The organism is Xenorhabdus sp. XBWT (genome assembly GCF_059072735.1).
On record NZ_CM180990.1, the window covers coordinates 2,825,904 to 3,287,276 of the forward strand.

The window sequence follows — 461,373 nt, forward strand, 5'->3', positions numbered from 1 at the left end:
TGAAGCTGCCATGAATCATAAGGGGCAGGAATCCAATCCCCGCAAAGCCGCACTTCAGGGATTGATGAAAATGAAAGCGTTGTCTGATATGGGGCTGGTACAGGGGGTTTTACCCCCGCAACAACGCCCCAATCTTCCTGTATTGCGGCAATTAGGGTTTACGGGTAATGACGAACAAGTGCTCAATAAGGCGGTACAATATTCACCATCGTTATTGTCCGGTCTCAGCTCCGCGTCTTCTATGTGGACAGCCAATGCAGCAACTGTATCACCTTCGGCTGATAGTGCTGACCAGCGTGTCCACTTTACTGTGGCCAACTTGAATAACAAGCTGCACCGTTCACTGGAAAGCACGACCACTGCGCGGGTGCTGAAAGCCGTTTTTCCGGATCAGGATTGTTTTGTCCACCATGACCCTTTGCCGCAACATGCAGATTGGGGAGATGAGGGAGCAGCGAATCATAACCGTTTTTGCTCTGAATATGGTGAAGCGGGTGTGCAGTTATTTGTTTATGGTCGCAAAGCCTTGCAGGACGGCATTGGGCCTAAACATTATCCCGCCAGGCAGACGTTGGAAGCCAGTCAGGCTGTTGCTCGTTTACATCAACTTGAAGAAGCGGGAACCGTATTTGCCCAGCAAAATCCTGTTGCCATCGATGGTGGTGTCTTTCATAACGATGTGATCTCAGTCAGCAATCGCAATGTGTTTTTCTATCACCAGCAGGCTTTTCTGAACCAACAATCGGTATTGATCGAACTCAGGGAAAAAATGGCCCGGCTTGGACACACATTAATGACGGTTGAAGTCCCGACAGAGCAAGTCTCTATTCAGGATGCTGTTGAATCCTATCTTTTTAACAGCCAGTTACTGAGTCAACCCGACGGCAACATGATGCTGGTTCTACCGGAAGAGTGCCGCCAAAATCATCATGTTTCAGCCTATTTGCAAAAGTTGATTGCAGGGGGAAACTCGCCTATCAATAAACTTCATTTCTTTGACTTGCGGGAAAGCATGCACAACGGGGGAGGGCCTGCTTGTCTGCGGCTTCGAGTCGTCTTGAACGAAAAAGAGCTGGCAGCAGTGAATCAGGCGGTTCTGATGAACCCAATACTGTATCAGCGTCTGACATCATGGATTGAACGCCATTATCGTGATTCTCTGTATGCGGCTGATCTGGCTGATCCACAGCTATTGAATGAAGTTTACAGCGCACTTGATGAACTGACGCAAATCCTCAGACTCGGTTCAATCTATGATTTTCAGCACTAATCAGGAGATGAGATGGATTTACTGAATTTATTGCTTGAAAACAAAATTGAAAATACCTTGTATTTTCCGCCAAGTATCAAGTCATCCTGGTTAGCGGAAGGCGTATTACAGTTATTTCCGGAAGAACAGCCGGTTCCAGAAAAACAATCACAAACGCTTTCACAGGAGAAAAATACCGATACGCTGATCATTTCAGCCGGAATACATGGCAATGAAACTGCGCCTGTGGAAATACTGCTTCAACTATTGTCACAACTGGCTCAGGGAAGCCTGCCGTTACGACATAATCTCCTGTTGATCTTCGGTAATTTACCTGCCATGCGTGAGGGTCTGCGGTATCTCGATAATGATCTTAACCGCATGTTTGGCGGTCGCCATAAAAATTTTCCGGCAGGGAATGAGACACGCCGTGCGATAGAGCTGGAAGCAGTTGTCCACCAATTCCTTAGCCAACCCGCAATCATGGCGTCAGAGAGACTCAGGCACCTTGATCTCCATACAGCGATTCGAGGTTCCTGTCATGAGCAATTTGCTCTGTTGCCGTACCAAACAGGTGAATATGCCGCTGATTTTTTACAAGGGCTAGAAGCTAGTGATATTGATGCGGTGGTATTTCATAACGCAGTGGGGGGAACGTTCAGCCACTTTACCAGCGAACATTTCAATGCGGACAGTTGCACACTGGAGATAGGCAAGGCATTGCCTTTTGGGCAAAACGATCTGGCAAGATTCAGTAACATAACTGAAGCATTACGGAATTTGGTCGCGGGTTCATTTGTCGTTAAACGGAATAAACCTGCGCTCAAATGTTATCGTGTGGTTGATGCGATTATCAAACAACATGATAGCTTCCGGCTGAATATCCCAGAGGATACGAAAAACTTTACCGTTTTGGCGGAAGGTTTCGAAATTGCCAGTCAGCATAATCAGTCCTGGAAAATAGCCTCTCCTGCAAATTTTATTCTGTTCCCTAATGCCCATGTCGCTATTGGGTTACGGGCGGGTCTATTGCTGGCGCAATTAACGTAATCAATCCAGATATACCTAATCGATTTCGGGCTGTAGTTCACAAGGCTGCGGTTTGAAAGACAAAAAATATAAAAATAAAACCATAGAGGTCCTTGATGACGAGATCACTAAAAACATCTGCGGAGCAATCCGCAGGTGCGCAAAAACTCCACCGTGGATTAGGTAGACGTCATATTCAATTGATCGCAATTGGTGGAGCCATTGGTACTGGTTTATTTATGGGGACGGGGAAAACCATAGCAGTATCAGGAACTTCAATTATTCTGACTTATCTGCTGATTGGTTTTTTTGCTTTCATGGTCATGCGGGCAATGGGAGAACTGTTGCTCACTAAATTGGATTACCGGACATTCGCTGATTTCGTAGCAGATTATCTGGGGGACAAAGCCAGCTATTTTCTGGGCTGGACCTATTGGATGAGTTGGATTGTCAGTTGCATAGCAGATGTTGTGGTTTGTGGCGGTTATATCCAGTATTGGTTCCCGGACAGTTATCTTTGGTTAACGGCACTGTTTGTTTTGGGGCTGATGTGCTTTTGTAATTTTTTCTCTGTACGGTTATTTGGTGAAACTGAATTCTGGTTTGCCATGATCAAAGTGGTGGCGATAGTTGCCTTGATTATCGTTGGCGTGGGCATGGTGTTTGTGGGATGGACTTCACCCAATGGTGTGACAGCTTCTGTACGTCATTTGACGGAACCTGAAGTATTTCTGCCAAATGGTTTATTTGGTTTTTTTGCTGGTTTTCAGATCGCCATTTTTTCTTTTACAGGGATTGAACTGGTCGGTACTGTGACGGCTGAAACCAAAGAGCCGGAGAAAATTTTACCGAAAGCCATCAACAGCATTCCCATCAGAGTCATTATTTTTTACGTACTTTCTATGATGTGTATTATTGCTGTCACTTCATGGCCTCATATTTCACCGGAAGTGAGTCCGTTTGTGACATTGTTTGCATTGGCTGGATTACCTGCTGCGGCTGCGGTGATTAACTTTGTGGCACTGACTTCGGCGATGTCTTCAGCAAACAGCGGTCTATACGCCTGCACCCGAATGCTTTATGGCCTGTCTACAGAGAAACTGGCTCATTATAAATTCGGGCAACTTTCGATAAGCAGTGCCGTTCCTGTATTCAGCCTGATATTTTCCGTTATCTGCATGGCAAGCGGTGTATTTCTGCTGTTTATCATTCCCGATGTGATGAAATTATTCACTATTGTTACAACTGTCGCCGCTATCATGGTCATTTACAGTTGGTGCATGATATTGCTTGCTTATCTGGCTTACCGTAAGAAGCGCCCTGATTTACATAAAAAATCCATTTATAAAATGCCAATGGGTATTCCCATGACATGGTGTACGTTGATATTTTTTGCTTTCACGGTAGTGATTATGATATTTGATTATGAGACCCGCATTGCATTATATGGCACACCTGTGTGGTTTGTGATATTAGAAGTCTTGTGGCGAGTCAGAAAACGTCAAGAACAGCAAGCGGAATGAAAAGAAACAGAAAAATAAATTTAATCATTTCTTTAAACCTGATTAATTTTATAAACCTGATTATTGTTATATCCAATGACTTTTAAGTTGCAGCTAATAAATTTGCAACTTAAAAGACGACGGGTATATTGATAATTCCATTCCCCTTTTTTGTTCTGTTACTGCTATTTGAATAGCATGCTTATAAGGCTGCCGAAGATCAGGATATGGAGATGCCCTTCACCATCAGTGCCATTTCACTCAGGATCGGATGCGTGAATAATGCGGCCAACGGAACTTCCATACCTTGTTCACGCATACGTGACAGCAGTTGTATCGCTGTCAGAGAATGCCCACCTAGCCTGAAGAAATTGTCTTGGCGGCCAACCCGTTCGAGTTTCAGTAAATCCTGCCAAATTTGGGCCAATGTCATTTCCATTTCATCTACAGGGGCTTCGTATTCCCATTCAACAACCGCAGGTCGATCCAATGAGAGTATGGCCTGATGTTTGGGCTTACTATTGTAATCAGTCAGCAATTGTTGGTGTTCAATGGCGGACATAATGGGAATGTTTACAATGGGTTGCTGGGGGGCAATTTCCAATGCCCTAACCAGACCCGACAGAGCCGTGGTCATACAGAAATTCAGGCGGGATGAATCGATTCCCAATACCGCCTGAATTTCTAAAAGAAAGCCTTTACCCAAATCATCCACAGCAAAATAGAGGGGATAGTTCATCCTCTCCTGTGCTGTTATCAGACGTATACCTTCCCATGTGGTGTTGATTGTGTCCGATTGGCTATGACGATAGTTGAGTAGCGTATTAAAGAGAGGCAAGGGTGATGGTATTGCACTACAACGTTGAGCCAATGCCAATGAAGCCTGCTCGTGTTCCAGTAGCCGGGTCAGATTGCGATAGGTTGCTTGCACAGTCTCTTTTACGCTGTTTCCTGTCAGTTTAACCCGCACGGGCAATGTATTGATCGACAAGCCTAGAATCTGGTCGATATCAGTACCTCCTTGCATACGTCCCGACAAAACTGTTCCGAAGACAACATCTTCCCGATTGCTTATTTTTGCCAGCACCAGCGCCAGCGCGACATGAAATAGGATACCGGGGCTTACGCCATGACGACGGGCCTGTTTGCGGATAGCTCCCGACAGGGATGCACTGATAGGTTGAATAACACGCGTGATTTGTCTATTTCCACTGTAGATATCGAGTATCCCGAAAGGTATGGTTGGTGTATCTACATCGGCCAGGATTTCACGGAAATAAGTTTCATGTAATGAAAGCGATACTCTCTGTAACTGGGCAATAAAGTGGCGGTAAGGCAATATTGGCGTTAAATGTTTGGGATGATGGAACAGTAATTCATTAATTTCAGACATGATAATGTCTAACGAGATATGGTCATTAAGTATATGGTGACAGCACAGTGCCAGCAACCACTCATCATGATGCGGGTCATAGGCGATATTGACGGAAATGAGCGGAGCCTGACTGACATCAAGGCGATGCTGGTACGGGTCGGTATGTGCCAGTAACTGAGACCGGATGTCTTTATCGTTTTCAGGTGTGAAGGTGTCAATGTGTAGAGATGCTTGGCGACAGACTACTTGTATTGGTTGTGCCAGACCTTGCCAGCAGATGGCAGTACGCAGAATATCGTGGCGGTCAATGACCTGCTGGAAGGCGGTGAGGAAAGCATCAATACGTTCACGGTTATCGAAAGCAAGCAAAATGTGTAACAGATAACTATCTCCCTGTGTTTGTAACAGGTGATGGAACAACATACCTTCCTGTAATGGTGCCAGCGGATAGATATCCTGGATATTGGCAGCTCCACCGGGAATGATGGTTGCGATAGTATCAATTTCATGTTGCGTCAGGGAGATGAGGGGCAGCATAGCAGGAGTGATTTTTGTACAGCCATCGGGGATAAGATTAGGCGGTACAATCAATGTAATCACATTTTCATCGACGGACTGCATCATTTTCGCCATTTCAGTCAACACTGGTGTGGCAAATACAGAGCGGATATCAAGATTCCAGCCTTGTTCCCGCAATCGTTCGATTAGGCTGACAACCATCAGTGAATGGCCTCCTAGCTCAAAGAAGTGGTCGTAACGTCCCGCTCTTTTCACCCCTAATAATGTCTGCCAGATTTTGGCCAATGTGATTTCCATATTGCTGACTGGTGCTTCATATGCGCGGCTCACCATTGCCGCTTGATCTGGTAACGGCAATGCCTGACGGTCGAGTTTGCCATTAGGTGCCAGCGGAAAATAATCGAGAATCACAAAAGCGCAGGGCAACATATAATCAGCAAGATGCTGTGAGAGTTGCCGGTGCAGCTCCGTAGGCATCAGTTTCGCATGTGGTTCCCGGAGCAGATAGGCAATCAGCCGCTTTTCGTTCGGCATTTCGGTATGACTGGGGATTTCTCGGGCAAGCACGATGGCTTCACGTACACCGTGGCATTGCATCAATCTGGTTTCAATCTCACCTAATTCGATACGGAAGCCGCGTATTTTAATCTGAAAATCATTGCGGCCGAGGTATTCGATATTGCCGTCAGACCGCCAACGACCTAAATCGCCCGTTTTATACATGCGGGCATTGGGGTGTTCGCTAAATGGATCGACGACAAATCTTTCTGCCGTGAGTTTTGGTTGGTTGGAATAACCACGGGCAACACCCATACCACCGATATAAATTTCACCACTTACACCAGTAGGAACCGGCTGGCGGAACGCGTCTAAAATATAAATGCGGGTATTGGACAATGGGCGGCCAATGGGGATGTTATCGGTGACAGGTGAAGTTTGTTTGCCATCTATCATCAACGCCGTGGCCGTAACAGTTATTTCAGTGGGACCATAGGCGTTAAACCAACGGCAGGAATGTGTTTCAGGGCACGATAGCCAGTCGATTAAATAGCGGTGCTCTACTTTATCACCACCAACAATGACGGTATGGAGGCAGGGGCTGAAACCGATGCGTCCTGCTACTATTTCCTGTACCCAATGATGCCAGAAAGCAGTCGGTATATTGATGATAGTGATTTTCTGCTCACGCAGGAAATTAACAAAATTGATATCCGGTATCTTGATATAGGACGGACGCAGAACCAGCGTGGCACCCGAGGCAAGAGTGGGGAAAATATCGGATACGGAAATATCAAACGCAACGGTAACAAATTGCAGGATACGATCGCCGGGATGAGGCTGACTGACTAAACGTTGTGCATGGATAAGGCTCACGACATTGCGGTGTTCCAGCATGACACCCTTGGGATGTCCGGTTGAACCGGAAGTATAGATGATATAGGCCAAATGGTGGGGCTGAAGCCCTATTTGTCTGCTGTCTGGATTATGTTCAGGTTGTGCCGCTGTACTCTTTTGATAAGTCTCATCATCGAGTTGCCAGACAGGCAAATTTTGCATCAATAAGCCTGTTTGCAGATGTTTTTGTGTCAGCAGTAGTACAGGTTTACTGTCCGATAATTGATAGATCAGCCGTTCGGTGGGATAGTCCGGATCAAGTGGCACATAGCTGACACCGGCTTTTAGAATCCCGAACAGGCCAATGATCATATCCAAACCCCGTTCAACACAAATCGCCACCCGATCATCAGGGTGTACACCAAAGTCAATCAGGCTGTGCGCCAGTTGGTTTGCTCGGCAATTCAGTTCGGCATAACTCAAAGATTGATCTTCAAAGATTACGGCTGTGGCATTTGGTGTGCGTTGCACCTGTTCTTCGAATAGTTTATGAATCAAAGCATCTTGTGAAAATTGGCCTTGTGAAAATAGCGGGAAGTCGGCCTGAGGGGTGTTGAATTCGAAGAGTAACTGTTGCCGCTCAGCTACAGATAGCATTGGCAGATGTGCAATGGCCTGCATTTCACTGTCTGCCATAGCCGTCAGTATCTGAGTGAGGTAACCCACCATTCGTTCAACTGCCATTTTATCGAACAGGTTTGAGGCATATTCCAGATGACCAGTGAGACCATTTCTGGTTTCACTGAGTGACAAAGTGAGATCAAAGTGTGCGCTATGGCGTGTTTGATTAAGCGTTGAGACAGATAAACCCGGCAACTCAAAGGATTGCACGGGGGTATTGTCCAGAGCCAGCATAACCTGAAAAATCGGGTTGTAGCTCAGGCTGCGATTGGGTTGTAGAATTTCCACCAACTGTTCAAAAGGCAGATCTTGATGCGCGTAGGCCGCCAGAGATCTTTCTCGGATGTGAGCAAGCAGTTCTGCCACGGTATTGCAATTCTCCAGTTCAATACGCAGAGGCAGGGTATTGACGAAAAAACCGATGACGCCTTCTAATTCACTTCGTGGACGGTTGGCGACCGGCGTGCCAATGATGATATCGTTTTGACCACTCAAGCGGGAAAGGACAATACTCCAACCGGCAAGTAGAGTCATAAATAATGTTGTTCCTTGACGCTGACCAAGTTCTTTGAGAGAGGTCAGTAAATTCGCATTCAGATGAACGGGAATGTGGCTGCCGGCATAGCTTTGCTCTGGTGGACGTGTTCGAGCGGTGGGAAGAGCCAGCAGCTCTGGTGCTCCCTGAAGTTGTTCTTGCCAGAAATCCCGTTGAGCCGAAATAATCTCATCTCGTAACCACTCCTGTTGCCAGGCTGCATAGTCGGCATATTGGATGGGCAGAGGTGCCAAAGGAACATTTTGCTCCCCAAGTGAGGCGCGGTAGAGTATACCTAATTCACGGATCAATATCCCCACTGACCAGCCATCAGTGATGATGTGGTGCTGGGTGAGAATAAATATGTGCTCTTCGTCCGATAGTTGTAGTAATTGACCCCGAACCGACGGTTCATTGACAAAATCAAACAGAGTTTGTGCTTCGAGTGTTATCAGCTCATCAATGCGGTTCATGCATGAGGTTTTATTTAACCCGCGTAGATCCTGATAGTTCAGGGTAAAGCCGATATCTGCGTCATCAATGTGTTGATAAAGTTGTTCATCAACAAGGACAAAACGGGTTCTCAGGCTTTCCTGTCGTGTAACGAGAGAATCCAATGCGCGTTTGAATGCCGCTTGATTAAATTGTCCACAGAGGTACAGCACTGTCGGAATATGGTAGGCCAGACTGGCAGCGGGGTTCAGCCGGGCGAGAAACCACAGGCGCTGTTGGGCGAATGACAGCGGCAGAGGCTGACGGCGATCGACGGCAGGAATAGTGGTTGTTTGAGTGACCACCGAAGCATCAGTGAGCACGGTAGCCAAATCAGCGAGCACCGGGTGGGCAAAGAGTTGTGGCAAGCAGAGTTCCAGTGCCAGATTTTGGCGTATCCGTGTGACAAGCTGGATAGCAAGCAGGGAATGACCGCCGAGTTCAAAGAAATGGTCATGGCGACTGACGCGCTCAAGTCCCAGTAGTGTTTGCCAAATTTGCGCCAGGGCAGTTTCCACTGCACCCATTGGTGCATTATAGACGCGTGTCACAATGGCAGAGGGATCAGGGGCAGGAAGTGCCTGTCTGTCGAGTTTACCATTGGGTGTCAGCGGGAAAGCGTCAAGTGTTACAAAGGCGCTGGGGATCATATAGTCAGTAAGTTGTTTCGTGAGTTGTTGACGCAATCCCGCAGGAGTCGGTTTCACATTTGGGTCGGTAAGCAGATAGGCGACCAGCCGTTTTTGTTCCCCGATATCTTCACGCGCCATAACTACGGCCTCACGTACACCACAACATTGCTCAAGTTTTGCTTCAATCTCACCAAGCTCAACCCTAAAACCACGTATCTTGACCTGAAAATCGTTGCGGCCGAGGTATTCGATATTGCCATCGGGCCGCCAGCGACCAAGGTCGCCAGTTTTGTACATCCGTGAATCCGGAACGGGGGAAAACGGGTCGATCAGGAAGCGTTCAGCCGTGAGTTCAGGTCGATTAAGATAACCACGGGCAACACCGGCACCCGCGATATGGATTTCCCCGCTGACACCGAGCGGGACGGGGTAACCATGGGTATCGAGAATGTAGATTTGGGTATTGGCAATTGGGCGGCCAATATGGGGGACAAAGCCCGTTGTCCGGCTCATGCGTGTCCAGGTTGAATAAGTTGTTGTTTCCGAAGGACCGTAAAGATTGCACACATTTTGTATAGAGGAACAAGCAAACAACTGTTCAACAACATTTGGTTTCAATGCTTCACCAGCCAAATTGACGATTTTGGTTGTATCAGGAATAACATTGGTGTTGATCAAATGCACAATAGCCGATGGAACGGTATTTATCAGGCTGACAACTGGTTTTGTGGTGGCTGATTTTGCGGTGATCCGTATTTCACTAGTCAGTGAAAGTGCGTTAGGGACAAGATGTACCGTTCCTCCTGAGATAAGCGGCGCAAAACATTCGTATACAGCTAAATCAAAATTCAGTGAGGTCGAGAAAAGGGTATGTCCTAACTCTTCAGAGGAGAAAGTTTGTTGCGCCCACGTCAGGAAATTCACAGTATTGCGGTGTTCAATCGCGACCCCTTTGGGCTGCCCTGTGGAACCAGACGTGTAGATCACGTACGCCAGATGATGTGACGTCAGCCCTTGTGCCTGAATATCTGGATTACCGATTAGAACAGTATTATCGGCTAATATAATATCAAGGTATTGTTCAGCGCTGTCGAGTACCACTGTGGGGACTGAGCAGGTGAGCAGATTGAGTAACTTCGTTTGGGTAATGACAGTTTTCGGTGTTGAATCTTCGAGTATATACGCCAGTCGTTCACTGGGATAATTCGGGTCGAGTGGTACATAAGCCCCGCCAGCCTTCAGAATACCCAGTAACCCCACAATCATAGCCGGGCTGCGTTCAACGCAGATTGCTACCCGATCATCAGGTTGTATACCCTGTGCTATCAAACGATGAGCCAGACGGTTGGCGCAGTGGTTAAGCTCATCATAGCTCAGGGACTGTTCCTCAAAGACCACGGCAGTGGTGTTTGGGGTGCGTTGTACCTGAGCTTCGAACAGTTGATGAATTAAGGCATCTTGCTGGAAATCGATCTGGGTGGCGTTGAAATCAACCAGTAGCTGCTGGCGTTCATTGGCAGGCAGAATAGAGATATTCAAGATTGGTTTTTGGGGTTCTGTATCTAAAGCTGTTACCAGACCTGACAGGGCCGTGATCATATAGGCGCTCAGACACAATGGATCGATACCTGAAACAGACTGGACAACTAAACTGAAATCCTCGCCTAAATCGTCTACGGATAGAGTGATGGGATAGTTAGTTCTTTCTTGTACTTTCAACAAACGTATATCTTTCCATTTTGTATGGAGCGCATTTGGTTGGCTATGACGATAGTTAAGTAGTGCGCTGAATAGCGGTAAGCATGGTGCTACACCGCTACAATTCTGTGCCAACGTCAGTGAGGCTTGTTCGTGTTCCAGCAGATTCATCAGACTGTGGTAAGTTGTTTGTATGACCGACTGTGTGCTATTTCCGACAAGTTGAATCCGTATGGGCAGTGTATTGATAAATAGACCCATAATCCGATCAATGCCAATATTCCCTTGTGTTCTCCCCAGCAAAACTGTGCCAAAAACGACATCATCCCGCTCGCTGGTATGTGCCAGCACCAGTGCCCACGCGACATGAAACAGTATGCTGGGGCTGACTCCCTGACGGCGGGCTTGTCTTCGAATTGCCCTGGCCAGTGTCGTATCAAGTGACTGTGTGGTCTCTTTTATCTCTCTATCCCCACTGTGGACATCCAATATCCCGAAAGGTGTGGTTGGCGCATCAATATCGGAGAGGACTTCATGGAAATAGGCTTCGTGTGTTGAGGCAGGCACACTCAGAAATTGAGCAACGAAGTTGCGGTAAGGTACTGCTACAGGTAGATTTTCAGCCTGTTCGTTTTTGACATAATGTTCGTTTTTGACATAACAGTGCAGCAGCTCATTGATTTCAGAGATGATAAGTTCCAGCGTCATGTGATCGCTCACTAAGTGGTGAAAAGTGAGAGACAGCAGCCACTCATTTTGGTGATGATCATGGGCAATGTCGGCAGAGAAAAGTGGAGCCTGAGTGATATCAAGGCGGCGATGGTGCGGATCGGTATGTGACAGTAATTGAGACGCGACATCCTGTCTGATGTCCGGTACAAATGTATTAATGGGCAGGGATGCCTGACGCCAGACGACTTGCACCGGCTGGGACAATCCGTTCCAGCAGATGGCAGTACGCAGAATATCGTGACGATTAATGACCTGTTGTAAAGCTGCCAGAAAAGCATCAAGCCATTCGCGGGTATTAAAAGCAAACAACGTACGTAAAAGATAAGTATCACCTTGTGCTTGCAAAAGATGATGGAACAGAATTCCTTCCTGTAATGGTGCGAGTGGGTAGATATCCTGGATATTAGCGTCAGTTCCGGGAACAGTAGTCGTTATAGTATCAATCTCACTTTGCGTCAGGGAAACCAGAGGCAACATGTCAGGACTAATAGCTATGCAGCCGTCGGGGATAAGATTGGGGGGCACGGCGAGTCGGGCGGTATTATCCTGAATTGTCAGCATCGCTTTTGCTATTTCTGCCAGTACGGGAGTGGCGAACACAGTGTGGATACCAAGAACCCACCCCAAACTGTACAATCGTTCGATCAGACTGACTGCCATCAGAGAGTGTCCGCCTAGCTCGAAGAAATGATCATAGCGGCCAATCTTGTCTACCCCCAGTAACGTTTGCCAAATCTGAGCCAGTATGGTTTCTGCTTCATTTACCGGTGCTTCATAGCCATATGTTACGATGGCTGTCTGATCTGGTTCTGGTAAGGCCTGACGGTCAAGCTTACCATTAGGTGTTTGCGGGAAGCGACTGAGTGTTACAAAAGCGCTGGGGAGCATATATTCGGCAAGTTGTTGCGAGAGTTGTTGACGTAGTTCTGCCGGCACTAATTTCGCATTTGGTTCAGCAAGCAAGTAAGCAACCAGCCGTTTCTGTTTTGAAATGTCTTCTCGGACAACCACAATTGCTTCGCGTACACCGTAGCATTGAGTCAGGTTTGCTTCGATTTCCCCCAGTTCAATTCGAAAGCCACGTAGTTTAACCTGAAAATCATTACGGCTAATGTATTCAATATTGCCATCAGGTATCCAACGGGCTAAATCGCCGGTTTTGTACATGCGTGCTCCGGCTGTCGTCGAGAAAGGATCAGGCAGGAAGCGCTCCACTGTCAGTTCCGGACGGTTGAGGTAACCACGGGCAACACCGACACCGGCTATATAGATTTCCCCTGTAACACCGATTGGAACGGGTTTTCCATCGGTATCAAGGATATAAATCTGGGTATTGGAGATAGGGCGACCAATGGGAGGAGCATTTTTTTCTTGACTGTCACATAGGTAGAGAGTGGCACAGATAGTGGTTTCTGTCGGCCCATAGCCATTGAACATTTTTCGTCCCTGAGCCCAACGATTGACTAAAGTTGACGGGCATGTCTCACTTCCTGTGATTAAAACTTGTAGTGTGCCGGGGATAGAATCCATGGCAGCCAAAGCGGTAGGTGACAAAAATACGTGAGTAATGGCACGGTTTTCTAAGTAATTGGACAGGGTAGCGCCAGGCAGAATATCGGCACGTTTTGCAAGATAGAGACGTGCTCCTACCAGAAGTGCCATAAAGCATTCCCAGATACAGACATCGAAGCTATTTGAGACAAACTGCAAGAGCCGGCTATCAGGGGTAAGGGATAACGTGTCTTGTTGAGTAGCAATCAGGTTGCATAACCCGTGATGTTCAATCATCACCCCTTTGGGTTGCCCAGTAGAGCCAGAGGTATAAATGACATAAGCCAGATTGTGTGTGGTCATTTCCAGAGCTTGCGTATCTGGGTTTTCTGTCGGTTGGTTATTCAAAACAGAACATTCTTTTGCATCAAGCACTATGGCCGGCATTTTACCGGCTGTAAGATTATTGCCCAATATTTCTGTCATGACCGCCTGAATAACCAGTGCCACCGGTTCTGAATCATTAAGCATATAAACCAGTCGTTCAGCCGGATAAGCCGGATCGAGTGGTACATAAGCGCCTCCGGCCTTAAGTATCCCCAATAGGCCGATGACCATATCCAGACTGCGCTCAACACAAATCGCTACCCGATCATCCGGGCGTACACCCAGTTCAATCAAATGATGCGCCAAGCGATTGGCTTGGCGGTTCAGTTCGTCATAACTCAGGGATTGTTTTTCAAAGACGATGGCTGTGGCGTTTGGTGTGCGTTGTACCTGTGCTTCGAACAGTTGATGAATTAAGGCATCCTGTGGGAAATTGGTTTGGTTGGCATTGAAATCAAATAATATTTTCTGACGCTCTACTTCCGGCAAGATGGATAAACGGGTTATTGGCACATCCAATGCTGTAATGGCGGAATCAATTAATACGGCAAGGCGGGATTGGAGAGCCATGACTTCTTCAGTGCCCAGATAATCAGCAGAGAAATTGAATTCAATTGTGACGGGCTGGTAATCATCTTCAGGACAGGTTGTATCTGTGTACTGCTTAATAATGACTGATAAGGGATAGGGTACGCCATGATGCAAGTCAAACGATTTGATGCGGACATTGTTTCCTTTCATGTGCAGATTGGCTTTAAAAGGTTCTAATGACAGCGTAATGTCAAATAATTGAGTTCGTCCTGTTTTCTGTTGGATATGTGTTTTTCGATTAATCTCAGCAACGGGTACACGTTGGTGCTTATAGCAACGACGCAATTCTAGCGCGGCTTTGTGCATGATATCGCAGATAGTGTCTTTGGGCGAAATAGGCACCCCGATTGGGATAATGGATGCACACATCCCCATTGTGCGTTTCTGTAGGGCATTTTTGCGGTTGTGTACTGGAATACCAATGACAATTTCATCTGCGTCCGTTGTCCGTGCAAAATAGCAAGCCAAGATGGCATACATGAAATGTAAAACGGATACTCCTTGCTGAGTCGTAATCTCTTCAATACGTTGAAAAAGCGCTTTATCTATTTGCCAGAAAATAGGTTTAGCCTGCTCGTTGTTTTCTGCATTTTTGGAATGGGGAAGTGAGAGCAATGAGGGTGGCGGATTTTCATAGCGTTTCACCCAAAATTGTAAATCGTGTGAATAGCGTTGAGAAGCCAGATAAACCTGATCATCAATGATGAAGTCCAGATAGGAAGGAACGATCTCATTTAAGGGGGCGTTTTGCATCAGATTGTTGTAAGTATTAATAACCTCGTTGAGGAGTATAAACAAACTAATGCCGTCCATGATCAAATGATGACAGCAAAACTGCCAGTGCCAGCGTGTATTACTCACGCATAACAATTCAGAACGCCATAGCGCCTCATCCAAATGGAATGGCTGCATGAATCTGGCATCAATATGTTTCTTGGCTTGAATTTCTGCGTCTGAATGCGATGAAAAATCGTGCATTACTACCGATGCCGGAAAGGTATCATCAATTTTCTGCATGGGCAGTGCATGAGTTTTTATAAGCTGTAAGCGCAAGGTGTCATAATGAGAAACAATGGATTTAAACGCCTTCTCGAATAATGTTCGATTTAATTCTCCTTCAATGCAGATCAAAAGGCCGATGTTATAGTTGGAAGAAGAGGGATGAATCATTTGATCCAGCCAGATCACTTGTTGTGGAGAACTAAGGGGATGTGCATTAAAGGGGGGGGAATTATCAATTGATGATGCTGTTTTTGAGGAGTGATTATAGTTATGTGACATACACATTTCTCCTTTTTAATCGTTCAGATTTAATCCGCACATCTGTTTAAAAGTAAGAAAATTTCTGTTTAATTTAAGCTGGTTTAGGTGATAAGAATTTTTTGCTTAAAAGTGATCAAAAAACAAATCAATATAGACAAATTAACTAAATAGTAACTTGATGTCGATATTTTTTGTTGCCGGGATGGGTTTTGAGAGAATACGTTTCATCATTAATAAGTTATAGCTATGTGATAAATAAAAGAAATCAGAATATTTATTGATTTTACTATTTCTTTCTTATCAGCGTTATTTATCCGAAACTTTATACAGATAAAAACAGACAAAAAAATACCCCCATGCTTTTAGCATGGGGGTATTTCGTGTGATTGATTTATTCTGCTAGAAAATCAAGCGTTTTCTTGCTGAGTTGCCTGAATTGCAGTCAGGGCAACGGTATAAACAATGTCATCAACCAATGCACCACGGGACAGGTCATTAACAGGCTTGCGCATACCTTGCAGCATTGGCCCGATAGAAACCAGATCCGCAGAGCGCTGTACTGCTTTGTAAGTGGTGTTACCTGTGTTCAGGTCTGGGAAGATGAACACGGTCGCCTGACCAGCAACTGGTGAGTTTGGCGCTTTGGATTTTGCCACGTCTGCCATGATAGCGGCATCGTACTGCAATGGTCCGTCGATGATCAGATCCGGGCGTTTTTCTTGTGCCAGACGGGTTGCTTCACGAACTTTTTCAACATCGCTGCCCGCACCAGAGTTACCGGTGGAGTAGGAGATCATGGCAACGCGTGGCTCGATACCGAATGCTTTTGCAGAGTCCGCTGACTGAATAGCGATTTCAGACAGTTGTTCTGCGGTTGGATCTGGGTTGATCGCACAGTCACCGTAAACCAGTACTTGTTCCGGCAGCAGCATGAAGAAGACTGAAGAAACCAGTGAACTGTTTGGCGCGGTTTTGATCAGCTGCAATGGCGGACGAATGGTGTTAGCGGTAGTATGAACTGCGCCGGACACCAGACCGTCAACTTCGTTTTGTTCCAGCATCAGGGTACCCAGAACAACGTTGTCTTCCAGTTGTTCACGAGCAACAACTTCGGTCATGCCTTTGTTCTTGCGTAACTCAACCAGACGCGGAACATAACGCTCACGTACTGCTGCCGGGTTAACGATTTCAATACCAGCACCCAGTTCAACGCCCTGAGCGGCCGCCACACGGCGAATTTCTTCCGGATCACCCAACAGTATACATTCAGCAATGCCGCGCTCAGCACAGATAGCCGCTGCTTTGACGGTACGTGGTTCGTCGCCTTCTGGCAGAACGATACGTTTTCCGGCCTGACGAGCCAGTTCGGTCAGCTCATAACGGAATGCTGGAGGGGACAGGCGGTTTGGACGCTCTGAAGCCGCAGCCAGAGAATCTATCCACTCGCTGCTGATGTGTTGTGCAACGTAGTTTTGTACTTTTTCGATACGCTCGTGGTCATCTGCCGGAACTTCCAGGCTGAAACTTTGCAGGTTCAGAGAAGTCTGCCATGTATTGGTGCTCACGGTGAAAACTGGCAGGCCGGTGCTGAATGCACGTTCACACAGTTCACGGATAGAATCATCAATTGAGTAACCACCAGTCAGTAATACTGCGCCAACTTCGACACCATTCATGGCAGCCAGACATGCAGTGATCAGGACATCAGGGCGGTCAGCGGAAGTTACCAGCAAAGAACCCGGGCGGAAGTACTCCAGCATATTAGGAATACTGCGGGCACAGAAAGTCACGGACTTAATGCGGCGGCTTTCAATAGCACCTTCATTGATGATGTCTGCTTTCAGGTGCTTAGCCATATCAATCGCACGGGTGGCGATCAGGTCGAAACTCCATGGAATGCAGCCGAGAATGGGCAGTGGGCTATTTTTGAAAATGGTTTTTGGATCGACATAAGCAACTGTAGCTTTAGTCGATTCGTCAAAAATTTCGGACAAATCCGGACGAGTGCGGCCTTGGTCATCAACAGGTGCATTCAGTTTGTTAACAATAACACCGATGATATTTTGATTCTTGATACCACCATATTCTGCACGGCTCAGCTCAATGCGCTCTTTCAGCTGTTCCGGGGAATTAGTGCCCAACGCAGTAACAAATACGATTTCAGCGTTCAGCGTTTTGGCTATTTCATAGTTCAGGGATTGAGCAAACGGATGTTTGCGGGTCGGAACCAGACCTTCAATCAGAACAACTTCTGCATCTTTGGAGTTTTCGTGGTAACGCGCCACGATTTCTTCCATCAATACATCTTTTTTGTTGGTGGTCAGCAGAGATTCCACGTGTGCCATATCCATAGGTTCCGCAGCATAAATGCTGGAGTGTGAACGGATGATGGAAGTAGTCTGATCCTGAGAACCAATATGACGTGGTTGTGCGATAGGTTTGAAAACGCTCAGGCGAACGCCTTTTTGCTCCATGGAGCGAATAACGCCCAGGCTGACACTGGTTAAACCAACGCTAGTGCCAGTAGGGATTAGCATAATTGTACGGGACACGGAAACCTCTTTAACGGTTGCTCGTCAGTCAATAAAGATGACTCAATGCGATATGGTATATAAATAGACGAACCATGAACTATGAGCCAACGCAATATTTATTAAGGAAATATTAATCAAGGCATTCATGAATAGAGAACCGCCAGCAATGCTGGCGGTTCTTGAAAATCATGCTGCTTATGCAGTCAGGCGTGCTGAATCCTGAGCGATTACCAATTCTTCATTGGTTGGGATAACCAAAGCAGGGCGGCTGTTATCAGTGGTGATAACGCCTGATTTACCGAAACGCGCAGCGAGGTTACGTTCGTGATCATATTCGAAGCCCAGCAGAGCAATTTTCTTAATGGTCAGTTCACGTACCAGTGCGGAGTTTTCACCGATACCGCCGGTGAAGATGATTGCATCCAGACGGCCTTCCATCAGTGCACTGTAAGCACCGATGTACTTAGCGAGACGGTGGCAGTAAACGTCCATGGCACGTTTAGCGTCAGCTTTGGTTTCGTAGTTATCTTCTACGTAACGGCAGTCGCTGGTCACTTCGGTCAGGCCCTGGAAGCCAGACTCTTTGGTCAGCAGGGTATTGATCTGAGCCACAGTCATGCCCATCGCATCGTGCAGGTGGAATACGATAGCTGGATCGATGTCACCACTACGGGTACCCATAACCAGACCTTCCAGTGGCGTCAGGCCCATGGAAGTATCAACACACTGACCGTTAACAATCGCAGAAACAGAACCACCATTGCCCAGATGGCAGGTGATGATGTTCAGTTCTTCAACTGGTTTGTTCAAAGCCTTGGCTGCTTCACGTGAAACGTAAAAGTGGCTGGTACCGTGTGCGCCGTAACGACGGATTCCATGCTCTGTGTACAGGTTATAAGGCAGTGCATACAGGTATGCTTCTTCAGGCATAGTCTGATGGAATGCGGTGTCAAATACAGCAATGTTTCTCTCAACCAGATGAGGGAATGCTTTTTTCGCTTCTGAAATACCGATCAGGTGAGCAGGGTTGTGCAGTGGTGCGAATGGGATCGCTGCTTCAATGCCTTCGATAACTTCATCGGTGATAATCACGGATGAAGTGAATTTCTCGCCACCATGCACGATACGGTGACCGATGGCTGAAATTTGTGCGGAAAGTTCTGGCTTTTCAGCCAAAATAGTATTAACAATGAAGTTCAGCGCTTCGCTGTGTGCTGCGCCGGCACCTAAAGCAGCTTCATTTTTCGCGCCATCCATTTTCCATTTAATACGGGCTTCAGGCAGGCTAAAGCACTCTGCTAAACCAGAAAGATATTCTTCACCATTGGAAGGGTCGATGATAGCGAATTTCAGGGAGGAGCTACCGCAATTAAGAACCAGTACCAGCTTACTTGACATGGAAATACCTATTATCTTGTTGTGATCTAATCTTAAATAAGAACAATGTTAAAAAAATAATTTGTTAACAAACGAACCTGATTGTTGCTAAAAAGGCCAAAATTTCTGTTTTGCTGCTGCAACAACATAAAAGTCTGTGTAGGATACCGTTTGCTAGCAATAAAGACAAAATATACTTAATAGTATTAATACTACAAAAAAGATTTTATCTTTTGTAGAGATTTTTTAAAAACTATACCTTTAATTGATTGAGGTCATGATGAATACGACTCCCCCTGTCAACCAAGGTTGGTTTAAGCGAATGCAGTTAGGGCAGCAATATCTGAAAACATGGCCACTGGAAAAGCAGCTTGCACCTGTGTTTCCAGAAAACCGTGTGATTAAGGCAACTCGCTTTGGTATTCGTTTTATGCCGCCATTAGCAATTTTTACGCTGACATGGCAAATTGCACTGGGTGGTCAGTTAGGCCCATCGGTTGCAACGGCATTGTTTGCTTGTAGTTTACCGCTGCAAGGATTGTGGTGGCTGGGAAAACGAGCAGCAACACCTTTGCCGGAAGGATTGCTGAAATGGTTTTATGAAATCAGGGAAAAGTTTGCAGAAGCAGGAATAGCAATGGCACCTGTGGAAAATATCCCAACCTATTTCTCGTTGGCTGAATTGCTTAAACGTGCATTCAAGCAGTTGGACAACTCTTTTCTTGATGATATTTAAACCGCCGGAAGCTCATTATGGCGGTGGCTGAATCAATTAATCCATAAACTCCCCGTTCAGATCAATAAAGTGTTGTTTTGCGCTACTCATAAAAAATGGGTAGTGCGATGATGCGGTCAAGATAGTTCCCTTTCCTCAAGGAGTTCCACAATGGAAATGACCCATGCACAACGTTTAATCCTCTCCAACCAATACAAACTGATGTCTATACTGGAACCTGAACATGCTGAGCGTTATCGCCGTTACCAGACCATTATCGAAAGGGGTTTTGGTCTACAATTGCGTGAGTTGGATCGCGATTTTGGTGAGTTACCGGAAGAGACTTGTCGCACCATTATTAATATTATGGAAATGTATCATGCGTTGCACGTTTCATTGAGTAATCTTAAAGACAAACAAGAGCTGGATGAACGTCGCATTGCATTTTTAGGCTTTGATGCGGCGACAGAACCGCATTATCTTGCTTATGTTCGTTTTATGGTAAATACAGAAGGACGCTATACTCATTTTGATTCCGGCAGTCACGGTTTCAATGCCCAGACACCGATGTGGGATAAGTATCAGCGGATGTTGGCGCTTTGGCTCTCTTGCCCTCGTCAATACCATCTGAGTGCCGTGGAGATTGGTCAAATTATTAACGCATAGCCGCGTTTGAAGGAGTCGGGCTTGGTACTGAAATGCAGAGGTTTTTTATTTGATTTGGATGGTACGCTGATTGATTCACTGCCCGCAGTTGAGCGGGCATGGATACAGTTTGCCGATAAAATGGGTATCGATCGGAATGAAGTATTGCACTATGTTCATGGTACTCCGGCAATATTATCATTGCGTCATTTTATGCCTGATGCCAGTGAAGAAGAGATAGCAAGCACTTTCAAATGGATAGAAAAACTCGAAACAGAAGATACGGAAGGCATTACTGCTTTACCTGGAGCTGTTGCCCTGATTGATAAGCTGAATGCGTTGGATATTCCGTGGGCAATAGTGACATCGGGAACGGTTCCCCTTGCTTCTGCGCGCCATAAGGTTGCGGAGTTACCGGAACCTGCCCATTGGGTGACGGCTGAATCTGTCAAGAATGGAAAACCAAACCCTGAACCTTATCTATTGGGTGCCCAGAAGCTGGGATTGCTGCCAGAAGAATGTGTTGTCTTTGAAGATGCTGTTGCGGGGATTCATGCGGGTCTGGATGCTGGTTGCCAAGTGGTGGTAGTCCACGATTCACCGGATATTCCCCGCCGTGATGAAATCCATTTGACGATCACGAATCTGGAAGATATTGAAATCGTTAAATCCGGCGGTTATGTCTCAATTTATACCGAGTAAATTTTGAATTGCAGCCGGCAAAGCATCAATGTGAAAGATAACGCACGGGCATATGCCAAAAATCAGGGAGTTTATTGATCGTAACGTGGTATTTTCCCTGATAAAAATGGTCTACTTACTCTATTAGCGTTTGTATCGTTCAAAGGTATCGTTGATAGGGGCCAGATTGAATAGCGAACTGTTGTGGGTATTAACCCTGTTATTAATAGCTATTGTGCTTTTCACCACCAATAAAGTCAGAATGGATGTTGTGGCTTTATTGGTGATCATCGCATTTGTCTTGAGTGGCACTCTGACATTAAGTGAAGCCACTGTCGGTTTCAGTGATCCCAATGTGTTGTTGATTGCCGCTCTGTTCATTATTGGCGAAGGGCTGGTGAGGACAGGTGTTGCCTATCAGATGGGGGACTGGCTGGTTCGTGTTGCTGGCAACAGTGAAACCAAGATGCTGGTTTGGTTAATGCTCTCGGTTGCTGGACTGGGAGCTTTCATGAGTTCAACCGGGGTTGTGGCAATCTTCATTCCAGTTGTTTTAAGCGTGGCAGCCAGAATGAAAACTTCTCCGGGACGGCTGATGATGCCATTGGGGTTTGCAGGTTTAATCAGTGGCATGATGACATTGGTTGCTACGCCGCCCAATATGGTTGTCAACAGTGAACTGGTGCGTGAAGGCCTGCGGGGCTTTGATTTTTTTTCCATTACACCGATAGGTATTTTAGTGTTGCTGGCAGGTGTGGTTTATATGTTGATCGCCCGTCGCTGGCTGGGAGGAGAAACTCAGCAGACAGTCGACGAACGCTATCATCGCACATTTCGTGATTTGATCCGTGACTATAAATTATCGGGTCGTGCCCGTCGTCTTGCAATTCGTCAAAATTCACCCTTGATTGGCCATTCACTGGATGAACTGAAATTACGTGCCCGTTATGGTGCCAACGTTATTGGCATTGAACGCTGGCGTAAGTTCCGCAGAGTGATGATTGCAGCCACTGGGAATATTGAGTTTCAGCGGCAAGATGTTCTGTTGGTGGATATGTCTGAAAGTGATATCGATTTACGGGAATTTTGTAGTGAGCAGAAGCTAGAACCGATGGTATTACGCGGGGAATATTTTTCATCGCAGTCCCGCGATGTTGGTATGGCTGAAATTTCCGTGATACCTGAATCGGATTTATTGGGGCAATCCTTGCGTAGCATGAAATTCCGTACACGCTATAGCCTTAATGTGGTAGGTATCCGCCGTGGTGGCAAGGCGCTGGAAGGGAAATTAGTCGATGAACCTCTGTTACTTGGTGATATGTTGCTGGTCATTGGCGACTGGAGGCTGGTTCGTGCATTGAAAACGAAAACACCGGATTTTATTGTCCTGAATCTACCTGCTGAGGTAGAAAGCGCCGCTCCTGCTGCATCACAGGCACCTCATGCGCTGTTTTGCCTCGCCTTGATGGTTGGCATGATGCTGACCAATGAAATTCCGAACTTTATTGCTGCGCTGATTGCTTGTCTGCTGATGGGAAAATTTCGCTGTATTGATATGGAGAGTGCTTATAGAGCAATCCACTGGCCGAGTATTATTTTGATTGTCGGCATGATGCCTTTTGCACTGGCATTGCAGAAAACGGGAGGCATTGAGCTAATCGTCCGTGGATTAATGGATATCGCAGGCGATTTGGGACCGAAGGTGATGCTGATGTGTCTGTTTGTGCTTTGTGCTGTCATCGGGTTGTTTATTTCCAATACCGCGACGGCGGTATTAATGGCACCGATTGCCATTGCAGCAGCAAACCAGATGTCTGTTTCCCCACTGCCTTTTGCGATGATTGTTGGTGTAGCAGCATCGGCGGCATTTATGACACCTGTTTCATCTCCCGTTAATACATTGATACTGGGACCCGGGGGATATCGATTTGCAGATTTTCTGAAGATTGGTATACCTTTCACATTTATTGTCATGGGAATTAGCATCGCGATTATTCCGGTACTTTTTCCATTTTAATGCTTCGGTATCTGATAATTTTTAGCACAACCGAGCAAATTGTTAGCTGAACGAAACTAGGTTCATAGGCTGATTTCATCAAGAGAGAGGCTGAAACTGGGTACAAATATATCCATAAAATAATCCATTTCTTCGCTGTGGCGTTTTGTTAGTGTTTTTTCCAGACGGGTTTTGGCTTGATTGAACTCGCTATTGCCTGCCGAAAGTTCTTCAAGGCATTTTAAGTAAGCACATAACGCATCTGCCTGCTTGATAATGCTGTTTTCTTCTTCGGTATGATGGTGCTCATCCAGAATAGGGCGAAAATCATCCTGCAATTCAACTGGTAACATATCCAGTAATTTTTTTTGGGCGATTTTTTCTATTTGCTTATATTCATGAGCAATTTGCGGATTGTAATACTTAATTGGAGTGGGTAAATCCCCTGTAATTACTTCACTGGCATCGTGATACATTGCGAGCAGAGCTATTCGTTCTGCATTGACATTGCCGTTGAATTTACGATTTTTGATTACCGCCAGTGCGTGTGCGACAAAAGCAACCTGCAAACTGTGCTCCGAAACATTTTCTGGACGTACATTTCGCATAAGCGGCCAACGGTTGATTAATTTTAGGCGGGATATCTGGGCGAAAAAATGGCTCATGATTTTCTCTTACAGCGGGATCATGTGATTAATTGTGGGCGGACGGAGAAGGGAAGTAAACCTATTTTAGTATTAAATTTCTCCGAAATATCCCTTTTATCTTCCAATCTGTAATTTGAAAAATAGCGAAGATATTCATTTCTGAAAAATTAGTTTACGGAAAAATAGAGATCAGTAAGAAATAAGAGCCTATTTCATTATAGTATTAATATTTATTGAAATAGGCATCTGAATGATTAATGTTCTGGTTATTGGCGATAGTTACCAATAAAACGAGCAAACTTCTCAATGGCCATTTGCAAGTCAGTTACATGCGGCAATGTAACGATGCGGAAATGATCGGGTTCCGGCCAGTTAAATGCAGTACCCTGAACCAGTAAAACCTTTTCCTGTAGTAAGAGGTCTAATACCATTTTCTGGTCATCATGAATATTAAAACGTTTGGTGTCTATTTTCGGGAACATATAGAGTGCGCCCATTGGTTTTACGCAGGAAACACCGGGGATCTGGTTAATCAATTCCCATGCGCGGTTGCGTTGCTCATAGAGTCGACCACCTGGAAAAATAAATTCACTGATACTTTGATAGCCACCCAATGCTGTTTGAATAGCGTGTTGCATCGGTACGTTGGCACACAGGCGCATTGATGCCAGCATTTCCAACCCTTCAATATAATCTTTGGCCTGTTTTTTCGGGCCATTCAAGACCATCCAGCCCTGACGAAAACCGGCAACACGATAAGTCTTTGACAGGCCATTAAAGGTCACAGTAAAGAGGTCAGGCGCTAATGTTGCAATAGAGTGATGCTGGGCATCATCGTAAAGAATTTTGTCGTAAATCTCATCGGCAAAAATAATCAGATTATGCTGGCGGGCTATTTCCACTATTTCAAGCAGTAATTCCTTGCTATATACCGCACCGGTCGGATTGTTCGGGTTAATAATAACAATGCCACGGGTACGCGGAGTAATTTTACGGCGGATATCATCTAAATCAGGGAACCAGCCTTGCTGTTCATCACACAGGTAATGGACGGCATTGCCGCTGGAAAGTGACACCGCTGCAGTCCAAAGAGGATAATCAGGAGCAGGAACCAGCATTTCGTCACCTGTATTCAACAGGGCTTGCATGGATTGAACAATAAGTTCAGAAACACCATTGCCAATAAATATATCTTCAACGGTAACATCCAGCATATTTCTGGCTTGATAATGCTGCATGATTGCCTTACGCGCAGAATATAGCCCTTTTGAATCTGAGTAACCTTGGGCTGTCGGCAGGTTGCGGATAACATCGACTAAAATTTCATCTGGTGCTTCGAAGCCAAATGGAGCCGGATTACCAATGTTTAATTTCAGAACCTTATTGCCTTCTTCTTCAAGTCGCTTGGCTTCTTTGAGGGTATTCCCCCGGATGTCGTAACAGACATTATCTAATTTGCTGGATTTATTAATTGAAAACATAGGGTGCCTTAACCTCTCGGCAAAATGGATGATACCCGGCATAAAAACTGTAATGATCAATGTACTCTTCTCGCTCTGTCTTTTGAAGAGACTTTGATATCTTTGGTTAAAACGGTTGTTTTAAGAATAAATGCATTAGTTTGCTCTCTGAAATAATGTCATATATTAGTATATTGATCTTTATGTTGAAGTTATGTAGGGATTTTATTCTTGATAATGGCGGGTTTTTAGTTTGCACAAAGTAAGCAGGATGACATTTTGACGGTGGTGTTTTCGTGAATTTGTTCAATAAATCTCGAATTGTCAATAAAAGTAAGAAGGTTTGTATAATGTATTCTTATAATTTATCTTTGTTGACGTAAAGTTAATTTAGGTTTTATAACATGATACTTCGATAATCTTTTTGAGTTTTTATCCATAACATTTTGAGGCTTATTCAATGGGAATGCTAAATCATTAACAATGCTAATATTATTTTATTGTTTTAAGCTTTCCTAATTCAGGTTAAGTTGTTCTTTGAAGCAAGTCAGAAAAAGAATGTTTGTAATGGAATTTGGTGATTATGTGATGTAAATAGGGTTTTATATCTAATTTATTTTTGGGTTGCATAAATTTTGTTAAGTAAAGGAGAAAATAAAACCCCATGATGATCTAAATAGTAAAAAAAGTTCAGTAAACCTTTGCCCTATTTAATAGAGTAGAGTAATGTCACAATCGGTATTATTTTATTTGATACTGCTGAAGTAAAAACACCAGGTTAGTTAGTAATTAAAATCAAAAAAGTGATGAATAAACAATGATAAATGCAAATCGTCAGATAATAAACCTCGATCTCGATCTGCTAAGAACTTTTGTTGCCGTTGCTGACTTAAATACTTTTGCAGCAGCAGCAGCAGCTGTTTCTAGAACGCAATCGGCTGTGAGTCAGCAAATGCAGCGGTTAGAGCATCTTGTGGGGAGAGAATTATTTGCTCGCCACGGGCGTAATAAGCTTTTGACTGAGCATGGGCTTCAACTTCTTGGTTATGCACGTCAGATCCTCCGTGCCAATGACGATGCAACAGCATCATTAACTTACAATGATGCAGACGGTGAATTAAGAATAGGTGTATCAGATGACGCGGTTGATACGCTTCTTCCTTTCTTATTGAACCGTATTGCCTCTGTCTATCCACGTGTCGCTGTTGATGTGCGGATTAAACGCGCTCAATTTATTGAAAGCATGCTGGATAACCATGAGATTGATTTGGCATTAACCACAGCGAAAATTAACCAACATCCTAAAACAATTCTACGTTCTTCCCCTGTTTTATGGCACTGTGCGCCAGATTTCCAATTGCAAACTAACGAACCCGTGCCATTGGTTGTAATGGATGAAACTAATCCATTCCGTCAAATAGCTCTGGAGACGCTGGATATGGCAGGTATTTCATGGCGCATTGCATATGAAGCAGCCTCCCTGTCTGCTGTTCGTGCGGCTGTGAATGCAGAAGTAGGCATTACTGCCCGCCCTCTGGAAATGCATAATGCAGATCTAAGAATTCTGGGTGAAAGTGAAGGATTACCGCGCTTGCCGGAAATTCAATTTTTCTTATATCGTAACAGTAACGAACAAAATGAATCGGTTCTGACTGTTTTTGATGCAATAGAAAACAAGAAAACACCTTATACCGTAACGCCTGTTGAAGCTGATGAATCCGACCAAATGGATGAATCTATTGATTCCATTGATCTTGTAAAATCAGCTGAATCAGTTGATGAAACCTCCGTCGAAAATATAGACGAATAAGCATCATGTGTTTTATAGGCTAATATTTCCATTTTATGTGGAAATATTAGCCTGTTGTTCATTTTGTTCATTATTTATTAAATAGTCTTTCTCCTCCTAAGTTTCCATTTCCATTTTTTATATTTCCAATCAGAAATAAGCCCTATTAATTTTCCTATCACTTTCGAATTTTAGTTAAAAGAATGTTGTTGTGTTAACAAATTTTATTTTCCTAACTTGATAAAATAAATTTATTTTCAGAAATAGCAGCTTTATCGCAGTTAAATAGTTCTTTTTAGAAGCAATTCATTAATAGTTGAATGATATTCATTCAACTATTGAATGTTTTTCAGTGAAACTGTGCGTTTGATCATAAAAATACTCTCAGTCTCACAGTGGAAAGACAGGTTTTTCCTGCGATAATGGTGTAGTAAACTCGAGTTATCGGTTAGACTAGTTATGTCAGGTTGTTGTTTTATTACGTTACTGACACGTTTTAGCGGTATGCCAGCACAATCTGTTAATTAATGGTTTTTCGTTTGTAAATAAATGTGTAAGCACTTTTGCCGCTGCGGCAAAATATTGTTGAGAGGAATAAAAACCAAGACGATTCAAGCGATGGAAGAGATTGATTAGCGCTGTTTCAGATTTGGTTGTTATCCCTTCCCATGAATCGATGTGGTGCAATACTGCCGGAAAAAAGAGCAGATACCTTGACGCCACTTTTGATGAGTAAGCAACGAGTATGTCTACATCCACTGGAATTTTAGCCCATAACTGGGCATTTGCGGTTTTCCTGATAGGTGCCCTTGGTTTGTGCGCGCTCATGTTACTGGGCGGATACTTCATGGGAGGCCGAGCGAAAGCCAGAGCAAAACACGTACCTTATGAATCAGGTATCGATTCTGTCGGTAGTGCTCGTCTCCGCCTGTCGGCGAAGTTTTATCTGGTCGCCATGTTCTTTGTCATCTTCGACGTTGAAGCCCTTTACTTGTATGCATGGGCCGTCTCTATCAAAGAGAGTGGCTGGCTGGGCTTTGCTGAGGCAAGCATTTTCATTCTGGTGTTATTGGCAGGCTTGGTTTATCTGGCGCGCATTGGTGCGTTGGACTGGACGCCAGCACGTTCAAAACGTCAAGTCAGTAAACCTAGTGCTGACACTTATACCAACAACAGTCACATGCAGTAATAGCGAGGCATAAAGATGGATTATACGCTCACCCGCATAGATCCGAACGGTGAGAATGACCGTTATCCCCTGCAAAAACAGGAGATTGTCAGTGATCCCCTGGAGCAGCACGTTCACCGCAGTGTCTATATGGGTAAATTAGAAAATGCGCTACATGACATGGTGAACTGGGGAAGAAAAAACTCTCTGTGGCCTTATAACTTCGGCCTTTCTTGCTGTTATGTGGAAATGGTGACGTCGTTTACAGCCGTTCACGATGTTGCTCGTTTTGGGGCAGAAGTGCTGCGGGCATCTCCCCGTCAGGCTGATTTCATGGTGGTTTCCGGAACTTGTTTCGTCAAAATGGCACCAGTCATCCAGCGTCTGTACGACCAAATGCTGGAACCTAAGTGGGTGATCTCAATGGGAGCCTGTGCAAATTCCGGTGGTATGTACGATATTTACTCCGTAGTTCAAGGGGTCGATAAATTTATCCCTGTCGATGTTTATATTCCTGGCTGTCCTCCCCGCCCAGAAGCCTATATGCAGGCTCTGTTGCTGTTACAGGAGTCTATAGGCAAAGAACGCCGTCCACTGTCATGGGTTGTTGGCGATCAGGGGGTTTACCGCGCAAATATGCAATCAGAAAGAGAACGGAAGCGTGGTGAACGTATTGCAGTGAAAAATCTGCGTACTCCAGACGAAATTTAAGGCTTTTAGCCATATAGCGTAACCAGAGCAATGTGTTGCGATCACAAAAACCCTGATCAAGCGTTGTGGTGAAAAATGATGACAGATCAGATAGCGCAAGAAAGCGCCCGACCAGCTTGGGAGACACGGGATCACCTTGATGATCCTGTTGTGAGCGAGCTTAATCGTCAATTTGGCCCGGATGCCTTTACTGTCCAGCCTACCCGTACCGGTATACCTGTTGTTTGGGTTAAGCGAGGGCAATTACTGGAAGTAATAACGTTTCTGAAAAAGCTGCCCAAACCTTATGTCATGTTGTTTGACTTACATGGTGTTGATGAGCGTCAGCGTTCTCATCGGCAAGGGCTGCCGGCTGCCGACTTTTCAGTATTTTATCACTTGATTTCTATTGAGCGTAACCGTGACATTATGTTGAAAGTCGCGCTCGCTGAACAAGACTTGAATATCCCGACCATCACGTCACTTTTCCCGAATGCTAATTGGTATGAGCGTGAAACATGGGAAATGTTCGGCATTACATTCAATGGTCATCCTAATTTACGTCGCATCCTGATGCCACCGACATGGGAAGGTCACCCGCTGCGCAAAGAGTATTCCGCGCGTGCGACAGAATTTGATCCTTTCATTCTGACTAAGCAGAAAGAAGATCTGGAAATGGAAGCCCTGACTTTCAAACCAGAAGAGTGGGGAATGAAGCGTGGCACTGACAATGAGGATTTCATGTTCCTCAACCTCGGCCCGAACCATCCTTCTGCTCACGGTGCATTCCGTATTGTTCTGCAACTTGATGGCGAAGAAATCGTTGATTGTGTACCTGACATTGGCTACCACCACCGTGGCGCTGAAAAAATGGGTGAACGTCAGTCATGGCATAGTTATATACCTTATACCGACCGTATCGAATATCTGGGCGGTTGTGTCAACGAAATGCCTTATGTACTGGCCGTTGAGAAACTGGCTGGCATTGAGGTGCCGGATCGCGTGAAAACGATCCGTGTCATGCTGTCTGAGCTGTTCCGCATCAATAGCCACTTGCTTTATATCAGTACATTCATCCAAGACGTTGGTGCAATGTCCCCCGTCTTCTTTGCCTTTACTGACCGACAGAAAGTTTACGATGTGGTTGAGGCAATTACTGGGTTCCGTATGCATCCGGCGTGGTTCCGTATCGGTGGTGTCGCCCATGACTTACCTCGGGGCTGGGAAAAACTTCTGCGTGAATTGTTGGACTGGCTGCCGAAACGTCTGAATTCCTATGTCAAAGCAGCGCTGAAAAACAGCGTCCTGAAAGGACGTTCTGTTGGCGTGGCTGCTTATAATTCTAAACAGGCTCTGGATTGGGGGGTTACCGGAGCGGGGCTGCGTGCAACCGGTATTGGTTTTGACGTGCGTAAATGGCGTCCGTATTCCGGTTATGAAAATTTCGATTTTGAAGTCCCGACAGGCTACAACGGCGATTGCTATGACCGTGTGATGCTGAAAGTGGAAGAAATCCGCCAGAGTATGCGCATCCTTGAACAGTGCCTCAAAAATATGCCGGCAGGGCCATTCAAGGCTGATCACCCGCTGACTACACCGCCGCCGAGAGAGCGTACATTGCAGCATATCGAAACCATGATTAACCACTTCCTGCAAGTGTCATGGGGGCCGGTTATGCCTGCCAATGAATCATTCCAGATGATCGAAGCAACTAAAGGTATCAACAGTTATTACCTGACCAGTGATGGTAGCACCATGAGTTACCGCACCCGCATCCGTACACCAAGTTTTGCGCACTTGCAGCAAATTCCATCGGTGATCCGCGGCAGTCTGGTTTCTGACCTTATCGTCTATCTGGGCAGTATCGATTTTGTTATGTCTGATGTGGATCGCTAACGATGCAAAGTGAATTTAACGCAAACAAGCAAGCACGCCTTGATGTGGTTAACGTAACGGACGCTCAGACACCGGATGAGTTTGTATTGAGTGCTGAAGAACGTGATGCCATTGAGCAGGAAAAACACCACTACGAAGATCCGCGTGCTGCGTCAATTGAGGCGCTGAAAATTGTGCAGAAACAGCGTGGTTGGGTGCCTGATGGCGCCATTTATGCTATTGCTGGGGTGTTGGGTATTCCGGCCAGTGATGTGGAAGGTGTGGCAACATTTTACAGCCAGATTTACCGCCAGCCAGTAGGGCGTCACATTATCCGTTACTGCGACAGCGTTGTGTGTCACATCACGGGTTATGAGGGCATTCAGGCGGCGATAGAATCGCATTTGAACATTCGTCCGGGGCAAACTACGGCAGATGGGCGTTTCACATTGTTGCCAACCTGCTGCCTGGGTAATTGTGACAAAGGACCGACCATGATGGTTGATGAGGACACTCACAGTTACTTAAAACCCGAAGAAATTGAAAAATTACTGGAGCAGTATCCATGACAACGCATTCAGGAGTGAAAGAAATTATCCGCGCAGCGGAAACTCATCCCCTGACATGGCGGTTGCGTGATGACCAGCAACCTGTTTGGTTGGATGAATACCGAAGCAAAAATGGCTACAAGGGCGCTGAAAAAGCACTGAAGGGCATGGCTCCTGATGAAATTACCTCACTGGTGAAAGATGCGGGCTTAAAAGGCCGCGGCGGTGCGGGTTTCTCTACAGGCTTGAAATGGAGCCTGATGCCAAAAGACGAAAGTATGAATATCCGCTATTTGCTGTGTAATGCAGATGAAATGGAACCGGGTACTTACAAAGATCGTCTGTTGATGGAACAACTGCCTCACCTGCTGGTGGAAGGGATGTTAATCAGTGCGTTTGCGCTGAAAGCCTATCGTGGCTACATCTTCCTGCGCGGTGAATATGTCGAATCAGCCGTTCATTTGCGCAGAGCCATTGAAGAAGCCAAGGCTGCGGGATTTCTCGGCAAGAATATTTTAGGGAGTGGTTTTGATTTTGAACTGTTTGTTCATACCGGCGCGGGACGTTATATCTGTGGTGAAGAGACCGCATTGATTAACTCCCTTGAAGGGCGTCGCGCGAATCCCCGTTCAAAACCGCCATTCCCTGCGACATCGGGCGTCTGGGGTAAGCCAACTTGTGTAAACAACGTTGAAACCCTGTGCAATGTGCCCGCGATTCTCGAACACGGTAAAGATTGGTATATCGGTTTGAGCGAAGGCAAAAGTAAAGATGCCGGAACTAAATTGATGGGCTTTTCTGGTCGGGTCAGGAATCCGGGTCTTTGGGAACTCCCTTTCGGTACAACAGCCCGTGAAATTCTGGAAGATTACGCAGGTGGTATGCGTGACGGCCTGAAATTCAAAGCATGGCAGCCGGGTGGTGCGGGAACAGATTTTCTGACAGAAGATCATCTTGATCTGCCAATGGATTTCGAAAGTATCGCCAAAGCGGGCAGTCGTCTGGGAACGGCACTGGCGATGGCGGTGGATCACGAGATCAACATGGTTTCCTTGACTCGCAACCTTGAAGAGTTTTTTGCTCGTGAATCCTGTGGTTGGTGTACGCCATGCCGCGATGGTTTGCCGTGGAGTGTCAAAATTCTCCGGGCCATTGAAAATGGCAAAGGTCAGCAGGGTGATATCGAAACATTGGAGCAACTCTGCCGTTTCCTCGGCCCGGGAAAAACATTCTGCGCCCATGCGCCAGGTGCCGTAGAGCCTTTGCAGAGTGCCATCAAATATTTCCGTGAAGAATTCGAAGCCGGCATTGTCACTAAAGATTATGGCAATACCAGCCTGATTGCGGGTATTCAACCGAATCTGCTTAAGCAGCGTTGGTAGGGTTGATTTTATTTTTTGACTAACGCCTGCTGCGGTGGGCTACTGGGAAGCATGCTGACTATGGCTACGATACATGTAGACGGCAAAGATTATGATGTAAACGGGGCTGATAACCTGTTACAAGCCTGCCTCTCATTGGGGCTTGATATACCTTATTTTTGCTGGCATCCGGCGCTGGGAAGCGTTGGAGCTTGCCGCCAGTGTGCGGTAAAGCAATATCAGAACGCAGAAGATACGCGCGGTCGTCTGGTGATGTCTTGTATGACACCTGCGACAGATGGCACGTATATTTCCATTGATGATGAAGAAGCAAAGCAGTTCCGCGCAAGTGTTGTGGAATGGCTGATGACTAATCATCCTCACGACTGTCCTGTTTGTGAGGAAGGAGGAAACTGCCATTTGCAGGATATGACGGTAATGACCGGGCACTCGTTCCGTAAATACCGTTTTACCAAGCGTACTCACAAAAATCAGGAATTGGGTCCATTTATTGCCCATGAAATGAACCGTTGCATCGCCTGTTACCGTTGTGTTCGTTACTACAAAGATTATGCGGACGGAACGGATTTAGGCGTTTACGGTGCTCATGACAACGTTTATTTTGGCCGCACTGAAAGTGGCACGCTGGAAAGTGAATTTTCCGGTAACCTTGTCGAAATTTGCCCGACAGGGGTGTTTACCGATAAAACCCATTCAGAACGCTACAACCGTAAATGGGACATGCAGTTTGCGCCAAGCATCTGCCAGCAGTGCAGCATCGGCTGTAACACGAGTCCCGGAGAACGCTATGGTGAATTGCGCCGCATAGAGAACCGCTACAACGGTACGGTTAACCATTACTTTATGTGTGACCGTGGGCGCTTTGGTTATGGCTATGTCAATCGTGACGACCGTCCTCGCCAGCCACAACAATTACGTGGTGATCAGTGGATTTCGCTGAATGCGGATCAAGTTATGCAAGGAGGCGCAGATATATTGCGTCAGGCGAAAAAAACCATTGGCATCGGCTCGCCACGTGCCAGCATTGAAAGTAATTTTGCTTTGCGTGAATTAGTTGGCGCAGAAAACTTCTACAGCGGTATTTCAGCAGAAGAACAACACCGTCTTGACATGATGCTGGAGATCCTCCAACAAGGTGGCGTGTATACACCCTCCCTGCGTGAAATTGAAGATTATGATGCGGTGCTGGTGTTAGGTGAAGACCTAACTCAAACTGCGGCTCGCATGGCGTTATCAGTGCGTCAGGCAGTGAAGGGCAAGGCCCGTGAGATGGCAGCGGCCCAAAAAGTGGCAGACTGGCAAATCGCGGCGGTCATGAATATCGGCCAGCATGCCAAATATCCTCTGTTCCTGACCAGTGTTGATGATACTCGGTTGGATGATGTTGCCGCGTGGGGTTATCACGCACCCGTTGATGATCAGGCTCGTTTTGGTTTTGCAGTGGCACATGCCCTGAACAATATTGCGCCAGCTGTCAATGACTTGCCGGATGAGCTGCAATCGAAAGTGGAAATCATCGCTCAGGCATTGAGTGACGCGAAAAAACCATTAATTATCAGTGGCAGCAACACAGGTAGCGATGCCCTGATTCAGGCAGCAGCCAATATTGCATGGGCACTGAAAGATAAAGGTGCAAATGTTGGTCTTTCTTATGTAGCCGCGTATGCCAATAGTCTTGGTCTGGCGATGATGGAAGCACAGCCATTGGATGCTGCTTTACAACGTATAGCCAAAGGGGATTCAGATACTGCGATTGTGGTGGAAAACGATCTCTATCGTCATGCGCCAGCGGATAAAATTGATAATGCACTGAATAGCCTTAAAAATCTGATTGTTGTTGACCATCAGCGCACAGCCATTATGGACAAGGCTCATCTAATCCTGTCAGCATCCAGTTTTGCAGAAAGTGATGGTACGCTGGTGAATCAGGAAGGTCGCGCCCAGCGCTATTTCCAAGTTTATGAACCTGCATTCTATGACAAATCCATCGTTATGCTGGAAAGCTGGCGCTGGATGCACTCCCTGTATACTACTTACACACAATGTCAGACTGACTGGACGCAACTTGACCATGTTATTGAAGCCTGTGTCAAAGCGATGCCACAATTCAAAGGCATCGTTAATGCGGCACCAGATGCCACATTCCGTGTCCGTGGGCAAAAATTAGCACGTTCACCTCATCGTTATAGTGGTCGTACCGCCATGTTGGCTGATGTCAGCGTTCATGAGCAACGCCAGCCACAGGATATCGACACCGCATTTGCTTTCTCAATGGAAGGAAACAACAGCCCATTTGCGCCACGTCAACAAATTCCGTTTGCATGGGCACCCGGCTGGAATTCACCACAGGCGTGGAATAAATTTCAGGCTGAAGTGGGTGGCAAATTGCGCTTTGGTGATCCGGGTGTTCGTTTGATTGAAGCCGTTGATGGCGGGCTGAATTATTTCGACAGTATTCCAACCGCATTCAGCGCACAAAAAAATCAATGGCATGTTGCGCCTTATTTCCATTTGTTCGGCAGTGATGAACTGTCACAGCGTTCTGATGTGATACAGGATCGTATGCCTGATCCATATGTGATGATTAATCATAAAGATGCAGAACATTTGAATGTAACAGAAGGAGCCGTGATGGAATTTGATTGTGAAGGGCAACAACTGCGTTTAGCAGTGCGCTTGAGCGCCAATCTGGCTCAGGGGCAAGTTGGTCTGCCGCTGGGAATGCCGGGAATTCCACCGGTTCTGGCAGGAAAATCAGTCAATAACTTGCGGGAGGTTGCATAATGCGTTGGCTTACTCCCGATGTGGTTGAAATCCTGATTGCTGTTCTGAAAGCGGCTGTGATTCTTCTGGTCGTGGTTGTCTGCGGAGCATTCATGAGCTTCTTTGAACGCCGCATTCTTGGTCTGTTCCAAAACCGTTACGGGCCAAACCGTGTAGGTTGGGGCGGTTCATTACAGCTTGTCGCAGACATGCTCAAAATGTTCTTTAAAGAAGACTGGGCACCCCGCTTCGCTGATCGGGCCATTTTCACTTTAGCCCCTGTTATTGCATTCTGCTCATTACTTCTGGCTTTTGCCATCGTGCCAGTAAGCCCAACATGGATGGTGGCAGATCTGAACATCGGTATCCTGTTTTTCATGATGATGGCAGGTCTGGCCGTTTATGCTGTGCTGTTTGCTGGCTGGGCGAGTAACAACAAATACTCCCTGCTGGGCGCGATGCGTGCATCAGCACAGACATTGAGCTATGAAGTGTTTCTCGGTCTGTCCATGATGGGGGTTGTGGCACAAGCAGGCTCCTTTAACATGGTGGATATCGTAAATTCACAGCAACATGTCTGGAATATCATTCCTCAGTTCTTTGGCTTCCTGACTTTTGCCATTGCCGGGGTGGCGGTGACACACCGCCACCCCTTTGACCAGCCGGAAGCAGAGCAGGAACTGGCCGACGGTTATCATGTTGAGTACTCAGGCATGAAATTCGGTCTGTTCTTTGTGGGAGAATATATCGCTATTGTGACGGTATCAGCCTTAATCGTCACACTGTTCTTCGGTGGCTGGAATGGGCCTCTCTTGCCTCCATTCATCTGGTTTGCGCTGAAAACAGCTTTTTTCATGATGATGTTCATCCTGATCCGTGCTGCATTGCCGCGCCCTCGTTATGACCAGGTGATGTCGTTTGGCTGGAAAGTCTGCCTGCCGTTAACGTTACTCAACATGCTGGCAACTGCCGCAGTTATTCTATACAACGCTTAATAAAGGGGTGATTGAACCATGACATTGAAAGAGTTAGTGGTCGGTTTCGCCACCCAGGTACGCAGTATTTGGATGATAGGGCTTCATGCCTTCCATAAACGCGAAACAAAAATGTATCCGGAAGAGCCGGTTTATCTGCCACCCCGTTACCGTGGGCGTATCGTTCTGACGCGTGATCCTGACGGTGAAGAGCGTTGTGTCGCCTGTAACTTGTGTGCGGCAGTATGTCCGGTGGGATGTATCTCACTGCAAAAAGCCGAGCATAAAGATGGTCGTTGGTATCCAGAATTTTTCCGAGTCAACTTTTCGCGTTGTATTTTCTGCGGCCTGTGTGAAGAAGCTTGTCCGACTACCGCTATTCAGTTGACGCCGGATTTTGAACTGGGTGAATTCAAGCGTCAGGATTTAGTCTACGAAAAAGAAGATCTGCTGATTTCAGGGCCGGGCAAGTATCCTGACTATAACTTTTACCGCAAGACAGGCATGGCAATTGACGGCAAGGATAAAGGTGAAGCTGATAATGAGGCCAAACCTATCGACGTTAAAAGCCTGTTGCCGTAAGGAGCGATATTTATGGAATTTACATTTTATGTCGCAGGGCTGGTTGCCATCCTCGCAACACTCAGGGTGATAACCCACACTAATCCGGTACATGCGCTGTTGTACCTGATTATCTCCTTGCTGGCATTGTCTGTCGTGTTTTTCTCTCTGGGTGCTTATTTCGCCGGTGCTTTGGAGATTATTGTTTACGCAGGGGCGATCATGGTGTTATTCGTCTTTGTTGTGATGATGCTGAACTTAGGAAAATCGGTCGTTGAACAAGAACGATCATGGTTGCAGCCCCGTACTTGGATAGGGCCGTCCATCTTGTCTATTGCTCTGCTGATCGTGCTGGTTTATGCCATCAGCACTCTGCCATCTGTGGCAATCACAGGTGAAGTGGTCAGTGCCAAAGAGGTGGGAATCAGTTTGTTCGGCCCTTATGTACTGGCTGTCGAACTGGCATCCTTGTTGCTGTTGGCCGGAATGGTGGTGGCTTACCATATTGGTCGTGAAAACCGGCAAGGTGAAGTAATCAGCAATCGTACGGAGGAACAATAATGATAGCCTTAGACCATGGTCTTATTCTGGCGGCCATTCTGTTTACATTGGGCTTCACCTGTCTGATTATCCGCCGCAATCTGCTATTCATGCTGATTGGTCTGGAAATTATGATCAATGCTTCAGCGCTGGCATTTGTCGTTGCCGGCAGCTATTGGCTCCAGCCTGATGGTCAGGTGATGTACATTCTGGCCATCACTCTGGCAGCCGCCGAGGCGAGCATCGGTTTGGCACTGTTACTACAGTTGCACCGACGTCGCCAAAACCTGAATATTGATAATGTCAGTGAGATGCGCGGATGAACTTACTCTATTTAACAATTCTGCTGCCACTGCTGGGATTTTTGCTACTGGCATTTTCCCGTGGCCGCTGGTCTGAAAATCTGTCAGCCACCATTGGGATTGGTTCTGTTGGGTTGGCAGCGTTGGTCACACTTTGGGCCGGCATAGATTTCCTTTCCCAAGATGGGGCAGGGGGGCTGGTTTACAGCCAGACATTATGGAACTGGATGGCGGTGGATAATTTCAGTATCCCCGTTAATTTAGTACTGGACGGTTTGTCACTGACCATGCTGAGTGTAGTGACTGGCATCGGTTTCCTGATCCATATTTATGCCTCATGGTATATGCGTGGTGAAGAGGGTTACTCCCGCTTCTTTGCTTATACCAATTTGTTTATCGCCAGCATGGTGGTATTGGTGCTGGCTGATAACATGCTGCTGATGTACCTCGGTTGGGAAGGTGTGGGGCTGTGCAGTTATCTGTTGATTGGTTTCTACTACAAAACCCCGGCCAATGGCGCAGCAGCAATGAAAGCCTTCATCGTGACCCGTGTGGGTGACGTGTTCCTCGCCATCGGTATGTTTATTCTTTATGACCAGCTCGGTACGCTGAGTTTCCGTGAATTGGCAGTACTGGCTCCACAACATATCGAAGCAGGTTCGACCGCGATCACTTGGGCAACCCTGATGATTCTGGGTGGTGCAGTGGGTAAATCGGCGCAGTTACCATTACAAACGTGGTTGGCGGATGCGATGGCAGGCCCAACTCCGGTTTCTGCCCTGATCCACGCCGCAACAATGGTTACCGCCGGTGTTTACCTGATTGCACGCAGCCATGCTTTGTTCCTGATGGCACCGGATATTTTGCATCTGGTGGGCATCATTGGTGCGGTGACCTTACTGTTGGCGGGTTTTGCTGCGCTGGTACAAACTGATATCAAACGCGTTCTGGCCTATTCCACCATGAGCCAGATAGGTTACATGTTTCTGGCATTGGGTGTGCAAGCGTGGGATGCAGCCATTTTCCACCTGATGACTCATGCGTTCTTCAAAGCATTACTGTTCCTTGCCTCTGGGTCAGTGATTCTGGCCTGCCATCATGAACAGAACATCTTCAAAATGGGGGGTCTGAGCAAGCGTATTCCGTTTGTCTATCTCTGCTTCCTCGTGGGTGGTTCTGCGCTTTCGGCTCTGCCTTTATTGACCGCAGGTTTCTACAGTAAAGACGAAATCCTGTGGGGCGCACTGGCAAATGGTCATATGAACCTGATGCTGGCGGGGCTGATTGGGGCCTTGATGACATCCCTGTACACCTTCCGCATGATCTTCATTGTGTTCCACGGTGAAGAAAATACCCATTCTCATCCGGTCAAGGGCATTACCCATACCTTGCCACTGTCAGTACTGCTGGTGTTGTCCACCTTTATTGGTGGTACGCTGATTAAGCTTCCATTGGCGGGTGTTCTGCCAGAAAGCAATGCAGGGCATGACGGAAAAATGATGCTGGAAGTTGTTTCTGGTGTGGTTGCCGTTATCGGTATCTTACTGGCGGCAGCGCTGTATCTTGGCAAACGCAGTGTGGTTAATGCCACAGCAAACAGTGCACCGGGTCGTTTCTTCTCTGTATGGTGGTTTCATGCATGGGGATTTGATGCGCTGTATGACTGGGTATTCGTGAAACCATTCAAAGGCCTTACCAACTTATTGCAAAGTGACCCTTTGAACTCACTGATGAACATTCCTGCTGTATTGTCACGTTGGGGCAATAAAGGTCTTCGCTGGAGTGAGAACGGACAAGTCCGTTGGTACGCTACCTCTATGGGGTTGGGTGCAGTGCTGGTTTTAGCTCTGCTGCTTTTGGTTTAATTAAGGGACACATTGCGCCATGCTACTACCTTGGCTAATTCTTCTGCCCTTCATCGGAGGCCTGCTGTGCTGGCAGGCAGAGCGCTTCGGCACCCGTATGCCGCGTTGGATAGCGCTTCTGGCGATGGGACTGACGCTGTTACTCTCCCTGCACTTGTGGTTGCAGGGCGGTTATACACTCACCAATCCGCAGGGTATTCCACAGTGGCAATCAGAATTCCTGCTGCCGTGGATACCCCGCTTTGGCATTAGTATCCATCTGGCACTGGATGGGCTTTCCTTGCTGATGGTCGTGCTGACCGCATTGCTGGGTCTGATGGCAATCCTCTGTTCGTGGAATGAAAACCAGCCATATCAAGGCTTCTTCCATCTGAACCTGCTATGGATACTCGGTGGTGTAATGGGGGTTTTCCTTGCCATCGACCTGTTCTTGTTCTTCTTCTTCTGGGAAGTGATGCTGGTTCCGATGTATTTCCTGATCGCACTTTGGGGTCACAGGGGATCGGAAGGTAAAACCCGTATCACAGCGGCAACGAAATTCTTCATTTATACCCAAGCCAGTGGTCTTGTGATGTTGATTTCGATTTTGGCGCTGGCCTTCATTTACCATGATGCAACGGGTGAATGGTCATTCAACTATGAAAAACTGTTGAATACGCCAATGTCATATACCATCCAATACTTGCTGATGTTGGGTTTCTTTATTGCGTTTGCCGTGAAAATGCCGGTAGTCCCTCTGCACGGTTGGTTGCCGGATGCGCATAGTCAGGCACCCACGGCGGGTTCAGTTGACCTTGCAGGGATCTTATTGAAAACAGCGGCGTATGGTTTGCTGCGTTTCAGCTTGCCACTGTTCCCACAAGCTTCTGCGGACTTTGCCCCGATTGCGATGTGGTTCGGGGTTATCGGAATTTTCTACGGTGCATGGATGGCCTTTAGCCAGACTGACATTAAACGTCTGATTGCCTATACCAGTGTTTCCCACATGGGCTTTGTTCTTATCGCCATCTATACGGGTAGTCAATTGGCTTATCAGGGCGCGGTTATCCAAATGATCGCCCATGGCTTGTCAGCCGCTGGCCTGTTCATTCTGTGTGGTCAATTATATGAACGCCTGCATACCCGTGATATGCGTCAAATGGGCGGTTTGTGGTCAAGAATTCAATTGCTGCCAGCGATATCCCTGTTTTTCGCGGTAGCCACATTAGGTATGCCGGGAACCGGTAACTTTGTCGGTGAATTCATGATCCTGTTCGGTAGCTTCAGTAAATTCACCCTGATTACTACGGTATCCGTATTCGGTTTAGTTTTTGCGTCTGTTTATGCACTGTATTTGATGCAGAAGGCTTATTACGGCACGCCAAAAACAGATAAACCGCTACCGCAAATGGATGCCCGCGAAATCTCCATTCTGCTGTTACTGGTCGTCTTGCTGGTGATCTTGGGAGTTTATCCACAACCAATCCTTGATACTTCAGCCGCAGCGATGAGCAACATCCAGAATTGGTATTCAGCTTCACTTTTAACTACAAGGCCGTAATTCGCCATGACAATAACTTCTGAACAATTGATCGCACTATTGCCGCTATTGATCGTCGGATTGACGGTGGTGGTTGTGATGCTGTCCATTGCGTGGCGACGCGATCATTTCACCAATGTCACTCTGACGGTGATTGGCCTTAATCTGGCTCTGTTTTCTCTCTATTTTGTGGGACAACAAGAGCCGATGGATGTCACGCCACTGATTCATGTGGATCGTTTTGCAATGTTCTATACAGCCCTTGTGCTGATTGCGAGCCTTGCAACGACGACATTTGCCTATTCATGGTTGGAGAATTATCCCGATAACAAAGAAGAATTTTATCTTTTGGTGCTGATTGCGGCTGTTGGGGGAATTCTGCTCTCTTCTGCCAACCATATGGCATCGCTGTTTATCGGGATTGAACTGATCACTCTGCCACTATTTGGATTGATTGGTTATGCATATCGCCAGAAACGTTCACTGGAAGCCAGTATCAAATATATGTTGCTGTCCGCAACGGCATCTTCATTCCTGCTGTTTGGTATTGCGCTGCTGTATGCTGAATCCGGTGACTTGTCCTTCGCATCACTGGGTAAAAGCTTAAGTGACAGTAAACTGCATGAACCTCTGGTCTTAGCAGGATTGGGTATGATGATTGTGGGACTGGGCTTCAAACTCTCCCTCGTGCCTTTCCAACTGTGGACACCGGATGTTTATCAAGGTGCACCAGCACCAGTATCGACCTTTCTGGCGACAGCAAGTAAAGTGGCTATCTTTGCTGTGGTTATGCGCTTGTTCCTTGAAGCGCCTGTCACCGAAAGCGAAACCCTGCGCATTGTGCTGACTGTCATTGCCATTGCATCTATCCTGTTTGGTAACTTACTGGCGTTGACACAAAGCAATATCAAACGTCTATTGGGTTACTCATCCATTTCTCATCTGGGATATTTGCTGGTGGTGTTGGTTGCCATCAAAGATCACACACTGGCAGAAGAGACGGCGGGTATCTATCTGGTGGGTTATCTGCTTGCCAGTATCGGGGCATTTGGCGTAGTCAGTTTGATGTCCAGCCCGTACAGAGGGCCGGATGCGGATTCACTGTTCTCATATCGCGGCTTGTTCTGGCATAAACCGATCCTGTCAGCCGTTATGACCATTATGATGCTGTCATTGGCGGGGATTCCGTTAACCTTCGGCTTCATTGGTAAATTCTACGTTATCGCAACCGGTGTTGAAGCGAGATTGTGGTGGTTGACTGGCGCGGTAGTTCTGGGTAGTGCCATTGGCCTTTACTACTATCTGCGTGTGATGGTGAGTTTATACTTGCCAGCACCGAAGGCACTGAACCGTGATACACCACACAATTGGGCATTCACTGCTGGCGGGATTGTTGTATTGCTTACAGGGTTGTTGGTGTTAATCCTCGGTGTTTGGCCACAACCGTTGATTGATATTGTTCAACAGGCGAAAAGCGCTTTATAAGACAATAACCTGAATAACCTAATAAAAAACCCAGTCATTGTTGGCTGGTTTTTTTATTCTGGGCTGGAATTTGGCAAGGTTGACTTACAAAACACTTTCTTTTTCAAAATCCATTGAAATGCATTATAAAATTATTGGGCATTATTTCCTCCACCACTGTTCGACATACCCCTCTGTAAGTACAGTTACTTCCGTTTTTATGTTAAGGTGACTTTTAGCGTAGGCTGAGTGAATAATAATCACAATAGAGCCGCTAGGTATGTAACCATTTGTTAATGGTTGTATTTATTTATTGGCATCTCTGCAAAATTGCTTATTGGAGTAAATAGGAGATAGTGTCGAACATTAATTTTGAAGGATAATTATGAGTCAAGATAATACTGGTCAGGTAAAGACTAAAACTTCCATTAACCCACCAGTTTTTTTCTTCTCGGCGTTTTTAGTCATTGCTCTGGTGACATTCGCTGGTTTGAAACCCGAACTTGCCGATCGATGGTTTAAGGCTTTACAGCAGGACATTTTTGTTAATGCCAGTTGGTTTTATATTCTTGCAGTTGCCTTGATTTTGCTTTCGGTTACCTATCTGGGATTGTCCAGATACGGCAATATAAAACTGGGTCCCGACCATGCTGAACCAGATTTCAGTTATTTTTCCTGGTTTGCTATGCTCTTTTCTGCGGGGATGGGGATCGGGCTTATGTTTTTTGGTGTGGCTGAACCGGTCATGCATTACCTCTCTCCCCCAGTAGGGACACCTGAAAGTATCGAAGCTGCAAAACAAGCGATGAAACTGACTTTCTTCCATTGGGGGCTTCATGCTTGGGCAATTTATGCCATTGTAGCGTTAATTCTGGCATTTTTTAGTTACCGACACGGTTTGCCTCTGACATTGCGCTCTGCGCTGTATCCGATTATTGGCGATAAAATTTATGGGCCAATGGGTCATGCCGTCGATGTTTTTGCTGTTATTGGTACAGTATTTGGTGTCGCGACCTCTTTGGGCTATGGCGTCCTTCAGGTTAATGCCGGTCTTAACCATCTTTTTGGTTTGCCTATCAATGAAACAGTACAGGTTATACTGATTATTGCTATTACCGCTTTGGCAACCCTGTCTGTTGTTTCCGGTTTGGATAAAGGCATTCGTATTTTATCTGAATTGAATCTGGGTCTGGCGGTTTTATTGTTGCTTTTGGTGGTGGCTCTGGGACCTACCGTACTGCTACTGAAATCCTTTGTGGAAAACACAGGAGGCTACCTTTCAGAAATTGTCAGTAAAACATTTAACCTGTATGCCTATGAACCTAAATCCAGTAACTGGCTGGGGGGATGGACATTACTGTATTGGGGATGGTGGTTATCGTGGTCTCCATTTGTTGGCATGTTTATCGCGAGAGTCTCGCGGGGACGCACAATCAGAGAATTTGTAACAGGCGTCTTGTTTGTACCCAGCGGTTTTACCCTGATGTGGATGACGGCATTTGGTAACAGCTCCATTGATTTGATTGCCAATAAAGGAGCAACAGAATTAGCCGATGTAGTACAGTCAGATGTTTCTCTGGCACTGTTTAACTTTCTGGAGCATTTCCCGTTTCCTTCCGTACTTTCGTTTATCGCTATAGTCATGGTTGTGATGTTTTTCGTGACTTCAGCAGATTCTGGCGCAATGGTGGTTGATACACTGGCTTCTGGTGGTGCTAACCATACACCTGTCTGGCAACGGATCTTTTGGGCAGGTTTGATGGGCGTCGTGGCTATTTCATTATTGATTGCAGGTGGTTTATCCGCTTTGCAAACGGTAACAATTGCCAGTGCGCTTCCTTTCTCTGTCATTCTGCTGATATCAATCTATGGCTTGCTTAAGGCATTACGGATTGATGCATACAAAAAAGACAGCCAACAAATGACTACGATTGCACCTCCGGCCAGTCGAAATCCTATTCCGTGGCAGCGAAGATTAAGAAATATCGTTTATTACCCTAAGAGTTCACAAGTGAAGCGTTTCATGATCGAGGTTATCCAAAGTTCAATGGAGCTGGTGGCCGGGGAATTGGGGAAACAGAACAAAGTTGCTGTTATTAATAATGAAATGGATGGCCGAATTCACCTGGAGGTGGATTTTGGCGAAAATCTTAACTTTGTCTATGAAGTTCGTCTGAGAAGTTATATTCAACCTACATTTGCTATTGCAGGTTTGGAAGATGATGAAAAAAGTGAGGAACAAAAATATTATCGCGCTGAAGTTTACCTTAAAGAAGGTGGGCAGGATTATGATCTGATGGGGTGGACGCAAGAGCAGATTATCCATGATATTTTGGATCAATACGAAAAGCACATTCACTTTTTGCATTTGGTTCGTTAGTAAAAAGCCAATCCCCAGATTGTTAATCCGGGGATTCTTTTGTTTGTCGGCTGATGGCATTATTGAGCAGGATTATGTTGATGCAATGTCAGTTATTTTTACGACCCACCAACCACATTCCGACGATCATCGCCAGTACAAAGGCGAACCCTTTTGCATAGCCTGCTCCCAGTAGTACTAAGCCGGGTCCCGGACAAATCCCGGCAATGCCCCATCCCAGCCCAAAAAGCGCGGCTCCCCCTACCAAACGCCAGTCTATTTGACGTTGGTCAGGTAATATCATTGGTGTACCACAAAGTGCATACTGACGACGTTTAGCCAGTGAGAAACCGAACAGGCCGACAATAATAGCTCCCATCATCACAAGTGCCAGAGACGGATCCCACGGATGTGCTAGATCCAGAAAGCCCAAAACTTTTTCCGGGTTTGCCATCCCACCGATAATCAACCCCAAACCAAAAATGACACCAGACAGAAGAGAAAGTATCACTATCATTTTTTCATCCTCCTAAAGACCAAGCACCCAGCACAGTTGCCGTAAAAAATCCCACGGCCATAAAGATCAGTGTGGCGACCAATGAACGCAAAGAGAGGCGAGAAAGCCCACATACGCCATGTCCGCTGGTACAGCCGGAGCCAATACGTGTTCCCATTCCCACCAAAAGACCCGCGATAATAATGGTAGACCAAGATGCTGTAACTGTGATTTCCGGTAATGGATACAGCAGGCCATAGAGTACAGGTGCAATAATTATGCCTGCGAGAAATGCCACCCGCCATGAGCGATCTTTCGTTTCACGTTGCAGCAATCCGCCGAGAATACCGCTGATACCGGCAATTCGACCACAAAACAATATCAGCACAATTGCAGCCAGACCAATCAATATTCCCCCACCAAAGCTCAGCGCCGGTGTAAACTGGGCAAAATTAATGCTCATCCTAGTCTCCTGTTATTTCCGGTTTCGGGCAATACAAGGTATAAAGAGTATGAAGTAATGTCAGAATGCGTTCATCTTCAATACGATAGAAGATCTGTTTTCCTTCCCGACGTGTCTTCACCAGATTCAACCGCCGCATTACACCAAGTTGCTGTGACAGAGTAGGCTGATGGATACCCACAGCTTTTTCAAGTTGTCCAACAGAGGCTTCTCCCTGACTAAGCTGGCACATCAATAGCAAGCGGTCATCATTGGAAAGGGCGCGTAACACATCTGCCACTCCTTCGGCAGCCTCACGCATTGCTTGTTGCAAAGAACGATCCATCTTCATCATCACATTCTCACCTTAACACTTTATTTTTTTATATAATATAATTTTATAAATTAAATACAAGCTTTAATTAACTATATGAAGCCTATAAAAAATGAAAAATCATATATTATTGATTGATATGATTATAAAAGATATGAAACCTGTCCTATTTGTCAACTATGAATAATTTGGCAATAATTCATAAATTAAAAAAGTTGAAAATATCTATGTGTCTCTTAATAAATTGGTAAAAGAATCTTTAAAAAAAGAGCAAGATGATGATGAGATAATAATAACTCTAGATTTGCTTATTGATTTTTCAAAAAACAATAAACACGAGTATTCTTCTTATATTAATATTTATTAGCAAAGATTTTGTTTTTAAGATTTAAATGGATTTTTCAAATCAATATAAAAGGCTACGAGCCGATATAATCAACATATTATTCTGTATTCTTGCTATTAAAAGAGATTACTTGGGTTGATATTTTCACTAAACAAGATGTACAATAAATACACTGCAAAAAGAAATAATTGGCTAAAACATTGAGATGTTGAATTCAGACAAGAGTAATTGTTTCACTATAAATTGAATCTAAAACGAGAGGAAATAAAATGGCAAAAGGAAATTTTCTGACAGTCGGGGATAAAACAACGTGCGGTGGTGCGATTCTAACAGGAACCAACAACATTAAATTTTATGGTAAGCAAGCAGCAATTGAAGGTTCTACTGTGACTTGTGGCAGATATTCGGGTAAATATGCCATTGTTGGTGGGGTTGGTTCTTTCGTTGATAACGGCACAAAATTAGCAGGGACTTTGGATAGCAGAACAACCTGCCCTTGTAGTGCGGGGCTTATTCACTCTATCCCTGATACTTATCAAAAATAAGTTTAAGTTAAAGGTGATTTTATTAATTTCTCCAATTTAGAGAAATTTAAGCTGATTTATTTTATAGTGAATATATTAATGTAATATGATGGGTTCTTAATGCATTTGCCCATACTGCAATAATACACCTTTTGAACTTTTAGCAGAATACAATATTTGTCCTATTTGTAAATGGGAAGATTATCCCATTCACCCCCAATATCCTGATTATTCTGGAGGTGCTAATTCAATAAGCTTAAATGAGGCCAAAAATGCCTTTAAACAAAGTGGAAAGATTAAGTTATTTTATGTATTGTTAAATCAGTTTATTAAAAAATCAAAGGTACATAGTATGGAAAGCTATAAAGAGTACACTATGGATAAAGCTGATTTGATATTGCATCCTATTATTGGCGGAGAGTTGGTATTACTTCATTACGTTGGTTTTGCACAAGAAAATAGGTTTGAATTTTTAAGTAAGATAGAAGCTTGTGGTCGGATGGGTGATTCTGCAATATTAAATCTCATTAATTTTAAAAGATACCTTTCCCGCGATATTTTTATCATTAATGAAGATTCTTATACAAAAGATAAAGTTTATATGATGGATATAAATAACATTGATGATTTTGTTGAAGATTATTTCAAGTCTAATTCTAGTTGTTTTTTTGATGGTGATACATTTTTCATATCTCCTTCAAAAAAAGTTCTGATTGAATTTCAACACCATGGTTATGTGTTTTTGCATAAATTACCGATAGTATTGAATGAGCATGGTAAGTCTAAAATATCAAACAAAACATTTTGCAATATTTAACTTCCAACTGATTCATATCCTTTGTATGTCAAGTTGCTGCTTTGTTAGCAACGCTCGTTTATCCCAGTCGCATAGCTATCTTATGTTCTTGGGGATTGATGAGAGGCTCCTGCCTCTCACCAAGGGTCAGACTTTGGCTGGGAAAATATCTATTACAACCACTTTTTAACAAATTCGTCTAATGATATGGGATGATTAAAGTAATAGCCTTGCAAATAGTTAACAGAATAGTTCTTTAATTGGTTGAGCTGTTTTTGGTTTTCAATTCCTTCTGCCACAATTTCTAAATGAAGCCGTAAAGCAAGATCAATAATATTTTCAACAATATGCTTTGAAATTCTATCTGTATTCATTTTGCTAACAAAGTTATGTCCAATTTTCACTAAGTTAACGTTAAATTTTTGTAAATAATTGTGATTGGAATAGCCTGTGCCAAAATCGTCCAACGCAATTAATACGCCTAATTCATCCAGCTTATTGAATAAACTAATTGTATGCTCGTCTGGTTCCAGTAATTCCCGCTCAGTAATTTCCAAAATCAGCCTGATGGAATCTTTCGGAAATGCTTTAATAAAGTTTTGGCAATCAACTACCAAATTGTCATCTTTATAATGTCTTGCACTGATGTTGAAATTGAAATGGAAGTTTTGAGGCAGTTGATGAGTAATTGGCGCGAAGTATTCTTGTACTTGCCTGATAAGATCCTGAGTTAACGGGATAATTAGATCCGATTTTTCAATTTGTGCGATAAATTTATTTGGTGTTAATAACCCATGAACCGGGTGCTGCCAGCGCACAAGGATTTCACATCCAATTATCTTGTTATTTTTGCTACAAATAATTGGCTGAATGTAAGGGATGAATTGTTTATTTTTAACTGCTTTTTTCAACCGGTATTCTGGAATTGTAATGGTTCTGGTATGTTTGTAGAAAAATACTGTAAACAAGAAGGTTAGTAGAGATAGTAAAATAAATACACTTTCCAATTCCATATTGGGATGGATATTATTCTGATAATTGGAAAATATTCTCCAGAATATAAAAGCTGTGCTGGCAGTGATGGTAATGAATAACATCACAAATATCCGATACAGAGATCGGGATGATTTCAGATTCAGCCCCATCATTTTTCCTTTTTAATAAAGTGTATTACTCAACAGTAAAAAAACAATGTCGGCTATATTACAGGAAGAAATTGGAGACAGGAAATAGATATAGTGTTATATGACAAAATCTGAGCAAAAAATTCTTAATTTACTGAGATACTCCAGATAAATAGAACATTTTTGCCATCCGTGGCAATAGAGACAAATTATTATGGTACCGTTATGATAATAGCAACCCGTCGATTTTCTGCCCTGCCTTTAGAATTCTTATTATCAGCAATAGGCTGATTTGACCCTAATCCTCGGGTTGTGAGATTAGTGCGTTGCATCCCGTCTTGTGTCAGGGCATATGCAACTGTGTTGGCGCGTTTAAGGGATAATTGATCGTTGTAACTCACTTCTCCATAGTTGTCAGTATGGCCATCAAGGTGTGCGTGATGAATGCCGACTCTGGTCAAAACGTTTGACAGTTCTTTGAGTTTATCTTCACCTTCTGGGCGCAAGCGAAATTGGTTATTACCAAACAGTACTTTTTCTGACATGCCAAATAGCCAACCTTCATCTGTTTGTTGAAACCCTTGTTGTTTCAGTGCTGCGATTTGTGCTGCTGTCAGGATTCCTTTGTTCTGGCAGGCATTGAGAAAAAGGGTTCCAATAAATGCGCAGATAAATATAAAAGAACGTTTTTTATTCATAATGAGTTCCTATGGTAGGTAGTTTAGTTTTGTTGTATTAGCGGCATGCCAACCGCCACCTCGTTGTTTGATGTGGTACATGGCTGCATCGGCTTCAGACAGTAGTTGCTCTGCTGTTAACTCTCTGTTGGATAAGGCGATGCCAATACTCAGTGTGATGCGCAGGTGCTGGCCGTTGGGAAGGGAAATGGGAGTGTCCATAGCGTGAATGATATTTTTTGCGACGCATTCGGCATCTTCCGGATTGGCCGAAGGTAATAAGATGGCAAATTCATCCCCGCCAAGCCGGGCAACGGTGTCTGTTTTCCTGACCCTTCTTTTTAAAGTGTCGGCGATAGTGACAAGAACGAGATCGCCGGCAGCATGTCCATAGATATCGTTGACGTATTTCAGCCGGTTGCCATCAATAAATAATATGGCTGCACTTTCACGCATGAACTTATCATTCATTACCGTTGAAAGAACACGTTCAAATGTTGCCCGATTCGGTAAACCGGTCAGTGAGTCATGTTGTGCCTGCCAGGTTAAAACGGCCTTTTCTGTCTGTAAGTGATGCTGCCATTCTTCCAGTTCTTCGAGAAGATGATTAAAAACCTGACTTAATTCATGTAATTCAGCAATATGGGCTGAGGGTACACGCCGTGAAAATGCGCGTCGTTGTCGGACGTCATGGGCAACAACGGTAATATTTTGCAATGCCCGGACAATGCCATCATGCATACGCAGGGAGAGATAAAGTGAGATCACGGCGCTGAATAGCAGGCAAGCAAATAACACCAGCAAAGCCTGATAAATAAACTGGATGATGTGATCGCTGTTGCCAATTAGCCAGACTGAGCCGACTTTTTGGTGATGATAGTAAATGGGAAGGGTAAATGGTTCAGGAAAAAGCCAGCCTTCGACCAACTTTTTGAAGTTGCCCATGCGGGCTTCTTGATTGGATTGCCAGCTTGCTAACACTTGTTGTCTGGCATCAAAGATCTTGGCTTTTGTAAAACCATCATGAACCGCGATCATTTCCAGTATTTCGGTCGCGGCGGTTTTATCCTGAAAAACTACGGCAGCTTGTGCTGTATGGGCGATGGTTGTGGCGATCAGTTTTAGGTTATTTTTGGCATAATCTTGCATAGCGAGTAATGACAATAAAGATAGAAATAACCCCACGACGGATAACGAGATAAATGTGATAACTAAATGGATCCGGTGAAAAACCTGACGCAAAGTAGGGCGCGATGACATCAGTGAATAACGTTTTTTCATACAGATTATTCCACCTTACGCGCTAATTGTAGGACATTCGGATGCACGCGTACGCCACTGCGCGCCAGAATATCGAGGTTTAGGCTAAATGTTACTTGCGTGTTATTCATGTTGAGGCAAAATGCACTGCCTATTTCGCAGTGTGGGTTGTTTTCAGCAATGGTGAGCAGTGGTTTATTATTTTTCTGGCTAATGACTTGGTGCTGGAGCAAGGGGTTGATTTGACCGTAGTAAATCACATCACATTTTTCTATCAATTGTTTTACGTTGAAATTCAGGGTTTCTATATGCAATTCTGTTTGATCAGAAATCATATTAATGTGGGTTAAGGGGCTAATGTAATTGGATGGGGGAACCAGACACAAGCGCAGAGCAGCACGTGTAGTAGGCCAGTGTGTATAACTGATGATCCCAGAAACTACCCGAGCAACATTTTCATTGAGTTTTAGCTTTTCATTAGTATCAGGCATAGCCATTACTACTGAATTACCCATCACGATGATTAAGAATAAAGTTGTCAATAACCGTAAAAATAATCTGGAAATAAACTGATTAAAAACAATACGCCTACAAAGATGATGAGTCCGTTCAATCACTTGCATAACGAATTCCAAGTTTTGCCTTTCATATCATGTAAATAATAGTATTGAAATTATTGATAAAGTATGTTGTCAGCTAAAACCTATCTCATTGTGGTATTACTGATACCGACTGAGATAGGTTATAAAACACATTAATAACTTGATGGAATTATTTATAATCCTGAATATAATTTACACTGAAATATATTAATTGCTATCTATATGTCGATGAGTTTTTATTGATTCCTATTATATGTCCATGATTGTCATAAGTGATACTGGAAACTTTGCTTTGTCTTAAGACACCTAACAATTTTTGTTCCAAAATTAAACTGCTGGCTACTTCTGCATGAGTCAACGAAGCGCGGTGGCGACGGCGTTCTACCTTGAAACGATACTGATTGTATTTTGCCCACCCAATCAGCAAAAGTGCATTAAATATCGCTATGATGATATAAAGCGCTATCAAACCCAGTTCTGAAGTGAATTCCGACGTAAAAAGTTTGGATCCGTTATGGGAGGAATAAAATAATCCCATTGCGAATAAATAAACAAAACCAACCCAAGCCAGAATAGTTAATAGAATATCAATCAGGAGAGGTGATAATCTTTGTTCGGTAAAAATCAACGGATCTTTCATTATTCGATTCTCTCTATTCCCCGATCAGGACTTTCCCAGCGAGCTCGTTTTCTGTGTACTTTGAGCATGACTTTTGGGAAAGATACCAATGTCGTAAACAGATTTAGTATCCAATAAATCATCGGATACCAAATCACCCAAAACAGTGATGAGGCAACGTATTTTTCATAACGTCGTTCAATGATTAAACTGACGGTAAATTGGATCAGGCAGGTAGCTGCCAGTACTAATCCCGTATATCCGGGTGGAAATAATGTATAGATGCGGATGTTTTCCGGTAATGTGATAACCATTCCGAGGAGAAATAAAATGATGGAAAGGGCAAAGGTAAATGACCAGATAACGGAGCAGCAGAATTCTGCGAATAATACCCACATACGGCGATATTCCCATGACCACAGTTGACGCAGATTTTTCAGAAACACTTCAGCTCCGCCCTGTGCCCAACGTAACCGCTGCTTCCATAAGCCCCGCAGGGTTTCAGGCATTAAGATCCAGCATATAGCGCGGGGTTCGAAGAAAATAGACCAATGATGTAATTGAAGCTTCCAGCTAATATCAATATCTTCTGTGATCATATCGTTGCTCCAGTAACCGACGTGAGCAAGCGCTCTGCGGTTAAAGGCGGCAACGACACCAGAAACGGTAAATACTTGGCCATAGACCCGCTGGGTACGTTTTATAAGGCCGATGATGGAGGAAAATTCTCCGACCTGAACGCGTCCAATTAAAGTCGATCGTGTTCGGACGCGGGGATTACCTGTGACTGCGCCTACACGGGGATGGTCGATCATGGGCTTGACCAACCAGACTGCGGCATCCCGATCCAGCAAGGCATCGCCATCAATGCAGACCAGATAATCACTGTTGGCAGCGGCAGCACCAGCCTGAAGTGCGGTGGCTTTTCCCTGATTCTGCTTCAAGTGAATGACTCTCAATGCCTTGTGCTGCTGAGCCATGGCATTGAGTTCATCAGCGGTACTATCGGTTGAGCCATCATTGATGGCGATGACTTCAATATTGGTATAACGCTGGTTTAATGCTGCCTGCAATGTCTCGCGAACATTTAATCCTTCGTTATAGCAAGGAATTAAAATTGAAATCAGAGGGTCACCTTGAAGGCGGGGAACTTCTGAATCAATGAGCTTCCAGTGCCTTTCCCGATAGAACCAAAAATAGATCCCGCCTGAAATCCAAATAGCAGACATGAACAGCGGCCAGAAAAAGACAAAATTCATCATGACCTTGCCGGTAAAAGCGATGGCGATGCCAAGGGGAATACCCAATACAAGGCAGAGCACGATAAAAGCAAGAATACGATCAATCATTAAGTGGATACCATTCTGGAGAAAGAACGGGACGGATCTCATTCATTTCTGGTTGATTATTGAGAAAATCATCAGGGTAATAACCAAAACTCTGAGCGCCGTTTAGCTGCAATTGACGCATCCATTCTGCTAATTGGCGTCCGGGAATTGCCCTTTTATCCTCTGGCTTGTGCCAATCTACGGCCTGGAGTTCAAAAACAGTTTTTTCCAATGCCTGTGGTCGTTGCGCAATGATTTTGACTAAACGGGATAGCCACTGATTGCTTTTTGATAACGGCACATTTTCCATCAATGGCATTGCCATCGGGGCAACCCAATCGTAATTGGCAAGAAAATCATCCAGATTTTGGGCAAACCATTCTTCGCTGCCTGGTTCTAAAATCGGCATGGCAAAAATATTGCGTGCGGTTTTGATTTGATAGCCCCGTATAGATTTAACCTCTTGAGTTAATTCATTAATAAAATCAATTAAATATTTGCTTTTGAAACGAGTCCAACGGGAAAATAGCTCGGGATTTTGACGGATATCGGCAATAGAGGCAGGCAGGCCTGCGGCCTGATAGACTTTAATGGCATCGGGGCCTGCATCTTCAAAGTCCGACATAACGGCATCATCGTGGTACAGGATGCCCTTAAAAATAGAGTGAGCCGCCAGATCCTGATAAATCTCTTTGATACGTTGGCGATTTTCCGGGTTATAGGGAGATAAGCGTCGATATTGTGTTGGATTCACAAACAGCTTATTGCTATTTTCGTCATAACTCATTACCCGTGGAAATGCTGGATTCAGTTCAAATGCCAAAACTGGCATCCAAGCGTAAACATCAATATTCAACCGACTTTGCAGTTGCCAAGAGACCCGGTTAAATAAATCAGCCCGCATCGGTAACCAGCGATTAGGGAAGTAGAGTTCCCGTACATTGCCATCACCTTTGGGGTCAGAGAAGGTTTGCAGAAAAACAGTATTGACGCGGAGATCGGCAATGCGCTGTACGAGTTCGTCGAGGTTACTGGCTTGCTGAACGGGATCAGGATCGTAAACATAGTCCATATCAATATGGGCAATCCGTAAGATGTGTTTATTCTGAACTTGAATTACCTGTCCAGCGAATTCTTTCAGTGAGGGATTATTGGTAAGCAATATGCGTGGAACATTATCAAGATTGTTAACATTTGCTAATCCATTGTCCAGTGTCAGTGCCATCTTGTAGCCATAACGTTTGGCTATATCCAGAGTAATACCGCTATCCATGCCATAAGGCCAGACCCAGACCCGGGGCTGCCTACCCGTGGCGGAGATGATCCGTTGAGTGATAGTGGCAATATCTTTTTCCATTCGTTGGCGAAACGCCTTATCATTTTCATACTGACCTGTTTTCGGATCGTAAATGCGAATGGCGGCGGCAGGCTCTGTATTTCCTTGTGGATTACCGATGGCACCATAATGATGCTGATAAGTATGGGAACCTATTTCCACTAAACCAGAGCGGGACATCTCAGTAACCTGTTCCCATGTGGTGAAACGCTCCCGTGGCACCATCAAACCACCAAAATTGACGGGTTTTCCGGCTGGAGCATCAACCCAAACTCCGACAGGAGCCAAAATAGCCGGCCAACTATAGGCTTTCAGTAAAGGAAAGACCCGATGGTAAAAACTGCTGTAACCATCATCGAATGTCAGCAATACTGCCTTGGGAGGCAAGGGAGTTCCGCCTTGATGAGCAATAAGGATTTGATCAACGCTAACCGGTTGATAGCCATTTTCACGCAACCAGGCAAATTGATCGTTCAAAGCGCTAGTACGGACTGACATAAAACGCTGATCAGCGCCGTCATCTTCTACATCATGATACGCCAGAACCACATAACCATTTTGTGGCCAGGGACGTTCATTCATGGCAAGGGGGCGTTGCGCTGGTGGAACGAACTCCGGTTTTTCTGCGTATGCCATGATGTGCAGTTGGGGAATAAGCAGGCTAATCAGCAGTGCTGATATCATTAACCAATGGCGAAAGATATTGTTTATCATAAAGGATCCTTTAGAACCGATAGATTAAATCAAAAGCAGCTTGCAGATTACTTTCTCGTTTACCGTCATAAGGACGTTTATTCAGAGTAAATCTCACTCCTGCGTCAATGACGTCATTCCACTTAATGCGCTGACCATATTCCACCAATGTGATCAAGCCACTACCATAGCCTTGCTGCCGGTATTGCCCAACTCCCGCCACAAATTGCTGGCTCCAGACGGTTTGATAATGCCGATACATGATGTGATCGGCTGCCAGTGCGGACAGAAGCGTAAAATCACTTTTAGGATTGAAATAAGGTGTATTTTGATGACGGCTATTCTGAGAGGTGCTCAGTTCCAACGCCGTATCAAGCTTAAAGTAAGGCGCGGTATATAAGCGTTGCTGGCCATTGATGCCATATTCAAACCGATGATTGCCATCTGAGAAGAATGAAGAGGCAAAACGAGCTGTCCACTGGCTGCGTTCACTGTGTCTCCAGCGAGTGTAAATTTGACCACCATCAGCGTGGATATTATTACTCAATGCGCGCAGGGGAGTATTACGGGCAAGGCGCTCAGCTGAGCCGCCCAAACGCCATTGGTCATTAAAGTCATGCCATCCTGCAATGCGTAAGCCTATTTTATTACCATTACCATAGTTACGGGCGGATACTTCTCCTTCTAACCAAAAATCCCGTGAACGCCACTCCATGCCACTACGCATATCGCGGTTTATTCCCCTGCCTTCTGAGAATTGACCACGGTTATAAGCACCCCCAGCAAAGAGACGCCAATTATCATCAATAGGCGGACTATAAAGCACAGTCTCAATATCTGAGCTGTGTTTACCGCTGTTCGGGCTATCGGAATCAATACCCTGACTGACTCTGATGCGCAGTTCTGACATATGATGAACATTGCGCAGGCGGTTAAATCGTTTAGCAGGCATATTTTCCGGTACGCGGGTAATAACATCATCGGCCAGTAAATCCATTTGATGCCATTCTTGCAGAGCAAAGGCGGTATAACCTTGTTGAATTTCCAGTGACAAATTGCGCGGATCGAGTCCTTCAATTTGTTTTAGCTCATTTTCCGCACGATGTGGCCAGCCGCGATTTAACCAGATTGAGGCCAGATCAATGCGTAATTTTTGATTGCCGGGAGCTGTACGGGCTAAGTGAGTAAACCGCTTTTCGGCATCAGGAAGATCTTCATGCAATTGTGCAGACTCAGCTAAAAATTGTTGCCCTTGTAGCCAGTCATCATTAGGGACGGGAATAGGGGAACCAAACACATTAACTACATAAGTATTTCGTTGCTTGATATCGGCGGCAAGTTGTCTGGCTTCATTCAAGTGCTCGCTTTCCACATCAGCATAGAAAAGGGCGCTATCATCTTCTGGCGTAATATGAGGTAAAGGTGTTTTAGCGGGCGATGGGTTATGCCCATAGGGATAGTTCAAAGAGCGCAAAATATCCCTTGCCTTATTGGGTTGCCGTAGGTTCAGATAGGCTGAAGCTACCCATTTCTGGGCATATTCCGGTATATTTACTCCTTCTGTTTGCAAGGATTGATATTCATTGATTACGTCCTGCATTCGATGGCGGGCAAGAAGGGCACCAAGGCGATCTACACTCCCTCGCTGATAATCTTGTCGGGCATCAGGCAAAGATCGCCATTGGGTGAGCATATTTTCGTAACGTGCAAGTGCTCTGTCTGCGATATCAAACCGCTCTTTTTCGCTGCGATTGGGGATTATTGATAATCGGACCAATTCTGCTGCGGCATCGGTCTCTAACCTGCGTAATTGTTCTTTTGTCAGCAGTAGGTTGTCGGTTAATTGTGCAGCGTATTGTTGCCCCAAGTTCCATGCCGGCTCACTGACCCGATTACTTTTCAGGCTGAACAGATAAGCTTGAATTACTTCTGTATTGTTGGGAAACCGTTCATAGGCAGCAGAAAGTATTTGCATGGCATCCCATGTGCGCCCGGCAGCTTGATCAACATAAGCCATCAAACGGTAATTGGTGGCGTTGGGATGATGTGTCAGTAAATTTTTTGCCAGGCAGCGGGCTTCTTTGTCTTGTTTGGCATCAGCCAGCGTCATGATAAGGCCGGCTTTTATGTCGCTGTTTTGTTTTTCGAAAGATAGGGCTGTCCGCCACAGTTGAATTGCTTGTGGCCATTGGCGCTTATTGCGATAAGCTCGTGCAACCGCAGTGATCCCTCTGGCTGGGATAGCCATTGTACGATAACGTTGCCAAAGGGAAATGATTTCATCGTTATGTCCAGCCCAGCCCGCCACTTGCAACCAATCGGCAATTTGTGAAGAAGAAAGATAGTACTGTTTTTCTTCCTGACGAATATATTCAAGCATGGGATCAGTATTACCACTTCTGGCTTGTTGAATTAATGCATCATAATCTGCTTGTGCGACTTCTGTTGTTATTAAACAACCTAGTGATATAAATAACGATAACAGTTTATACCGATATCTATGATAGTCTATCGGCCTGAAATAAAGATATGGCACGGTACCCCCTTTTTTATACTGCTTATTGGTTTTAAAAGCAGTAAAGCCAGACGGAGCGATATTTAATTTAGATTAAGAAAAATTTTAATTTATTAATTTTAGAAGAGGCAGAATAATACGTACTGTGTGAATTTATATCAATGGGGAATTTTCGGAAAATAACGAGACATATTTGGTTAATGTATATCACTATATTTATTAGTGATAATTACAATGAATTACATTGATATAATTAACTGAAAATAATTGATTTAAATCATGCTGTTATATTCTATTAATTGTAAATTATGAAATATCGAAAAAATAAATAACAACAATTTACCTGATTTCAATAAAAACACCCAGGCTAAGTGTGAATGTTTTTTATTGCCATTATATAGCAATCTTAATTAAGCGTTTTTATTAATCTGTTTATCCATGCCCTTATCTGGTTTTTATTATCTCCCAGTGAATATTACTTTTTGATGAAGTTTCCATTTAAAACAAATAAATAATATTAAATTTATTTGTTTTGCTTTGATTTTTAAATCTGGTTCATTCGTCATGTGATTACTGCATTATGAAATTACATTCTGTATTTATAGACGCTGTTTAATGAGTGATCCCGCCGTCTTTCAAGTTGCAGCTTTGTTGGTTGTACTTACTCGCCCCAGATTGTCGGTATTCGTTTTTTTGCTGTCGCAGTGCAACTTGGAACTGATTAGGTCTATAGTTTTTATTTGCGGCTTGCGGGAGTATTGAGGGCTAACAAAAACCTTATAAATGATAAGTACTTTCATAATTTTTTGGCATTCGTATAATTCAGTTTTTTATCACATTGTTAATGGGGAAAGATGTGAATCAAATTGCCAATATCATCGCTGATGTATGCGAATTTCTTAGTACCGAAAATGTTAGCGAACTTGGCATCCAATCGTTCTCTTTCCTATTGCCAACTGGCAATGGTATCCATTGGCTGGAATGGTTATCTGTCCAGCCTCATTACCCACAATTTTACTGGCTGCATAGAGATGGTCATGAAGAGGTTGTCGCTTGTGGGCAAATCCGTCAATTTAGCAATATTGCCGAAGCTGAGACGTTTCTACAGAGGCATAGTCAATTTCCACAAATACGCCTGTGGGGGTTGAATGCGTGGGATAAAGTAGATTTTCACTATTTTTATGATAAAAACTCAGGGCAGGATAAGCAGGAAGACACCGCTGACAAAGAAAGTTATCTATTTCTGCCGAGATTAGAATTGCGCCATCATCAGAGTGAAAATCGTTTATATATCAATATCGACGGAAAATCGGATATTGAAAATGCCTGTCAGTTTCTTCGTCAGCTTCTCCCTCATCAGCCTTTTTATCCGTTACAGACAGCCGTGTTAGAGGCAAAGCATATGCCTGAATATGGGCAATGGAATATTTTGCTTAGACAGGCGTTGGATGCGATTACTCAAAATAAAATGGAAAAGGTTGTCATCGCGCGAAAAACGGAACTAACGCTCAACTCTCCTTTGCGGGCAGCGCAGTTCATGGCAGTCAGCCGTGGAGTAAACCACCGCTGTTATCACTTCATGCTTGTGTTTAATCCCAACCATGCGTTTCTTGCTTCGACACCAGAGCGGCTTTATTACCGAAATCAATTGCAATTTTATACTGAAGCATTGGCTGGCACAGTTGCAAATTCTGAAGATGATCAGAAAGCGACTGAATTGGCGCAATGGCTGTTGGGAGATAAAAAAAATCAGCATGAAAACCTGATTGTTGTCGATGATATTTGTCAGCGTTTGCAAGGTGGGGTGACTTCGGTGGATATTGCTTTACCTGATGTGATTCGTTTGAGAAAAGTTCAGCATTTGCGCAGGCATATTAGCGGGGTATTGAATCAGGTATGTGATAGTGATTGTTTGCGTCGTTTACAACCAACGGCTGCGGTTGCGGGTTTGCCTCGTGAGGCGGCACGACAATTTTTGGCAGAAAATGAACCTTTCAATCGTGATTGGTATGCTGGATCCGCGGGTTACTTATGTTTGGAGCAAAGTGAGTTTGCAGTTTCGTTGCGTTGCGCACATATTCATGACAATTTGCTGTCGTTGTATGCAGGAGCAGGAATTGTTGCGGGTTCAGATCCAGAACAAGAATGGATTGAAATAGAAAATAAGGCTGCGGGATTGCGTACATTACTGGTTAGTAGAGTTGGTGAGTGAATCATCTCTCTTCGTTTTAAAGTTGCTGCTTTGTTGGCTACGCTCACTTACCCCAGTCACATAGTTTGCTATGTTTCCGGGGATTAGCTCCTTTGTCGCTGTACTGCATCTTGAAATTCATCAGGTATAAAATCAGGATAAATTATTTATCTATGGTTATTATCACTATAAGTTTAATTTATAATGGATAATATAAACTTGTATATTTTATTCTCATCAAAAAACTAATTGATAGATTTTTAATCTAGGGAGCCGTTAAATTATTCTTACAGAATTACTTCATTTAACTCTATCTAATTGAATTAAAATGACAAATGAATATAAAATAGATTTGCATCACATTGATAATATACAAATAATAAATTATCACTCATGTTAAAGAAAATCATAGTCAATATTTATGGAATGATAATAATCATTAGTTTGCTAATTATATATTATTTTTATAATTTCTTAATTTTTAGCACGATATCTATTGATTTCACCTATACATAATGTCATTTAGTAAACATACAGGAAGATTGAAGAATAAAATTCTAAATATGACAATTAATTGGATCATTATATTGATCTATGTGAGTTATTCGCTATTATTATTTTGCCTTATCTGAAATTTGCGACCGACCCCACTATAGGCCACATAGCGGGGACGTAAGCTTGCTTTATTTAGATGAAAAGACAACCACTGTAGATGCGCGAGGTGTAGTGCTGAAACGGTCTATCAAACAAGTGAACTTATTTCCTTATCGTCTGTAATTCAGCCGAAGGAATGTTTTTGTATATTGACTAATGGGGTTTAATTTAATGAAATCTAAGCTGTTTATTCCTTCTTTATTTATATCTTCTTTATTTGCTGCAACAGCAAATGCTGGGGATGGGGTAGTTAAATTTACGGGAGAAGTAATACAGAATGCTTGTAAGGTTCATAGCGACTCTGTTGATCAAATTGTTAATATGGGAGTTGTTAGTGCAGATGCATTTAAGCATGTAAATGATACGGCTGCACCAACAAAATTTCATATCAAATTGATTGATTGTCCGACAGAGATGAAAGAAAAAAGTATTTCTATCAAATTTGACGGACCTGGTGATAGCTATAATAGAGATCTCTTGTCGCTGTCTAAAGATAATAATTCCGCTGCTGGCGTTGCTATTGGTATTTATGAAGCAGATACTAATACCCGTATTCCGGTAGCAGGGGATTCTGAATATAGCTCATTTAATGGAAGTGCTGATCAAGAATTAAGATTTGTTGCTAAGTATGTTGCCACAAAAGATAAGGTGAGTCCCGGCGCTGCTAATGCAGTCACTAATTTTACCGTAGTTTATAATTAACATTTCGACATTTTTTATACCACACTAATATATTTCAAGTTGCAGTATAGTAAAAACTGTATACCCATTGGATTTCAAGATACAGCGCGACGGCAAGGAACGAATCCCCTGGAGCATAGATAACTATGTGACCGGGGTGAGTGAGCGCAGCCAACAAAGCTGCAACTTGAAAGACGACAGGTATAGATTGAAAGATGAAGAGTATAAAACCTGGCAAGGACGCTTAGGTTATTTAATTGAATATAAATAATCATGATTGGCGGAGAAATGACAGTGTCGTATTATCGTGTGTTTTTTGTTGTTTTTTTATATTTCTTTAGTGGCAGCCTCGCTGTAGCTGGTGTCATTGTTGGTGGAACCAGAGTTGTTTATTTAAGTGATAAAAAAGAAGTTTCTATCTCCATTAACAATCCAGAAAAAGAGGCTGTTTATCTGATCCAAAGCTGGATCCAAGATGAAAATGATAAAACAAAATCGCCGTTTATCGTAACACCGCCTTTATTTAAATTGCCGAATAGTAATGAAAATATTTTACGTATTGTCAAAGTTGGCAATGAATTGCCGATGGATAGAGAATCAGTATTTTGGGTTAATATTAAATCGATCCCTGATACATCAACGTCAGATACAACCATGAACCAGTTGCAAATTGTAGTTAATTCACGCATAAAGCTGTTTTATCGGCCTGTACAACTGAAAGAAAAGGCAACCGTTGCTTATAAACACATGAAGTTCAAGCAAGAAAATGGACAGTTAATAGCCGAAAATCCAACCCCTTATTTTATTTCTTTTTCATCCCTTAATGCCGATAAGTATGATATTAAACATGCAGGCATGATTAAACCTTTTGGACAACTGAGTTGGCCTCTACCATTAAAAAATGCCAGAAAAGTGAGCTGGAAAGTTATCAATGATTATGGTGGCGTAACAAAGTCAGAGTTTGCAGATATTTAGTTGATATTCAATGGAATTTACATTATCGCCGATAAAGCCACTTCACCATATTGTTAGAAAATCAAATATGTCAAAACAAATCAAGCCTGATCTTACTAAACAATCATACTGTGGCAATAATTATAGATTTTTACTTTCTGTATTAATCATGTCAGGGAATTTTTTTTATTATTCAACCGTGAATGCAGAGAATAAATTTAATATTCATGCTCTGAAAATTGACGGTGAGTTTACTGATGATATCGATCTTTCTATTTTTCAGGATGGCTTTCAACCACCCGGTACTTACTGGGTAGATATTTATTTAAATAAAAAGAAAATAAATGAAGAGAATATTGAATTTATTTTAGATGAAAATAAATTAAAGCCAAAAATGACGGTTAAAAAATGGCAGGATATGGGTGTAAAAATGGGTTCATTTCCTGAATTGGCAAGTTTAGCGCCAGAAACGGTGATCACCGATATTGGTAAATATATTCCGTTTGCCAGTATAGGTTTTGATTTTAATCGGCAACGATTAAATATCAGTATTCCTCAAGCAGCTTTGGATTATCATGCCAAAGACTATGTTTCTCCTGAATCGTGGGATCAGGGGTTAACTTCATTGCTGATTAATTATAATTACAATGGTGCCACAACTTGGCAGTCACATCATCATTCTACACAGAGTAATTACCTGAATTTTAGATCCGGGATTAATTGGCATGCATGGCGTTTGCGTAATAATTTCAGTTATTCAAATAAAAATCAGCATTGGAAAAGTATCAGTACATATTTGCAGCGAGATATTCATTCCCTTAAAGGGCAATTGATTATTGGTGATAGTTTCACTTCCAGCAATTTGTTCGACGGAATTGAATTTCGTGGAATTCAGCTCATGTCTGATGAAAATATGTTGCCGGATAGCCAAAAGGGTTTTGCGCCCGTTGTGCGTGGTATTGCTCAGAGTAATGCACAAGTGACAATCAGACAGAATGGTTATGTTATTTACCAAACTTATGTTGCGCCTGGTGCATTTGAAATTAATGATCTTCATCCAACGGCATCCAGTGGCGATCTGGATATTATCATCAAAGAAGCGGATGGCCGGGAACGTCGTTTTACTCAGGCAATTGCTGCCATGCCGACGATGTTGCGGGAAGGCAATATCAGATATTCATTGGTGATGGGGCGTTATCGTTCTATCAGCAGCAATAAGCGTAAACCTTATTTTTCTCAGGGAACACTGACTTATGGTCTGCACAATAGGCTCACTATCTATGGTGGTACAATTCTATCCTCTGATTATCAATCTGTTTTGTTAGGTTCTGGTGTGGATTTGGGAAATTTTGGTTCCATTTCTGTCGATGCTGCTCATGCTAATACTGAATTACCATCAAATAAAAAATCTACTGGGCAGGCTTATCGTTTACGGTATGCAAAAGATTTTTCATTGACAGGAACACATTTGACGCTGGCGAGTTATCGTTATTCAACTGAAGGGTTTTATGATTTCAGCAACTCCAATCGTATTGAGAATGTTGCTCACTCTTTTGGGCATCTAAATAATAGGAAAAGCAAATTACAGCTGCAAGTTAACCAATCATTGGGGGATTTGGGCCGGATATATGTGATGGGATTGCAGGAAGATTATTGGAGTAGAGATGACCATGAGCGTTCACTTAATGTGGGTTACAACATGAGCCGCCAAGGGATCAGTTATGGGCTGAATTATTCCTACAATCTTCGCCCTGATTCTGCTGCAAATGAACAAATATGGACATTCAATATCCACCTTCCCCTTGATCACTGGCTCAAGCATAGTTGGGTGAATTATAACGTCAATTTCAACAAGAATAATAAGGCATCCCAACTGATCGGTCTGAGTGGAACTGCCTTTGAGGATAATAATCTGTTCTACAGTTTACATCAGAGCTATGCCAATAAAGGAGAGGGTAGGAGTGGAAGTATCCAGGGAGAATATAAGGGAGCTTCTGGTCGAATTAATGCTGGCTATAACTATCAATATCATAGTCAGCAGAATCATAGCAGGCAGTTAAATTACGGTATTAATGGAGGAATTGTTATCCATCCATATGGCCTGACTTTATCCCAAGAATTGGGTGAAACGGCTGTATTGGTGCGGGCAAAGGAGGCAAAAGGCATCAAGATCGCCAATAACACGGCGGTTGCTACGGATTGGAAAGGTTATGCGGTTGTACCGTATGTTGCCAGTTATCGTAAAAGTCGGGTGGCGCTGGAACCAGAATCTTTTTCGGATGATGTTGATATTGATGTGAATACGCAATCAGTCGTGCCAACAAAAGGTGCTCTTGTTCTGGCCAATTTTCAGACCCGAATGGGAAATAGGATATTGATGTATTTGTCTTATCGGGGCAAGCCAGTTCCTTTTGGCGCTAAAGTTACGCCGGAGAAATCAAATGAGCTTGATAAAACCCACGATTCGATTGTGAGTCGTGAAGGGCAGGTCTACCTCACTGCGATGCCGGATAGTGGCAGGTTACGGGTCAAATGGGGAACTCCAGAGATTAAAACCTGCATGGTCAATTATTTCCTGTCGGAAAAAAGACCGCCATCTGGTGTATATACCTTAGATATGAATTGCGAATAGGATCATGCTCATATGCTTATTTCCCATAAGAAATTCAGTTTATTATTGGCTATCAGCTTTGTGTTGACTGGGTTGTTTACCAACTCATATAGCCGTACAGATCCCTGTCATTTTGAGTCTAAATATGTTGCCCAGAATTTTTCCATCAATCTGGGGCAAGTTGTTCTAAATCAAGGGATGGGTATTGGTACTGTCATTGATAGTTATCCCGTAAAACATATTGATTTAAATAGGTTTCATTGCGATAGGTCGGAAAAGATCGAGTGGGGGTTTACGGGATATCCCCTTATGATGAATGGCAATAAAAGTATTCATGATTCAGGGATAGCGGGTATAGGGATTCGGGTTAATGATCAGGGGAATGAAACTAAGATTGAGTTTGTGAAAACAGAAGCTAGCACCGGCTCTGGTGCTATAAATTCTGGTGTATTGACCGCGCGTTTGGCTGGAACGGTCATATATTCTTTTTCCCTCAATGAAATACACTTTATTACACCCAGTTGTGTGTTAAAAGAAAAGAGCATTCTTGTTCCTATGGGCAGGATAGGAAGCGCACAGTTTTCAGGTATCAATAGTACTGCGGGAGAACAACATTTCGATGTTGATTTGGCATGCAATACCGATACACCGATTAAACTAGTGTTGGGTTCGTTGGGGACAGGCAGTGCCGAGAATATATTGGAGATTACCCGGGACAACGATTCGGCTAAAGGAATTGCTCTTCAAGTGTTGTACAAAGGCAAACCGATTATATTTAACTCGCCAATAATACCCGAAACTGAAGCGGATGGAATGTATTCTGTCCCTTTCATAGCGCGTTATATTCAGACCGAAAACCGTGTTACCGCTGGCGCAGCTAATGCCACTGCAACGCTGGATATTGTCTATCCTTAAATATCTTCAACCCTCTGACCAGCCATAACCCATTTTTGGCTGGTTATATCTTTTCTGTCATGCAAGTTCACTTTTTGATGTCTAAAATTACCCGCTTTATTGCTGATTGGATTTATAATCCCCATTTATAGTGGAAGTATTGCCAATTAAACGGTAATTCCTTGAAGTAAGATAAGGAAATCGCTTTTACAAGTACTATGGCAAGTAATGCCTTATATAATACTTCTTAATTCTTTGAGCACCATTTTTTTATAAGTTTCTTTGAGCATCATATGTCAAACTGCGCACTGAACCGCCGTTGGGCGGAACTCTTATTGGAAGCACTGACCCGCCACGGATTGCGTCATGTTTGTATTGCCCCTGGTTCCCGTTCAACCCCCTTGATATTGGCTGCCGCAGAAAACCAAAAACTTATTTGTCATACTCATTTTGATGAACGGGGTTTGGGGCATTTGGCTTTAGGGCTGGCAAAAGTGAGCAGAAAGCCTGTGGCAGTTATTGTGACATCAGGAACGGCAGTCGCCAATTTGTACCCTTCTTTGATTGAAGCAGGATTGACAGGGGAAAAGCTGGTCTTTCTCACCGCTGACAGACCACCAGAACTAATTGATTGTGGCGCAAATCAGGCTATTCGCCAGATAGGTATTTTTGCTTCCCATCCTTCCCAGACTTTGGCATTGCCACGCCCAACCACAGATATTCCTGCCAGTTGGCTGGTTTCTTCTCTTGATAATGGGATGTCAAACCTGAAACAAGGATCGCTGCATATTAATTGTCCGTTTGCTGAGCCTTTATATGGCAATGATATGACGGCGCATCAGGATTGGCAGCAAACATTGGGGGAATGGTGGCAGGGAAGTGAGCCGTGGTTGAGTCAGCCTGAAATCCGTACTATGACCAAGGTTGAGGATTGGGAATTCTGGCGGCAAAAACGAGGCATTGTTCTGGCAGGGAGAATGGACGCTGAAGAGGGAGAACTCGTTGCCCAATGGGCAAAAGAAATGGGCTGGCCGTTGATCGGTGACGTGTTATCTCAAACCGGACAGCCTTTGCCACATGCTGATTTATGGCTGAATCATTCCCGTACTCAGGATATTTTGTCGCAAGGACAATTGGTGATCCAGTTTGGGACCAGCCTGACAGGAAAACGGCTGTTGCAATGGCAGGAAAAATGTCAGCCAGAACAATATTGGATTGTTGATCCGATCTCTGGCAGGCTTGATCCCGCAAATCATCAAGGACGCAAATTTACTTGCCGTGTGGCGGATTGGTTACGTGAGCATCCTGCCCATCTTACACGCCATCCTACCCATGTTTCATATTCCCGATTCTCTTGGGCAGATGAACTGGAAATATGGTCAAAAAAAGCTTTCGAGTGCACTCAAACAAAATTAGCCGGAAAATTCAGTGAAGCAGCAGTAGCACATCAATTGCACCAGTTATTGCCAGAACAAGGGCAGTTGTTTATCGGTAACAGCTTGATTGTGCGCTTGGTTGATGCCTTAGGGCAGCTTCCCGCCGGTTATCCGGTTTACAGTAACCGTGGTGCCAGTGGCATTGACGGATTGATCGCAACCGCAGCGGGTGTGCAGCGAGCAGCCAATAAGCCGACATTGGCGATTATCGGTGACATTTCAGCTCTCTATGATCTGAACAGCCTGGCTTTGTTACGTAATCTTTCCACACCGTTACTGTTAATTGTTGTCAATAATAATGGCGGCCAGATTTTTTCATTGTTACCGACACCGCAAGAAGAGCGTCAACGTTTCTACTGTATGCCACAAGATGTCAATTTTGATCACGCTGCCGCTATGTTTGGTCTGAATTATGCTGCTCCCGCAAATTGGACAGAATTAAAACAATACGTCAGACAAGTGTGGGAACATAAAGTGACAACATTAATTGAATTAAAGGTTGCTGACAGCGAAGGGGCGACATGTCTGCAAGAGTTACTGAAACAGGTGGCTAAGTTGTGATACTGAATTGCCAGACATTTCATTCTCATAATCGGGGTACGTGGTTGGTTTGGTTGCATGGTTTCTTAGGGAAAGGTGACGATTGGCTTCCTGTAGTCAATGCCTGCGATCAATATGCCTCATTGATTATTGATCTGCCCGGTCATGGAAATTCTGTTGATATTACGGTGCAAGGTGGTTTCGCTGAGGTGAGTGAGTTACTGAATGCAACGCTATCTGAGCGACAGATCGATGATTATTGGCTGATCGGGTACTCATTAGGAGGACGAATTGCCATGTATCATGCAATTCACGGCAAACATGATGGATTACGGGGATTGCTGGTGGAAGGAGGAAATCCGGGGCTGTTTTCCCGGCATGAACGAGCTGTGAGATTGCAACATGATTTGCACTGGGCACAGCGTTTTCGACAAGAGTCAATGAATGTGGTTTTAGCTGATTGGTATCAGCAGCCAATATTTGCCGATCTGACGTCGGTACAGTGTGGGAAACTTATTCATCTCCGCAGCCAGAACAGAGGAGATCGTGTTGCTGATATGCTGGAAAGTACCTCTTTAGGTCATCAACCGTGGTTAGTTCCTGAGTTACAAAAAATAACCACACCTTTCTCCTGCCTATGTGGTGAAAATGATAGTAAATTCCAGAAGATAGCAGAGCAATATTCTCTGCCCTTAGAAACTATCCCTCAGGTTGGACACAATGCTCATTATGGTAATCCTGTGGCTTTTTCTGCGGCAGTGAACCATTTCTTATCACTTTTTGGTTAAGGAAACTCAGTAATGCGTTATCCAAGCGAAGAAAAATTGTACTCCCCCATTGAATGGCAAAATTGTTCTCAAGGGTTTGAAGATATTCTCTACCATAAGTCCGCAGATGGTATTGCTAAAATTACGATTAATCGTCCTCAGGTACGCAATGCGTTTCGTCCTCTGACTGTCAAAGAGATGATTCAGGCATTGGCAGATGCACGTTATGATGAGGAAATTGGCACAATTATTCTGACAGGTATGGGAGAAAAGGCATTTTGTGCCGGGGGAGATCAAAAAATCCGTGGTGACTACGGTGGCTATAAAGATGATGGTGGAATGCATCACCTGAATGTCCTGGATTTTCAACGCCAGATCCGCACTTGTCCGAAACCTGTTGTTGCTATGGTTGCAGGGTATGCCATTGGTGGTGGGCATGTGTTGCATCTCATGTGTGATCTGACCATTGCAGCGGATAATGCTATTTTCGGTCAGACAGGCCCTAAAGTTGGTTCCTTTGACGGTGGCTGGGGCGCATCTTATATGGCGCGGATAGTAGGACAGAAAAAAGCCCGTGAAATTTGGTTCCTTTGTCGCCAGTATAACGCCGAAGAAGCTCTGAATATGGGGTTGATCAACCATGTTGTGCCTTACGCCGAACTGGAAAAAGAGACTGTGCGCTGGTGCCGCGAAATGCTGGAAAACAGCCCAATGGCGTTGCGTTGCCTGAAAGCCGCATTGAATGCAGATTGTGATGGTCAGGCGGGTTTGCAGGAGTTGGCGGGGAATGCCACCATGTTGTTTTATATGACGGAAGAAGGGCAAGAAGGGCGCAATGCGTTCAATGAAAAACGTCACCCTGATTTCAGTAAATTCAAGCGTAATCCGTAATGCGTAAAGCGACCTTATATCAATTCAGCCTGCCAATGGAGGCAGGCGTTATTCTCCGTTACCAACGCCTGAAAACCCGTGATGGTTTTCTGGTTCATTTGCAGGAAAATGGGCAGGATGGCTGGGGCGAAATTTCCCCATTGCCGGAATTTAGCCATGAAACGCTTGAACAGGCGAAAACAGCGACAGTGGAATGGGTGCAACAATGGTGCCAGAACAAAGTCGGACTGAATAATCAATCAAAAGATAGTAAATTGCCTTCCGTTGCTTTTGGACTCAGTTGTGCATTGGCTGAATTGCAGGAAGAACTGCCTGAAGAAGCCAATTATCGTAAAGCACCGCTATGCACCGGTGATCCTGATGATGTGATTCTGTGTTTGGGAAATATGGCAGGTCAGAAAATCGCAAAAGTCAAAGTTGGATTATACGAAGCTGTTCGGGATGGCATGGTGGTAAATGTTATGTTGGAAGCTGTTCCCGATCTTCGGCTAAGATTAGATGCTAACCGCAGCTGGACACGCATAAAAGCAGATGGTTTCGCTAAATACGTCAACCCAGATTATCGTCAGAGAATTGCTTTTGTCGAAGAACCTTGTAAAACCCGTGAAGAATCGCTGGCATTTGCCCGTGAGACGGGTATTTCCATTGCATGGGATGAAAGTGTGCGTGAAGCGGGTTTTACTGTGGAAGCACAAGAGGGAGTTTCTGCCATTATCATTAAGCCGACATTGGTAGGCAGTATTGCCCGTTGCCGTCAATTAATCACAGAGGCGCATCAGTTAGGGCTGGAAGCAATTATTAGCTCTAGCATTGAATCCAGCTTTGGATTGACGCAATTGGCTCGCCTGGCTCATTGGTTGACACCCGGCTCTCTGCCAGGTTTGGATACACTGGATCTTATCCAGTCCCAGCTTATCCGTCGCTGGCCAGACAGTGACATTCCGTGTATTACGTTAGATCAGCTGGTAACGGTATGGAGCCATGAATGCCAGTAACTGAGTGGATACAATGGCCGTGGCAGCATTGGGCGATGGTTTATCCTCACAAGCAGGCCGTTCAGTTATATGATGAGCCACTAAGCTGGCAGCAATTAACGCAAAAAGTCAGCGCCATTGCTGCCAGCTTTCATCAACAGGGGCTTTCTGAAGGTAGTGGTATCGTTCTCAGAGGCAAGAATAGCGCTGAATTTCTGCTGTGTTATCTGGCAGCGCTGCAATGTGGTGCAAGAGTCTTACCCCTGAATCCCCAATTACCTGAACCATTATTGGCGAAACTATTACCCCATCTTAATCTGGATTATGGTGTGGATTTTACTGATTCACCTTCACCAGCCATTCAGGTCAGGGAACTAAACTGGCAACAAATATTGCCAGAAACTTCTGAACAACACATGGCACTGTGGAAATGTCAACGCCCTGCCAGCATGATCTTGACCTCTGGTTCATCTGGATTACCTAAGGCTGCGGTGCATTCTATCGGGGCACATCTTGCCAGTGCGCAAGGTATTTTGTCTTGCATGGATTTTCAGCCAAATGATAGTTGGCTTCTTTCATTACCGTTGTTTCATGTTTCCGGTCAGGGCATTCTCTGGCGCTGGTTGCAAACAGGTGCAAAATTGGTATTGCGGAATTTACATCCATTGAATCAAGCACTATCTGGTTGCACCCATGCATCGCTTGTTCCTACTCAGCTTTGGCGTTTGCTGAGTCAGCCGCAGGAACCTCAATTGATGTTAAAAGAGGTGTTACTGGGTGGTGCTATGATCCCAACGGAATTGACTCAACAGGCAGAACAGTCGGGAATTGGTTGTTGGTGTGGCTATGGGCTGACAGAAATAGCATCAACTGTTTGCGCAAAAAGGGCTGATGGATTACCGGGTGTGGGTCATTCACTTCCCGGAAAATCCATTCGTTTAGTGAATGAAGAAATTCAGATCCGAGCTGACAGTATCGCCAGTGGCTATTGGTTTGACGGAGAATTAAAACCGCTTACGGATGATGAAGGATGGTTTTCGACACGTGATCGGGGTGTGTTCGAATACGGGGAATTACGGATTTTAGGCCGCCTTGATAATCAGTTTTTCAGTGGCGGTGAAGGTATTCAGCCGGAAGATATTGAACGAATCATTAACCAACATCCGCAAATAGAACAAAGTGTTGTCGTTCCCATACCTGATATTGAATTTGGTCATCGGCCAGTGGCCGTAATCGATACACAATATCCTCTACTGACAGAGATACTTATTGATTGGCTCTCGGATAAACTCGCCACTTTCCAGCGTCCTGTGGCTTGCTATCTATTACCTGCATCATTGAAAGATGGTGGAATAAAAATCTCACGACAACAGGTTAAACAGTGGGTGATGGAGAGGGTAGCCCAATCATAAATAGTATGCTAATGAATAGTACAGCCTATTAATAGTTATGTTATTTACATATCTTGATAAATCTAGATGTTACATTGCTTCTGCTATCTATGTCGTGACGTGGATTCTAGTAAAATGTCTCAGGTTATATTGGCATTCACCAATTAAGAAGGGACAAAAATATGAAAGGTTTTATTGCTGTCAGTGCAGCCGCCAGTTTACTTTTTGTAACTGGTTCAGCAAATGCAATTTCCGCAGATATACAGGTAGGTAAGCACAATACGAGCACATCTGTGGGAATTGGTGATAAAAATGCGGGGTTATCTCTAAATGGTAATTGGACTCGCAGTGATCATAATGGTCAATTGGGTAGTTTAGGTTTGGCTTTTGGTTTACCTGTTGGACCATTAACGGCAAGCGTTGGTGGTAAGGCACTTTACTTATCTCCCAAAGATGGAAAAGATGGAGCGGCGTTGGCAGGAGGTATTGGTCTCAGTTGGGCTGTAACACCTTCGCTTTCTCTGTATGGTGAAGCTTATGGTTCGCCATCAGGATTAACGTCAGGAATGGATTCTTATACTGAAGCTACCGGGGGAGTTCGGTACACTCTTTTCAAACCTCTCAGTATAGATGGCGGTTACCGTGTTATTGATATAAAAGGAAAGAATGGTAACCGCAGTAATAAAGTTTCTGATGGTTTTTATATCGGTGCTGGCGTCAGTTTCTAATGAATTTATAAAAATATCCGCATCAATATTGATGCGGATATTTTTAAATGCAGAAATTAACCCACTTTCGGCAGCATACCTGTCACGATGCCAATTTGAATTGCGATAACACCAATCCCGCACAGAAAGATAAATACTAAGGCAGGTTTACCTCCTTTGACACGATACCCTCCCTCGTTTTCCTCTCGGCTACGCCAAACCAGCAGACAAGGTAATAACAATGCCAGAATGGAAAGAGCGACAGCGGCAAATGTCAGTGCCATAACAAAGTTAGGGTAATAGAGAGCACAAAGTAATGGAGGGGCAAATGTTGTCAAACCAGTTTGTAAACGTCCTTTGACATGATTACGACGTTTTAGCAGGTCAGCAAGATAATCAAACAATCCAAGAGAAACGCCAAGGAATGAAGTCGCTAATGCGAGATCAGCAAACAGATGGACAGCAAGTTCTACTCTCGGTGAGGCAATAATTTCTCTGACTGCTTGTAAGAAACCATTCAGACCGGATTGTTGTGCGAGAATACCGACAAAAGTATTTGAAGAAATAGCCCCAAGCGTTACCAATTGCCACAAGATGTAAGCGACAAGTGGGATAGCACTGCCGATAATAAAAATCTTCCGTAGCTTGTTGGTGTCTCCTCCCATATAGGAAACGATGCTTGGCACACTGCCGTGAAATCCGAATGAAGTAAAAATTACCGGAATAGCAGATAGCACTAATCCTTGCTCAATGGGCATGGATACTAAATTGATTTTATCAACATGTGGCATCATTACAGCGAGTACGATCACCAAAAAAATGATTTTGGCAGTAAACAGCAAGCGGTTAATCAAATCAACAGAGTGGGTGCCGATACAGACAACACCGCCAGCAATAATAGTAAAAGTAATAATCCCGACGGAGACAGAAATGGGTTTATCTAACCAGGAAGATAAGCTTGCTGACAGTAATTCTCCTGCACCACTGATATAAGCCGTTGTCAGAGCATACATCAGGAAAAGCATACTGAAACCGGTCAAAACTTGACCACCAAATCCAAGATAGCGTTTTGCAATCGTTCCCAGCCCGGTGTCAAATTTACTATGTTGATAAACTTCCACAAGCAGGAGTGCTGTATAACTCATCAATGCCCAAAGGGCGACTAACATAGCAAATGTAGTTCCAAAACCTACACCCGCCGCTGCCAATGGCATTGCTAGCATTCCCGCACCAATCGTCGTTCCAGCGACAATAAAAATACTGCCAATAGTGCGATTCTTCACGCGATCCTCGTCTTATGATTATGTTGAAAAATAGTTATAAAACTGGCAGGTTAAATGATTGATTTGTGACTGTCAAATTTATGATACATAAGGTGTAAATAAATAATTACGAAATTAATAGCATTGGTATAGAGGAAGGTAAAAATGACTTAATGCTACAGTTTTATTTTATCTAACTACAGCTTTGTTGGTTGAGCAAGGTCATATATCCCCCGACCTTATAGTTGTCACTGAGGGTAGAGCTTTTTTTCGTTGAAGTGTTGTCACTTGAAAAATGACAAGTATAGATAATTTGCAATCATAGACTATATGATTAGAGAATGAGCAGCAAATAATAAAGGATTAATTTAAAGGATATGAGATATCGAAGTGTTCAGATCCGAGGAGACATGAAATACTGATAAAGTAAAAACCCGCTATCTCACCGGATGATTACGGGAAATAGCGGGTTCTTGTTTGGTGCCGGCTACCGGAGTCGAACTGGTGACCTACTGATTACAAGTCAGTTGCTCTACCAACTGAGCTAAGCCGGCGAAATTTGGCGGAAGGATAGAGATTCGAACTCTAGGATGGTTTCCCATCGGCGGTTTTCAAGACCGCTGCCTTCGACCGCTCGGCCATCCTTCCATGGCGCGAGATTATGCCTATATCGTTTGGATGTGTCTAGTCCCTAAAGAAAAAAAACACGTTTTTTTTGCTGTTTGCTTAATCTTCGATCTGTAATGGCCTTTTCATTCATTAACCTGCTAGTATTAAGTTCAGTTTATTGGCTTATTTATATACAATTCATGTCCCGTTGATCAAAATATATTCATGTTAAAGGTAATTATCCAAAGAATGTATAAACAATCACCTATCAAGCCATCTGCTATTCCTCGTTTTTACGCGTTATTTGTTACTTTGCTTTTCACGTCTCTATTTTTATTCGGGTATAACTATTTTGATATTTGGCTGATGGAGAAAAAATATGCTATCAGTAGTGTAGCCGCGAAGATGAGGTTACAGATCGGAGATTATCGTTATCATGCAAATCATATCTTCGAGCAATCACAATCTAATATTCAGCCAATCTCCTCTCAGGAGACAACATCATTGTTAAAAATTCGTCCCAATGTCTATTGGTTAGAAAATCACAATCAAGCTGTTGATACAATTATTTTTGGTCCTTACAACGATTTGAGTATTCAATTCGCTCAGCGTTTTTCTACTTATCTGGAAATTCTCTGGGGTTCCCGTAGTGAATACTTGTCTATGTATTATCTCAATGGGCAGGACAATAATTTACTTTTGGTAACAACTCATTCGATTTTAAAACCAGAAATAAGATTAAAGGAGAGTTATCTGACTCTGACTCCTGAGACCAAACGGACAGAGATGTTGGAGCAATCTATTACATTGGAGGAAAAAGAAAGCATTTCTAACATCAATGTACTGCGTGGTGATAATATTTATTTCTATACCTATAAAGCCGCATTTAATGCAGCTGGGCAATTAACTACTATTATTGCTTTTGATTTGCCAATTAATAACCTCTTACCGGTTGATATGTCACCAGCAAATTTTCTCCTAAGCCCAATCGATCCAGATGAATCTGATAGCTCCAATAAAATGGGAGTTTCATTGAATGGTTTTTGGTTAGAGTTTTCTGAACCTCTTAATATCATGCCGTATAGATTGATCTATCAGGTTCCGCTAAAAACACTGATTGTGGATTTATTGTTCAGAAACGTCTGGCTTTTACTTTCAATATTGATTTTCTTTTTGTTCTCACTGAGTGGGTTGTTTTATATCCGTCGGCGTTATATTGCTCCGAATGCTTATATGGATCATGAATTGAAAATTAAGGATGCTCTGAATAGTGATATTATCTCCAATATACCTATTGGATTACTGGTCTATGATTCTGAAGAAACCCAGATAGTAATGAGCAATAAAATCGCAGAGCGATTGATACCCCATCTAGATTTGAACAAAGTTATAATGATGGCACAACAACATCATGGAGTAATTCAAACATCTATTGATGAGATGATTTATGAAGTGAGAATGTATAGCAACAGATTATTGCCAGAGACCTATCTATTTTTGCTACAGGACAAGGATAAGGAAGTTATGGTTAATAAACGATTACAACTTGCTCACAGGGAATATGATAAAAGTATTCAAGCCAGGCGTTCAATACTTTCAAATATTAATAATGAAATAAAATATCCGATTAAAGGAATGAATGATATTGCTATCCAATTGAAGCAGCTATCACAAGATGAGAATGAACAGAAGCTGTTGGATAAGTTATTAAACAAATCTCAATATATTACTGAATGGATTGAAAATGTTTCTTTACTCAACGGGTTGGAGTTAGGTGATTGGCAGCCGGAACATGAAATATTTCCTCTGTCTTCACTGTTGGAAAATATTTTTAAAGCCTCTTTTCCGACCTTAAATGCTAAAGGTTTGAAATTTTATTATCATTTTAATATTCCCCATGAATCTTTATTCATTGGAGACACTTTTGCACTACGTAAAATCATTACATTGTTATTTTATTATTCAATGGCAACGACCAGTTATGGTAAAATATCATTGACTGTTAATAGTTCTGGTAAATATGATAATCATATTCAGATTGAGCTGATAGATAGTGGCTCTGGTTTGAATGAAAGAGATTTGACCAGTTTGAATTATCCTTTCCTGAATGAGTTAGTAGAAGATAAGTATTCTACTAACTCAGGCATGACTTTTTATTTATGTAATCAACTATGCAAAAGAATGGATGGAAGTCTTGAGATTAAAAGTAAGTTGGGATTGGGTACACATTATGTTATCAGTCTGCCATTGTTGCAGCATGATGATGAAAATGGTGAGACACCTCAGCTTTTAGAAGGGATTACAGTCTTAATTGATATCAATAACCCTGAGGTCAACAAGATAATCCATTCTTACCTCAATAATTATGGTGCAGCATATTTCGATAAAAGCAAAGAGAATATTACTGAAGAATACGATATTATACTTACTGATAAGCAGTACAACGAAGAAAAACCAGCTATATTATTAGTAGGTAGCTCAGCAGGGTTTAAGCAAGTGAGACCAGGTCTGGTTCAGTGCAATTACAATCTTGTTGATGCTGTTATCAATGCAATATCGTTTTTGATTGAAGAAAATTTTAGTTTAGATGAATCCAGAGAAATTACTGAAATCTCTCAGCCTGTATATGATTCTGCTGATAATGCCAATCTCTTAGAGGGTATTGATTTATCTGATAATATTTATAGTAATATCGATAATGCTCTCAAGAGTTATCAGATTCAGTTAGCAAACAGTGACTATGGTAAATTATTTATAGAGACAGTACCTATGGATATTACTAAGCTGTATACTGATGTAGAACTACATGATTTGATATCACTTTCGCAAACGGTACACCGCCTTAAGGGTGCGTTTGCTATGTTAGATTTTAAGTTTCTTAGGTCATCATGTGAGGCGTTGGAAAAATACATAGCAGACAATAATGAAGTAGAAATCAAAAATAGCATCAGCCTCATTGATTCCTTTGTCACAAAGCTGTTGCAACAAGGTAACCAATAATATGAATAACCTTAATGTCATTATTGCTGATGACCATCCCATCGTTTTGTTTGGCATCCGCAAGTCACTTGAACAAATTGAGTGGATTAATGTCGTTGGTGAATTTGAAAACTCAACAACGCTCATTAATAGTTTGCCACATATAGAAGCAGATGTTCTCATTACGGATTTGTCAATGCCTGGGGATAAATATGGTGATGGCATTACCTTGATAAAATATATTAAACGCCATTATCCAGCATTGTCTGTTATTGTGCTTACAATGAACAACAATCCAGCTATTTTAAGCGCTATACTTGAACTTGATATTGAGGGAATTGTGTTAAAGCAGGGGGCTCCGACTGATTTGCCTAAAGCACTTTCTGCTTTGCAGAAAGGAAAGCAATTTACACCGGAAAGTGTTTCTAAATTGCTGGAAAAAGTAAATGCTAATGGTTATGGGGATAAACGTTTATCTCCAAAAGAGAGTGAAGTTTTGCGTTTATTTGCTGAGGGACTTCTTGTCACTGATATCGCCAAGAAACTCAATCGCAGTATTAAAACGATTAGTAGTCAAAAGAAATCAGCTATGCTAAAACTAGGAGTTGATAACGATATTGCACTGCTTAACTATTTGTCCTCTGTTACTATTAACAAAGATATTGGTAAATAGTTAATGGGTTATCCTCCTCAATAGAAAATCGGTAGCAGGGGTTACCGATTTTCTGCTATTTCCATGATCAATACATCTTATTTTTAATATTGATATATTCTATTAGTACATTTTTCAATATTGTGAGTGAAACAGGTTTTGATAAACAATTATCCATTCCTACGTTGGTACAACGTTGTTTTTCCTCTGCAAGAGCATTGGCAGTAATACCGATAATTGGTTTAGTGTAACCTTTATTTCTCAAGTATTGTGTGAGTTCATATCCATCCATATTTGGCATGTTCACATCTGTTAAAATAATATCGGTTGAATTGTGTTTGAGATACTCAATGGCGTCAATGCCATCATTCGCCATTGATGTATTGAATCCTATGGAATTCAATTGGTCGGTCAGCAAGTGCCGATTAATGGGGTGATCATCAATAACCAGTACTTTTACTGTATTTAAACGAGTATCTGTTTGAATAGTTTCAGATACAGCAGGAGAGGTTGATATAGCACTTATGGGAATGAGGTTATGCGTTGTCAGCAGGTTATCCAACATACTATCTAATTCACTCAGCTCATACGTATTATACAACCAATAATTTTCTTGAATCTGTTTTGGTGGGCCAATATGTTTTTCTGATATCTCTATATAGCAATAGACAGAAATGTTGTTCTTGTTATATTGATCGCTGATGAGTATCTCTGTGCCATCTATTTTACTCCCATCGTATATAACGACTTGGAAATGATGTTGTAAGAGAAAATCTTGTAAATATTTTTCCATAAAATCATTGCAAACAGCCAGCAAAATCTTTTTCTGAGCACGTTGCCCGGACATTTTTTTAGCATGATATTTAACCCCATATAGAGGGATACGGATGGAAAAAATGCTGCCAACATATTTTTGTGAAACGAATTCAATATCACCATCCATCAAATTGATAAGTTTTTCACAAATAGCTAACCCTAATCCTGTACCTTGTGAAGCATTTTCTTTATTGGCACTGATTTGGAAGAATGGTTCAAATAGTTGGAATTGTAATTTATCATCGATGCCAAGCCCAGTATCTTTGATACTGACATACAGATAGCCATGCTTTGAAGTAATTTCAATAACAACACAACCTGATGCGGTAAATTTAATTGCGTTGTTCAGTAAGTTAGAGATGATTTGTTGTAATCTTACTGGATCATTGCGGATAACATCAGGAACATTTGGCTCAATATAGCAGTATAATCCTAGTCCTTTTTTTGTGATCAGGGGAAGATAGTTTGAAATTACATGTGATATGACTTCTCTGCAATTGAAATTCCTAGGGTCAATTTTTAACTGCTTTGATTCTATTTTAGAGAAGTCGAGAATATCGCTAATGATTTTCAGTAATAGTGATGATGAATTATTCATTGTTGTCAGCAATCGTGTAGATTCTGATGGCAATGAATGAGATTGTATTAATTCCAGATTACCAATAATTCCATATAGAGGTGTTCTTAATTCATGGCTGACGGTTGCAAGGAACATTGATTTTGCCTGATTGGCTTGTTCTGCCGCAGAAGCCATTTCTTGTAATGATTTTTCCATTTTTACACGAGTACTAACATCTATTAGTACACAGATTGCAACTTCTTCATTACGATAGCGTGAATGAACAAAACTAATTTGCAAATGATTATTATTACTAGTGACAATATCAATATAACTACTTGTTTTATCACAAATAATATCGACAATGCGTTTTTGATCTTTATATGTCAGCATTCGGATATAATTATGCGCAAGTTCATTACTTAAAATATTAACACCATCACTGACTCTTAAAATACTTATTCCCACAGGAGCAGATGCGACTATTTTATGGTTAAATTGTTCGTGTTCTTCAAGACGGATAGCATTATCTTCTGCTGGAGCAAACATTTTTCTCTCAAATAACCAGACAAAAAAGATAATTGAGATTGCAGAAATAATATTCAATATAATGCTATTAATTGCTTTGGCTCTAAGTTCATTGTAGACATATTTTAGTGATAACGTATAGGCTACATGTAATGCAGACGGTGATAAACGCCGTATTAATATTAAAGAAGTAAGATTTTCATTATATCCGAAATAATTAGACAACATGTTGAATTTCATAGCAGGTTGGCTATTATCAGTAGATTGGACTGGGTATTGTAATTCGACATCTCCAGTATTATTTAGTATATGTATAGTTACAGGTCTTTCCCTTTTTTGCAGAAATAGTTTTAGCTTGATTGATTTTTCGAAACCAATTACACCTGCGATTTGCCCATTGGCATATACTGGTGTAATGACATAAAGAGTGCCAGTATCTATTCTTGAATACGGCATGATCCAAAAGATAGTCTGCTCTTTTGCTTGATCTTTCTGTATGGTGAGTTTGCGAGTATTCTCGTAGAGTTCTTTTTTTAGTGGGTCGGATATTATTATGCTGCTATGGGCACTCAAATTCACCATGCACATACTCTGTGTTTCAATGAAAAAAATCTCATTCACCCCACGCATAGCAGAAATATTTTGGGTCCAAAATGAAATTAAGTCATTTAATGAACTTAACTGTTCATGTGATTTTTTCTGTAAAAGATCACAGTTAGAATTTGCATTCAGGGAAGTGTATGAGACAGTATTGTTATTATGTGGAGGGGTAATAATTGCTATATCTTTCTCGTTTGATTGTGATAAATGTTTCTCAGTCGTATATTGTATATCACGTAAAATATTGGTAATGCCTCGCATAAAAGTAAATGCTATATCGTAGCTTGAATTGTAGTCTTGACGAATATCTGATTTGACCTCATTAAAAAAATTTGCCAAATAAAAAGTGGTTAGTAAGGCGCCGAGTGCCCATAGCATAAATCCGAGCACCCGAAAAAGATAACGGGATATCTTTAATGACGTCCGAAAAGAAGATAAATATCTCAAGAGATCGCCTGACGAAGATTATGATTAACAATAACTATTCACAGCATATACTAGTGTAGCAGGGAATACAAAGTAGCATTTAACTCTTGCTAATTCATCGTCAAAAATTGTGCAAAAAAAGCAGGCATTAAGTGCCTGCTTTATTGTTAGGGATTAACAGAATTAGATTAAGGTAAATTAATTATTCTTGATCTTCTGATCTGTTATGCTCTTCATCAGAGGGACTTGCTGTATTGTCATCCTCATCTTCGTCATCAGGTTCAGCAACACGCTGCAAGCCAACAACTTTTTCGTCTTCAGAAGTACGGATGAGAGTAACTCCTTGCGTATTACGACCAACAACACTAACCTCAGAAACTCGGGTTCTCACCAATGTACCCGCATCAGTAATCATCATGATCTGATTGGTCGGTTCTACCTGAATTGCTCCGATCACGTTACCGTTGCGTTCGCTGACTTTGATGGAAATAACCCCTTGAGTTGCACGGGATTTGGTTGGATATTCACTTTCAGCAGTACGTTTTCCGTAACCATTTTCGGTGACAGTCAGGATTTCACCTTCCCCACGAGGAATGATCAGAGAAACGACTTTATCGCCTTGGCTGAGTTTGATACCGCGAACCCCGGTTGCGGTACGTCCCATTGCACGGACACCTTTCACACGAATAGTGCCGTCTTCCAGTGTTTCTTCTTCTTCTTCAAGGAAACGAACAACTTTACCTTGCGCAGAGAAGAGCATGACTTCATTGTTGCCATCAGTCAGATCAACACCGATCAGTTCATCTCCTTCATTCAGATTCACTGCGATGATACCAGCACTGCGTGGACGACTGAATTCACTGAGTTTGGTTTTCTTAACGATACCGCTTGCCGTTGCCATGAAAATATTTAACCCATCTTCATACTCACGCACTGGCAAAATAGCTGTAATGCGTTCGTTCTGATCCAATGGCAACAGATTGACAATTGGACGACCACGAGCACCACGACTTGCTTCTGGCAATTGATATACTTTCATCCAGTACATCTTGCCCTTATTTGAAAAACAGAGAATCGTATCGTGGGTGTTAGCTACCAGCAGGCGCTCAATAAAGTCTTCTTCCTTGGTGCGCGCAGCTGATTTACCCTTACCACCACGACGTTGGGCTTCGTAGTCGGATAATGGCTGATATTTTACATACCCCTGGTGGGATAGTGTTACTACAACATCTTCCTGATTAATCAGGTCTTCGATATTGATATCTGCGGAATTCTCCGTCAGTTCAGTTCGGCGGGCATCGTTATACTGCTCTTTGATAGCCAGTAACTCTTCACGAATAACTTCCATCAAGCGTTCTGGGTTTTCCAAAATGAACAGCAATTCAGCAATCACTTTCAGCAGTTCACGATATTCATCAAGTAGCTTTTCATGTTCCAGGCCGGTCAATTTTTGCAGACGCAGATCCAAAATTGCCTGTGCCTGTTGTTCGGTCAGGTAATATTTACCGTCACGAATACCATATTCTGGCTCCAACCACTCCGGGCGGGCAGCATCATCACCTGCTTGTGCCAGCATAGCGGCAACATTACCCAATTCCCACGGTTGATAAATCAAACTTGCTTTAGCTTCAGCAGGTGTGGAAGCACGACGGATCAATTCTATAACCGGATCAATATTCGCCAGTGCAATGGCAAGAGCTTCAAGGATATGGGCACGTTCGCGAGCCTTGCGCAGTTCGAAAATTGTCCGGCGTGTAACAACTTCGCGACGGTGGCAAACAAACGCAGAAAGAATATTTTTCAGATTAAGTAATTTGGGCTGTCCTTGGTGCAGGGCAACCATGTTAATACCAAATGAAACCTGCAATTGGGTCAGTGAATAGAGATTATTCAGAACAACTTCACCAACGGCATCACGTTTTACTTCAATAACAATGCGCATCCCATCTTTATCGGATTCGTCACGCAGTGCACTGATCCCTTCAATGCGTTTCTCTTTTACCAGTTCAGCGATTTTTTCGATCAATCGGGCTTTGTTGACCTGATAGGGAATCTCATTGACGATAATGGTTTCGCGGCCAGTTTTTTCGTCAGCTTCAACTTCTGCGCGGGCGCGGATATAAATTTTACCGCGACCAGTACGATAAGCTTCCTGAATGCCACGACGACCATTGATAATGGCAGCTGTAGGGAAGTCAGGGCCAGGAATATATTCCATCAGGCCTTCGATACTGATGTTTTCATCATCAATATAAGCCAGACAACCGTCAATCACCTCAGATAAGTTATGAGGCGGGATGTTGGTTGCCATACCTACCGCAATCCCTGATGATCCATTCACCAACAGATTGGGGATACGGGTTGGCATCACCTCTGGGATTTGTTCTGTGCCATCATAGTTAGGCACAAAGTCGACAGTTTCTTTTTCTAAATCCGCCAGCAATTCATGGGCAATTTTTGCCATGCGTACTTCGGTATAACGCATCGCTGCCGCAGAATCGCCATCTACTGACCCAAAGTTTCCCTGACCGTCAACCAGCATGTAACGCATAGAGAATGGTTGTGCCAGACGAACAATCGTGTCATAAACAGCGCTGTCACCGTGTGGATGATATTTACCGATAACATCCCCAACAACGCGGGCAGATTTCTTATAAGGTTTATTCCAATCATTTCCTAATACATTCATCGCGAAAAGTACGCGGCGGTGTACTGGCTTCAGTCCATCCCGAACATCTGGAAGTGCGCGTCCAACAATAACGGACATCGCATAATCCAGATATGAGCTTTTCAGCTCTTCTTCGATGTTGACCGGTGTGATTTCTCTGGCAATGTCGCTCATGGAGCCACTGTCCCTCATACTCCGAATTCAAAGGCTTAGAATTATACCACAAATTGACAGTTTTATAAAAACCCGATGCGGGTATTTCAAGATTAAGGCATGTATAATAGTTTTCTGTCACACATCCCCATAATACTGTTACATTTTCTGTGAATCAGTTTTCTGTGAACCAGTTTTCTGTGAAGCAGTTCCTAGGAGCGATATCGCTGATGAATATCAAAACTACCGATTCACATATTCGAACCCATGCCAATGTGGATCAACAGGAAATCGAGAAATTTGAAGCCGTAGCTTCCCGTTGGTGGGATCTTGAAGGTGAATTCAAGCCACTGCACCGAATAAATCCACTGCGTTTAAACTATATCCTGCAACATGCTGATGGCCTTTTTGGCAAGAAAGTGCTGGATGTTGGTTGCGGTGGTGGCATTCTGTCAGAAAGCATGGCTCGTGAAGGTGCGGAAGTGACAGGGTTGGATATGGGGTTTGAGCCTCTGCAAGTTGCTCGTCTACATGCTTTGGAATCAGGTATTTCCATCTCTTATGTGCAGGAAACGGTAGAAAATCACGCCGAGCAGCACCCGTATGCTTATGATGTCGTGACATGCATGGAAATGCTTGAGCATGTACCAGACCCTGAATCAGTGGTTCATGCTTGCGCCAAATTAGTCAAACCGGGCGGTCATGTGTTCTTTTCAACGATTAACCGTAACCAGAAAGCATGGCTTATGGCCGTTATCGGTGCTGAGTATATTTTGAATATGGTGCCTAAAGGCACACATGATGCGAAAAAATTTATTCGTCCTTCTGAATTAATTCATTGGGTTGATAAAACCACGTTGAAAGATCAACATATCATTGGATTACATTACAACCCATTGACGGATAAATTTCGTCTTGGACACAATGTAGACGTGAACTACATCCTGCATACTCAATCAGTTAAAAGTCACAATTAAGGGATTAATAAAACGACAACTAGATATTTTTTTTAAGATTTTATTTTTCCTGTTTTGCCGATAGCCTTATGAAAGTAACATCAAGTAACTACGCAGGTTATCGGCTCTTTGGCAAAATTAATCCTCAAGTTATCCACAAAACTTTCCGATTTTGTACACTTGATAAAACGCGAATTTAACATTATCTTGTTATTACCGTTTTAATTACCCCCTATATATTGTGTTTCTTGTCATCCTATAGTAACGAACAGTAACGAAACGAGTAGTAGCGAAATAGTAACTTACAGTTGCCAAGTTCCCAATTGGCCCTCAGCCATTCTGGGTGTATCGTGCTGTCAATAGGTCAAGAAAGACGGTATAGGTGAGATACGAAAAGAGAGAAGGTGTATTTCCCTATGAACCAGAGTCTGCTAGTTACCAAACGTGATGGACATAAAGAACAAATTGATCTTGATAAAATTCACCGGGTTGTTGCCTGGGCTGCCGAAGGTCTGAAAAATGTCTCAGTATCACAAGTAGAACTGCGTTCCCAGATTCAATTTTACGATGGCATCAAAACATCTGATATCCATGAAACCATGATCAAAGCTGCGGCTGATTTGATCTCCGGTGATGCACCTGATTATCAGTATTTAGCCGCACGTCTGGCTATCTTTAACCTGCGTAAAAAAGCTTATGGTCAGTTTGAACCACCTGCGCTATATGACCATGTGGTACATATGGTAGATTTGGGTAAGTACGACAAACATTTGCTGGGAGACTATTCCAAAGAAGAATTCGAGCAAATGGACAGTTTTATTGACCATCTGCGCGATATGAATTTCTCCTATGCAGCTGTAAAACAGCTGGAAGGGAAATATCTGGTACAAAACCGTGTGACTGGTGAGATTTATGAAAGTGCTCAGTTCCTCTACATTTTGGTAGCTGCGTGCCTATTTTCTTCTTATCCGAAAGAAACGCGTCTGGGCTATATCCGTCGTTTCTATGATGCGGTTTCCACCTTTAAAATTTCGTTGCCAACGCCGATTATGGCGGGGGTTCGTACACCGACTCGTCAGTTTAGTTCCTGTGTCCTGATTGAATGTGGTGATAGTCTGGATTCTATCAATGCAACATCCAGCGCAATTGTAAAATATGTATCCCAGCGTGCTGGCATTGGTGTGAACGCGGGTCGTATCCGTGCATTGGGCAGCCCAATTCGTGGCGGTGAAGCCTTCCACACCGGTTGTATTCCATTCTACAAACATTTCCAGACAGCGGTAAAATCCTGTTCTCAGGGTGGGGTTCGTGGCGGTGCAGCAACGTTGTTCTACCCTATATGGCATTTAGAAGTTGAGAGCCTGCTGGTACTGAAAAACAACCGTGGTGTTGAAGGCAACCGCGTCCGCCACATGGATTACGGTGTACAAATTAATAAACTGATGTATGAGCGCCTGATAAAAGGGGAAGATATTTCTCTGTTCAGTCCGTCTGATGTTCCGGGACTATATGATGCTTTCTTTGCGGATCAGGATGAGTTTGAGCGTTTGTATACCCAGTATGAGAACGACAGCAATATCCGTAAAGAGCGCATTAAAGCGGTTGAGCTGTTCTCATTGATGATGCAAGAACGTGCTTCAACGGGGCGTATTTACATCCAGAACGTTGACCACTGTAATACTCATAGCCCATTTGATCCGGCCATTGCGCCTGTTCGTCAATCTAACCTGTGTTTAGAAATTGCACTGCCGACCAAGCCATTGAACAATATTAACGATGAAAATGGCGAAATTGCGTTATGTACATTGTCTGCTTTCAATTTAGGCGTTATCGAAAATTTGACTGAATTGGAAGAACTGGCAGAGTTAGCAGTCCGTGCGTTGGATTCTCTGTTGGATTATCAAGATTATCCAATTGTTGCTGCGAAACAAGGCTCAATGGGGCGTCGTACTCTGGGTATCGGTGTGATTAACTTCGCTTATTATCTGGCGAAAAATGGCGTGCGTTATTCCGATAGCAGCGCCAATAATCTGACTCACAAAACATTTGAAGCTATTCAGTATTATCTGTTGAAAGCTTCAAATGAGTTAGCGAAAGAGAGGGGATCTTGTCCGTGGTTTAGTGAAACTACATATTCACAAGGCATCCTGCCGATCGATACTTACAAAAATACATTAGATACGCTGACCAGTGAACCTCTGCACATGGATTGGGAAGCTCTGCGCAGTGATATTAAACAGTATGGTCTGCGTAACTCAACATTATCTGCATTGATGCCATCAGAGACATCTTCACAGATCTCTAACGCAACGAATGGCATTGAGCCACCGCGTGGCTATATCAGTGTGAAGGCATCAAAAGACGGTATTCTGCGCCAAGTTGTACCGGATTATGATCTTCTGAAGGGGGCTTATGAATTGTTGTGGCAGATGCCGAGCAATGATGGCTACCTGCAACTGGTAGGAATAATGCAGAAATTTATCGATCAATCAATTTCTGCCAATACTAACTATGATCCGGCTCGTTTCCCTAATGGCAAGGTTCCGATGAACCAATTGCTGAAAGATTTACTGCTCGCTTACAAATATGGTGTAAAAACACTGTATTACCACAATACCCGTGATGGGGCAGAAGATGTGCAAGGTGATCTGGAAGAAGTAGTTGAATCTGCTGATTCCGATTGTGAAGGCGGCGCGTGTAAGATTTAATTTGAGGAAGCTATGTCCTATACTACTTTTTCGCAAGTAAAAAATGATCAGTTACAGGAACCGATGTTTTTCGGTCAGTCTGTAAACGTGGCACGTTTCGATCAACAAAAATATCCTATTTTTGAAAAGCTGATCGAAAAACAACTTTCTTTCTTCTGGCGTCCAGAGGAAGTAGATGTTTCCCGTGATCGTATTGACTATAACTCGCTGCCAGATCACGAGAAACACATTTTCATCAGCAACCTGAAATATCAGACGCTGCTGGACTCCATTCAGGGCCGTAGCCCGAATGTGGCTTTCCTGCCGCTGATTTCCATTCCAGAACTGGAAACATGGATTGAAACGTGGTCGTTCTCAGAAACGATTCACTCGCGTTCTTATACGCACATTATCCGTAATATCGTCAACGATCCTTCTATCGTGTTTGACGATATCGTGGAAAACGAACAGATTTTAAAACGCGCTAAGGATATTTCTGCGTTTTATGACGATCTGATCAAAATGACTAACTACTATCATCAGTTGGGTGAAGGAACACACAGTGTTGCGGGTAAAACAGTCATTGTTGACCTCCGTGCATTGAAAAAGCAGCTTTATTTATGCTTGATGAGCGTTAATGCCTTGGAAGCTATCCGCTTCTACGTCAGCTTTGCATGTTCATTTGCTTTTGCCGAACGTGAATTGATGGAAGGTAACGCTAAGATTATCAAACTGATTGCTCGTGATGAAGCTCTACATTTAACCGGAACTCAGCATATGCTGAACCTGCTGCGCTCTGGTCAGGATGATCCTGAAATGGCGGAGATTGCCAAAGAGTGTGAACAAGAGTGTTACGATCTGTTTGTAGAAGCGGCGGAGCAGGAAAAAGAGTGGGCTGATTATCTGTTCAAAGATGGTTCCATGATTGGTCTGAACAAAGATATCCTGTGCCAGTATGTCGAATATATCACCAATATTCGTATGCAGGCAGTTGGCCTGAAATTGCCGTTTGAAACACGCTCTAATCCAATCCCTTGGATCAATGCGTGGCTGGTTTCCGATAACGTCCAAGTGGCTCCACAGGAAGTCGAAGTCAGTTCTTACTTGGTTGGTCAGATTGATTCGGAAGTCAATACTGAAGATCTCAGTGGTTTCGAACTCTGAGATGGCTGATTACAAAATTACCCTGCCGTCATGGCAGGGTTTATCCATCTGTTATTCTTCAGATCTCCACAGTAATTTACTGGAAGCATTAGAACAGGGAAGAATGCAGATTGAATACCAGTGCCGTCAGGGGTATTGTGGTTCTTGCCGTGTTCGTTTGGTAAAAGGGAAAGTGGGATATCCTTGCAAACCATTGGCGTTTGTCAATGAAGGGGAAATTTTACCTTGTAGCTGTCACCCACTGACAGACATTGAAATTGAGTTGTAAATTATTTTATAACTATAAAAATCTGACGAGATAGACAGGTGTATTTCGTTACAGTACGCTTCATGTATATATATCCGTCGTCTTTCAAATTGCTGCTTTGTTGTCTGCGTTCATTACTGTGTTGAGCTTAATATGTGAATCCAAGTTTATTTATTTCTTCCATGCTAGCTCCAATATTTACTCGAACTTGGTTTTTGAACAAATTATTTATTACTGTGTATATCTGTTATATCTTCCACTTATTGATTTGATTTATTCTATTATGATGGTTGGTTTATTATAATGACAATATGGAAAATTTTTTAATAACGATTTGCGATAACCATACTACATCACAGGCTAATAAAGGAAAACAATGATGTATAAGATTGATTATAATTTGTATCGTTCGCTCAAAAGCTTTAACAGGCGTTCCCGCTTCTTAGTTATGCACTACACCGCTCTGAATTTTGAAAAATCCATTAAAGCGTTGACGGGAAATTTTGTTAGTGCCCATTATTTAGTTCCAAATCCAGATGATCTAACCTATCAGTCTGCCGGATTTAGTGAAGTTCATATATTCAGTTTAGTGGATGAACTCGAAAGGGCCTGGCATGCCGGAGCTAGCAGTTGGGCAGGGCGGGCAGGATTAAATGATACATCTATTGGTATTGAAATTGTGAATGAAGCTAGTGATGATGGTGGTATTCTCACGTTTCCCCCTTATAATCCTGATCAAATTGACGCTGTTAAAGAATTAACCATTAATATTTTGCAACGTTACCCAGATATTACTCCTACTCATATCGTAGGGCATTCAGATATTGCCTGGCAAAGGAAATCCGATCCAGGTCCTTCATTCCCGTGGAAAGAGCTATATGATGCAGGAATAGGAGCATGGTATGACGAAGAGATTAAGCAAAAATATATTGAACAATTTGATCACTGTCTACCTGAACGTATTGAAATTTTAGAAAAATTGAAACGTTATGGATATGACGTTTCAGGAGCGAAAGAAGACAAAAACTTTCAATTATTAATCAGAGCATTCCAAATACACTTCCGTCCATCATTCTATGACGGTATAGCTGATATAGAAACCATTGCTATTCTCTATGCATTAATTGAAAAATACTTTGATCATAACTCATAATTTATTATTCAATCTATCTTAGTTGAATAAAATTTAAGTTGTGACATTTTTAATAATGCCGCAACTTAAAAAATTAAGTGAAAGTTTTGAAAAAATACCAATGCACATATTTTAAACATAATAATATTTTTATTTTTCCTATTAAAGAGATGTGATATTTCTGGTGATTTTTTTGGGATAAAAAACCTCACCCAATGTTCGAGCATTAGCGTGGTACATGGGTAAGCTGTAACTTGAAAAATAAAGGATATATCAGGAATATTATACAAATATCTTTCTAATAACACAAGGTAAACACTCAATTTATTTATTTTTAGAATGCTTTTTTTTATTTATTTGTATTTATTATAATGTGCTTAAATGTAATCTAACTATGTATAATACTATTTTTGTTTTAAGATATATCCTAAAATAAAGAAATTGAATCCATCTTATTTAAGCTTTTGATAAATAATTGTTTTAGTGTTTTGATTTATTGTGGATGCGTGAATGTTCTATCAAATTTTGAAAGAATGACTTTACGTAATCATTTGAATTTAATGTTTTTTTGTATTTTTTGATGAGAGTTTAAAATTTTAACTACGGTTGAACTCTTAATGACATGACTGTATATTGCACAAGCTTCTCGTGGTAGATTGAATACATTAAGTGTTAAATGATAGAGATATTAATTTATGAATAAAACATTATTGGCAGCATCTATTGTTACAGGATTATCTATATTTACTTTCAGTGCTAGTGCTAGTAATAGCGGTAAAAGTACTATATCTCTGGGGTATGCTCAGAGTAATTCATCACAGAATAATTTAGGTGAAAATAGTATTAATAATGCTAAACTCAAAAAACAACAACATGGATTAAACTTGAAGTATCGTTATGAGATTGATGAGCGTTTTGGTGTTATCAGTTCATTAACATATACTCTACAGAGCCAAGAAGATATTTATCCTCATTCTTCTTCAAAATTTAAGTGGCAAAATATGTCTCTAATGGCAGGCCCAACATATCGTTTTAATAATTATATTAGTGTATATGGTTTGATCGGGGCGACTAATAGTAAAATTAGTTTTTCTGAATCAGAAGATAAATCTAAATTTAGTGATACTGCGCTATCTTACGGTGCCGGCTTACAGTTTAATGTAACTTCAAATATCACTATTGATGCTTCATATGAGTATACAAAATTAAAGTATAATATTTCAAAAATTAATCATGTCATCAATTCTAATCTTAGAACGTGGGTTCTAGGTGTAGGTTATAGTTTCTAATCTTCATTTATTTTTAATCGTTATTTTTTATTTAACGCCTCACTTTTTTAATTTTTAGTGTTTTTTTGTTAGATGATCATCTTGCCTGAATCCTTAATTTTATTTGATGGGGTTCAGGTTTTTTATATAAATTTAATAATATCAAATTTCAAATGATTGTAATGATGAATGTTATATAAAAAATTTTAGTTCTCAGTAGAAAACATCAGTTTATTTTAAAGGTGAAAAAGAATTTTTGATAAAATAGTGAAATTCTATTTAGTGGAAACTCAAGGATGAGGTTGTGCCTGTGTTTATGTAATTAGTTTTAATTTATTCATAGATTATATTGGTATGATTAATACAATTAGGAAATTTTTTCTAAAAATATTTTCCTGGAAAATCATATTGTTTAATTTTTATATCAATAATTGTCGCAATAGGTTTTACTCATATCTTTTTGGTATTTATTTTCCAACAATCATCCAATTATAAATGAAGACTAAAATGAAGACTAAAATGAAGAGTTATAGCTTAATAATCCGTATATGTGCCATTTATAAGGTAGGTTTTTCAAAACGATATTTCAGTGAAAAGAATGTGGGAACACGATTTGTGAAAAAGTATTTACAACGGATTTGCAATAATAGAAGACTAAAAAAGCCAATTCGGTCTTTGAACTGACTTATATTTGTGTTAGTACAATGCTTACATGAAGCGAGTTGTTGACAACCGGATAACAACGCAGTGTACGTTTGAGAGGAAAGATTTAACAGATTTCATGATGATGCCCTTTGAAGGTTATAAATTGTGATTTACTTCACGAAAATATAAATTCTAAGGGAGATTTTATGCTCAAAATAAAAAGAGTCAAGATTTTTATTAAAATTTATTTTAAAATTTAAATATTTTTTGTATTTTAATTTATCTATATGAAATATAAGTAAAATATTTTTTGATACTGGAATCTGCTAAGTCAATACCGCAGTAACTTCATTGGTTTTTTATTTGACTATATTTCATCTTTAGATTGTTTTTTCGACAAACTTTAACCTGACACGTAAATTTACTCATTCAACGTTATTGAAAAAATTGAATGCAGGTGATTATCAAGGAGCCTCGGAAGAGTTTTTGAAATGGGATCGTGCTGATGGGAGAGTGTTGTCAGATTTGAATATGCGGAGAGAGTCAGAGCATCAAATTTTTTTATAATAGATAATCTGATGATTTTATTCGCTACCCAATGAGTAATATGAATATATTTAGTTTTAGGCTATTAGAGATGCATGATAAAAATTTAGTCTAATGAAAATTACTAATAGCCTAATTAAATAAGGGTTTAATAAGAAAATAAATGACTATACTTCTGATGAACTATTTTGTAAAACAATACGATAGCCATCTATATCTTCAAAAGTTTTTCCATGTTTATCCCAATAAGGATTGTAAGAAGGAACTAGAATAAAACCAGCTTCTTGCATTGATTTTATTTGTTCCAGCCATTCTTGTTTATCTTCGATATAAAAAGCTAATAAATTATCTTTTGTTGGAGACTTTCCAACATGAGTATTCTTATGATGAGTAAATTCTAGATGCCAGGAGTGATTAGGATGTCCTAACATGATTCCATCAAAATTATCGTGATCTTTAAATTCGATTAGTATAGTGAAATCTAAGCCTTTACAGTACATATCTGAAATTTCAACAAGATTGTCTGTTGGTCTGGCAATTCTAAGTATAGTTGATTTTTTCATTTTTTATTAAGTAAGGTAAATTGGTAAACGTATCCTATATAAAATTATTTTTGTTTTATTAGGAAAAAGTGCTGGTACTCTATCAGCACTTTTCATGTTTATTACTTTTAATGTGACTAATTAATTATGAATAAAAATATGAATGCAACTAAAAAACATTATTTAATATCAGCATCAATAACTTGATAGAAAGCATTATTGGTGTCTGCAATTGTCCATGTACCGAGAATGACATGGTATCCTGAACGTTCTGGTACATCACAAGTTAAAGAGACATTCTGAGATGGTTTTTTTCCATCATCAAAACGTTCACAGAAAGGATTTAAATCAAATTGTGCACGGGTGAGAGGCTTATTTGGGTCCCAATCAGGTTTGGTAATAAAAAATTGCCATGAAGTAGTGCTATGCAGGGCTGTTAATGTCCATGAAAAAGTGTTAGTGCCTTTATTAATTGCGACATGATGCCAGCGATCTGCACTCTGTTCGTTGAGTTGATTGAATTGACTAACTCCACCACTGGCAATGTTCCCATCAGGTGGCCCACTTTGTGGAAAACCTTTAGAGCCTTCAACAGATTGTGGCTCATACATAACAGGCCCACAATTTTTGTTAGTAAGTTTAGCACATAAAAGTGCTCTGCTTGGTGGGGAATCGATATATCCGTGGAGAGTAGTTGCTTCAGCAATACCAGATAGTGGGATTGAACCAAAAGTAGTCAATCCCACTAAAAGTAATGACTTTTTAATGTTCATGATGAATTTCCTATTTTCCATGCTTGACTGTAAAATAAGTAAAGTTACTTATTTTTATTATATTAGTTGGTATATATGAAATTTAATTCATTTTTTATGGAAGTGCATAGAGATATTTATAACAAAATTAGCCAATTATAAATGCTTAATTTATGATAGGGGTATGCTAGGAAGATTTGCTTAAATTAAATGATTCTTGTTTAAGATAATTAATAAAATTTGATATTATTCGGAGTTGATATTGTTTCTACATAAGAAAAATCCCTCCCTGAGTATAGGGAGGGGAAGAGCGAAATAAGAAGCAAATGAGGGTGTACTAAAAGTAGAGTATTCGAGTACACATAGATAGAATAGACCAAAATGGCAGATTTTACAATAAACTAATCTTAAACAAAAATTTTATAATGGAAAAATGTAAATTATTTATTAAAAATCAATACACTATGCTTTTGTTGGACTTTTTAATAAAAAAATTGAAAAGATCAGATGGATTCGAGCTAGTAAACAATAGTTTTTTCGTCGATTTATAATTTATTATCCTTTCTAAGGAGGTATTCAAAAGATTACAGATGGTGTATATAATTACAGATGGTGTATATATAATAGAGCTAGTAGTTTTAACCCTTTTTACCCACTTGAATAGTTTATTGCATACCCTTAATCGTATCAAGATACAGATTTGTTTTACTTGAGTCACATAGTTTTATGCTCTTGGCTTAGAGAACTATTTTCTTGCTACCATGCTGTATCTTGAAATCAATTGGATATATACAATAAAGATAAAAATTTATTTATTAAAAGTTATGACAAGAATAAATGTTATTCCTCCGAATGAACTATGTGATCAGCATTTGCTTGCAGAACATAGAGAGCTGACTAGAATCCCCAATGATATAATCAAAAGAAACGGTAAAGTTACACTGACAACACTGGAGGCATATACATTAGGCAACGGTCATGTGATCTTTTTTAGAGAGAAGCTCTTATTTTTAAAGAAAAGATACGAGGTTATTTATCAGGAATGTTTGAATAGGGGGTTTTCTGTAGTAAATAGATGGTCTGATGAAGTTAGTATTTATCATCATCTATGGAAAGATTATCAGGTGACTGAGGCAGACATTGCCACTAACAAAGCGAGAATCAAAGAGAGAATACCGATAAAACCTAGATTTTCAGCATATTTGAGCAAAAAAACTTAAAATAAATTTTATTTTTGGTGCAGTTATAAAAATAGTAAATTGAAATTCACTGAGTATTGTGATTGGTCAGAGTTACATGTGTGTTCACGCCGACTAACTGACCAAAAGGTTTAAACTTATCATGCTAAAACATGAAGATATGACAACAACAACCGCCTGTGTTCTGGAAACTGTGCCTCTGTATGACTGAGCATCTATTTCCGATATATCTACCCTGACGGGGCTATCCGCGCTACGTTGCCAATTACTGTTAACTCAATTTTGTCTGGCTGGATTGATGAAAAGTCGGGACAGCGACACGTTTTTTAAACGTTACCCTTAACACATACGTCAGCTTACTGAACATTAGAGGGTGGGCTGATCCAACGGGGGTACGTTCATGCAGCCGCTGGTTTGTTACACCTGATGGTAACGCTGGTATTAGCTACGCCTTACATCATGGTGAGGATGAATATTATTATAACAATGTTGATTTATGGGGCACGAGAAATACCACCGTGGTTGATGGTTATCTCAAATCTGCATCCCCCATTATCAAAATTTGGAGTAATGGAACATTCGAAACCAACGAGGAATCAGCGGGCGCAACGGTTGAGCGTCTGTCTGAGGACGTATACTTCATTAAAAACGTTTTAGGATTTAACGCCGATGCTGCATAGGGCGGAGTCGATGGTGGGGTTGAAATTCCTATGTGCAAAAATAAATTACCGCTGATTTGGGTCAACTATGAAGTATTGCCTGATGGCGCGATAAAAATCATGACCTATCACAGAGAACACCCAAACGCACCGGAGTTCGCTAAAAATATACGTCAGGTTATTCTGACGGGGATTTGATTGATATTCCGGCTGGCAGGCCTATTTCGGTCCGTGTCCAGATGCCGGAAGATTCGGTGTGGAATGTGAGGCAGGCAACTCAGGATTTAGGTTAGTTTGAACCCGCAGAAAGTTGCGGGTTACTAATGGGCTATCAATTTCACTGAGAAGCAGCAAAAGGCTAATGTATACTAAAGTGATGCATGAAAATTAACTCTCCTAAATTTGTTATCAGGGAGTAGTACGTGCCTAATATAAGGTTCCAATGAGTATCTTTGCTCAGGTGGAGGGAGGTAATGCCCGCTAGCATTTGTCCAACTCATTAGTTCACCTTTACAAAACGTTAACACTCCCGCAAAAATCACTGGCTCCCTGTAACTTATTGAGGTATGCCCTTGAACTACATCATTCCCATGATAACTGGAATCACGAACAGTTTTAGCGCAGCGTACATTACAAGGATCTCCCCGAGTAATAACAAAAAGATAGATTCCATTCGCTTCATTCGTTTTATACGCATCATTCGTTTTATCCGCGTAGTGTTTTTCAATTGCATTATTGAGTAAGTAATATTTACCATCTAATTTTATCAAAAAATAAACAGAACCATTTCCAGCAGGCGCTTGTGGTTTTTTATTTTCCCGGACTGAAAGTGAGTTTTCTATCATTCTTAATCTATTAAATAGAAGAGTATTAAGTTTCTTATGAGGATCGTTTTCTTCCTCGCGTTCTTTAAATCCTTTTAGTTTGTCAGCCACCCATTGATCACCATATAGCCTCCCTTCACTCTCCCTTTTTCTAGTCCGCTCCATCCTTTTAGCTAGCCATTCATCAAGCTTCATAATAAGTCACCCCTTATGGTTAGGCTGTGTAGTGGTCTCACATTCATAACAGAAAATAAAATAACACTGGTAATATTTTCATTTTGTGATTAGGTTCAACTAGTGGTAATTCCAAAGTGATGGAGATGGCTCAAATTTGAGTTATCATAAAATTCAAATAGATAAAGCGGAGTGTCACATAACACTTTGATTTTATTAATCTCTAGCACAGTGATGTAATTACGTAAAATCAACAGGTTACATAAATGGGATTTGAAAGCCCTTTTAACTCCTTGATACCCTTTATTTCCTGCATGGTACAGGTTTCCGTTTGCACCCATCTGACCTGCGTGCAAATCAACTGTGGTGGAAATCCCCATGGTTGCATTGGTCACGGATAGAGTGACCTATGGGAAGTGGTACAGATGGTACAGTTATTTTGCGATTTTTTCGTTAAGGCGTGATTTTTTGGATAAATACATCAAGTCTCTATTGTGGAAATTACAACACAGGACGGCTTGAAATTACGCGCTCATCCAAAGTGTGATATCCCACTTTGGGCGTGATTATTTCTACCTTAATAAAGATGATGTTTTTGGATAGGGTTTTACACCCGTTTTACCCCCATTTTACACCAAGCAAATTGCAGACATAAAAAAACCAACCTTAACAGGTTGGTCTTTCTGGGGAAATTTGGTCGGCATGATAGGATTTGAACCTACGACCCCCGACACCCCATGACGGTGCGCTACCAGGCTGCGCTACATGCCGATGACTTTTCCTATACTACCGTTTTTTATTTTCAAAGCAAGCCCCTAACTTAATGAGTGCTTGATTTTTAAACGATTAATTCGCTAAAAAACGTTTTACTTCAGTTAATATCTGTAATAGTCGAGCTAGGTTTGGTTTGGTAGACTGAATTTCATTGCCATCCAAATCATATAGATGATATTCCCCATCCTTAGAAAGATAGATTGTGTTTGTAGCGGTTGTAACTATTAATGAGCCGTCATTACCAGTAATCAGCCATGGATTTTTTCTCTGAGCGTTGAAGAGATCTTCGCCTTGTGAATAATCTTCTGGAGAATTACTTACGTGCAGTAAGCGCTGCATTAGCGTTGTCATGATGTCCTGATGATTGGTTAGTTTATTTACTACTTGTGCTGGTGTGTTTGGCCAGTGAATTATCAGGGGAACATGGATTTTTTCGCGGTTGAATTTATCACCGGTAAACCATGATGCTGAGCGGTTTGTTGTTTCTTTGCTCTGCTTGGCTGTAATCACGATGATAGTTTTATCCAGGATGCCTTTATTGGCCAAAGTTTCTAAAACAGTATTGATTTCAGCATCCAGCGCTTTTTTATCAAAGTTACTTGATGGATATGTGAGGCCATTAATATCCAGGAATGAGAACCACGGTGTTGAATTATTACGTAGATCCAACCAATTACGCCATTGGGTCACAGTTAAGTTATCGTTCTGTTTATTGGTATTTGGCAATGAGTAATCGGTTAAAATAGCTTGACGGTAAAGTGGGGTTTCAAATCCATCTGAAGAAAAAAGACCAAATTGATACCTCTGATGCGTCAGTGCATCAATAAGTGCGGATGATTTTCTTGCATTGAGTATACCGTCCAGATAACCCGATGATATGCCATAGAATAAACCAAATAATGCAGTATCGTTCTTAACACCAGTACTGAAGTGTTGAGTAAACTGGATATTTTTCTTCGCAAAGTGTTTCAAGGTTGGCATATCCGTGAGGATATCTTGATTATCCAGCCCATCTACGACGAGCAAGAGCAAGTTATAGCCGCGTCCGGTATCATGGTAGGAGAGGTTATTCAGTGGATAATTGACGCTTAGTGCCGCCGGATTTCCTTGTTGGTTAATACGGCGTTGATATTCTTGTTGATCCAGTAGGCCATGCTTTTCAAGGAACTTACGGGCAGTCATTGGATAAGAAAGCGGTAAGTTTGAGCGCTGCATGGTAATTGGACGATAGAAATTAGCATCTGCCCAAATATACATAAGATGGGAAGCTACAAAAGTGGTAATAAATACGGCTGCCAATGGCTTGCCAAATCGTTGTCGGCTCAGGCTGCGTAGTTTTTGCCAGCTCCATGTACCAAAGAGCATCTGTATCAGAAAAATAATAGGTATACAGATGAACATTAGTTGCCATTCCCTTGCTAATTCGCCTTGTTCTGGATTAATCACTAAATCCCAAACCAGTGGGGTTAAGTGTAAATGAAAGCGAACATAGATGGAGGAATCGAATATTAACAGCGTTAATCCTGCTGTTGCTAATGCAGCTGAAAGAAACCTTAATAACCGCTGAGACATAACGATAAATGTTAGCGGGAATAAGAGAAGTAAGTAAATGGCAAAGACGATAAAGCTGAAGTGACCGAGCCAACTGACCAGCGCATAGACGCGCCCAAACAGTGAACCCGGCCAGTCAGATGCAAATAAATAGCGACTGCCCAGCACAAGACTGAACACGATGTTGAACAGTGCGAACCAGTGCCCCCAACTGATCATCTGAGAAACTTTTTCGCGGTAATGCTGACGGCTAGTCACCATATTTTCTTTACGTCAAGGTTTTAAGTAAATTAATGCGCTTTGTCTTCGTTAACTGAAGACTGTAACGCGCGTGCAAATGAGTCTGCGATGTGCTTGCGCTGCGCAGGAGCAATGCTCGTATTAATTAAATTCGTTACCATATTGCCCAAAACCATCAAGGTGAGGTCAGTCGGCGTATGATTTTTCTCGAAAACATTTACTAATTCAGTTAATAAATGTTCAACTTTTTCATCGCTATAGCGAGATGACTGTGGCATAAATCAAATATCCTGAATGTACAAAGCCCCATATCTTACCGTATAGAAGGGTGATTTTCTGCTTTTTTATAACAAATTAATTTCCTATTGTGGAAGTTGTTGCCATTCTTGAATCTGTTGCATCATTTTAGTCTTTGATATGTTGAATGTTGATAATTAATTTGTGAACGTTTTTCCATCATTTGGGTTTTTGGTTGCAGCAGAAAGATAACGATGTTTGAATACGTCGCTAACCGCAAGAGCCTATACGGTCAAAGCTGCAAAAGGAGTATAAATAATGAGTCTGGAAATTACCCAGATCGCGTTACACCGGTTGATTAAACGTGACGAACAAACGTTAGAAGTAATTTTGCGCGATTCTCTTCTGGATGCCAATCAAGTTGTCGAAGAGATGATGGCGGAATTACATCGTGTATATAGCGCGAAAAGCAAAGCTTACGGTTTGTTCAATGAAGAGAGTGAACTGGCAGAATCCCTTCGTCATTTGCGTAAAGGAGATGAGGATTTTCTTGGTTTTAGCCGAGCAGCAACCGTGCGTCTGAAAGATGAGTTGGCAAAGTATCCGTTTGCAGAAGGTGGAACGGTGTTGTTTTGTCAATATAGATACCTGACGGTGGAATATTTGCTCATAGCAACCCTTAATAGCTGTAATAGTATGTCCGTCAATGATGAACTTGATGTGAACACGACGCAGTACCTTGATATTCCTCATGCTGACATTGTTGCGAGAATCGATTTGACTGAGTGGGAAACTAATCCTGAATCCAGCCGTTATTTGACTTTCCTCAAAGGTAGGGTAGGGCGAAAAGTTTCTGATTTTTTTATGGACTTTCTGGCTGCCAGTGAAGGAATGAATGCGAAAGTACAGAATAAGGGACTGTTGCAGGCTGTGGATGATTATTGTGAATCGGTACAGTTGGATAAAAATGAACGTCAGGCTTATCGCCAGCAAGTTTATGGTTACTGTAATGAGCAATTGCAGGCAGGCGAAGAGATTAAGTTACAAGAACTATCCCAAGAATTACCAGCTCTGGGTGAGCAAAGTTTCCAGCAGTTTTCACAGGAACAGGGATATGAATTGGAAGAAAGTTTCCCTGCTGATCGTGGGACATTGCGCCAATTGACGAAATTCGCAGGGAGCGGCGGAGGGCTGACCATAAATTTTGATGCAATGTTAATGGGAGAACGGATTTTTTGGGACCCGGTCACGGATACGTTGACAATTAAAGGTACTCCACCGAATCTACGTGACCAATTACAACGTCGTGGCAGTGGTAATCGCTAATTTTGATAGTCAATGCGAATAATGAAATATATTAAGCTGTAGAAATAAATAACGCCGCAAATGCGGCGTTATTTACTCGGCGTCCCGATAAAAGCTCGACTGTGGCTAATTAAGCACGCAGGAAATCGATGTGCGTCAGTTTAGGTTTAAACGGATGACGCTGTACTGCCTGCACTTTAACTTTAGTTTCTTTACCATCAACAACCAGAGTCATAACTTCGTAGAATTCTGGTTTGCTTTCGTGGTTGATAACTGCATCGTGATCCAGTTCGATAGAAACTGGCTCTTGGTTACCGCCATAGATGATCGCTGGAAACTTGTTAGCTCTACGCAGGCGGCGGCTCGCACCCTTACCCTGCTCTTGACGTACTTTCGCATTAATAGTTAACATCATTTTTTCTCTATAAAAGAAGAAAATAAATCCTGCTACAGGCGACCCAGCAGCAGGCTCGATACTTGGCTTAACATTATGTATTACGCTAAGCGGACGGCATTCTAACGAAAATCCGATATGACAGCAAATAGAAATGTATTTTACGGCGGGTATTGGATACCCTTAATACAGATCATCAGCTCGTCTAAATCGTCCTTTATAGTCAAAAATTTTTTCCCGAATTTGCCAAAACTGGCCTTTTTTGCGTGCGACAATAAAATCAGGATGACGTAATAAAGAGAGTTGATGAATGATCTCTGTCGCTGTTTTCCACAGAAACGTTGTACCGGGTGCGCGTTGATGCTGGCGGAGGAACTGGAGTTCAAATACCTTCTTTTGAGCTGGAGTGGATAAACGGAACAGTTCTGATACATTTGCACCATCTTCGTCGTAATACGTAATTTTCAGCCATTCTCCTTTATTATCATGGCCCGGTGTCAATTGCATTCCACCACAGCGCAGAACCAGAGCATCTTTGAGTTTCAGGGCGGCTTTGAGCATATCATCAGGATCGACCAGTACTTCTTCGCAGCGGTGGCAACGTCGGGCCGCTATATCGTTTTCTTCGCCACAATGTGGACATGATTTGAAACGAAAACGGAAGTCACATTGCAGTCGTTTCCCATTTTCATCTTCTTCCCATCCTTGGCAGCGCCGTCCAAAGTGTTCAATGATCTTTCCCTCTACGGTACAAGTTCCCCAAAAAGTATTGGCGAACTGACAGATGGGGCAAAAAACCTGTACCGGTTGACTTTGTGAGTTAGGCTTACTGCTGCCAACTTCTGGCGTATAAAGATCATGGGGATTACCTGCGTAGTCCAGAATTAAACACTCTTTTTTATCAGGAGACAGACGTAATCCACGCCCGATGATCTGTTGGTAGAGGCTGACAGATTCTGTTGGCCGTAATATGGCAATTAAATCTACATGGGGAGCATCAAACCCGGTTGTGAGTACGGCAACATTGACCATATAGCGCAGTCGTTGTTCCTTGAACGCAGTAATTAAGAGATCTCGTTCTGATGCAGGAGTATCTGCGCTCACCAAAGCGGCTTGATCGGCAGGTAATAATTGGGAAATTTCTTTGGCGTGTTCGACCGTAGCAGCAAAAATCATCACTCCTTTCCGGTCTTGGGCATATTCAATGATCTGTTTGATGATATGCGGTGTAATACGTTTTTGGCGTTTTAACTCACGGTTTAGCTCAGCTTCGTTGAAAATACCTTCTTGACGGGTACGAACCTGACTGAAGTCATATTGTATTACCGGCATATCTAGTCTTTCTGGAGGAACCAGAAAGTGGTGTTTAATCATATAGCGCAGGGGAAGTTCATAAATACAATCACGGAAAAAACATCGTTCATCACCGCGCATCATGCCATGATAATGGTATTGGTATATCCAGCCAGAACCCAGACGGTAAGGTGTTGCAGTTAAACCTAAGATACGTATTTGAGGATTGTTTTTTTGTAGCTGCTGAATAATTTGTTGATATTGGCTATTTTCATCACCACTAATGCGATGGCATTCATCAATGATTAGTAATGAAAAGTGGTGGTCAAAGCGACCTAGATTGCGGACAATGGACTGAATACTGCCAAAAACCACTTTTCCCGCGCTTTGTTTTTGATTGAGTCCGGCTGAAAAAATATCTGCATTTAATCCATAAGTACAATATTTACTGTGATTCTGGGCCACAAGTTCTTTGACATGTGCCAGTACTAAAACACGGCCGTGAGCTAGTTTTGCCAATTCAGCGATGACAAGGCTTTTACCTGCTCCTGTTGGCAAAACAATAACAGCAGGATCTTCATGTTGGCGAAAATAACGGATGGTAGCATCTACCGCTTCTTGTTGATAAGGGCGTAAAGTAAAAGCCATTTTGTGTTACTGTCATGGTATCAGGTGAAAGATTATTGATGCAGATAATAACATTTTTCATTTAGCCTTGCTGACGAGAAAGCATTTGTTACTTCGTTTTCGTAGGGATTAGACGAGTGATGGCAATTGATTTATTATTGTTATAGTTTTATGGGTTATGATTATTTTAAAAATTATCTATGTAATCTAATATCCTAATAGTAGCCTTGAAGTTATTTGTAGTATCAAAGGCGTGTTCATGTTTTTATCAGGTAGATCTATTTCATGCGATTGGATAAATTTTTATCACAACAGTTAGGTATTAGTCGTAATGATGTGGGACGTGATTTACGGGCAGAATTAGTTACAGTCGATAATGAAGTTATCAAGACAGGTGCCTATAAATTGAAGCCCGATCAGCAAGTTGCTTATGATGGAACGATATTGCAACAATTAAATGGCCCCCGTTATTTTATGTTGAATAAACCTCAGGGATATGTGTGTTCAACAGATGATCCCTCAAACCCGACTATTTTATATTTTATTGATGAACCCGTTGCACATAAATTACATTCCGCAGGACGATTGGATATTGATACTACAGGGTTAGTTCTGCTGACTGATGATGGCCAATGGTCACACCGTATTACATCTCCCAAACATCATTGTGAAAAAACGTACCTTGTTACATTGGAACACCCGATATCGGGAGATATTGAGGATAAATTCCTTGCCGGAATCCAGTTGAATGGTGAAAAAACACTAACAAAACCAGCAAAATTAGAAATTATTGAACCTCAGATTGTACGTTTAACTATCAGTGAAGGGCGCTATCACCAAGTAAAACGCATGTTTGCAGCAGTAGGTAATTATGTTGTTGAACTCCATAGGGAACGAATTGGGGAAATTAATCTCGATCCAGCATTGGGAACGGGGGAATACCGAGCGCTGACTGATAGTGAAATAAATAGCATACAGATGCCAAGATTATAATTTTTTAACCTTCAATTTTTAGGAGTACCTACGTGCAACAACAGAGATTATCCTATTTGGGATTAGTCTTGATCCTTGGCTTGCTCTCTATGTTAATGCCATTGGCGATTGATATGTATCTACCGAGTATGCCAACGATCGCTGAAGATTTTGGTGTTAGTGATGGCTTGGTGCAAATGACGCAGAATAGCTATATTCTGGGGTTCGCCATTGGGCAAATAATATATGGGCCAATGTCAGATAGCTTAGGACGCAAACCTGTTATTTTAGGCGGTGTCATTGTTTTTGCCATATCTTCTGCGGCATGTGCTTTGGCACAAGATATTCATACTTTTATCTCTATGCGTTTCTTGCATGGTTTTTCTGCTGCTGCGGCTGGTGTTGTAATTAACGCATTGATGCGTGATATGTTCACGAAAGAGGAATTTTCCCGCAGTATGTCTTTTGTGACATTGGTGATGGTCATCGCACCACTATTGGCTCCCATGTTGGGTGGAATAGTGATGATATGGTTTAATTGGCATGCTATTTTCTGGTCAATCGCTATTGTTGCGGTAATTGCTGTCGCTTTGGTCGCTTTTTTCATCAGGGAAACGCTACCAAAAGAGAAAAGGCAGAGATTCCACTTAAGAACCACATTGAAACAGTTTGTTATGCTGTTTAGGCAGCGTCAGGTATTGTGCTATATATTAGCAAGCGGTTTTTCCTTTGCAGGAATGTTTTCTTTCCTTACAGTCGGCGCATTTGTTTACATCAAATTAAATGGCGTGTCTGCGCAGGATTTTGGTTACTATTTTGGATTGAACATTATTTTCCTATCCATCATGGCGACTATTAATAGCCAGTGTGTTCGCAAATATGGCCCATTGAAAATGCTGCATGTGGGGCTATTTGTGCAATTCATTATGGGATTATGGTTATTTTTTAGCACAATGTTCGATTTAGGGTTTATTTCGCTGGTAATTGGTGTTGCCATTTATATCAGCGGGATCTCCATGATCACATCGAATACCATGGCTGTTGTATTGGATGATTTTCCCCATATGGCGGGAACTGTTTCTTCATTAGCTGGGACTATCCGCTTTAGTATTGCTGCGTTAGTGGGAGCTATTTTGTCTTTATTGCCAGAGGAAAATGCTTGGCCAATGGTAGGATCAATGGTGTTATGTGTGATATTAGCAGTATCACTTATTATCTATGCACGTAAGGTGCAAAAATAAAATTCTCTGAAGGCTATCCTTTAATATTGGATAGCCTTGTTGTTTGCTCTATATCCTCCGTTGTTTTTGGGATTCGTTCCCTTTGCCACCCCACTGAATCTTGAAATCCATTGAGTATAGTTTTTAAAAATCCTCTTCTCAGACCGATAGTGGTTAAGTGAGTATTGTTTCCTAAAGTATCTTGAATACGCAAAGAAGCGATTAATTGTCTTAATAGACAGGAAATAGCGAATGATCATTGGACAAATGTGGAAATTTGTTAACTTATTTGTACTGGAAAGTACCGTGCTATTTGTTTTTTTGTTAACTTCTTGTTGCTCTTTAAGTGGGTGTAGATAATAATGGAACCATTATTGACTAATTGGTTGTAACTAAAGAAGATTATTCTTTTATTTGTATATGATAAAGCTTGAAAAAAACAAATATGTAAATAAGTATTGAATGAAAGGTTATTGCCTTGCATAAAAATAAGTTGAATTTTCTACCTAAACAGTATAAACATATATAAAATGCGAGGTTGATCGCATTTTTTTAAGGTGGAAAATGGTGGAAAATGAAAGAAGGGCGATAGTTTTATTTTTATTTTAACTTTTTATTTACTTTTTTGTTGGGTAGTTATTCGGTTTTGACGAATCGATAACTTACAGCTGGTGGTTAGATATATTAATGTTATTTCTAATAGGAATGATACGTGGATAATATCCAACTTTCGGTAGTATACAGACTGCCGCAAAGTTATCGGTGGTCATCTGGTTTTGTTGGTACGAAAGTTGAAATTTTGCCAACAGAAGATACAGATATGAAAAATAGCCTGACAGGGCTGAAATTGTTAAGCCATGAAGGCGAAAAAGCACGGGATATAATGCAAGTTATAAATCAGTCTATTGCTGATATGCAGATATTAAGTGCTGTGATTGAGTGGGAAGAAGAACCATGTTTATTTTTTGCGAAAGAAGATGAGAGCGCTGTGATGTGTCGTCTCAAGACATTAGGTGCTGCAATAGCCGAAAATATAACTGCTTTGTACCCGCTATAATTTTTACTCATCAATAAAAAACGCTTCCATTCAATAAGCGTTTTTTATTGTCTGCAAGGGAGTGTTCTGAGTCATGAGTGACTGCATTAGTTGGTATTGGTTATATTGAAACTTTCGTATTCTTTGCTAGTACTCGCCTTGCTCCATAGTAACGCTTACTCCAATAAGCATCTGTCAGCTTGGATACAATCACGCCACTACTGGTTGAAGCGTGCACGAACTGATTATTACCAAGGTAAATGCCGACATGACGCATCCGAATCCCTGTTTTGAACAGCACCAAGTCACCTACGCGTAATTTAGAACGGCTAACGGTTTGACCAATATTTTGTTGTTCTAACGTGGAACGAGGCAATGCCATGCCAAACTGATCATGAAATGTACGTTGGACAAAAGCTGAACAGTCAATACCACGCTTTGTGTTTCCACCAAGACGATAGGCAACACCTTTCCAGTCTGCATATTGGTTAAGTAGCTTAGATTTGGTATCTAAATTATTAACCAAAGTTTCAAATTCATCCTGAGATGATTGCAGTAAGAAATGCTTTTGAGAGTTTACTGCATGCATCTCAGTTTGTTTATTGCGGAGCTTGGAATCTGGTGAACTACATGCAGTTAGTACTACTGCCGCTAGAATTGCGGGAATCAGCCGCAATATGCATCTCAGTATTGATTGAGACTTGACCATCGTATTGATTTTCCCCTGCAGTCCTTAACGTGACTTATCGTCATCATAAAAAGCCAAACATTCTAAAGCCTAGTCATAATATGGCGAATTAACAAATTTTCTGTTCCTAAAGTGTGCGAAACAACACATTTTATTATTATCTTTACAAAACGTATTATTTTAATAAAAAGGACGTAGAAAAGAGTACTTAAATCATTAATAAAAAGCGAGAGATGAATGGAGTTATTTACAAAAAATTAGATTATTAACTAAGAGGTTAGAGAGGATTATTGTGGTTTTATACTGATTTGATAAATACTTTATAATATCGGGCAGATTTCTGCTATCTGCCCGATATTGCAGTATCAACTAGGTCGTCTAATGTTCGGTAATTTCTTATCTAGCCATTTTGCTATAATGTCACTTAATGGAGTCAATAATACCCAGCTCATGCCAATCAGTGTCAGAGATAAGGAGCCGACAGCAATGTCTGTAAACCAGTGAGCACCGGCCATAATGCGGGGAAGGGCGAAGGCAACCATAATCAACAGAGCAACAAAGAATGCGCTGCGAGAGACATAACGAAGGATAAAGCTACTGAAAATTAAAAGCATTAATCCGTGATCGCCAGGGAAGCTATCTTTGGAGGCATCTTTAGTATGCCAACTTGTCATTTCTCCTATGCGATTAACATTTTCAAATGTCAATGTTGGACTAGGGCGGCTGACAGGAATTTGGTGACCAATTTGGTTAATGATTACAGCTGAGATCAGCATCACTAGGCCAAGCATGAAAAGCCCACGTTTACCCGCATAATCCTGTTTGCGAAACGCGCTGTAATAAAGCAGTCCCATACATAAAAGTGAGATAACATCAAATGCTCTTACATTAGCGATAGCTACAAATAAGGAAAATTTAGAATTTGGCAGCAGTTTCTCATTAAAAAAATAAAAAATGCTGGAATCAATATGAAACCAAAAACCGTGGTTCTCTGGTAGGTACCATGAGAGAAACAAGGCGATACCAAGGATATTAAGCACAAGTATGGCTAGTGGGTGACTGCGAGTCATGGAATACCTATTTTAACGCGAAAATGGACTTTGGTAGTCAAATTAACAGGGATGGCACTATAACAAAATTTATAGGAAAGCGTAATAACTAAGGGAAGAGTATCGTTAAGGTGTGATTATATCAGTATATTTGGACATTTCATCGATGAATTATTTTATTGTTAATATAAAAATGATTTCCTGATATCAGAAAAATAGCTCAATCCACATGTCAGTACCGATAATATATATTTAGCGTAACATTGATGTCTGACTATTATTAAATAACTATATATGAATAACCTTATATCCAGATTTATTAGAATATTATGTTGAGTTGTGGTCGGGAAAAATAAAAAGTATAAAGAAATTGTTTCATTTTCCGTTATATAGATAGAAGAACGTTATACCATTATCTGATTTTCAGATTAGTGCGGTGCCAAAATAGATAATAGTGCTTGTTTTGGAGATTGAATACTTATGTTACGAAAAATGGCGATTTTTTTGTTTATGTCTTTCTCTTACCTGCAATGGCGTATTCTTCGCCCAATCTTAAGTTCTGTTATGTTCACTTTTATGATGCTATTGTTGACCTTCTATGATTACTTAATTGGGATGCCGGATATGCTGATGAGGGTGGGGGAAAGTAAAAATTTAGGCGTAATTACTATAAATTATCACTAGGTTTTATGGAGGGATTTGCTTAATTATTCTGTTTTTTTTATTTAATATACATAAATTATAATTATAACTTTTATTTGTGATTTGGTTCAAATAGTGAGTGTTAATGGCAATTGTTAAAATTATTTAATAAAAGTATTGTCATTATTTTTAGAAAAAAATCTACATTTGATATTTATCAATAAAAAGTGTTGATGTCGTATTTTTTCTACATGAAATAGTTATTATGGAAATGAAGGATAAAAGGTAACTGAGTTTTAGTTAATGGAAAAACGAAAGTGAGGTGACCATGCAAAATTATCTTAAATTATTCATTGGCGGTTTATTGATTTCATGGCTTTCTTATGGATATGCCGAATCAACAGGAGGAATAATTCGGTTTTCAGGTGCTATTGTTGACCCAGGATGTCAGGTTATCATATCAAACACTCAGGCCAATATTTCTTGCTATCGGTTGGGGAAAAATCTCACAGTTAGGCAAATCATTTCAACTCACAAAACAACAGGTAGAGTCATACTTCCTGGTAACATAGGTGTTTCCAGTGTGAAGTGGACAGATAACCAGAAACGTGTGGCAATTGTTAATGTGGATTATTTTTGACTTAATAGATAATGGGTTGCTCTTTTGATTGGATCTTATTTTCGTCAAAAGAGCAACTCATATTCAAGAATACGGAATTAATCACAACGTCCCATATAGCGACGCTCTGTAATATGAATGCGGATTTTTTCGCCGGAACTGAGATATTCGGGAACTTGGATAGTTAATCCTGTACTCATTTTAGCTGGTTTAGTGCGCGCGCTGGCAGAGGCTCCTTTAATGCCCGGTGATGTTTCGTCAATGACCATATCAACAGTCTGTGGCAATTCAAGAGCCAGTAATTGACCATCCATTGTCAGAACCTGCATTCCTGGTAAACCCTCTTCTGGAATAAACAGCAGTTCTTCTTCAATTTGATCTTTTTTGAAATGATAAGGGGTGAAGTCTTCATCATCCATGAAAATATATTCATCACCATCAATATAAGAAAAAATTACACTTCGGCGAGTCAATGTGATGGTTTCGATAATATCATCACCTTTGAAGCGCTCTTCCACCTTTTGGCCGGTACGAATATCAGTAAAACGCATTTTGTACAGAGTGCTGGCACCACGAGCGCTGGGTGACTGAATATCAATGTCTTTCACTAACAGTAACTTTCCATTATGGTTGATTGCAGCACCGCGTTTAATTTCATTGGCTTTAGCCATAGATACCTTCCGTAAGAACAAGAAAATAGTGGAATGAAGATTCAAGTGGCGACAAAATTACTCGCAGTCAACTTATTAGGCAAGAAATGAATGAATACCCCAGTTAAAAGACTGGGGCGAAGGGAAAACATTAACGATAAGTTGGTAACAAATTAAACAAGGAGAGGATATGCGCTATTGCATTTACCAACCCGAACAGGATAACAAAGGCTATCAAGAAATTCCCTCCCGGAGCACGGTAGTTAGATTCCGGATAACGCTGACGGCTGGCACGAACCATTAGTGCAGGAATAATAACTGCCCACATTGTTGCGGCAAGACCCGCAAAACCAATTGCATACAGGAAGCCGTTTGGAAAGAGCAATGCCAGTACAGTAGGTGGAGCAAATGTTATCAATGCGGTTTTAAAACGTCCTTTTCCGCTGTCATCGAATTTAAAAAAGTCTGCCAGATAATCAAATAATCCCAGTGATACCCCTAAAAATGAACTTGATAATGCCATATATGAAAAGGCATTTAAAAAGCGGGCCACGGCTGGATTGTCGGATGTATTATCCATCTGTTGCAGTAAGTTACCAATATTACCCCCATCGGCAATAATTTGTTTGAAAGCTTCACGGGGAATATTTCCCTGAATCGCGTACTGCCACAAAATATAGATGACCAAAGTTATTAATGCACCGTATAGCAAACTGCGAGTAACAGCTTTACTGTCTTTGTGATAATACTTAACCAGCCCAGGGACATTGCCGTGATAGCCAAATGATGTCAGCAGGTAAGGTAAAGCACCCAAAGCGTAAGGTAAATAACTTGTATCGGTGTTGTTCAAATCGAACAAAATGGTTGTTTTGACATCCGTAAACATACCCCCGACAGACATGATAAAGGTGATTACCATCCCGCCGATTAATATTGTGCTTAAACGATCGACTGCTTTAGTGGATATCCAAACAATAAAGGCAACTATAAAGGCGAATATCAAGCCAGCTACTGACTGTTTTATCGGAAGAATATGCTCAATATTGTGGAGGATGATTGAGCTTCCCGCTGAGATATAAGCATAGGTCAGGATATACAAAACGAAGGTGATGGATAAACCGGTCAGAATGCTCCAACCTTTACCTAGTAAGTCTTTGGTAACAGTATGGAAGCTGGAACCAATAGGATAATTCAAATTAGATTCAAGAATCATCAGACTGGAAAAATAAAGGCATACGCAGGTATACACCAGTAAAATAATTGATCCTGTAAACCATACGCCTGAGGTGACAATCGGAATGGAAAACATACCAGCGCCGATAGCAGTACCGGCAATGATCATAGCGCCACCGAATATGGAGGGGCGTTTCAAATTCTGCGTTACCTCAATGGTCATATAGACTCCCTGATGAATGGTGTTACCTTGTACTAGCGCAACGATACAGTAATGAGTAATATGTGTAAATAAATATTTATGGAAGTTAATTAAGTAGTTTTTGTCGTATTTTTCATACAAGGGCAGGGGGAGGAAAATTCTTTCGTGGAATATTTTTTACTTTCAGATAGTGATAATACAATGATCAATCTAGTAGTAATTTTAACTGAAACGATTCAATTTTGATGTTATAAATAACGGAGAAATCTTATATTTTACTTATGACTGTTTATTCAGGAGAAACTGGGCAAGATGAGCCGTCGAGTTGCCACAATTACTTTAAATCCAGCTTATGATTTAGTTGGCTTATGTCCAGATATTGTCAAGGGAACCGTTAACCGTGTACAGACAGCAGGGCTTCATGCTGCTGGCAAAGGGAATAATGTTGCGAAGGTTTTGTGTGACTTGGGTATCGATGTCACCGTCAGTGGTTTTCTGGGGCAGGATAATCAGGAAGGGTTTCAGCAATTTTTCAGCGAAAATAACATGGTGAATCGTTTCCATTTGGTCTCAGGACGAACGCGTATTAATGTGAAACTGACGGAAAAGTACGGTGAAGTGACGGATTTTAATTTTTCCGGTTTTTACGTGACAGAGGATGAGTGGAACAAATTTGTCAGTGATTCTCTTATGTGGATGAATCAATTTGATATGGTTGTGGTCAGTGGCAGTTTGCCAGAGGGGATCTCGCCAGAATTATTTGCGGATTGGATGATTCAATTACGCCACCATTGTCCTTGTATTATTTTTGATAGCAGCCGAGAAGCACTTGTTGCTGGCCTCAGGGCATCACCGTGGCTGGTAAAACCTAACCGTCATGAATTGGAAATTTGGGCGGGTAAACCACTACCGGATTTAGACAGCATTATTGATGTAGCTCATGAATTGCGCAATAGGGGGATTGCCCATGTTGTTATTTCATTAGCGGAACAGGGTGCATTGTGGGTTAATGCCTCTGGTACATGGTTGGCAAAACCGCCACATTGTGAGGTTATCAGTACAGTTGGTGCAGGGGATTCCATGGTCGGTGGATTGGTTTATGGTTTGCTGATGCGTGAATCCAGCGAACATACATTACGTCTGGCAACCGCAGTTTCCGCACTTACGGTTAGCCAGCCGAATGTTGGGATTAGAAGCCGTACTGAACTTGCTTCAATGATGTCAAGGATCGAACTGACTGCGGTTAGATGATTAATTTTGCTGAGATTTCAGCCAAGCAATTTCTTGATCCCAAATATCTGGATTGATCGTTTCAAGAACCAAAGGAATACCATTGAAGCGATCATCTTTCATAATATAACTGAAAGGTGTTTTACCGATATTACCTTCACCAAGGCTATGGTGTCGGTCAACTCGACTTGAGAATTCGCTTTTGGCATCGTTTAGGTGCATAGCTTTCAAGTAATTGAATCCAACAATTTCATCGAAAACTTTGAAGGTTTCGTCGCAGTCTTTTTCAGTCCGTAAGTCGTAACCTGCTGCGAAAGCGTGACAGGTATCAATACAGACACCAACGCGAGTTTTGTCTTCAACACCGTCAATAATCGCAGCCAGCTGTTCAAATTTAAAACCTAGGTTAGTTCCTTGTCCAGCCGTATTTTCGATGACTGCGATGACATTCTGTGTCTTGTCCAAAGTCATATTAATGGATTCTGCGATACGGGCTAGGCACTTATCAATATCGATTTTATTGAGATGACTTCCGGGATGAAAATTCAGTAAATCAATGCATAACTGCTCACAACGCTGCATTTCATCAATGAATGCGTTTGTATAATCATATGTATTCATAAATAATCATTTACAGTCATGAGTATTTATTTAATTAATTGATTTTTAAATTAATTACGTTTGATTTTTGTTTTGTGTAATCATCATTTGCCATAACTAAGCGCTCATTATAAAAACAAACTTCCACATTATTGGCCTTTACCCCCACTAATGAATGGCTTGTTTTATCAATATCTGTACACATCATACCATTTCTTTTTGGTTTGTTTTTAAGGGATTCGGTATAAATATCTTTATATGGTAGATCAAAATCTATGCCACCAATGGTATTGATAAACTCAACTTTATTTGGATATCCAGTAAACCTTAATAGCTTAATTTTGCCCGGTCGTCGATGATGCCTTCTCAGAGTAAGTTGAATACGTTTTCAAATACATCATCATAATAAGGCTGTTTGCCGTTCTCGTGCCGGATAATGAACTTGGCCAGCGCAATCAGCGTTGATTTGTTCACCGCGATAACTGGTTGAGGATCGACCACCAGAGACTGAGGAACACCCTTGATAACCGTTTCTCCCAAACGCATATCCCGTTATCTAATAAAAAGGTATAGCAATATCAACATACACAGATCAGAAAGCTTTTGGCGGAGAATGGATTAACACAAAGCATATCCAGAAAAGGAAATTGTCTGGATAATACGATGCCAGAAAATTTTTTCGCATTACTAAAAATGAAAATGTATCATCAACATGAGTTTGAAGATGTGGATAATTTAATCGCTTTTCTTGATGAATACATCAAATACTACAATACTAAACGGTTCAAGGTAAAACTGAAGGGCCTGAGTCCAGTGGAATATCGAAATCAGGCCAAGTTAGGGATTTAATAAAAGTATCCAACTTTATGGGGTCACTTCACGGAGCGCAGCCTTGAATATTATAATTGAATTTAGATTATCTTAAGCCAATAAACTCCGATCGCCATTATTAAGACGAATGCCGGGATCCATCATTACATAGCCCAATAAATTCCCTTCTCTATATATTCCGAAAACAAGGGAATAAAATAGTGTAACACTCGTTCCAGGTAAAGGCATTTTTTGAACTGTAGATTCCCAGTAATAACTTCTTACTTGTTGAGGTTTTACTTCTAATGGTTTTGCTGTCTCTACATCCATAATATAATCATGAAAATGATCCACAGTCATGACTGATAAATGCTCGTGCATTAAACCCTCATTATATATATTATGAGGAGGGAATGCCTCAAATTTTACTAATGCTGTTGAATATATAGAGTTCTTAGTTAAAGTAATATCTCTCCAACGAAGAACATCGCCTTTATTTGCACTAACAATTAAATCACCTGACCCTTGATGTAAATAAACATTATCTTCCTCAGTAAATAGATGGAAATAGTTATTATAATCATTAATTGGGGTAGGAGAATTCACATTAGAGCTAAATCTACCTTTATATCTGTTAATAAGATCTTCGGCTTGAATAGTAACCAATATATCTATTATTTTTTGGCTAAATCCTGTCATAATAGCAACCTTAATTAGTTAATTAAATTGATAATTATCATGCGATAAATTTAACAATAACCAACATGAACTCATAAGCCACTTACAGGATTTAATGTAATAAAAAAATATCAAATACTAAATATCAAAAAAAAACAGTCATGCAAGGATAAGTAAGTTACAAAAAAACCATTCATTACATTAATAACATTCTATATCAAATATTCTTTCTTTAATCTATTTAATAAAGTTCCAGATAACCATTTTTAATTTACCCAATATAAATATTCTGATAAATAAATTGTCTCTATGGTTTTTTGTTTATCTCCATTAGAAAACAAAAGGTATAAAGTGAATTTTTTGGTTATTATTTCATGATTTCACTTAGTTGCTTAACGAAATATATTTGTGAAAATATATCTGCACTCATTAGGCGAATCCAAGCAACATAATCTCTTTTTAAAATGGCCATTTAGGCTCGAAACAGAAGATCTAATTAATATTCTATTCAATGGAAATTCGTTAGTTCCATCACAGACACTTTACCTTTACACACCTATATTTAACAATTGTAAAAATTATTACAGCAGAATAAGTTATCGATGTGCAGTTTATGAACGTTTATTCATGAAATTATCAGGATGAAAAATAATGTCTGCTCATATCCCTACAGGGTATATCCCACAAACCAGTGAATCTTTACCACTCTATCTTGCTAAAAATTTACCAACAACAATTTCATTAGGTGGTGAACCTGAAACTTGGAAAATACAGGAGGTTGGCGATGGGAATCTCAACTTAGTATTTATTGTTTCTGGAAAGGAAAAGACAATTGTTGTGAAGCAAGCCTTGCCCTATGTTCGGGTAGCGGGTGAATCATGGCAGCTTTCTCTTGTTCGTTCGTATTTTGAATACCATGCTTTGATTGAAGAACGTAAAGTTGCCGGAAAGTATGTCCCCGAGGTTTATTTTTATGACGAAAAAATGTCTCTCTTCGCAATGGAGTATTTATCTCAGCATATCATCCTACGTAATCAACTAATTGCCAGGAAAAAACTCTCTCATCTTGCGGAAGATATTGGGATTTTTCTCGCCAATACACTCTTCCATACCTCAGATATTGGAATGCCCAGCAAGGAGAAGAAAGAGCTGATTGCCCGCTTCGCCAATAATCATGAACTTTGCAAAATCACCGAAGATTTGATTTTCACAGAGCCTTATTTCAACGCGGAACGAAATAACTGGACGTCCCCTCAACTTGATGACGAAGTTTATTCCATTTGGCAAGATCGCGCGTTAATTCAATCAGCCATGCAGTATAAGTATCAATTTATGACACAAGCACAAGCCTTGCTACATGGCGACCTCCATTCCGGTTCCATCATGGTGACACCAAATTCTACAAAAATGATTGACCCAGAATTTAGTTTCATGGGTCCAATGGCGTTTGATATCGGTAACTATATCGGTAATTTATTGATGGCCTATTTTGTCCAGCCCGCCCTGCGGGAAACTAATGCACAATGTGTCGATTACCAGATCTGGTTGCTGGAGCAAATAGAGACAACCTGGATAGTATTCGACCGTCACTTCCGTCAGTTATGGAATGAGAAAGAGATAGGGGATGCCTATCCCACCACGCTTTATCAACAAGGCACATTTGATGTCTCATTTTTGAAAACAGCACAAGACGATTTTTTATCCACCCTATTTAAAGATACCCTTGCTTATACTGGTTTCGAAATCAATCGCCGTATTATTGGCTTTGCCGGTGTTGCCGATTTCAAATTGATAGAAGATCAAAACCAGCGTGCTATTTATGAGAAAAGCGCGCTGAAATTAGCGCGAGAGTTGATTGTGAATAGAGAAAGATACCCTAATTTCTCTCTCATTCGACGCTATATAGCACAGTGTTAAAAGGAAAATATGAAATGGATAAATAACTTCAAGCAAGTGGCATTTTCATCTGTCTTGTTACCAAGCTCATTCTGAACTCAATGCTGTTATTCATAATTTCCAATGGAATAGAAAAGACAACTGATTGGTTAGATACTTTACTGAAAAAGTTATGCAAAACAGGATGTAGTAACGGAAATAGAATTTCAGGCTGGAAGTGTTTAGATGAAGTGGTGGGCAATACCAGATTCGAACTGATGACCCCCTCCTTGTAAGGGAGATGCTCTACCAACTGAGCTAATCGCCCACTTCATATTTCTGTACCTAAATGGTGGGTCGTGCAGGATTCGAACCTGCGACCAATTGATTAAAAGTCAACTGCTCTACCGACTGAGCTAACGACCCAATTAGGCAATTCTGATTTTGATATCTAAATGGTGGGTCGTGCAGGATTCGAACCTGCGACCAATTGATTAAAAGTCAACTGCTCTACCGACTGAGCTAACGACCCAATTAGATAATTTTGATTTTGATATTTGAATGGTGGGTCGTGCAGGATTCGAACCTGCGACCAATTGATTAAAAGTCAACTGCTCTACCGACTGAGCTAACGACCCATTCTAAATATCAGGTGTGATACTGCGAAACAATCTAATGAAGTGGTGGGCGATACCAGATTCGAACTGATGACCCCCTCCTTGTAAGGGAGATGCTCTACCAACTGAGCTAATCGCCCACTTCAGATGACTATAACGACATCAATACCACTGATTTATGATTGGTGGGCGATACCAGATTCGAACTGATGACCCCCTCCTTGTAAGGGAGATGCTCTACCAACTGAGCTAATCGCCCAATCATAAAATCATTTTTATCACAACGTTACCACTAACGTTGTTTATCACTACGAGAGTATGGTGGGCGATACCAGATTCGAACTGATGACCCCCTCCTTGTAAGGGAGATGCTCTACCAACTGAGCTAATCGCCCCGTCGTGATGGAGTCGCATTATAGGGATAGTTCGAGGTGAGTCAACGGTTTTTATTATTAAAATAATCGTTCGTCGTAAAATTAAACAGAATGAAACAATTATAATCACGCTGTGGTATCATCTAGTCAATGCATTTTGTCTTTTCTCAACAACCTACTGTTAACAGCATTGAGGAATTGAAGTGCGGTGATAAAATGATTCCCACTATTGTTACACCAATCATCCAAAACGTTCTCTAAACAAGAGAAACGTAATTAAGGCAATTCCTGATGAGTAAAATTAAAACCCGTTTTGCGCCAAGTCCAACTGGCTACCTTCACGTTGGTGGTGCGCGTACTGCCCTTTATTCCTGGTTATACAGCCACCACAATAAAGGTGAATTTGTTCTTCGTATTGAAGACACCGATCTGGAACGTTCCACTCAAGAAGCCATTGATGCAATTATGGACGGGATGAACTGGTTAAACCTAAATTGGGATGAAGGCCCTTATTATCAGACCAAACGTTTCGACCGTTATAACCAAGTTATTGATGAAATGCTGGAACAGAGTACAGCTTACCGCTGTTATTGTTCCAAAGAACGTTTGGAGCAACTGCGTGAAACACAAATGGCAAATGGTGAAAAGCCACGCTATGACGGGCTGTGCCGTGACAACGAGTGCCAACACAGCCATGATGAACCCCATGTTGTACGTTTCCGCAACCCGCAGGAAGGATCGGTCATTTTTAATGATAGCATCCGTGGCCCGATTGAATTCAGCAATCAGGAACTGGATGATTTGATTATTCGCCGTACCGACGGCTCGCCAACTTATAACTTCTGTGTTGTCATTGATGACTGGGATATGGAAATCACCCATGTTATTCGTGGAGAAGACCATATCAACAATACTCCGCGCCAAATCAATATCCTCAAAGCCCTCGGTGCTCCGGTTCCAGAATATGCCCACGTTTCCATGATCCTTGGAGATGATGGTAAAAAACTATCCAAACGTCATGGTGCAGTCAGTGTAATGCAGTACCGCGATGACGGTTATCTGCCAGAAGCTCTGTTGAACTATCTGGTTCGTCTGGGTTGGTCACATGGCGATCAGGAGATTTTCAGTGTTGACGAAATGACTGAATTATTCAGCCTGGATGCTATCAGCAAATCCGCCAGCGCGTTTAACACTGAAAAACTGCAATGGTTGAATCATCATTACATTAATACCCTGCCAGCAGAAAAAGTTGCTGTACATTTAGCGTGGCATATTGAACAGCAAGCTATCGATACACACACTGGCCCAGAATTAGTTGATTTGGTCAAGCTGTTGGGCGAACGCTGCAAGACTTTAAAAGAAATGGCAGGTTCTTGCCGCTATTTCTATGAAGAATTTACTGAATTCGATGCAGATGCTGCGAAGAAACATTTACGCCCTGTTGCTCGCCAGCCATTAGAAGTTGTCCGTGCAAAATTGGCAGCTATCACTGAATGGACAGCAGAAAATATCCATCATGCAATTCAGGCAACGGCTGATGAACTGGAAGTTGGCATGGGTAAAGTGGGTATGCCACTGCGTGTTGCTGTGACGGGTGCAGGCCAGTCTCCGAGTGTTGATGTCACGATTCATGCCATCAACCAACCCCGCTCTTTGTCTCGTATTGATAAGGCTTTATCTTATATTGCTCAGCGTGAAGCACAATAAATCACCATTTAATAATTTGATGTAAAAGTAAAAGATGAAGTAGATAAAGGCACTCAATCTATTGCAGTGTCTTTATTTTTACTGCCTGCATTACCTATTGATGGCTTTTTCAGCGCTTACACAGAGAATATTAATGAATCCATTGACAGAATTCTCTGGGTTTCATATGATTCGCCCCGTTCCACAGGATTTTGACTTGGGGCTATAGCTCAGCTGGGAGAGCGCTTGCATGGCATGCAAGAGGTCAGCGGTTCGATCCCGCTTAGCTCCACCAAATACTTGTAATCTCCAGTCAGTATTTGGCACTCAAAACCTGAACAACATTCGTGGGGCTATAGCTCAGCTGGGAGAGCGCTTGCATGGCATGCAAGAGGTCAGCGGTTCGATCCCGCTTAGCTCCACCAAAATTCTATAATCCCCTGAAAACGAAAGTTCTCAGGGGATTTTCTTTTAGACAAATATAATGAAATTAGTCTGTCACTTTCCTACGATCAAAAAATAGCATCACTGTACACATGGCCTAATTCATAGTTATTTATACCTGTCGTCTTTCAAGTTGCAGCTTTGCTGGCTGCGCTCACTCACCCCGGTCACATAGTTATCTATGCTCCAGGGGATTAATGAAAGGCTCCTGCCTTTCACCGGAGGCCAGCCTTTGGCTGGGCAAATTCGTTCCCGACGAATTTGTCATTCCCTTGCCGTCGCTCTGCATCTTGAAATTCAATGGGTATAAACATAGATGATATAAAATAAATGTGAGCATAATCTAAGTTAGAGATGATAAACAACTTGGATTCACATTAAAATTAGATTCCGATAACGTTTTATTAGAAATAACAGTCAATAACTAATTGTATCATTTGTTTTTTTATGATAGAAAAGTTATTGGGTTCAATAGTACCATATTTTGTTATACCCATTTTATTAAAAACAAAGCATTTACTCATTTTTAATAAAACTCAGCCTCGTTTTAGTGCCAATGTCTATCTTTTACTAATCTTAATAAGAAATAAATCAGAGATTGAACTCAACATCATGCAAAGGCGTTTTTATTTTTTAATCTAGATAAAATAATGTAATAAAAAATCCAATAAGGAAAAACATGCAAAAGGTAAGATTGTTGGGCGAAGTAAAATATCTTTTTTTATTATCAAGCCCGATTATAATAACGCAACTTGCCAGAACAGCTATGGGTGCAGTCGATGCTATCATGTCAGGCCATTATTCAACAAACGATTTAGCGGCGGTTTCTCTTGGAGGTAGCATTTGGTTTCCTATCTTTATATTGGGATACGGCGTTATTATTATGTTGGCTGCCGATGTAGCAAAATACAGATCTCATAATGATATTGATGAAATAAAAGAGTGCACAAACAATTACATAACTGCTTCACTCATTTTATCAATACCCATTATTATTTTCCTGTTCGTTGCTGTACAGATACTGTCTCTTATTGGTATTGATGAAAATGTAGTGAATATTACGGATGGTTATATTACAGCTATGGCATTTAGTGTACCCGGAGTGATGATATTCAACGTATTTCGCTCTCTACTGCAAGGACTCGAAGATACAAAAGTCGCTATGTATATTTCCTGTATTGCTCTTCTTATTAATATACCTCTCAATTATGCTTTCATATTTGGTAAATTTGGTATACCAGAGATGGGAGGAGTAGGTGCAGGCATAGCAACAGCAATTATCAATACTCTTAGTGCCATTGTTCTCGTTATTTATTTCTTATACAAAAAAGAGTATAAAAAATACCAGTTTAAATTCTCTTTAAAATTCAATAAAAATTTAAAGAGATTATTTTCAATCGGTATTCCAAGTGGAATGGCTCTTTTTATTGAATTGCTCTTTCTTGATATTATTTCATTTGGCATTGCTACTCTAGGCCCTGTTTACATCGCCGCCAATAATATATTGTTAATTATATCTTCCCTGATGTTTACCGTGAGTGGTGGATTTTCCACTGCCACAACAGTAAGAGTCAGTTATTTAAAAGCCAAAAGAGACATCCAATCAATATTACGCTTTAGTACTATAGCAACCGCTACCGGCTCATTAATATCCTTTGTATTATGTGCTATTTTCTATCTATATGCTGAATCCATTATTACTTTATATACAAAAGATATTCTTGTGATAAATACGGCTGTTAGCATTGTGATGTTCTTGTGCTTTTTCTATTTCTTTGATGCTTTTCAGTTCATATTATCGGGTGTTTTTCGAGGGTTACATGAAACAAAAGTTGTGTTCTATGCTCCTATTTTTGGTTATTGGGTTGTGGGAGTCCCTTTGGGTTTTACGTTAGGGCTAACAGATATCATTACAGAAAAAATGGGGTTGGTTGGTTTTTGGTATGGTCTGGTTTCAGGTTTAATTGTCAATGCGATAGTGCTTTCCGTTATATTGAACTCTAAGTTTAAAAAACTAGTAAAATAAACAACATTAAGAACGTATTTCTAATGGATTTCAAGTGCAGCGCAACGGTAAGAGAGCAACCGTTTCGCCACTTATTCTTTCGTTGTCATACGCTTCATTAGGGGCGTATTTACCATCCATTCTCTGACTTCAATAGGTAAAGTCTGCATATGCCCTTTATATTTGCCAAATGGCATAACTGTGTTAGCGATTTCCAGAAAATTTTCTTTTTTCATTGTATTCACCTCTTTAACCTGAATATATCCTGACGTTAAAACCACCTTCAAAGAAGGCGGTTTTAAATTGGGCATCCAATAATGGCTTCATTCATTCCTACCATATCAGCAAAATATCCTCTTGCCCAAAAGTGATTACCCCACAGTCTTTTTTATATATGAGGAAATAGCTTATAAAGCCTGATGTCCCTCCAACCTTTGAGGAGTCCCATCAATATTGATACCAATAATTTAGGGAGGAATGATGACGACTAGAAATATATGGTCTAGCTAGATATTTAACTCTAATACTTCACAATTTTTCATAATTGGGCTACCAGATACAAAAAATTTTGGTTTTAGTAAATTGGGAAACTCCTTGTGAAGTCATATTAAATCCAGTTGCTGTCCAATTTGGATTAAAATGTGAATGCTATAGTCCAACTCTTCTTTGCTCAGATTCGCGCTCAAATTCATCCGTATTCGTGTACGTGTTTTACTTACAGCAGGAAATGCCACAGGATTAACGTATATACCTTTCTCATGAAGCATACGAGCCATTGTATAGCAACGATGTTCATCACCTGTAATCAATGGCACAATGGCAGTTTCGCTGTTGAGTATATTAAATCCCGCATCACGTAATTTTTGGCGGAAATACTCTGCCTTAGCTTGCAACTCTAAGGTCAATTGTGATGAGGCATCAAGAATATCGATAGCACTCATGACTGCAGCTAACACGGCCGGAGGGAGTGAAGCAGAGTAAATATAAGGCGTTGCGGCAACGCGGAGGATTTTTCCTGTTTTCTTATTTGTGCCAATAAACCCGCCAATGCCTGGTAAGCCTTTGCTCAAGCTACCAGTGATAATATCAACTTGATCAGTTATTCCAAAGTGGGCACAGCTTCCTCGGCCGTTCGGGCCAACATGTGCAGTGCCATGCGCGTCATCAACAATGACAAAGGCATTGTATTTTCGTGCTAGCTCGACAATACCAGGCAATGGTGCTAAATCACCATCCATACTAAAAACACCATCGGTGATAATAAATTTGCGTGCTTGAAATGAAGTTTGACGCAATTTGTTCTCAAGACTTTTTAGAGAAGCATGTTGATAAATTCGAACTGTTGCACTGCTCAGTTTCAGGCCATCAACAATAGATTGATGGTTGAGCATGTCACTGAAAACTACGTCACCTTCACGGCATAGAGTCGAGAGGACAGCGAGATTAGCGCTGAATCCTGAGCTGAAAGTAATGACTTCCTCTACACCAAGGAATTTAGCCAGCCGTTGCTCCATTTCAAGATGTAAGTCACTAGTACCATTAAGAAGACGTACGCCACTGGATGTGGTTCCATAATGATGAATTGCATTGATGCTGGATTCAATGATGCTTTGATGGCCATTGAGTCCAGAGTAGTTATAGGAGCCTAAATGCAAAACATCACGTATAAGTGCGCTATCGGCACTGGTAGGACTGTAGCTAACGGAAGCATTCTTGCAAGGAATGCTATGAAATACTCTACCAATCATATCCATTTTGCCCTCAGAGACAAAATGGTCGTAACGCTCAGCTATACTCTGTAGATAATCGTTAGATCGCGCAATGTCACGATGATCGTCATCTATTCTTGAGTCAGTATGACTAAATTTATTCATAGTCCTGGTTCCTTGTATAAAAATAAGAATTAAAAATGATGATAAATATTCTCACTAAGATCTTAGTGAGTTGATTAGAATAAATAGGGAGTTTAGATTAAGACCTCTCGGTTATATATTTCAGCAGTAATACATGATAAGAATTGATATTTATCACTCCTTATAATTTTATATATATATTTTAAATAACCACGTTAATTTATAATTATTCTAAATTTATCTACATCAATAAAATAAATACATATTTTAATTTACGCAAATTAGCACTTAACCTTACTTTTTGTAAATAGATATTTTTTGAACTGTAACTAATATTATTTATATTATTCCGTATAACATGGAAGGCTATTCTTGGGAAATAGCAGATGATATTTCATCGTAACAATAGAACAAGGGTATAATACAAAGGAGTTTCATTCCTGATTCAAACTGTAACTATCACAAGCAATACATGATAAAATTCACATAATTAGAAAAACCACCATCCAATATATTTTCATTTATAGATAAATAACATTTTGCAATAGTGACATATTCATTTTTGCATTCTGAATTATTGCTGTAATGAAAACAATTTTATGAACGGTTCCATTCAGTTAAGTAACTACCATAAATACTGGTAACAATGATTTCATGTTGCCATTTCATATAACGATTGCCACAAACGTTAAATTTTTTAAAAGAAAAAGTGGCATCTGCCAAGATGCCACTTTTATTCATTTCATTATAAAGTTTAATTTATAGAAGGAGCTTAAATACTCATGATCAGCCCTGTAATTGCCGCAGACAGGAAGCTCACCAGAGTAGAGCCGAACAGCAGCTTCAGGCCAAAACGTGCAACCGTGTTACCCTGTTTTTCATTAAGTCCTTTAATGGCACCAGCAACAATCCCAATAGATGAGAAATTAGCGAAGGAAACTAAGAATACCGACAGAATGCCTTTTGAACGTTCGCTCAGTTCAGCCGAAATTTCTTGCAGGCCCTGCATTGCCACAAACTCATTGGAAACGAGTTTCGTCGCCATGATACTGCCTACTTTCAGCGCTTCATCGCCCGGAATACCAATGATCCACGCCAAAGGATAGAACACATACCCCAGACACTCTTGGAAAGTAATACCAAACACTAAGTCAAAAATGGCATTGATACCCGCAATCAGGGCGATAAAACCAATCAACATTGCAGAAACAATCAATGCGACTTTGAAACCAGCCAAAATATATTCGCCCAGCATTTCAAAAAAACTTTGTCCTTCGTGCAGGTTGCTCATATGGATTTCTTCTTCACTCTCAACAGAGTAAGGGTTAATGAGCGACAAGACGATAAAGGTGCTGAACATATTAAGTACCAGCGCTGCTACCACGTATCTTGCATCCAGCATCGTCATATAGGCACCCACAATAGACATGGATACTGTAGACATTGCCGTCGCCGCCATCGTATACATCCGGCGCTCAGACATCTTACCCAGTACATCTTTGTAAGCAATAAAGTTCTCTGATTGCCCCAGAATCAGTGAGCTAACCGCATTAAACGACTCCAGCTTGCCCATGCCGTTAATTTTAGACAACACTGTACCTATCGCGCGGATAATAATCGGCAATACTTTAATATGTTGTAAAATACCAATCAAAGCAGAAATGAAGATGATTGGGCACAATACATTCAGGAAGAAAAATGCCAGATTCGCTTCCATCATTCCGCCGAAAATAAAGCTGGTTCCTTTCGCCGCATAAGACAACAAATGGACGAACAGGTTGTCAAATGCCTTAACAATCCCCAAACCAGCATTAGAATTCAGGAAAAACCATGCCAAAAAAATCTCAATAATCAATAACTGAATAATATAACGAATCCGAATATCCTTTCGGTTATTACTCGCTAAAATCGACAGACCGCCAATCACGACCAATGCAAGGAAAAAATGAAAAACATGAGACATAAAAAAGAACTCCAAACATGATGCTGTGCAAATTTGTAACTATATTATATGTAACGGATAACAGTATATTTTTATAATCATCACATAAATCTATTAATTAAACGCTACAAATTTCTGTTTAGCCAATCCGGTCACACTTTCCTACATTTCACTTTTAAGTAAAAAATTATTAACCCAATAAGCGGATCATTTCTTCTTCACCAATAACAGGAATGCCTAATTCATTGGCTTTAATCAACTTGGAACCCGCTGCTTCCCCGGCAATAACCAGATCCGTTTTTTTGGAAACACTCCCCGTCACTTTTGCACCTAAAGCTGCCAGTTTATCTTTGGCCTCGTCTCTGGATAAAAGGCTTAATGAACCCGTCAATACGACAATTTTACCGGCAAATGGGCTATCAATTTCATCCAAACTCGGGCTTTCAACAGATTCCCAAAGGATTCCAACATTATTGACCAAATCATCAATTACAGCCTGATTATGTGGTTCGCTAAAGAAATTCACGACATGGCTGGCAACAATGCCTCCCACATCCTGCACTGCAACTAATGCATCCGTATCCGCTACACGCAATTTTTCCAATGTACCAAAGTGTGCAACCAGATTGGCGGCAGTCGCTTCCCCAACCTCACGAATTCCCAAGGAATAAATAAAACGAGCAAAAGTGGTTTTCTTGGATTTATCCAAAGCATTAATGACATTTTGTGCCGATTTAGGCCCCATTCGATCAAGACCCGTCAATTTTCCAGCGGTCAGACGGAAAAGATCAGCCGGTGTTTTGACATATTCTTTATCAACAAGCTGCTCAATAATTTTTTCGCCCATGCCATCAACATCCATCGCACGGCGGGAAACAAAATGTTTCAGCGCCTCTTTGCGTTGTGCCCCACAGAACAAGCCCCCCGTACAGCGGGCTACTGCTTCTCCTTCAACGCGTTCGATATCTGAACCACAAACAGGACAATGTTCTGGGAAAACTATTTCCTGACTTTCTGTTGGTCTATTCTCATGAATAACACCAACGACTTGCGGGATAACATCTCCAGCACGACGAATAACTACAGTATCACCAATACGCAGACCCAAACGTTCAATTTCATCGGCATTGTGCAATGTGGCATTACTGACAGTCACACCCGCGACCAATACAGGCTCCAAACGCGCCACTGGCGTAATCGCTCCGGTACGTCCGACTTGAAATTCAACATCACGCACAGTCGTCATCTGTTCTTGGGCAGGAAATTTGAAAGCCGTTGCCCAACGTGGTGCTCTGGCAACAAAACCCAGCGTTTCCTGTAATTCAAGGAAATCGACTTTAACAACAACACCATCAATATCAAAACCTAATGTCGGGCGCTGTTGCTCAATGTTATGGTAAAATTCCATCACTTGTTGAGTACCCTGACACAGTTTCACTTTGTCACTGACTGGCAATCCCCACTTTTTGAATTGCATCAAACGTTGATAGTGACTTGCAGGCAGTTCTCCGCCCTCCAGAACGCCAACACCATAGCAATAAAAGGTCAATGGACGTTTAGCGGTAATACGTGGATCAAGCTGACGTAATGATCCGGCCGCTGCATTACGGGGATTGGCGAAGACTTTATTACCTGTGCGGCGGGCTTCTTCGTTGAGTTTTTCAAACCCCGCCTGTTTCATAAACACTTCACCACGGATTTCAACACGGGCCGGAATATTCCCCCCTTTCAAACGCAAGGGAATAGCGTGGATAGTACGAACATTAGTGGTAATGTTTTCCCCTGTTGTTCCATCTCCGCGCGTTGCTGCCTGCACCAATTCTCCATTTTCATATAACAGGCTGACAGCCAAACCATCGAGTTTCAGTTCACAACAAAATACCAAATCCCGGCTATCTTTCAGACGGTCACGAACACGCTTATCAAATGCCAGATAACTTTCTTCATCAAATACGTTATCTAAAGACAGCATAGGGATCTCATGGCGCACCTGTTCGAAAACCGTCAATGGGGCTGCGCCTACACGTTGTGTGGGAGAGTCAGCCGTGATCAACGTTGGGTGTTGCTCTTCCAGCGCTTTTAATTCCCGCATTAAACGATCATATTCTGCATCAGGGATCTCTGGCGCATCCATAACATGATACAAATATTCATGATGACGCAATATTGTTCTTAATCCGTTGATTTTTTCGATAATAGTTTTCATGACTTCTCACCAGAGATGAAAAAACCCCCGACTTAGCGGGGGTTTAATACTAAAAAAGAGTTATTCACTGACGTTGAGCGTATTGCGGATACGCGCTTTATAGACTTCGATCATCTGCGGAGTAAGCATCTTACGCTCACCATCCAGAACTACGCCACCTACATCTGCTGCAATGCGCTGTGCCGCTTGTAGCATCAGCTTGAAATTCTGATTGGAATCACCGAATGAAGGCACCAGCATAAACATGGATATCCCGGGAGTCGTGAAATCTACCATTAGGTCTGGATCAAATGAACCCGGCTTTACCATATTAGCTAAACTGAACAACACAGCACCACTGCCCGATGGATTCAAGTGGCGATGGAAAATATTCATATCACCAAACCGGAAACCAGCCTGCAAAATGCTTTGAAGTAAGACGTCACCATTCAGTTCCTGACCATGATGAGCGGCAACATGTAACACCAGTACAGTTTCTTTTTGAATTTGCTCAGGCTCGGCCTGTGCTTCATTTTCCACCGCTTTTAGTTGCCCTTCAGCAATATCAGTGCTTTCTGCCCTTTTCAGTTCAGCTTGTTCTACGGAATCAAATAACCCGAGCTGAGGCTCTTCCTGCGATTCAGTGACAACTTTCGCTTCTGTAGCTGGTACGTCAGTCTGATCTCTTTCAAGTAAAGGGTCCGAACCATTATCATGCCCGGCCACTGATGATTCAGATGTTTGACGTTCAATAACTGGCTCTGCACGATGTTCAGTACGCCGTTTTACCGACTTCTGTACAGGTGCTTTTGGTGAATTATCAAACAATTCATCATTATTATCCTCTAACTCTTCCTGACGCCCCTGTTTATGACGTTTAACTGGGCGATCACGAAAGAGTGATGAACGCTCTTTACGGCTGGTCCACAACCCATGTAATAGCAAAGCTATTATGGCTATCGCACCAACAACGATTAATATCAGACGCAAATCCTGCATCATTGCTATCTCTGTTGTTTAAATTAATTGCCACCACGGCGGAAACTTCTTTAGATAAGAGTATTTGTCAAATAAGACAAGTGCAAGTCTCTACATACTTTTCTTACCATAAAGAGAGATATCCTCTGTTTTTTCGGATGTTTTTTAAACACAAAACTACTGGTCAGTAGAAAATCCTGCCTATATCATACCGTCTCAATCATCTAGGAGAGAATAAGAAAATATGACGAATTCGACAAAGTTGCCAAAACATTTAGGCGGATTTCATTATGTTGTGCAAGGTTGGCAGCTGATCACTCGCCCTGGCATTAAAAGATTCGTTTTATTGCCTTTACTGACTAATATTTTGTTGCTAGGTGGTTCATTTTGGTGGTTATACCAGAAATTGGATGGCTGGATACAATGGACACTCAATAAAATACCGGACTGGATGCAATGGTTAAGCTACCTGATATGGCCAATTGCGGTCATTTCCATCTTACTAATTTTCACCTATTTCTTCAGCGTATTAGCCAATTTCATTGCTTCACCGTTCAATGGGTTGTTGGCAGAAAAACTGGAGGCTGACCTGACGGGTATTCCTGCACCAGATACAGGTATTATCGACTTACTCAAAGATACGCCGCGCATTTTAAAACGTGAAATAGTGAAAATTCTTTACTACATCCCCCGTGCTATCGCCCTTTTATTGCTTTATTTTATTCCCGGAATTGGCCAAACCGTTGCCCCTGTCCTTTGGTTTATTTTCAGTGCCTGGATGCTGGCTATCCAATATTGTGATTATCCATTTGATAACCACAAAGTCAGTTTTGCCACCATGCGCAATACATTGAGACAAAACAAAATCGACAACCTTCAATTTGGTGCAACGGTAAGCGTATTAACCATGATCCCCGTAATAAACCTATTCATTATGCCGGTTGCGGTTTGCGGTGCTACCGCAATGTGGGTTGATCGCTATCGTGCAAAACATGCGCTGAATCACACAGTATAAAACTGCTTTAATTCTTTAAAACTACACATAGCCCCCCGACAAGCTATAAATGTATCAGGGGGTTTGTTTAATGATTTGCTGATATGTATCACATCAATCAGAAAATCGACACGATGGCCAAAAATAATACAAATAGTTATACCAATCATAAATAGCCTGAACAATATAAAATAACCATCCAATATTCTTTTATATAATAACAATAGATTGAAACCTTATTTCCATAAATAAGATGTTAGCGTATGTTTAACCAATATTTAACGGTATCTCAGGGGCAATCGAACAATGAGCAAAATTTATGAAGACAATTCGTTGACTGTTGGTCACACTCCGTTAGTACGCTTAAAAAACTTCGCCAATGGTCGTATCTTAGCGAAGGTTGAGTCACGCAATCCCAGCTTCAGTGTAAAATGCCGCATTGGCGCTAATATGATTTGGGATGCAGAAAAACGAGGCATCCTCACTAAAGATAAAGAACTTATTGAACCAACCAGTGGTAATACAGGCATTGCTCTTGCTTATGTTGCTGCTGCCCGTGGTTATAAACTGACATTGACTATGCCTGAAACCATGAGCCTTGAGCGCCGCAAGCTCCTGAAAGCACTGGGAGCTGATTTGGTATTGACTGAAGGCGCAAAAGGCATGAAAGGCGCTATTGAAAAAGCCAACGAAATTCATGATAGCAACCCTGACCGTTATGTACTTCTACAACAATTCAGCAACCCAGCCAACCCAGAAATTCACGAAAAAACGACTGGCCCTGAGATCTGGGAAGATACTGACGGTAATGTCGATGTTTTCGTGGCGGGTGTAGGCACTGGAGGAACGATCACTGGTGTTGCCCGTTACCTGAAAAATACCTGCGGTAAACAAGTAACTATCGTTGCGGTAGAGCCAGAAGATTCACCTGTTATCAGTCAAAAATTAGCAGGCGAAGAGCTTAAACCAGGCCCACATAAAATTCAGGGAATTGGAGCGGGTTTTATCCCTGATAACTTAGATTTAACATTAGTTGACCGTGTATTTAAAATCAGCAACGATGAAGCCATTCGAACAGCACGTGAAGTCACTGTAAAAGAAGGAATTCTTTCCGGTATTTCTTCAGGTGCAGCAATTGCGGCAGCAGTTAAATTATCGCAGGAAGATGGATATAAAGATAAGAATATCGTGGTGATTTTGCCTTCTTCTGCTGAGCGCTATCTGAGTACCGCCCTGTTTGCTGATTTGCAGAGTGATTAAAAATCATCCTGCACTATTTTTTACTACATTAACAAAAAAGCGCCTTAAGGGTGCTTTTTTGTGCATTAGATCAAACTTTAAAACTTTCCTGGATGATTTATTCAAGTAGCTTTAGTATTTAACCAGTAATTATTTTGATGCACGAAATTAATCTTCAAGCAGGCGTCTTTGAGGGTTAATTCATTCAGCCATTACTCGGATAGCGTGTATTAACACTAAATCAACAATTGAATGCATCAAGTATGTTAATTTTTTGATAATGACTATTATACCAAATGGATTTTGAGTTGCAGTTGCAGCAGTAACACAGCCTGAAATATGAAGTGTCTACACTTTACTTTCATTATCAATTTAACGGTTGTACAAGTCCGAGTGAATTCAACTACACTAGCTTTAGAATTCTCTTGACTTATTCAACGAATATTTAAGTTATTGAGGAAATACTATGTTCCAGCAAGAAGTTACCATTACTGCACCAAACGGCCTCCATACTCGCCCTGCGGCACAATTCGTCAAAGAAGCAAAAGGCTTCTCTTCTGACATTACCCTGACTTCTGGAGGCAAGTCTGCCAGTGCGAAAAGCCTGTTTAAGCTGCAAACGCTGGGATTGACTCAAGGTACAGTCGTAACAATTGCTGCTGAAGGCGAAGATGAGCAACAAGCTGTTGAGCACCTAGTTAAGCTGATGGGTGAGTTGGAATAACCTCCCACCCCGCTAATTAAGCCAATCTATTTCATTCAATTATCCCCGGAACCATAAAATTCGGGGATATTTAAAGCCTCCCCTCCTGAAGGCGCAATGAAAGGTAATCACCCGCAGTAAGGTCATATAGTATGATTTCAGGCATCTTAGTATCACCAGGTATTGCTTTCGGTAAAGCCCTATTGCTGAAAGAAGACCCCATAATTATTAATCAGAAAAAAATTACCCCTGAACAAGTCGAACAAGAAATCTCCCGCTTTAAGCAAGGCCGCGATAAATCCTCTGCACAATTAGAAATAATCAGAAAAACAGCCGAAAAAAATCTGGGTGCAGAAAAGGCCGAAATCTTTGAAGGCCATATCATGTTGCTGGAAGATGAAGAGCTAGAGCAGGAGATTATCAGCCTGATTAAGAAAAATCTGGTAACAGCAGATTCTGCCGTTTATTCCGTCATTGAAGATCAGGCCAAGGCTCTAGAAGAACTGGATGATGAATATTTGAAAGAACGTGCTGCCGATGTACGCGATATCGGTAAACGTTTACTGAGAAATATTCTGGATATGCCAATTATTGATTTAGGCTCAATTGACGAAGAAGTTATTCTGGTTGCCAGCGATCTGACCCCATCAGAAACCGCACAACTCAATCTGGATAAGGTACTGGGATTTATTACTGACTTGGGCGGTCGTACTTCCCACACTTCCATTATGGCCCGCTCTCTGGAACTACCTGCGATTGTTGGTACAACCAACGCAACCAGGCAAATCAAGAACGACAACTACCTGATTCTGGATGCGGTTAACAATCAGATTTACGTGAATCCTTCAGATGCTGAAATCGAGCAATTGAAAGCCACAAAAAGCGAGTATCTGACAGAAAAAACTGAACTGGCGAAATTGAAAGATTTACCCGCTATTACTCTGGATGGGCACCAAGTTGAAGTTTGTGCCAATATCGGTACGGTTCGTGATGTCATAGGGGCTGAGCGCAATGGCGCGGAAGGAGTCGGTTTATACCGTACGGAGTTCCTGTTTATGGATCGCGATGTCCTGCCAACTGAAGATGAACAGTTCGAAGCCTATAAAGCGGTTGCAGAAGCAGTTGGAAATCAAGCGGTTATTATTCGTACGATGGACATCGGCGGTGATAAAGATCTGCCTTATATGAATCTGCCGAAAGAAGAGAACCCATTCCTTGGCTGGCGTGCGATTCGTATTTGCCTTGATCGTAAAGAGATCTTACATTCTCAATTGCGTGCTATCCTGAGGGCTTCCGCATTTGGTAAACTTCGCATCATGTTCCCGATGATCATTTCAGTTGAAGAAATACGGGAATTAAAAACCGAAGTAGCATTGCTCAAAGCGCAGTTACGCAATGAAAACAAGGCATTTGATGAATTAATAGAAGTCGGCATTATGGTGGAAACACCTGCTGCTGCAACCATTGCTCATCATCTTGCAAAAGAAGTTGACTTTTTTAGTATTGGGACGAACGATCTAACCCAGTATACTCTTGCGGTAGACCGTGGTAATGAGCTGATTTCTCATCTTTACAACCCAATGTCACCCGCCGTGTTGAGTCTAATCAAGCAAGTGATTGACGCCTCACACACGGAAGGTAAATGGACAGGTATGTGTGGAGAACTTGCTGGTGATGAACGTGCTACACTGCTGCTTTTAGGCATGGGATTGGATGAATTCAGCATGAGTGCGATATCAATTCCACGTATTAAGAAAATCATTCGTAATACTAATTACAATGATGCAAAAGCCCTGGCAGAACAAGCTTTAACTCAGCCAACAGCACAGGAATTGATGGATTTGGTTGACACTTTTACCAGAGAAAAAACACTCTGCTAAACACATTAGCCAGAACACGGTCCCATTAAACAATTAGGAGAAGATTCATGGGTCTGCTTGATAAATTAAAATCTCTGGTTTCAGACGATAAAAAAAATAGCGGCAGTATTGAAATTATCGCCCCATTATCAGGTGAGATAGTCAGCATCGAAGATGTACCCGATGTTGTTTTTGCTGAAAAGATTGTGGGGGATGGTATTGCGATTAAACCAACAGGAAACAAAATTGTTGCTCCTGTTAATGGCACCATTGGTAAAATCTTCGAAACTAACCATGCTTTCTCTATCGAGTCCGATAGTGGCATAGAGCTATTCGTTCATTTTGGTATTGATACTGTTGAACTTAAAGGTGAAGGCTTCAAGCGCATCGCCGAAGAAGGTCAACGGGTACAGAGGGGCGATTTGGTTTTAGAGTTTGATTTGGCATTTCTGGAAGAAAGAGCTAAATCAACCCTGACTCCTGTTGTTATTTCTAACATGGATGAAATCAAAGAGTTATCTAAAGTAACCGGGTCTGTCGTCGTAGGTGAATCAGTCATCATGCGCATCAAAAAATAACAGAACTGTGAATTTGATGGTCTTATCTCCACATAAGAGGGAGATAAGACCATCGATTTATTAGCGGGACGAATACTTAATACGTATAGAATCCCTTACCGGTTTTACGTCCCAAGTGCCCTGCATCGACCATCGTCCGCATCATCGGACAGACCCGATATTTTGAATCCTGAAACATCAGGTAAAGCACATCAAGGGAATTAACGACCGTATCAATGCCGATCAAATCCGCCGTTTCCAATGGTCCCATTTTATGACCGAAACAGCCTTTAAATATCGCATCCACATCCGCAGGCAGGGCTACACCATCTTGCACGGTAAAAGCCGCCTCATTCATAAATAAATGGGAAATTCGGTTGGAGACAAAACCGGGGCCATCTTTCACCACAACAGCATTTTTGCCCAATATAGACAGAAATTCCAAACAGCGTTCCTGAGTTTGTCCGGAAGTGTTCAGGCCGATGATCACCTCAACAGTCGGTTTCAAATAAACCGGATTCATAAAATGCACCCCAATGACCTGAGCGGGAGTACTATGGAATGAACCCAGTTTAGTGATAGGAATACAAGATGTATTTGCTGCCAATACCGCATGGGGGGCGATAAATTCTGACATTTGCGCATATACTGCTTGTTTTAGCTCAATATTTTCAGTGATATTTTCCACTACCAATTCACAATCGGAAACGGCCTGTAAATCCTGCGCCCAAACGATGTTTTGCAGGATCATCTCAGAAGTTTTTCCCTTGGCGAGCGGACTGAACAACGGGGCATAATTAGCGATCTCCATGATACGCTCTTTGCTCTGTTCGCAGGAAAGCGCATCTTTTTCAATAACAACCACATCATGCCCCCGCAAAGCACAGTCGAAGGCAAGGCTGGAGCCAATATTGCCCCCACCAACTACAGCTATTTTAAGTTTTGACATAGTGACTATTTTCTTATCGATTTTTAACGATTGTTAATACCCGGCATCTTCCACGTCATTGCGTTATTGGCAGCAACGTGAATCTATCGGGTATATATCGGATGAATTGCCAGTTGTCACAGTTAACGCAACAACTGGCAAGATGAAAGGAATATTTCAGACTAATTGGTTCAAACTAATTGACTCAAACTAACTTAATTCAGTTCTTCGAGTCCGGTGAAACCAGTTCCCACTTACCAAACAGCGTTAACCCCGTGGCTTTCGCCAATGCTGAAGATGCTGCGTTATCGAGCTGGCATCGGTACTGAGGTTCATATCCCTGAGAATGAGCGAATTTACTGATCGTGCGCACTACTTTTCTGGCGTGACCTTTGCACCTAAAAGATGCTAATGTCAGTACACCGAGATCGGCAATTTTCGCATTATCCCAAGGATACATACTGGCAGCACAAACCAAGCGATCCCTATCAAAAGAGCCGAATACAGCCCAATGATCTAATTCCACATAAGCGTCATCCAGATCTTGTTCTGAAACAGAAGCCTGAAAATCAGAGAAAATGTCCTCATCCTCTTCTTCTTCCAGCTTACGCAGATCACCGCCCAGATTTTCTTCTAGCAATGCACTCTTTTCTACTTCTGAAAAGTAAAAAATATAATCAGCGCCATGCAGGGTAATATCTGCCTCATTCAATTTCTGGCGGAAGATCGACTCAGACATTATTGCTTGGTTATAAAGCCCCGCTTTTTCAGCCATTTCAGGAGTCATAACCGCCATCACCCGGCCATCAGTCGTTTCCAGAACCATCAGCCGATCTTCTTCTTCCAGATTGGCATTAGTGGCAATAGTAAAAACGTCATCACTATAGAGAACATCTCCATTCAACAATGGAGTTTGCCAAAAATCGGTTATCGTTTTTGAAAATAAAGACATACTTCTTACTCGCTTTAGGTGGAATCAGTAAGCGCATTTTGGCGCTCATTCAAAAAACTCCGGGAAAGTACTGCGGAAGTGGATTTATCCACTCTCAAACAGGTTTTTTCGTCCCATAAGATCAAGATCACTTCATCGCGTATAAACAGGTAAAAATGTCCTCCAGGAAAAAGATTGTGCCCCCAATACAGTCCGTATTATTTTCACGCATACTGCTTAAGAAATCGCAATATGTCATTATCCATCAATGCTTCATATTCAAATCGATGCATAAGGTATACAACAGGCTGATCCGTTCCTGTTCAGAAATCAGATAGCAGTTAAAAATTAAAGCGTAAAAGTTAAAAATCAGAGAATAGTAGAAATGGCATTGCGCTGATAAATACGTGCGAACTCAGGAACAGCGGCAATCGGAGCGTCCGCTATCCAACCGTGCCCCCGCTGGCTTTTGAAATTAAAATAATCCCGGTACTCCGCATTGGTGAGAAAATTGTAAGTTAAAGAGATACTGGGCGATAAAGTATGTACTTCATGGGACAATCCCTTAGGGATCAACATAATCTCACCCGGCAGTAGATCGAATTGCCAGATACGATCCTTATTCTGGTACTGATCAACCTGATTTGCCTCACCACTGGTTTGGTCTGTAGATTGATACACAGATCGCGATAAATCAGCGCGTCCTTCTGCGGTATTTCTGACCACATCTTCCAGTGACTCAGAAAAAATCCATCCCGCTTTTCTACCCACCACCTGGCACAACACCGCATTCGTTCTCATTCCGTCAACATGTAAACGGGTACACGCGCCCGGAGCAGAGAAATAAAGCCCCCAGTCCTGACACATTCGCTTATTAGGTTGAAGGGAGCCAGCCTGAACCCAAGGGATCTTATAGCCGCTTTCAGGCAGGAAATAAGGCCGCTGCCAATGCGCCTGAATGTGTTGAAACGCCCGGAAACTAAATGAATCCGTTTTTACCCGATGTCCCAATCCCCACGTGAATAACAGATGCTTAAAAAATGAATCATAGGTGTAACGGAGATAATCCAGATCACTTCCCATTTCACCCAATTCAACAGCAGGTAACGACGCAATTTCCTGTAAATAAGTACGCAGCTCAACATTACTTTTCGGTTGGAATCCGGCATCCTGTAACTGCACAGACATATCTCCGAATTCCTGAATAAAGTAATCTAAACTCCAAATTTGCTTCGCTTGCCAATCCCTCAGACCATCCGCCACAATCACAGGCACTTTTTTCATCAAATAGCGTTCACTGAACTCAGCAACCGAGATATCAGTGACTTTATCCACGTTATGGTATTCTGCTGATTCAAGGCGCATCAATGCATCATGGCTTTCTATTTCACGCTGTATTTTCTTACTGTGCCGATAAATGCTCATTTCTTCATGTGCCCACATCACAATATCACCCAGTGCATTCCGGGTGGTGCCGAAAAAACTCATGTTTTCCCCCTAAAAATTAAACTCTGCATCTACATCCCGATCATTTATCTGAACGGATGCCGTTGATGCATAGCCATAATTGAGACCAGTGAGTAGTTCCTGTATTTCCGCATCAGGATTGGCAATGACTTCATCTATCAGAGTAAAGAAGTAATCAAACACAACCATCACGGTATCTTTTCTGAACATGTGCTGACGGAACTGTATTGTGCAGTCAAAAGATTCACGGGTTTCAGACACATCCATCGCCAAATCGAACTTGACTGCCTCCAGTGTCATTTCAAGCCGGGAAAACTCATTTTCCCCATCAAACTTATCTGCCCCATTCAGGCTCAATGGCAGGTAACCGAACACCACATCAAACAGCGGATGTTTACCCTTACGATCCTGAAAATTACATTCAGCGCTGAGATCTTCCAACAACGCGCTCATCGGATAAGTTTGATAAGGCACACTTTCAGTCCACCGGGCATTAAGCTCCAACAAATAATCCGCCACTGTTACGTCTGCCTCCGGCTCAACTTTCAAGGCCAGCATATTGACCAGATAACCGACCAATGCCAGTTCTTCCGGTTGCATACGCCCAGTTACCGGAACACCAAGCAGGAAAGATTCAGTACGGGCAATTTTTGCCATCAAGACGCCAAACACCCCAAGAAAAAAGGTGAACGGAGAGAGACCAAGCTCATCACAAAGCTGTTTTATTTCCGCTCCGGTTTGCAATGGAAGGCTTTTATCCAGTGTGATCCCCCGATGATTTCCGGCATCGTTACGCCAATCCCAGCAATAATCATCCACCACCGGTAACGATAGCGGTGCAGGTAAAGGCAATAAATTGGCGAGCCAATAGGCTTTATTTTTCCGAACTTTATCTTCATTTTCGGACTCCAGTCTGTAGCGTTGGTAAGCGGCAAAGCTATACTCCGGTACAGGAAGGGATTGCCCTTGCAACAGGCATTGAAAATCATGAGTCAAAATGCCCAGAGAAATGGCATCACAGACAATATGATGAACAACAATCAACACGTGGTGGTATAGTGCCGAATCTGAGCCAGTGATCATCATTGCGCGAATGGGCAATTCGGTATGCAAATCGAAAGGCATATTGGCGAATTGTTCAAGACGGGCAAAATTCTCTTCCTCTGTTTCCCCCGCTTCAAGCACCGATAACCCGACTTTGGCGTCAAGCTGGGGCAACATCACTAAATTCGCATCCTCTCTTTTAAACAAGCATTTCAATACCGGATGTCTATCCGCCAGCTGCTCTATCGCCTCAGCGATAGATGTTGCACTGAACGAGCGTGGACATTGAAAGGCTACCGGCATGTTGTAGCTACCGTTAGCAAATGTGATCTGGTGTATGTACAGTAAGTCCTGATCCGCGCTGGCAATAATCGGCTCGGACGGATCAATGGACGGCAAGGCAGGATGAGAGATGTCCTGTTCACTGGAAAACTGCCTTTCAATCTCACGTATGGTCGGTTGGGAAAAAAAGTCCTGAATGGACACTCGCTTACCGAGTTTTTTATACACCTTTTCCGCCATAACGATAGTTTTCAGACTATCACCACCCAGTTCCATAAATTTGTCATCAATACCGATATTGTCAACGCCGAGGATGCTACTCCAAATGGCGATGATTTCCTTCTGCATCTCATTAACGGCTGGCTGATAAACGGAAGTCAACGTTTCTGGTCTGGGCTTTAATCTGATGCGGTTGACAGTTTGTAGTTGGTCATCACTATTGGTCGCCCGCCTTCCTCCCCACGTATACAATCTGTCCATAAACTGCCCTGCTGAGAAGATTTTCTGATTTTCACGATCGTATTCACGCAAGCTACGCTCGAACAGGGCAGGAAATTCAACGCCGGAAAGCGCGACTTCATTTGCTCCCCAAGTAATTTCATCACCCCGATGTTCCTCACCAAAATGAATCGTTTCCCAGTTCACCACAATCCAGCGAGGACTTTGTGGCCGCCGGTTCTGTCTTCGCGTCCAGCCATCCAGAAACAGATTCGCAGTAGCGTATGGCGCATGGGCAATCCCACCCAAAAATACCGACATAGAAGAGGTCACAAAGCAATATTCAACCGGAATATGTTCGAATACCTTAGCAAGCACTTCCGCCACTTGTGCTTTCGGCATGAGTTGCGCATGGTAATGATCGGCATTGAGTTGTGACAATGGAGAAAAAGAGTCGCCATCTGTAACTCCTGCGGCATGAATGACGGTGTTGATATCCCCCAAACGCTGACGGATAGACGCAAACAATGCCAACGCACCCGTTTCAGTTTCCAGCGCATACGGGAAAATTTCCACCGCGCCAGCGCCAGCTTCTTTCAATTCAGTCTGTAAACGCTGCATCGCCGGAGTCTCTGCGGCCTGACGACTGATCAGTGCCAACCGTCCCTGAAAACGCCGCGCAATCACATTCGCCATCGCCTTAGCCATTCTGCCGCCCGCACCGGTGATGACATAGGTTTTCCCCATGAAGTGGGATTCCTCTACCACCTCATTTTCTTCTGTATCGGGACAGCGGAAATCTTCTACAAATAACCCTTCGGCATTCAGTTTCAGGGGACCATGCAATGATGTTTGCAACAATCTGGTCAGTGAATCCGATAGCCCATTTTCACCGGGATTCAATAAGTTTAAATTCTGTAAATATAGAAACGCACAAGCGATACCGGGGATCTCTTGCGGCATTACCAGAGCCAAAGCCTTGAGTGCCGCTTCCGTCAGCGATGATTCCGCCAAATATCCGTTATCCATCGCCATCTCAGGCACAATCAAATAAATATGCACAGAAGAAAATGCAGAAAAATCAGTCTCCGCGAGCGCCTTGCCCAATTCAGATAATATTTGCAGTGAATCTGTCGCAAAAGAAAAACTATCCGGCGGAAACGTCAGTGATAACACCAGAGGCGGGTTCTTTGGCTGATGACCAGACAGCGTTGTCAGTGCATTTCGGATTTGCACCGGACACCGAATATCCAGACTGACCACCTCAAACTGATTTTTATCTACCCAATCATTTGATTGTGATGCCAGAGATTGATCAAGCAACAAAACAGCATGAGGCTTATTCTCCCCCTGTGACACTTTCGGTAAACGGACAGGCTTCCAGAATGGCAGTAATAACCCCGCTGAATTTTTAGACAAGTTCTTACTTTCAGGCGCAGCAATAATATTGGCGACTTGCGTCCAAATTTTGTCTGTAATATGCCCGGTGCCATGCTCTTCAGGCATAAAAGCATAACCGGGAACATCTGTAAGTGGCTGCCCTCGGTAGGAAGCCCAAAATATCTTTGGGGGTTCTCTGGTCTGACCGGATATCCAATTGGTGATGGCTTCCTGTTTTTCGGGGAGATGCTCCCGCGACACCGTGCTCTTTTGCAAAAAATTAAGGGTCAGTGTTAATACATCCCCTTCTTCCTCAAGTTCCAGATAGGCTTTAATTTGCTGCATCAGGGTAAATTTTGAATCTGCCACGAACATCACCCGACATGGAAAATTATGCCGTTTACTCAAGGTATGAGATAACGCGCTCAAATCCAGATCAGTTTGCAATACCAGCCATTGGGATACTGACTCCAGTTGCAGCACCAGTGAGACTTTATTTTTCGCGGAGAATGGAAAAAAACAGGTTTCAGGTACGTTATCACCACTATCTGAACCGGCGGAGATATATTCAGGAGGTATAAACTCTTGCAGTACCATATGTGCATTGGTTCCGCCAATACCAAAACTACTCACACCACCCGTTCTCAATTTTCCGGCTTTCGACAACCACGGTTCGGCTTGCGTATTGATATAGAATGGGGATTGCTCGAATTCCAACTGCGGATTAGGGCGCTGGAAATGCAGGGTCGGAGGGATAACACCATATCTGAGAGCCAGCACCATTTTGATAAAACCAGCAATACCGGCAGCCGAATCCAAATGGCCGATATTGGTTTTTACCGCCCCCAATGCACACTGGTTTAACGCCCCAGTCATTTTGCCGGCAGATTTTCCTTCATTGAAAACCTCACGCAACGCCATAAACTCAATGCTGTCCCCTAATGAGGTCGCTGTTCCATGACATTCAATAAAATCTAAATCTTCGGCACCCATTTCAGCCATTTGCAAAGCGGAGCGAATCACTTCCGCCTGTCCCTTAACACTCGGTGCCGTATAACCTACCTTGCGGGCACCATCATTGTTAATGGCGGAACCTTTCAAAATTGCCCAGATAGGATCATTATCGGCAATCGCATCCCCCGCCCGCCGCAATACCACCGCTCCCAAACCACTCCCGAACACACTGCCGGTGGCTTCCGCATCAAATGCCCTGGTTTTCCCATCTTTTGAAAACAGCATTCCATCCTGATAGAGATGTCCATTTAGTTGCGGCAGCAATAAACTGACACCACCCGCAACAGCAAAATCACATTCACCACTCAGCAAACTCTGCACAGCCTGATGCACACTCACCAAGCTGGTAGAACAGGCTGTCTGAAGAGTAAAACTGGGGCCTTCCAATCCCAGTTTCCAAGAGATCAGCGTACTCATGGCATCTTTATTGGCTAATTGTGAAGCCATAAAACCGCCGACATTTTCAACCTGTTCAGACAACATCGCCTGCATCGTCCATTGCACCGTACTGCGGGCTCCCAGAAACAGCCCGATATTGCGCCCGCGCTTGTCAGGATCAATACCGGCATTCTCCAACGCATGCCAGACGCACTGCATCATCAAACGGGTTTGTGGATCTAAAAGCGCCGCCTCTGCCTGACTGTAGCCAAAAAACTCTGCATCAAAATAATTCGCTCCTGCCAATACACCGTTGACCGGTACAAAGTCTTTATTGCGTATCTTGCTGATATCGTGTCCTGCCTGAATTAACTCCTCTTCCGTAAAGCGTGAGATTCCCTCCACGCCCATCAACAGATTTCGCCAGAATTCATTGCTGTTTTCTGCCCCCGGAAACCGACCTGACAACCCCACAACAGCGATATCCAAATCTTCTCTTATTTCTGCACTCATGATCCCTTACCTTGTCCTAAATCGATAAAATCATCAGGGGATAATTGCTTAATGAACTCAACGTGGCTGCCGCTGTAACGACGGACAGTACAAAGAGCAGAACGACGTTCTTCCAGTTGCTGCATCAGCCCGGCAATGCCTTTGCTGTCTGCTTCATCAGAGAAGAACATCTCAACGGGAATAGAATTCAATGACAGAGCCAGTATTCGCTCATGGAATGTCCTGCTTTCAAGGATTTGATGCTGTAACCAATAATGACGCCACTCTTGATAGAGAGCCGGGAATACCTGCCGTAATTTCCCGATATTAATATCAGCACTAATTTCGGTATTTTCTCCGGCCTGATGATTGATATCGCGGAATAGCTGAATAAAACCGGCATACAACCCGTCGCCATCAAATACATCGGTTTTCAGATTCGGATCGAAAAATACCAGTTTATCTACACGTTTCAATAAATCGCCTTGTGCTAAAAGCATTTGTTGCAGCAATGCCGCCAGCATCTCTGCACCGAGGGAATAACCACCCAACCAAAGTGGCCGTGAAAGAGGGTTTTCGCATGTTTTAACATATGACTTCAAGGTATTCAGCAACACCTCTTTAAATGCCGATTCAGACAGGTTTTCAGCCGTACTGGGCTGTATTGTCAGAACAGAGACAGTGATCCGGCCGGCCAAATTATTCGCCAGTGCCTGTAACTCCATCAATCCCCCTAACGCGGGCGGCAGTAATAACAGCCTGGGAAGCGCCGGATCATCCGTATTCAGGCAGCGTTCCCTTAAGACCGCCTCAGGATTTCCAACAGAATTTTGCCGTGATTGAATCAATGACCACTGTTCACCAATGGTGGCATTGCGAAATACATCGACAGGGCTGAATATCACATCAAACAGGGTTTCCAGCTGGCTGGCCAGACGAACAGCACTCAAGGATGAACCGGATATCAGGAAGAAATCAGAATTCAGTGTTAGTGCTCCTTTGTAACCCAGACATGTTTTCCAGCAATCCATCAGTTTTTGCAGGACTTCATCAGTTGCCGGATTTTGTTCCTCCTGTATTTTTTGCTCATTTTCGAACCAAATCTGGAACAACGTCACAATCTGCTGCCTGTCCATCTTACCGACATCCGTTCTGGGCAAACTCTCTACCGGAAATATCGCTGATGGCAGGTGAGAGCGAGGATAATGCCGGGCCAAATATTGTTGCAGCCCGGATTGGATATTTTCCTGCCCCGGGTTTTCTGCGCCTTCAACCGCCAGCACCAAACAAGCCTCAGGTGTTCCGGCAAATGCCACCGCAGCCCCCGCCGCAATAACACCCGGATACTGTCTGGCCCGATTTTCCAGTTCACCCAGACCAATAAAATTGCCGCGCACTTTACAGCTATCATCCATACGTCCTTTGAGATAAAACAGACCGTCTTTATCCGCCATCGCCAAATCACCCGTACGGAAGAAAGTGCCCCGTTGATCCTGACCGAATTTACTTACAGTCAGGATCGGATCTTCCAAATAGCCATGATGTTCAAAATCACCATAGATAACTAACTCTCCCCATTGACCGGCACGGAGCCGGGTGCCATTTGTATCAACAATGGCAAACGCGACATGCTCAAAGGGAATACCAATGGAAAGTGCCGTGTCAGATGTCAACTGTGCGCAATCTACCATCGAAACAGCAATACAGGTTTCTGTCGGGCCATAGCTGTTCCAGATCTGCGTTTTTCCGAGTAGTTGGTCGATATCTCCGGCTACCAGAAAATCACCACCGCTGATACAGACTCCGGGTAACGGAATCAGATCCGGCATACGGTTCCAGGCAGAGAAAAGCGCCGGAGCGGCAGAGATAACATCAGGACGGTAACGGCTCAAAAATGCTTTCGCTTTACGCTCATCCAATAAACTATAGCGATTGGCGACAACGCTTGTTCCCTGCAACGCCCAAGACAACAGAATTTCTTCAATATGGCCATCAAAGCTGGGTGAAAACTGCTGGACTATGCGCAATCCCTGCTCTGTTTCTGTCTGCAATGCGCTGTTCAGTCCTAACCTATTGACAAGGGAATCTACATACTGCGCCGCTGCATTTGCAGTGACACAAATGCCTTTCGGCCGACCGGTTGTGCCGGAACTGTACAATATCCACGCAATAGGATTGTCATCACGGGATTTCACACTGTGAAAATCACGCCAATCCACCGTAACAGTACCGATTCCGGTACCGATATCCATATTCACCACCAAATCCGGCTCCGCATGGCGAAGGACTTCTTTGATACGCTCTTCTGGAGTATCGATTTCCAATGCCAGATAAGTTGTGCGTGTCAGAAAACAAGCAGCCAAAAAAGCCTGCATATGACTTCCTGAGTGCCCGAGAATGAGTGCTTTCCGTATCGAGACCGTATTCAACACTTGTACATAAGACGCTGTTAGTTCCGCAAACCTTTCCCAAGTGACTATGTTTTCATCATCGTTTTCATCGTCAATAACAGCCGGACGGGTGCCCAAAGTCTGGAATGCTGTCAACAGCATGGTATCAACAGGAGTATACGATGCACGCCATTGTATCGGACGAAACGCTTTCTGATCTTGCCCGTCGGACGCAATCAATTCATTAACCGGCAAAGCAGCAGGATCTTGATGCAAAATCTGCTGCAAGATCGCCTGATAACTGTTTGCGATAGCCGCTAATTGTAAGTCAGTGAAGACGCCAAACTGGGATTCCAGAACCAACCGGCAACTTTGCCCGGAATGAATGACAGAAAGATTGAGCGGGCCATGTGCTTCTTTCGACAAATCTTCCTCATCCTGCGTCCCATATATTCCTTTTCCGATCTCATCCGCAACATCAATATAGACATAGGAGACATTCAGCAACGGGTTTCTGCCGAACACTCTTGGATCACTGCTGAGCAACGCAAAGGCTTCTTCAACGGGGAAAAAAAGGTAAGCAGCGGATTGCCACTGTTCATCCGCCAATTTCTTGACAAATTGCTCAAAAGAACCCACAGGATGATCAAAACGAAACGCACAAGGAGAGAGTGATACAAACATTCCCACCGTATCCAGTGCGTGTTTCGGACGCAATGCGTTGGCTACGGAGACAGAGAACTGATCGCTGTGTCCCTCACGGGCGACAGTAAGCCCCCATACCGACAGGAAGAACATGGCGGGGGTGATATTTAATGCTCGGCACAACCGTTGCACTTCTGCTTTATTCTCTGACGCCAACTCCCAAGACATCAACTCTAACTTCCCGCCCACTTCTATAGCTCCATGCCCGAATGGGTCAAATTCCAGACCAGACATATAGTCTTTCCAGAATGCCTCAGCCTGTCCCCAGATAGGACGTTGACGGGCTTCCATCAGCGTCGCGGCATAGTGCCTGTAACTCAGCGCGACAGAAGGGAGTGGAATCTGATTCAACACACATTCAAATTCTTTCTGGAGGATCTCCAGTGAAGGCTTATCCACTAAAATATGGTGGATTTGCAACTGCAAGCAGGCTTGTTGCGTGTTTATACCCTGCAAATACCCTCTCAGCAGCGGGCCGTCCTCCAAATCAAAAACCTGTCTCTGGACTTGCAGCCACTGGCTTTGATCATCAAACAGCACCTGCTCCACTTTCAGTGACGGTAATATTTCTGCATAGGGGATACCTTCATCATTGATGCGATACCGGCTGCGCAAAATATCGTGGCGATCCAATAACGTCTGCAATGCCTGTTTTGCCGCACCAGCAGAAATTCCGTCTGGCAAGGGAATTTCCAGCGGTAAAATACAAACCAGTGATTCAGTATCCAGACGATATTGTGCATACAGACGGGCTTCTTGTGCTGATAACACCCCAAGTCCGTCGGCCGAAATCACAGGGGGTGTTTCCAGCAAACGCCAGAAATCATCAGCAATTACTTTTTCATTACCGGAACTACGCAGATCGATAAATTCCGCCAGCATTTCGATCGTGTCGTTTTTGAAAAACTCCTGCAACGTCATCACCGGACCAAACTGTTGTTGGATATCCGCCAGTACCCGCACCGCCCGCAACGAATGCCCTCCCAGAGAAAAGAAACTTTTCTCCACCGACAGAGCTTCAATTTCCAGTTCCAGATGCTGCCCCCAACAGGCTGCCAGCCATTCTTGCGTGGCACCGATGGGGCGGGCATTCTCATTGGGCATCATTTTACCAAGCATCTGTTTCAGCGTTTGCCGATCCAACTTACCTGTATGCGTCAACGGTAATTCCGGCACCAGAACAATCTGGTTTGGCACCATATAAGTCGGCATCCGGTTTAATAATGCCTCCCTGATATCCTGCTCTGTCACCGACGGCTCCATCGCAACAATCAAGGCACCTAAAAGCGCGTGTCCCCGTTTGTCTTCCAGACTTATTACCGCCGCTTCGGACACCATCGGCAAATCCAGCACACTTTTTTCTACAGCATCCAGTTCGATGCGAAAACCGTTCACTTTCAGCTGGCGATCACGTCGTCCAAGAATTTCAATTTCACCCTGAGTATCCCAGCAGCAAAGATCTCCGCTGCGATAATATTTTCCTTTCAGCCATTGCGTATTCAGGCTGATAAAAGCCTGTTCAGTAAGATCGGGACGATTAAGGTAACCAATACCGACCCCGACACCGCCTATCAACAATTCACCCGGCACACCAATAGGACAAAGCTCCAGAGTATCGGGGAATACCACCGCACACTGGCAACCACCACATGGCCTGCCGATAGTTATTTTTTGATCATTGTGTTCAATGGGTAAATAAGTGGTAACAACGCCCGTTTCGCTGGGACCATAGAGGTTAAATAATTGGTAATTATTTTTTTGCAGCGTCCTTAGGCTCTCACCCCCAAAATAGAGCTGCTGCAATGTGGGAATATCGCCCTGTTCCATGATGTCTTCGGCAAAAACCGTAGTGGTAAATAACAGATCAATCTGTTTTTCCCGCAGGAATTCGACACATTTTTTAGCATCTATGCGCGCGTCTTCTGGGGCTATCACCAAGACAATGTTTTGCGTCAGAATCTGTACACACTCCAGAATGAAATAATCAAACGAGTGGTTGGATACGGACGCAACACGCGAACCTGCCGAACGATTCAGCGTGTGTTTTTCAGCACTGAGATTGAGCAATGCCTGGTGCGTATTGAGGCTGCCTTTCGGTTTACCTTCACTGCCGGAAGTCATCACGACACACAAAGCTTCATCGGGGCTGACGGATTCACCTTTGCTCAGCAACTCAGCCAATAAAGCCGAATCTGAAATCTGTGCCATTTGTGCCAAAGAAGCAGGATGATATTCAGGCAATATAACCACCCGACAATCCTGCTGGCGGAAAAGCGCTTCCATCGGGCTGCAATGTTCCTGCAACAGAACCGTTCTGGTCTGGTGCAACCCGATGATATCCAGCAACTGCCTTTCCGGGATGGTATCTGACTGTATGCAGAACGGCTTGCCGATACGAATACACGCCATTGCAGCAAGCATGGTTTCGATACCTTTAGAGCCAACAATCAACACACAATCCCCCAATGCTTCCCACTGGGGTAACTGAGGATCAGCCAGTAATCTCTCTGTATATTGTGCTAACTGCATAAAGTTAACGGTTTGATCGCCGACTTCCAGAAATGGCGTATCCGCTCTGTCACGGATAGATGCTGTGACCGCCTGCGCGACATTTTGATATTGCAGTGGTTGCATCGGTTGCAGTGCGGATAAAGTGAGCACACGTTCCCGCTCTTGCGATGTTATCCACGACATGGATGCAAGCGGGGCAACCGGCTCAGATATCATGCTGCCCAACAACAGAATCAAGCGTTCCATCAACAACGCAATTAACTCAGAATCCACCCTTTTCGGATCAAAACGCACATACAAATCGGTTTTTTCCGGGCGAACATGGCACCAGATACTCAATGAGCAGCCGGTGAATAAATCGTCCGTAAATGAATCGTGTGCTGCATCCATCTCCTCATTGATATTCTCATCAGAATCCCCCGCCGCAAAAGGTGGCAGGGTCTCCGAATACCCCACCATAATCTGCGGTAATTGAGGTATGACGGACGATACCATTTTGGGCGGCAAATCAGACAGTAGAGCAGCAACCTGCTTCCATTGAATAAGCTCCTCACCAAACAAGCGTTTTACCGGTTGCTCTGACCCTTTTTCTGTCAGGCTCCATTTGTTCGGAACGAGATAAGCCCCTGTAAACGTTGATAGGTTACCTGCCAACTCTTTCCCCCCAAGCGCCCAAATCAAACTGCCTTCAGGTTCATGGCAATGCAAAAATGCGAGATATTTAATGCAGGCGGAAAACAGCGACAGACGGTGCAACGGAGAAGCTGCTGCCATAGAGAAAATTCTGTTGTTAAGTTTTTCTGGCAGTGGGAATGAGGCCGTGACATCCTCCGTTCCCGATACGGATTGCGTTACCACAAAAAAGGGGCATCCCTGATATTCCGTATCCAATTGTTGCTGAACATACTCTTTTAATGCTTGTTTTTTTGCGTTCATCGCAATGGGATCATTAGTAAACATTTCTCGATTTCCTACTTGATTTGTTATTTCGCTCAACCGGATTTTTCATCTCACCCGACATTCAGTTCGCTTTGCAAAATCGAGTTAAACAGTGTTTCCCAATTCTCCGCATCGCTGACCCCCCTGAATGAGAGTGCTTCCAGATGTACATCAAAACCCGCAGCATGTTCGGCAATCTCACATGTCAGATTCCAATGCGACTGACCAGCTGAAATATTGGTCGTTTCCAACTGCCGACAGGGTATGCCGGCAATATCGCCGTCAAATCCCTCTTTTTGGAAGTAGCCGAAAAAGGCCGTGGGTAACAACGCTTGTCTGGATAGCCGGGGATACAGCGCTGACAACTCTTCTGCATCAAACAGATAGTGCCTGCAAGCCTCACGTACCGCCTCACTCACAATTTCAAAGTCATTTGTTTCAGAACGTTCCCTGTCACCCTGCAATTTCACCCGCACAGGAAGCACCGTCATCAGTGGTGCAATAACGGTTTGCTGCTCCGGCCTGTCCCGGCCATGAAATATCATTGAGGTAAGTTGATCCGGAGGATTGAGAGAAGATTCCAAACGAGCCTTAAACCGTAAAAATAGTGTCATAAAGAATTCAGGTACACTGATCTTCAAGCGCGATGTGAATGCTTCAATCTGTGCTTTATGTTCTGAGTTCAGCGTTATCAGCCGGGAACCTGTCACAGACCGAACGTCCCCAATGCCGGCGGGAGGCTGCCAATCCTGTAATTTCTCCCGCCAGAAATTCCCGTGCTGTTGCCTTAGCGTCACAAACTCGCTGCTGTAGAACAGCTCAGAATAAGCGGCCAAGCTAATACCCGGATAAATTGCGTGACTCCTGCTGTTTTCAGCCGCCAACTCACTGAGTATCTGCATTAATCCTGAGCCATCAATGCAGGCATGGGAAAAGTCCAGCAACAATACAGGATTTGGTTCAGCGACCACCCAGCGACTGCGCACATTCATTCCGTCCTCCAACGAGAACGGACGAATAAAATCACGCAAATCTTCTTCTGGCGAACCGAGGCTTTGACGCTTCTCCAAGCGGAATACAAAACGCTTGGCAGGTTGCAAATAAAGTTCACCATCGACCAGAGCAAATTGCGCACTGAGGCTTGCATGACGGGAAAATACTGACTGTAGCAAATTGCGCAATTGCTTAAGATCAGGTTCATTCCCGAAAGATAAAGCGACAAAGCTATTGTTGCTCAAATCCTGAGGATTGAGTTTCAGCGCCTTGTAAATCGCTTTCTGTGCCGGCAATGCCCGAATCAATCCCGAAGAAACAGAAACCGATTTGGCTGGCATTATGGGTTCCGCAGATGAAAGTGCATCAGCATTATTCAATTCCGCATCGATAAGCGCAGCCTGAGAAGCCAGACCCAAATGGCTGACAAGAGAATTCAGAAGTACTGAGACACCAAACTCCTGCTGTATCCGCATCATGAGTGTCACAGCCAGCAATGAATGCCCACCAGCTTCGAAAAAGTGAGACTGACGCCCGAATGAATTGACGTTCAACAGTTCAGTCCACAATTGAGCCAGTCTCGCTTCCGTTCCTGCCCGGGGCGGTTCAGCGGTCTCACTCTGCATTATGGATACATCAACAGGGGACGGTAATGCTTTACGATCCAGTTTGCCGTTGGCTGTCAGCGGAAACGCCTCTAACCAAATAATATGGGATGGGATCATAAACACGGGTAAGCATGTCTGTAGATGCGCTTTCAACACTTGATTCAGTGCTTCAAGGTGTTTCCCTGCTGAGATTGGGTCAGAGACCTGAGCAGGTGTGACATAAGCCACCAGACGGGCATCTCCCGGAGTATCTTCCCGTGCCAGCACGACACACTCTTTCACACTATCGTGTGATAACAATGCCGTTTCCACCTCTCCCAATTCGATGCGAAAACCCCGCAATTTAACCTGAAAATCGTTGCGTCCCAGATATTCAATATCACCATCAGGAAGATACCGGGCCAGATCTCCGGTGCAGTACATAACGCGATCCGGTTCCGGCCTAAAGGGGTCTTTAATGAACTTTTCCGCCGTCAGTTCAGGTTGATTGAGATAACCGCGGGCAACCCCCGCACCGGCAATATACAACTCTCCCGCGACACCTACCGGCGTTGGCTGCCCATGTACATCAAGAATATAGAGCTGAATATTGTCAATCGGTTTACCTATCGGAATAATACTTTTCTCGGTGATTGCCTCACCTAAACCGCTCATTTCTTTCAAACTGCAATTCCATGCACTGACATCAATCGCAGCTTCTGTCGGCCCATACAGGTTATGTAACTCAACATTGGCAAACTGTTGATGAAAACGCAGTACACTGCGTGCTGGCAACGCTTCTCCACTGCAAAACAGCCGCTTCATGCAATGATCTGAATCAGGGAAAGTATGATCCAAAAAGACCGACAACATGGATGGAACAAAATGGAGGGTTGTGATTTTCTGTTCCCTGATCAGGGTATTTAAGTAGAGGGGATCTTTATGCCCTTCCGGTTTCGCCACTACCAAACGAGCACCGTACATCAACGGCCAGAAAAACTCCCAAACGGAAACATCAAAACTGAACGGTGTTTTTTGCAGAACAGCATCATCCGCTCCGAGAGAATACGCCTTTTGCATCCACACCAGACGATTGACAACACCACGGTGCTCATTCATCACACCCTTAGGTCGTCCGGTCGATCCTGAGGTATAAATCACATAGGCCAGATGAGAAGAAGTCAGCCCAATCTCTTCGGCCGATAAATCATCAGCTTTTTGAGCAGACCACTTTGGATTATCTTCATTCAGGTCGATCACACTGGCACCTGTATTTGCAGCATAGTCAGCCAGCAACGTACGCACCGTATCGGATACCCCACGATGTGACAGCAATGCACGGGGAGCAGCATCATGCAGCATGTAATCGAGCCTTTCTGCCGGATAGTTCGGGTCAAGAGGAACATAAGCCCCGCCTGCTTTGAGCACCGCCAGCAATGCCACGACCATTTCGATACTGCGTTCCACACAAACACCCACCGGCACATCCGGGCCAACGCCCAGCTCAGCCCGAAGATAATGGGCCAATTGATTCGCTTGTTGATTCAATTGCCGATAATTCAGCATATTGCACACAGCGTTGCCATCAAGCGTCGTACCTTCAAATACCACGGCAACAGCGCCCGGTGCCCGTTTCACCTGTTCTTCAATCAAAGTATGGAGACAAGTCTGTTGCGGAAAATCTGATTCCGTCTGGTTCCACCGATGCAGCAGTTTGTTTCTTTCCCCTGCGGGCAATATATTAATGCGCCCGATCCTCCGCTCCGGCGCACTTGTCAGCGCAGTGACAATTTCCAGCAATGTTGTCTGCAAATAATCGCAAATCAGTTCAGGATCAAGCCCTTCCTCAACCTGAGCATTGATGACAAAATCTTTGCCAAAATCATCCACATTGATAGAAACAGGATAATTTGTCCGTTCCATGATGCCGGAATAGCGGATACCTGCCACGGCAGACGGATTAACTGCCTGAAAGGGATCTGCCGAAGGAACATTGCGCACTTTGCTATGGCGATAATTCAGCAATGAAGTGAACAGAGGTGTGGTTCCCGCGGTTTGTACCGATTTTTGTGCCAGCGCCAACGATGCCTGTTCATACCTGACCAGCTGCATCAGGATATCTTGCGTCTCCCAAAGACATTCAAGAACGGGCAGATTACTCAAACGCATACGGATCGGCAGTGTATTGATAAACTGCCCCATCACGTTGGTAGAAATCTCACCGGCAAACAATCGTCCCAATAGAACAGTGCCGAAAACAACATCATCCTGCCCCGTCAGGCAGGAAAGCACCTTGGCCCAGGCCAGATGAAAAACGGCAGCAACACTGACACCGTGTGTTTTAGCCTGTTGGCGGATTTGTTCATTCAACGGTTCCGGCAGTGATCGCCACGCTTCCGCGACTGCCGCATTACTTTCCAGATACTTATCAGCCCCCAAAGGTGCCGGAGCCGGCTCATAATCCCGCAGCAGATCAGCAAAGAACGTATATTGCCCTTCCAGATGAGCCATGTTGAAAAGATCGACCATGGTCTGCCGAAACGATAAGGGCGAAACCTCTGCCAGTGGCTGAGAAAGTAGTTGAGCTTCAATCTCAAGCTGCATCATTTCAACTGTCGCGTGATCTACCGTGATATGGTGCAGCAAATGCAGCAATACCCATTCACCCTGTCTGGCGTCATAGCAGTAAAGACAACGCTGCAAAGGCGCTTTGGTCATATCGAAACGCTGCATGGCAGGATCACAATATTGTTTCAGGGCGGTTAAAGGATCATCATGATTGGCTGCCAGTTGCAGTTCTTCCACCGCTAAAACGGCTTCCCGCCAGACCACCTGCACCGGTTGGGAAAGCCCTTCATAATGGATGCTGACGCGTAACGCATCATGGCGGGCAATTGTGTGGCGCAATGCATCAAGATAAGCGTGCAGCAGTTCCGCATTGCGAAAGCGGGTTACTTGCCAGAGTACGTAGGGATCGCCCTCTGAATCTGTCAGGGTGTGATAGATCATGCCTTGTTGCAACGGCCCAAGAGGATAAATATCTTTGATATTGGCCGCGCCACCGGGGATCACTGTAGATAACGTCTCCATTTCCACTTCGCTCAGCGATGTCCACGGCAAGACGTTTTCCGGTTGGGAATAATGCTGTAATTGTTCAGCCAGTTCAGACAACACCGGATATTGATACAAAGTCTGTGCATCCACCATAAATCCACGGCGACGCAATGCCAGCATCACATTGACAGTAAGAAGCGAGTGACCGCCCAAATTCAAGAAATGTGAATTACGACCAATCTTTTTGACACCGAGTAATTCGCTCCACACCTCAACGACAGTTTGTTCCAACGCAGTTTTCGGCGGTTCAACTTCTTGCTGTGCCAATTCATCAGTATCAATCAGTGGAAATGCCTTGCGGTCAATCTTACCGCTGGCGGATAACGGAAAGTGGTCAACGATAACCATTGCGGCGGGACACATGTAATCCGGTACAACACCCCTGATAAAACGCCGGATACTCTCTTTCACACCGTCCTGCGATTGGCGTTGTAAAGCCCGTTCAGAAACAATGACAAAGCCAACCAACCGTTTTTCCTCTGTGTTCTCCCCTTGTGCCACGACAACCGCATCCCGTACAACGGGATGCGTCATCAACAGAGCTTCAATTTCCCCCGGCTCTACCCGATGCCCGCGTATTTTGACCTGAAAGTCGATCCGTCCGAGCACATTCAGCAGGCCATCCGACCCCCATTGTGCTAAATCCCCTGTCCGGTACATACGTTTGGGGGTTTCTCCATCCACCGCAATACTGACAAACTTAGCTGCGGTTTCTTCTGGACGCTTGTGATAGCCGTATGCCAATGGCATTCCGGCAACACACAACTCTCCGGCAGAACCATCAACAATGATCTGATTCTGATCATCCAGCAAATAAATTTCCGCATTATCAATGGGTACCCCGACAGCAGGCAGTACTGGCCAATTATCCGCATTTTCCTCCAGAGTATAAGCCGTCACAACGTGGGTTTCTGACGGGCCATAATGGTTATGCAGGCGGCAATCGGGCAAGGTTCTGAAAAATTGCCTGATGGCGGCAGTAATAACCAGCTGTTCCCCTGCGGTGACGACATCGACAAGACTCTGTGGATAGCGATCTTCCGCCACGGCTGCCGATGCCAGACTGTTTAATGCAACATAGGGCAGAAATATCCGTTCAATCCGCTGCTCAGACAAGAACGACAACAATGCAAGCGGATCGAGCCGCAATGCATTGGGAATCAATACCAACTCCCCTCCGCCGGACAGCGTGGAAAATATCTCCTGAAATGACACATCGAAACTCAGCGGTGAGAACTGCAATGTTTTTTTATTAGTATAACTACCGCAAGAATCACCTCCCAAAGCATCACTTTGATTTTTATTCTGCCAAATCAGCAGATTTACCAGCGCCTTGTGCGGCATACAGACGCCTTTGGGCTTCCCTGTTGAACCCGAGGTATAGATAAAGTAAGCGAGGCTGTCGGGCGTACAGGTGGCCGTTAAATTTTCTTCACCAGAAGCCCCTTCATCGTTATGGGCAGAATGATGGGTAAAATTGTGCTGATCCAGATCGATATAGTGAATTGAACCGGGAAGCGAGGGAATGATATCGCCGCGGGTGATAACCACTGACACGTTAGAATCATGCAAAATATAGGCCTGACGCTCAGCGGGATAATTGAGGTCAACCGGTACATAAGCAGCACCCGCTTTTAAAACACCAATGACAGCAACAATCGTATCAATGCCCCGATCCAGACAAATGCCCACCGCAGAAATTTCACCATCAATGCTTTCATCATCAATGCGCCCAAGATAACGACGACGCAGATAGTACGCCAGCCTGTTCGCCCTGCGGTTTAATTGGTCATAAGATAACGCCTGATCGCCAAACCGAACTGCGGTAGCATCCGGTGTTTTTATGACTTGCTGTTCAAATAGTTTATGAACAGAATATTTATAGTGCTCTGATAACAACGACTTATTACTCATAACTCGTTTCCTTTAACGCTCAATAACCTGCTGTTGGATTTCACTAAGAGGAAAAAATACAGGATGAGGGTATTAACAAAGAAAATCAGTCCCACTGCCGCAACAGGCACGCTTAAAGGGCCCCAAACCAACAGATTTGACCAGCCCAGTCCCAATAAAAATCGGGGAACAATTGCAAGCAGAACGATTAGCGGCACATTCAGTACGATGAAATAGGTGAAAAGGTATTTGATCAAGAAGTCATTACCGAGATGCTTTCTCCCGATCTTGTAGATAACGGCCAGTAAAAATGGCACGCCACTTAACCAAAAAATAGCTGCCATCACTGAGAACACCCAGTCATTCATATCGATGGAAAAATTTTCTGGCAGGATCTGTGGAGAAACACCACGCAGATGTTTGAATATCGACTGCCCCAGTTCAATGACCTGAGGGCTGTTACTATTTCCCAGCAGGGCAATACCGACACCCGATTCAGGATCAAACGCGACATAGGCGGCTGAGTTGGGATTCTGTCCCGGATGGCTCCAGTGAGTACGCTTGTAGTCAAGTACGTTGTCAGTTTCCACATCCCAACCATAAGCGTATCCTTCACTGCCATTTTCCGCGTAAGGACATTTTGCTTGTTCCAGCGCCCCATATAACACAGACAATGATTTATCTTCCTGATTCACTGGCAGGCGGTGCAACAAAAACTGCAACCAAACTGCCATATCCTGCGGAGTACTGAGTACATAACCGGCGGGGGTATTTTGCCAATAACGGGGAGCATCATAGGATAGTGCAGCAGTGAAACTGATTTTATACCCCGGAATACGAGCCAATGAAGGCATTCTCATCAGAGCGTTTTCTATTGAGGAACTTCCTTCAACCATTGTGTGTTTCATACCCAAAGGCAGAAAAATTTTTTCCCGCAACAACGTTGCAAAAGACCTGCCCGTTGCCCGTTCAGCCGCCAAACCAAGCAAACTGTAATTCAGCGTGGCATATTCCTCATAAGTACCAACCGGATAGGCCAGAGGAACGTCTTTGAGTAATTCCGGCAGTTGTGATAACGCATTCGGGTTATTGTTTGGTTGTAGCAGATCAAGCGTATCTCTTGAAATACCGCTGTTATGGAACAACAGATTCTGTATTCGAATGGCGGAATAGCCCATTTCAGGATCTTCCGCCAGTTCCGGTATCCAATGAGTAATAGAGTCCAGCCGGTTGAGTACCCCTTCCTGTTCGAGTAACGCAATCAACAATCCCGTAAAAGCCTTAGAAGTGGAAGCCAGCTCAAACACACCCTCTTCCTGCTTACCCAAATGCAGGGTAGACACTTTATCGCCGACAACGATGCTTAACCCACCACTGGGAACCTGATCGGTATCCCAGCGCTGCTTTAACTCATCAACGATCTGCGTCAAATAAATCTGTGGTTTTGAATTAATCAGGTCTGAAATGCCGGAATTCAAATGAGTCGGGTTCGGGCTAACTTGTTCCGGGTTAAGTTGTTCCGGGCTAACTTGTATTGAATGCCCCTGTTCTGCTTTGCGTGGTTCTGAGTAACTTTCTATTGCATCGATAATCTCAGTAGAAGCATGTCCCGGCAATCCAAACCATATTGCAGCTATAAGAACACCGATTCGAATACGCCCGGAATTAGTCATTGGATTCATTCTCCTCCTGTTCAGATGCAGTACCCCGTAATTTGCGGCGAGCCTGTAACGAACGTCGTTTATCACCCAATCCTGACTGTGGCACCGGAGGATCATTATCTGCGGCTTGTGACGGAGCCAGTTCTTTGCTCAATTCACGCAAAGAAGCCGCTTTAAATAACAAGGCCACAGGTATATCGCGTTCCAGCCGTTGTTCGAGTCGTTTGGCGAATTGAATGAGATCCAGCGAAGTGGCTCCCAGAGTGAAGAAGCTGGCATCTACATCCAGGCCCTCAACGCCCAGAAAACCTTCCAACATAGAACGCATCGCCTGAAGCAATTCTTCTGCATTCGCTCCTTTCAGGGATTTTCCTGAATCCTCATTGGCGATATCCTGCGCATTCAGTGTTGAACCGTTGCTGAACAGCATTTGCTGGGTGTGGTGTTGCTTTTCCAGAACCGAACCGATGGGGAGTTTGGAAACCGCAACATAGGACAATGAACTTTGGCGAACCAGCGCTGCCATCGCCATTGCTATCTGAGTTCCTTCAGAGTTGGACAACCCTTCTGCCTGCAATTTTTCAACAAAACTGAGTTCCTTGTTGCGTTCCTCCATTGCAATGACAATCTTGCCGATATGTTTCCCCTGAGCCATATACTGAAATGCTTCAGAAATCTCTTTGGCGGGGTAAACTTTAGTCGGTAAAGGTTTAAGCGCTTCTTGTACCAATAATGCCGTCACTTCTGACCAAGCTTCCTGATAAGCAGGATGTTCCGCTCCGGCCTGTACCGCGTGGAAACTGCCCCCATCAGCAAAAATCGACAACCCTAATTGCCAGTTTTGCAAAATATCCCGCAATCCCAGCTCCAAGAACCGACCTTGTGGTGCCAGAAGCGAAACACTTTCTTCCAGCAGCTCTCCCGCCAATGCATTAAGGATCACATCAAACGGTCGTTCTCCCAGTTCACGACGGAAAACGTCCCCGAATTCCCGTGTTCTGGAATTTGCCACCCCTTTGGCGCCCATGCCCATCAGCAAACGGCGTTTTTCTTCACTGCCCGCGGTAACCCATACTTCCGCGCCCAAATAGAGGGCAATCTGCATTGCTGCCATGCCTACACCACCTGCCGCAGAATGAATCAGGACGCGCTGCCCTGCTTTCAGATTGGCAGCATGTTTCAGGGCAATCCAGGCGGTAGTGAAAACAACAGGAATACCCGCAGCCTGTTGGAAACCCAATATGGGCGGGATAGGTGCAACAACGTGTTGTGGCATTACAACGTGCTCAGCCAGACAGCTATGTCCTGCACACATCACGCGATCACCGACATGAATACCGGTGACGTCCCGCCCGATACGAGTAATAATCCCCGCCGCTTCCTGACCAAAAGTGATTGTTGGATCAACGGGTGCCGGCAAGACTCCAAGTGCAATCAGCACATCCTTAAAGTTAAGCCCCGCGGCCTTAACCTGAATTTCCACATCCTGAGGGCCGGGGTCTGTACGCGTCTCAAGTTGTGAGATAAAGGAAAAGTTAGCGCTGCCTGCTTCACTGTTATGCAAGCGCATAACGCGGTGCGTTGGTGCTGTTCTCTCTGTCGGGGACTGATCCTGTAAAACCACGGAAGCATCAACCAGCAGCAGATCACTTATTGCTACCAGCAACGTATCTGCCTGCGAGTAAATATTTACCTGCAACAATTTATTAGTACCGATATCCTGTATCTGCACATGGCTTTTCACATGGTCACACATGGGTGCAAATTGCGTAAATCCACCGATTGAAACAGGAGCGAACTGCACATCTTCATCTTCTGGAGAGGCAATCAAGGTCGCAGTATCCAATAGCGCAATATGAAGACCGTTGGTTCCGGCTTCCCCCTGATAGGCGAGCGGGAGTTGTAACTGGTTCAGGACTTCATTGGTGCCGGCTTGTTCAACTGCAATGACATTGTGCCAGCGGGGGCCGAAAGTCAGGGCAGCTTTCGGGCTGACACCGATGTTATCCGTGGCTCTGAACAGATTCAGGAGCGATGATTCAGGAAGCGGTTTAACAGAAGGTATAACCTGACTATCACGCGAGATAATTTTACCGCTGGCATGTTTGATCCATGCCTCACGGGAAAATTCACCAATACCCGAAAAAACTTCAAACATGTTCAAATCAGCCGCAAATACGATGGCTGCGTCAAGATCGGCATCCTCAGTCACCACCAGCGGCCTTTCAATGGTGATCCCCTGCAATGAAAAAGCTGACGTCACTTCGCCACGCAATTCGCTTGCTGCCCGATGTGCCAGAACTACCATTCCCATCGCCGGCATCACCGTGGTTGATTCATCAACCCGATGTTCATCAAGCCACCAGTCATTTTTAGCACTCAATTGATAACGCCAGACTGCAACATCAGCTACGTCACTCTTCACCGGATGTTTGAGTGACTGATCCAATTGCTGTGCGGAGCGGGTTGCCATGCCGGATTCTGCCCAATCATCCCACGCGATGGCCTGCGCTTTACCGCCTTTGCTGCGTACTTGTTCTGCGTAAGCCTCCAGACAGGCGTTTCCGGCAACATAGGCAATCTGCCCGATCTTTTCTTTTGGCAGTAAATTCCCCAGACTGGAAAACAGCAGCAGCACCGGATTACCTAATCGATTTAAATTATTGCAGAAGAAACGGGTTCCGCTGACTTTGGGAGCCAGTGTTGCAATGGATTCTGCCTCTGAGCGCATCTGCAACATAGCGCCTTCTCCCCGTCCGGCGGTATGGAATAGGTAGTCGATCCCCACCCCGCGTTTTGCCAGTCGGAATACCGGCTCAAAAGCCTTCTCCAGAGAATCACTCTGTCCCAAATCAGCGTACAAAAACTCAATCCGGCTCCCTTTGGCTTCAAGATCCAGCGCCCACTGCAACAGCGCAGCATGGGAAGTGTCATTTTCAATTTCAGTCAGCCAATCTCTTCTTTTCGGCAGTGGCTGACGTATCAGCAGTAACAAATTGCAGTGATAGACCCGTGCCAGATATTCGGCAATCGCTGAACCCATGCCGCCATTGGCACCAGTAATCAACACCCAGCTATTGCGGCTGATATTTGGCAAAGTGTGAGCCACTGGCTGTTTTTGTACACGGGAAGTGACCCGACGCCGCCAAAAACTCTTTTCTTCAGGATGACTTTTGCCGTCACCATTCCGGCGAAAACAGTAAAATTGACCTCCCTGCCAATCCCGTTCTCTCCATGGCTGCAATCCACGGGCGATATTCGTTGCATCAGGACTGTCCAAATCTACACAGAGTGTCGTGATATTGGGATACTCTTCCGGCAGGATCAGCAATGCACCCTGAATCTGATTTTTTTCAGCATTCAGTGTCTCTGTGCCATTCCACGCCACCATTTGTGTTGCGGGGAAAAACAGCCGCATGTCAGGAACAAGGCTTTGTTCTGCGCTCCATCTTGCTAAAACAGTAGGCAGCCAGAATGTCCAGAATTGTGACTGTTGTGCATTTAAGTCATCCAACAATCCTGTGATAATCACGTCCATTGCTACCGATGTTTGTAATCCTTGCGACATCAGCCACTCGGGCAATTCTGTGTAAATATTCGAAAAATCACCGCCGGAACCATTCATCTCAGCAAATAAATCAATTTCGATAAACCGCAGTCCGCTGCCATTCAGCCCCAATACTTCAGCCAGAGTGCGTTCTCGCTCAGTAACATGCCGGCAAATTATCCACGTTGTCGGTATTGGTTCCCGCTTGGCTGTGCTCTCTGAGGCGGCAACACTGACTTTTTCCCATTCAAATCCATAATAATGTGAACCGAAAAATAGCGATGAAAGAGTTGGTGTAGCGGTTACATTCGTTTGCGAACCCCGCTCTTGTGGTGAACAAATTACCCGTTCAAACACATGGCCGGGCAAGTGTGTCTTATGGTGAGACTGCGGGTAGAGTTGCCGATGGTTGTGCAGCCGTGACCATGCAATATTGCCGCCATGTGTCCAGACTTTGGCGATAAACTGCAATACCGAATTCACCTCCTGAGCCGCACTTCCTGCTCCCAGCGTCGGCATCATTCTTTCCGCATTCAGATGCAGCCATTTACGTGCATGTTGCAATAAATCCATGCCCGTGCCGATGTGTGTAAAAAGCAAAGCCGGATGATCTTGTGCCATCTGTTTTAATGCCGCGCCAAATTGCACAGGCATTAACATTTGGTTGATCCAGTATTGCGGATCACACATTTCGTCCGCTGAAATTTTCCGGCCCAATGTCGTTGAATAGACAGCGCACTGAGCGGGTTTCAGATGATAGTTTTTCAACAAATCACCAAACGCTTTCGCGGCAGGTTCAATCATTGGTGTGTGGAAAGCATGGGATACCAGTACTCGCTTGAAGGTAAATCCGTTCTGGGTTAACCAATTTTCTGCTTCAGCAGCTGATTCTCTTTCGGTTGCCAATGCCCAAGTTTTCGGACTGAGTTCTGATATGCACCAAAGGGTTTCAGGGAAATTTCCATCAAACTCTTTTTTAGCGGATCTCAGGCTGGCTGCAAAGACCGCACCTTTTGGCATGGCTTCCATCAGTTGTGCACGGGCGGTCATCAGTTCCATTCCCTCTTCAGGAGTGAATACGCCCGCAATAGTCGCCGCCGACAACTCTCCCATGCTGAATCCGCACAAAGCGGCAGGCTGACAGCCAATCCGCTGTAACCAAACCCCTAATGCCACCTGAGAGGCATATAAAATAGGCTGGAGATGATAAGTTGACAGTTGTTCAGGCGGCTGTTTAATCCATCCAATGACAGTTGCCTTATCCACCGATAAAAGCCCGGCCGCTTTATCCAGTAATCCCAGATAAATATCGCCAAACTCTGGATATTCAGCCGCAAGGTGCAGCCCCATTTCTGGCGATTGCGACCCTTGTCCCGGAAAGAGCCAAGCTTGCCCATCCAGCATTTCATAAGCTCCGTCCATCAGCTCCCAACGGTCAAGCTGTTGTTTCCACTCATCCCTGTTCTGAGCGACAAAAGCGGCCCGGCTTGCATACGCGACACGGTTTTCCTGCAATTGACGGGCGATAGAGACCAGATTTGACGTTTCCACTCCTGCCGGACTCATTTTGGTAACATCAAGATGGTTGGAATACCCTTTCACCAATGTTGCCAATGCCAGTGGCGATTTAGCTGAAAGAGGCAATATTTGCATTGTCACATTGTTTTCTATTGCGTTTTCTACTGCGTTTGACTCTTCACTGGCTGCTTCCGGTGGCTGTTCAAGCAATACATGAACATTGGTTCCGCCGATGCCGAATGAGCTGACACCGGCGCGACGGATTGGTTGTTGTGCCGGCCAATCAGTGGCCTGAGTGGGCACCCAAAAAGGCGTTTTATCCAGTTTCAGATGCGGGTTCGGTTGATTGAAATGCAGCGAAGGCGGAATTTTACCGAAACGAACACTCAAAGCGGCTTTGATAAGCCCGGCGATCCCCGCCGCAGCATCCAAATGCCCCATATTAGATTTGACGCTTCCTATCGCACAATGGAATTGATTGAGTTCATCCGGAAACAATAATTCCTGTGCCACTTTGTTCAGGGCCTGAATTTCAATCGGATCGCCCAGCACGGTTGCGGTGCCGTGTGCCTCGATCATTCCCAGACTTGAAAACGGAATATCTGCCAGCTGATAGACCTGCGAGATCACTTCTGCTTGCCCCTGAACGCTGGGGGCTTCAAAACTCACTTTTCTATCGCCGTCATTGTTCATGCCGGATTCAACAATCACGGCATGGATGGGATCGCCGTCCGCCAGCGCCTCCTCCAGAAGTTTGAGCAACACAACCGCGACACCGTTGCCATTCACGGTTCCTTGCCCATCATCGGAAAACGTTTTGCAGTGCCCGTCAGGTGACAGGATCATGCCATCCTGATGCAGATAGCCTCCCGCGACCGGATCAGTGATACAGGCTCCCCCCGCCAGCGCCATTTCACACTCTCCGGCCAGTAATGCCTTGCAAGCCAGATGTATAGCGGATAATGAGGTTGAACAAGCCGTTTGTACATGTACGGCCGGCCCGTTCAATTTCATGCGATAAGCAATTTGCGCCGCAAATGACGCGGGATCGTTATAATTGCTGACATCGAACATTTCCGCGATATCCTGACCGGCTCCCGTGAATTGCCCCAGCCTGCTCAGGTTCAACGTGGAACCGATAAACACACCGGCATTCAGCAATGATTCGCCGGGAGAGATTCCGGCATCCAGAAAAGCGTTGAAACTGACCTCGTGCAATACACGAAGTTGCGGGTCCATTTTGTTGGCTTCCCGTTGCGAATAACCGAAAAAGCCATAATCAAAACATTCGGTATCTTCAAGGGCAGCTTTGGCAGGAACGTAATTGGGTTGATCAATAATTTCCGGAATCGCTCCCGCGGCTAAAAGTTCTTCCCGGGAGAAGAAAGACACCAACTCCTGCCCTGCCAGCAGGTTGCGCCAAAAACTTTGCCAGTCGGGGCTTTGGGGAAATTTGCAGGAAATACCAATAATCGCAACTTCATTACCGGTATATTCACGTTTCATCATGCTGAACTTCCTTTTGCTTTACGCCGTCTGTCCGCCAGTCTGTTTTTACCGGAGCGGGCTGACGACAAAGTGGATTCTTGGGATGACTGGTTACCGGAATCTGCATATTCAGACGATAAACAGCTTTGCTTGAGCCAGCCCGCAAAGGCGGTAATGGTCGGATGTTCAAATAAGACGGCGACACCAATATCCAGATTGAATGTCTGTTGTATCTGGGATTGTAGTGCGATGATCTTGATAGAATCACCACCGGCATCAAAGAAATTCACGTTTGTGGCAATGGCCTGAGTTTCCAGAATTCCGCACCAAATCTTATGTATCTGAGCTTCAATAGGATCGGCCAGCGGTACTGGCTCTACGGCTGCCTGAGTTTGTCGCCATTCAACCGCGAGTGCTTGCAGCCATTTACGATCAACTTTGCCCGTTATCGTACGTTTAAAACCGTCCACAACCACAATAAGGGCAGGATTCCACGACTCAGGAAAATGTCGGCGGATATGTTCCCGCACACGGGGTTCCAGCATTCCGGCCGGTTCACCGCTATCGATAAAAAGGTGCCACTGGCGCTGTCCTGCCTGCGCTGCCGGCAGCAGATAACAGGACTTAACCGACTCTAACATTTCGACAGTGCGTTCCAGTTCACGTGGTTCAATGCGGACACCGTTCACTTTGACCTGATCGTCAATCCGCCCCAGATAGTTAAAGCCGGACTCATGAGAAAACGTGACTGCATCCCCTGTGCGATAGAAGTGCGGGGTCAGACTCTGGTATTCAGGAAACACGTAGGAATGGATGAAATATTTCGCGGATTCAACCGGATTAGTGGTGTAACCGTGGGCGACCGCCCGTCCACCCACCCAAAGCTCACCGCGAATACCGACAGGCAATGGCTTGCCGAATATATCCGCGCAGTAAGCAATAACATTTTGAATCGGCCGGCCAATGGAGACTGCCGATGCCAATGTCTGTCTGGCGGTAAGGCAATCTACCGTCGTTTCACTCGGGCCATAGTGATTGCTGACAGCGTATCCCTGCTGCAACAAATCATCTCTGAGACGTTTCGGCAGCTCTTCACCCCCGAATATCCACAACCGCATTGCGGGGAAGAAGGGAGCACCCTGAATGAGTTGTGCGATGGCACCCGGAATAAAGTTAATCAGTGTGATTGATTCATCCCGCAACCGATCGATAAATGTCTGTCTTTCCAGCAAGACGTTGGGCGATGGGTATACCAGCGTGGCACCGACAACAAGGCTGGCAAACAGATCTTCTACACTGGGGTCAAAATTCAGGTCAGTTAACCCAAGTACCCGATCGGCGGAGGTCAGGCTGGTCTCTTTGATAAACCAGTCCAGCAGATTCGCCACCGATTCGTTGCGAATGGCGATACCTTTAGGTGTGCCGGTGGTTCCGGACGTGAAGATGAAATAGAACTCATCTTCTGGCTGGCGATTTTGCCACAGTATTTTTCCGGCTTCGTAATTTAACGGTTCAATATCGAGTGATTTACTATCTGATAATTCAATATTTAACAATAAGCAACGCCCGATATCGGAACCCAGTTCCCTGTTCAAATCAGAGTTACCTAAAACCAGACGGCAATCAGCCAAATCCAGCAGGCGTTTTCTGCGTTGCAACGGATCTTTCGGGTTGAGATAAAAGTAACTCCCGCCACTGAACAAAACCGCCAATATTGCCTGTGTGGATAACAGCCCTTTCTCAAGATGAACAGCCACGCGGTCGCCCGGAATAAACCCCACTTCCCGTAACCGCGCTTGCAAAATACCGATGCCCGATAACAGTGTGTGATTGCTTATCCTGTGCTGGTTGTCGATCAGGCTGATTTCTTGAGGACAATCGCTGAGGCGCTGGTAAATACGCAGTAAAAACTGATTGATATCAGGATAGTCTTCCCTGATCTCTCCCGCGACCAGCGAACTTTCCATAGGCATCGCTGAATTAAATATTAAGGCCCGATCTTGAATTAATTGCTCTGCGGGTTGATTGAGCAACCCGGTTGCCAACGATTCAAATGCGTTAAATATCATGCTGACCGCGGCAGGATCACCTTCGTAAGTTTCCCCTGCGCTTAATTCAACATACCATCGCTCCACACCGGAAACCGTCAGGGTCAAACCAAAGTGAGTCGTCTCTTCACTGTGCAAATCCGTCAGAAATGCTCCGCAATGGGTGTCCTGTAATGTGGCATCAATGGGGTAATTATCGAAAACGACAATCGAGTCATAAAGTTCGTCACGGGTTCCGGCTTCTTTCCGAATAGTCAGGGGCGGCGTTTTTTCATGTTGTTGAGTCTGTTGCAATGTGTGGAAAACCGCACGCAATGCAGCTTCCAGATCCCATTGTCCATTGAGTTCCAGGATCAGCGGCACGGTATTGGTGAACAGACCCAATGGCTGGTACTCAGCATTTTGGCTTAATGCTGCCCCCCTTCCTGAAAAGGTACAGCCAAACGCTACGGTTTTTTGGAAGGTAAATTTAGATAGCGTTAATGCCCAGCACAAATAAATAAAACTGGCCGGTGTTACTCCCGCACGACGGCACCGTGTTTCTATCTCTGCTTTGCGTTCCCCGCTCCACAGGTTGTTCACCGCTATCTTTTTACCTGTTCTGTCTGTGTCAGTGATCTCTTGCCTAATCGCAGCATACCCTGACGATCGGAACAGAGGCTCATCCAGTAATTTTGTCGTGGCGGAATCTTCCCCGTCAGGCAGTTGCTGAAACAGGCTTTGCCAATATTCACGGCTGGCAATCAATTCTTCCTGACTTAACCCTTTCCAAAGTTGCTGTGCATATAACCGTGAAGACAGTGGAACGATTTTTTGCTTACGCAAGCCCTGCAACCATAAGGAAATCAGCAATGAACTGCTCCAGCCATCCATCAAAATATGGTGGAAGGAGAAAGCGATACTTAATGTTCCCGCATGAATATCGTGGAAACCCACGATACGGAATACTTCAGTGTTCAATGCAAATGGGACCGCTTTCGATTGTGCCAGCCAGTCAAGGCTGTGTTGCTTTACTGACAGTGCTGAGCCGGAGGAATTGACACGGACATATTCCAGTGAGATGCGCGGCAAAGCGTATACAAGCTGGTGCGGAGTCCGAATGCCGTTCCAGACAAACACCGATCTTAAAGCAGGTTGTGACTGCTGGATCTGGTGCCATACTTCACGGATCTCTTCTTCTTCAATATCCGCCGTTAGGCTGAATGCCACACCAATGTGATAGGTACTGTTTCCATCTTTTAAGGCGTGAAACAGTAAACCGTTCGCCTGTGGTGTTACCTGTAGCAATTCTTCAATGTAGTTATGATTATTAATATAGTTATGATCAATGTAGCTATGATTAATATGGCTGTGATTCACATCCGTCATCATTAACTCCCCACTGCATCAAAGAGACTCTGCAATTTCGCTTTTTCCATCAGCAGAGAGTGGTTCCCGTTCATCTCAATGATGTCCAGCCATTGCTGTGTTATTTGATGAAGAAAATGACACTCCTCAGCATTCAGACGTGGGTCTTTGATCTTCTGTTTGGCTTCTTCCCTGATGCGATGCAGGCGCACAATTGACGCCTGATCTGCCATATCCGGCACTCTTGCGCTATAAAGATGGAAATAGCAATATCGGAAGAACTGTTCCGCCCTGCTCTCTTTGCTGTCTAATGTCTGCGTGAAAGTGAATAATTCATCCGGTTCACACAGGGAGCGCATCGGCAATCCCGCGCGTTGGGTGAGGTAACTCAACACGTTCTTCGGTGAAATTTCTAAATAACGAGTAACGCCGTTTTGCGCCACATACTGCAAACCTGGCAACCATTGCACCGGAGAGATCAGGTGCTGCAAAATCGACGATTTCAAGTTTTCAACAGGTAATTCTGCCCCACTGACATTACAAACCAAGCGGGAAACCGGAGTATTTTGCGGGGTTCTATCCGGTAAGAAATCAATCAATGCGGCTAATTTCGCTTTTGCCTCTGCCATCAGGGACGAATGGAACGGACCACCGATTTTCAGTGGATAAACCAATCCTCCCAGCGCCTCCATGCGAGGAGCAAAACGCCGGATGTCAGCCATTTCACCGGAAATGGTGACCTGATCAAACGCATCAACGGCAGATATATAGATCTCTATGCCCTCATTGATACGGACTTTTTCCACTTCCTGCACCACAACGTCAGCAGGAATATGCAATACCCAACACATATCTCCCTGCTGGAAACGGCGCGCACAGGTTTCTACCACTTCAGAGCGAATATTGACGATTTTGGTCAAGGTCGCCAAATCAAGATATCCGGCGGAACAGAGTGCGGGATACTGTCCCAGACTGTGCCCCATCATAAATTCAGGAACCAGTCCCCCGTACTTTCGCAGAATACTGGCGACGGCGACAGTGGTCGCGGTCAGTGCCAGTTGAGCTATACGGACTTGCTTCAACGTGTCACGACGTTCACCGTGAATGGCGTCATACAAATTGACCTGAGATAGCTCTGACACTTCGTCCAAACAAGCCCGATACTCAGGATATATTTTAAATTCAGCAAACATATCCGGTTGCTGCACACCTACACCGGGAAATAAAAATACGGTCTTGGCTGAGTCGATAGCGATGCTCATGCTGAGGCTCCATGAATAATGAAATCGAGTTCCGATTGTGAGAGCTGACAAAGAGGGAAATCCGCAGGGATCAGTGAACGAGACAAACAGCACTCTGCCGGTCTGCCATGTTGTTGTTCAAGATGGGTATCGCTCCAGATCAAGAGCCTGTCATTCAATTGGGCTAAATAACATCGGGCTTCCTCTGCATGGTCACCAGCAATCCCCAGCCTCAGTTCAATAGCAACAGCGCCCGATTCGCGGCAATCCCGAATGAGGATGTCGAAATCAGCAATGCTTTTTTCGTCGGGGTGACGAAAACCGCCGGAAAGAGATTGTACTAACCTGACATTGCGCCATGTCCCGAGATCGTCCAAACCGAAACCAATATCATTGATACAAATAAGTGGTCGTCCGACGACCGCATTCAGCCCCAGTTGTTTTTCCCAATCTGAACTATCCGCATGTAAGTGAGATTTTAATATTTGCAACAGGCTGAATGCCTGATCTGAGGAAACATCAAGATTCAGATGGTGAAAACCGGTAAACCATCCCACCGCATTCGCCATCTCTGCGTTCCAGGCGGCAGGCATATTTGCTCTGGAAAAGAAACGCCCGTGATTTTCAAACAACACGTTGGGCTGCTCCGGCAACCGGCCGTTATCCTGTATCACAGCCAACAATGCAGCAGCAATTAACTGTGAACGATCAGCTTTGCTGCGTTGCCCCATGACGTTGAAATCGTTACCGGAAACGGACAGCACCAGTGTCACCGGAGGCGAAGCAGGCGGGCAGTCAGCACTATCTTCCCTCATCTCCGGCAGTGGCTCGACATAAGAAACGTGCTCTTTTCGCCATTTATTCCTGAGCCATTTCCCCCAGAGGAAAGCACCCTGCTCTGCATCCATTCTGGCAATACTGTCGCTTTGAATAACAGGTTCGCTTAATGCATGATCCAATTCATCCAACAAGAAAATCCATGAGTGCACATCGCAAATCAGGTGATGACAGACCCAGATCAGATAGTTTTTGTTTGCTATCGGATCAAATACGACTTCATGCACACTGGGCTGAAATTCAAGACTCACGCGGTTTTGTAATTGACTGAGCCGATCTTCAAGGTGTTCACCTTGCGCCAATATTTTTCCTTGCTGATTTTCTTCGCTATCGTGTAATACGTGCTTTGGAGGTAAAAAATAAAATTCGCTCAAATCCCGACTGGCTCTTAAGGCGAAAATCTGATGTCTTGTTTCGACGACAGTGAGTGCCGCACTGATATGTTCAGCAGAAAGAGAGGGGGCTAGCTCAAGCACAACCCCTTGCTGAAACCGATCCCTGTATTTAAAGCGATGGTGCCGGAACCAGCGCACGCTGGGTAAATATTTCAGCCAGTCAGCCGTTAATTCACCCAATGCAAGTGCATCGCCTACAACATCGTTTTGTTGCTCCGCACAGGCTTTTTCTAACACAACCCCTAACGCGGTTGAGCTAAGCAGCGTATGAGTCCCGATTCGGATGCCTTCTTTTGCTAACAACGCAACAAGACGGATCGCCTTGATCGAATCTCCGCCCTGTGCCAGAAATGAAGCACTCAGATCTACAGATTGCGGCCAAACCGGTCTGAGAAACTCAGTATTCAACCATGAAGGAAGCTTGTAAGATCCCGGCTCTCTCTGGTTTTTTTCGTCTCCCGTACCGGATTGAGTCTCTTCATTCTGTTGCCTGTTTGCTTTGGCAGCAGCGATAAGTACCGCCATATCAACCTTACCGTTGGAATTTATTGGCCAGGGTTGTACAGTGCAGTACAAACGCGGCAACCAAGCCTCAGGAATTCTGCTTTTTAAGCCGTTTTGAAACTTATGGTTGTCATATGGCACGGGATGACTGCTACACAGAGCAACAGTTTCATCACCCGCCATGCCATCCATCCCATCAATGACCAGTTTCAGTGCTTTCAATTGCCAACCGTGATCATTGCGGTATCCAAACTGAGCCAATACGTCTTCTATCGCTTTTTCAATTTCCGCAGGATGAATCCGGTAACCGCGCACTTTAAATTCATCGTCGATACGTCCGAGACAATGGAAAATGCCCCGTTCATCCTGCAATCCCAAATCCCCTGTACGGTACCAACGGCGTTGATCACTGCCACTGCACACAAATTTTGCGTCCGTCTGGGCGCTATTGTTGAGGTATCCATCCGCCAGCACAGGGCCGCCGATCCAAATTTCTCCCCGGAATCCTCTGGGTATACGTTGTCCCCAGCTATCCCTTATCGATATTTCGGCTTTGCCCAATGCTGTACCGATGGGCGTGATGGATGGTATGTCAGTGTGATCTGTGTCATTGGTGAACGGCTGATCCAATGGATAGATACAACACCCGACTGTTGCTTCCGTCGGCCCATACTCATTGATGATTTTGCTGCCCGATGGAAAGAACCCCAGAGTTTTATTCACCAAACTGGTGGATAAATTTTCTCCTCCGACAATAAAAGTCAGTGGATTTTGTCTTCCAGAGGTGTATTCAATGAATAAAGCAAGATGCGATGGCGTACATTTAACGCCTGTCAGCGATTCATCAGAGAAAATAGAGTGCAACAACTCAGGATTATCACGAATATCCTGTTCGTGAATTTGAATAAATCCCCCTGACAGAACAGGCATCAGAATAGCGGTCTGTGTTAAGTCAAAGCCAAAAGAGGTGAATAGGGGAGTATTGAACGGAGTTTCATCAGCATATGCTGCTCTGGCAGCCAGTGCATAGTTTGCCAATGCCGTTGGGGATATAGCAACGCCTTTAGGTTCTCCGGTTGAGCCGGAAGTATACAGAATGTAAGCAGGATTGCGGGAGATGGGTTTTGATTGCATCTCAGAAGATGATGCGACCTCAGGCCCGCACTGATCCATGCCTTCTTTTTCCAACGAAACCGATTGCATTGAGACACGAAACAGAGGTAAATCCAATGCCTGCGCCAAATCATGATCAGCTTCTGTATAAATGCACAAAGAAGCTCCCGAGTTACGGATGATCGTTAATAACCTTGTCATCGGCGTTGTGGCTGGACAAACAGGGATAACCGTCACATTGTCAATCAGGCAGGACAGGTAAGCCAATGTCGTTTCAGGCGTGCGCCTTCCCAGGATCAAAACAGGGGAAAACTCAGGAAACGGCTCTTTCATGTTCCGCAACCGGGCGCTGAATTGGCTGATCCACAGTAAGCCCTGACGATAAGTTAAACCGTCAGATCCCGAATTTGATTTAAATAATCTGTTGCCGGCATAACGTTCAAATGCCGCTGATAAATGCTCACCTATCGGCGCTGTAGGACTGTATTCGAAAGTATTGGCGCCATTGGTTTGACCTATAACGGGCGGATTTTCGTTTATGTTGTCTTGATTAAGTAATTCGCCAACCGCCGCGATTGCATGATCGAGTACAGATTGCAGAAATGCGTGGCACTGCTCAAGTGACCATATTTTGCGAAAATCTGCTTCAATCTCAAAACGATTATTATCAAAGCGGTCATGGATATGGATGGTGGCAAATAGCGCTTCAACGGCCTGAATGTGATCAATATGTATTTCCGCATCAGCAACAATGTTCTGAAACTCACCGGTTTGATAGGAAACACCAAAAGCCGGAATGATTTGTTTCCATTCTGGTGATGCCAATTCTCCCCAACGGGTAGCAGGTGCATAACGCGAATGCACAATCGCTTTTTGCAGTTGTTTTTTCAGTATCCGGTAACAATCCGCAAGCGTTTCACCCTCTTCACGGAACACAGGCAGCAAGACAGGCGCCACTGCCATTGATACTGTCCGTTTTGCATTCCCGCTCCAGCGATTCACAATAGGTGCCTGTAATAAAACACCATTGCTGTCTTCAATCACCATTTGCGTATAGGCAACCGCAGTGAAAAATAATCTGAAAACTGAGCCACCGCTGTTTTTAAACCGGGATAACATCATGTTCTGCGCGTCAGTCACTATCGCTTTTACACGTCTTGAGCGCGGTTCTGATCCGCGGTAATCACCTATCGGATGACGGCTGGAGATTTTACGGGCATTTGCTGACGCACTGTCGCCAAAAAGACTTTTCCAATACGCAGCATCTCTTCCGATACGTCGGGAGTGTTCGTACTGCTGTTCTTCTTCAATATTCAAAGAGAATAAAAAAGACTCCGGTTGTTCTGCTTCGGTTCCCGTTTGTTCCAGTGCTTTGATCAGGTAATCCAGCAAGATAGCCAACCCGACACCATCCACCAAAGCATGATGTGCTTTAATAAACCAGCCTAATTGCGCCTGCCGGAAACGAACCGCAAAAATTCGTATCGGTGTGAGTGATAAATCTTCCTCCATCAATAACTGGCGATCTGCCCAGTGTTCAAATGCCTGATCAGGATCGGGATATCTGCTGAAATCAATTTTTATCACTTCTGATTGCGGGGCATCATGCCGGGAGCCATACCAATGGATTCCTGAGGGTTCTGTTTCCAATGTCTCCGCTTTTATTTCTTGATTTACAAATCCTATGCGCAGGACATCTTGCGTATTGCGAACAATTTCAGTGGCACGGACAAGCTGTTCCAGTGAAATGTCACCATCCAGGCGGGCCACTCCTCCCAAGTAAAACCGATAACCAGACAGATAAAACGCGTCTATTTTGAAAACGGCCTGTTGCGACCGAGTTAATCCAAAAATCGGTTTATTCATGACTTGAACCACCATTTTGACAGAAAAACAGCTCCCGCAGGTTTCGGGCAATCACTTTTCTATCAAGTTTCCCGGAACTGGATCTCGGCAACTGCTGAGCCTGCCAATAGCGCATGGGCAACATGTAGGCTGGCATTTGTGTAGAAAGAAATTGTCTGATCTCCTGCTGTTCAAGTTCTTCTTTCCCTGCCACGATGGCAGCAACCAGCCATTGCTCTTGCTCATCATCTTCAACAACACAAACAACCGCTTCCGTAATGTCAGGATAATTGAGCAGGTGATGCTCTATCTCACCCAATTCGATCCGTAACCCTCGCAGCTTGATTTGTGTATCTTTGCGGCCCTGACAGAAAAAACCTTTTCCTGCTTCATACCATCCAAGGTCGCCTGTCAGATAAATGCGTTCCTGAAGTTCCCGATGGAAAACAAATACCCTATCGGTCAGATCCTGTCGGTTGTAATAGCCCTCAGCCAGACATATCCCGCCAATTGCAATTTCGCCTTTTTCTGAATCCGATTTTAAGGTCAGATTATCCGGATCTACGATGTATAGCTGACAGCCGGTAAGCGGCTGACCGATAGGTACCAGCGTTGATGACGTTTCCATGCAGTCATAAAAACTGACATCAATGGCCGCTTCTGTCGGGCCGTATAAATTGGTTAACAAGCAACGAGAAGCAAACATGTTCTGAAATTGCTCTGCCAGACTGGCAAGCAATGGCTCCCCACTGACATAGACCTGACGCAATGCTGGCAGTGGAGATGGCGAATCTGCATGACCGTTCTGAATGGCTTGATCCTGAAGTTCCTGAAGCACTGGCTTCAACAAGCTGGGGACAAAATGAACAACCGTAATGTTTTCGTTTGTCAGTGCCGCCACAATGCCTCTGGGAAAGGATTCCAGCCCCGGTTGCAGCAAATAGTTGCTCGCGCCGTTCAATGCGGGCAAAAAAAGCTCCCACAAAGAGACGTCAAAAGTCAGCGCCGTTCTTTGCAGGATGATGTCCGTGTCTGTCATCTCACTGTGTGTCTGATGCCATTCCAGCCGATTGACAAACGCACCATGATTAACCAGAACCCCTTTGGGAGTACCGGTCGTGCCAGATGTGAAGATTAAATATGCGGGGTCTGTCGCCCGCAATTGAGGCGTGTTTGTCCCAGATGTGTCTTGTAAGGTATGTTCTGAAAATGGCAACGTGGATATTTTGTCCAGATGTTCACCATTGATCAGTTCCAGTGCAACATGCGTCTGAATAAACAAATTTTCCTGTGCCATGTGACAAAAAGCGATACGGCATTGAGCCGTCGCAAGCATGGATGCCAAGCGGGCAGCCGGAGTTTTGGTGTCCACAGGGAAATATACGCCACCAGCCAGCAATACCGCATAGGCCGCCACCAGAAACTCAGGACTGCGTTCAAGCCCGATGGCAATACACTCACCCTGATGTACTCCGTGCTCGTTAATCAGGTAATGAGCCAGCCGTTGCGCCCGTTGGTATAATTCCTCCCAAGATAAAATACTTCCTTTTCCCCAGCGTATCGCTGGATTTTGGTTATCTCTCGCCGTACTTTCGAAATAATCAGTAATCAATCGTCCCGTTTTCATGACGCTGAAGTCCTCTGATTGCTGGCTTTTAGTTTTTATGGTTCTGAAATGGGTTTACAGCCCGATGTCATAGACGAACAACGGACAATAGAAATCCGTCAGCCAAACAATGTGTTTGACTTTTCAGGCAGTAAGTATGGGAATTAATTTATGGATGAATTGATGCAGCGCTGTTTGTCTTTTAGAAATCTATCGGATATAGCGATACCGATTACAGACTTCTTTACCGATCAGCATTTTTTGCAATTCATTACTTCCCTCAACGACTTGAAGGATTTTTGCGTCCCGATAAAGCCGGCTAATGCCATTAATCTCATCACAACCGTGACCACCGTGGATCTGAACCGCTTTCGCGGCGGCAATACCGGCTTCATGTGATGCGAAAAGCTTGGCCTGAAGGATTTGCACAAGGGCATCTTCATCCTTGGTTTCTTTGGCTTTTGTCGCTGATAAGCAAATGAGTTGAGAGGCAAGCAGACTACCGGACATTTCAGCTAAATAACCCCGGATAATGCCCTGATCTGCAAGCAATGTTCCGAAAGTGACGCGAGAGTTGGCTCTATAGGCTGATGCTGCCAGTGCCGCCTGCTGTATTCCCAGCGCCGCCCAGGCCACGCTGATACGACCATAGTCCAATGCGCTGTTAGAGATGAGGTTTTGCCCAAATCCGGGTTTCCCGACAATATTGGCCTTAGGAACCCGACAATCGTTAAAATCCAATATCGCCAGATAAGCACTCCTGAATCCCAACATATTTTTCTTGGCAGTGATTTTTAATCCTGGTGTGTCCTTGGGAACCAACACAGCAGTATCCAGCCCTTGGTATTTGCCGAAGACTAGAAACAGATCGGCGATCTGGGCGAATGTAATCCAGCTTTTTTGCCCGTTCACATTCAGTTCATCCCCGTATTCTTCAAACTGTGTCGATAAATTTTTAGAGTCGCCACCCGCGGAAATTTCCGTTTGCGCGAATGCACCGATGATTTCCCCTTTCACCAACAATGCCAAAAAGCGTTGTTTTTGCTCCTGAGTCCCCCAATCCTCAATGGTTTTCAACATCATCGAATGTACATTCAGCAACCCTGTCAGGGAACCGCTGCCTGCTCCGATAGCCATGTTCAGCAACCCGAATGTGGTTGCATCAAAGCCTGAACCCCCGTTTTCAGTTCTCGCCAACCCACCCAGCCAACCTTTCCGCGCAAGTTTTTGTACAACATGGGCAGGTGTTGCTTCGGCTAAATCCCATTTGTCAGCATAAGGCGCAACTTCTGTTGCTGAAAACTGCTCAAATTCTTGTAACCATTCCTGCTGTACTGCGGATAAAAAACGATTAAACATTTGCTGCCACCTTTCTGTCCAAAAAACTACAGACGGCCTGAATACTAGAAAAATTGGCATTATCAAGGTCATCAATCTCAACTTTAATTTTGAAATTTTTTTCTAGGAAGGAAATTAATTGGATGGCGGCAAGAGAGTTAACCAAGCCTGTTTCAAATATATTGACTGAATCACCTAAATCCTGCTTACCAGAAAGTTTGCACAAATATTCAGAGACTAACTTTTTATGTTCAGATACGTTCATTACGACTTTCCCTTTGCAAGCTTAATTTCATGAGTTTTTTCTTTGCAATATTCACTCAGACGGCTTATGGCCTACCCCAATAGCTACCGCACGGCGGAGTAATCCACCAAAAACAAGAAGGAATTAGAATATATACCTATTAAGGGTAGTGATTTACGCAGGTTAATAACAATTTATCTCTTTTTCCATAATATAAAATATTATGTAGAGTATTATTAGTGAGAAACTAACTATATAAAACTTAAAGAAACGTTTCGAGGAGTGAATTATCTTCACAAAAAGGTTTTCTATTTTTAATAAAAGTCATAAACAAAATTCAACTGATATATAAAATAACTTTTTGAACTATAGAGAGAATAATAAATACTATTTTAATGTTATTATTGTTCAATGTTATTCATTCAGTAATTTCAATTAAAATAATTAATGTATTTTTCAGATTGTGGTGTTGCTGTAAATGCTTATTTTATAGCCGCCGTCCTCCGGCCGAATAATCAGCTATATTTTTAGAGATACATTCACTTTATGGTATATTTTTTAATAGAGGGAGGATTCACATAATAAGTGAAATATTATTAATCTGGAAATCATTAAATTTAAATATATTATCAATCCGGGATATCAGGGCAATTAAACAGGAAAACACCGAACCCAATACGTTAAAAGCCGAAACTCTATGATTGATAACCCAAGTTTCGGCTCATACACATTATGATAAAAAGGGATTACTCAAATACTCCAGTCGATAAATACCTGTCACCACGATCACAAATAATCGCCACAATAACCGCACCCGGGTTTTCTGCTGCAATGCGCAATGCCCCCGAAACCGCGCCACCAGAGCTGACACCACAGAAAATACCTTCTTTCTGTGCCAGTAAACGCATGGTAGTTTCCGCTTCAGTTTGTGTGATATCCAGAACTTGATCCACCAGCTCTTTCTGATAAATTCCGGGCATATAAGCCGGAGACCAGCGGCGAATACCGGGAATGTGGCTATTTTCTGCGGGTTGTAATCCTGTGATGTGTACCTTGTCTGATTGGGATTTCAGATAACGGCTCACACCGGTAATCGTCCCTGTTGTTCCCATGCTGGAAACAAAGTGTGTAATTCTTCCCTGTGATTGCTGCCAGATTTCCGGCCCCGTAGTATGAAAGTGTGACAGAGAGTTATCCGCATTATTAAACTGATCGAGAACTTTTCCTTCTCCATTTTTTTCCATTTCTTGTGCCAAATCCCGCGCACCTTCCATTCCCAATTCTTTACTGACCAAGATTAATTCAGCACCATAAGCCCGCATTGATGCCTGTCTCTCAAGACTCATATTTTCAGGCATAAGTAACTTTAGACGATAACCTTTTACTGCCGCAATCATAGCCAGTGCAATGCCGGTATTACCACTCGTTGCTTCTACCAGAATATCACCCGGTGTAATATCTCCACGCAACTCCGCCTGCTGGATCATTGAAAATGCAGCTCTGTCTTTTACGGAGCCGGCAGGATTATTCCCTTCCAGTTTTACCCAAACTTCCGCATTAACACTTTCTGTTAATCGTTGTAATTTTACCAGCGGTGTATTACCTATAAATGTTTCCAAGCTTGCCACAGCATTACCTAATTCATATGAGAATGGATAACCAAATAATCATATTCAGAAAACTGTAGCAAGATTTTAAGAAAAAAAATCCCTATCCGCACTCTAACGGAAACAGGGATTTTAATAAAAAAATAATCAAATCAGGCAGATTCAGCTAATCGCATGACTTTTAATGGCACATCATCAGAATATAAGCGAGCGCTCGCACCACCAATAAAATAGTTATCGCCCCTAACGGGAATTAATGAATTATCCATCCAGACAACTGACAAATTACCGTCTCCCCAACCTATCGGATGAACGTAAACCAGAGAAAAATGTCCGCGGGGGCTAACCTCCACAATTTGGACAGGCAAAGGGCAAAAGGTAGTTTGCTGTAAACTGAGTCTCATATCCCACGGATGGAAAAAAACATCGACATGTCCTTCATGCAAAGGCTTTCCATTTAACGGAAAGATTTTCCCGCCAATCCAGAGATGGGAACCTTTAATCTCACCATTCAACTTATTAATATCACCCATGAACTCCAGCACAAAGCGGCTCTCCGGTTCACTCCATAGCTGTTGTGGCGTCGCAACCTGTTCAATCCGCCCCTGATTCATGAGCACCACTCTATCAGCAATTTCCATTGCCTCTTCCTGATCATGAGTGACGAATACACTGGTAAATTTCAGCTCTTCATGCAACTGACGCAGCCAGCGACGCAATTCCGTCCGTACCTGTGCATCCAGTGCGCCAAAAGGTTCATCCAACAAGAGGATCTGAGGCTCAACAGCCAATGCCCTTGCCAACGCCACACGCTGTTTTTGTCCGCCTGAAAGTTGTGATGGATAGCGCTCAGACAAATGAGACAATTGCACCATATCAAGCAGTGCCATGACTTTACGGCGCAATATTTCACCATTAGGTCGCTGACGGCGAGGAAGGACAGTCAAGCCAAAAGCCACATTATCAAACACCGTCATATGGCGAAACAAAGCATAGTGCTGAAATACAAACCCGACACGCCGATCTTTGGCATGTACCCGGCTGACATTCTGACCATGAAATTTCAACTCACCTGTACTTTGCTGCTCAAGGCCAGCAATTATTCTTAACAATGTCGTCTTACCAGAACCCGATGGGCCAAGCAGAGCGATCATTTCACCAGATTCAATATCCAGTGAGATATCATTCAGTATCTGCGTCCGGCCAAAAGATTTACTGATTTTACTGATTTCAATGCTCATATTCTGCTCCTGACCTATCCTTGCTGGCGACTTAAACGCCATTGCAACGCACTTTTGATAATCAGTGTAATAACCGCCATCACTGCTAACAAAGCTGCCGCTGTAAATGCACCAACCGTGTTGTAATCCTGATACAGCAACTCAACCTGCAAAGGCAGTGTATAGGTTTCTCCCCTAATCGCCCCCGATACCACAGAGACAGCACCAAATTCGCCAATCGCCCGCGCATTGGTCAAGACAACGCCATATAGTAATGCCCAGCGAATATTCGGCAGTGTCACACGCCAAAACATATTCCAACCGGAAGCCCCCAATAATATGGCAGCTTCATCTTCTTGGTTGCCCTGACTCAACATCACAGGTACCAATTCACGTACGACAAATGGACACGTTACAAAAACTGTCACCAGTACCATCCCCGGCCATGAAAACATCAATTGAATGTCATAAGCGTTCAACCAGCTACCTAACCAACCATTGGCACCGTAAAACAAGAGATAAAGCAGACCCGCAACAACCGGCGAAACCGCAAACGGAATATCAATTAATGTCAGTAATAATTGCCTGCCGGGGAATTGGAAACGTGTCACCAACCATGCTGTCATCACACCAAAAACCAGATTGATGGGTACGGTGATAAGCGCAATCATCACCGTCAACCAAATGGCATGCAGCATATCCGGGTCGAAAAGATTCTGAGCAACAATGTCCAGCCCTTTAGAAAAGGCTGTCAAGAAAATCCATGCTATTGGTAACACCAGCAATAAAACTGAAAAAAATATGCCTGTGCCGATCAGTAACCATTTTCCCCAGTTTATGGGCAAGCGCTGTGCTGCGGTGTATCCGGAAAATTCAGTCATCAGTGCCCCCCTATTCGTTTACCAAAGCGACTTTGTAATATATTGACGCTAAACAGCAGTAATAACGATGTAGCGAGGATAACCGAAGCAATCGCACTGGCTGCCGGATAATCAAACTCTTGCAGGCGGATGAAAATCATTAAAGAAACAACCTCAGTTTGCCACGCAATATTGCCCGCAATAAAAATTACCGCCCCAAATTCCCCTAAACTACGGGTAAAAGAGAGTACCGTTCCCGCCATCAATGCTGGTGATACTTCTGGCAAAATAACCCGCTGGAATGTTTGCCAACGCCCCGCTCCCAATGTCTGGGCCGCTTCCTCATACTCGGAACCCAATTCTTCAAGAACAGGCTGCACGGTACGGACAACAAAAGGCAGACTGGTAAAAGCCATTGCAACCGCAATACCCAGCCAAGTATTGGTGACTTTGATATCAAAATTGCCAAGCCAGGCACCATACCATCCGGTTGTAGAAAACAGGGTCGCCAGCGTTAAGCCCGCAACGGCCGTTGGCAAAGCGAATGGCAAATCCATCAAACCATCAAGTAAGCGGCGTCCCCAAAATTGATAGCGTGTTAATATCCATGCCATCAACATGCCAAAAACCATATTGAACAAGCTGGCAACGGCTGCTGCCAGTAATGTCACCTTATAAGCAGCAACAACCTGCGGGTTGGCGATCACCTGCCAATATTGCTCCCATGTCATGCTGGAAAGCTGCATCACCAAAGCACTTAATGGCAATAGCAGAATAAGGCAGGTATAAAACAGGCTACTCCCTAAACTAAGACCGAATCCGGGCAAGACGCGTTTGCTAGATCCCCACATTATTTACGCCCTTCCGCCAATATCTGATCAAATATACCGCCTGTGTTGAAATGGGTTTTCATCACTTGAGACCAGTTACCAAATTGTTCTTCGAGTCGAAACAGTCTGGTTGCAGGAAAACGGCCCTGCTGGGATTCCATGACATTTTTATCAAATACACGGTAATTGAAGCTGGCGATCATTTGCTGGGCAGCCGGGCTATACAGATAATCTAAATATGCTTTAGCCACAGATTCGGTGCCATTTTTCTGGATATTTTTATCCACCCAGGTCACGGGAAACTCAGCCAGAATATTCACGGGCGGCACAATGGCTTGGTAATCATCTTCACCGTACTGTTTGCGAATATTATTGACCTCAGACTCAAAACTAATCAAAACATCCCCCAGTCCACGCTCAATAAAAGAAGTCGTTGCTCCACGCCCTCCTGTATCAAACACCACAACATTCTGCAAAAGACGCTGCATCTGTTGGCGGACTTTCTCTGGCACTTGAGGATATTGCTGCTCAAAAGCCCCCCAAGCCGCCAGATAGGTATAACGCCCATTACCTGAAGTTTTCGGATTCGGAAAAACTAATTTCACGTCATGGCGTGATAAATCATCCCAATTATGAATATGCTTAGGATTATTTTTGCGTACTAAAAAAGCCATGGTGGAATAGTACGGAGAGCTATTATTCGGTAAACGCTGCTGCCAGTTGGCAGGGATAAGGTTGCCACGATCATGCAGAATCTGAACATCGGAAACTTGGTTATAAGTAACAATATCAGCCCGCAAGCCCTGCAAAATAGACAGCGCTTGTTTAGATGAACCACCATGGGATTGTTTGATAGTCAATATGTTCTGTGGATGTTGTGCATTCCACTGTTTCTCAAACTCAGGGTTCAGGTTCGAAAATAATTCGCGCCCGATATCATAAGAGCTATTCAGCAATTCGACAGCCACAGCGTTGGCACTATAAGCATTGAGGCCAACCAAAAGTGATAGGGTAGCCAATCCGCCCGATAAGTTATTTTTTATTGCCATTATATTCACCCAACACCTTACCTATCACGCAATTTGACAACAATTTCTTCTACTGTATCCAGAATATTTATAACAGGGTAGTTTACTTTCCCCTGTTTTATATACCGAATTTTCATTAGAAATGATGAAACGCGATAAGATGAAAGAAATCTGCTCCGACTAATTTAAATGAAAAATCACAGAAAAATACTAAGATGCTGGATGTGGATGTCAGGTACACAGAGCACACGTCCTTAGCTACCCTCTTCACACCGGTAACTGTACAGGTTTATTTCTACTATATACTCATAACATTGAACTAATACGTAGCTGCCATCCTTATCATTGCCTTCTGGGATCAATACTGCCAAAAACAGCCACGGTAGTTTGCGCCATAGAAACGTTAATGTCATGGCGCAATGACTGAATATGAATCAGGAAGAAGTCATTTTTGATGTTTTATCAATACGTCCAGATGATTTGCGAAACTTTCCAATCCTTCAGAACGTCATCAGAAGGCATTAATTCCTCAGGACCATCCCAAATTCCGCTAAAAACATAGCTGACATGCTGGCTTTGTGGGGCAGTACAGATAACTGTGGGCTGCGTAGTGAAATCATTAGACCGCTGGCAGGCTCCAAATGCCTTGTCATACACATCAGAGAAAAGTGTGCCTATTTTCGTCCCCCAAATTGTTTTGATATCTTCATCCCGCACATCAATACGATTAACCTTACCATTGACCGAACCATAAAATTCGAGTTTTACCTGATTATTTTCCATTCCCTGAATGATGCTGATTAACTTGCCATCTTTCGTTTCCATACCACTCCGCAGACGATATTTACCTTCCAATTCCTGCTCAATTGCAGATTGGGTCATATTCGTCTGTTGATTAATGTTTCCGACTCCCTGTTCAGAAACATTGAAGGAACGATCAAACCAGTTAAAAGGTGATAGGGAAGACCACGAAAACTCTGACGCTCCAGCACAAGCAGTTAACAATAGTGAGCACCCCACTAAACCACTGGACACAATAATTCGATGCTTGGAAAATTCATTGAAGATAAAAAATTTATTCATCACTGTTTCTTACCTTAGCTTCTAAGGGCTGTAATTTGAAATCAATGGGTCTATTTGTCTTTCAAGTTACAGCTTTGTTGACCGCGCTGCATCTTGAAATCCAATGGGTATAGAACTCCATAAAATAGATAAAAACCATGGCAATTATTGTAATAACATTACCAATTATTTTTCCAGTTATTATTTTGTATATTGCTATTGATTTTTTCTTGTTAATTATTATCCCCCATACATGAGTAGAAAAACATTCCATCAACAAAAACCAAAAAAATATATTAATGACGCAACATTGAAAAATTGTTTAAAAAAATACAGTTACAGTTAAGCAATATTTACATTACATTGAAATTTAAGATGATCACATTTATGTTCAATTCATTGATTGCAATTGTATTTATTATCATGCTCTCCCCCCATGGGACAGTAAAAATACCTGACCAAAGAGTGATTGAAAGAGTGATTGAGTCAATCACTTTTCATGATTCACTAATTCGTACTCTACGTAAGAAAAATAAGAGAAAAATAACCCATGCCTGCCATGAATATTACACTAACAGTCAATTACCTTATGATTGGATGGTATTAAAGGGAAAACCCGACTTTTCTGCCATTGAACATCATTATATATTTAAAGATATTAATGGAGACATTAAAATAAAAGTCGATCATCATAATGATGATAATAAAATCCCCTTGATGTCAAAAGATCTTCTTGTAATAAAAAATAACCATCTAATTAAACTAATTTATTTTATAAGGCATTCAATGAAAGCATATAGAAAATAGCTGAATAGTAAAAAACCGCTCAGCCATTTCCTATTATTTATATTTATTCAATAATTAAACTTTTCTTAAAAACAGAATTTTCCTGCCCTAAATAATCATATTCCATTTTTTCACACATACAAATAGTTGCATCATTTTCTTCTGGAACCATGATCAAAATACTTGGGCACCCTCTTGCCAATAATTTTTTTTCCAGACGAGAAACCAACGCATTCGCTATTCCTCGGCCCCGAAATTCAGGATGGACGCCCAGATAATAAGCATGACCACGATGCCCGTCATAGCCACCCATAACTGAACCAACCACTTCCCCAGCAACTTCAGCAACCAAAAATAAATCAGCATCATGGGTTATCTTACGCTCAATATCTAGTTCTGGATCATTACCAGAATTAATCAAATCACAGCGATCCCAAAGTGTAATAACGGCTTCAAAATCGTCTTGCCGAAACACCCGAATTTCCATAGTTAGTCAGCCTATTTAATAAGCAATTGAATCAGCGTTAATTATCACTGGTTTTATTTGGGAATCAATATGAAAATGCACTTACTGATACTAACAGGTATACTCCTGATAGCCATAAACTTACCAAAATGAAAGAAGAAATGAATACACCCAATACACTGCGTATAAACATTTGTATAAATATTCTCGGGTGATCAAGGCTGCCGAACTAAACAAGCTCAGTGATAAAAAACTTAAAACTCTACACGAAAAAGCAAGCGTGTATAGGGTGCATAGCTGAAGGGCGAAAAGGATTTTTCAGGAATGAAAAGCAATGATGTTACTGATATAATTTATTGTTTTTATTCATGACTCATCGAGCCAACGTAGCGCAACCTCAGCAAGACTAAGCCTTTTTTCTTCAATAGAGTTACTGTAGGTACGTTCCTTTTCGTTAATCGTACGGGTCACTTCATGACGCTTAAATCTGTCTATCAATGTCTCTCTTCCTCTTGGCTGTTTATTCGCTTTCATATCCTTATTTATTTCACCATAATGACTTTTGAAGTAACCATTATAAGTATTCATTAGGTTCATTGACTGTGTATGTTTAAAAAAATCAATAGGTAATAATTTTATTGCTTGATCGAAAAATACAACCCGAGCCTTCTTTAATGAAGCATCATCAAGTTCTGGAGCGTAAGGTGCATGATTTTCTCTAATAAATTCTATTTTATCATTAAAAAGATCTTGATGAAGCTTTACAAAGTGATCACTATATTTATGCATCTTTTTCAAAAAATGAAGTGAAAAAAGTAAGCAATCTGCATCGCTATTTTGTATTTGGTTATAAATATAAAGGGTTTTTATGTTGGAGACATTATTAAGTTTATTAAGCGTAAAATATAGTGTAAAAAGAATAAACTGATTTTTTCCACGACTTGAATCAACAAAAATGATGGAAATATTATTGTCCATATCTTTAAAAACATTAACTGCGGCAAAATGCGTTCTATCATCACCAGCGTTAATCACAAACCGCTTGTGTTCCCTGCAATTTAAATTATTTAACTTATTTAACTTATTTATAGAGTCAGCAAACTCATTTGCAGTCATAATAGTAGGATGAGCATTTATACTAGATGTTGCATTCAAATTCTTTAATATTATTTCACAATTAACTACATCCATCCGTATGTTATTGAATTGAATATTGTTTTGTTTATTTGATTGGATTTTATCTATATACGATTTTAACGAGTTTTTATCAGGCATTTTTAATACTCCAATTGGTTATCTGAAAAAACATAATTAGTTTATTTAACTTATTAAAAAGACTATCCCTCGCTCTGATTATTAGGGAATTTTTTATCTTGAGAGACACAGATAATCATGACAGTGTTACCTTGTCAAAAATTACATTTATTGTATTTTACTCAACTTTGTTTTCAAAGAAAGTACTTAATGCAATTATTTTGTTAAATAACAAACAATAATTCTTTGTATGCCAGAACATCATAGTTAGCTTTATTTCTTATTATTTTTCATGGTGTTAATGAGATTACCTGTCCACTAGGCAGGTGTTTCTACCAGTGCCCGCTATCACCCTTTCAATGGTGATTCAGACAGGGGAGGCTTCGGCCTTATCGGAACCTTAGCCCGGTAATGCGAACCTTGCTTGAATCGCCACCATCAATTTTTTCAATTAATGGCAGGGTAGCAGGAATGAATAACATCAGAACTGACTGGCATCAAGCTGATATTATTGCTGCATTATGTAAGCGCGGTACTACCAGTTTTCTGCCTCCTCCATTGCTGAATAGGTTCCGACGAAATGCGTTGCAACTTCTTCACGGGGTCGGAACGTTTGACGTGCTAACCTTTCTTTATTGAACACAAATTCACTCTTATTCTTTCTTTTTTTCCACATTGTTCTTATCTTATGTTTTGTTTATAGGTTTGTTCAGTGTTTTATATATAAACAATTATATAAACGAACAAAAAAATCCAGTTAAAAAATAACATCTATCCATTTAATATCAATCGGTTACACTTTAATTATGAAGACACCCAATATATCTCAAGTTAAACGTTTTTTCCTCTCATTACAGGATCAAGTCTGCAAGCAACTAGAACAAATTGATGGCCATTCAACCTTTATGGAAGATTATTGGCAGCGAGAAGAAGGTGGTAACGGGCGCAGCCGCGTATTAACAGCAGGCAATATTTTTGAACAAGCCGGCGTGAATTTTTCTCATGTTATGGGAACTTCAATGCCTGCATCTGCTACCGCTCATCGACCGGAATTAGCTGGCCGCAGCTATCAAGCCATGGGCGTATCTCTCGTTATTCATCCCCTAAATCCCTACGTCCCAACCAGTCATGCAAATGTGCGCTTTTTCATTGCTGAAAAAGAAGGCGAATCTCCTGTATGGTGGTTTGGCGGTGGTTTTGACCTCACACCTTATTATGGTTTCAAAGAAGACGTCATTCACTGGCACACTGTTGCCAAAACCTTATGCCAACCATTTGGCGATGATATTTATCCTAAATATAAAAAATGGTGTGATGACTACTTCTTTATTAAACATCGAAATGAACCTCGTGGTATTGGCGGATTATTTTATGACGACCTGAATACACCTGATTTTGATACCTGTTTTAATTTCACAAAAGCTGTCGGTAATGGGTTTTTATCTGCTTATCTACCCATTGTAGAGAAAAGAAAAGACATCACTTGGGGTGATCGTGAAAGACAATTCCAGTTATATCGTCGAGGCCGCTATGTTGAATTCAATTTAGTTTGGGATAGGGGAACTCTCTTTGGCCTGCAAAGTGGTGGCAGAACTGAATCTATATTAATGTCTATACCTCCTTTGGTGCGCTGGGAATATGGTTACTTTCCAGAACCTAACTCGCCAGAATCCGAATTATATTCCTCATTTCTGATAAAAAAAGATTGGGTATAACTAATAATAGGAATATAAAGTAATTTTTATATTCCTGTTTCAAATTCCCATTATGTCAGTCTTCCTTTTAAAATTCTTTGAAAATACATCAGAGTATTGACAAAAATATTTATCATTCCTCATTAGCAATACTCTGCCATAAAAAGTTAATACCTTCCCTAATGACTCGTTTATTAATTGTAGGTAATATTCAATCCGGGCCCAAAAATACAAACACAACATATAACAAAAAAACAGGGTATAACTATGAACAATAATAAAATTGAAAAATACAGCTTAATCCCACCATTTGTTTTGGAGTACATATCTGGTAATTGCGATGAGTGCACTAATCAATATGTATTAAAGACATTGGATCATGTTAATAATTTGATGAATACCTCTATCGAAGATGATACTTCTTTTCGGGAAGAAGAAGCCAAATCTTATGATAAATTAAACCGAATTATCTATGATGCTCAACATAAAGAGATATTCCCAGGAAAAAAATTGTCCCGAAGTGAAGGTATGGATGAACATTCTGATGTTGCTGTTAATGAGGCTTATGATCATCTGGGTAAAACATATGAGTTCTATAAAAAAGTTTTTAACCGGGACTCCCTCGACAACAAAGGGATGAAATTAATTGCCACCGTTCATTATGGTGAAAATTATCTGAATGCTTTTTGGTCTAGAAGACAGATAGTATTCGGTGATGGTGATGGTAAATATTTCAATCGCTTTAGCTCTTCTATCGATATTATAGCGCATGAACTAACCCATGGAGTTATTGAAAGCGAAGCTAATCTTTTTTACGCTTATCAATCTGGCGCGCTGAACGAATCTATCGCAGATGTATTTGGTATTATGGTTAAACAGTATGCCAACAACCAAAAAGCCGATGAATCAAATTGGTTATTAGGACAAGGGTTATTAGGTTATAAATTTAACCCAGATAATAAATCGAATATTGCTTTACGTAGTTTTATTAATCCAGGAGAAGCTTTTTTTGCAGATAAGCAAATAGGCCATATGGATCAATCTGAATATATGCCTTTCTCAAAGGATAATGGTGGTGTTCATATCTTATCAGGTATTCCTAATAGAGCGTTTTATTTAGCAGCAATTGCTCTAGGTGGATATGCCTGGGAAAAAGCGGGAAAAATCTGGTACGAAACGTTGCTGGACGAACGATTATATTCAGATGCAGATTTTGATGACTTTGCTGAACTGACAATCGAAAATGCTGAAAAATTATTTGATAAAAAAATCGCAACTATTATTAAAAATAGTTGGAAGGAAGTTGGTGTTCTAGTTTAAAAAATTTTTAGTTAATACAATATCAATTAAGGTTAATAACCGTAACTAAAAGATAAACCTAAAATAAGATAATAAAGGGTTAAGGATAGCCCTTTATTATATTTATAAATTAACATTTAAAATATAATCAAAAAATTTTCGAAAAGTAGAAAATACCACTATTTAGATTAATAATTAATAATGTTACCTATAAGTATATATACAAGATATCTAAAAGCGGGGTATTCTTATGCAAAACCATCAAACTAAATTAAACAAATCAGGTATAATACCGCCCTCTATATTGGAATATGTTGTTAAAATTTGTGGTCAAAGTGACAAAGGTTATATATTAAAAACATTAAATCATGTTTATCATTTAATGAAAAACTACCCCGAGATGGATACTCTAATACCTGGATACCAACCAGGATTTGATAATCATCTAAATCGAACTATTTACAATGCTAAATGTAAAGACGACTACCCAGGGAAAATATTAATTTTAAGTGAGGGAATGGCTACAAGCTCTGATACAGCAGCCAATAAAGCTTATATCTTTCTTGGTAAGACATATGAATTCTATAAGAAAATATTCGGACGCAACTCAATTGATAATCAAGGCATTAAGTTAGTAGCTACTGTACATTACCAGAAAAACTATATGAATGCATTTTGGGATAACAACCAAATGGTTTTTGGTGATGGTTATGCACCCTACTTTAATTGCTTTACCTCCTGCATTGATATTACCGCCCATGAGTTAACCCACGGGGTAACAGAAAGTGAAGCAAGCCTTGATTATGCTTATCAATCTGGTGCACTGAATGAATCTATCTCTGATATATTCGGTATTATGGTAAAACAGTATGCAAACAATCAAAAGGTCAACGAATCTGATTGGTTAATCGGACAAGGGATATTTGGACCTGCACTCAATCCAGACAATGACCCCAATATTGCTTTACGCTCATTCAAAAATCCTGGCAGTGCTAACCCCAAAGATAACCAAGTAGGTCATATGGATCAGTATCAAGATTTGCCTTTCAAGGATGACAACGGAGGTGTTCACAAATATTCTGGCATACCAAATAGAGCATTTTATTTATTGGCAATCGCGTTGGGAGGTTATGCATGGGAACAAGCAGGAAAAATCTGGTATGAAACCTTATTGGATAAACGTTTATCCCATAAAGCCAGCTTTAGTGATTTTGCAGTGTTAACTGCCGCCAATGCAGAAAAATTATTTGATAAGGAAATTTCAAAAATTGTAACTGATTCATGGAACCGAGTCGGCGTTTCACTGTGAAAATAATAATACCCCTCTGATAATCAAAGGCTAAGGAAAGTCTCTGATTATCTTTATATATTTTTTTCACATTGCTAATATTATCTTAACTCGAATTTCATCTTTCTCTAAGCCCGCCATTCATCAATAAAATCCCATCCCTTTGTCGCCTTAAATTTAGTTATTTTACTTATTAAGATCACATTATAAAAAATTTACATTTTTAGTAGTGACTAATATTGTTGATTTAGCTAATATTTGTATGGGTAGAAATAAATACAAATATTGCAACTTATAAATAGGGTATTATTATGTGTAAAAGTAAAGCATGTAAAAAAAGTATAATCCCTCCTAATTTGCTGGAATATATTTCGCAATCTTGTGATTCCAAAGATAAAAAATGCATATTGAATACATTAGATCATGTTAATAGTCTAATGAAAAAATCAGCAAAGGAAGATGCTATTCAATATAAAGATAACGCCTTAATTTATAATAAAAAAACCATTTCAGAAGTATGAAAAAACTATCCTCTCTCAGGGAAGTGAGTTTTTTAACGCTAGGGTGATTACAAAAAAATTTATCTGAGTAGTCATTACAGCGTTAATTTATATTCTTTCTCAAAGAGGACAAATGAAACAATTTATTAGATAAAATACAGGCATGTAAGCAAAAATTTAGTGATTATCTCACTATCGTTATTATAATCTATTGGTATATAAACCTTCTATATTCAATATGTTTCGAATTATTGCGTAACGGCAAGAGAATGAATTCTCAGGTGTCAGGTGCATGTACCTAATCAATTTCGAGTTGCAGCCAATAATAAGCTGTAGTTTGAAAGAGGAAATAATAAGAAATAGAAATGAATATGCTTTTATAATAAAGGGTTAAAAATAACCCTTTATTATTTAGTTAATTAAAGTAATTAACGCTTTTTCAAATGTTCTATCAAACGCTTACGCTTACGAAGCTGAGTTGCCGTCAACGCATTTTTCTTACCTGCGTAAGGGTTAGCTCCTTCTTTAAATTGGATGCGAATAGGTGTTCCCATCACTTTTAAAGAACGGCGGAAATAGTTCATCAAATAACGCTTATAAGAATCAGGTAAATCTGTCACCTGATTACCGTGGATAACAACGATAGGTGGATTGTAGCCCCCTGCATGAGCGTATTTCATTTTCACCCTACGACCACGGATCATCGGCGGTTGATGATCGTCTTCTGCCATACGCATAATGCGAGTCAGCAAAGATGTGTTCACACGACGGGTCGCACTTTCATAGGCTTCCAGAATTGATTCAAATAAATTACCGACGCCACTGCCATGCAGCGCAGAAATAAAGTGAACACGGGCAAAATCAACAAATCCCAGACGCAGATCCAGCATGTCCTTAACGTGATCTTTATCTTCCTGACTCATGCCATCCCATTTGTTGACAGCGATAACCAGTGAACGACCACTATTAAGAATAAAACCAAGCAGAGAAAGATCCTGATCTGAAATACCTTCGCGGGCATCAACTACCAATAATACGACATTGGCATCTTCAATCGCCTGAAGTGTTTTGATAACAGAAAATTTCTCTACAGTTTCAGTGACTTTTCCACGTTTACGAACACCTGCGGTATCAATCAGAATATATTCACGGCCATCACGCTCCATGGGAATATATATGCTGTCGCGGGTTGTACCGGGCATGTCATACACAACAACACGCTCTTCCCCCAGAATACGGTTGGTTAATGTAGATTTTCCCACATTTGGGCGACCAACAATCGCAAGCTTTAAAGGTAAAGTAGTAGGATCGAAGTCTTCCTCCGGCTCCTCTTCAACAGAAGCATCCAATTCAGCCTGTTCTATCTCTGCCCAATAAGCAGCATTGGCTTCTTCTTCAGTTAATTCGACTTCTTCTGTTTCCTCTTTATCGGAAAAAGGCAGTAATACCCGTTCAATCAGTTGCGTGACTCCACGACCGTGAGAAGCCGCGATGGAATAAATGTCGCCCAATCCCAGTGAATAAAATTCTGCAATAGATGTTTCAATATCAATGCCATCAGTCTTGTTCGCTACCAGAAAGGTTGCTTTTTCACGACTACGCAGATGCTTTGCAATCCCATGATCTGCTGGCATCAACCCTGATCTGGCGTCAACCATGAATAGAACGATATCGGCTTCTTCGATAGCCATCAAAGATTGCGTAGCCATATGGGTTTCTACACCCTCGTCCATACCATCAATACCTCCCGTATCAATGATAATGAACTCCTGCCCTTCAACCTCTGCCCGTCCATATTTACGATCACGGGTTAAGCCAGGGAAATCCGCTACCAGCGCATCTCTGGTCCGGGTTAATCGGTTAAATAAGGTGGACTTTCCAACATTGGGGCGCCCAACCAGCGCAATGACAGGTATCATTTTTGATGCCTCATGACTCAATTTAAATCTATATCCTGCTGAAAATGAAAGAACTCAACGTTGTTCACTACAAAATTAACCACAACAGCATTGTCCATTACAACATCGTCCACGACAACAGGATATTAAAAAGACGAAACGGCCCCTGTTACTGTCAGCACAGGAGCCGTGTAAAGTTTTGTGCCACTATCTATATTCCCTTTATCTTTCAAGCTACAGCGTTATTATTGGCTGCAACTCAAAATCCATTGGGATAGCCTTAACACATGTTTTGGAATTAGCGGGTATACAGGTAAACTGTCCCATCCTTCGCTTGTACCATCAGTTTATCACTAGCAACAACCGGGCGGCTCAACAGGCCAGAACCATCAACCTTATGCTGAGCTACAAATTTGCCATCAGCCATATTCAACCAATGCAAATAACCTTCGCTATCTCCTACAACCAGATAACCATTATACATTTCTGGTGCAGTCAGGTGACGATGCAAAAGATCACTTTGTGCCCATAATGTAACGCCATCACTTTTGCGCAGAGACAAAATACGGTCGTCCTGATCAACAATAAAAATATTGTCATCAGTTACAACCATATCATTCACAGAGCCTAAGTCACGTTTCCAGATAATTTGGCCTGAACGCATATCCATTGCAACTAAATTGCCGTTATAAGCAATGGCGTAAATAACATTGTCAGAAATGACGGGAGTCATATCAACATCATTCAGGCGATCAATTTCGGTAGAACCCGTTACCTGCGAAATACGCTGCTGCCAAATCAGCTCACCCTGAGAGAGCAAAACTGCACTGATACGACCATTATCACCGCCTACAACCGCTGCACCGTAAGCTACAGCAGGAGCCGATTCACCACGAACTGATAACGGAGGTGTATCCATATTGACTGACCACACAATACTGCCGTCTGTTTCTTTCAATGCCTGCAACATGCCGTTGCCAGTATGAATCAAGACAAGTCCACTCTCTACCACAGGACGTGACAAGGCTTCACCGGCAACCGTTGATTCCCATTCAACTTTGCCGTTTTCTGTATCCAGTGCGATGACTTTTGCCTTTTCTGTACCAACATAAAGGCGATCATCAAATACCGTCAAACCACCGGAAAGCAGTGCCGGCAAGTTGGATGACAAAAAACCTGTTTTCTCGGACAAATTAGTTGCCCACAATTCTTTGCCACTATCTATGTCCAGTGCTTTGACAACACCGTCGCGATCAGCAACATAAACTGTTGAACCCTGCCAAGCTGGTGATAGGCGAGAGTAATAGTGCCCGATGCCGTTCCCAACGGACTTATCCCAAACAACACGGGGATTGAATTGATTTTCAATCTTCGGTAACGGTGACATTGCTACCGTATCCTGTTCGCTCGAACAACCAGCCAGCAGAACAGAAGCAACCAGCCCAACCAAGAGTGTTTTTCGCAGTTGCATTAGAAGTTAGCTCCCTTAGTTGGATAAGTTATTAAATTTAATTTTAATGGAATCTTTCATTACCTGAGGGCCTTCTGATTCAAGCCCTTTGGAATATGCTGCACGCGCACCAGCAATATCGCCTTTTTTCGCCAGAATATCTCCACGGAGATCTTCCGTCGCAACCACCCAGCCTTTACCTTTGACCTGTTCCAGCGTTTTCAATGCAGCATCTGTTTTATCTTCCGCCAATTGAACTCTGGCTAAACGCAGGTTCGAAATAGCTCGCATGTCCTCATCTTTGGCTTTGCCAGATGCGGTTAGCAAATTTTTCTCAGCCTGGGCCAAATCATTTTTTTCAACAGCACGTTTTGCCAGTTCCAGATCAGCCATCACACCGTAGATGTTATCCGTTGTATTAGCGAATTTTTCTGCGGCTGCAATGCTTTCTTTCGACCCCGACGCCAGCGATGTGTTCAACGCCTCAAATTCCGCTGCTGTCTCATGTAATTGGTTTGTTTGATGAGTCTGCCAATAACGCCAGCCAATCAAAACCCCAATGCCCAGAACTAAACCAACAGCAATATATTTACCGTTGGTGGCGAAAAAACGCTTTATTGCGTCAACTTGTTCAGTTTCAGTGGTATAGACTTCCACAGAGTCTTTCTCCTTAGCCTAACAATTCGGTCAAACGCGCTGCGATCGTTTGTTGTGGCAACGTTTCTTGTTCACCGTTACGTAAATCTTTCACCGTGATATTGCCTGCCTGAATTTCGTCTTCTCCAAGGATCAGGGCAACTTTGGCTCCATGCTTACCTGCACGTACCAGCTGTTTTTTAAAGTTACCACCACCATGATTGGTCATCAGACGTAATTCTGGTAGTTGATCGCGGATCTTCTCTGCCAGTATCAATGCTGCCTGCTGGCTACCTTCACCAAAGGAAGAAAGATAAACATCAGCAACTGTCAGCTCTGCAACAAAGTCAGGATTGACTTCCTGAACTAACAGAACCATACGTTCCATTCCCATTGCAAAACCCACTGCCGGTGTTGCCTTTCCGCCTAATTGCTCAACCAGGCCATCGTAACGACCACCTGCACAGATTGTTCCCTGAGCACCCAATGCGGATGTTACCCATTCAAAAACAGTACGGTTGTAGTAATCAAGACCACGAACCAGACGCTGGTTGATACGATATTTGATACCTGCGCTATTAAGGATCTGGCACAGGCCATCAAAATGCTCTCTTGATTCGGCATCAAGATAATCAAACAGTTCCGGTGCATCGTTAAGAAGTTGCTGAATTTCAGGATTTTTGGAATCCAGAACACGTAGTGGATTGGTACACATACGGCGCTGGCAGTCTTCGTCCAGTTTCTCTTTATGCTGCTCCAAAAATGCCACCAGAGCTTCACGGTAATTTGCACGTGCTTCCAGTGAACCAATAGAGTTAAGTTCAAGCGTCACATGGTCAGCAATACCTAACTCACGCCACCAGCGGGCAGTCATTAAAATCATTTCAGCATCAATATCCGGCCCTTGCAGACCAAATACTTCAGCACCTAACTGATGGAATTGGCGATAGCGACCTTTTTGTGGACGCTCATAACGGAACATAGGCCCGATATACCATAAACGCTGTTCCTGATTGTACAGCAGACCATGCTGAATACCGGCGCGAACACACCCAGCAGTATTTTCTGGGCGTAGGGTCAAACTTTCCCCATTGCGGTCATCAAAGGTGTACATCTCTTTTTCGACAACATCGGTGACTTCCCCAATCGCACGTTTGAATAACGGGGTCTGCTCTACAATCGGTGTCCGAATTTCGCTAAAACCATAACCTGACAGCACACGTTTCACTGTAGATTCAATTCGTTGCCAAACGGCCGTTTCAACAGGGAGGCAATCGTTCATACCACGAATAGCTGGGATATTTTTTGTCACGTTTTATCTCTTATTAATATTTATACAATGGCGTCGATTATAAAAGCGAATACTCGCAAGGTTCAATCAGCAAGAAAAACTATAGCTATATCCAATCAGATACCCGGATAAAGTTATATACTGGCACATAATAATACGGGCCAGCATCAGGCATATCATCCATCAAGCTGGTTAACGCTAATCCGATTATTGGCATCAAGGATAGAAGCTTTCGCTCGGATCTTGGCTTCAAGTTGATCAATCAGATCTTTATTATCAAGGCGTTCTTTCTGGCGAATGCCATCTTCATAAAAGCCACTTCTGGTTTTCGCTCCTGTAACACCAAGCGTTGAAACCTCTGCCTCTCCCGGGCCATTTACGACACAGCCAATGATCGAAACATCCATCGGGGTGATTAAATCTTCGAGACGTTGTTCAAGCGCATTCACTGTACCGATAACGTCAAATTCCTGACGTGAACAAGTCGGACAAGCAATGAAATTAATGCCTCTGGAACGGACGCGCAATGCTTTCAAAATATCAAAGCCGACTTTAACTTCTTCTACCGGATCTGCGGCCAAAGAGATGCGCAACGTATCGCCGATCCCCTCTGACAACAACATTCCCAGACCAATTGAGGATTTAACCGCACCAGCCCGGGCACCCCCTGCTTCAGTAATTCCCAGATGCAGAGGTTGATCAATTTTTTGCGCCAGCAAACGATAAGCGCCAACGGCCAAAAAAACATCAGATGCTTTGACACTCACCTTGAACTGATCGAAGTTCAGGCGATCCAGAATATCTACATGGCGCATCGCTGATTCAACCAATGCCTCTGGTGTCGGTTCACCATATTTTTCCTGGAGATCTTTCTCCAGTGACCCACCATTAACTCCAATACGAATTGGAATGTTATGGTGGCTGGCGCAGTCCACAACCTGACGAATGCGTTCTTCGTTACCAATATTGCCGGGATTAATGCGTAGGCAATCCACACCATATTCTGCTACTTTCAACGCGATGCGGTAATCAAAGTGAATATCAGCCACAAGGGGGATATTGACCTGCTGTTTGATGGATTTGAAGGCTTCAGCCGCATCCATAGTTGGCACAGAAACACGAACAATATCCACACCTACACGTTCGAGCGCCCGGATCTGATTAACTGTCGCCCCGACATCAGTTGTCCGTGTATTGGTCATTGATTGCACTGCGATGGGGGCGCCATCCCCTATAGGTACATTACCGACATAAATACGTGTGGACTTACGTCTTTTTATCGGTGATTCATTATGCATTTTTACATTACTCCCCTACATCCCTGTATTTTGTTTATAAAAATTACAACTATGCTGTGGTGAATAATACACACTGAGCTAAATAATACACACAGGCGAACATGAATTCTTATTCTTCAATGTCCGCCCGAATCTTTGGCACAAGAAATTCGCCAGAGTTTATTTCAATGTCAGTTTGGCCGACACGCCCTTCTTAACAAAAGTACTGAGATCTACAGGTTTTCCCTGGAACTGAACCTTCACCTGAGCAGGTGCACCAATATTCAGTGAGTAGGATAATTCATCGGAAAACTTCAGACTTTCGCCTTTACTTTTGGTTCCGCTGAACAATATCTTACCTTTAGCGTTTTTGACTTCTAACCAGCATCTTCCATTAAAATTCATCATCAATTCGTTGTTGCTTACGGTCTTGATATTATTCACATCAGCCGATGATGTACTCACAGCAGAATTCGCTGAAGTTGTATTTGTTACCGGTGGATTTACGGGCAACGTTACGGTTTTTGGCTCTGTTGCAGTAGATGCCGGAGCACTGGAAACAGCTGAAGTACCATTGTTTACTAAAGCACTATTCTTTATTGAAGCACTATCATTTACTGAAGCATCATTGTTTGCTCCAGTATTTGTCTGTGCTGGAGAAGCTTTTTCTTGTGATACTGGCTCTTGAGAGGTCTCTACAGATTGGCTTCCTTTCGGCTGTACAGATAAATTATCTGCCGTAGTCGTTGAAGTGCCAAAATCATGTTCACCACTCCGCTCATGGGTACTAGATTGCTCTGCCATTGAAGTCAATTCTTTTTGCTGAGCTTTATAATTCTGCCACCACCATAGGCCTGTCATTCCCAATAACACAATGATGACAAACCATGTTATTTTCATTAACCAGCCATCACGTTTTTTACGTTTTTTCCCCGCCGAAAAACTTTGCATTGGAGAAACCTTCACGTTTTTGGTAGGCATTTGTTTGTCTAAAATGCTCAGGATTTCGGACTCAGGCACTTGGACAAGTTTTGCATAAGAACGAATATATCCACGCAAGAATGTCGAAGTTAGATTTGACGGGATCGTATCTTCTTCGATATCACGAACAGTCGACAGTTTAAGACACAAACGATCTGCCACAATTTGCTGAGAAAGTTCAAATTTTTCACGAGCCTGGCGCAGAATCTGACCTGCTGTCAGATTGGCTTCTTCTGGGTAAGTTTCAGTCTTCATTAGCTAAGGACACTGGTACTGTTCTGGGTTAAAGAATTTACGCAAATTAACTTAATAGAGCACATAACTTAATTTGAGTAGCGAAATCATCTTATTACTGCATCAAATGCAGTAAATCATTTATCACAAATGTAGCAGCTTATACCTTTGATCTTTCAAGTTAGCTTTAGCCGCGCTCATTCACCCTTATCACATAGCGAACTGTGTTCTGGGGAATCGATTTCATTGCTGCCGCGCTGCAACTTGAAATCTATTGGGTATATTTTGCTTTCCACACTTCCCGTGACCAATTTTTTAGCTTCTTCATACTGCTTTTGTTCACAGAGAAAAGCATGGTAATGACGTACTACAGTATCACTTCCTGGCACATACTGCATGGCCATTCTGTAATGCTGGCTGGCGGTTTCCGGCCGGCCTGCATATTGTTCATGCAGTGCCATACCTAAATGTGCCTCTGGATGACGCGGCTCCGCCAGCAAGACTTTCTGAAAATGATATTTGGCAGCCGGTAAATCCCGTTCCACCAAATAAGCCTTTCCTAGCTGTAATCGTGTCTCTATGGCAACGATCTTTTGGCCGCGACGGGCTGAATGTTCCGCACAGCTCGTCAATAAGCTAAAACAAACTATAGACCAAATTATTATTGATTTCCGTATCATACCATTTTCATTTATAAGGATATGTCAAACTTTGCCAGATTTTTAGCCTAAAAATCGATATTAAACAAAAAATCAGACTGTTTTTACCTGAATAGGTTCACCCGTCAGGCGTTTTTTCAACGTCCGTTTTGTTCTATCAATCACTTCACCTGCAAGCTGTCCACACGCAGCATCGATATCATCACCTCTCGTTTTACGCACGATGGTTGTAAAACCATATTCCATCAAAACTTTGGAAAAACGATCGATCCGGCTGTTGGAACTACGCCCGTAAGGTGCTCCTGGGAACGGGTTCCACGGGATAAGATTGATTTTACTTGGCGTATCTTTCAGGCATTCCGCCAACTGATGCGCCTGTTCAACACTATCATTGACGTGATCAAGCATAACGTATTCTACCGTGACACGCCCCTGATTAGCGTTGGATTTTGTCAGATAACGGCGTACACCTGCCAAGAACTCTTCAATGTTATATTTGCGGTTAATTGGCACGATTTCGTCACGAATATCATCGGTAGGTGCATGAAGGGAGATAGCCAGAGCAACGTCAATCATATCACCCAATTTGTCCAGTGCAGGAACGACACCAGACGTTGACAATGTTACACGACGTTTTGACAGGCCAAAACCGAAATCATCCATCATGATTTCCATTGCTGGCACGACATTGTTCAAATTAAGTAACGGCTCTCCCATTCCCATCATAACTACGTTAGTGATAGGACGACGGCCACTGGATTTCAGTGAACCGATGATTTTGGCAGCACGCCAAACCTGACCGATAATTTCAGATACCCGCAGGTTACGGTTAAAACCCTGCTGGGCAGTAGAACAGAATTTACACTCTAAAGCACATCCCACCTGAGATGAGACACACAGTGTCGCGCGATCATCCTCTGGGATATAAACCGTTTCAACCTGTTGATCGCCAACAGTAATCGCCCATTTAATAGTACCATCAGATGAGCGTTGTTCTTCTGCAACTTCCGGTGCCTTGATTTCAGCAACTTGTTGCAGTTTCGCTCTGAGTACTTTATTGATATCTGTCATTTGCTCAAAGTCGTCATAGCAATAATGGTACATCCATTTCATTACCTGATCGGCACGAAAAGGTTTTTCACCCATATCGAGGAAAAATTGACGCATTTGCTTACGGTTAAGGTCGAGCAAATTAATTTTACCGTTTTTCTTTTCAGGAGTGACAGATACGGCGGAGGTTGAAGATGGTACGGTTTCGTTAAGTTGGGACATTTTTTACATCGCCTCGTTGTTACACTTTCGGCTCTGTGCTGATTTTATTTCAGCACTATATTTCAGCACTAAGTTTTCATGCGGTGACTGCCAATTCAATGGTCATTCTATTCCAATGATATTGGATTCCGACATATATTTCCCTCATCTTGCCAATTGCCATTTGTTGGCGGCGATTTAAAACCTATTGAGCATAGAATGTCGGTAAAATCGAACGAACATTGAAATAAAATAATAAACGCCCCACTAAATAAAATCAGTGAGGCGCGACATTGTACAAACTTTACTGTTTAGATGCTACGGGTAACTGAAGTCTCAGTAGCGAGGGAAAATCTCATCATCACTGAAGAAGTAGGCAATTTCACGGTTTGCGGATTCGATAGAATCTGAACCATGGACAGCGTTTTCAGTAAAGCTGTCTGCATAGTCTGCACGCAGAGTGCCAGCCAAGGCGTTATCAGGATTAGTTGCACCCATCAGATCACGGTGACGCTGAACTGCGTTTTCGCCTTCCAGAACCTGTACCGTAATTGGACCTGAGGTCATGAATTCCACCAGACCATCAAAGAAAGGACGGCCTTTGTGTTCAGCGTAAAAACCTTCTGCTTGTTCGCGGGTCAAATGCAGCATTTTGGCCGCAATGATTTTAAACCCTGCACTTTCAAAACGGGCATAGATAGAACCGATAACATCTTTCTTTACTGCGTTAGGTTTAATAATGGAAAAAGTACGTTCAATCGTCATTCGATAACCTCTTTGGCACTTTCAGCGATGATTCATTTTAATTTTTACGCCCCTGAGGAAAACTGAGGAGCAAATCTACCCTGTATCTGACAGGAATAAAAATAGGTGTTGATTATAGGAGGAGACTTTCTGCTTGCCTACAAAAAACACAACATTTTATTAAAACTTTCTTAGCGAAAATTATCATTTTTTAGCATAAATCACATTTTTACTCAGTTATGCACAACAAGATAACTCGAGTTAAACGGATTTATAGATATCTCACCTGAATATAGCCGGTAATATTATTTTTTATGGATATTCATATGATACAGGAATTAAAATATAGCGAAGATAAAAGAACGAGTTTTGCCCTTCCTTTGCCCTATTTCTATATAAATCCATTACTGGCACTGATGATACTTGTTATTTTGCATAACTAAAGAACAGCAAAAATAACGAAATTTTCATCTGGAATAAAATTTATCTGACATTTTTGTCCCATGTTTTTCAAATTTTGGATACCTCTCGCAATATTGGTTTGCTCGTTGCAATCAAATTACAATAGGTCACAGGACAAACATTAATCGTTATATCTTCTTTGAGATGACAAGCAGATTGATTTTTATTGGTTGATCACAGGAATGGTATCCCGCAGCCAGCTACCTAATTTGCGCTGGTAGAAAGGTTGGGTATGCTGAATCAGATAATGGCTGATCCCCCTTTCTTTTTCATCAAGCAGACAAAAATCGACCGAGTCATCTTCGTCAAGGTACTCGCAAGCCAGCTCACCCGCTTCTTGAATCATTAAGTTAATTTCATTTCCTGCCGTGGCTTCACTGAATTCCAAGCCAATTAATAAATTGGGCTTTTCATCCACATTTTTATCTTGGGCCATGACCAGAAAAGCACGCCGAATAGGTTTATGCTGTTTGAATAAATCAATCAACGCCTCAATAAGCCGAGCAGGTTGTTCCTCGGGCTGGCTGAGAGTAATTCTGCTTCCACTTGGAACCTTTATTTCGGTAACGGCAGGCCCATTTGACAAACTCATGAAAATCTCCGAACAGTGCTGTTTGAACTGAAGTTAAGCATGTTGAAAGGTTAAATCATAGCCCCTCTTATAAGGAGCTATCAAAATAGATGAATGAAGAGTTACTTAATTTAAGCTTTATTCCGCTTTAGCTAGCAATAAATTGGCAATAGTACGTACACCATATCCCGTTGCACCGGCTGCCCATTGTTCTACAGCAGACTTACGATAGGTTGCTGAACAGTCAATATGTACCCAACCTTTTTTGTAGTTCTCTACAAAGTGGGACAGGAATGCTGCCGCAGTACTTGCTCCCGCTGAATGTGAAGGTGACGCAATGTTGTTCAGTTCAGCAAAATTGGATGGCAATTGGCTGCGATGGAATTCAGCCAGCGGTAAACGCCAGAATAATTCATTTTCGCTATCAGCCGCAGCCAGTAACTCGGAGACCAATTGATCATCAAAGCTGAGTACAGAATGGTAATCGTTTCCGACCGCTGTTTTTGCGGCTCCGGTCAAAGTTGCTGCATCAATAATCAGAGGTGCTTTTTCCGCACTGGCATCAATCAGGCCGTCAGCCAGAACCAAACGCCCTTCTGCATCGGTATTCATGACTTCAACGGTTTTGCCGTTGCGATAGTGAATGATGTCACCCAATTTGAAAGCGTTGCTGCTTACCATGTTGTCTGCAATACATAGGAACAGTTTTACACGATGCGTCAAGCCACGGCTGATTGCCAAAGCCAATGCACCTGTTAAAGTTGCCGAACCGCCCATATCCGATTTCATGGAATCCATAAAATTGGAAGGCTTGATGCTGTACCCACCGGAATCGAAAGTAATGCCTTTACCGACCAGACATGCAAAAACAGGTGCTTTTGCATCTTTTGTTGGATTGAAATCTAATGTCAGAAAAACAGGGTCACGGAAAGAACCACGACCGACAGTATGTACTCCCATGTATCCCTGTTCACGCAGATCATTTCCTTTGATGATTCGGTAACTGACTGCATCGCCCGCTACACCACTCAGTAAATCAATGGCACGCTTTGCAAGCTGTTCTGGCCCTAAATCTTCAGCTGGGAGGTTGACGGTATCGCGTACCCAATCAACAAATTTGATTCTTCTTTCCAATTCTTGTTTTTCCGTTACGGACAGTTGAGGCCACTCAATTGTACGCAGCCCCTTAGGAGAACGGAAACCTAACCAGAATGACCAACTTTTTTCCAGATCCCAATCTTCGCCCGCTAGAGCAACATTGCGGATTCCTTGCCCATCAATTTTACGTCCTGCGCGTTGGACTGCCCCTAACTTTCCATTGCCTTCCAGATGGATAGTCATCCCTTGCTCACTGGAACTGATTAGTGCTTTTTCGCCCCAGCAAGCGTTAGCTGGCTCATAAGACAGTGTTATCGGCATGATTTGCTTTGTCATTTTTTCTCGCTTCTTATCTTATTTGTTGACTGTGTTACATCGCTTACCGTTTCAGTTATACAGTAAGAGGGATTAATATAAAAAAACTGGCGTTTGCCAGTTTTTCATTAAATGCAGACTATGCCAAGCTATTGAGCAAGGATCAGTGAGGTTGCGCATTTTTTGTCTTAAGCAAATTTCACGCTACTCATATTCATCCAGCCATACCAACAAAATAGCTTCCAGTATTTTTTCGTTAGATTTCTGTGGATCATCCTCAAAACCATCCAGTTCACAAACCCATTCATGCATATCGGTGAACCGCACTGTTTTTGGATCCAAATCCGGAAATTTATCATACAGTGCTTCGCCAATATCACGGCTGTCAGACCATTTCATTTTCCGTTCTCCGTCAGTGCTCACGTGCATGGTTAATGGTGTATTTAGGGATTTCAACAATTAAATCCTCATCGGTCACTTTGGCCTGACAACTCAAACGACTTTCAGGCTCAAGCCCCCATGCTTTATCCAGCATGTCGTCTTCCAGTTCAGAGCTTTCCTCCAGTGAGTCAAACCCTTCTCTGACGATGCAGTGACAAGTGGTACACGCGCAAGATTTTTCACAAGCATGTTCAATCTCAATTCCATTACGCAGTGCAACATCCAGAATTGATTCGCCTTCCTGTGCGTCCAATACTGCACCTTCGGGGCAAAGTTCGTTATGAGGTAAAAATACAATTTTAGGCATAATTAAATTTCATCCACAGAGTGACCCGCCAAAGCCCGGCGGATTGATGTGTCCATACGACGCGCGGCAAATTCTTGCGTTTGCTTGTCCAATTGTTTAATTGCACTTTCAATCGCATCAGGGGACGTTCCCTGAGCACTGTCAATTAATATTTGCACAGCTGCATCAATGGCAACCTGCTCTTCTTCGCTCAGCAAATCAGCATCTTTTTCCAGCGCACTCGTTAAGCTTTCCAGAACCCGGGCTGCTTCAACTTTTTGCTCAGCCAATTTACGTGCCTCAAGATCGTCCTGCGCATTTGCCATAGAATCTTTCAGCATACGGGCAATTTCCTCATCCGATAAACCATAGGAAGGTTTTACCTGAATGGAAGCCTCAACACCGGTGGATTTTTCCAATGCGCTGACACTCAGCAAACCATCGGCATCGACCTGAAAAGTCACGCGGATGTGCGCACCACCAGCCGGTAACGGAGGAATACCGCGCAGTGTAAAACGCGCCAGTGAACGGCAATCATTGACCAATTCTCTTTCGCCTTGCACCACATGGATGCTCATGGCGCTTTGACCATCTTTGAATGTGGTGAATTCTTGCGCTTTTGCGACAGGAATAGTGGTATTGCGTGGAATGACTTTTTCAACCAATCCACCCATTGTTTCCAAGCCAAGTGACAGTGGAATCACGTCCAATAGCAGCATTTCACTGTCAGGTTTATTTCCGACCAGAATGTCTGCCTGAATTGCTGCACCCACAGCCACTACTTTATCCGGATCGATAGAGGTCAAAGGCTCTCGCTCAAAAAATTCACCCACCATGCTGCGCACGAGTGGCACTCGCGTTGAACCACCAACCATAACAACTTGCAGGACTTCATCTGCCGTTACGCCCGCGTCTTTCAGTGCCCGACGGCAAGAAAGCAGTGTGCGTTTAATAAGAGACGTAATCAGCTCATTGAATTCAGTACGAGTGATGCTGCCTTGCCAGCCAGCAATGCTGATTTCCGCGCTATCTGCTTCACTCAGAGTAATTTTGGCTTGAGTGGCAATATCCAATATTTGACGCTGCAATCCGTGATCGTTATCAATAATGCCAGCCTGCTCACGAATCCAATTTGCCAATAGCCAATCAAAATCATCACCGCCCAGCGCAGTATCGCCTCCTGTTGCCAACACTTCAAACACACCCCGGCTGAGGCGGAGAATAGAGACGTCGAAAGTTCCGCCGCCCAGATCATAAACAGCAATGATACCTTCCTGACCGGAATCAAGACCATAAGCAATGGCTGCGGCTGTCGGTTCATTCAAAAGGCGCAAAACATGCAATCCCGCCAAACGTGCGGCATCTTTGGTCCCTTGACGCTGTGCATCATCAAAATAAGCAGGAACTGTGATAACAACCCCATCAAGTTTACCCTCCAAGGTTTCTTCTGCCCGTTGTGTCAACGATTTGAGTATTTCAGAAGAAACCTGAATAGGATCGACCAAACCCGCTACAGTGTTGATCAACGGCAAGCCGTTTTCACTCGCTTGAAGCTGATATGGCAGATTGGGATAACGCTTCTGAATATCAGCCAAAGAGCGTCCCATCATACGCTTGACTGAACTCACAGTATTGACAGGATCTGATGCAGCCTGTTGGCGGGCCTGCCAACCAACCAGAATCTCTTCTTTGCAATATTGTACAACGGAAGGAAGCAAGTGACGGTTTTCACTATCTGCCAGGGTTTCCGCCTGACCACTGCGGACAGTTGCAACCAGAGAGTGAGTTGTGCCAAGATCAATCCCCGCAGCCAGACGACGCTGATGCGGTGCAGCAGATAAACCAGGTTCGCTGATTTGTAATAAAGCCATGTGTGCCTCTTTAAATCTATTCAGCCGAAACTTATTCAGCTGAAATTCATTCAGCCAAAAGCTATTCGAATTAATGCCATTTAGCTAAAAATCATCCAGCAACCGTTCTTCAAGTTGTTCAACCTGCTGTTGCAATTTATCTAAAAAGCGTAATTTACGGACTGTATCGGCTGCAATTGACCATTCGGCAGCATCTAACTGCTGTTCCATCTGCTCACTACGAGTTTTAATCATTTTATTCAGGCGAGATGAAAAGCCGGATAGCCCTGTTTCTGGATCTGAACTATGCTCAATGGCATCAAGCTCTTCGCGCAACTCCAGCTGCTGCATCAGGAAAACGGTATCCTGCATCGTGTGCTGTTCGTTGGATAGATCGAATCCTTGTTGAAACAGTATATATTCTGCGCGCTTCAGGGGATGTTTCAGCGTCTGGTAGCCAGCATTGATAGTTGCGGCTTGTTGAAGTGCCAGCGTTTTTTCACGTTCTGGCTGGGTGGCAAAACGATCAGGATGAAACTGACGTTGCAATTCCTGATAACGGGTTGCCAACAGTTCACGGTCGATCGCATAACACGCAGGCAGCCCAAATAAAGTAAAATAGTCCATAAGTTACTCTTGATTTCGCAAAGTACGTAGTTTCGCAAAGTGCGGAGTCAAAAAACGGGGTTAAACGTGGAAACTTTCCCCACAGCCGCATTCGCTGGAAACGTTGGGGTTGTTGAATTTAAAGCCTTCGTTCAGGCCTTCTTGAACAAAATCCAACTCCGTACCATCAAGATAAAGGATGCTTTTACCATCAATGATAACTTTCACACCCTTATCTTCGAAAATTTGATCTTCTTCATTAACCACATCAGCAAATTCAAGCACATATGCCATACCTGAGCAGCCGGATGTTCTCACTCCCAAACGCAACCCGACACCTTTTCCCCGATTGTCGAGGAAGGACAAAATACGTTGGGCTGCACTTTCTGTCAGGGAAATTGACATACAACACCTCACTTTAAAACTAGTAAAGGTGGATATTGAATCAATATCCACCAGAATTATTTTCTATTCTTTTTGCGAAAAGAGTTATTTGGCTTGGCGCTTGCTTTTGTAATCAGCAATAGCGGCTTTGATCGCGTCTTCTGCCAAAATAGAGCAATGAATTTTCACTGGTGGCAGTTCTAACTCGTCAGCAATCTGAGTGTTTTTAATTTCCTCAGCCTGTTCCAACGATTTGCCTTTCATCCATTCAGTGACCAAAGAGCTGGATGCAATCGCAGAGCCGCAGCCATAGGTTTTAAAGCGTGCATCTTCAATGATGCCTGCATCGTTGACCTTGATTTGCAGACGCATGACGTCACCACAAGCCGGTGCTCCTACCATGCCACTGCCAACTGAAGGGTCTTCACTATCGAATGAGCCAACATTACGTGGGTTTTCGTAGTGATCAATTACTTTGTCGCTGTAAGCCATTTCGTTACTCCTGAAACCGTCTGATTAATGATGAGACCATTCGATGGTGCTGATATCCACACCCTGTTTGAACATTTCCCACAATGGAGAAAGATCGCGCAAATGACCAATCGCGTCGTGAATCAACTTGATTGCGTAGTCTATTTCTTCTTCTGTGGTAAAACGCCCCAAAGAGAAACGAATAGAACTGTGTGCCAGTTCATCATTCATGCCCAATGCACGCAGGACATAAGAAGGTTCTAAGCTCGCGGAAGTACATGCTGAGCCAGAAGAAACTGCCAGATCTTTCAATGACATCATCAATGACTCACCTTCAACATAGTTGAAGCTGGCATTTAGAATGTGTGGTGCTCCCAGTTCCAAATCACCGTTCAGGTAAACTTCTTCAATATCTTTGATACCGTTCCACAAACGCAGACGCAGACCACGCAGGCGCTGCGCTTCTGATTCCAGTTCTTCTTTAGCAATACGGTAAGCTTCACCCATGCCAACAATCTGGTGAACAGGCAATGTCCCTGAACGCATTCCGCGCTCATGACCACCACCGTGTTGCTGGGCTTCAATACGAATACGGGGTTTACGGCGGACATACAACGCACCGATACCCATCGGGCCATAAAGCTTATGAGCTGAGAAAGACATCAGATCAACTTTCAGTTTGCTGAGGTCAACAGGCAATTTACCCACACTTTGGGTTGCATCGACATGGAAAATAATGCCACGGCTGCGGCACATTTCGCCAATGGTCATGATGTCCTGAACAATACCGATTTCATTGTTGATGTGCATGATGGAAACCAGAATTGTATCTTCACGCATGGTGGCTTCCAGCTCTTTCAGATCAATCAGGCCATTGCTCATTGGTGCAAGGTAAGTTATCTCAAAACCTTCACGCTCCAACTGGCGACAAGTATCTAAAACCGCTTTGTGTTCAGTTTTGCTGGTAATAATGTGCTTGCCTTTTTTCTGATAAAATTTTGCAGCACCTTTAATAGCAAGGTTATCTGATTCTGTAGCGCCTGAAGTGAACACAATTTCACGCGGGTCTGCACCAATCAAATCAGCAATTTGATTACGCGCAATATCAACCGCTTCTTCAGCCTGCCAGCCAAAACGGTGGGAACGGGAAGCTGGGTTACCAAAAATCCCGTCCATTGTCAGATAATTCATCATCTTTTCAGCAACACGCGGATCAACTGGTGTTGTTGCTGAATAGTCCAAATAAATGGGTAATTTCATTGCTCACATGCTCCGTAAGACACTTTTAATACTTTTATTTGCTACAACAAGTGTTTGCCACAAGATTACGCACGCAGGTTAACGTTAATCGTCTCTTGAGATCTGCCGTTAGGTGTACGTCGCTTATCGCTGTCTTGACGATCAGCTACGTCTAATACTTCTTGGTGCTTCACTAATTCGTCTAAACTGATGCTGCTCAGGAAACTCGTAATACGATCACTGAGATCACGCCATAAAGCATGAGTCAAACAACGATCACCGCCCTGACAACCTTCCTTGCCCTGACAACGAGTCGCATCAACTGATTCATCAACAGCTGAAATAACTTCGGCAACGAAAATCTTGCCTGCATCTCTGCCCAGCAAATAACCGCCACCCGGACCACGGACGCTAGAAACCAGACCATTTTTACGCAAGCGGGAGAATAACTGCTCCAGATAGGAAAGTGAAATTCCCTGACGCTCAGAAATGTCGGCTAATGGTACCGGCCCTTCTTGTGAATGCAACGCCACATCTAGCATGGCAGTTACCGCATAACGTCCTTTTGATGTCAGTCTCATAACAAAAACTCCATGGTGAAATATAGGTCAAATTGTGACATTCCTGAGTATTTTAGTCAACTATTTAACCTACTATTTTACTCAACTATTATTTGATTGATCTTCATCTTCTTCACCTGTGTTTCCCGGTTGTTTCTCGCGACACTAACCATCTGTATTTAAATTATTTTTTATCCCATTTCTCCATAGAAGTCAGTATACCACGCAGGATATTCAACTCCTGAGTTTCTGGCCGTGCTCGGGTATACAGTCGTCTCAGCCTGTTCATTATCTGACCGGGGTGCGCTTTGCGAATGAAGCCGGATTCACTCAATACCTGCTCAAGATGGTGGTAAAAACGCTCCATATCTTCGATAGGTGGATATTCAGTTTCATGCTCTGAAGAAGCGGCTTTGTCTGGCTGTTCCTGATCCTGAGATGCAAGGTGTGCCATGCGAATTTCATAGCTGACCAATTGTACAGCCATTGCCAGATTCAGAGAACCATATTCCGGGTTGGTTGGAATATAAAGGTGATAATGACATTTTTGCAGTTCTTCATTCGTCAGGCCAACACGTTCCCGGCCAAATACAATCGCAACCGGCGAGCGGCTGGACGCTTTGACACAGCGTTCACCACATTCACGTGGTTCGAGGATTGGCCAGGAAAGGGTGCGTGAACGGGCACTGGTTCCGATAACCAATTCACACCCTGCCAATGCTTCATCCAACGTATTTACAATCATTGCATTACCAATGACGTCACTTGCTCCGGCTGAAAGCGCGATGGCGTGAGAATCAGGTTGAATAAGCGGATTCACCAGATACAGATTGGATAATCCCATTGTTTTCATGGCCCTGGCGGCTGATCCCATGTTACCCGTGTGGGAAGTTTCTACCAGAATAATGCGGATATTCTCTAACATGACGGCTTTTAGATTCGGTAATAAGAGTCGAATATCTTAACACAGCATTAGTCATTTTGCCGAACTACTGCTATACTGCGCGCCGATTTGTTTCCCGTTCTTTAAAATCCTGGTGGAAGATACCCCATGCATCCGATGCTAACCATTGCTATACGCGCAGCGCGTAAAGCCGGCAACTATATTGCCAAGAGCTACGAAACCCCTGATGCCGTAGAGGCAAGCCAAAAAGGCAGTAACGATTTCGTCACCAATGTTGACCGTGAAGCAGAAGCGCTGATCATCGACATTATTCGCAAGTCTTACCCTAAACACACTATTATCACCGAAGAAAGCGGTGAGCATTTAGGTGAAGAAGACGATTTCCAATGGGTTATCGATCCACTGGATGGCACCACCAACTTTATTAAACGTCTCCCACATTTTGCTGTTTCTATTGCCGTGCGCATTAAAGGCCGCACTGAAGTGGCCGTGGTTTACGATCCAATGCGTAATGAACTGTTCAGCGCAACACGTGGTCAGGGTGCTCAGTTGAACGGTTATCGCCTGCGTGGTTCTAAGGCCCGCGATCTGGAAGGTACTGTTCTTGCTACTGGTTTCCCGTTCAAAGCAAAACAGCACACTATCCCTTACATGAATGTGCTGGGTAAATTATTTGACCGCTGTGCAGACTTCCGTCGTACAGGTTCTGCGGCACTGGATATGGCATATGTTGCTGCCGGACGTGTAGATGGTTTCTTCGAGATTGGTCTGAAACCATGGGATTTCATGGGCGGAGAATTGCTGGTACGTGAATCCGGCTGTATCGTCACTGATTTCGTCGGTGGTCATAACCATATCAACTCCGGCAACATCGTTGCAGGCAGTCCGCGTATTGTTAAAGACATTTTGTCTCACATGCGCGAAGAATTAACGGAAGCACTGAAACGTTAATTCGTTAATTATAAAATAAATATGATTTGAGTAATGTCGGTTTCAGGGCAGCAATTAAAGTGCCCTGAAATTTTTATGAGATTTTTATTTGCGGCAAATAGGAATATACAGACCGCCACCGTCGGAATTACTACTGCCACTATGCCCAGTAATATTATTAACTAAGTTTACAACGGCTATATTGGCTGGCGCCTGTGGAGCATATTCTGAAGTCCAGATAGGGTAATTGGCAGTATTATTAACTGGCCAGCCATATGCAGTATACAAATTATTTTGGGGAGTACTTAAATTATGTTCAGCCAATTCTCTTGCTATTGCAATAGTTGGCAGAGACGCATTAAAGGTCTTCTGGCAATAATTACTTGTCCTATTCCATCTTATTCTGCCCCATGATTCATGATTATTATACGTATTAGCTATTTCAGAATTATTTATTCCTCCAGCCCGCATCTCCGAACTCAAATGTGGCCGATAGAATGAATAATTACCAATCTTAATCGTTTCCTCCATATGTCCCCAATAGTTGGCCCTATCCGTATCTGGGCTGGTAATCACGGTAAAAATAACATCCCATGTTTTGGGTGGGAGATTGGCTCCGTCATTAACTTTTACTGAAAGCGTTGTCCTTGTTCCAATACCGTTAGGATCTGTCACATTGATAACGAGATTACCTTTTTCGTCTGTATAACCACTGTAAGCATTGTCTTTATCCTCCAGTTTTCCTTTTTGCGCATCCAATTTTACCGTGGCTTTGTCCGAAGCTTTTTGACGGTTCATGGCGGTCATCTTAATGGTCACAGGCACACCGCCAACGGATTTTCCATCTGCTCCTGTAGTATTGATGGTGAGCTTAATAGGATCAGAGTTAGTATTTTTCACTTTAACCGCTGGAGTGCCATCGGCATCCTCTTCAGTTTTATTTGAGGTTATCCCGAAATCACCCGCAACACCTTTTATGGTGCCATCCGAGTTACCGCCCGTGACAGTACCTTTTTGGGTTTCCTGTTTGGTATCCGTTGCAACTTGTTCACCGCGTATACCTAATATGTTACGGGGAACCATCGCGAGTTGAATAATCCGGCCACTGTCTTCGGGTTGCAGAGTATACTCAGGCACCGACTCACTCTTATCTGGTTTAATAACATGGCCCGGATCCTGACCTAAATCGGATACTGACTCTTCCGGTGACTTAGGGGCATTCGGATCAGCGGATGCCGAATATTTGATACCCCAGGCAAAAATCGAATTATCCTTGTCATCCCCACCATTAGATTTAAAGATATACGAACCGGTAAGGGTTTTCCCCATTTCCAACGTACCGTTAATGGTTAATCCTTCAATGATAGGTCCCAAGGTTGGGTTAATTATGCCACCTTGGCTGTCTCCGCCTTCAAGCACAGAATTATCCAGCCCTGTATTGATCACGACAGGTTCGCCAGTCCCATTAAGGCTGTTCTTCGGTGTAATGGTGAGTTCTAACAGTTTACCGATATCATCGTTCCCCAGAGTATAGGAAGTTATTTTTCCACTCGGGATTTTTTTCCCGTCTACAATTCCCTTGGCTTCTGGATCCAATACATCTTCCCGCTGAACTGATCCGGGTTTAAAACGTTTCCAGACATACTCAGAGTTATCTGTGATATCGCCATTTTGGGGGTTAAAGGTATAATTTGCGGTCAATACTTCATCAATGTACAGTTTACCACTCAGCATCAGATCCTCTATGGCGGGCTTAGCCGCAGGGTCAAGGATAGCCCCCGGTTTTCCCCCCTTGGATACGGTTTTATTAATGTCGGGATCATTGATGCCTGTATCCACCATTTTAAGCTCCCCGGTACCTTGCTTACCATTAATGGGCTTAACCGTAATGGCGATGGTTTTCCCGGCATCGTCCTGTACCAGATTTTTCGTCAGGATACCGGATGTGTCCGGTACTGGCTGAAAATCTTGTGGCGTTTCTTCCTTGTCATGCCAGACAAACTGGGAATTATCTGTCGCATCCCCGCCGTTATCATTAAAGGTATAGGTCGCTGTCAGGGGGTTATTGATTTCCAAATCACCGCTCAAGACAATCTTGTCGATGCTCGGTTTGGCGCTCGGATCAGCCACTCCCCCCTGATTATTGCCGCCCTTGACCTGATTACCGGGTTCTCCTTTACGTAATACCACCGTGTTGACGGTACTTTCCCCAATGTTTACCGCATTAGCCGCCAGTACTGACAATTCGAGTATCTTGCCGTTGGCCTCTGGCGGAATAGTATAAACAGGTACTTTGCCTCTTTTTGTCACATTGCCAAACTGCATTAATCCTTCTTGGGTGACTTGAATCCGGGACAGTTTTCCCTCTTTGATATCAGCAGCCTTGGCCAGCGACTTCGCCTTCTCCGCGGTAGTATTCTCTGCACCCCAGACAAAGAACGAATGGTCGTCATCATTCCCGCCATTAGGCTCAAACTGATAAGTCGCGTTTAGCTGCCCGCCCAATTCCATGTTGCCGATCACGATTAATTGACTGATCGAAGGAGCATTAAGCGTATCGAACTCAAGCACTGTCTCTTTCTTCATATCCGTGCCGTCCACGGTGGTAACCAGCGTCCAGTTACCAGTGTTATTACCCGCGGTAATAATAGTTTCATAAATTCCCTCAGAGACTTCCCTGATTTCACCTATTTGCGGATCTTTGCCCTCTCCTTTAAGCCCACCAATACCAGCTACCCTGATACTGTCTTTCGCACCAGTCAATGGATGGCCTTGCTTATCTTTCAGCTCAATGCGAATTTTTTTAGTGGAGATACCATCCGCAGGCAGGGCATTGCTGCCATCCGTCGGTGCAACGGTGGAACCTTGAGAATCCAGTGCTTCTGACAGTGTTTGCCCGAAGTCAACGGTAGCCGGACGTTTCATTTTCTTACCGAAGACCTCTGGTGTCAGAACCCATTGTCCCTGCTTTTCGCCGGCAGTGACGGGCACTTCATAGATCCCGCTGCCCGGCGGCACTTCTGTGGCCTTGCCATGAGTGGGCATTTCCCCCTTGCCGTACAGCTCATGGTTATCCGGTATCAGGTTGATATGGTCTTCCACGCCAGTGACCGGATGACCATTGATGTCTTTCAGGTTCAGCCGGATAACGGTGGTATCCCCCTGATTCGGCAATTTGCCTTTTTCCGGAATAAACTCAGATTTGTTAAGATCTATCAGATCCGCGATTGAGGTGCCGAAAGTGATTTCGGTCGGCGTCTCCAGTGGCTTACCGTCTATCTTAGTGATGACTTTCCACTGGCCTGTTTTGTCACCCGCCTTGACTTTCACCTTGTAAATTCCGCTGTTTTCCGGCTCTTCCCACACTTTATCGATAGTCGGCTTGTTTTTTCCGTCGCCCGTCAACTCGTCACCATTGTTTTCGAACGTAATACTGTCTTTGGCGTTCGGAATGGGTTTACCATCCTTGTCTTTCAGGTGCAGGGTCATGATGGTGCTGTCTTCATTGTTGGCAGTCAGCACGTTGGTGGCCGGGGTAAAGGCTGAGTATTGGGTATCCACAATGTCCGCCAGTGACTGTCCAAAAGTCATGTGGGTGCGTTTCAGCTCTTTGCCATCCACCACTGGGGTGAATGTCCAGATGCCTTTTTTCTTGCCCGCAGTCACTTTGGTCTTGTAGGTGCCGCTACCGGGCGGATCTTCGCGGATGTCACCCAATGTCGGGTTGGGTGCCTGACCGTACAACTCACTTTTGTCATCAGTCAGCCTGATTTTATCTGCCACACCCGTGATGGGGTTGCCATCCTTGCCTTTCAGATTGAGGATAATCTCAGTACTGTCTCCTTCCTGATTCAGTGTCCCGTTTGCCGGTTTAAATTCAGTTTTATCCGTATCAATCATCTCTGACAGCGACGTCCCAAAATCAACCACTGTCGGGGTCAGGGCATGTCCGTCCACTGTTGGTGTGAGGCTCCATTTACCGTTCTTGGTGCCCGCAGTGGCAGTGATTTCATAAATGCCGCTGCCTGCCGGCACTTCGCGGATTTCACTCCCCAGTACGGGATCTTTGTCCTTGCCGCTGCCAGTGAGCAGGCTTTTATCCTCGCCAAACGTGATATTGCCCGCCGCGCCGCTGACCGGCTTTCCGTCATTATCCGTCAGTTTCAGGCGGATAATGGTTTGGCTCTTGCCGTCAGCCACCATGGATTTGTTGGCGGGTTCAAAGCCGGAGCCACCCGGATTGACGGCGGATGCCACTACCATAATCTGGGCTTCCATCCGCTCAGACGCATTGCCCTGTGTGTCATAGGCAATACCGGACAGACTGTAGGTGTTGTTGCCTTTTTCCTGATACAGCGGCAGGGTCAGCAAGTAATGGGTGCCGCCACGCACGGATTCAGCCGCAAAACCGGCAGTACGGGCACTGGCATTTTCCAGCTTGCCGCCGGCGGCCACCAGCGCCGCAGTATCCCAGACAATCTCTTTCAGGCCGTGCTTGGCGCTGACATTGACATTCAGCGGTATCACGGCTCCGCCGCGCCCGCTTATCTGGTTTTCCATCATCAGGCGTATCAGTTGCTTTTTACGGTATTCCAGCACGATTTGGTTATTGCGCTCCACTAAATCATAGCGTCCGCCTTGCAGACTGCGCTTAAAGGCCATGGCATCGGGATCTACCTGTTTTGACCACGGGGTGCCGATTTCATAGTTCAGACCGAAATTAAACAGAGTTTCCCCGCCGCCGGAGGCACTCTGCCGGCGGTCAAGCCCTAACGTCACCAATGGAATGGGGGTATAATTGGCGCCCAGCGTAAAGGCGGCAGGGTTTTTCTGCCGGCGCTTTTCGCTCAGCAAACCAACTTCATCCCCGAAATACTGTTCATAGATAAGTTTGCCGCCCAATTGCGGATAGGACGGAATATAGCCTTCTGCCCGAACGTCAAACCCGTTGGCAGGGCGCTCTTCGTAATCGTGCAGTTTCTTGCCGTCTTTCCAGCCGCTGGCACGAAAATAGCCGTTCGCCCCGAATTTCATAAAGTCACGGGCGTATTCTGCCCCGACGCCAAAACGGGTATGGTCACGGGTAATGTCGTGGTCAAGAAACGCGTTGTAGCCTAACAGGGCGCCATCAAGAAAATGGCGCTGCCCCAGCCCGACGTTGGCAGTCGTGCGGCTGTCAATATGGCGCAGGCCAAACTGGGTAAAGGCCATCTGTTTTTCGGTGTCATAAAGCGGCAACAGCATATCAAACTGGCTTCCCTCCAGTCGCCCGCGGTCATCCACATTGGCCTGCACTTTGACCGTGCCGTAGCGTTGCAGCCAGTTCTGCACCGTCTGATTGGTCTCACTGAGTGCCATGCCGCGTAACTGGTTTTTGGTGCTGTCCACGATGTTGCCACTTTTCAGCATACCGGCGGCATGGGAAGCCGCTCCTGCCAGCCAGTGTTCGGTGTTGCCGTGTTCAGGCTGGCTGACGGCCGATGCACGTGTCAGGCTCTCCGACAGTAACTTATCCGTGCTGGTATGAGGCACTTCAATCTCATCGCCGGCCCCCAGCGCGGAGAACGGCTTGTTGAACGCCCGTTGCTGGTTCAGTTTTTTCAGCGCCGAAACAGTCATGCCGTGCCGCTTGGCAACGGTTTTGACACTTTCGCCAGCCATCAGACGGTAAGACCCGATTTGCTGATGATGCTGTATTTCTTGTGCAACATGTTCTGTTTTGGCTATCGCCAATGCGGGAGTAAACGCTCCCGCCACAGGAAAGGCCACTTGCGCAAAAATATTTATCCATGCCATTTGCTTGAGGCGATGCCGCTGTTTATCTGTCCACTGCTTATCTTGTTTCTTTAGCATGTTTATCAACCTTCTGAATCAACATTATCCTCGACGGACGTCTCAGACGTCAGTGCTATTGACTCATCCCAGAGCGGTGTTGCTATCCACATGTGTTGTTATCCACCAGATGAATTGACAATTAGTACCAAACTGTCAAGTCACCTAAAATGTCTCTTCTTAACTTTAGTTTATGTTTTTCTCCATCGGCAAAAATCAACTCAGCTTATTGATTCTTAACTAATAAATTTTCCTTGTTTTTTGTCTTTCCTGACGATGCCAGTCAATTTATTTCTGCTTGATTTTTCTATTTATTTTCCCCCCTTTACATAGTATTCGATATCGAAAGAGTAATTCCCTGCATTGATCAATCTTCAGTGGTCATTTTGTCTATCAATCTTGTTTTTTTGGATAAATCCTCCTTAGTTGACAGTTTGGTACTAATTGTCAAGTAAGCGCGTTTTCCTTTTTGATCCCATATCGTCTCGAAGCGACCCGCATTACTCGCAGTGTAACGGACAGTATGACGAATATTACGGTGGCCTAAATAGTCCTGAATCAAACGGGTATCGACACCATTGTCCGCCAGTGCATAACCACAGGCATGCCTCAACATGTGCGGATTCGCGCAAATCGACAATCTGGCCTTCTGGCTGGTCTGCCGGATGATTTTATACATCTGCTGCCGCGACATGCGCTGACCATTGCGGGAGAGAAACAACCAGTCTGCCTCTTCCCCGGATTGTTGGTGTGGCGGGGCTTTTGATAAATAATTCTGTCGATATACCAACCAGTGACGAATAAGCTGGACTTCACGTTGTACCATAGGATGAATGGTGGAAAAGCCGTTTTTCAGCCGCTGTACCCGCAGGCTTCTGCCATCCAAATCCACATCCGACAGTTTCAGACTCAACAGTTCAGAAACTCGAAATCCGTGAATAAAAGACATAAACATCATACATATATTACGTTCCGCATGGGCATGCTTGCCCAACTCCCTGAGCAGAATCTCTATCTCAGGCTGAGTCAGGTACTTACGTTTTAGCATGGTATTCACCTCCAGAAAGCGATAAAGAGCCAGTTCCATCCAGCTCTGGGGATAGAATAATAAAAACGGGTCATTTATTAGTGTTGTTGATTATTTGCAGAGTGCAAGGTGAGTGAGTGGATCTTCATCATCCACCATATTTTTAGACAATATTCTTATGATAAAAAACTCCGTTGTTTTAAACGGAGTTTGTCTGTGGCCTAAAAATCCCTGTTAATGCCCTTTTATCATTTTCGCATTTAATTAATGCGCATGGGCTTCTACTTTTGGCCGCAGAAAAAATGCCGGCAAAGCAACCAATGCCATAACCCAGAATATGCCACCGCCCATGCGTTCATACATGAAACCGGCAACTATACTCATGACTGCAATACCGCCTCCCATCGCCAAAGCGGAGTAGATTGCCTGCAACCGAATAATTTCGTTTTCTCTTCTGGCACCAATAAATCGCATTGCAGCCAGATGGCAAACAGTGAAAGTACCGCAATGCAAAATCTGAATAATGATTAAAGCATATAATTCGGTAGATATTCCCATCAATCCCCAACGAAACACGCCACAAATACAGGATAGTAACAATAGATTACGCGCACTCCAGCGGCGGAATAATTGATTACTGCATGTAAAAACGACAACTTCTGCAACCACTCCCAATGACCAAAGATAACCAATGGTTGATGAAGAATAACCCGCTTTCTCCCAATAAATGGAACCAAAACTGTAGTAACCTGCATGTGCCGCTTGTAATAAAGTCACGCACACTAAAAATTGCCATACAGATTTTTCAGACAGAAGCTCTTTAAAAGATACTGCATTGGTATTTGCTGTTTTAATTTTGCCGACAGGCATAATAGAAGGCTTTAGCATCATACCCAATAGCATTCCGGTGACGCTGAAAATCAAAAAAGCGAGAACAATATGATGTGTACCAAACAAATCACTACCAATCCAACCATTAAGTCTGTCAAATGACATACTCCAGCCAAAATCAAGGCTATCGATTGAGAAACTGACTCCATTGGCAGACATTAATATGCCCGTTAGCGAGGAACTAATAATAAACGCAATCGAACCCCAGACCCTTACCTTGCCATAATCAAAAGTAAATTGTTTGTGCCATGTTCCCGCCAGAGCATCCGATAAAGGCATTAAGGGGGAAAAAAATAAATTGAAACCTATCATGACAAAGAAAATCCATGCCCAGTGACTGCCAAATACAAAACCAATAGTAAAAAGTAACGATAATAATGAGAGGAAACGCAATGCGTTAATTAATTTGGATGGATCTTTTACCATAGGAGAGATGACCAGACTGCCGATAAAGCGGGCGATCAATCCAGCACCCAGCAATATTCCTATCATTGAAGGTTCAATACCTTCGCCTTTTAACCAAACAGACCAGAATGGCAGGAATATGCCGAAAGAAAAAAAATAAGTGAAATAACCCAACCCTAGCCAAAATGTCGATGGAACAGCCATCCAAATGCCTCCATTTTTCAAATGCAAAAAACCCGCTCAGGACTGACATCATGAGTCGGGTTTCCATTTTATCGATAGCACTTTTATCGATAGCACTACTTGATCACGCTGATATTATAACCTTCGTCTTTCAAGACGCCGCTTTGTTGGCTACACTCACTCACCCCAGTCACCGTTTTTATCAACATACGGTTCACTATGCTTTTGAAGGTTCGCTCTCTTGCCGTCGAAATACATCTTAAAATCCATTGGGTATATCTGACTAATAGCGCTGATACGTAAATGGTATTAACCAAACAGTGCTAACCGATATTTTATTTCAATTTACGCGTAAACCGGATACTTCGCACAGATTTCCAATACTTTCTGTCTAACGCTTTCAACCATCGCATCATCGTTGATGTTGTCTAACACATCACAGATCCAACCAGCTAATTCACGGGTTTCTTCTTCTCTAAAGCCACGTCGGGTAATAGCAGGCGTGCCGATACGAATACCAGAAGTTACAAACGGGCTACGGGGATCGTTAGGCACACTATTTTTGTTAACAGTAATATTGGCGCGCCCTAATGCTGCATCTGCTTCTTTACCGGTAATGTCTTTATCCACCAAATCCAACAAGAACAGATGGTTTTCAGTCTCACCAGAAACCACTTTATAGCCGCGTTGCAGGAACACTTCTACCATGACTTTCGCGTTTTTGGCGACTTGCTGCTGATAAATCTTAAATTCAGGCTCCATCGCTTCTTTCAGCGCAACAGCCTTACCGGCAATAACGTGCATCAGCGGGCCACCCTGAGAACCGGGGAAAACAGAAGAATTTATTTTCTTGTAAAACTCTTCATCACCACCTTTCGCTAAAATCAGGCCACCACGTGGACCAGCCAGTGTTTTGTGCGTTGTGGTTGTGACAACATGGGCATGAGGAACTGGATTTGGATAGACATCCGCAGCCACCAAACCAGCGACGTGAGCCATATCAACGAACAAATAAGCCCCGATTTCATCGGCAATTTCACGCATCTTCGCCCAATCAACAACACCGGAGTAAGCAGAGAAGCCGCCGATAATCATTTTTGGCTGGTGTTTTTGCGCTTGGGTACGGATATCGTCGTAATCGATTTTACCTCTGTCATCAATACCATAAGGCACGATGTTATACAGTTTACCGGAGAAGTTGACTGGAGAGCCGTGAGTCAAATGGCCGCCGTGAGCCAGATTCATCCCTAAAACAGTATCTCCGGGTTGCAGCAATGTCATATACACCGCAGCATTTGCCTGAGAACCAGAGTGTGGCTGGACGTTAGCATAATCTGCACCAAACAACTCTTTCGCACGGTCAATCGCAAGTTGTTCAACAACATCGACATACTCACAGCCGCCATAGTAGCGTTTACCCGGATAACCTTCCGCATACTTGTTAGTGAGCTGAGATCCTTGAGCCTGCATAACCCTTGGGCTGGTGTAGTTTTCAGAGGCAATCAATTCAATGTGTTCTTCTTGACGACAAACTTCCTGTTCCATCGCTTGCCACAGTTCGGGATCGTAATTCGCAATATTCATTTCACGCTTTAACATTTGGTTCTCCTGACTCAGCTACATCACTAAAAATTACCCCTGAGGGCCAGAATGTCACACAGTGTAAACTCTTTTTCTCTAATGAGATAGTCTTGACAAGATAATTTACGCAAACGTTTGCATTGTTTGTTGATGGCCTCTTTGCGGCTAAATAACTAGCTATAAAATCAACAATTTCAGATTTATCACTAATATTTGTGATCTTAATCAAAATTTATTCTCATAAAAAGACAAGATCCTTTCGAATTTTTGGTTTAAATCAACATGATCTTCTTTTTTTTATTTGGTGTATTCCCAAATGCCATAAGTTGCATTTAAAATACATCTTATAGATTTCGAGGTCATTTGAGGAAAACTCAGGAGATTCCCATGCTAGATAGTCACGTTATCACCACCATAAAATCCACCATTCCACTGATCGTTTCTACAGGCCCGAAACTGACTGCCCATTTTTATGAGCGTATGTTCAAACATAATCCTGAATTAAAAGATATTTTTAACATGAGCCATCAGATAAATGGTGCTCAGCATGAAGCCCTTTTCAACGCGCTTTGCGCTTATGCCTCGAATATTGATAACTTGTCGGCACTCTTGCCCGCCGTGGAAAAAATCGCCCATAAACATACCAGCCTGAACATTCAGGCTGAACATTACCAAATTGTGGGTACACATCTTCTGGCAACAATTGATGAAATGTTCCACCCCGGTGAGGAAGTTCTCAACGCTTGGGGAGAAGCCTACAATGTGTTAGCCAATGTCTTTATCCATCGGGAAGAAGAAATTTATCAGGATGGTGAAGATCAGGAAGGCGGTTGGCGTGGTCTACGTCAATTCCGTGTCAGCCGGAAACAGCCACAGAGTGATGTCATTACCAGCTTTGAATTTGTGCCCGTTGATGGCAGCAAAGTTATGGATTATAAGCCCGGGCAATATTTAGGGGTCTATCTGGAAAATCCTGCGTTTGAAAACCGCGAAATTCGCCAATATTCACTGACCACAGCGCCAAACGCAACCCATTACCAAATTGCAATTAAACGTGAACCTCAGGGCAAGGTTTCAAACTATATGCACAATCACTTACAAGAAGGTGATGTCGTGATGCTGGCAGCGCCGCACGGTGATTTCTTCCTTGATGTCCAGCATGATACGCCCGTTACACTGATTTCTGCCGGTGTTGGTTTGACACCAATGATGAGTATGCTGCAACACTTACATCATCAGCGTCATGCAGGTACAGTCAATTGGTTTCACGCAGCAGAGCATGGCGGTTATCACGCTTTCTCAGATAAGGTAAATGAAATTTCCCAGTCTATGCCTAATTTCCATTCTCAGGTTTGGTATCGTGAACCACGTGCTCTGGATCAGAAAGGCGTGGATTATCAATACACCGGATTTATGGATCTGTCCCTTGTAAGGGATTCGGTAACGGAAAAAGGGATGCAATTCTATTTCTGTGGGCCAATCGCTTTCATGCAATATATCGCCAAACAGCTTCTGGAAATGGGGGTTGATGAACAACATATTCACTATGAAAGTTTTGGCCCACATAAAGTGATTTAACACAGCCTCATATACAAATTAAGTGATAACGGTTACAAATTGGAAATACTTATATTCCTCTCCCATTTGAATATGGGTCATTACCCATGTTTCCGTTATCACTTTTTTCAGAATTTCAGTTAAATCGCTTCTTCGTCCTGCTCACCAGTGCGGATACGCACAACACGGGCAACATCAAAAACAAAAATTTTGCCATCACCGATTTTGCCGGTTTGTGCGGTCTGCATGATTGTTTCGACACAGGTATCAACAATATCATCCGGTACAATAATTTCTATTTTGACCTTTGGCAGAAAATCCACCATATATTCCGCACCGCGATAAAGCTCAGTATGTCCTTTCTGGCGACCAAACCCTTTTACTTCTGTCACGGTCATACCAGTGATACCCACTTCAGCCAGAGCCTCACGTACATCATCCAGCTTGAAAGGTTTGATAATTGCATCAATCTTTTTCATGAAGTTTTCCTGTTATTACCAGTTCTTACGCCCGAAACCAGAAGTAATCGGGTAGCGACGATCTTTACCAAAATCACGTTGGGTAATGCGTGGGCCGATAGGTGCCTGACGACGTTTATATTCGTTTATATCAACCAGTCGGATCACTTTGCGAACAATGGCTTCATCAAAACCTTCAGCAACTAAATCAGCTACTGTTTTGTCTTTTTCAACATATCCTTCAAGGATAGCGTCCAGCATGTCATATGGCGGCAAACTATCCTGATCCAGCTGATCCGGTGCCAGTTCCGCAGAAGGTGGACGATCTATTACCCGCTGAGGGATAGCCGGAGATACTGTATTACGGTATTCGGACAATGCAAATACCATCGTTTTTGGCACATCTTTCAACGCATTAAAGCCCCCCGCCATATCGCCATACAAAGTGGAGTATCCTACTGCTGATTCACTTTTGTTACTGGTCGTCAATACAAGGCGGCGGCGTTTGTTTGACATTGCCATCAAAATAACTGCACGACAGCGGGCCTGCAAATTCTCTTCTGTTGTATCTTTTTCTGTTCCCGCGAATATCGGTTCAAGTTGCGCCATAAACGCATCAAACATAGGTTCGATGGATACCACATCAAACTCAACACCCAGCATTTCTGCTTGTTCCCTGGCATCGTGGATGCTCATCTCTGAGGTATAGCGGAATGGCATCATAACCGCCTGCACGTGCTCTTTACCTAGCGCGTCTACAACAATCGCCAGTGTCAAACCAGAATCAATCCCGCCTGATAAGCCAAGCAAAGCGCCTTTGAAACCATTTTTCTGTACGTAGTCACGAACAGAGAGCACCAGTGCCTTGTAGATTTGTTCAAGCAGTGGCAGCTGAGGTGTAGGGTTCGCCATCGGTTCAATATTCATGTCATTGAAGCGGCATTGTTCAATCTGCTCTTCAAACGCTGCCATACGATGGGTAATTTCACCATTTGTATCAAAAACTTTTGAGCAACCATCAAAGATAAGCTGATCTTGTCCGCCAACCTGATTGAGATAGATGATCGGTAGTTGAGTGCGCTGGCAATGGGATTTAATTAAGGTACTGCGAATATTCGGTTTTTCACGATTATAAGGAGAAGCATTAATCGACAGAACAATTTCTGCACCAGCTTGTTTCAGGGCATCAATTGGCGCATCAAACCACAAGTCTTCGCAAATCAACAAACCAAGATTATAACCCTTAAATGGTATTACACAGCTTTGCTTACCCGCCTTGAAATAACGCTCTTCATCAAAAACGCCATAATTTGGCAGTAACTGCTTGAAATATCTGGCAACAACTTCACCCTTCCAAAACAGTGAAAGGGCATTGTAGAGTTTACCATCTTGTTGCCACGGATGCCCCACTAAAATAGCGACCTGAGAGCTTGCTTCCTGCAAACGTATCAATTGTTCACGGCAACGTTGATGCAAATCGGGACGGAACAGTAAATCTTCAGGAAAATAGCCAGACAGTGCCAGTTCTGAAAACATAACCAGATCAGCATTTTTTTCTTGCTGTTCCTTGACTGTTTGCAACATACGCTCGCAGTTGCCTTCGATGTCTCCCACCAGCCAATTTAACTGGGCAAGACCGATATTAAGAGTACGACTCATAGAATGCGGCTCTCCTGGGCCATAATTCATCTATCTATCTTACTTCGTCTTAGCAAGACAGTGCATCTATCCCTTCGTCTTTCAAATTTCAGCGTTGGTGCCGCGCTGCAATCTGAAATTCATTAGGTATATTAGATAGATACAATTTTTATTCAGTGTAAGAATTTTTGAAATGGTCGAAAAGTTATTCTTTAAAATCACTGGCATCCAACTGATGCCTGGCCAGCAATTTATAGAATTCAGTCCGGTTACGCCCTGCCATGCGAGCAGCATGTGTTACATTGCCTTTGGTTATTTGCAGTAATTTGCGCAGATAATTCAGTTCAAATTGCCCACGAGCTTCCACAAATGTCGGCAATGCCGTATTTTCCCCTTCCAGTGCCTGTATAACTAGCGCATCACTGATTACAGGAGCAGTTGTCAATGCAACACATTGCTCAATCACGTTAACCAATTGACGAACATTACCCGGCCAACTTGCCGCCATCAGACATTTCATCGCATTAGTGGAGAAGCTGCGAACAAAGGGTTTGTGACGTTTGGCTGATACCCGCAATAGATGATTGGCTAATAGGGGAATATCTTCCGCACGTTCATTCAGTGTAGGGATTTTCAGGTTAACGACGTTCAATCGATAGTAGAGATCTTCACGAAATTCACTTCGTTGCATCGCCTTTGGCAAATCACGGTGAGTAGCAGAAATAATTCTGACATCAATGTCTATGTCACGATTACTCCCTAACGGACGAACTTTGCGCTCCTGCAAAACTCTCAATAATTTCACTTGCAGCGCCAATGGCATATCACCGATCTCATCAAGGAACAATGTTCCTCCCTGAGCCGCCAGAAATAACCCTTCCCGGCTGCTGACCGCGCCAGTAAATGCGCCTTTGGCATGACCAAATAATTCAGATTCAAGCAGCTGTTCAGGTAAAGCGCCGCAGTTAATCGCAATAAAAGGCTTTTTCGCCCGGGGACTTGCCCGGTGAATAGCTTGAGCCACCACTTCTTTACCGGTTCCACTTTGCCCATTAATCAGGACACTGACATCCGATTGAGCCACCATCTTTGCCTGTTCCAACAGACGTAACATTAAAGGGCTGCGGGTTACAATCTGCTCGCTCCATTGTCCATCTACAGCGGGTGTTGATAGCTCCAGTGCTTCATCTATGGCTTTATAAAGAGCTTCACGATCAACGGGTTTGGTCAGAAAACTAAATACGCCTTGCTGAGTTGCCGCTACTGCATCAGGAATGGAACCATGTGCGGTCAAAATGATCACTGGCATGCCAGGATGTTGTTTCTGTATTTCAGCAAACAATGCCATTCCATCCATTTCATCCATGCGCAAGTCGCTGATCACTAAATCCACTTTTTCTTTCACCAACATTCGCAATGCTTCATGACCATTCTCAACGGTCGTGACACGGAAACCTTCGCTGGTCAGACGCATTCCCAATAGTTTTAACAAGCTAGGATCATCATCAACTAAGAGAAGATGGGCGGGATTGCGTACTGTCATTATTATTCAGCTCCTTTTTCTTCTGGAGAGTTAATTTCTGTTTTAAGCTCCGGATTTGTTGCCGATTTATCTTCCGATATCAATTTACTGGATGAGGAGTTTGTGTCACTCACGTTACCTATATCACCGGAAGTAGCAGCATTGTTCTGATCTTGTTTGCGGGAGGAAAGCTGGCGTTCGATATCTGTCAGATTTTCGAGTTTGCGGGATATTGAGCGAAGATCATATTCTAAGCGTGCCCGAACCTCTTTTAAGCGATCTATTTTGTTATCACTGTCGAGTTGGAGTCGCTGGAATTTAATTCTTTCTTCGGCAAGGTTAATTTTCAAGTATTGCTGTTCACGCCACAATTGTAATAATGGCCGCAAAGCGACAGGAAACTGGGCACTATACTGATTGAGGTTTTCGACAATTTTCCGGCGTTCAGCTAATGCAGGCGTAGCCCTGTTAATCAGGATACTCTGTTTAAATACCTGTTCCCAATCAGTCAGAGAGAAATTTTTTGCCATCTCACGAGCATCTGCTGAAGACAGCCGGTCCGTACAATCTGTAAATCTCAGCCAATAAAGCCCATTTTCCAGTGCCTTTGGTTTGGTCATATCCCAGATTACATCACACTCCTTAAAACGGTAATCCGTGACATGCTGCTCCGGTAGAATAGATTCCGCAATTGTTGCCAATTTATCTGTTCCGCTCGTTTTAGCACACCCAGCCAGTAAATAGGGAACGAGCAATAACAACACGGTACGGAAACGTAAAACCGGAACCCGGGCCAAAACCGGCTGAGTCACAATACCCTGCTGTTCCGTCTTCGTCATAAAGCGGTAAATAAATCTGTTATACATATTATTTAATCATTCTCTGCGGTTAATGGCAGTTCAATTCGAAAACATACGTCAGCAAATTCGGGTTCTATCAAATGAAGCTCTCCCCTCATCTGTTTAATACAATCTTGCGCAATACTCAAGCCAAGTCCACTTCCTTTCACTGCCCCTTTTCGCTGGAGCTTTCCTTGATAAAACGGCTCAAAAATCATACTCTTTTCTAATTCAGGGATAGGCGTTCCTGTATTGGCAATATCGATCTGAAGATTTTTTCCCACTTGCCGACTGGCAATCCAGATGTTACCGGATTCAGCGCCATAGTGCACTGCATTGGAGTAGAGATTATCAATCACTCTTGTCAATAAATTTGGTTCCGCCCAGCACATATCCATATCTAATTGAATTTCTGTATGAATATTTTTTGTGCGTGCCGGTAGCTGATGCGATAATACAACACCATCCACAATTTCTTTTAAAGACACAATCTGGTGTTCTGCGGCACCATCTGCCAATTTTCGATTATATTCGAGCAGTTGTTCAATGAGCTGCTGTAAATGCCTGCTACTGCTATCCAGAATGCTCACGATTTCTCTTTGGTCTTCTGTCAGTGACCCTGCTATTTCATCCGCCAATAACTCAGTACCTTCACGCATACTTGCCAGAGGTGTTTTCAATTCGTGGGAGATATGGCGTAAAAATTCATGCCGCTGAGATTCCAGCCAAGATAAACGTTCGCTCAGCCAAATAATACGCTGTGCCAGTGATCGCAATTCCCGCGGGCCTTTAAAGGACTCAATTTCTAATGACTGCCCTTCTCCCAACCGATTGATCATCCGTTCGATACGTTTCACTGGTCCGATGATCATGCGTGTAAATAGCGTTATCAAGAATGCACTTAGCAAGAATAAGATAAGGCTCTGCCAACCAAAGAATTGTCCTTTATCTGCAATATCTTTTTGTAATTGTTCACCCCGACTAAAAATGATCTTACGGATTTCCTGTACCAGAAGATTATTAGTGGTAGAAAATTCTTCAAGTAATTTGGATGAGGTAGGTTCTGGGACACCGTTGTTACAGGAAATTTTGGTCAAGCCTGCCAGTAATTCGTTAAACTTTTTTGTATATTCAGTATTACCCAGCATGGTTATCTGATTGCCGAGCATACTCGTATATTGACGATATTGGCGTTGATAAAGTTTCTCCAGCCTGGCATCACCCAATACACAATATTGGCGGTAACTGCGTTCCATCTCAAAGACAACGCCACTCATCGCTTCGCTACGACGGGCATCCGCCAGAGTAGAGCTATTGATTTCTGCGGCGTGAGTACTGAGCTGGTCAAGGCTCTGATAAGCCTGATAAGCCAACACCAATAATGGCAATAATACTAGCCAGAAAGCCATTACAACCAATTGGCGCAGTGAGCGCGGAAATAAACGCCATTTTTTCAAAGAAATCATCTTATAACCTGCAATTACATTGATGCCAATTGGCATAAAACGAAGAAGAACGTCTGCCAAATGATGAATTCTAAAGTTACTCTTTCTCTTCTTTTTTGAAAACGCTTGAAAATAATAATTGAAAATAGTGGATGATTTGAAGTGATGCGGGTACGTACATAAACACGATGGACAGGAGTCACCTGTAATAATGACGGCGGGATAGTAACTTTGTTTACTATCCCGCCAGTGAGGAACCTCATGCTACCTGATGAACCTATAGCATATAGGTGGTGCCTCACTCCACGTGTCGCCCTGTGTTTGATAAGGCCCGAAAGCGAGTATCATTAAGTTGGACGGTAGGCACCTTACTTCGGCATCATTCTGGGCTTATGTGGCATGTTTCCACCTAATTGCGGGCCGACATAAAAAATTGAATGAGCAACTGGCCTGTATTATGCACATTGCGTGCCAAATTGTAAAATATTTTTTAATGCATTGATTTTATTGTTAATTTAAAAATAAATATATTCATTTATTTTTCTAATTAAAATTTTCTGATGCCTGATCTGTATTTTTGTCGTCAATTTATGACACTTAGCCACATTTAGATATTTTATCATTAATATCATGCTATTAAATGTCTCCTATTTGAGACATCAGAGAGTCACATTGTCGCAATATGGAGACAATGATAATAACATTCATCAACAATGCCAAATCGACGACGAAATACCCTCTGCTCTTTCTTTTTTCTGATGTCACTTCAGCACATCTCAATACGAAATGGGTTTCCCTGGTTCAGTGAGATCCAGTGATAACAAAAGATTTGATCTCAGACCAATTAAGACCAATAAGGTCAAGTACACGTGAAGGATAGAAAATTAGCGTTGGAATAAATATATCGATTAAAAATAAAGGCTCTGATAAATTTTCAGAGCCTTTTCAGAAGAAGATATTATGAGAAATTACCCTAATTGTTTACGCGCATTGCGGAAAATACGCATCCACGGGCTATCTTCTCCCCACTCTTTAGGATGCCAAGAATTACTGACAGTACGGAATACCCTTTCAGGATGAGGCATCATCACTGTGGCTCGACCATCAAGGCTGGTAACTGAGGTAATGCCATTGACAGAGCCATTCGGGTTTACCGGATAATTTTCAGTCACCGAACCGTAGTTATCCACAAAGCGCAGTGCTACCTGTTGGTGTTTTTCAAGTTCCTGCAAACTTTGACTGTTTCTGAATTCCACCTGACCTTCACCGTGGGCAACGGCAATTGGTAAACGAGAACCTACCATCTCTGTCAAGAACAATGAAGGGCTGTCTGCCACTTCCACTAAGCTGAAACGTGCTTCATAGCGTTCTGAACGGTTACGGACAAAACGAGGCCAGTGCTCTGTACCCGGAATCAGTTCGTGCAGGTTCGACATCATCTGACAACCGTTGCACACCCCAAGAGCCAAAGTATCCGGCCTTGCAAAGAAATTCGCAAAATCATCGCGTACCCGTGAATTAAACAGAATGGATTTCGCCCATCCTTCACCCGCACCAAGTACATCTCCATATGAAAAGCCACCACAAGCGACTAATGTTTGGAATTGCTCAAGCGTGATCCGGCCACTCAACAAATCACTCATGTGAACATCTACGGCCTCAAAACCGGCGCGGTGGAATGCAGCCGCCATCTCAACATGAGAGTTAACGCCCTGTTCACGCAGCACGGCAACGCGTGGTCGTATTTGTTTCGAAATGTAACAGGCTGCAATATCTTCGCTAGGATCAAAAGATAACTTCACATTCAAACCGGGATCGTTCACATCCTGTTTCATCTGATGTTCTTGGTCAGCACATTCAGGATTATCGCGTAAACTTTGCATCTGCCATGTTGTTTCTGCCCACCATAAACGCAAAGTGCTGCGATTTTGACGGTAAACTTCCATATTTTTACTGGAAATGACAAAATCATCGCCTGTTTGAGCTTTACCTAAATAGTGTACGTTTTCACTCAAACCATAATCTGCCAGTAGATTCTCAACCCGCTCCCTGTCCGTTTCCCGAATCTGAATCACTGCCCCTAATTCTTCGCTAAACAGAGCAGCCAAAACATCTTCATCAAAAGCACTGATATCAGCATGCAGCCCACAATGTCCGGCAAAAGCCATTTCTGCTAATGTTACCAGCAGGCCGCCATCAGAGCGGTCGTGATAAGCCAACAGTTTTTGTTCTGCAATCAATTGCTGAATTGCATTGAAGAAGCCTTTTAGTTGCTCAATATCACGAACATCTGCGGTTTTATCACCAAGCTGGCGATAAACCTGAGCCAATGCGGTTCCTCCCAAGGCATTCTGTCCTTGCCCCAGATCGATTAGCAGCAATGCGTTATCATCTTCCGCAGATAGTTCTGGCGTCACTGTGCAACGTACATCTTCCACACGAGCAAATGCACTGATAACCAATGAAAGTGGCGAAGTCATTTCACGCTCTTCTCCATCCTGATTCCAACGGGTTTTCATTGACATAGAGTCTTTGCCTACCGGAATGGTCAGGCCGAGCGCAGGACACAATTCTTCTCCCACAGCTTTTACCGCAGCATACAGGCCCGCATCTTCACCTGCATGGCCTGATGCTGACATCCAGTTAGCGGATAACTTCACTCGTTTCAGATCCTGCACATAGGCAGAAGCGATATTAGTCAACGCTTCCCCGACAGCCACGCGTGCCGATGCAGCAAAATCCAGTAATGCAACTGGCGCGCGCTCACCTATTGACATGGCTTCACCATAATAGCTATCAAGACTGGCTGTAGTCACAGCGCAATCCGCAACAGGAATTTGCCACGGGCCAACCATTTGATCGCGGGCAACCATGCCTGTTATAGAACGATCTCCAATTGTAATCAGGAATGTTTTCTCGGCAACAGCAGGTAAATGCAGGACTCGTTTTACCGCTTCCGCGAGGTCAATGCCCTTACGCTCAAGACTTTTTCCATGAGCTTGCAAAACCTGTACATTTTTCAACATCTTTGGTGTCTTGCCGAGTAAAACATCCAGAGGCATATCAATTGGCTGGTTCTCGAAATGTCTATCATTCAGCAACAGATGTCGTTCTTCTGTAGCCTCTCCAATCACAGCATAAGGAGCACGCTCACGACGGCACAATTCTTCAAATAGTGTAAGTTGTTCTGGTGCCACGGCCAGAACATAACGTTCCTGAGATTCATTGCACCATACCTGCAATGGACTCATTCCTGGCTCATCATTCAGAATATCACGTAGCTCAAAACGACCGCCTCGACCGCCATCATTGACTAACTCAGGCATGGCATTTGATAATCCACCAGCACCTACATCATGGATAAACAGAATTGGGTTTTTGTCTCCCAGCTGCCAGCAACTATCGATGACTTCCTGACAACGGCGCTCCATCTCTGCATTATCACGTTGCACAGACGCAAAATCCAAATCAGCATCGGATTGACCTGATGTCATTGACGATGCTGCGCCGCCCCCTAAGCCGATATTCATGCTTGGCCCGCCCAGCACAATGAGTTTTGCTCCGACCGGGATATCTCCTTTCCGAACGTGCTCTTCACGAATGTTTCCAATACCCCCCGCAAGCATGATGGGTTTGTGATAACCACGCAGCTCTGTGCCATTATGGGAATATACGTTTTCTTCATAGGTTCTGAAATATCCCAGCAACGCTGGACGCCCGAATTCGTTGTTGAAAGCCGCGCCACCCAACGGACCTTCCAGCATAATGTCCAAGGCACTGACAATTCTCTCAGGCTTACCGAAATTCTCTTCCCACGGCTGTTCAAATCCAGGGATTTTCAAATTTGATACTGAAAAACCGACCAATCCAGCTTTGGGTTTAGCACCCCGTCCTGTCGCTCCTTCATCCCGGATCTCCCCTCCTGAACCTGTCGCAGCACCCGGCCACGGTGATATCGCAGTCGGATGGTTATGAGTTTCAACTTTCATCAAGATATGGACGGGTTCTTGGTGGTAATCATAGATCCCGGTTTCAAGGGCAGGGAAAAAGCGACCAACATGGGAGCCTTCCATTACAGCCGCATTATCTTTATAAGCAGAAAGCACATAATCTGGTGTCTGTTCAAATGTGTTCTTTATCATCTTGAACAGTGATTTAGGTTGGGCCTGTCCATCAATAACCCAATCTGCATTGAAAATTTTGTGGCGGCAATGTTCAGAATTCGCCTGCGCAAACATATAAAGCTCAATGTCTGTCGGATTACGTTCCAATATCTGAAAAGCCTTCACCAAATAATCAATTTCATCTGCCGCCAAAGCCAATCCCAATTCAATATTGGCAGATTCTAGTGCTGCCCGCCCCAATTGCAAAACATCAATTTGCTTCAATGGGGTAGGCTCTTGGTGAGAAAATAACACTTCAGCCTGTTGAAACTGAGTGAATACACTCTCCATCATGCGATCATGCAGTAACGCGGATAAGGTTTGCCACTGAGTATCATTCATTTCAATACATTGGATATAATAAGCAATTCCTCTCTCTAAACGGACAATCGTATTCAGCCCACAATTATGAGCGATATCTGTCGCTTTCGATGACCACGGAGAGATAGTGCCCGGGCGAGGTGTGACTAACAGTAGTTGACCTTTAGGCTCACGCACGGCTAAAGCGGGACCATATTTTAATAATTGATTTAATTTTTCCCGTTCATCTCCGGTGATAGGACGATTAACCTCTGCAAAATGCACATATTCTGCATAGATTTCTGTAACGGGAAGGCACTGATCTTGACACTGGGAAAGGAGCTTAGTAATACGAAACGCTGATAAAGCGGGCGAGCCACGCAGAATTTCCATAATAATAGGTTCTCTCATCTTAGAAGCAAAGCCTGACTGATGCCTCAGGGGAAACTGAAGACATTATAGAGGAATGTTCTCCCCGACGAAACCGTTTGCGTGGTTATTTAACATCCTCTTAATACACGTAATGAAGTTCTAAAATTGGTTTAATAGAGTTGCATTACGCTATTTTGTTCAGCAAAATTCTCGATTACTGGAAATTTAACCATGCTATTATCTTACATTTCATACGGAGCCTAACCACACTGGATAGAGATAACTGTTTGAGTAATATAAAGATAAATTATTTTGTTATCGTTATTATCGCGCTCCTTTCCGCTGCTATCATTGGTCTCAACATTAATTGGCCCAATAAACAGCAGGAGCAGATAAACAAAATTCTGGCACGAGGAGAACTTCGGGTTAGTACCATCTCTTCTCCTCTGATTTCTCTTAACAGCAAAAATGAGCCAACAGGATTTGACTATGAATTGACCAAACGGTTTGCTGATTATCTGGGTGTGAAACTTGTTATTCAGTTTCGCGCCAACATTAATCAGCTTTTTGACGATTTGGAAAACGATAAAGCCGATTTCTTGGCTGCGGGCCTTATCTACAATGAAGAAAGGTTAGATCAGACACGCACTGGCCCAGCCTATTATTTAGTCTTACAACAACTGGTTTATCGCAAAGGGACAACGCGTCCGCGTTCGTTTAATGATTTAAGAGGTAAGTTCATTGTCACAGCGGGTTCAGCCCATGTAAGCGAGCTGAAAAAATGGAAAGAGAAATCTTATCCTGATTTAACCTGGGAAGAGACATCACGCGAAAATACACAACAATTACTCGAACAAGTGTCCGAAGGAAAAATCGACTATACAATCAGCGATTCAATCAGTCTGGCCCTGCAACAACGTGTTCATCCCAATCTGGCAGTTGCTTTTGATGTCAGTGAAGAACGTCCCCTGACCTGGTATTTAAAACGCAATGATGATTATAGTCTTTACTCCGCCATGCTTGATTTTTTCAGCATGCTGGCTGAAGACAGCATTATGTCGCGGCTACAGGAAAAGTATTTCAGCCATGTCAATTCATTCGACTATTTTGATACCATCTCTTTTATCCGTGCTATCAATAATATTTTGCCTACATATCAGCCCATTTTTGAGAAATATGCGGGATCACTGGATTGGCAATTAGTGGCAGCTATTGCATGGCAAGAATCGCATTGGGACCCGCAAGCAACCTCCCCTACTGGCGTCCGTGGTATGATGATGCTGACTCGTCCAACAGCAGAATGGGCGGGGATCCACGATCGGCTGGACCCAGAAGAAAGTGTGAAAGGCGGTATGGCTTATCTGCACTACTTAATGGATCGCTTGCCAAAAACCATTCCTGAAGATGAACGTATCTGGTTCGCTCTCGCCGCCTATAACATGGGATACGGGCATATTCTTGATGTTCGTAAGTTAACGGCGGCGCAAAAAGGTAATCCTGATAGTTGGCTGGATGTTAAAGCGCGCCTTCCCCTGCTCAGCAAGAAAAAATACTACACCAATACGACTTACGGTTATGCCCGCGGCTATGAGGCCTATCGCTATGTTGAAAATATCCGGCGTTACTATCTGAGTTTGGAAGGATATCTACAGGCAAAAGCCAACCGTGAGAAAATAGCAGGAGAAGTGCCAGCGGACACAACCAGTGACTCCCAACCTGAAAGTGATAAAACAACAGGTGATAAAGCGGAAGGCACTAAAACCGATTCCAATGAAAAAGCACCGGAAGAGACAACACCGGCGAAAACTGCAACAACACGTCAATCGTAATTGGTTTTTTGATTGTAACTGATTATGACATTTCCTGTTGTTGAGCTTTCAACATCTTCTTCAGTGCCTTATGTTGCTCCCTACGTTGTTTAAAAAAAGAACTCAACATAGTGGAGCACTCTTCTGCCAAAATCCCACCGGTAATTTCAATTTGGTGATTCATTCCGGGATGACGCAATATATCAATCAATGATCCCGCTGCACCCGTTTTCATATCACTGGCTCCATAAACAAGCCGCTGTATCCGGCTGTGTACCATTGCTCCTGCACACATGATACAAGGTTCCAAAGTGACATACAGTGTCGTATTCAGTAAACGGTAATTCTGCAATTGGATGCCACCACGTCGCAAGGCAATAATTTCAGCATGAGCGGTAGGATCATGCTCGGTAATCGGAAGGTTAAACCCTTGCGAAATAATTTTGTTATCTGCCACCAATACAGCGCCGACTGGGATTTCACCTTGTGCCTGTGCTTGCATAGCCAACTCCATTGCCCGACGCATCCAATATTCATCACTATAAATCTCGGTTACTGTATATATTTTTGTCACTGCATATTCTCTTGCTTATGAAAATCCCGCTTATTATAACGAACCATCATTAATATTGTTTAGTCATCTCAATTTGCTGATTCAATCTGAATTTCGTCAAAAAAAGCATCAAGAAACAGCTTCATGCGCTTTGTTCTTTAAGAAGCCATTCTTCTGCCCGATTCAGCCTGAAAACCATCTTCTATTTTAAATAACTTAGTATAAAAATGATCGACAGTATAAGCTCTATCATTATATTCACGTTGCTTTGCCAGAGGATCATGGAAGTCATATAGCGCAGCACCCATGCGACCTGAGGGCTTGATTTCCGGCCTACTTATCTTAAGCTCGCATATCACCCTGAATTACGATAGCATCTGTGCCCTTTTTTTAAAATTTCCATAATTGAAGATGGGGGAGTCTATGTTCATCGGTTTTGACTATGGCACATCGAATTGCGCGGTAGCAGAGATTATCGGGGATACCCCCCAGTTGATTGCTATCGAAAATGATAATTTCTATATGCCTTCCGCGCTGGCTGCACCAACCCGAGAATCAGTTTCTGAGCACTTATTTCGTCATTGGAATATCAGCCCAAGCAACTCAGTAGGTGAACAGCTATTTTCATCACAGGAATATTATTATTTTCTAACATAGTTAGAAGAATTAGCAGAAAGTGATCTATATAAGAATAAAATCAATAATCATTTTTCATTAAAAATAAACCTCTCATTCAGCAATTATTATCATGTCCCAATACTGGCAGTTATATAATATCTCCCTGTACCAAATAGATTGGATATGATGACTATGATTAAACAACGATTGGATGCACTTCTTCGTTATATTGAAGAAAATATCGACACTGATATGGATGGAGAACGTTTGAGCTGTGTTGCAGCTTATTCTAAATATCACTTTCACAGATTATTTTCGGCAAATTATGGTATCGGCGTTTCCGCATATATCAGGCAGCTCCGGTTGAAAAAAGCTATTTATGCTCTGATGTATAGTGATAGTTCAGTGATAGATATTGCTCTTACATGTGGTTATCAGAGTCCAGAAGCCTTCTCAAGAGCATTCAAAAGTGCTGTTGGTCAGAGTCCTATTGAGTTCAGAAAAAAACCTGATTGGTCTATTTGGCATAGTCGATACCAAAACATCAATAATATTAGGACTAAGGTTATGAATGAGAAACTTTCCTCAATTAAAGTAGAAATCATTACTTTCCCAGAGATCTCAGTGGCAGTAATGGAACATAAAGGTGCTCCATCAAATATTGGTAACACCATTAGAGAGTTCAAAGAGTGGAGAATAAGCAATAAATTACCCCCAGAACGGCATAGAACTTTCAACTTTGCTTATGCAGATCCTACAAAAGTTGATCCCAATGAATATCAATTTGATTTATGTGTTGAAATCGCTTCAACCTTTGAGGTTAAACACCCTAAAGTTACTAAAAAAACTATTTCATCAGGAAAATGTGCTTATATAAGGCATATCGGTTCTGATGATGAAATAACCTCTATAATCAATTATTTGTATGCAAATTGGTTATCGGAACATAATCAAGAAGTCCGAGATTCTCCAGCATTCTTTGAGCGTATAAAAATATTTCCAACAGTTCCAGAAGCCGAGGCAGTGACTGATATTTATCTTCCTCTGATGTGAAACGGTTTAAGCTAAGACATCATATACCCGTTGTCTTTTAAATTGTGGGGTGCTAGCCAGTCTAATGAAATAAGTTCTTAACCCCCGCAGCTTGAAACCCATTGGGTGTATAATAATCAGTCAGCTAATCAGAGTTTCTGGTTAGCTGACTGATTATTATAAGTACAAAAAACAAACTAATATTACCCTGGTGTTGGGCGAATAAAAATTATCTATTCAAAATAATGAAAATAATTTGCCTGTACAAAGGAAGAAGTACCTCCCTTGATCTAACGCCCAGACAAACTATCAGTTCTAAATTATATTAATAGTGAAATTAATACACCAGGCAAATGTTAAAATCAACATATAAAGATACAAATGTGATTTTAATGGTTAATCTTTATCCCTATTTGGTGGTTTTCAGATGAAAAATTCAACAGAAAATATTCAACAAAATGATATTAAAGGAAAAATATTCTTAATGCTAAAAAACAGGAATTTGTCATATCTTTCAATGCATACAATATATAAGAATTGACGAGTTCCGAAACTAAAAATGGATTGTTGATTGACTAAGGCCCACGGGATTCGGGCATTCAAATGGTCGAGGCGTTTATCCAGCACTTTCAGATGCAGCTGCTGTTCTTTGAGTTCAAGCAAGAATTCCTGAAATAATTCACGGCTCAACAGGGGTTGGATACTTTACGTAAAGCACCCTATCAGAGATTAGTATGGTATTGACCCTTCGTTATCAATATCCACTACTGGATTGCTGCCTCCATAAATGTGCTCCCACCAGAGCCTTCCATGGAGAAAAATTGACCAACCATTTTTCGGTCTGTTCAGCACTAACTTTATCTTCCTGTCTGAGCAAAAACTGAAGATTGCGTCTTACAGCAACATCACCATGCAGAGAACCATTCAGGTAATTGAACCCTCTTAGCAAAGTATAATTAATCGTCCACATACCAATGCCTTTAATTGAGAGCAAACTATCAATCAGTCGTTGCACTTCATTTTCTCCCTTAGGGATCACTAACTCCAACTCACCAGCATCAATTAATCGACAAACATTCAGCAACGCATTAGCTTTACCAACAGAGAAGCCACACTGACGCAATGCCTGTTCTGAACCCAAATACTGTATGACCTGTTTATGAGCCGGATGACATAATAACCCAGAGGAATGCCGGACACCGATTGCCTGAATAAAGCGCCGCCGAATGGAAATTGCTGCATTCACGCTGATTTGTTGACCAATAATCGCCCAACTTAATGCTTCAAAAGGTGTCGCTGACTGATAAATACGTAAGCCTGCCTGTCTGGTAACCAAGTCGCCAATAACAGGATGAGCTCGATATCTCGATTCAAATCTTTCGATAGGTTGCTTCATACCTAACATATGTAAGGCGAGATCCGATAATTCTTCATGTGAAAAAAAATCCCCATCATCATCAATATAAAGTTGTATTTGTGCCTTGTTATTTTCAATTGCTATCGTCAAAAGAGTTGGCTTTCCGTGCAAAATAATGCCTTTTTCAATTTGATTATTTTGTACGCTTTCAGAAATTCCCATTTCATCTCTTTGATGAAAAGAAAAAAAATCATTAGTGTGATAATTTACAGGTAGGATTATTTCTGTTGAATAGCTTGTTTTCACTATGAAAACTCCAGAAGAACAGATAATTGAGGCAATTGTACGCTCAAAAGCCTATCGTATTAAACTGCAAAACACCAGAATCAAATTTATATTTTGTTAATACATTATTGAGTTCTTTAATCTGGTATTTGGATGGACTTAACATTAATAAATAGATACCGATGCCCATGAATAAAATCACACTTAAGATAACCAGCAAAAAATCTTCTGGCATCTGGATACGGACGTCCAGGCAAATGACTGTACTGACAACAATGAAATGTTTTTATCGTAATGCTACCACCAGCCCTTGTGCGTTGAGTACGCGATAAAGGCGGGGTGATGGTATGAGTTATTGCTTTAACTACTCAAGGGAATGGGTAAAGGAATATTGACTTTAATTTCATAAAGTGACTAATTATTAAGAATCATTCACTTTTAATTGAGTTGAAATGGAGTTATTAAACTCTGTGGTATTGTAAGCAACATATAGAGAATAAAATGGCACTATTAATTACCAAGCGCTGCATCAATTGTGATATGTGTGAACCCGAGTGCCCTAATCAGGCCATCACAATGGGAGCGGAAATCTACGAAATTGAACCTGAATGCTGTACCGAATGTGTCGGGCATTACGAAAAACCAACTTGCCAGTCTGTCTGCCCGATCACTAATACCATTATTCTCGATCCTAACCATAAGGAAACGGAAGAACAATTGTGGGATAAGTTTGTACTCTTACATCATGCAGATAAGATCTGAATTTAGCTTTCTAATATCACCGTTGCACAAGCATAACGACGCTCGTCCGCCAAAGTGACATGCATGGATCTTACATTCAATTTGTTAGCCAATATATCAGCCTCTCCATGAAGTTTTAATGTGGGTTTTCCCAGTGGATCATTAATCACTTCAAATTGATTAAAGGCCAGACCATTGCGAATGCCTGTACCAAGCGCTTTAGCTGCCGCTTCCTTGACGGCAAACCGTTTTGCAAGGAAGCGGATTGGCTGGTTATGCTGTTGATATTGCAACCATTCCCCATCGCTCAAAATTCGTTTTGCCAGACGTTCTCCAGAACGCCCGACAATCTCCTCAATACGGGATATTTCAACAATATCAGTACCTAATCCAATAATAGCCATTAACGGTGTGCTTCCCGCAGCAACGTTTTCATGTCAGCTACAGCAGCAGATAAGCCGCTGAATACAGCACGGCCTATGATGGCATGACCAATATTCAATTCATAAATCTCAGGCAAAGCGGCGATACGCTGTACATTATGATAGGTTAAACCGTGACCTGCATTGACCTTAAGGCCTTTTTCTGCCGCGTACGTTACCGCCTCTTTAATGCGCTGGAACTCTTTTTCCTGCTGTATCTCATCCTCAGCATCGGCATATGCACCAGTATGGATTTCAATAAATGGTGCACCGACTTCAACAGCAGCATCAATTTGCTGCGGATCTGCATCAATAAACAAAGAAACCAGAATGCCTGCTTCTGATAAGATCTTCACTGCCTCAATAATGTGCTCTTTTTGTCCAAGCACGTCCAATCCTCCTTCTGTTGTTACTTCCTGACGTTTTTCAGGAACCAAGCAACAAAAAGCAGGTTTGATTTGAGTCGCAATACCAACCATCTCGTCGGTTACTGCCATTTCGAGATTCATGCGAGTTTGAATCGTTCTTTTTAATAATTGAACATCTCTATCAGTAATATGGCGGCGATCTTCGCGCAGGTGAATCGTTATACCATCAGCTCCCGCCTGTTCTGCTACAAATGCAGCCTGAACAGGATCGGGATATTTTGTCCCACGGGCATTACGTAAGGTCGCAATGTGATCAATGTTGATACCTAACAATACCTCAGCCATTTTTATCTCCTGCAATAGTATAAGATTAAGTAAAGTCTATACTTTTCATTACCGAGAAGTGACTTACTTTAATTTTCATTTTTCTTGTTGGGATTATCAGTTTTTTTACGCACGAATCGACGAAATAGTTCACGGCTTTTTAACGGTTTTCCCCCCAAATAAGGCTTCAATGCAATGCGGGTAAAACGTTTAGCCGATTTCAATGTGGCGTAGTCAGGAAACTCACCGACTGACAACGCTTTTAGCTCATAACCAGTAAAGCTGTAGTTATCAATAATCAGACTAGCGATAAACCCTTTTTCTTCACGGTAACGATAAGTCATAGTATCTGTTACAGGCTCACCACTGCCTGCGCAGTGAAGATAATCAACACCGTATCCCATATTGGCGAGTAAAGCTAATTCAAAGCGGCGCAAAGCATACTCTGGCGTGTATTCACTCGCCGCGAGCACTTGTAAGCATTGGAGATAATCGAAAAAAAGCGCAGGATACGCCGTTCCTTGTTCAAGAACTCTGGACAAAAGTTCATTCACGTACAATCCGCTGTAAAGCACGTTTCCCGTCAAGGGAAGAGCCAGCGAAATAGGCTCTGCGTCTCTTAGCGTTTTGACTTCACCCCGTCCGCTCCAACGGATGAGTAACGGGGTAAAAGGTTGTAAACAACCTTTTAGGTGGGAACGACGGCTGCGTGCCCCTTTTGCTAAGACACATATCCGACCCTCGTTTTCAGTAAAAAAATCCAACAGCAAACTGGTTTCACTGTAAGGGCGTCCATGAAGTACAAAGGCTCTCTGCCAGCCGTCCACAAATCAGCCTTATAAGTCGTCAATGTAACCGAGGCTGCGAAGCGCTCGTTCATCATCAGCCCAACCAGCTTTAACTTTTACCCACAATTCCAAATGGACTTTAGCATCAAACAGCTTTTCCATATCTTGACGGGCTTCTGTTCCAATCGTCTTGATTTTACTACCTTTATTACCAATGACCATTTTCTTCTGGCCATCGCGTTCTACCAGAATCAAACCGTTGATCGTATAACCACCACGTTCATTGGCAGCAAATTGTTCAATTTCCACAGTCACGGAATATGGCAGCTCCTCACCCAAAAAACGCATCAGTTTTTCACGGATAATTTCTGACGCCATGAAACGCTGTGAGCGATCAGTGATATAGTCTTCGGGAAAATGGTGTTCTGCCTGCGGTATATAATCACGCACGATTTTGGCAATCGTATCAACATTCATGCCTTTTTCTGCGCTGATTGGTACAACATCAATAAAATTCATCTGCTGGCTAAGAAAGCCAATGTGTGGCAGAAGAATAGTTTTATCTGTCACGTTGTCCACTTTATTGATGGCAAGCAAAACAGGGCAACGCAAATGACGCAACTTATTCACCACCATTTCATCATCTGGTGTCCAGTGCGTACCTTCCACAACAAAAATAACCAGTTCGACATCACCAATAGAGCTGCTCGCCGCACGGTTCATTAAACGGTTAATCGCTCGTTTTTCTTCAATATGAAGACCCGGTGTATCTACATAGATAATTTGGTAAGCCCCTTCCGTATGAATCCCCATGATGCGATGCCGCGTCGTTTGAGGTTTACGGGAGGTAATGGATACTTTCTGGCCCAATAATTGATTCAATAAAGTCGATTTACCAACGTTAGGGCGCCCGACTATTGCAACAAATCCGCAATAGTTTTTTTCTTCGCTCATTCAAGCTCCAGTTGTTTTAATGCTTGTTCCGCTGCCGCCTGTTCTGCCTTGCGGCGGCTGGAACCTACTCCTCTGACTGGTTGTTCAAATCCACTGACCTGACAGTGAATTGTAAATTCCTGATCGTGTGCTTCCCCACGAACTTGAACAACCAGATATGTTGGCAACGGCAAATGACGCCCTTGCAAATATTCTTGTAAACGTGTTTTGGGATCTTTTTGCTTATCACCAGGGCTAATTTCATTCAAACGAGTTTCATACCAATTCAAGATAATTTGCTCGATTGTCTGAATATCACTATCAAGGAAGATAGCGCCAATTAAAGCCTCAACACTATCCGCTAAAATGGATTCTCGGCGGTGTCCGCCACTTTTTAACTCCCCTGGCCCCAGACGTAGGCATTCACCTAACTCAAATTCTCTGGCCAATTCCGCTAGTGTATTACCACGAACCAATGTTGCACGCATACGGCTCATATCCCCTTCATCAACACGGGGGAAACGGTGGTAAAGCGCATTTGCAATGACAAAACTCAGAATAGAGTCGCCAAGAAATTCCAGACGTTCATTATGCTTACTGCTGGCACTGCGGTGAGTCAACGCTTGGAGCAATAAATCGTGCTGTGTAAAGGTGTACCCGAGTTTATGTTGTAACCGGTGCGTTAGTATGGCGTTCATGTGCTACCAATTCAGTTAGAATTTATCAAATAAAAGCACACGCAACAGACCTGTGAAGCTAATCCTAGATTGTGAAACTATCTCAGATTATATGCCTTACAAAACTGTTGCGTTTGCACTAGCTCCCTAAAATATTATCATCATTAGGGAGCCAGTCATCTCGTTTGAAAGAATATTCTACACTGTGAGATAAATTAATGCTTCGCTAATATATAAATATTAGTGAATTCCACCAATTCGCTCCAAACGAACACCAGTAGGCCACTCACCTTCCTGCTTTTCAAAACTCATCCAAATAGCAGTGGCGCGGCCTACCAGATTTTTCTCCGGCACAAATCCCCATTCACGGCTATCTGCACTATTATCACGATTATCACCCATCATAAAATATTGGCCTTCAGGAACAACCCAAGTACCGAGCGGCAAACCTTCTTGGCGAAAATGTGGTGTAGATATAAACGGAGGTATGGTCAAAATATGATGTGACACATTACCTAAATTTTCTATCCGCTCGCCTTGACGAATAGTATATGGTCCCAACAGTTCATCAAGAGGAACTTGGTAAACACCTTTTAAACGAATTCCCTCTGGTGTTACATCTTCTTTAATGGACCATTCACTTGGGAATATATCCCGATAAACGACGGGTAAATCGCCTTTACATTCTGTGTTCCAACCACAGCCAGGAAAAACCTGAAGCTCTTTTTGGGTATAATCGTAAACAATCTTATCCCCGGGTAAGCCAATAACCCGTTTTACAAAATCCAGGCTTGTATCAAGCGGATATTTGAAAACAGCAATCTCACCACGCTTAGGCTCACCTGTTTTAATTAAAGTTGTTTGCGTGATCGGGTCTTTCAAGCCATAGGCAAATTTTTCTACCAGAATGAAATCCCCAATCAACAATGTTGGCATCATTGAGCCGGAAGGGATCTGAAAAGGTTCATAAATAAAAGAACGTAAGACCAAGACAATGGCTAACACCGGGAAAACAGATGCAAGTGTATCAACCCATACCCATGAAGGTTTGTTAATTTCTTTAGCCACAGCTTCTTGAGCTTCTGTACCTGTTACCTGTTCCTGAATTTGAGCAAGTTTTTTCTTGCGTTCAGGAGCGAGTTTGAACCGATCTACACACCAAAGAATACCGGTGATTAACGTTGCTAACGTTAAGATCAAGGCAAAAGTGTTAGCCATTTAAACTCCTTACAACCTTGTTAGTTATCTTTTCCAACATGCAGAATTGCTAAGAAAGCTTCCTGCGGCAGTTCAACATTTCCTACCTGCTTCATGCGTTTTTTACCTTCTTTCTGCTTCTGCAATAGCTTTTTCTTACGGCTGACGTCACCACCATAACATTTTGCCAGTACATTTTTACGTAACTGTTTTATGGTAGAACGAGCAATAATGTGAGTTCCTATAGCTGCCTGAATTGCAATATCGAATTGCTGACGCGGGATCAAATCTTTCATTTTTTCCACCAGCTCACGCCCACGATATTGTGAATTTTCACGATGAGTAATCAATGCCAATGCATCCACACGTTCACCATTAATCAAAACATCCACACGTACCATGTCTGAATTTTGGAAGCGGGTAAAATTATAATCCAGAGACGCATAACCACGAGAGGTTGATTTCAAGCGGTCAAAGAAATCCAGAACAACTTCAGCCATCGGAATTTCGTAAGTCAGTGCAACCTGATTACCGTGATAAATCATATTAGTCTGTACGCCACGTTTTTCCACGCAGAGTGTAATGACATTGCCAAGGTACTCCTTAGGCAACAACATATGACATTCCGCAATAGGTTCACGCAATTCCTGTATATTATTTAATGCCGGCAGCTTGGATGGGCTATCGACGTAAATAATATCACCATCAGTTGTCTCAACTTCATAAACAACTGTGGGTGCCGTTGTAATTAAATCGAGATCATACTCACGCTTCAGACGTTCCTGAATAATTTCCATATGCAGCAAGCCAAGGAAACCACAACGGAAACCAAAACCCAATGCAGTAGAACTTTCTGGTTCATAGAATAATGAAGCATCATTTAGGCTCAATTTACCCAACGCATCACGGAATGCTTCATAGTCATCAGAACTGATCGGGAACAGACCCGCATAGACCTGTGGTTTAACCTTTTTAAAACCCGGTAATGCTTTTTCTGCTGGTTGACGCGCAGTTGTCAGGGTATCCCCTACTGGTGCTCCCAAAATATCTTTGATAGCACAAACCAACCAACCCACTTCACCGCAATTCAGCACATCACGATCGATACGCTTAGGTGTGAAAATGCCCAGACGGTCAGCGTTATATACCTGCCCTGTGCTCATTACTTTGACTTTATCACCCTTACGCAATGTACCGTTTTTAATACGGACAAGTGAAACAACGCCGAGGTAATTGTCAAACCATGAGTCAATAATCAAAGCCTGTAATGGTGCATTAGGATCACCTTTCGGTGGCGGGATCTCTTTCACCAGACGCTCAATGACATCCTGTACACCTACACCAGTTTTTGCTGAGCAACGAACAGCGTCTGTTGCATCAATGCCAACAATGTCTTCAATTTCTTCTGCGACACGTTCTGGTTCGGCAGCAGGAAGGTCAATTTTGTTGAGAACTGGAACGACTTCCAGATCCATTTCGATAGCGGTATAGCAGTTAGCCAATGTCTGTGCTTCAACACCCTGACCTGCATCAACAACCAACAAAGCACCTTCACAAGCAGCCAACGAGCGGGAAACTTCATAAGAGAAGTCAACATGCCCCGGGGTATCGATAAAGTTTAATTGATAGACTTGCCCGTCATACGACTTGTAATCAAGAGTCACACTTTGTGCCTTGATAGTGATACCACGTTCACGCTCAAGATCCATTGAATCCAGTACTTGCGCCGCCATTTCGCGATCTGACAGTCCCCCACAAATTTGAATAATTCGGTCAGATAGTGTGGACTTACCGTGGTCAATGTGGGCGATAATGGAGAAATTTCGTATTTGCTTCATTATTAAATCTTTTTTGCCTTAATATTTCTGAATCATTCGCCTATGGACACACTGATGGACATAAAGCGACAGTTTATTAGTTCGGCCACTGGCCTGAGGAGTCGTATTCTACATGCCAAACCTATGAAAACCTAGTCATGCCTGTGGTTTTAGGTACGACTCGATAGTTTTCAGTATGAAAAATAACGTCGGAGCACGTATGGTAAAACAGATTATTCTTACTGTAGAACCTTAATCGTATCAGGAGGTAAACCAATTTGTAACACAACTGGCTGATAAGCCTGTAAGGCATCCCAGTATACAGCAATTTTGCGGGCTATTAAGAAACCAGCAAGCCCACCGCCAATTCCGCCTAAACATACCCATAATTGGTCAGATGTCCAAAATTGGAAGAGGGCACTTCCTAAAAATAATCCCAATAATGGTGTTAAATAAACCAACATTGCTGAACGTAACAAACTGCTCTCAGGAATGCCCACTTCAACTTTTTGACCCGGCTGAAGAGGCTGGGAAATTTCCAATTCCAACTGATGGATGCTTTCGGGTCCTATTTTCTCCAGCAAATAAGAACCACACGTAGCTTTAGCCTGACAGCTACCACAACCTGAAGATGAGCCATAGCGCAGTAACGCGCGGCCTTTTTGCCAGCGGACAACCGTTGCCCATTCCTTAACCATCATTTTTCTCCTGTAAACATCACGCTTGCCGCAATTCGCTTGGCTGTTGCGAAAGGCAGCTCACCAATGACAGTGATACTATTTTTACTTCTGGCTAAAGTATAAACCGTTCGTCGGCCTTGTCGAAATGGTTGTTCATCAACAGCCTTTTTGCCTGAGTTCACGACATTTACAGAAAAATTAAATAGACCATCGCTGTACATAATGGATTCTAACCACTCCATTTCTGACAACTTACGACTGTTACGGGAGATTTCTTGAAAACCTTCAGGCATCGTGCCAACCTGCCAATTAAACTTCAATTTTTCAGAAGGAGGAATTAGCAGCATAGGCGGTAATTTTAAATCAGTAATGGCTCGTAGCTCTTCCTTAACATAATCACCAACAATTAATGTTACAATTCGGGATTGCTCAATTACTGTAATATTATCTCTGTCCAATAATTCAATCAGCAGTGGGAGATGGGTTTTCTCATCGATCAAAAGGTTATAGTTATAGCGGGATTCATCCTTCGATATGATACGTACAAAGCTCGTTGGATGATCACCTACATGGGTGCTTCCTACATAAATAAAGCGATAGAATTTCTGTAATTGAGTAAAATCTGCAAAAATGATCGGTGGAAAATAATCTACAATATGGTTGCCATGTAAACTGAATGAATCTAAGCCTGGCTCATAATAACTGATCTGATCACCGCGCTGAATAATTTCTCGGCGTGAACCATCCATTTGTATAATTTGAGCAATCGGTTGACCATCAATAATGGCATGGCGGTAACGTAGCGGAATGAGGAATTGCTGCGCTAAATTAATGAAACCAAGCTCATAATTGAGCGTTTGCACAGCACTGTTCATATCTTGCAACAAAGCTTCGACACTGCTTTGCTGTGCCGAAGCTTTGAAAGGGTTTAACAGACTACCCACCAATAAGAAAATGAAAAACCAAATACGTTTCATTACTGTTGTTGTGCCTGCACTCCAAGAGGCTGATTGATCTGAGTAGCTTTATGATTTTTTTCAGAGTGAATACGTCGCTCAAGCTCATACTGCTGTAACATCGCATCAATTCGTTTATTACTTTCGCGAACTTGCATACCCAAATCCCCCCCGAAGGCTTCGTCATCAACTTGGGCTGCTAAACCAACAGGTGAGGCTGAACCCATAACAGGCAATGTATTGAAAGCCGGGACATCAGATTGAGTATCTGCTTCAACACTATTCCCGCCATTGTATTGTTGGACACCAATAATGACGGCCAGAGATACGCATGCAGCTATGCCGACTTGTGTAATCTGACTCGCCCATGGCCGAATTTTCCCCCAAAACGGCATCTTTTCCCATATTTCAGGTTTTGGCTGAGGTTCTAAAACAACCTCTGGCTTAATATGAACAGGCTCGTTCTCAATTGCCCGTGCCACTTGACTCGCGATGTCCAAATGTAGCACTTCTCCTACATCACCACGCAGAACATCACGGACAAGGTGGTATCTTTCCCACTGTTTCTGCATGGTTGCATCTTCAGAGACCAAATGAACTACTTCACTATCAAGAGCTTCTCCATCCATTAATGCGGAAAGTTTCTCTCTTTGCATGCCAAAGTACCCTTAAATAATTGTTTTGTCCCACTACTGCTGGATTAGCGGTTGAACTTTATTATCAATGGCTTCCCTTGCCCGGAAAATTCTTGAACGCACCGTACCTACAGGACATTCCATGATGTCGGCTATCTCCTCATAGCTCAACCCATCCAACTCCCTGAGTGTAATTGCTACCCTCAAATCTTCCGGAAGCGATTCAATTGTTCGGAAAACCACTTCCTTCAATTCTTCAGACAACATTAAGTTCTCAGGGTTCGAAATTTCTTTTAATGAACTTGATGAATCATAAATTTCCGCATCATTAGCATCCAAATCGTTGGATGGCGGTCGGCGTCCCTGAGCAACTAAATAATTTTTCGCAGTATTAACAGCGATACGATACAACCACGTATAAAAAGCACTATCACCCCGGAAAGAAGAAAGCGCACGATAAGTCTTAATGAAAACCTCTTGGGCAACATCAGGAACATCGCTTTGAGGTACATAACGAGCAATCAAGCTCGCCACTTTATGCTGATATCTTATTACCAGCAAATTAAATGCCTTTTGGTCGCCTTTCTGGACCTGCTCGACCAGCATTTGATCCGTTAACTGCTCGCTCATCCGAGGTTCACTCTCCTGAGATAAAACTCTACATTCATACTAATTTAAACCAAAATGATGTCCTGCTTTCTCGAACAAGCATGACTTTGATTATCAATTTACTGTGAAGTTCAATTTTGGCTATAATTTTATATTATACCCATCTGTCATTTCGCATCAAAGATGCTATATCCAATTGATATTAAAAATTATTTATATTTATGGCATTCACATATCACTACGCAGAAATTAAAAATTTATCGAGTGAATATAATACAAATCATAGCCTCTATTTCATAGGACACGAGATTTTAATCCAAGAAAAAAGAAAGCCCTGTTCTATTAATTGCTAACTGTGCAGGGAAATTAATTTTATTGACTCAATAGTACTAACATTATCAATAATAAAGATAAAAATCTGTTATTAGCTGACGAAACTCATCTGAATATGTACCATCCAAGGCACGAATCGTTAACTCAGATAATTCGGTTTCCTGCTGTTGTAGGGATAATCCCAATAACAGACGGTGCAACGGTTTATTCTGTCTGTCACGAATATTGACACGATGATGGGTAAACCATCCCAACTCTGACGCCATTTTTTCAAAACATTCACCAATGTCATAAGGTAACACAACACAAAATAACCCTGTTGATGAGATCAACTTTTGCACACAAGCCAATAATCCCTGATGGGTCAATGATTCCGTATAACGGGCCTGATTGCGCGCTTCATTCCGGCATGCGATGGCAGGCTCAAAATACGGCGGATTACTGACAATTAAATCATACTGGGTACTGCTTTTCCGTAATTCATTTTGTTGCACATTCTGCTGTGTAAAGTCATTAATATCCTGCTGGTGTACCTTAATTCGGGAGGGCCATGGCGATTGTTGCACATTGTCAGCCGCCTGCATTGCTGCAAGAGCATCCAGTTCGACTGCATCAATAACCGTATTCTCCTTTGTACGTTGAGCAATCATCAAGGAAATCAACCCACTGCCACATCCAATGTCCAGACATCTCTTCCTGTTATATACTGGTGCCCAGGCTCCCAATAGCACACCATCCGTCCCGACTTTCATCGCACATTTATCATGCCCAACAAAAAACTGTTTAAATGTAAAGCCGCCGTGGCGAAAAGCGGGTTTATGTATCAATGCCATAAGTCATATCGCTGAGATAAAATTTGTCATAGCATAAATCTTATGGCCCGTGGATAAAAGCAACCTGCTCATTAGATGCTTTTATAGGATGAAGAATGTTCCCAACCTGTTTATAATCGGCGGCCCAAACAGAGGTATATGATGACTGCTACAAACTTTTCCGAATTCGAACTTGATGAATCCCTGCTTGATGCATTGAATGACAAAGGCTACGAACGCCCGACAGCAATTCAGGCAGCAGCAATTCCTGCTGCTATGGATGGGCGCGATGTACTTGGTTCAGCACCGACCGGTACAGGCAAAACCGCTGCTTACCTGTTGCCAGTGCTACAACACCTGCTAGACTTTCCTCGTAAAAAATCGGGGCCGCCGCGAATCCTGATTTTAACACCCACTCGTGAGCTGGCTATGCAGGTTGCAGAACAAGCAAAAGAGTTAGCGGCTCACACTCATCTGGATATCACCACTATTACCGGTGGTGTTGCCTACATGAATCACGCAGAAGTATTCAGTGAGAATCAGGATATTGTTGTCGCAACGACCGGGCGTTTGCTGCAATACATTAAAGAAGAAAATTTCGATTGCCGTGCAGTGGAAACGTTGATCCTTGATGAAGCTGACCGCATGCTGGATATGGGATTCGCTAATGATGTCGAAACCATTGCAGGTGAAACTCGTTGGCGCAAACAGACACTGTTATTTTCCGCAACGCTGGAAGGCGAATCCATTCGTGATTTTGCCGAGCGTTTGTTAACCGATCCTGTTGAGATCGATGCTGAACCTTCTCGCCGTGAACGTAAAAAAATTCAGCAGTTTTATTATCGTGCCGATACGTTAGAACATAAAACAGCCTTGCTGTGTAATCTTCTTCAGCAACCTGACGTGACAAAATCCATTGTTTTCGTACGTAAGCGTGAGCGCGTACGTGAAGTTGTTGATTGGTTGAGCCAAGCCGGAATCCGGGCAGGTTTCCTTGAAGGCGAAATGGCTCAGGCCAAGCGTACAGATGCCGTGAAACGCCTTAATGAAGGTAAAGTTAAAGTTCTGGTTGCGACAGACGTTGCTTCCCGTGGGTTGGATATCGAAAACGTCAGCCACGTCTTCAACTTCGATTTACCTCGTACTGCCGATGTTTACCTGCACCGGATTGGTCGCACTGCCCGCGCAGGCCGCAAAGGAACAGCTATTGCTCTGGTTGAATCCCACGATCATCCTCTGCTGGGTAAAATTAGCCGTTATCTCAACGAGCCTCTAAAAATTCGGATTGTTGATGAACTCCGTCCACAAACGAAAGCACCAAGTGAGAAAAAGAGCTATAAACCTTCCAAGAAAGTATTGGAAAAGCGTAAAGAGAAGAGAAAAACAGAAGATACGAAGACAAAACGGGTGAAAGTACGTCATCGCGATAGCAAAAACATCGGTAAACGCCGCACCCCTTCTGGTAACCCTAAACCGGAAATCACTGAATCTAACAACGATTAATGATCAGGATTTAATCAGAAAAATAGAGGCGAAGCCATTAAATGACTTCGCTTCACTCATCATTTCTCACTCAATAATCACTTCACTCCAGACACCGTACTGTCTGGTACTGTTCACTCCTTTGCGATGTAATTTGCTGATAGATTTCCGTAAGTTCCTCTCTAACAGCAAGGTCATCCATATCCATTACTAATGCTTACAAAGAGGAGTTTCACAAAGGAAACATGTCCTCATTCATCACATCAGTTGACACCAGCATTGTTTCACGATTATTCAGCCAAGGCTGTTGCTCCGTCATCAACTCCAGAACAGCTTCCAGAAAATGAGCTTTAAATGAGTGCAATCCATATCGATGGGGCAAAATATCCCAAATGCTGTTCCATTCATACTCATATTCAAGATCTATTGTGTTTCCCATAGGTTGAGGGATTGGCAATTTTTTTTGCAGGTTCCCCAACCAATCGTGCTGGACGGAATAGTGACGAATCAAACCACTATCAGCCATTTCACGGGCGACTTGAGGTGATACACCCATACGCTCTAATGTAGCATCTGAGATACCAACGGAATTATAAGTAACGGCGGGTTTTCCTGTTGTGAATGCAGCTACAGTCGCCAAGCCTCCCCCCAATGAATGACCAGTAAAAATGATATTTTCACCAAATATCTTTAACGCTTTATGCGCCAATTCCACAGCTTGGTTATATTGTTTTGCATTGTAACCAAAGCTCTGACGAATGCTTACCATAAAATCCTGCCATTCATTCGAGCCAGTGAAAGAAACAATATATAACCCGTTATGTTTATACACTCCAGCTTGAAATCCTGTTGAATAATCATTCAATGTATCAGGATCAATACCTGCCTTTGATAGCTCATCATCAGACATCCGCTCATAACTGGGAATTCCTAAACTTTGCTCCCGATAAACATCGCGGGTAACCAATGTTAGCTCGTAGTCAATTCGCTTAGATTGTTTTCCTGCAATATCATTGGCATTCAATCCGGGAGAGACCATTTCACTGGCATTAAGATTATTGATCAGTGATTGGTAAACTGCATTGGCTTGCTTAGTACTTTCTGAAAGGGAAATGTTTGAAGCGGTAATGCTATCAACTTTATCTGACTGTGATGAAACTTGAGAACTAGCTTGAGGTTGTAGAGAATTTCCTTGTAACGAATACATCCCTAATTCACTAAAAATATTGGTATTTATTGATAAAGTCATAAAATTCTCCTACAGATTATTCAGGTTAGGCATAACTAAAAAACCCAAATTATCTATCGGCAAAATTATTAACACCATTAATACAAATTTAATTTTTAATTAACAAATTTAATATCCATAAGTCATGCAAGGATTTAAAGTCCCTTATTTTATGCAAATAAAAAAGGGAGTATTTACTCTCCCCTTTTAAAGTTTCTGTCTTAAATAAAGATTACAGGCTTTCTGTAAAAGTACGGGCAATCACATCACGCTGCTGTTCTGGAGTCAATGAGTTAAAACGCACTGCATAACCTGATACACGAATGGTAAGCTGTGGGTATTTTTCAGGATGTTTCACTGCCTCTTCCAGCGTTTCACGGCGCAGGACATTAACATTCAGATGCTGTCCCCCTTCTACACGCACAGTCGGTTTGACTTCCAACGGAACTTCGCGATATTCAAATTGTCCCAATTCATCTTTGGCAACAATCTGGCCTTCATCATAATCCGCCTTGGCGCAGATACAACGTGCTTCGTTTTTTTCATCATCCAACAGCCAGAAAGAATTTATCAATGCAGCGTTGTCAGATTGGGTAATTTGAATCCCAGTAATCATTTATACCTCCAACATCATCTTGGTTATTTAGTCAAACCGCTATTTCATCAACCATCATTCTTGATTTCCTGTATACCAGTACGAATGGGACAATTCTTTGATTAAAATCAACTAATTTTTTAAGGGTATTATTAATGAAATTGTAATATGTTGTTTTTAAATGTCTTTCTAAAAAGAACAATAAAATTATTTTTATAAATTTTAAAAAAAATTTATAAAATCAATTTTTCATTCTATAAATTAAACTTGGATTAAGATCAGAGGGTTCCCCTATTCACTTGGAATCGGTAAGCTTAAGTCCATCTGATAATCATCTAGAAAGGGATTGGCTATGTCCGCACCTCTCACATGGCACGATGTCATCGGCAATGAAAAGAAGCAGCCATATTTTGTTGATACATTGGCTTATGTTGCTAATGAACGTAACGCTGGCAAAACCATTTATCCGCCACAACCGGATGTTTTCAACGCATTCCGCTATACCGAATTAGCCGATGTAAAAGTAGTGATTTTGGGGCAAGATCCTTACCACGGCCCGAACCAAGCCCATGGGCTGGCATTCTCTGTACAACCGGGCATTCCTGCTCCACCTTCTCTGGTCAATATGTATAAAGAATTGGAGTCGGATATTACTGGATTTACCCGCCCCAATCACGGTTGTTTGATTAGTTGGGCAAAGCAGGGAGTATTATTACTCAATACCGTGCTAACCGTTGAACGAGGCAATGCTCATTCCCACGCTAATTTGGGATGGGAAACCTTTACTGATAAGGTCATCGCATCAATCAATGAACATCGCAGCGGGGTTATTTTCCTGCTTTGGGGTTCTCACGCCCAGAAAAAAGGCCGTTTTATTGATACCCAACGCCATCATGTGTTGAAAGCACCTCATCCGTCACCTCTATCAGCTCATCGAGGTTTTTTAGGCTGTAAGCATTTTTCTCAAGCTAATACACTGCTGGAAAAGCAAGGATTATCATCAATAGATTGGACACCTCAATTACCTCAGTAACTAATCGCTGACCACAAAAATGCCGCCCTCTGAACGGCGGCATTACAATCACGAGATACGTATTTTATTTAGAAACAGCAACCATTGCAGGACGCAATAAACGACCATTCAAGGTATAACCTTTCTGCATTACCAACATAACATGATTAGGTTCATGCTGCTCAGACTCCATCATAGTTACTGCTTGGTGCACCTCAGGATTGAAAGGCACACTAGTGTCACCCACAACTTCAATGCCAAATTTACCTACTGCATCGATAAAGGATTTCAGGGTTAATTCAATACCTTCAATCATCGGTTGCAGGGATTCATTAGTACGATCTGCCGCCTCTAATGCCCGTTCCAAATTATCGATAACAGGCAAGAGTTCATTGGCAAATTTTTCCAATGCAAATTTATGGGCCTTTTCTATATCCTGCTCAGTACGACGACGAATGTTTTCTATTTCAGCACGGGCACGCAATATAGCATCACGTTCGTTAGTTTGAGCCTGTTTCAGTTGTTCTTTCAGCTCAGCAACACGCGGATCGACAACATTTTCAGTCTCTGCCGCGTCTGCCTTTTCTGCATCCATTTGTTGCTCTAATACATCTGCTGTATTTTTTGAGACTTGCTCGTCAGGTACTTTTTGGTCTTTACTACTCATGAATATCTCCGCGTATTTTGTATTATCTTCGCCATTCTCGCTTATTATGGGGATCAAAACGCGGGATTCAAGGGAACACATCATATTGTGAGGGCAAAACCATATGCTAAAGGAAATAACAGCAATGAATAATGAGTTCAAATGCATCGGTATTGTCGGTCGTCCACGTCACCCTGAGGCACTGGCCACCCATGAAATGCTTTACTATTGGCTGGTATCTAAAGGTTATTGCGTCATTGTGGATAGACAGGTTGCGAAAGACATTGATTTAAAAGATGCCCAAACCGGAGGGTTGACTGAAATCGGTAAAATTGCCGATCTCGTCATTGTTGTAGGTGGGGATGGCAATATGCTCGGTGCCGCCAGAGTATTATCCCGCTATGATATCAAAGTCATTGGTATCAACCGCGGTAATTTAGGCTTTCTGACTGATTTAGATCCCGATAACGCCTTACAGCAACTCTCCGAAGTTCTGGATGGTGAATATCGGGACGAAAAACGTTTTCTGCTCGAAGCCCAAGTCACGAAAAAAGGGCAAAAATCGCGACGGAGTACCGCTTTGAACGAAGTAGTGCTACATCCAGGTAAAGTTGCCCATATGATCGAATTCGAGGTTTATATTGATGAACGTTTTGCTTTTTCCCAGCGTTCAGATGGTCTAATCATAGCAACCCCTACGGGTTCCACAGCCTATTCTCTATCTGCCGGCGGGCCAATATTAACACCAAACTTAAATGCCATCGTGCTGGTACCGATGTTTCCACACACTCTCTCTGCCCGTCCTCTCGTTATCAGCAGCGAAAGCAGTATTTGCCTAAAGTTTTCCCGAAACAGCAGTGACTATGAAGTAAGCTGCGATAGCCAAATCGTCCTGCCAATACAGGATGGTGAAGAAGTGATTATCAAGCGTAGTGAATATAATCTGCATTTGATTCATCCGAAAGATTATAATTACTTCAACACACTGAGTACAAAATTAGGCTGGTCGAAAAAAATGTTCTAAAAACAAGCCCGCCTACTTTACTGTATAAAAAACCAGTTTATACTGTATGAAAGCACAGACGTGTTTTTATACACAGCGACATGTCTTTATACACAGTAAAAAGCAGGAGGAGCATGATGCTGACTCAGTTAACCATCAATAATTTTGCTATTGTTCGCGAACTTGAAATTGATTTCCGCTCAGGAATGACAGCAATAACCGGCGAAACCGGAGCCGGTAAATCTATCGCGATTGATGCATTGGGTTTATGCCTTGGCAATCGCGGCGAAGCTAATATGGTTCGAGCAGATGCTTCACGTACTGATCTTTGTGCCCGTTTTTCATTGGCTGATGCCCCTTCTGCACGTAAATGGCTCGAAGTTCACCAGCTTGATGGCAATTTTGATGATGATAATGAGTGCCTATTGCGCCGAACAATTACCGCTGATGGGCGCTCTCGCGGCTTTATCAATGGCACAGCCGTACCTCTTTCTCAACTGCGTGAATTAGGTTCACATCTGATTCAAATCCACGGGCAACATGCCCATCAATTGTTGCTGGAAAATCGTCACCAAAGGCGCTTACTGGATATCTACACGGGCGATTTTGAACTCCAACATGAAATGAAGCTGGCTTACCAACAATGGCGACAAAGTTGTCAGGCTCTTTCTCAATTTCAACAACAAGCCCTCGAACGTCGTTCGCGCCAGCAATTATTGGAATATCACCTGAAAGAACTCAATGAATTGTCACCACAATTAGGCGATTACCAGGAACAGGATAGCGAATATAAACGTCTGGCAAATTGTGGGCAATTCTTGTCCATCAGCCAAAACGTTCTCCAAATCCTAAACGATAACGATGAGCAGAACATCGTCAGCCTTCTCAACTATGCGCGAAGTGAATTAACAGAACTTGCCAGCATGGATCATAAGCTCAGCAATTTACTGAATATGTTGGAAGAAGCGGCTATTCAGATCAATGAAGTCAGTGATGAATTGCGTCACTACAGTGATCAACTGGAATTAGACCCTAATCGGTTATTCGAGCTGGAACAAAAAATATCCCAACAGGTAGGCATTGCACGCAAACATCACGTGGCCCCAGAAGAGCTGCCAGCTCTGCATCAACAATTGCTGGAAGAACAACACCAATTATCCCAGCAAGAAGATGATTGCGCCCATCTCAGCGAACTTGTCAGCCAACACTACCAACAAGCCCTGAATGTGGCAGAAAGGCTGCACCATATTCGTCAGAAATATGCGGTGGAATTAAGCCAGCTGATAACAAACAGCATGCACCAACTTTCCATGCCACATGGTCGCTTTACCATTGATATTACTTTTGAGCCAGAACATCTAAATATTGATGGTGCCAGTAAAGTCGAATTCAATGTAACAACCAACCCCGGTCAGCCTCACCAATCACTGGCAAAAGTAGCATCAGGTGGGGAACTTTCCCGTATTGCTTTAGCAATTCAGGTGATTACAGCTAAGAAAATGGAAACACCTGCACTCATCTTCGATGAAGTTGATGTAGGCATCAGTGGCCCGACAGCAGCGATTGTTGGACGTTTATTGCGTGAATTGGGAGAATCAACTCAAGTCATGTGTGTCACTCATTTACCTCAAGTCGCCGGATGTGGTCACCAACACTTTTATGTCAGTAAGCAAACTGATGGAGAAAAAACTGAGACCCAAATGCAACTGTTGGACAAAAAAGCACGACTTCAAGAGCTTGCAAGGCTTCTGGCAGGCAACGAAGTAACAAAAAACACACTAGCTAATGCAAAAGAACTGTTAGCGGCATAAATTAATACAACTTTTTTGTATACTTGAAGTCATAGGTAAACGCGTAGAGGTTTTCAATCTCTTCAATGTTTATTATTATCGACGGCTTAACTCCTAAAGGAATGTAATTACTATGCGCTGTAAATTGTTGACTGCCGCTACTGTATCACTTGTTATGCTAACTGCGGGTTGCTCCATGTTTGAGCGAATTGTTTATCGTCCTGATATTAATCAAGGGAATTACTTGACGCCGGCTGCGGTATCAAAAATCCAGAAGGGAATGACCCAACAGCAAGTTGCTTACACTTTGGGAACACCAATGCTGACCGATCCGTTCGGAAGCCAAACTTGGTATTACGTATTCCGCCAGCAACCTGGGCATGAAAAAGCCTCTCAGGAAACCCTGACACTTACCTTTGATAACTCAGGTATACTGACTGACATCAAAAATGAAAAATCACTGCCAGAGAAGCAGTAATGTTTGGGTTTTATTTATACCCAATGGATTTCAAGATGCAGCGCAACGACAATGGAACAAATCCCCGGGAGTATAGTTACTATGTGACTGGGGTGAGTAAACGTAGCCAACAAAGCCGCAACTTGAAATACGACGGGTATATTCGCCAGTAAAAACTCTGGCGAATAATTACATATTATTGAGCATTATTTTTAGCGCGTTCTGCTCGCTTACGCCGCATTTCTTTTGGATCAGCAATCAGAGGGCGATAAATTTCTACACGATCCCCCTCTTCTAACATATCAGTCAATTTGGCAGGGCGGCTATAAATGCCGATTTTATTCTTCGTCAAATCGATATCATGACGTAATGTCAAAAGACCAGATGCAACAATTGCCTGCTCGACAGTTACTCCCTGAGGTAATTTCACATTACACAGATATTGCCGTTCAGGCAGAGCATAAACGACTTCGATATTGATCTTAGACACGGTAAACCTCACGTGCACGTTGAGTAAACGCCTGGACCATATTTCCTGCCAATTCCTTAAATACTTTACCAAAAGCCAACTCAATCAACTTATTAGTAAATTCAAAATCAAGATGTAATTCAACCTTGCAGGCATCCTCACTCAGCGGAGTAAAATGCCACCCGCCCATCAACTTACGGAAAGGCCCATCAACAAGCTGCATGTTGATGCTTTTATTATCGAATAACGTATTACGCGTCACGAAAGTCTTACTTATCCCAGCTTTGGAGACCTCAACAGAAGCAGTTATTTCATTATTACTGCTGCTTATTACCTGGCTCCCCACACATCCCGGCAAAAAGTCCGGATAAGACGTCACATCATTGACCAATTTATACATTTGTTCCACGCTGTAAGGCACTAGCGCAGAGCGATTAATCTGTGGCATATCATTTCCTGTTAAACGTAACAGCGCTGAATAGTATCACTTAAATGTGGTTAAATAAAAACCTGATGACATTTGAAACAATAAATGCACACTTGTCGCTAAATATCATACAGAAGAGATTTCTTTCATCAACGCATACAGTATAATACAACGCATTATGACAAAGAAAAAAGCACACAAATCCGGTTCGGCAACAATTGCCATGAATAAGCGAGCCCGCCACGAATATTTCATCGAAGAAGAATTCGAAGCTGGCTTATCCTTACAAGGTTGGGAAGTCAAATCACTGCGCGCTGGCAAGGCAAATATCAGTGAGAGTTATGTTTTGCTCAAAGATGGTGATGCTTATCTTTTTGGTGCAACAATCACACCATTGAATGTTGCTTCTTCCCATGTAGTTTGTGACCCAACACGGTTACGCAAACTACTACTTAACAAACGTGAACTTGATTCACTGTACGGTCGGGTCAATCGCGAAGGTTATACCATCGTTGCGCTTTCCATGTATTGGAAAAATGCTTGGAGCAAAGTCAAAATTGGCGTTGCAAAAGGTAAAAAAGCGCATGATAAACGTTCAGATATCAAAGAACGTGAATGGAAATTAGACAAAGCGAGAATTATGAAGAATTCAGGGCGTTAATCACTGGCATTATCTCCCAATATTCTGATATACTCACGCTTAACATACTTGGGGCTGATTCTGGATTCGACGGGATTCGCGAAACCCAAGGTGCATGCCGAGGGGCGGTTGGCCTCGTTAAAAGCCGCAAAATAATAGTCGCAAACGACGAAAACTACGCACTGGCAGCTTAATAACCTGCGCAGAGCCCTCTCTCCCTAGCCTCAGCTCTTAGGACGGGGATCAAGAGAGGTCAAACCCAAAAGAGATCGCGTGGATACCCTGCCTGGGGTTGAAGCGTTAAATCCAATCAGGCTAGTTTGTTAGTGGCGTGTCTGTCCGCAGCTGGCAAGCGAATGTAAAGACTAGACTAAGCATGTAGTACCGAGGATGTAGGAATTTCGGACGCGGGTTCAACTCCCGCCAGCTCCACCAAATAAAACAAGGGGTTACACGAAAGTGTAGCCCTTTTTGTTTGCCCAATGTCCACTTTGCGTCCACCCATTTTATTTTTATGGGCACAAATGGACACTACCTAGATGCTAAGGCATTCACCAGTTTTAGCTTCTGAATAGAAGTCATTCCATTGATTAACTGCCTTGTATCGCAATACATTCCTATTTTCATCCTCAACTTGCAAGTAGTGACAGAATGAAAGATCTACTTTAAATGGCAAGCTTGGGCATTGAGAGTTATTACACAAAGCAACAATCTCTGATTTCTCCCGATGGTAATATTTGACACTCACAATATTGGCGGGCTTTTCACAGCATGGACAAATGATGTCCTGCCCCAGAGAAGCAGTATTCTTTTTTCTTATATAACTACCAGTCTTTCTAATTGCTGGTAAAACCTCACTAGTAACCCACTTACGAAAACGATGAGGTAGCGTTCCTCTTCTCACAGCATCACGACAACGGATTACCAAAAAATACATTCCTGATTCATTGATGATGTTTACTTTTTGCTTTCCGCTAAGGGTGTCGGTTAAAGCGACACCCTTTTCATCGTCATCAAGTTTTGCGATGGCATCCCTGCTATTTTTGATTTTCAATGCATCACATATATCTTGAGCAACAAACCAAGGGTTGCCATTTTTAGTCAATGTGCGTACTTGCTGATTTTCAAACATGAATGGGGTTACTGAGAGATTAGTCATTTCTGACTCCTTACTTTTCTTCGAAGTTACCACTATCGTAGTGGTGCCGGGAGGTTCGAAACGGCAGTAAGAGCCGCGGACTTATTCCCCTTGCGGGTGTTGTATTAGTCGCCCTCCCGACTTTGATCGGGGAAGTGATAGCTAGAAGGCTACCACCAAAAATCAGGCATAAAAAATCCAACACTGACGGGGTTGGTTCTGACCGCTTACTTGAGGTTTCGACGCCTCATGTAAAAACGATAATGAATTGTCTTCAGAAGGTCAACTACATTTTTCTTTGCTTATTAAATTTTCGTACCATGTACTATTTTACTTTGACATTCGTACATGGTACGAATATAATATTTTCCATAGACGGACAAGGATGTGTTTTATGGAATACCTACTTTTTATCGAAACCCCCGTGTTTAGTAGAGAACGGGCAGAATTGTTAACTGATGATGAATTTAGACAACTACAGGAGCATTTACTAAAGAATCATGAACAAGGCAGTACCATTAGTGCTACTGGAGGGTGTAAAAAGATTCGCTGGCAGCGAGAAGGAATGGGGAAACGTGGCGGTGTCAGAATCATCTACTACACCATCACTAAAACTGGAAAACTCTATCTCCTTTTGATTTACCCTAAAAATAAAAAAGATGATTTAACTCCAAAAGAAAAAGAAGTACTTAAAGCCATCAGTAGTAAATTGCAATAATCAACGCCGCGTAGATACGCGGCAATGTTCATACAACGGAGACACTATGGACAAAAAACTTTTTGATGATCTGGTTGAAAGCATGAATCAGATGGTAGCGATTGAAAAAGGGGAACTTTCTGTTCCTGCTGAAAATATTCATCGCCATCGTCTGCCTGATGTAAAAAACCTACGCGAAACCTTTGGGTTAAAGCAAAGTGAATTTGCTGAAGCTGTTGGTGTTTCTGCTTCTCTCATTCAAAGCTGGGAGCAACACCGCCGTATTCCTTCTGGTTCATCACTTAAATTACTTAAAATGCTTGAACGCAATCCTGCGCTGATTAATGAATTAAGCGCACTTTAACACTTTCTCTTTCTTCATCATCATCTTTCAAAAGAGAAAATAATTTCAGTTCTGCATACCCAGTAAAGCCGCGCTCTGGCTCAACTTCATAAGTTAGCGCGGCTTTGCCTTTTGATCCATTCACCCACGTAAAATATAATTTTTCCTTTAATATCAATGCACTGATATTTTCCCCGCGATCCGTTCTAGATCCAAAAACTGAAATCCCCTGAAAATCTTTTCACACGTTTCATTTTGCGATTCTTCCCACACCGCCAGTGCTGGCGCGGTCTGGCGGTTCATCTTGTAGGATTTTAAAACTGAAATAATTTTTTGATCCAAAACGTGCAGGCGGGTGCGGTGTAGTGCGTTTTACGTCAGGTTTACGTTTATTTTGTGGGGATTGTGCGACGTGAGAGTATCACCTCTATTACAGTGACCAAAATTAGTGTGCCACTTCAGTTCGATTAATAATGGCGCTGCGTGCGTCTGGTTACGTTTGGTGGGAAATAAAAAATTGAAAAAGAATAAAGAAATTTGGCAAACATCATAAATGTTAAAGGCCACCGAGTAGTTAACCCGGTGGCCTTATCTACGTTTCCGTTATCTCTTACAGAAATGCACGGATCAATTCTAAAAGCGCAACTAACGCCTTGAGAACGATGATAGCAATGTCAATAAAGGCTTTGAATGCTTTCATCCGCTGACTCCTATTTAAGGAGCGCGACTTCCCCAACCTTCGCCTTTACACTGCCTGTCCGGTTGGTTCTCATCAGTGTTAGTTGAAGAGTAACGCGCTCTGACCGAGGCACTGAACCAGCACCACCTGTATTCAGTCAGGGCTTTGAGAAGTCCTGTAAAACTTACAAGACACCGAATTCCATTTCCTTACTCTTTTAAGGTTAAGGTCATTACGCTTATTCAACTAACAGCCGTAGATTATAGGATGATTTTCAGATGATTCAATCAATTAAAATAATGACTCAGTAAATACAAAAAAACCAACGGGTGAGGTTGGCTTTTTTGTATTTCCCTTAAGAAGGGATATCTGTTTTGTGCTAACCAAGGTTGGTAGCCTCGGTCAGAGCGCGTTACTCTTCAACTAACATCATCAGTCTAATACCTATAGCATAAAATATCAACCTATGGTATGGCGTAGAGGATCTCACACAAATAAACGATATTCACCCAATCACAGGCGAATACTTCCGTTTCAGCCCATCCGATTTATACGCCGTATTGCGTATCGCGCTGGCGTTCTCCGGGGGACTGGTATTGTGATGCGTATGCGCGGCGGTCAGTTCCGCCAGTTCCTTCACCACGTCCAGCGTGTCTAACATCAGGGTCATGACATTGAGCTGCTGGCTGCCGACCCACACCACTGGGGCGACGATCTCCTGCTTAACGCCGGCAATGCTCTGCTTAAGCTGCCCAATTTTTTCAATCAGTTTCTGGCCGACGTCAATAGTCGCCTCTTTCCCCACACTGGCGACGAAATTCGATGAAGTTGCCAGACTATAATCGCCGTCTGCCACCTGCTGAATAGCGCCCGCCAGTAGCGTAGCCGTGCCCAGTACCGTGATGTTATCCGTGGCCTGTACCGTGGTGTCCCGCGCAACCACCGTGCGGGTTTCGGTGTCTGCCCTGATTTCGCGGTGCATAGACGATTCCTGAATGCTCTGGTCAGTCTGGCGTACCCAACTACCCTCCTGCGTCACCCGCTGCGAGACTTCCGCCCGCTGCTGCTGTAATTGTTCACCCGGCTTAATATTCGGCAGGGTATTGCCCTGACTCAACGTCTGACGAATAAACGGTTTGTCCGGTCGCCCGCCCTCGAACGCGATTTCAACTATCGTCCCGACAGGCGGGTACTGGAACATACCCGACTCACCCCCCGCCATCGGCAAAGGCAGCGGTACAGCGCGGTAAACCGGCGCGGCGGCATCTTTGCCGTTATCATCCAGCAATTGCACATCCACCGCATAACGCGGCCGGAATGGATCAGAGATATCGCCGCTGGCCGTGTTTTCGGTGTGAGCTTCAATACGGGCAAACTTGGGCAAATGCAGCCCGGCCGATAATTCGGGGTAAGCGGCATCAATCTGGCGCTGCATTGGTGTCTTGCTGCCCGGCTGGCCGGTCAGTTTGTTGAGGGCGTCCCAGGTAATGACCATATTTTCATTGTTCAGATTGACCCTGGTCAGCCGCTGCTGATTGACCACCACGCCGGGGCGCAGGGATTGGATCATCGGGATCGTCATCATATTGCCAGCAGACTGCTGCTGACTAAATTCATTCGGGATAGCGACGGGCTTTCCGGCAAACAGGGAATGCGCCCAACTGCCGACATACACCGAACCATCCGGCCACTGATGCCAGATATAATCTTTAATGGCAAACACCTGTCCCAGACTCGCCAATAGCTGATAGCCCGTGCCATTATGCGTGTAATGCGGGATCGGTTTATCGGTGTAAGGCGCATCCGGCAAGATAAAGGTCAGCCCGCTATGCGCCTGCAACCAGTCCGTAATCTGGCGCAAGGTCGGATGCTGAAACGAGCACGGCCACGCTTTATCAAACACCCCGACCAGCTCACGCACAAATAACCGCTGATAGCCGTTCTGGGCAGGCTGCGCGCGTTCCACATAGCCCGTAAACCAGCGCAACACCAAATCGGTATAGCCCACATCCAGCCGCACCAGTTTCCCGGTGTAATCGGTAGTTGTCTCGGCGGTGATAAAGCCCCGGCCACAGGCTGACAGCTCCAGCATCAGGTTTGCATCAACCAGATGCACTACATCACCGGATAAGCTGAGTCGTTGGATCGGTTTCATTCGGCGGCGCCTCCGATACTGTCGTTAATCGGTTTCAAAACCGTTTGTTCAAACCAGCTTAACTGTTCCGGCTCTTCTTTGGCGTCACGGCTCCCCTTGCCCGGCGCTGTCTGTTTTTTGGTCTCCGTCGTCCCGGTGGCACGCGCCTCGCGTTTTTCCGCCACCGATAAATGTTCCCTTAAGGTAAAAGTGACCTGCCATGCCTGCTTACCGTCCACCTTGCTGGCATCAATCGTACCCGTAAAGGTGCCGATACGAAAATTAATGGCCTGCGCGGTCAGATTAGCCACCCGGTAGCGTTTCAGGTTGCCATTGTCTTTGGCTTCCGCCAGTGCAAACAGGCGCGACAGGGTTTTCTGTTCGGTAAAGGGAATAATGCCCGTGATACGCAGCTCTTTCGGCTTGATGCCCTGTTCGGCGACTGCCGTACTGGAAGACTGGCCGCTTTGGTCTTGATCCTGAAACATCACGGAGGGCGTGACGGTCAGGCTTTTTAACGGGATGGCCTCGCCATCAAGGGCGAGGGTGATAATCTGGCTCATGCGATAGCATCCTTTCTAATGGGCTAATGTCATCCGCGACAAATAGCGTGGCTAAGGTATAAACAGCATCCTGCTCCGGGATGCCCTTGCGTATCTTTTCGGCCAACAATACGCCGTTCCCTTTCCCGGAGAACGTCCAGACGCTGGCCGACTTATCCTTGATCCCGTTCAGGGTATCGCTGACTTGCTGCAAGGCGTTTTGTCTTGCCGTGGCAAATCCGCTTAACTGTGATTTCAATCCTGCCAAGCTGCTGCTCACGCTGGCCTGTGCCTTGGCCTGCTCTATTAGTTGTGCATTGACGGCCAAGCGGCTGGTCGATGTTGACAGCGGCTGAGGCAGCGGTAACCCGCCGCCTTGTTTGCCCGGCAATTGCATTTTGGTGATGGCCAGACTTTCGGCTGTTTTTGCCATACGCGTGACCTGAGAAAAAACGGGCAACGGTAACCTGATTAACCTGAACATGTGGCCACATTGTTTCGTTCCTTTTTCTCATCGGTAGATTATCGTTGTCCACCGTAGTTAATCCCTTGTAATACTCGCTCTAATGCCTGAGTAAAATCGGCTTGGTTAATACCCAAAAATTCACGGGCGGGAAGATCCACAGTCCATGTACTTTTTTGCATTTCCCCACTTAAAGAACGGATGAGCAGCCCGGCTTGCCAAAAACTCATTACGCCTGTGATATTTTTTTGTGCGGGTGCTTTCCAGCCTTTCTTTTTGCCTTTTCTGACTTTGTAACCCAAGGAAAGGAGTTTTTTCGCCTGCGTTTTCGTCGCTTTTTTGTCAGGATCACGGGGCGCTTTAAAGTCCGACCTCCTGATAGTGAAGCGGTATCCATTTTGTTGGGTGTACCCCACCGCTCCGGCCTTAATCGGCTTTGTGCCACTGTGATAGCCCCCGCCTTTGAGATAAAGGCGCACCCCCTGAATTTCCGGCATCGGTTTGATAAGCAATAACTTCGGCAACTTGGTTAACATCTTCGCCTTACGCTTTCCCTTTCGGGCAGGCCAAGCCTGTCCTTCCGGGGTTTGTTGCCGTTCGGTATAACGTTTTGAGGCGGCAATGGTTTGTTGCGCCAGCCTTATCATGAAGGTTCGTTTCCGGTTTGGCGTTAAATCAAGTTGTGCCAGTGCTTCTTTTAACTGTTTAAGCTGTTTCCGGTTAATCTGTCCCTGTATCATGTTAGCTGCTTCCCAATCCTTGCCCCAGTTTCATCCACGCTATGCACCGCGCCTTGTTCAGCGAACCACACTTCGGGTTCGGCCAGTGACCAGCGCTTGCCATCAAGGGGGAGCATGCCTTTCGGGTCTTCCCTAATCACCACTGGCTCGGCCAGTGACAGCGACACCACCACAACCGCCGTGTCGCCATCCACTTCAACCGTTAATGATGGCCGTTCCTGTTCGACATTGGCATCACCCAAACTTTCACCTTGCTCAGTCAGCCAGATATCTATCAGCAGGGGGATATTTCGCGGATCACACTCCCGATAAGGAAAACGCCCCCACGCAATCACCACCTCATATTGCTGGACAAACATCTGGTATTGCCCCAGACCTAAATCCCGTTGTGCCGGAATAAAGCGAATTTCATCCATTTCACTGGTAAATTCCGTCTCGCAAAGGCGTTCCGGCAGATTTTCCCGTAAAAATGCGGTTAGCTTCTGTAACTTGCTCATATCAGGCGTACCGTTGTGCGTCCGTGCCCTTTCATGTTGCGCAGCACGAAGGCGGCTTCGGCCAGCAGTCGGTTGCGCACTTCCGGGCTTTCCTGTCCCGGATTGGGGGCACGGCTGACCAGTGTCGTGTACTCCCCCAGTAAATCGGCCTTTGCCCGCGCATAGACCGCTTTTTTATACTGGCTGACCAGTGCGTTATTGCCATTGATGGAAATGCCCAGCACATCAGCCGCACATGGGTAGCCTTTGGCCTGCAAGCGCGATTTCAGGCGCTGCAAGTCCAGATTGATCTCAGCCACCGTTGCCAGCAACGCATTGGCGAGCATGTCATTGTCCAAATCAGCGGGCAGTTTGCGATTGACCTGAAACTCTTTCAGGTTCAAGTCCGGCCAAAAGCCGTCATTGGTCAGCGGTGCATCCCGATAATCGACGGTGTTGCCATTAAACATCGTGCCTCTCTCCCTGAATAAAAAGCGGGCTGTCCGGTTTCCACGGCCATTAACATTGCTGTTATGCCTCCACCGCGCCCACTCCGGCTTGCGGTAGTCGTTGCGTTTCGGTTGCCAGTGCCCGTACGCGGGCGGCAATCCGTTGCCGATAAGTTTTTACCCCGGATTTCGGGTTGCAATGATGGGCTTTCGCCAGCCAACTATCGGCCTGCTCCAGCACATCCAGCCTATCCACCGAACTGGCCTTAATGTCGGGGTTATCCCCTTTCAGCAGGTTCAGGGCGGCAAATTTGTAGTACTTGGCCTTAATCTTCTCGTGTACCTTCCATTTTTCAGTGACATTCTGAAATGTCCTTGAAAAATAGGGTTCCACAGGGTTTCCCGCTTCGGCTTCCGCCTGTGACCAGAGTAAAACTGTGTCGGCCACAAACGCCGGAAAGCCACTTTTAAAATAGTCCGGGGTGAGCTGTCCTTGCTCAATGGCGATATCCGCCCAGTCCAGTCCCTTATCAAAATCCCCGATATCAAATAACCAGATGATGCAATGGGCAAAAATCGGGTTGCGGTACACCTCGCCCTCAGTTAAATAGCGCTCTGCTGTAGGCTGATAATTGGGCAGCAATTCCCGCTTTTTCATCTCGACCCGTTCTGCGGTCAACGCCAACTGACGCAACCGCTTCACGTCCTGCTCAAGGGCACGGGCTTGCAGGTGCATACTCGCGCCATCGGCAATGGCGACGGCTTGTTGCCGTGTCAGTTTCTGGCGAAGTTCAACCGCTGCCCGGTGTCGTTGAGCAGGTGACAGCATTAGTCTGTACCCGTTTTTTCAGCAGGTTCGGCCACTTTGCCAATCGTCACGGCGCTCTCATCATAGGCCGCGTACAACTCCGGCGTTTCAAGCGCATAGCCCTCATTACGCAGGTACTTGTTTTCGAACTGCTTGCGGTCGTCCACAAATTCCGCCTTGCGCTGACGGGTATTGCGCTGCGTCAGAATTTGCAGGTTAGGCAACATGGTAACGACCATACGTTTGCCCGGCATAAACGGCGGCACCATCGCCGGACGGCCAGCAATAGAGCTGCCCAACATCTGCGCGGCAATTTTTTCCGTTGGCCTGTCGGCTGACTGGTAAAGTCGGTATTGCTCGGCCGCCACCAAATCCGCCCCGACCAAGACCACCAAACGCGGATCATGAATAAATTGCGGCGGAATACAGGTGTTAATCAGGTCAGAAGCCATCGAATCCAGTGACTTATGGTCGCCATGTTCATCCAGTGTGATTGGTGTGGTAATGACCTGTTTGCCTTTTTCCCAATCTTTGGCAATCTGATGCCAGCCTTTGTTGACATCTTCCCCATTCGGGTTCTCGTCCGGGTTGGTTGTCTCGGCGATACGCTGGCCGTTAAAGCCCACGCGCAGCATATCCAGTGCAAATGACTCATTGGTAAAGGCCTGCATACGCAGGAAGAATTCTTCTTCACTGCCGGAGTTCGCCCAGATGGACAGCAAGTCCCATTTCAGCGCTGCGCCGGAATCGGTTTCCACCAATTTATATTCATTGCCATCAATGCCCGTCGCACGCATAAAGCGGCCATCTTTCTTGCGTCCCGTAAAGAGTCCCGGATTGCCCACAGACACCACCTGACCGGACAGATGATCCACATCCGCACAAGTGATCATGTTGAGGAATTCGACGGATTCCAGCAGGGCGGCGCGCAAGGCGGTTTCTTTCGGGTCACTCAGCGCGAAGTAACGTGAGGTATCCGTAACCCCATAGGCTTTTGCCAATCCCACAGAGTAATTCTGCAAAAATGCGTGTGCCCGTTGATTTAATTGCATAGCTCTTCCCTTTGCCTTTTCCCATTAGGGGATCACAGATAATTAAAACTCTTGTTCTTGTTGCCTTTTGGATTTTTAGACGGCAAGTGGGTCGCAATCCCATCCAGTTTGCCAAACTTTTTCAGAATATCCGGCAGACTGTCACGCAAGCGGGCAAACTCTTCGGTATCAACCACCTCTTTGACGGCTTCGATATCGCCCTGTACTTCTTCCACTTCCTGCTCAGTGGATTTCAGCTTGCTTTCGACGGCAGCCATTCGCTTATCCATTTCTGCCAATGCTTCAGCGATAGCCTGCAACACATCGTCACCCGTGGTTTCGGCTGAGGTTTCTTCCGGCTCTTCAATACCGAAGCGACTACGCCATGTCTTTTTAGTGCTTTTAGCCATTTTTGTTCCCTTTTGTTTAAATTCCCTGACTTCGTCAATCACCAGCGGCTTATACGTGCCTGACCGATGAGATTTTTTCTTTTTACTAAACTGTAAGCGTGTCGTGCCTACACTGGCTGGCGAACTGGTGACAGCCAGCCCTTCCAGATATGATTTGCCTGTCCCGCGCCAGTTACCGTCTATCGTAAATTCTACCGAGGTAAACAACAGTTGGCCGTCCCGGTTGGCGTCCAACAAACGGTGATTGGGTCGCAATTGCGCATAAAGACGCAAAGCCCCGTCCTCCCCGCGTTCGGCCTTAACCGCGAGCACTTCGCCCATCGTTCCTGTCCAGCGTTCATGCTCCGGCCAAATCAGGGCGGTATACAATTGAGGGTCATAAAGTTCTGCCGCATCCAGAATCCATTGCGGCTCCATCACCCGGCCATCGACGGTGTCGCCTTCCATGGCAATACATATCCAGTTCGTCATTAACTGAGACATATCGCATTCCTTTCGTTTGCTTCCAATACAGTATTGCGGATTCAATCGGCGGCGGCGAGGGGTTCAATGCGGTTGAATTCGGATATGACACATAACCGAATTCAACCGAAGTTGGCCGGACGTAAGGAGAAAATTAGCCCTGCATAATGAGGGCATGAAAGGACAAGGATGCTTAAGGATATGGCTAAATACTCGGACGAATTAATCAAAGTGGCAAAGTCGCTTTACCTGCGCCGCTCGACTCCGGCTGAAATTGCCGAAGAGTTAAATCTGCCCAATCGGCGGATCGTTTACTACTGGGCAGAAAAATGGAATTGGGCGGATATGCTCAGTCATGAAAGTGTGCATGAAGCGATTAATCGCCGTGCGGCTCTGCTCAGTGAACGCAATCATAAAACTGCGCTGGAACTGGACGAACTCGACCGCCTGATTGCCCATCATGTGAAACTGACCATTCAGGAAAATAAGCACACAGAAAAACTGACCGAAATTAAAGTGAGGGCGCAAGCAAGTAACGATAGTGATTATGCGCCATCGGGTGACGGTGAGCCGAAGAAAAAGAAACGCTATCGCAAAAATGATATTTCGACACTGACAGCGGAAGATTTCCAGACCTTTATTGATAGTAATTTGTTTGGATATCAGAAACATTTGCGTGACAACAAGCATAAGCAAGTACGCAATATCTTAAAATCGCGCCAAATCGGGGCAACTTGGTACTTTGCGTTTGAAGCCTTTGAAGATGCAGTCTTAACAGGGAAGCCCCAAGTGTTCTTGTCGGCTTCCAAACCACAGGCGCAAGTTTTTCGCTCCTATATCGTTAACTTTGCTGAACAACTTTTCGGGATCACCTTATCCGGTGAACACATTCGCCTGAGCAATGGCGCAGAACTACGCTTTCTTTCGACCAACAAGAACACCGCCCAATCTTACAGCGGGCACTTATATTGCGATGAATACTTCTGGATACCGAATTTTAAGCGGTTCAACGAAGTGGCTTCGGCAATGGCCACCCATGATCATTGGCGCACGACTTATTTTTCAACGCCCAGCGCGAAAACCCATCCCGCCTACTCTCTTTGGACAGGTGACGAATGGCGCGGCAATGATCCCAAGCGTAAGAACGTGGCTTTCCCTGCCTTTGATGAACTGCGGGACGGCGGGCGCGATTGTCCCGATGGTCAGTGGCGCTATGTCATTACCTTGGAAGATGCTATTAAGGGCGGCTTTAACCTCGCCAGCATCGACCGACTGCGCAACAAGTATAACCCGGACTCATTTAACATGCTGTTTATGTGCGTGTTTGTTGACAGCGGCGCCTCTGTCTTTACCTACAGTCAAGTTGATAAATGCGGTGTCGATATCAACCTGTGGGAAGATCACAACCCCAACGTTTCACGCCCGTTTGGTGAACGTGAAGTCTGGGGCGGCTTCGACCCTGCCCGCTCCGGTGATACGTCCACTTTTGTGATTGTCGCCCCACCGATGATGGCAAACGAAGCCTTTCGGGTACTGGCGACGTTCTACTGGCAGGGCATGAACTGGAAGCATCAGGCAAAGCTGATTGAAGAACTGTTCAAGCGTTATCGCTTTAGACTCAAAGCTAATTGCACCAACTGAATAGGGTTATCCGACCAAGCCCACTCTGACACATAAACATCGCCACAAAGGGCTGCAACATGGCTGTTTTCATGCACAAAGCGGATTTCAGCACCATTACTGAGCGTCAATAACCGGATTTCTTCAGCATTTTCGGTTAACGTTGCTTGCTGTTTCGGGAAATACTGTGCAACGTAGTGAACAAAGTTCGGCAATAACTCCTTATTGGACATAAAAAACTTATTTCGCCCCGTCAGGCAGGCATCGCTTAATGCTTCCAGCACGAAATAATAATCAGCACCCGCCTGCCTGCATTTATGCAAAAAGCGATTGCGGTGATGTTGATTGGCTTTCCAGCGTTTCTGCCAGACAAATAAATCCAGCACAAATTTACGGTTAATGTTGTAAACGATATCGGTATCTAACTGTAATGTGATGTTATCCATTTTATTTATCCTCTCAGCCACTGATCGCCAAAATCATCAAACACCCAACGGTCAGACGCTTCTTGTTTCAGTTGTTCGGCTGCGCCATCCAGCATGGTTGCGATATCCCGCACCTCAGATTCTGGTTTATCAATGAACCCTCTGATATGGGACGCAATCAGCAGATCACGGGCATATTTAATCCCTTTAACCTGTTGTGCTTTGATATCGATATCAATATCGAATTCAGCAACATCAATTGTCATCCAATGATTATCAACTGCGGACATAACCTCCGAATGAGATAAAAACACACCGATTATCTCCGTACTCTCTCTGTGATGCTTGGTACCATAAGTTCTCCGACTTAACACAAAAACTTTCATTGTTCCTGCCTCATCTGCCCCAGATTATTAATCCGCGCCCGCAACCTATCACGGCGCGCCTCTTGTTGCCGTTCCGACTCCACCGGAATAAAACTGCCATTCATCCATAACTTAAATGGCTGTTCATCTATACTAATTTTTCCACCCATGATTAATGACTTCGCCATAAATCGGCTAAAGTTCATACCAACTGAATCCGCATAATCGATAATTTTTTCTATTAACTGATTATTGCTGTTGACCGTACCAGAACCCCCCGTACAGTTATTGACAGAACTCCTAGGCGGCGCGGACGCACCGCTAAAACCCGCCTCCGCTGACGCTTCGGCCAACTTCGGCACAATCTGCCAAGTCTTCAGACGCGTTAAGATGGGGGTATCCATGCCCACCAAAGGCGAGAAAACCCCTTTGATACGGATCACGTCTTCCCCGTGGGCGTTGGTTTCCTGACTGGTTTCATACCACAGACGCGCGACCAAATCCTCACGGCGAACAAAGGGGCCACCCTGCGCATTGATATAATTTGCCCAGTCGCCGTTATCAGCCGCATCATGCACTTCGGCAAACTCAACACTTAAACCCATCGCCGTCTCGTGATCCGCCATGCGACGCAATTCACGGTAAACCGTCACCGGGGCACCGCCCACAAATTGAAACTGACGGATACGCCAACGTGCAGCCCAGCTACTTGCAGCAATGGCCGCATCTTTAACAGGTCGGCCACTTTCATCATCCAGTTCGTCGTCCATGGCATAGCCATCAATATTTTTAGAAATGTACTTCGCAACATACCCGGTCGCTGATCCTTTTTGCGGGTCAATCACCTCAGCATGGAATCTGGCCTTACGGGCTTTTTCAGTCCGTAATTCAGCCCTGTCTTCTTGAAAGGCATAATGGCGTAAGATTTCGCGTACCTGCCCGGCTTGTTCAGGACGCATAAAAAACAGCATATGCCAGTGGGGAGTGCCATCATGATGCGGTTCAGCAACACGAATGCCAAAGATGCGCAGGTTGTCACGGTGTAATTTGGCTCTGACTTTTGCCCAGACGCCACTTAAATATTTCTGCGTATCGGCCGGACTGCTGCCGCACCATTTGCGGTTACGGTGTCCGTGCCGGGTTGTGGCATGATATTTAGACAGGGCGGTCAGCGTGTAGAATTCAGCCACATAGCCCAATTCATTGCAGATATTTTCAAAACCCCGAATGCGTACCATCATTTCAGTACGGCGGATCGCGGGGTTAGCCACACTGCCATAGTATTTATCGATCAAGCTGACGCGGTTGCCCTCTTCATCTTCCAGCTCCATCGACTTGATAAATTCTTTCGTGCGATGCTTCTGCTCTTTCCATTCGGAAATAGTCATTTTGCTGGCGTAGAGACTGGCTTGTTTGCTGACGCGGTTAATTGAAATCTGCAAATGTTCGCGCCATTCTGCCGCCAGACGGCGCAACCGACCCAGCCACCATTTATCTGAGGTCATGCGAGAAATGGCACCGATAGCTTCCGTTTCAGCAAAAAAGCGGCCAGTCAGCTTATCCCAGTAAGGCGCAGCCTGACGGTAAGCTTGAGTGATAGATGCAGCACGTATATATAAAACATGCGCCCGTTTCAGATCACTTTCTTCTGGCCTGTCATCCGCAACTGTTTGCAGCTTCTGAAGAACAAATTGAGCAATGTCATTCGCCAGTAATTCGATATCTTCCCGTGATAGATCAGGAATGCGGTTAAACCGGGCCATATAAAGCGCGTTATCGGCCTCGACTTCTTGAATCTGGTAACGTTCAGTCACCAAATTAACGCGGGGTAAGATACGGTCAACGAATGTTTTAGACAAAAAAGCCTCGGCACGTTGTGTCCCCTGCTCCTTTTCTAAAACATCAGCTTTGTACTGAACATCAAGGCGGACAATGGAAGGCTGCTTGCGTAGTAATTGCTGAACACGAGCACGTGCCTTGATCGCTTTTGCAATCGTACGGCTCTCTTCTTCCTTCTGGTATTGCTCGGCATAAGTTGGGAACGGCCTTGCTATCGGCTGGATAGGTTTATTCCACGGCAGAGAAACGCACGCAGCCAGAGCTGCGTTGTGGGGCATCTCTGGCTGGAATTTACTGAATTGACGGCGCGGTTGGGGTTGTACGCCGTTGGTTATAGATCCGGGTTTCACCCACAAACCCCAGTAGACACTGGACTACAGGCGTGCTGTGAATTTTCATCAGTTTTTTCATTAAAAAAATATTTAGGTGTTAGCAATAAATATTCCAATGAATATTCATAAAATGAAAATTTAACTTCACAGAGGGAATCCAGTTTCCTCTGAAAATGATAAAACCCATTAATTCTGATAAGGATTCGTGAAGAAGTGTTATCAACCCGTTCATTTTCTCCAACCAGAAAAAGCCAAATAAAATCACCGTTACGAGCGCCAGTCGGGAATGCTCGATTACTAAAAATATTTTCAATACCAACACTTTTAATAATAAAAAATTGGCTTATTCTTTCTAAATCTTTTAAATCAAAGATTTTGTCACAACCAATGTCAACACCAATACGGTGATTTTTATTATCTTTAATGACATCAAATCCTACTTTATCAATTTTAACACAATGAATTTTTCCCATCTTACACACTCCGGCAATGCTTCTGTTGCAATTCAAAATAGCTCTGGCAATCCACACAACGAGAACAACCGATAGCCTGAATACGTCGAATTTCTGGGATAACTTCGCCGCACTCTTCACATTCAAACGCTGAAACACCCACAGGGCGATTGACATGTTCTGAAATTCTGCGTTCCAGTGTTTCTTCTGCGTGTTGGCAAGCGCGGTCTATAACATCAAACATAGTTCCACTCCTGTGCTTGACGGTCGATGTTTTCAGACTCACTTTTCAAAAGAGCAGCACTGGCCGAGTGATCCATTTTGTTTTTTAAAACATGAATGGATAAACTTTCCAAACGGTAGGAAAACTTTTCGGCATAATGCTTGCGTTCATCCTCCCGCACTTTTTTTATTAATTGTTCAATACTTATATTTTCCATTTATTTATTCCCTATTTTTAGATAAAAGAATTCCCTGACGTGTTGACGCCATTAAAATAAAATCAGTATTTATTATTATTTAATTAGGCAGTGATAAATCTTTCGGCAATATTGCGCTCGCTGCTTTAATTAAATTCATAGCCTTAGTTAAATTAATTCTTTCCTCATGGGAAAATTGATTTAATTCCAAGCCGTGCCGTTCTTTAGGAATACGGGCAAGAAAGAGAATCGCCGCCAGTACGCGAATATTATCAGCATAGTGCTCATTACGTTTATCACGCATATCATCCATAAAGGCAACCAACTGCTCATTGGCAGATTTAAAATGCTCCGCTCTCAGTTGAGCAAGTTTATTTAAACCATTAGCCCGTATTTCAAATGGCATCGGGAAAGCCCGCTGTTCTGTTGATTCCATTTGGTATTCCTTGTTCATTTAAACCTCACCGCATTAGAAACAAAATAAAATAAGCAACGGAACACAAAACTACAGGGAAAATAAATCCGTCACTTTTCTTTGCATGAAACGACTCACTGGTTAGTTTGTATTGGTGTTGCTGCTGCTTTAATGCGTTCATGCTGACCCCAGACTAACGATGCGTATAACCAAAGATAGATTGTTTGGAAATCCATCAACCAAACATTGTTACTTACCTTTAAATTCACATAGTGTGAATGAAAAACCAAATATAAACTATTGAAGAACACCTTAATCATTATTCCACGCCCACCAGTCGATAAAAACTCGCTCGCCGGGCTTCTTCTTTGGCTTGATCTTCAGCTTGCCTACAGACACATAATACTTAGCTGTTCTGTGGCAAACTCCTGATAATTCACTAAACTGTTTGTATGTAACCCAGCGAGAAGGGACTGTTGTTGTATTAGTTGTTTGCATAGTGCAAAATTCTCCTTTCGTGATCAGTGCTCTAGATTGTTTAACCTTGCTCTACATTGTTCGTCACTGTTCTTAAGTGTACTTATATGTAGTGAAGTTGATGTTTATACTATTCACTACAAATAAGTGTGTCAACTAAATTATTCACTTAAATGAAGAAAATGAAATCGTATACAAACGCCAGAGAAGCTATAGATAGGATATGTAAGGCATATGAATTTACTTCATATAATCAACTGGCCACTTATTTGTCGATCAGTAGTGGGTCACTAGGAAACAGGATGACGAGAGATAATTTTCCCTACGATCTTGTATTGCGCTGTGCTTTAGAAACAGGCGCCTCTATTGAATGGCTCTCTTTTGGGACAGGAAGTGTTCACAGCACAATTCAGACTGATACAGTTAAGCTAAAGACATTCAAATTAGCTGATGAAAAACTAGTCCTTTCTAGCTCCCTCATTTTTGACAAAGTCATCCTTCCCAAGAACTATAATGAACTTGATGCAATTAGAGATGATAAGAACATCTACTTTGTCGATAAGAGCAATAAAGATGCTGATGACGGAAAATGGTTAGTTGAGTTTTCAGACAGATATTCATTTAAGGATTTAATATTACTTCCCGGTAATAAAATTCGTATGGACGGCGGCAAATACCCCATTGATTGTGATATCAGTGAGATCAACGTATTGGGAAAAGTTGTTTCCATTTATACGGTTCTATAAATGACTATTAGAAAAATTGATTCTGGTGAATGGCTCTGTGACCTACGCCCCAACGGGGTTAAAGGTAAGCGTATTCGTAAGAAATTCGCCACTAAAGGTGAAGCTATTGCCTACGAACGCTACATATTGGACGAAATGGAAAATAAACCTTGGATAGCAGAGAAAGAAGATAACAGAAAGCTATCCGAGTTAATCACACTCTGGCATTCACTTTATGGCCGAACATTAGCAGACCCTGCCAGAATGTTATCTAAGCTGACAGCCATCTGTAGTGGATTAGGTGATCCTATTGCGAATCAGCTTACTGCTGCTGACTTTAGTAAGTACAGAGAACAAAGGTTGGCGGGATTATTGCCTGATGCTAAAGGCAGAATCATGGCGGTAAAGCCTATCACGGTAAACCTTGAGCAACGTAACTTATCGTCTGTTTTCGGGACACTCAAAAAACTAGGGCATGTTAACTACTCTAATCCATTGTCAGGTTTACCAACTTTTAAGATTCAAGAAAACGAATTAGCTTTTTTATACCCTGATGAAATTATTAATGTATTAGATGCTTGTAAGGAATCTAATAGCAAAGACCTACTTTTAATCACTAAAATATGTTTAGCCACTGGCGCGCGATGGAGCGAAGCCGAGGAATTAGAAGGTCATCAAGTTACTCCTCATAGAATTACATTTACCAAAACTAAAGGAAAACGTAATAGAACCGTCCCTATTTCAGAAGCACTGTATAATTTGATTCCTAAAAAAAGAGGTCAGTTATTTACTCCTTGCCGTAAGTCCTTTGAGCGAGCAATAAAGCGCACAGGAATTGAATTACCAGAGGGCCAATGTACCCATGTTCTAAGGCACACATTCGCCAGCCATTTTATGATGAACGGCGGGAACATCTTAGTATTGCAACGAATCCTGGGACATACTGATATCAAGATGACAATGGTTTATGCGCACTTTGCCCCAGATCATTTAGAAGACGCTATAACAAAAAACCCGCTTTCACAATTAGCCTTAGAGAACCAGTAAGATCCACATTGTGTCCATCCAGTTCAGAAACCAGTGTTCCGCCTTGCCCTCCACTGTACGGCAAGGATTTGAAATGTAACACAATTTATTGTTTTATATACCCCTCTAGGAAAATGTAGGAATTTCGGACGCGGGTTCAACTCCCGCCAGCTCCACCATTTTTGTATTCGGAAATCATCGGAATACACCGAAAACCCAAGAAAAAGCCCTAAATCATAATGAGTTAGGGCTTTTTTATTGCCCGTTAGTATTCGTTTAGTATCGTTATAACTCGGTAGTTTTGGTAGTATGTTTAGTAGTAAGTCGGCTACACTGCAAAAATACTTACTACCAAAGGCGCACTACTTTTCTCCCCGTCGGAATAGCCTCATCGAATATCATTGTGCTATAGCTGGTGGCTTTTGTCCAAATTCCGATTGTTCTGAAATGGAACAATTAAACATTATCAACAAGCTATAACATATTGGCGATAACCTATTGATAATTTCGGTAACCTCAAATGGAGTAAGCCGGGCAAAGTGAACGCAATAACGGAGTTAACTTATCAATATTACACAAAAAAAATGTATTACATGCTTTTGGGAAAGTATGGCAGAGGATGAGGTAACTTGCTGAATTAAGGAATTACGCCTAATCCCTTGATATTTTTGGAAACCCCCATTGGGGGAAGCAGGACGATAACTAAACCTCTTAAAGAGGTGCAGTTAACTGATTGATCGTCTTCGTAAAGCACATTTGTGCCACTGTTAACTTGCTGATTTAATTTGTAGACCAAATTTGGTCTACGGTTAAAAGCTCAATATTTAAACTTTGATTCCCCCATTTTGGGGAACCAAACGTAACCCCTTGATATTCTAGGTAATCGCCATTGCCGCAAGTCGGCAATTAGTCAACGGAATTACAAATAACAAATTGATTATTCTTAATTTACCCCAATGGGGAAAGTTGAAAACGTGCATTTATCCAAACTCTGCGTTTCACCGTATTTGATACTTATCAATGGGTTGCATCCCCTGCGATCTAGACCCGAAAAAAGGCTTCGTATTGCCCGTAATACCTGAGATTTGACCTTGTGAACTGATGACGTTTGACGAACTGACCGGATTGATCAAAGGCGGAATTCTGCCTTAGCTTTCTGGGCAAATTAGGCCAGTTAACTCTGTGCCGTTCGCGTAGGTAGTCAGGCAATGGATAGGCTACTACAGGGCGTTTAATGCTGAACTGGACAGATTCGCCCTGTTACCGTGGAAGCCATATATCAGGTCTATTTCTAATGGTTCATCCAGGATCTCAGGACAAACCCGAGAAAATGATCAGTCAGATACCGAGTGTATACTTAATGAGGCGACCTCCATGTTGATTTGAGTATCATAGAAGTCGCCCCCGTCCACGATAATTTTCAGAGTAAAGCACACATCCATGCTGGAGCCCACCAATTATCTGATGCGCACTTGCCTATACAAGCAAAATACTCTGCATCTGTTTGCTGAGGACTACAAACAAGAGCAGTTGCCTGAACAGGAACAAGTAGAAAATACGATGCACATAACGCGCCAACCAAGTATTTTTTCATCTTCTTCGCCCTCTGTTATTACTAATATTATTTTCCATAACAGTGACAAATTAACTTAACTTATTGATAAAATCATAAATTCATTTTTTACGCGATAGATACATAAACATTTATGTCTTTGTCAGTTAGAGAAAATAACCACAACAATAAATACTACCTAATAGTAATCATTTCAATAATTATTATTATAATAAAAAGTAATAATGGAAGATTATTTATGAATTTTAAGATGCAACGCAGTGGCAATGAGAGGGCTTTCGATTATTAAACTCTCAATGCTGAACTGGACGGATCCGCCCTGTTACCGTGGAAGCCATAGATTAGGTCAATTTCTAAAGGTTCGTCTAGAACCCCCAGACACCCTAAGTAAAACTTTCGGCCACCAGCATTCGCTTTCTGACTTCGCTTTGACTTATCTTGAACTTGCGACCAATTGCTCGCTTGGATATGCCTTTAACATAGTGGTCTTCAATAAAGTCACATTCCTGAGACATACCGACATTACGCAGCTTGGCAACACAGCCATCAATGATCATGCCGTCCTCGTCACTGCACGATAGTTTATTACTGCTGGTGTAAGTCCCTGCATTTTCAAACCCCGCAGCAACGGACTTCCAGCCAATGTTAACCTTGCCTTGCACTACCCATCCGCCCCAATGCGACAGTATTTTTTGCATGTCTCTGTGCATGGTTTTTTATCCGCCTCAAATGTACCAGTTAACAAATACATAATATCATCGCTGGTGGATAAGGAGAAATGGGGGAAAAATAGATGCCTCAAATCTGAGTCATCATAAAAATCAAGGCGTTGGGTACATAGTCCAGATAATGATTTTAAAAGATTTTCCAATTCTCGCGAATCGCGATAGTTAATTCTTATCAATAAGTTACGGGGAGTTTCTCAGTCGTGTGGTGGACGGGCAATAGATGGTTGCTTTTTCAACCATGAATAGAATAGAGATTATAATCTATTGATTATGTTTAATTATACCGATTAGGTAGAATCAAAATAGCATCCTTTTAACTGCCGATATCTCAGTAGTTGGGGGTATTTTCTCAATTGCTTATGGTATTTCCCCCTCAAAGCTGAGCCTGATAAACTAAATGCTCACCCTCCTATAAACTAAATAATATCGATACAAAGGTCATGACTCTATTTTATTGATAGTGATGAATGTTCAGATAATATCCTATAATTCTGTTATGCATTTCTATGGATTTTGAAAAAGACAATGTTTTGCGAGTCAGTCTTGCCAAATGTTGACGAAGATTCAGGTTATGCCTCTCTATGCGTTGGGTATAACGCTTGCTGGCCACATGGCGTTTCCCTGCGAGTGCTTTTTCGTAACTTTTCCAGCCATTTGTCATATCAATAATAATGTTGAAAGGAGCCAGTAAAGCTAATAGGCGCATTAATGTCTTTTTTGTTCTTGGACCAAAAACATGCTCGTGTCTTACCATGGATTTTAAGTCCGCATGACAGCAAATCGCGTATGAACTGAGCCACTCATCTGAAACCCGAACAGTTGTCCGAGTTCATTTCGTATTGTAAGGATGGGTAATATGAGTCAGCCAAATCCGCTTTGTGTTGGTATTGATGTTTCTAAAGCTTTTCTGAATGTTTCTGCCGGAACGGTGATGCCGCCGTTCACGGTCAGTAACGACATTGATGGTTTTGATTCCATCTTAACTGTGCTGAAGAAGCACAACATATCTCTGATACTGATGGAAGCCACGGGTGGACTGGAAGCTGCTGTAGCCTGTTCTCTTCAGGCAGACGGTTTTGACGTGGCCGTCCTTAACCCCAGGAAGACCCGAGATTTTGCACGTGCCATGGGCTATCTGGCGAAAACAGACCGTATCCACGCAGGAATGTTGGCACAGATGGCTGAAGTCATTACCCGACATCCGGAACGGGAACGTTTTATTCGTCCTCTGCCTGATACAGAACGGCAGGTTCTCACCGCCATGGTGGTTCGCAGACGTCAGCTGATTACCATGCTTGTGGCAGAGCGTAACCGACTTCATCCCTCCCATCCTCAGAGTCGTAAAAGCATCAAAACCATTATGGAGGCGTTGGAAAATGAACTGGATCGTATTGACCGGGATATGGATAAATACATAAGAACGCATTTTGGGGCTTTATCCGATATGCTCAGCAGTGTAAAAGGGATCGGCACTGCAACCACTGCCTCCTTGCTGGCCGAAGTACCTGAACTGGGCAAACTCTCGCGTCGGGAAATCAGCGCACTCATAGGCGTCGCGCCTATTAATCGGGACTCGGGGAAAATGCGTGGACGACGAACCATCTTCGGTGGCAGAGCCAGTGTCCGTTCAGCACTGTACATGGCCACGCTTGTAGCGACCCGTTTTAATCCAGTAATCAAAACTTTTTATAACCGTCTTGTGTCTGCGGGAAAACCCAAAAAAGTGGCATTGGTTGCCTGTATGCACAAGCTTCTGACGATCCTGAATGCGATGATCAGGAAGGGACAGATGTGGGATGAGTCTTATCATCAGGTGACCCAGTGAAATTAGTGTTTAAGACAGTTGCTGTCGTAGGCATAAAAGAGCCAACGAGGCTGCTTCTTTGACTTTACGTAAGACCATTGTTCATCCATTTCGCAGCAGACAATCACTTCGGTGCCAGGTTTAATCGCTTCTGTTACCGATTGGGGTTTGAGTTTTTTAAATGCCGAAGGACGGTATTCAGGCCAATCCCCATCACTCGTGCTGTCGCCCGACATCCCATTCCATTCATAGCCATATCAACGATTTGCTTTTGGGTACCGAGACGACAAGCGGCATAAGTGAACTCCAGTTGCCAGGAGTGACGGCAGGATTGGCAAAGATAACGTTGGTGACCAGAACGCGAGCGCCCATTGCGATGGATCCCTTTCACTGCGGAACAAGAGGGGCAAGTTACATCAATCTTTGCCATTTGAATGTTTTCCAAATAGACAGACTATACATGATTCAATAAATTGATGTCACGACCCGTAAACGCTATGGAAGTTATGAGCGCAGAGGACAGATTAAAAACAGAGTGAGTATTGATAAGCGCCCCAAACTTGTTGATAAAGCGCCCCAAACTTGTTGATAAAAAGCAGCGTATTGGTGATTGGGAAGGAGATACTATCGTGGGTAAAGATCATAAAAGTGCATTATTGACATTAGTTGAACGAAAATCGTTATTTACTATCATAATTAAACTTGAAGATAAAACAGCAAAAGGGGTCGCAAAAGCGGCAACAAGACATTTATCACTGATAAAACATAAAATTAAAACAATAACCTTTGATAACGGCCTCGAATTTGCCGAACACGAACTGATCAGTAAAAATTTAGAGACAAAAATTTATTTTGCTCACCCGTATTCCCCCTGGGAAAGAGGGATAAATGAGAACACGAATGGATTAATCCGAGATTACTTCCCAAAAGGAACCGATTTTAATCAGGTATCAGAGCGGGAGGTTAACCTTGTGGCAAACCGATTAAATAATCGTCCTCGTAAAACACGAGATTACAAAACACCGAATGAGTTATTTAAAGGTATCCCCACTCATTTACTTCGTTCATTACGATGTTGCGCTTAATATGTGAATCCAAGTGTCACAATTTATTATGGAGGCTCTCTTGGGTCAGCAGAGCCTCCGTAAAATGCAATCTGCTGACATTATGCTTAACTAACTGTGCCATAAGATTTTATCTTACTGGTGGAGGCGTCCAAAATGTCTGGACACTTAGTATTGCCAGTTGCATCGGCTGAGAAAATTGTGTAATTGCCTGTATATTCCAATAATTATTTTTAAATATCTCAATACGTTGTAGATTACGCGTTTTCCCCCCTAAATAACGTAATGTATCTTGATAAGTATAGCCGAGATGCAAATGAGGCCATGCATTTGCTGGATTGATACAGTGGGGATCTGGTGAAAAATACAGGTCAGAGTCACTCCAATTTGGCCCTTGTTTCCACATTCTTCCAAATCTGGCTTCTTGTCCAACAAAAATTAAAACTCTTTCAGGAAGATGCATACCCATTCCCATAGCCATAAAAATCTCTCTATATTTTAAGTGTTTCCCAACAGAGCGGACCGTGCCATTATATTGCACCAGAAAAACGTATTTTGTGCGTCAATCCGCATAATCACACCCCGCTAAGCGCCAGTATTGATGTTTCTAGAACGCTTTCTTACCGGTGCATTTGTTAGGATGGCATGAGGTAAAATTGTGATGGTGTGACATGTCACGAATTTGTAATTTTTCCTACCTTTGATGTGTGGGAAGAAGATCGTATCTATATTGAGAAACTTATTGTAAATCCCAATAATTTGTAAATCCCAATAATTGCGAACACTCTCAACAGCAGCGCTTATTTCTTTGTAGTATGGCTCTGTTGCCTTGATTTCATAACTCAGAGGATTCCATACATTAGGATAAAATAATGTTGCTACATCATTAGGGCTAGGGCCAGAACTGTAGGTTAATAAGAGTAGTGTATCAGCTCTAAATTTAAGCAGTAGCGTGGGTATTTATAGCCATCTGCTGAACGAACAGTAGTATTTGGGGAATAAACAATTTCATTACCAGTAAACCCAGTCCAAATTCTTCCAAGGGTATTTTCTTTTCGCATAAAATCACGGTGAGGATTTTCTTCATCAGATGATCTAAGCATAAAATCGCCCATTCCCCGCACCAATCCGCAAGATCAAACAAGGATCACCTGCCCCGACAAGCGCCAGTGCGGGCGCACTTCCGGCTAGCCCGTGCAGGTGCATAAAAAGCACTGTATTTAGTGGGCAGGCGCGGCGGGGTCACGACTGCGCGCGCCGGTGTTTATTGACCGTGCTGGTTTCAAAAAATCACTCTCGCAAAACGCCAGAACGGAGCAACACCGGTGGCATGACTTAAGGTGTTTTTAGGGTGAGGGTCGGTTGACATCGCAACCGGGCATCTGCATGTTAAGTTTTACCATACGGAAACACGGCAGGAAATGACGGTCGCTTATATCGGAGCCCTGAAACCGGCGCATACCCTGCAAGCGCCTGACACGGCGTTTGATCAATGGAATGATCAGCAATGGGTCACCGATACCGTGTCACTGCGTCAGCATATCGTCCAACAAGCAGAGAGCCAGCGGCAATCCTTGCTGCATGAAGCGGAAGAACATATCCGGCAGCTTGAACGCAAAAAACGCTTAGCGATGGCATCAGAACAGGACATAGTATTATTGAATGCGTGGAAAGTTTACAGTGTCAGGCTCGCCGATTTAGATTGCACCACCGAGCCCGCTATCGACTGGCCCGAACAACCGAAATCATAACCACCCGCATAGCGGGTGGTTTGCTCTAAACACCCCGATTTTACTGACCGATGTCCTTACTGCCAGCGGCAAAGCGGGCACCACCGGCACGCTGGCCCATGCGTTGCGTGCCATTGCGGACCAAGCCAAACCCGTGACCGTTGTCGTGCGGGTGGCGCAGAGCAAAACCGAAGCCGAAACCACCACCAACCTAATTGGCGGCGTCACCGACGAAGGCAGGAAAACCAGCATGAAAGCCTTGCTGGCCGCCCAAAGCCAGCTGGGGGTTAAACCGCGCATTCTCGGCGTGCCGGGGCATGATAATTTGCAGGTGACCGCACAAGATGGCCGTCCGTATTCCGGCTGTTATGTTAACGCCACTATTAGCATTTACCCCTATGACAATACCTACATAGAAATTAATTTAGCCGGTTGTTCAGTTATCGCGTATTTCAACGGGGCACGACAGAGATATCACTATGCAAAGGATTACATATACAAAATAACACCGAAAAACACCACGTTATTAGCGGATAACCTAGGGCAAACGGTTCTAAATTGACCAGTGTGATTAGCGGAGTACATCCAGTACAGAGAAATAGAATTGCCCCCTGTTTGTGATTTATACTCAGCACCCTGTCAATAATAACCCTAGAAATTGCCATGCAAACAACGACTATCAGCAATGCTTTCGGGCATCTCACCGATCCGCGTGTTAACCGAACTAAACAGTATGCGCTCATCGATATTCTGACTCTCTCGATTTGTGCCGTGCTGTGTGGTTGTGAAGGCTTCAATGAGATTGAAGAATACGCTAAATCCAAAGAAGATTGGTTTCGGCAATTTCTGGATCTTTCCAATGGCATCCCCAGCCATGATACCTTTAACGATGTGATAAACCGGCTTGATCCCCAAGAATTTGAGCGCGCTTTTACTCAATGGGTGAACAGCTTAGCCAAAATATCCGATGATATTATCGCGTTGGAGGGCAAAACATTGCGGGGAACGTTCGATAAAGCCAATGGCGCACCGGCTCTCCATTTGGTCAGCGCCTGGTCCATGGCGAATCAACTCTGCTTTGGTCAGGTGAAAGTGTCGGATAAATCGAACGAAATTACCGCGATCCCTAAATTGCTGGCGTTGCTGGGTATTGGCGGTTCGACGGTCACGATTGACGCGATGGGTTGCCAGTACAAAATTGCTGACCAGATTGTGGAGAACAAGGGAAATTATGTGTTGGCGTTAAAAGGCAATCAGGGCGAGTTTCATGACGATATCAAACTCTTTTTAGAGAGCCAGTTGGCCAACAATTTTACCGGAACGGCATCCTAAGTGGCACACATTAGGCGGCATTGCGGTAATCGAGTCGTGGCGTGCAGAGCAAGGAAAATTAGGGAGCTATGAACGACGTTATTATATTACCAGTCACAGTGATAAGTCGGCTGACTTTATCGCCTATGCGATACGCAGCCATTGGCATATTGAAAATAAACTGCACTGGCAATTGGAGGTGAGTTTTGATGAAGACAGCCTGCGTCTGAGAAGTGGTCACGCGGCTGAAAATATAGCACTAATGAATAAAATAGCGCTTAACCTGCTGAAAAATGAGAAAACAGTTAAAGTGGGGGTAAAAACTAAGCGTCGGAAAGCTGGCTGGGATAATAGCTATCTGTGGAAAGTCCTTACGACAGGATTTACGTCAGTATAATTTAGACCCTTTTGCCCTGATCTTTGCCATTTGAATGTTTTCCAAATAGGCAGACTATACATGATTCAATAAATTGATGTCACGACCCGATACAAACCATGCAAAACGGACTTGTTAAACTGGCTACTGATATCCGAAGAATATTCGAAATAGAACACCAGAAAATAAACGATATGCGTATCCCTTTCTTCTATAGTTTCCCCAAAAACTCCTGCCAAGGGGCTTCTCTGTTCCTCGGTATGGCATGGGTTATTGCTTTAACTACTCAAGGGAATGGGTAAAGGGATATTGGTTTTAGTTTCATAGAGTAACTAATTGTTAAGTATTATTCGCTTTTATTTAAGATGAAATGGAGTTATTAGATTCTGTGGTACCGTAAGTAACACATGGAGAATAAAATGAAAAAATACATTCTTATTGGTTTGGTAACATTCATAACAACTTTAGCTTCAATGCAAACCTATGCTTCAATTTGTTCGAATCAGAGTGATTATGACAAATGGAAAGCTTGTATGGATTGGTGCGTAGCTATGGGTCATGACGGAGGAGCTGTTGTAACTTGTTTATGATTATAATCGAGCAGGATGGTTATTCCTACCATCCTCTCATTACTTACTGACATTGCGTCCTAACTTACTCCTGCAACCCCAAGATCATTTGTTCAGAGGTGGCGATACGCTCTCTGAGTAGCCAATAATTCCGGATAACGGCGTCTGTAGGTCGGGCGGTGGCTGCATCATCTAAGCCGGAGGGGGTAATGGTTTTAGACATGTGGCACTTAGCTTGGGTATACACCCGCTCAGGATGAGCATGAGCAGCATTCCGCAGCTTATCGATTTCAGTCTTGGCATTGGCGAGTTCCTGAGTGTGTTTGGTATCCAGTTCTGAAAGATGCTGGATGCGTGCTTCTTGGTTGGTTATGAGAGCAGCTTGTTCTGATAACTGTGTAGTCAATGACTGATTGTCACCAGCAAGCCGTCCATTTTTTGTATACACTGCATAAATGGAATGGACAGCCTTCCCAAACAAAACAACGCAAACTATCACCACGATAGCTTTCGCTTTCCACTTCATAGCCGCAACACCAATTTAATGAAAGATAGCAGCCCTCCAGTGACCAAAAACCACTCCCAACCATCCAGACCTAAAATAGACAAAATGAAGGCGGACAGAAACAGCATCACCGGTAGATAATGATTATTCATAGGAGTTCATATGCCCGTGTAAAAACATCATCAGAATAAGGCTGTTTGCCGTTCTCGTGGTAGATAATAGATTTAGCCAGCGCAATCAGCGTCGTTTTGTTCACTGCAATATCGTTATCATTTGTTTGTATTTCAGCTTGTTGTTTAAGCTTACCTTATGAATGTAAAAACGCCCTGTCAGCTTAACCAGACAGGGCGTTTGTTAATTTTAATCAGAAAATGATTATTTATTCGGACGCATTGCTGGGAACAGGATAACGTCACGGATAGTGTGGCTGTTAGTGAACAGCATTACCATACGGTCGATACCAATACCTAAGCCTGCTGTTGGTGGCAAGCCGTGTTCCAATGCAGTAATGTAATCTTCGTCGTAGAACATTGCTTCGTCGTCGCCTTCGTCTTTTTGACGAACTTGCTCCGCAAAACGTTCAGCCTGATCTTCTGCGTCATTCAGCTCTGAGAAACCGTTACCAATTTCACGACCCCCAATGAAGAACTCAAAACGATCAGTAATGAATGGGTTGTTGTCGTTACGGCGTGCCAGAGGAGAAACTTCTGCCGGATATTCTGTTATGAATGTCGGCTGGATCAGATGGCTTTCTGCGGTTTCTTCAAAGATCTCACACTGAACACGGCCCAAGCCCCAACCTTTTTCAACTTCAATACCCAGAGATTCAGCGATAACAACTGCTTTATCCATATCATCCAGATCCGCCATATTGGTTTCTGGGCGATATTTGCAGATTGCTTCTTTCATGGTCATTTTGGTGAAAGGTTTACCAAAATCAAACTCTTGTTCACCGTATTGCACCAATGTTGTTCCCAGAACTTCCTGAGTTAAAGTGCGGAACAAATCTTCGGTCAGTATAATCAGATCTTGGTAATCTGCGTAAGCCATATAGAGTTCCATCATGGTGAACTCTGGGTTATGGCGTGGTGAAACACCTTCGTTACGGAAATTGCGGTTAATTTCGAAAACACGTTCAAAACCACCCACTACCAGACGTTTCAAATACAGCTCCGGTGCAATGCGCAGATACATATCGATATCCAGCGCATTGTGATGCGTGATAAATGGACGTGCACTTGCACCACCCGGGATCGCCTGCATCATTGGGGTTTCAACTTCCATGAAATCTTTTTTGGTCATGAAGTTACGTAATGCAGACATCACACGGGAACGGATCTGAAATGTCTTGCGTGATTCATCATTCGAGATCAAGTCCAGATAACGCTGGCGATAGCGGGTTTCTTGATCCGCCAGACCGTGGAATTTATCCGGCAGTGGACGCAGTGCTTTAGTCAGCAAACGCAGTTCAGTACAGTGAATCGAAAGTTCACCCGTTTGAGTTTTGAACAGTTTTCCACGTGCACCTAAAATATCACCCAAATCCCATTTCTTGAACTGAGTGTTGTAAATGCCTTCTGGCAGGTCATCACGGGAAACGTAGATCTGGATTCGACCACCCACGTCTTGCAAAGTTGCAAAGGATGCCTTGCCCATGATACGACGAGTCATCATACGACCCGCAACGGTCACTTCAATGCCCAGCTCGTCCAACTCTTCCTTGGTCTTGTCATCGTATTTTGTATGCAGATCTTCGGAAATATTTTCACGACGAAAATCATTTGGGAAGGCAATGCTGTCGCTACGCAAAGTAGCCAGTTTTTCACGGCGAGTTTTCAGTTCGTTATTTAAGTCAGGAGCCTGTTCTGCTCCCTGCTGTTGTTGTGACATTTTAGTTCCTCATAGACCAGCTTTTAAGCTTGCTTCAATGAATTTGTCCAAATCACCATCCAGCACAGATTGCGTATTGCGGGTTTCAACACCAGTACGCAGGTCTTTAATGCGGGAATCGTCCAGAACGTAAGAGCGGATTTGGCTACCCCAACCAATATCCGATTTATTCTCTTCCATTGCTTGTTTATCAGCATTTTTCTTCTGCATTTCCAGTTCATACAGTTTTGCTTTCAACTGCTTCATTGCCTGGTCTTTGTTTTTATGCTGAGAACGGTCGTTCTGACATTGAGTTACGATGCCAGTCGGTACGTGGGTGATACGTACCGCAGATTCGGTTTTGTTGACGTGCTGACCACCAGCACCAGAGGCGCGGTATACATCAATACGTAAATCAGCGGGGTTGATTTCGATATCAATATCATCATCCACTTCAGGGTAGATAAAAGCTGAACTGAACGATGTATGACGGCGACCGCCTGAGTCAAACGGGCTTTTACGTACTAAGCGATGAACACCCGTTTCGGTACGCAACCAACCGTACGCATATTCACCTATGATCTTGATGGTTGACGATTTCAGCCCAGCAACATCACCATCAGATTCTTCGATGATTTCAGTCTTGAAGCCCTTGGATTCCGCCCAGCGCAGATACATACGCATCAACATGCTGGCCCAGTCCTGTGCTTCTGTACCGCCAGAGCCTGCCTGAAGATCAAGATAACAATTCGCGCTATCATATTCACCAGAAAACATACGACGGAATTCTAGTTGACCAAGTTTTTCTTCTAGATGCTCCAGTTCATCAACTGCTTCATTGAAAGTTTCTTCGTCATCCGCTTCAACTGCCAGTTCCAGCAGACCATTCACGTCTTCCAATCCCTGAACAAGCTGGTCAATCGTTTCTACGATACCTTCCAGTGATGAACGCTCTTTGCCCAATGCTTGTGCCCGTTCCGGCTCATTCCAGACATCAGGCTGTTCCAGTTCAGCATTAACTTCTTCTAAGCGTTCTTTCTTGGCATCATAGTCAAAGATACCCCCTCAGAACTGCTGTCCGCTCAGACAGGTTCTGAATGTGATTTTTTACCGGATTAATTTCAAACATATTTCGTGTCTTATACGTTGTGTATTATGAGTAAATGATGGCCGCATAGATCTTTTCGAACCGCGTATTGTAACGGATCTGCCAAAGGGTTTATAGCATTTCTGAGATTTGCTACACAATCAAACAGCCAAAGGCCAAATGTGCTGGATCAGAAGCTGGACATCACGATTACCGCGAAACTCGTTAATCTCCAATTTATAGGCCAATTCTACTGTTTTGATGCTATTATCCGGCCAGATATTAGCATCAATATTAAATGCGATACCATCTAACATTGGCCCACCATTTAATGGCTCAAGCATCACTTTGAGATGTTTTTCTCCAACGATGCGTTGTTGCAGGAGTTTAAATTTGCCGTCAAAAATCGGTTCTGCAAATGCTTGCCCCCAAGGGCCTCCATCACGCAGGATTTCAGCCATTTCTAGCGATAATTCCCCTAATGCCAATTCACCATCGCTCCAGACCACACCTTCAAGTTGTGCAATATCAAGCCAATCCGCCATCAGCTCGGAAAAATAACGCTGAAATAGGTCAAATTTATCTTCTTCAATCAATAACCCTGCCGCCATAGCATGACCACCAAATTTCAGTATCAATCCCGGATGCAAAGTATCAAGACGCTCAAGCGCATCTCGCATATGCAAGCCACTCACGGAACGACCAGAGCCTTTTAATGTCCCGTCTCCAGCAGGAGCAAAGGCAATGACTGGGCGGTGGAAGCGTTCTTTAATGCGCGAGGCTAAAATCCCCACTACGCCCTGGTGCCATTCTGGATGGTAAATCGCCAGGCCATATGGTAATTGGGTATGGGTTCGCTCGATTTTATCGCAAATTTGCAAGGCTTCTTGCTGCATGCCCTGTTCAATTTCCCGACGGGTTTGGTTCAAACCATCCAGCTCACAGGCAATCTGACGGGCTTGCAGCATATCGTCTGTCAACAATAATGCCACGCCGACAGACATATCATCCAGACGCCCCGCAGCGTTTAACCGTGGTCCCAATGCAAAACCTAAATCACTGGCAACCAATTTAGTCGGTTCCCGTTTGGAAACCTCGAGCAGCGCCCGTATTCCCGCACAGCAACGCCCTGCCCGAATACGGTTTAATCCTTGATATACAAAGATGCGATTATTGGTATCAAGGGGAACCACATCAGCTACGGTACCCAATGCGACTAAATCCAGCAATTCCGCCAGATTGGGCAATGGAAGACCTCGTTGTTCAAACCAAGCCAATTTACGCAATTCCGCCCTGAGCGCGGACATCAGGTAAAATGCAACGCCAACACCCGCCAATGCCTTGGAAGGAAAAGAGCAATCAACTAAATTGGGATTGATGATAGCGTCTGCGGCTGGCAATGTTTCACCTGGTAAATGGTGGTCAGTGACAATGACTTTGATGTCGTGTTGATGTGCCGCAGCCACGCCATCATGGGAGGAGATTCCATTATCCACAGTGATAATCAGATCAGTGCCTTTTTTGATGACTTCATCGACAACCTGAACGCTTAACCCATAACCGTCATCAAAACGATTCGGAACAAGATAATCAAGATTACGATATCCCATTGTCCGCAAAGCACGAATGCATAACGCGGTACTGGTCGCGCCATCCGCATCAAAGTCACCGACAATGACAATGCGCCAATGTTCATGCAATGCGGTTATAAGCAATGAAACAGCTTGTTCAATGCCATTAAGGGACTGGTAATTGAGTAACCCCTTTGCACCTCGTTCTAACTCATCAGCCTGACATATACCACGCGTGGCGTATAAGCGGCGCAATAATGGATGAATAGTGCTGGGAAGATGGTCGGAATCCGCCACCAATCGGCGACGGAGTTGTGTTTCTCTATTCACTGGTTTTTATTCTGCTTACTTTTATGCACTGAAATGAAAGGAATTATCGGTTATTCACCATGTTTTTCCAGCATTGCCAACAAATCTTTTGACGGCAGATAACCACCGATTACACTGCCATCATTGAGAACAATCGCAGGTGTGCCCTGAACACCAAATTGCAAGCCTAACTGATATTGTTTCGCTATATCAATTTTGCATTCTTTGATAGGAGAAACCTTTTCACCTTTGAAAACAGCATTCAGTGACTTGTTTGGTGTCGCACTGCACCAAATGGATTGCATGTCTTTGGCTGATTGATGTTGTAAGCCATGACGAGGATACGCCAGATAACGGACAGTGATCCCCATGTCGTTATATTCCTGCATATTTTCATGCAACTTTCGGCAATAACCACAGGTAATATCAGTAAAAACAGTCACAACATGTTTTTCTTTCGGTGCTTTGTAAATGATCATTTGATTTTTCAGGGCATCCAGCTTTTTAACCAGAATCTGATTACTGACATTTTTCGGTGTATTTCCACTAATATCATAAAGTGGTCCTTGCAGCAGATACTTACCATCATTAGACATATAAATAATGCCATGCTCAGTTAAAATTGTACTGATGTCAGAAAGTTGTGATGGTGTGATACTTTCTGCTTTTAGTCCCATTTTGGACAGTGATTTGTTGATGGCGCTTTCATCAGCAAAAGCATTAGTGGCAAAAGCAGTCAATAGTAAGGAAAGGCAAAATGCAATTTTATTCATTAGTTGTTCCTTTATTTCCATCTTTCTTCGCAGTTACCCGCGAGGATGATGTTGTTGATGCAGCATCTTAAGACGTTCAGTCGCTACATGAGTATAAATCTGAGTAGTGGAAAGGTCGCTATGACCCAATAACATTTGCACAACACGTAAGTCAGCACCATGATTAAGTAAATGTGTCGCAAAAGCATGGCGCAGAACATGAGGTGATAAACGTTCAGCATCGATTCCTGCCAATATGGCATAGTGTTTTATCCGATGCCAGAAAGTCTGGCGTGTCATCTGAGTTCCCCGTTTGCTGGGAAAAAAAACATCGGATACGGAGCCATTCAATAACCACGAGCGCCCATATTCCAGATATTTTTCCAGCCAGTAAACGGCCTCTTCTCCTAAAGGTACTAATCTTTCCTTATTTCCCTTACCTATTACCCTGACAACACCCTGGCGCAAGTTCACATCTGATAATGTCAGACCAACCAGCTCTGAGACTCGCAATCCACAAGCATAAAGCACTTCAAACATCGCTTTATCCCGCAGTTCAATCGGTTGGTCAGTCAAAGGGGTGTTGAGCAAATCCTCAACTTGTTTTTCGCTTAAATCCTTGGGGAGTCGTTTAGGCAATTTAGGCGCAGATAATAACGCAGTTGGATCATCTTCCCGTATTTTTTCCCGATAAAGATACTGGAACAACCGCCGCATTGCACTCAACAATCGCGCTGAACTACTTGCTTTATAGCCGCCATCTACCCGTTCAGCCAAAAATGCTTGTAGTTCTATAGACTGAACAGAAAATACATCATGACCATAATTCACCAACCAGTTATTCAAGGCTTGTAAATCGAGCCGATAAGAAGCTAAGGTATTTTCAGCCAGATCTTTTTCCAGCCAAATGGTATCCAGAAATTGTTCTATCAGGGGATTTGCCAAAGGGTGCTGTTCCAATGTGTGGTTTTCTGACAGGGAATTTTCTGATAGATCATTTTCTGATATATGGTGTTTTTGTGGCACAACCCCTCCTTTCTGTCTGCGCCTTCCGATCGGCTATTATGCCTGAAAAAGCGATTATTCTGTTACAATACAGCCACTGATATTCGACACTCCTGATAAATAATGATGAAAATTGGTCTCTTTTACGGCTCCAGTACATGCTATACAGAGATGGTAGCAGAAAAAATACGCGATATACTCGGTGAAGATTTGATCGACTTACATAATGTCAAAGATTGTGATCCTCAATTGATGGAAGAATATTCTGTCCTGATCCTCGGTATTCCCACTTGGGATTTTGGAGAGTTGCAGGAAGATTGGCTGGCCATTTGGGATCAACTTCCATCACTGAATTTGACAGGGAAAATTGTTGCCATGTATGGCATGGGCGATCAAATTGATTACAGCGAATGGTTTCTGGATGCCCTGGGAATGCTGTATCACCTTTTACTTCCTACAGGCGTGCAGTTTATCGGCTTCTGGCCGATTGAAGGTTATGAATTCACCAGTCCAAAGCCACTGACCGAAGATGGCAAACAGTTTGTCGGCCTTGCCCTGGATGATGTGAACCAGTTTGAAGAGACTGATGAGCGTTTGAATCAATGGTGTATGCAGATATTGTCAGAGATGGAAGCACTATTTTAACATCACTTAAGCTTTTTTAAGCGTTCAGCGCGAGCCTGAAAGTCTAATCCAGATAAAGCAGCCAAAAAGGCTGCTTTATCTGGTTACTTGCAATCGGCAGAAATTTTAATAAGAGCGGCTTTATGAACTACGTCATTTTCAGAAGCAAGCACAGCAATACCTCTGACGGACTTACCCGCTTTCAGCGTGCCCTGATTCAGGTCTTCATCAACCGTATCCAGCCTAAATTCTTTTTTGTCAGGAGAGTAAGCTTTCAGACAAAGCTTGGACAAATCAATATCCTTATCGGATAAGTTCGCTACTGCAACTTCAAAGGATTTAGTGTAAGCATTTTTGCCACCCACTGACATAGAGCCGTTAGATTTCTCCGTAGAATAAACAGCAACCCTATCAAGAGTAGAAGCGTTTGCAACAAAGCAAAAGCCAGCCAAAGCAATTGATGCAACAAATGTGGAAACCTTCATATAAGTCCCTTCTTTAAAGGTTGAAATCATCGTAGTAACTGTACGTATGCAAGATACAGTCTCAATTATAATACTACCTTTAAGTAACTAATCCATCAGTAAAGTGATATCTCAATATTATTGCAGGATTGAGGAACATGTTTAAATTGCAATAATACAAATAATTCAAACTCTTATCACTTATAACATCCTGAAAAACGGCTCAAAAAAGAAAAAATCTTGGGGAAATCTTTTCTAAAAACCCTGATTGCTTTAAAGTTAATTATTATTGAACTAATTTTCTTCATCAAACGTCAACACGCTCTAATGATAAATTACCAAGTTATTATTAGAAACATATTATTCACAAATATATTGGCATTAATTTACAAATAATAAATATATAAGAAAATGTAAATCCTATTTACAAAATTAATTCACTACCATAAAAAATTGAGGAATATGTGCTAATGCTTAAATTATTTATCAATTAAAACCAACAACAATTTTAAAAAAATTTAACAACATGTATACCAACATATTTGTTAGAAATTCCATACAATATGGATGGGGAAAATTTAATATCAAAACCACATCACGTAATTTTATCTTTTTTGCTTTCTTTTTCATTATCATTAGAGGGATCACTAAAACAAAATATATAGAGCTAGTGCGGTTTCATTCGCTACAGTTGCCTCTAAAAGAGTCCTGATAAACTGGCTCAGGCTACAGAGATTTAATTAAAATCTAATCACTCATGTCTATAATATAATCAAAATCAAGTCATTTAGCAGTGCTTGACATCATAAAAGTGCTATGTTATCTATATATCTAGCAGTCACATAAACAAATGTTTTTATATTTAGTCATAATCATAGAAAATGATTATATAGCTACTTATTATTAAGATATTAGCACCTCAATTTTCCGGGGTGTTTATAAGGATATTATCCAGAGTAAATAAACTTGATAATTTAATTAAAGCAGTTAAGAAACCGTAACAGCGGAAATCAACGCTGCAATTTATATTAGTAGTCATTTCAATAAACGCCAACATAATGGGAAAGTACAATGGTTGAAAATACAGTGGTTGAAAATACAATGGTTATTAAACCCGTAACAACTCCGAGTGTAATACAATTAACGCCTGATGATAGAGGTGAATATCAACCCGTTGAAAAGCAAATAGCGGGAGATATAATACGTGTACTAAACTTCAGGCAAACAGATGAAGGTCATACAGCAGCACATGGAATTGAATATCGAGCTAAGAAAGTAATAATAGCATATGCTTTAGCGGTAAGTGATATTCATAATGTCTCTCAACTTCCAGAGGACTATTATAAGAATAAGGATACCACAGGTAGAATTTATCAAGAATACATGTCCAATCTTTCATCTGCACTATTGGGTGAGAATGGTGATCAACTTTCTAAAACTATGGCAAATGATTTTATCCAGAACGAACTGAATTTTGGAGGTCAATATCTTAAAAATACCTGGGATATTCCTGATCTTGAGAATAAACCATTGGAAGATTATTCAGATGAAGATAAATTATTAGCACTATATTTCTTTGCTTCACAGGAAATTCCACTGGAGGAAAATCAACAATCAAATGCAGCAAAATTTTTTAAATTAATTGATTTTTTACTTATCTTATCTTCTGTAACATCACTGGGAAAAAGGATTTTTTCAAAAAAATTTTACAATGGTCTAGAAACTAAATCATTAGAGAATTATATTGAGAGAAAAAAACTTTCTAAACCTTTCTTTCGACCACCGCAGAAGTTACCTGATGGCAGAACAGGCTACTTGGCCGGTCCAACAAAAGCACCTAAATTGCCAACAACGTCTTCTACAGCAACAACGTCTACAGCAGCTCCATCTAATTGGAGAGTTAGTTTGCAAAAACTTAGAGATAACAAATCCAGAAATGCATTTAATAAAATGGATGATGCTGCAAAACAAAAATATAGTTCATTTATAAAAGAGGTGCAAAAGGGTCATGATCCACGTACAGCAGCAACAAGTATTGGTACAAAAAGTGGCAGTAACTTCGAAAAACTGCAAGGTAGAGATTTATATAGTATAAGACTAAGCCAAGAACACAGGGTAACATTCTCCATGAATAATACTGACCAAATAATAGAGATCCAAAGTGTTGGAACTCATTACCAAAATATATAACCTGATTTATAGTGGCAATAAGACATAAGATAAATATGGGAGGTTGTAATTCTATTGCACCTCCTCAGAGGTGACCGCCCAGGCGGTCACCTAATTCGCTAATAAAACAGCTTATTGTCATTCGCCAGTCCAGCAGTTATCCCCACACAGAAATAATACTGTCAGATTCTCATGATCTTTCTGCCTTTTCTTTCCACAATTCTGTACTACGCATAATCTGGCTAAAACTACGCCAATCTTCAACCGATATACTATCCGATGCCACCCATAATCGAATATCAGGCGGGAGGAAAAAACTTTCCGCTTGTTTAAAGGGACGCAGTGTGAGCATTATTCCATAACGGCTAAGCCACGGTGGCTGAGTAATTTTCCATCTTTCTTTTTGCCAGTGCACCTTATTGCCAAGAAACAGTATAAGTTTCCCCTGGCACTGCATGATATTTCTCTGGCTCCTTATCCAACTCGCCACTGTGGAGATAATGATCAGCGGCAGAAGCCAGACATAAAAATCATTGGAAAACCAGGGCGTTAATAGAGCAGCCAAGGCAATCACTCCATGCACGCCAGAGGAAAACAGACGGGTTCGGAGAGATACTCTCAGTTCACTGTTCCACAGGGCCACGAGCTTGGTTTCTGCTTTGAATCAATTGCACCATACGGAAAAGCTCATCATCTTCCGGACGGCCATGATTCATCAGCCAATTGAAAAGATCAGGATCAGGACATTCCAGCAAACGAACAAAAATGCACTTTTCATCATCACTCAATGAGTCATATTCATATTCAAAAAATGGCATGATAGAAATATCCAGTTCACGCATCCCGCGACGACATGCCCAGTGAATACGTGCTTTATTACCAATATCCATGTTTAAAAAGCCTCTTTATCATTTTCATCAGGCAGGATTATCAACGATTCTGTCTTGTTTTTCATTAATTGCTACGCTTGAATCACTGGATATATCGACAAGATGCGAAGCATATCGCAACAACTCAACAAGACTGCAATTTGATAGATAGCGAGTATAAATAACGGGAATAACCTCTTTGCATAAGTCTACTTCTCTTTTACCATTAGACTTATTTCTCAGATAGTTTACTGGCAGGAGTTGTTATGGCTTACCAAATTCCGTTTTCTGCACAATCACCATCCCCTTCTGCAATACTTCCCTTGACTTTAATTTCCCTTGATGATTGGGGAATAGTGACTGCCATTGGTGCTGACACACAAAAATATCTGCAAAGCCAAATTACAGCAGATATTAACTCCCTGAATGAGAGCCAACACGTGTTGGCTGCACATTGTGATGCGAAAGGAAAGATGTGGAGTAATTTTCGGCTGTTCCAACGTGGTGAAGGTTTTGCCTATATTGAGCGCTGTTCATTATTGGAAACGCAATTAACTGAATTGAAAAAGTATGCCGTGTTTTCCAAAGTAACCTTTACCAAAGATGAAGAAAGCATCTTGCTCGGCGTAGCCGGAACAAGTAGCCGGGAAGCGCTTTCTGCACTCTTTCCAATTCTGCCCGATGCTGAATCCCCTGTTATTCAACATGAAACCACAACGCTTCTCCACTTGGCACTTCCTGCCGAACGTTTCCTTGTCATCACAAACAAAACAACTGCGACCCAATTAGCCGAAATATTAGTCGAGAAGTTTCAGTCACAATTAAATGACAGTCAGCAATGGCTGGCGCTGGAGATTGAAGCAGGGTTTCCTGTGATTGATGCTGTCAATAGCGCACAATTTATTCCGCAAGCAACAAATCTTCAGGCAATCGAAAACAGTATCAGCTTTAAGAAAGGCTGTTATACCGGTCAGGAAATGGTCGCCCGAGCCAAATATCGCGGAGCAAATAAACGAGCCATGTACTGGCTGGCGGGTAGTGCTTCTTCGCTACCCATTGCAGGTGATGATTTGGAATGGCAATTGGGCGATAAATGGCGTCGGACAGGTTCTGTGCTAGTGGCGGTTAAACTGGCTGATGATTCAGTCTGGATACAAGTTGTCATGAACAATGATATGGAAGCAGGCAGTGTATTCAGAATCCGTGAAGATGAAGGTAATACTCTGACGATCCAAGCATTGCCTTATTCATTAAATGAAGAAAAATAATTATTGAGGTTTTTGTATGTCATTAACTGTACCTCCCGTTGATTTCGGTCCTTTTACCGATGTTATTGCGTTTATCATGGAACTGGACAAATTAAAATATGTCCATCGCAAAACGAAATTACTGAACAATGAGCGCCACGAAAATTCTGCTGAGCATAGCTGGCATTTTGCTCTTGCAGTTATCGGCTTTGCGCCTTATGCCGGAGATGTGAATATCAGCCGTGTCGTGCAGATGGCTCTAATTCATGACATTGTTGAAATCGATGCTGGAGATGTCATTGTTTTCGATCTGGCCGCCCGTGAAGCTATCCAAGAACAAGAAATAAAAGCAGCCAATCGTATTTTTGGTATGCTTCCTGACGCCCAAAAAGAGTATTTTCTGGAACTCTGGCACGAATACGAAGACGCTATCACTCCTGAGGCGCTGTTTGCCAAAACTCTCGACAGGATAATGCCTATGTTTATGAATCTGTATAACCACGGTCAGAGTTGGGTTGAGAATGACATTCGTTTTGAACAAGTTTACAACCTGCTGCATTTTGTTTCCGAAAGTTATCCTGAACTCTGGAAGTACCTGCTACCACAATTGGAAGCAGCAAAAGAAAAAGGCTGGCTAAAATAATTCTCCCATCTTTATCTTCTAATTAAGCTGTCAGATATCATCTCTGACAGCTTCAATTTATAGTGTTTTTATTCTATTAAATTACCTGTTTACAGCCCGGATTTGAATCCCATCGAACCCAAATGGGCTGAAGCAAAATAATTTATTTATTATTAACGATAGTCATCAATCGGTGCGCACGAACAATGTAAATTGCGGTCACCATAAACATCATCAAGACGTTTAACTGTCGGCCAATATTTATTGGCTTTGGTTTCTACTGTCGGGAAAACAGCAATTTCACGGCTGTATGCGTGGTTCCAGTCAGAAACCAGTTCAGTCTGAATGTGTGGTGCATTAACCAATGGATTGTCCTCCAAAGGCCATTCCCCTTTCGCCACTTTGCTGATTTCTTCCCTAATTGCCAACATAGCATCAATAAAGCGGTCGATTTCCACTTTGCTTTCTGATTCTGTTGGTTCAACCATCAAGGTACCCGCTACAGGGAATGACATGGTTGGTGCATGGAAACCATAGTCAATCAAACGCTTGGCGATATCCATCTCACTGATGCCGAACTCTTCTTTCAACGGACGGATGTCCAGAATACATTCGTGGGCAACATAACCACCGCGTCCGGTATAGAGGATCTCGTAAGCCCCTTTCAGGCGAGTAGCAATGTAATTTGCATTCAAGATCGCAACTTGGCTGGCTTTTTTCAGCCCTTTTGCCCCCATCATGCGAATATACATCCAGCTAATTGGCAAAATGGAAGCACTACCAAATGGTGCGGCGGATACTGCACCCAATGTGGATATGCCATCCATTTCTACTACTGAATGCCCCGGTACAAATGGCGCAAGGTGTTTTTTCATGCCAATCGGTCCCATACCCGGGCCACCGCCGCCATGGGGAATGCAGAAGGTTTTATGCAGGTTAAGGTGTGAAATGTCCGCGCCAATAAAACCCGGTGTAGTAATACCCACTTGGGCATTCATGTTCGCACCATCAAGATAAACCTGACCACCGTGTTGGTGAATGACATTACAAATTTCACGGATGGTTTCTTCATATACGCCATGAGTTGATGGGTAAGTCACCATGATACAAGCAAGGTCATCACGATGTTTTTCTGCTTTTTCACATAAATCAGTCAGGTCAATGTTGCCTTCATTATCGCAATTCACGACAACAACGGTCATACCCGCCATATGTGCGGAAGCCGGGTTTGTACCATGAGCTGAACTTGGGATTAAGCAAATATGGCGATGTTGTTCACCACGGCTGGCGTAATATCGGCGGATCGCCAGTAAACCAGCATATTCTCCTTGCGCGCCCGAATTTGGCTGCATGCAAAATGCATCATATCCGGTTAACAGCACTAACCAGTGGGAAAGTTGACTGATCAGCTGATGATAACCCTGCGCCTGATCTTGTGGGCAGAATGGGTGCATGTCGGTGAATTCCGGCCATGTGATCGGCGTGATTTCCGCAGCCGCATTCAGTTTCATGGTGCATGAACCTAATGGGATCATTGCCTGATTCAAAGCCAGATCTTTACGTTCCAGACTGTGCATATAACGCATCATGTCAGTTTCGCTGTGATAACGGAGGAAGTTATCGTGCGTTAGGATCTTATCATGACGCAGCATGGAGGCGGGAATGGATTGGCTGCCTGCCGCTATTTCACTATCGAGTGTCTCGATATTCAATATCGAATCAGTACCCGTCAAGACTTGGAATAAGGTTACCAAATCATCGCGGCTGGTTCTTTCACTCAATGACACACCAACGGCACCCAGAAGATCGGTACGCAGGTTGATTTGCGCTTTCTCCGCTCTAGCCAATACCTGAGCCTTATCTGCAACTTCAACGGTCAGAGTGTCAAACCATGTTTGGTGACGCAGTGTAATGCCTGCTTTTTGCAAACCAGCAGCCAGAATATCAGTCAGGCGGTGAATGCGGTTAGCAATACGTTTCAGGCCTTCAGCCCCGTGATAAACCGCGTACATACCCGCAATATTTGCCAACAATACCTGAGAGGTACAAATATTGGAGTTCGCTTTTTCACGACGGATGTGCTGCTCGCGTGTCTGCATTGCCATGCGCAGTGCTCTGTTACCGGCTGCATCACGGGAAACACCGATAATACGTCCCGGCATGGAACGCTTGAATTCATCACGGCAGGCAAAGAAAGCAGCATGAGGACCGCCATATCCCATCGGAACCCCGAAACGTTGAGCAGAACCAAATGCAATATCAGCACCTTGTTTGCCCGGTGCTGTCAGCATAACTAATGCCATGAAATCTGTTGCAACGCTGACTATGATTTTGCGGTCTTTCAATTCCGCGATCAGATCACTGTAGTCGTGAACTTCACCCGTTGTACCAATTTGTTGCAACAGAACACCAAAAATGCCTTCCAGTTCCAGCACTTTTTCCGCTTTATCAACAATGACCTCAAATCCAAATGTTTCAGCACGGGTACGTACAACATCCAATGTTTGTGGATGAATGTCATCTGCCACAAAAAAACGCTCAGCTCTTTTCAATTTGCTGATTCGTTTTGCCATTGCCATGGCTTCCGCCGCTGCAGTTGCTTCATCCAAAAGAGATGCTGAAGCGAGATCCAAACCTGTCAGGTCAATCGTCACTTGCTGGAAGTTCAGCAGGGCCTCCAATCGACCTTGAGAAACCTCCGGCTGGTAAGGCGTATATGCGGTATACCAGCCTGGATTCTCCAGTAAGTTACGCAAAATAACCGGCGGGAGTATTGATGGTGCATATCCCATACCGATATAAGATTGATAACGCTGGTTCTGGCTCGCTATCGCTTTCAGTTCAGCCAGTGCTTGTTGTTCTGTCGCACTTTCACCGATTGCTGGTGGCTCTGACAATGCAATATTGCAGGGAACAATTTTATTTGTCAGATCATCAAGAGAATTTGCACCAACTGCCGCCAACATGTCTGTTTGCTGTTCAGCAGAAGAACCAATGTGGCGACGAATGAATTCACCTTGATTTTCAAGTTGGATTAGTGTCTGAGTCATTGATAATAATTTCCTGAAACTAGCTAAAAAATGGCTAACAAAAAAACGCCCCATTCACACAACTTGATATGGGGCGGTAAAAAATAATTACTCGTCTTTCAAGAGTGATTGATAGCTTTCAGCATCAAGCAAATTAGTCAGTTCACTCTCATCAGTAATTTTGATGCGGAACAACCAACCTTCGTTATAGGGTTCACTGTTCACTAACTCAGGGGAACCTTCCAAGTCGGGGTTAACTGCGATAACTTTACCGCTTAACGGTGCATAAATGTCAGAAGCGGCTTTCACTGATTCCACAACTGCACAATCATCACCATTGGTTACTTCTGTACCGATTTCAGGCAAGTCAACAAAAACCATATCACCCAATAGTTGTTGGGCATGTTCAGTAATGCCTACTGTGTATTCACCATTGCCTTCCGAACGAATCCATTCATGTGATTCTGTATATTTTAATTCTGCTGGTACATGACTCATCGCTGCCATCTCCTTGTTCTTTATTGATTAATAAAAAAATTACAACAATCAAGACATTAGTTGAAAAATCACTCTACGAGAGATTTTCCCATTCGCACAAAACCGGGTTTAACAACCTTAACGGGCATTTCACGATTACGAATTTGGACAATCGCCTGTTCGCCAATACCTTGCGGTACGCGTGCAAGAGCGATGCTGAATCCTAAGGTCGGGGAAAATGTCCCGCTGGTAATAACCCCAGAACGCTCTTCTCCGGAATCATTTGTGAAGCTGACGGTTAATCCACCACGCAATACCCCTTTTTCACGCATAACCAGCCCAACTAATTGTTCAGTACCTGTTTCACGCAGCCTTTCCAGCGCTTCCCGACCGATAAATTGGCGATCTTCCGGTTTCCAGGCAATCGTCCATCCCATGTTAGCCGCCAGAGGTGAAATAGTTTCGTCCATTTCCTGACCATAAAGGTTCATGCCCGCTTCAAGGCGCAATGTGTCACGCGCACCTAATCCCGCTGGTTTCACACCGACTGCCAGCAACTGTTGCCAGAAATCTTCGGACTGCTCTTTCGGTAATGCGATTTCATACCCCGCCTCGCCGGTATAACCTGTAGTCGCAAGGAATAAATCCCCCGACTGGACACCGAAGAAAGGTTTCATTCCTGTTACAGCCTGCTTTTGTCCATCACTTAACAATAATTGAACTTTGGGTTGTGCATTTGGCCCTTGAACAGCAATCAGAGCTAAATCATCACGCACAATGATTTCAACATCATATTTCGCTACATGTTGTTGAACCCATGCTAAATCTTTCTCGCGGGTTGATGAATTAACAACCATGCGATAGAAATTATTAGTGAAGAAATAGACAATCAAATCATCAATGACACAACCAGAAGCATTCAGCATTCCGGTATAAAGCGCTTTACCCTGTTCGGTCAGTTTAGCGATGTCATTTGCCAGAAGGTAACGGAGAAAGTCATGGCAGCCAGTACCATGCAGATCCACAATTGTCATGTGGGAAACATCGAACATACCAGCATCAGTACGTACAGTATGGTGTTCGTCGATCTGTGAACCGTAATGCAGAGGCATCATCCAGCCATGAAAATCCACCATGCGTGCTCCGCATGCCAAATGTTGATCATATAGTGGGGTGTATTTTGACATTATTTCCCTCTTTCCATTCTTGACATGAAAACATTCGTGATCTGAAAAAACATACAGCGTATTAACCGACAGATGTTGGATCATGAAGCAAAGAAGCGGTTAACCACGCAAACGATACCTTGGAACCAGAAGTTATCACTGAAAATAGAAATGAACCATAAAATAAATTAGCTACGCTGAAGTGATAACTTAAAAAACGTTCATTATGATGCAGAATTTTTGGCTGATTTACTGTATCAGCACACACAAAATTTGTAATAAATGGCAGGAATTTATTTTTTTAATCAGAAAATGACTAAAGTGTGAAGCAAATCTACTGAACACACCTTAGCCTAATATTAGGAAAAGTAATCCCAAATGAACTACTAAATTAGATTTTTTCAACCGAAGAGGTCTGAGAAATTAGCCAATCAGGGAGATCATTAAATCCCATTGCATGGCGAAGTAACTGAGGTTTCACCCCTGGTAAATGATCAGCCAATGCTATTCCGATATCACGCAGTAACTTTTTAGCGGGATTATTACCATCAAATAGCTGACGGAAACCCTGCATACCTGCCAGCATAATCGCAGCACTGTGTTTGCGGCGACGTTCATAGCGCCCAAGGTAGAGATACTGACCAATATCTTTGCCTTGCCGGTTCAAACGATTCAATTCACCAATCAGTTCTGCCACATCCATAAATCCTAAATTGACGCCCTGACCAGCCAAAGGGTGGATAGTATGTGCCGCATCTCCCAAAAGTGCTAACCGATGTGCGGCAAAGTTACGGGCGTAACGCCCCATCAATGGTATGGTTTGTCGATCACTTATCAGCTCACATTGACCAAGTCGCATATCAAAGGTCACGCTCAATTGCCGATTAAATCGTTCTGGTTCCATTATATTAAGCTGCTGCGCGGATTCGGCCGGCAGCGACCAGACAATCGAACATAGATGAGGATCTGACAATGGCAGGAAAGCTAATATTCCATCACCATGAAACACCTGACGCGCAACACTTTCATGCGGTTCCGCAGTCCTAATGGTTGCTACCAACGCGTGATGCTCATAATCCCAGAAAGTCAGCGGAATATCTGCATGATGACGCAGCCAAGAGTGTGCACCATCAGCCCCTACGACTAACCGTGAAGTCAGCATTCGCCCATCAGATAAAGTAATGAAGGCTTCATTTTCCCCCCAGGCAACATTATTGAGAGACGACGGGGTAAAAATTGTCACTTCTGGTAGATTTTTGGCATGTTGCCAGAGTGCCTGTCTGATCACATGGTTTTCAATGATATGCCCGAGGTGTGTCAGGCCATGTTCCGACGTATTAAATTGGATTCGACCGAAACTGTCTTGATCCCAAACTTCCATCCCCTGATAAGGACTGGCTCGCATTTCAAGAATACTCTGCCAAACACCAAGATAGGTTAGTAATCGTTCACTGGCTGCATTGATGGCTGAAACACGCAGCGCATGTTCATCATTGGCATCAAATATTTTTGCCGGTGGATATTCTTCTACAACCGCGATGCGTAAACCGCTGCCTTGCAAACCACAGGCCAGCGCAAGGCCAACCATCCCACCCCCTGCGATCACCACATCAAATGATTGCATGTTTTTCTTTCCTCTTAATCTGCCAGTGATGATTGAGCAACCCAACCCAATGTCTGCCGGGCAAATAGATCCCGCATCAGTGGTAATGTTTCCATCGTCATCAGGCCAAAACTACGTCCAATCTTTAACGGCAAATAGTCATTGGCAAATAGCCTAACCAATCCGTCTGTAATACCAATAGTCGCTTCACGATCTGCATTGTGCTGCTGTTGATATTGGGCCAAAACCTTATAGCTGCCAATATCCATCCCTGAAACCGCCGCCTCTGAAATAACCTTTGCCAACGCCATAACATCACGCATTCCCAAGTTAAAGCCCTGTCCTGCAATCGGGTGTAAAGTTTGGGACGCATTGCCTACCAATGCCAAACGGTGGCTGACCTGCTTGCTGGATGTTGATAAAGCCAATGGATAACTGTGTTGCTGACCTGTTTCCAACATTTTACCCAAACGCCAGCCAAACGCTTTTTGTAAGTGTTGGAGAAACTCACGCTGATTCCAACTATTGATCTCCACCTGTTTTTCCAGCGGGTGACACCATACCAGTGAACTACGCCCTTCAGGCATCGGCAATAGTGCCAATGGCCCATGTTCCGTAAAGCGCTCAAATGCCCTTCCCTGAGGATGTTCAGATGTCAAAACATTAGCGATAATTGCCACCTGACCATAAGATTGCCGCTGATATGGAATATGGCACGCTTGAGCTATCGTGGAATGGCTACCATCCGCAGCTACCAGTAATTCTCCCGTCAGTTTTTCACCATTATGCAGGGTGACAGTGACTGAATTTTCTAAACGTTCAACGGAATTTACTTTCGCCGGACAATAAAGTTTGATATTCGGTGACTGTTTTAATAAATCAAAGAGATGAATTCCAGCGTCATGTAATTCAATTACATTTCCCAAAGCCGGAATATCATAATCATCAGCGCGGATGTTAACGAAACCGCAATGACCACGATCGCTAACATGAACGTGAGTTATTGGAGTAACACTATGTTTTAGCGCAGGCCATACATCTATCTGATTCAAGCTCTGGCATGTACCATAGGCTAAGGCAATGGCTCTCGCATCAAAACCTGGATGTTCCTGAGCAGGTTCTGCTGTTTCAATCAAGGAGACTTGCAATTGCCCCCGGCTCAAGGAAGAAATAGCCAGAGCTAAAGTGGCTCCTGTCATTCCCCCACCCACAATAATCACGTTCATTATAATTTCCTGATTGCTGAAATATTAACTCTGTCTTGCCTGCACCATCAGCGCTTCTATTTCATCCGGATCTTTCACTACATATTCAGTCAGGTTTTCATTACCCGCTTCTGTGATCACGATATCGTCTTCAATGCGGATGCCGATGCCTCGATATTCCATCGGAACATCTGCATCCGGCGCAATGTAAAGACCCGGCTCCACAGTCAACACCATGCCCGGTTCCAGAATGCGATCACGATCGATGCCGTAATGACCCACATCATGTACGTCCAGCCCTAACCAATGACTCAAACCATGCATGAAAAACTGGCGATAAGCATTGGTCTCAATCAATTGCTCGACTTCACCGTGCATAATTCCGAGTTTCACCAACCCTTCAACCATAATTCGCACAACCTGCTCAGTGACTTTACTCATGCTGATGCCCGGTTTATACAGGTCAAGGGCAACATTGATGGCTTCCAGAACAATGTCATAAATTTCACGTTGAGGACGCGTAAACTTGCCATTAACAGGGAACGTCCGCGTAATGTCACCGGCATATCCTTCATATTCGCATCCCGCATCAATCAACACTAAATCACCGTCTTTCATTCGACGTTCATTTTCCGTGTAATGAAGAATACAGGAATTTTCTCCTGCTCCAACTATGGTGTTATAAGCAGGATAACGGGCGCCCTGATAAGTAAATTCATGATGAATTTCCGCTTCAAGTTGATATTCAAACATGTCTGGACGACAAACCTGCATCGCTCTTGTATGCGCTTGCGCACTGATTCGCCCAGCCCGACGCATGATTTCCAGCTCAGCTTCGGATTTGAACAGTCGCATTTCATGCAACCAAGGACGCCAATCCGCTATGACAGACGGGGCTTTGAGATTACGGCGACTATTTTTACGTAATTTATCCAAGGCACTGAATACAATATTATCAGCGTATTCAAGCTCTCCTTGGGCGTGATAGATCACTTCCAGACCATTTAACAGTAGATAGAGCTGTTCGTTGAGATCATCAAATGGCAGGGCGCGATCCACACCTAACTTTTCCAATGCCGCTTCTTGACCAAGACGGCGGCCAAACCAAATTTCCGCCGTCAAATCACGAACACGATTAAACAACACGCTATGATTATGAGTTTCATCGCTTTTGATCAGTACCAGAACTGATTCCGGCTCACTGAACCCTGTCAGGTACAGAAAATCACTGTGCTGGCGATAAGGATATTCGCAATCTGAATTACGTGTCGCAGGCGGGGCAGAAAAAATGATGGCCGCGCTGGCCGGTGCCATTTTTGACAATAATGCCTGACGACGAGATAAATATTCTTGTTTAATCATACCCTCTCCTGCGATTTAATTATTATTTAGTTGGTATATTGCCAATTAGTGCAACGTTGGCTTGTCATTTTTGGTAGTGCCTGATTTTTTTGGCGTTGCCAAAGCGATGTAACAAAGCTGAACTGCAACACGAATATATTCCAATACTTCCTCAAGAGCCTGAGCCAGTTCTTCCTGATCTTCGTTCTCATCATATCCCAGCATGCCGATGTTACGTAAATCAGTGACGATTTCCTGAATTTCGGGTTTTTCTGTCAATTTAGGATTTGCCACGCCTAATCCCAGCAAGAAGTGATTCACCCATCCTGCCAATGCATCCGCGCATTCAAAAATGCCGGCATCTTCATCAGGAAGCAGTAAATTAAACGCAAAATTACTGTCATCCAGTGATTCAAATGTCGTTTCATATAATTCTCTGAGCGGCAGAGATAAAGTCTGAGAAAATGCCAGACCATCATTAGCAAGATCATGCACCAATGTTTGCCAACTACTATCATGATTTCCACCACATAGTAATCCACTGATTAAGCCGTGCATTTCTGCTGCTGTCAGCGCAACGGACTGTTGATGCAAAATTTCATCAAATGATTGATAATTAGGTAATGAGTTTTGTATAGACATGTATATTGATCATCGTTGGCGATATAAGTTCATGCTATGCTACCATCAAGGGGAGTCGCTATACCAGACAGCACACATCGATATAAGAGGGGGCTTTTGGTATTGTACAGTAATGATTGGTGTCGGCCTTGTTTTTATACCAAAATTAACTTTGTGCCCAATAGATTTTAAATTGTAATTCAACCAACTATATCCAATGGATTTCGGGTTACAGCCGACAAAGCTGCAACTTGAAAGATACAGGGTATAAACTGCAATTTGAAAGATGAAGGGTATATGTCAAAATCAAGGTATCGGCGCAGTAATAAATCAGGAAGGTGTCATGTCTGCACAACCAGTAGATATTCAGATTTTTGGGCGGTCATTACGTGTCAATTGTCCACCAGAGCAGATAGAAGCATTGCAAGCTGCTGCGGAGGAACTTGATCAGCGTTTACATAACCTCAAAGAACGCACCAGAGTCACTAATACTGAGCAACTGGTTTTTATTGTGGCACTGAATGTCTGTCACGAGTTGGCACAGGAGAAAGTGAAAACCTGTGATTATGCTTACAATATGGAACAAAAAATAAAAATGCTCCAGCAGACCATTGAGAATGCATTGTTAGAACAAGGTAAAATTACCTGATACTCCTTACCCGTCAATGGATTAGGTTTTGTTGATAAATCAGGCAGTAGTTACTCTAGATTAATATAAGCAGTTGCTTTCTTCATTCAGTTCCATACAATAGGTTTCATAGCGCTGCTTAGAGTCTATTTAGTTGGTTTAAGCAGCAAAAAATTTTCTCTGAGGTGTTCGTCAGCAGGTAAGTCCCCTGAGCCGATATTTCATCTCTATAGAATGTGGTGCTCTGTCTCTTGTGAGCATGCTTGGCTAGACCAAGAAGCCTAATAGGGGCGACACTACGTTCACCTTGAACCAAGGGTTCAAGGGTTACCACCTGCAACGGCATCTTGGAGAAACCCAATTTTTTATCTGTTTTGTGTCCTTTTCTGCGTCAATAGGCAGGTATTATGCAATCAGATTCCTTTACGTCTCCCCATTCTTTGTCTTTACGAAACTCCATCAGAAAAAAGATCCGGCAATTACGTCAAAGTGTCTCCCCTGAAAAACAGTTACAATTAGCTCAGCAAGCAACCGAACGAGTCATTGCTCATCCTAAAGTTCAGCAGGCTAACAAAATTGCGCTGTATCTCTCCTTTGATGGAGAATTAGATACTCGTCCATTAATTCAACAACTTTGGCAACAAAATAAACAGGTCTACTTGCCAATATTGCATCCTTTCAGCCAACATCATTTGCTGTTCCTTCGTTACCAAGCTGATACTCCCCTTATTAAAAACCGTTTTAACATAGAAGAGCCTTCTTTGGATGTCCGACAGGTTCTACCCATCCCTGAGCTTGATCTTATGTTTATTCCACTCGTTGCTTTCGATTGCACGGGACAACGTTTAGGAATGGGGGGCGGGTTCTACGATAGAACGCTCGCAAAATGGCAACAACAAAATTTCTACCCCATCGGGTTGGCACATGATTTTCAATTGGTTGAAACATTACCCAGCGCAAGCTGGGATATTCCTCTGCCAGAGATCATTACACCAGAAAAAACATGGCAATGGATATAAATTTTTAACTTATTGAGAGGGAGTATTGAAGAAGACAATACTCCCTGTTTTTAATCAGCTCAGTTTCTTTTATCAATAAAGCAAGCGAGAACGGATCGTGCCAGGCACGGCTTTCAATTGTTGTAATACCAATTCAGCTTGAGCCGTATTTTGCGTCGTGATATCGATTACCACATAACCAATATCGCCTTCAGTCCGCAAATATTGCGCTTCAATATTGATTTCCTGATCAGTGAAGACTTGGTTGATGTTGGTTAAGATGCCCGGACGGTTTTCATGGATATGCAGTAATCGGTTAGTATCCTTAGCATGGATAGGCAATGAAACTTCCGGGAAATTAACCGCTGACAATGTAGAGCCGTTATCAGAATATTTGACTAACTTACCTGCGACTTCATAACCGATGTTCTGTTGGGCTTCCTGTGTTGATCCCCCGATATGTGGTGTCAGCAGTACGTTGTCAAATTTACTTAATGGCGAAGTGAAAAGCTCGCTGTTTGTTGCAGGCTCCACTGGAAATACATCAAGTGCAGCGCCAGCAAGGTGCCCAATCTCCAACGCTTCACTTAAGGCAGGAATATCCACAACGGTACCGCGCGATGCATTGATCAGAATTGAACCTGGTTTCATCAGTTCCAACTCTGTTGCACCAATCATATTTCTGGTTGAGTTTGTTTCGGGAACGTGCAGACTCACAACATCGCTCATATTCAACAATTCAGATAGATGATGGACTTGCTGTGCATTGCCCAATGGTAATTTGTGTTCTATATCATAGAAATAAACATTCAGGCCGATATTTTCAGCCAAGATACCCAACTGTGTACCGATATGACCGTAACCAATAATACCGAGTTTTTTTCCGCGAGCTTCATAACAACCCGTTGCCTGCTTATCCCAAACGCCTCTGTGAGCTTTCGCATTTGCTTCAGGAATACGACGCAACAGCAACAGCAACTCACCCAACACCATTTCAGCTACAGAACGAGTATTGGAAAATGGTGCATTAAAGACTGGAATACCGCGTTTTGCCGCGGCCTTCAGATCCACTTGATTGGTACCAATACAGAAACATCCCACTGCAACCAATTTTTCTGCTGCGGCGAAAATTTCTTCAGTCAACTGAGTACGCGAACGAATTCCCACAAAGCGTGCATCACGAATCGCATCTTTTAATGCTTCCGGCTCCAATGCACCTTTGTGATATTCTATATTGCTGTATCCAGCCGCTTTCAAATTGTCTACTGTGCTTTGATGAACGCCTTCCAGTAGCAGAAATTTAATTTTGTCCTTTTCTAAAGATACCTTAACCATTTGCCCACCCTAGTTGTACTTATACCCTTCATCTTTCAAACTGCCGTTTTGTCGGCTGTAACCCGAAATCCACTGGGTATAATTTTCTTAACACCGATAGATTCCACCAAAATAACAAAAAAAACGACAACAGCAAGACAACCGATTGCTTATATCACAGAATAAGCAACAGTAAATAAGTTGTTATGCAAAGTAAAATAATTCGTTACAGGACAAAAACAGGGTTTTGAGGTTTTTTTAGGCAGAAAAGTGATATATATAACCAAATTTTCTTTTTTTGAATAAATACTAAAATATTTTGAGGACAGACTATTCTGCCCTCTAATAAATGGTTACTCTGTGAGAATTTTAACGCCGTTCTCAGTTCCTACCAGAACGACATTAGCGCCACGATTGGCAAAAAGGCCAACGGTTACCACACCCGCAATACCATTAATTTGGTTCTCTAACTCAATCGGATCAACGATAGAAAAATTATGGACATCCAGAATGTCATTGCCATTATCCGTCACCACGTTTTCACGATAGACCGGGGTTCCTCCCAATTTCACCAGTTCACGAGCAACATGGGCACGTGCCATTGGGATAACTTCAACCGGGAGTGGGAATTTACCCAATACGTCTACTTGCTTAGAGGTATCAATAATACAGATAAATTTCTTTGCAACAGCGGCAATGATTTTTTCTCGGGTCAATGCTGCGCCACCACCTTTGATCATTTGCATCTGACCATTGATTTCATCAGCGCCATCAACATAAATATCCAAAGCATCAACATCATTGCAATCAAATATAGGAATGCCGAGACTTTTCAATTTTTCAGTCGATGCTTCTGAACTGGACACCGTGCCTTTAATTTTATCTTTGATTGTTCCTAACGCATCAATAAAATGCGCTGCCGTTGAACCCGTACCAACACCTACGATTGTATCTGGTTTGACGTATTCCAATGCCGCCCAGCCCACTGCTTTTTTCAGTTCATCCTGAGTCATATCAATCACAGCCTATAATCAGTTACAAGGAAAAATCTGACTACTAGTATAAACAATATTGCCTCATCCCACGAAAAAATATGGCATAGTGCTACCCAGTCCACATAATGTTATTCAGAATTCAATGGTTATTTAAACCAGGATTTCAGATGCAGCGCGACGACAAGGAACAAATCTCAGGGAGTATAGATAGCTGTATGTTTATAAAAATGGAGAGTCTTATTTTCAATGAAACGTCCTGATTACCGATCCCTGCAAGCACTGGATGCAGTGATCCGAGAGCGTGGTTTCGAGCGGGCGGCACAAAAACTTTGCATCACCCAATCTGCGGTATCCCAACGAATCAAACAATTAGAAAATTTGTTTGGTCAGCCTCTGTTGGTGCGTACCGTTCCCCCCCTCCCCACAGAGCAAGGGCAAAAACTGCTCGCACTATTACATCAGGTAGAATTGCTGGAGGCACAATGGCTCGGCGATGAAAATGGTAACGACATTCCGCTATTGCTCTCTCTCGCCGTTAACGCAGATAGTTTAGCTACATGGCTTTTACCGGCTCTTCATCCAGTTTTGTCCGATTTGCCCATACGGTTAAATATTCAGGTGGAAGATGAAACCCGAACTCAAGAACGCTTGCGGCGCGGGGAAGTCGTTGGGGCAATCAGTATCCAATCCCAACCTCTGCCAAGCTGTCTGGTTGATAAGTTAGGTGCCCTTGATTATCTGTTTGTTGCCTCACCGACATTTGCAGAACGCTTTTTTCCCAACGGAGTCACTCGTCCAGCATTGCTGAAAGCACCTGCTGTTGCATTTGACCATTTGGATGATATGCACCAAGCATTTTTACAACAGAATTTTGACCTATCACCGGGCAGTGTTCCCTGCCATATCGTGAATTCTTCTGAGGCTTTTGTTCAATTGGCAAAACAAGGCTCAACTTGTTGCATGATCCCTCACTTACAAATCTGCAAGGAGCTGAAAGCCGGGGAACTAATTGATTTAACACCTGGTCTATACCAGCGTCGTATGCTTTATTGGCATCGTTTTGCCCCAGAAAGCGGAGTAATGAAAAAAGTCACTGACACCCTGTTAAAACTAGGGCGTCAGATGTTACGTCAAGAAGATGAAATTAATTAACGTTGTAACTCAAAAACGGCGTCAACGTGATCTGAGAATTCAATGCTCTGTGGTTCATAAGTTTCATTGACTGAATCTGAAACGGGTGCTGCCATCAGAGCTGCTTGGTATTTCAGGCGGCTCATTGGAGCAGCTACGGCTTCTGGGGCACGGTAATTGATGCTATATACAGGCCCTAGTTTACCATTGAACCCTTTTGCCAGTGCAGTCGCCTGCTGAATAGCACTCTCTATCGCTTTTTGTCTGGCTTCATCACGATAACGTTGTGGGTTATCAACACTGAACTGAACGGAACTAATTTCATTCAGTCCTGCTTTCAACGCGCCATCCAGCAATGTATTCAACTGATCTAGTTTATGAACTTTGACTTCAACTGAACGTGATGCTTTATAGCCTGTAATCGTTGATTTACCAGTTCTTTGTTCATATTGATATTCTGGTTGAGTGCGCAAATTAGCAGCATCAATATCTTTCTTTTCGATGCCACTATTTTTCAGAAAATCAAAATATTTCGCGACGCGTTCATCCACTTTTTTCTTTGCATCTGCCGCGTTTTTCTGAGTCTCACTCACATTGATCATTAACGTGGCCATATCTGGTGTTGCTTTGATTATCGCGTTACCAGAGGTAGAAATATGTGGAACAGATGGCAATTCAGCAGCGGAAGCAGCCATACTGGGCAATCCTCCCAAAGCCATCATTGCGGCCAATACCAGTGATTTATATTTCACAAAACCTCCTTCAAATATAGCAAATATACATACATTAGTAAGGTACTTTCAGAAACATTAGCACAATATTCTACAGTAAGTATTGATATCAGTAAAAAATCTGCAATCCTTGTTTAATTAATCCCCAAGCGATATACCACATCACACAACCGATAAAGAGATTAATGATCTTTTGCGATCTGGGTTGATTAAGAACAGGTGAGAACCACGCCGACAAAAATGATAATGCGAAAAACCAACTGATTGATGCCAGCACTGCTCCGATGGTAAACCACGGTCGGAGATCCATTGATAATTGCCCCCCTATGCTACCCAATACCACAAAAGTATCCAGATAAACATGAGGATTCAGCCATGTTACTGCAAATAGCGTCACTATGACCCGCCAGCGGCTCTGAGCAATATTTTCAACATAGGAAAGTTCAGCTTCCGCCGATAATGCCGACCGGAAAGCGCCCCATCCATACCACAGTAAAAAAGCAACACCACCCCATGTCACTGCTTGCAGCAAAAATATCGACTGACCAAGCAATGCACTGCCACCAAATATCCCGGCTACCATAAGGAGAACATCACTGGCAGAACATAATGTCGCACTCATTACATGAAACTGTTTTCTGCTTCCCTGCTGCATTACAAAAACATTTTGCGGGCCAAGCGGCAGGATCATTGCAGCACTGAGGAAAAAACCCTGAACAAATGTCGATAACATGCAAATAGTCCTAATAATCATTCAATTAGTTACAATACAAATGCATATTAGGCAATATTCTGTATTAGGGAAAATGAATCATTCTTATCCATCATTAGAAAAAATGATGGCGATGTTATGTAAACCGGGATTCAAATTTGGTGTGAGCCAAAAGATCCTCACACCAATCTGTTTTTCTAATTATTCGCCCGTATTCTTCTGTAAGGCGACCTGTTGTTGGTGTAAGTAAACATCCATTTGTGGGAATGGAATGCCAATATTGTGCTTATCTAAGGTACGCTTAAAGTTTTCCATCAAATCCCAGTACACATTCCAGGCCTCACCATTGGTAGTCCATATACGCACAATAAAATTCAGTGATGAAGGAGCCATTTCATGCAGGCGAATGGTAACACCCCTTTCATGTTGGATGCGTTTATCTTCTTTAATCACATCGCCCAACACTCTTTTTACTTCATCAATATCCGCATTATATGCAACTCCTACCATAATTTGGGTACGGCGGTTAGGTTCACGGCTAGTATTGATAATATTATCCGCAATAATCTTACCATTGGGGATCACAATGATGCGATCATCTGCCGTACGTAATGTAGTAGAGAAAATCTGCACTTGTACGACGGTTCCCTCTACAGCACCGATACTGACATATTCACCTGTACGGAGCGGGCGGAAGATCACCAATAAAACACCTGCGGCAAAATTAGACAGTGACCCCTGTAATGCCAGACCGACAGCCAAACCTGCGGCACCGATTACTGCAATCACAGACGCTGTCTGTATACCCAACTTCCCAAGAACAGCGATAACTGTAAACGCAATGACGGCATAACGAATAATTGCAGACAAAAAATCAGAAATAGTGATATCAATACCACGCAATGACATCACACGTTTGACTGCTTTACTGCCAAGCTTGGCAATAAATAAACCAACGATAAGAATTAAGATGGCAGATACAATATTTACCGCATACTGGATAAGTAAATCCTGATTGCTGGCAAACCAGCCTGCCGCTTTATCAATCTGAGTTGATAGATTGATCTCTTCCATACAAAGCCCACCGTTATTGTTGGAACCTATCTCACTCAGTGCTATTACTGGATATGAACACCACCGATTGACACAGGCTCCTGTTCAAAAAATAGAAAAACCACGATCAAAACACAAAAATAATGGAATATCGATTATGGCAGAAAACTATCACATATTGAACGTTAATACTTATGTTTGATTTTTCTGCAAAACAAACTCTTTGTAATCAGCCAACATGACAACAAAATCGTCTGTTCCACAAAACGCTAAGCTCTCGTTATCGTAGTAGCTCATTCCCTCTTCCAGCATCTCCGTATCAAACTGAAGTTGATTGGCCCTAATCATGATTTCATCTTCGCTCATTACTAGCGTATATTCATGACCTGCCAACTGCCACTGACGTTCACTACCTTTAATGTCTTTCAATGCTGCTATTATTTTATCCAATACGCTAAAATCACCTTTCACTTCCTCATTCATCCAATAACCAATTGCTTCATGATCCATTGAAAAAGACGTTGTTACCTGGCCAGTAAGATCCTGTATAAATTCATATTCCATCACATACCTCCACAATTTTTTTACTTATCTACTTCTATTTCAAAGCCGTCGCTTGAAATCTACTGGGATATGCCAAAACAATAGATTCGGATTTTAAACATTTCTGATAATCCCACCTCAGAGGTAGTCCACAAACTGATACAAAATTGCCATAAAAGCAGACATAAAAAAAGTGTAGTGGCTTAATGATCCCGGACACCTCACAAGCCTGCTAATCTGATTAATAGTGAAAAAGCGGCAAAAACAGGTGCACAGCAAATTGTGATTACCGATAGTCAAAGTAGTCCGCTGGCCAGTTTTAGTGATGTCTGTTTTGTGGTAAGGGAAGCACAAGTTAGTTCATTCCGTTTTCAGTCAACGGCTTTGTATTTGGTGCAGCCATGAACCATGGCACTGGCTTATCAGCAAGGAAATGCAGTTGATGATGCTTTTTAGTAGCTAATCATATACAGGATCTTAATCGATAACCCTTTATTTAAGATAGAAAAAAGGCTTCATTTATGATCTGATAATCGTCACCAAACTCATATCAAAACCACGGATGAAGCCTATGACAATTATCACTATAAAACACCAGTTAATGCAATTTTTCAGTGACATTTCTTTGAAAAAGATAGCCTTTCGATGTGGATTTATTCAACGCGTGAGAAATATCGAGCCTCATATGTTCATCCTCAGTCTTATCGCCGCGCTGAGTTCAGGGAAAATCACGTCTAACGTTTCTGTCTCTGGCTGACCAACTTATCAATGGAGAAATTTACAGCCCACGACATCATGGATATTTATCGTTGCCGTTGGAAAATTGAGTTGCGGTTCAAAGAGTTAAAATCGCACACGATTTTTAAAAATCAGTAAGATAAATTGTGGTTTATCATGCATCTTCAGGTTTATTGCGTATATGATTTATAATTAACGTTTACATTAGTTATATAATTTTATTATTATAAAATTATATTTAATCAGGTTGGTTAATGATTTTTACGTATATGAATACATACTAATCAATATAACCAATAATAAGTAATTTCCTTATGGTGAAATCTGTTCCCTATAGAATTCAGTTAGGCCCATTTTGCAGAGAATTATCAAAGTAAACCTAATATTAATTAATGATCAGGAGGTTGATTTCTCTACGTAACTATTTAATTTTTAAATTAAATAGTTTACATACAACATTAATTCCATATGGACAAAATACAGCAGGGATATGGAATATCTTCCTCCAGTTCACTGTGTTAATTGTTTATTCCATTTTCAGAAAAATAATTATCTAAGAATTGTTAATTATGCGGCTATTAACAGGGCTATTACATCAGCACCCAATAAAAAGTGTTGTCTGAGGATCTTAATTGATACTTGGCGCGCCCCCTATTTCTTTGCAGAAAGAAATAGGGGAAAAGCATTTGTTGTGACTGTTGAGAGTGAAATTTTTCAAATAACTAAGAGATTCGTTGAGGTAATAAGTAGATGAAAGATAGCATGGCTAAAAAGGGAATTATCTTTGACACGGGATTAGTACGAATACAGCCAGAAAAGGTCAGTGACGACATATCTGTTCAGAAACTTAATTTGTCGCCAGAAGCTGAACGTACACTGCTGTTGGAAACCTGGAATGCCACTGAGACCGTCTATCCTGATCAGTTAGGTATCCATCAGTTGTTTGAACGACAAGTAGAGAAAACCCCGACAGCGACGGCATTAATAGCAGGGGATAAGACCCTGAGTTATGCGGAATTGAATGCTCGTGCTAATCGACTGACTCATCAACTGATTAAACAAGGGATTGGCCCGAATGATCATGTAGCAATCCTGTTAGAACGATCTATTGAGTTAGTGGTGGCTCAATTGGCTATTCTCAAGGCAGGGGCAGTTTATATTCCTATCGACCCCAATGTACCGGACAAGAGAAAAAACTGGCTGATAAGAGATTGTTTAGCCAAATTGTTGCTCACTGATACGCAAACGGCTATTCCGACTGACTTGGATGTTTCGCTAATTCGCCTTTCTGATGAGGCAGACGTGAGCAAGGAAGAGGAAAGCCTTAATCCTGATTTACTTTGTTCCAGTACTGCGCCAGCGTATATCATGTACACCTCCGGCTCAACTGGCACCCCAAAAGGGGTGATCGTGCCTCACCGCGCCGTGGCCCGACTCGTTATTAATAATGGCTATCTTGAAATTGAAACCAATGACCGGGTTGCTTTCGCGGCTAATCCTGCGTTCGATGCCAGCACCTTTGAAGTGTGGGCTCCTTTGCTCAATGGCGGGGCACTGGTGGTGATCGACCACACCACTTTGTTGACGCCCCCGGAATTTGTACAGGAATTAGACAGTTATCAAATTAATACGCTATGGTTAAGCGCCGGCCTGTTTAACCGGCTGGCGACGGAGTTGCTCCCGGTTATGCCACAGTTGAAAAACTTAATTATCGGCGGTGATATCCTTGACCCTCATGTGATTACCCAAGTTTTACGCAATAATCCACCCCAGCAGTTATTGAATGGCTATGGGCCGACTGAAGGCACCACCTTTACCACCACGTACCGGATTAAGGCTTTAACCACAGGAACAACCAGTATTCCGATTGGCCGGCCCATTGCCAACACACGGGTTTACTTACTGGATGAGCAGGGCCAGCCAGTGCCATTGGGAATGATTGGCGAGATTTATGTGGGTGGCGACGGAGTGGCCTGTGGTTATCTCAATCGCCCTGAATTGACCGCTGAACGCTTTCTGTCTGATCCATTCAGTAACGTCCCGAATGCACGGATGTATCGGACGGGTGATTTAGCCCGCTACTTGCCTGATGGTAATTTGGAGTTTCTGGGGCGCAACGATCAGCAGGTTAAAATCCGTGGTTTCCGTATTGAACCGGGGGAAATTGAAACCCGACTGGCGGAATATCCGGCAGTGCGTGAAGCCGTGGTATTAGCGTCAGGCGAAGGGCAAGACAAGCAGTTAGTAGCTTATGTACTGGCAGAGCCGGATAACGAATTACCTGCCCACTTGCGTGAACACCTCAGTGCGCGGTTACCTGATTATATGGTGCCGGTGGCTTTTGTACGGTTGGATGTATTCCCGCTGACTGCCAATGGCAAACTGGATCGCCGGGCGTTGCCGGTACCGGGTGAAGAGGCCTTTGCCCGTCAGGTTTACGCTGCACCGCAAGGGGAGCGGGAAATTACATTAGCGACTCTCTGGCGTGAATTACTGGGTATTGAGCAGATAAGCCGACATGACAGCTTTTTTGCCCTGGGCGGTCATTCGTTGCTCGGCATACGCATGATTGAACAGCTACGTCATTTAGGTCTGACGCTGGCTGCCCGCGACCTGTTCCAGTCTCCAATACTGGCAGAGCTGGCCCAAACTCTGCGGCAACATCAGGTTGTGACAGTGCCGCCGAATCTCATTACCGCGGCGACCACGGCACTGACACCGGCGATATTACCGTTGATTGATTTGACTCAACCTGACATTGATCACATCGTCAGGCAAGTGCCCGGTGGGGCAGCTAATATTCAGGATATCTATGCGCTGTCACCGTTGCAGGACGGTATCTTGTTTCACCATTTGCTGGCGAAAGGAGGTGATCCTTACTTGCTGGCTTATCCGATGATCTTTGCTGACCGTGATTTGCTGGATCGCTATTTACTCGCGGTACAACAGGTAGTTGACCGCCATGATATTTTGCGTACCGCTTTTATCTGGCAGGGATTGTCTGTTCCGGCGCAAGTGGTCTGGCGTCAGGCTCCATTGTCAGTCACTGAACTCATGTTGAACCCGGCTGACGGGTCGGTGAGTGATCAACTGGCACAACGGTTTGATCCGCGCCAATATCGTCTCGATCTCAGTCAAGCGCCGTTATTACGCTTTGTAATAGCACAGGAAACGGATGGCCGCTGGTATGTACTGCAATTGCAACATCATCTGATTGGTGACCACACCACGCTGGAAGTCATGAACCGCGAAGTTCGGGATTATCTTGACGGACAGGGCAATGATTTACCGGCACCAGTGCCTTTCCGTAATCTGGTCGCTCAGGCCTACCAAGGGGTGAGTCAGGAAGAGTACACGCGCTTCTTTACCGACATGCTGGCGGAGGTGGATGAACCGACGTTACCGTTTGGGCTGACTGAAGTACATCGAGATGGTTCGCAGGTCATACAAGCGCACCGGACGCTGCCTCCTGTGCTGAATAACCGTCTGCGTGCGCAGGCGAGACGTCTGGGCGTCAGTCTGGCAACCCTGTGTCATTTAGCTTGGGCACAAGTATTGTCGCATACCAGCGGACAAGAGAAAGTGGTATTCGGCACGGTGCTGTTTGGACGCATGGCGGCGGGGGAAGGTGCTGACAGCGGTATGGGGCTGTTTATCAATACATTACCCCTGAGGCTGGATATAGATGGTACCTCGGTACATGATAGCGTCAGGATGGCACATGCCGGATTAGCCGGATTGCTGGATTATGAACATGCCTCACTGGCATTGGCCCAGCGTTGCAGTGGTGTACAGAGCGGCACACCGCTTTTTAGTGCCCTGTTGAATTACCGGCATCATGAACAACCAATGACACTGCATGAAATGGTGCCGGATATTGAATTTCTTGGTGAACAGGAGAGTACTAACTACCCGTTTGTTCTGTCGGTTGAGGATGGTATCGACACATTGGGTCTGACTGCTCAGGTGGTGGAACCGTTTGATTCAGAAAGAATATGCGGTTATATGCAGCAGGCGCTGGAAAGTCTGGCGGATGCCCTTGAACTGGCGCCGGAAACGCCGGTACGGGCACTCAATATTTTGCCTGCATCAGAACGCACGTTATTGCTGGAAACCTGGAGCACGGCTGAAACTCCTTATCCTGAACAACTGTGCATCCATCAGTTAATTGAGCAACAGGCGGAGAAAGCCCCGGATGCCACGGCACTGGTGTTTGAAAATCAGACACTCAGCCACGGACAATTGAATGCCAGTGCTAACCAGCTTGCCCACCAACTGATTGCCTTGGGTGTCGTGCCAGATCAACGGGTGGCGATTTGCATGACAAGTTCACCCGCGCGGGTAATAGCGGTGTTGGCAGTGCTGAAAGCGGGTGGGGCCTATGTGCCGTTAGATCCGGCTTATCCGGGAGAACGACTGTCACATATCCTGACCGATGCAGCCCCAGAGATATTGCTGGCGGACAGTACCGGACGAGCCGCATTGGGTGAACAGGCACTTGCAAGACTGACAATACTGGACCCAACTATCTTACCTGATCAGCCAGACCGCAATCCACAAGTTGCTGCCTTGACCTCCCGCCATCTCGCCTACGTGATTTACACGTCTGGATCGACCGGGATACCCAAAGGGGTGATGATTGAACATCGTGGGTTGATCAATCTTATTCAGGATAAAATCACCCGATTCGGCATTCATCCCGCCAGCCGAATGTTGCAGTTTGCTTCATTTGGCTTTGATGCCGGTGTCTGGGAAATCATGATGGCATTAGGCAGCGGAGCCTGTCTGGTTATTCCGGCCGAGACCGTTCGTCAAGACTCGCGTCGCCTTTGGCATTATCTGGAAGAACAATCGGTGACACATGCCTGCCTGACTCCTGCTCTGTTGCGGGATGGGGCTGATTTGCCAGCGATAACGATAAAACCGACATTGATATTGGGTGGTGAAGCCCCCAGCCCTGTGCTAATACGGTCACTAAGTCGTCAGGCAACCCTGTTTAATGCCTATGGCCCGACAGAAATTACGGTCTGTGCGACCAGTTGGCATTGCCCGTCACACTATACTGATATGCTGGTTCCCATCGGACGCCCAACGGCGAACACACGCATTTACCTGCTGGATAACGACGGCCAGCCAGTCCCATTAGGGGTGGTGGGAGAATTGTATATTGGTGGGGATGGTGTCGCTCGTGGCTATCTCAATCGTCCGGATCTGACTGACGAGCGCTTTCTGGCTGATCCATTCAGTGATGTGCCTGATTCCCGGATGTACCGGACCGGGGATTTAGTGCGCTACCTGCCGGACGGCAATCTGGTGTTTGTTGGCCGTAACGACCAGCAGATTAAAATCCGTGGTTTCCGCATTGAGCCGGGTGAAATTGAAACCCGGTTGGCAGAACATCCTATGGTGCATGAAGCGCGGGTAGTGACTTTGGGGGATGGTCAAGATAAGCGTTTGGTTGCCTATATTGTGGCCGAAGCGGATAGCGGATTAGCGGCCATTTTGCACGCCTATTTGAGCGCGGTATTACCTGAATATATGGTGCCGGCCGCTTTTGTGTGCCTGGAGGCCTTCCCGCTGACACCAAACGGTAAATTGGATCATCAGGCATTGCCCGCGCCGGGGGAAGATGCTTTCGCCCGCCAGATTTATGTTGCGCCACAAGGAGAAATGGAAATCGCAGTAGCGGCTATCTGGCGTGAATTACTGGGTGTTGAACAGATCGGCCGGTATGATAATTTCTTTTCCTTGGGCGGACATTCTCTGTCAGCGGTACGGATGATGAACCGGATAACCGCTTTCGGTGTCGATCTGCCGTTGGCCACGTTGTTTATGTCTCCGTCACTGGTGGCATTTACCGAAAAGATCTGCGCACAACGTCATGCGAACAATGATCAATTGCCTGAAATCAGGCCAATATCCCGTGATCGTGTTTTGCCTTTATCGTTTGGTCAACAGCGTTTGTGGTTTCTGGCGCAATTTGAGGGGATCAGTGACACCTATCATATTCCGACAGCCCTGCGCTTACGTGGACGGCTTGACCTTTCTGCCTGGCAACAGGCCCTGAATCGCCTGTTTGCCCGCCACGAAGCACTGCGTTCGGTTTTTATCACTGTAGAGGGTCAGCCTCAGGTTGAATTGTTGCCGGCGGAATTTGCTCTGCCGATGCAAAAATACGATTTGCGTAAAGCCTCTGACGTTGATGAACAGCTTGCGCATTTGTGCGCACAGGAAGCCAAAACACCGTTTGACCTTGCCCGTGGGCCTTTAATTCGTTGCGCACTGATCCAACTGGCCGAAGAGGAGCATTTATTCCTGCTGACTCAGCATCATATCATCTCTGATGGTTGGTCTTTAGGGATACTGGAATCAGAACTGGCGGCACTTTATGTTACTTGTCTGAATCAACAACCTGATCCGCTGCCGCCATTAACCATTCAATATCCTGATTATGCTGTCTGGCAGCGGCAGGTATTCTCTGATGAAGGCGTACAGGCGCAGAGTGATTACTGGCGTCGTACACTGGCAGATGCTCCGGTATTACTTGAATTGCCGCTGGACAGACCGCGACCCTCGCAGCAATCATTTGCCGGCGGTCAGGTAGCCGTACACTTTGATGCCACACTGGTACAGGCCCTGAAACTTCTGGGGCAACAGCACGGTACTACACTGTTTATGACACTGTTGACCGCTTGGGCTACGTTGTTATCGCGCCTGTCTGGTCAGGATGATGTGGTGATTGGTATACCGAGTGCCAACCGTAACCGGCGGGAAATTGAGTCACTGCTTGGTTTCTTTGTCAACACACTGGCGTTGCGTATTGATTTATCCGGTATGCCGGATGTGGTCACATTGCTACAGCGTGTACGGCAGACGACACTAGGGGCACAGGAACATCAGGACTTGCCTTTTGAGCAAGTGGTAGAAATTGTTCAGCCACCGCGCAGACCAGAGCATACGCCACTGTTTCAGGTGATGTTTGCCTGGCAAGAAAGTGAAACAAAGGAGTGGCAATTACCGGAACTGACGGTAACCCCCTTTGAGCTGGGATACGACATAGCGAAATTCGACCTGCAACTGGAATTAACGGAGAAGGCGGGCGAAATTGTCGGAGTGCTGAATTATTCTTCTGCCCTGTTCGACCATGAAACCATCGAAAGGCAGATGGGTTATTTGCAGGCTATATTGCGGGCAATGGTGAACCAGCCTCAACAACCTGTTGCGGTTATTGATATTTTGTCGTCCACGGAACGCACATTGTTGTTAAAAACCTGGAATGCCACTGAAACCGTGTATCCTGAATCGTTATGTATTCATCAACTTTTTGAACAGCAAGTGGAAAAAACTCCGCAGGCAACAGCCCTGATCGCAGGAGAAAAACACCTGAGCTACAGTGAACTGAATGTATGGGCAAACCGGCTGGCTCGTCAGTTAATTGGGCAAGGTGTTGGCTCCGGCGATCATATTGCGCTGTTGTTTGAGCGCTCCATCAAGCTGGTGGTGGCGCAACTGGCAGTACTTAAAGCTGGTGCAGTTTATCTCCCTCTGGACCCTGATATGCCGGATGGGCGGAAAAACTGGCTGATCAATGACTGTGCCGCCAAATTGTTACTTACCGATACACAGACAGCAATTCCGACTGACTTGATTGTCCCGTTGTTGCGTCTTTCCGATGAAAGCGAGGCGGTGAGTGAACAAGCCAGCGGACAAAAAAATAGTACTAACCTTGATTTACCGCGTATCAGCACGGAACTGGCCTATATTATGTACACCTCTGGCTCAACCGGCACTCCGAAAGGCGTTCTGGTACCGCACCGTGCCGTGGCTCGGTTGGTCATCAATAACGGTTACGTAGCCATCGAACCGGATGATCGGGTGGCCTTTACCGCGAATCCGGCTTTTGATGCCAGCACCTTTGACGTCTGGGCACCGTTGCTTAATGGGGGCGCGTTGGTCGTGATTGATCGTGCCATGTTATTGACACCGGTGGAACTCGTCCGGGCTGTACAAAACCATGGCATTACAGTGATGTGGCTGACTGTCGGGTTGTTTAACCGGTTGTTCACTGAGCTATCTCCGGCTCTGCCGCAGATAAAAACCCTGATTGTCGGGGGTGATGTTCTTGATCCTCATGTTATCAGTCAGGTATTGAATACCAGCCCACCACAACAACTCTTAAATGGCTATGGACCCAGTGAAGGCACCACTTTTACGACAACATACTGCATCAAGACATTAGAACAGGGTGCGACAAACATCCCTATTGGCCGACCCATTGCCAATACGCGGGTTTATCTGCTGGACAATCATGGTCAGCCAGTTCCGTTGGGAGCAATCGGTGAGATTTATATTGGGGGTGACGGGGTGGCCTGTGGCTATCTGAACCGTCCTGAATTAACCTCTGACCGTTTCCTGATTGATCCGTTCAGTGATATTCCGGGCGCGCGCCTGTACCGCACCGGAGATTTGGCCCGTTATTTGCCGGACGGCAATCTGGAATTTCTCGGCCGTAATGACCAGCAGGTCAAAATCCGGGGTTTCCGTATTGAACTGGGGGAAATTGAAGCCCGGTTAGCAGAACATCCGGCGGTGCGTGAAGCCACCGTGCTGGTGTTAGGGGATGGGCAGGACAAAAGCCTGGTGGCCTATATCGTGGCCGATGTAAATGAAGAATTGGTCAATAACCTGCGTAGCCATCTGAGTAAGGTGTTGCCGGATTATATGGTGCCGGCGGCGTTTATGCGTCTGGATGCCTTTCCGCTGACGCCTAACGGCAAGCTGGATCGTCGGGCGTTGCCGGTACCGGACAATGAGGCGTTTGCCCGGCAGGTCTATGCGGCTCCGCAGGGGGAAACCGAAATGGCATTGGCGGCGATTTGGTGTGAATTACTGGGCGTTGAGCGAATTGGCCGACATGACAGTTTCTTTGCTTTGGGCGGGCATTCGCTGCTGGCGGTCAAGATGATTGAACGTTTACGGCGTATTGGTTTAGGCCTGTCAGTACAAACGCTGTTCCAGCATCCGACATTAAGTGTATTAGCCCAATCTTTGGCTCAGCATTGTGAAATGAGTGTGCCTGACAACGTTATTACCCCGGATGCGACGATGCTAACACCAGCCATGTTGCCGCTGATTGATCTCACTCAATCTGACATTGATTGTATTGTTGAGCAAGTGTCGGGCGGGATAGCCAATATTCAGGATATCTATGCGCTGTCACCGTTACAGGATGGCATTTTATTCCACCATTTGTTGGCAAATGAGGGCGATCCCTATCTGCTGATCACGCAACAGGCTTTTGCCGATCGACGTTTACTCGACCGTTATCTGGCTGCGGTTCAACAGGTGGTTGACCGTCATGATATCTTGCGTACTGCTTTTATCTGGCAAGGTTTATCTGTGCCGGCACAGGTCGTTTGCCGTCAGGTACCTTTGTTAGTGACGGAATTGACGCTCGATCCGGCTGACGGGCTGATCAGTGACCAACTGGCCCGACGTTTCGATCCGCGTCAACATCGTATTGACCTGAATCAGGCACCATTATTACGTTTTGTTGTGGCACAAGAGAGCGATGGCCGTTGGATTGTGTTGCAATTGCTGCATCATCTCATTGGCGACCATACCACACTGGAAGTGATGAACAATGAAGTTCAGGCCTTTCTCACCGGACGAACAGACAGCTTGTCTGCGCCGGTGCCGTTCCGTCATCTGGTCGCACAGGCTCGGCAGGGTGTCAGTCAGGCAGAACATACCCGTTTCTTTACCGATATGTTGGCTGAGGTAGATGAGCCAACGCTGTCCTTTGGATTGTCGGAAGTGCACTATGATGGTTCACTGGTAACGGAATCTCACCGGATGCTGCCCGCGGAACTGAATGATCGCTTGCGTAATCAGGCGCGGCGCTTGGGTGTCAGTGTAGCGGCACTGTGCCATCTGGCCTGGGCACAGGTGCTGTCACGCACCAGCGGGCAGGATCGCGTGGTGTTCGGCACCGTGCTGTTTGGCCGTATGCAGGCAGGTGAAGGATCGGACAGCGGCATGGGGCTATTTATTAATACCTTGCCGTTGCGATTGGATATCGATCATACCTCGGTGCGGGACAGTGTACGCGCAGCACATGGCCGACTGGCAGGGTTGCTGGAACATGAACACGCTTCACTGGCGCTGGCGCAGCGCTGTAGTGGCGTAGCCCGTGGAACGCCGCTTTTTAATGCGCTGTTGAACTACCGACATAATACGCAGCCGGTAACGCCGAATGACATCGTGAGCGGCGTCGAATTCCTTGGCGCACAGGAGCGAACCAACTATCCGTTTGTGTTGTCGGTCGAGGATGGCGGCTCTGATCTGGGGCTGACGGCTCAAGTCGTGCAGCCATTTGATCCGGAACGGATATGCGGCTATATGCAGCAAGCGTTAGAAAGTCTGGCAGAAGCACTTGAGCAGGCACCTGATATGTCGGTACAGCAGTTAGAAATTCTGCCGGAAACTGAACGCACATTGTTGTTAAAAACCTGGAATGCCACTGAAACCGTGTATCCTGAATCGTTATGTATTCATCAACTTTTTGAACAGCAAGTGGAAAAAACTCCGCAGGCAACAGCCCTGATCGCAGGAGAAAAACACCTGAGCTACAGTGAACTGAATGTATGGGCAAACCGGCTGGCTCGTCAGTTAATTAGGCAAGGTGTTGGCTCCGGCGATCATATTGTGCTGTTGTTTGAGCGCTCCATCAAGCTGGTGGTGGCGCAACTGGCAGTACTTAAAGCTGGTGCAGTTTATCTCCCTCTGGACCCTGATATGCCGGATGGGCGGAAAAACTGGCTGATCAATGACTGTGCCGCCAAATTGTTACTTACCGATACACAGACAGCAATTCCGACTGACTTGATTGTCCCGTTGTTGCGTCTTTCCGATGAAAGCGAGGCGGTGAGTGAACAAGCCAGCGGACAAAAAAATAGTACTAACCTTGATTTACCGCGTATCAGCACGGAACTGGCCTATATTATGTACACCTCTGGCTCAACCGGCACTCCGAAAGGCGTTCTGGTACCGCACCGTGCCGTGGCTCGGTTGGTCATCAATAACGGTTACGCAGCCATCGAACCGGATGATCGGGTGGCCTTTACCGCGAATCCGGCTTTTGATGCCAGCACCTTTGACGTCTGGGCACCGTTGCTTAATGGGGGCGCGTTGGTCGTGATTGATCGTGCCATGTTATTGACACCGGTGGAACTCGTCCGGGCTGTACAAAACCATGGCATTACAGTGATGTGGCTGACTGTCGGGTTGTTTAACCGGTTGTTCACTGAGCTATCTCCGGCTCTGCCGCAGATAAAAACCCTGATTGTCGGGGGTGATGTTCTTGATCCTCATGTTATCAGTCAGGTATTGAATACCAGCCCACCACAACAACTCTTAAATGGCTATGGACCCAGTGAAGGCACCACTTTTACGACAACATACTGCATCAAGGCATTAGAACAGGGTGCGACAAACATCCCTATTGGCCGACCCATTGCCAATACGCGGGTTTATCTGCTGGACAATCATGGTCAGCCAGTTCCGTTGGGAGCAATCGGTGAGATTTATATTGGGGGTGACGGGGTGGCCTGTGGCTATCTGAACCGTCCTGAATTAACCTCTGACCGTTTCCTGATTGATCCGTTCAGTGATATTCCGGGCGCGCGCCTGTACCGCACCGGAGATTTGGCCCGTTATTTGCCGGACGGCAATCTGGAATTTCTCGGCCGTAATGACCAGCAGGTAAAAATCCGGGGTTTCCGTATTGAACTGGGGGAAATTGAAGCCCGGTTAGCAGAGCATCCGGCGGTGCGTGAAGCCACTGTGTTGGTGTTGGGGGATGGGCAGGATAAACGTCTGGTGGCTTATTATGTAGTGGCGCAAGCTAATAATATAGCGGCGTCTGCGGATAACGGATTGGCGACCCAATTACATCGTCATTTGAGAACCTTGTTGCCTGACTACATGATTCCGGCTGCTTTTGTGCAGTTGGATGCCTTTCCGTTGACCCCGAACGGCAAACTGGATCATCGGGCGTTGCCTGTGCCTGAGCAGCACACCTTTGCCCGCCAAATCTATGAAGCGCCGCAAGGGGAAACGGAAATCGTTATGGCAACTATCTGGCGTGAATTACTGGGCGTTGAGCGGATTGGCCGGCAAGACAACTTCTTTACCTTGGGAGGACACTCTCTGCTTGCCATGCGGATGATCAGTCTGGCCGCAGAGAGAGGGTTGATTTGTTCATTGAATAATCTGTTCCAATTTCCGGTGCTGGCGGAACTGGTGGCAGAGATCACACTAGATCCGCTATCTCAATCACAAAGCAGCGCCGTACCAATACGACCCGCTGGCACCGAACCGCCACTATTCTTTATACCTAGCGGCATGGAGGACTATTCCTATGTTTTCGGGCTGGCTCAGCATATTCAGGCGGATTACCCGATTTATGCGCTACCTTGGCCATTCATCAATGAAGCACTGCCGACCATTGAAGCCCTGGCAGTCAGAATGATTACCTTTATGAAAGCGGTGCGACCGGAAGGACCGTACCGGATATACGGCTATTCTTCTGGTGGTGTACTGGCTTATGCCATTGCTCAGCAACTCTTGAATGCTGGAGAGACAGTTGACTTTTTAGGCCTGATTGATACACCGGCTCCTCACCATCTCAAGGCACTGGTCATTCAACCTAAACTTCATTTTCTGGCTGATTTGGCAAGGCGGTCAGTAGATGAACATCCTCAGGAAATTGCGTCATTATATCAGAAAATGGATGAGCTGAATTTGGTGCAATTTATTGCCGCTGCACAGGAGTTGGCATTATACCCATCTAATTTGCGCCCTGATTTAATTGCAAGACGCTGGGAGCAGATAGGGAATTATGTTGAAATGGTCAAAGATTATAAGCCGAAAGCCCTTGCAATAACCTTGCATCAATTCTATGCCATGGAATCTTATCCGCAGATCCCGTTTGTTACGGATATTGAGCTACAGTCCGTAACAATGAAACCGTCGTTAGGTTGGGAGCAGATAATTCCCGACTCTTCGCTACAATTAACTCCTGTTCCTGGAGATCATTTTAGCCTGATGGAAGATAGCGAAAATAAAACGATTCTGGCTAAGATCTTAAGCACGGCATTGGCAATGAATTGTGAAGTGGAGGCGCTGTAATATCGGTGATATTGCGGGATGAGAAGCGATAATTAAAGATAGGGTTATCTGGTTAAAGATTCTTATAACAGCCGGATAATTTCGCAGAATATAGGCACCGGATGTTAATGACTCCGGTGCCTTATTTTTGTGGTGGACGTTTCTTTCTCAACGTTTCAACGGTTGATATAAGACTGAGTAACTGGATACGGTAAAGTCAATGGTCATCGGGTTGAACTGGGGGAAATTGAAAATACGCTGATGGCAATCGAAGGTATACGCCAGTGTGCGTTGGTCAAAGCCAGTGGTTCATCTGATAGCCTGGCTGCTTATTACGTCAGTGATGTACCCCTTGATGAAACTGATTTGCGCCAGCGTCTTGCCCAAACGCTACCGTCATTATGGTGCCGGCTGTATGTTCCTAAATAATTATTTAGGCTTCACAATGTCAACTCAGGAGGCAGGTAAAACCTACCCCCTATCACAACTAAAAAAAGAAAATGAACTACAACTTAATGATAAAAGCGAGAATATAATATGGGGGTACCACATTAACACTATGAGAATGGCTGTCTTGAGTTGCTGAGGCTCCATGGCTATGCGATCTTCCCCCTCCTTCTGACCCTGAAAAACTCCATTTATAACTAGGACTCCTCCCACTCCTCTCATATATAGCTTGCCCGTCCCCCCCTTCATTCCCCGCACTTTTAATAGAGTGACTGTGCGATGGGATCTCAGAAAGTGTTAGGGTATGCCCGTTAACATTAACTCTAATGCTGGGGGTTTTTGTATCTGAAGTTACATTAAAAGACTTGGCATTATTATTCCCCTGTACCTTTTGATTATTGGTTTGATTAACATTGGTAAATCCGGTAGAGCCAAGTACAAATCTATCCCGTAAATCCGGCCTTCCACTTTGGCCATCACATAATGCCCACCCTTTTGGCATTTCAGACGCAGTTCCGGCAAACATCATCACCATCCCTTTCTGGAAGGTTTGCTCAGGAGTAAGGCCAATACCATTTCCATTTACTTGAATACCATTGCTGACAACAACTTTTAAACCATTATTTTCATCCGCACTTAATCCACTATTGGCTGCGAGTTTAACACTCATCCCTTTGGCATTAATTTGAATACCATTGCTGACAACGGCTTTTAAACCATTACTCTCATCTGCACTTAATCCACTGTTGGTCGCAAGTTTAACGCTCACCCCTTTGCCATTAATTTGAATACCGTCCCCGGCATCAACAGATAACCCGCTATTGCTTAACGCCAAACCTCCGGCACTACCGGAAGTTTGCCCATCAGTACCTTGACCACCGCCACCATTGACTTGTGAGCCTTTCGCCAGTTTTAACGACACATTATTAGTGCCGACAGCAAGGCCGTTCCCCTCACCAACGCAGATACCATTTATTTTATACACCAACCCGGAACCAAGGTCGGTTGCTAGCATGTCCTTCACGCTAATTAACGGTGCATAGTCAGTGGCGGTACTGCCTGGATTTAATTTAAGTTGCAGTGTTCCGCTATCATCCAGTTTGAATCCATCACCAGAACCTTCTTGATCTGAGGCTTGCCCTGTGGCACGTAGCCCGACATTTGCCATATCAATTAAATCAGAAAAATCAGTTTGCAATGGAATACTGCCCGATTTAAAACGTTCTTTTAGTGCATCTGCTAGCGGTATTGCGTTTATTTTAGCTGTAAACAAACTTTCCGAATTACGATTGTTATCAGTCATTTTATTCTCCAAATTGATGAACATTTATAACATTGTCGGAATATTTTTCAGGACACAGAAGGACTCTTCTTGTATATAAATACATTTATCATCTTTTTTATTTGAATGTTTTTTTGTTCCTATTTTCCAAGGTAAGAATCATCACATAACAACCACGCAAAGTTCCGATATTTCCGGTCATAATAAAATAGAAACCTCATTGAATATTTTGGCATTTTTATAAAGTGATCTTTGGTGCGTTAGTCCTGAATGATCATATCTTCATCATTATATAACTTTATGAAAATGCTCTATTAATTCATATTTAATTCACCGCATCAGGTATAAAAAATAACAAGTTTTAACAGACAAGACATAATATCTTCATCTTTATTTACATGTAAATAAAGATGCATAAAAAGCAAATTGCATTATTGGCAATGTACTCATTATCGCTTTTTCGGCACGATGACTATCGATGTAATCATGATATTGCCAAAAAAATTCAGAATGATATTTCCTGTCATTTTGTGGCGGTAGCTTTATCTGAATATATTTTCTTTCATCCTATCTTAATTGAAATCAATCATAACCATTTCTTAAAAGAGGCTATTATGTCTACAAGTACATCTCAAATTGCAGTTGAATATCCTATTCCCTCTTATCGTTTCATTGTTTCTGTTGGGGATGAACAAATTCCATTTAATAGTGTTTCAGGACTGGATATTAGCTATGAAACCATTGAGTACCGTGATGGTGTAGGTAATTGGTTAAAAATGCCCGGCCAACGTCAACCGATCAATATTACTCTGCGTAAAGGTGTTTTCCCCGGCAAAACTGAACTGTTTGATTGGATTAATTCTATCCAACTTAATCAAGTTGAGAAAAAAGATATTACCATCAGCTTAACCAATGATGCAGGCACCGAATTATTGATGACCTGGAATGTTGCTAATGCTTTCCCTACCTCGTTGACTTCCCCTTCCTTTGATGCCACCAGCAATGATATCGCCATTCAGGAAATTAGCCTGATAGCTGATCGCGTAACCATGCAAGCTGTTTAAGGCATTACATAGTTAATCATTTTGTATAAAGGAATTTTTATGACAACCGTTACCAGTTATCCCGGCGTTTATATTGAAGAATTAAATAGCCTGGCTTTATCTGTATCAAATAGTGCCACAGCCGTTCCTGTTTTTGCCGTGAATAAAGAAAACAAACATTTTAACGGAGATACTGCATTCCGGATTAATTCCTGGATGGATTATCTAAATTTGGTTGGTGACTTTGACAACAAAGATAAGTTGTCAGTTTCTCTGCGGGCTTATTTTACCAATGGCGGAGGCTACTGCTATCTCATCCAGACTCAGAATTTAGAAAAACTAATTCCAACCTTAGATGATGTCACTTTGCTGGTTGCGGCGGGTGAAGATATTCAAGAAGCCGCAACAAATTTATGCAAGCCAGGAAAGGGGTTATTTGCCATTTTTGATGGCCCTGAAGAAGCATTGACTATCGATGGTGCAGAAACGGCCAAAGAAAAGTATGACGCCACAGCATTTGCCGCAGTTTACTACCCGTGGTTGAAAGCAGATTGGGCAAATATTGCCATTCCACCGAGTGCTGTTATGGCAGGGGTTTATTCCTCCGTCGATTTATCCCGCGGAGTGTGGAAGGCTCCTGCCAATATCGCTCTGAAAGGCGGTCTGGAGCCTGAATTTTTGGTCACGGATGAATTGCAGGGCGCATACAACTCCGGCCGTGCCATCAATATGATCCGAAATTTCAGCAATACCGGTGCCACCGTTTGGGGGGCAAGAACACTGGAAGACACTGACAACTGGCGTTATGTCCCTGTGCGCCGACTGTTTAATACCGTCGAGCGGGATGTTAAGCGCGCCATGAGTTTTGCCATGTTTGAACCTAACAGCCAGCCGACCTGGGAACGCGTCAGGGCGGCAATCAGCAATTATCTTCATAGCCTGTGGCAACAAGGGGGACTGGCGGGTAGCAAAGAAGAAGAAGCTTATTTCGTACAGATTGGCAAGGGCATTACGATGACGCCAGAACAGATTAATCAAGGGCAGATGATTGTAAAAGTCGGCTTGGCTGCTGTTCGACCTGCGGAGTTTATCATTCTCCAGTTTACGCAAGATGTAGAACAGCGTTAATCATATTGATTGATGAGGAATTATCATGTCAGCTAATCTAAAAGCGCCCGGCGTTTATATTGAAGAAGATGCTTCCCTTGCATTGTCTGTCAGTAATAGCGCAACTGCCGTGCCTGTTTTTATCGGTAAATTTACCCCGAAAGTAGCGGATTCAGCCCAGGTCTGTACCCGTATCAACAATTGGCTTGAATTTACTTCTGCTTTTTCTCTGGCACCAGTAACCGAGATTACCATTAAATCGGATATTGAGCTTTCTTCCGGCGATGAAGTAAAAGAAGAAGTTGAAAAAAAAGAGACTGAAGCCCAAGAGACTCCCGAAGCCAAAGCTGTCCCTGCCACCGAAGATCCCAAAAAATGGATCCACAATATTGAGAGAATCAATCAATCTCCAGCCGTAGAAGCCTTGAAGCTCTATTTTCAGAATGGTGGCGGGGCTTGTTATATCTACTTATTGGACGATATTAATGACGATTTGGCTTTGGCTGCCATTCCCGAATTGATTGAGCAAAAAGGGGATATTACTCTTCTGGTTTGTCCAGAAGAAGATCAGGGTTATAAAAACAGAGTCTACAACGCAGTCAGCTCCTTGTTGAATAGTGATAACAAAAAAGTGGGCTATTTCCTGATTGCAGATAGCCTTGATGGTAAATCGGTGTCTGGCATGGCAAATAGCACCAAGATCGCCGCCTATTATCCTCAGTTGGAAACAAACCTGAAACTCTCCACCTTGCCCGACGATCAGAGCATTGTTATCAGTGGTTATGAGAATGAATCAGGCAAGAACAAGCTGAAAACTTTGGATAAACTTAGGGAAACAGATAAAGAGCTGGCACAAGAAATTGATATCAGGTTGCAAGAAATACAACAAGATAATCTCACCCTTTCACCCAGTGCTGCCATAGCAGGAATTTATTGCCAAACTGATAGCCAGCGTGGCGTCTGGAAAGCCCCCGCCAACGTGGCACTCAGCGGAATCAAGGGCCTGACTGATAAAGTCGATGACGAACGGCAAGGCACCATGAATGATAATGGCATCAATGTTATCCGTTCATTTACCGGCCGTGGCTTGATAGTTTGGGGGGCGCGTACTTATGCTCAGGACGGTGAAATTAATTGGCGTTACATTCCTGTCCGTCGCCTGTTCAATTCCGTTGAACGCGATATCCGCCAGGCACTGCGGGCTGTGTTATTTGAAACCAATAATCAACCGACCTGGATGCGTGCCAAGGCCGCCGTTGACCAATATCTTTATTCCCTTTGGCAAAAAAATGCCCTGATGGGGAACAGCCCGGAAGAAGCCTACTTTGTCCATATTGGTCAGGATATCACTATGTCTGATGCTGATATCAAACAAGGCAAAATGATCATGAAAGTAGGTCTGGCCGCAGTACGGCCGGCTGAATTTATCGTTCTGCAATTTACGCAGGATGTCGCTCAGTAATCTCCATGATTAAATACAGGCACTGTATTAACAGTGCCTATCTAACCATTTTGGAGGAGATGATGATGGAAAGAATTCAACCGGGCGTGACCTTAACAGAAAGTATCATTACCACAGGCCAGCAAGAGATACCCAGCGCAGTGCCCGTATTTATTGGCTATACCGCCCATAAACCACAGCAATTGAAACTACAGCAAGCAGTAACCGCAGTGCGTATCGACAATCTGGCGGAATATCACCAGCTATTTGGTGACGATCATCTGATGGCGTTGGCAGTCAGGCACTATTTCGATAATGGCGGGCAACGGGCTTTTATTTTACCGCTGCAAGGCAATATCCCCTCAGCAAATATCACCCAAGCGGAAGCCGAAACCCTGATGACAGCATTAAGCTCTGATGCGGTAACCGAAGCCATTGGCGGTGAAACACAAATTACCCTGATTTTGGCACCGGATATCGCCCGGCTGAATGACAGTGTGATTGAGGATCAAAACACCTTAGTCAATCTGTGGTCTGAAAGTTGGACGACACTGCTGCAACTGAGCCAAATCCGTTCCAACCTTTTTCTGCTGCTGGATGCGCCGGATGAAGTTGAACAAGCTCACCAATGTCTGAAAGATTTATCATCAGAGTATCGTCAATGGGGAGCGGCCTATTGGCCTCGTCTGGAAACCACTTATCAGGACGTATCCAGCAAAGATACAGCCAACAAAAAAGATATCGTGCTCTCTCCCACCGCCGCCATCGCAGCACTTATTCAGCGCACAGATAGCAACGTCGGTGTGTGGAAGGCTCCGGCCAATATTGCCCTGTCTCAGGTTATCCGGCCGGTTAAATCCTATCTTCAGGGGAGTGTGCTGTTTAACGCCAATGGCACTTCGCTCAATGTGATCCGCAGTTTCCCCGGCAAAGGCATACGCGTATGGGGATGCCACACGCTGGAAAACACAGACAGCACGCCATGGCGTTACCTGCAAACCCGGCGTCTGGTTTCTTATGTCACCGTGCATTTGGCGCAATTGGCCCGTATGTACCTCTTTGAACCCAATAACGAACTGACATGGATGAAATGCAAGGGACAAAGTTACAACTGGTTACGGCAATTGTGGTTACAGGGCGGCTTGTACGGCTCACGGGAAGATGAAGCATTTACTGTGCTGCTAGGAGTCAATGAGACGATGACCGAAGAGGATATCCGTGCCGGAAAAATGGTCATGAAAGTCGCCCTGGCCGTATTGTCTCCCGCTGAATTTATCGAGATCAGTTTGGTTTTTGATACCCAGACGGGAGCGCTTTTGTCTTAAGAAGGAAAGAGCACAATGAACGATTATTACACCCCCGTGGTATCCCACCGTTTTATGGCGAGTTTTATTTTCAATGGCATTCCCAATCCGCTGGATATCCGCTTTCAGCGCATTTCCGGCCTGAGTCGGGAGCTTCAGGTGACCCAGCATAGTCAAGGTGGCGAAAACGCCCGCAATAACTATCTGGCCGAGAAGATCCAACACGGCACATTAACGCTGGAACGTGGCGTGATGACGGTTTCTCCTTTGACCTGGATGTTTGACCGCGTATTACGCGGAGAAAAAATCGCCTATGCGGATGTGGTGATTATGCTGTTAAACGAAAATTTACTGCCCGTATCCAGTTGGACACTGAGCAATGCCTTGCCGGTACGCTGGCAAACCGGCGACTTTGACGCGAACAGCAACGCCATTTTGGTGAATACCCTTGAACTGCGCTATCAGGATATGTGCTGGTTGGGAGTCAAAGTATGACAGTAGAAATCAGAGAGTTAATCATTCAAGCAAAAGTGGTGTCATCAGCGAAACAGACTGAATCAGACCGACAAGGCCATTCGTTGATTCAGGAAAGCCTGGATGAAGCAATCCTGATTGAAAAAATTAAACGCGAAGTGTTGGCCGCATTACGCGATGAGGAAGGGTGGCGTCCATGAGTCTGATTGAACGTGGTTTAGCAAAGCTGACCATTAATGCTTATAAAGACAGGGAAGGGAAAATACAGGCAGGCACCGTACAAGCCATGTATAACCCCGATTCCCTGCAACTGGATTACCAAACGGATTATCAACAATCTCAGGCTATTAATAACGAGAAACAAAGTAGTATTTATGTACAGGCCAAGCCCGCAGGGTTATCCCTTGAGTTGATTTTTGATGCCACGATGCCGGGTAGCAAAACCCCCGTTGAAGCTCAGCTAATGCAGCTCAAACAACTGTGCAGTGTGGATGCCACCAGTAATGAAACGCGATTCCTGCAAATTAAATGGGGAAAAATGCGTTGGGAAAACCGCGGTTATTTTTCTGGCAGGGCGAAAGGTCTGTCTGTGAATTACACCTTGTTTGATCGTGATGCCACTCCCTTGCGGGCGCGGGTCATTCTGACACTGGTGGCGGATGAAAGTCTGGTTTTGCAGGAGACAGAACAAAACCTGAAATCGCCGGCAAAAATCGCCTTACGGGTACAAGATGGCGTATCGCTGGCGCTGATAGCAGCCGGTACGGCATCAACTCTATCCGGCGGCGTCGATTATTTGACACTGGCCTGGCAAAACGGTCTGGATAACCTCAACGGGTTCGTACCGGGTGAAATATTACAGGCCACCAAAGGAGAAGACGCACCATGAGCCATCAACTGAAAATTATTGCAGATGGCAAGGTATTGTCTCTTTTGGCTGCCGTCGATGTGGATACCTATTACCGTGTTAACAGCATTCCTTCGGCAACACTGAAACTCAGCCTGCCGGACAGGCCATTTTCCTCTTTCAGCCAGACAGACGTACAGGCAGAACTGGCCCATTGTCAGGTAGGTAAAACCCTGCGTCTGGAAGTGACTGATGGCAGCCGGAAATCGGTGTTGTTTAACGGCCTGATTACCCGTAACACATTGAAGATAAAAAATAAGCAATTAATGCTCACGTTGCTCGTCAAGCATCGCTTGCAACTGATGGTGGATACCCAACATTCACAACTGTTTAAAGACAGCAACGAAAAATCCGTCTTAAACACCCTGTTGAATCAGGCTGGCATCAATGCTCACTTTGAACGGATAGCCGCATTGGATCAAAAGCATGAGCAGATGGTGCAATTTCGCTGTTCAGACTGGCGTTTTCTGCTGTGCCGGCTATCAGCCACTGGCGTATGGCTGTTACCCACGACAGAAGGCGTTCGGCTTGCCCAGCCTGAATCCCTGAAATCGAATTCAACCTATACCCTGAAAAGCCGGGGGGATAAGAAAAAAGATATCGTCGTCAAAGATGCAAGCTGGCAGTTTGACAATCATCTTAACCCCGCTTCATTGGAAGTCAGTGGCTGGAATATCAGTAAACAACAGGAATTATCCGGCGGCCGCTACGGCAGTGTTGCCGTGGGAAAAGCAGCACTCTCCCCTGACAGGCTGGCGTCTTTGAATAAAACAAGTTGGGACATTCGCTACAGCAGCCCGTTAACCACCCAAGAAAGTGGCTATCTGGCACAGGGGCTATTGTTGAACCAGCGCGTATCTGGCGTCACAGGCGAATTCCTGCTTAAAGGCGATGGACGTTATCAGTTAGGGGACAACATTCAATTGACGGGATTTGGTTCACAATTGGATGGTACAGCCAGCATTACCGCGGTTCGCCATCGTTTTAACCGGCGAATTGATTGGGAAACCACCCTGAGCATGGGCTTACAGCAGGAATATCTGCCCGTGTTGCCCGATGCCCCCGAACTGCATATTGCGACGGTAGCAAAGTATCAGCAGGACAAGGCAGCCTTGAACCGCATTCCGATTATTCTGCCGGTGCTGAATCGCCCGAATGAATTTCTGTGGGCAAGGCTGGGAAAACCTTACGCCAGTCACGAAAGCGGTTTCTGTTTCTATCCAGAACCCGGTGACGAAGTGATTGTCGGATTCTTTGAAAATGATCCACGTTATCCGGTAATTCTGGGAGCAATGCACAACCCCAAAAATAAAGCACCTTTAGAACCCACCCAAGATAATCAGGAAAAAGTTTTGGTGGTTAAGCAAGGTGAAAACCAACAACAAATTGTCATCAATGGCAAAGAAAAAATTATCCGAATCAATGCGGGAGATAATCAAATAGCGCTCCAACAGGATAAAGATATTTCGCTGTCAACGAAAAAAGAATTAACACTGAAAGCGCAGACAATGAATGCCCAAATGGATAAATCGCTCAATCTGTCCGGCAAAAACAGTGTTGAAATCAAAGGTGCCAAAATTAATCTTACCCAGTGAAAGGTGAACAATGGAAAACCAAATACTGACACAACTCTATGGTCGTGGTTGGGCGTTCCCTCCCGCGTTTTCCCTTGAAAAGGGGGTGGAAATGGCTGAGGGGGCGGAAGATGTGCGCCAGAGTTTGCACATTCTGTTCAGCACTGAGCCGGGGGAACGCCTGATGCGCGAAAATTATGGCTGCGGATTAAATGATTTTATGTTTGAAAATATCCGTAACGAACTGTTTGCTGAAATTGAATCCCATATCCATGACAGCGTATTGCGTTATGAATCACGGGCGGATATTACGGATATCCAGGTCCTTCAGTCGCCAAACAGCAAAAATACCCTGCAAGTGCAGGTCATGTATCGCCTGCGGGGAAGCGATATCAATCAGCAAATTCAGGGAACACTGGCATTGAGTGAAGGTCGGGTGATGGAGGTGGTATGAGTGAGGCCATTGTGACAGATGGAGACATGCTCCAGTTTGATTTCAACTTTGGGAATCGACAGGTGACACCTTCCAGTCCAGCCAAGATCAGTGGCACAGGACATGCACAGGTAAACAGCAAAAAAACCTGTATTCTGGGGGATGAGAAACAAGTCAGGGTTTCTGCAACCTATATCACTGCAACACACACTACGCCGGGAACCGGCACCATTACCATAGACACACTGGACGCCAGCCAGCATGCTCTTCACTGTACCAGTGGCGCGGCTTTAATTATCAAGGGGCAAAAGTTTACAGCAAGATTTACGCCTCAATCACCCGCCATGAATAATACCGTGAACCCGCCGCAACCGGATGTTACAACGGCTTCATTGGGCAAAGGAAGTTTTATCACTCAGCAAAACTTTGCCACCGTGAATTAAGGTTTTGACTGAAACAAATCGAAATTAAACAGTGTGAATAATCCTTTATTCACAGAGAAATCTCTGTGCCACACAGGTGATATTATGGAATTAACTGAGTTAAATAATAAATTGTCAGACTTGGTGCCGATGAACGATTTTAAATTAGATAATCGAACCAGTTTGCAATTACTCCAATATATTGAAGAGTACACAGAAATAATTCCCTTCAATCAGGGTAATAACAAATGGAATGACTTTTTCTTTATGGCGAATAATACGCCAGAGAAACTTGCCGAATTATATCAAGGGGAAATCGAAGCCAATGGGGCATTATTACCTCATCAAGCTTTTCTATTAGCCGTATTACGATTATTGGAAACACCAATATCCTTATTGAATACTTTACCTGCGGCTCATCGCAATCTCTATTATCGGGCACTTTTAGGGCTGTCTCCCCGTCCGGCGCAACCCGATCAGGTTGCCTTGTCGGTGGAACTGAATTCAACAGTGACAGAACAACTGCTCACTAAAGGCACCTTGTTTGAAGCGGGACAAGATGAACAAGGCAATGCCTTACAATATGCACTGGATGCCAGTTTGCTGGCAAACCGTGGCTATATCAGTGATTTGTACTGGTTACGGAATAAAGAACAGCAGCAATGGGTTAGCGCGACCCCCTGGGATTTACAGGCACAGATAGCATTGTCATCTGATGGAATACGGTTATTCAGTGAAACGGATAGGGATAAATCTGTGCTGGGTGGCGTGTTGATCACTTCCGCACAGTTGGCGATGGAAGAAGGGACAAGAAAGATAACGGTTACCTTTGAGAAAGACATTGATAGCCAAAGTTTGCTGGCACAAATCAGCAGTGGCAACCAATGGCTGGCATTAACTTTAACTGCCGGGGGAAATAAAAAAGAAGTCATCCTGACGCTTTCAGATAAAGAGCCGGCAATCAGTGCCCCAGAGGATCTGGATAACCTTGTTTTCACCCAGCCAGTACTCCGGCTACAGGGAAAAGACAGTCAGGCATTGCCCGCGGTGACAGAACTCAAAGTGCAAGAAAAGACCATAAATGAAAACTCGTTCGAGACGTATCACATCACCCCCTTTGGCTATAGTCATGAGATTGAGCCATTGGAAGCAAACCCCGCTTTATATCTTGGTATCACGGATGTAGAACCGGGGCAAACCTTGTCGTTATATTGGAAATTAAAATCGCCGCAGCAACCCAAAACAGTTTTTTGGTATTACCTGAACCCAAAGAGTCAATGGGTTGCATTGGATGCGTGGGTCAATGATGAAACCAAACGTCTGTATCAGGATGGCACATGGCAAGTTGTTCTGCCCGCTGACGCCTCCAAACAGGCAACAAAAATGCCAGCGGGACGTTATTGGTTAAAGGCAATCGTGGTTATCCCCACACATGAAGGCTCATGGGGGAAAAATCCTTGGTTATGCGGCCTGAGCTATAACGCCCTGACAGCAACATTGGTAAATGCCGATAGCATCAGCAACAACCATTTCTTGACACCATTACCGGCAGGCAGCATTCAGCGTCCGGTTGAACCCATCATTGTCGTGGCATCAGTCAACCAACCTTGGGCGTCATGGAATGGACGTGTACCGGAAATCGACAGCGCTTTTTTTGAACGGGGAGCCCAACACCTGTCCCACCGTAACCGAGCCTTAACCTGGGGCAATATGGCAACATTGTTAAAAGAACGCTACGTCAGCATTTTTGATGTTAAATACCCAGGCAATGATGAACTCACCCGAGTACCGACATTGGAAGAACAGAAACTGACAATCATTCCCGCCAACCAATACAACGACAGCGATGACCCTTTGCGTCCGGTACTAAACCCGGCACGTCTGCAAGAAATGGCCGAGTGGTTACAGCAAAAAGCCTCTCCCTGGGCTGAGATTAAGATCAACAATCCCCGATACATTGAGGTGAACATCAATTACACAGTGGCTTTTAAGCCGGAGGTTAACAAAGATTTTGGCTATCGCCAGCTACGGCAGCAACTCAGTGAAGCATATATGCCCTGGAGCGTCGATAAGCAGCGACCTGTCATGTTGAATAACAGCATTAACTATTACCAGTTACTGGCGACCATTCAACAACAACCGCTGGTTGAGCGGGTCACCTGTCTGACGCTGTATCGGGCGGATGCAGCTAAAGGCAGTGATATCACTGCATCGGTGGAAGCCAAAGATAATGAGGTGCTGATTTTAGTCTGGGACGCAGACGATAAGCTGCAATGCCGAGGAAATAACGATGAATAATCAAGATGCACTGTTTCATGAAGTGAAAGACGATATTCACTTTGATACCTTGCTGGAACAAGCCCATCAGGTGGTTGACCAACAGGCCGGAAAACTGTGGAGCGACACGGCGGAACACGATCCCGGCATCACTTTTCTGGAAGGACTCAGTTACGGTGTGTCAGATTTGGCTTACCGTCATACCCTTCCCCTGGCAGATTTACTGACTCCTGTACCAGAAAAACAGAATAAAGAAGGGGGAATTTTCTCCAAGGACTTTGGCCCTCATAAAACGCTGACTTGCGGGCCAATCACTACCGATGATTATCGGAAAGCGTTGCTGGACATGCATAGCAGCGACTGTGACAAAAAAACTATTGACTGTGAAAAGAAAACGACTCTACAGGATAAAGAAGATTTTCTGTTCCGTAACGTACAACTGGTACGTGAACCGGAAAAACAGCGCTATACCTATTGGTACGATGCAACCAAAAGGGAATATAGCTTTGTCAGTAGTGAAGGGGCAAAAGAGTTTACGCTGAGAGGCAATTACTGGCTCTATCTGGAACCCACCCGTTGTACGCAGGAGAACCTGACAGCAGCTACCCAGCAATTGACAGACTTTTTGACCCAAAACCGCAATGTTGGGGAGTCAGTCAGTCAGGTTATCTGGTCACAACCGGTTGATTTTCCGCTATTACTGGATATAGAACTGGATGACGATGTACAGGATATCGCCGGTATTTTTGCTGCCGTCTATAGTACCGCAGAACAGTATCTGATGCCTGAGGCACAGCGTTACCGCACTGAAACGCTGCAAGATACCGGAATGCACAATGATGAAATCTTTGAAGGGCCACAATTAAAACATGGCTGGATCCCTGAATTGCCGACAGCCCGTGACTATACGAAACGGATCACCCTCAATCTTAGCCGGCTGGTTAATAAACTGCTTGAGATTAAGGGCATTCAGAATGTGAATCGCCTTCAGTTGGACGATAGCTTTGACAAGACCCTGATTGAACCGATCAAAGAGGATAGCTGGTCATGGTCAATTAAAGAAGGCTACTATCCTCGCCTGTGGGGTAAAGATCCGCTTTATCAACTGGCACAACATGATGGCCCGTTGAGGGTGATCGCCAAAGGCGGGATCAGTGTTACGGTTAGTGAAGACGAGATTCGGGACAGTTTACCCAATCTCCCCCTGATTCAGAGTAAACCAGTAATATTACCTTATGGTCGACATCGCGATGTGGGTCGTTATTACCCCGTCAGCGATATGCTGCCCGCTTGCTATGAATTACAGCAGCCTTTATCTGAAAGTGAACATGCCCAACGCTTGTTGTCACTTCATCAGTTTATGCTGCCATTTGAACAAATGCTGGCTTGCGGTTGTCAGCAAGTTGCCATGCTGCCACAATTGTTAGCTTTTCAGCGCGAGGGATATGAAGTCTGGGGTGATCAGTGGCCGTTTAAGCCGGGTTCTGTCAATGATGAAGCCCATCAGGATTACGCCCCCGCATTAAAGGCACTGTTAAAACAGATCGCGCTCGATAGCGATCACGAACTGGATATCGTCAATTACCTGCTCGGCTATTTTGGCACTGAACGGGCACCGAGTACCTTTACCACCCCCATCGATGATTTTCGCGCCGTGCAACAGGGCTATTTGGCTCAACAACCAACATTAACTTATCACCGTGCCAATATTCGGATTGATCAGGTTTCTTCGCTGCAAAAACGCATTGCCGCTCGTATGGGGTTAGGCGGTGAGCTGTTTGAACCGGAGCCTGACCTGAGCAAACTGCCTTTTTACCTGGTGGAGCATCGAGCATTGCTGCCAATCAAGCCCAATAGCCAGTTTGATAAAGAGCAGAAACCAGATTCAGTAACAGAAGAGAAAGAGAGCCAGACTGATCAGCATTATTTGGTGATTAAGCAAGCCGGTATTAATGGCAAGCTGAGACAGGGGCAAGTGATCAATTTAATCCTCTATGAAGGCGAACAGGGCAAAACCCAATTTACAGTGCGTGGTCAGATGATAGTCAAAACCGAGGGAGATCAATTTTGGCTGGACATAGGTAATAGCGCTCAACTGGAATACAATCTGGAACGGGTAATGACCGCCGCCAAAGCAAAAAAACTGTTCTGGCAAAACGGCGTAGTCTGGATGGAAGATATGAACTACCGTCTGGCCTACGATAGCGACCAATCCCAGAATGGCAAGCCATTGCCTGACAACCAACGGCGTCTGACCCGCACAGCACAAACCCCCTTTCCGTCCCTGATTGCGGTAGGTAATGAAATTACTCTGACCAAACATTTAGGGATAGTCGGAGTCACACAGGAATATGCTGATGAATCAGAAAAGTTACATGCAAAAGTCGTCAGCTTTGATCGCATCAAGGGCACCTTGATTATTGAACGTCAGGATAATTCGGCATTGGCGTTCCCGGCTCCGGAAGAAGCATGGCGATACAATTGGCATTTTTCAGGTGAGGAGTATGAAAAAACCGATCGTTTCTCATTTGTTATCAGCGTGGTGGTAAACAGTGATTTAATTAAAGTTCCCGGTGTTGATCCCTATAAATTAGAAGAGTGGGTTAAAGAAACCATTCTTACCGAGTTCCCTGCCCATATTTCTATGATTATTCACTGGATGGATCGGGAAGCATTTTCAAATTTCGGCACTACATACCAACGTTGGCAAAATAATGGTGCACCTTTGGGTGATTCTGCCTATTCCATTCTGGAAAGCCTGACATTAGGTAAATTACCTTCCTCTTTAAAAGGAATAGGGACAATGCGTGTTGCTACTCCACACCAAAGAGAGGAAGTTGTCGGTAAAAATAATGATCAGTGGAATACCGATAAGATAATTCAGAATGAATTATTCTATGTTCCGAAAGAGAACGAATAAGAAAACAAACACCTACCAGTCACAATTTTATATTAAAAATAGTTTATGGAATTAACCATGAAAGAGATTCGCTATTCTGCAAAAAGACAAGGTCAACAAACTTTATCTAATGAAAAAGGTGTTGGGCCTGAGACTGATAAATTAAAAGATAAATTTAAAGACGGTAGTATTCCTTTACAAACTGACTTCAACCAATTAATTGATATTGCAGATGTTGGTCGCAAAGCTTGTGGTCAGTCGCCACAACAAAATGGCCCGGGAACAGGGTTAAAGCTGGGTGATGACGGTACGCTTAATTTAAAAATAGGCTCTATTGACAATCAGGACTTTTCTCCATTAATCCTAGAGAAAGATATTTTATCTGTTGATTTGGGCAGTGGCCTGATTAATAAAACCAATGGAATATGTGTTGGTCAGGGCAATGGAATTACTGTAAATAGTAATGATGTGACAGTAAAAGCAAAAAACTCAACCATTAAAGTTGAACCTGCGGGAATATCTGTAGGAATAGGTTGGGGAGTCACTGTAGGCGGTGATGGATTAGATATTGTAGGCAGTGATGGCATTACTGTTAGTGCTAAAGGGGTTGCGGTTAAAGCCGGTAATGGTATTACTGTTAATACAAGCGGTGTTAGTATTGATACTAATAAGGTACTTCCCAGAGGAATGATTGTAATGTTCTCTGGCAACAGCGCTCCTACTGGATGGGCTTTTTGTGACGGTAATGATGGAACGCCAGATTTAAGAAACCGATTTATTGCCTGTGGTAATACAATGAATGATACAGGGGGAAAAAGTTCTAATTCATTGAATGGTTCAAAAGACAACAAAACCTATAGCGTAACGACAAGTAGCGGAAAATCTAATATCAGTGTGACTGTTAATGAAACTAAATTGACCATAGACCAATTACCTGAACACTCTCATCTTAATGGTATGCGATATAACTCTCATCAAGGTAATTTATATGGTTTGGAACAGGGACGTAATCAAATAACAGATGATAAGCTTATGAATGACAATACAACTGTAGTTAAAAGTGTAGCGGGTTATATACGTGAATTCAAAACTTCATTAGTAGGCTCAGGACAGGGACATAAACATACGGCCTCAGCATCTGATTCAGGACATACACATTCTGCAACTATTTCCACCCCTTATTATCTTTTAGCTTTCATTATGAAAATATAATTAAATTATCCCGATTTTAATTAATAGCAATGGGCACTAACAAATGCTCATTGCCCCCTAAAAAAGGCTTATTTCCAGGAAAATCTAACAGATGGATTTATCAGATCACTCAACGAGAAACGTTATATATAAGATAGTTTTTTCTATTGAGGTATCGAATTCCCATAGTAAAGAAATAATGGAAAGGTGTTCATCCCACTTCCATAAAAAACTAAGTAACATCATCAAATATAATATTAATGCGCTATTTTTATCAAAAAAATTAAATTTAAAAAAGATAATAATAAATTTAGGTCAAATTGAGATTAATTCATTTGAATCGGTAATATCTAAAAATCTAGAAATTGAATTCAAAAAATTATTTAGGGAATATTATCATCCCTCTGAATATACGCCTCTGATAGAGAAAAAATCTTACCATCAACCAATACGGGAGTTGGCATCTCTACGCTTATCTAATATTAATGGTGAAAAATCCCTGTTTGGGGATGCTGTCAATCTTCAACCCGCAATAGAGACCAAAAACAGCTTTTTTACAGAAACGAAAACTCAACTGATAGAAAAAGTGGATCATTACTTACGCAAGGGAAACTGGTCATTTGATGACAATAAGCATCATGCAACAAATAATTTGAATATTGATAGAGAACACTGGCAACAGATTAATCACTATCCACAACAATGGCTACCTATGTTAGCCAAACACTGCTTAAAACCTGCGGGGCTAAGTCGTTTAATTAAAATCTGCCAGCCAGATATTCTTAGTATGCTTTGCCAGTTATTTACTAAAACAATAACTTCCGAATTTGTTAATTATCCAGCGCAGGTAATCACAGATAAAAAAGTGACACCAGAAAAATTGAGTTTGGCGGCGGAATATTACCTGCAACATCAGATGAAACATACCCATGCCACACAACAAGCACTTGGATTGCAAACTCAAAATAAGCCAACACCGAGGACAAATATTACTCAGAATGATAGCCATCTATTACAACAGAATCACAATAAAACTGACATGCCAATGGATGCAGTACAGCCATTTGCACGCCAGCCCATACAAGCCCCCCCTCAATCAGCCGCCACACAACAGCGTCATGGTTTGATAAAGGAGATGGCAAAACAAAACCCTGCAACTTTACAAAACAGGCAGCAACACAAGGAATTACCGGAATCAGCTTTATCAGCGCAGATATCATCCATACAACCTGATCATGGAATTCAAACTCCATCAGCACAATCGGTTTTACCTATCAGCAATGCCGGTTGCATAATTTTATGGCCGTTATTGCCAACATTGTTCCGTAGCTTTGATTTATTGGATAAAAACCGATTTATCAGCCTTGAAGCGCAAAGAGAGGCTGTCTGTTTACTTGACTGGTTGATTTGGGCCGAAGAGGAAGTACCTGAATGGCGGCTGGCACTAAACAAAGTGCTCTGTGGACTCCCCATAAATGACAACTCGCTATCACGTTCACCAAAACCAGAACAGCGAGCGGCCATCAACCAATGGCTGGAAAAAACCCTCATGCAGCTTCCGGCCTGGAAAAAAATGGGCGCAAGCGATGTACGACACTTATTTCTGCAACGTTCGGGGGAATTGTGTGAATTGAACGGTGTAACAAACATCCATATTCAACCCGAAGTTTACGATGCACTGATAAGCGAATGGCCGTGGCCAATGAATATAGCGAGTTTTAGCTGGTTGAAAAAAACCATCACTATCACATGGTTATAACCCTCGATCACAATCATTTAGTTTGAGTAGAAATTTATGAATACAGCGTCCGTTTTCTCTGATTTATTTAAGCAAAACAATGACCCTAATCTGGCATTTTTATTTAGCCAACTGGAACGTATCGATCTTGTTCTTCAATACCATTTCCATTGCAGATCAGATCAGAGAGTTGACCTCCTTGATGAGTTCCTGCTAAGCGAAGAAGATGTTATAGCCAGACTGGATAATCCTCTGGGTAAACCTCATTGGCTCAACGATGATTGTCTGGCAATACCGCAAACCATCACACCCGTGGCGTCCCGATTAACTGACCTGATTGCACGTTTTGAACTGACTGATTTTGAAAGAGATGTTTTGCTGCTAGGTTTACTGCCCCATTTCGATAGTCGCTATTATCAACTGTTTGCACTGATTCAGGGAGAACAACAGCCCCGGCTTCCCTCTTTTGCGCTGACGCTGGAATTGTTTTGCCGCTCAGTGCCGGAGAAACGGGCACAGCAGGCCAGTTTCCTGCACCGATCCCCCTTGATTGGCTGCCAGCTATTATTCATTGATAGCCATCCAAAAACATTATCCTGGCTCCAGACATCCTTTATCACTGACAGCAGCGTATATCATTTTTTACTTGGACATCACTATATTACGCCAGCTTTAGAACATTGTGCTGAATGGATAACGCCCACAGAAATTGGCTGTTATCCCATAGGCTTAAAACAAGCATTGAATCATGTTCTGTTATCTGAGCGTGATGATATTCGACCTATTATTTTGTTACGGGGAATAGCTGGCAGTGCCAGAGCCTATGCGGTTGCCAATATGATGGCATCAGAACAGCGACAAACGCTGTTGGTGGATATGGCTAAATTGGTTGATAACGATGATAAAAATCTACTCTTCCACATAAAGCCTATTTTGCGAGAAACCCGCATACGTGGTGCCTGTTTATTGTTGCGAAACTTTTGCTTATTCGCAGAACAGAATAAACAGCTACTGGATTCTCTGTCAGCCTTATTGAATCAACCAGAATTAAGGGTTATTTGTCTGGTCGAACCCTATTCACCGTTAGTATGGCTGAAAAATATATCAACACTACTGATTGAGATGCCCATTTTTTCCTCGGTGGAAAAAGCCAGACTATTGACTGCACGCTTACCCAATAACTGTTCAAATGACATTGATGTCATCGCCTTAAGCCAACGATACGCGTTTAACCCCGAAACTCTGCCATTGATTTTACAAGAGGCGCGACTTTACCAACAACAGAGAGATCCTTCGGGTATCTTGCAGCAATGCGATATCCGCAAGGCCCTCAATTTACGGGCCCAGCAAAATTTCGGTCAATTGGCACAGAGAGTGATCCCTAAACGCTCGTTAAAAGATTTGTTGGTCTCCGACGAAATTGCCCGGCAGATACAAGAAATACTCACGGCAATTAAGTATCGGGAACAAATTTTGGCAGGAGGGTTTAAAGATAAGATTGGTTATGGCACCGGTATCAGCGCCCTGTTTTATGGTGATTCCGGCACCGGAAAAACGATGGCGGCAGAAGTGATTGCCAACCATATTGGCGTTGATTTAATTAAAGTGGATTTATCCACCGTCGTGAATAAATATATCGGCGAAACAGAGAAAAACTTATCCCGTATTTTCGATTTGGCAGAGCAGGATGCTGGTGTTTTATTCTTTGATGAAGCGGATGCCCTGTTTGGCAAACGTAGCGAAACCAAAGATGCGCAAGACAGACATGCCAATATTGAAGTCTCTTATTTACTGCAACGGCTGGAAAATTTTCCGGGGTTGGTCATTTTATCCACCAATAACCGCAGCCATTTAGACAGTGCTTTTAATCGGCGTTTTACTTTTATTACTCGCTTTACTTATCCGGATGAAACCATTCGCAAGAAAATGTGGCAGACAATCTGGCCTAAAAATATAAAAATCGCCCAAGATGTGGATTTCGATAAATTAGCCCAACAAACCAGCGTGACAGGTGCGAATATTCGCAATATTGCTTTACTATCTTCATTTTTTGCCGCAGAAAATAATCATAACGAAGTCAGCAATGAAAATATCAAAACGGCATTGGAACGCGAATTAGCCAAAGTAGGACGGTTAACTTTTTAAAATTCATATCATGGATATTAAATGCACTGATAATTTAATCGTTATCGCAATAATAAATTAAGAGGATTATTTATGTTAAAAACGCAAACCATTATTGATGTCAATAACGCAATGAAAACTATACTGGAAAAATATTTGGGTGACAAAATTGCGATTCGTTTTGATTTACCTGAATTGGATACAGTGCAATCTGATGCGATGGTGAGTGTCTTTCTTTATGATATTCATGAAGATTTACATCTCAGAACAACAGAATCCAGAATGTTTAATGCCTCTTCGGGGAGATTATTGCCGGGTTGGGTCAATATTAAATGCAATTACCTGATTACCTACTGGGAATCAACCAAACCCGCAATCGATCCCAGCAGTCCTGACAGCCAACCTGATAATCAGGCAATAAAAGTCATGTCGCAAGTCTTGAACGCCTTGATTAATAACCGCCAATTAACGGGAATTCCCGGTGCTTATACGCAAGTTGTGCCACCGAAAGAAAGCTTAAACAGCTTAGGGAATTTCTGGCAGTCACTGGGGAATCGCCCACGACTCTCTCTGAATTACTCAGTGACAGTCCCAATTAGCCTCACCGATGATGAAGATAATACAACTCCGGTACGCACCGTTTTTTCTACCGTGGAACAAACCGCTTCACTCAGTCAGGAAACGGTTAGCCATGCCTTGCGAGAATCACTTATTACAGAATTAGGTGGCGGGGAAAATATTCGATTAGCACTAAGCAAAGTAGAAGTATTCACGTCACCAACCAATATAGCTCAAAATAGTCAGACAAAAATGAGTATTTTGCTGTCTATATCAGGGATCACCCGACAAGAACATCTAACAGAAATAAACAATATTATTGATCATTGGATGACCAGCAAGAAAGTTATTATCGCTATTGATGGTTGCAGTGTCAGTGTTGAAAATATAGATAAAAATAATCTTATTGGAATTTGAATCATTTTTATCAAAGATAAGCATTAGGTATGACATAGTTGTTAAATCAACATCTAAATATTTATATTTATATTTATATTTATATTTATATTTATATTTAAATAATGAAAACGAACCTAGTTTTATCGCAAACAAAAATGATTACCCAATGCATCGTAAATTCTATAGTGGTAAAGACTCTATTTGTGAAATATTCATAGTATCCTCAGATTTTATCTGAGGCCATAATTAAGGATATGATAAACATGCCAATACATTCTGATTACCAGAGAAAACCTCAACAGAGAAATCACAATATCCATGAATCTCATTTCTCTGATGAAACGATTACACTTCCACATCATTCGGTTAATGACTCTATTATTCGTCAACAAGTTAAGAGAGAATTCATTTGGCAAGGCCATATGGAAGCAATTGAAAAAGCATCTAAAAATGGTAATTTTGCCGTCAGCTTTCGGGCAGCAGGTGCACCAACACTCAGAGCCTTAAGTAAAGGTGCCGCAGCCAAAGGGCATGATATTCTGGAAAAAACCATCAAACCCGGTTCTATCAACAAAGCATATCCCAAAGATCAAGCCCCTGATGTGATAAGGAAAGTACAGGAAGCGGGTATTGAAGGCTATGTCGGCCACTGGAATAAAGAAACCGGGCAGCTTCAAGGTGTCTATATGAGTCGCGATCACGGGTTATCAGATGGTCAGGTCAATGGAAAAATTTATCCCATAAATTTAGACAATCTCGAAGACAGCCTTTCAGCCTTGAAAGAAAAAGAGAACTGGGCCGCACTCCCTTTCACCGGTGACTATGATATGCATGACATGATTAGTTTCGCAGGGCAGCCTCATTCCGTACCATCCAACTCGCAAGACGAAAAAAGAATCATTGATCGCATTAACCTATATATCGCCGAATCTGACACAAACAGGCCATTTAACAAGATAGAACATAATGTTATCAGACATGGGCCTCAGGTAAGTTACCCTGCTTTTGCGATGGATCAAGAAAAAGAAGAGATAAAAAAGCACGGAGGTATTGTTAAAGCCGTTGCTGAACCCGGTGAATTTCCGGTTGCCATTGTCAGCAAAGGAAAATGGACAATTGTCAACAACAATAATGAACTCAATCAATTTTATAATAGTATTGGTGCAAAAATGAAAGTCAGCTGGAAACCAGGTGCAGAAAATCCCGGATTCGTTTCCAATTCACAAAAACCGGGAATGGCCAATTTTAAGCGGAAAAGATAAAATTAACTTCCGTGTGATCAAAGCCATATTCAAAACACAGATTTGCACAAAATATTTTACGGACTCTATTCAATTATCAGGCCGGCTTTCAAAATAAATTATTAATTGGGGCAATGTCAAATAACATGTTTAGAGAGACATTGTCCATTTTATTTGAGCATTATTAATATTCTATACTCGTCGCTTTCCATAATTTCAGCCTTACTGACTTACAACTGGAATATATTATAAATATATCAATATTAGTAAGAGATAAAAATAAACCCACAATTAACCCAGAGAGTTATTTATTACTATAACTCATTAACACATCATTAACCAAAAATAAAAACAACCCCATATATATTTAAGTTTAACTTATAGTTAATTCCTTGCATTCATTATGTATATTTAACATTTTATTATTATTCCATTAATTTTTGTTATTTGAATTTCCATTTTTATTTGTATATTAATTCATATAGACTATTATTGACAAATATCAACGTTTATATATGATTATTGCATAATTAGCTATTTCAATATGATGAGTTACTACATCAAATTAGGCATTTAAAATAAAAAATGTAACAGCTTTATTAATAAACTTATAAACCAGTGAATAAACTCTATTGCATTTTAAAAAAGGAACTCAAGTGTTTATTTCAAAAGAATTAGCAAATTTTATCATTGTAGCTAAAAACAAATCAATAAATAAGGCAACAAAGGAGCTTTTTATCACACAGTCGCCAATTAGCCGAAGCTTAAAAAAACTGGAGTTTTCATTGGGAGTAAAACTCTTTGTCAGAAAGAGTCAAGGATTAGCCTTAACGGAAGAAGGGGAGTATCTATACAATAAAGTCTTTTCAATTTATGAGCAGCTAAAGAATATAGAAAATGACTATAAAAGTCATAAATCCTATTCTAATAAACTTTATCAAAAAGACATATAACACTACTAAAAAGACATATAATTCCTTATGAAATTTTTATTTAACATTATATTACCACTAATTAGATGGTGATAAAAAAAATAAAAAAATACAAATAGGAATAAAAACATTTCATTCTGTTGAATTTAATTTCTTTTCCAACTCTATCAATTTTACAAGAGATAGATATCAATCGAATTCATTGTCAAACAGAATGAGTTATTTAATTACACATCACAGAATAACAAATAGCAGGGAAAAAACATGCCAAATGTTACGCTCTTTGATAAAGAAACCAATGCAAGAAAACAATCTCCTTATAAAAACGACTCAAAAATAGGAATACATTCGAATAATTTTAAGGTTCATTCAATCAAACAAGAGGGCAGAAATACCTATGTCTTGCTGAGTGATATTTCCTCTGATGCCGCCATAGATACAGATATAAAAGATATATTTTCAGGAAAAAATATGACATACAGTTATGACAACAAAAATGTGATTACAAGAACAATTGACAGTGCGGGCAGCAATTTTTCTGCTCAAGTCGCGAAACGTCATCGCTCTCAGTCACTGAGTAAATAAATGACTCTCTATTAGGTCATTAGTACTTTATAAATATGGTATTGTTAAAAATAATATTTATCGAATATCTCTACAAGGCATTGTAATGCACAAATTATTTTATCGCCCAAGAATAAAATTAATTTCAATCATTACTGGAAACATCTTCATTGCCTCTATTAATAAAGAATAACTTTTACCGAGCACCATTAATAATAAATCATCATTTTTGATTAAGTATGAATTGATCAAATAATCCTATTTAAGACATAAGGAATAATTATGCCTGTATATAAAAGCAAAGAAAAAGTAAAATATTCAAAAAAAAATTCATATAATACTCCCCCTGATAATCAACTTATTGTTCAAGATTTAATGCCTATCTCACTGCAAGAAACAGCAACACCACTCCTTACTCATGAATTTAAACAAGGTGATATTCTATATGGTTTAGATACACCAAGAGCTAGTGCTTTATCAAAGCTAGACAAAATGGGGTTTAAACGTAAAAGCACAGCCACAGCATCTTCAAATACATTACTTTCCAGATTCGGAAAATTATTCGGGAAAAAAGGAAAGATAAAAAATAATATATTGATACAAAATGACATAACAAATGCTGTCTGGGACGCCAGTAAACCAACAGAATACGCTAACGATAAAAACATCAGAAAAGAGTTGCATGATTACAACCGTGCAATTGGATTTAGAGAATTTTTATCTAGCCATCCTAAATATAATGTTAAAAATGGTGAACCATTTATAACAGCATTAATGACTAATCCGTCACCAAATGCAGCAGTACCACTTTGGAAAAAAACCAGTAAGGCCGGATTGGAGTATCAGTTAATGCACAGAAAAGCTCCTGTCCATTTTTTAGTTGATACTATTGGTGATGATATTAGTACGGTGATATCAAAACAGGGTCACGGCGCAAGTATAACATCCAGTGAATTACGCTGGCTATATCGCCATAAAGACACCGAAGAAGTTAAACAGAATTTAAAATTTTGGCGAAATGGGAAAGCCGTTCCCCACAGTGAAGTGTTTTCTGAAGAAAAATGGGATAGTTATTATCCTAAAAACAGATATCCCAAAATTCATAACCCATAAATAAATCAGTGTAACTACATTGAGCTGGCTAATTCAAAAAGAATTTAGCCAGCTATTACACTATACCCATTGGATTTCAAGATGCAGCGCGACGGCAAGGGAATGACAAATTCGTCGGGAACGAATTTGCCCAGCCAAAGGCTGGCCTCCGGTGAAAGGCAGGAGCCTTTCATTAATCCCCTGGAGCATAGATAATTATGTGACCGGGGTGAGTGAGCGCAGCCAACAAAGCTGCAACTTGAAAGACGACAGGTATATATAAATAATAATATGTTACAGCATACCAATCATATTCAATTCCGTAATGGACTTAACCGCTCCAATTATCAGAAAAAGCAAATGGATAATTGTCAACAATATTGATATATTTGAGCAGTTTTATAATAGTATTAGTGCAAAAATACCATTTACTTACTCAAAATCCTGAAAAGTCGGCCCTTGGAAATAAACCGCTTTAATATGGCAACTACGGGGTTGGGTAACAACAAATCGCAGGGTTTCCCACACAGAACGGCCGTTCAGCATTTGCTCCCCCATTTTTTTGTGATCATCCAACTCCTCATCAAAGCCATTAAGTTGAAAATCAGGAGGATAAAGCCCGGTCACGCGAATATTTTCTTTGCTTAAGTGATGAGCTAAATTCTGACTGAAACCGCTCATGGCATGTTTAGCGGCGAAGAATGCCGGATGAGCGGCGGATTCAGTAAATTGGGGAATGCCACAAACCGACACCATGGCGACAATATCGGCACCTTGTGATTGACGCAAGCTCGGTAATAACGCTTTAGTCAGCAGAATAGAGCCTGTTATACCCGAATTTACCGTACTGACGATATCGGCATCACTGTCATCTTCACCCAAATGCCCTTCCAGCCATTGGGCGGCACTTAAAATCAGGATATCAATGGGCTGCGTGTCTCGCAGTAACTGATCGGCAAAATGATTAACTGATTGAGCATTACTCATATCACATTGATAGCCTCGCGCTACGCCATCTTCATTGCGAATAATCTCACATGTCGCTTCAGCACTGGTTAATTGACGGGCACAGAGATCAACATGTGCACCTTCACGAGCCAACCAAACAGAAACTGCTTGTCCAAAATCGCGGCCTCCACCTGTTACCACGACTCGTTTACCTTTTAACTTACTCGATCCGTTAACTTCATTGAACATCATGCTGGCTTTCCTTATTTCAGTTATAAAGCTGGATGAAGAACAATCGTCCCTTTTGGGAAAGCCAATAATACTTAAAAACACCTACTTATTTTTGTCTTTTTTGGTCAAATCGGTGATGGCCATGTAAGCGCTATATTAATACCCAAATTCTGGATTTTATACTGAAATGACTATCAATTACAGTATCTATCTTGTTGATCAAAGAGTTCATTATGTGTGTCCATTTCCCAAATGATTTACGCCACCAATGGCTTCAATATTAAAATAAATATTTAAAAAATGACTTTAACATAGTGTCATAGCTCCATTTCTATTTTCTGAGCGATGGAAAAAGAGACCTAATTTATTTTTATTATTGAGATAAATTCAGATCATAATATGCAATTAAGTATCCCCCTTAAACACAAAATCTCTCAGAATATCTATTTATAACCAATTTTAAATACTTTAATTTTTCTACTAATAATACTTTATTTATTTAGATTATTTTAAACCCCCAATTCTTATGCCGGAATAGAAAAACCGCCGAAATATACTGCATAATTACCATATGCAATTCATTACGGCGGTCTTTATACTACTATCGATTAATTGACTGGTTAATACATTAATAAAATCCTGAATTGACTACTCGTCTTCTTCACTTATATGTTCTTGAGAATGGTTTCCAATAGCAATAAATTCATCCAGTAATTCCAAGAATTGAGCCATTCTTTCTGGAGAAAAAGCTGCCTCAATCGTCTGATAACCCTCTTCAATCTCTCCTTTTGCCTGTTCGTAAAGCTCCTGGCCTCCCGGAGTCAAAGAAACATACAGCTTACGCTGGTCGTTCATCGGTTTCAGGCGAAAAATAAGACCATCACGTTCCATGCGCGTCAAAATACCCGTCAGGCTTGGGCGCAAAATACAAGTAAGACAAGCCAAATCATGAAAATCAATCGAACGGCTATTCGCAAGTACACGAATAATACGCCATTGCTGCTCAGTTAAATTATAACTCTTCAAAATAGGGCGAAAAAAACCCATTGCGGTTTCCCGCGCTTGAAGTAATGCAATAGTCAGGGATTCATGCATAAGTAAGGGTGACTCTTTAGTTAATTGTTAGTCATTCTCTATAAGTTTAACGCGCACGCTATTTATTATAGATAACATAAATATTAAAAAGACTAACACGCACATATTTATCCACAAAGGGAAAAGACTTCAATGTTAACAAATAAATAAAATTATCTCGTTAAAAAAAGTTAACATAAAGTTAAAATCAATATCAAATGACCCTAATTAAAATATAACAGGCTGATCTTTATGTGTTAAAAACAAGTGTAAATAGGGTGCTGTTACATAGATCACAATTAAAATTAACAATCAGATTAACATATTGAAGATTCCCGATATATAGTTTATTAATATATTAATAAGCTCTCTGATAAGCATCGTCCAGATTTAAAGGAGTTGTCAATGATAGGTACTGTTTTTGCCGTCGCCCTCAATCATCGTAGCCAGATAGATTTCTGGCAGGGGGAGTTTCAAGAAGCACCTTATAAAGCACCACCAGAAACTCCAATTTGGTTTATCAAACCCCGTAATACAGTGATCGGATCTGGTGATGTGATCCCTCATCCCATCGGGGAAACCGTACAAAGCGGCGCAACTCTGGCTTTGTTCATTGGGCAGACGTCACGCAACATTTCTGTACAGAATGCCAATCAGCACATTGCAGGTTACGCATTGGCAAATGAAATCAGCTTACCAGAAACCTCATTTTACCGTCCGGCCATTAAAGCAAAGTGTCGTGATGGTTTTTGTCCAATAGGTCAAATGATTAAATCAAGCACAGTGAAACCACTCGATATCGTGACAGAAATCAATGGTCAGGAAGTTGATCGCTGGTCAACCCAAGATCTTGTCCGTTCAGCACCGGAGTTACTGGCAGCATTGAGCGAATTCGCCACATTAAAAGCCGGAGATATTATTCTGCTGGGTACTCCCCACCAGCGCGTAACCCTCCAGCCTGCCGACAAAATTATAGTCAAGGCCGAAGGCTTCCCTAGCTTAGAAAATACTGTCGCATTGGCTGGAGGCCTGGTATGAAACACGCGAACATTCGTTATCAGGGCCAAGATCTGAGTGTCTCCGTTGATGAGTATGAAAATATTCTTTTGCCTGATGGAAATACAGTAAGCGGGAATGATGTTTTGTGGCTTCCTCCGGCTAACGGGACTCTGTTTGCATTGGGGCTAAATTATGCCGACCACGCAACAGAGCTGGAGTTTAAACCGCCGGAGGAACCTCTGGTATTTATCAAAGCTGCCAACAGCTTAACCGGGCACCGTCAGGTTTCCGTCCGTCCCGATAATGTGGAGTATATGCATTACGAAGCGGAATTGGTTGTTGTCATTGGCAAACCTGCCCACAAAGTCGCCAAAGAAAATGCCATGGACTATGTTGCAGGCTATACCGTTTGCAATGATTACGCCATCCGCGATTATCTGGAGAATTACTATCGTCCCAATCTGCGTGTAAAAAGTCGCGATACACTGACACCTATTGGTCCGTGGATCGTGGATAAAAACCACATCGCCGATCCCCATAATCTGATCTTGAAAACCTGGGTGAATGGTGAATTACGTCAACAGGGCACAACCGCTGATTTGATCTTCGATATTCCTTTCCTGATCGCCTATCTCAGTGATTTTATGACATTGCAGCCAGGAGACATGATCGCCACAGGTACGCCAAAAGGATTGTCCAATGTTGTTCCGGGTGATGAAGTTATCGTAGAAGTCGAAGGCGTGGGACGTCTGGTGAATCACATTGTCAGCCAGCAAGATTATGAGGGACGTTTATCATGAGTACGATTAATCATTGGATCAATGGTAAAAGCATTGGCAGTAAAACCTATTTCGAAACTACGAATCCCGCAACAGGTGAAGTACTGGCTGAAGTTGCTTCAGGAGGACAGGAAGAGATCGATCAGGCTGTTGCTGCCGCCAAAGACGCCTTTCCAAAGTGGGCAAATACACCAATGAATGAGCGCGCCCGCCTGATGCGCCGTTTGGGTGAATTAATTGACCAGAATGTTCCCGATATTTCTGCGATGGAAACCAAAGATACGGGTCTGCCCATCCACCAGACACAGAATGTGTTGATCCCACGGGCTTCGCAGAATTTCAATTTCTTCGCTGAAATTTGCCAGCAGATGAACGGGCGCACCTATCCTGTTGATGACAAGATGCTCAATTATACGCTGATCCAGCCTGTCGGGGTTTGTGCGCTTATCTCGCCGTGGAATGTGCCTTTCATGACAGCAACGTGGAAAGTCGCGCCTTGTCTGGCTCTGGGAAATACTGCTGTTTTGAAAATGTCTGAATTTTCCCCGCTCACGGCCAATCGGCTGGGAGAGCTTGCACTTGAAGCAGGTATTCCGGCAGGCGTGCTGAATGTGGTACAGGGTTATGGCAATACTGCCGGCGATGCGCTGGTGAAACACCATGATGTGCGCGCTATTTCTTTTACCGGTGGAACAGCAACCGGACGGCTAATTATGCAGAATGCCGGGCTGAAAAAATATTCAATGGAACTGGGAGGGAAGTCTCCTGTTCTTATCTTTGAAGATGCAGATATTGAACGTGCACTGGATGCCGCTCTGTTCACTATTTTCTCCCTCAATGGCGAGCGTTGTACGGCGGGTTCCCGTATTTTCATTCAGGAAAGCATCTATCCCGAATTCGTCAAACGCTTCGCTGAACGGGCCAATCGCCTGCGTGTCGGTGATCCCCAGGATCCGAATACTCAGGTTGGCAGCCTGATCAGCCAGCAACACTGGGAAAAAGTCTCCGGCTATATTCGCTTAGGAGTCGAAGAAGGTGCAACTCTGCTGGCAGGTGGCCCTGATAAACCCAGTGATCTTCCCGATCATCTGAAAAATGGCAATTTCCTGCGTCCAACTGTTTTAGCTGATGTCGATAACCGTATGCGTGTAGCGCAAGAAGAGATTTTCGGCCCTGTTGCCTGCTTGCTGCCGTTCAAAAGCGAAGAGGATGGGCTGCGCATGGCCAATGAAGTGGAGTACGGTCTGGCATCTTATATCTGGACACAAGATGTCAGCAAAGTGCTGCGTCTGGCTCGTAGCATTGAAGCGGGCATGGTGTTCGTCAATTCTCAGAATGTCCGCGACCTGCGTCAGCCATTCGGCGGCATAAAAGCCTCCGGTGTAGGGCGTGAAGGCGGGGAATACAGTTTCGACGTATTTGCAGAAGTGAAGAATGTCTGTATTTCAATGGGAGAACATTCAATTCCTCGTTGGGGCGTTTGAGCGGCAAATAAATCATAAATTTCAGCGTTGACCACGGATTACCATCCTGATATCGAGTGAGGATTTATGGGAAAGTTAGCGTTAGCAGCAAAGATTACACACGTGCCTTCAATGTACCTGTCCGAATTACCGGGCAAGCATCACGGTTGCCGACAAGGAGCCATTGACGGGCACAAAGAAATCAGCCGCCGTTGCCGTGAAATAGGGGTTGATACAATTATCGTATTTGACACTCACTGGCTGGTGAACAGCGCCTATCACATTAACTGTTCTGACCATTTTTCCGGTATCTATACCAGTAATGAACTGCCACACTTCATCCGTGATATGACCTACGAATTTGACGGAAATCCTGAGCTGGGCCGGATGATTGCGGAAGAAGCGCGCCAGATGGGTGTCAGAGCGCAGTCACACGAGATCCCGAGCCTGACACTGGAATATGGCACTCTGGTGCCGATGCGTTATATGAACAGCGACCGCCACTTCAAAGTGATTTCAATTTCTGCCTTTTGTACTGTCCATGCATTTGAAGACAGCCGTAAATTGGGAGAAGCCATTTTACGGGCGATTGAGAAATACGATGGCACCGTTGCCGTACTGGCAAGCGGCTCAATGTCACACAGTTTCATTGAGGATCAACGCGCCGAAACCGGCATGAACAGTTACACCCGCGAATTTGATGAACAGATGGATCGCCGGGTCGTGCAACTTTGGAAGGAAGGCAAATTTAAAGAGTTCTGCAAGATGTTGCCGGAATATGCGCAATATTGCCGCGGTGAAGGCAATATGCACGATACGGTGATGCTGCTTGGTCTGCTCGGCTGGGATAGTTATGACGGCAAAGTGGAATTCTTGACAGAACTGTTTGCCAGTTCAGGAACAGGGCAAGTTAATGCAGTTTTTCCATTGCCGAACTAAACAGCCAAGAAAATTTGCTGTTAATACACTTTCTATTTATTAACCACATATCTGGCAGGAGCAAACCGTGCCACATTTTTACGCTGAATGTACCGAAAATATCCGTGAAGCTGCCAATTTGCCGGAATTGTTTGCCAAGGTGAACCAAATGTTGGCAGATACGGGAATTTTCCCGCTGGGTGGCATTCGTAGCCGTGCTATTTGGTTAGATACGTGGCAAATGGCGGATGGTAAGCAAGATTACGCATTTGTTCACATGACTCTGAAAATTGGTGCAGGGCGCAGCCTTGAAGAGCGGCAAAAAGTCGGGGAGGGGCTGTTTGCCTTAATCAAAACCCATTTTGCCGATCTGGCGGCACAACGTTATTTGGGTCTCTCTTTCACGATGGAAGAACTCGATCCTGTGCTGAATTATAAATCCAATAACGTTCATAACCTGTTTAAAGTAAAAGAATAACGACAAAATCCCCGTCGTGCTGCAACTCGAAATCCATTGAGTATAAATGGCATAATTAAGCACACTAAGTTCACCTTTTGTTAAGTAAAGAGGAAATTATGACAGGTCACCTGGATACATCATTGCTGCGCCAACAGGCTTATATCAACGGTCAGTGGATTGATGCGGACAATAAAGCGACATTTAAAGTCACCAATCCTGCCAATGGGGAAGTGATTGTCAATGTCAGTGATATGAGCGTTACAGAGACACAATCTGCCATTGAAGCTGCCAAGAATGCACTCCCTGCATGGCAGGCACTGACTGCAAAGCAGCGCAGCCAAAAACTCAAGCAATGGTTCCATCTGATAATGGAAAGCCAAACTGACTTGGCTGAAATACTGAGCATGGAGCAAGGTAAATCCCATGCCGAAGCAATGGGTGAAATTGCTTACGGTGCCAGTTTTATCGAATGGTTTGCTGAAGAAGGTAAGCGCATTTACGGTGAAACAATCCCTTCTCCGATGCCGGGGCGTCGTCTTGCCACTATCAAACAGCCGATTGGCGTTGTTGCTGCGATTACACCGTGGAACTTTCCCAATGCGATGATCACCCGTAAAGTTGGCCCGGCACTGGCTGCTGGCTGTACTGTGGTACTGAAACCTGCGGCTGAAACGCCTCTCTCTGCCCTTGCACTAGCAGTTTTGTCAGAGCGGGCGGGTATTCCGGCAGGGGTTTTGAATATCGTGACAGGAATGGATGCCAAAGCCATTGGCGAAGTCCTGACCTCAAGCCCTATTGTGCGCAAACTCTCATTTACGGGTTCCACCCGTGTCGGAAAATTACTGATGGCACAAAGCGCCGACACGGTGAAAAAACTCTCTCTCGAATTGGGAGGCAATGCGCCATTTATCGTCTTTGATGATGCAGACCTTGATGCCGCTGTAGAGGGTGCATTGGCAGCAAAATTCCGTAACAGTGGGCAAACCTGCGTCTGTGCTAACCGTATTTTGGTACAAGAAGGCATTTACGATGCTTTTGCAGAACGTCTGGCACATGCAGTAAAACAACTTAATGTCGGGCCGGCTACTGACAGAACATCACAACAAGGTCCACTGATTAATCAGGCGGCAGTAGAAAAAGTACAGGCGCATATCAGCGATGCCGTTTCCAGTGGCGCACGCATTCTGGCTGGAGGTAAATCCCACGTTTTGGGTGGACTGTTCTTTGAACCAACGGTACTGGCAGATGTTACTGAATCCATGCAGGTCGCTCACGAAGAAACTTTCGGCCCATTGGCTCCCCTGTTTAAATTCCGGGGCGAAGATGAAGCTATCCGCATGGCCAACGATACAGAATTTGGTTTGGCTGCTTATTTTTATTCCCGCGATATTGGGCGGATTTACCGCGTGGCAGAAGCACTTGAGAGTGGCATGGTGGGTATCAATGAGGGCCTGATTTCTAACGAAACTGCACCATTTGGTGGTGTCAAGCAATCAGGATTGGGCCGTGAAGGTTCACGTTACGGTATCGAAGATTATCTGGAAGTGAAATACCTCTGTTTTGGAGGATTAGAAGCCAAAGGAGCTTAATACTCTATGCTACAGCAAGAAGTCGTATCACAGATTGCCCGCCGTTTACATCAGGCAGAAAAAGATCGTGAGCAGATCCGTCAAATCTCACTGGACTATCCAGAAATGACGATTGAGGACGCTTACGCCATTCAGCGCGAATGGGTAGATTTGAAAATCATGGAAGGCCGGACTCTCAAAGGACATAAAATTGGCCTGACTTCCAAGGCCATGCAAGCCAGTTCACAAATTGATGAACCGGATTACGGTGCCTTGCTGAACGATATGTTTTTTCAAGACGGCAGTGACATTCCCTGCGAACGTTTTATTGTGCCACGCATTGAGGTTGAACTGGCATTTGTGCTGGCCAAACCGTTGAGCGGCCCAAACTGTACGTTATTTGATGTTTATAACGCGACAGATTACGTTATTCCGGCACTGGAGCTGATTGATGCCCGCTGTCACAACATCGATCCTGTAACTCAGCGCCCGCGTAAGGTGTTCGATACGATTTCTGACAATGCCGCCAATGGCGGTGTCATCATGGGAGGGCGTCCGATCAGGCCGGATGAGCTGGATTTGCGCTGGGTCAGTGCCCTGCTCTATCGCAATGGTGTGATTGAAGAATCCGGCGTGGCAGCGGCAGTTCTCAATCACCCCGCCAATGGTGTGGCATGGCTTGCCAATAAACTGGCTCCACATGGTGTGCAACTGGAAACGGGCCAGATCATTCTTTCTGGCTCCTTTACCCGGCCTATTCCAGCCCGTAAAGGCGATACCTTTCATGTGGATTATGGTGTGTTAGGCTCAATTGGCTGTCATTTTGTTTAACGTTTCCTGTTTTAAGATCTTCAGAGGTGAAATCATGGATCAGCTAACAAATAGGTTTAAACAAGCCCTAAAAGCAGGGCATCCACAAATTGGATTGTGGCTTGGCTTATGCAGTGGATATAGCGCAGAAATTCTGGCAGGAACGGGATTCGATTGGTTGCTGATTGATGGTGAACATGCCCCCAATAATATTTCTACAATTCTTTCGCAATTACAGAGTATTGCCCCTTATTCCAGCCAGCCTGTTGTTCGTCCACCGTGGAATGATCTGGTGATCATCAAGCAATTATTGGATATCGGTGCTCAGACGCTATTGATTCCGATGATCCAGAATGCCGAGCAAGCGCGCCAAGCGGTTCAGGCTACTCGCTATCCACCTGCGGGTATCCGTGGTGTCGGCAGTGCGCTGGCACGGGCTTCGCGCTGGAACCGTATTCCTGGCTATCTTTCCCGTGCGGATGACGAAATATGTGTGCTGGTGCAGATAGAAACTCGTGATGCTCTGAGAAATATACCGGAAATAGCAGCTATCGAAGGTATCGACGGTATATTTATCGGCCCGGCAGATCTCAGTGCAGATATGGGACACATCAACAACCCGCAACATCCTGAAGTCAAAGCCGCGATTGAACAAGCCATTATGCAAATCAAAGCGTCAGGTAAGGCAGCTGGTATTTTGATGACTCATGTCGATACAGCTAAACATTATCTTGATCTCGGTGCTCTTTTCGTCGCCGTAGGCGTTGATACAACTTTACTGGCAGGCGCAGCCAACGCTCTGGCGGAACGTTTTAACAAAAATCAGGAAAAACAAAATATACCATCATCTAACGTTTATTAAACCTCCGGCCCTAACAAAGCTGTAATTTGAAAGATGATGGAGCTTGAAAGATGATAGAAATAGGCAGATGTTGATCACAGCATCTGCCATTGCAATTGAAGTTCCTGATAACAATTGGCTAAGAACAATTGACTAAGAACAATAAGAAAGGAAACGGCAATGAGCATTTCACCCCGCGCCACGCCAAAAGCAGATAGCTCTCTCCATCAACAGAAAAAGCTCACTACCCAACAACAAAACGTTATTAATAAATTACTTCGGCGTCTGATCCTTTTTCTCTTTGTTCTGTTCGTGTTCTCTTTTCTGGATCGCATCAATATTGGCTTTGCTGGTTTGACGATGGGAAAAGATCTGGGTCTGACATCCACAATGTTTGGGCTGGCAGCTACACTGTTTTACGCCACTTATGTCATTTTCGGCATTCCCAGTAATGTGATGTTGGGTATTATTGGTGCCCGCCGCTGGATTGCCACCATTATGGTGTTATGGGGAATTGCCTCTACCGCCACAATGTTTGCCACCGGCCCGACGAGCCTGTATATCCTGCGTATGCTGGTAGGCATTGCAGAAGCGGGTTTTTTACCGGGTATTTTAGTCTATCTGACTTATTGGTTTCCCGCCTACTATCGCGCCCGAGCCAATGCGCTGTTTATGATAGCCATGCCTGTAACAATGGCATTTGGATCACTGATTTCCGGCTATATTCTGGAAATGGACGGCATCTGGAATCTGCGTGGCTGGCAGTGGTTATTTTTGCTGGAAGGTTTTCCTTCTGTTTTGCTTGGTGTTGTTGTCTGGTTTTATCTGGATGATTCACCAGAAAAAGCCAAATGGCTCACCCGTGAAGATAAACAATGCCTTCAAGAGATGATAGAGAACGATAAGCTTTCACCGGAAAAATCCAATGAACATCCCCCGCCAGACCCCCAAAAAGGAAACATAAGCTTATGGCGTGAGATTTTTACTCCGATTGTCCTGATGTATACCTTCGCTTACTTCTGCCTGACCAATACCCTGAGCGCCATTAATATCTGGACGCCGCAAATCATGCAGAGTTTCAATCAAAGCAGCAGCCATGTAGTCATCGGCGTTCTGACAGCGATTCCACAATTTTGCACAATCTTGGGCATGATTTACTGGAGCCGCCGTTCAGACCGCCTGCAAGAACGCAAAATGCACACCGCCCTGCCCTTCCTGTTCGCTGCGGCTGGCTGGCTTTTAACGTCATTGACAGAGAACAGCATGGTGCAATTGTTGGGGATTGTCATGGCCTCAACCGGCTCGTTCACCGCCATGGCAGTGTTCTGGACAACGCCGGATCAATCAATCAGCTTACGTGCCAGAGCTATTGGGATCGCAGTGATCAACGCGACCGGTAATGTGGGCTCAGCGGTAAGCCCGCTATTGATCGGCTGGCTGAAAGATCAAACCGGCAGTTTCAACGCAGGGCTGTATTTTGTCGCAGGATTACTGCTTCTCGGTGCTCTCATTGTTTTCATGATCCCAATGAAACCTTCAAGTTCACGAATCACCACATGAATAACGCATAAAATATTTTAATAAGCCGCAAAATAGGGGAGAGAAAAAGCAATGTCTGCATCTAATTTGACCAAACCCATCATTACCAATATTGATATCAGCAAGGATTATGATGAAACACAGGGATCAGATGATGTTCACTATCAAACTTTTGGTCGCATGGCTGCATTTTTTGGTCGTGATATGCAGGCGCATCGTCATGATAGTTTTTTCCAACTGCATTATCTGGTGACAGGACGGATTGAACTGCAATTGGAAGAACAACGTTATTCTGTACAAGCTCCACTGTTTATCCTGACTCCGCCTTCTGTCCCCCATGCCTTTTTTACTCAGGAAGATACTGACGGTTATGTACTGACCGTCCGTCAGGAATTGATCACCCCGTTGCTTAGTTCGCTTTATCCCACTCATCGGGAGGTGGTGGATATTCCAGCTATCTGTCTTTCTGTTGCAGATAAATACGATGAATTGGAAACATTCAACCATTATTGGGCACTGATAGGACGTGAATCTGCCAATCAATTTGCTGGGCGAGAACAATCGTTGGCATTTCTGGCTCAATCTCTGTTTACCTTTCTGCTACGCAGTATTTCCCTTGATGATCACCGCCCTAGTGGTGTTAGAGGAGAATTAAAACTGTTTCAGCGCTTTAACCAGTTGGTGGATCATTATTATCATGAGCATATTGCCGTACCGGAATATGCGGAAAAGCTGGGGATTACAGAATCACGTCTGAAAGATATGTGTCGCCGATTTGCCAATCGCCCACCCAAGAGGTTAATCTTTGATCGACAATTGCGGGAGGCAAAACGGCTATTGCTGTTTAGTGATAGTCCGGTGTTTGAAATAGCCTATCAACTCGGATTCAAAGACCCTGCTTACTTTGCCCGATTTTTTAATCGATTGGTGGGATGTTCACCGAGTGCCTGGAGGGAAAAAAATTGATAAAGCCTATTAAGTACAAAACTATAACGCGAATACTCATTTTCAAGGAGCTTTAGTTTTAGAATATCTTTATGAGTAATTTACAGGAACCCCAACTCATTTACTTCGTTCATTACGGTGTTGCATTTAATATGTGAATCCAAGCATTACCATTATAAAAACAATTAAGCTGATACATTAATTATAACGTTACAGATTCTTTATCTTCAAAACACCAAGACGATCACATTTATACCATAATCTATCGATTTCCAACGAAAAGTACCCACAAATCCTCCTAAAGTCTCTTCAATAAAAGACCTTTAACCGCTTCAATCAACCAAGACAAATTAAACATAAATTTAACATTTATTCCCCATATAAACAACAAGGTCAAATAAGGGAATTGTGCCAATAATGAGGTAGCCATGAGACTTGAAGATTTTCGTGCCGATCATAAACGTCCGTTTACTAGCGAAGAATATCTGAATTCCCTTCAGGATAACCGTGAAATTTATATTTACGGGGAACGTGTTAAGGATGTGACAACACATCCGGCTTTCCGTAATGCGGCTGCCTCTATTGGACAGTTATATGATGCCCTGCACTCCCCCGAAACCCATGATGCTCTGTGTTGGAATACCGATACCGGAACTGGAGGCTATACACACAAATTTTTCCGTTTTGCCACCAGCTCTGATGATATCCGCCAACAACGCGATGCCATTGCTGAATGGTCACGTCTGAATTATGGCTGGATGGGACGCTCACCCGATTATAAAGCCGCGTTTTGCTGTTCATTAGGTGCTTACCCTGAATATTATGGGCCATTCGCTGATAACGCCCGTCTCTGGTATAAACGCATTCAGGAAAGTTGCATCTATTTTAACCATGCGATTGTGAACCCGCCGATTGATCGCCATAAACCCGCGGATCAGGTCAAAGATGTTTTTATCCAGATAGAAAAAGAAACGGATGCCGGAATTATCGTCAGTGGTGCTAAAGTTGTCGCAACCAATTCTGCACTGACTCACTATAATTTTATCGGTTTTGGTTCTGCGCAGGTTATCGGGGATAACCCTGATTTTGCCCTGATGTTTGTTGCGCCAATGGATGCCGATGGTGTGAAATTAATCTCTCGTGCCTCTTATGAATTAGTGGCTGGCGCAACAGGTACGCCGTTTGATTATCCTCTCTCCAGCCGGTTTGATGAAAATGACGCGATTTTAGTCATGGATAAGGTATTAATTCCGTGGGAAAACGTGTTAATTTATCGCGATTTTGATCGTGCCCGTAATTGGGCGGTACAAAGTGGATTTGCCCGCCTGTTTCCCATTCAGGCCTGTGTGCGTTTTGCTGTGAAACTGGATTTCATCACTGCACTTCTGCAAAAGAGCCTTGAATGCACAGGTGTGGTGGATTTTCGTGGTGTTCAGGCCGATTTGGGTGAAGTCGTTGCATGGCGAAATCTGTTCTGGTCACTGACAGATGCTATGTGGGCAGAAGCGAAACCATGGGAAAATGGTGCTTATCTGCCAGATACCCAGGCAATTCAAACTTATCGCGTAATGGCCCCAATGGCCTATACCAAAATCAAGAATATTATTGAAAGCAATGTCACCAGTGGTTTGATTTATTTACCATCCAGCGTACGTGATATAAATAATCCTGAAATCAATAAGTATCTTGAAAAATATGTTCGTGGCTCGAATGGAATTGATCATGTAGAACGAATTAAAATTTTGAAATTAATGTGGGATGCCATTGGCAGTGAATTCGGCGGTCGTCATGAATTATACGAAATCAATTATGCTGGTAGCCAAGATGAAATTCGCCTGCAATGTCTGCGTCATGCCTATGGTTCCGGCAACATGAATAAAATGATGGAATTGGTAGATCGCTGCCTCTCTGATTATGATTTGAATGGTTGGACCAAACCCCATTTACACAATAATTGTGATATTAACCTGCTAGATAAGCTACTGAAATAAATCGGTAGCAGGAGGCCTATTATGTCTATAGAAAATGAACATCGTCTGCGTTTCAGGGATGCGATGGCAAGCCTTTCCGCTGCGGTGAATATCATCACCACTGATGGTCCCGCCGGACGCCGGGGAATAACTGCGACAGCGGTATGCTCTGTAACTGATACACCTCCAACTCTGATGGTATGTATTAATCGCAATAGCACCATGAATCCTGCACTTCAGGAAAATGGGCATATGTGTGTCAATATCCTGAATCATGAACAGGAGTTGATAGCGCGTCACTTCGCAGGCATGACCAAAATTAGTATGGAAGAACGCTTTAATTGGGACATTTGGCAAACCGGTATGCTGGGGCAACCCCTGCTAAAAGAAACACTCGCCAATTTGGAAGGAAGTATTGAGAAAATACAGGAAGTCGGAACTCACTATGTATATCTAATCGAGATAAAGCAAATTATTGTGCGTCAAGAAGGCCATGGATTACTCTACTTTAAACGTGATTTTCATCCTGTGATGGATAAAAGTATGGAGGCAGTTGTTTAAGTTAAACAACACCATATTTGAAACAGTATTGCACTCAACATAATCTCTCTCAAAACTCATTCCTGTAGTTTCTGAATATGAAGGTTCTTTCTCCAAGAGCCTTCATAAAAAACCCCGATTTCAATTTCAAAATTAGAAAAATAGCCAATATATAATAAAAATTTAATATATATATTAGTAATTCATATCTGTACTATCGTACTTTCATCTGTCATTTTTTCGATAATTAATAAACAACAAAGGTCAAATCACACTCACATTGATTCATTTACGAACACATAAGCTCCATATTAATAATTTTTAATAGTAATTTAGTGAATATTCTGCCAGATCTGGCATTACTCTTTTACGTTAGTGTGATCTACCGTTGAGAAGATATCATATCAGTATATTAACCTCCCCTCTTCACGATCACCCTGAATAAATAAACGAAATCACAACCCGTGCGATACATTACGTTACAAATATGTTAACGGCAGTATAATAATCTGGATGTATTGCCCATGGAATGGTAGCTAACAGAGGCATTCACTATGAGTAAAACCACCCCGGTCGGTTTATGGGATCAACCGAAGCCCTTTTTCATGATCTTTTTTGTGGAACTATGGGAACGATTTGGTTACTACGGCGTTCAAGGAATTCTTGCCGTATACTTCGTCCAACAACTCGGATTTTCCGAAGCACAAGCGTTTATTACCTTTGGTGCATTTACTGCACTGGTTTACGGCCTGATTTCTCTTGGTGGTTATGTTGGCGATCACATACTCGGGACTAAACGAACCATCGTTTTGGGCGCGATTATCATGGCAATCGGCTATTTTATGATTGGCCTGTCTATCATGAAGCCAGAACTGATTTTTTATGCATTGGGTACGGTTGCCGTCGGTAACGGTCTTTTCAAGGCCAATCCTGCCAGCCTGCTGGCTAAATGTTACCAACCACAAGATCCTCGTCTGGATGGCGCATTTACACTGTTTTATATGTCGATCAATATCGGTTCCCTGGTATCCCTTTCCCTCGCCCCTGTGATTGCTGAAAAATATGGCTATACCGTCACTTACAATATCTGCGGTATCGGCCTGATTATCGCTCTGCTGGTGTATTTCGCCTGCCGCCGTATAGTCCATAACGTCGGCTCGAAGCCAGATCATCAGCCGCTCAAACCACTCAACTTGCTGGTCGTTCTGGTGGGTAGTGTAGCCACGATTGGCGCTTGCGCATGGCTATTGCACAACATCGAAATTGCCAATCTTGCCTTGTTCGCCATTACTACTATTGTAATAATTATTTTCTTCTGGCAAGCGTTCAAGCAGAATAAAGTAAGCCGTAATAAAATGTTTGTGGCTTTTATTCTGATGCTTCAGGCGGTTGTATTCTTCATCCTGTATAACCAAATGCCCACTTCTCTTAATTTCTTCGCCATCAATAACGTTCATCACCAGATCCTTGGTTTTAATATCAATCCCATCAGTTTCCAGGCATTAAATCCATTTTGGATCATCATCATCAGTCCAATACTGGCCGTGGTATACACCAAGCTAGGTACCAAAAGCAAAGATTTTTCGATGCCAACAAAATTTACCTTCGGTATGTTCCTATGTTCTCTGGGCTTTCTGACAGCCGCCGCTTCGGGTTTGTTTGCTGATGCCCAAGGCATTACTTCCCCGTGGTTTATCGTGCTGGTGTATCTGTTCCAGAGCGTGGGAGAATTGATGATTAGCGCCTTAGGTCTGGCAATGGTGGCGGCATTTGTTCCCAGTTATCTGACTGGCTTTATTCTGGGGATGTGGTTCCTGTCACAAGCGGTGGCATCAATGTTAGCAAGCCATGTGGCGGCATTGACTGCTACACCAATCGGCGTAACTGATCCCCTGCAAACCCTGCCAATTTATATGGGTGTGTTTGGTAAAATCGGGGTCGTCACACTGATTATCGCCATGATTATGGCCTTTATGGTGCCATGGCTGAACCGTATTATGAAAGAGGAAATGAAGGCATAATTGACCTAATTCTGCTTGCCTGAACACATTAGCAACAAGATACGATAAATTAGAGCGAAATTATGCCAGTATGATAGCACTGGCATTTATCATTGTCTGGCTACCCATGTGGGTTGATTGATTTATGAACACAGAACATCAACAGGCCCTAGTAAAAAGAGGAATTAGCCCGCAAATTTATTGACCTGATTAAGCCCCAGATCAGATTGCACTCCATAACGGAGTGCAATCTAAGAATCTGCTATCTACGCAATTAATTATCGCAATTACAGCACATCAACCGCATTCAGTTCTTTAAAAGCCTGCTCCAGACGAACAATCATGGAGGATTGACCAGCACGCAGCCAAACACGTGGATCATAATATTTCTTATTAGGCTTATCCGCGCCTTCTGGGTTACCCAGTTGGCCTTGCAGGTAGCCTTCATTCTTTTTGTAGTAGTTCAGAATACCTTCCCAAGCCGCCCACTGGGTATCGGTATCGATATTCATTTTAACTACGCCGTAACTAACTGCTTCCTGAATTTCTTCTGCGGTAGACCCGGAACCACCGTGGAAAACAAAGTCCAGGCTGTTGTGCGGCAGGTTGAATTTCTCAGAAACGTAGTCCTGTGAATTACGCAGAATTTTTGGCGTCAGTTTAACGTTACCCGGTTTGTATACACCGTGAACATTACCGAAAGACGCCGCGATGGTGAAACGTGGGCTGATCGCGTTCAGTTTTTCATATGCATAAGCCACATCTTCTGGCTGAGTATACAGGGAAGAACTGTCCAGATGGCTGTTATCAACGCCGTCTTCTTCACCACCAGTACAACCCAGTTCTATTTCCAGAGTCATGTCGAGTTTTGCCATGCGTGCAAGATATTGGCTGCAAATCTCAATGTTTTCTTCCAGAGATTCCTCTGACAGGTCAATCATGTGGGAAGAGAACAGTGGCTTGCCGGTTTGCGCGTAGTATTTTTCACCTGCATTCAGAAGGCCGTCTATCCATGGCAATAGTTTGCGTGCGCAGTGGTCAGTATGCAGGATCACAGGAACTCCGTAATGTTCTGCCATCTGATGAACGTGGTGGGCGCCAGAAATAGCACCGATAATCGCTGCCTGCTGGCCTTCTGCTTTCAAGCCCTTACCAGCAACGAAAGATGCACCGCCGTTAGAAAACTGGATAATAACCGGAGCACGTACTTTTGCCGCCGTTTCCAACACTGCGTTGATGGAATCAGTACCGACGCAGTTAACCGCTGGTAACGCGAAGTTGTTTTCTTTAGCGACAGCAAAGACTTTTTGAACATCATCACCAGTGATGACACCCGGTTTTACGAAATCAAAAATTTTAGACATGTTACGTGGTCCTGTATTGACATTGAACAGGCAGTCAATGCTGCCTGTTATCACAAAACTTAATTACTGTTAGCACGTTCTTCCAGCATCACAACGGCTGGCAGTTTTTTACCTTCAACGAACTCAAGGAAAGCACCACCACCGGTAGAGATATAAGAGATCTTGTCAGCAATTTCGAACAAGTCGATTGCCGCTAAGGTATCACCACCACCTGCGATAGAGAAAGCATCACTTTCAGCAATCGCGCGGGCAACAATTTCGGTTCCTTTACGGAAGTTAGGGAATTCAAAAACACCCACTGGCCCATTCCACAGAATGGTTTTTGCGTGTTTCAGGATTTCAGCCAGACGCTCAGCAGAAGCATCACCCAAATCAAGGATCTGCTCTTCATCTTTAATTTCGCTGGTGGATTTCAGCGTTGCTTCCGCAGTTTCAGAAAATTCAGTCGCAACACGAACATCAGTCGGAACCGGGATATCACAACTTTCCAGCAATTTTTTCGCTTCTGGAATCAAATCGTCTTCGTACAAGGAGCGACCAACATTATGCCCTTCTGCCGCAACAAAAGTATTGGCAATCCCACCCCCGACGATAAGCTGATCGGCAATTTTGGACAGTGAATCAAGAACTGTCAGTTTAGTTGAGACTTTAGAACCGCCGACAATCGCCACCATTGGACGAGCCGGGTTGCGCAACGCTTTACCCAGAGCTTCCAGTTCACCTGACAGTAGCGGACCCGCACACGCAATTGTTGCAAATTTGGCAACGCCATGAGTTGATGCCTGAGCACGGTGTGCTGTACCAAAAGCATCCATTACATACACATCACACAGTGCTGCATATTGCTTCGATAACGTTTCATCGTCTTTTTTCTCACCTTTGTTGAAGCGGACATTCTCCAGTACAACTAACTCGCCTTCCGCCACTTCAACACCATCCAGATAGTTTTTTTCCAGACGAACAGGAGAAGACAGTTTTCCTTTCAGGTAATCAACGACAGGTTTCAATGAGAACTCTTCGTTGTATTCTCCCTCAGTCGGGCGCCCCAGGTGAGAAGTAACCATGACTTTGGCTCCCTGATTCAACGCGGCCTCGATCGTCGGCAAAGACGCACGGATACGTGCATCAGAGGTAACTTTGCCATCTTTTACAGGCACATTCAGATCAGCACGGATTAATACACGTTTACCCGCCAGATCTAAATCAGTCATCTTAATTACAGACATGGTGAATCCTCTCATTGATTCTCTATAAAATTACTCAATCTTCTGCTGTGTGCTGTTTGTCAATGCGTTCAATACAACACAACAGATGATTATTTAAAACCAGTTGCAGCCATTGCCAACGTTGTATCAAGCATCCGGTTGGCAAAGCCCCACTCATTATCACACCACACGAGAGTTTTGATCAGATGGTGTCCGCTGACCCTCGTTTGTGTGCCATCCACAATGGCACTGTGGGGATCGTGGTTAAAATCCGTAGAAACTAACGGCAAATCAGTATAATCCACTATACCACGAAACTCTCTGGTCGCTGATTTTTGCAGGAGTTGGTTCACATCTTCAACATCCACTGCGGCGTGAACTGTTACGCTTAAATCAATCGCGGTCACATTGATGGTGGGCACCCGCACAGAAATTGCTTCAAACCGATCACTGAATTTGGGGAAGATACGAGTGATCCCCGCCGCCAGTTTTGTATCGACAGGAATAATAGATTGACTAGCTGCCCGGGTTCGGCGCAAATCAGGGTGATAAGCATCAATCACCGGCTGATCATTCATAGATGCATGAATGGTTGTCACCGTACCAGATTCAATATTGAATTCATCATCCAATACTTTGATGATTGGAATGATACAGTTTGTCGTACAGGAGGCATTGGAAACAATTCGATCTTCTGCAACTAATGAATGGTGGTTGACACCATATACCACCGTTGCATCCAGATTATTTCCTCCCGGATGCGCAAACAGAACTTTTTTGGCGCCACTTGCAATATGGGATTCCCCATCCACCCGTTCACCATACTTGCCCGTACAATCAAGTACGATATCAATACCCAGCTCTTTCCACGGTAAAGCTGAGATATCCGGCTGATGAAACAGCCGGATACTGTCATCTCCTACTTGCAATAAATCATTATTCAGGCGTATATCCCATGCAAAACGCCCATGACTGGAATCGTATTTCAATAAGTGAGCAACACCTTCCGAATCTGCCAGCTCATTGATAGCGATAACCGAAATTTCAGCCCGACGCCCGGATTCGTAGAGAGCACGCAAGATACTCCGCCCTATTCTGCCAAACCCGTTAATCGCAACCCTGATTGTCATGTTACTCCCTGAATTTCTCTGTTGTCATGCAACCGCTTAGGATAACTGAGCAACTGCGCCTTGTACGGATGATTCATCACAAAATTAGTTAGACTGTGACGGACAAGACATTTTACACATCGATTTATATACTTGACTGAAACGGTTCAGCTAATAAAAGAGCAGATTACGAGAAAAAAAGCGTGATGGCAAGCACCATCAATCACATCATGAAGTAAAAATTGAATAAAAAAAGAGCGCATTCACACAAAATTTGATGCGAATGCGCTTACTGTCTCGTTTGCTAATTATTTAAGCAGGGATGTCGCTTTGGCTACTACGTTTTCAACGGTAAAACCAAACTCTTTAAACAGGGCATCAGCAGGGGCAGATTCACCGAAGGTATTCATGCCGACGATAGCACCGTTAATACCAACATATTTGTACCAGTAGTCAGCAATACCCGCTTCTACAGCGACACGGGCAGACACTGCGGCCGGCAGCACCGCTTCACGGTATGCCGCATCTTGCTTGTCGAAAGCATCTGTGGATGGCATGGATACCACGCGAACCTGACGACCTTCTGCACTTAATTGCTCAGCCGCTTTCACTGCCAGTTCAACTTCAGAGCCAGTCGAGATCAGAATCAATTCAGGCTGACCCGCGCAATCTTTCAGGATATAAGCACCTTTCTCAATATTCGCCAATTGTTCAGCAGTACGCGCCTGCTGTGCCAGATTTTGACGGGAGAAGATCAGAGCAGTCGGGCCATCTTTGCGCTCAATTGCATATTTCCACGCAATTGCAGATTCAACCTGATCACATGGACGCCATGTGCTCATATTCGGGGTTACACGCAGGCTAGCGATTTGCTCAACTGGCTGGTGAGTCGGGCCATCTTCACCCAAGCCGATAGAATCGTGGGTATATACGAAGATGCTGCGAATTTTCATCAACGCCGCCATGCGTACAGCATTACGGGCATATTCGACAAACATCAGGAATGTTGCGCCATAAGGCACAAAACCGCCATGTAGGGCAATACCATTCATGATGGCAGACATACCGAATTCACGTACACCGTAGTGGATGTAATTACCATCCTGAACTTCATTCAAAGGTTTGGAACCAGACCACATGGTCAGGTTACTTGGTGCTAAATCAGCGGAACCACCCATAAATTCTGGCAGAATTTTACCAAAGGCTTCCAGCGCATTTTGTGATGCCTTACGACTGGCAATGGAAGCAGGATTCTGTTGCAGGTTCTCAATGAATGCGTTAGCTTCTGCTTCCCAATTTTCTGGCAGTTCACCACTGACACGGCGGGTAAACTCTGCTGCCAGCTCTGGATGTGCTTTTGCGTAAGCTGCAAATTTTTCGTCCCAGACGGCTTCTTTGGCTTTACCTGCATCTTGTGCATTCCAACCAGCGTAAATATCCTGAGGAATTTCGAATGCAGGATGCTCCCAGCCCAGCGCCTTACGGGTGGCTTCGATTTCTGCATCGCCCAATGGGGCACCGTGGCACTCTTCTTTACCTGCTTTGTTTGGTGAACCAAAACCGATAATGGTTTTACACATCAACAGAGATGGTTTACCGGTCTCTTTGCGTGCTGATTCAATGGCTGCTGCAATAGCGGCTGAATCATGTCCGTCGATACCACGGATAACATGCCAGCCATAGGCTTCAAAGCGTGCTGCGGTATCATCAGTGAACCAACCTTCTACTTCACCATCAATAGAAATACCGTTGTCATCATAGAAAGCGACCAGTTTGCCCAGTTTCAGAGTACCTGCCAAAGAGCACACTTCGTGGGAGATACCTTCCATCATGCAGCCGTCACCCATAAATACATAAGTATAGTGATCGACAATGTCATGACCAGAACGGTTAAACTGTGCTGCCAGCGTCCGTTCTGCAATCGCAAAGCCTACTGCGTTGGCGATACCTTGCCCCAGTGGGCCGGTAGTCGTTTCAACGCCTGAAGTATAGCCATATTCTGGATGGCCCGGAGTTTTGGAATGCAGTTGACGGAAATTCTTTAAATCGTCGATGGAAACATCATAACCCGTCAGGTGCAGTAAGCTATAAATCAGCATAGAACCGTGGCCGTTGGATAACACAAAGCGATCACGATCAGCCCAATTAGGGTTAGTAGGGTTATGATTAAGATAGTCGCGCCACAGCACTTCAGCAATGTCAGCCATTCCCATCGGTGCACCAGGATGCCCTGATTTTGCTTTCTGCACAGCATCCATGCTCAAAAAACGGACAGCATTAGCAAGGGTTTTACGAGTGGTCATTCTTTACTCCAAGTCGGATAAAAGCGTTAGTGAACTAAGAACTAATTTTCGCAGTGCAGCATACAAACCGCAATCATTAATGCCAGATAATGAAAACTATCTTAATTTCCAATTTGCATCAATTCTTTGATTTACCCCGTTGTTTTGCCGAGTTTTCAGGCTGACACAGACAACCGGAGGCGACATTGCGCAAATAAGGAAATAATTTCCCCTGATATTTGCGCAATAGAAAACCACGTATTAAACACGATACTCAATAGTTTAATCAAGGCTAAAAACGCAAGTGTTTCTGCCATATTAGAATCATGATCTGAACACGCGAACGACCTCTAACTTAAAAAAGTTACCGATTTCAAGAACGGTAACTTTCATCATCAAAACAAACAAAATTCACTTGTAATGTATTTTGATTACTAGACAAACTAGAATGAATAATATCCAGAACGATTTCAGCCGCCAGTTTTTTGGAAAATAGTAAAGATATTTATTCAGGAAGAAATAATATCTTTAACGGACTATATATTCCCTGCCATTCAATTATATTTCTATTAAAAATATTTTCTCGATATTTATTCATATATATTATCAGAACGGTCATTTACCTTAATTGGAATTAAATATGACAAAATTAAATATTATAGCCACTCCAAGATCGACACAAACCATCATGCTACTAATATATGCCAATGTGGAAAAACTGATGGTACACACTGCTTACCGCCAGCTCGGAATAGATAATATATTAATGAAATAACTCGATAGGTTGGCAGCGCTGTATCGAAAATGTGATTTTATTGAGGCTGGGAATATTCCAAATTTCGCCATTAATTTCAATGGGAAATTTTCAGGAACAACGTATTTTTATAAATTGATTTGAGATTGTATTCACGTATTCAAGATATTGCTCTTTACGTACCATTATGATTTTTTTTGATAAATATGAAAAACGTGGCAGGATGGTCAAAACTTTTGAGGATTATAATAAACTATTTTATTGACCTGAAATTAAAAATCCCCGAGTTAAAAACTCAGGGATTCTAAATTCTGGCGGTGCGGACGGGACTCGAACCCGCGACCCCCGGCGTGACAGGCCGGTATTCTAACCAACTGAACTACCGCACCGCATGGCGTTCTGGTTAAGAACGGAATGAATGATACGGGCTATGATAAAATCCGTCAATTGCTTTTTATGGCAAAATGGTTCACTTGCACAGTTTTTAGCCTTAACAATATATTTCCTTCCATTTTGCACTATTTTGTCAATGTGTCTGTTCGGATTTTGACCGCCAGAGACAACTTCCCCCTTTCTTTTCCACCAAGTCTAAGCGGGATTCATGCTGAATTAATTCTTCATCAGATGCATGAATAACTTTTAATCCAGACTGAGGGCGAGTAACTTTCTGAATTTCTGCAATCAAAGCATTGCTTGAAATTTCTCCTTCCATAGAAAAAGCCAGTGATGTTTGACCACCAGTCATCGCTAAATAGACGTCAGCCAGAATCTCGGCATCGAGCAATGCCCCGTGGAGAGTACGTTTCGAATTATCAAGTTGATAACGGTCACATAATGCATCAAGGTTATTGCGCTTGCCGGGGAAAAGTTTCCTTGCCAGCATCAGGCTGTCTGTAATGGTACAAAAATCCGCCGTTGGCGGAATATCACGATTCAGCTTACTAAACTCATAATCCATAAAGCCAATATCGAACGTCGCGTTATGGATAATTAATTCAGCGCCGCGAATAAACTCAATGAATTCATCGGCTATATCAGCAAATAACGGTTTGTCCTGCAAAAATTCATCGCTTATGCCGTGAACTTCAAATGCCTCTGGATCAACCAGACGTTTAGGTTTTACGTAAATATGAAAATGGCGCCCCGTCAAACGACGGTTGATAACTTCCACTGCACCAATTTCAATGATGTTGTGTCCCTCATAGTGAACACCTAACTTGTTCATACCGGTTGTTTCGGTATCAAGGACGATTTGGCGGGTAATTGCAGTGCTCATAGTGTTTTTTTGTGTCAGACTTAGAGTTTTGATTAAAGATGATATAGGAAGAGTCTACCAAAGATGAACAAACAGGTAGAAATTTTCACCGATGGTTCTTGCCTCGGCAATCCCGGCCCTGGCGGATATGGCATTTTACTCCGTTACCAACAGCATGAAAGAAAAATGAGCGGAGGTTATTTTCGCACGACCAACAATCGCATGGAGTTAATGGCTGCGATTATCGGGTTGGAGACGCTGAAACACCCTTGCACCGTGATCCTGACAACTGACAGCCAATATGTCCGCCAAGGAATTACTCAATGGATCCACAATTGGAAAAAACGCGGCTGGAAAAAAGCAGACAAATCTCCCGTGATTAATGTTGATCTCTGGCAACGGCTTGATAACGCCATTTCACGACATGATATTGACTGGCGCTGGGTCAAGGGCCATACCGGACACAGGGAAAACGAAATATGTGATGAACTGGCCCGCGCAGCCGCCAATAACCCTGCTCAATTAGATGATGGTTATATCGAAAGTGAAAATTAGCCTGTAATTATCGCTTTTATCTTTCAAAGTTGTGGCAGTGAAAACATTAACGACGGTGGAAATTTTTCACTGCCCCCAACACATTACTGAACTTTGGTTTTAACAATGTTGCCCGCATGGAGTTCAGTGTCAAAGGTATTGTCCGCTTGCGGGCAATAATCACATTCAGGCAACCAAATATTGATGCACCAGCGTTATAACAACTATCCCCGCTTTGCCACGGTAAAACATGGAAGTTCGTATGATGAATCACCTCATAGTTTAGCAGGCGGAGCCAATCCAATTGCCGAAGCATAGAAAACATTTGTGCCCGACAATCCAGTCGGCGATATATCGGTGAAATCGCTTTCCTTAATCCCAATACACTTAATGGATTAAAACCACTGATAATCAACCAGCCATCATCAATGATTATTCTATCTACCTCTCTTAACAACCAATGAGGATCAATGCTATAAGTCAACATATGCGCCAACAGGCAAGCATCGGCAGATTTAGTGGCAAAAGGAAGATAGTGGGGATCAGCCATTACATCCATATTCTGCCCTTGCAAACCTATGTTGACTTGATGTCTGACCAGACAAGAACGGCTATTAATTTCTGTACTTAAGCTACCGATTTTCAATAAATGAAAACCAAAAATCTTTGGCCACCAAGATTCCAATTGACGTTCCAGAGCGGCGCGGTAATATTCTCCCCACGGTAGCTCAGCCCAAGAAACGGGAGGGGTTATTTGCTTAACTGAACGTGCTGTTTGCATGTCATCTTCCTTTCAACCTACTATAAATCTACTACGAAAATGAGGCATATGATGGAGCTTATCAGGATCTCAGCCCTTTTAGATAATTACATTTGGTTACTTTGTGATGAAGACAAGCGTTGTGTCATTATTGATCCCTCAGAATCTCAGCCTGTCATTGACATTTTAGCAGCAAATCAACTTATTCCTGTGGCAATCTTCCTGACACACCACCATCACGATCATGTTGGCGGTGTACCCGGATTACTCATAAAACACCCGGGATTACCAGTGTATGGCCCTGAAGAGACCCGAAAAAAAGGCGCAACCCAAATTGTCCACGAACATGAAACCATTGAAATCGCGCACTTCTCTTTCCGTGTCATAGAATTGCCGGGCCATACACTCGGCCACATCGCGTTCTATCAAGCTCCCCACTTATTTTGCGGAGACACGTTATTTTCTGGCGGCTGTGGGCGATTATTTGAAGGCACCGCTGAACAAATGTTCTCTTCTCTTGGAAAAATTTCATCACTACCTGATGACACATTAATTTGCTGTGCACATGAATATACAGCGGCAAATATGGCATTTGCAAAAGCAGTATTGCCTGATAATCAAACCATTCACAATTATTACCAAAAAATTATTGAGCGGCGTGGAAATAGACAAGCAACAGTACCCACAACTTTACAGACAGAGAAAAAAATTAATGTTTTCTTAAACTGTCACGATATTGATTTACAAAAAAATATCGGTATCAAACCTAATTCAATATCACTTTCTTCTGTTTTTCAGCAATTAAGGGCTTATAAAGATCGATTTTGATTTTGTTGGGTTGTCTTCTGCGTAATAGGTCAGTATGATCGCTCACCTTTTAGACAAACATCAAAAGAGAACATGAAGACAAAAGCGATCTTATTCGCTTCTGTTTTGCTTGCTGGGTGTCAATCGAGTCTGCAACCAAAGGCTCCATCTCAGCAGCATACACAGAAGATGTCTTCGACGAATCAGAAAATAGACAGTATTGCAGGGCAAGAAGATTCTGCAAACTGGAAGGAGAGTCCGACAACCCAACAAGATTTATGGGGACATATCCGTGATAAGTTGAAGATGGAAATTCCTAGTAATAGCAGAGTGCTAAAGCAACAAAATTACTACATGAAACACAAGAGCTATCTCCAAAATGTGACGTTGCGGGCAGGCCCGTACATCTATTGGATAGTTGAGCAGCTTGATAAACGAAAAATGCCAATGGAATTGGTGTTGCTGCCCATAGTGGAGAGTGCTTTTAACCCCCATGCTACCTCTTACGCTAAGGCCGCAGGTTTATGGCAGATTATCCCAAGTACAGGCCGCCATTATGGTTTGACACAAGACAAGTGGTACGATGCCCGGCGTGATGTTGCGGCATCAACGACTGCCGCACTGGATATGTTTGAGCAGCTGAACAAGAGGTTCAATGGAGATTGGTTATTAACCATCGCCGCTTACAATAGCGGTGAAGGCCGGGTAATGCGTGCAATCAGAGACAATGCAGCGAAAGGAAAGCCGACAGATTTCTGGTCGTTATCTCTGCCACGGGAAACGATGCATTATGTTCCCAAGATATTGGCATTAAGCAACATTATTCGCCATAACAAAGAGTTCGGTTTCAAGCTACCAGAATCCAACAATCAACAAGCGTTGACCAAAGTTGAGGTGGGACAACCAATCATGTTATCCCAAGCGGCTAAATTATCTGGACTATCGTTAACATCTGTCAGAGCATATAATCCGGGTTATAAACAAGGTATGACTTCCCCTCATGGACCGCATTACATCATGCTGCCAAAACAGAACGTCAGCCAGTTTAAAACCTCATTGACTGATGAAAACGTTCTGAAGGATATCCGCCTGTCTGTGACGCATAACGCCCGTAAACTACAACAACAAGGCCAATATACAGTTCGTGCCGGAGATACATTGTCAGCGATAGCCAAGCGCTTCAATACCACCCATAGGGATTTACAGCGATTTAATAGCCTGAAAACAGCGGATCGGCTTAAAATCGGGCAAGTGCTGAAAATCGATAATAGTGGCCCTGTCACTTATCGGGTACGTAGAGGCGACTCTTTTTCCAGCATCGCCAAACGCCATAATGTCAATCTCAATGATCTGATAAACTGGAATAAAAACATTAAAATCAAAGAAATGAAACCCGGTATAGCACTGACGCTTTATCTTAATTAAGTTGTTTTATCGTTTCCGATCTATGCTCCCTGTCTTTTTAGACAGGGAGCATAGATAAACGTATTATACCCATCGTCTTTCAAGTTCCAGCTTTGTTAGCTGTACTCACTCACCCCAGTCACATAGCCTGCTACGCTCCTGAGAACTCAACTCCTTTACCGCCACGCTGCAACTTGAAATCCATTGGATATATAAAACAGTGACTGAGGTAATATTATTTATATCAATAATATAATCTACATAAATTCTAATAAATTATTCATTATTAAAAATAATCTAAAAAATATTTTGCATTTTAAGTAACAAGCTAAAATCCCACCTCCAGTTATCACACAATAAAAACCGACGATTACGCTTCATTAATCGTTAATGAGATACATTAATTAAAAATTCATTTAATTGAATAAGGTTTTTTATGAAAAACATCAGATTAACCAAAAGTCAAACCTCAAATTAATTTGCCTTTTTATTATTATCCATACTATCAACTTCATCTTTTTCTTCAGCCGATCATCCTATAACTATTAACAACGAAACAAAATACACAATAATAGCCTATTCATCACCATCATATAGACGTTGTACATATAAACCAATTGAAACCAAAGTTGATGTTATAACTGTTAAACCCGGAAAAAAAGGAGTATTTATTTGGGAAGATAAAGATAGATTTGGACCTTGTTTCTTCCAAATGAAATTCACTTCATTTAAATTAATCACACAGGATAATAAATTATTATGGTCTGGCCGTATTGGTATGATAGAACAAAAATATGGTTATATTGACCCAGATTATTTTTATGGGATATTTTACTCCAAACAATATTGTCCGGCCCGCATGGATGAAGTAAATATCATATCTGATGGCCCAACACCTCCATATTTTATCCAAGCCAGCTTTAACTCTACACCGATACCTCTAGTATCTCTTTATTATATGTATAATTACAGAGTAAGTACCATGCACAAATCTAACAATAGCTGGGCTATGACTATTACTCAACCACCTGAAGGAACAATCCTTCAAGATGCAGGAAATCCTGAATATTGGACATGTTACGATTAAATTATTTTTCTCAAATCGGGATTTACTTCATTATGTACAATTTCTGTATTTGATATCATCAATTTATACCCATTGGATTTCAAGATGCAGCGCGACGGCAAGGGAATGACAAATTCGTCGGGAACGAATTTGCCCAGCCAAAGGCTGGCCTCCGGTGAAAGGCAGGAGCCTTTCATTAATCCCCTGGAGCATAGATAACTATGTGACCGGTGTGAGTGAGCGCAGCCAACAAAGCTGCAACTTGAAAGACGACAGGTATATAATTATTTTTTTAACTTACTGAATAAAAATAGAGGTGTGAATTGACATCATTGAAATCAGATAACTTACCTTCTACTTTTTCCGAAATTAAGGATTATCTTTTACTTCATTTTAGGTTCCAATTAAGTAGCATTCCTTATTTCGAAGCAGAAAGCCGTGACTACAACGCCATGTGTTTTAAGCTGAATGGAAAATCGATCGTTTTTCGTCAGGCTAAAACTACACCTAACAAACAGGGACAATTCGTCACTCTTTGGAAAAGGCCCACACCAGATTCAAAAATCATGCCTTTTGAACACAGTGATAATATTGATTTCTGCTTAATCGCCACTTTTTCAGGGAATCAAAAAGGTATTTTTCTGCTCGATACACATACCCTAATAGCGAAAGGTGTTTTTTCGACATCATCGAAAAAAGGTAAAAGGGCTATTCGAGTTTACCCGACTTGGGAATCCCCTACTTCAAAACAGTCTATTCAAACACAAAAATGGCAATCTTTACACTTTATAGATTTCAATAATCAGGAAGATGCCATTGCGAGATTTAAATATCTATTTGAAAACAATAATAACCTCAGTTAATGATGATCGCTAAATAGTTCAATTCTTCTTTAAATAGCTTAGGGATTAATTACACTCAAATATAAGAATTACTGAATGTAGACTCTCAAGATATTTTATTTTAAGATATAAACTCTATAGTTATGAACATTCTAATAACATCACCTAATGTTTCTTGAATTTTAAAAATATTACAATATTAACCTTATCCCATCTCATAGGTATTTTATGAAAAAAATTGCGATTTTTATGGCATTAATTTCAGGTGCAACATTCCATTCTGCAATAGCAGCAGAAAAAATCGTTGAACTTCAGAAAGTCACTGGTGTTAACGCACAAAAAGGTATTAATCTGACGATCAAATGCGCTGCTAATCCGTCCTTAAAAATCAAAGGACTACAATCCGCTATCGATAAACTCGATATTAATCACGATGAAAACATGCTTAGCTTAATTAACAATGCTAACAACAAAGACAATGTTTTCTCTCAAGGCCTTGATATTACTTTATATACTAATCAACCATTGAATAATCTCACAACTAAACAAGGGGTGAAAGTGAAAGTGGCAGCTTGTGCCGTCAATAGTGAAAGATTGGAAGTAACCGGTGAAATGGGTAGTAAAATTGATGTTGAAGGCCACACCAAACACTTAGATTTAGGGCTGGATATGGGAGCTGTATTTAATAATTCATCTCAAAAATTTAGTGCTGATTCCGCCCAAGTAAACTTAAGTATGGGTGCCAAAGCCTCTCTTTGCCATATTCCTGAGATTACAGGTAATCTGACAGCCGGAACCAGTATCTCTGTGGATAAAAATACAGTAGTCAAAACCAGAAATAATTTAGCCAGCGAGATTTCCACAGATTCTTGTTCTTAAAAAAACGCAATTATTTCGATAAGTGAAGAAAACAGTTCCCATATTCTTCATCACTTATAGGAACTGTTACCAATCACACGTTTTTATTTCAAATAACGTTCAATTGATTTGTTTATGATTTTATCAGCCTCTGCTAAATGCAGTGTGGCGAAATCAGTCACAGCTTGGGCGAGTCGTTGCGTATACGCCAATTTCAGCAAATAGGTGGTGTTTCGGTTTGGCGTGAATTACGCCGTCTAAAAGAAATAAATTTACCTGATGACAAAATCAAGGCGGTTTTGCAGGCGGCTTATACTCAAGCACAGGGTGAGCCATGGGTTACACGCTGTGACCTGATCATTCTCTTATCGTATAAATATATACCATTTGGCAGCCCTTATGGCGAGGATATTCACTCCATACAAGGCGTCACATCGCCACTTTTATCCCGGGATGAATTTATCTGCACACGCCTTCATCAGTGGTCTATTGTGCCGAAATCTGATGCCTCTGTACCTGAATGTGGTGTTCATAAAAACAACGCAATATTTTCCTCTTGGAGTTCTGTCAATAACTGTACGGATGATCAGATAAATCACTCTAGAGATGAAAGGAGTGGTATAACAAAAAGTAGCATGGTGTCATTAGTAAATATTTCCATAAAAGTAATAAGTGATAGTTACTAACTATTAAATTTTATCATTATAAAAGGAAAAAACCACTTTAACTTTTTTCCAATCAGGTGTACTGTATATATATACAGTTTTATATGGAGGCGAATATATCAGTGGAATCTCTTATGGAATCATTGGTAGCGCAACGTATTAATTTTATTGCCAGAATGGCAACAAGTTGCGAATGCAATCATGCGGAAGACAAAGAACTGGCTTTGGTTTGGATAGCGGAATTATCTGCACCTTATGAAAAAAGACTCGATAGTTATCAAAATTCGTCAAAAAACAACTTATTAGATAACGATATGTCGGGAAGTTCGGGTTCAATAGAAGAATAGATTTGGCGGAAGAACAGGATGCGAGTGGAGATACTTTTCTATAGGCAAGCTAATGTTTCTGAAGTAACCATGTCTGCACTTGAAAGTGAACTAAAAAAAGAATACTACCGCAGTATCCTGATACGCATTTTAGAATTGCAATCAGTAGCAATACCTCCGTAAGAGTGACAGAAACCCAAAATAGTAGTGAACATAACCAAATGATGGAACTTATTCAAAATGTCTGGGAGGATGATAGTTGGCTGTCGGATTAGACCCGACAGAATAGGGATATCCTCCAACAGATGTCAAGGTATTATAATAAGATAAGACAGCATAAAGGCAGGAAATTGTTTCCTGCCTTTATGCTATTTAGAGCAAGTAAACGAAACTGTTGTTCATTTTTGTGCCGCCAGCCTAACAAATTCCTCTTATTGAGGCATATTCCTGATTATCCGATCATAACTCTTCGATTTACAGACTGTTTTCTGCAAAGAAAAAGGAGAGTGTATGCAAGTTATCGCACAACAAAATGAAACGGTTGATTCCATATGCTGGCGTCATTATGGACGTACGCTGGGAATGACAGAACGCGTGTTACAGGCAAACCCAGGATTGGCTGATTTTGGCGCGGTATTGCCTCATGGAACAAAAGTTAAAATGCCGGAGTTCATGCCTGCAGCCAGCAAGCCCATTATCCAGCTTTGGGATTAAGAGGCATGTATGGATAAATACAGCCACGCTACTTATACCTGCGCCAGTATCACAGCCATTTTTTCCGGCCTGTCTTTATATGAATGGAGCTTTATTCTTGGGGCGTTCGCCAGTATCACCCTCGGTATTCTGACCTATCTACTCAATCGTAGGGAACAGATGAAACGAACCCTAATTTTGAAAAATATTCTGGAAAATTTGGAATTAGAACCCGCATCTAAATCGACCAAGATTGTCAGCGAGCTGATCAAACAAGCGCCGAAAGATTTGTAGTATGCAGGTGAACTGGCTTGTAGGAATTGGCACGATGAAAAAAACGCCTTTAATTGTCAGTCTGGTGATTGGTGGAATTCTTGGTTGGTGGGGACATCGTTCCTTATTTCTCAGTGAATTGGCAGGATTGAAACAACAGCATGCTGCACAGCTTGTTGCTATCAACCAACAAGCGCGTTCAGAAACGCTGGCTGCTATCCAACAAATGAAAGAAGCACAAAATCGGGCTGCGAAACTGGATGAATACTATTCAGGAAAATTAGCTCATGTTACCGAAGAAAATGCTGCTTTGCGAACTGACATTGCTGCTGGTTATCGGAGGGTGCAAATCGCCGCCGCCAACCTTGCTACCTGTCAACATCCCCAAAACCGAGATACCGGCTCCCGCAGCGTGGGCGATGGAACCCAAATCGAACTCACTGCAGAAGCTGGACGCGCTATTTACGATATCCGAACCGGAATTATCCGCGATCAAACCAAATTAGACTACCTACAACAATACGTACGTGAAGTTGTTCGGCAATGTAAAGCAGAGTGATTGTGTCTCATCAAGAAAGCCTTCTTTCATTATGGAAGAAGGCTTTCATTTTGTTGATTTCAAAATATTTTATTGCTGAGTTTGTATGTTGTTTCCTACAAATCCGGCTTAATGTCCGACCTGCTTTTTCATGGCATTCTTACACCATGAACACACAACTCACTGAACTGATGCGCTTATTGCGCAACCTGATCCGAACAGGCGTCATTACCCAAGTGGACACCACAAAGGGAATGTGCCGGGTCGCGACAGGCAATCTTGAAACCAACTGGCTGCACTGGTTGACATCCAGAGCGGGAAACTCCCGCACATGGTGGGCGCCCAGTGTCGGTGAGCAGGTTTTATTACTGTCCATAGGCGGAGAATTGACTACTGCCTTTGTATTGCCTGCGATTTTTTCAGATGATTTTCCGGCACCATCAACCTCTCCTGAAGCGACACATATTACGTTTCCGGATGGTGCAGTGATGGAGTATGAACCGCAATCCGGCGCATTGACTGTGACTGGCATCAAAACCGCGACAGTGACTGCATTGGATTCCGCCCATATTACCGCGCCGGAAATTACCTGTGTCGCCAGCACCCGAATCACGCTGGATACACCGGAAGTCATCTGTACGCAGCTAATGAGCACAGGCAATTTGATTGTGCGCAACGGCGGCAAAATGACGGGCAATATTGAACACACCGGAGGCACATTCAGTTCCAACGGCGTGGTCGTGGATTCCCATAAACACACCGGCATCAGGTCAGGCGGTGACACATCAGGAGGCCCAGTATGATGTATCTGGGAATGAATCGGCAGACAGGCCGGGAGTTGGCAGATCTGGCACACGTCCGGCAATCCGTCAGCGATATTTTATTAACCCCCATAGGCAGCCGTATCGCGCGTCGTACTTATGGCTCTTTACTGCCTGAGCTGATCGACTGGCCACAGAACCCGGCGCTCCGGCTTCAGGTCATGGCGGCCAGCTATACCGCAATCAGTCGTTGGGAACCCCGTGTGACGCTAACGTCCATCACGATGGAAACCGGACAGGACGGCAAAATGGTGGTGGATATCACGGGTACTTATCATCAATCCGCCAAGGAATTTTCACTTTCTATTCCGGTGAGGTAAAGCATGCCAACAATCGATTTAAGCCAGTTGCCACCACCGGATGTGGTTGAGCCACTGGATTACGAACAACTGCTGGAAGAGCGCAAAAAGGGATTGATATCGCTCTATCCAGAAGATCAGCAAGACGCTATCGCCCGTACCTTGCAATTGGAATCTGAACCTTTGGTCAAATTGCTGGAAGAGAACGTTTATCGCGAGTTGCTTTTGCGTCAACGGGTTAACGAAGCTGCCAGAGCGGTGATGGTAGCCTATTCGACAGGCAGGGATTTAGATCAACTGGGCGCGAACAATAACGTATCCCGCATGGTTCTCAGCCCTGCGGACAACTCAACCATACCACCCACTCCGGCAGTGATGGAATCTGACAACGACTACCGCATACGCATTCCGCAAGCTTTTGAGGGCTTGAGTGTTGCTGGCCCAGTCGGTTCTTATGAATACCATGCCCGCAGTGCGGATGGTCGTGTCGCGGATGCCTCGGCAATCAGTCCGTCGCCGGCTAACGTCACCGTGACCATTATGTCGCGTGAAGATAAGGGAATCGCTTCCAAAGAGCTGCTGGATAAAGTTGAAAAAGCACTGAACGACGAAAACGTACGTCCGGTGGCGGATCGCCTGAAAGTCCAGTCAGCGAACATTGTGGAATATGAAATTGATGCGGTGCTGTACATCTTCCCGACACCGGAATCAGAACCTATCCGCAAGGCCGCTGAGCAGAAATTGAAACACTATGTTGAAGCGCAGCATCGTCTGGGGCGTGACATTCGCTTGTCGGCTATTTATGCGGCACTGCATGTAGAAGGTGTCCAGCGCGTGGAACTTAAAACACCGCTGAAAGACGTCGTGCTGGATAAAACTCAGGCGTCTTACTGTACCAAAACCACACTGACGATGGGAGGCTCGGATGAGTGATCGCCTTCTGCCTATGGGCTCGACTCAGCTAGAACTTGCGGCGGCCAAAGCCTGCGCAGAATTGCAGAATATCAAAGTCCCGCTCCGCGAACTGTGGAATCCGGATACTTGTCCTGCATCGTTGTTGCCCTATCTGGCATGGGCTTGGTCGGTAGATCGCTGGGACGAAAATTGGCCTGAGAGCACCAAAAGGGAAGTAATCAAAAACTCGCTGTTCCTGCATAAACATAAAGGGACGATTGGTGCGATTAGGCGGGTGGTTGAACCGTTGGGTTATCTTATCCGCGTCAAAGAGTGGTGGCAGACCAACGATGCTCCCGGCACTTTCCGACTGGATATTGGAGTACTGGAGAGCGGCATTACTCAGGAAACATTTAATGAACTGGAAAACCTGATTTTTGATGCCAAGCCAGTGAGCCGACATCTGATTGGGTTGGATATCAACTTAGATACACGCGGTGAATATCACTACTCGGCAGCGACATACAGTGGCGACGAGCTGACAGTTTACCCCTATTTCCCGGAACAAATCACGGTATCCGGCTCAGAAATCGTGGGCGCGGGCATACATATTATTGACGATGAGTTGATCGTTTATCCCTATTTCCTAGAAGAAGTGACTGTAACTGGCTCAGATTTTATGGGCACAGGGATACATATTATTGACGACATGAGGATTAGACCATGAGTACCAAATATTTTGCGCTGTTGACACAGTTAGGCGTGGATAAATTGGCAAATGCTGCGGCACTGGGGACTAAAATTGAAATTACCCATATGGCTGTTGGTGATGGTGGCGGCAGTTTGCCGACACCGGATACCAAACAAAACAAACTGATTAACGAAAAACGTCGTGCAGCGATTAATACGTTGAGTATTGATCCGAAAAATACCAACCAGATTATTGCTGAGCAGGTTATCCCTGAAAACGAAGGCGGCTGGTGGATCCGTGAAATCGGCCTTTATGATAAAGACGGCATTCTGATCGCGGTGGGTAATTGTGCAGAAACCTACAAACCCCAATTGCAGGAAGGCTCCGGTCGTACCCAGACTATCCGCATGATCCTGATTGTCAGTAGCGCTAATTCGGTGACATTGAAAGTTGACCCATCGGTGGTTCTGGCGACGCGTGAGTATGTGGATGACTCTATCCAGAAACACGCGAACAGCCGTAACCATCCTGATGCGACGCTGAAAGAAAAAGGATTTGTGATCCTGAGCAGCGCAGTAGACAGCAATAGCGAAACTTATGCAGCAACACCGAAAGCGGTGAAAACAGCTTATGATTTTGCTAATGCAGCGAATAATAATGCGAATGGCCGCGTTCCGTCTGGCCGTAAAGTGAATGGTAAAGCGCTGAATTCGGATATTTCGCTGAATGCAGGGGATGTTGGTGCGTATAACAAAGGTGAAACTGATGCGCGGGTAAATGAAGCAAAAAATTTGGCAAATGCTCGTCTGGAGAAAAGTCAAAATGGTGCTGACATTCCAAACAAAGATGAGTTTGTGAAAAACCTCGGTTTAACAGAAACCAAAAAACAAGCCCAGAATGCGGTGCCAAATACGAGAAAGATAAATGGAAAATCGTTGGTAGAGGATGTGACCCTGAGTGCCGAGGATATAAAAGGGGAACCGCGTTTTAACACCACAATTGACCTGACTGGATTGAGCAGTGACCGCTATTACCCTGTGTGGTGGCAGTTTCCAGCAAATAATGGAGCTAACTCATGGTTGACTATTCATCGCTGGTATTCGGAAGATCAGAAAAAAGAACCCTTTGGTAAAGGGATAACCCATCTGGCTGGATTATCATTGCAGATTGAAGGGGGGGATGTTCCTTGGGGTGGGGATGCTCAATACCTGAATATTAAGCGTATCAGTCAAACTTACCGTAAGACGGTCAAAAATATTCGTCATGGTATGATGAGTATTGCTAGGCCTATTGATGGGAAATATCCGCTTTATCAGGGTGCTAAGTCTGGTAATATTGTCGAATGTAAAAGGTATAGTGGTTGTTATTTACGGGGCGGTTTGACTTACCATGTGACGAGCAATTTTTCCGATATTCGTTATTCCCGTAAAGATGGTGAAGTTGAAATTTCTCGTGCTCTGGCATCCGATAATAGTTTTGAAATTAAGTGGACAGCTAAATCCTATTCCATTGATGATCCTATATTAGAAAAGGATTATGATGATATGGTAACACCTTACGCATATGATCTTTCAGATATACTGTATCCAGTAGGAATAGTCGTATGGTTTGCTCAGAATAAAAATCCCAATACTCTTTTTCCTAAAACACAATGGAAATATATTGGTGAAAATAAAACAATCCGTTTAGCTAATCAAAACGGTACCAATGTGCTCTCTGCTGGTGGGAATGATTCATTAACACTCACAGGATCACAAATTCCATCACATAATCACTCTTTTAGTGCAACTACCAATAGTTTTGATTATGGGACTAAAACTACTGATTCTAATGGAAATCACTTCCATGATAGTGGATGGGGGGAAGCTTCTGGTGCCCGATATGGAATTTATGATAACACAAAAAATAATATAGGCTCTGGGGATACTGATAAGGATAATTATAAGTTTACAACCAGTACTGATGGTGCTCATACTCACACAGTACGTCTTGGTGCACATACTCACTCAGTGTCAGGTACAACGGGAAATGCCGGCAGTAATTCAACGATAAATATTACCAATTCGTATGTCATGTTAATGGGATGGTATAGGACTGCATAAAAATACAATTCTATTGATTTCTGTGCATTTCAATATTAATAACAATCAGGGGCATTATGCCCCTGTAGTTATTTTATTTTGGGTTGTTTTGGCCATTTGATATTTGGTGCAAAAGAACAATCAACTCTATTAATCATTACTCTATAACGCTTCCATTCTGTCAGAACTGCAATTTCTTGATCTGTTGCTATATCAAGTTCTATAGCATCTTGCAGAGGATAAATTATAATATTAGATTTAGTTAATAATTCTTTTTTTTGCTTTTTAGCTTGAAATATTAACTCATTTCTTGTGTATTCACGTGGAATAATTTTACCATTAATATATTGCCAGTTCCCTAAAATATCTACACCTTCAGGTAATGATTCCACCTCAACAATACTTCCGTCTTCTGGACAGATAGCAGAGGCTTGTTTATTTATTGCGCAAATAATATTATTGGAATTATATTTTACTTTGTAGGTGTTTTCATTAAATTTTGATATGCTCTTATACCAATCAGCACCATTCTCACTACGATAGAAAATAGCTCTAAATTCACGTTCAATTCTTTTTTCTTCATCAGTATCAGGTGAATATTTTTTGAAGTTTTTTAAATTCAACATTATAAGGCTCCTATATTATGCCAAATTCCATTAATTAGTTTTTGAAGTGGTCTGCGATAAACAGCATCAGGAACATCATCTGAATTATGATTTAAAATACCAGTAATAATATATGGTGGAGTATCATTATATCCTGGCCCTTGCCAAAGTTTTGCATATTCTACTGCCCCAAATTGAATGTCTTGAATATATCTTGAATTTGCATTGTCAATAGTTAATAATTCAGTCCAATTCTCTTCGAAACCGTAACTATCACGCGCAGAGCGATAATACAAGCCCCCATTTTTATAATTTGCTAACAATTGTAGTGTAGGACAACTCCCTACTCCCATATTAAAATTTACTATCATTTTAGAATGAGTAGAAAAATCGGCATTATATAAGCCACTATTTGCATTCCAAGGCACATTATTTTCAGATACAGATTGAGTCAAACCTAACATTTGGTATTTAGTATCAGATTCAGATTTCGTATAACTGTCATCAGTGAATGCCAATTTTTTAATGGGCGAGTTAACACTGCCTGAATTATTTCCTGCAACCACTTTTACTCGCGCAGTAGAATAATCGACAGAAAATGATGCATATGTATCGGCAGATTTTAATAGAAGGCTTGCACCATATATATGTGTATAATCTGAAGGTGTTGAATTTCTGAAAAACTCAGGACTGGCGTTACTTCTGCGTATCCAAGCCAGAAATTCACTATTATTCTTATTAAAGACAGTGCCACCGTTTCCACCAAATCCGAAGCTACCTTTCAATTGAAATTTACTATCAGCTTCCGATTTTGTAATCCGTTCACTAATCAGGGATGTTACGACTTTCTGACTCATCACTTGTTCAGCTGAACTCCCTGAGAACTGAACAACCGATGATTTCGGCACCGCATTCTGGGCTTGTTTTTTGGTTTCTGTTAAACCGAGGTTTTATAGAACCCCATATGAATATATATTAAAGCTGATAACGATAAACAAAAGGCAATAAACAGAAGAGTAATAAGCAAAGAAACAACTATCTTATGGTTCAATTAATACCCAATATCTCAATTTATAGAAACCTCAGATAAAAAGGATGAAATACAAACAAAAATTGGCTATTTTTAGTGCTTTTCTTTCACCCTACACCGTATATGAGCGAAAAATTCTCATATGTATTAAATCCAGCAATAGCACATTTTTTAGTCTTGTTATGTGACTACGATAGGACTACAATTCATATCTACTATGTAAAGAAAGGGGGGCTTTAATGGCTAATGAAACTTATGTCAGAGCGAAAATTGATCCTAAAACTAAAGAACTTGCAACCATAGCACTTCAGTCTATGGGGTTGACTGTAAGCGATGCTATTCGCATGTTGATGGTGCAGGTAGCGGAAAAAAATACACTGCCTTTTAAAGTAAAAGGAACTAATTATCGGAATGCTTCCCGCACAAAAGCGGCTATTAAACAGCTTGAAAGCGGTAAGGGTAAAACGTTTGACAGTGTTTCTGCTTTCATGGATGACCTGAACAATGATGAGGAAGATTAGTCGTTCTTCTGAGTTCAAGAAGGATTATAAGCGTGTGAAAAAAGGAAGATATCGCGCAACTATCGATGAAAGTTTAGTTGAAATATTGGATATTTTGGTAAACGATAAACCAATTCCGACAAGATACGTCGATCACCCACTAAAAGATGATTGGCGGGGTTTCCGAGATTGCCATCTTCACCCAGATCTACTGCTGATTTACAAAAAAGTTGGCAATATCATTTTGGAACTTGCCCGATTAGGCTCTCATAGCGAGCTATTCTGATAACTCTTGTCTAAACCGTCCGCTGGGGCGGATTTTTTTATCTGTTGGAATTACTAAAACATCAACCAATTGATTATTAACAAAAATTTTATTACACATTTGTACCTTCCCCTACACATCCCCAATTGAATGATTTCCCCCGTCCAATCCGCCAATATATCGGCACACCTTAACAGGAGAACCGCTAATATGGCACAAGATTATCATCACGGCGTCCGTGTACAGGAAATTAACGAAGGTACTCGTACCATCACTACCGTTAGCACTGCTATCGTAGGTATGGTATGTACTGCTCCTGACGCAGACGAAAAAACATTTCCATTAAACACTCCAGTTCTGATTACTGACGTTATGAGCGCCAGTGGTAAGGCTGGGAAGAAAGGGACTTTGTCCGCATCACTGAAAGCAATCGCAGCTCAGGCTCAACCTGTCACTGTTGTTGTCCGTGTTGCTGAAGGCGAGTCTGAAGAAGCAACCATTTCTAACATCATCGGTGGCGTCACTGATGCAGGTAAGAAAACCGGTATGCAGGCACTATTGGCGGCGCAAAGCCAACTCGGTGTTAAGCCTCGTATTCTGGGTGTTCCGGGTCTGGATTCAAAAGCAGTTGCTGTTGAACTGGCAAGTATCGCTCAGAAGCTGAAAGCAATTGCCTATATCAGCGCTTATGGCTGCAAAAATATCTCAGAAGTGATCAAGTATCGCGACAACTTCAATCAGCGTGAGCTGATGCTGATTTGGCCTGATTTCTTGAGCTGGGATACTGTTACCAATAGCGAAGCTACCGCTTATGCGACTGCCCGTGCTCTGGGTCTGCGCGCTAAGATCGACCAAGAAACTGGCTGGCATAAAACGCTGTCCAACGTTGGCGTCAACGGTGTGACTGGCCTGTCTGCTGATGTTTTCTGGGATCTGCAAGATACCGCAACTGACGCTAATCTGCTGAACAAAAACGGCATCACCACGCTGATCCGCAAAAACGGCTTCCGTTTCTGGGGTTCCCGCACTTGTGCTGATGATCCACTGTTTCAGTTTGAAAGCTACACCCGTACCGCCCAGGTTCTGGCTGACACTATGGCTGAATCCCACATGTGGGCTATCGATAAACCGCTGACTCCATCACTGGTGCGCGACATTATCGAAGGCATTAATGCCAAGTTCCGTGAACTGAAAGCCGGTGGTTATATCATTGATGGCCGTTGCTGGTACGACGATAAAGCCAACGACAAAGACACCCTGAAAGCAGGCAAACTGACCATTGATTACGACTATACACCTGTACCGCCACTGGAAAACATGATGTTACGCCAGCGCATTACAGATAGTTACCTGATGGATTTCGCTAAAAGTATCAACAAATAAGGGGCTAACTGATGGCATTACCTCGCAAACTTAAATACCTGAACTTATTCAATGACGGCAACAACTATCAGGGCATCGTGGAAGAACTGACCCTTCCTAAGTTAAGCCGCAAGCTGGAAGCCTATCGCGGAGCCGGCATGAACGGCAGCGCAATGGTGGATCTGGGGCTGGATGAAGGCGCACTGGATGCGGAATTCACTCTGGGCGGCGTAGAAGCTCAACTGTACAAACAATGGGGCATCGCAAAAGCCGATAGCATCATGCTGCGCTTCGCAGGTTCTTTTGAACGTGATGACACTGGTGACGTCGTTGCAGTTGAAGTTGTGATGCGTGGTCGCTTCCAGGAATTCGATCACGGCACTTATAAACAAGGTGATAACACTCAGACCAAAATCACCGCTAAAAACACTTATTTCAAACTGACATGGGATGGAGAAGAACTGATTGAAATCGACACCATCAATATGGTTGAGAAAGTAGGTGGTGAAGATCGTCTGGAACAGCACCGTCGCGCTATCGGTCTTTTTTAATCACTTCTTTTAGCAATTAGCTTTTTTAAAACTTATTTCCTGTCTCTTCATATTTGTTGAGACAGGTTATCTATCGGATAAACAAGGTTGAACCATGACAGAAACACTGAACACTCAAAATGATGATCTGCGCATTATCAAACTGGAAGCTCCACTGGCTCGGGGCAACGGCGAAATCACGGAAGTGATGATCCGTAAACCTAACAGTGGTGCACTACGCGGGGCACGTTTACAGGCACTGCTGGAAATGGATGTGGATTCTATGCTGCTTGTCCTGCCGCGTGTTACCACCCCCGCATTGACCAAAAGTGACCTGATGATGATGTCACCGGGTGATCTGATTAATATCAGTGTGGAGGTGGTCAATTTTTTGTTGCCGAAGTCGGTCAAGTCCGATTCCCAGAACGATTAACCGTTGATGAATTGGTGGCAGATATCGCCACCGTTTTTCACTGGTCTCCGGCAGTCACAGATGAAATGTCACTGCCGGAACTATTGGACTGGCGACATCGGGCCATTTTAAGAAGTGGTGCAGAAAATGAGTAATATACAGTCACAGCTTGATAGGGTACTTAGTGCCGTTGGAAAACTGACCAGTTCATCTAAATCTTTTCAACGCTATCAGAAGAAACTGTCGGATACCGTAGACAAAATCCATAACCAATTTAAAAAACTTAATAAAACCGCAGAGCTTTTAAAGCCTATCGTCGGATATGCGCAGGAAACTGCGCGTATGCGTTCTGATTTCAAAACCTATTATCAATCTATCAAACAATATCTGTTTGCCCGAAATAACGCTCCCCAAATAATACAATCAGAGGCGGTTTCTCAAGCCGGTAGCATTGTTTATGCCACTCAGAATGTGATACAGGAAAATATCTCGAACAAGAAATTCGAATTGAATATCAGTTTTGGCGGTGGTGGTGACGGTGGTGAGGATGATGCACTGGATCTTAAAGGAATATGGGATGCGCTCAAGACGATATTTAAGGGAATTAAATTACTTTTAAGAGGCCTTGGTACAGTCTTTATGTGGCTTTTACGGACCGTGGGAAAAGTTCTTTTGGCCATTGGTCGCTTATTCTTAAGGGTGCCTATTCTGGCACTTATTGCTGCCATTGCTATTGCTGCCATTTATATTTGGAAAAACTGGGATTCATTGAAAGAAAAGTTTCTTACCCTTTGGGAAAATATAAAAACTATATTCAGTAATGCATGGCAGGGAATAAAAGAACGTGTTGGGAAGGCATGGGAAAGTATTAAACAGTTTTTTATGGGCGGTGGGTTATTCGGGGTTATTTACCGTAACTGGGATACGATTAAACAGTATGCCTCTTCTGTTTGGGAATGGATCTCCAACAAAATAGGTGGTGTCTGGGAAAGTATTAAACAGAATACCCTTGGCCTCTGGGAAAGTATCAAGTCAGGGTTGTCCCAGAAATGGCAGGCAATGAGCCAATATGTTTCCACGGTCTGGGAAGGAATTAAGGCCAGGCTCAGCGGTGTTTTCGAACCCGTGAAGCAGCGCTTTTTGGGGATCTGGGACAGTATCAAGTCTGATTTGTCGCAAAGATGGCAGGCGGTCAGCCAGTATGTTTCCACGGTCTGGGAAGGAATTAAGGCCAGGCTCAGCGGTGTTTTCGAACCCGTGAAGCAGCGCTTTTTGGGGATCTGGGACAGTATCAAGTCTGATTTGTCGCAAAGATGGCAGGCGGTCAGCCAGTATGTTTCCACGGTCTGGGAAGGAATTAAGGCCAGGCTCAGTGGTGTTTTCGAACCCGTGAAGCAGCGTTTTTTGGGGATCTGGGACAGTATCAAGTCTGATTTGTCGCAAAGATGGCAGGCGGTCAGCCAGTATGTTTCCACGGTCTGGGAAGGAATTAAGGCCAGGCTCAGCGGTGTTTTCGAACCCGTGAAGCAGCGCTTTTTGGGGATCTGGGACAGTATCAAGTCTGATTTGTCGCAAAGATGGCAGGCGGTCAGCCAGTATGTTTCCACGGTCTGGGAAGGAATTAAGGCCAGGCTCAGTGGTGTTTTCGAACCCGTGAAGCAGCGTTTTTTGGGGATCTGGGACAGTATCAAGTCTGATTTGTCGCAAAGATGGCAGGCGGTCAGCCAGTATGTTTCCACGGTCTGGGAAGGAATTAAGGCCAGGCTCAGCGGTGTTTTCGAACCCGTGAAGCAGCGCTTTTTGGGGATCTGGGACAGTATCAAGTCAGGACTGTCCCAGAAATGGCAGGCGATGAGCCAATATATTTCTACCGTTTGGGGGGGGATTAAAACTTCACTAAGCAACATCTGGGAACCGGTAAAACAGCATGCATTGGAAGCATGGGAGAATATTAAAACTTACCTCTCTGAAAAATGGGAAAGTATTAAGCAGAACGTTCTTCTTGTATGGGAAGGAATAAAAAATATAATCAGCGGTGTTTGGGAATCAGTAAAACTTAGTGCAATGGAATATTGGGAGAGTATTAAAACTTCCTTGTTGGAAAAGTGGGAATTACTTAAACAAAGTGTTGTTGAAAAATGGGAAAGTATAAAGACAATAATCAGTGGCGCCTGGGATACTGTTTCTAAAAACACCTTGGAAGTTTGGGAGAATATTAAAAAATCAATTTCAGATAAGTGGGATGAAATTGTCAAAAATATCAGTGAAATTCCAGAGAAATTAAAAAATTCCGGTTCTGATATGATTGAATCCTTACTGAATGGTATTAATGAAAAATGGGAAAATCTGAAAGGTAAGTTTTCTAAAATTACTGATCTGTTTAAATTCTGGAACTCAGATAATGAGGAAATAAAACAGAAAATAACAGTAGCTCAGGAAATAACAACCAATAATGGAACGGGGATTAAACAATCAGTTGATCTTAAGCCTATTAATCCCCTACTTCGCGATAAAGGTGGTCCGGTTTCTGCTGGGAAATTTGCTATTGTCGGTGAACGGGGTCCTGAAATTATCAGTGGGTCAACAAATGTGACCAGTAGAGTAAAAACGGCACAGCTTGCGGCTTTGGGGTTTGCTGTCAGCTCAATGTCATTGCCCGTTGCGGCTCAGGATGCACCGTTGCACGCACAAAGTTTGCCAGCTTACGCTTATGAAGAAGTTCAGGCAAAACAGATGCGGAACCAACCACAGAAGCAAACCAGCGCGGCACCACAATATAACATCTATGTCTACGGCTCTCAGGGGCAGTCTGCACAGGATATCGCCCGTATGGTCAGACAGGAACTGGAACAACGGGAACGTATGCAGCAAGCCCGTATGCGTAGCTCACTTTCTGACAGAGGAGAAGATTTCTTATGATGGCCGCACTTGGTTTATTTGTTTTTATGTTGAAAACCACGCCGTATCAAAGTTTTCAATATAAACAAAGCTGGAGACATGCTTTCAATAGCCGTGTGGGAGCACGGCCTGCATGGCAATTTATTGGTCCGGATAACGATACAGTAACGTTGTCGGGGGATCTTTATCCTGAACTGACTGGTGGTTCGCTTTCACTGGCGGCATTGAAATTGATGGCGGACAGTGGCAAAGCATGGTCTTTGATTGATGGCAGTGGTGCGATCTACGGCATGTTTGTCATTGAAAGCATTGATGAGACGAAAACGGAATTTATGTCAGGCGGCGCGGCAAGAAAAATCAGTTTTACACTGACTTTGCGGCGTGTTGATAACAATTTGTTTGAAATGTTGGGCGATTTACAGGATCAACTTTCTGACATGAAGAACAAATTGCCTAAATCTCTGGATGATCTTTCCAAACTGAAGGATGAGGGCATGAAAAAAATTAAAGGATTCCTCCCATGATGGATTTTAAACAATTTATGCCAAAAACGGATTGGGTTCCCCAATTTGATTTAGTCACTGGTACAGAAGGAGCACCAGCTTTTCGTCTGGAGACTAATAACAAGGATATCACAGGAAAAATCCAATCACGTTTGATGTCTTTGACACTGACAGATAACCGTGGTTTTGAAGCAGACCAGCTCGATCTCGAGCTGGATGATTCAGATGGCAAACTTGATCTGCCTTCCAGAGGGAATATTCTGACATTGGAATTAGGTTGGTACGGGCAGGCTCTGACACCGAAAGGTAAATTTGTAGTTGATGAAATCGAACATAGCGGTGCGCCTGATAAGCTCACCGTTCGTGCTCGTAGTGCGGATTTACGTGGTAAGCTGAACACTAAGCACGATAAGTCTTACCATAAGCAGACGATAGAGAACGTTGTCAGTACGATGGCGGTAAAAAATAAATTGAGATTTCTAGTCGGGAAGGAATTGAAAGATATTATTGTGCATATCGATCAGACCAATGAATCTGACTTGAGTTTTCTGACTCGTCTTGCACAGCAAGAAGGAGCAATTGCCTCCATTAAAAATGGAGTATTACTGTTTATTCTCCAAGGGCAAAATAAATCATCAAGTGGTGAAAAGCTTCCGGTGGTTGAGATTACCCGTCAAGTTGGTGATAGTCATCGGTTCTCACTCTCTGATCGTGATGCTTATACTGGTGTTGTGGCAAAATGGTGGGATATTCGTACTGCCTCTGAACAGACAATTGAGTATCAGAGAGAGGAATCGAAGAGTCTGAAAGTTGAAGTATCCGTTAGTTATAGCGGCGGGAACGAGTCTTCGGATGAAGGTTCACGGAAGGAAGATAACAAACAAGATAAACCAAAAGGAAGAGGAAAACTTGATGCCTTGAAGGATGCAGCAAAAGCAGGGAGTACTGTTTTAAACCTTCCAGGTTCAATGGGTTTACTGAACGCGAAAAGTGGTGGTGGGGGTTTGAGTTTCGATGGCAGTCTTTCTTATGAGTCAGAAGAATCATCATCACTTAAATCCCATCAAACAACCACAACCCAGCAGACAGCACAAAAATATATGTCAGGCACAAAGGGAAATGTTTTAACGCTTTCCCGCATATACCACAACAAGGAAGACGCAACGCGTGCTGCTGAGGCTGCCTGGCTAAAAATGCAGAGAAGGGCTGCACAGTTTTCAATCACTTTAGCTAAGGGACGGGCAGACCTTTATCCTGAAATGCTGGTTAAAATTGATGGATTCAAGGAAAAAATCGATGGCATGGACTGGACGATAGTGAAAGTGACTCACAATCTCAATGATAGCGGGTTTACCACCACATTGGAGCTTGAAATTAAGATTGATGGGGTCGTGGCTGAAAAACCGGAAGATCCCGAAATAAAAACTTGATCTCAATATGAGATCTTTGATATATTGTTCACCAGACGAGATGGTGTTATTTCAAGAAAGGTGAACAATATGATTAAGTGTCCTCTGTGTGGTCAGTCAGCGCATACTCGTAGCAGCTTCGAGCATTCAAGCGAAACAAAGGAGCGCTATAACCAATGTCAGAACATCAATTGTGGAGCAACGTTCGTCAGCCATGAAACCTTTGTACGTTTCATTTCTAAGCCAGGTGAAGTCCAAAATGTCACGCCTCATCCAAAGGCAAGCACTAAGAGACAACCTCGTCAGAAAGCCGCTGTCGCGCAGTAATTAATGTAAAAACATAAATAACGAAAAAACATTGCTCCAATTTTTGCCACCGTTATGGTGGCTTTTTTGTGGGTGTTTGGTTGGATTTGGTTCTCTAAATGAGAACCTCATATGACGCCCACTTGTTGACAAAGTAGGCGTTAAAACCATTGGCAGGGTTACTTCAGAGATTCCGTCTGCAAAATCCTTTGCATTTCATCTTTGATGTGTAGTTTTTCTTTTTTCAGACGTACAACTTTATCGTTGTAGCCAGTGCCATTTGGCCCTTCCAGTTGGACTATCTCTTGGTCAAGTCGGTTATGTTTTTCAAACAAAGATTGGAAACGGGGATGTGATTCTTTTAGATTGGATACTAAATCGCGATATTCTGGAAACATGAGACCTCCTAGACGAAATTTACTACTACACCGTAAGTGTAGCAGCCCATTGTAATCTCAGATTTGAGAGATATCACATAAAAAAAATGTGGTACCACCTGTTCACTTGATCAATGATTAAAAAAAATCAATATTCATTCTAAATGAACAATTTTGTTTTTTACATAATTTATTTAAAAATCAGTGTATTGATAAAAAAACATAATTTCCCTCAGTATTTTTGTTGTTATGATTCAATCTCCTTTTTAAATACAACCAGAGGTGATATATGAAAAAATATCTATTTCCTTTAGCTGCTTTGATGGTATCGACTTCTGTTTTAGCTGACAAAAAACTTGAAGATATCGCTCCTTATCCTGCTCCTGCTGAAGGCATGGTACGTAGTGTGATTGACCTTCCCAAGCATGAAAATGAAAGAAACTACAAGGTTGAATTGATTATTGGCAAGAACATACTGGTGGATTGTAACAATCACTGGTTTGGCGGCAATCTGGAGACAAAAGTACTGGATGGATGGGGATATAATTATTACGAACTGGATAAAGTCTCCGGCCCATTCTCAACAATGATGGCATGTCCAAATCAAGAAAAAACAAGGAGTTTTGTTCAGGTTTACTTAGGTAAAGATGCGTTGATAGACTATAACAGCAAATTACCTATTGTAGTGTATACACCAAAATCAGTTAAAGTAAAATATCGTATTTGGCAAACTTCAGATGAAGTCAATACAGCTGTAATTAAATAAGTCATTGAGCAGATATACCCGATAGATTTCAGGTCGTGGCCAACAAAGCTACAGCTTGAAAGATTAGGGGTATAAATCAACAACCTGAGTTTTTGTTATATTAAACTCAGGTTGTTTTATTTGTGGCATAAATATTCTTTTTCGATATTTATTTTTCATGGGGAAAAATAAAAAATTAAATAGTATACCGAAATTGTAGAATACTTTTTTACCCCTGGCTTTGTTCCTCCCTTTATTTCTGTCTGTGATTCCTTGCCCATATCTAAAAATAGTAACTAAACTGTTTTTGGATTCTATTGCATTCATGCAAATATCATTGAGGAATCGTAGAATGTTTAAAAAATTATCAGCAGAGTTTTTGGGTACTTTTTGGTTGGTGTTTGGTGGATGTGGTAGCGCTGTTTTAGCTGCGGCATTTCCACAGGTGGGGATTGGCTTTATGGGGGTATCTCTGGCTTTTGGTTTAACTGTGGTTACGATGGCCTATGCTGTGGGACATATATCAGGAGGTCATTTTAATCCGGCAGTTACATTGGGATTATTTGCGGGGGGACGTATTTCTGCAAAAGATGTGATTCCTTATATTATTGCCCAAGTGATTGGAGGGATTGTCGCCGCCGCGGTGCTTTATCTTATTGCTAGCGGTAAAAGTGGTTTTGATGCAACGACAAGTGGTTTCGCCTCTAATGGTTATGGCTCTCACTCTCCTGGTGGTTTTTCATTGCAGGCAGCAATTATTATTGAATTAGTATTAACCGCCTTTTTCTTGATTGTCATTCTTGGATCAACGGATAAAAATGCACCCACAGGATTTGCACCATTGGCGATTGGTTTAGCATTGACACTGATTCATTTAATCAGCATTCCAGTCACAAATACATCAGTTAATCCCGCAAGAAGTACCGCAGTTGCTATTTTTCAGGGAACCTGGGCGCTGGAGCAACTTTGGGTATTCTGGCTGATTCCATTAATTGGTGGTGCTGTAGGTGGATTGTTATATCGGACACTATTACAGAAAGGTGAGTGATTCATCAATTAATGTGACTTAATGTTTAAAGGCCATGTTATTGCATGACTTTATTTATATTTTTTATGGTGGATTTTGTTCACTTATTGATGGATATCAGAATAAAGGGTTGGGGCGTTAGCTGGTGGAGTGTATTTTACAGCATCCAGTGATTCCCCATGTGCAACATGTTGCATTGGTAACATCTACGGCGGGTTGGCTTTATAAGAAACTCGGTTTTTAACCTGCTGAAGATAAAAGCCATTTGTGGATGTTAAATAAAAAGAAACTACCTACTGTATCTATACCCATTGGATTTCAAGATGCAACGCGACGGCAAGGGAATGACAAATTCGTCGGGAACGAATTTGCCCAGCCAAAGGCTGGCCTCCGGTGAAAGGCAGGAGCCTTTCATTAATCCCCTGGAGCATAGATAACTATGTGACCGGGGTGAGTGAGCGCAGCCAACAAAGCGGCAACTTGAAAGACGACAGGTATATACCCAATAAGTGAGGAAAACACTGACGGATCATCGGGTAATGCGGATTATCCGTCAATGTACACTATATAACACTTTCATTATCAAATAGTTGGATCGTGTCGGTGTTACTCATCATTTCTTGAAATCAATTAGGTTAATGCGCGGGCAGCCCGGATCAAGCTTTGTCCGATATAACCATTTTTTGATGTTATTCCGGGCAATACCAGATAGTAACCTCCGCCGAATGGTTTGATATAGCGCTCTAATGGTTCACCGTTTAACCGATTTTGTGTGTCGATAAAACCTTTTTTCAGATCATTTTGGAATGAAACAAAAACTAATCCCATATCCAGCTGCCCAGTTGATGTTAATCCTATTGAGTAACTATAACTACGGCGACGTAGTTTGGAAACATGGCGTTGCGGATTGCGCGGTTCTGCCCGGCGCATATGTGAATCGAACAAAACTCTGTCACCGTGCGGATCGTGATTAAACGCAGGATCGTCATGTTCATGCTGTTTGCCTATCGGTGCTCCGCTATCTTTATAACGACCAAAGTCATTTTCCTGATCTTCGAGCGGTGTCCGATCCCAGAAGTTAAGTGCGAAACGGATCAGGCGGACGGCTTGATAACTGCCATTTTCTATCCATGATGGCTCTTTCTGGTTGATCCAGACCAGATCATTCATCAGAGCATCATCCTTGGCATCTGCATTGCCTGTGCCGTCTTTAAAACCGAATAAGTTGATGGGAGTTGTCCGGCATTCGATATCCCGTGCCGGTAAAAAACCGTCAATTTTCCATTGTGGTGCCACCACACCGGAAAGATGGCGTAACATATCCCGAAGCGCATAAATCACTGTTTCCCGACTATTGGCACAGAACTGCAATAGAATATCCCCGCCGCACCATGCTGCTTCTAGCTGATCATTCGGGAAAGCCGTCATTGCAACGAATTTTTTGGGCTTCAACGACGTTAATCCGAAACGGCTATCAAACAATGAATACCCTAATGATACGGTAATGGTCAGTTCATCCGCGTACAAATAGGTGCCGAGGATCCCGGATTCTGCGGGCGGCATACGATCATTGGTCATTTTTCCAGCCTGACGGTTTTGTGTTAGCCGGGCAATACAGTCAGTTAATCGTTTAAATACCGTTTCCACTTCATCCAATGTTGATACTGTCAGATTGAGCGAAAGAAATATCGCTTCTTTTTGTTCCGGTGTGATGACACCGGCCTGATGTTTTCCCTGATAAGGAATCGCATGTGCACGGGTGCGGTTATCACAAGCCGCTTTCTCCGATGTAGCCACCGCAGGCAGGCTCAGTGCACCACCGGATAAGAGTACACCTCCCGCTCCCAGCAATTTCAGCGTTGCTCGTTTGCTGACACAAATCGGCTCATCATGGCCTGATTCTTTTGTTTTTCCCTGTTTCATAGTTTATTCCGGTACTTGTAGTACACATCAATGTTCAGTTCTGCACGCAGTTGAGATAACGATTCCGCCAGTTGAGATGCCATGGCAGAAAGCTGTTGTTTGTCCTGATGCTGAAATCGCTCGTAAGTCAGATAGTTTCCCTGCGGATTGCGGAAATGGGCCATCAGTGCATCAATAGCAGCAAACTGCGTGTTCAGTGATGACACGGTTTCTGTCGATAAAAAAGGTGCCAGACCATCAACAACCCGGCGTGAACCCTGTAGATTTGCCACTATGTCAGAAAGATCACTGCGGCTATACCGATTTTCATCCCCACCCAGTTTGGTGGCTAAAATCAGTTCAATGCTGTCATCCGCGGATTGAACCAGTTTTGCAATCGGCAAGGTTTCAATGGCGACACGCTGCTTCAGATCCTGAATATTACGCCGTAATACCTGCACCGACTCCAGTGCATCTGCCCGATTTTTGGTTGAGAACAACGCGTATTCAACACGATGAAATCCGATAAATTTCGGATCTTGCTCTTGTTTGAGAAAATAGCTTGCGTGCGGATTGATGACCCGATCCGCATGACCGAAAGCCACCACGGCTGTACGGATGGTTTCGTAGTCATAGTGCGCTTGTATATAGGCCCTCTGAGCGGCTTGCCAGTCATCGGCTTCCAGTGCATGCTGCAATGCCATTAACTGGGTTTCAATGGCCGCAACCTGTCCGGTCATCGTTTTCATATACGCGGCGATAACAGGTTGATATTGAACAGGTGTCGGGATGTCACCTTTTGCAATAATGACTTCATTGCCCACATTTGGTATTCCCGCCCGATATTTGTCAGCCAGCGCGGGTGCAATCAGCAGTAAGCTCAATCCTATGGCGGCCATTATTTTACGTAGCATGGCGACGTCCCTGACGGCTGAACAGAGCGATAACTACCAGCCAATAAGTAACAAATGTAATGATACTCAGCCCGATAGGTTGTGCACGATAACCAAACAGTGTTGCCATAAAGTTTCCGGCCAAACCGGAATCATCTAACCAGTTACTGGTGTCCCACACTGGGTAAATCAGAAAGTCATTCAGTTCAATATCCTGTTCTAACAGAATATTGGAAATTTCTTCTACGCCTTTCAGTAACAGAGAGCAAGCCAAAAAAAGAAGCACAATGCCGGTCACTCGGAAAAACCATTTCCATGCGATTTTCCGGTAACTTAATAAGAAAAGATAAAGCGTCAGTGCCGCAATCACGATCCCCAGAACCACCTCTCCGGTGAATGACCATAGAGTTTCATGGGTTAATCCCATGATGATGCTGGAGAGGAAAACAACAATTTCACTGCCTTCACGGGCGATTGCGATCGCCACAATAAATAACGCGCCCCACCAAGAATGGTGTTCAGCACTGTGCTTAATTTCCTGTTCAATACCCGATTTTAGTGATGAGCTGTGCTGGCTCATCCAGTACACCATTTGTACAATAAGTGCACAGGCAAAAAGCGACATCCCTATCATAAAATAAGTCTGGCTGCGATCATCAAGCACATTGAATACGCCATAAATCAGCAGTGCTAAAAAGATGGATAATGCTACACCCAGAGCCACTCCACCCCATAAATAGCATCGTCCCGTAGCTGAGTCAGGATGCTGTTTAATCCACGCATAGATAATGCCGACCAAGAGCAGTGCTTCAAAACTTTCACGCCATACAACAAAAAGAACCTGTCCCATATTTTATTCCTGCGATCTGGCCATTAATTGGCGATAATTTCACCGACCGGATGAGAGAGATGAAAATCATCAAAAAAGGTATATTTTCCCGGTTTCAGCGGTGCAATCACCACCACCGAACTTGCACCGGGTGCCAGCACTTTTTCTTTACGCAGTTGCGTACTTTCAAATTCAACCGGTTCCGTACCGGTATTACGGATCTTGATGCGGATAGACGTTTTGGCGGGGACTTCCAGTACTTGTGGTGTGATCTTGCCGTTATTCATTTCTACTTCAACAGTAAATTTTTCGGTGGCCGCGATTAGCGGCGCACAGAATACTGACGCAACTGCTATACACAGTGCGACAACGATAGATTTCATGACAGACCTCGAAGGGAACGCGTGACATCCGATGTCTAAAATAACAACGATCGCATTAATGCCAATCGCTGTTATTTCCTGTTTAATTAATAACTACCTTTACGACCGGTTCCGGCGTAATCAAAATCCCAGGAGGTATTAAATGGTTCAAACCACGGTGCAACACCGGTTTCTTTATCAATGTGACGGCCAAACGCGACATCATCATTCATGCTGGGGGGAGAAATACGGTATTCCACATGGTATTTACCATAGCCATCCAGTTTCAGATTTTTGCCATAGTGAGGGCCATCGCTGGCCACCATCGCCATGAATGTACCGGATTGTGTTTTTTTCGATTCATCCAGCTTGGTGACTTTATAATCCACTTTCAGGTAAGGAATCCAATCCCCTTCTGCAAAGCCATTCGGATTTTCTTCTATTGCGTGAATATCCGCTTCCAGATGGATATCCGCTTTATCTGCCGCCAGATGATGCATCTGATGCTTTCCTTCAACCTCCATAGTGATCGGTTGCAGATATACGCCCTGAATTTCCATGCCATTTTTAATTACCGGTTGTCCCAGAGGATATTCCAGCGCTATAGCCGATGTTGATACTACACCCAGTAACGCTGCCGCGACATTCATCCTGATACGCATTTTTATACCCCATTTTCATCATGCAATTAATAACGCCAATAATAATCATTATCACTTAAATTGTTCAAGAAAAAATTATGGCCCGCTCCCGTTGGGTTCTCATGATTGTCCTCGTGGACTCTTTCAGCACTCGTGCAGTGTCGCGGATGCCGGAGTTATTTATCTCCATATTCATAAGCACGTCCCTGAATACCACCTAATGGCTGATAGATCATAAAACGGGTATTTGGCAGTGAATAACGGTTTTCTTTGCTGACCGCAAGGAAGATGGCTATACCTGTGCTTGCAACCCAACCGAAGCCAATCATTATTACTTTGGGGTTAATAAATTTAATCATGTTATGCAAAGTGTCGCCTGCTTCAACATGCCCCCTGACCATTGATAAATATCTTTATTGGTTCGTCACTGATTTTTGTAAAATTAAGAGCTGCATCATGACTTTTTCAGTGAGTTGCTGACTATGAGTATAAGGTGTCGTGGTAAAATGTTTTTCTGGTCAATTTGTAAATTCGCCATACATTCTTTTGCCTTTTATAATGAAAAATACCGACTATTTAATATGGCGTTATAAAAATACTTACCCTAATATTTTTTGTAATTGTTTTATTTTTTTTACAAAATCAAAAAAGTTGAATCATTTAATTAAATTTTTTAATTGTTTGAATGTATTGAAATAATATATATTGCTTCTCATCATTTTCGCCAGTATATGAATGGCTTAATAAAAAAAGGTATCTGAATCAGAAATTGTCTTTATGTAATATGCGTAGGTAAAATAAGATATTATTTCTTTAAAATTAACTAGTTACAGTTTTTTTGGATTATCTGGAGAAATGAGATAAACAAACGTATTTTATTTATATTTGTTATAACTTATTTCTTTTTGTTCTGTCTTAATTAAAAATTTTTATTAGGTCATATACCTAAGGGATTTCGAGATGCGGAGGCCAGCAATGGCTCGAATCCGGGAGTATAGATAACCATATGTTTATAAAAACGGTAACTGGGTTGAGTGAATACAGTCAACAAAGCTGCCATTTGAAAGACGATGGGTATATCTAACAGAATAATAATCAACAACTTATACGTAATAACCTTTACGTTCTGACTATATAAATGGATTGTCAGTAATCTAAAGGCAATGAATTAGGAATAAATTATGGAACTTTTTGACATAGAAAAGGTATCGAGCAAAATTTTATATGAATTATTGCAATATCGACGCCGTTTTCCAGAATCTGAACATACAATTCAATATGAAGAAGAAAGAATTTTTGAGGTTCAGCTCCCGCGTATTCGTGCCTTTGTTGAGCAAGGAAAAACTGTAGAATGTATTTTACCTGCATTTCCAACAAAATCGCCAAATCCTCGCAAAGTATTAGGTAATATGCCTGATATGGCAGAAAAATTATCACTAATTTTCTTAAACTCTCTTTGCCAGCGTATTCAGCTTTATTACCCACCCGGGGCAAAAATTATTATTTGCTCCGATGGACACGTATTCAGTGATCTTATCCGTGTTGATGATAGCACGATTACCTATTACCAATTGGAAATTGAAAAACTGTTGCATGAGTTAGGAGCAACTCATCTTTCGGTCTTCAATCTCAGTAACGTGGAATCACTCACGCAACATACGCATGATTATGATCATCTGCGTAAGTTGTTGGTGAGTCGTTATGCCTCCTCAATCGAGGAAATTAAAGAGACACTCAAAGAAAACGAAGAAGGTTTGCTGTTGTATCGGGCAATCACTCGTTTTCTTTATGAAGATAGTTTATTACCAGAATATACCGGTTCAAAAAATGCACTGCAAAAAGATGCACGTCAGCGCTCTGTTGGGGTTATTCAACGTAGTTGGGCATGGGGGAATTTATTGGCAGAACAGTTCCCGCTAGCGCTTCGCCTTTCAATACATCCACAACCTGTGGATAGTCTCAAATTAGGTATTCATATGATGCCGACTCGGGATGATTGGCTGACACCGTGGCATGGTGTCGCTGCCAATATCAACGGCCAGTTTGTGCTGATGAAAAGTGATGAAGTGAAAAAGATGAAAGGAAAACTGATCGAAATTCGGGGAGTTCCAAGCCATTACGTGATTGAAACAGAACCGGACAAGCATCAGGAAACAGAACCCGAAATTGCGGCTGTGCATGCAGATTAACTAATTAATATAACGGATTATTTAAGAGCGAATCATGAATACATATGAACTTGACTGTCATATTGAGTTAGTGAAACCTTTTGGACTGTTTATTACCCCTAATTACCCTGATCAGGATATTACTACGTTACCGGTTGATGCTTTGCGCGAGTTGGCGCGAACTCATCTTTTGGTAGTATTGCGCGGCTTTCAGTCCGGCTTCACGGACAACAATAAGCTGACAGAATATACCAGCCGTTGGGGGGAGTTAATGACATGGTCGTTTGGGGTGATATTGGATGTGATGGAACGGCCTGAACCATCAGATCATGTTTTGGATAGTTCATATATTCCACTGCATTGGGATGGAATGTATAGGCAGACAATCCCTGAATTTCAGGTTTTTCATTGTGTTTCTGCGCCTGAGGCAGCTCAAGGAGGGCGTACTACGTTTGTTAACACTGAGCAATTGATTTCTGAGGCCAGTGAAGATGAGCTTAATACGTGGAAGAGCATCACAATTACTTATAGTACAAGCAAGGTGACACACTATGGTGGCGAAGTTGTTTCACCGTTGATTTGTCTTCATCCCGAAGGAAACAAATGGGTGATGCGTTATAACGAACCGATGCAACAAGAGGATAAATATGCCGATCATCACTCTGTAATAATGCATGGGTTGTCATCAGAAAAACAAAAAGAAGTCGAGGAAACACTGTATAACAGATTGTATGATCCGCGTTATTTATACACACATCAATGGCAATCTGGAGATATTGTGATAAGCGATAATTTTACCCTATTGCATGGTCGTGAAGCCTTTATTTCGCGATCTCCACGTCATCTCCAGCGGGTACACATACATGGAACACCTGTGTGTGAAAATGACAGCTTTAGAACTATTCCCGATTCAGATTCAGTAGATCTTAGCTTGAAAGAGGCTTAATTAATGGCTCGTATTGTTTTAGCTGCTGTCGCAACTCCCGGCCATGTTTTTCCAATGTTCACTATTGCGGAACATTTAATCGGACAGGGGCATGATGTCACAATATTCAGTGGAACTTTGTTTCAACAGCAAACGGCAGCATTAGGAGCCACTTTTGTCCCCTTTGATGGGCAGGTGGATGTTGATTACCGCTATCTGGAAAAATATTTCCCTGAACGGGCAGAATATCCACCGGGGAATGTTCAGATGGCGTTAGCATTAAGGACATTTTTCGCCGCGCCTATTCCTGTGTTGTCGAAGCAATTAATGCAAGTGATTGCAGAGGGACACGCTGACTTGTTGATTATCGACAACACCTTTTATGCCGCGTTGCCATTATTGCAACAACCGTCTGACGAACGTATTCCTGTCATTGCTATTGGTGTGACTCCGTTGCCGTGGTCATCAAAGGATGCCGTATTCTGGGGGGCCAGGATACCACCTGAATTATTACCTGCTGATTTAACACGCGATCAATTAGTGGATGGGGAAACGCACCAATTAATTGAGCAGGTTGGGGAAGCCTTTAATCAGTCGCTTGTTGCCGTTGATTGCCTCCCACTGACAGAGAATTATAATGATGTTTTGATGACCGGAGTTGATCGTTACTTGCAACTGGCAACTCAGTCATTTGAATTTACCCGTAATGATTTACCTGCGACGGTGGATTTTATCGGCGCACTGCCGGTGAAAGTGGAAGATGATAAAACGCAAATCAGTTGGCCGGATGAAAGCCTGCCACTGATTTTGGTAACTCAGGGAACACTGGCTAATATTGATTTCAGCCAATTGATATTACCTACATTGCGTGCATTGTCCGCTTTACCTGTTCGGATATTGGCGATTACAGGCGGGCGTTCTGTCGATGTCTTGGGTGAAACTATTCCAGAAAATGCCAGAGTCGTAGAATATCTTAATTTTGAACACTGGTTGCCAAAATCATCAATTTTTATTACCAATGGTGGTTATGGTTCACTGAATTCAGCCATTCGTCACGGTGTTCCTTTGGTGGTAGCGGGAATAGGGGATGGTAAGCTGGAGGCTGTTGCCCGTGTTATCTGGTCACGTTGTGGCATCAGCCTGCATACTGATGCTCCAAGTGAGCAGCAATTATATCAGGCGGTGACCAGGATATTATCTTCCCCGATATGGCGCCAGCAGGCACAAATCATTAAGGCAGATTATGCTTACCATGATGCCTTGGCATCAATAACGCGTCATGTTAATGAACTGATCGCACAATAAATAAACCATAAAATAGAACGCGGTAGGTTTTTCATACCGCGTTCTTTTATGGGCAATTCTTTTATAGGCAGTTCTTTTATAGGTAGTTCTTTTATAGGTAGTTCTTTTATAGGTAAATGTGATCAGGCTTTTTCTTTTACACCTTCAACAGAAATGATCAACTCGACTTCCTGAGATTTTGGCCCCAGATCGCTTTTGATATTAAAATCTTTCAATTTGATTTTCCCATTGGCTTCAAAGCCTGCACGGTATCCCCCCCATGGGTCATTACCTTCACCCACCAGTTTGGCACTTAATGTCACCGGTTTGGTGACGCCATTTAGTGTCAGATCACCGACGACAGTGTAATTCTCACCCGTTTTTTTCACTTCGGTTGATGTGAATTTGGCTTCTGGATATTTTGCAACATTTAAAAAATCGGCACCGCGGAGATGCTTATCACGTTCAGCATGATTGGTATCAACACTATTTGTTTTAATAATGACATTGACCTTATCTGTAGCGGGATTTTGCGCATCGAACGTAAACCTGCCGTCGAATTTCCTGAAGTTACCGTAAAGCCAGCTGATACCTAAATGTTGGATACGGAATTCAATAAAAGCATGTTGACCAGCCGTATCAATTTTATAGTCAGCAGCTATTGCAGAGCTGGTGCCCATTAATAAAACACCTGTTGTCAGCCCGATTAATGTTTTTTTAAGCATCGTTTTTTTAAACATATAAAGATTCTCCAGAAATTACTTTTTATCAGAATTAAAACCAAACATACGTTTCAGGGTAGGGTCGCGGTCAATAAAGTGATGCTTGAATGCCGCAAGCACGTGCAATAACGAGAGCACTACAACAATCCAAGCGAGGTAAAGATGAATAACACCAGCAGTATCAGCCTGTATTCCTTGTGCTGTTAGAGTTGCGGGAACTTCAAACCATCCAAAAATACTGATGGAATCACCCTCTGCGGTAGAAATCAGGTATCCGCTGGCTAAAATGCCAAACAGAACAACATAGAGAGTGTGATGCATCAATTTTGAACCGATGCGCGTGAGGGGGCTGTAATTTGCCAGAGGTTTCGGTGGTGGCGAGATAAATAGCCATATGACACGGATAACCATGACAATAAACAAACATATTCCGATACTTTTATGAAGTTCCGGTGCGCGATGATACCAAGTATCGTAGTAGCTTAATGTCACCATCCATAATCCAAGGGCAAACATCCCGTAAACGGCAAGGGCGACCAGCCAATGGATTAACACAGAAATATGACCAAAGCGTGTGGAAGTATTTTTTAATAGCATACTGTTTCCTTATTTTTGATCATCTATACCCCTCGTCCTCCAATTTGCTGCTTTTTTATCTGCGCAACTTGAAATTGACTGGGCATAACACCCAAAAATGCATTATGAAATTCAATGAAAAACTTAAGGTATTATAGTAGATAAAAATATTATTTTATTTTAGTAAATCTTAAACAAATTACTTGTCTAAGAATATCAAAATTTATCAACAATAAAATAAAAACATGTCTTTTGAGAGATAATTAGAGTAAATCTTATGTTTTTTAGGTCATTTACTTATTGCCAATTAATTGCATTTAGGCTGTTTTTTTATAAATTGAATCCGATCTTTTATTTTAGAAGGTTTTTGTAAACAATTTTTTATTATAGATGTATTATTAAATAAGTTTGTACATCTAATAAATTCAAAAAGCAGAATTTATATCTTGAAAACTAATCCTCAGGAGTATTGCTAGCCGTGTATTTATAGCAATAGTGACTAAGTGCGGCCAGAAAACTGAAACTTAAAAGATAAAAGCGATAAATCTAATTAATAAATGAATTAATAATTAATTCATAGTGAAATTATGAATTTTATTCTTTTCCTGTTTTTTCTTATTCTAAAACGTTGTAATATTTTTAAATAGTTAATTATTTCATCACAATAGCGAGAAAAAAGATGTATATACTGTGGATAGCCAATAAAACTTATTCTTCTTGTGAAGGGTTGACTAAATTTGGCGGTGAATGGTTGGCGGGAGATCAATTTACGGCTGTTGATACGTTTTATGCGCCAGTGGTTTTCCGTGCTCAAACTTATGGATTGAAATTTTCTCCTGTTAGTCAAAGGTGGATTGATCGTATGTTGAAACTTCCGGCAATGGTGGAATGGATGGAAGCGGGGGCACAAGAACCCAAAATAACGCATTGATTCACGTTACCATGATTCACGTTACTATGATTCACGTTACCATAGTTCATGGAGTTCAAAATGCGGCCAATAAAGCTGCAACTTGAAAGGCGACGGGTATATATTAAATAATACATTTATCTTGAGAATATATTGCCATTTAATATTTAATTAAATTATAAATTAAGTGATTATTTAATTATGGTTGAAAATAATTTGATTAAAAAAGTGATTATTTATCTATTTTTATAGATAATGCATTCTTCATTTTATGGAACCTAAAGGATAGCAGATGTATTGGAATCACGTTGTTTCTGGTGTTGTTTTTAGTGCTATTTTCAGTGGAGTTATCGGCGGGATTCTTTGGGTTATACAAAATAAAAAGAAAATAAGTAAGAAATCTGCTGCTGTTATTTTCATTGTTGCAACCATTAGCTGGAACTTATTTTATTTTAAAATTCTTAGGGAAAACAATGGATTAATTGTTAATAACCCTGATTTTTCAATGTTAATAGAGCAGGATTCTATTTTTTTAACTATTAAAAACAAAGATCCAAAACTTTATAATGAATTTAAACAGATAGTCTCAACATTGCAGAAAAAAAGTAAAAGCAAAGAGGAAATCCAAAATGAGATTACTAAGAAGTTAATTTCATTAACTAATAATCGTATTTTGTTTGCCCCGGATAAAAATGTTATTTCTCATATACAAATGGTTATAAAGCAAATGGATTTTTTGCAGAAAGAAAGCGCTGAGAAATGTCTTAAATTTATTTTTCCAGATACAGGGGAGGACTTTTCTGAACTTATAAAAATATCGACATTGTTTCCACCAGAGTTATATGCTCAGCGCGTAAAAACGGATAAAGAGATGATTATCGCTTCTTATAGTGAAAAACAGCATCAATTCTCGGTTGAAAGCAGTAGCCTTGCTTTACAAGATATAGAGCACATAATGACTGATATGGTGCATAAATATGGTGAAGATATCGCGTTGTTAGAATCGCCTCATCGTGCTAATACTAATAAAGAGAAAAGCTGTAAATTACTTATTGATCTGAACAAACGAGTTGTTGAATTACCACCGGAGAAATCTGCTCGCATATATCGTTATTTTATGAGTCAGTTGCAATAAAGGCGTTTTCTTTCAGAAATAATTGTAATAAGGGCAAAAAAAAAAGCTCCGTGTAGGAACGGAGCGATAATGGGTAAAAGTAGCTGGGAAAATATAGTACATTCACAGAGTAACGCTATGCTATTAAATGCCGGCTAAACAACAGGGTCATTGTACAAAAATGATGTCATATTAGCTTTTAAAGGAAAGGTGTTAAGGTATGATTTCAATATCGGCTTTGAATGCCATTTAACTGTATGATTTATAAGTTATTTTTTCAAATTCTTGACATAGCCCATGATCCATGAATTCTCAATTCATTAACAAAGATACAATTTGAAAGAAGACAGGTATAAATCCTTTGTCTGTTTTTTTAATGAAAAATTGCATCCCGAATAATTTCCAGTGACACGGGGTTTTCAACCAGAGCAATATCACTGGGTTCGCGTCCTTCACAGATTGCCTGCATGGTGCGGCGCAACATTTTTCCTGAACGAGTTTTGGGTAATTGGCTTACAAAATAGATACGTGCCGGGCGCCCAACACTGCCGATTTTTGTATCCACAAGTAGCATCAGTGCTCTTTCCAAAGTAGCAAAATGCTCGGCACTTTGGATTTCCCGTCCTTCCTTAAGGACAGTAAAAGCAACCGCCGCTTGTCCTTTTACATCATCCTTGATGCCAATCACAGCAACTTCGGCCACATCTTCATGGCTGGAGATACACTCTTCTATCTCCCGTGTTCCTAAACGATGACCAGAAACATTAATCACATCATCCGAACGCCCCAGAATAAAATAGTATCCATCGCTGTCACGAATTCCCCAGTCAAATGTTGAATATACTGGTTGGTTAAAGCGCTTCCAGTAAGTATTGATAAAACGAGTATCGTCACCATAAATAGTTTGGATACAGCCTGGTGGCAGAGGGCCTTTAATGACCAGCATTCCTTTTTCATTAGCACCACATTCTTGAGCGGTCAGTTCATTGATCAATTTGACGTTAAAGCCATACATAGGGAATCCCGTGCTACCAAAACGACTGGATCTGTCGTCCAGACTCCGCGCAATTGCCATAATCGGCCAACCTGTTTCGGTTTGCCAGAAATTATCAATTACAGGCACATTTATGGTTTCAGCAATCCAACGGGCAGTATGTTCATCAAGAGGTTCTCCTGCTAAATACAGTGTTTCAAGCGATGAAATATCATAATTGGCAATACAATCCGTCGGGTATTTTTTCAGGACGCGGATTGCCGTAGGAGCAGAAAACATTCTGGTAACCTGATATTTTTCGACAAGTTGCCACCAAATGCCGGCATCCGGGCGTACCGGTAGCCCTTCATACATGATGGTTGCCATACCGGCGATCAGAGGAGCGTAAATAATATAAGAGTGTCCGACAACCCAGCCTATATCTGATGTACAAAAGAAAACACCGCCTGCTTTACCACCAAAAATAACGTCCATGGACGTTGCCAGTGCTACAGCGTAACCGCCGACATCTCGTTGTACTCCTTTGGGCGTTCCTGTTGTGCCTGATGTATAGAGCACACAGGAAATTTCATTGGATTCAAGCCATGTGACAGGTACTTCAGCATCAAAATATTCTTGCCTCAATGTGGAGAAATCCACATCTCTGCCTTTGACCCAATTGATATCAGCCAGTCCACGATTCACCATCAATACATGGCGTGGTGTGTGGTTAGCTGACTCAATGGCTTCGTCCAGCAATGGTTTATAGGGAATGATTTTACCTCCGCGTGCCCCCGCATCTGCGGAGACAACCAGAACAGGTTCAGCATTATCTAGCCGGGTAGCCAGGCTGTGCGAAGCAAAACCGCCAAATACCACTGAATGGATTGCCCCGATACGGGCGCAGGCCAGTAAAATAAACAGGGCTTCAGCTACCATTGGCATATAGACAACCACACGATCACCTTTTGTGACACCGAGTGAAAGCATTATGGCAGCGGCTCTATTGACTTCCTGATGTAATTCTTTGTAAGTAAATACTTTTTCACTGTTGATTTCAGTTGAAATAGCAATCAGTGCCTTTGAATCAGGTTGGCTCTCCAGCCAGCGATCTAATGCGTTATAGCAAAGATTGGTTTTTCCTCCGCAGAACCAGCGGGCAAAGGGAGGATTGCTGTGATCCAATACCTGATCGAAAGGCTGCTGCCAATATATTCGCCTGGCTTGTTCTGCCCAAAAAGCATTAGGATCATCAATCGAATGCTGATAGAAGTCTTGGAATGACATAACCTCTCCTAGTACTGTACAGATGAGAAGCGGCTCCAGAAACCAGAACCGCCATCTTTCATCTTTAAGCCATAGTTTGAAATCTATTGGTTACAGGTTATAAACGTACAAATCGAGATATTCGTTTACAGGGATGTCTCTCAATGAGATGAGGTTGAGGGAGACAGCCTGAATTTTTTGTTGTTGCTCTTCTGAAAAACGGCGCGACAGATTGATTTTGAATTTTTCCTCTAACAAAGGAATACCATCTTTGCGGCGGCGGGCATGTCCAATTGGGAATTCAACCTTCACTTCATCCAGTTGAGAGCCATCGGTAAATTCCAGAGTCAGTGCATTGGCAATGGAGCGTTTTTCTGGATGGTGATAATCATGGGTGAAATCGGGATCTTCGACGCAGCTTATTTTTTTCCGTAAAGCATCAATACGGGGATCGATGGCGATATTGTCCTCATAATCCGCAGCGGTCAGGCGACCAAAAATCAGCGGTATGGCAACCATATATTGAATGCAGTGATCCCTGTCTGCCGGATTATTCAGTGGGCCTTGTTTATCGATAATCCTGATACAAGCCTCATGGGTTCGGATAGTAATCCGGGCGATATCTTCAACTTGTTTACCCCGTTCTTTCAGTTGCTGATGCAGGATCATTGCTGCTTCTACGGCAGTTTGTGAATGGAACTCTGCCGGGAAAGAGATTTTGAACAGCACATTCTCCATCACATAAGAGCCATAGGGACGCTGGAATTTGAATGGCTGACCATTGAATAAAACATCATAAAACCCCCACGTTTTTTCTGTTAATACGGAGGGGTATCCCATTTCGCCTTTTTGAGCAATCAGAGCAAGGCGTACTGCGCGGGAAGTTGCATCTCCTGCCGCCCAGGATTTGCGGGAACCGGTATTGGGCGCATGGCGATAGGTTCTTAAGGATTGTCCATCGACCCAGGCCAGTGAAACTGCACTTAACATTTCCTCACGCGACAAGCCCAGCATATGGGCAACAACTGCTGTGGAAGCCACTTTGACTAAGACCACATGATCCAATCCGACTTTATTGAAAGCATTTTCCAACGCCAGACAGCCTTGAATTTCATGGGCTTTAATCATGGCTGTCAGTACGTCCCACATGGTTAGAGGTGTTTTCCCCCGAGACACGGCATTTCTTGATATCCAATCAGCAGTGGCGAGTATTCCCCCAAGATTATCAGACGGATGTCCCCATTCAGCCGCTAACCAAGTGTCGTTAAAATCTAGCCAGCGGATCATTGTACCAATATTGAATGCAGCCTGAACGGGATCAAGTTCAAATTGAGTTCCCGGTACGCGCGCTCCGTTAGGCACAATCGTCCCCGGAACAATAGGTCCCAATAATTTTGTGCAGGCGGGGTATTCTAATGCTTCTAAGCCACAGCCCAGTGTATCGATAAGGCAATGATGGGCAGTCGCGTAAGCAATTGGGGATACGACAATGTAGTCCATGACATAATCCACAATATCCACAATCACATGATCATAGTCAGGGCGGTTACTCACAACAGAGGCAGACATAATCAATCCTTAAATTGTTATTTATAAATTGCGCTATTTACGTTTATCAATGGGTATAAATTGTAAATTTTCAGGGCCGGTATAGTTAGCTGAAGGACGGATAATTTTATTATCAATACGTTGTTCCATAATGTGTGCCGCCCAGCCTGAAGTGCGGGCAATGACAAACAGTGGCGTAAACATAGCAGTAGGAATGCCCATCATGTGATAAGACACCGCAGAGAACCAATCGAGGTTTGGAAACATTTTCTTGTTATCCCACATCACAGATTCAATTCGATTCGCAATGTCATACATTTGGGTTGTACCTGCTTCTTGAGATAGTTGCAGGGCGATTTCTTTAATCACTTTATGGCGTGGATCGGAAACGGTATAAACCGGATGACCAAAGCCGATGATGACTTCTTTTCGCTCCAAACGGGCAAGAATATCGGCCTCAGCTTGATCAGATGAGTCATAGCGCTGCTGGATTTCGAACGAAACTTCATTGGCCCCGCCATGTTTCGGCCCTCTCAGCGCACCAATACCGCCGATAATGGCAGAATAAGTATCTGATCCTGTACCTGCAATCACGCGGCTGGTGAAAGTCGAGGCATTGAATTCATGCTCGGCATACAGGATAAGGGAGATATGCATTGCTTTTTCCCAAGATTCAGGCGGCTTCTGGCCATGCAGGAGATGGAGGAAATGCCCGCCGATGGAATCATCATCAGTTTCAACTTCAATGCGTCGCCCGTTATGGCTGTAGTGATACCAATAAAGCAATATTGAACCAAGGGAAGCCAACAGACGATCGGCGATATCACGTGCGCCAGCAAGGTTATGATCTTCTTTTTCCGGCAGGGTACAGCCCAGAACAGAAACACCCGTGCGCATGACATCCATTGGATGCGCCACTGCTGGCAGGGCTTCCAATGCCGATTTAACGCTACTGGGCAGACCGCGTAAGGCTTTCAATTTGGCTTTATAGGAAATGAGTTCTGCGCGGGAAGGAAGCTTATCGTGAATAAGTAGATAAGCTATTTCTTCAAATTCACAATGGGCGGCTAAATCGAGAATATCATAACCACGATAATGTAATTCGCTACCGTTTTTTCCCACGGTACAGAGTGCTGTATTGCCCGCAATAATGCCGGACAAGGCAACGGATTTTTTGGGTTTGAATTGAATTGATTCAGAAGATCCCGTTGTCTTATTCTGTATATTCATGAATATCCCCTCTGCTGTTTTTCTGCGAAAACAGGGCATCCAGTTTTCGCTCAAAAGCGTAGTAGTTGATGCTTTCATACAGTTCATTGCGGGTTTGCATCATATCAATGACATTTTTCTGTGTGCCGTCGTGACGCAAAGCGGTATAGACTTGTTCGGCGGCTTTATTCATCGCTCGAAACGCCGATAGCGGGTAAAGGGCGATAGCGACATCCACGCTCCTTAATTCTTCAATAGTAAAGAGCGGGGTAGCGCCAAACTCAGTAATGTTCGCCAAAATGGGAACCTGTATTCTGGATGCGAATTCCTTATACATATGCAGTTCTGTAATAGCTTCAGGGAACAGCATATCCGCGCCAGCTTCAATGTAGGCAGCGGCTCTGTCCAGAGCGGCATCCAACCCTTCCACAGCCAATGCATCAGTACGTGCCATAATGACAAAGTTTGCATCGGTGCGGGCGTCAACGGCAGCCTTGATGCGATCTACCATCTCTCCTTTGGAGACAATTTCTTTATTTGGACGATGCCCGCAACGTTTAGCACCGACCTGATCTTCAATATGGATGCCCGCAGCGCCTGCTTTGATAATAGAACGAACAGTGCGGGCAACATTAAATGCTGAGGAACCAAAACCAATATCAGCATCAACGAGAAGCGGTAAATCGCATACATCTGTAATACGGCGGATATCAGTCAATACATCATCCAGTGTCGAAATGCCTAAATCCGGCAAACCGAGCGAACCAGCAGATACGCCACCACCTGAAAGATAAATAGCCTTGTAGCCTGCTCGTTTTGCCAGTAACGCATGATTTGCGTTGATGGTTCCGACTACCTGTAACGGAGATTCGGCCTCTATTGCCTGACGAAAAGCCAAACCTGCAGAATAAAATGCCATATATAACCTCATTGTTACTAAAATGAAACTTACTTGTACTGTGTTGTTATTTAAGCAAAGTGTATGCCAAAAATCAAAAACAAGAGCAAAAATTAGACATCATTCAAATTATGGAATATATTTTTATTTTTAAATCAACAGCATGATGGGTTTTGGTGGAATAGAGTGGTGACCAAATAGTTATTGGTTATAATGTATACTTGTTTCATTCTGAATCAATTATGTTTCATTTTTGTTTTACTGATAACAAATGAAACATTGAATGAAATTATTGAAAGGGAAGCAGGGGAGAAATATGGTATCAACACATGCAGAAGAGCGTGATAACAACAAACCGGTGATTTGGACAGTCTCCGTTTCCCGGCTTTTCGATCTTTTTCGTGATATTACGCCAGAATTTGATCATCAGGCAGAAATCACCCCTATCCAGTTGGGTTTCGAGTATGCAATTCAACATATTCGTAAGCGTCTGGAAACAGAGCATTGTGATGCCGTAATTTGTGCCGGTTCTAATGGCGCTTATTTGAAAAGCCGCTTATCCGTGCCAGTGATTATTGCCAAGGCCAGTGGATTTGATGTCATGCAAGCATTGGCTCGTGCCCGGCAAATCAGTTCCCGAATTGGTGTCATTAATTACCAGAATACTTTTCCTGTATTGGAGGAGTTTCAGCAGAGCCTCAACCTACGGATTGAACAGCGTAGCTATGTGACGGAAGAAGATGCCAGAACACAAGTCAATGCCTTGAAATCGATGGGCATCAAAGTGATTGTCGGCGCAGGGTTAATTACCGATCTTGCTTATGAAGCGGATCTGGTGGGTGTTTTTATCTATTCCGCTGATTCTATCCGGCAGGCATTTCAGGATGCGCTGGATATGGCCAAAATGACCAAACTCAATCAGTCAATAATTTCTCCTTTCCCAACGGAAGATAAATTACGCATTCGCCATACGATCAGCGACATTAGGGGAAATTCTGCTGCAATGGAACATGTTCGCAATACTATTATGCTGTATTCCCGTTCGGTGGCCACGGTCTTGATTCAGGGCGAAAGCGGTACAGGGAAAGAGCTGGTGGCACAGGCCATTCATTACGAATATACATTGCGTTACGGACAATTGGTGGGCAAACATCCACGACCCTTTGTAGCCGTTAATTGTGGTGCTATTGCGGAGTCTTTGCTGGAAGCTGAACTATTTGGTTATGAAGAAGGTGCTTTCACGGGTTCGAGGCGAGGTGGACGGGCAGGTTTGTTTGAAGTCGCTCACAGAGGAACGTTGTTTCTGGATGAAATCGGTGAAATGCCGCTACCTCTGCAAACACGGTTATTGCGGGTATTGGAGGAAAAATCTGTTGTCAGAGTCGGAGGATATCGCCCGATTGCTGTTGATGTCCGTATCATCTGTGCAACTCATTGTGATTTGGATACATGGGTGCGAGAAGGGCGTTTTCGTGCAGATTTGTTCTATCGTTTATGTGTATTGCGGATCAATATACCGGCCTTGCGGGAAAGGGAAAATGATATTGGTTTATTGGCAATGGAATACCTGCAACGAGCATTTGCAGCGCAAAATTTATCTGTTTCATCATCGAAAAGAAAAGAATTTGTTGCTTGCCATGAAGTCTTGAAATCCTATCACTGGCCGGGAAATGTACGTGAATTACGTAACTTGATGGAACGGATAGCGCTTTATTTAAGTGCCAATCCTGAACAGTCCCTGACTCCTGAATTGATATTATCTCTCTCACCTGAGCGTCAGATTGATATTAATGATGCCGATAATTGTATAAAAGCAGCCAAGTTTATTGAATCACCTTTATTTATTGAAAGTATTCCTTCAGCGCATGAAGTTATGGCACGATTTTCAGGTAATCGTCGTGCGGCGGCGGAATATCTGGGAATTAGCCGCACGACATTATGGCGGAGATTAAAGTGGGAACAGGATAAAATTAAATAGAAAAATTAATCATTATGCCTGTTGTTTATAATATGAATCTAAATAGCGTTCCAAAATTGTAGATCATTTTCTACTCCTCGCCACATGAGGAATAAGGGAATCTCATAACTTGAGTGTATCACTATTATAAAAACCCATTTAGTATTTTAATTGATAAACGATCAGGGTTAGACACCGAAAACACGGCATCCAGATTGCCGAATTCTTCAAACAATTCTTTGGTGGCAGTGCCCTGACCGGCAATTACGGGAATGGGCTTCAGAAATATCATTATAATCGGGAGTAAACTTCATTATGTTAGTCTCATTAGCTTGATAGCATATCTTGGTTGATATTATTCCATTTTTCTAGCTAACATAATCCCAATATTGTTATTAATACATTAATACTGGGATGATTATCACCATTGTTATCATTTAAATCGTCAGGCATCCCTGCGGAACCCAACCAATTTCGCCTGAATTTTTATGAGCCCAATACCAGCCATTCAACAATCGCTCCAGAAACAGACATTCCCCCACTTTTACTGTCAATTCATGAGATGTGTAATTTTCGTTACATACTGCTTTATTTATCGAGATGAAACGTAAAATTTGTTGGGGAACCCAACCACTGATATTTAAAGTATTAGTTGTCCATATCCAGTGGGGATATTCAATGTCACTATAACTAATTAAAACTATCTCTCCGGTTTTCAATTTTATTGGATTTGGATACTCACTAACATGATCATGAATGACAGTGCCTTTTCTCAGCATTTCTACTCCTTAATTTTTTTGATAATAGAAAACTGTGTTCAGGTAATTATTTTTTAATTAATTGATCTTCATACATTATCGAAACCAGGTGATTTTTGATTGTTTTTTGGGATAACTAGAAATAGCTATAAGCGAGTTTAATTTGGTGATCATCCCTAAACCCTGTATCCCAAATAGTGAATCTGACAAATCAAAATATGTCGGTAGCGCCAATATGCCTTGAAACCAGTCGGTAAGCTCCAGTTCAATCACATTGGCCAGAGTTAAAGCACCATATTTCAAGAATATATCCATTTATTAGCCCAAGTTAATTTGGTTGATTTTATGAAAATAAGGAAATAAAAAACATTCTGCAATCCATTGATAACAGATATTAAAGATGCTTTAAAGATTTTTTTTCATTAATTGGGATGATGAACAATTATTATAAAAGGATTCTTCATTGTTTTTTGTATGAACTGAGTAATATTAAATAGCATTCTCATAATTTGAGCGTATCACTATTATGAAAACCCATTTAAAAAATAATATCTATTTAATTATTTTAATTGGAAATAAATTGGTGTGATTATCTATTAAATTCGGCACAACGAAACTTTTCATCTGGTAGTAAGCGTCTGACATAAGGCGTCATCAAGTACCGCAGCCCTTGAGGAGGTCGATAATGCCCACTGGCATTTGACCAGGTCAATAAATCACCTGAACTAAATGATAAGGTTCCTGCATAATGCACGGGTTTTCTATAACCGATTGATGTATGTCCATCAACTGCATTATGCCAATGGTAATTAGAATCTCTTATACTTCTAGCGCAGCATATAGTATGAGGATCGTCGATAGAAATGATAAAGATATATTGCCCATCAGCCAGATTAGATTCTTTAGTTATATAATTTGTTAAAAAGTATTTTTCAGTTTTTTCCAGATAATAAAGTGATTCAAGTTTGGCTGGGTGCTGTAATAACCTATTTTTCTGTACTGCAATTAAATTCTCTGATCTTATCATATTAAATTTATTTGATAGAAAAATATCAAACAGTTCTTTAATTAACAATTCATCATCTTCATCACTCATAATGAACTCCTTAAATAGACTTATCGCTTCGGTGACCCTACCCATTTAATGGATATATCTAAGGATACGAACATAAGCAGCGATAAAAAATATATTGGCGAATATATCTATATATTCATATAGCAGCCTTTATGTCAATGCCTACAAGGTAATTTTAAAAAATAAATAAGGTTGAAATCCTAATAATCGTAACTACTTTATTTGACTAAGAATATGGGATTATCTTTTTAGTCTTTAGTTATTCTTAGCAAGCCGGGTAATAAACTGTCCGGCTTCTCTAGCGACACTAATCGCCGTTGATATCCTTGGATTATCTCATTCCGTCGCCATAATCCCGGCAAACGTGACAGATCGCAAAGGCATTCTTACGGCACTGGGTCCTGTTGCAGCCCAGATGATCGGCATTCAAAGTATCCTCGCGGACTCTGGCTATATGGGCCAGCCTTTTGCCAATTCCATCAAGTAATGTTTAGGTCAGATAGTGACCGTGCAAATAGCCAAGTGCCATATGAGGGAAAACATATCCCGACAGCCATCGACAATAACGGGGTGTAGGACTATCGACGCCTCGTCGGGAATGTAGTAGCGTACCATCATCTTTTCCAGTATTAAAATTCATCAGATGATAATACTATCAACGTATATTAAGGGACACAGCCTAGAGGTTAATTTCCATCTGTTGCGTGTCACGCTGAACAGTCAGTTTAAGTTTTCCCTCCGGTGTCAGCATAAGCCATTTTCTCACTTCATCAATCTGTGCCGGAGAATAGGCGACACCGTTTACCTTTAGCAAGATATCACCATTACGCAGCCCAGTATTCCGAAGAACTGCATCATTGTTATAAAACACCTCAATATGCTGATGGGCATAACGTACGCTGATGGAACGTTTCGAAGCCAGATCATGCCGCTCGATGGATTGCGTATCATAGCAAAACATCATCCGTGAGGGGATAAAGGCATAGCGTTTAAAACGCGACAGGAACTCCATGCCCACAGCGAACTGCTGATTTTGACTTTCACTGACTTTGGTTTCACCAAGTGACATGTTGTTGAAAGTTAATCCTTTCAGGATGTAAATTGGGGCGTTCATCATACCGCTTGCATCGACGCCAGGCGAATTCACGGAATCCAGTGTCACTGAACCCTTATGCTCTTTTGCAAAACGGATGAAGTCGTTGGTAACGTAACTTCCGTCCGCACCGGTATCAATGCGGAAAGGTACATGATTGTCACCATAATTAAACCAAAGCTGTGGCATTCGGTTATAACTGTCTTCATAACCTGTACATTGCTGATACGCGAGAGCGGAAGGCCCGTCTTTTAAAAGAACCAAGCGTTTCTTTTCATTATCGACCTGCCAGTTTATTTTTCTAAAAGTATCGATACCGATAATACCGCTGATATCCACACCCAGTGACTGAACAAACAGTGATAAATCCATCGATAACCAAATATCATTATCCCGAATTTCTTGTGAGCCAATGGAGAAAGGCATCGGTTTCAGAATAGTGAAATTCTGGTTTTCCAAACTCCCTGAGACGGTTTTGACATGAGAGAATTCCTGACGATAATTTGCAGGAAGCTCAGATAATAGCCAAGGCTGTGTAATCTCAGCCGCAATATTTTTATCAATAACAGTTATGCTCGCGCCAGTATCAACCAGAAAGCGCCACGTCTTATGGTTTATGGTAACCGGAACTATCAGATTATTTTCAAAATGCGTGTCCAATATCGACTCTGGTGTCGCAGGGTTTTTTACCTGAACTTTGTTAGCCAGCGTATTAGTACATCCCGCCAAACCAGTCATGCACAATAGAAGCGGTACTATTTTTCTTGCTTTTCCAAATATCAATTTCATTGAATGTTTTTTATCCCAATGTGTGTTCCAGAGTAATTACAAATCCGGATCAAAAAAGGCTCCTAAAGGAGCCTTTTTTGAGAAATCTTCTTCACACTCCAACCACTACTATGAGCAGGGGAGGGCGCTTACACAAGTAGAGTTTCCCTCTTCTTAAGAGCGGTTTATAAGTGATTCAACAAAATATGTCAATCGGTATACAGCAACAAATAACCCATATCTTGTTGCCAGAATAGTGTTTTATCCCGCTTATAAATAAGTCCCATCGTTTTTCATTTAACACAGTCAGATTTATCCCCAATCAACATAGGCAGTGCAAACAGTGCACATATATAAGGAGGAGGTCTCACGCTCTGCTTTTATTCACATTACTCATGATAGTTAACTTCATGCTCATGATGAATAAAAAACAACTAAAACATAACTTATAGTTATTATTATTTGTAAATTATTTTAGTGGGGTTATTTTTCCGTTGTGTTTTTTCGGAATTTATATATATTACGATGCGATTTATAAAATAAAGAGACACATATAATGAAAAAAGCTCTATTAGTCTCAGCAATAATTGCTGGATTATCTATTTCTTCATTTACTGCAAACGCAAATGACAAACACACCATCTCACTCGGCTACGCTCAAACCAGTACGAAGCTGAAAATTATAGCAAACAATGAAAAGCCCTCTAAAGATCCAAGAGGTCTCAATCTGAAATACCGTTATGAGATTAATGATCATTGGGGTGTTATCAGTTCGATTACGCAAACTAAGTTAAATGTTTACTACGCGCCTAACCCTGTAAATAAAAAAGGCCGTAACGCTGATGAGAGTATTACTTATAGATCATTGATGGTAGGTTCAACATACCGCTTTAATGATTATATCAGCGCCTATACCTTGCTTGGTGTCGCTAATATTAAAGATCAACAGAAAACAAATTCAAACACGATCGAAAAGAAAACAGCTCTTGCTTATGGGACTGGCTTACAATTTAACCCAATATCAAATGTAGCTGTTGATGTTGCCTACGAATATTCACATTTGAAACAGGCTAAAGCAGGAACATGGACGGTTGGCATTGGTTACCGTTTCTAATTTGTTCTACTAAATAGCTATAGATGGACACCGACTCAATTCAAGTGAGTGAGTAGACTTTTCTGACAACGTAGCCGCAAACATATATTCGGCTTCAATGAGCGATGAGTCATAATCGGCCTCAGTGTATTGTCTGAGGCCGATTTTTTTATGTCTGAGTTTTCTCGTGAGCTAAGGCATTAGCCCCCTTTTTATGCAATATACTTTTTTACACAGCGGTTTGGAAAATCACACCATCCGCTTTTTCTGTATACTGGCTCAATTGATCAAAATTGAGGTAACGATAAGTATCTGCTGCGGTTTCACCGACTTTATCCATGAATTGCAAATACTCTTCTGGAGTTGGTAAGCGTCCCAACAGTGAAGCCACAGCTGCCAACTCAGCAGAAGCCAGATAAACATTTGCACCTGTACCAAGACGGTTCGGGAAGTTACGGGTAGAAGTGGATACTACAGTTGCTCCATCTGCCACACGCGCCTGATTTCCCATACACAATGAACAACCGGGGATCTCAATACGCGCCCCACTCTTACCGAAGACGCTGTAATAGCCTTCTTCTGTTAATTGAGCTGCGTCCATCTTAGTTGGAGGTGCAACCCACAAACGGGTCGGTAATTGGCCTTTATGCTGATCCAGTAACTTGCCCGCAGCACGGAAATGACCAATGTTGGTCATACAAGAGCCGATAAACACTTCGTCAATCTTGCTGTTTGCGACTTCTGATAATAAACGTGCATCATCTGGATCGTTAGGCGCACACAAAATAGGCTGTTTAATTTCCGCCAGATCAATTTCAATCACCGCTGCGTATTCAGCATCTGCATCTGCTTCCAGCAATTGAGGATCTTCCAACCAGTTCTCCATGCCAATAATACGGCGCTCAAGCGTTCGGCGATCACCATAACCTTCTGCAATCATCCACTTCAACAGTATGATATTCGATTGCAAATACTCAATGATCGGCGCTTCATCCAACTTAATAGTACAGCCTGCCGCAGAACGTTCCGCAGAAGCATCGGCTAATTCGAATGCTTGCTCAACTTTGAGTTCAGGCAAACCTTCAATCTCAAGAATGCGGCCAGAGAAAATATTTTTCTTGCCTTTCTTCTCAACAGTCAGCAAACCTTGCTGAATCGCATAGTAAGGAATGGCATGAACCAAATCACGCAGGGTAATGCCGGGTTGCATTTTTCCTTTAAAACGCACCAATACTGATTCAGGCATATCCAGCGGCATGACACCTGTAGCGGCAGCAAATGCCACCAAACCTGAACCCGCAGGGAAAGAGATCCCAATCGGGAAACGGGTATGGGAATCACCGCCTGTACCTACCGTATCCGGCAGTAACATACGGTTCAGCCATGAGTGGATAATGCCATCTCCCGGACGTAGCGATACCCCGCCGCGGTTCATGATGAAATCAGGTAGTGTATGATGCGTCGTCACATCGACAGGTTTTGGATAAGCCGCTGTATGACAGAATGACTGCATAACCAAATCCGCAGAGAAGCCAAGACATGCCAAATCTTTCAACTCATCACGCGTCATTGGCCCAGTGGTATCCTGAGAACCCACTGAAGTCATCTTAGGTTCACAATATTCTCCCGGGCGGATACCGCCAGTTCCACAGGCGCGACCTACCATTTTCTGTGCCAATGAGAAACCACGATCACTTTTCTCAACAGCTTTTGCCTGACGGAAAACATCGCTGTGTGGCAACCCTAATGATTCACGGGCTTTCCCAGTCAGACCACGACCGATAATCAATGGAATACGGCCACCAGCACGAACTTCGTCGATCAATACGTCAGTTTTCAATTCAAAATTAGAGAACAATTCATTCGTTTCATGATGACGAACTTCACCTTTATACGGGTAGATATCAATCACATCACCCATATTGAGTTTAGAAACATCTACTTCGATTGGTAACGCCCCCGCATCTTCCATGGTATTAAAGAAGATTGGCGCGATTTTTCCGCCCAGTACCACGCCAGCACCCCGTTTATTCGGCACAAACGGAATATCTTCACCCATAAACCACAACACGGAGTTAGTTGCTGATTTACGGGAAGAACCTGTACCGACAACATCACCAACATAGGCCAACGGATAGCCTTTTTTATTCAATGCTTCTATTTGCTTAATTGGGCCAACGGCACCCGCTTGATCAGGTTCGATACCTTCACGGACATTTTTGAGCATTGCCAAAGCATGTAAAGGAATATCAGGACGTGACCACGCATCAGGTGCAGGAGAGAGATCATCGGTGTTGGTTTCACCTGTGACCTTAAAAACTGTAACAGTAATTTTTTCCGCTAATTCAGGGCGTTCGAGGAACCATTGTCCATCGGCCCATGACTGAATAATCTGTTTGGCATGGACATTGCCTGCTTTTGCTTTTCCTTCTACATCATAGAAACTATCAAACATCAGCAAAGTATGAGAAAGCGCTTTAGCCGCTACCGGAGCCAATTTTTCATCATCAAGAGCATCAATTAAAGCATGGATATTATACCCACCCTGCATAGTTCCCAATAATTCAATAGATTTTTCCTGTGTGACCAAAGGAGAAGCTGCTTCTCCTTTGGTTATGGCAGCAAGAAAACCCGCTTTAACATAAGCGGCTTCATCTACACCAGGAGGAATACGATTGGTCAGTAGATCTAATAAGAAATCTTCTTCACCTTTAGGTGGGTTCTTCAGTAATTCTACCAGCGCTGCTACTTGAGCTGCGTCTAACGGTTTAGGGACGATGCCTTGAGCTGCACGCTCGGCTACGTGCTTGCGGTATTCTTCTAGCACGACTTTCTCCTCACTCTCATTGTCATTTTATATACCCGGCTGTCTGCACCCGGTAACGATTATCGAAAAACAATCTTCTAAAACAATCATCAAGGGTGCCAGGTCAGAGGATTTTGCTCACATAACATCAGAATTATGCTCAGCTTCGGGTACTTAGCATACCAAAATTTGAATACCATGTTAATTCATTCACATAAAATCAACATTGAACAGTGATAACATTCTGCATAAATGTTATTTAAAGGGGTATATCAGACAAATATGCTATTTTTTCCTGATCTGGCTCGAAAATGCTTGAGTTTTATCCCTCTTTTTATACAAATACTCAGAACTTCCAGAGACTCACTCTCTTGTCGTCTTACCACAAATCGAAATTAATTCAGTATAAACAGATGATTAGATAACTTAACCATAAAGAAATAATTACATTCGGTGAAAATGCACAAGATATTTGATATCTGCGTCGGAAAATTCAATTTATTAAAAACGATGATATTGATAACGAAACTTAGATATTAATAGTAGAAAATGATGATAGCTTCTTTTCCTAAAATATTAAGACCTAATTAGTGGCTTATCCTGCTTTGATTATTGATATAATGTGTCTTTACAACCAGCTATACATTTATCCAGCAGTAGATACCACATATAGGAAATCAAGATAGCACGAAATGTTTTGACCTATTAACGGGCAATATGAATAATGGTCATTATAACATCGCCATTTAGAAAAATAATAATAACAACAATTGATATTTTATGATCTTAAATCAACAGACTAAAAACACTTAAGAAGCGAAAAATAATAATTTAACACGTCATAATTTGACGTTAATCATTATTTTTTAGAATCACCTCCAAATTTAAGTAACGAATCATTTTTATATAGTTACGATATTATCGTACATCAATAAAAATATTGACAATAAATAAATTAGTTGGCAATAAGGAATATTTATGGAATCAGAAAGATAATAATAGAATATAGCTGAAATTATAAATCTGATAAGTCGTCATCCACTCATTCGGTAATAATTTAAATTCTATCGATTCAATATATCAAAGGAATATTAAATGAATTTTGAACTATTTAATTCACAAGATAGTATGCCAGATACAGAAAAATCCTTTACTCTGTTTCCCGAATTGAAAAAAATTTATAATACATTGGGGAATACCACTTTAATTCCTGTACCATCACCAGAAGGGAAAGCATCAATTCTTGCTAAACTCGAATTTGAAAACCCATTTGGCTCAGTGAAAGACCGGGTGGCCTTTGGTTTGTTCTGTGATGCCATCAATCAACATGATTTTTCCCAAGGAGAATTAAAGTTACTTGATGCCTCTGGTGGCAACATGGCAAAGGCACTGGCAAAACTGGGCAATATGTGTGGTATCCCTGTACATGTTGTCGTTCCTGATTCCGCACCAGAGGAACTAATTGACATATTCAAAACAGAAAACGCCACCATCACTTGTGTAGATCACAACTTTTTCCTTCTCGGTTTGATCACTCGAGCTCGACAAATTGCAGAAGAAGATAGTAGCTGGACGTTACTCGCCCAACATATCAATAGGGTGAACACGGCCATTCATGAATACCAGACCGGCACCGAAATTCGCGAGCAATTGAATGGTACTTATGCCAATGGCTGGGTTGCGGCTGTGGGAACTGGTGGCACTTTAGCTGGTGTGGCTACAGCCTTGCGTCGAGATAATCCTCAACTGAAAGTGTGGGGGACGACAACGAAAGAATTGCCTTACGGTTCACTGGCTGCTCCTAACGGTAAGAAAAAGTTTGCGGGTGCTGGTGGGTTTGGCTGGGGTTTCCGTCAACCTTTTATTAATCAACTCATGCCTGAAGAACCACATTTTAATCAAGTATCCTACAGAGAAGCCATCAGCGCCATGTATGAATTTTTCCAATTAACGGGAATGAAAATTGGCTCTTCATCGGCAGCAAACTGGAAAACCGCATGGAAACTTGCTGAAACGATGACACCTGATCAGCAAATTGTGACACTGTTTGCCGATGCCGGAAGCGATGCAGACAGAGAACTGGGTCGCGAGTGGTTTAACCATCCCAACTAACAGACTACGACCGTCAAAGTACACCAAATAAAAACGGCTTCCCGATGAGAAAGCCGTTTAAATTTTTGCTTAATCCACTGCAAGATTTAAAGAATTATTTCTTTTTCTTTGCTTTAGGGTTTGGCAAGTCAGTAATGCTACCTTCGTAAATTTCCGCAGCCATACCGATTGATTCATACAGAGTTGGGTGAGCATGGATAGTCAGAGCGATATCTTCTGCGTCACAGCCCATTTCGATAGCCAGACCGATTTCACCCAGCAACTCGCCACCGTTAGTACCAACAATAGCGCCACCGATAATGCGATTAGTCTCTTTATCGAAAATCAGCTTAGTCATACCATCTGAACAGTCGGACGCAATTGCACGACCAGATGCTGCCCATGGGAAAGTTGCGGTTTCATAGCTGATGCCTTTTTCTTTCGCTTCTTTCTCAGTCAGACCAACCCATGCCACTTCTGGTTCAGTATAAGCAATGGATGGAATCACTTTTGGATCGAAGTAATGTTTCTTGCCAGAAATAACTTCAGCAGCAACGTGACCTTCATGGACACCTTTGTGCGCCAGCATTGGCTGACCAACGATATCACCGATAGCGAAGATGTGAGGCACATTAGTACGCATTTGCTTATCAACATGGATAAAGCCACGCTCATCAACTTCAACGCCCGCTTTACCTGCATCCAGCGATTTACCGTTTGGTACACGACCGATAGCAACCAGAACTGCGTCATAACGCTGTGGTTCCGCTGGGGCTTTCTTACCTTCCATTGTTACGTAGATGCCATCTTCTTTAGCTTCTACCGCTGTCACTTTAGTTTCCAGCATCAGGTTGAATTTCTTGCTGACGCGCTTAGTGAACACTTTAACAATGTCTTTGTCTGCAGCAGGAATAACCTGATCGAACATTTCTACCACGTCGATCTGAGAACCCAGAGCATGGTAAACAGTACCCATTTCCAGACCAATAATACCACCGCCCATTACCAGCAGGCGTCCCGGAACAGTTTTCAGTTCCAGTGCATCGGTAGAATCCCATACGCGAGGATCTTCATGTGGAATGAATGGTAGCTGAATAGGGCGTGAACCCGCTGCGATAATGGCATTATCAAAATTAATCGTTGTTGCGCCGTTTTCGCCTTCTACTATCAGAGTGTTAGCACCTGTAAATTTACCAATACCGTTAACAACGTTAACTTTACGGCCCTTAGCCATGCCGCCCAAACCACCTGTCAGCTGGGAAATTACTTTTTCTTTCCAGAGACGGATCTTATCGATATCAGTTTGTGGCTCACCGAACACGATACCGTGTTGTGCCAGTGCTTTTGCTTCTTCAATGACTTTTGCAACATGAAGCAGCGCCTTGGATGGAATACAACCAACGTTAAGGCAAACACCACCCAAAGTAGAGTAACGCTCAACCAAAACGGTATCCAAACCTAAGTCTGCACAACGGAAAGCAGCAGAATACCCAGCAGGGCCTGCTCCAAGCACCACTACCTGGGCTTTAATTTCAGTACTCATCATGACCTCTTAATTGTTTGTCCGGCGGGTCAGACGAAAAAAACATATTCCACCGGGACGTACACACCGCGAGCAGTTTACAGAATTGTAAATAACCTGAAAAGCGCGTTAACGTGACAGAAATCCCAACCTGCCAGATGCAAGGCGAAAATATCTGTCACGGCAGTAATCATTAGGCCGGTATATTTACCGGCCTTTGCATTACATCACCAAACGGCGGATGTCGCTCATCAATTGATTAATATAAGTGATGAAGCGCGCACCATCTGCCCCATCAATAACTCGGTGGTCAAAGGACAGAGACATAGGCAGAATCAGACGAGGAACGAATTCCTTACCATTCCATACTGGTTTCATGGAAGAACGAGACAGACCCATGATTGCCACTTCTGGCGCATTCACAATTGGTGCAAAACCGGTAGTACCAATACCACCCAGGCTGGAAATGGTGAAACAACCACCCTGCATGTCAGAAGCAGTCAGCTTACCAGCACGCGCTTTCTTGGAAACTTCAGCCAATTCTCTGGACAGTTCCATGATGCCTTTTTTGTTGACATCCTTGAATACAGGAACAACCAGACCATTAGGTGTATCAACCGCAATACCGATGTTGACATATTTTTTCAGGATCAGCTTCTGGCCATCTTCAGAAATGGAGCTGTTGAAGCGAGGCATTGCTTCCAGTGCTTTCGCGGCAGCTTTCATCACGAATACCAGCGGAGTGATCTTCACGCCCAGTTGTTTCTTCTCAGCTTCTTTGTTCTGCTGTTTACGGAACTCTTCAACTTCAGTGATATCCGCTTCATCGAACAGGTTAACGTGAGGGATCATGACCCAGTTACGGCTCAGGTTAGCACCGGAGATTTTCTGGATACGGCTCATTTCAACTTCTTCGATTTCACCGAACTTGCTGAAATCAATTTTCGGCCAAGGCAGCATACCCGGCAAGCCGCCGCCCGCAGCAGGTGCTGCTTCTGCACGTTTAACCGCATCTTTCACGTAAGCCTGAACATCTTCACGCAGGATGCGACCTTTACGACCAGTGCCTTTCACTTTAGCCAGATTTACGCCAAATTCACGCGCCAGACGACGGATCACCGGAGTTGCATGAATATAAGCATCATTTTCTGCAAATTCATTTTTGCCTTCTGCTGGCTTGTTTGCTGCCGGAGCGGATGCTGTTTTAGCAGGTTCAGCCGCAGGAGCTGGAGCTGCTGCTGGCGCTGCCGTAGGCGCTGCACCTGCAACTTCGAATACCATGATCAGAGAACCAGTTTTAACTTTGTCGCCAGCAGCGATTTTGATCTCTTTCACAGTACCCGCGAACGGTGCAGGGACTTCCATAGACGCCTTGTCACCTTCAACGGTGATCAGAGACTGTTCTTCAGCGATAGTGTCACCCACTTTTACCATGATTTCGGTAACTTCAACTTCGTCACCACCGATATCAGGTACATTAACTTCTTTGCTTTCAGCTGGTGCTGCTGCTGCCGGAGCTGCTGCCTGCTGAGCAGGTGCAACTTCTGCTGCACCGTTTGCGGATTCAAAGACCATGATCAGTTTGCCAGTTTCAACTTTATCGCCAACCGCAATTTTGATCTCTTTAACCACACCCGCCTGTGGAGATGGGACTTCCATAGAAGCTTTATCACCTTCAACAGTGATCAGGGACTGTTCTGCTTCTACAGTGTCACCGACTTTCACCATGATTTCGGTAACTTCAACTTCATCTGCACCAATATCAGGTACGTTAATTTCAATAGACATTACTCTTTACCTCTTATGCCAGACGTGGGTTAGCTTTTTCTGGGTTGATGTTGTATTTCTTGATGGCTTCTTCAACCAATTTCACATCAACTTCGCCACGTTTAGCCAATTCACCCAGAGCTGCAACAACCACATAAGAAGCATCAACTTCGAAGTGGTGACGCAGATTCTCACGGCTGTCAGAACGACCGAAACCGTCAGTACCCAGTACACGATAATCGCTTGCAGGTACAAAGTTACGTACTTGTTCTGCGAACAGTTTCATGTAATCAGTAGAAGCAACAGCTGGCGCTTCATTCATGATCTGAGCAATGTAAGGAACGCGAGGTTCTTCTGATGGATGCAGCATGTTCCAACGCTCACAATCCTGACCATCACGAGCCAGTTCAGTGAAGGAAGTTACGCTGTATACGTCAGAACCGATACCGTATTCGTCAGACAGGATCTTCGCTGCTTCACGAACATGACGCAGGATAGAACCGGAGCCCAGCAATTGAATTTTACCTTTCGTGCCTTCCAAGTTTTCCAGCTTGTAGATACCTTTACGGATACCTTCTTCAGCACCCGCAGGCATTGACGGCATATGGTAGTTTTCGTTCAGGGTAGTAATGTAGTAATAGATGTTCTCTTGTTTCTCACCATACATACGCTCCAAACCATCATGCATGATGACAGCAACTTCATAAGCGAACGCTGGGTCATAAGAGACACAGTTAGGAATCGTCAGAGACTGAATGTGGCTGTGACCATCTTCATGCTGCAAACCTTCACCGTTCAGAGTCGTACGACCTGAAGTACCACCTACCAGGAAGCCACGGGCTTGCTGGTCACCTGCCGCCCAGCACAGATCACCGATACGCTGGAATCCGAACATGGAGTAGTAGATGTAGAACGGAATCATTGGTAGGTTGTTGGTGCTGTAAGAAGTTGCAGCAGCCAGCCAAGATGAAGCAGCACCCAGTTCATTGATACCTTCTTGCAGGATCTGACCTTTGGCGTCTTCTTTATAGTATGCAACCTGCTCACGGTCTTGCGGAGTATACTGTTGACCATTCGGGCTGTAGATACCGATTTGACGGAACAGACCTTCCATACCGAAAGTACGTGCTTCGTCAGCAATGATTGGAACCAGACGATCTTTGATCGACTTGTTCTTCAGCATAATGTTCAATGCACGAACAAAAGCGATAGTAGTAGAAATTTCTTTGGATTGCTCTTCCAGCAGAGAACTGAAATCTGCCAGTGCAGGGATTTCCAGTTTTTCGTCGAAGTTAACACGACGACTTGGCAGGTAACCATTCAGAGCATTACGACGCTCATGCAGATATTTAGATTCTTCAGAATCTTTGTCGAAAGTAACATATGGCAGTTTTTCGATCTGCTCATCAGCTACAGGCACATTGAAACGATCACGGAACTGGCGAACGCCTTCCATGTTCATTTTCTTAACCTGATGGGCAATGTTTTTACCTTCAGCTGTGTCACCCATACCATAACCTTTAATGGTCTGAGCCAAGATCACAGTTGGTTTACCAGTGGTATTCTGTGCTTTTTGCAGTGCAGCAAATACTTTCTTAGGATCGTGACCACCACGGTTAAGCGCCCAGATTTCCTCATCAGTCATATCTTTGACCAATGCAGCGGTTTCTGGGTAACGACCGAAGAAGTACTCACGAACATAAGCGCCATCTTTAGACTTGAATGTCTGATAGTCGCCGTCCAGAGTTTCGTTCATCAACTGAACCAGTTTACCGCTGGTATCTTTACGCAGCAGCTCATCCCAACGCTCGCCCCACAGGACTTTCAGTACCTGCCAGCCAGCACCGTCGAAGATACCTTCCAGTTCGTTAACGATTTTGCCGTTACCAGTTACCGGGCCATCCAGACGCTGTAAGTTACAGTTGATGATGAATACCAAGTTATCCAGTTTTTCACGAGTTGCGATAGTGATCGCACCCTTGGATTCTGGCTCATCCATTTCACCGTCGCCCAAGAAAGCATAAACGGTTTGTTTAGAGGTATCTTTCAGACCACGATTTCCCAAATATTTTAGGAATTTAGCCTGATAAATAGCGGAGATTGGCCCCAGACCCATAGAAACAGTTGGGAACTGCCAGAAGTCAGGCATCAGTTTTGGATGCGGGTAAGAAGACAGGCCATTACCACCAATTTCCTGACGGAAGTTGTTCATCTTCTCTTCAGTCAGACGACCTTCAAGGAATGCACGAGCGTAAACACCCGGAGAAATGTGGCCCTGGAAGTAAACCAAGTCACCACCATCATTTTCGTTACGAGCGCGGAAGAAGTGGTTAAAACAAACTTCATAAACAGTCGCGGAAGACTGAAATGAAGCCATGTGACCACCCAGTTCCAGATCTTTTTTGGATGCACGCAGAACAGTCATCACTGCGTTCCAGCGAATAGCGGAACGGATACGGCGCTCCAAATCCAGGTTGCCAGGGTAAGCAGGCTCATCCTCAACAGGAATAGTGTTGATGTAATCACGGCTTGCAGCACCTGCGGCAACGTTAACGCCACCTTTACGAGCTTCACTTAAAACCTGATCAATCAGGAACTGAGCACGCTCAACACCTTCTTCACGGATGACCGATTCGATCGCCTGTAACCAATCGCGAGTTTCGATCGGATCCACGTCATTTTTCAACATATCTGACATGGTGTATTCCTTATCTGTTATCTATTTCTAATGGTTGTTGGAGCCTATCTTCCGGTCATACCCTTTGACGAACTGCATGTTATGACCGGAAGATAGGCCCTGCTATATATTGCCGCTAAAACTCTTGGATAAAGAGTTGACGAACTGTACAAACGCAGCAGTCAGGATCTGTACAGTCAAGTTTAGAACCTACCCATTCGGGAATTTGATTTATCAACGATGCCCCAAGGGATAGGCTCTTATTCCTGATTTTGCTGGAGCCGCCTCAATGAACGCTCACGACGAGTATGCTCACGAGTCAGATCCAATAAAACTTCTTCGATAAAGGCCAAATGGCGATGGGAAGCCTCGCGGGCTTTTTCCGGTTCTCTCGCCATAATAGAGCGAAAAATTTCAGCCCTATGGTCACTAACGGCTGCCAACATCTCTTTACGGGTATAAATGAACTCAAAATTACGTCTGATATTTTGTTCTAATATCGGGATCATACAGCGTAATAAATGCAGTAATACCACGTTATGAGCAGCTTCCGTGACAACAAGCTGATATTGCAAGACAGCATCAGATTCCGCATTTACATCACCACTTTTCTGGGCTTCCTGAATAGCAAGATGGCTTTTTTCAATACGTTTAAAATCTTCATTGGTTCCCCTAAGGGCTGCGTAATAGGCCGCAATCCCTTCCAACGCATGTCGCGTTTCAAGGAGATCGAATTGAGATTCTTGATTCTCTGCAATAAGTTGAGCAAGAGGGTCACTGAAACTTTGCCACAGGTTGTTCTGCACGAAAGTTCCTCCCCCCTGACGACGGAACAGAAAGCCTTTGGCTTCCAGTTTTTGAATGGCTTCGCGTAATGAAGGGCGTGATACTTCAAACTGCTTCGCTAGCTCACGTTCAGGCAGCAGCTTCTCTCCCGGGCGTAGCGAGCCTTCGAGAATGAGCTGCTCAAGACGTTGCTCAATCACATCTGATAACTTTGGTTGGCGAATCTTGCTATAGGCCATATCTGCTGTAAGCCATTCAATGAGTAAATGTTGCTTTGGACCATGCCCTAGTTACCTGAATCTTACCTGAATCTTCTTGAACAAATTTCAGCTAAAGAAACCTCACTAACGGGGCTGTAGTCAATTGGTAATACCAATTTAGAGTACAGTGTCTTAAAGTAACAAAGTATTCACTAGCTGTCTATAAAGACCTTTAGGCAAATCATAAAAATCTGCAAATTTTAACAAATTATTTTAAATTTTATCAGAAAATTATAACCAAAAGAGATTTTAAAGTAGGATTCCAAAATCGATAATATAGAGAGTGAACCATGGCAATAACACCGGATTACCAGTAAACGCTATATCAGCTATGAATAAAAAGATAATAAAAACAGGTTTAGTATTGTTGAGTGTTCAGACCAAAAGCCAGAGAGATAGTTATCAGACCACTCTCTCTAGCTTTCTATTATTAAATTAACGCGCCATAAATCGTCAGCAATGCAACAATAATCACAATAGTAAATGTAGCTTTTTTAGCTAATGTTACGGCAGCAACTGGCGTTTCTACCGGATTGAGATGTGGTTCTTTACTTAATGCAAATTGAGCCAATTGACTGACGACTTTATATTGCGATGTCCGTAAGTCGCTCAGCGACGCAATCCAAGCTGGCAAGGCTTTCTCACCATGCCCCAACAAAGCATAAGCAACACCGGCCAAACGTGCGGGAAGCCAATCTAACCAATGTAATATGCCATCAACACCCGATTGTGCTCGCTGTACCGCTGTTGCGTTTTGCGCCAGCCATCCCTGATAGGCCCGGAGGCAACCATATCCCATCAGAATAGCTGGACCAAATTCTCCCAGCACAATCAACCAAAAAATCGGTGCCAGATAATAGCGAAAATTTATCCAGATTAAGGCATTCTGCGTTTCACGTAACCGTTCTTCCTTCGTCACATCAGAAAGTGTCGTATCGGGTAACGTTCCTTGAATCATGGTCAAACGTGCAAGATAACTAGTTTGCTGTTCAGAATCATCATTTCGCACGGCCTGAAGATACCTGCGGTAATCACGACGCAGTTCTCCAGCGCCAATACATAACAAGCTGATAATAATACTGAATAAAATTGCTGGAATGCCAAAAACAACAGAACTAGAAACTTCAATAAGTTTCCATGTCAAGAAAGCAACCAAGACACTCATGCCTAAACTGCCCCACAACGAATAAAATTTTATTCTGGCAAACAATGGAGCTAAATAACGTTCCAACTGCCAATGGTCTCCCATCTTGAAGACCCGTTCCCATGCCAGTATTAACAATAGAATAAAGAGAGTCATCCAACTCACTCCTTCAATAGTTGTTGATAATGTTCCCAATAAAAATAAGGCCCTGGATCGGTCTTTCTATCCGGTGCGATATCACTGTGTCCCGTGATATTACTACGGATATCAGAATACTGACTGATAAGCAGTTCGGTAACTTCGGTCAGCTTAATGTATTGAATTTCAGTAAACTCCTCATAATCCGTGCCTTCCAATTCAATGCCTATAGAAAAATCATTACATTTCTCACGGTCACAGTAACAGGAAACACCAGCATGCCAAGCTCTTTTATCGAAAGGAACATACTGTACAACTTCTCCATCGCGCCGGATCAAACAATGAGCAGAAACGCACAAATGTTTTATCTCATCAAAGAAAGGATCTTCATTCGGATTCAGTGTTCCCATAAATAATTGGTCGATATAGGGACCGCCAAACTTACCAGGGGGTAAACTGATATTATGGATGACCAGCAATGATGGAGTTTCACCTTCCGGACGCAAATCACAATGCGGAGAAATGACCTTTCTTGCAATATCAATCCACCCTTCATGCAGTTTCACTCTTTTACTCCCCCCTTAATTCACCATAGCCATTCCAGCCAACACAGCTGGCTCTACTGAGGAAACACCGCCTATTAAAATGTAACAGGTTAGCATGTTAGCACTTTCAAGCGTCCTATATTTCTGCGGATCTTTTATTTTCAAACAGGCTCGAAATTTTTTTTGCAAAAAATGTAACACATGATTATTTCTTCGAACCAATTCGATAAATATCATGAAGGCTATTTTATTTTTCTCCTTTTAATTCATGCTTATTCTTATCCGAATTTATTCCCAATAGATTTCAAATTGCAGCATCACGGCACAATATTATAGCAACGTAATTATTTGAAAGGTTATAGCCACATGCAATCGGATATGTCACCAAACTACAAAAAAGGAAAAAAAATGAATCAGCAAGGGTTTACATTGATTGAAGTGATGGTTGTTATGGCTATCGTGTCAATTCTCGGCGCAATTGCCATTCCCAGTTATCAAAGATATATCCAAAAAGCAGCATTAACCGATATGCTACAAGCTATTGTACCTTATAGATCCGGCATAGAGCTTTGTCGTTTTGAAACTGAGAATTATAAAGAATGTAATTCAGGCCAGGTTTCCATTCCATCCGGCCATAATAGTCGATATATCAGCGCCATCTCAGTAAAAGAAGGAGAAATAATCGTTACAGGTCAACAAAACCTCAGTGGCTTGAATGCTATTTTAAAACCAACTCAGGATATTAAAACAGGATTCACTCAATGGAAAACTATTTGTGAATCTAAGAATGAATCATTGAAAATAAAATGTCAGGAAACATTGAAATTTTAAATATCAAAGAGTTTTATATCAAATAAACAAATTCATTAACCACTTTCAAACAAAAAAACACAACCAATTAATTGAAATTTTCGACAAATAGAACTGTAATTTTAAAAATGAAGGATATTATTAATGAAAAATAAGGAAAACGTATTAATGGAAAGAGAAATAAAAGATCTGTGCCAACAGTATCAGGCTATTGTTATACAAAAAGATCACCATACTATTACCATAGCTTGTAGTAAATCACCTAACGAAGATTTCATCGCTGCATTACGTTTTGTTTCTGGCCTGATTGTGAATATAAATATTTGGCCTCAAGCAAAAATAGAATCTATGCTGACACAGGAAAAACCTCTGATATCAGAAGAAATTTATTGCTCAGAAAATGATGATATGGAGTCTTATCGTATAGAAAAATTGAACACCAACTATTCCAATCATCATACAATACAAACTAATAATATCCGAGATGAAGATATAGATGCCCCAGTTATTCAATTAATTAATCAGACGTTATTAACTGCAATACAAAAAAGAGCCTCAGATATTCATTTTGAGCCTTTTAAAAATAATTATCAAATACGCATTCGAGTGGATGGAATATTACATACAATGAAAACGCCGCCACCTCAAATGAATGCGAGTATTCCTGCCCGCTTGAAAATTATCGCAAAACTCAACATCGCTGAAAAACGTCATCCACAAGATGGGCAATTTGACTGGAACGACAATAAGAATAACTATGCGATACGTATATCTACGCTGCCGACACTACATGGAGAAAAAATAGTCCTGCGAATTCTAAATACCATACACCAATTGTCATTGGAACAACTTGGCCTGCCTGAGTCACAGTTACAACTTTTAAGGCAGAAGATCCATTTACCACAAGGCATGATTTTAGTGACAGGCCCAACCGGCAGCGGAAAAACTGTCACTCTCTATAGTTGCCTGCAATATTTAAATCAAGCTAAAAAGAATATCTGTAGTGTTGAAGATCCCGTAGAAATCCCTTTGAATGGCATTAATCAAACACCTGTAAATAACAAAATTGGGCTAGATTTTGCCAAAGTTCTCAGGGCGTTATTGCGGCAAGACCCCGATATCATCATGGTTGGTGAAATCCGTGATAATGAAACTGCCGAAATATCAATGAAAGCTGCACAAACAGGCCACTTAGTTTTATCGACACTACACACTAACTCGACTATCGATACCTTATCCCGCCTGCAAAATCTGGGAATTTCTGGCTATACCACAGCTTCATGCGTAAAATTGATTATTGCCCAACGGTTAGTTCGCAAACTTTGCCCCCACTGTCGCCAACAAGATAGCACTCCGACTATTATTCCCAACATAACTAATAAAGAAGAAAGCCCATCGGCCTTAACACTAAAAAAATGGCATGCGGTTGGCTGTGACCACTGTTTTTCTGGTTATTATGGCAGGACAGCCATTTATGAATTTCTCGAAATTAAATCAGAATTCCTGCAAACCCTGTCTGAACATTTAACTGACAATCTCTCACATTTACTCACCCAGCAGCAGGGTTCAACACTGTTTTCGTCAGGCATCACATTAGTAGAAAAAGGGATAACTACTCTTGAAGAAATTTACCAGATTACAGGCCATGAAACTGTATGAAAATAGAGTATATCTACCAATGGCAAGCCATTAATAATAAAGGAAAGATTATAGCGGGGGAGAGCATCGGTTACAGTAAAAAAAGTGTCTTCCGGTACTTAGGCCATCTCGATCTGCAACCTTATTCCATTAAATGCAAAAGGGTGATTCACTACGGTGAAAAAGAAGTTGCTTACCGACTACATTTCATTCATCAATTAAGTACGCTACTAACATCAGGCATCCCCCTTTTACGGGGGTTAGTTATCTTATTGCAAGATTGCAAATTTGCTCTCTGGCGATGTGTATTAACGGATATGATCCAGAAAATTAGTCAAGGAGAATCATTTTCAACAACATTAGCTCATTATCCGAAGCTATTCTCCCCTTTATTCTGCCAAATTATTGCAGTCGGAGAACAAACAGGCCAGCTTGAAAATTGCTGCCAATTAATCATCAATCAGTTAGAGCAACAGGATGCATTACTGAAAAAAATGCAAAAAGCTTATCGCTACCCTTTGATAGTCGCTTTTGTAACACTGTTAGTTATTATTTTGATGTTGATCTTTGTTCTGCCGGAATTTCGACAAGTTTACTCTTCGTTTAATGCTACCTTGCCTCTATTAACACGGTGGGTTTTGTCGGGATCTGATTTTTTGATCCAGTATGGCCTATTACTATTAATAATAATATTTATATTGCTAACTGGTTACCTATGGTTACGTAAGCGTTTTTCAATATTGCAAACAAAAGAAAAAATGCTCATGCTGAAGCTCCCTCTTTTTAAAAAATTGATAATTTATCAACAAATAAACCAGATATTCCATATTTTATTTATGACACAGAAAGCAGGATTAACACTAACAACAGGGCTAGAATGTGCTATCAATGCCACTCGTCATCCAATTTTTATTGCTGGAGTAAAAAGCTTACATAAACAGATCCAACAGGGAATTCCTATGAGTGATGCATTAAAAAAAGCAGCATTTTTCCCTTCGTTATGCCAGCAATTTGTCATGATAGGTGAAGAATCAGGTGAGTTAGAATTATTCTTGTTTAATATTGCAAAATGGTATCAAGAAAAATCCATCAATCTTGCTGATAGTTTAGTTCAATTACTTGAACCTCTATTGATGTTGATAATGGCATTGATTATTGGTTTATTATTGTTGGCCATGTATCTGCCTATTTTTCAATTAGGAACAATATTGGATTAACAAAATATTTACATATTTCATTATGCTTCCTCAAGGACACAAAAGCTGGGAATATATTCGTTTGTTTATAGCTCATTAGCGTTCCTTAGGTTACAATTTAATTATACTATCAGAAATATTTTAAGGGATAGGATGACTTATATTGTTGCACTCACAGGTGGAATTGGTAGCGGTAAAACGACTATCTCTAATGTATTTTCATCCCTTGGTGTTCCTCTTGTTGATGCCGATATTATTGCCAGAGAAGTAGTTGCTCCTGGTACTCCCGCATTGCTGGCAATTTCACAGCACTTTGGATCTGACATATTATTATCCGATGGCAGTCTAAACCGCGCATTGCTACGCCAAAAAATTTTTGCATCTCCGGAAGAAAAACAGTGGCTGAATGCGCTGTTGCATCCGCTGATACACTCAGAAACTCAGCGACAATTAAACCAAGTGACTGCCACCTACGTCATTTGGGTGGTTCCTCTGTTAATTGAAAATAATTTAATGCATCTGGCAGACCGTATTTTAGTTGTTGACATCTCACCAGAAACACAAATTGCTCGGACAATGGCGCGTGATGGCGTAAACCGTAAACAAGTGGAAAATATTCTGGCTGCACAAGCCAGCCGTCATGACAGACTGGATAAAGCAGATGATGTCATCTTTAATCACCATGGCGAACAAGACATTGTCTCCCGTGTGGTTGAATTACATCAACAGTATTTAAAACAAGCAAAATCAGTCAGACAGGAAAACCGTAATGAGTGATGCAACCTCTACTATTATTTTTGAACATCCACTCAATGAAAAAATGCGTTCATGGTTGAGAATTGAATCTTCACTGCAACAGTTGGAAAAACAACGCCACTTAGATTCTCTGGCAAGCAGCCTGTCGTTTTTTCGTACAATCTCAGAACTAATTGAGATCCTAGATCGTGGTGAAGTCCGTTCTGAATTATTAAAAGAGTTGGATCGCCAGCAAGTTAAGTTAAAACTGTGGCTCGGCGCTCCAAATGCAGATACTGGCATGATCCAGAATTTAGCGAAGCAGCTGAAAGAATGCAGTATTGCCTTGAATCAAGGCCCCCGACTCAGCCAGCATATCAAAGAAGATCGCATTATCAATATGGTTCGCCAAAGACTAAGCATTCCGGGGGGATGTTGTAGTTTTGATTTGCCAACATTGCACTTGTGGCTGTATTTGCCACAATCAGTCAGAGATGAATCGGTCAAAGCCTGGCTAGGCAGCCTCCTCCCATTAAAGCAAGCATTGGAAAGTATTCTGGAACTCATACGCCAATCGGCAGTATTTACGCCTAAAATCAGTCACAATGGTTTTTATCAAGACAATGCTGACGAAGCAGACCTCCTGAGGCTGAAATTGGACGTCGTACCGAATGCATTAATTTACCCACAAGTCTCCGGCTATAAGACACGTTTCGCCATCCGTTTCTTGCCCATTGATAGTGAGCGTATCGTTCCTGCCCATTTGTCTTTTGAATTAGCCTGCTGTTAACATGGCTCCGAAATCAAGCAGGGGAAAGGAAAGTAAGATGTCTGAAGTATTGACAGTCGAATGTCCAACATGTGGCAACACAGTAATATGGGGTGAAATCAGCCCACACCGCCCATTTTGCAGTAAACGTTGCCAATTAATCGACTTGGGAGAGTGGGCCAGCGAAGAAAAGAAAATACCGAGTCAAAGCGATAGTGCAGAAAATGATAGCTGGAGCGAAGAGCCAGAACGGTGATATCACTTAGATGACATCGCGAGGGCACTGATTTTATTTAGTACTATCGCGATGTCATTCTCTAAAGCAAATGATTTTAAAAAAGTAATCCCTGTTTTTAATAGGAGTCATTTTTTGTCAAAAAAGCGACAATACTACGATTTGCGGGTGGAAATTCATCAGCAATCAATTCTGACCGTAATACCCAGCGGGAAGGCTGTCCTTCTCTACCAAATGGTTCATTTTTCCATTCATCAACCAGAAAAAAGTAGAGTGTGATATTTCGGTCAGGAAAATCATGTGTAATAGTATCTACCAATTTACAATGAGTCACAGTGATCCCGACTTCTTCCTTTAATTCTCTAATCAATGCTTGCTCAGGTGTTTCTCCTTGTTCAAGTTTCCCTCCGGGAAACTCCCAAAAACCGCCCATATGTGAATCAGCACTACGCTGTGTGATAAATATTTCATCAGTGCTATTTTTAATGATGCCTGCGGCAATATGCAGATATTTTTTTTCCATAATTGTTTTTTCTTGCTATTGATTATTTAACCTAGGTGATTATATCTTGCAGACTACAATAAAATTAGCTTAAATCGCAAACTTGTCTTTCATTTAATCGTTAATCACTTTTACCTTTCACAAAAACATATCATGTAAAAACAAACAGCAAGCGGTATAAAACTCTGTCTAAAAATGGATTCAGGTTTAAGCCATTATTTCAAAGAATAAGGAAAAACCGTTTATGCAAAATGACGCTCAACAATTAATTGAAGCAAGACAAATCGCCTATCAGTTTTCTGATGAAGCAACCCCTTTATTTTCTGGTATTGATATATTTTTGAATGCAGAACAACATGCGTTAATCGGACGTAATGGTATTGGTAAATCCTGGTTGGCATCTATATTGACACGGCAGATATCTCCCACCGAAGGCAGTGTAAAACATTTTTGTAATGTAGGTTATTTATCACAAAGCCTATCATCTTTTGTTGGTAATGCTGCCGATATGCTGGGATTAACTAAAATTATGAGAGCCAATGAACGGGTTCTGGCAGGTATTGGTGATACAGATGATTTCGATGTGATGGAAGGTAATTGGGATTGGAAATTTCAGGTCGAATCCCTGCTAGCAGAAGGTGAACTCAATCCAAAAATACTAAACCAACCTTTTGATTCCCTAAGTGGTGGGGAGCAAACACGGATTAGGTTATTAACACTAAAGAGACAAGATGTAGGTTTTATGATCTTGGATGAACCAAGTAATCATCTTGATCGACAAGGGCGTCTTTGGTTAGCCCGATGGCTGGAAGCTTTCAATGGTGGTATTTTGCTGGTTACTCACAATACTCAACTGTTACAACATACCTCAATTGTATATGAACTCAGTGGATTAGGATTATCGCGTAGTATCGGTGGATGGGAAACGTGGTTGGAAAGCAAGGAGCAACTCCGGCTTGGTATTCAACGCGAAGTCGAACAAACTCAAAAAAACCGGAAACAAGCACTACAAGATAAGCAAAAAGATCATGAAAAAGTAAGTAAAAGGCTGAGTCAAGGCAAGCAACGGCGAGAAAATGCTAATCAAACTAAACTTATTCTTGACCGTGAACTAGAGCGATCAGGAGCCACTTTGGCACGGCAAGCAAAACTGCATGAAGAACGAATACAAAGGAATAACTCTCTGGCGACAGATGCCAGAACGAAATTAGAAATTATTGATCCGTTGTCCATTGCTGTGGCTACCCCACAAACTGCTACCCCACCGTTACTTTACTTACAGGATGTTATTTTACCCTTTGGCTCAAACACTCCTATTAGTCTGACAATTCATAATAATGAACGCCTTGCTGTTGTCGGCAATAATGGCAGTGGGAAATCGACCTTATTGAAAGTCATGACAGGTGTTCTGCCCCTCAAACAAGGTACTTGCCGAATAACACCGTCATATCGTCTGATGGATCAACATTTTTCGTTTCTGGATAAAAATCAATCCGCACTACATAATTTTCAATTACAGTCTCCGGGCTGGACTGAAGATCGCTACCGTACTCGACTCGCTCAATTACGTATTCGTGGAGAAGAAGCTTTAAAACCTGTCGGCTATCTGAGTGGTGGGGAGCAACTTAAAGTTGCACTGGCTTGTCTGTTTTGTGGTCCATATGCTCCTGCCCTATTGTTGTTGGATGAGCCAGACAATCATCTGGATATAGAATCACGTGAACTGCTCCAGAAAGCATTACATGACTATACCGGAGCTATGGTATTGATTTCCCATGATGAGATGTTCATTCAAAATGTGGGGAATATGCAAAAATTAGAGATGAGCTGAATCTGACAATCTCAGTCGTGATAGCTTTCCGTTACTGTGATTATATAAGCATGAAATATGGAGCGAGTGGCAACCTGCCACTCGCTCCATTCACTTGGTTTTAATTATAATCGCCCGTGACAATGCTTATATTTTTTGCCGGAACCACATGGGCAGGTGTCGTTACGTCCAACTTTACGTTCCCCACTTGCCATCTGTGCTTCCTCTTCTGACATTAATGCGCCTTGTTCAACTTCATGGCTCAGGTGCTGCTTTCTTGCCAAACGTTCAGCTTCCTCACGGCGTTGCTGTTCAAGTGCTTCAACTTCTTCCGGCATTCTGACCTGAACTTTGCTCAAGGTACTGATCACTTCATATTTCAATGATTCCAGCATATTGGCAAACATGGCGAAGGATTCACGTTTGTATTCCTGTTTTGGATCTTTCTGAGCATAGCCACGCAGATGAATACCTTGACGCAGGTAATCCATCGCAGCTAAATGTTCTTTCCACAGTGTATCCAAAGTTTGCAGCATAATGCCTTTTTCAAAGTTACGCATCATCTCTGCATTGACGATCTCTTCTTTCTGTTTATAGACTTCAATCGCCTTATCAAGAATCCGATCGCGCAATGTTTCTTCATGCAGCTCAGGTTCTTTATCCAACCATTCTTTTATTGGCAGATCCAGATCGAAATCGTTGACTAAACGTTCTTGTAAACCTTCAACATCCCACATTTCTTCCAGAGATTGTGGTGGAATATACGTATCAATCGTTATTTTGAAGACATCTTCACGAATGCTGGAAATGGTTTCGCTGACATCACTCACATCAAGTAAGTCGTTACGCTGAGCATAGATTGCACGACGCTGATCATTGGCAACATCATCATATTCCAGTAGTTGCTTACGGATATCAAAGTTACGGCTCTCAACTTTACGCTGCGCATTAGCAATCGCTTTAGTCACCCATGGATGCTCGATCGCTTCACCCGGTTTCATACCCAACTTGCGCATCATGCCTGTAACACGCTCAGACGCAAAAATACGCATCAGAGAATCTTCCATTGAGAGATAGAAGCGTGAAGAACCCGCATCACCCTGACGTCCGGCACGGCCACGTAGCTGGTTATCGATACGGCGTGATTCGTGACGCTCTGTACCAACAATATGCAAACCACCCGCTGCCAATACCGCATCATGACGCACTTGCCATGCTGCTTTAATGTTCTCAATTTGTTCTTCGGTTGGCTCTTTCAGTTTGGCAATTTCTGCCTGCCAACTTCCTCCCAACATGATATCTGTACCACGTCCCGCCATGTTGGTTGCAATAGTTACCGCACCGGCTTGGCCTGCCTGAGAGATAATATCGGCTTCCATAGCATGGAATTTTGCGTTCAGGACATTGTGTACAATGCCAACTTCAGTCAATGCATTAGAAATAACCTCAGACTTCTCAATCGAAATGGTTCCCACCAACACAGGTTGACCTTTGCTTGTACGCTCCCTGATATCCTCAATGATCGCTTCAATTTTTTCCGCTTCCGTCATGTAAACCAAATCCGGTAAATCTTGACGGACCATTGGGCGGTTTGTCGGAACAACAATAGTATCCAGCTTATAAATAGAGCTGAATTCAAAAGCTTCAGTATCGGCTGTTCCCGTCATCCCCGCTAATTTTTCATATATACGGAAATAGTTCTGAAAGGTGATTGAAGCCAGTGTCTGGTTTTCATTTTGGATTTCGACACCTTCTTTAGCTTCTACTGCCTGATGCAATCCATCAGACCAGCGACGTCCCTGCATGGTACGCCCAGTATGTTCGTCAACAATGATAACTTCACCATCTTTGACAATATAATCTACATCGCGGGTAAACAGGGCATGGGCACGTAAAGCTGCTGTTACATGGTGCATCAGCATGATATTGGTCGGCGAGTACAGAGATTCACCTTCATTCATCAATTTGGCATCCACAAGCAATTCTTCAATCAACACTAAACCGCGTTCTGTCAGGTTGACTTGACGTGTTTTTTCATCAACTGAGAAGTGACCTTCGCCCTGGAAAGTATCTGAATCCTCTTTTTCCTGACGGATCAGTTTTGGTATCAGTTTGTCCACTTTGAGATAAAGTTCAGAGCTATCTTCCGCAGGCCCTGAGATGATCAGAGGTGTACGAGCCTCATCGATAAGAATGGAGTCCACCTCATCCACCAAGGCATAATGCAATTTACGCTGAACTCGTTCTTCCGGGCTAAATGCCATGTTGTCACGCAGATAATCGAAACCATATTCATTATTAGTTCCGTAAGTAATATCTGCACTATAGGCTTCACGTTTTGCTGGCGCTGGCATGTTCGGCAGGTTAATACCGACTGTCATGCCAAGAAACTCAAATAGTGGGCGGTTGTTTTCAGCATCACGCTGTGCCAGATAGTCGTTTACGGTAACAACATGGACACCTCGGCCACTCAGGGCATTAAGATATGCAGGCAACGTTGCTGTCAGTGTTTTACCTTCACCGGTACGCATTTCTGCTATACAACGTTCATTCAGTACCATCCCGCCCAACAGCTGCACATCAAAGTGACGCATACCAAAGACACGTTTACTGGCTTCACGTACAGTAGCAAAAGCTTCCGGGAGAACTTTTTCCAGTGACTCCCCTTCCTTCAGACGAGTACGGAACTGATCTGTTTTTGCTTTCAGTTCTTCATCAGAAAGTTTTTCAAAATCCGGTTCCATGTGGTTGATCACATCAACTACTTTACTCAAACGACGCAGGGTACGGTCATTACGGCTACCAAAAATTTTAGTCAGTAATTTAATCAGCATAATTTAGTACATCTCAGATAAGGCTACTCTTGCAGCCAATCAATCATTTCTTGAAAAAAGTCTTATTGAATAAGAATAAAATAATACAAAAGTATTAAAGCAAAAATAAATGATTGGACAATGGCCCTGCTCTGATCCCTTGAATTTGGGCTACCCAGAGCGCTGGTGTGTACGTATCAGGAAAAACAGTCACTAGTATCGCAACATCAGATATGGTGTCATCAAATGGCTTTGATACTTGTGTCAACATAGCATGCAAAGTGTCCAGCATAAGCTGTTGCATTGATGGAGAAGAACTCCGAGCACTTTCTTTTGCTTCTTCGCATCTAACCGGCTCTGTGACCGAAAAAGCAAAAGAAAGTTGACGGATCACGTTACGAACAGCGTGTTGCTGCCAGTAGTTTAAATAATTGGAGGGTTGACGCTGAGCACTTTTTAGTTCAAACAGGTGTAATTGAAATAAATGCTCAAACGAAGAAAATGATTGATTTTGGTTTTCTTGAGTGGAAGAAGTATTAGTATGGGGAAGGTTTTCTGCCACTTTAGCAAAAACAGTAGGAACACCAATTCCCGTGGCAACTATGCCCAGTAAAAGGTGAGACCAAAAATAACGCCTACCAAATTGTCGCCAAAGATTTAAAATACTCATTAATCCTTCATTAATAAATACTGGAACTGCCCTTATTATGCGAGATAGCCGCCCACAATCACTGGATACTCTATTTGAAGACGAGGCGACTGTTGGGAAGAACCCACTTCAAGTAATTCAAAAACATGCCATCGCATTATTGAAGCTCAACCGTGCTGTTCTCAGCTTACTTCCTGCACAGTTGCACCCATGGTGCAGGGTTGCCAATTATCGCAAACAAATTCTGGTACTGGAAGCAGGAAATGCCAGTTGGATGACCCGGCTTCGTTATGAAATTCCTACGTTGCGTTCTACTCTGAGGAGCGAAATTCTACCATCTTTATCCTCAATCGACATCAGGATTAATCCATCATTAATGGTCAAGTATGATAATAATGCACAGAACATCGCAAAATCCTCAGTTGAAGTATCCAATAATGATAATCAGGATTTACCAAAGCGCCAACTGACTCATGAAAGTGCAGAAACAATAATGATGTTGGCTGAACGCAGCCCGGAGAAATTGAAAAAGAAATTAGAACGATTGGCTGCACTGGCCGGAGAGGGTACCAGCACAGCCAAGAATAAGCGCTAACGCTGAATGAAAAACATCAGCGAAAGGAGTGTGATAGATAACATAACCCACTGGTGCATCATAGGAATGTTCTCAACACTCTTTTAGTTAATATACATGTTGGAAACACACACATTAGCCATTATGCCAACACTAATGAAGGGGCACGGAAAGCCAGCGGCATTTCAGCCTCATCTTCAAATGTGACAAATTCCCAAGCACTTTCTTGCGCCAAAACGGTTTGCAGTAGCTTGTTGTTCAGTGCATGACCCGATTTGAACGCGGTAAAGGCGCCAATAATGTTGTAACCACACATAAACAGATCGCCGATGGCATCCAACATTTTATGACGAACAAATTCATCATGAAAACGCAAACCATCTTCATTGAGTACACGGTAATCATCTACCACAATCGCACAATCGAAGCTGCCACCAAGGCACAGACCTTGAGATTGTAAGTACTCAATATCACGCATAAATCCAAAAGTACGGGCACGGCTAATCTGACGAACGAATGAATCCGCTGAAAAGTCCATACTATAACGCTGTGAACCGGAATCAATCGCCGGATGGTTAAAGTCGATGGTAAAATCCAGACTGAAACCGTGATATGGTGCTAATTCAGCCCATTTATCACCATCTTCCACGCGAACAGTTTCTTTCACACGTACGAATTTCTTCGCAACATTCAGTTCTTCAATACCTGCATCCAATAACAGGAAAACGAACGGGCTGGCACTACCATCCATAATCGGGATTTCTGGTGCATCGACGTCAATAACAATGTTGTCGATTCCCAAACCTGCCAATGCTGCATTCAAATGCTCAACAGTTGAAATCCGCACATTATGCTCATTCACCAAGCAAGTACAGAGCATAGTATCACGCACAGATTTGGCATCAGCCGGAAAATCAACCGGAGGATTCAAGTCAGTACGACGATAGATGACCCCGGTATTAGCCGGTGCTGGACGCATTGTCAGCGTGACTTTCTTACCGGTATGTAAACCAACGCCAGTCGCTTGAACAATACGTTTTAATGTCCTTTGTTTGATCATCGTTTATATCTCGCAGTGTTACTTATCCCGCCAACCATTATAAAGTATGATTGGCAGGATATTTTAGCACAAAAAGCGGAGAAACCAATTTTTTAGCTATTAGTCAGCCTGCTTACGCAAAAATGCTGGAATATCAAGATAATCAGGCTCTTTGCTTGTATGTGTATTTTGGTCATTAACTACTTTTGCTGCTGGTTTGCTTTCATCAGACAATGAAGAGATTCCGCCAGGCATCTGCTGGTAACGGCGATCCATTGTGTTTGTCTGAGGAGCTTTGTTATTGGTCACCAGAGTAATTTCCGGACGCTTGTCCATCCCTATACCCGTTGCAACAACAGTAACACGCAGTTCATCGTTCATGTCCGGATCCAATGATGTGCCGATAACCACGGTTGCATTATCAGAAGCAAATGCACGGATTGTGTTACCAACTGTTTCGAATTCGTCCAGACGCAGGTCAAAACCCGCGGTGATGTTAACCAGAACACCACGCGCACCAGATAGGTCGATATCTTCCAACAGCGGGCTGGAGATAGCCATTTCTGCAGCTTCTTCCGCACGATCTTCACCTTGTGCAATACCTGAACCCATCATGGCATAACCCATTTCAGACATCACGGTACGAACGTCAGCGAAGTCAACGTTCATCAGCCCCGGGCGAGTGATCAGCTCAGCAATACCCTGAACCGCTCCTTTCAGAACATCATTTGCCGCACCAAACGCATCCAGCAGGGAAATTCCGCGCCCCAAAACTTTCAACAATTTGTCATTTGGAATAGTAATCAATGAGTCCACATGTTTGGACAGTTCAGTGATTCCTTGTTCCGCGAAGGCCATACGCTTTTTGCCTTCGAAGTTAAATGGCTTAGTCACGACAGCCACGGTCAGAATGCCAAGTTCTTTGGCAATTTCAGCTACAACGGGCGCTGCACCTGTTCCTGTACCACCACCCATACCCGCAGCGATGAATACCATGTCAGCCCCTTCCAATGCGGTACGCAATGATTCGCGATCTTCTTCCGCAGCAGTACGGCCAACTTCAGGGTTTGCACCAGCGCCCAATCCTTTCGTAATGCCGTTGCCAATCTGGATAGTCTGACCAACAGCTGTCTTACGTAATGCCTGAGCATCCGTGTTAATCGCAAAGAAGTCTACTCCTTCAATGCGTTCACGCACCATGTGCTCAACAGCATTACCGCCGCCACCGCCGACGCCGATGACCTTAATCACCGCGTCATTGGTTAATTCCAGTGGTTCAAACATAATTTCTCTCCGTTTTGTGCCTTTATATCGAGGCAGGCGACATTGTCTTAGCCTCTGTATAAAAAATCAAAATTCTTTTTTCAGCCAGTTGCTGATTTTATTAAACCAGCCGCTCACTGACGTTCTTTTATCGGCATCAGAATCTCCGCCAAGGTGGGATTCTTTGCCATAATGCAGAAGCCCAACTGCTGTTGAGTAGCAAGGCTCCTGCACATAATCTGTCAGCCCAGTGATGTTCAGAGGACGGCCAATACGAACTTGGGTATGGAATACCCGCTGGGCACAATCGGCCAATCCATCAATCTGGGCGCCTCCCCCTGTCAGGACAATCCCTGCTGCCAAGTGGTGCTTTACTCCCTGCTGACGCAACTG

At 43.2% G+C, this 461,373-nt stretch carries 376 protein-coding genes, 13 tRNA genes, 2 other RNA genes and 15 pseudogenes (2 of these 406 running past the window's edge); 191 read left to right on the top strand and 215 right to left on the bottom strand.

The genetic code is table 11. The annotated features are described in order from the left end of the window. From astB to AC5JQI_RS12330, 3 genes are all read left to right on the top strand, one after another. Nucleotides 1–1,270: the 3' portion of an N-succinylarginine dihydrolase gene (astB, locus tag AC5JQI_RS12320; protein WP_493912379.1), read on the top strand. 74 nt of this gene lie to the left of the window's left edge; 1,270 of the gene's 1,344 nt are visible here — the last part of the coding sequence; the start codon falls outside the window, past its left edge; its stop codon occupies nucleotides 1,268–1,270. Nucleotides 1,271–1,282: 12 nt separating this feature from the next. Then, complete coding sequence (astE, locus tag AC5JQI_RS12325; RefSeq protein ID WP_493912380.1) at nucleotides 1,283–2,299, top strand: succinylglutamate desuccinylase; 1,017 nt, start codon at nucleotides 1,283–1,285, stop codon at nucleotides 2,297–2,299. Nucleotides 2,300–2,394: 95 nt separating this feature from the next. Further along, nucleotides 2,395–3,801, top strand: a complete 1,407-nt coding sequence (locus AC5JQI_RS12330; protein WP_493912381.1) for an amino acid permease — start codon at nucleotides 2,395–2,397, stop codon at nucleotides 3,799–3,801. Nucleotides 3,802–4,000: 199 nt separating this feature from the next. On the opposite strand, the gene AC5JQI_RS12335 is transcribed toward AC5JQI_RS12330, so the two are convergent. The 3 genes from AC5JQI_RS12335 to ackA all read right to left on the bottom strand — a co-directional run bounded on the left by AC5JQI_RS12335 (nucleotide 4,001) and on the right by ackA (nucleotide 19,443). Further along, a complete protein-coding gene (locus AC5JQI_RS12335) occupies nucleotides 4,001–15,529 on the bottom strand; it encodes an amino acid adenylation domain-containing protein (RefSeq protein ID WP_493912382.1) in 11,529 nt (3,842 codons plus the stop codon). Between the two features lie 389 nt (nucleotides 15,530–15,918). Then, nucleotides 15,919–18,063, bottom strand: coding sequence for a phosphate acetyltransferase (pta, locus tag AC5JQI_RS12340; RefSeq protein WP_493912383.1), 2,145 nt, complete (start codon nucleotides 18,061–18,063; stop codon nucleotides 15,919–15,921). Between the two features lie 177 nt (nucleotides 18,064–18,240). After that, nucleotides 18,241–19,443: an acetate kinase gene (ackA, locus tag AC5JQI_RS12345; RefSeq protein WP_493912384.1), complete on the bottom strand. Its 1,203-nt coding sequence runs from the start codon at nucleotides 19,441–19,443 to the stop codon at nucleotides 18,241–18,243. A 259-nt stretch (nucleotides 19,444–19,702) separates the two neighbouring features. On the opposite strand from ackA, the gene yfbV reads away from it, so the two are divergent. From yfbV to AC5JQI_RS12365, 4 genes are all read left to right on the top strand, one after another. Next, nucleotides 19,703–20,158 carry a terminus macrodomain insulation protein YfbV gene (yfbV, locus tag AC5JQI_RS12350; protein WP_493914671.1) on the top strand — a complete coding sequence of 152 codons (456 nt, stop codon included), beginning with the start codon at nucleotides 19,703–19,705 and terminating at the stop codon, nucleotides 20,156–20,158. Nucleotides 20,159–20,308: 150 nt separating this feature from the next. Further along, the gene (locus AC5JQI_RS12355) at nucleotides 20,309–20,803 is read left to right on the top strand and encodes a YfbU family protein (protein ID WP_493912385.1); all 495 of its coding nucleotides are present in this window, start codon (nucleotides 20,309–20,311) and stop codon (nucleotides 20,801–20,803) included. Between the two features lie 21 nt (nucleotides 20,804–20,824). Beyond that, the gene (locus AC5JQI_RS12360) at nucleotides 20,825–21,484 is read left to right on the top strand and encodes a sugar phosphatase (RefSeq protein WP_272903079.1); all 660 of its coding nucleotides are present in this window, start codon (nucleotides 20,825–20,827) and stop codon (nucleotides 21,482–21,484) included. Between the two features lie 166 nt (nucleotides 21,485–21,650). Beyond that, nucleotides 21,651–23,480 (top strand): SLC13 family permease, encoded by a 1,830-nt coding sequence (locus AC5JQI_RS12365; protein ID WP_493912386.1) that lies wholly within the window; start codon nucleotides 21,651–21,653, stop codon nucleotides 23,478–23,480. A gap of 62 nt (nucleotides 23,481–23,542) precedes the next feature. On the opposite strand, the gene yfbR is transcribed toward AC5JQI_RS12365, so the two are convergent. Next, entirely contained in the window at nucleotides 23,543–24,124 is a 582-nt protein-coding gene (yfbR, locus tag AC5JQI_RS12370) for a 5'-deoxynucleotidase (protein ID WP_493912387.1), read from the bottom strand. A gap of 248 nt (nucleotides 24,125–24,372) precedes the next feature. Further along, nucleotides 24,373–25,587, bottom strand: a complete 1,215-nt coding sequence (locus AC5JQI_RS12375; RefSeq protein ID WP_323854049.1) for a pyridoxal phosphate-dependent aminotransferase — start codon at nucleotides 25,585–25,587, stop codon at nucleotides 24,373–24,375. A gap of 796 nt (nucleotides 25,588–26,383) precedes the next feature. On the opposite strand from AC5JQI_RS12375, the gene hexA reads away from it, so the two are divergent. The 16 genes from hexA (at nucleotide 26,384) to AC5JQI_RS12455 (ending at nucleotide 45,386) form a co-directional block, all read left to right on the top strand. Then, nucleotides 26,384–27,376 carry a transcriptional regulator HexA gene (hexA, locus tag AC5JQI_RS12380; RefSeq protein WP_237387391.1) on the top strand — a complete coding sequence of 331 codons (993 nt, stop codon included), beginning with the start codon at nucleotides 26,384–26,386 and terminating at the stop codon, nucleotides 27,374–27,376. Between the two features lie 724 nt (nucleotides 27,377–28,100). After that, nucleotides 28,101–28,544 (top strand): NADH-quinone oxidoreductase subunit A, encoded by a 444-nt coding sequence (locus tag AC5JQI_RS12385; RefSeq protein WP_237387390.1) that lies wholly within the window; start codon nucleotides 28,101–28,103, stop codon nucleotides 28,542–28,544. A 15-nt stretch (nucleotides 28,545–28,559) separates the two neighbouring features. After that, nucleotides 28,560–29,234: a NuoB/complex I 20 kDa subunit family protein gene (locus AC5JQI_RS12390; RefSeq protein WP_092548886.1), complete on the top strand. Its 675-nt coding sequence runs from the start codon at nucleotides 28,560–28,562 to the stop codon at nucleotides 29,232–29,234. 75 nt (nucleotides 29,235–29,309) lie between these two features. Further along, a complete protein-coding gene (gene nuoC / locus AC5JQI_RS12395; protein ID WP_237387389.1) occupies nucleotides 29,310–31,109 on the top strand; it encodes an NADH-quinone oxidoreductase subunit C/D in 1,800 nt (599 codons plus the stop codon). Between the two features lie 2 nt (nucleotides 31,110–31,111). After that, the gene (nuoE, locus tag AC5JQI_RS12400) at nucleotides 31,112–31,657 is read left to right on the top strand and encodes an NADH-quinone oxidoreductase subunit NuoE (protein ID WP_092548879.1); all 546 of its coding nucleotides are present in this window, start codon (nucleotides 31,112–31,114) and stop codon (nucleotides 31,655–31,657) included. Beyond that, entirely contained in the window at nucleotides 31,654–33,018 is a 1,365-nt protein-coding gene (gene nuoF / locus AC5JQI_RS12405) for an NADH-quinone oxidoreductase subunit NuoF (protein ID WP_237387388.1), read from the top strand. The genes nuoE and nuoF overlap by 4 nt, the downstream gene beginning before the upstream one ends. Nucleotides 33,019–33,078: 60 nt before the next feature. Further along, nucleotides 33,079–35,802 (top strand): NADH-quinone oxidoreductase subunit NuoG, encoded by a 2,724-nt coding sequence (gene nuoG, locus AC5JQI_RS12410; RefSeq protein ID WP_493912388.1) that lies wholly within the window; start codon nucleotides 33,079–33,081, stop codon nucleotides 35,800–35,802. After that, complete coding sequence (gene nuoH, locus AC5JQI_RS12415; protein ID WP_493912389.1) at nucleotides 35,802–36,776, top strand: NADH-quinone oxidoreductase subunit NuoH; 975 nt, start codon at nucleotides 35,802–35,804, stop codon at nucleotides 36,774–36,776. The genes nuoG and nuoH overlap by 1 nt, the downstream gene beginning before the upstream one ends. An 18-nt stretch (nucleotides 36,777–36,794) precedes the next feature. After that, complete coding sequence (nuoI, locus tag AC5JQI_RS12420) at nucleotides 36,795–37,337, top strand: NADH-quinone oxidoreductase subunit NuoI (RefSeq protein ID WP_045958195.1); 543 nt, start codon at nucleotides 36,795–36,797, stop codon at nucleotides 37,335–37,337. Nucleotides 37,338–37,349: 12 nt separating this feature from the next. Then, on the top strand, nucleotides 37,350–37,877 hold the full coding sequence (nuoJ, locus tag AC5JQI_RS12425) for an NADH-quinone oxidoreductase subunit J (protein ID WP_237387384.1): 528 nt from the start codon (nucleotides 37,350–37,352) through the stop codon (nucleotides 37,875–37,877). Then, nucleotides 37,877–38,179, top strand: a complete 303-nt coding sequence (gene nuoK / locus AC5JQI_RS12430) for an NADH-quinone oxidoreductase subunit NuoK (RefSeq protein WP_092548866.1) — start codon at nucleotides 37,877–37,879, stop codon at nucleotides 38,177–38,179. The genes nuoJ and nuoK overlap by 1 nt, the downstream gene beginning before the upstream one ends. Next, nucleotides 38,176–40,023, top strand: a complete 1,848-nt coding sequence (gene nuoL, locus AC5JQI_RS12435; RefSeq protein WP_493912390.1) for an NADH-quinone oxidoreductase subunit L — start codon at nucleotides 38,176–38,178, stop codon at nucleotides 40,021–40,023. The genes nuoK and nuoL overlap by 4 nt, the downstream gene beginning before the upstream one ends. 19 nt (nucleotides 40,024–40,042) lie before the next feature. After that, the gene (gene nuoM, locus AC5JQI_RS12440; protein WP_493912391.1) at nucleotides 40,043–41,563 is read left to right on the top strand and encodes an NADH-quinone oxidoreductase subunit M; all 1,521 of its coding nucleotides are present in this window, start codon (nucleotides 40,043–40,045) and stop codon (nucleotides 41,561–41,563) included. Between the two features lie 6 nt (nucleotides 41,564–41,569). Beyond that, complete coding sequence (gene nuoN / locus AC5JQI_RS12445) at nucleotides 41,570–43,027, top strand: NADH-quinone oxidoreductase subunit NuoN (protein ID WP_237387381.1); 1,458 nt, start codon at nucleotides 41,570–41,572, stop codon at nucleotides 43,025–43,027. A 70-nt stretch (nucleotides 43,028–43,097) separates the two neighbouring features. Continuing rightward, nucleotides 43,098–43,238: an IS1 family transposase gene (locus tag AC5JQI_RS12450; RefSeq protein ID WP_493912392.1), complete on the top strand. Its 141-nt coding sequence runs from the start codon at nucleotides 43,098–43,100 to the stop codon at nucleotides 43,236–43,238. 153 nt (nucleotides 43,239–43,391) lie between these two features. Beyond that, nucleotides 43,392–45,386, top strand: a complete 1,995-nt coding sequence (locus AC5JQI_RS12455; protein WP_493912393.1) for a BCCT family transporter — start codon at nucleotides 43,392–43,394, stop codon at nucleotides 45,384–45,386. Nucleotides 45,387–45,474: 88 nt separating this feature from the next. On the opposite strand, the gene AC5JQI_RS12460 is transcribed toward AC5JQI_RS12455, so the two are convergent. From AC5JQI_RS12460 to AC5JQI_RS12470, 3 genes are read right to left on the bottom strand one after another with little or no spacing between them, the layout of a single operon-like run. Next, entirely contained in the window at nucleotides 45,475–45,882 is a 408-nt protein-coding gene (locus AC5JQI_RS12460; RefSeq protein WP_493912394.1) for a DUF6691 family protein, read from the bottom strand. 4 nt (nucleotides 45,883–45,886) lie between these two features. Further along, nucleotides 45,887–46,324, bottom strand: a complete 438-nt coding sequence (locus AC5JQI_RS12465) for a YeeE/YedE family protein (protein ID WP_493912395.1) — start codon at nucleotides 46,322–46,324, stop codon at nucleotides 45,887–45,889. A gap of 1 nt (nucleotide 46,325) precedes the next feature. After that, nucleotides 46,326–46,658, bottom strand: a complete 333-nt coding sequence (locus AC5JQI_RS12470; RefSeq protein WP_237387377.1) for an ArsR/SmtB family transcription factor — start codon at nucleotides 46,656–46,658, stop codon at nucleotides 46,326–46,328. A gap of 594 nt (nucleotides 46,659–47,252) precedes the next feature. On the opposite strand from AC5JQI_RS12470, the gene AC5JQI_RS12475 reads away from it, so the two are divergent. From AC5JQI_RS12475 to AC5JQI_RS12485, 3 genes and pseudogenes are all read left to right on the top strand, one after another. Continuing rightward, on the top strand, nucleotides 47,253–47,528 hold the full coding sequence (locus AC5JQI_RS12475; protein ID WP_493912396.1) for a PAAR domain-containing protein: 276 nt from the start codon (nucleotides 47,253–47,255) through the stop codon (nucleotides 47,526–47,528). A 103-nt stretch (nucleotides 47,529–47,631) separates the two neighbouring features. Next, nucleotides 47,632–47,790 (top strand): annotated as a pseudogene (locus AC5JQI_RS12480) (CPCC family cysteine-rich protein); the annotation flags it as partial. Nucleotides 47,791–47,859: 69 nt separating this feature from the next. Next, a complete protein-coding gene (locus tag AC5JQI_RS12485; RefSeq protein ID WP_493912397.1) occupies nucleotides 47,860–48,324 on the top strand; it encodes a hypothetical protein in 465 nt (154 codons plus the stop codon). 152 nt (nucleotides 48,325–48,476) lie between these two features. Here the strand turns inward: AC5JQI_RS12485 and AC5JQI_RS12490 are convergent, their stop codons facing one another. The 8 genes from AC5JQI_RS12490 to pgaA form a co-directional block, all read right to left on the bottom strand. Beyond that, nucleotides 48,477–49,400 (bottom strand): EAL domain-containing protein, encoded by a 924-nt coding sequence (locus AC5JQI_RS12490; RefSeq protein ID WP_493912398.1) that lies wholly within the window; start codon nucleotides 49,398–49,400, stop codon nucleotides 48,477–48,479. A 239-nt stretch (nucleotides 49,401–49,639) separates the two neighbouring features. Then, nucleotides 49,640–50,125, bottom strand: coding sequence for an outer membrane lipoprotein YfiB (gene yfiB, locus AC5JQI_RS12495; RefSeq protein ID WP_493912399.1), 486 nt, complete (start codon nucleotides 50,123–50,125; stop codon nucleotides 49,640–49,642). 9 nt (nucleotides 50,126–50,134) lie between these two features. Further along, on the bottom strand, nucleotides 50,135–51,385 hold the full coding sequence (gene dgcN, locus AC5JQI_RS12500; protein ID WP_493912400.1) for a diguanylate cyclase DgcN/YfiN: 1,251 nt from the start codon (nucleotides 51,383–51,385) through the stop codon (nucleotides 50,135–50,137). A gap of 5 nt (nucleotides 51,386–51,390) precedes the next feature. Next, nucleotides 51,391–51,987, bottom strand: a complete 597-nt coding sequence (yfiR, locus tag AC5JQI_RS12505; RefSeq protein WP_493912401.1) for a regulatory sequestration protein YfiR — start codon at nucleotides 51,985–51,987, stop codon at nucleotides 51,391–51,393. 193 nt (nucleotides 51,988–52,180) lie between these two features. Continuing rightward, nucleotides 52,181–52,606, bottom strand: a complete 426-nt coding sequence (gene pgaD / locus AC5JQI_RS12510) for a poly-beta-1,6-N-acetyl-D-glucosamine biosynthesis protein PgaD (RefSeq protein ID WP_493912402.1) — start codon at nucleotides 52,604–52,606, stop codon at nucleotides 52,181–52,183. Beyond that, nucleotides 52,606–53,934 (bottom strand): poly-beta-1,6-N-acetyl-D-glucosamine synthase, encoded by a 1,329-nt coding sequence (pgaC, locus tag AC5JQI_RS12515; RefSeq protein WP_493912403.1) that lies wholly within the window; start codon nucleotides 53,932–53,934, stop codon nucleotides 52,606–52,608. Before pgaC ends, pgaD begins: the two co-directional genes overlap by 1 nt. Then, nucleotides 53,927–55,933: a poly-beta-1,6-N-acetyl-D-glucosamine N-deacetylase PgaB gene (gene pgaB, locus AC5JQI_RS12520; protein WP_493914672.1), complete on the bottom strand. Its 2,007-nt coding sequence runs from the start codon at nucleotides 55,931–55,933 to the stop codon at nucleotides 53,927–53,929. The genes pgaC and pgaB overlap by 8 nt, the downstream gene beginning before the upstream one ends. A gap of 40 nt (nucleotides 55,934–55,973) precedes the next feature. Then, complete coding sequence (pgaA, locus tag AC5JQI_RS12525) at nucleotides 55,974–58,478, bottom strand: poly-beta-1,6 N-acetyl-D-glucosamine export porin PgaA (protein WP_493912404.1); 2,505 nt, start codon at nucleotides 58,476–58,478, stop codon at nucleotides 55,974–55,976. 835 nt (nucleotides 58,479–59,313) lie between these two features. On the opposite strand from pgaA, the gene AC5JQI_RS12530 reads away from it, so the two are divergent. From AC5JQI_RS12530 to AC5JQI_RS12580, 11 genes are all read left to right on the top strand, one after another. Then, entirely contained in the window at nucleotides 59,314–60,669 is a 1,356-nt protein-coding gene (locus AC5JQI_RS12530) for an isochorismate synthase (protein WP_493912405.1), read from the top strand. 804 nt (nucleotides 60,670–61,473) lie between these two features. Further along, entirely contained in the window at nucleotides 61,474–62,004 is a 531-nt protein-coding gene (locus tag AC5JQI_RS12535) for a fimbrial protein (protein ID WP_493912406.1), read from the top strand. Between the two features lie 267 nt (nucleotides 62,005–62,271). Continuing rightward, entirely contained in the window at nucleotides 62,272–62,958 is a 687-nt protein-coding gene (locus tag AC5JQI_RS12540) for a fimbrial biogenesis chaperone (RefSeq protein WP_493912407.1), read from the top strand. Between the two features lie 67 nt (nucleotides 62,959–63,025). Further along, entirely contained in the window at nucleotides 63,026–65,569 is a 2,544-nt protein-coding gene (locus tag AC5JQI_RS12545; RefSeq protein ID WP_493912408.1) for a fimbria/pilus outer membrane usher protein, read from the top strand. Nucleotides 65,570–65,581: 12 nt separating this feature from the next. After that, complete coding sequence (locus AC5JQI_RS12550; protein ID WP_493912409.1) at nucleotides 65,582–66,463, top strand: fimbrial protein; 882 nt, start codon at nucleotides 65,582–65,584, stop codon at nucleotides 66,461–66,463. A gap of 272 nt (nucleotides 66,464–66,735) precedes the next feature. Then, complete coding sequence (gene menD, locus AC5JQI_RS12555) at nucleotides 66,736–68,439, top strand: 2-succinyl-5-enolpyruvyl-6-hydroxy-3-cyclohexene-1-carboxylic-acid synthase (protein WP_493912410.1); 1,704 nt, start codon at nucleotides 66,736–66,738, stop codon at nucleotides 68,437–68,439. Beyond that, entirely contained in the window at nucleotides 68,436–69,206 is a 771-nt protein-coding gene (menH, locus tag AC5JQI_RS12560) for a 2-succinyl-6-hydroxy-2,4-cyclohexadiene-1-carboxylate synthase (RefSeq protein ID WP_493912411.1), read from the top strand. The genes menD and menH overlap by 4 nt, the downstream gene beginning before the upstream one ends. 12 nt (nucleotides 69,207–69,218) lie before the next feature. Continuing rightward, nucleotides 69,219–70,076 (top strand): 1,4-dihydroxy-2-naphthoyl-CoA synthase, encoded by an 858-nt coding sequence (gene menB / locus AC5JQI_RS12565; RefSeq protein WP_323855327.1) that lies wholly within the window; start codon nucleotides 69,219–69,221, stop codon nucleotides 70,074–70,076. Next, nucleotides 70,076–71,071: an o-succinylbenzoate synthase gene (menC, locus tag AC5JQI_RS12570; protein WP_493912412.1), complete on the top strand. Its 996-nt coding sequence runs from the start codon at nucleotides 70,076–70,078 to the stop codon at nucleotides 71,069–71,071. Before menB ends, menC begins: the two co-directional genes overlap by 1 nt. Continuing rightward, nucleotides 71,062–72,462, top strand: coding sequence for an o-succinylbenzoate--CoA ligase (menE, locus tag AC5JQI_RS12575; RefSeq protein WP_493912413.1), 1,401 nt, complete (start codon nucleotides 71,062–71,064; stop codon nucleotides 72,460–72,462). The genes menC and menE overlap by 10 nt, the downstream gene beginning before the upstream one ends. A 161-nt stretch (nucleotides 72,463–72,623) precedes the next feature. After that, nucleotides 72,624–73,169 (top strand): YfaZ family outer membrane protein, encoded by a 546-nt coding sequence (locus AC5JQI_RS12580; RefSeq protein WP_493912414.1) that lies wholly within the window; start codon nucleotides 72,624–72,626, stop codon nucleotides 73,167–73,169. A 56-nt stretch (nucleotides 73,170–73,225) separates the two neighbouring features. On the opposite strand, the gene tyrP is transcribed toward AC5JQI_RS12580, so the two are convergent. The 3 genes from tyrP to AC5JQI_RS12595 all read right to left on the bottom strand — a co-directional run bounded on the left by tyrP (nucleotide 73,226) and on the right by AC5JQI_RS12595 (nucleotide 75,058). Further along, nucleotides 73,226–74,371, bottom strand: coding sequence for a tyrosine transporter TyrP (gene tyrP, locus AC5JQI_RS12585; RefSeq protein ID WP_493914673.1), 1,146 nt, complete (start codon nucleotides 74,369–74,371; stop codon nucleotides 73,226–73,228). 517 nt (nucleotides 74,372–74,888) lie between these two features. Then, a tRNA-Thr gene (locus AC5JQI_RS12590) sits at nucleotides 74,889–74,964 on the bottom strand. A gap of 6 nt (nucleotides 74,965–74,970) precedes the next feature. Then, nucleotides 74,971–75,058: transfer RNA gene (locus AC5JQI_RS12595), tRNA-Ser, on the bottom strand. Between the two features lie 210 nt (nucleotides 75,059–75,268). Here AC5JQI_RS12595 and rcsD point away from each other — a divergent pair. Both rcsD and rcsB read left to right on the top strand, forming a co-directional pair. Then, a complete protein-coding gene (gene rcsD, locus AC5JQI_RS12600) occupies nucleotides 75,269–78,019 on the top strand; it encodes a phosphotransferase RcsD (RefSeq protein ID WP_493912415.1) in 2,751 nt (916 codons plus the stop codon). A 1-nt stretch (nucleotide 78,020) separates the two neighbouring features. Next, entirely contained in the window at nucleotides 78,021–78,671 is a 651-nt protein-coding gene (gene rcsB, locus AC5JQI_RS12605; protein ID WP_092548810.1) for a response regulator transcription factor RcsB, read from the top strand. 67 nt (nucleotides 78,672–78,738) lie between these two features. Here rcsB and rcsC read toward each other — a convergent pair whose 3' ends face one another. Continuing rightward, nucleotides 78,739–81,600, bottom strand: a complete 2,862-nt coding sequence (gene rcsC, locus AC5JQI_RS12610) for a two-component system sensor histidine kinase RcsC (protein ID WP_493912416.1) — start codon at nucleotides 81,598–81,600, stop codon at nucleotides 78,739–78,741. A 181-nt stretch (nucleotides 81,601–81,781) separates the two neighbouring features. Beyond that, nucleotides 81,782–84,421: a DNA topoisomerase (ATP-hydrolyzing) subunit A gene (gene gyrA, locus AC5JQI_RS12615; protein ID WP_493912417.1), complete on the bottom strand. Its 2,640-nt coding sequence runs from the start codon at nucleotides 84,419–84,421 to the stop codon at nucleotides 81,782–81,784. Nucleotides 84,422–84,630: 209 nt separating this feature from the next. On the opposite strand from gyrA, the gene ubiG reads away from it, so the two are divergent. From ubiG to AC5JQI_RS12650, 7 genes are all read left to right on the top strand, one after another. Continuing rightward, nucleotides 84,631–85,377: a bifunctional 2-polyprenyl-6-hydroxyphenol methylase/3-demethylubiquinol 3-O-methyltransferase UbiG gene (gene ubiG / locus AC5JQI_RS12620; RefSeq protein ID WP_493912418.1), complete on the top strand. Its 747-nt coding sequence runs from the start codon at nucleotides 84,631–84,633 to the stop codon at nucleotides 85,375–85,377. 395 nt (nucleotides 85,378–85,772) lie between these two features. Beyond that, entirely contained in the window at nucleotides 85,773–88,064 is a 2,292-nt protein-coding gene (nrdA, locus tag AC5JQI_RS12625; protein WP_493912419.1) for a class 1a ribonucleoside-diphosphate reductase subunit alpha, read from the top strand. 12 nt (nucleotides 88,065–88,076) lie between these two features. Then, nucleotides 88,077–89,207 (top strand): class Ia ribonucleoside-diphosphate reductase subunit beta, encoded by a 1,131-nt coding sequence (nrdB, locus tag AC5JQI_RS12630; protein WP_493912420.1) that lies wholly within the window; start codon nucleotides 88,077–88,079, stop codon nucleotides 89,205–89,207. A 1-nt stretch (nucleotide 89,208) separates the two neighbouring features. Continuing rightward, nucleotides 89,209–89,475, top strand: a complete 267-nt coding sequence (yfaE, locus tag AC5JQI_RS12635) for a class I ribonucleotide reductase maintenance protein YfaE (RefSeq protein WP_493912421.1) — start codon at nucleotides 89,209–89,211, stop codon at nucleotides 89,473–89,475. 358 nt (nucleotides 89,476–89,833) lie between these two features. Continuing rightward, nucleotides 89,834–90,607, top strand: a complete 774-nt coding sequence (locus tag AC5JQI_RS12640) for an N-acetylmuramoyl-L-alanine amidase (protein ID WP_493914674.1) — start codon at nucleotides 89,834–89,836, stop codon at nucleotides 90,605–90,607. A 674-nt stretch (nucleotides 90,608–91,281) separates the two neighbouring features. After that, a complete protein-coding gene (locus AC5JQI_RS12645) occupies nucleotides 91,282–91,875 on the top strand; it encodes an Ail/Lom family outer membrane beta-barrel protein (protein ID WP_237387197.1) in 594 nt (197 codons plus the stop codon). 1,008 nt (nucleotides 91,876–92,883) lie between these two features. Next, nucleotides 92,884–93,066 (top strand): lysozyme, encoded by a 183-nt coding sequence (locus tag AC5JQI_RS12650; protein ID WP_493914675.1) that lies wholly within the window; start codon nucleotides 92,884–92,886, stop codon nucleotides 93,064–93,066. Between the two features lie 146 nt (nucleotides 93,067–93,212). Here the strand turns inward: AC5JQI_RS12650 and AC5JQI_RS12655 are convergent, their stop codons facing one another. Beyond that, complete coding sequence (locus tag AC5JQI_RS12655; RefSeq protein ID WP_493912422.1) at nucleotides 93,213–93,608, bottom strand: VOC family protein; 396 nt, start codon at nucleotides 93,606–93,608, stop codon at nucleotides 93,213–93,215. A 158-nt stretch (nucleotides 93,609–93,766) separates the two neighbouring features. Beyond that, a complete protein-coding gene (locus tag AC5JQI_RS12660; protein WP_493912423.1) occupies nucleotides 93,767–94,360 on the bottom strand; it encodes a lytic polysaccharide monooxygenase in 594 nt (197 codons plus the stop codon). Nucleotides 94,361–95,163: 803 nt separating this feature from the next. On the opposite strand from AC5JQI_RS12660, the gene AC5JQI_RS12665 reads away from it, so the two are divergent. Together AC5JQI_RS12665 and AC5JQI_RS12670 are read left to right on the top strand one after the other, a co-directional pair. After that, the gene (locus tag AC5JQI_RS12665) at nucleotides 95,164–95,559 is read left to right on the top strand and encodes a pyrimidine dimer DNA glycosylase/endonuclease V (RefSeq protein WP_493912424.1); all 396 of its coding nucleotides are present in this window, start codon (nucleotides 95,164–95,166) and stop codon (nucleotides 95,557–95,559) included. 497 nt (nucleotides 95,560–96,056) lie between these two features. Then, nucleotides 96,057–96,490, top strand: a pseudogene (locus AC5JQI_RS12670) (phage tail fiber protein). Nucleotides 96,491–96,565: 75 nt separating this feature from the next. Here the strand turns inward: AC5JQI_RS12670 and AC5JQI_RS12675 are convergent. From AC5JQI_RS12675 to AC5JQI_RS12690, 4 genes are all read right to left on the bottom strand, one after another. Beyond that, complete coding sequence (locus AC5JQI_RS12675) at nucleotides 96,566–97,216, bottom strand: hypothetical protein (RefSeq protein ID WP_493912425.1); 651 nt, start codon at nucleotides 97,214–97,216, stop codon at nucleotides 96,566–96,568. 673 nt (nucleotides 97,217–97,889) lie between these two features. Beyond that, a tRNA-Pro gene (locus AC5JQI_RS12680) sits at nucleotides 97,890–97,966 on the bottom strand. 75 nt (nucleotides 97,967–98,041) lie between these two features. Beyond that, the gene (gene yejM, locus AC5JQI_RS12685; protein WP_493912426.1) at nucleotides 98,042–99,781 is read right to left on the bottom strand and encodes an LPS biosynthesis-modulating metalloenzyme YejM; all 1,740 of its coding nucleotides are present in this window, start codon (nucleotides 99,779–99,781) and stop codon (nucleotides 98,042–98,044) included. Nucleotides 99,782–99,810: 29 nt separating this feature from the next. Then, entirely contained in the window at nucleotides 99,811–100,038 is a 228-nt protein-coding gene (locus AC5JQI_RS12690; RefSeq protein WP_237385209.1) for a YejL family protein, read from the bottom strand. Nucleotides 100,039–100,315: 277 nt separating this feature from the next. Here AC5JQI_RS12690 and yejK point away from each other — a divergent pair, with 277 nt between their 5' ends. Then, complete coding sequence (gene yejK, locus AC5JQI_RS12695) at nucleotides 100,316–101,323, top strand: nucleoid-associated protein YejK (protein WP_237385208.1); 1,008 nt, start codon at nucleotides 100,316–100,318, stop codon at nucleotides 101,321–101,323. A gap of 109 nt (nucleotides 101,324–101,432) precedes the next feature. On the opposite strand, the gene rplY is transcribed toward yejK, so the two are convergent. Together rplY and radD are read right to left on the bottom strand one after the other, a co-directional pair. Further along, complete coding sequence (gene rplY, locus AC5JQI_RS12700) at nucleotides 101,433–101,714, bottom strand: 50S ribosomal protein L25 (protein WP_092548947.1); 282 nt, start codon at nucleotides 101,712–101,714, stop codon at nucleotides 101,433–101,435. Between the two features lie 165 nt (nucleotides 101,715–101,879). Further along, the gene (radD, locus tag AC5JQI_RS12705) at nucleotides 101,880–103,637 is read right to left on the bottom strand and encodes a DNA repair helicase RadD (RefSeq protein ID WP_493912427.1); all 1,758 of its coding nucleotides are present in this window, start codon (nucleotides 103,635–103,637) and stop codon (nucleotides 101,880–101,882) included. Between the two features lie 264 nt (nucleotides 103,638–103,901). Between radD and rsuA the strand changes: the two genes are divergently transcribed. The 3 genes from rsuA to AC5JQI_RS12720 all read left to right on the top strand — a co-directional run bounded on the left by rsuA (nucleotide 103,902) and on the right by AC5JQI_RS12720 (nucleotide 106,865). Then, a complete protein-coding gene (gene rsuA / locus AC5JQI_RS12710) occupies nucleotides 103,902–104,609 on the top strand; it encodes a 16S rRNA pseudouridine(516) synthase RsuA (RefSeq protein ID WP_493912428.1) in 708 nt (235 codons plus the stop codon). A gap of 32 nt (nucleotides 104,610–104,641) precedes the next feature. Next, nucleotides 104,642–105,829, top strand: coding sequence for a Bcr/CflA family multidrug efflux MFS transporter (locus tag AC5JQI_RS12715; protein ID WP_493912429.1), 1,188 nt, complete (start codon nucleotides 104,642–104,644; stop codon nucleotides 105,827–105,829). 691 nt (nucleotides 105,830–106,520) lie between these two features. Further along, complete coding sequence (locus AC5JQI_RS12720) at nucleotides 106,521–106,865, top strand: YejG family protein (RefSeq protein WP_275348388.1); 345 nt, start codon at nucleotides 106,521–106,523, stop codon at nucleotides 106,863–106,865. A 100-nt stretch (nucleotides 106,866–106,965) separates the two neighbouring features. On the opposite strand, the gene mepS is transcribed toward AC5JQI_RS12720, so the two are convergent. Next, a complete protein-coding gene (mepS, locus tag AC5JQI_RS12725) occupies nucleotides 106,966–107,553 on the bottom strand; it encodes a bifunctional murein DD-endopeptidase/murein LD-carboxypeptidase (RefSeq protein ID WP_493912430.1) in 588 nt (195 codons plus the stop codon). Between the two features lie 344 nt (nucleotides 107,554–107,897). Continuing rightward, entirely contained in the window at nucleotides 107,898–108,602 is a 705-nt protein-coding gene (locus tag AC5JQI_RS12730) for a phosphatase PAP2 family protein (protein ID WP_493912431.1), read from the bottom strand. Between the two features lie 949 nt (nucleotides 108,603–109,551). Between AC5JQI_RS12730 and AC5JQI_RS12735 the strand changes: the two genes are divergently transcribed. Then, nucleotides 109,552–109,863, top strand: coding sequence for a YmdA family protein (locus AC5JQI_RS12735; RefSeq protein ID WP_493912432.1), 312 nt, complete (start codon nucleotides 109,552–109,554; stop codon nucleotides 109,861–109,863). A 77-nt stretch (nucleotides 109,864–109,940) separates the two neighbouring features. Here the strand turns inward: AC5JQI_RS12735 and yeiP are convergent, their stop codons facing one another. Both yeiP and mtr read right to left on the bottom strand, forming a co-directional pair. Beyond that, complete coding sequence (gene yeiP / locus AC5JQI_RS12740; RefSeq protein WP_493912433.1) at nucleotides 109,941–110,513, bottom strand: elongation factor P-like protein YeiP; 573 nt, start codon at nucleotides 110,511–110,513, stop codon at nucleotides 109,941–109,943. A gap of 130 nt (nucleotides 110,514–110,643) precedes the next feature. Continuing rightward, on the bottom strand, nucleotides 110,644–111,888 hold the full coding sequence (gene mtr, locus AC5JQI_RS12745; protein WP_237385200.1) for a tryptophan permease: 1,245 nt from the start codon (nucleotides 111,886–111,888) through the stop codon (nucleotides 110,644–110,646). 291 nt (nucleotides 111,889–112,179) lie between these two features. Between mtr and fruK the strand changes: the two genes are divergently transcribed. Then, the gene (gene fruK, locus AC5JQI_RS12750) at nucleotides 112,180–113,118 is read left to right on the top strand and encodes a 1-phosphofructokinase (RefSeq protein WP_493912434.1); all 939 of its coding nucleotides are present in this window, start codon (nucleotides 112,180–112,182) and stop codon (nucleotides 113,116–113,118) included. Here fruK and nfo read toward each other — a convergent pair. The 3 genes and pseudogenes from nfo to AC5JQI_RS12765 form a co-directional block, all read right to left on the bottom strand. After that, nucleotides 113,119–113,694 (bottom strand): annotated as a pseudogene (nfo, locus tag AC5JQI_RS12755) (deoxyribonuclease IV); the annotation flags it as partial. 58 nt (nucleotides 113,695–113,752) lie between these two features. Further along, nucleotides 113,753–113,905 (bottom strand): hypothetical protein, encoded by a 153-nt coding sequence (locus AC5JQI_RS12760; protein WP_493912435.1) that lies wholly within the window; start codon nucleotides 113,903–113,905, stop codon nucleotides 113,753–113,755. A gap of 158 nt (nucleotides 113,906–114,063) precedes the next feature. Continuing rightward, the gene (locus tag AC5JQI_RS12765) at nucleotides 114,064–114,243 is read right to left on the bottom strand and encodes a hypothetical protein (RefSeq protein WP_493912436.1); all 180 of its coding nucleotides are present in this window, start codon (nucleotides 114,241–114,243) and stop codon (nucleotides 114,064–114,066) included. Between the two features lie 57 nt (nucleotides 114,244–114,300). On the opposite strand from AC5JQI_RS12765, the gene AC5JQI_RS12770 reads away from it, so the two are divergent. After that, nucleotides 114,301–114,546: an IS3 family transposase gene (locus tag AC5JQI_RS12770; RefSeq protein ID WP_493912437.1), complete on the top strand. Its 246-nt coding sequence runs from the start codon at nucleotides 114,301–114,303 to the stop codon at nucleotides 114,544–114,546. Nucleotides 114,547–114,618: 72 nt separating this feature from the next. Here the strand turns inward: AC5JQI_RS12770 and AC5JQI_RS12775 are convergent, their stop codons facing one another. Beyond that, nucleotides 114,619–115,206: an AidA/PixA family protein gene (locus AC5JQI_RS12775; RefSeq protein ID WP_493912438.1), complete on the bottom strand. Its 588-nt coding sequence runs from the start codon at nucleotides 115,204–115,206 to the stop codon at nucleotides 114,619–114,621. 630 nt (nucleotides 115,207–115,836) lie between these two features. Here AC5JQI_RS12775 and mtnK point away from each other — a divergent pair. After that, nucleotides 115,837–117,102, top strand: a complete 1,266-nt coding sequence (mtnK, locus tag AC5JQI_RS12780; RefSeq protein WP_493912439.1) for an S-methyl-5-thioribose kinase — start codon at nucleotides 115,837–115,839, stop codon at nucleotides 117,100–117,102. Between the two features lie 210 nt (nucleotides 117,103–117,312). Here mtnK and AC5JQI_RS12785 read toward each other — a convergent pair. The 7 genes from AC5JQI_RS12785 to AC5JQI_RS12815 all read right to left on the bottom strand — a co-directional run bounded on the left by AC5JQI_RS12785 (nucleotide 117,313) and on the right by AC5JQI_RS12815 (nucleotide 118,072). After that, nucleotides 117,313–117,388: transfer RNA gene (locus tag AC5JQI_RS12785), tRNA-Val, on the bottom strand. A 22-nt stretch (nucleotides 117,389–117,410) separates the two neighbouring features. Further along, a tRNA-Lys gene (locus AC5JQI_RS12790) sits at nucleotides 117,411–117,486 on the bottom strand. Nucleotides 117,487–117,516: 30 nt separating this feature from the next. Beyond that, a tRNA-Lys gene (locus tag AC5JQI_RS12795) sits at nucleotides 117,517–117,592 on the bottom strand. 30 nt (nucleotides 117,593–117,622) lie between these two features. Further along, a tRNA-Lys gene (locus AC5JQI_RS12800) sits at nucleotides 117,623–117,698 on the bottom strand. Between the two features lie 43 nt (nucleotides 117,699–117,741). Continuing rightward, a tRNA-Val gene (locus tag AC5JQI_RS12805) sits at nucleotides 117,742–117,817 on the bottom strand. Nucleotides 117,818–117,860: 43 nt separating this feature from the next. Then, a tRNA-Val gene (locus AC5JQI_RS12810) sits at nucleotides 117,861–117,936 on the bottom strand. A gap of 60 nt (nucleotides 117,937–117,996) precedes the next feature. Further along, nucleotides 117,997–118,072: transfer RNA gene (locus AC5JQI_RS12815), tRNA-Val, on the bottom strand. A gap of 270 nt (nucleotides 118,073–118,342) precedes the next feature. Between AC5JQI_RS12815 and gltX the strand changes: the two genes are divergently transcribed. The 5 genes from gltX to AC5JQI_RS12840 all read left to right on the top strand — a co-directional run bounded on the left by gltX (nucleotide 118,343) and on the right by AC5JQI_RS12840 (nucleotide 122,207). Then, nucleotides 118,343–119,758, top strand: coding sequence for a glutamate--tRNA ligase (gene gltX / locus AC5JQI_RS12820; RefSeq protein ID WP_493912440.1), 1,416 nt, complete (start codon nucleotides 118,343–118,345; stop codon nucleotides 119,756–119,758). 198 nt (nucleotides 119,759–119,956) lie between these two features. Next, a tRNA-Ala gene (locus tag AC5JQI_RS12825) sits at nucleotides 119,957–120,032 on the top strand. 54 nt (nucleotides 120,033–120,086) lie between these two features. Further along, nucleotides 120,087–120,162, top strand: a tRNA-Ala gene (locus AC5JQI_RS12830). 200 nt (nucleotides 120,163–120,362) lie between these two features. Next, complete coding sequence (locus tag AC5JQI_RS12835; RefSeq protein WP_272903029.1) at nucleotides 120,363–120,491, top strand: hypothetical protein; 129 nt, start codon at nucleotides 120,363–120,365, stop codon at nucleotides 120,489–120,491. Nucleotides 120,492–120,860: 369 nt separating this feature from the next. Continuing rightward, nucleotides 120,861–122,207, top strand: a complete 1,347-nt coding sequence (locus AC5JQI_RS12840; RefSeq protein ID WP_493912441.1) for an MATE family efflux transporter — start codon at nucleotides 120,861–120,863, stop codon at nucleotides 122,205–122,207. A gap of 116 nt (nucleotides 122,208–122,323) precedes the next feature. Here AC5JQI_RS12840 and AC5JQI_RS12845 read toward each other — a convergent pair. From AC5JQI_RS12845 to zipA, 6 genes and pseudogenes are all read right to left on the bottom strand, one after another. After that, nucleotides 122,324–122,422, bottom strand: a pseudogene (locus AC5JQI_RS12845) (putative quorum-sensing-regulated virulence factor); the annotation flags it as partial. Nucleotides 122,423–122,499: 77 nt separating this feature from the next. Continuing rightward, a pseudogene (tnpA, locus tag AC5JQI_RS12850) lies at nucleotides 122,500–122,728 on the bottom strand (IS200/IS605 family transposase); the annotation flags it as partial. Between the two features lie 60 nt (nucleotides 122,729–122,788). Beyond that, complete coding sequence (locus tag AC5JQI_RS12855; RefSeq protein WP_493912442.1) at nucleotides 122,789–124,060, bottom strand: aminotransferase class I/II-fold pyridoxal phosphate-dependent enzyme; 1,272 nt, start codon at nucleotides 124,058–124,060, stop codon at nucleotides 122,789–122,791. A gap of 751 nt (nucleotides 124,061–124,811) precedes the next feature. Next, nucleotides 124,812–126,002 carry a NupC/NupG family nucleoside CNT transporter gene (locus AC5JQI_RS12860; protein WP_493912443.1) on the bottom strand — a complete coding sequence of 397 codons (1,191 nt, stop codon included), beginning with the start codon at nucleotides 126,000–126,002 and terminating at the stop codon, nucleotides 124,812–124,814. A gap of 169 nt (nucleotides 126,003–126,171) precedes the next feature. Further along, nucleotides 126,172–128,187: an NAD-dependent DNA ligase LigA gene (gene ligA / locus AC5JQI_RS12865; RefSeq protein ID WP_493912444.1), complete on the bottom strand. Its 2,016-nt coding sequence runs from the start codon at nucleotides 128,185–128,187 to the stop codon at nucleotides 126,172–126,174. Nucleotides 128,188–128,247: 60 nt separating this feature from the next. Beyond that, nucleotides 128,248–129,168, bottom strand: a complete 921-nt coding sequence (zipA, locus tag AC5JQI_RS12870) for a cell division protein ZipA (RefSeq protein ID WP_493912445.1) — start codon at nucleotides 129,166–129,168, stop codon at nucleotides 128,248–128,250. A 220-nt stretch (nucleotides 129,169–129,388) separates the two neighbouring features. On the opposite strand from zipA, the gene cysZ reads away from it, so the two are divergent. From cysZ to crr, 5 genes are all read left to right on the top strand, one after another. Next, nucleotides 129,389–130,159, top strand: coding sequence for a sulfate transporter CysZ (cysZ, locus tag AC5JQI_RS12875; RefSeq protein ID WP_493912446.1), 771 nt, complete (start codon nucleotides 129,389–129,391; stop codon nucleotides 130,157–130,159). Nucleotides 130,160–130,444: 285 nt separating this feature from the next. Continuing rightward, a complete protein-coding gene (cysK, locus tag AC5JQI_RS12880) occupies nucleotides 130,445–131,398 on the top strand; it encodes a cysteine synthase A (protein WP_237387839.1) in 954 nt (317 codons plus the stop codon). A gap of 445 nt (nucleotides 131,399–131,843) precedes the next feature. Continuing rightward, nucleotides 131,844–132,101: a phosphocarrier protein Hpr gene (ptsH, locus tag AC5JQI_RS12885; RefSeq protein ID WP_092549817.1), complete on the top strand. Its 258-nt coding sequence runs from the start codon at nucleotides 131,844–131,846 to the stop codon at nucleotides 132,099–132,101. Between the two features lie 131 nt (nucleotides 132,102–132,232). After that, nucleotides 132,233–133,960, top strand: coding sequence for a phosphoenolpyruvate-protein phosphotransferase PtsI (gene ptsI, locus AC5JQI_RS12890; RefSeq protein ID WP_493912447.1), 1,728 nt, complete (start codon nucleotides 132,233–132,235; stop codon nucleotides 133,958–133,960). Nucleotides 133,961–134,007: 47 nt separating this feature from the next. After that, nucleotides 134,008–134,517, top strand: coding sequence for a PTS glucose transporter subunit IIA (crr, locus tag AC5JQI_RS12895; RefSeq protein WP_493912448.1), 510 nt, complete (start codon nucleotides 134,008–134,010; stop codon nucleotides 134,515–134,517). Between the two features lie 76 nt (nucleotides 134,518–134,593). On the opposite strand, the gene AC5JQI_RS12900 is transcribed toward crr, so the two are convergent. From AC5JQI_RS12900 to AC5JQI_RS12995, 20 genes are all read right to left on the bottom strand, one after another. Next, nucleotides 134,594–135,445: a 3-hydroxyacyl-CoA dehydrogenase family protein gene (locus tag AC5JQI_RS12900; protein WP_493912449.1), complete on the bottom strand. Its 852-nt coding sequence runs from the start codon at nucleotides 135,443–135,445 to the stop codon at nucleotides 134,594–134,596. A 199-nt stretch (nucleotides 135,446–135,644) separates the two neighbouring features. After that, the gene (locus tag AC5JQI_RS12905) at nucleotides 135,645–136,376 is read right to left on the bottom strand and encodes a GNAT family N-acetyltransferase (protein ID WP_493912450.1); all 732 of its coding nucleotides are present in this window, start codon (nucleotides 136,374–136,376) and stop codon (nucleotides 135,645–135,647) included. A 348-nt stretch (nucleotides 136,377–136,724) separates the two neighbouring features. Further along, nucleotides 136,725–137,843 carry a cupin-like domain-containing protein gene (locus AC5JQI_RS12910; RefSeq protein ID WP_493912451.1) on the bottom strand — a complete coding sequence of 373 codons (1,119 nt, stop codon included), beginning with the start codon at nucleotides 137,841–137,843 and terminating at the stop codon, nucleotides 136,725–136,727. A gap of 9 nt (nucleotides 137,844–137,852) precedes the next feature. Next, nucleotides 137,853–142,871 (bottom strand): beta-ketoacyl synthase N-terminal-like domain-containing protein, encoded by a 5,019-nt coding sequence (locus AC5JQI_RS12915; RefSeq protein ID WP_493912452.1) that lies wholly within the window; start codon nucleotides 142,869–142,871, stop codon nucleotides 137,853–137,855. Beyond that, nucleotides 142,868–149,416: an AMP-binding protein gene (locus AC5JQI_RS12920; protein WP_493912453.1), complete on the bottom strand. Its 6,549-nt coding sequence runs from the start codon at nucleotides 149,414–149,416 to the stop codon at nucleotides 142,868–142,870. Before AC5JQI_RS12920 ends, AC5JQI_RS12915 begins: the two co-directional genes overlap by 4 nt. A 50-nt stretch (nucleotides 149,417–149,466) precedes the next feature. Then, nucleotides 149,467–156,003, bottom strand: a complete 6,537-nt coding sequence (locus AC5JQI_RS12925; protein ID WP_493912454.1) for an amino acid adenylation domain-containing protein — start codon at nucleotides 156,001–156,003, stop codon at nucleotides 149,467–149,469. Further along, nucleotides 156,000–157,655 (bottom strand): serine hydrolase domain-containing protein, encoded by a 1,656-nt coding sequence (locus AC5JQI_RS12930; RefSeq protein ID WP_493912455.1) that lies wholly within the window; start codon nucleotides 157,653–157,655, stop codon nucleotides 156,000–156,002. Before AC5JQI_RS12930 ends, AC5JQI_RS12925 begins: the two co-directional genes overlap by 4 nt. Then, entirely contained in the window at nucleotides 157,648–164,217 is a 6,570-nt protein-coding gene (locus AC5JQI_RS12935) for a type I polyketide synthase (protein ID WP_493912456.1), read from the bottom strand. The genes AC5JQI_RS12930 and AC5JQI_RS12935 overlap by 8 nt, the downstream gene beginning before the upstream one ends. Next, complete coding sequence (locus AC5JQI_RS12940; protein ID WP_493912457.1) at nucleotides 164,214–167,615, bottom strand: AMP-binding protein; 3,402 nt, start codon at nucleotides 167,613–167,615, stop codon at nucleotides 164,214–164,216. Before AC5JQI_RS12940 ends, AC5JQI_RS12935 begins: the two co-directional genes overlap by 4 nt. Beyond that, the gene (locus AC5JQI_RS12945; RefSeq protein WP_493912458.1) at nucleotides 167,615–168,853 is read right to left on the bottom strand and encodes an ACP S-malonyltransferase; all 1,239 of its coding nucleotides are present in this window, start codon (nucleotides 168,851–168,853) and stop codon (nucleotides 167,615–167,617) included. The genes AC5JQI_RS12940 and AC5JQI_RS12945 overlap by 1 nt, the downstream gene beginning before the upstream one ends. Then, nucleotides 168,850–173,547, bottom strand: a complete 4,698-nt coding sequence (locus AC5JQI_RS12950; protein ID WP_493912459.1) for an AMP-binding protein — start codon at nucleotides 173,545–173,547, stop codon at nucleotides 168,850–168,852. Before AC5JQI_RS12950 ends, AC5JQI_RS12945 begins: the two co-directional genes overlap by 4 nt. Continuing rightward, nucleotides 173,540–175,153 (bottom strand): amino acid adenylation domain-containing protein, encoded by a 1,614-nt coding sequence (locus tag AC5JQI_RS12955; RefSeq protein WP_493912460.1) that lies wholly within the window; start codon nucleotides 175,151–175,153, stop codon nucleotides 173,540–173,542. The genes AC5JQI_RS12950 and AC5JQI_RS12955 overlap by 8 nt, the downstream gene beginning before the upstream one ends. Before the next feature lie 189 nt (nucleotides 175,154–175,342). Then, entirely contained in the window at nucleotides 175,343–176,491 is a 1,149-nt protein-coding gene (locus AC5JQI_RS12960; RefSeq protein ID WP_493912461.1) for an acyl-CoA dehydrogenase family protein, read from the bottom strand. Next, nucleotides 176,484–176,735, bottom strand: a complete 252-nt coding sequence (locus tag AC5JQI_RS12965) for an acyl carrier protein (protein WP_237388307.1) — start codon at nucleotides 176,733–176,735, stop codon at nucleotides 176,484–176,486. The genes AC5JQI_RS12960 and AC5JQI_RS12965 overlap by 8 nt, the downstream gene beginning before the upstream one ends. 725 nt (nucleotides 176,736–177,460) lie before the next feature. Next, nucleotides 177,461–178,342: a cysteine synthase CysM gene (gene cysM, locus AC5JQI_RS12970; protein WP_493912462.1), complete on the bottom strand. Its 882-nt coding sequence runs from the start codon at nucleotides 178,340–178,342 to the stop codon at nucleotides 177,461–177,463. Between the two features lie 131 nt (nucleotides 178,343–178,473). Beyond that, complete coding sequence (gene cysA, locus AC5JQI_RS12975; RefSeq protein ID WP_493912463.1) at nucleotides 178,474–179,562, bottom strand: sulfate/thiosulfate ABC transporter ATP-binding protein CysA; 1,089 nt, start codon at nucleotides 179,560–179,562, stop codon at nucleotides 178,474–178,476. Nucleotides 179,563–179,576: 14 nt separating this feature from the next. After that, nucleotides 179,577–180,422: a sulfate/thiosulfate ABC transporter permease CysW gene (gene cysW, locus AC5JQI_RS12980; protein ID WP_493912464.1), complete on the bottom strand. Its 846-nt coding sequence runs from the start codon at nucleotides 180,420–180,422 to the stop codon at nucleotides 179,577–179,579. Continuing rightward, nucleotides 180,422–181,252, bottom strand: a complete 831-nt coding sequence (cysT, locus tag AC5JQI_RS12985) for a sulfate/thiosulfate ABC transporter permease CysT (protein ID WP_272903130.1) — start codon at nucleotides 181,250–181,252, stop codon at nucleotides 180,422–180,424. Before cysT ends, cysW begins: the two co-directional genes overlap by 1 nt. Then, entirely contained in the window at nucleotides 181,252–182,289 is a 1,038-nt protein-coding gene (gene cysP / locus AC5JQI_RS12990) for a thiosulfate ABC transporter substrate-binding protein CysP (RefSeq protein WP_493912465.1), read from the bottom strand. Before cysP ends, cysT begins: the two co-directional genes overlap by 1 nt. A 432-nt stretch (nucleotides 182,290–182,721) precedes the next feature. Next, nucleotides 182,722–183,342 (bottom strand): RpoE-regulated lipoprotein, encoded by a 621-nt coding sequence (locus AC5JQI_RS12995; protein ID WP_493912466.1) that lies wholly within the window; start codon nucleotides 183,340–183,342, stop codon nucleotides 182,722–182,724. Between the two features lie 366 nt (nucleotides 183,343–183,708). On the opposite strand from AC5JQI_RS12995, the gene AC5JQI_RS13000 reads away from it, so the two are divergent. Then, nucleotides 183,709–184,128: a hypothetical protein gene (locus tag AC5JQI_RS13000; RefSeq protein WP_493912467.1), complete on the top strand. Its 420-nt coding sequence runs from the start codon at nucleotides 183,709–183,711 to the stop codon at nucleotides 184,126–184,128. Nucleotides 184,129–184,171: 43 nt separating this feature from the next. Here AC5JQI_RS13000 and AC5JQI_RS13005 read toward each other — a convergent pair whose 3' ends face one another. After that, nucleotides 184,172–184,594: a GNAT family acetyltransferase gene (locus AC5JQI_RS13005; RefSeq protein ID WP_237388256.1), complete on the bottom strand. Its 423-nt coding sequence runs from the start codon at nucleotides 184,592–184,594 to the stop codon at nucleotides 184,172–184,174. A gap of 345 nt (nucleotides 184,595–184,939) precedes the next feature. Next, nucleotides 184,940–185,848, bottom strand: a complete 909-nt coding sequence (locus tag AC5JQI_RS13010) for a YopJ family acetyltransferase (protein ID WP_493912468.1) — start codon at nucleotides 185,846–185,848, stop codon at nucleotides 184,940–184,942. A 450-nt stretch (nucleotides 185,849–186,298) separates the two neighbouring features. Between AC5JQI_RS13010 and AC5JQI_RS13015 the strand changes: the two genes are divergently transcribed. From AC5JQI_RS13015 to AC5JQI_RS13035, 5 genes are all read left to right on the top strand, one after another. After that, nucleotides 186,299–186,466, top strand: a complete 168-nt coding sequence (locus tag AC5JQI_RS13015) for a hypothetical protein (protein ID WP_493912469.1) — start codon at nucleotides 186,299–186,301, stop codon at nucleotides 186,464–186,466. A 167-nt stretch (nucleotides 186,467–186,633) separates the two neighbouring features. Next, nucleotides 186,634–187,542, top strand: coding sequence for an oxygen-dependent coproporphyrinogen oxidase (hemF, locus tag AC5JQI_RS13020; protein ID WP_493912470.1), 909 nt, complete (start codon nucleotides 186,634–186,636; stop codon nucleotides 187,540–187,542). Nucleotides 187,543–187,788: 246 nt separating this feature from the next. After that, nucleotides 187,789–188,841 carry a M4 family metallopeptidase gene (locus tag AC5JQI_RS13025; RefSeq protein ID WP_493912471.1) on the top strand — a complete coding sequence of 351 codons (1,053 nt, stop codon included), beginning with the start codon at nucleotides 187,789–187,791 and terminating at the stop codon, nucleotides 188,839–188,841. Between the two features lie 229 nt (nucleotides 188,842–189,070). Continuing rightward, nucleotides 189,071–190,129, top strand: coding sequence for a M4 family metallopeptidase (locus tag AC5JQI_RS13030; protein ID WP_493912472.1), 1,059 nt, complete (start codon nucleotides 189,071–189,073; stop codon nucleotides 190,127–190,129). Nucleotides 190,130–190,419: 290 nt separating this feature from the next. Continuing rightward, the gene (locus tag AC5JQI_RS13035; protein WP_237388250.1) at nucleotides 190,420–190,629 is read left to right on the top strand and encodes a protealysin propeptide domain-containing protein; all 210 of its coding nucleotides are present in this window, start codon (nucleotides 190,420–190,422) and stop codon (nucleotides 190,627–190,629) included. 407 nt (nucleotides 190,630–191,036) lie between these two features. Here AC5JQI_RS13035 and der read toward each other — a convergent pair whose 3' ends face one another. The 20 genes from der to trmJ form a co-directional block, all read right to left on the bottom strand. Continuing rightward, nucleotides 191,037–192,527 carry a ribosome biogenesis GTPase Der gene (gene der, locus AC5JQI_RS13040; RefSeq protein WP_493912473.1) on the bottom strand — a complete coding sequence of 497 codons (1,491 nt, stop codon included), beginning with the start codon at nucleotides 192,525–192,527 and terminating at the stop codon, nucleotides 191,037–191,039. Nucleotides 192,528–192,804: 277 nt separating this feature from the next. After that, nucleotides 192,805–193,977, bottom strand: a complete 1,173-nt coding sequence (gene bamB, locus AC5JQI_RS13045) for an outer membrane protein assembly factor BamB (RefSeq protein WP_323853753.1) — start codon at nucleotides 193,975–193,977, stop codon at nucleotides 192,805–192,807. 15 nt (nucleotides 193,978–193,992) lie between these two features. Continuing rightward, the gene (locus AC5JQI_RS13050; RefSeq protein ID WP_493912474.1) at nucleotides 193,993–194,613 is read right to left on the bottom strand and encodes a YfgM family protein; all 621 of its coding nucleotides are present in this window, start codon (nucleotides 194,611–194,613) and stop codon (nucleotides 193,993–193,995) included. A gap of 13 nt (nucleotides 194,614–194,626) precedes the next feature. Beyond that, complete coding sequence (gene hisS, locus AC5JQI_RS13055) at nucleotides 194,627–195,874, bottom strand: histidine--tRNA ligase (protein WP_493914676.1); 1,248 nt, start codon at nucleotides 195,872–195,874, stop codon at nucleotides 194,627–194,629. 185 nt (nucleotides 195,875–196,059) lie between these two features. Next, nucleotides 196,060–197,181: a flavodoxin-dependent (E)-4-hydroxy-3-methylbut-2-enyl-diphosphate synthase gene (ispG, locus tag AC5JQI_RS13060; protein WP_237386052.1), complete on the bottom strand. Its 1,122-nt coding sequence runs from the start codon at nucleotides 197,179–197,181 to the stop codon at nucleotides 196,060–196,062. 159 nt (nucleotides 197,182–197,340) lie between these two features. Beyond that, a complete protein-coding gene (rodZ, locus tag AC5JQI_RS13065) occupies nucleotides 197,341–198,396 on the bottom strand; it encodes a cytoskeleton protein RodZ (protein ID WP_493912475.1) in 1,056 nt (351 codons plus the stop codon). A 176-nt stretch (nucleotides 198,397–198,572) separates the two neighbouring features. Continuing rightward, the gene (locus tag AC5JQI_RS13070; protein ID WP_493912476.1) at nucleotides 198,573–199,055 is read right to left on the bottom strand and encodes a fimbrial assembly protein; all 483 of its coding nucleotides are present in this window, start codon (nucleotides 199,053–199,055) and stop codon (nucleotides 198,573–198,575) included. 72 nt (nucleotides 199,056–199,127) lie between these two features. After that, nucleotides 199,128–200,306, bottom strand: coding sequence for a dual-specificity RNA methyltransferase RlmN (rlmN, locus tag AC5JQI_RS13075; RefSeq protein ID WP_323853759.1), 1,179 nt, complete (start codon nucleotides 200,304–200,306; stop codon nucleotides 199,128–199,130). Between the two features lie 315 nt (nucleotides 200,307–200,621). Continuing rightward, entirely contained in the window at nucleotides 200,622–201,050 is a 429-nt protein-coding gene (ndk, locus tag AC5JQI_RS13080) for a nucleoside-diphosphate kinase (protein WP_237386056.1), read from the bottom strand. 604 nt (nucleotides 201,051–201,654) lie between these two features. Then, nucleotides 201,655–202,083, bottom strand: coding sequence for an enhanced serine sensitivity protein SseB C-terminal domain-containing protein (locus AC5JQI_RS13085; RefSeq protein ID WP_493912477.1), 429 nt, complete (start codon nucleotides 202,081–202,083; stop codon nucleotides 201,655–201,657). Between the two features lie 117 nt (nucleotides 202,084–202,200). After that, complete coding sequence (gene pepB, locus AC5JQI_RS13090; protein ID WP_493912478.1) at nucleotides 202,201–203,496, bottom strand: aminopeptidase PepB; 1,296 nt, start codon at nucleotides 203,494–203,496, stop codon at nucleotides 202,201–202,203. A 183-nt stretch (nucleotides 203,497–203,679) separates the two neighbouring features. Continuing rightward, entirely contained in the window at nucleotides 203,680–203,874 is a 195-nt protein-coding gene (gene iscX / locus AC5JQI_RS13095) for a Fe-S cluster assembly protein IscX (protein WP_237386059.1), read from the bottom strand. Nucleotides 203,875–203,887: 13 nt separating this feature from the next. Continuing rightward, nucleotides 203,888–204,223: an ISC system 2Fe-2S type ferredoxin gene (fdx, locus tag AC5JQI_RS13100; RefSeq protein ID WP_092550160.1), complete on the bottom strand. Its 336-nt coding sequence runs from the start codon at nucleotides 204,221–204,223 to the stop codon at nucleotides 203,888–203,890. 2 nt (nucleotides 204,224–204,225) lie between these two features. After that, a complete protein-coding gene (gene hscA, locus AC5JQI_RS13105; RefSeq protein ID WP_493912479.1) occupies nucleotides 204,226–206,073 on the bottom strand; it encodes a Fe-S protein assembly chaperone HscA in 1,848 nt (615 codons plus the stop codon). Nucleotides 206,074–206,157: 84 nt separating this feature from the next. Continuing rightward, a complete protein-coding gene (gene hscB, locus AC5JQI_RS13110; protein WP_493912480.1) occupies nucleotides 206,158–206,679 on the bottom strand; it encodes a co-chaperone HscB in 522 nt (173 codons plus the stop codon). A 60-nt stretch (nucleotides 206,680–206,739) separates the two neighbouring features. Beyond that, entirely contained in the window at nucleotides 206,740–207,063 is a 324-nt protein-coding gene (gene iscA, locus AC5JQI_RS13115) for an iron-sulfur cluster assembly protein IscA (RefSeq protein ID WP_237386062.1), read from the bottom strand. A gap of 84 nt (nucleotides 207,064–207,147) precedes the next feature. Then, a complete protein-coding gene (gene iscU, locus AC5JQI_RS13120) occupies nucleotides 207,148–207,534 on the bottom strand; it encodes a Fe-S cluster assembly scaffold IscU (protein WP_237386063.1) in 387 nt (128 codons plus the stop codon). A 24-nt stretch (nucleotides 207,535–207,558) separates the two neighbouring features. Then, nucleotides 207,559–208,773 (bottom strand): IscS subfamily cysteine desulfurase, encoded by a 1,215-nt coding sequence (locus AC5JQI_RS13125; protein ID WP_493912481.1) that lies wholly within the window; start codon nucleotides 208,771–208,773, stop codon nucleotides 207,559–207,561. Between the two features lie 65 nt (nucleotides 208,774–208,838). After that, nucleotides 208,839–209,333, bottom strand: coding sequence for a Fe-S cluster assembly transcriptional regulator IscR (gene iscR / locus AC5JQI_RS13130; protein WP_493912482.1), 495 nt, complete (start codon nucleotides 209,331–209,333; stop codon nucleotides 208,839–208,841). A 163-nt stretch (nucleotides 209,334–209,496) separates the two neighbouring features. Further along, nucleotides 209,497–210,237 carry a tRNA (cytosine(32)/uridine(32)-2'-O)-methyltransferase TrmJ gene (gene trmJ, locus AC5JQI_RS13135; protein WP_493912483.1) on the bottom strand — a complete coding sequence of 247 codons (741 nt, stop codon included), beginning with the start codon at nucleotides 210,235–210,237 and terminating at the stop codon, nucleotides 209,497–209,499. A 126-nt stretch (nucleotides 210,238–210,363) separates the two neighbouring features. Here trmJ and suhB point away from each other — a divergent pair, with 126 nt between their 5' ends. After that, nucleotides 210,364–211,167, top strand: coding sequence for an inositol-1-monophosphatase (gene suhB, locus AC5JQI_RS13140; RefSeq protein ID WP_237386066.1), 804 nt, complete (start codon nucleotides 210,364–210,366; stop codon nucleotides 211,165–211,167). 84 nt (nucleotides 211,168–211,251) lie between these two features. On the opposite strand, the gene AC5JQI_RS13145 is transcribed toward suhB, so the two are convergent. The 3 genes from AC5JQI_RS13145 to AC5JQI_RS13155 form a co-directional block, all read right to left on the bottom strand. Next, nucleotides 211,252–216,999, bottom strand: coding sequence for an inverse autotransporter beta domain-containing protein (locus AC5JQI_RS13145; RefSeq protein WP_493912484.1), 5,748 nt, complete (start codon nucleotides 216,997–216,999; stop codon nucleotides 211,252–211,254). 346 nt (nucleotides 217,000–217,345) lie between these two features. Continuing rightward, nucleotides 217,346–218,026 carry a tyrosine-type DNA invertase gene (locus AC5JQI_RS13150; protein ID WP_493912485.1) on the bottom strand — a complete coding sequence of 227 codons (681 nt, stop codon included), beginning with the start codon at nucleotides 218,024–218,026 and terminating at the stop codon, nucleotides 217,346–217,348. A 243-nt stretch (nucleotides 218,027–218,269) separates the two neighbouring features. Further along, nucleotides 218,270–219,505 carry a 3-phenylpropionate MFS transporter gene (locus AC5JQI_RS13155; RefSeq protein ID WP_493912486.1) on the bottom strand — a complete coding sequence of 412 codons (1,236 nt, stop codon included), beginning with the start codon at nucleotides 219,503–219,505 and terminating at the stop codon, nucleotides 218,270–218,272. Between the two features lie 50 nt (nucleotides 219,506–219,555). Between AC5JQI_RS13155 and AC5JQI_RS13160 the strand changes: the two genes are divergently transcribed. Continuing rightward, nucleotides 219,556–219,747 (top strand): hypothetical protein, encoded by a 192-nt coding sequence (locus AC5JQI_RS13160; protein WP_493912487.1) that lies wholly within the window; start codon nucleotides 219,556–219,558, stop codon nucleotides 219,745–219,747. 82 nt (nucleotides 219,748–219,829) lie between these two features. Here the strand turns inward: AC5JQI_RS13160 and glyA are convergent, their stop codons facing one another. Then, the gene (glyA, locus tag AC5JQI_RS13165; protein ID WP_493912488.1) at nucleotides 219,830–221,083 is read right to left on the bottom strand and encodes a serine hydroxymethyltransferase; all 1,254 of its coding nucleotides are present in this window, start codon (nucleotides 221,081–221,083) and stop codon (nucleotides 219,830–219,832) included. Nucleotides 221,084–221,452: 369 nt separating this feature from the next. On the opposite strand from glyA, the gene hmpA reads away from it, so the two are divergent. Next, a complete protein-coding gene (gene hmpA, locus AC5JQI_RS13170) occupies nucleotides 221,453–222,643 on the top strand; it encodes an NO-inducible flavohemoprotein (RefSeq protein ID WP_493912489.1) in 1,191 nt (396 codons plus the stop codon). A 119-nt stretch (nucleotides 222,644–222,762) separates the two neighbouring features. Here hmpA and glnB read toward each other — a convergent pair whose 3' ends face one another. From glnB to purL, 6 genes are all read right to left on the bottom strand, one after another. Next, nucleotides 222,763–223,101 (bottom strand): nitrogen regulatory protein P-II, encoded by a 339-nt coding sequence (glnB, locus tag AC5JQI_RS13175; protein ID WP_049584201.1) that lies wholly within the window; start codon nucleotides 223,099–223,101, stop codon nucleotides 222,763–222,765. 15 nt (nucleotides 223,102–223,116) lie between these two features. After that, entirely contained in the window at nucleotides 223,117–224,739 is a 1,623-nt protein-coding gene (locus AC5JQI_RS13180; RefSeq protein WP_493912490.1) for an NAD+ synthase, read from the bottom strand. A gap of 184 nt (nucleotides 224,740–224,923) precedes the next feature. Further along, on the bottom strand, nucleotides 224,924–226,261 hold the full coding sequence (gene glrR / locus AC5JQI_RS13185) for a two-component system response regulator GlrR (protein WP_493912491.1): 1,338 nt from the start codon (nucleotides 226,259–226,261) through the stop codon (nucleotides 224,924–224,926). A 2-nt stretch (nucleotides 226,262–226,263) separates the two neighbouring features. After that, the gene (gene qseG / locus AC5JQI_RS13190; RefSeq protein ID WP_493912492.1) at nucleotides 226,264–227,106 is read right to left on the bottom strand and encodes a two-component system QseEF-associated lipoprotein QseG; all 843 of its coding nucleotides are present in this window, start codon (nucleotides 227,104–227,106) and stop codon (nucleotides 226,264–226,266) included. Between the two features lie 5 nt (nucleotides 227,107–227,111). After that, complete coding sequence (locus AC5JQI_RS13195) at nucleotides 227,112–228,545, bottom strand: sensor histidine kinase (protein ID WP_493912493.1); 1,434 nt, start codon at nucleotides 228,543–228,545, stop codon at nucleotides 227,112–227,114. A gap of 947 nt (nucleotides 228,546–229,492) precedes the next feature. Further along, nucleotides 229,493–233,380, bottom strand: a complete 3,888-nt coding sequence (purL, locus tag AC5JQI_RS13200; protein WP_493914677.1) for a phosphoribosylformylglycinamidine synthase — start codon at nucleotides 233,378–233,380, stop codon at nucleotides 229,493–229,495. Nucleotides 233,381–233,646: 266 nt separating this feature from the next. Between purL and mltF the strand changes: the two genes are divergently transcribed. Next, on the top strand, nucleotides 233,647–235,188 hold the full coding sequence (gene mltF, locus AC5JQI_RS13205) for a membrane-bound lytic murein transglycosylase MltF (RefSeq protein WP_493912494.1): 1,542 nt from the start codon (nucleotides 233,647–233,649) through the stop codon (nucleotides 235,186–235,188). Between the two features lie 22 nt (nucleotides 235,189–235,210). On the opposite strand, the gene tadA is transcribed toward mltF, so the two are convergent. Together tadA and AC5JQI_RS13215 are read right to left on the bottom strand one after the other, a co-directional pair. After that, nucleotides 235,211–235,741: a tRNA adenosine(34) deaminase TadA gene (tadA, locus tag AC5JQI_RS13210; protein WP_493912495.1), complete on the bottom strand. Its 531-nt coding sequence runs from the start codon at nucleotides 235,739–235,741 to the stop codon at nucleotides 235,211–235,213. Nucleotides 235,742–235,878: 137 nt separating this feature from the next. Beyond that, nucleotides 235,879–236,028, bottom strand: a complete 150-nt coding sequence (locus tag AC5JQI_RS13215) for a hypothetical protein (RefSeq protein ID WP_493912496.1) — start codon at nucleotides 236,026–236,028, stop codon at nucleotides 235,879–235,881. Nucleotides 236,029–236,143: 115 nt separating this feature from the next. Here AC5JQI_RS13215 and AC5JQI_RS13220 point away from each other — a divergent pair. Next, nucleotides 236,144–236,341: pseudogene (locus AC5JQI_RS13220) on the top strand (molecular chaperone); the annotation flags it as partial. Nucleotides 236,342–236,530: 189 nt separating this feature from the next. Continuing rightward, complete coding sequence (locus AC5JQI_RS13225; RefSeq protein WP_493912497.1) at nucleotides 236,531–237,391, top strand: AraC family transcriptional regulator; 861 nt, start codon at nucleotides 236,531–236,533, stop codon at nucleotides 237,389–237,391. Nucleotides 237,392–238,124: 733 nt separating this feature from the next. On the opposite strand, the gene AC5JQI_RS13230 is transcribed toward AC5JQI_RS13225, so the two are convergent. Further along, entirely contained in the window at nucleotides 238,125–238,949 is an 825-nt protein-coding gene (locus AC5JQI_RS13230) for a DNA-3-methyladenine glycosylase family protein (protein ID WP_493912498.1), read from the bottom strand. Nucleotides 238,950–239,513: 564 nt separating this feature from the next. Here AC5JQI_RS13230 and AC5JQI_RS13235 point away from each other — a divergent pair. Next, nucleotides 239,514–239,774, top strand: coding sequence for a YfhL family 4Fe-4S dicluster ferredoxin (locus AC5JQI_RS13235; protein WP_493912499.1), 261 nt, complete (start codon nucleotides 239,514–239,516; stop codon nucleotides 239,772–239,774). Nucleotides 239,775–239,776: 2 nt separating this feature from the next. Here the strand turns inward: AC5JQI_RS13235 and acpS are convergent, their stop codons facing one another. The 12 genes from acpS to trmN form a co-directional block, all read right to left on the bottom strand. Then, on the bottom strand, nucleotides 239,777–240,157 hold the full coding sequence (acpS, locus tag AC5JQI_RS13240; RefSeq protein WP_493912500.1) for a holo-ACP synthase: 381 nt from the start codon (nucleotides 240,155–240,157) through the stop codon (nucleotides 239,777–239,779). Continuing rightward, complete coding sequence (gene pdxJ / locus AC5JQI_RS13245; RefSeq protein ID WP_493912501.1) at nucleotides 240,157–240,888, bottom strand: pyridoxine 5'-phosphate synthase; 732 nt, start codon at nucleotides 240,886–240,888, stop codon at nucleotides 240,157–240,159. Before pdxJ ends, acpS begins: the two co-directional genes overlap by 1 nt. A 68-nt stretch (nucleotides 240,889–240,956) precedes the next feature. Continuing rightward, the gene (gene recO, locus AC5JQI_RS13250) at nucleotides 240,957–241,694 is read right to left on the bottom strand and encodes a DNA repair protein RecO (protein WP_493912502.1); all 738 of its coding nucleotides are present in this window, start codon (nucleotides 241,692–241,694) and stop codon (nucleotides 240,957–240,959) included. Between the two features lie 9 nt (nucleotides 241,695–241,703). Then, the gene (era, locus tag AC5JQI_RS13255; RefSeq protein WP_237386085.1) at nucleotides 241,704–242,609 is read right to left on the bottom strand and encodes a GTPase Era; all 906 of its coding nucleotides are present in this window, start codon (nucleotides 242,607–242,609) and stop codon (nucleotides 241,704–241,706) included. Continuing rightward, entirely contained in the window at nucleotides 242,606–243,286 is a 681-nt protein-coding gene (rnc, locus tag AC5JQI_RS13260) for a ribonuclease III (protein WP_323855346.1), read from the bottom strand. Before rnc ends, era begins: the two co-directional genes overlap by 4 nt. 219 nt (nucleotides 243,287–243,505) lie before the next feature. Continuing rightward, nucleotides 243,506–244,483: a signal peptidase I gene (gene lepB / locus AC5JQI_RS13265; RefSeq protein ID WP_493912503.1), complete on the bottom strand. Its 978-nt coding sequence runs from the start codon at nucleotides 244,481–244,483 to the stop codon at nucleotides 243,506–243,508. Nucleotides 244,484–244,503: 20 nt separating this feature from the next. Continuing rightward, nucleotides 244,504–246,300 carry a translation elongation factor 4 gene (gene lepA / locus AC5JQI_RS13270; RefSeq protein WP_493912504.1) on the bottom strand — a complete coding sequence of 599 codons (1,797 nt, stop codon included), beginning with the start codon at nucleotides 246,298–246,300 and terminating at the stop codon, nucleotides 244,504–244,506. A 218-nt stretch (nucleotides 246,301–246,518) separates the two neighbouring features. Then, entirely contained in the window at nucleotides 246,519–246,977 is a 459-nt protein-coding gene (gene rseC, locus AC5JQI_RS13275; RefSeq protein ID WP_493914678.1) for a SoxR-reducing system protein RseC, read from the bottom strand. Next, nucleotides 246,977–247,936, bottom strand: a complete 960-nt coding sequence (rseB, locus tag AC5JQI_RS13280) for a sigma-E factor regulatory protein RseB (protein ID WP_493912505.1) — start codon at nucleotides 247,934–247,936, stop codon at nucleotides 246,977–246,979. The genes rseC and rseB overlap by 1 nt, the downstream gene beginning before the upstream one ends. Further along, complete coding sequence (rseA, locus tag AC5JQI_RS13285) at nucleotides 247,936–248,571, bottom strand: anti-sigma-E factor RseA (RefSeq protein ID WP_493912506.1); 636 nt, start codon at nucleotides 248,569–248,571, stop codon at nucleotides 247,936–247,938. Before rseA ends, rseB begins: the two co-directional genes overlap by 1 nt. Nucleotides 248,572–248,604: 33 nt before the next feature. Next, nucleotides 248,605–249,180 carry an RNA polymerase sigma factor RpoE gene (rpoE, locus tag AC5JQI_RS13290; RefSeq protein WP_237386092.1) on the bottom strand — a complete coding sequence of 192 codons (576 nt, stop codon included), beginning with the start codon at nucleotides 249,178–249,180 and terminating at the stop codon, nucleotides 248,605–248,607. A gap of 377 nt (nucleotides 249,181–249,557) precedes the next feature. After that, on the bottom strand, nucleotides 249,558–250,325 hold the full coding sequence (trmN, locus tag AC5JQI_RS13295) for a tRNA(1)(Val) (adenine(37)-N(6))-methyltransferase TrmN (RefSeq protein WP_493912507.1): 768 nt from the start codon (nucleotides 250,323–250,325) through the stop codon (nucleotides 249,558–249,560). Nucleotides 250,326–250,466: 141 nt separating this feature from the next. Between trmN and srmB the strand changes: the two genes are divergently transcribed. After that, the gene (gene srmB / locus AC5JQI_RS13300; protein WP_493914679.1) at nucleotides 250,467–251,807 is read left to right on the top strand and encodes an ATP-dependent RNA helicase SrmB; all 1,341 of its coding nucleotides are present in this window, start codon (nucleotides 250,467–250,469) and stop codon (nucleotides 251,805–251,807) included. Nucleotides 251,808–252,018: 211 nt separating this feature from the next. Here srmB and AC5JQI_RS13305 read toward each other — a convergent pair whose 3' ends face one another. Both AC5JQI_RS13305 and grcA read right to left on the bottom strand, forming a co-directional pair. After that, nucleotides 252,019–253,035, bottom strand: a complete 1,017-nt coding sequence (locus AC5JQI_RS13305) for a Tle-like phospholipase domain-containing protein (protein WP_493912508.1) — start codon at nucleotides 253,033–253,035, stop codon at nucleotides 252,019–252,021. Nucleotides 253,036–253,246: 211 nt separating this feature from the next. Next, nucleotides 253,247–253,630 carry an autonomous glycyl radical cofactor GrcA gene (grcA, locus tag AC5JQI_RS13310; protein ID WP_237386096.1) on the bottom strand — a complete coding sequence of 128 codons (384 nt, stop codon included), beginning with the start codon at nucleotides 253,628–253,630 and terminating at the stop codon, nucleotides 253,247–253,249. A 331-nt stretch (nucleotides 253,631–253,961) separates the two neighbouring features. Here grcA and ung point away from each other — a divergent pair, with 331 nt between their 5' ends. After that, the gene (ung, locus tag AC5JQI_RS13315) at nucleotides 253,962–254,642 is read left to right on the top strand and encodes a uracil-DNA glycosylase (RefSeq protein WP_237386097.1); all 681 of its coding nucleotides are present in this window, start codon (nucleotides 253,962–253,964) and stop codon (nucleotides 254,640–254,642) included. 64 nt (nucleotides 254,643–254,706) lie between these two features. Here the strand turns inward: ung and grpE are convergent, their stop codons facing one another. Beyond that, nucleotides 254,707–255,288 (bottom strand): nucleotide exchange factor GrpE, encoded by a 582-nt coding sequence (gene grpE / locus AC5JQI_RS13320; protein WP_493912509.1) that lies wholly within the window; start codon nucleotides 255,286–255,288, stop codon nucleotides 254,707–254,709. A gap of 124 nt (nucleotides 255,289–255,412) precedes the next feature. On the opposite strand from grpE, the gene nadK reads away from it, so the two are divergent. The 3 genes from nadK (at nucleotide 255,413) to bamE (ending at nucleotide 258,538) form a co-directional block, all read left to right on the top strand. Next, nucleotides 255,413–256,291 (top strand): NAD(+) kinase, encoded by an 879-nt coding sequence (nadK, locus tag AC5JQI_RS13325; RefSeq protein ID WP_237386099.1) that lies wholly within the window; start codon nucleotides 255,413–255,415, stop codon nucleotides 256,289–256,291. Between the two features lie 116 nt (nucleotides 256,292–256,407). After that, on the top strand, nucleotides 256,408–258,081 hold the full coding sequence (gene recN / locus AC5JQI_RS13330; protein ID WP_493914680.1) for a DNA repair protein RecN: 1,674 nt from the start codon (nucleotides 256,408–256,410) through the stop codon (nucleotides 258,079–258,081). A gap of 112 nt (nucleotides 258,082–258,193) precedes the next feature. Further along, nucleotides 258,194–258,538 carry an outer membrane protein assembly factor BamE gene (bamE, locus tag AC5JQI_RS13335; RefSeq protein WP_493912510.1) on the top strand — a complete coding sequence of 115 codons (345 nt, stop codon included), beginning with the start codon at nucleotides 258,194–258,196 and terminating at the stop codon, nucleotides 258,536–258,538. A 175-nt stretch (nucleotides 258,539–258,713) separates the two neighbouring features. Here bamE and AC5JQI_RS13340 read toward each other — a convergent pair whose 3' ends face one another. Together AC5JQI_RS13340 and AC5JQI_RS13345 are read right to left on the bottom strand one after the other, a co-directional pair. Beyond that, nucleotides 258,714–259,007 (bottom strand): RnfH family protein, encoded by a 294-nt coding sequence (locus tag AC5JQI_RS13340; RefSeq protein ID WP_237386101.1) that lies wholly within the window; start codon nucleotides 259,005–259,007, stop codon nucleotides 258,714–258,716. After that, the gene (locus AC5JQI_RS13345; RefSeq protein WP_237386102.1) at nucleotides 259,000–259,434 is read right to left on the bottom strand and encodes a type II toxin-antitoxin system RatA family toxin; all 435 of its coding nucleotides are present in this window, start codon (nucleotides 259,432–259,434) and stop codon (nucleotides 259,000–259,002) included. Before AC5JQI_RS13345 ends, AC5JQI_RS13340 begins: the two co-directional genes overlap by 8 nt. A 157-nt stretch (nucleotides 259,435–259,591) precedes the next feature. Here AC5JQI_RS13345 and smpB point away from each other — a divergent pair, with 157 nt between their 5' ends. Then, nucleotides 259,592–260,074, top strand: a complete 483-nt coding sequence (gene smpB / locus AC5JQI_RS13350) for an SsrA-binding protein SmpB (RefSeq protein WP_237386103.1) — start codon at nucleotides 259,592–259,594, stop codon at nucleotides 260,072–260,074. 50 nt (nucleotides 260,075–260,124) lie between these two features. Further along, nucleotides 260,125–260,488: a transfer-messenger RNA gene (gene ssrA, locus AC5JQI_RS13355) on the top strand. Nucleotides 260,489–260,588: 100 nt separating this feature from the next. Here the strand turns inward: ssrA and AC5JQI_RS13360 are convergent. Continuing rightward, on the bottom strand, nucleotides 260,589–261,212 hold the full coding sequence (locus AC5JQI_RS13360; RefSeq protein WP_493912511.1) for a BRO-N domain-containing protein: 624 nt from the start codon (nucleotides 261,210–261,212) through the stop codon (nucleotides 260,589–260,591). A 373-nt stretch (nucleotides 261,213–261,585) separates the two neighbouring features. Between AC5JQI_RS13360 and AC5JQI_RS13365 the strand changes: the two genes are divergently transcribed. Continuing rightward, nucleotides 261,586–261,909 carry a type II toxin-antitoxin system RelE/ParE family toxin gene (locus AC5JQI_RS13365; protein WP_493912512.1) on the top strand — a complete coding sequence of 108 codons (324 nt, stop codon included), beginning with the start codon at nucleotides 261,586–261,588 and terminating at the stop codon, nucleotides 261,907–261,909. 46 nt (nucleotides 261,910–261,955) lie between these two features. Then, complete coding sequence (gene nadS / locus AC5JQI_RS13370; protein ID WP_323871048.1) at nucleotides 261,956–262,252, top strand: NadS family protein; 297 nt, start codon at nucleotides 261,956–261,958, stop codon at nucleotides 262,250–262,252. Here nadS and AC5JQI_RS13375 read toward each other — a convergent pair. From AC5JQI_RS13375 to AC5JQI_RS13425, 11 genes are all read right to left on the bottom strand, one after another. Further along, nucleotides 262,230–262,409 (bottom strand): hypothetical protein, encoded by a 180-nt coding sequence (locus tag AC5JQI_RS13375; RefSeq protein WP_493912513.1) that lies wholly within the window; start codon nucleotides 262,407–262,409, stop codon nucleotides 262,230–262,232. The genes nadS and AC5JQI_RS13375 overlap by 23 nt on opposite strands. Before the next feature lie 432 nt (nucleotides 262,410–262,841). Then, nucleotides 262,842–262,931 (bottom strand): damage-inducible type I toxin DinQ, encoded by a 90-nt coding sequence (gene dinQ / locus AC5JQI_RS13380; protein ID WP_493912514.1) that lies wholly within the window; start codon nucleotides 262,929–262,931, stop codon nucleotides 262,842–262,844. A 484-nt stretch (nucleotides 262,932–263,415) separates the two neighbouring features. Further along, complete coding sequence (locus AC5JQI_RS13385) at nucleotides 263,416–265,065, bottom strand: type VI secretion system Vgr family protein (RefSeq protein ID WP_493912515.1); 1,650 nt, start codon at nucleotides 265,063–265,065, stop codon at nucleotides 263,416–263,418. Then, nucleotides 265,062–265,607, bottom strand: a complete 546-nt coding sequence (locus AC5JQI_RS13390) for a baseplate complex protein (RefSeq protein ID WP_493912516.1) — start codon at nucleotides 265,605–265,607, stop codon at nucleotides 265,062–265,064. Before AC5JQI_RS13390 ends, AC5JQI_RS13385 begins: the two co-directional genes overlap by 4 nt. Next, entirely contained in the window at nucleotides 265,579–266,019 is a 441-nt protein-coding gene (locus AC5JQI_RS13395; RefSeq protein WP_493912517.1) for a hypothetical protein, read from the bottom strand. The genes AC5JQI_RS13390 and AC5JQI_RS13395 overlap by 29 nt, the downstream gene beginning before the upstream one ends. A gap of 89 nt (nucleotides 266,020–266,108) precedes the next feature. Then, nucleotides 266,109–266,789 (bottom strand): phage virion morphogenesis family protein, encoded by a 681-nt coding sequence (locus tag AC5JQI_RS13400; RefSeq protein WP_493912518.1) that lies wholly within the window; start codon nucleotides 266,787–266,789, stop codon nucleotides 266,109–266,111. Further along, a complete protein-coding gene (locus AC5JQI_RS13405; RefSeq protein WP_493912519.1) occupies nucleotides 266,786–267,286 on the bottom strand; it encodes a phage tail protein in 501 nt (166 codons plus the stop codon). Before AC5JQI_RS13405 ends, AC5JQI_RS13400 begins: the two co-directional genes overlap by 4 nt. Then, nucleotides 267,283–267,735 carry a head completion/stabilization protein gene (locus AC5JQI_RS13410; protein WP_493912520.1) on the bottom strand — a complete coding sequence of 151 codons (453 nt, stop codon included), beginning with the start codon at nucleotides 267,733–267,735 and terminating at the stop codon, nucleotides 267,283–267,285. The genes AC5JQI_RS13405 and AC5JQI_RS13410 overlap by 4 nt, the downstream gene beginning before the upstream one ends. Before the next feature lie 61 nt (nucleotides 267,736–267,796). Beyond that, complete coding sequence (gene gpM, locus AC5JQI_RS13415) at nucleotides 267,797–268,543, bottom strand: phage terminase small subunit (RefSeq protein WP_493912521.1); 747 nt, start codon at nucleotides 268,541–268,543, stop codon at nucleotides 267,797–267,799. After that, complete coding sequence (locus tag AC5JQI_RS13420; RefSeq protein ID WP_493912522.1) at nucleotides 268,543–269,574, bottom strand: phage major capsid protein, P2 family; 1,032 nt, start codon at nucleotides 269,572–269,574, stop codon at nucleotides 268,543–268,545. The genes gpM and AC5JQI_RS13420 overlap by 1 nt, the downstream gene beginning before the upstream one ends. Nucleotides 269,575–269,606: 32 nt before the next feature. Further along, complete coding sequence (locus AC5JQI_RS13425) at nucleotides 269,607–270,446, bottom strand: GPO family capsid scaffolding protein (RefSeq protein ID WP_493912523.1); 840 nt, start codon at nucleotides 270,444–270,446, stop codon at nucleotides 269,607–269,609. Between the two features lie 180 nt (nucleotides 270,447–270,626). On the opposite strand from AC5JQI_RS13425, the pseudogene AC5JQI_RS13430 reads away from it, so the two are divergent. Further along, a pseudogene (locus AC5JQI_RS13430) lies at nucleotides 270,627–272,039 on the top strand (terminase large subunit domain-containing protein); the annotation flags it as partial. On the opposite strand, the gene AC5JQI_RS13435 reads toward AC5JQI_RS13430, so the two are convergent. The 8 genes from AC5JQI_RS13435 to AC5JQI_RS13470 form a co-directional block, all read right to left on the bottom strand. Next, nucleotides 272,030–272,491 carry a terminase large subunit domain-containing protein gene (locus AC5JQI_RS13435; protein WP_493912524.1) on the bottom strand — a complete coding sequence of 154 codons (462 nt, stop codon included), beginning with the start codon at nucleotides 272,489–272,491 and terminating at the stop codon, nucleotides 272,030–272,032. The pseudogene AC5JQI_RS13430 and the gene AC5JQI_RS13435 sit on opposite strands and share 10 nt — an antisense overlap. A gap of 5 nt (nucleotides 272,492–272,496) precedes the next feature. Beyond that, a complete protein-coding gene (locus tag AC5JQI_RS13440; RefSeq protein ID WP_493912525.1) occupies nucleotides 272,497–272,856 on the bottom strand; it encodes a hypothetical protein in 360 nt (119 codons plus the stop codon). Continuing rightward, nucleotides 272,853–274,952, bottom strand: coding sequence for a replication endonuclease (locus tag AC5JQI_RS13445; protein ID WP_493914681.1), 2,100 nt, complete (start codon nucleotides 274,950–274,952; stop codon nucleotides 272,853–272,855). Before AC5JQI_RS13445 ends, AC5JQI_RS13440 begins: the two co-directional genes overlap by 4 nt. A gap of 68 nt (nucleotides 274,953–275,020) precedes the next feature. Beyond that, nucleotides 275,021–275,479, bottom strand: coding sequence for a hypothetical protein (locus tag AC5JQI_RS13450; RefSeq protein WP_493912526.1), 459 nt, complete (start codon nucleotides 275,477–275,479; stop codon nucleotides 275,021–275,023). A gap of 1 nt (nucleotide 275,480) precedes the next feature. Beyond that, complete coding sequence (locus AC5JQI_RS13455) at nucleotides 275,481–275,702, bottom strand: TraR/DksA family transcriptional regulator (RefSeq protein ID WP_493912527.1); 222 nt, start codon at nucleotides 275,700–275,702, stop codon at nucleotides 275,481–275,483. Continuing rightward, nucleotides 275,695–275,898, bottom strand: a complete 204-nt coding sequence (locus AC5JQI_RS13460) for a DUF2732 family protein (RefSeq protein WP_493912528.1) — start codon at nucleotides 275,896–275,898, stop codon at nucleotides 275,695–275,697. The genes AC5JQI_RS13455 and AC5JQI_RS13460 overlap by 8 nt, the downstream gene beginning before the upstream one ends. Nucleotides 275,899–275,977: 79 nt before the next feature. Further along, nucleotides 275,978–276,313 carry a DUF5347 family protein gene (locus AC5JQI_RS13465; protein WP_493912529.1) on the bottom strand — a complete coding sequence of 112 codons (336 nt, stop codon included), beginning with the start codon at nucleotides 276,311–276,313 and terminating at the stop codon, nucleotides 275,978–275,980. Nucleotides 276,314–276,604: 291 nt separating this feature from the next. Next, nucleotides 276,605–276,790: a hypothetical protein gene (locus AC5JQI_RS13470; RefSeq protein WP_493912530.1), complete on the bottom strand. Its 186-nt coding sequence runs from the start codon at nucleotides 276,788–276,790 to the stop codon at nucleotides 276,605–276,607. A 161-nt stretch (nucleotides 276,791–276,951) separates the two neighbouring features. On the opposite strand from AC5JQI_RS13470, the gene AC5JQI_RS13475 reads away from it, so the two are divergent. The 3 genes from AC5JQI_RS13475 to AC5JQI_RS13485 all read left to right on the top strand — a co-directional run bounded on the left by AC5JQI_RS13475 (nucleotide 276,952) and on the right by AC5JQI_RS13485 (nucleotide 280,173). Continuing rightward, on the top strand, nucleotides 276,952–277,515 hold the full coding sequence (locus AC5JQI_RS13475) for a phage repressor protein CI (RefSeq protein ID WP_493912531.1): 564 nt from the start codon (nucleotides 276,952–276,954) through the stop codon (nucleotides 277,513–277,515). Next, nucleotides 277,516–278,541: a site-specific integrase gene (locus AC5JQI_RS13480; RefSeq protein ID WP_493912532.1), complete on the top strand. Its 1,026-nt coding sequence runs from the start codon at nucleotides 277,516–277,518 to the stop codon at nucleotides 278,539–278,541. A 1,419-nt stretch (nucleotides 278,542–279,960) separates the two neighbouring features. Beyond that, nucleotides 279,961–280,173, top strand: coding sequence for a hypothetical protein (locus AC5JQI_RS13485; protein ID WP_493912533.1), 213 nt, complete (start codon nucleotides 279,961–279,963; stop codon nucleotides 280,171–280,173). 303 nt (nucleotides 280,174–280,476) lie between these two features. On the opposite strand, the gene AC5JQI_RS13490 is transcribed toward AC5JQI_RS13485, so the two are convergent. Next, a complete protein-coding gene (locus AC5JQI_RS13490) occupies nucleotides 280,477–280,791 on the bottom strand; it encodes an antiterminator Q family protein (RefSeq protein WP_493912534.1) in 315 nt (104 codons plus the stop codon). 481 nt (nucleotides 280,792–281,272) lie between these two features. After that, nucleotides 281,273–281,560: pseudogene (locus AC5JQI_RS13495) on the bottom strand (IS1 family transposase); the annotation flags it as partial. 117 nt (nucleotides 281,561–281,677) lie between these two features. Here AC5JQI_RS13495 and AC5JQI_RS13500 point away from each other — a divergent pair. Continuing rightward, nucleotides 281,678–282,646: an IS110 family RNA-guided transposase gene (locus AC5JQI_RS13500; protein ID WP_493912535.1), complete on the top strand. Its 969-nt coding sequence runs from the start codon at nucleotides 281,678–281,680 to the stop codon at nucleotides 282,644–282,646. A 23-nt stretch (nucleotides 282,647–282,669) separates the two neighbouring features. Here the strand turns inward: AC5JQI_RS13500 and AC5JQI_RS13505 are convergent. Continuing rightward, a pseudogene (locus AC5JQI_RS13505) lies at nucleotides 282,670–283,055 on the bottom strand (IS1 family transposase); the annotation flags it as partial. A gap of 57 nt (nucleotides 283,056–283,112) precedes the next feature. Between AC5JQI_RS13505 and AC5JQI_RS13510 the strand changes: the two are divergent. Beyond that, nucleotides 283,113–283,710 (top strand): annotated as a pseudogene (locus AC5JQI_RS13510) (IS30 family transposase); the annotation flags it as partial. A gap of 109 nt (nucleotides 283,711–283,819) precedes the next feature. Here the strand turns inward: AC5JQI_RS13510 and AC5JQI_RS13515 are convergent. Together AC5JQI_RS13515 and AC5JQI_RS13520 are read right to left on the bottom strand one after the other, a co-directional pair. Beyond that, on the bottom strand, nucleotides 283,820–284,170 hold the full coding sequence (locus tag AC5JQI_RS13515; RefSeq protein ID WP_493912536.1) for a hypothetical protein: 351 nt from the start codon (nucleotides 284,168–284,170) through the stop codon (nucleotides 283,820–283,822). 430 nt (nucleotides 284,171–284,600) lie between these two features. Next, nucleotides 284,601–284,804: a hypothetical protein gene (locus tag AC5JQI_RS13520; RefSeq protein ID WP_493912537.1), complete on the bottom strand. Its 204-nt coding sequence runs from the start codon at nucleotides 284,802–284,804 to the stop codon at nucleotides 284,601–284,603. Nucleotides 284,805–285,071: 267 nt separating this feature from the next. On the opposite strand from AC5JQI_RS13520, the gene AC5JQI_RS13525 reads away from it, so the two are divergent. From AC5JQI_RS13525 to AC5JQI_RS13545, 5 genes and pseudogenes are all read left to right on the top strand, one after another. Continuing rightward, the gene (locus tag AC5JQI_RS13525; protein ID WP_493914682.1) at nucleotides 285,072–285,440 is read left to right on the top strand and encodes a tail fiber assembly protein; all 369 of its coding nucleotides are present in this window, start codon (nucleotides 285,072–285,074) and stop codon (nucleotides 285,438–285,440) included. Between the two features lie 19 nt (nucleotides 285,441–285,459). Further along, nucleotides 285,460–285,762 (top strand): annotated as a pseudogene (locus tag AC5JQI_RS13530) (phage tail protein); the annotation flags it as partial. A 320-nt stretch (nucleotides 285,763–286,082) separates the two neighbouring features. Beyond that, nucleotides 286,083–287,127 (top strand): annotated as a pseudogene (locus tag AC5JQI_RS13535) (ISAs1 family transposase). Between the two features lie 98 nt (nucleotides 287,128–287,225). Further along, nucleotides 287,226–287,408, top strand: a complete 183-nt coding sequence (locus tag AC5JQI_RS13540) for a hypothetical protein (RefSeq protein WP_493912538.1) — start codon at nucleotides 287,226–287,228, stop codon at nucleotides 287,406–287,408. Between the two features lie 117 nt (nucleotides 287,409–287,525). After that, on the top strand, nucleotides 287,526–287,696 hold the full coding sequence (locus AC5JQI_RS13545) for a hypothetical protein (protein WP_493912539.1): 171 nt from the start codon (nucleotides 287,526–287,528) through the stop codon (nucleotides 287,694–287,696). A 64-nt stretch (nucleotides 287,697–287,760) separates the two neighbouring features. On the opposite strand, the gene AC5JQI_RS13550 is transcribed toward AC5JQI_RS13545, so the two are convergent. From AC5JQI_RS13550 to xerD, 6 genes are all read right to left on the bottom strand, one after another. Next, the gene (locus tag AC5JQI_RS13550; RefSeq protein WP_493912540.1) at nucleotides 287,761–288,201 is read right to left on the bottom strand and encodes a lysis protein; all 441 of its coding nucleotides are present in this window, start codon (nucleotides 288,199–288,201) and stop codon (nucleotides 287,761–287,763) included. A 354-nt stretch (nucleotides 288,202–288,555) separates the two neighbouring features. Beyond that, on the bottom strand, nucleotides 288,556–290,070 hold the full coding sequence (lysS, locus tag AC5JQI_RS13555; RefSeq protein WP_493912541.1) for a lysine--tRNA ligase: 1,515 nt from the start codon (nucleotides 290,068–290,070) through the stop codon (nucleotides 288,556–288,558). Between the two features lie 9 nt (nucleotides 290,071–290,079). Next, nucleotides 290,080–291,178, bottom strand: a protein-coding gene (gene prfB / locus AC5JQI_RS13560) for a peptide chain release factor 2 (protein WP_493912542.1) whose coding sequence is annotated in 2 segments (ribosomal slippage) — nucleotides 290,080–291,102 and nucleotides 291,104–291,178 — 1,098 coding nt in all. Because the reading frame shifts where the segments join, the coding sequence is not laid out codon by codon here. Nucleotides 291,179–291,297: 119 nt separating this feature from the next. Continuing rightward, the gene (gene recJ, locus AC5JQI_RS13565; protein ID WP_493912543.1) at nucleotides 291,298–293,037 is read right to left on the bottom strand and encodes a single-stranded-DNA-specific exonuclease RecJ; all 1,740 of its coding nucleotides are present in this window, start codon (nucleotides 293,035–293,037) and stop codon (nucleotides 291,298–291,300) included. A 50-nt stretch (nucleotides 293,038–293,087) separates the two neighbouring features. Further along, complete coding sequence (gene dsbC, locus AC5JQI_RS13570; RefSeq protein ID WP_237386390.1) at nucleotides 293,088–293,789, bottom strand: bifunctional protein-disulfide isomerase/oxidoreductase DsbC; 702 nt, start codon at nucleotides 293,787–293,789, stop codon at nucleotides 293,088–293,090. 33 nt (nucleotides 293,790–293,822) lie between these two features. After that, a complete protein-coding gene (gene xerD, locus AC5JQI_RS13575; protein WP_493914683.1) occupies nucleotides 293,823–294,713 on the bottom strand; it encodes a site-specific tyrosine recombinase XerD in 891 nt (296 codons plus the stop codon). A 186-nt stretch (nucleotides 294,714–294,899) separates the two neighbouring features. Between xerD and fldB the strand changes: the two genes are divergently transcribed. Beyond that, the gene (gene fldB, locus AC5JQI_RS13580) at nucleotides 294,900–295,418 is read left to right on the top strand and encodes a flavodoxin FldB (protein ID WP_493914684.1); all 519 of its coding nucleotides are present in this window, start codon (nucleotides 294,900–294,902) and stop codon (nucleotides 295,416–295,418) included. Between the two features lie 83 nt (nucleotides 295,419–295,501). Here fldB and AC5JQI_RS13585 read toward each other — a convergent pair whose 3' ends face one another. Then, the gene (locus AC5JQI_RS13585; RefSeq protein ID WP_493912544.1) at nucleotides 295,502–295,882 is read right to left on the bottom strand and encodes a DUF4354 family protein; all 381 of its coding nucleotides are present in this window, start codon (nucleotides 295,880–295,882) and stop codon (nucleotides 295,502–295,504) included. A 1,050-nt stretch (nucleotides 295,883–296,932) separates the two neighbouring features. Between AC5JQI_RS13585 and AC5JQI_RS13590 the strand changes: the two genes are divergently transcribed. Then, nucleotides 296,933–298,051, top strand: coding sequence for a Txp40, insecticidal toxin (previously name A24tox) (locus AC5JQI_RS13590; RefSeq protein WP_493912545.1), 1,119 nt, complete (start codon nucleotides 296,933–296,935; stop codon nucleotides 298,049–298,051). 169 nt (nucleotides 298,052–298,220) lie between these two features. Here AC5JQI_RS13590 and AC5JQI_RS13595 read toward each other — a convergent pair whose 3' ends face one another. Further along, a complete protein-coding gene (locus AC5JQI_RS13595; RefSeq protein ID WP_493912546.1) occupies nucleotides 298,221–298,673 on the bottom strand; it encodes a protein YgfX in 453 nt (150 codons plus the stop codon). Further along, the gene (sdhE, locus tag AC5JQI_RS13600; protein ID WP_493912547.1) at nucleotides 298,654–298,920 is read right to left on the bottom strand and encodes an FAD assembly factor SdhE; all 267 of its coding nucleotides are present in this window, start codon (nucleotides 298,918–298,920) and stop codon (nucleotides 298,654–298,656) included. The genes AC5JQI_RS13595 and sdhE overlap by 20 nt, the downstream gene beginning before the upstream one ends. 245 nt (nucleotides 298,921–299,165) lie before the next feature. Between sdhE and ygfZ the strand changes: the two genes are divergently transcribed. Both ygfZ and AC5JQI_RS13610 read left to right on the top strand, forming a co-directional pair. Beyond that, nucleotides 299,166–300,167: a tRNA-modifying protein YgfZ gene (ygfZ, locus tag AC5JQI_RS13605; RefSeq protein ID WP_493912548.1), complete on the top strand. Its 1,002-nt coding sequence runs from the start codon at nucleotides 299,166–299,168 to the stop codon at nucleotides 300,165–300,167. 16 nt (nucleotides 300,168–300,183) lie between these two features. Next, nucleotides 300,184–300,789, top strand: coding sequence for an HD domain-containing protein (locus AC5JQI_RS13610; RefSeq protein WP_237386383.1), 606 nt, complete (start codon nucleotides 300,184–300,186; stop codon nucleotides 300,787–300,789). A 152-nt stretch (nucleotides 300,790–300,941) separates the two neighbouring features. Here AC5JQI_RS13610 and gcvP read toward each other — a convergent pair whose 3' ends face one another. The 7 genes from gcvP to AC5JQI_RS13645 all read right to left on the bottom strand — a co-directional run bounded on the left by gcvP (nucleotide 300,942) and on the right by AC5JQI_RS13645 (nucleotide 310,231). Beyond that, nucleotides 300,942–303,818: an aminomethyl-transferring glycine dehydrogenase gene (gene gcvP / locus AC5JQI_RS13615; protein ID WP_493912549.1), complete on the bottom strand. Its 2,877-nt coding sequence runs from the start codon at nucleotides 303,816–303,818 to the stop codon at nucleotides 300,942–300,944. Between the two features lie 87 nt (nucleotides 303,819–303,905). Beyond that, nucleotides 303,906–304,295 (bottom strand): glycine cleavage system protein GcvH, encoded by a 390-nt coding sequence (gene gcvH / locus AC5JQI_RS13620; protein ID WP_493912550.1) that lies wholly within the window; start codon nucleotides 304,293–304,295, stop codon nucleotides 303,906–303,908. 68 nt (nucleotides 304,296–304,363) lie between these two features. After that, nucleotides 304,364–305,461, bottom strand: coding sequence for a glycine cleavage system aminomethyltransferase GcvT (gcvT, locus tag AC5JQI_RS13625; protein ID WP_493912551.1), 1,098 nt, complete (start codon nucleotides 305,459–305,461; stop codon nucleotides 304,364–304,366). A gap of 370 nt (nucleotides 305,462–305,831) precedes the next feature. Continuing rightward, complete coding sequence (ubiI, locus tag AC5JQI_RS13630) at nucleotides 305,832–307,064, bottom strand: FAD-dependent 2-octaprenylphenol hydroxylase (protein ID WP_493912552.1); 1,233 nt, start codon at nucleotides 307,062–307,064, stop codon at nucleotides 305,832–305,834. A gap of 14 nt (nucleotides 307,065–307,078) precedes the next feature. After that, the gene (gene ubiH / locus AC5JQI_RS13635) at nucleotides 307,079–308,269 is read right to left on the bottom strand and encodes a 2-octaprenyl-6-methoxyphenyl hydroxylase (RefSeq protein WP_493912553.1); all 1,191 of its coding nucleotides are present in this window, start codon (nucleotides 308,267–308,269) and stop codon (nucleotides 307,079–307,081) included. 24 nt (nucleotides 308,270–308,293) lie between these two features. Continuing rightward, nucleotides 308,294–309,610, bottom strand: coding sequence for a Xaa-Pro aminopeptidase (pepP, locus tag AC5JQI_RS13640; protein ID WP_493912554.1), 1,317 nt, complete (start codon nucleotides 309,608–309,610; stop codon nucleotides 308,294–308,296). 45 nt (nucleotides 309,611–309,655) lie between these two features. Continuing rightward, complete coding sequence (locus AC5JQI_RS13645) at nucleotides 309,656–310,231, bottom strand: YecA/YgfB family protein (RefSeq protein WP_237386377.1); 576 nt, start codon at nucleotides 310,229–310,231, stop codon at nucleotides 309,656–309,658. Nucleotides 310,232–310,553: 322 nt separating this feature from the next. Between AC5JQI_RS13645 and zapA the strand changes: the two genes are divergently transcribed. The 3 genes from zapA to AC5JQI_RS13660 all read left to right on the top strand — a co-directional run bounded on the left by zapA (nucleotide 310,554) and on the right by AC5JQI_RS13660 (nucleotide 311,857). Continuing rightward, the gene (zapA, locus tag AC5JQI_RS13650; RefSeq protein ID WP_092547424.1) at nucleotides 310,554–310,859 is read left to right on the top strand and encodes a cell division protein ZapA; all 306 of its coding nucleotides are present in this window, start codon (nucleotides 310,554–310,556) and stop codon (nucleotides 310,857–310,859) included. 153 nt (nucleotides 310,860–311,012) lie between these two features. Next, nucleotides 311,013–311,196, top strand: a non-coding RNA gene (ssrS, locus tag AC5JQI_RS13655) — 6S RNA. A 49-nt stretch (nucleotides 311,197–311,245) separates the two neighbouring features. Next, nucleotides 311,246–311,857 carry a 5-formyltetrahydrofolate cyclo-ligase gene (locus AC5JQI_RS13660; RefSeq protein ID WP_493912555.1) on the top strand — a complete coding sequence of 204 codons (612 nt, stop codon included), beginning with the start codon at nucleotides 311,246–311,248 and terminating at the stop codon, nucleotides 311,855–311,857. Nucleotides 311,858–311,929: 72 nt separating this feature from the next. On the opposite strand, the gene serA is transcribed toward AC5JQI_RS13660, so the two are convergent. Beyond that, complete coding sequence (gene serA / locus AC5JQI_RS13665) at nucleotides 311,930–313,171, bottom strand: phosphoglycerate dehydrogenase (protein WP_493912556.1); 1,242 nt, start codon at nucleotides 313,169–313,171, stop codon at nucleotides 311,930–311,932. A gap of 332 nt (nucleotides 313,172–313,503) precedes the next feature. Further along, nucleotides 313,504–314,163, bottom strand: a complete 660-nt coding sequence (gene rpiA / locus AC5JQI_RS13670; RefSeq protein WP_493912557.1) for a ribose-5-phosphate isomerase RpiA — start codon at nucleotides 314,161–314,163, stop codon at nucleotides 313,504–313,506. A 228-nt stretch (nucleotides 314,164–314,391) separates the two neighbouring features. Between rpiA and AC5JQI_RS13675 the strand changes: the two genes are divergently transcribed. Next, nucleotides 314,392–315,297 carry a LysR family transcriptional regulator ArgP gene (locus AC5JQI_RS13675; protein WP_493912558.1) on the top strand — a complete coding sequence of 302 codons (906 nt, stop codon included), beginning with the start codon at nucleotides 314,392–314,394 and terminating at the stop codon, nucleotides 315,295–315,297. Here the strand turns inward: AC5JQI_RS13675 and AC5JQI_RS13680 are convergent. The 4 genes from AC5JQI_RS13680 to AC5JQI_RS13695 all read right to left on the bottom strand — a co-directional run bounded on the left by AC5JQI_RS13680 (nucleotide 315,294) and on the right by AC5JQI_RS13695 (nucleotide 318,336). Next, on the bottom strand, nucleotides 315,294–316,028 hold the full coding sequence (locus tag AC5JQI_RS13680) for an oxidative stress defense protein (protein ID WP_493912559.1): 735 nt from the start codon (nucleotides 316,026–316,028) through the stop codon (nucleotides 315,294–315,296). The genes AC5JQI_RS13675 and AC5JQI_RS13680 overlap by 4 nt on opposite strands. 88 nt (nucleotides 316,029–316,116) lie before the next feature. After that, nucleotides 316,117–316,740, bottom strand: coding sequence for an arginine exporter ArgO (gene argO, locus AC5JQI_RS13685; protein WP_493912560.1), 624 nt, complete (start codon nucleotides 316,738–316,740; stop codon nucleotides 316,117–316,119). A gap of 180 nt (nucleotides 316,741–316,920) precedes the next feature. Next, on the bottom strand, nucleotides 316,921–317,793 hold the full coding sequence (gene mscS / locus AC5JQI_RS13690; protein WP_493912561.1) for a small-conductance mechanosensitive channel MscS: 873 nt from the start codon (nucleotides 317,791–317,793) through the stop codon (nucleotides 316,921–316,923). Nucleotides 317,794–317,964: 171 nt separating this feature from the next. Next, nucleotides 317,965–318,336 (bottom strand): YacL family protein, encoded by a 372-nt coding sequence (locus tag AC5JQI_RS13695; RefSeq protein ID WP_493912562.1) that lies wholly within the window; start codon nucleotides 318,334–318,336, stop codon nucleotides 317,965–317,967. Nucleotides 318,337–318,561: 225 nt separating this feature from the next. Here AC5JQI_RS13695 and AC5JQI_RS13700 point away from each other — a divergent pair. From AC5JQI_RS13700 to AC5JQI_RS13715, 4 genes and pseudogenes are all read left to right on the top strand, one after another. Then, a pseudogene (locus tag AC5JQI_RS13700) lies at nucleotides 318,562–318,720 on the top strand (Fe-S cluster assembly protein HesB); the annotation flags it as partial. A gap of 363 nt (nucleotides 318,721–319,083) precedes the next feature. Further along, a complete protein-coding gene (locus tag AC5JQI_RS13705; protein WP_493912563.1) occupies nucleotides 319,084–319,191 on the top strand; it encodes a transposase in 108 nt (35 codons plus the stop codon). A 612-nt stretch (nucleotides 319,192–319,803) separates the two neighbouring features. After that, nucleotides 319,804–332,244 carry a non-ribosomal peptide synthetase gene (locus tag AC5JQI_RS13710; protein ID WP_493912564.1) on the top strand — a complete coding sequence of 4,147 codons (12,441 nt, stop codon included), beginning with the start codon at nucleotides 319,804–319,806 and terminating at the stop codon, nucleotides 332,242–332,244. A 240-nt stretch (nucleotides 332,245–332,484) separates the two neighbouring features. After that, complete coding sequence (locus tag AC5JQI_RS13715; protein WP_493912565.1) at nucleotides 332,485–332,652, top strand: hypothetical protein; 168 nt, start codon at nucleotides 332,485–332,487, stop codon at nucleotides 332,650–332,652. Between the two features lie 76 nt (nucleotides 332,653–332,728). Here AC5JQI_RS13715 and AC5JQI_RS13720 read toward each other — a convergent pair whose 3' ends face one another. Next, the gene (locus tag AC5JQI_RS13720; protein ID WP_493912566.1) at nucleotides 332,729–333,973 is read right to left on the bottom strand and encodes a tail fiber protein; all 1,245 of its coding nucleotides are present in this window, start codon (nucleotides 333,971–333,973) and stop codon (nucleotides 332,729–332,731) included. 593 nt (nucleotides 333,974–334,566) lie between these two features. Here AC5JQI_RS13720 and AC5JQI_RS13725 point away from each other — a divergent pair. The 20 genes from AC5JQI_RS13725 to AC5JQI_RS13820 all read left to right on the top strand — a co-directional run bounded on the left by AC5JQI_RS13725 (nucleotide 334,567) and on the right by AC5JQI_RS13820 (nucleotide 357,693). Next, a complete protein-coding gene (locus AC5JQI_RS13725; protein ID WP_237386366.1) occupies nucleotides 334,567–335,016 on the top strand; it encodes a phage tail protein in 450 nt (149 codons plus the stop codon). Nucleotides 335,017–335,055: 39 nt separating this feature from the next. Continuing rightward, the gene (locus tag AC5JQI_RS13730; RefSeq protein WP_493912567.1) at nucleotides 335,056–336,123 is read left to right on the top strand and encodes a phage tail sheath family protein; all 1,068 of its coding nucleotides are present in this window, start codon (nucleotides 335,056–335,058) and stop codon (nucleotides 336,121–336,123) included. Between the two features lie 25 nt (nucleotides 336,124–336,148). Then, the gene (locus AC5JQI_RS13735) at nucleotides 336,149–337,564 is read left to right on the top strand and encodes a phage tail sheath family protein (protein ID WP_493912568.1); all 1,416 of its coding nucleotides are present in this window, start codon (nucleotides 336,149–336,151) and stop codon (nucleotides 337,562–337,564) included. A 59-nt stretch (nucleotides 337,565–337,623) separates the two neighbouring features. Then, the gene (locus AC5JQI_RS13740; protein ID WP_493912569.1) at nucleotides 337,624–338,868 is read left to right on the top strand and encodes a phage tail sheath C-terminal domain-containing protein; all 1,245 of its coding nucleotides are present in this window, start codon (nucleotides 337,624–337,626) and stop codon (nucleotides 338,866–338,868) included. 15 nt (nucleotides 338,869–338,883) lie between these two features. Next, entirely contained in the window at nucleotides 338,884–339,342 is a 459-nt protein-coding gene (locus tag AC5JQI_RS13745) for a phage tail protein (protein ID WP_493912570.1), read from the top strand. Beyond that, nucleotides 339,339–339,521, top strand: coding sequence for a DUF5908 family protein (locus tag AC5JQI_RS13750; protein ID WP_493912571.1), 183 nt, complete (start codon nucleotides 339,339–339,341; stop codon nucleotides 339,519–339,521). The genes AC5JQI_RS13745 and AC5JQI_RS13750 overlap by 4 nt, the downstream gene beginning before the upstream one ends. Then, nucleotides 339,518–340,210 (top strand): CIS tube protein, encoded by a 693-nt coding sequence (locus tag AC5JQI_RS13755; RefSeq protein ID WP_493912572.1) that lies wholly within the window; start codon nucleotides 339,518–339,520, stop codon nucleotides 340,208–340,210. Before AC5JQI_RS13750 ends, AC5JQI_RS13755 begins: the two co-directional genes overlap by 4 nt. After that, entirely contained in the window at nucleotides 340,207–341,823 is a 1,617-nt protein-coding gene (locus AC5JQI_RS13760) for a phage baseplate assembly protein V (RefSeq protein ID WP_493912573.1), read from the top strand. The genes AC5JQI_RS13755 and AC5JQI_RS13760 overlap by 4 nt, the downstream gene beginning before the upstream one ends. Before the next feature lie 10 nt (nucleotides 341,824–341,833). Further along, nucleotides 341,834–342,256 (top strand): GPW/gp25 family protein, encoded by a 423-nt coding sequence (locus AC5JQI_RS13765; protein ID WP_115827059.1) that lies wholly within the window; start codon nucleotides 341,834–341,836, stop codon nucleotides 342,254–342,256. Beyond that, entirely contained in the window at nucleotides 342,253–342,678 is a 426-nt protein-coding gene (locus AC5JQI_RS13770) for a contractile injection system spike tip protein (RefSeq protein ID WP_493912574.1), read from the top strand. Before AC5JQI_RS13765 ends, AC5JQI_RS13770 begins: the two co-directional genes overlap by 4 nt. An 84-nt stretch (nucleotides 342,679–342,762) precedes the next feature. Then, nucleotides 342,763–344,955: a baseplate J/gp47 family protein gene (locus tag AC5JQI_RS13775; protein ID WP_493912575.1), complete on the top strand. Its 2,193-nt coding sequence runs from the start codon at nucleotides 342,763–342,765 to the stop codon at nucleotides 344,953–344,955. Continuing rightward, entirely contained in the window at nucleotides 344,948–347,854 is a 2,907-nt protein-coding gene (locus tag AC5JQI_RS13780; protein WP_493912576.1) for a baseplate wedge protein, read from the top strand. Before AC5JQI_RS13775 ends, AC5JQI_RS13780 begins: the two co-directional genes overlap by 8 nt. Nucleotides 347,855–347,911: 57 nt before the next feature. Next, a complete protein-coding gene (locus AC5JQI_RS13785) occupies nucleotides 347,912–349,045 on the top strand; it encodes a tail fiber protein (protein ID WP_493912577.1) in 1,134 nt (377 codons plus the stop codon). Nucleotides 349,046–349,136: 91 nt separating this feature from the next. Then, a complete protein-coding gene (locus AC5JQI_RS13790; RefSeq protein ID WP_493912578.1) occupies nucleotides 349,137–350,783 on the top strand; it encodes a contractile injection system tape measure protein in 1,647 nt (548 codons plus the stop codon). A gap of 36 nt (nucleotides 350,784–350,819) precedes the next feature. Beyond that, on the top strand, nucleotides 350,820–352,907 hold the full coding sequence (locus AC5JQI_RS13795; RefSeq protein WP_493912579.1) for an ATP-binding protein: 2,088 nt from the start codon (nucleotides 350,820–350,822) through the stop codon (nucleotides 352,905–352,907). 72 nt (nucleotides 352,908–352,979) lie between these two features. Next, nucleotides 352,980–353,861, top strand: a complete 882-nt coding sequence (locus AC5JQI_RS13800; protein WP_493912580.1) for a Pvc16 family protein — start codon at nucleotides 352,980–352,982, stop codon at nucleotides 353,859–353,861. Nucleotides 353,862–354,106: 245 nt separating this feature from the next. Then, on the top strand, nucleotides 354,107–355,105 hold the full coding sequence (locus AC5JQI_RS13805) for an Insecticial toxin (RefSeq protein WP_493912581.1): 999 nt from the start codon (nucleotides 354,107–354,109) through the stop codon (nucleotides 355,103–355,105). Between the two features lie 635 nt (nucleotides 355,106–355,740). Continuing rightward, complete coding sequence (locus AC5JQI_RS13810) at nucleotides 355,741–356,037, top strand: helix-turn-helix domain-containing protein (protein WP_493912582.1); 297 nt, start codon at nucleotides 355,741–355,743, stop codon at nucleotides 356,035–356,037. A 243-nt stretch (nucleotides 356,038–356,280) separates the two neighbouring features. After that, the gene (locus AC5JQI_RS13815; RefSeq protein ID WP_493912583.1) at nucleotides 356,281–356,601 is read left to right on the top strand and encodes a hypothetical protein; all 321 of its coding nucleotides are present in this window, start codon (nucleotides 356,281–356,283) and stop codon (nucleotides 356,599–356,601) included. Nucleotides 356,602–356,862: 261 nt separating this feature from the next. After that, the gene (locus AC5JQI_RS13820) at nucleotides 356,863–357,693 is read left to right on the top strand and encodes a hypothetical protein (protein ID WP_493912584.1); all 831 of its coding nucleotides are present in this window, start codon (nucleotides 356,863–356,865) and stop codon (nucleotides 357,691–357,693) included. A gap of 60 nt (nucleotides 357,694–357,753) precedes the next feature. On the opposite strand, the gene AC5JQI_RS13825 is transcribed toward AC5JQI_RS13820, so the two are convergent. The 3 genes from AC5JQI_RS13825 to hpaR all read right to left on the bottom strand — a co-directional run bounded on the left by AC5JQI_RS13825 (nucleotide 357,754) and on the right by hpaR (nucleotide 359,946). Then, nucleotides 357,754–357,882, bottom strand: a complete 129-nt coding sequence (locus AC5JQI_RS13825; RefSeq protein ID WP_272903029.1) for a hypothetical protein — start codon at nucleotides 357,880–357,882, stop codon at nucleotides 357,754–357,756. Nucleotides 357,883–358,104: 222 nt separating this feature from the next. Next, nucleotides 358,105–358,872: an SDR family oxidoreductase gene (locus AC5JQI_RS13830; RefSeq protein WP_493912585.1), complete on the bottom strand. Its 768-nt coding sequence runs from the start codon at nucleotides 358,870–358,872 to the stop codon at nucleotides 358,105–358,107. Nucleotides 358,873–359,499: 627 nt separating this feature from the next. Then, nucleotides 359,500–359,946 (bottom strand): homoprotocatechuate degradation operon regulator HpaR, encoded by a 447-nt coding sequence (hpaR, locus tag AC5JQI_RS13835; protein ID WP_237387867.1) that lies wholly within the window; start codon nucleotides 359,944–359,946, stop codon nucleotides 359,500–359,502. Between the two features lie 384 nt (nucleotides 359,947–360,330). Between hpaR and AC5JQI_RS13840 the strand changes: the two genes are divergently transcribed. The 14 genes and pseudogenes from AC5JQI_RS13840 to AC5JQI_RS13905 all read left to right on the top strand — a co-directional run. Beyond that, nucleotides 360,331–360,963: a fumarylacetoacetate hydrolase family protein gene (locus tag AC5JQI_RS13840; protein ID WP_493912586.1), complete on the top strand. Its 633-nt coding sequence runs from the start codon at nucleotides 360,331–360,333 to the stop codon at nucleotides 360,961–360,963. Then, nucleotides 360,960–361,724, top strand: a complete 765-nt coding sequence (locus tag AC5JQI_RS13845; RefSeq protein WP_493912587.1) for a fumarylacetoacetate hydrolase family protein — start codon at nucleotides 360,960–360,962, stop codon at nucleotides 361,722–361,724. Before AC5JQI_RS13840 ends, AC5JQI_RS13845 begins: the two co-directional genes overlap by 4 nt. Further along, a complete protein-coding gene (hpaE, locus tag AC5JQI_RS13850) occupies nucleotides 361,721–363,187 on the top strand; it encodes a 5-carboxymethyl-2-hydroxymuconate semialdehyde dehydrogenase (RefSeq protein ID WP_493912588.1) in 1,467 nt (488 codons plus the stop codon). Before AC5JQI_RS13845 ends, hpaE begins: the two co-directional genes overlap by 4 nt. Before the next feature lie 66 nt (nucleotides 363,188–363,253). Next, on the top strand, nucleotides 363,254–364,105 hold the full coding sequence (hpaD, locus tag AC5JQI_RS13855) for a 3,4-dihydroxyphenylacetate 2,3-dioxygenase (RefSeq protein WP_493912589.1): 852 nt from the start codon (nucleotides 363,254–363,256) through the stop codon (nucleotides 364,103–364,105). A gap of 67 nt (nucleotides 364,106–364,172) precedes the next feature. Continuing rightward, nucleotides 364,173–364,562 (top strand): 5-carboxymethyl-2-hydroxymuconate Delta-isomerase, encoded by a 390-nt coding sequence (locus AC5JQI_RS13860; protein ID WP_493912590.1) that lies wholly within the window; start codon nucleotides 364,173–364,175, stop codon nucleotides 364,560–364,562. Between the two features lie 98 nt (nucleotides 364,563–364,660). Then, nucleotides 364,661–366,133, top strand: coding sequence for an NAD-dependent succinate-semialdehyde dehydrogenase (locus AC5JQI_RS13865; RefSeq protein WP_493912591.1), 1,473 nt, complete (start codon nucleotides 364,661–364,663; stop codon nucleotides 366,131–366,133). A gap of 6 nt (nucleotides 366,134–366,139) precedes the next feature. After that, the gene (gene hpaH, locus AC5JQI_RS13870) at nucleotides 366,140–366,943 is read left to right on the top strand and encodes a 2-oxo-hept-4-ene-1,7-dioate hydratase (protein ID WP_493912592.1); all 804 of its coding nucleotides are present in this window, start codon (nucleotides 366,140–366,142) and stop codon (nucleotides 366,941–366,943) included. 34 nt (nucleotides 366,944–366,977) lie between these two features. After that, a complete protein-coding gene (gene hpaI, locus AC5JQI_RS13875; RefSeq protein WP_493912593.1) occupies nucleotides 366,978–367,784 on the top strand; it encodes a 4-hydroxy-2-oxoheptanedioate aldolase in 807 nt (268 codons plus the stop codon). A gap of 159 nt (nucleotides 367,785–367,943) precedes the next feature. Continuing rightward, on the top strand, nucleotides 367,944–369,323 hold the full coding sequence (hpaX, locus tag AC5JQI_RS13880; RefSeq protein ID WP_493912594.1) for a 4-hydroxyphenylacetate permease: 1,380 nt from the start codon (nucleotides 367,944–367,946) through the stop codon (nucleotides 369,321–369,323). Nucleotides 369,324–369,374: 51 nt separating this feature from the next. Beyond that, the gene (gene hpaA, locus AC5JQI_RS13885; RefSeq protein ID WP_493912595.1) at nucleotides 369,375–370,268 is read left to right on the top strand and encodes a 4-hydroxyphenylacetate catabolism regulatory protein HpaA; all 894 of its coding nucleotides are present in this window, start codon (nucleotides 369,375–369,377) and stop codon (nucleotides 370,266–370,268) included. Between the two features lie 407 nt (nucleotides 370,269–370,675). Next, nucleotides 370,676–372,238, top strand: a complete 1,563-nt coding sequence (gene hpaB / locus AC5JQI_RS13890; protein WP_493912596.1) for a 4-hydroxyphenylacetate 3-monooxygenase, oxygenase component — start codon at nucleotides 370,676–370,678, stop codon at nucleotides 372,236–372,238. 21 nt (nucleotides 372,239–372,259) lie between these two features. Then, nucleotides 372,260–372,778: a 4-hydroxyphenylacetate 3-monooxygenase, reductase component gene (gene hpaC / locus AC5JQI_RS13895; RefSeq protein ID WP_493912597.1), complete on the top strand. Its 519-nt coding sequence runs from the start codon at nucleotides 372,260–372,262 to the stop codon at nucleotides 372,776–372,778. A gap of 533 nt (nucleotides 372,779–373,311) precedes the next feature. Further along, nucleotides 373,312–374,778, top strand: coding sequence for a dipeptide/tripeptide permease DtpB (dtpB, locus tag AC5JQI_RS13900; RefSeq protein WP_493912598.1), 1,467 nt, complete (start codon nucleotides 373,312–373,314; stop codon nucleotides 374,776–374,778). 28 nt (nucleotides 374,779–374,806) lie between these two features. Next, nucleotides 374,807–374,899, top strand: a pseudogene (locus tag AC5JQI_RS13905) (IS5/IS1182 family transposase); the annotation flags it as partial. 145 nt (nucleotides 374,900–375,044) lie between these two features. On the opposite strand, the gene fbaA reads toward AC5JQI_RS13905, so the two are convergent. The 6 genes from fbaA to dnaQ form a co-directional block, all read right to left on the bottom strand. Beyond that, a complete protein-coding gene (gene fbaA, locus AC5JQI_RS13910) occupies nucleotides 375,045–376,121 on the bottom strand; it encodes a class II fructose-bisphosphate aldolase (protein WP_493912599.1) in 1,077 nt (358 codons plus the stop codon). A gap of 59 nt (nucleotides 376,122–376,180) precedes the next feature. Next, complete coding sequence (pgk, locus tag AC5JQI_RS13915) at nucleotides 376,181–377,347, bottom strand: phosphoglycerate kinase (protein WP_237387125.1); 1,167 nt, start codon at nucleotides 377,345–377,347, stop codon at nucleotides 376,181–376,183. An 89-nt stretch (nucleotides 377,348–377,436) separates the two neighbouring features. Then, nucleotides 377,437–378,456: an erythrose-4-phosphate dehydrogenase gene (gene epd, locus AC5JQI_RS13920; protein ID WP_493912600.1), complete on the bottom strand. Its 1,020-nt coding sequence runs from the start codon at nucleotides 378,454–378,456 to the stop codon at nucleotides 377,437–377,439. 287 nt (nucleotides 378,457–378,743) lie between these two features. Further along, nucleotides 378,744–380,738, bottom strand: coding sequence for a transketolase (gene tkt / locus AC5JQI_RS13925; RefSeq protein ID WP_493912601.1), 1,995 nt, complete (start codon nucleotides 380,736–380,738; stop codon nucleotides 378,744–378,746). Nucleotides 380,739–381,783: 1,045 nt separating this feature from the next. Then, a tRNA-Asp gene (locus tag AC5JQI_RS13930) sits at nucleotides 381,784–381,860 on the bottom strand. 137 nt (nucleotides 381,861–381,997) lie between these two features. Then, nucleotides 381,998–382,747 carry a DNA polymerase III subunit epsilon gene (gene dnaQ, locus AC5JQI_RS13935; RefSeq protein ID WP_493912602.1) on the bottom strand — a complete coding sequence of 250 codons (750 nt, stop codon included), beginning with the start codon at nucleotides 382,745–382,747 and terminating at the stop codon, nucleotides 381,998–382,000. A 63-nt stretch (nucleotides 382,748–382,810) separates the two neighbouring features. On the opposite strand from dnaQ, the gene rnhA reads away from it, so the two are divergent. After that, nucleotides 382,811–383,281 carry a ribonuclease HI gene (gene rnhA / locus AC5JQI_RS13940; RefSeq protein ID WP_493912603.1) on the top strand — a complete coding sequence of 157 codons (471 nt, stop codon included), beginning with the start codon at nucleotides 382,811–382,813 and terminating at the stop codon, nucleotides 383,279–383,281. Nucleotides 383,282–383,327: 46 nt separating this feature from the next. Here rnhA and AC5JQI_RS13945 read toward each other — a convergent pair whose 3' ends face one another. Continuing rightward, the gene (locus AC5JQI_RS13945; RefSeq protein ID WP_493912604.1) at nucleotides 383,328–384,041 is read right to left on the bottom strand and encodes a methyltransferase domain-containing protein; all 714 of its coding nucleotides are present in this window, start codon (nucleotides 384,039–384,041) and stop codon (nucleotides 383,328–383,330) included. 51 nt (nucleotides 384,042–384,092) lie between these two features. Between AC5JQI_RS13945 and gloB the strand changes: the two genes are divergently transcribed. The 3 genes from gloB (at nucleotide 384,093) to AC5JQI_RS13960 (ending at nucleotide 387,318) form a co-directional block, all read left to right on the top strand. Next, nucleotides 384,093–384,848, top strand: coding sequence for a hydroxyacylglutathione hydrolase (gene gloB / locus AC5JQI_RS13950; protein ID WP_493914685.1), 756 nt, complete (start codon nucleotides 384,093–384,095; stop codon nucleotides 384,846–384,848). A gap of 72 nt (nucleotides 384,849–384,920) precedes the next feature. Then, nucleotides 384,921–386,252, top strand: coding sequence for a murein transglycosylase D (mltD, locus tag AC5JQI_RS13955; RefSeq protein WP_493912605.1), 1,332 nt, complete (start codon nucleotides 384,921–384,923; stop codon nucleotides 386,250–386,252). 691 nt (nucleotides 386,253–386,943) lie between these two features. Then, nucleotides 386,944–387,318 (top strand): hypothetical protein, encoded by a 375-nt coding sequence (locus AC5JQI_RS13960; RefSeq protein ID WP_493912606.1) that lies wholly within the window; start codon nucleotides 386,944–386,946, stop codon nucleotides 387,316–387,318. Nucleotides 387,319–387,381: 63 nt separating this feature from the next. On the opposite strand, the gene AC5JQI_RS13965 is transcribed toward AC5JQI_RS13960, so the two are convergent. Next, nucleotides 387,382–387,510, bottom strand: a complete 129-nt coding sequence (locus AC5JQI_RS13965; protein WP_272903029.1) for a hypothetical protein — start codon at nucleotides 387,508–387,510, stop codon at nucleotides 387,382–387,384. 110 nt (nucleotides 387,511–387,620) lie between these two features. Here AC5JQI_RS13965 and AC5JQI_RS13970 point away from each other — a divergent pair, with 110 nt between their 5' ends. From AC5JQI_RS13970 to AC5JQI_RS14030, 13 genes are all read left to right on the top strand, one after another. Next, the gene (locus AC5JQI_RS13970; protein ID WP_493912607.1) at nucleotides 387,621–388,160 is read left to right on the top strand and encodes a MepB family protein; all 540 of its coding nucleotides are present in this window, start codon (nucleotides 387,621–387,623) and stop codon (nucleotides 388,158–388,160) included. 207 nt (nucleotides 388,161–388,367) lie between these two features. Then, the gene (locus AC5JQI_RS13975; RefSeq protein ID WP_493912608.1) at nucleotides 388,368–389,018 is read left to right on the top strand and encodes a GIN domain-containing protein; all 651 of its coding nucleotides are present in this window, start codon (nucleotides 388,368–388,370) and stop codon (nucleotides 389,016–389,018) included. A 137-nt stretch (nucleotides 389,019–389,155) separates the two neighbouring features. Then, the gene (locus tag AC5JQI_RS13980) at nucleotides 389,156–389,683 is read left to right on the top strand and encodes a hypothetical protein (RefSeq protein WP_493912609.1); all 528 of its coding nucleotides are present in this window, start codon (nucleotides 389,156–389,158) and stop codon (nucleotides 389,681–389,683) included. A 101-nt stretch (nucleotides 389,684–389,784) separates the two neighbouring features. Next, on the top strand, nucleotides 389,785–390,009 hold the full coding sequence (locus AC5JQI_RS13985) for a hypothetical protein (protein ID WP_237387115.1): 225 nt from the start codon (nucleotides 389,785–389,787) through the stop codon (nucleotides 390,007–390,009). 140 nt (nucleotides 390,010–390,149) lie between these two features. Continuing rightward, nucleotides 390,150–390,263: a DinI-like family protein gene (locus AC5JQI_RS13990; protein WP_493914686.1), complete on the top strand. Its 114-nt coding sequence runs from the start codon at nucleotides 390,150–390,152 to the stop codon at nucleotides 390,261–390,263. A gap of 235 nt (nucleotides 390,264–390,498) precedes the next feature. Next, nucleotides 390,499–390,702 (top strand): tail protein X, encoded by a 204-nt coding sequence (locus AC5JQI_RS13995; RefSeq protein WP_323854758.1) that lies wholly within the window; start codon nucleotides 390,499–390,501, stop codon nucleotides 390,700–390,702. A 9-nt stretch (nucleotides 390,703–390,711) separates the two neighbouring features. Next, entirely contained in the window at nucleotides 390,712–390,975 is a 264-nt protein-coding gene (locus tag AC5JQI_RS14000) for a phage holin family protein (RefSeq protein ID WP_237387113.1), read from the top strand. Between the two features lie 34 nt (nucleotides 390,976–391,009). Further along, entirely contained in the window at nucleotides 391,010–391,513 is a 504-nt protein-coding gene (locus AC5JQI_RS14005; RefSeq protein WP_493912610.1) for a lysis system i-spanin subunit Rz, read from the top strand. 146 nt (nucleotides 391,514–391,659) lie between these two features. Further along, nucleotides 391,660–392,295 (top strand): phage baseplate assembly protein V, encoded by a 636-nt coding sequence (locus AC5JQI_RS14010; RefSeq protein WP_493912611.1) that lies wholly within the window; start codon nucleotides 391,660–391,662, stop codon nucleotides 392,293–392,295. Then, complete coding sequence (locus AC5JQI_RS14015; RefSeq protein WP_493912612.1) at nucleotides 392,292–392,633, top strand: GPW/gp25 family protein; 342 nt, start codon at nucleotides 392,292–392,294, stop codon at nucleotides 392,631–392,633. The genes AC5JQI_RS14010 and AC5JQI_RS14015 overlap by 4 nt, the downstream gene beginning before the upstream one ends. A gap of 3 nt (nucleotides 392,634–392,636) precedes the next feature. Then, complete coding sequence (locus tag AC5JQI_RS14020; RefSeq protein WP_493912613.1) at nucleotides 392,637–393,545, top strand: baseplate assembly protein; 909 nt, start codon at nucleotides 392,637–392,639, stop codon at nucleotides 393,543–393,545. Beyond that, nucleotides 393,538–394,233, top strand: a complete 696-nt coding sequence (locus tag AC5JQI_RS14025; protein WP_493912614.1) for a phage tail protein I — start codon at nucleotides 393,538–393,540, stop codon at nucleotides 394,231–394,233. Before AC5JQI_RS14020 ends, AC5JQI_RS14025 begins: the two co-directional genes overlap by 8 nt. Then, on the top strand, nucleotides 394,230–396,299 hold the full coding sequence (locus AC5JQI_RS14030) for a phage tail protein (RefSeq protein ID WP_493912615.1): 2,070 nt from the start codon (nucleotides 394,230–394,232) through the stop codon (nucleotides 396,297–396,299). The genes AC5JQI_RS14025 and AC5JQI_RS14030 overlap by 4 nt, the downstream gene beginning before the upstream one ends. A gap of 68 nt (nucleotides 396,300–396,367) precedes the next feature. On the opposite strand, the gene AC5JQI_RS14035 is transcribed toward AC5JQI_RS14030, so the two are convergent. Both AC5JQI_RS14035 and AC5JQI_RS14040 read right to left on the bottom strand, forming a co-directional pair. Then, on the bottom strand, nucleotides 396,368–396,904 hold the full coding sequence (locus tag AC5JQI_RS14035) for a tail fiber assembly protein (RefSeq protein WP_493912616.1): 537 nt from the start codon (nucleotides 396,902–396,904) through the stop codon (nucleotides 396,368–396,370). Continuing rightward, entirely contained in the window at nucleotides 396,904–397,740 is an 837-nt protein-coding gene (locus tag AC5JQI_RS14040) for a hypothetical protein (protein WP_493912617.1), read from the bottom strand. Before AC5JQI_RS14040 ends, AC5JQI_RS14035 begins: the two co-directional genes overlap by 1 nt. Before the next feature lie 412 nt (nucleotides 397,741–398,152). On the opposite strand from AC5JQI_RS14040, the gene AC5JQI_RS14045 reads away from it, so the two are divergent. The 10 genes from AC5JQI_RS14045 to AC5JQI_RS14090 all read left to right on the top strand — a co-directional run bounded on the left by AC5JQI_RS14045 (nucleotide 398,153) and on the right by AC5JQI_RS14090 (nucleotide 406,119). Beyond that, nucleotides 398,153–398,434: a type II toxin-antitoxin system RelB/DinJ family antitoxin gene (locus AC5JQI_RS14045; RefSeq protein WP_237387104.1), complete on the top strand. Its 282-nt coding sequence runs from the start codon at nucleotides 398,153–398,155 to the stop codon at nucleotides 398,432–398,434. Further along, nucleotides 398,421–398,699, top strand: a complete 279-nt coding sequence (locus AC5JQI_RS14050) for a type II toxin-antitoxin system YafQ family toxin (RefSeq protein ID WP_493914687.1) — start codon at nucleotides 398,421–398,423, stop codon at nucleotides 398,697–398,699. The genes AC5JQI_RS14045 and AC5JQI_RS14050 overlap by 14 nt, the downstream gene beginning before the upstream one ends. A gap of 189 nt (nucleotides 398,700–398,888) precedes the next feature. Then, a complete protein-coding gene (locus tag AC5JQI_RS14055) occupies nucleotides 398,889–400,061 on the top strand; it encodes a phage tail sheath protein (RefSeq protein WP_493912618.1) in 1,173 nt (390 codons plus the stop codon). A gap of 11 nt (nucleotides 400,062–400,072) precedes the next feature. Beyond that, nucleotides 400,073–400,591 carry a phage major tail tube protein gene (locus tag AC5JQI_RS14060; protein ID WP_237387101.1) on the top strand — a complete coding sequence of 173 codons (519 nt, stop codon included), beginning with the start codon at nucleotides 400,073–400,075 and terminating at the stop codon, nucleotides 400,589–400,591. 94 nt (nucleotides 400,592–400,685) lie between these two features. Continuing rightward, on the top strand, nucleotides 400,686–401,003 hold the full coding sequence (locus AC5JQI_RS14065) for a phage tail assembly protein (protein WP_493912619.1): 318 nt from the start codon (nucleotides 400,686–400,688) through the stop codon (nucleotides 401,001–401,003). Nucleotides 401,004–401,017: 14 nt separating this feature from the next. Next, the gene (locus tag AC5JQI_RS14070) at nucleotides 401,018–401,137 is read left to right on the top strand and encodes a GpE family phage tail protein (RefSeq protein ID WP_011144425.1); all 120 of its coding nucleotides are present in this window, start codon (nucleotides 401,018–401,020) and stop codon (nucleotides 401,135–401,137) included. Then, entirely contained in the window at nucleotides 401,130–403,901 is a 2,772-nt protein-coding gene (locus tag AC5JQI_RS14075; RefSeq protein ID WP_493912620.1) for a phage tail protein, read from the top strand. Before AC5JQI_RS14070 ends, AC5JQI_RS14075 begins: the two co-directional genes overlap by 8 nt. Continuing rightward, nucleotides 403,898–404,404 (top strand): phage tail protein, encoded by a 507-nt coding sequence (locus tag AC5JQI_RS14080; RefSeq protein WP_237387099.1) that lies wholly within the window; start codon nucleotides 403,898–403,900, stop codon nucleotides 404,402–404,404. The genes AC5JQI_RS14075 and AC5JQI_RS14080 overlap by 4 nt, the downstream gene beginning before the upstream one ends. Next, nucleotides 404,401–405,813, top strand: a complete 1,413-nt coding sequence (locus AC5JQI_RS14085) for a phage late control D family protein (RefSeq protein ID WP_493912621.1) — start codon at nucleotides 404,401–404,403, stop codon at nucleotides 405,811–405,813. Before AC5JQI_RS14080 ends, AC5JQI_RS14085 begins: the two co-directional genes overlap by 4 nt. 69 nt (nucleotides 405,814–405,882) lie before the next feature. Beyond that, nucleotides 405,883–406,119, top strand: coding sequence for an ogr/Delta-like zinc finger family protein (locus tag AC5JQI_RS14090; RefSeq protein WP_237387097.1), 237 nt, complete (start codon nucleotides 405,883–405,885; stop codon nucleotides 406,117–406,119). A 158-nt stretch (nucleotides 406,120–406,277) separates the two neighbouring features. Here the strand turns inward: AC5JQI_RS14090 and AC5JQI_RS14095 are convergent, their stop codons facing one another. Beyond that, nucleotides 406,278–406,496 (bottom strand): HP1242/YdcH family protein, encoded by a 219-nt coding sequence (locus tag AC5JQI_RS14095; protein WP_237387096.1) that lies wholly within the window; start codon nucleotides 406,494–406,496, stop codon nucleotides 406,278–406,280. A gap of 268 nt (nucleotides 406,497–406,764) precedes the next feature. Here AC5JQI_RS14095 and eco point away from each other — a divergent pair, with 268 nt between their 5' ends. Further along, on the top strand, nucleotides 406,765–407,241 hold the full coding sequence (gene eco / locus AC5JQI_RS14100) for a serine protease inhibitor ecotin (RefSeq protein WP_493912622.1): 477 nt from the start codon (nucleotides 406,765–406,767) through the stop codon (nucleotides 407,239–407,241). Between the two features lie 63 nt (nucleotides 407,242–407,304). Here eco and AC5JQI_RS14105 read toward each other — a convergent pair whose 3' ends face one another. Further along, nucleotides 407,305–407,547: a hypothetical protein gene (locus tag AC5JQI_RS14105; RefSeq protein WP_493912623.1), complete on the bottom strand. Its 243-nt coding sequence runs from the start codon at nucleotides 407,545–407,547 to the stop codon at nucleotides 407,305–407,307. A gap of 25 nt (nucleotides 407,548–407,572) precedes the next feature. Between AC5JQI_RS14105 and aqpZ the strand changes: the two genes are divergently transcribed. After that, nucleotides 407,573–408,268 (top strand): aquaporin Z, encoded by a 696-nt coding sequence (aqpZ, locus tag AC5JQI_RS14110; protein ID WP_493912624.1) that lies wholly within the window; start codon nucleotides 407,573–407,575, stop codon nucleotides 408,266–408,268. Between the two features lie 281 nt (nucleotides 408,269–408,549). Here the strand turns inward: aqpZ and AC5JQI_RS14115 are convergent, their stop codons facing one another. The 7 genes and pseudogenes from AC5JQI_RS14115 to AC5JQI_RS14145 form a co-directional block, all read right to left on the bottom strand. After that, nucleotides 408,550–408,678, bottom strand: a complete 129-nt coding sequence (locus AC5JQI_RS14115; protein WP_272903029.1) for a hypothetical protein — start codon at nucleotides 408,676–408,678, stop codon at nucleotides 408,550–408,552. A 199-nt stretch (nucleotides 408,679–408,877) separates the two neighbouring features. Continuing rightward, nucleotides 408,878–410,170: an iron uptake transporter deferrochelatase/peroxidase subunit gene (gene efeB, locus AC5JQI_RS14120; RefSeq protein ID WP_493912625.1), complete on the bottom strand. Its 1,293-nt coding sequence runs from the start codon at nucleotides 410,168–410,170 to the stop codon at nucleotides 408,878–408,880. Next, a complete protein-coding gene (locus AC5JQI_RS14125) occupies nucleotides 410,167–411,063 on the bottom strand; it encodes an EfeM/EfeO family lipoprotein (protein WP_493912626.1) in 897 nt (298 codons plus the stop codon). The genes efeB and AC5JQI_RS14125 overlap by 4 nt, the downstream gene beginning before the upstream one ends. After that, nucleotides 411,053–411,892 (bottom strand): FTR1 family iron permease, encoded by an 840-nt coding sequence (locus AC5JQI_RS14130; protein WP_493912627.1) that lies wholly within the window; start codon nucleotides 411,890–411,892, stop codon nucleotides 411,053–411,055. Before AC5JQI_RS14130 ends, AC5JQI_RS14125 begins: the two co-directional genes overlap by 11 nt. A gap of 23 nt (nucleotides 411,893–411,915) precedes the next feature. Beyond that, nucleotides 411,916–412,254 (bottom strand): cupredoxin domain-containing protein, encoded by a 339-nt coding sequence (locus tag AC5JQI_RS14135; protein ID WP_493912628.1) that lies wholly within the window; start codon nucleotides 412,252–412,254, stop codon nucleotides 411,916–411,918. Nucleotides 412,255–412,340: 86 nt separating this feature from the next. Continuing rightward, nucleotides 412,341–412,895: an iron transporter gene (locus tag AC5JQI_RS14140; protein ID WP_493912629.1), complete on the bottom strand. Its 555-nt coding sequence runs from the start codon at nucleotides 412,893–412,895 to the stop codon at nucleotides 412,341–412,343. 176 nt (nucleotides 412,896–413,071) lie between these two features. After that, nucleotides 413,072–413,356: pseudogene (locus tag AC5JQI_RS14145) on the bottom strand (ATP-dependent Clp protease proteolytic subunit); the annotation flags it as partial. A gap of 699 nt (nucleotides 413,357–414,055) precedes the next feature. Between AC5JQI_RS14145 and pvcA the strand changes: the two are divergent. The 3 genes from pvcA to AC5JQI_RS14160 are packed head-to-tail and all read left to right on the top strand — an operon-like array spanning nucleotide 414,056 to nucleotide 417,272. Continuing rightward, nucleotides 414,056–415,063 (top strand): L-tyrosine isonitrile synthase, encoded by a 1,008-nt coding sequence (gene pvcA / locus AC5JQI_RS14150; RefSeq protein ID WP_493912630.1) that lies wholly within the window; start codon nucleotides 414,056–414,058, stop codon nucleotides 415,061–415,063. Nucleotides 415,064–415,097: 34 nt separating this feature from the next. Next, on the top strand, nucleotides 415,098–415,988 hold the full coding sequence (gene pvcB / locus AC5JQI_RS14155; RefSeq protein WP_493912631.1) for a tyrosine isonitrile desaturase/decarboxylase: 891 nt from the start codon (nucleotides 415,098–415,100) through the stop codon (nucleotides 415,986–415,988). A gap of 3 nt (nucleotides 415,989–415,991) precedes the next feature. Then, nucleotides 415,992–417,272 carry a glycosyltransferase gene (locus AC5JQI_RS14160; protein WP_493912632.1) on the top strand — a complete coding sequence of 427 codons (1,281 nt, stop codon included), beginning with the start codon at nucleotides 415,992–415,994 and terminating at the stop codon, nucleotides 417,270–417,272. A gap of 122 nt (nucleotides 417,273–417,394) precedes the next feature. Here the strand turns inward: AC5JQI_RS14160 and AC5JQI_RS14165 are convergent, their stop codons facing one another. Further along, the gene (locus AC5JQI_RS14165; protein WP_493914688.1) at nucleotides 417,395–417,976 is read right to left on the bottom strand and encodes a YceI family protein; all 582 of its coding nucleotides are present in this window, start codon (nucleotides 417,974–417,976) and stop codon (nucleotides 417,395–417,397) included. A 33-nt stretch (nucleotides 417,977–418,009) separates the two neighbouring features. Further along, complete coding sequence (locus AC5JQI_RS14170) at nucleotides 418,010–418,570, bottom strand: cytochrome b (RefSeq protein ID WP_493912633.1); 561 nt, start codon at nucleotides 418,568–418,570, stop codon at nucleotides 418,010–418,012. 658 nt (nucleotides 418,571–419,228) lie between these two features. Here AC5JQI_RS14170 and AC5JQI_RS14175 point away from each other — a divergent pair. Together AC5JQI_RS14175 and AC5JQI_RS14180 are read left to right on the top strand one after the other, a co-directional pair. Then, nucleotides 419,229–419,480: a glutathione S-transferase C-terminal domain-containing protein gene (locus tag AC5JQI_RS14175; protein ID WP_493912634.1), complete on the top strand. Its 252-nt coding sequence runs from the start codon at nucleotides 419,229–419,231 to the stop codon at nucleotides 419,478–419,480. Between the two features lie 271 nt (nucleotides 419,481–419,751). Then, nucleotides 419,752–420,594, top strand: a complete 843-nt coding sequence (locus AC5JQI_RS14180) for a hypothetical protein (RefSeq protein WP_493912635.1) — start codon at nucleotides 419,752–419,754, stop codon at nucleotides 420,592–420,594. A gap of 352 nt (nucleotides 420,595–420,946) precedes the next feature. On the opposite strand, the gene AC5JQI_RS14185 is transcribed toward AC5JQI_RS14180, so the two are convergent. The 4 genes from AC5JQI_RS14185 to prpB all read right to left on the bottom strand — a co-directional run bounded on the left by AC5JQI_RS14185 (nucleotide 420,947) and on the right by prpB (nucleotide 426,488). Next, a complete protein-coding gene (locus AC5JQI_RS14185; protein WP_493912636.1) occupies nucleotides 420,947–422,833 on the bottom strand; it encodes a propionate--CoA ligase in 1,887 nt (628 codons plus the stop codon). 90 nt (nucleotides 422,834–422,923) lie between these two features. After that, a complete protein-coding gene (locus AC5JQI_RS14190; RefSeq protein WP_493912637.1) occupies nucleotides 422,924–424,381 on the bottom strand; it encodes a bifunctional 2-methylcitrate dehydratase/aconitate hydratase in 1,458 nt (485 codons plus the stop codon). Between the two features lie 33 nt (nucleotides 424,382–424,414). Then, entirely contained in the window at nucleotides 424,415–425,590 is a 1,176-nt protein-coding gene (gene prpC / locus AC5JQI_RS14195; protein WP_493912638.1) for a bifunctional 2-methylcitrate synthase/citrate synthase, read from the bottom strand. Then, nucleotides 425,574–426,488, bottom strand: coding sequence for a methylisocitrate lyase (prpB, locus tag AC5JQI_RS14200; protein ID WP_493912639.1), 915 nt, complete (start codon nucleotides 426,486–426,488; stop codon nucleotides 425,574–425,576). Before prpB ends, prpC begins: the two co-directional genes overlap by 17 nt. Before the next feature lie 295 nt (nucleotides 426,489–426,783). Between prpB and prpR the strand changes: the two genes are divergently transcribed. Then, entirely contained in the window at nucleotides 426,784–428,445 is a 1,662-nt protein-coding gene (gene prpR / locus AC5JQI_RS14205; RefSeq protein WP_493912640.1) for a propionate catabolism operon regulatory protein PrpR, read from the top strand. A gap of 416 nt (nucleotides 428,446–428,861) precedes the next feature. On the opposite strand, the gene AC5JQI_RS14210 is transcribed toward prpR, so the two are convergent. The 3 genes from AC5JQI_RS14210 to AC5JQI_RS14220 all read right to left on the bottom strand — a co-directional run bounded on the left by AC5JQI_RS14210 (nucleotide 428,862) and on the right by AC5JQI_RS14220 (nucleotide 430,278). Continuing rightward, nucleotides 428,862–429,203 (bottom strand): SH3 domain-containing protein, encoded by a 342-nt coding sequence (locus AC5JQI_RS14210; protein ID WP_237387627.1) that lies wholly within the window; start codon nucleotides 429,201–429,203, stop codon nucleotides 428,862–428,864. A 75-nt stretch (nucleotides 429,204–429,278) separates the two neighbouring features. Further along, the gene (locus AC5JQI_RS14215) at nucleotides 429,279–429,497 is read right to left on the bottom strand and encodes a hypothetical protein (RefSeq protein ID WP_493912641.1); all 219 of its coding nucleotides are present in this window, start codon (nucleotides 429,495–429,497) and stop codon (nucleotides 429,279–429,281) included. Nucleotides 429,498–429,771: 274 nt separating this feature from the next. Then, nucleotides 429,772–430,278, bottom strand: coding sequence for a hypothetical protein (locus AC5JQI_RS14220; protein WP_493912642.1), 507 nt, complete (start codon nucleotides 430,276–430,278; stop codon nucleotides 429,772–429,774). A gap of 289 nt (nucleotides 430,279–430,567) precedes the next feature. Between AC5JQI_RS14220 and AC5JQI_RS14225 the strand changes: the two genes are divergently transcribed. Then, the gene (locus AC5JQI_RS14225; RefSeq protein ID WP_493914689.1) at nucleotides 430,568–430,744 is read left to right on the top strand and encodes a transposase; all 177 of its coding nucleotides are present in this window, start codon (nucleotides 430,568–430,570) and stop codon (nucleotides 430,742–430,744) included. A 192-nt stretch (nucleotides 430,745–430,936) separates the two neighbouring features. Here the strand turns inward: AC5JQI_RS14225 and AC5JQI_RS14230 are convergent, their stop codons facing one another. Then, a complete protein-coding gene (locus AC5JQI_RS14230) occupies nucleotides 430,937–432,139 on the bottom strand; it encodes a retropepsin-like aspartic protease (RefSeq protein ID WP_493912643.1) in 1,203 nt (400 codons plus the stop codon). 535 nt (nucleotides 432,140–432,674) lie between these two features. Here AC5JQI_RS14230 and AC5JQI_RS14235 point away from each other — a divergent pair. Next, nucleotides 432,675–433,232, top strand: a complete 558-nt coding sequence (locus AC5JQI_RS14235; protein ID WP_493912644.1) for an Ail/Lom family outer membrane beta-barrel protein — start codon at nucleotides 432,675–432,677, stop codon at nucleotides 433,230–433,232. Nucleotides 433,233–433,440: 208 nt separating this feature from the next. Here AC5JQI_RS14235 and acnB read toward each other — a convergent pair whose 3' ends face one another. Next, nucleotides 433,441–436,038, bottom strand: coding sequence for a bifunctional aconitate hydratase 2/2-methylisocitrate dehydratase (gene acnB, locus AC5JQI_RS14240; RefSeq protein WP_493912645.1), 2,598 nt, complete (start codon nucleotides 436,036–436,038; stop codon nucleotides 433,441–433,443). Between the two features lie 1,074 nt (nucleotides 436,039–437,112). On the opposite strand from acnB, the gene AC5JQI_RS14245 reads away from it, so the two are divergent. Beyond that, nucleotides 437,113–438,129, top strand: a complete 1,017-nt coding sequence (locus tag AC5JQI_RS14245) for a pyridoxal-phosphate dependent enzyme (RefSeq protein WP_493912646.1) — start codon at nucleotides 437,113–437,115, stop codon at nucleotides 438,127–438,129. A gap of 94 nt (nucleotides 438,130–438,223) precedes the next feature. On the opposite strand, the gene lpdA is transcribed toward AC5JQI_RS14245, so the two are convergent. The 6 genes from lpdA to ampD form a co-directional block, all read right to left on the bottom strand. After that, nucleotides 438,224–439,651, bottom strand: a complete 1,428-nt coding sequence (gene lpdA, locus AC5JQI_RS14250) for a dihydrolipoyl dehydrogenase (RefSeq protein ID WP_493914690.1) — start codon at nucleotides 439,649–439,651, stop codon at nucleotides 438,224–438,226. 201 nt (nucleotides 439,652–439,852) lie between these two features. Continuing rightward, the gene (gene aceF / locus AC5JQI_RS14255; RefSeq protein WP_493912647.1) at nucleotides 439,853–441,418 is read right to left on the bottom strand and encodes a pyruvate dehydrogenase complex dihydrolipoyllysine-residue acetyltransferase; all 1,566 of its coding nucleotides are present in this window, start codon (nucleotides 441,416–441,418) and stop codon (nucleotides 439,853–439,855) included. A 13-nt stretch (nucleotides 441,419–441,431) separates the two neighbouring features. Next, nucleotides 441,432–444,095, bottom strand: a complete 2,664-nt coding sequence (gene aceE / locus AC5JQI_RS14260; RefSeq protein WP_493912648.1) for a pyruvate dehydrogenase (acetyl-transferring), homodimeric type — start codon at nucleotides 444,093–444,095, stop codon at nucleotides 441,432–441,434. A 239-nt stretch (nucleotides 444,096–444,334) separates the two neighbouring features. Next, nucleotides 444,335–445,099, bottom strand: a complete 765-nt coding sequence (gene pdhR, locus AC5JQI_RS14265) for a pyruvate dehydrogenase complex transcriptional repressor PdhR (protein WP_493912649.1) — start codon at nucleotides 445,097–445,099, stop codon at nucleotides 444,335–444,337. A 451-nt stretch (nucleotides 445,100–445,550) separates the two neighbouring features. After that, complete coding sequence (gene ampE, locus AC5JQI_RS14270) at nucleotides 445,551–446,420, bottom strand: beta-lactamase regulator AmpE (RefSeq protein ID WP_493912650.1); 870 nt, start codon at nucleotides 446,418–446,420, stop codon at nucleotides 445,551–445,553. A gap of 5 nt (nucleotides 446,421–446,425) precedes the next feature. Next, on the bottom strand, nucleotides 446,426–446,968 hold the full coding sequence (gene ampD / locus AC5JQI_RS14275; RefSeq protein WP_493912651.1) for a 1,6-anhydro-N-acetylmuramyl-L-alanine amidase AmpD: 543 nt from the start codon (nucleotides 446,966–446,968) through the stop codon (nucleotides 446,426–446,428). Between the two features lie 387 nt (nucleotides 446,969–447,355). Between ampD and ppdD the strand changes: the two genes are divergently transcribed. The 6 genes from ppdD to yacG all read left to right on the top strand — a co-directional run bounded on the left by ppdD (nucleotide 447,356) and on the right by yacG (nucleotide 452,351). Continuing rightward, complete coding sequence (gene ppdD, locus AC5JQI_RS14280) at nucleotides 447,356–447,778, top strand: prepilin peptidase-dependent pilin (protein ID WP_493914691.1); 423 nt, start codon at nucleotides 447,356–447,358, stop codon at nucleotides 447,776–447,778. Between the two features lie 123 nt (nucleotides 447,779–447,901). Further along, a complete protein-coding gene (gspE, locus tag AC5JQI_RS14285; protein ID WP_493912652.1) occupies nucleotides 447,902–449,416 on the top strand; it encodes a type II secretion system protein GspE in 1,515 nt (504 codons plus the stop codon). Further along, nucleotides 449,413–450,612: a protein transport protein HofC gene (gene hofC / locus AC5JQI_RS14290; RefSeq protein WP_493912653.1), complete on the top strand. Its 1,200-nt coding sequence runs from the start codon at nucleotides 449,413–449,415 to the stop codon at nucleotides 450,610–450,612. The genes gspE and hofC overlap by 4 nt, the downstream gene beginning before the upstream one ends. 132 nt (nucleotides 450,613–450,744) lie before the next feature. Then, nucleotides 450,745–451,368 carry a dephospho-CoA kinase gene (gene coaE / locus AC5JQI_RS14295; RefSeq protein ID WP_237385645.1) on the top strand — a complete coding sequence of 208 codons (624 nt, stop codon included), beginning with the start codon at nucleotides 450,745–450,747 and terminating at the stop codon, nucleotides 451,366–451,368. After that, complete coding sequence (zapD, locus tag AC5JQI_RS14300) at nucleotides 451,361–452,116, top strand: cell division protein ZapD (protein WP_493912654.1); 756 nt, start codon at nucleotides 451,361–451,363, stop codon at nucleotides 452,114–452,116. The genes coaE and zapD overlap by 8 nt, the downstream gene beginning before the upstream one ends. A 37-nt stretch (nucleotides 452,117–452,153) precedes the next feature. Further along, on the top strand, nucleotides 452,154–452,351 hold the full coding sequence (gene yacG, locus AC5JQI_RS14305; RefSeq protein ID WP_323854713.1) for a DNA gyrase inhibitor YacG: 198 nt from the start codon (nucleotides 452,154–452,156) through the stop codon (nucleotides 452,349–452,351). 97 nt (nucleotides 452,352–452,448) lie between these two features. On the opposite strand, the gene mutT is transcribed toward yacG, so the two are convergent. Continuing rightward, complete coding sequence (gene mutT / locus AC5JQI_RS14310) at nucleotides 452,449–452,853, bottom strand: 8-oxo-dGTP diphosphatase MutT (protein ID WP_493912655.1); 405 nt, start codon at nucleotides 452,851–452,853, stop codon at nucleotides 452,449–452,451. 223 nt (nucleotides 452,854–453,076) lie between these two features. On the opposite strand from mutT, the gene AC5JQI_RS14315 reads away from it, so the two are divergent. After that, complete coding sequence (locus tag AC5JQI_RS14315; RefSeq protein WP_493912656.1) at nucleotides 453,077–454,663, top strand: ATP-binding cassette domain-containing protein; 1,587 nt, start codon at nucleotides 453,077–453,079, stop codon at nucleotides 454,661–454,663. Nucleotides 454,664–454,767: 104 nt separating this feature from the next. On the opposite strand, the gene secA is transcribed toward AC5JQI_RS14315, so the two are convergent. Continuing rightward, complete coding sequence (secA, locus tag AC5JQI_RS14320) at nucleotides 454,768–457,476, bottom strand: preprotein translocase subunit SecA (protein ID WP_493912657.1); 2,709 nt, start codon at nucleotides 457,474–457,476, stop codon at nucleotides 454,768–454,770. A gap of 94 nt (nucleotides 457,477–457,570) precedes the next feature. After that, nucleotides 457,571–458,125: a secA translation cis-regulator SecM gene (gene secM / locus AC5JQI_RS14325; RefSeq protein WP_237385652.1), complete on the bottom strand. Its 555-nt coding sequence runs from the start codon at nucleotides 458,123–458,125 to the stop codon at nucleotides 457,571–457,573. A 37-nt stretch (nucleotides 458,126–458,162) separates the two neighbouring features. Here secM and AC5JQI_RS14330 point away from each other — a divergent pair, with 37 nt between their 5' ends. Next, entirely contained in the window at nucleotides 458,163–458,699 is a 537-nt protein-coding gene (locus AC5JQI_RS14330) for a DUF721 domain-containing protein (protein ID WP_493912658.1), read from the top strand. Between the two features lie 121 nt (nucleotides 458,700–458,820). Here the strand turns inward: AC5JQI_RS14330 and lpxC are convergent, their stop codons facing one another. The 3 genes from lpxC to ftsA form a co-directional block, all read right to left on the bottom strand. Further along, complete coding sequence (lpxC, locus tag AC5JQI_RS14335; RefSeq protein WP_237385654.1) at nucleotides 458,821–459,738, bottom strand: UDP-3-O-acyl-N-acetylglucosamine deacetylase; 918 nt, start codon at nucleotides 459,736–459,738, stop codon at nucleotides 458,821–458,823. 99 nt (nucleotides 459,739–459,837) lie between these two features. Beyond that, complete coding sequence (ftsZ, locus tag AC5JQI_RS14340) at nucleotides 459,838–461,001, bottom strand: cell division protein FtsZ (protein ID WP_237385655.1); 1,164 nt, start codon at nucleotides 460,999–461,001, stop codon at nucleotides 459,838–459,840. 66 nt (nucleotides 461,002–461,067) lie between these two features. Further along, nucleotides 461,068–461,373: the 3' portion of a cell division protein FtsA gene (gene ftsA / locus AC5JQI_RS14345; RefSeq protein ID WP_323854706.1), read on the bottom strand. Its footprint extends 951 nt past the window's final position; the window shows 306 of its 1,257 coding nt (coding positions 952–1,257); the start codon falls outside the window, past its right edge — the gene reads right to left on this strand; it ends in the stop codon at nucleotides 461,068–461,070.

What these genes read in the sequence shown, in the direction of transcription:
- AC5JQI_RS13795 (WP_493912579.1), top strand. Translation starts at nt 350,820, where the DNA reads ATGAATACAGCGTCCGTTTTCTCTGATTTATTTAAGCAAAACAATGAC.
- AC5JQI_RS12760 (WP_493912435.1), bottom strand. Translation starts at nt 113,905, where the DNA reads ATGATGTGTACAGATATTGATAAAACAAGCCATTCATTAGTGGGGGTA.
- fbaA (WP_493912599.1), bottom strand. Translation starts at nt 376,121, where the DNA reads ATGTCTAAAATTTTTGATTTCGTAAAACCGGGTGTCATCACTGGTGAT.
- nuoK (WP_092548866.1), top strand. Translation starts at nt 37,877, where the DNA reads ATGATAGCCTTAGACCATGGTCTTATTCTGGCGGCCATTCTGTTTACA.
- AC5JQI_RS13390 (WP_493912516.1), bottom strand. Translation starts at nt 265,607, where the DNA reads ATGAGCCAGATTATCACCCTCGCCCTTGATGGCGAGGCCATCCCGTTA.
- yeiP (WP_493912433.1), bottom strand. Translation starts at nt 110,513, where the DNA reads ATGGCTAAAGCCAATGAAATTAAACGCGGTGCTGCAATCAACCATAAT.
- AC5JQI_RS13195 (WP_493912493.1), bottom strand. Translation starts at nt 228,545, where the DNA reads ATGATTTCTTTGAAAAAATGGCGTTTATTTCCGCGCTCACTGCGCCAA.
- AC5JQI_RS13725 (WP_237386366.1), top strand. Translation starts at nt 334,567, where the DNA reads ATGTCTACAAGTACATCTCAAATTGCAGTTGAATATCCTATTCCCTCT.
- lpdA (WP_493914690.1), bottom strand. Translation starts at nt 439,651, where the DNA reads ATGAGTACTGAAATTAAAGCCCAGGTAGTGGTGCTTGGAGCAGGCCCT.
- dnaQ (WP_493912602.1), bottom strand. Translation starts at nt 382,747, where the DNA reads ATGAGCACTGCAATTACCCGCCAAATCGTCCTTGATACCGAAACAACC.
- rplY (WP_092548947.1), bottom strand. Translation starts at nt 101,714, where the DNA reads ATGTTAACTATTAATGCGAAAGTACGTCAAGAGCAGGGTAAGGGTGCG.
- cysZ (WP_493912446.1), top strand. Translation starts at nt 129,389, where the DNA reads ATGACGAATTCGACAAAGTTGCCAAAACATTTAGGCGGATTTCATTAT.
- AC5JQI_RS12470 (WP_237387377.1), bottom strand. Translation starts at nt 46,658, where the DNA reads ATGATGAAGATGGATCGTTCTTTGCAACAAGCAATGCGTGAGGCTGCC.
- nuoH (WP_493912389.1), top strand. Translation starts at nt 35,802, where the DNA reads ATGCGTTGGCTTACTCCCGATGTGGTTGAAATCCTGATTGCTGTTCTG.
- argO (WP_493912560.1), bottom strand. Translation starts at nt 316,740, where the DNA reads ATGTTATCGACATTTGTTCAGGGTTTTTTCCTCAGTGCTGCAATGATC.
- AC5JQI_RS13540 (WP_493912538.1), top strand. Translation starts at nt 287,226, where the DNA reads ATGCAAAACGGACTTGTTAAACTGGCTACTGATATCCGAAGAATATTC.
- gspE (WP_493912652.1), top strand. Translation starts at nt 447,902, where the DNA reads ATGAAAAATAAGGAAAACGTATTAATGGAAAGAGAAATAAAAGATCTG.
- yfbV (WP_493914671.1), top strand. Translation starts at nt 19,703, where the DNA reads ATGAATACGACTCCCCCTGTCAACCAAGGTTGGTTTAAGCGAATGCAG.
- AC5JQI_RS13585 (WP_493912544.1), bottom strand. Translation starts at nt 295,882, where the DNA reads ATGAAGGTTTCCACATTTGTTGCATCAATTGCTTTGGCTGGCTTTTGC.
- AC5JQI_RS12465 (WP_493912395.1), bottom strand. Translation starts at nt 46,324, where the DNA reads ATGAGCATTAATTTTGCCCAGTTTACACCGGCGCTGAGCTTTGGTGGG.
- fruK (WP_493912434.1), top strand. Translation starts at nt 112,180, where the DNA reads ATGAGCCGTCGAGTTGCCACAATTACTTTAAATCCAGCTTATGATTTA.
- AC5JQI_RS12355 (WP_493912385.1), top strand. Translation starts at nt 20,309, where the DNA reads ATGGAAATGACCCATGCACAACGTTTAATCCTCTCCAACCAATACAAA.
- trmN (WP_493912507.1), bottom strand. Translation starts at nt 250,325, where the DNA reads ATGGCATTGATACATAAACCCGCTTTTCGCCACGGCGGCTTTACATTT.
- AC5JQI_RS12835 (WP_272903029.1), top strand. Translation starts at nt 120,363, where the DNA reads ATGCTCCAGGGGATTAATGAAAGGCTCCTGCCTTTCACCGGAGGCCAG.
- AC5JQI_RS14185 (WP_493912636.1), bottom strand. Translation starts at nt 422,833, where the DNA reads ATGTCATTCCAAGACTTCTATCAGCATTCGATTGATGATCCTAATGCT.
- AC5JQI_RS12455 (WP_493912393.1), top strand. Translation starts at nt 43,392, where the DNA reads ATGAGTCAAGATAATACTGGTCAGGTAAAGACTAAAACTTCCATTAAC.
- AC5JQI_RS13840 (WP_493912586.1), top strand. Translation starts at nt 360,331, where the DNA reads ATGATAGGTACTGTTTTTGCCGTCGCCCTCAATCATCGTAGCCAGATA.
- yfaE (WP_493912421.1), top strand. Translation starts at nt 89,209, where the DNA reads ATGGCTGATTACAAAATTACCCTGCCGTCATGGCAGGGTTTATCCATC.
- purL (WP_493914677.1), bottom strand. Translation starts at nt 233,380, where the DNA reads ATGGAAATTCTGCGTGGCTCGCCCGCTTTATCAGCGTTTCGTATTACT.
- nuoE (WP_092548879.1), top strand. Translation starts at nt 31,112, where the DNA reads ATGCAAAGTGAATTTAACGCAAACAAGCAAGCACGCCTTGATGTGGTT.
- AC5JQI_RS12925 (WP_493912454.1), bottom strand. Translation starts at nt 156,003, where the DNA reads ATGAGTAATAAGTCGTTGTTATCAGAGCACTATAAATATTCTGTTCAT.
- AC5JQI_RS14030 (WP_493912615.1), top strand. Translation starts at nt 394,230, where the DNA reads ATGAGTACCAAATATTTTGCGCTGTTGACACAGTTAGGCGTGGATAAA.
- AC5JQI_RS12840 (WP_493912441.1), top strand. Translation starts at nt 120,861, where the DNA reads ATGCAAAAGGTAAGATTGTTGGGCGAAGTAAAATATCTTTTTTTATTA.
- AC5JQI_RS13070 (WP_493912476.1), bottom strand. Translation starts at nt 199,055, where the DNA reads ATGATACGGAAATCAATAATAATTTGGTCTATAGTTTGTTTTAGCTTA.
- yfiR (WP_493912401.1), bottom strand. Translation starts at nt 51,987, where the DNA reads ATGCAAGTGATTGAACGGACTCATCATCTTTGTAGGCGTATTGTTTTT.
- rodZ (WP_493912475.1), bottom strand. Translation starts at nt 198,396, where the DNA reads ATGAAGACTGAAACTTACCCAGAAGAAGCCAATCTGACAGCAGGTCAG.
- AC5JQI_RS14040 (WP_493912617.1), bottom strand. Translation starts at nt 397,740, where the DNA reads ATGAGTCAGAAAGTCGTAACATCCCTGATTAGTGAACGGATTACAAAA.
- menE (WP_493912413.1), top strand. Translation starts at nt 71,062, where the DNA reads ATGCCAGTAACTGAGTGGATACAATGGCCGTGGCAGCATTGGGCGATG.
- nuoN (WP_237387381.1), top strand. Translation starts at nt 41,570, where the DNA reads ATGACAATAACTTCTGAACAATTGATCGCACTATTGCCGCTATTGATC.
- rnc (WP_323855346.1), bottom strand. Translation starts at nt 243,286, where the DNA reads ATGAACGCCATACTAACGCACCGGTTACAACATAAACTCGGGTACACC.
- AC5JQI_RS12730 (WP_493912431.1), bottom strand. Translation starts at nt 108,602, where the DNA reads ATGACTCGCAGTCACCCACTAGCCATACTTGTGCTTAATATCCTTGGT.
- AC5JQI_RS12690 (WP_237385209.1), bottom strand. Translation starts at nt 100,038, where the DNA reads ATGCCACAGTCATCTCGCTATAGCGATGAAAAAGTTGAACATTTATTA.
- AC5JQI_RS12485 (WP_493912397.1), top strand. Translation starts at nt 47,860, where the DNA reads ATGGAAAGCTATAAAGAGTACACTATGGATAAAGCTGATTTGATATTG.
- fdx (WP_092550160.1), bottom strand. Translation starts at nt 204,223, where the DNA reads ATGCCTAAAATTGTATTTTTACCTCATAACGAACTTTGCCCCGAAGGT.
- AC5JQI_RS13435 (WP_493912524.1), bottom strand. Translation starts at nt 272,491, where the DNA reads ATGGATAACATCACATTACAGTTAGATACCGATATCGTTTACAACATT.
- AC5JQI_RS13145 (WP_493912484.1), bottom strand. Translation starts at nt 216,999, where the DNA reads ATGCTAAAGAAACAAGATAAGCAGTGGACAGATAAACAGCGGCATCGC.
- AC5JQI_RS13755 (WP_493912572.1), top strand. Translation starts at nt 339,518, where the DNA reads ATGAGTCTGATTGAACGTGGTTTAGCAAAGCTGACCATTAATGCTTAT.
- AC5JQI_RS14075 (WP_493912620.1), top strand. Translation starts at nt 401,130, where the DNA reads ATGAGTAATATACAGTCACAGCTTGATAGGGTACTTAGTGCCGTTGGA.
- sdhE (WP_493912547.1), bottom strand. Translation starts at nt 298,920, where the DNA reads ATGGATATTGGTAATAAAGCACGTATTCACTGGGCATGTCGTCGCGGG.
- ubiI (WP_493912552.1), bottom strand. Translation starts at nt 307,064, where the DNA reads ATGCAATCATTTGATGTGGTGATCGCAGGGGGTGGGATGGTTGGCCTT.
- AC5JQI_RS12765 (WP_493912436.1), bottom strand. Translation starts at nt 114,243, where the DNA reads ATGCGTTTGGGAGAAACGGTTATCAAGGGTGTTCCTCAGTCTCTGGTG.
- der (WP_493912473.1), bottom strand. Translation starts at nt 192,527, where the DNA reads ATGATACCTGTCATTGCGCTGGTTGGGCGCCCCAATGTTGGAAAGTCC.
- AC5JQI_RS14050 (WP_493914687.1), top strand. Translation starts at nt 398,421, where the DNA reads ATGAGGAAGATTAGTCGTTCTTCTGAGTTCAAGAAGGATTATAAGCGT.
- pepP (WP_493912554.1), bottom strand. Translation starts at nt 309,610, where the DNA reads ATGATTAAACAAGAATATTTATCTCGTCGTCAGGCATTATTGTCAAAA.
- AC5JQI_RS13085 (WP_493912477.1), bottom strand. Translation starts at nt 202,083, where the DNA reads ATGAGTTTGTCAAATGGGCCTGCCGTTACCGAAATAAAGGTTCCAAGT.
- AC5JQI_RS13865 (WP_493912591.1), top strand. Translation starts at nt 364,661, where the DNA reads ATGACAGGTCACCTGGATACATCATTGCTGCGCCAACAGGCTTATATC.
- hscA (WP_493912479.1), bottom strand. Translation starts at nt 206,073, where the DNA reads ATGGCTTTATTACAAATCAGCGAACCTGGTTTATCTGCTGCACCGCAT.
- AC5JQI_RS12855 (WP_493912442.1), bottom strand. Translation starts at nt 124,060, where the DNA reads ATGAATAAATTTAGTCATACTGACTCAAGAATAGATGACGATCATCGT.
- AC5JQI_RS14105 (WP_493912623.1), bottom strand. Translation starts at nt 407,547, where the DNA reads ATGAATGCAATAGAATCCAAAAACAGTTTAGTTACTATTTTTAGATAT.
- AC5JQI_RS12735 (WP_493912432.1), top strand. Translation starts at nt 109,552, where the DNA reads ATGCAAAATTATCTTAAATTATTCATTGGCGGTTTATTGATTTCATGG.
- AC5JQI_RS13775 (WP_493912575.1), top strand. Translation starts at nt 342,763, where the DNA reads ATGGAATTAACTGAGTTAAATAATAAATTGTCAGACTTGGTGCCGATG.
- gyrA (WP_493912417.1), bottom strand. Translation starts at nt 84,421, where the DNA reads ATGAGCGACATTGCCAGAGAAATCACACCGGTCAACATCGAAGAAGAG.
- hpaI (WP_493912593.1), top strand. Translation starts at nt 366,978, where the DNA reads ATGGATCAGCTAACAAATAGGTTTAAACAAGCCCTAAAAGCAGGGCAT.
- secA (WP_493912657.1), bottom strand. Translation starts at nt 457,476, where the DNA reads ATGCTGATTAAATTACTGACTAAAATTTTTGGTAGCCGTAATGACCGT.
- AC5JQI_RS14125 (WP_493912626.1), bottom strand. Translation starts at nt 411,063, where the DNA reads ATGCTACGTAAAATAATGGCCGCCATAGGATTGAGCTTACTGCTGATT.
- glyA (WP_493912488.1), bottom strand. Translation starts at nt 221,083, where the DNA reads ATGTTAAAGCGTGAAATGAATATTGCGAATTACGATCCCGAACTGTGG.
- AC5JQI_RS13845 (WP_493912587.1), top strand. Translation starts at nt 360,960, where the DNA reads ATGAAACACGCGAACATTCGTTATCAGGGCCAAGATCTGAGTGTCTCC.
- AC5JQI_RS14065 (WP_493912619.1), top strand. Translation starts at nt 400,686, where the DNA reads ATGACAGAAACACTGAACACTCAAAATGATGATCTGCGCATTATCAAA.
- hpaR (WP_237387867.1), bottom strand. Translation starts at nt 359,946, where the DNA reads ATGCATGAATCCCTGACTATTGCATTACTTCAAGCGCGGGAAACCGCA.
- AC5JQI_RS13000 (WP_493912467.1), top strand. Translation starts at nt 183,709, where the DNA reads ATGTTCAATTCATTGATTGCAATTGTATTTATTATCATGCTCTCCCCC.
- glnB (WP_049584201.1), bottom strand. Translation starts at nt 223,101, where the DNA reads ATGAAAAAGATTGATGCAATTATCAAACCTTTCAAGCTGGATGATGTA.
- rseB (WP_493912505.1), bottom strand. Translation starts at nt 247,936, where the DNA reads ATGAAACGTATTTGGTTTTTCATTTTCTTATTGGTGGGTAGTCTGTTA.
- AC5JQI_RS13010 (WP_493912468.1), bottom strand. Translation starts at nt 185,848, where the DNA reads ATGCCTGATAAAAACTCGTTAAAATCGTATATAGATAAAATCCAATCA.
- qseG (WP_493912492.1), bottom strand. Translation starts at nt 227,106, where the DNA reads ATGTATAACAGATTTATTTACCGCTTTATGACGAAGACGGAACAGCAG.
- AC5JQI_RS13455 (WP_493912527.1), bottom strand. Translation starts at nt 275,702, where the DNA reads ATGTTTGATGTTATAGACCGCGCTTGCCAACACGCAGAAGAAACACTG.
- ubiG (WP_493912418.1), top strand. Translation starts at nt 84,631, where the DNA reads ATGAATATCAAAACTACCGATTCACATATTCGAACCCATGCCAATGTG.
- AC5JQI_RS13400 (WP_493912518.1), bottom strand. Translation starts at nt 266,789, where the DNA reads ATGATACAGGGACAGATTAACCGGAAACAGCTTAAACAGTTAAAAGAA.
- zapA (WP_092547424.1), top strand. Translation starts at nt 310,554, where the DNA reads ATGTCTGCACAACCAGTAGATATTCAGATTTTTGGGCGGTCATTACGT.
- AC5JQI_RS13215 (WP_493912496.1), bottom strand. Translation starts at nt 236,028, where the DNA reads ATGGGTGCTGCGCTATATGACTTCCATGATCCTCTGGCAAAGCAACGT.
- AC5JQI_RS12920 (WP_493912453.1), bottom strand. Translation starts at nt 149,416, where the DNA reads ATGTTTACTAATGATCCCATTGCGATGAACGCAAAAAAACAAGCATTA.
- AC5JQI_RS13015 (WP_493912469.1), top strand. Translation starts at nt 186,299, where the DNA reads ATGAATAACATCAGAACTGACTGGCATCAAGCTGATATTATTGCTGCA.
- recN (WP_493914680.1), top strand. Translation starts at nt 256,408, where the DNA reads ATGCTGACTCAGTTAACCATCAATAATTTTGCTATTGTTCGCGAACTT.
- AC5JQI_RS13405 (WP_493912519.1), bottom strand. Translation starts at nt 267,286, where the DNA reads ATGAGCAAGTTACAGAAGCTAACCGCATTTTTACGGGAAAATCTGCCG.
- ftsZ (WP_237385655.1), bottom strand. Translation starts at nt 461,001, where the DNA reads ATGTTTGAACCACTGGAATTAACCAATGACGCGGTGATTAAGGTCATC.
- AC5JQI_RS13450 (WP_493912526.1), bottom strand. Translation starts at nt 275,479, where the DNA reads ATGGGAAAAATTCATTGTGTTAAAATTGATAAAGTAGGATTTGATGTC.
- AC5JQI_RS13180 (WP_493912490.1), bottom strand. Translation starts at nt 224,739, where the DNA reads ATGAGTCGTACTCTTAATATCGGTCTTGCCCAGTTAAATTGGCTGGTG.
- serA (WP_493912556.1), bottom strand. Translation starts at nt 313,171, where the DNA reads ATGGTTAAGGTATCTTTAGAAAAGGACAAAATTAAATTTCTGCTACTG.
- AC5JQI_RS12940 (WP_493912457.1), bottom strand. Translation starts at nt 167,615, where the DNA reads ATGATGACGGATGTGAATCACAGCCATATTAATCATAGCTACATTGAT.
- mutT (WP_493912655.1), bottom strand. Translation starts at nt 452,853, where the DNA reads ATGGAAAAAAAATATCTGCATATTGCCGCAGGCATCATTAAAAATAGC.
- ung (WP_237386097.1), top strand. Translation starts at nt 253,962, where the DNA reads ATGTCCGCACCTCTCACATGGCACGATGTCATCGGCAATGAAAAGAAG.
- grpE (WP_493912509.1), bottom strand. Translation starts at nt 255,288, where the DNA reads ATGAGTAGTAAAGACCAAAAAGTACCTGACGAGCAAGTCTCAAAAAAT.
- AC5JQI_RS12955 (WP_493912460.1), bottom strand. Translation starts at nt 175,153, where the DNA reads ATGAAAACGGGACGATTGATTACTGATTATTTCGAAAGTACGGCGAGA.
- AC5JQI_RS14180 (WP_493912635.1), top strand. Translation starts at nt 419,752, where the DNA reads ATGTATTGGAATCACGTTGTTTCTGGTGTTGTTTTTAGTGCTATTTTC.
- AC5JQI_RS13480 (WP_493912532.1), top strand. Translation starts at nt 277,516, where the DNA reads ATGACTATTAGAAAAATTGATTCTGGTGAATGGCTCTGTGACCTACGC.
- pepB (WP_493912478.1), bottom strand. Translation starts at nt 203,496, where the DNA reads ATGACAAAGCAAATCATGCCGATAACACTGTCTTATGAGCCAGCTAAC.
- AC5JQI_RS14025 (WP_493912614.1), top strand. Translation starts at nt 393,538, where the DNA reads ATGAGTGATCGCCTTCTGCCTATGGGCTCGACTCAGCTAGAACTTGCG.
- AC5JQI_RS13485 (WP_493912533.1), top strand. Translation starts at nt 279,961, where the DNA reads ATGCTGGAGCCCACCAATTATCTGATGCGCACTTGCCTATACAAGCAA.
- AC5JQI_RS14005 (WP_493912610.1), top strand. Translation starts at nt 391,010, where the DNA reads ATGAAAAAAACGCCTTTAATTGTCAGTCTGGTGATTGGTGGAATTCTT.
- pdhR (WP_493912649.1), bottom strand. Translation starts at nt 445,099, where the DNA reads ATGGCCTATAGCAAGATTCGCCAACCAAAGTTATCAGATGTGATTGAG.
- AC5JQI_RS14330 (WP_493912658.1), top strand. Translation starts at nt 458,163, where the DNA reads ATGCGAGATAGCCGCCCACAATCACTGGATACTCTATTTGAAGACGAG.
- AC5JQI_RS13610 (WP_237386383.1), top strand. Translation starts at nt 300,184, where the DNA reads ATGTCATTAACTGTACCTCCCGTTGATTTCGGTCCTTTTACCGATGTT.
- cysK (WP_237387839.1), top strand. Translation starts at nt 130,445, where the DNA reads ATGAGCAAAATTTATGAAGACAATTCGTTGACTGTTGGTCACACTCCG.
- cysW (WP_493912464.1), bottom strand. Translation starts at nt 180,422, where the DNA reads ATGACTGAATTTTCCGGATACACCGCAGCACAGCGCTTGCCCATAAAC.
- aceF (WP_493912647.1), bottom strand. Translation starts at nt 441,418, where the DNA reads ATGTCTATTGAAATTAACGTACCTGATATTGGTGCAGATGAAGTTGAA.
- tkt (WP_493912601.1), bottom strand. Translation starts at nt 380,738, where the DNA reads ATGACCACTCGTAAAACCCTTGCTAATGCTGTCCGTTTTTTGAGCATG.
- AC5JQI_RS13160 (WP_493912487.1), top strand. Translation starts at nt 219,556, where the DNA reads ATGAGTCGGGTTTCCATTTTATCGATAGCACTTTTATCGATAGCACTA.
- AC5JQI_RS14210 (WP_237387627.1), bottom strand. Translation starts at nt 429,203, where the DNA reads ATGCTGAGAAAAGGCACTGTCATTCATGATCATGTTAGTGAGTATCCA.
- yejK (WP_237385208.1), top strand. Translation starts at nt 100,316, where the DNA reads ATGAGTCTGGAAATTACCCAGATCGCGTTACACCGGTTGATTAAACGT.
- AC5JQI_RS12390 (WP_092548886.1), top strand. Translation starts at nt 28,560, where the DNA reads ATGGATTATACGCTCACCCGCATAGATCCGAACGGTGAGAATGACCGT.
- AC5JQI_RS14235 (WP_493912644.1), top strand. Translation starts at nt 432,675, where the DNA reads ATGAAAAAAGCTCTATTAGTCTCAGCAATAATTGCTGGATTATCTATT.
- AC5JQI_RS13780 (WP_493912576.1), top strand. Translation starts at nt 344,948, where the DNA reads ATGAATAATCAAGATGCACTGTTTCATGAAGTGAAAGACGATATTCAC.
- AC5JQI_RS13805 (WP_493912581.1), top strand. Translation starts at nt 354,107, where the DNA reads ATGCCAATACATTCTGATTACCAGAGAAAACCTCAACAGAGAAATCAC.
- fldB (WP_493914684.1), top strand. Translation starts at nt 294,900, where the DNA reads ATGAAAATTGGTCTCTTTTACGGCTCCAGTACATGCTATACAGAGATG.
- iscA (WP_237386062.1), bottom strand. Translation starts at nt 207,063, where the DNA reads ATGTCAATTTCCCTGACAGAAAGTGCAGCCCAACGTATTTTGTCCTTC.
- nuoI (WP_045958195.1), top strand. Translation starts at nt 36,795, where the DNA reads ATGACATTGAAAGAGTTAGTGGTCGGTTTCGCCACCCAGGTACGCAGT.
- AC5JQI_RS13945 (WP_493912604.1), bottom strand. Translation starts at nt 384,041, where the DNA reads ATGCAAACAGCACGTTCAGTTAAGCAAATAACCCCTCCCGTTTCTTGG.
- AC5JQI_RS13730 (WP_493912567.1), top strand. Translation starts at nt 335,056, where the DNA reads ATGACAACCGTTACCAGTTATCCCGGCGTTTATATTGAAGAATTAAAT.
- AC5JQI_RS14315 (WP_493912656.1), top strand. Translation starts at nt 453,077, where the DNA reads ATGCAAAATGACGCTCAACAATTAATTGAAGCAAGACAAATCGCCTAT.
- era (WP_237386085.1), bottom strand. Translation starts at nt 242,609, where the DNA reads ATGAGCGAAGAAAAAAACTATTGCGGATTTGTTGCAATAGTCGGGCGC.
- rseA (WP_493912506.1), bottom strand. Translation starts at nt 248,571, where the DNA reads ATGCAAAGAGAGAAACTTTCCGCATTAATGGATGGAGAAGCTCTTGAT.
- lepA (WP_493912504.1), bottom strand. Translation starts at nt 246,300, where the DNA reads ATGAAGCAAATACGAAATTTCTCCATTATCGCCCACATTGACCACGGT.
- pgaB (WP_493914672.1), bottom strand. Translation starts at nt 55,933, where the DNA reads ATGATATCAGCACTGCTGATTAGCCTGCTTATTCCCCAACTGCACATC.
- AC5JQI_RS12665 (WP_493912424.1), top strand. Translation starts at nt 95,164, where the DNA reads ATGACAAGAATAAATGTTATTCCTCCGAATGAACTATGTGATCAGCAT.
- AC5JQI_RS12330 (WP_493912381.1), top strand. Translation starts at nt 2,395, where the DNA reads ATGACGAGATCACTAAAAACATCTGCGGAGCAATCCGCAGGTGCGCAA.
- hpaC (WP_493912597.1), top strand. Translation starts at nt 372,260, where the DNA reads ATGTCTATAGAAAATGAACATCGTCTGCGTTTCAGGGATGCGATGGCA.
- AC5JQI_RS13150 (WP_493912485.1), bottom strand. Translation starts at nt 218,026, where the DNA reads ATGCTAAAACGTAAGTACCTGACTCAGCCTGAGATAGAGATTCTGCTC.
- AC5JQI_RS14160 (WP_493912632.1), top strand. Translation starts at nt 415,992, where the DNA reads ATGGCTCGTATTGTTTTAGCTGCTGTCGCAACTCCCGGCCATGTTTTT.
- efeB (WP_493912625.1), bottom strand. Translation starts at nt 410,170, where the DNA reads ATGAAACAGGGAAAAACAAAAGAATCAGGCCATGATGAGCCGATTTGT.
- rlmN (WP_323853759.1), bottom strand. Translation starts at nt 200,306, where the DNA reads ATGTCCCAACTTAACGAAACCGTACCATCTTCAACCTCCGCCGTATCT.
- nuoF (WP_237387388.1), top strand. Translation starts at nt 31,654, where the DNA reads ATGACAACGCATTCAGGAGTGAAAGAAATTATCCGCGCAGCGGAAACT.
- AC5JQI_RS13960 (WP_493912606.1), top strand. Translation starts at nt 386,944, where the DNA reads ATGAAATTCACTTCATTTAAATTAATCACACAGGATAATAAATTATTA.
- gcvH (WP_493912550.1), bottom strand. Translation starts at nt 304,295, where the DNA reads ATGAGTCATGTACCAGCAGAATTAAAATATACAGAATCACATGAATGG.
- AC5JQI_RS14115 (WP_272903029.1), bottom strand. Translation starts at nt 408,678, where the DNA reads ATGCTCCAGGGGATTAATGAAAGGCTCCTGCCTTTCACCGGAGGCCAG.
- rnhA (WP_493912603.1), top strand. Translation starts at nt 382,811, where the DNA reads ATGAACAAACAGGTAGAAATTTTCACCGATGGTTCTTGCCTCGGCAAT.
- AC5JQI_RS13715 (WP_493912565.1), top strand. Translation starts at nt 332,485, where the DNA reads ATGGCAATCGAAGGTATACGCCAGTGTGCGTTGGTCAAAGCCAGTGGT.
- AC5JQI_RS12860 (WP_493912443.1), bottom strand. Translation starts at nt 126,002, where the DNA reads ATGTCTCATGTTTTTCATTTTTTCCTTGCATTGGTCGTGATTGGCGGT.
- bamB (WP_323853753.1), bottom strand. Translation starts at nt 193,977, where the DNA reads ATGCAACTGCGAAAAACACTCTTGGTTGGGCTGGTTGCTTCTGTTCTG.
- pvcB (WP_493912631.1), top strand. Translation starts at nt 415,098, where the DNA reads ATGAATACATATGAACTTGACTGTCATATTGAGTTAGTGAAACCTTTT.
- AC5JQI_RS14045 (WP_237387104.1), top strand. Translation starts at nt 398,153, where the DNA reads ATGGCTAATGAAACTTATGTCAGAGCGAAAATTGATCCTAAAACTAAA.
- hpaH (WP_493912592.1), top strand. Translation starts at nt 366,140, where the DNA reads ATGCTACAGCAAGAAGTCGTATCACAGATTGCCCGCCGTTTACATCAG.
- ppdD (WP_493914691.1), top strand. Translation starts at nt 447,356, where the DNA reads ATGAATCAGCAAGGGTTTACATTGATTGAAGTGATGGTTGTTATGGCT.
- AC5JQI_RS14245 (WP_493912646.1), top strand. Translation starts at nt 437,113, where the DNA reads ATGAATTTTGAACTATTTAATTCACAAGATAGTATGCCAGATACAGAA.
- mltD (WP_493912605.1), top strand. Translation starts at nt 384,921, where the DNA reads ATGAAGACAAAAGCGATCTTATTCGCTTCTGTTTTGCTTGCTGGGTGT.
- menC (WP_493912412.1), top strand. Translation starts at nt 70,076, where the DNA reads ATGCGTAAAGCGACCTTATATCAATTCAGCCTGCCAATGGAGGCAGGC.
- AC5JQI_RS12550 (WP_493912409.1), top strand. Translation starts at nt 65,582, where the DNA reads ATGCTTATTTCCCATAAGAAATTCAGTTTATTATTGGCTATCAGCTTT.
- hexA (WP_237387391.1), top strand. Translation starts at nt 26,384, where the DNA reads ATGATAAATGCAAATCGTCAGATAATAAACCTCGATCTCGATCTGCTA.
- AC5JQI_RS13710 (WP_493912564.1), top strand. Translation starts at nt 319,804, where the DNA reads ATGAAAGATAGCATGGCTAAAAAGGGAATTATCTTTGACACGGGATTA.
- AC5JQI_RS13800 (WP_493912580.1), top strand. Translation starts at nt 352,980, where the DNA reads ATGTTAAAAACGCAAACCATTATTGATGTCAATAACGCAATGAAAACT.
- rpiA (WP_493912557.1), bottom strand. Translation starts at nt 314,163, where the DNA reads ATGACTCAGGATGAACTGAAAAAAGCAGTGGGCTGGGCGGCATTGGAA.
- AC5JQI_RS13465 (WP_493912529.1), bottom strand. Translation starts at nt 276,313, where the DNA reads ATGGAATCAACAGAACAGCGGGCTTTCCCGATGCCATTTGAAATACGG.
- AC5JQI_RS13305 (WP_493912508.1), bottom strand. Translation starts at nt 253,035, where the DNA reads ATGACTTTATCAATAAATACCAATATTTTTAGTGAATTAGGGATGTAT.
- AC5JQI_RS12545 (WP_493912408.1), top strand. Translation starts at nt 63,026, where the DNA reads ATGTCAAAACAAATCAAGCCTGATCTTACTAAACAATCATACTGTGGC.
- nadS (WP_323871048.1), top strand. Translation starts at nt 261,956, where the DNA reads ATGGACAAAAAACTTTTTGATGATCTGGTTGAAAGCATGAATCAGATG.
- AC5JQI_RS13420 (WP_493912522.1), bottom strand. Translation starts at nt 269,574, where the DNA reads ATGCAATTAAATCAACGGGCACACGCATTTTTGCAGAATTACTCTGTG.
- AC5JQI_RS13995 (WP_323854758.1), top strand. Translation starts at nt 390,499, where the DNA reads ATGCAAGTTATCGCACAACAAAATGAAACGGTTGATTCCATATGCTGG.
- cysA (WP_493912463.1), bottom strand. Translation starts at nt 179,562, where the DNA reads ATGAGCATTGAAATCAGTAAAATCAGTAAATCTTTTGGCCGGACGCAG.
- srmB (WP_493914679.1), top strand. Translation starts at nt 250,467, where the DNA reads ATGACTGCTACAAACTTTTCCGAATTCGAACTTGATGAATCCCTGCTT.
- nadK (WP_237386099.1), top strand. Translation starts at nt 255,413, where the DNA reads ATGAATAATGAGTTCAAATGCATCGGTATTGTCGGTCGTCCACGTCAC.
- yfiB (WP_493912399.1), bottom strand. Translation starts at nt 50,125, where the DNA reads ATGAATAAAAAACGTTCTTTTATATTTATCTGCGCATTTATTGGAACC.
- AC5JQI_RS14035 (WP_493912616.1), bottom strand. Translation starts at nt 396,904, where the DNA reads ATGTTGAATTTAAAAAACTTCAAAAAATATTCACCTGATACTGATGAA.
- AC5JQI_RS13460 (WP_493912528.1), bottom strand. Translation starts at nt 275,898, where the DNA reads ATGGAAAATATAAGTATTGAACAATTAATAAAAAAAGTGCGGGAGGAT.
- AC5JQI_RS13125 (WP_493912481.1), bottom strand. Translation starts at nt 208,773, where the DNA reads ATGAAATTACCCATTTATTTGGACTATTCAGCAACAACACCAGTTGAT.
- AC5JQI_RS14215 (WP_493912641.1), bottom strand. Translation starts at nt 429,497, where the DNA reads ATGGATATATTCTTGAAATATGGTGCTTTAACTCTGGCCAATGTGATT.
- nuoJ (WP_237387384.1), top strand. Translation starts at nt 37,350, where the DNA reads ATGGAATTTACATTTTATGTCGCAGGGCTGGTTGCCATCCTCGCAACA.
- lysS (WP_493912541.1), bottom strand. Translation starts at nt 290,070, where the DNA reads ATGTCACAACAACAGCAGGGAGCAGAACAGGCTCCTGACTTAAATAAC.
- AC5JQI_RS13360 (WP_493912511.1), bottom strand. Translation starts at nt 261,212, where the DNA reads ATGACTAATCTCTCAGTAACCCCATTCATGTTTGAAAATCAGCAAGTA.
- AC5JQI_RS13675 (WP_493912558.1), top strand. Translation starts at nt 314,392, where the DNA reads ATGAAACGTCCTGATTACCGATCCCTGCAAGCACTGGATGCAGTGATC.
- prpR (WP_493912640.1), top strand. Translation starts at nt 426,784, where the DNA reads ATGGTATCAACACATGCAGAAGAGCGTGATAACAACAAACCGGTGATT.
- AC5JQI_RS14095 (WP_237387096.1), bottom strand. Translation starts at nt 406,496, where the DNA reads ATGTTTCCAGAATATCGCGATTTAGTATCCAATCTAAAAGAATCACAT.
- AC5JQI_RS14000 (WP_237387113.1), top strand. Translation starts at nt 390,712, where the DNA reads ATGGATAAATACAGCCACGCTACTTATACCTGCGCCAGTATCACAGCC.
- AC5JQI_RS13515 (WP_493912536.1), bottom strand. Translation starts at nt 284,170, where the DNA reads ATGGCTATGGGAATGGGTATGCATCTTCCTGAAAGAGTTTTAATTTTT.
- mtnK (WP_493912439.1), top strand. Translation starts at nt 115,837, where the DNA reads ATGTCTGCTCATATCCCTACAGGGTATATCCCACAAACCAGTGAATCT.
- AC5JQI_RS12645 (WP_237387197.1), top strand. Translation starts at nt 91,282, where the DNA reads ATGAATAAAACATTATTGGCAGCATCTATTGTTACAGGATTATCTATA.
- AC5JQI_RS13790 (WP_493912578.1), top strand. Translation starts at nt 349,137, where the DNA reads ATGGATTTATCAGATCACTCAACGAGAAACGTTATATATAAGATAGTT.
- nuoM (WP_493912391.1), top strand. Translation starts at nt 40,043, where the DNA reads ATGCTACTACCTTGGCTAATTCTTCTGCCCTTCATCGGAGGCCTGCTG.
- hpaX (WP_493912594.1), top strand. Translation starts at nt 367,944, where the DNA reads ATGAGCATTTCACCCCGCGCCACGCCAAAAGCAGATAGCTCTCTCCAT.
- AC5JQI_RS14090 (WP_237387097.1), top strand. Translation starts at nt 405,883, where the DNA reads ATGATTAAGTGTCCTCTGTGTGGTCAGTCAGCGCATACTCGTAGCAGC.
- AC5JQI_RS14130 (WP_493912627.1), bottom strand. Translation starts at nt 411,892, where the DNA reads ATGGGACAGGTTCTTTTTGTTGTATGGCGTGAAAGTTTTGAAGCACTG.
- AC5JQI_RS13645 (WP_237386377.1), bottom strand. Translation starts at nt 310,231, where the DNA reads ATGTCTATACAAAACTCATTACCTAATTATCAATCATTTGATGAAATT.
- AC5JQI_RS13820 (WP_493912584.1), top strand. Translation starts at nt 356,863, where the DNA reads ATGCCTGTATATAAAAGCAAAGAAAAAGTAAAATATTCAAAAAAAAAT.
- dgcN (WP_493912400.1), bottom strand. Translation starts at nt 51,385, where the DNA reads ATGAAAAAACGTTATTCACTGATGTCATCGCGCCCTACTTTGCGTCAG.
- lepB (WP_493912503.1), bottom strand. Translation starts at nt 244,483, where the DNA reads ATGGCTAACACTTTTGCCTTGATCTTAACGTTAGCAACGTTAATCACC.
- menD (WP_493912410.1), top strand. Translation starts at nt 66,736, where the DNA reads ATGTCAAACTGCGCACTGAACCGCCGTTGGGCGGAACTCTTATTGGAA.
- pdxJ (WP_493912501.1), bottom strand. Translation starts at nt 240,888, where the DNA reads ATGGCTGAGGTATTGTTAGGTATCAACATTGATCACATTGCGACCTTA.
- pgaD (WP_493912402.1), bottom strand. Translation starts at nt 52,606, where the DNA reads ATGAAAGATCCGTTGATTTTTACCGAACAAAGATTATCACCTCTCCTG.
- AC5JQI_RS13440 (WP_493912525.1), bottom strand. Translation starts at nt 272,856, where the DNA reads ATGAAAGTTTTTGTGTTAAGTCGGAGAACTTATGGTACCAAGCATCAC.
- AC5JQI_RS13520 (WP_493912537.1), bottom strand. Translation starts at nt 284,804, where the DNA reads ATGGGCGATTTTATGCTTAGATCATCTGATGAAGAAAATCCTCACCGT.
- AC5JQI_RS13395 (WP_493912517.1), bottom strand. Translation starts at nt 266,019, where the DNA reads ATGGCAAAAACAGCCGAAAGTCTGGCCATCACCAAAATGCAATTGCCG.
- dinQ (WP_493912514.1), bottom strand. Translation starts at nt 262,931, where the DNA reads ATGAAAGCATTCAAAGCCTTTATTGACATTGCTATCATCGTTCTCAAG.
- AC5JQI_RS12960 (WP_493912461.1), bottom strand. Translation starts at nt 176,491, where the DNA reads ATGTTTAATCGTTTTTTATCCGCAGTACAGCAGGAATGGTTACAAGAA.
- nrdB (WP_493912420.1), top strand. Translation starts at nt 88,077, where the DNA reads ATGTCCTATACTACTTTTTCGCAAGTAAAAAATGATCAGTTACAGGAA.
- AC5JQI_RS13830 (WP_493912585.1), bottom strand. Translation starts at nt 358,872, where the DNA reads ATGATGTTCAATGAAGTTAACGGATCGAGTAAGTTAAAAGGTAAACGA.
- AC5JQI_RS12900 (WP_493912449.1), bottom strand. Translation starts at nt 135,445, where the DNA reads ATGTCAAAACTTAAAATAGCTGTAGTTGGTGGGGGCAATATTGGCTCC.
- AC5JQI_RS13980 (WP_493912609.1), top strand. Translation starts at nt 389,156, where the DNA reads ATGCAGTGTGGCGAAATCAGTCACAGCTTGGGCGAGTCGTTGCGTATA.
- aqpZ (WP_493912624.1), top strand. Translation starts at nt 407,573, where the DNA reads ATGTTTAAAAAATTATCAGCAGAGTTTTTGGGTACTTTTTGGTTGGTG.
- iscX (WP_237386059.1), bottom strand. Translation starts at nt 203,874, where the DNA reads ATGAAATGGTCTGACAGCCGTGATATTGGCGAAGCACTGTATGATAAA.
- AC5JQI_RS12935 (WP_493912456.1), bottom strand. Translation starts at nt 164,217, where the DNA reads ATGATGAAACGTGAATATACCGGTAATGAAGTTGCGATTATTGGTATT.
- crr (WP_493912448.1), top strand. Translation starts at nt 134,008, where the DNA reads ATGGGTCTGCTTGATAAATTAAAATCTCTGGTTTCAGACGATAAAAAA.
- AC5JQI_RS12535 (WP_493912406.1), top strand. Translation starts at nt 61,474, where the DNA reads ATGAAATCTAAGCTGTTTATTCCTTCTTTATTTATATCTTCTTTATTT.
- ispG (WP_237386052.1), bottom strand. Translation starts at nt 197,181, where the DNA reads ATGCATAATGAATCACCGATAAAAAGACGTAAGTCCACACGTATTTAT.
- AC5JQI_RS12905 (WP_493912450.1), bottom strand. Translation starts at nt 136,376, where the DNA reads ATGTCTTTATTTTCAAAAACGATAACCGATTTTTGGCAAACTCCATTG.
- AC5JQI_RS14135 (WP_493912628.1), bottom strand. Translation starts at nt 412,254, where the DNA reads ATGAAATCTATCGTTGTCGCACTGTGTATAGCAGTTGCGTCAGTATTC.
- AC5JQI_RS13445 (WP_493914681.1), bottom strand. Translation starts at nt 274,952, where the DNA reads ATGCCCCACAACGCAGCTCTGGCTGCGTGCGTTTCTCTGCCGTGGAAT.
- nuoL (WP_493912390.1), top strand. Translation starts at nt 38,176, where the DNA reads ATGAACTTACTCTATTTAACAATTCTGCTGCCACTGCTGGGATTTTTG.
- AC5JQI_RS13735 (WP_493912568.1), top strand. Translation starts at nt 336,149, where the DNA reads ATGTCAGCTAATCTAAAAGCGCCCGGCGTTTATATTGAAGAAGATGCT.
- AC5JQI_RS13345 (WP_237386102.1), bottom strand. Translation starts at nt 259,434, where the DNA reads ATGCCACAGATTAATCGCTCTGCGCTAGTGCCTTACAGCGTGGAACAA.
- AC5JQI_RS12945 (WP_493912458.1), bottom strand. Translation starts at nt 168,853, where the DNA reads ATGAGCATCGCTATCGACTCAGCCAAGACCGTATTTTTATTTCCCGGT.
- hscB (WP_493912480.1), bottom strand. Translation starts at nt 206,679, where the DNA reads ATGGACTATTTTACTTTATTTGGGCTGCCTGCGTGTTATGCGATCGAC.
- AC5JQI_RS13230 (WP_493912498.1), bottom strand. Translation starts at nt 238,949, where the DNA reads ATGGGAATTTCTGAAAGCGTACAAAATAATCAAATTGAAAAAGGCATT.
- ygfZ (WP_493912548.1), top strand. Translation starts at nt 299,166, where the DNA reads ATGGCTTACCAAATTCCGTTTTCTGCACAATCACCATCCCCTTCTGCA.
- AC5JQI_RS12475 (WP_493912396.1), top strand. Translation starts at nt 47,253, where the DNA reads ATGGCAAAAGGAAATTTTCTGACAGTCGGGGATAAAACAACGTGCGGT.
- AC5JQI_RS13705 (WP_493912563.1), top strand. Translation starts at nt 319,084, where the DNA reads ATGGAGAAATTTACAGCCCACGACATCATGGATATTTATCGTTGCCGT.
- AC5JQI_RS13965 (WP_272903029.1), bottom strand. Translation starts at nt 387,510, where the DNA reads ATGCTCCAGGGGATTAATGAAAGGCTCCTGCCTTTCACCGGAGGCCAG.
- rseC (WP_493914678.1), bottom strand. Translation starts at nt 246,977, where the DNA reads ATGGTTAAGGAATGGGCAACGGTTGTCCGCTGGCAAAAAGGCCGCGCG.
- mscS (WP_493912561.1), bottom strand. Translation starts at nt 317,793, where the DNA reads ATGGAAGAGATCAATCTATCAACTCAGATTGATAAAGCGGCAGGCTGG.
- AC5JQI_RS12490 (WP_493912398.1), bottom strand. Translation starts at nt 49,400, where the DNA reads ATGTTATTCATTACCATCACTGCCAGCACAGCTTTTATATTCTGGAGA.
- menB (WP_323855327.1), top strand. Translation starts at nt 69,219, where the DNA reads ATGCGTTATCCAAGCGAAGAAAAATTGTACTCCCCCATTGAATGGCAA.
- AC5JQI_RS13005 (WP_237388256.1), bottom strand. Translation starts at nt 184,594, where the DNA reads ATGGAAATTCGGGTGTTTCGGCAAGACGATTTTGAAGCCGTTATTACA.
- mtr (WP_237385200.1), bottom strand. Translation starts at nt 111,888, where the DNA reads ATGACCATTGAGGTAACGCAGAATTTGAAACGCCCCTCCATATTCGGT.
- AC5JQI_RS13695 (WP_493912562.1), bottom strand. Translation starts at nt 318,336, where the DNA reads ATGGAATATGAATTTATACAGGATCTTACTGGCCAGGTAACAACGTCT.
- AC5JQI_RS13765 (WP_115827059.1), top strand. Translation starts at nt 341,834, where the DNA reads ATGGAAAACCAAATACTGACACAACTCTATGGTCGTGGTTGGGCGTTC.
- AC5JQI_RS14140 (WP_493912629.1), bottom strand. Translation starts at nt 412,895, where the DNA reads ATGCGTATCAGGATGAATGTCGCGGCAGCGTTACTGGGTGTAGTATCA.
- AC5JQI_RS12655 (WP_493912422.1), bottom strand. Translation starts at nt 93,608, where the DNA reads ATGAAAAAATCAACTATACTTAGAATTGCCAGACCAACAGACAATCTT.
- gpM (WP_493912521.1), bottom strand. Translation starts at nt 268,543, where the DNA reads ATGCTGTCACCTGCTCAACGACACCGGGCAGCGGTTGAACTTCGCCAG.
- AC5JQI_RS12375 (WP_323854049.1), bottom strand. Translation starts at nt 25,587, where the DNA reads ATGTTTTCAATTAATAAATCCAGCAAATTAGATAATGTCTGTTACGAC.
- nuoG (WP_493912388.1), top strand. Translation starts at nt 33,079, where the DNA reads ATGGCTACGATACATGTAGACGGCAAAGATTATGATGTAAACGGGGCT.
- bamE (WP_493912510.1), top strand. Translation starts at nt 258,194, where the DNA reads ATGCGCTGTAAATTGTTGACTGCCGCTACTGTATCACTTGTTATGCTA.
- AC5JQI_RS13025 (WP_493912471.1), top strand. Translation starts at nt 187,789, where the DNA reads ATGAACAATAATAAAATTGAAAAATACAGCTTAATCCCACCATTTGTT.
- ubiH (WP_493912553.1), bottom strand. Translation starts at nt 308,269, where the DNA reads ATGAACGTGATTATTGTGGGTGGGGGAATGACAGGAGCCACTTTAGCT.
- pgk (WP_237387125.1), bottom strand. Translation starts at nt 377,347, where the DNA reads ATGTCTGTAATTAAGATGACTGATTTAGATCTGGCGGGTAAACGTGTA.
- hpaA (WP_493912595.1), top strand. Translation starts at nt 369,375, where the DNA reads ATGTCTGCATCTAATTTGACCAAACCCATCATTACCAATATTGATATC.
- AC5JQI_RS13225 (WP_493912497.1), top strand. Translation starts at nt 236,531, where the DNA reads ATGATTAAACAACGATTGGATGCACTTCTTCGTTATATTGAAGAAAAT.
- AC5JQI_RS14015 (WP_493912612.1), top strand. Translation starts at nt 392,292, where the DNA reads ATGATGTATCTGGGAATGAATCGGCAGACAGGCCGGGAGTTGGCAGAT.
- AC5JQI_RS13720 (WP_493912566.1), bottom strand. Translation starts at nt 333,973, where the DNA reads ATGACTGATAACAATCGTAATTCGGAAAGTTTGTTTACAGCTAAAATA.
- AC5JQI_RS14060 (WP_237387101.1), top strand. Translation starts at nt 400,073, where the DNA reads ATGGCATTACCTCGCAAACTTAAATACCTGAACTTATTCAATGACGGC.
- rsuA (WP_493912428.1), top strand. Translation starts at nt 103,902, where the DNA reads ATGCGATTGGATAAATTTTTATCACAACAGTTAGGTATTAGTCGTAAT.
- AC5JQI_RS13545 (WP_493912539.1), top strand. Translation starts at nt 287,526, where the DNA reads ATGAAAAAATACATTCTTATTGGTTTGGTAACATTCATAACAACTTTA.
- AC5JQI_RS14010 (WP_493912611.1), top strand. Translation starts at nt 391,660, where the DNA reads ATGAACACACAACTCACTGAACTGATGCGCTTATTGCGCAACCTGATC.
- hpaE (WP_493912588.1), top strand. Translation starts at nt 361,721, where the DNA reads ATGAGTACGATTAATCATTGGATCAATGGTAAAAGCATTGGCAGTAAA.
- AC5JQI_RS13365 (WP_493912512.1), top strand. Translation starts at nt 261,586, where the DNA reads ATGGAATACCTACTTTTTATCGAAACCCCCGTGTTTAGTAGAGAACGG.
- AC5JQI_RS13410 (WP_493912520.1), bottom strand. Translation starts at nt 267,735, where the DNA reads ATGTTTAATGGCAACACCGTCGATTATCGGGATGCACCGCTGACCAAT.
- lpxC (WP_237385654.1), bottom strand. Translation starts at nt 459,738, where the DNA reads ATGATCAAACAAAGGACATTAAAACGTATTGTTCAAGCGACTGGCGTT.
- iscR (WP_493912482.1), bottom strand. Translation starts at nt 209,333, where the DNA reads ATGAGACTGACATCAAAAGGACGTTATGCGGTAACTGCCATGCTAGAT.
- AC5JQI_RS13490 (WP_493912534.1), bottom strand. Translation starts at nt 280,791, where the DNA reads ATGCAAAAAATACTGTCGCATTGGGGCGGATGGGTAGTGCAAGGCAAG.
- AC5JQI_RS12995 (WP_493912466.1), bottom strand. Translation starts at nt 183,342, where the DNA reads ATGAATAAATTTTTTATCTTCAATGAATTTTCCAAGCATCGAATTATT.
- AC5JQI_RS12580 (WP_493912414.1), top strand. Translation starts at nt 72,624, where the DNA reads ATGAAAGGTTTTATTGCTGTCAGTGCAGCCGCCAGTTTACTTTTTGTA.
- AC5JQI_RS14080 (WP_237387099.1), top strand. Translation starts at nt 403,898, where the DNA reads ATGATGGCCGCACTTGGTTTATTTGTTTTTATGTTGAAAACCACGCCG.
- ptsI (WP_493912447.1), top strand. Translation starts at nt 132,233, where the DNA reads ATGATTTCAGGCATCTTAGTATCACCAGGTATTGCTTTCGGTAAAGCC.
- AC5JQI_RS12540 (WP_493912407.1), top strand. Translation starts at nt 62,272, where the DNA reads ATGACAGTGTCGTATTATCGTGTGTTTTTTGTTGTTTTTTTATATTTC.
- AC5JQI_RS14230 (WP_493912643.1), bottom strand. Translation starts at nt 432,139, where the DNA reads ATGAAATTGATATTTGGAAAAGCAAGAAAAATAGTACCGCTTCTATTG.
- trmJ (WP_493912483.1), bottom strand. Translation starts at nt 210,237, where the DNA reads ATGTTAGAGAATATCCGCATTATTCTGGTAGAAACTTCCCACACGGGT.
- pgaC (WP_493912403.1), bottom strand. Translation starts at nt 53,934, where the DNA reads ATGATTGATCGTATTCTTGCTTTTATCGTGCTCTGCCTTGTATTGGGT.
- AC5JQI_RS13825 (WP_272903029.1), bottom strand. Translation starts at nt 357,882, where the DNA reads ATGCTCCAGGGGATTAATGAAAGGCTCCTGCCTTTCACCGGAGGCCAG.
- dtpB (WP_493912598.1), top strand. Translation starts at nt 373,312, where the DNA reads ATGAGTAAAACCACCCCGGTCGGTTTATGGGATCAACCGAAGCCCTTT.
- suhB (WP_237386066.1), top strand. Translation starts at nt 210,364, where the DNA reads ATGCATCCGATGCTAACCATTGCTATACGCGCAGCGCGTAAAGCCGGC.
- AC5JQI_RS14220 (WP_493912642.1), bottom strand. Translation starts at nt 430,278, where the DNA reads ATGAGTGATGAAGATGATGAATTGTTAATTAAAGAACTGTTTGATATT.
- epd (WP_493912600.1), bottom strand. Translation starts at nt 378,456, where the DNA reads ATGACAATCAGGGTTGCGATTAACGGGTTTGGCAGAATAGGGCGGAGT.
- AC5JQI_RS14190 (WP_493912637.1), bottom strand. Translation starts at nt 424,381, where the DNA reads ATGTCTGCCTCTGTTGTGAGTAACCGCCCTGACTATGATCATGTGATT.
- AC5JQI_RS13760 (WP_493912573.1), top strand. Translation starts at nt 340,207, where the DNA reads ATGAGCCATCAACTGAAAATTATTGCAGATGGCAAGGTATTGTCTCTT.
- AC5JQI_RS13155 (WP_493912486.1), bottom strand. Translation starts at nt 219,505, where the DNA reads ATGGCTGTTCCATCGACATTTTGGCTAGGGTTGGGTTATTTCACTTAT.
- ptsH (WP_092549817.1), top strand. Translation starts at nt 131,844, where the DNA reads ATGTTCCAGCAAGAAGTTACCATTACTGCACCAAACGGCCTCCATACT.
- prpC (WP_493912638.1), bottom strand. Translation starts at nt 425,590, where the DNA reads ATGAATATACAGAATAAGACAACGGGATCTTCTGAATCAATTCAATTC.
- ndk (WP_237386056.1), bottom strand. Translation starts at nt 201,050, where the DNA reads ATGACGATTGAACGTACTTTTTCCATTATTAAACCTAACGCAGTAAAG.
- AC5JQI_RS12385 (WP_237387390.1), top strand. Translation starts at nt 28,101, where the DNA reads ATGTCTACATCCACTGGAATTTTAGCCCATAACTGGGCATTTGCGGTT.
- gltX (WP_493912440.1), top strand. Translation starts at nt 118,343, where the DNA reads ATGAGTAAAATTAAAACCCGTTTTGCGCCAAGTCCAACTGGCTACCTT.
- gcvT (WP_493912551.1), bottom strand. Translation starts at nt 305,461, where the DNA reads ATGTCAAAATACACCCCACTATATGATCAACATTTGGCATGCGGAGCA.
- nuoC (WP_237387389.1), top strand. Translation starts at nt 29,310, where the DNA reads ATGATGACAGATCAGATAGCGCAAGAAAGCGCCCGACCAGCTTGGGAG.
- AC5JQI_RS12675 (WP_493912425.1), bottom strand. Translation starts at nt 97,216, where the DNA reads ATGAAGCTTGATGAATGGCTAGCTAAAAGGATGGAGCGGACTAGAAAA.
- AC5JQI_RS13030 (WP_493912472.1), top strand. Translation starts at nt 189,071, where the DNA reads ATGCAAAACCATCAAACTAAATTAAACAAATCAGGTATAATACCGCCC.
- AC5JQI_RS13770 (WP_493912574.1), top strand. Translation starts at nt 342,253, where the DNA reads ATGAGTGAGGCCATTGTGACAGATGGAGACATGCTCCAGTTTGATTTC.
- AC5JQI_RS13660 (WP_493912555.1), top strand. Translation starts at nt 311,246, where the DNA reads ATGCAATCAGATTCCTTTACGTCTCCCCATTCTTTGTCTTTACGAAAC.
- AC5JQI_RS13590 (WP_493912545.1), top strand. Translation starts at nt 296,933, where the DNA reads ATGGTTGAAAATACAGTGGTTGAAAATACAATGGTTATTAAACCCGTA.
- AC5JQI_RS13470 (WP_493912530.1), bottom strand. Translation starts at nt 276,790, where the DNA reads ATGCAAACAACTAATACAACAACAGTCCCTTCTCGCTGGGTTACATAC.
- smpB (WP_237386103.1), top strand. Translation starts at nt 259,592, where the DNA reads ATGACAAAGAAAAAAGCACACAAATCCGGTTCGGCAACAATTGCCATG.
- AC5JQI_RS12660 (WP_493912423.1), bottom strand. Translation starts at nt 94,360, where the DNA reads ATGAACATTAAAAAGTCATTACTTTTAGTGGGATTGACTACTTTTGGT.
- rcsD (WP_493912415.1), top strand. Translation starts at nt 75,269, where the DNA reads ATGTATAAACAATCACCTATCAAGCCATCTGCTATTCCTCGTTTTTAC.
- yfbR (WP_493912387.1), bottom strand. Translation starts at nt 24,124, where the DNA reads ATGAGCCATTTTTTCGCCCAGATATCCCGCCTAAAATTAATCAACCGT.
- AC5JQI_RS13750 (WP_493912571.1), top strand. Translation starts at nt 339,339, where the DNA reads ATGACAGTAGAAATCAGAGAGTTAATCATTCAAGCAAAAGTGGTGTCA.
- AC5JQI_RS13740 (WP_493912569.1), top strand. Translation starts at nt 337,624, where the DNA reads ATGATGATGGAAAGAATTCAACCGGGCGTGACCTTAACAGAAAGTATC.
- gloB (WP_493914685.1), top strand. Translation starts at nt 384,093, where the DNA reads ATGGAGCTTATCAGGATCTCAGCCCTTTTAGATAATTACATTTGGTTA.
- zipA (WP_493912445.1), bottom strand. Translation starts at nt 129,168, where the DNA reads ATGATGCAGGATTTGCGTCTGATATTAATCGTTGTTGGTGCGATAGCC.
- AC5JQI_RS12910 (WP_493912451.1), bottom strand. Translation starts at nt 137,843, where the DNA reads ATGAGTTTTTTCGGCACCACCCGGAATGCACTGGGTGATATTGTGATG.
- acpS (WP_493912500.1), bottom strand. Translation starts at nt 240,157, where the DNA reads ATGGCTATTATTGGATTAGGTACTGATATTGTTGAAATATCCCGTATT.
- AC5JQI_RS13500 (WP_493912535.1), top strand. Translation starts at nt 281,678, where the DNA reads ATGAGTCAGCCAAATCCGCTTTGTGTTGGTATTGATGTTTCTAAAGCT.
- AC5JQI_RS14165 (WP_493914688.1), bottom strand. Translation starts at nt 417,976, where the DNA reads ATGCTTAAAAAAACATTAATCGGGCTGACAACAGGTGTTTTATTAATG.
- AC5JQI_RS12460 (WP_493912394.1), bottom strand. Translation starts at nt 45,882, where the DNA reads ATGATAGTGATACTTTCTCTTCTGTCTGGTGTCATTTTTGGTTTGGGG.
- mepS (WP_493912430.1), bottom strand. Translation starts at nt 107,553, where the DNA reads ATGGTCAAGTCTCAATCAATACTGAGATGCATATTGCGGCTGATTCCC.
- hofC (WP_493912653.1), top strand. Translation starts at nt 449,413, where the DNA reads ATGAAAATAGAGTATATCTACCAATGGCAAGCCATTAATAATAAAGGA.
- pvcA (WP_493912630.1), top strand. Translation starts at nt 414,056, where the DNA reads ATGGAACTTTTTGACATAGAAAAGGTATCGAGCAAAATTTTATATGAA.
- AC5JQI_RS14085 (WP_493912621.1), top strand. Translation starts at nt 404,401, where the DNA reads ATGATGGATTTTAAACAATTTATGCCAAAAACGGATTGGGTTCCCCAA.
- AC5JQI_RS13425 (WP_493912523.1), bottom strand. Translation starts at nt 270,446, where the DNA reads ATGTCTCAGTTAATGACGAACTGGATATGTATTGCCATGGAAGGCGAC.
- yejM (WP_493912426.1), bottom strand. Translation starts at nt 99,781, where the DNA reads ATGGTGACTAGCCGTCAGCATTACCGCGAAAAAGTTTCTCAGATGATC.
- AC5JQI_RS13475 (WP_493912531.1), top strand. Translation starts at nt 276,952, where the DNA reads ATGAAATCGTATACAAACGCCAGAGAAGCTATAGATAGGATATGTAAG.
- AC5JQI_RS13035 (WP_237388250.1), top strand. Translation starts at nt 190,420, where the DNA reads ATGTGTAAAAGTAAAGCATGTAAAAAAAGTATAATCCCTCCTAATTTG.
- eco (WP_493912622.1), top strand. Translation starts at nt 406,765, where the DNA reads ATGAAAAAATATCTATTTCCTTTAGCTGCTTTGATGGTATCGACTTCT.
- ampE (WP_493912650.1), bottom strand. Translation starts at nt 446,420, where the DNA reads ATGACTCTCTTTATTCTATTGTTAATACTGGCATGGGAACGGGTCTTC.
- gcvP (WP_493912549.1), bottom strand. Translation starts at nt 303,818, where the DNA reads ATGACTCAGACACTAATCCAACTTGAAAATCAAGGTGAATTCATTCGT.
- ligA (WP_493912444.1), bottom strand. Translation starts at nt 128,187, where the DNA reads ATGAAAACTATTATCGAAAAAATCAACGGATTAAGAACAATATTGCGT.
- rcsB (WP_092548810.1), top strand. Translation starts at nt 78,021, where the DNA reads ATGAATAACCTTAATGTCATTATTGCTGATGACCATCCCATCGTTTTG.
- rpoE (WP_237386092.1), bottom strand. Translation starts at nt 249,180, where the DNA reads ATGAGCGAGCAGTTAACGGATCAAATGCTGGTCGAGCAGGTCCAGAAA.
- AC5JQI_RS12915 (WP_493912452.1), bottom strand. Translation starts at nt 142,871, where the DNA reads ATGAGTGCAGAAATAAGAGAAGATTTGGATATCGCTGTTGTGGGGTTG.
- AC5JQI_RS13235 (WP_493912499.1), top strand. Translation starts at nt 239,514, where the DNA reads ATGGCACTATTAATTACCAAGCGCTGCATCAATTGTGATATGTGTGAA.
- grcA (WP_237386096.1), bottom strand. Translation starts at nt 253,630, where the DNA reads ATGATTACTGGGATTCAAATTACCCAATCTGACAACGCTGCATTGATA.
- zapD (WP_493912654.1), top strand. Translation starts at nt 451,361, where the DNA reads ATGAGTGATGCAACCTCTACTATTATTTTTGAACATCCACTCAATGAA.
- coaE (WP_237385645.1), top strand. Translation starts at nt 450,745, where the DNA reads ATGACTTATATTGTTGCACTCACAGGTGGAATTGGTAGCGGTAAAACG.
- AC5JQI_RS13550 (WP_493912540.1), bottom strand. Translation starts at nt 288,201, where the DNA reads ATGAAGTGGAAAGCGAAAGCTATCGTGGTGATAGTTTGCGTTGTTTTG.
- radD (WP_493912427.1), bottom strand. Translation starts at nt 103,637, where the DNA reads ATGGCTTTTACTTTACGCCCTTATCAACAAGAAGCGGTAGATGCTACC.
- AC5JQI_RS14020 (WP_493912613.1), top strand. Translation starts at nt 392,637, where the DNA reads ATGCCAACAATCGATTTAAGCCAGTTGCCACCACCGGATGTGGTTGAG.
- aceE (WP_493912648.1), bottom strand. Translation starts at nt 444,095, where the DNA reads ATGTCAGATATGTTGAAAAATGACGTGGATCCGATCGAAACTCGCGAT.
- hisS (WP_493914676.1), bottom strand. Translation starts at nt 195,874, where the DNA reads ATGAACGATTGCCTCCCTGTTGAAACGGCCGTTTGGCAACGAATTGAA.
- nrdA (WP_493912419.1), top strand. Translation starts at nt 85,773, where the DNA reads ATGAACCAGAGTCTGCTAGTTACCAAACGTGATGGACATAAAGAACAA.
- prpB (WP_493912639.1), bottom strand. Translation starts at nt 426,488, where the DNA reads ATGGCATTTTATTCTGCAGGTTTGGCTTTTCGTCAGGCAATAGAGGCC.
- AC5JQI_RS13745 (WP_493912570.1), top strand. Translation starts at nt 338,884, where the DNA reads ATGAACGATTATTACACCCCCGTGGTATCCCACCGTTTTATGGCGAGT.
- hmpA (WP_493912489.1), top strand. Translation starts at nt 221,453, where the DNA reads ATGCTAGATAGTCACGTTATCACCACCATAAAATCCACCATTCCACTG.
- hemF (WP_493912470.1), top strand. Translation starts at nt 186,634, where the DNA reads ATGAAGACACCCAATATATCTCAAGTTAAACGTTTTTTCCTCTCATTA.
- astE (WP_493912380.1), top strand. Translation starts at nt 1,283, where the DNA reads ATGGATTTACTGAATTTATTGCTTGAAAACAAAATTGAAAATACCTTG.
- AC5JQI_RS14055 (WP_493912618.1), top strand. Translation starts at nt 398,889, where the DNA reads ATGGCACAAGATTATCATCACGGCGTCCGTGTACAGGAAATTAACGAA.
- AC5JQI_RS12335 (WP_493912382.1), bottom strand. Translation starts at nt 15,529, where the DNA reads ATGTCACATAACTATAATCACTCCTCAAAAACAGCATCATCAATTGAT.
- glrR (WP_493912491.1), bottom strand. Translation starts at nt 226,261, where the DNA reads ATGACAGTACGCAATCCCGCCCATCTTCTCTTAGTTGATGATGATCCT.
- AC5JQI_RS13785 (WP_493912577.1), top strand. Translation starts at nt 347,912, where the DNA reads ATGAAAGAGATTCGCTATTCTGCAAAAAGACAAGGTCAACAAACTTTA.
- yacG (WP_323854713.1), top strand. Translation starts at nt 452,154, where the DNA reads ATGTCTGAAGTATTGACAGTCGAATGTCCAACATGTGGCAACACAGTA.
- AC5JQI_RS13815 (WP_493912583.1), top strand. Translation starts at nt 356,281, where the DNA reads ATGCCAAATGTTACGCTCTTTGATAAAGAAACCAATGCAAGAAAACAA.
- iscU (WP_237386063.1), bottom strand. Translation starts at nt 207,534, where the DNA reads ATGGCTTACAGCGACAAAGTAATTGATCACTACGAAAACCCACGTAAT.
- AC5JQI_RS13385 (WP_493912515.1), bottom strand. Translation starts at nt 265,065, where the DNA reads ATGAAACCGATCCAACGACTCAGCTTATCCGGTGATGTAGTGCATCTG.
- cysT (WP_272903130.1), bottom strand. Translation starts at nt 181,252, where the DNA reads ATGTGGGGATCTAGCAAACGCGTCTTGCCCGGATTCGGTCTTAGTTTA.
- hpaB (WP_493912596.1), top strand. Translation starts at nt 370,676, where the DNA reads ATGAGACTTGAAGATTTTCGTGCCGATCATAAACGTCCGTTTACTAGC.
- AC5JQI_RS12640 (WP_493914674.1), top strand. Translation starts at nt 89,834, where the DNA reads ATGTATAAGATTGATTATAATTTGTATCGTTCGCTCAAAAGCTTTAAC.
- AC5JQI_RS14175 (WP_493912634.1), top strand. Translation starts at nt 419,229, where the DNA reads ATGTATATACTGTGGATAGCCAATAAAACTTATTCTTCTTGTGAAGGG.
- secM (WP_237385652.1), bottom strand. Translation starts at nt 458,125, where the DNA reads ATGAGTATTTTAAATCTTTGGCGACAATTTGGTAGGCGTTATTTTTGG.
- AC5JQI_RS13975 (WP_493912608.1), top strand. Translation starts at nt 388,368, where the DNA reads ATGAAAAAAATTGCGATTTTTATGGCATTAATTTCAGGTGCAACATTC.
- AC5JQI_RS12930 (WP_493912455.1), bottom strand. Translation starts at nt 157,655, where the DNA reads ATGACTAATTCCGGGCGTATTCGAATCGGTGTTCTTATAGCTGCAATA.
- dsbC (WP_237386390.1), bottom strand. Translation starts at nt 293,789, where the DNA reads ATGAATAAAATTGCATTTTGCCTTTCCTTACTATTGACTGCTTTTGCC.
- AC5JQI_RS12950 (WP_493912459.1), bottom strand. Translation starts at nt 173,547, where the DNA reads ATGAATAAACCGATTTTTGGATTAACTCGGTCGCAACAGGCCGTTTTC.
- ackA (WP_493912384.1), bottom strand. Translation starts at nt 19,443, where the DNA reads ATGTCAAGTAAGCTGGTACTGGTTCTTAATTGCGGTAGCTCCTCCCTG.
- AC5JQI_RS12775 (WP_493912438.1), bottom strand. Translation starts at nt 115,206, where the DNA reads ATGACAGGATTTAGCCAAAAAATAATAGATATATTGGTTACTATTCAA.
- tyrP (WP_493914673.1), bottom strand. Translation starts at nt 74,371, where the DNA reads ATGCTAGCAATGCCATTGGCAGCGGCGGGTGTAGGTTTTGGAACTACA.
- hpaD (WP_493912589.1), top strand. Translation starts at nt 363,254, where the DNA reads ATGGGAAAGTTAGCGTTAGCAGCAAAGATTACACACGTGCCTTCAATG.
- AC5JQI_RS14170 (WP_493912633.1), bottom strand. Translation starts at nt 418,570, where the DNA reads ATGCTATTAAAAAATACTTCCACACGCTTTGGTCATATTTCTGTGTTA.
- AC5JQI_RS12965 (WP_237388307.1), bottom strand. Translation starts at nt 176,735, where the DNA reads ATGAACGTATCTGAACATAAAAAGTTAGTCTCTGAATATTTGTGCAAA.